At 72.4% G+C, this 457,972-nt stretch carries 393 protein-coding genes, 4 tRNA genes, 3 rRNA genes and 4 pseudogenes (2 of these 404 cut by a window edge); 167 read left to right on the top strand and 237 right to left on the bottom strand.

Features of this window, described 5'->3' with window-relative positions; all coding sequences use genetic code 11:
• From mfd to OG309_RS14860, 3 genes are all read right to left on the bottom strand, one after another.
• Positions 1–3,232, bottom strand: the 5' portion of a protein-coding gene (mfd, locus tag OG309_RS14850) for a transcription-repair coupling factor (RefSeq protein WP_329421188.1). The gene continues 302 nt to the left of window position 1, outside the view; only the first 3,232 of its 3,534 coding nucleotides appear in the window; its start codon is at positions 3,230–3,232; its stop codon lies beyond the left edge, outside the window.
• A gap of 218 nt (positions 3,233–3,450) precedes the next feature.
• Positions 3,451–6,024 carry an ABC transporter permease gene (locus OG309_RS14855; protein WP_329421190.1) on the bottom strand — a complete coding sequence of 858 codons (2,574 nt, stop codon included), beginning with the start codon at positions 6,022–6,024 and terminating at the stop codon, positions 3,451–3,453.
• Positions 6,021–6,809: an ABC transporter ATP-binding protein gene (locus OG309_RS14860; RefSeq protein WP_329421192.1), complete on the bottom strand. Its 789-nt coding sequence runs from the start codon at positions 6,807–6,809 to the stop codon at positions 6,021–6,023. The genes OG309_RS14855 and OG309_RS14860 overlap by 4 nt, the downstream gene beginning before the upstream one ends.
• A 260-nt stretch (positions 6,810–7,069) precedes the next feature.
• On the opposite strand from OG309_RS14860, the gene OG309_RS14865 reads away from it, so the two are divergent.
• From OG309_RS14865 to OG309_RS14875, 3 genes are all read left to right on the top strand, one after another.
• Complete coding sequence (locus OG309_RS14865; RefSeq protein ID WP_329421193.1) at positions 7,070–8,665, top strand: MFS transporter; 1,596 nt, start codon at positions 7,070–7,072, stop codon at positions 8,663–8,665.
• A 40-nt stretch (positions 8,666–8,705) separates the two neighbouring features.
• Positions 8,706–9,395 (top strand): 2-phosphosulfolactate phosphatase, encoded by a 690-nt coding sequence (locus OG309_RS14870; RefSeq protein WP_329421195.1) that lies wholly within the window; start codon positions 8,706–8,708, stop codon positions 9,393–9,395.
• 127 nt (positions 9,396–9,522) lie between these two features.
• The gene (locus OG309_RS14875) at positions 9,523–10,968 is read left to right on the top strand and encodes an MFS transporter (RefSeq protein ID WP_329421196.1); all 1,446 of its coding nucleotides are present in this window, start codon (positions 9,523–9,525) and stop codon (positions 10,966–10,968) included.
• Positions 10,969–11,002: 34 nt separating this feature from the next.
• On the opposite strand, the gene OG309_RS14880 is transcribed toward OG309_RS14875, so the two are convergent.
• The 3 genes from OG309_RS14880 to OG309_RS14890 all read right to left on the bottom strand — a co-directional run bounded on the left by OG309_RS14880 (position 11,003) and on the right by OG309_RS14890 (position 15,670).
• Complete coding sequence (locus OG309_RS14880; protein WP_329421199.1) at positions 11,003–11,908, bottom strand: cellulose-binding protein; 906 nt, start codon at positions 11,906–11,908, stop codon at positions 11,003–11,005.
• Between the two features lie 134 nt (positions 11,909–12,042).
• Entirely contained in the window at positions 12,043–14,676 is a 2,634-nt protein-coding gene (locus tag OG309_RS14885; protein ID WP_329421201.1) for an SUKH-4 family immunity protein, read from the bottom strand.
• Between the two features lie 7 nt (positions 14,677–14,683).
• On the bottom strand, positions 14,684–15,670 hold the full coding sequence (locus OG309_RS14890; RefSeq protein WP_329421203.1) for an SMI1/KNR4 family protein: 987 nt from the start codon (positions 15,668–15,670) through the stop codon (positions 14,684–14,686).
• A 263-nt stretch (positions 15,671–15,933) separates the two neighbouring features.
• Between OG309_RS14890 and OG309_RS14895 the strand changes: the two genes are divergently transcribed.
• Together OG309_RS14895 and OG309_RS14900 are read left to right on the top strand one after the other, a co-directional pair.
• Positions 15,934–16,446 (top strand): YwqJ-related putative deaminase, encoded by a 513-nt coding sequence (locus OG309_RS14895; protein ID WP_329421204.1) that lies wholly within the window; start codon positions 15,934–15,936, stop codon positions 16,444–16,446.
• Positions 16,447–16,507: 61 nt separating this feature from the next.
• Positions 16,508–16,999: an SUKH-3 domain-containing protein gene (locus OG309_RS14900; RefSeq protein WP_329421206.1), complete on the top strand. Its 492-nt coding sequence runs from the start codon at positions 16,508–16,510 to the stop codon at positions 16,997–16,999.
• A gap of 33 nt (positions 17,000–17,032) precedes the next feature.
• Here the strand turns inward: OG309_RS14900 and OG309_RS14905 are convergent, their stop codons facing one another.
• Positions 17,033–18,349: a sensor histidine kinase gene (locus OG309_RS14905; RefSeq protein WP_329421207.1), complete on the bottom strand. Its 1,317-nt coding sequence runs from the start codon at positions 18,347–18,349 to the stop codon at positions 17,033–17,035.
• A 153-nt stretch (positions 18,350–18,502) separates the two neighbouring features.
• On the opposite strand from OG309_RS14905, the gene OG309_RS14910 reads away from it, so the two are divergent.
• The 8 genes from OG309_RS14910 to OG309_RS14945 all read left to right on the top strand — a co-directional run bounded on the left by OG309_RS14910 (position 18,503) and on the right by OG309_RS14945 (position 25,166).
• Positions 18,503–19,396: a hypothetical protein gene (locus OG309_RS14910; RefSeq protein WP_329421209.1), complete on the top strand. Its 894-nt coding sequence runs from the start codon at positions 18,503–18,505 to the stop codon at positions 19,394–19,396.
• 3 nt (positions 19,397–19,399) lie between these two features.
• Positions 19,400–19,471 (top strand) — tRNA-Gln (locus OG309_RS14915).
• A gap of 164 nt (positions 19,472–19,635) precedes the next feature.
• Entirely contained in the window at positions 19,636–21,072 is a 1,437-nt protein-coding gene (gene glmU, locus OG309_RS14920) for a bifunctional UDP-N-acetylglucosamine diphosphorylase/glucosamine-1-phosphate N-acetyltransferase GlmU (RefSeq protein WP_329421210.1), read from the top strand.
• A gap of 121 nt (positions 21,073–21,193) precedes the next feature.
• Positions 21,194–22,168 (top strand): ribose-phosphate diphosphokinase, encoded by a 975-nt coding sequence (locus tag OG309_RS14925; RefSeq protein ID WP_329421212.1) that lies wholly within the window; start codon positions 21,194–21,196, stop codon positions 22,166–22,168.
• A 306-nt stretch (positions 22,169–22,474) separates the two neighbouring features.
• Positions 22,475–23,068 carry a 50S ribosomal protein L25/general stress protein Ctc gene (locus tag OG309_RS14930; RefSeq protein ID WP_329421214.1) on the top strand — a complete coding sequence of 198 codons (594 nt, stop codon included), beginning with the start codon at positions 22,475–22,477 and terminating at the stop codon, positions 23,066–23,068.
• 97 nt (positions 23,069–23,165) lie between these two features.
• The gene (gene pth, locus OG309_RS14935; RefSeq protein WP_329428327.1) at positions 23,166–23,762 is read left to right on the top strand and encodes an aminoacyl-tRNA hydrolase; all 597 of its coding nucleotides are present in this window, start codon (positions 23,166–23,168) and stop codon (positions 23,760–23,762) included.
• A 40-nt stretch (positions 23,763–23,802) separates the two neighbouring features.
• Positions 23,803–24,246, top strand: a complete 444-nt coding sequence (locus OG309_RS14940) for a hypothetical protein (RefSeq protein WP_329421216.1) — start codon at positions 23,803–23,805, stop codon at positions 24,244–24,246.
• 131 nt (positions 24,247–24,377) lie between these two features.
• Positions 24,378–25,166, top strand: a complete 789-nt coding sequence (locus OG309_RS14945; RefSeq protein ID WP_329421217.1) for an LPXTG cell wall anchor domain-containing protein — start codon at positions 24,378–24,380, stop codon at positions 25,164–25,166.
• A 93-nt stretch (positions 25,167–25,259) separates the two neighbouring features.
• Here the strand turns inward: OG309_RS14945 and ppc are convergent, their stop codons facing one another.
• Positions 25,260–27,989, bottom strand: coding sequence for a phosphoenolpyruvate carboxylase (ppc, locus tag OG309_RS14950; protein WP_329421218.1), 2,730 nt, complete (start codon positions 27,987–27,989; stop codon positions 25,260–25,262).
• A 235-nt stretch (positions 27,990–28,224) separates the two neighbouring features.
• Between ppc and OG309_RS14955 the strand changes: the two genes are divergently transcribed.
• Complete coding sequence (locus tag OG309_RS14955; protein WP_329421220.1) at positions 28,225–29,214, top strand: acyl-CoA desaturase; 990 nt, start codon at positions 28,225–28,227, stop codon at positions 29,212–29,214.
• Positions 29,211–29,891, top strand: a complete 681-nt coding sequence (locus OG309_RS14960; protein ID WP_329421221.1) for a TetR/AcrR family transcriptional regulator — start codon at positions 29,211–29,213, stop codon at positions 29,889–29,891. Before OG309_RS14955 ends, OG309_RS14960 begins: the two co-directional genes overlap by 4 nt.
• A 71-nt stretch (positions 29,892–29,962) precedes the next feature.
• Here OG309_RS14960 and OG309_RS14965 read toward each other — a convergent pair whose 3' ends face one another.
• Entirely contained in the window at positions 29,963–30,331 is a 369-nt protein-coding gene (locus OG309_RS14965) for a VOC family protein (protein WP_329421223.1), read from the bottom strand.
• Positions 30,331–31,167, bottom strand: coding sequence for a trans-aconitate 2-methyltransferase (locus tag OG309_RS14970; protein WP_329421224.1), 837 nt, complete (start codon positions 31,165–31,167; stop codon positions 30,331–30,333). The genes OG309_RS14965 and OG309_RS14970 overlap by 1 nt, the downstream gene beginning before the upstream one ends.
• 178 nt (positions 31,168–31,345) lie before the next feature.
• Between OG309_RS14970 and OG309_RS14975 the strand changes: the two genes are divergently transcribed.
• Positions 31,346–31,843 (top strand): MarR family winged helix-turn-helix transcriptional regulator, encoded by a 498-nt coding sequence (locus tag OG309_RS14975; protein WP_329421226.1) that lies wholly within the window; start codon positions 31,346–31,348, stop codon positions 31,841–31,843.
• Here OG309_RS14975 and OG309_RS14980 read toward each other — a convergent pair.
• The 8 genes from OG309_RS14980 to OG309_RS15015 all read right to left on the bottom strand — a co-directional run bounded on the left by OG309_RS14980 (position 31,802) and on the right by OG309_RS15015 (position 42,559).
• On the bottom strand, positions 31,802–32,527 hold the full coding sequence (locus OG309_RS14980; protein WP_329421228.1) for a response regulator transcription factor: 726 nt from the start codon (positions 32,525–32,527) through the stop codon (positions 31,802–31,804). The two genes, OG309_RS14975 and OG309_RS14980, sit on opposite strands and share 42 nt — an antisense overlap.
• Positions 32,528–32,767: 240 nt before the next feature.
• The gene (gene galK / locus OG309_RS14985; RefSeq protein ID WP_329421230.1) at positions 32,768–33,922 is read right to left on the bottom strand and encodes a galactokinase; all 1,155 of its coding nucleotides are present in this window, start codon (positions 33,920–33,922) and stop codon (positions 32,768–32,770) included.
• Entirely contained in the window at positions 33,919–34,890 is a 972-nt protein-coding gene (gene galE, locus OG309_RS14990) for a UDP-glucose 4-epimerase GalE (RefSeq protein ID WP_402545969.1), read from the bottom strand. The genes galK and galE overlap by 4 nt, the downstream gene beginning before the upstream one ends.
• An 8-nt stretch (positions 34,891–34,898) precedes the next feature.
• Positions 34,899–35,945, bottom strand: a complete 1,047-nt coding sequence (galT, locus tag OG309_RS14995) for a galactose-1-phosphate uridylyltransferase (protein ID WP_329428329.1) — start codon at positions 35,943–35,945, stop codon at positions 34,899–34,901.
• Positions 35,946–36,162: 217 nt separating this feature from the next.
• The gene (locus OG309_RS15000) at positions 36,163–36,837 is read right to left on the bottom strand and encodes a response regulator transcription factor (RefSeq protein WP_329421234.1); all 675 of its coding nucleotides are present in this window, start codon (positions 36,835–36,837) and stop codon (positions 36,163–36,165) included.
• 125 nt (positions 36,838–36,962) lie between these two features.
• A complete protein-coding gene (locus tag OG309_RS15005) occupies positions 36,963–38,786 on the bottom strand; it encodes an outer membrane protein assembly factor BamB family protein (RefSeq protein WP_329421235.1) in 1,824 nt (607 codons plus the stop codon).
• 46 nt (positions 38,787–38,832) lie between these two features.
• Positions 38,833–40,620, bottom strand: a complete 1,788-nt coding sequence (locus OG309_RS15010; RefSeq protein ID WP_329421236.1) for an outer membrane protein assembly factor BamB family protein — start codon at positions 40,618–40,620, stop codon at positions 38,833–38,835.
• A 133-nt stretch (positions 40,621–40,753) separates the two neighbouring features.
• Positions 40,754–42,559 (bottom strand): ABC-F family ATP-binding cassette domain-containing protein, encoded by a 1,806-nt coding sequence (locus OG309_RS15015; RefSeq protein ID WP_329421237.1) that lies wholly within the window; start codon positions 42,557–42,559, stop codon positions 40,754–40,756.
• A 108-nt stretch (positions 42,560–42,667) separates the two neighbouring features.
• Here OG309_RS15015 and OG309_RS15020 point away from each other — a divergent pair, with 108 nt between their 5' ends.
• Positions 42,668–43,738 carry a hypothetical protein gene (locus OG309_RS15020; protein WP_329421238.1) on the top strand — a complete coding sequence of 357 codons (1,071 nt, stop codon included), beginning with the start codon at positions 42,668–42,670 and terminating at the stop codon, positions 43,736–43,738.
• Entirely contained in the window at positions 43,735–44,829 is a 1,095-nt protein-coding gene (locus OG309_RS15025; protein WP_329421240.1) for a hypothetical protein, read from the top strand. The genes OG309_RS15020 and OG309_RS15025 overlap by 4 nt, the downstream gene beginning before the upstream one ends.
• Before the next feature lie 15 nt (positions 44,830–44,844).
• Here the strand turns inward: OG309_RS15025 and OG309_RS15030 are convergent, their stop codons facing one another.
• Complete coding sequence (locus OG309_RS15030) at positions 44,845–46,131, bottom strand: acyltransferase family protein (protein WP_329421241.1); 1,287 nt, start codon at positions 46,129–46,131, stop codon at positions 44,845–44,847.
• Between the two features lie 179 nt (positions 46,132–46,310).
• Between OG309_RS15030 and OG309_RS15035 the strand changes: the two genes are divergently transcribed.
• Positions 46,311–47,291, top strand: coding sequence for a hypothetical protein (locus tag OG309_RS15035; protein ID WP_329421242.1), 981 nt, complete (start codon positions 46,311–46,313; stop codon positions 47,289–47,291).
• A 3-nt stretch (positions 47,292–47,294) separates the two neighbouring features.
• Here OG309_RS15035 and OG309_RS15040 read toward each other — a convergent pair whose 3' ends face one another.
• The 6 genes from OG309_RS15040 to rsmI form a co-directional block, all read right to left on the bottom strand.
• A complete protein-coding gene (locus tag OG309_RS15040; protein WP_329421244.1) occupies positions 47,295–48,197 on the bottom strand; it encodes a 4-(cytidine 5'-diphospho)-2-C-methyl-D-erythritol kinase in 903 nt (300 codons plus the stop codon).
• Positions 48,194–49,066, bottom strand: coding sequence for a 16S rRNA (adenine(1518)-N(6)/adenine(1519)-N(6))-dimethyltransferase RsmA (gene rsmA / locus OG309_RS15045; protein WP_329421246.1), 873 nt, complete (start codon positions 49,064–49,066; stop codon positions 48,194–48,196). The genes OG309_RS15040 and rsmA overlap by 4 nt, the downstream gene beginning before the upstream one ends.
• Positions 49,063–50,229, bottom strand: a complete 1,167-nt coding sequence (locus OG309_RS15050; RefSeq protein WP_329421247.1) for a ubiquitin-like domain-containing protein — start codon at positions 50,227–50,229, stop codon at positions 49,063–49,065. The genes rsmA and OG309_RS15050 overlap by 4 nt, the downstream gene beginning before the upstream one ends.
• A 72-nt stretch (positions 50,230–50,301) precedes the next feature.
• Entirely contained in the window at positions 50,302–51,174 is an 873-nt protein-coding gene (locus OG309_RS15055; RefSeq protein ID WP_329421249.1) for a TatD family hydrolase, read from the bottom strand.
• A 52-nt stretch (positions 51,175–51,226) separates the two neighbouring features.
• Positions 51,227–51,655, bottom strand: a complete 429-nt coding sequence (locus tag OG309_RS15060) for a hypothetical protein (RefSeq protein ID WP_329421250.1) — start codon at positions 51,653–51,655, stop codon at positions 51,227–51,229.
• A 139-nt stretch (positions 51,656–51,794) separates the two neighbouring features.
• Positions 51,795–52,682 carry a 16S rRNA (cytidine(1402)-2'-O)-methyltransferase gene (gene rsmI, locus OG309_RS15065; RefSeq protein WP_329421251.1) on the bottom strand — a complete coding sequence of 296 codons (888 nt, stop codon included), beginning with the start codon at positions 52,680–52,682 and terminating at the stop codon, positions 51,795–51,797.
• A 52-nt stretch (positions 52,683–52,734) separates the two neighbouring features.
• Between rsmI and OG309_RS15070 the strand changes: the two genes are divergently transcribed.
• From OG309_RS15070 to OG309_RS15085, 4 genes are all read left to right on the top strand, one after another.
• Positions 52,735–54,489 carry a dolichyl-phosphate-mannose--protein mannosyltransferase gene (locus OG309_RS15070; RefSeq protein ID WP_329421252.1) on the top strand — a complete coding sequence of 585 codons (1,755 nt, stop codon included), beginning with the start codon at positions 52,735–52,737 and terminating at the stop codon, positions 54,487–54,489.
• 125 nt (positions 54,490–54,614) lie between these two features.
• Positions 54,615–56,264 carry a penicillin-binding transpeptidase domain-containing protein gene (locus OG309_RS15075; RefSeq protein ID WP_329421253.1) on the top strand — a complete coding sequence of 550 codons (1,650 nt, stop codon included), beginning with the start codon at positions 54,615–54,617 and terminating at the stop codon, positions 56,262–56,264.
• Positions 56,265–56,353: 89 nt separating this feature from the next.
• A complete protein-coding gene (locus tag OG309_RS15080) occupies positions 56,354–56,842 on the top strand; it encodes a YbaK/EbsC family protein (protein WP_329421254.1) in 489 nt (162 codons plus the stop codon).
• Positions 56,839–57,690, top strand: a complete 852-nt coding sequence (locus OG309_RS15085; protein WP_329421255.1) for a DMT family transporter — start codon at positions 56,839–56,841, stop codon at positions 57,688–57,690. Before OG309_RS15080 ends, OG309_RS15085 begins: the two co-directional genes overlap by 4 nt.
• Positions 57,691–57,699: 9 nt before the next feature.
• Here the strand turns inward: OG309_RS15085 and OG309_RS15090 are convergent, their stop codons facing one another.
• Positions 57,700–58,053: a winged helix-turn-helix transcriptional regulator gene (locus OG309_RS15090; RefSeq protein WP_329421256.1), complete on the bottom strand. Its 354-nt coding sequence runs from the start codon at positions 58,051–58,053 to the stop codon at positions 57,700–57,702.
• A gap of 77 nt (positions 58,054–58,130) precedes the next feature.
• On the opposite strand from OG309_RS15090, the gene OG309_RS15095 reads away from it, so the two are divergent.
• Together OG309_RS15095 and OG309_RS15100 are read left to right on the top strand one after the other, a co-directional pair.
• Positions 58,131–58,790 carry an NADPH-dependent F420 reductase gene (locus OG309_RS15095; RefSeq protein WP_329421258.1) on the top strand — a complete coding sequence of 220 codons (660 nt, stop codon included), beginning with the start codon at positions 58,131–58,133 and terminating at the stop codon, positions 58,788–58,790.
• 214 nt (positions 58,791–59,004) lie between these two features.
• A complete protein-coding gene (locus OG309_RS15100) occupies positions 59,005–59,520 on the top strand; it encodes an RICIN domain-containing protein (RefSeq protein ID WP_329421260.1) in 516 nt (171 codons plus the stop codon).
• On the opposite strand, the gene OG309_RS15105 is transcribed toward OG309_RS15100, so the two are convergent.
• The 4 genes from OG309_RS15105 to OG309_RS15120 all read right to left on the bottom strand — a co-directional run bounded on the left by OG309_RS15105 (position 59,517) and on the right by OG309_RS15120 (position 63,321).
• The gene (locus tag OG309_RS15105) at positions 59,517–60,680 is read right to left on the bottom strand and encodes a serine hydrolase domain-containing protein (RefSeq protein ID WP_329428330.1); all 1,164 of its coding nucleotides are present in this window, start codon (positions 60,678–60,680) and stop codon (positions 59,517–59,519) included. The two genes, OG309_RS15100 and OG309_RS15105, sit on opposite strands and share 4 nt — an antisense overlap.
• A gap of 72 nt (positions 60,681–60,752) precedes the next feature.
• On the bottom strand, positions 60,753–61,508 hold the full coding sequence (locus tag OG309_RS15110) for an energy-coupling factor ABC transporter ATP-binding protein (protein ID WP_329421262.1): 756 nt from the start codon (positions 61,506–61,508) through the stop codon (positions 60,753–60,755).
• Positions 61,505–62,266: a cobalt ECF transporter T component CbiQ gene (gene cbiQ, locus OG309_RS15115; RefSeq protein WP_329421263.1), complete on the bottom strand. Its 762-nt coding sequence runs from the start codon at positions 62,264–62,266 to the stop codon at positions 61,505–61,507. Before cbiQ ends, OG309_RS15110 begins: the two co-directional genes overlap by 4 nt.
• Positions 62,266–63,321: an energy-coupling factor ABC transporter permease gene (locus OG309_RS15120; protein ID WP_329421264.1), complete on the bottom strand. Its 1,056-nt coding sequence runs from the start codon at positions 63,319–63,321 to the stop codon at positions 62,266–62,268. The genes cbiQ and OG309_RS15120 overlap by 1 nt, the downstream gene beginning before the upstream one ends.
• A 145-nt stretch (positions 63,322–63,466) precedes the next feature.
• On the opposite strand from OG309_RS15120, the gene OG309_RS15125 reads away from it, so the two are divergent.
• Positions 63,467–63,922, top strand: coding sequence for an SsgA family sporulation/cell division regulator (locus OG309_RS15125; RefSeq protein WP_443067567.1), 456 nt, complete (start codon positions 63,467–63,469; stop codon positions 63,920–63,922).
• Between the two features lie 94 nt (positions 63,923–64,016).
• Here the strand turns inward: OG309_RS15125 and OG309_RS15130 are convergent, their stop codons facing one another.
• A complete protein-coding gene (locus tag OG309_RS15130; protein ID WP_329421265.1) occupies positions 64,017–66,203 on the bottom strand; it encodes an MMPL family transporter in 2,187 nt (728 codons plus the stop codon).
• A 163-nt stretch (positions 66,204–66,366) separates the two neighbouring features.
• Entirely contained in the window at positions 66,367–66,936 is a 570-nt protein-coding gene (locus OG309_RS15135) for a TetR/AcrR family transcriptional regulator (RefSeq protein ID WP_329421266.1), read from the bottom strand.
• Positions 66,937–67,147: 211 nt separating this feature from the next.
• Here OG309_RS15135 and OG309_RS15140 point away from each other — a divergent pair, with 211 nt between their 5' ends.
• Positions 67,148–70,654, top strand: a complete 3,507-nt coding sequence (locus tag OG309_RS15140; protein ID WP_329421268.1) for a S41 family peptidase — start codon at positions 67,148–67,150, stop codon at positions 70,652–70,654.
• Here the strand turns inward: OG309_RS15140 and OG309_RS15145 are convergent.
• The 5 genes from OG309_RS15145 to OG309_RS15165 all read right to left on the bottom strand — a co-directional run bounded on the left by OG309_RS15145 (position 70,597) and on the right by OG309_RS15165 (position 74,886).
• Entirely contained in the window at positions 70,597–71,169 is a 573-nt protein-coding gene (locus tag OG309_RS15145) for a GNAT family N-acetyltransferase (protein ID WP_329421270.1), read from the bottom strand. The two genes, OG309_RS15140 and OG309_RS15145, sit on opposite strands and share 58 nt — an antisense overlap.
• A 124-nt stretch (positions 71,170–71,293) precedes the next feature.
• Positions 71,294–71,479, bottom strand: a complete 186-nt coding sequence (locus tag OG309_RS15150) for a hypothetical protein (protein ID WP_329421271.1) — start codon at positions 71,477–71,479, stop codon at positions 71,294–71,296.
• Positions 71,480–71,588: 109 nt separating this feature from the next.
• A complete protein-coding gene (locus OG309_RS15155) occupies positions 71,589–72,470 on the bottom strand; it encodes an SDR family oxidoreductase (protein ID WP_329421273.1) in 882 nt (293 codons plus the stop codon).
• Positions 72,467–73,369, bottom strand: a complete 903-nt coding sequence (locus tag OG309_RS15160) for an alpha/beta fold hydrolase (RefSeq protein WP_329421274.1) — start codon at positions 73,367–73,369, stop codon at positions 72,467–72,469. The genes OG309_RS15155 and OG309_RS15160 overlap by 4 nt, the downstream gene beginning before the upstream one ends.
• Positions 73,366–74,886 (bottom strand): flavin-containing monooxygenase, encoded by a 1,521-nt coding sequence (locus OG309_RS15165; RefSeq protein ID WP_329421275.1) that lies wholly within the window; start codon positions 74,884–74,886, stop codon positions 73,366–73,368. The genes OG309_RS15160 and OG309_RS15165 overlap by 4 nt, the downstream gene beginning before the upstream one ends.
• 292 nt (positions 74,887–75,178) lie before the next feature.
• Here OG309_RS15165 and OG309_RS15170 point away from each other — a divergent pair, with 292 nt between their 5' ends.
• Positions 75,179–75,793: a MerR family transcriptional regulator gene (locus OG309_RS15170; protein WP_329421276.1), complete on the top strand. Its 615-nt coding sequence runs from the start codon at positions 75,179–75,181 to the stop codon at positions 75,791–75,793.
• A 93-nt stretch (positions 75,794–75,886) separates the two neighbouring features.
• Here OG309_RS15170 and OG309_RS15175 read toward each other — a convergent pair whose 3' ends face one another.
• The gene (locus OG309_RS15175) at positions 75,887–76,690 is read right to left on the bottom strand and encodes an exodeoxyribonuclease III (RefSeq protein WP_329421277.1); all 804 of its coding nucleotides are present in this window, start codon (positions 76,688–76,690) and stop codon (positions 75,887–75,889) included.
• Between the two features lie 50 nt (positions 76,691–76,740).
• On the opposite strand from OG309_RS15175, the gene OG309_RS15180 reads away from it, so the two are divergent.
• Positions 76,741–77,232, top strand: a complete 492-nt coding sequence (locus tag OG309_RS15180) for a GNAT family N-acetyltransferase (RefSeq protein ID WP_329421279.1) — start codon at positions 76,741–76,743, stop codon at positions 77,230–77,232.
• A gap of 248 nt (positions 77,233–77,480) precedes the next feature.
• Positions 77,481–78,221 carry a class I SAM-dependent methyltransferase gene (locus OG309_RS15185; protein WP_329421281.1) on the top strand — a complete coding sequence of 247 codons (741 nt, stop codon included), beginning with the start codon at positions 77,481–77,483 and terminating at the stop codon, positions 78,219–78,221.
• A 120-nt stretch (positions 78,222–78,341) separates the two neighbouring features.
• Here OG309_RS15185 and OG309_RS15190 read toward each other — a convergent pair whose 3' ends face one another.
• Both OG309_RS15190 and OG309_RS15195 read right to left on the bottom strand, forming a co-directional pair.
• A complete protein-coding gene (locus OG309_RS15190) occupies positions 78,342–79,481 on the bottom strand; it encodes a hypothetical protein (protein ID WP_329421283.1) in 1,140 nt (379 codons plus the stop codon).
• A gap of 240 nt (positions 79,482–79,721) precedes the next feature.
• Positions 79,722–80,597 carry a nucleoside triphosphate pyrophosphohydrolase family protein gene (locus OG309_RS15195; protein WP_329421285.1) on the bottom strand — a complete coding sequence of 292 codons (876 nt, stop codon included), beginning with the start codon at positions 80,595–80,597 and terminating at the stop codon, positions 79,722–79,724.
• A gap of 141 nt (positions 80,598–80,738) precedes the next feature.
• Between OG309_RS15195 and OG309_RS15200 the strand changes: the two genes are divergently transcribed.
• From OG309_RS15200 to OG309_RS15215, 4 genes are all read left to right on the top strand, one after another.
• Positions 80,739–80,981, top strand: a complete 243-nt coding sequence (locus tag OG309_RS15200) for an acyl carrier protein (RefSeq protein WP_329421287.1) — start codon at positions 80,739–80,741, stop codon at positions 80,979–80,981.
• A complete protein-coding gene (locus OG309_RS15205; protein WP_329421288.1) occupies positions 80,978–81,367 on the top strand; it encodes a helix-turn-helix domain-containing protein in 390 nt (129 codons plus the stop codon). Before OG309_RS15200 ends, OG309_RS15205 begins: the two co-directional genes overlap by 4 nt.
• Positions 81,364–82,272 (top strand): ImmA/IrrE family metallo-endopeptidase, encoded by a 909-nt coding sequence (locus OG309_RS15210; protein WP_329421289.1) that lies wholly within the window; start codon positions 81,364–81,366, stop codon positions 82,270–82,272. The genes OG309_RS15205 and OG309_RS15210 overlap by 4 nt, the downstream gene beginning before the upstream one ends.
• A 76-nt stretch (positions 82,273–82,348) precedes the next feature.
• Positions 82,349–83,182 carry a hypothetical protein gene (locus OG309_RS15215; protein WP_329421290.1) on the top strand — a complete coding sequence of 278 codons (834 nt, stop codon included), beginning with the start codon at positions 82,349–82,351 and terminating at the stop codon, positions 83,180–83,182.
• Positions 83,183–83,214: 32 nt separating this feature from the next.
• Here OG309_RS15215 and OG309_RS15220 read toward each other — a convergent pair whose 3' ends face one another.
• Positions 83,215–84,237 carry a nucleotide kinase domain-containing protein gene (locus tag OG309_RS15220; RefSeq protein ID WP_329421291.1) on the bottom strand — a complete coding sequence of 341 codons (1,023 nt, stop codon included), beginning with the start codon at positions 84,235–84,237 and terminating at the stop codon, positions 83,215–83,217.
• A gap of 48 nt (positions 84,238–84,285) precedes the next feature.
• On the opposite strand from OG309_RS15220, the gene OG309_RS15225 reads away from it, so the two are divergent.
• Entirely contained in the window at positions 84,286–84,639 is a 354-nt protein-coding gene (locus tag OG309_RS15225; RefSeq protein ID WP_329421292.1) for a hypothetical protein, read from the top strand.
• Positions 84,640–84,696: 57 nt separating this feature from the next.
• On the opposite strand, the gene OG309_RS15230 is transcribed toward OG309_RS15225, so the two are convergent.
• Positions 84,697–86,208, bottom strand: coding sequence for a serine/threonine-protein kinase (locus OG309_RS15230; RefSeq protein WP_443067568.1), 1,512 nt, complete (start codon positions 86,206–86,208; stop codon positions 84,697–84,699).
• A 140-nt stretch (positions 86,209–86,348) separates the two neighbouring features.
• On the opposite strand from OG309_RS15230, the gene OG309_RS15235 reads away from it, so the two are divergent.
• From OG309_RS15235 to OG309_RS15255, 5 genes are all read left to right on the top strand, one after another.
• On the top strand, positions 86,349–87,278 hold the full coding sequence (locus OG309_RS15235) for a YwqG family protein (RefSeq protein ID WP_329421295.1): 930 nt from the start codon (positions 86,349–86,351) through the stop codon (positions 87,276–87,278).
• A complete protein-coding gene (locus OG309_RS15240) occupies positions 87,278–88,513 on the top strand; it encodes a hypothetical protein (RefSeq protein ID WP_329421296.1) in 1,236 nt (411 codons plus the stop codon). Before OG309_RS15235 ends, OG309_RS15240 begins: the two co-directional genes overlap by 1 nt.
• A gap of 187 nt (positions 88,514–88,700) precedes the next feature.
• Complete coding sequence (locus OG309_RS15245; RefSeq protein ID WP_329421297.1) at positions 88,701–89,288, top strand: hypothetical protein; 588 nt, start codon at positions 88,701–88,703, stop codon at positions 89,286–89,288.
• A gap of 217 nt (positions 89,289–89,505) precedes the next feature.
• Positions 89,506–90,813, top strand: a complete 1,308-nt coding sequence (locus OG309_RS15250; protein WP_329421298.1) for a hypothetical protein — start codon at positions 89,506–89,508, stop codon at positions 90,811–90,813.
• Positions 90,814–91,019: 206 nt separating this feature from the next.
• Entirely contained in the window at positions 91,020–92,630 is a 1,611-nt protein-coding gene (locus OG309_RS15255; RefSeq protein WP_329421300.1) for a hypothetical protein, read from the top strand.
• A gap of 235 nt (positions 92,631–92,865) precedes the next feature.
• Here the strand turns inward: OG309_RS15255 and OG309_RS15260 are convergent.
• The 7 genes from OG309_RS15260 to galU all read right to left on the bottom strand — a co-directional run bounded on the left by OG309_RS15260 (position 92,866) and on the right by galU (position 98,285).
• Positions 92,866–92,939: transfer RNA gene (locus OG309_RS15260), tRNA-Ala, on the bottom strand.
• Between the two features lie 96 nt (positions 92,940–93,035).
• Entirely contained in the window at positions 93,036–94,118 is a 1,083-nt protein-coding gene (sepX, locus tag OG309_RS15265; protein ID WP_329421302.1) for a divisome protein SepX/GlpR, read from the bottom strand.
• Positions 94,119–94,275: 157 nt separating this feature from the next.
• Entirely contained in the window at positions 94,276–94,893 is a 618-nt protein-coding gene (locus OG309_RS15270; protein WP_329421303.1) for a GNAT family N-acetyltransferase, read from the bottom strand.
• The gene (locus OG309_RS15275; RefSeq protein ID WP_329421304.1) at positions 94,890–95,498 is read right to left on the bottom strand and encodes a MogA/MoaB family molybdenum cofactor biosynthesis protein; all 609 of its coding nucleotides are present in this window, start codon (positions 95,496–95,498) and stop codon (positions 94,890–94,892) included. Before OG309_RS15275 ends, OG309_RS15270 begins: the two co-directional genes overlap by 4 nt.
• Positions 95,495–95,980, bottom strand: coding sequence for a cyclic pyranopterin monophosphate synthase MoaC (gene moaC / locus OG309_RS15280; RefSeq protein WP_132916891.1), 486 nt, complete (start codon positions 95,978–95,980; stop codon positions 95,495–95,497). The genes OG309_RS15275 and moaC overlap by 4 nt, the downstream gene beginning before the upstream one ends.
• A 57-nt stretch (positions 95,981–96,037) precedes the next feature.
• Positions 96,038–97,381, bottom strand: coding sequence for a molybdotransferase-like divisome protein Glp (glp, locus tag OG309_RS15285; RefSeq protein WP_443067569.1), 1,344 nt, complete (start codon positions 97,379–97,381; stop codon positions 96,038–96,040).
• A 4-nt stretch (positions 97,382–97,385) separates the two neighbouring features.
• Positions 97,386–98,285, bottom strand: coding sequence for a UTP--glucose-1-phosphate uridylyltransferase GalU (galU, locus tag OG309_RS15290; protein ID WP_329421308.1), 900 nt, complete (start codon positions 98,283–98,285; stop codon positions 97,386–97,388).
• Positions 98,286–98,429: 144 nt separating this feature from the next.
• Here galU and OG309_RS15295 point away from each other — a divergent pair, with 144 nt between their 5' ends.
• Positions 98,430–98,993 carry a 5-formyltetrahydrofolate cyclo-ligase gene (locus OG309_RS15295; RefSeq protein ID WP_329421309.1) on the top strand — a complete coding sequence of 188 codons (564 nt, stop codon included), beginning with the start codon at positions 98,430–98,432 and terminating at the stop codon, positions 98,991–98,993.
• Between the two features lie 28 nt (positions 98,994–99,021).
• Here OG309_RS15295 and OG309_RS15300 read toward each other — a convergent pair whose 3' ends face one another.
• The gene (locus tag OG309_RS15300) at positions 99,022–101,739 is read right to left on the bottom strand and encodes a penicillin acylase family protein (protein WP_329421311.1); all 2,718 of its coding nucleotides are present in this window, start codon (positions 101,737–101,739) and stop codon (positions 99,022–99,024) included.
• 223 nt (positions 101,740–101,962) lie between these two features.
• Here OG309_RS15300 and OG309_RS15305 point away from each other — a divergent pair, with 223 nt between their 5' ends.
• From OG309_RS15305 to mscL, 6 genes are all read left to right on the top strand, one after another.
• Positions 101,963–103,528 (top strand): potassium/proton antiporter, encoded by a 1,566-nt coding sequence (locus tag OG309_RS15305; RefSeq protein ID WP_329428335.1) that lies wholly within the window; start codon positions 101,963–101,965, stop codon positions 103,526–103,528.
• A gap of 249 nt (positions 103,529–103,777) precedes the next feature.
• Entirely contained in the window at positions 103,778–105,058 is a 1,281-nt protein-coding gene (locus tag OG309_RS15310; protein ID WP_329421313.1) for an MFS transporter, read from the top strand.
• Positions 105,059–105,126: 68 nt separating this feature from the next.
• The gene (locus OG309_RS15315; protein WP_329421315.1) at positions 105,127–105,450 is read left to right on the top strand and encodes an FmdB family zinc ribbon protein; all 324 of its coding nucleotides are present in this window, start codon (positions 105,127–105,129) and stop codon (positions 105,448–105,450) included.
• Positions 105,451–105,528: 78 nt separating this feature from the next.
• The gene (locus tag OG309_RS15320) at positions 105,529–106,371 is read left to right on the top strand and encodes an S-methyl-5'-thioadenosine phosphorylase (RefSeq protein WP_329421317.1); all 843 of its coding nucleotides are present in this window, start codon (positions 105,529–105,531) and stop codon (positions 106,369–106,371) included.
• 218 nt (positions 106,372–106,589) lie between these two features.
• Positions 106,590–107,138, top strand: a complete 549-nt coding sequence (locus tag OG309_RS15325) for a hypothetical protein (protein WP_329421319.1) — start codon at positions 106,590–106,592, stop codon at positions 107,136–107,138.
• Between the two features lie 72 nt (positions 107,139–107,210).
• Complete coding sequence (mscL, locus tag OG309_RS15330; protein ID WP_402545939.1) at positions 107,211–107,738, top strand: large conductance mechanosensitive channel protein MscL; 528 nt, start codon at positions 107,211–107,213, stop codon at positions 107,736–107,738.
• Between the two features lie 19 nt (positions 107,739–107,757).
• On the opposite strand, the gene OG309_RS15335 is transcribed toward mscL, so the two are convergent.
• From OG309_RS15335 to OG309_RS15380, 10 genes are all read right to left on the bottom strand, one after another.
• Positions 107,758–107,973, bottom strand: a complete 216-nt coding sequence (locus tag OG309_RS15335; RefSeq protein ID WP_329421322.1) for a hypothetical protein — start codon at positions 107,971–107,973, stop codon at positions 107,758–107,760.
• A 54-nt stretch (positions 107,974–108,027) separates the two neighbouring features.
• Positions 108,028–108,447 (bottom strand): DUF6755 family protein, encoded by a 420-nt coding sequence (locus OG309_RS15340; RefSeq protein ID WP_329421323.1) that lies wholly within the window; start codon positions 108,445–108,447, stop codon positions 108,028–108,030.
• Complete coding sequence (locus OG309_RS15345) at positions 108,444–109,112, bottom strand: QcrA and Rieske domain-containing protein (protein WP_329421325.1); 669 nt, start codon at positions 109,110–109,112, stop codon at positions 108,444–108,446. The genes OG309_RS15340 and OG309_RS15345 overlap by 4 nt, the downstream gene beginning before the upstream one ends.
• Positions 109,109–109,708: a 4Fe-4S dicluster domain-containing protein gene (locus tag OG309_RS15350; protein ID WP_329421326.1), complete on the bottom strand. Its 600-nt coding sequence runs from the start codon at positions 109,706–109,708 to the stop codon at positions 109,109–109,111. Before OG309_RS15350 ends, OG309_RS15345 begins: the two co-directional genes overlap by 4 nt.
• 8 nt (positions 109,709–109,716) lie before the next feature.
• A complete protein-coding gene (locus OG309_RS15355; protein ID WP_329421328.1) occupies positions 109,717–112,029 on the bottom strand; it encodes a molybdopterin oxidoreductase family protein in 2,313 nt (770 codons plus the stop codon).
• Positions 112,026–113,222, bottom strand: a complete 1,197-nt coding sequence (locus OG309_RS15360; protein ID WP_443067570.1) for an MFS transporter — start codon at positions 113,220–113,222, stop codon at positions 112,026–112,028. The genes OG309_RS15355 and OG309_RS15360 overlap by 4 nt, the downstream gene beginning before the upstream one ends.
• Before the next feature lie 108 nt (positions 113,223–113,330).
• Positions 113,331–114,131, bottom strand: coding sequence for a pyruvate formate-lyase-activating protein (gene pflA / locus OG309_RS15365; protein ID WP_329421330.1), 801 nt, complete (start codon positions 114,129–114,131; stop codon positions 113,331–113,333).
• 194 nt (positions 114,132–114,325) lie between these two features.
• On the bottom strand, positions 114,326–116,620 hold the full coding sequence (pflB, locus tag OG309_RS15370) for a formate C-acetyltransferase (RefSeq protein ID WP_329421332.1): 2,295 nt from the start codon (positions 116,618–116,620) through the stop codon (positions 114,326–114,328).
• Between the two features lie 168 nt (positions 116,621–116,788).
• Complete coding sequence (locus OG309_RS15375; protein WP_329421334.1) at positions 116,789–118,213, bottom strand: MFS transporter; 1,425 nt, start codon at positions 118,211–118,213, stop codon at positions 116,789–116,791.
• A gap of 118 nt (positions 118,214–118,331) precedes the next feature.
• Complete coding sequence (locus OG309_RS15380; protein ID WP_329421336.1) at positions 118,332–121,229, bottom strand: FAD-dependent oxidoreductase; 2,898 nt, start codon at positions 121,227–121,229, stop codon at positions 118,332–118,334.
• A 438-nt stretch (positions 121,230–121,667) separates the two neighbouring features.
• On the opposite strand from OG309_RS15380, the gene OG309_RS15385 reads away from it, so the two are divergent.
• The 6 genes from OG309_RS15385 to OG309_RS15410 all read left to right on the top strand — a co-directional run bounded on the left by OG309_RS15385 (position 121,668) and on the right by OG309_RS15410 (position 129,401).
• Positions 121,668–122,435, top strand: a complete 768-nt coding sequence (locus tag OG309_RS15385; protein ID WP_329421337.1) for a sirohydrochlorin chelatase — start codon at positions 121,668–121,670, stop codon at positions 122,433–122,435.
• The gene (locus OG309_RS15390; RefSeq protein WP_329421339.1) at positions 122,432–123,604 is read left to right on the top strand and encodes a low temperature requirement protein A; all 1,173 of its coding nucleotides are present in this window, start codon (positions 122,432–122,434) and stop codon (positions 123,602–123,604) included. Before OG309_RS15385 ends, OG309_RS15390 begins: the two co-directional genes overlap by 4 nt.
• A gap of 14 nt (positions 123,605–123,618) precedes the next feature.
• Positions 123,619–126,315 carry an AfsR/SARP family transcriptional regulator gene (locus tag OG309_RS15395; protein ID WP_329421341.1) on the top strand — a complete coding sequence of 899 codons (2,697 nt, stop codon included), beginning with the start codon at positions 123,619–123,621 and terminating at the stop codon, positions 126,313–126,315.
• Between the two features lie 246 nt (positions 126,316–126,561).
• A complete protein-coding gene (locus OG309_RS15400) occupies positions 126,562–127,365 on the top strand; it encodes an SDR family oxidoreductase (protein WP_329421343.1) in 804 nt (267 codons plus the stop codon).
• Positions 127,366–127,386: 21 nt separating this feature from the next.
• Positions 127,387–128,442: a P1 family peptidase gene (locus OG309_RS15405; protein ID WP_329421345.1), complete on the top strand. Its 1,056-nt coding sequence runs from the start codon at positions 127,387–127,389 to the stop codon at positions 128,440–128,442.
• Between the two features lie 170 nt (positions 128,443–128,612).
• Positions 128,613–129,401, top strand: a complete 789-nt coding sequence (locus tag OG309_RS15410; RefSeq protein ID WP_402545942.1) for a DUF6227 family protein — start codon at positions 128,613–128,615, stop codon at positions 129,399–129,401.
• A gap of 108 nt (positions 129,402–129,509) precedes the next feature.
• Here the strand turns inward: OG309_RS15410 and OG309_RS15415 are convergent, their stop codons facing one another.
• Entirely contained in the window at positions 129,510–131,048 is a 1,539-nt protein-coding gene (locus OG309_RS15415; protein ID WP_329421349.1) for an MFS transporter, read from the bottom strand.
• A gap of 62 nt (positions 131,049–131,110) precedes the next feature.
• Here OG309_RS15415 and OG309_RS15420 point away from each other — a divergent pair, with 62 nt between their 5' ends.
• Positions 131,111–132,073 carry a helix-turn-helix transcriptional regulator gene (locus OG309_RS15420; RefSeq protein WP_329421351.1) on the top strand — a complete coding sequence of 321 codons (963 nt, stop codon included), beginning with the start codon at positions 131,111–131,113 and terminating at the stop codon, positions 132,071–132,073.
• 77 nt (positions 132,074–132,150) lie between these two features.
• On the opposite strand, the gene OG309_RS15425 is transcribed toward OG309_RS15420, so the two are convergent.
• Entirely contained in the window at positions 132,151–133,152 is a 1,002-nt protein-coding gene (locus OG309_RS15425; RefSeq protein WP_329421352.1) for a sigma-70 family RNA polymerase sigma factor, read from the bottom strand.
• A 345-nt stretch (positions 133,153–133,497) separates the two neighbouring features.
• Positions 133,498–134,313, bottom strand: coding sequence for a dioxygenase family protein (locus tag OG309_RS15430; RefSeq protein WP_329421354.1), 816 nt, complete (start codon positions 134,311–134,313; stop codon positions 133,498–133,500).
• 118 nt (positions 134,314–134,431) lie between these two features.
• Between OG309_RS15430 and OG309_RS15435 the strand changes: the two genes are divergently transcribed.
• Positions 134,432–134,926, top strand: a complete 495-nt coding sequence (locus tag OG309_RS15435) for a MarR family winged helix-turn-helix transcriptional regulator (RefSeq protein ID WP_402545944.1) — start codon at positions 134,432–134,434, stop codon at positions 134,924–134,926.
• Positions 134,927–134,972: 46 nt separating this feature from the next.
• Here the strand turns inward: OG309_RS15435 and OG309_RS15440 are convergent, their stop codons facing one another.
• Positions 134,973–136,511 carry an MFS transporter gene (locus OG309_RS15440; RefSeq protein ID WP_329421359.1) on the bottom strand — a complete coding sequence of 513 codons (1,539 nt, stop codon included), beginning with the start codon at positions 136,509–136,511 and terminating at the stop codon, positions 134,973–134,975.
• 164 nt (positions 136,512–136,675) lie between these two features.
• Positions 136,676–137,350, bottom strand: coding sequence for a TetR/AcrR family transcriptional regulator (locus OG309_RS15445; protein ID WP_329421363.1), 675 nt, complete (start codon positions 137,348–137,350; stop codon positions 136,676–136,678).
• A 247-nt stretch (positions 137,351–137,597) separates the two neighbouring features.
• Here OG309_RS15445 and OG309_RS15450 point away from each other — a divergent pair, with 247 nt between their 5' ends.
• Positions 137,598–138,872, top strand: coding sequence for a M6 family metalloprotease domain-containing protein (locus OG309_RS15450; protein ID WP_329421365.1), 1,275 nt, complete (start codon positions 137,598–137,600; stop codon positions 138,870–138,872).
• Positions 138,873–138,926: 54 nt separating this feature from the next.
• Here the strand turns inward: OG309_RS15450 and OG309_RS15455 are convergent, their stop codons facing one another.
• From OG309_RS15455 to OG309_RS15470, 4 genes are all read right to left on the bottom strand, one after another.
• The gene (locus OG309_RS15455) at positions 138,927–140,618 is read right to left on the bottom strand and encodes a class I adenylate-forming enzyme family protein (protein WP_329421366.1); all 1,692 of its coding nucleotides are present in this window, start codon (positions 140,616–140,618) and stop codon (positions 138,927–138,929) included.
• Between the two features lie 191 nt (positions 140,619–140,809).
• The gene (locus OG309_RS15460) at positions 140,810–141,442 is read right to left on the bottom strand and encodes a ScbR family autoregulator-binding transcription factor (protein ID WP_329421367.1); all 633 of its coding nucleotides are present in this window, start codon (positions 141,440–141,442) and stop codon (positions 140,810–140,812) included.
• Positions 141,443–141,583: 141 nt separating this feature from the next.
• Complete coding sequence (locus OG309_RS15465; RefSeq protein WP_329421369.1) at positions 141,584–142,924, bottom strand: cytochrome P450 family protein; 1,341 nt, start codon at positions 142,922–142,924, stop codon at positions 141,584–141,586.
• 113 nt (positions 142,925–143,037) lie between these two features.
• On the bottom strand, positions 143,038–143,724 hold the full coding sequence (locus OG309_RS15470; RefSeq protein WP_329421371.1) for a ScbR family autoregulator-binding transcription factor: 687 nt from the start codon (positions 143,722–143,724) through the stop codon (positions 143,038–143,040).
• A 272-nt stretch (positions 143,725–143,996) separates the two neighbouring features.
• Between OG309_RS15470 and OG309_RS15475 the strand changes: the two genes are divergently transcribed.
• The 4 genes from OG309_RS15475 to OG309_RS15490 all read left to right on the top strand — a co-directional run bounded on the left by OG309_RS15475 (position 143,997) and on the right by OG309_RS15490 (position 151,760).
• Complete coding sequence (locus OG309_RS15475) at positions 143,997–145,856, top strand: acyl-CoA dehydrogenase family protein (protein WP_329421373.1); 1,860 nt, start codon at positions 143,997–143,999, stop codon at positions 145,854–145,856.
• 61 nt (positions 145,857–145,917) lie between these two features.
• Positions 145,918–145,990 (top strand) — tRNA-Arg (locus tag OG309_RS15480).
• Between the two features lie 134 nt (positions 145,991–146,124).
• Positions 146,125–147,042: a hypothetical protein gene (locus OG309_RS15485; RefSeq protein ID WP_329421376.1), complete on the top strand. Its 918-nt coding sequence runs from the start codon at positions 146,125–146,127 to the stop codon at positions 147,040–147,042.
• The gene (locus OG309_RS15490; protein ID WP_329421378.1) at positions 147,030–151,760 is read left to right on the top strand and encodes a caspase family protein; all 4,731 of its coding nucleotides are present in this window, start codon (positions 147,030–147,032) and stop codon (positions 151,758–151,760) included. Before OG309_RS15485 ends, OG309_RS15490 begins: the two co-directional genes overlap by 13 nt.
• A gap of 45 nt (positions 151,761–151,805) precedes the next feature.
• On the opposite strand, the gene OG309_RS15495 is transcribed toward OG309_RS15490, so the two are convergent.
• Positions 151,806–153,575 carry an MFS transporter gene (locus OG309_RS15495; RefSeq protein ID WP_402545970.1) on the bottom strand — a complete coding sequence of 590 codons (1,770 nt, stop codon included), beginning with the start codon at positions 153,573–153,575 and terminating at the stop codon, positions 151,806–151,808.
• 203 nt (positions 153,576–153,778) lie between these two features.
• Complete coding sequence (locus OG309_RS15500) at positions 153,779–156,196, bottom strand: D-alanyl-D-alanine carboxypeptidase family protein (protein ID WP_329421382.1); 2,418 nt, start codon at positions 156,194–156,196, stop codon at positions 153,779–153,781.
• A 216-nt stretch (positions 156,197–156,412) separates the two neighbouring features.
• Here OG309_RS15500 and OG309_RS15505 point away from each other — a divergent pair, with 216 nt between their 5' ends.
• The 3 genes from OG309_RS15505 (at position 156,413) to OG309_RS15515 (ending at position 158,614) form a co-directional block, all read left to right on the top strand.
• A complete protein-coding gene (locus OG309_RS15505; RefSeq protein ID WP_329421384.1) occupies positions 156,413–157,114 on the top strand; it encodes a GOLPH3/VPS74 family protein in 702 nt (233 codons plus the stop codon).
• A gap of 223 nt (positions 157,115–157,337) precedes the next feature.
• The gene (locus tag OG309_RS15510; RefSeq protein WP_329421386.1) at positions 157,338–158,216 is read left to right on the top strand and encodes a helix-turn-helix domain-containing protein; all 879 of its coding nucleotides are present in this window, start codon (positions 157,338–157,340) and stop codon (positions 158,214–158,216) included.
• Positions 158,217–158,413: 197 nt separating this feature from the next.
• Positions 158,414–158,614 (top strand): DUF397 domain-containing protein, encoded by a 201-nt coding sequence (locus OG309_RS15515; RefSeq protein WP_329421388.1) that lies wholly within the window; start codon positions 158,414–158,416, stop codon positions 158,612–158,614.
• Between the two features lie 131 nt (positions 158,615–158,745).
• Here OG309_RS15515 and OG309_RS15520 read toward each other — a convergent pair whose 3' ends face one another.
• Positions 158,746–159,567 carry a hypothetical protein gene (locus OG309_RS15520; RefSeq protein WP_329421390.1) on the bottom strand — a complete coding sequence of 274 codons (822 nt, stop codon included), beginning with the start codon at positions 159,565–159,567 and terminating at the stop codon, positions 158,746–158,748.
• 82 nt (positions 159,568–159,649) lie between these two features.
• Here OG309_RS15520 and OG309_RS15525 point away from each other — a divergent pair, with 82 nt between their 5' ends.
• Positions 159,650–160,444 (top strand): SDR family oxidoreductase, encoded by a 795-nt coding sequence (locus tag OG309_RS15525; RefSeq protein WP_329421392.1) that lies wholly within the window; start codon positions 159,650–159,652, stop codon positions 160,442–160,444.
• A 257-nt stretch (positions 160,445–160,701) separates the two neighbouring features.
• Here OG309_RS15525 and OG309_RS15530 read toward each other — a convergent pair whose 3' ends face one another.
• The gene (locus tag OG309_RS15530; protein WP_329421394.1) at positions 160,702–161,820 is read right to left on the bottom strand and encodes an ADP-ribosylglycohydrolase family protein; all 1,119 of its coding nucleotides are present in this window, start codon (positions 161,818–161,820) and stop codon (positions 160,702–160,704) included.
• A gap of 166 nt (positions 161,821–161,986) precedes the next feature.
• Between OG309_RS15530 and OG309_RS15535 the strand changes: the two genes are divergently transcribed.
• Positions 161,987–163,066, top strand: a complete 1,080-nt coding sequence (locus OG309_RS15535) for a tyrosine-protein phosphatase (protein WP_329421396.1) — start codon at positions 161,987–161,989, stop codon at positions 163,064–163,066.
• Positions 163,067–163,074: 8 nt separating this feature from the next.
• On the opposite strand, the gene OG309_RS15540 is transcribed toward OG309_RS15535, so the two are convergent.
• Positions 163,075–165,666: a bifunctional FO biosynthesis protein CofGH gene (locus tag OG309_RS15540; protein WP_329421398.1), complete on the bottom strand. Its 2,592-nt coding sequence runs from the start codon at positions 165,664–165,666 to the stop codon at positions 163,075–163,077.
• A 117-nt stretch (positions 165,667–165,783) separates the two neighbouring features.
• Here OG309_RS15540 and OG309_RS15545 point away from each other — a divergent pair, with 117 nt between their 5' ends.
• Positions 165,784–167,583: an alpha/beta hydrolase gene (locus tag OG309_RS15545; RefSeq protein WP_329421400.1), complete on the top strand. Its 1,800-nt coding sequence runs from the start codon at positions 165,784–165,786 to the stop codon at positions 167,581–167,583.
• Positions 167,584–167,644: 61 nt separating this feature from the next.
• Positions 167,645–168,076, top strand: a complete 432-nt coding sequence (locus OG309_RS15550; protein ID WP_329421401.1) for a hypothetical protein — start codon at positions 167,645–167,647, stop codon at positions 168,074–168,076.
• A 4-nt stretch (positions 168,077–168,080) separates the two neighbouring features.
• Here OG309_RS15550 and OG309_RS15555 read toward each other — a convergent pair whose 3' ends face one another.
• On the bottom strand, positions 168,081–168,911 hold the full coding sequence (locus OG309_RS15555) for an LLM class F420-dependent oxidoreductase (RefSeq protein WP_329421403.1): 831 nt from the start codon (positions 168,909–168,911) through the stop codon (positions 168,081–168,083).
• 94 nt (positions 168,912–169,005) lie between these two features.
• Between OG309_RS15555 and OG309_RS15560 the strand changes: the two genes are divergently transcribed.
• Complete coding sequence (locus OG309_RS15560; RefSeq protein WP_329421404.1) at positions 169,006–170,481, top strand: CehA/McbA family metallohydrolase; 1,476 nt, start codon at positions 169,006–169,008, stop codon at positions 170,479–170,481.
• Positions 170,482–170,559: 78 nt separating this feature from the next.
• On the opposite strand, the gene OG309_RS15565 is transcribed toward OG309_RS15560, so the two are convergent.
• Positions 170,560–171,093 (bottom strand): GNAT family N-acetyltransferase, encoded by a 534-nt coding sequence (locus OG309_RS15565; RefSeq protein WP_329421405.1) that lies wholly within the window; start codon positions 171,091–171,093, stop codon positions 170,560–170,562.
• A gap of 46 nt (positions 171,094–171,139) precedes the next feature.
• Here OG309_RS15565 and OG309_RS15570 point away from each other — a divergent pair, with 46 nt between their 5' ends.
• Together OG309_RS15570 and OG309_RS15575 are read left to right on the top strand one after the other, a co-directional pair.
• Positions 171,140–171,916: a GNAT family N-acetyltransferase gene (locus OG309_RS15570; protein WP_329421406.1), complete on the top strand. Its 777-nt coding sequence runs from the start codon at positions 171,140–171,142 to the stop codon at positions 171,914–171,916.
• A gap of 127 nt (positions 171,917–172,043) precedes the next feature.
• Positions 172,044–172,499, top strand: coding sequence for a carboxymuconolactone decarboxylase family protein (locus OG309_RS15575; protein WP_402545971.1), 456 nt, complete (start codon positions 172,044–172,046; stop codon positions 172,497–172,499).
• Here OG309_RS15575 and OG309_RS15580 read toward each other — a convergent pair.
• Complete coding sequence (locus OG309_RS15580; RefSeq protein WP_329428339.1) at positions 172,465–172,929, bottom strand: GNAT family N-acetyltransferase; 465 nt, start codon at positions 172,927–172,929, stop codon at positions 172,465–172,467. The two genes, OG309_RS15575 and OG309_RS15580, sit on opposite strands and share 35 nt — an antisense overlap.
• A 122-nt stretch (positions 172,930–173,051) precedes the next feature.
• Between OG309_RS15580 and OG309_RS15585 the strand changes: the two genes are divergently transcribed.
• Positions 173,052–173,498 (top strand): carboxymuconolactone decarboxylase family protein, encoded by a 447-nt coding sequence (locus tag OG309_RS15585; protein ID WP_329428340.1) that lies wholly within the window; start codon positions 173,052–173,054, stop codon positions 173,496–173,498.
• Positions 173,499–173,582: 84 nt separating this feature from the next.
• Complete coding sequence (locus OG309_RS15590) at positions 173,583–173,798, top strand: hypothetical protein (protein ID WP_329421409.1); 216 nt, start codon at positions 173,583–173,585, stop codon at positions 173,796–173,798.
• An 85-nt stretch (positions 173,799–173,883) separates the two neighbouring features.
• Here OG309_RS15590 and OG309_RS15595 read toward each other — a convergent pair whose 3' ends face one another.
• From OG309_RS15595 to OG309_RS15620, 6 genes are all read right to left on the bottom strand, one after another.
• Positions 173,884–175,449, bottom strand: a complete 1,566-nt coding sequence (locus OG309_RS15595) for an APC family permease (RefSeq protein ID WP_329421411.1) — start codon at positions 175,447–175,449, stop codon at positions 173,884–173,886.
• 281 nt (positions 175,450–175,730) lie between these two features.
• Entirely contained in the window at positions 175,731–177,242 is a 1,512-nt protein-coding gene (locus OG309_RS15600; protein ID WP_329421412.1) for an aldehyde dehydrogenase family protein, read from the bottom strand.
• Positions 177,239–178,978, bottom strand: a complete 1,740-nt coding sequence (locus OG309_RS15605; RefSeq protein WP_329421413.1) for an N-acyl-D-amino-acid deacylase family protein — start codon at positions 178,976–178,978, stop codon at positions 177,239–177,241. Before OG309_RS15605 ends, OG309_RS15600 begins: the two co-directional genes overlap by 4 nt.
• A 178-nt stretch (positions 178,979–179,156) precedes the next feature.
• Positions 179,157–180,281, bottom strand: coding sequence for an LLM class flavin-dependent oxidoreductase (locus OG309_RS15610; protein WP_329421414.1), 1,125 nt, complete (start codon positions 180,279–180,281; stop codon positions 179,157–179,159).
• 109 nt (positions 180,282–180,390) lie between these two features.
• On the bottom strand, positions 180,391–181,152 hold the full coding sequence (locus tag OG309_RS15615) for an SDR family NAD(P)-dependent oxidoreductase (RefSeq protein ID WP_329421416.1): 762 nt from the start codon (positions 181,150–181,152) through the stop codon (positions 180,391–180,393).
• Positions 181,153–181,171: 19 nt separating this feature from the next.
• Positions 181,172–182,092 (bottom strand): LLM class F420-dependent oxidoreductase, encoded by a 921-nt coding sequence (locus OG309_RS15620; protein ID WP_329421418.1) that lies wholly within the window; start codon positions 182,090–182,092, stop codon positions 181,172–181,174.
• 215 nt (positions 182,093–182,307) lie between these two features.
• Here OG309_RS15620 and OG309_RS15625 point away from each other — a divergent pair, with 215 nt between their 5' ends.
• Both OG309_RS15625 and OG309_RS15630 read left to right on the top strand, forming a co-directional pair.
• Positions 182,308–182,784, top strand: coding sequence for a DUF2690 domain-containing protein (locus OG309_RS15625; protein ID WP_329421420.1), 477 nt, complete (start codon positions 182,308–182,310; stop codon positions 182,782–182,784).
• A gap of 91 nt (positions 182,785–182,875) precedes the next feature.
• On the top strand, positions 182,876–183,352 hold the full coding sequence (locus OG309_RS15630) for a DUF2690 domain-containing protein (RefSeq protein WP_329421421.1): 477 nt from the start codon (positions 182,876–182,878) through the stop codon (positions 183,350–183,352).
• 99 nt (positions 183,353–183,451) lie between these two features.
• On the opposite strand, the gene OG309_RS15635 is transcribed toward OG309_RS15630, so the two are convergent.
• Positions 183,452–184,669 (bottom strand): amidohydrolase family protein, encoded by a 1,218-nt coding sequence (locus tag OG309_RS15635; protein ID WP_329421422.1) that lies wholly within the window; start codon positions 184,667–184,669, stop codon positions 183,452–183,454.
• 145 nt (positions 184,670–184,814) lie between these two features.
• On the opposite strand from OG309_RS15635, the gene OG309_RS15640 reads away from it, so the two are divergent.
• On the top strand, positions 184,815–187,937 hold the full coding sequence (locus OG309_RS15640) for an AfsR/SARP family transcriptional regulator (RefSeq protein WP_329421423.1): 3,123 nt from the start codon (positions 184,815–184,817) through the stop codon (positions 187,935–187,937).
• Positions 187,938–188,201: 264 nt separating this feature from the next.
• The gene (locus OG309_RS15645; RefSeq protein WP_329421424.1) at positions 188,202–188,423 is read left to right on the top strand and encodes a hypothetical protein; all 222 of its coding nucleotides are present in this window, start codon (positions 188,202–188,204) and stop codon (positions 188,421–188,423) included.
• A gap of 410 nt (positions 188,424–188,833) precedes the next feature.
• Here the strand turns inward: OG309_RS15645 and OG309_RS15650 are convergent, their stop codons facing one another.
• Positions 188,834–190,369: a FadD3 family acyl-CoA ligase gene (locus OG309_RS15650; protein ID WP_329421425.1), complete on the bottom strand. Its 1,536-nt coding sequence runs from the start codon at positions 190,367–190,369 to the stop codon at positions 188,834–188,836.
• Positions 190,370–190,455: 86 nt separating this feature from the next.
• Between OG309_RS15650 and OG309_RS15655 the strand changes: the two genes are divergently transcribed.
• Genes OG309_RS15655 through OG309_RS15665 form a run of 3 tightly spaced genes read left to right on the top strand, consistent with a single transcriptional unit; the run spans position 190,456 to position 192,820 of the window.
• A complete protein-coding gene (locus tag OG309_RS15655; protein ID WP_329421427.1) occupies positions 190,456–191,598 on the top strand; it encodes a lipid-transfer protein in 1,143 nt (380 codons plus the stop codon).
• A gap of 5 nt (positions 191,599–191,603) precedes the next feature.
• A complete protein-coding gene (locus OG309_RS15660) occupies positions 191,604–192,041 on the top strand; it encodes a Zn-ribbon domain-containing OB-fold protein (protein ID WP_329421429.1) in 438 nt (145 codons plus the stop codon).
• Positions 192,038–192,820 (top strand): enoyl-CoA hydratase/isomerase family protein, encoded by a 783-nt coding sequence (locus tag OG309_RS15665; protein ID WP_329421431.1) that lies wholly within the window; start codon positions 192,038–192,040, stop codon positions 192,818–192,820. The genes OG309_RS15660 and OG309_RS15665 overlap by 4 nt, the downstream gene beginning before the upstream one ends.
• Here OG309_RS15665 and OG309_RS15670 read toward each other — a convergent pair.
• Entirely contained in the window at positions 192,807–193,403 is a 597-nt protein-coding gene (locus OG309_RS15670; protein WP_329421432.1) for a hypothetical protein, read from the bottom strand. The two genes, OG309_RS15665 and OG309_RS15670, sit on opposite strands and share 14 nt — an antisense overlap.
• Before the next feature lie 122 nt (positions 193,404–193,525).
• On the opposite strand from OG309_RS15670, the gene OG309_RS15675 reads away from it, so the two are divergent.
• Entirely contained in the window at positions 193,526–194,155 is a 630-nt protein-coding gene (locus tag OG309_RS15675; protein WP_329421434.1) for a hypothetical protein, read from the top strand.
• A gap of 40 nt (positions 194,156–194,195) precedes the next feature.
• Here OG309_RS15675 and OG309_RS15680 read toward each other — a convergent pair whose 3' ends face one another.
• On the bottom strand, positions 194,196–196,637 hold the full coding sequence (locus OG309_RS15680; protein ID WP_329421436.1) for an outer membrane protein assembly factor BamB family protein: 2,442 nt from the start codon (positions 196,635–196,637) through the stop codon (positions 194,196–194,198).
• Between the two features lie 144 nt (positions 196,638–196,781).
• The gene (locus tag OG309_RS15685) at positions 196,782–197,561 is read right to left on the bottom strand and encodes a VOC family protein (RefSeq protein WP_329421437.1); all 780 of its coding nucleotides are present in this window, start codon (positions 197,559–197,561) and stop codon (positions 196,782–196,784) included.
• 230 nt (positions 197,562–197,791) lie between these two features.
• Between OG309_RS15685 and OG309_RS15690 the strand changes: the two genes are divergently transcribed.
• On the top strand, positions 197,792–198,439 hold the full coding sequence (locus OG309_RS15690; protein ID WP_329421439.1) for a TetR family transcriptional regulator: 648 nt from the start codon (positions 197,792–197,794) through the stop codon (positions 198,437–198,439).
• A gap of 103 nt (positions 198,440–198,542) precedes the next feature.
• On the opposite strand, the gene OG309_RS15695 is transcribed toward OG309_RS15690, so the two are convergent.
• Both OG309_RS15695 and OG309_RS15700 read right to left on the bottom strand, forming a co-directional pair.
• On the bottom strand, positions 198,543–199,031 hold the full coding sequence (locus OG309_RS15695) for a nitroreductase family deazaflavin-dependent oxidoreductase (protein ID WP_329421441.1): 489 nt from the start codon (positions 199,029–199,031) through the stop codon (positions 198,543–198,545).
• Positions 199,032–200,231: an acyl-CoA dehydrogenase family protein gene (locus OG309_RS15700; RefSeq protein ID WP_329421442.1), complete on the bottom strand. Its 1,200-nt coding sequence runs from the start codon at positions 200,229–200,231 to the stop codon at positions 199,032–199,034.
• Positions 200,232–200,371: 140 nt separating this feature from the next.
• On the opposite strand from OG309_RS15700, the gene OG309_RS15705 reads away from it, so the two are divergent.
• The 5 genes from OG309_RS15705 to OG309_RS15725 all read left to right on the top strand — a co-directional run bounded on the left by OG309_RS15705 (position 200,372) and on the right by OG309_RS15725 (position 210,571).
• A complete protein-coding gene (locus OG309_RS15705) occupies positions 200,372–201,547 on the top strand; it encodes a thiolase C-terminal domain-containing protein (RefSeq protein WP_329421444.1) in 1,176 nt (391 codons plus the stop codon).
• Between the two features lie 135 nt (positions 201,548–201,682).
• Positions 201,683–202,957: an FAD-dependent monooxygenase gene (locus OG309_RS15710; protein WP_329421446.1), complete on the top strand. Its 1,275-nt coding sequence runs from the start codon at positions 201,683–201,685 to the stop codon at positions 202,955–202,957.
• Positions 202,958–203,102: 145 nt separating this feature from the next.
• The gene (locus tag OG309_RS15715; RefSeq protein ID WP_329421448.1) at positions 203,103–206,414 is read left to right on the top strand and encodes a FlgD immunoglobulin-like domain containing protein; all 3,312 of its coding nucleotides are present in this window, start codon (positions 203,103–203,105) and stop codon (positions 206,412–206,414) included.
• A gap of 114 nt (positions 206,415–206,528) precedes the next feature.
• Positions 206,529–209,861: a hypothetical protein gene (locus tag OG309_RS15720; RefSeq protein ID WP_329421450.1), complete on the top strand. Its 3,333-nt coding sequence runs from the start codon at positions 206,529–206,531 to the stop codon at positions 209,859–209,861.
• A gap of 41 nt (positions 209,862–209,902) precedes the next feature.
• Positions 209,903–210,571 (top strand): pyridoxine/pyridoxamine 5'-phosphate oxidase, encoded by a 669-nt coding sequence (locus OG309_RS15725; protein WP_329421453.1) that lies wholly within the window; start codon positions 209,903–209,905, stop codon positions 210,569–210,571.
• Positions 210,572–210,578: 7 nt separating this feature from the next.
• Here OG309_RS15725 and OG309_RS15730 read toward each other — a convergent pair whose 3' ends face one another.
• The 4 genes from OG309_RS15730 to OG309_RS15745 all read right to left on the bottom strand — a co-directional run bounded on the left by OG309_RS15730 (position 210,579) and on the right by OG309_RS15745 (position 215,251).
• A complete protein-coding gene (locus tag OG309_RS15730; protein WP_329421455.1) occupies positions 210,579–212,450 on the bottom strand; it encodes an AMP-dependent synthetase/ligase in 1,872 nt (623 codons plus the stop codon).
• A 203-nt stretch (positions 212,451–212,653) separates the two neighbouring features.
• Complete coding sequence (locus OG309_RS15735; protein ID WP_329421457.1) at positions 212,654–213,445, bottom strand: ABC transporter permease; 792 nt, start codon at positions 213,443–213,445, stop codon at positions 212,654–212,656.
• Between the two features lie 113 nt (positions 213,446–213,558).
• Entirely contained in the window at positions 213,559–214,530 is a 972-nt protein-coding gene (locus tag OG309_RS15740) for an ATP-binding cassette domain-containing protein (RefSeq protein WP_329421459.1), read from the bottom strand.
• Positions 214,531–214,579: 49 nt separating this feature from the next.
• Positions 214,580–215,251 carry a DUF4097 family beta strand repeat-containing protein gene (locus OG309_RS15745; protein ID WP_329421460.1) on the bottom strand — a complete coding sequence of 224 codons (672 nt, stop codon included), beginning with the start codon at positions 215,249–215,251 and terminating at the stop codon, positions 214,580–214,582.
• Between the two features lie 250 nt (positions 215,252–215,501).
• On the opposite strand from OG309_RS15745, the gene OG309_RS15750 reads away from it, so the two are divergent.
• Entirely contained in the window at positions 215,502–216,308 is an 807-nt protein-coding gene (locus OG309_RS15750) for a GbsR/MarR family transcriptional regulator (RefSeq protein WP_329421461.1), read from the top strand.
• A gap of 81 nt (positions 216,309–216,389) precedes the next feature.
• Here OG309_RS15750 and OG309_RS15755 read toward each other — a convergent pair whose 3' ends face one another.
• Complete coding sequence (locus tag OG309_RS15755; protein ID WP_329428341.1) at positions 216,390–217,679, bottom strand: dicarboxylate/amino acid:cation symporter; 1,290 nt, start codon at positions 217,677–217,679, stop codon at positions 216,390–216,392.
• Positions 217,680–218,143: 464 nt separating this feature from the next.
• Positions 218,144–218,410: a DUF4229 domain-containing protein gene (locus OG309_RS15760; protein ID WP_329421463.1), complete on the bottom strand. Its 267-nt coding sequence runs from the start codon at positions 218,408–218,410 to the stop codon at positions 218,144–218,146.
• A gap of 236 nt (positions 218,411–218,646) precedes the next feature.
• Here OG309_RS15760 and OG309_RS15765 point away from each other — a divergent pair, with 236 nt between their 5' ends.
• Entirely contained in the window at positions 218,647–219,186 is a 540-nt protein-coding gene (locus tag OG309_RS15765) for a GNAT family N-acetyltransferase (RefSeq protein WP_329421464.1), read from the top strand.
• Positions 219,187–219,198: 12 nt separating this feature from the next.
• Here the strand turns inward: OG309_RS15765 and mqnE are convergent, their stop codons facing one another.
• Together mqnE and OG309_RS15775 are read right to left on the bottom strand one after the other, a co-directional pair.
• On the bottom strand, positions 219,199–220,362 hold the full coding sequence (gene mqnE, locus OG309_RS15770) for an aminofutalosine synthase MqnE (RefSeq protein ID WP_329421465.1): 1,164 nt from the start codon (positions 220,360–220,362) through the stop codon (positions 219,199–219,201).
• A gap of 87 nt (positions 220,363–220,449) precedes the next feature.
• Complete coding sequence (locus OG309_RS15775; RefSeq protein WP_132915199.1) at positions 220,450–220,905, bottom strand: Lrp/AsnC family transcriptional regulator; 456 nt, start codon at positions 220,903–220,905, stop codon at positions 220,450–220,452.
• A gap of 113 nt (positions 220,906–221,018) precedes the next feature.
• Between OG309_RS15775 and OG309_RS15780 the strand changes: the two genes are divergently transcribed.
• Complete coding sequence (locus tag OG309_RS15780) at positions 221,019–221,156, top strand: hypothetical protein (RefSeq protein ID WP_329421466.1); 138 nt, start codon at positions 221,019–221,021, stop codon at positions 221,154–221,156.
• On the opposite strand, the gene OG309_RS15785 is transcribed toward OG309_RS15780, so the two are convergent.
• From OG309_RS15785 to OG309_RS15795, 3 genes are read right to left on the bottom strand one after another with little or no spacing between them, the layout of a single operon-like run.
• Entirely contained in the window at positions 221,153–221,830 is a 678-nt protein-coding gene (locus OG309_RS15785; protein WP_329428343.1) for a UbiX family flavin prenyltransferase, read from the bottom strand. The two genes, OG309_RS15780 and OG309_RS15785, sit on opposite strands and share 4 nt — an antisense overlap.
• A gap of 30 nt (positions 221,831–221,860) precedes the next feature.
• Positions 221,861–222,763, bottom strand: a complete 903-nt coding sequence (mqnP, locus tag OG309_RS15790; protein ID WP_329421468.1) for a menaquinone biosynthesis prenyltransferase MqnP — start codon at positions 222,761–222,763, stop codon at positions 221,861–221,863.
• Entirely contained in the window at positions 222,760–224,211 is a 1,452-nt protein-coding gene (locus tag OG309_RS15795) for a menaquinone biosynthesis decarboxylase (protein ID WP_329421469.1), read from the bottom strand. Before OG309_RS15795 ends, mqnP begins: the two co-directional genes overlap by 4 nt.
• 90 nt (positions 224,212–224,301) lie before the next feature.
• On the opposite strand from OG309_RS15795, the gene OG309_RS15800 reads away from it, so the two are divergent.
• Together OG309_RS15800 and OG309_RS15805 are read left to right on the top strand one after the other, a co-directional pair.
• On the top strand, positions 224,302–224,688 hold the full coding sequence (locus OG309_RS15800) for a PLD nuclease N-terminal domain-containing protein (RefSeq protein WP_329421471.1): 387 nt from the start codon (positions 224,302–224,304) through the stop codon (positions 224,686–224,688).
• The gene (locus tag OG309_RS15805; RefSeq protein ID WP_329421472.1) at positions 224,688–225,578 is read left to right on the top strand and encodes a LysR family transcriptional regulator; all 891 of its coding nucleotides are present in this window, start codon (positions 224,688–224,690) and stop codon (positions 225,576–225,578) included. The genes OG309_RS15800 and OG309_RS15805 overlap by 1 nt, the downstream gene beginning before the upstream one ends.
• On the opposite strand, the gene OG309_RS15810 is transcribed toward OG309_RS15805, so the two are convergent.
• On the bottom strand, positions 225,475–226,404 hold the full coding sequence (locus OG309_RS15810) for a DMT family transporter (RefSeq protein ID WP_329421474.1): 930 nt from the start codon (positions 226,402–226,404) through the stop codon (positions 225,475–225,477). The genes OG309_RS15805 and OG309_RS15810 overlap by 104 nt on opposite strands.
• Positions 226,405–226,721: 317 nt before the next feature.
• Between OG309_RS15810 and OG309_RS15815 the strand changes: the two genes are divergently transcribed.
• Positions 226,722–228,788, top strand: coding sequence for a hypothetical protein (locus OG309_RS15815; RefSeq protein ID WP_329421476.1), 2,067 nt, complete (start codon positions 226,722–226,724; stop codon positions 228,786–228,788).
• A gap of 4 nt (positions 228,789–228,792) precedes the next feature.
• Positions 228,793–230,325, top strand: coding sequence for a hypothetical protein (locus OG309_RS15820; protein WP_329421477.1), 1,533 nt, complete (start codon positions 228,793–228,795; stop codon positions 230,323–230,325).
• Positions 230,326–230,340: 15 nt separating this feature from the next.
• Here the strand turns inward: OG309_RS15820 and OG309_RS15825 are convergent, their stop codons facing one another.
• The 8 genes from OG309_RS15825 to hemL form a co-directional block, all read right to left on the bottom strand.
• Complete coding sequence (locus tag OG309_RS15825) at positions 230,341–230,871, bottom strand: SRPBCC domain-containing protein (protein WP_329421479.1); 531 nt, start codon at positions 230,869–230,871, stop codon at positions 230,341–230,343.
• Between the two features lie 59 nt (positions 230,872–230,930).
• Entirely contained in the window at positions 230,931–231,983 is a 1,053-nt protein-coding gene (gene ccsB, locus OG309_RS15830; RefSeq protein WP_329428345.1) for a c-type cytochrome biogenesis protein CcsB, read from the bottom strand.
• A gap of 41 nt (positions 231,984–232,024) precedes the next feature.
• Positions 232,025–233,725, bottom strand: a complete 1,701-nt coding sequence (resB, locus tag OG309_RS15835; RefSeq protein ID WP_329421480.1) for a cytochrome c biogenesis protein ResB — start codon at positions 233,723–233,725, stop codon at positions 232,025–232,027.
• Between the two features lie 11 nt (positions 233,726–233,736).
• Positions 233,737–234,474, bottom strand: coding sequence for a cytochrome c biogenesis CcdA family protein (locus OG309_RS15840; protein WP_329421482.1), 738 nt, complete (start codon positions 234,472–234,474; stop codon positions 233,737–233,739).
• 10 nt (positions 234,475–234,484) lie between these two features.
• Positions 234,485–235,090, bottom strand: a complete 606-nt coding sequence (locus tag OG309_RS15845; protein ID WP_329421484.1) for a TlpA family protein disulfide reductase — start codon at positions 235,088–235,090, stop codon at positions 234,485–234,487.
• A gap of 77 nt (positions 235,091–235,167) precedes the next feature.
• The gene (locus tag OG309_RS15850; protein ID WP_329421485.1) at positions 235,168–236,412 is read right to left on the bottom strand and encodes a hypothetical protein; all 1,245 of its coding nucleotides are present in this window, start codon (positions 236,410–236,412) and stop codon (positions 235,168–235,170) included.
• 164 nt (positions 236,413–236,576) lie between these two features.
• The gene (locus tag OG309_RS15855) at positions 236,577–237,293 is read right to left on the bottom strand and encodes a histidine phosphatase family protein (protein WP_329421487.1); all 717 of its coding nucleotides are present in this window, start codon (positions 237,291–237,293) and stop codon (positions 236,577–236,579) included.
• Entirely contained in the window at positions 237,290–238,597 is a 1,308-nt protein-coding gene (hemL, locus tag OG309_RS15860) for a glutamate-1-semialdehyde 2,1-aminomutase (protein WP_329421489.1), read from the bottom strand. The genes OG309_RS15855 and hemL overlap by 4 nt, the downstream gene beginning before the upstream one ends.
• Before the next feature lie 424 nt (positions 238,598–239,021).
• On the opposite strand from hemL, the pseudogene OG309_RS15865 reads away from it, so the two are divergent.
• A pseudogene (locus OG309_RS15865) lies at positions 239,022–239,465 on the top strand (hypothetical protein); the annotation flags it as partial.
• On the opposite strand, the gene OG309_RS15870 reads toward OG309_RS15865, so the two are convergent.
• Complete coding sequence (locus tag OG309_RS15870; RefSeq protein ID WP_329421493.1) at positions 239,462–241,420, bottom strand: APC family permease; 1,959 nt, start codon at positions 241,418–241,420, stop codon at positions 239,462–239,464. The pseudogene OG309_RS15865 and the gene OG309_RS15870 overlap by 4 nt on opposite strands.
• 204 nt (positions 241,421–241,624) lie before the next feature.
• Here OG309_RS15870 and OG309_RS15875 point away from each other — a divergent pair, with 204 nt between their 5' ends.
• The gene (locus OG309_RS15875) at positions 241,625–242,029 is read left to right on the top strand and encodes a MerR family transcriptional regulator (RefSeq protein ID WP_329428346.1); all 405 of its coding nucleotides are present in this window, start codon (positions 241,625–241,627) and stop codon (positions 242,027–242,029) included.
• 176 nt (positions 242,030–242,205) lie between these two features.
• Here OG309_RS15875 and OG309_RS15880 read toward each other — a convergent pair whose 3' ends face one another.
• A complete protein-coding gene (locus tag OG309_RS15880; RefSeq protein WP_329421495.1) occupies positions 242,206–243,054 on the bottom strand; it encodes an ABC transporter substrate-binding protein in 849 nt (282 codons plus the stop codon).
• A gap of 249 nt (positions 243,055–243,303) precedes the next feature.
• Here OG309_RS15880 and OG309_RS15885 point away from each other — a divergent pair, with 249 nt between their 5' ends.
• Genes OG309_RS15885 through OG309_RS15895 form a run of 3 tightly spaced genes read left to right on the top strand, consistent with a single transcriptional unit; the run spans position 243,304 to position 245,047 of the window.
• The gene (locus tag OG309_RS15885; RefSeq protein WP_329421497.1) at positions 243,304–243,546 is read left to right on the top strand and encodes a hypothetical protein; all 243 of its coding nucleotides are present in this window, start codon (positions 243,304–243,306) and stop codon (positions 243,544–243,546) included.
• 32 nt (positions 243,547–243,578) lie between these two features.
• Positions 243,579–244,400, top strand: coding sequence for a helix-turn-helix domain-containing protein (locus OG309_RS15890; protein ID WP_329421499.1), 822 nt, complete (start codon positions 243,579–243,581; stop codon positions 244,398–244,400).
• A gap of 14 nt (positions 244,401–244,414) precedes the next feature.
• Positions 244,415–245,047, top strand: coding sequence for a GNAT family N-acetyltransferase (locus OG309_RS15895; RefSeq protein WP_329421501.1), 633 nt, complete (start codon positions 244,415–244,417; stop codon positions 245,045–245,047).
• Here OG309_RS15895 and OG309_RS15900 read toward each other — a convergent pair.
• Positions 245,028–245,471, bottom strand: a complete 444-nt coding sequence (locus OG309_RS15900) for a GNAT family N-acetyltransferase (protein WP_329421502.1) — start codon at positions 245,469–245,471, stop codon at positions 245,028–245,030. The two genes, OG309_RS15895 and OG309_RS15900, sit on opposite strands and share 20 nt — an antisense overlap.
• Positions 245,472–245,551: 80 nt before the next feature.
• On the opposite strand from OG309_RS15900, the gene OG309_RS15905 reads away from it, so the two are divergent.
• The gene (locus tag OG309_RS15905; RefSeq protein WP_329421503.1) at positions 245,552–246,289 is read left to right on the top strand and encodes a Mut7-C RNAse domain-containing protein; all 738 of its coding nucleotides are present in this window, start codon (positions 245,552–245,554) and stop codon (positions 246,287–246,289) included.
• Positions 246,290–246,465: 176 nt separating this feature from the next.
• Here OG309_RS15905 and OG309_RS15910 read toward each other — a convergent pair.
• A pseudogene (locus tag OG309_RS15910) lies at positions 246,466–246,939 on the bottom strand (MarR family winged helix-turn-helix transcriptional regulator); the annotation flags it as partial.
• Positions 246,940–247,006: 67 nt separating this feature from the next.
• Positions 247,007–247,567: a TetR/AcrR family transcriptional regulator gene (locus OG309_RS15915; RefSeq protein WP_329421506.1), complete on the bottom strand. Its 561-nt coding sequence runs from the start codon at positions 247,565–247,567 to the stop codon at positions 247,007–247,009.
• A 129-nt stretch (positions 247,568–247,696) separates the two neighbouring features.
• Here OG309_RS15915 and OG309_RS15920 point away from each other — a divergent pair, with 129 nt between their 5' ends.
• Positions 247,697–249,118, top strand: coding sequence for an FAD-dependent monooxygenase (locus tag OG309_RS15920; RefSeq protein WP_329421508.1), 1,422 nt, complete (start codon positions 247,697–247,699; stop codon positions 249,116–249,118).
• A 33-nt stretch (positions 249,119–249,151) separates the two neighbouring features.
• Here the strand turns inward: OG309_RS15920 and OG309_RS15925 are convergent, their stop codons facing one another.
• Positions 249,152–249,628, bottom strand: a complete 477-nt coding sequence (locus OG309_RS15925) for a hypothetical protein (RefSeq protein WP_329421509.1) — start codon at positions 249,626–249,628, stop codon at positions 249,152–249,154.
• Between the two features lie 93 nt (positions 249,629–249,721).
• On the opposite strand from OG309_RS15925, the gene OG309_RS15930 reads away from it, so the two are divergent.
• The gene (locus OG309_RS15930) at positions 249,722–250,057 is read left to right on the top strand and encodes a YnfA family protein (protein ID WP_329421511.1); all 336 of its coding nucleotides are present in this window, start codon (positions 249,722–249,724) and stop codon (positions 250,055–250,057) included.
• Positions 250,058–250,118: 61 nt separating this feature from the next.
• Positions 250,119–250,883 (top strand): SDR family NAD(P)-dependent oxidoreductase, encoded by a 765-nt coding sequence (locus OG309_RS15935; protein ID WP_329421512.1) that lies wholly within the window; start codon positions 250,119–250,121, stop codon positions 250,881–250,883.
• A 175-nt stretch (positions 250,884–251,058) separates the two neighbouring features.
• Here OG309_RS15935 and OG309_RS15940 read toward each other — a convergent pair whose 3' ends face one another.
• Positions 251,059–252,252, bottom strand: coding sequence for an RtcB family protein (locus OG309_RS15940; RefSeq protein ID WP_329421513.1), 1,194 nt, complete (start codon positions 252,250–252,252; stop codon positions 251,059–251,061).
• Positions 252,253–252,427: 175 nt separating this feature from the next.
• On the opposite strand from OG309_RS15940, the gene OG309_RS15945 reads away from it, so the two are divergent.
• The 3 genes from OG309_RS15945 (at position 252,428) to OG309_RS15955 (ending at position 255,528) form a co-directional block, all read left to right on the top strand.
• Positions 252,428–253,324 (top strand): DUF3558 domain-containing protein, encoded by an 897-nt coding sequence (locus tag OG309_RS15945; protein WP_329421514.1) that lies wholly within the window; start codon positions 252,428–252,430, stop codon positions 253,322–253,324.
• Positions 253,325–253,440: 116 nt separating this feature from the next.
• A complete protein-coding gene (locus OG309_RS15950) occupies positions 253,441–254,172 on the top strand; it encodes a DUF3558 domain-containing protein (protein ID WP_329421517.1) in 732 nt (243 codons plus the stop codon).
• Between the two features lie 108 nt (positions 254,173–254,280).
• Positions 254,281–255,528 (top strand): DUF2637 domain-containing protein, encoded by a 1,248-nt coding sequence (locus OG309_RS15955; RefSeq protein WP_443067571.1) that lies wholly within the window; start codon positions 254,281–254,283, stop codon positions 255,526–255,528.
• A gap of 92 nt (positions 255,529–255,620) precedes the next feature.
• On the opposite strand, the gene OG309_RS15960 is transcribed toward OG309_RS15955, so the two are convergent.
• Together OG309_RS15960 and lysS are read right to left on the bottom strand one after the other, a co-directional pair.
• Positions 255,621–255,827, bottom strand: a complete 207-nt coding sequence (locus OG309_RS15960) for a hypothetical protein (protein ID WP_329421518.1) — start codon at positions 255,825–255,827, stop codon at positions 255,621–255,623.
• 147 nt (positions 255,828–255,974) lie between these two features.
• The gene (lysS, locus tag OG309_RS15965; protein ID WP_329421519.1) at positions 255,975–257,696 is read right to left on the bottom strand and encodes a lysine--tRNA ligase; all 1,722 of its coding nucleotides are present in this window, start codon (positions 257,694–257,696) and stop codon (positions 255,975–255,977) included.
• Positions 257,697–257,923: 227 nt separating this feature from the next.
• Here lysS and argS point away from each other — a divergent pair, with 227 nt between their 5' ends.
• On the top strand, positions 257,924–259,693 hold the full coding sequence (gene argS, locus OG309_RS15970; RefSeq protein ID WP_329421520.1) for an arginine--tRNA ligase: 1,770 nt from the start codon (positions 257,924–257,926) through the stop codon (positions 259,691–259,693).
• 33 nt (positions 259,694–259,726) lie between these two features.
• Here argS and OG309_RS15975 read toward each other — a convergent pair whose 3' ends face one another.
• The gene (locus OG309_RS15975; RefSeq protein ID WP_329421521.1) at positions 259,727–260,953 is read right to left on the bottom strand and encodes a helix-turn-helix domain-containing protein; all 1,227 of its coding nucleotides are present in this window, start codon (positions 260,951–260,953) and stop codon (positions 259,727–259,729) included.
• A 232-nt stretch (positions 260,954–261,185) separates the two neighbouring features.
• Here OG309_RS15975 and OG309_RS15980 point away from each other — a divergent pair, with 232 nt between their 5' ends.
• Positions 261,186–261,878 (top strand): DUF4232 domain-containing protein, encoded by a 693-nt coding sequence (locus OG309_RS15980; RefSeq protein WP_329421523.1) that lies wholly within the window; start codon positions 261,186–261,188, stop codon positions 261,876–261,878.
• Between the two features lie 12 nt (positions 261,879–261,890).
• Here OG309_RS15980 and OG309_RS15985 read toward each other — a convergent pair whose 3' ends face one another.
• From OG309_RS15985 to OG309_RS16015, 7 genes are all read right to left on the bottom strand, one after another.
• Positions 261,891–262,163 carry a DUF1876 domain-containing protein gene (locus tag OG309_RS15985; protein WP_329428350.1) on the bottom strand — a complete coding sequence of 91 codons (273 nt, stop codon included), beginning with the start codon at positions 262,161–262,163 and terminating at the stop codon, positions 261,891–261,893.
• Positions 262,164–262,203: 40 nt separating this feature from the next.
• Positions 262,204–263,211 carry a porphobilinogen synthase gene (gene hemB, locus OG309_RS15990; RefSeq protein ID WP_329421524.1) on the bottom strand — a complete coding sequence of 336 codons (1,008 nt, stop codon included), beginning with the start codon at positions 263,209–263,211 and terminating at the stop codon, positions 262,204–262,206.
• Between the two features lie 133 nt (positions 263,212–263,344).
• The gene (locus OG309_RS15995) at positions 263,345–265,015 is read right to left on the bottom strand and encodes a uroporphyrinogen-III synthase (protein WP_329421525.1); all 1,671 of its coding nucleotides are present in this window, start codon (positions 265,013–265,015) and stop codon (positions 263,345–263,347) included.
• Entirely contained in the window at positions 265,012–265,998 is a 987-nt protein-coding gene (hemC, locus tag OG309_RS16000; protein WP_329421526.1) for a hydroxymethylbilane synthase, read from the bottom strand. Before hemC ends, OG309_RS15995 begins: the two co-directional genes overlap by 4 nt.
• Entirely contained in the window at positions 265,995–267,350 is a 1,356-nt protein-coding gene (locus tag OG309_RS16005; protein WP_329421529.1) for a glutamyl-tRNA reductase, read from the bottom strand. The genes hemC and OG309_RS16005 overlap by 4 nt, the downstream gene beginning before the upstream one ends.
• Entirely contained in the window at positions 267,347–268,114 is a 768-nt protein-coding gene (locus OG309_RS16010) for a redox-sensing transcriptional repressor Rex (RefSeq protein ID WP_329421531.1), read from the bottom strand. Before OG309_RS16010 ends, OG309_RS16005 begins: the two co-directional genes overlap by 4 nt.
• A 271-nt stretch (positions 268,115–268,385) precedes the next feature.
• Positions 268,386–268,661 (bottom strand): glutaredoxin family protein, encoded by a 276-nt coding sequence (locus tag OG309_RS16015; protein WP_329421533.1) that lies wholly within the window; start codon positions 268,659–268,661, stop codon positions 268,386–268,388.
• A 106-nt stretch (positions 268,662–268,767) separates the two neighbouring features.
• Between OG309_RS16015 and OG309_RS16020 the strand changes: the two genes are divergently transcribed.
• The 3 genes from OG309_RS16020 (at position 268,768) to OG309_RS16030 (ending at position 272,461) form a co-directional block, all read left to right on the top strand.
• Positions 268,768–269,730, top strand: coding sequence for an HAD family hydrolase (locus tag OG309_RS16020; protein ID WP_329421535.1), 963 nt, complete (start codon positions 268,768–268,770; stop codon positions 269,728–269,730).
• Between the two features lie 459 nt (positions 269,731–270,189).
• The gene (locus OG309_RS16025) at positions 270,190–270,975 is read left to right on the top strand and encodes an ECF subfamily RNA polymerase sigma factor, BldN family (protein WP_329421536.1); all 786 of its coding nucleotides are present in this window, start codon (positions 270,190–270,192) and stop codon (positions 270,973–270,975) included.
• A 286-nt stretch (positions 270,976–271,261) separates the two neighbouring features.
• The gene (locus OG309_RS16030) at positions 271,262–272,461 is read left to right on the top strand and encodes a DUF5667 domain-containing protein (RefSeq protein WP_329421538.1); all 1,200 of its coding nucleotides are present in this window, start codon (positions 271,262–271,264) and stop codon (positions 272,459–272,461) included.
• An 85-nt stretch (positions 272,462–272,546) separates the two neighbouring features.
• Here the strand turns inward: OG309_RS16030 and OG309_RS16035 are convergent, their stop codons facing one another.
• The 11 genes from OG309_RS16035 to OG309_RS16085 form a co-directional block, all read right to left on the bottom strand.
• The gene (locus tag OG309_RS16035; RefSeq protein WP_329421539.1) at positions 272,547–273,536 is read right to left on the bottom strand and encodes a lysophospholipid acyltransferase family protein; all 990 of its coding nucleotides are present in this window, start codon (positions 273,534–273,536) and stop codon (positions 272,547–272,549) included.
• Between the two features lie 14 nt (positions 273,537–273,550).
• Positions 273,551–274,609 carry an NAD-dependent epimerase/dehydratase family protein gene (locus OG309_RS16040; protein WP_329428352.1) on the bottom strand — a complete coding sequence of 353 codons (1,059 nt, stop codon included), beginning with the start codon at positions 274,607–274,609 and terminating at the stop codon, positions 273,551–273,553.
• 148 nt (positions 274,610–274,757) lie between these two features.
• Positions 274,758–274,856: a 30S ribosomal protein bS22 gene (locus OG309_RS16045; RefSeq protein WP_003948845.1), complete on the bottom strand. Its 99-nt coding sequence runs from the start codon at positions 274,854–274,856 to the stop codon at positions 274,758–274,760.
• Positions 274,857–275,007: 151 nt separating this feature from the next.
• Positions 275,008–275,217 carry a helix-turn-helix domain-containing protein gene (locus OG309_RS16050; protein ID WP_046910004.1) on the bottom strand — a complete coding sequence of 70 codons (210 nt, stop codon included), beginning with the start codon at positions 275,215–275,217 and terminating at the stop codon, positions 275,008–275,010.
• A 127-nt stretch (positions 275,218–275,344) separates the two neighbouring features.
• Positions 275,345–276,160 (bottom strand): phosphatase, encoded by an 816-nt coding sequence (locus OG309_RS16055; RefSeq protein WP_329421543.1) that lies wholly within the window; start codon positions 276,158–276,160, stop codon positions 275,345–275,347.
• Positions 276,161–276,265: 105 nt separating this feature from the next.
• On the bottom strand, positions 276,266–277,444 hold the full coding sequence (locus tag OG309_RS16060) for an acetoin utilization protein AcuC (protein ID WP_329421544.1): 1,179 nt from the start codon (positions 277,442–277,444) through the stop codon (positions 276,266–276,268).
• Positions 277,413–278,624, bottom strand: a complete 1,212-nt coding sequence (locus tag OG309_RS16065; protein WP_329421547.1) for an MFS transporter — start codon at positions 278,622–278,624, stop codon at positions 277,413–277,415. Before OG309_RS16065 ends, OG309_RS16060 begins: the two co-directional genes overlap by 32 nt.
• Before the next feature lie 43 nt (positions 278,625–278,667).
• The gene (locus tag OG309_RS16070) at positions 278,668–279,315 is read right to left on the bottom strand and encodes an HAD family hydrolase (RefSeq protein ID WP_329421549.1); all 648 of its coding nucleotides are present in this window, start codon (positions 279,313–279,315) and stop codon (positions 278,668–278,670) included.
• Between the two features lie 65 nt (positions 279,316–279,380).
• Positions 279,381–279,497, bottom strand: a 5S ribosomal RNA gene (gene rrf, locus OG309_RS16075).
• Positions 279,498–279,579: 82 nt separating this feature from the next.
• Positions 279,580–282,699, bottom strand: a 23S ribosomal RNA gene (locus OG309_RS16080).
• Between the two features lie 285 nt (positions 282,700–282,984).
• Positions 282,985–284,510, bottom strand: a 16S ribosomal RNA gene (locus OG309_RS16085).
• The 16S, 23S and 5S rRNA genes sit together here, the layout of an rRNA operon.
• 860 nt (positions 284,511–285,370) lie before the next feature.
• On the opposite strand from OG309_RS16085, the gene trpS reads away from it, so the two are divergent.
• Positions 285,371–286,369 (top strand): tryptophan--tRNA ligase, encoded by a 999-nt coding sequence (trpS, locus tag OG309_RS16090; RefSeq protein WP_329421551.1) that lies wholly within the window; start codon positions 285,371–285,373, stop codon positions 286,367–286,369.
• On the opposite strand, the gene OG309_RS16095 is transcribed toward trpS, so the two are convergent.
• Positions 286,336–287,331: a GlxA family transcriptional regulator gene (locus OG309_RS16095; protein WP_329421552.1), complete on the bottom strand. Its 996-nt coding sequence runs from the start codon at positions 287,329–287,331 to the stop codon at positions 286,336–286,338. The two genes, trpS and OG309_RS16095, sit on opposite strands and share 34 nt — an antisense overlap.
• 75 nt (positions 287,332–287,406) lie before the next feature.
• Here OG309_RS16095 and OG309_RS16100 point away from each other — a divergent pair, with 75 nt between their 5' ends.
• Entirely contained in the window at positions 287,407–288,006 is a 600-nt protein-coding gene (locus tag OG309_RS16100; RefSeq protein WP_329421554.1) for a cysteine hydrolase family protein, read from the top strand.
• A gap of 6 nt (positions 288,007–288,012) precedes the next feature.
• Here OG309_RS16100 and proC read toward each other — a convergent pair whose 3' ends face one another.
• From proC to OG309_RS16125, 5 genes are all read right to left on the bottom strand, one after another.
• On the bottom strand, positions 288,013–288,822 hold the full coding sequence (gene proC, locus OG309_RS16105) for a pyrroline-5-carboxylate reductase (RefSeq protein WP_329421555.1): 810 nt from the start codon (positions 288,820–288,822) through the stop codon (positions 288,013–288,015).
• Positions 288,823–288,930: 108 nt separating this feature from the next.
• Complete coding sequence (locus tag OG309_RS16110; protein ID WP_329421557.1) at positions 288,931–289,668, bottom strand: ABC transporter permease; 738 nt, start codon at positions 289,666–289,668, stop codon at positions 288,931–288,933.
• Complete coding sequence (locus tag OG309_RS16115) at positions 289,665–290,525, bottom strand: ABC transporter ATP-binding protein (protein WP_443067572.1); 861 nt, start codon at positions 290,523–290,525, stop codon at positions 289,665–289,667. Before OG309_RS16115 ends, OG309_RS16110 begins: the two co-directional genes overlap by 4 nt.
• Positions 290,526–290,573: 48 nt before the next feature.
• Entirely contained in the window at positions 290,574–291,077 is a 504-nt protein-coding gene (locus tag OG309_RS16120; protein WP_443067635.1) for a hypothetical protein, read from the bottom strand.
• Positions 291,078–291,164: 87 nt separating this feature from the next.
• Positions 291,165–291,440, bottom strand: a complete 276-nt coding sequence (locus tag OG309_RS16125) for an SH3 domain-containing protein (protein WP_329421560.1) — start codon at positions 291,438–291,440, stop codon at positions 291,165–291,167.
• Between the two features lie 154 nt (positions 291,441–291,594).
• Between OG309_RS16125 and OG309_RS16130 the strand changes: the two genes are divergently transcribed.
• On the top strand, positions 291,595–293,727 hold the full coding sequence (locus tag OG309_RS16130) for a serine/threonine-protein kinase (protein ID WP_329421561.1): 2,133 nt from the start codon (positions 291,595–291,597) through the stop codon (positions 293,725–293,727).
• Between the two features lie 78 nt (positions 293,728–293,805).
• Here OG309_RS16130 and ilvD read toward each other — a convergent pair whose 3' ends face one another.
• The 4 genes from ilvD to OG309_RS16150 form a co-directional block, all read right to left on the bottom strand.
• A complete protein-coding gene (gene ilvD / locus OG309_RS16135; protein WP_329421562.1) occupies positions 293,806–295,659 on the bottom strand; it encodes a dihydroxy-acid dehydratase in 1,854 nt (617 codons plus the stop codon).
• Positions 295,660–295,819: 160 nt separating this feature from the next.
• A complete protein-coding gene (locus OG309_RS16140; protein ID WP_329421563.1) occupies positions 295,820–296,431 on the bottom strand; it encodes a TetR/AcrR family transcriptional regulator in 612 nt (203 codons plus the stop codon).
• The gene (locus OG309_RS16145) at positions 296,428–297,258 is read right to left on the bottom strand and encodes a sugar phosphate isomerase/epimerase family protein (protein ID WP_329421565.1); all 831 of its coding nucleotides are present in this window, start codon (positions 297,256–297,258) and stop codon (positions 296,428–296,430) included. Before OG309_RS16145 ends, OG309_RS16140 begins: the two co-directional genes overlap by 4 nt.
• A gap of 85 nt (positions 297,259–297,343) precedes the next feature.
• Positions 297,344–298,279, bottom strand: coding sequence for a Ppx/GppA phosphatase family protein (locus OG309_RS16150; protein ID WP_329421568.1), 936 nt, complete (start codon positions 298,277–298,279; stop codon positions 297,344–297,346).
• 149 nt (positions 298,280–298,428) lie between these two features.
• Here OG309_RS16150 and OG309_RS16155 point away from each other — a divergent pair, with 149 nt between their 5' ends.
• Positions 298,429–299,232, top strand: a complete 804-nt coding sequence (locus tag OG309_RS16155) for a hypothetical protein (RefSeq protein WP_329428356.1) — start codon at positions 298,429–298,431, stop codon at positions 299,230–299,232.
• An 18-nt stretch (positions 299,233–299,250) separates the two neighbouring features.
• Here OG309_RS16155 and OG309_RS16160 read toward each other — a convergent pair whose 3' ends face one another.
• On the bottom strand, positions 299,251–300,945 hold the full coding sequence (locus OG309_RS16160) for a BACON domain-containing protein (RefSeq protein ID WP_329421569.1): 1,695 nt from the start codon (positions 300,943–300,945) through the stop codon (positions 299,251–299,253).
• 211 nt (positions 300,946–301,156) lie between these two features.
• Between OG309_RS16160 and radA the strand changes: the two genes are divergently transcribed.
• Positions 301,157–302,566 carry a DNA repair protein RadA gene (gene radA / locus OG309_RS16165; protein WP_329421571.1) on the top strand — a complete coding sequence of 470 codons (1,410 nt, stop codon included), beginning with the start codon at positions 301,157–301,159 and terminating at the stop codon, positions 302,564–302,566.
• Between the two features lie 155 nt (positions 302,567–302,721).
• Positions 302,722–303,780, top strand: coding sequence for a DNA integrity scanning diadenylate cyclase DisA (gene disA / locus OG309_RS16170; RefSeq protein ID WP_329428358.1), 1,059 nt, complete (start codon positions 302,722–302,724; stop codon positions 303,778–303,780).
• 70 nt (positions 303,781–303,850) lie between these two features.
• Here the strand turns inward: disA and OG309_RS16175 are convergent, their stop codons facing one another.
• On the bottom strand, positions 303,851–304,687 hold the full coding sequence (locus OG309_RS16175; protein ID WP_329421572.1) for a hypothetical protein: 837 nt from the start codon (positions 304,685–304,687) through the stop codon (positions 303,851–303,853).
• Positions 304,688–304,893: 206 nt separating this feature from the next.
• Here OG309_RS16175 and OG309_RS16180 point away from each other — a divergent pair, with 206 nt between their 5' ends.
• The 6 genes from OG309_RS16180 to cseC all read left to right on the top strand — a co-directional run bounded on the left by OG309_RS16180 (position 304,894) and on the right by cseC (position 310,072).
• Positions 304,894–305,556: a phosphatase PAP2 family protein gene (locus OG309_RS16180; protein ID WP_329421574.1), complete on the top strand. Its 663-nt coding sequence runs from the start codon at positions 304,894–304,896 to the stop codon at positions 305,554–305,556.
• A 33-nt stretch (positions 305,557–305,589) separates the two neighbouring features.
• Complete coding sequence (locus OG309_RS16185) at positions 305,590–306,516, top strand: A/G-specific adenine glycosylase (RefSeq protein ID WP_329421577.1); 927 nt, start codon at positions 305,590–305,592, stop codon at positions 306,514–306,516.
• 227 nt (positions 306,517–306,743) lie between these two features.
• Complete coding sequence (locus OG309_RS16190; protein ID WP_329421579.1) at positions 306,744–307,325, top strand: SigE family RNA polymerase sigma factor; 582 nt, start codon at positions 306,744–306,746, stop codon at positions 307,323–307,325.
• A 32-nt stretch (positions 307,326–307,357) separates the two neighbouring features.
• Complete coding sequence (locus OG309_RS16195) at positions 307,358–307,987, top strand: hypothetical protein (protein WP_329421580.1); 630 nt, start codon at positions 307,358–307,360, stop codon at positions 307,985–307,987.
• Between the two features lie 18 nt (positions 307,988–308,005).
• The gene (cseB, locus tag OG309_RS16200) at positions 308,006–308,710 is read left to right on the top strand and encodes a two-component system response regulator CseB (protein WP_329421582.1); all 705 of its coding nucleotides are present in this window, start codon (positions 308,006–308,008) and stop codon (positions 308,708–308,710) included.
• Between the two features lie 48 nt (positions 308,711–308,758).
• Positions 308,759–310,072: a two-component system sensor histidine kinase CseC gene (gene cseC / locus OG309_RS16205; RefSeq protein WP_329428359.1), complete on the top strand. Its 1,314-nt coding sequence runs from the start codon at positions 308,759–308,761 to the stop codon at positions 310,070–310,072.
• 227 nt (positions 310,073–310,299) lie between these two features.
• Here cseC and OG309_RS16210 read toward each other — a convergent pair whose 3' ends face one another.
• On the bottom strand, positions 310,300–311,898 hold the full coding sequence (locus OG309_RS16210) for an MDR family MFS transporter (protein WP_329421583.1): 1,599 nt from the start codon (positions 311,896–311,898) through the stop codon (positions 310,300–310,302).
• Between the two features lie 106 nt (positions 311,899–312,004).
• On the opposite strand from OG309_RS16210, the gene OG309_RS16215 reads away from it, so the two are divergent.
• Positions 312,005–312,568, top strand: coding sequence for a TetR/AcrR family transcriptional regulator (locus OG309_RS16215; protein WP_329421585.1), 564 nt, complete (start codon positions 312,005–312,007; stop codon positions 312,566–312,568).
• Positions 312,569–312,585: 17 nt separating this feature from the next.
• Here the strand turns inward: OG309_RS16215 and OG309_RS16220 are convergent, their stop codons facing one another.
• A complete protein-coding gene (locus OG309_RS16220) occupies positions 312,586–313,266 on the bottom strand; it encodes a M23 family metallopeptidase (RefSeq protein WP_329421586.1) in 681 nt (226 codons plus the stop codon).
• 464 nt (positions 313,267–313,730) lie between these two features.
• Between OG309_RS16220 and OG309_RS16225 the strand changes: the two genes are divergently transcribed.
• Together OG309_RS16225 and OG309_RS16230 are read left to right on the top strand one after the other, a co-directional pair.
• Positions 313,731–314,075 (top strand): trypco2 family protein, encoded by a 345-nt coding sequence (locus OG309_RS16225; RefSeq protein ID WP_329421588.1) that lies wholly within the window; start codon positions 313,731–313,733, stop codon positions 314,073–314,075.
• The gene (locus OG309_RS16230) at positions 314,072–316,840 is read left to right on the top strand and encodes an NACHT domain-containing protein (RefSeq protein ID WP_329421589.1); all 2,769 of its coding nucleotides are present in this window, start codon (positions 314,072–314,074) and stop codon (positions 316,838–316,840) included. The genes OG309_RS16225 and OG309_RS16230 overlap by 4 nt, the downstream gene beginning before the upstream one ends.
• Before the next feature lie 71 nt (positions 316,841–316,911).
• On the opposite strand, the gene OG309_RS16235 is transcribed toward OG309_RS16230, so the two are convergent.
• Complete coding sequence (locus OG309_RS16235; RefSeq protein ID WP_329421591.1) at positions 316,912–319,434, bottom strand: ATP-dependent Clp protease ATP-binding subunit; 2,523 nt, start codon at positions 319,432–319,434, stop codon at positions 316,912–316,914.
• 473 nt (positions 319,435–319,907) lie between these two features.
• On the opposite strand from OG309_RS16235, the gene OG309_RS16240 reads away from it, so the two are divergent.
• Entirely contained in the window at positions 319,908–320,516 is a 609-nt protein-coding gene (locus OG309_RS16240) for an SCO3374 family protein (RefSeq protein WP_329421592.1), read from the top strand.
• Here the strand turns inward: OG309_RS16240 and OG309_RS16245 are convergent.
• The 10 genes from OG309_RS16245 to OG309_RS16290 all read right to left on the bottom strand — a co-directional run bounded on the left by OG309_RS16245 (position 320,495) and on the right by OG309_RS16290 (position 328,340).
• Positions 320,495–320,833 carry a histone-like nucleoid-structuring protein Lsr2 gene (locus OG309_RS16245; protein WP_329421594.1) on the bottom strand — a complete coding sequence of 113 codons (339 nt, stop codon included), beginning with the start codon at positions 320,831–320,833 and terminating at the stop codon, positions 320,495–320,497. The two genes, OG309_RS16240 and OG309_RS16245, sit on opposite strands and share 22 nt — an antisense overlap.
• Before the next feature lie 130 nt (positions 320,834–320,963).
• Positions 320,964–321,479, bottom strand: a complete 516-nt coding sequence (locus OG309_RS16250) for an amino-acid N-acetyltransferase (protein WP_329421595.1) — start codon at positions 321,477–321,479, stop codon at positions 320,964–320,966.
• A 9-nt stretch (positions 321,480–321,488) separates the two neighbouring features.
• Positions 321,489–321,920, bottom strand: coding sequence for a BlaI/MecI/CopY family transcriptional regulator (locus tag OG309_RS16255; RefSeq protein ID WP_329421598.1), 432 nt, complete (start codon positions 321,918–321,920; stop codon positions 321,489–321,491).
• Between the two features lie 131 nt (positions 321,921–322,051).
• Entirely contained in the window at positions 322,052–322,228 is a 177-nt protein-coding gene (locus tag OG309_RS16260; RefSeq protein WP_329421599.1) for a hypothetical protein, read from the bottom strand.
• A 14-nt stretch (positions 322,229–322,242) separates the two neighbouring features.
• Entirely contained in the window at positions 322,243–322,848 is a 606-nt protein-coding gene (locus OG309_RS16265) for a hypothetical protein (protein WP_329428361.1), read from the bottom strand.
• 105 nt (positions 322,849–322,953) lie between these two features.
• Positions 322,954–323,760, bottom strand: coding sequence for a type III pantothenate kinase (locus OG309_RS16270; RefSeq protein WP_329421601.1), 807 nt, complete (start codon positions 323,758–323,760; stop codon positions 322,954–322,956).
• On the bottom strand, positions 323,760–324,773 hold the full coding sequence (nadC, locus tag OG309_RS16275; RefSeq protein ID WP_329421602.1) for a carboxylating nicotinate-nucleotide diphosphorylase: 1,014 nt from the start codon (positions 324,771–324,773) through the stop codon (positions 323,760–323,762). Before nadC ends, OG309_RS16270 begins: the two co-directional genes overlap by 1 nt.
• A complete protein-coding gene (locus OG309_RS16280) occupies positions 324,770–326,470 on the bottom strand; it encodes an L-aspartate oxidase (RefSeq protein ID WP_329421604.1) in 1,701 nt (566 codons plus the stop codon). Before OG309_RS16280 ends, nadC begins: the two co-directional genes overlap by 4 nt.
• Positions 326,467–327,474 (bottom strand): pantoate--beta-alanine ligase, encoded by a 1,008-nt coding sequence (gene panC / locus OG309_RS16285; RefSeq protein WP_329421605.1) that lies wholly within the window; start codon positions 327,472–327,474, stop codon positions 326,467–326,469. The genes OG309_RS16280 and panC overlap by 4 nt, the downstream gene beginning before the upstream one ends.
• Positions 327,471–328,340: a Rossmann-like and DUF2520 domain-containing protein gene (locus OG309_RS16290; protein ID WP_329428362.1), complete on the bottom strand. Its 870-nt coding sequence runs from the start codon at positions 328,338–328,340 to the stop codon at positions 327,471–327,473. Before OG309_RS16290 ends, panC begins: the two co-directional genes overlap by 4 nt.
• Before the next feature lie 206 nt (positions 328,341–328,546).
• On the opposite strand from OG309_RS16290, the gene OG309_RS16295 reads away from it, so the two are divergent.
• A complete protein-coding gene (locus tag OG309_RS16295; protein WP_329421606.1) occupies positions 328,547–329,722 on the top strand; it encodes a threonine aldolase family protein in 1,176 nt (391 codons plus the stop codon).
• Between the two features lie 37 nt (positions 329,723–329,759).
• On the opposite strand, the gene OG309_RS16300 is transcribed toward OG309_RS16295, so the two are convergent.
• On the bottom strand, positions 329,760–329,894 hold the full coding sequence (locus tag OG309_RS16300; protein ID WP_329421608.1) for a hypothetical protein: 135 nt from the start codon (positions 329,892–329,894) through the stop codon (positions 329,760–329,762).
• Positions 329,895–329,994: 100 nt separating this feature from the next.
• On the opposite strand from OG309_RS16300, the gene OG309_RS16305 reads away from it, so the two are divergent.
• Positions 329,995–331,083, top strand: coding sequence for a DUF5937 family protein (locus OG309_RS16305; protein ID WP_329421610.1), 1,089 nt, complete (start codon positions 329,995–329,997; stop codon positions 331,081–331,083).
• Positions 331,084–331,098: 15 nt separating this feature from the next.
• Here OG309_RS16305 and OG309_RS16310 read toward each other — a convergent pair whose 3' ends face one another.
• Together OG309_RS16310 and OG309_RS16315 are read right to left on the bottom strand one after the other, a co-directional pair.
• Entirely contained in the window at positions 331,099–331,779 is a 681-nt protein-coding gene (locus OG309_RS16310; protein ID WP_329421612.1) for a response regulator transcription factor, read from the bottom strand.
• Positions 331,780–331,793: 14 nt separating this feature from the next.
• A complete protein-coding gene (locus tag OG309_RS16315) occupies positions 331,794–332,996 on the bottom strand; it encodes a sensor histidine kinase (RefSeq protein ID WP_329421613.1) in 1,203 nt (400 codons plus the stop codon).
• A 97-nt stretch (positions 332,997–333,093) separates the two neighbouring features.
• Between OG309_RS16315 and OG309_RS16320 the strand changes: the two genes are divergently transcribed.
• Both OG309_RS16320 and OG309_RS16325 read left to right on the top strand, forming a co-directional pair.
• Positions 333,094–334,071 (top strand): SAM-dependent methyltransferase, encoded by a 978-nt coding sequence (locus tag OG309_RS16320; RefSeq protein WP_329421614.1) that lies wholly within the window; start codon positions 333,094–333,096, stop codon positions 334,069–334,071.
• A gap of 58 nt (positions 334,072–334,129) precedes the next feature.
• The gene (locus tag OG309_RS16325; RefSeq protein WP_329421616.1) at positions 334,130–335,272 is read left to right on the top strand and encodes an NADH-quinone oxidoreductase subunit D; all 1,143 of its coding nucleotides are present in this window, start codon (positions 334,130–334,132) and stop codon (positions 335,270–335,272) included.
• 108 nt (positions 335,273–335,380) lie between these two features.
• Here the strand turns inward: OG309_RS16325 and OG309_RS16330 are convergent, their stop codons facing one another.
• The 4 genes from OG309_RS16330 to OG309_RS16345 all read right to left on the bottom strand — a co-directional run bounded on the left by OG309_RS16330 (position 335,381) and on the right by OG309_RS16345 (position 339,002).
• Positions 335,381–336,490, bottom strand: a complete 1,110-nt coding sequence (locus OG309_RS16330) for a hypothetical protein (RefSeq protein WP_329421617.1) — start codon at positions 336,488–336,490, stop codon at positions 335,381–335,383.
• Positions 336,491–336,620: 130 nt separating this feature from the next.
• On the bottom strand, positions 336,621–337,613 hold the full coding sequence (locus tag OG309_RS16335) for an ABC transporter substrate-binding protein (protein WP_329421619.1): 993 nt from the start codon (positions 337,611–337,613) through the stop codon (positions 336,621–336,623).
• A 44-nt stretch (positions 337,614–337,657) separates the two neighbouring features.
• Positions 337,658–338,311 carry an ABC transporter permease gene (locus OG309_RS16340; protein WP_329428364.1) on the bottom strand — a complete coding sequence of 218 codons (654 nt, stop codon included), beginning with the start codon at positions 338,309–338,311 and terminating at the stop codon, positions 337,658–337,660.
• Position 338,312: 1 nt separating this feature from the next.
• Positions 338,313–339,002, bottom strand: a complete 690-nt coding sequence (locus OG309_RS16345) for an ABC transporter permease (protein ID WP_329421620.1) — start codon at positions 339,000–339,002, stop codon at positions 338,313–338,315.
• A gap of 139 nt (positions 339,003–339,141) precedes the next feature.
• Between OG309_RS16345 and OG309_RS16350 the strand changes: the two genes are divergently transcribed.
• Positions 339,142–340,140, top strand: coding sequence for an ABC transporter ATP-binding protein (locus OG309_RS16350; RefSeq protein ID WP_329421622.1), 999 nt, complete (start codon positions 339,142–339,144; stop codon positions 340,138–340,140).
• Here the strand turns inward: OG309_RS16350 and OG309_RS16355 are convergent.
• Complete coding sequence (locus OG309_RS16355; RefSeq protein WP_329421624.1) at positions 340,127–341,239, bottom strand: alpha/beta hydrolase; 1,113 nt, start codon at positions 341,237–341,239, stop codon at positions 340,127–340,129. The two genes, OG309_RS16350 and OG309_RS16355, sit on opposite strands and share 14 nt — an antisense overlap.
• Positions 341,240–341,408: 169 nt before the next feature.
• On the opposite strand from OG309_RS16355, the gene OG309_RS16360 reads away from it, so the two are divergent.
• From OG309_RS16360 to OG309_RS16385, 6 genes are all read left to right on the top strand, one after another.
• The gene (locus OG309_RS16360) at positions 341,409–343,250 is read left to right on the top strand and encodes a phosphatidylglycerol lysyltransferase domain-containing protein (RefSeq protein WP_329421627.1); all 1,842 of its coding nucleotides are present in this window, start codon (positions 341,409–341,411) and stop codon (positions 343,248–343,250) included.
• Between the two features lie 23 nt (positions 343,251–343,273).
• On the top strand, positions 343,274–344,134 hold the full coding sequence (gene folP, locus OG309_RS16365) for a dihydropteroate synthase (RefSeq protein ID WP_329421628.1): 861 nt from the start codon (positions 343,274–343,276) through the stop codon (positions 344,132–344,134).
• A 62-nt stretch (positions 344,135–344,196) separates the two neighbouring features.
• Positions 344,197–344,604, top strand: a complete 408-nt coding sequence (locus OG309_RS16370) for a nuclear transport factor 2 family protein (protein ID WP_402546481.1) — start codon at positions 344,197–344,199, stop codon at positions 344,602–344,604.
• 133 nt (positions 344,605–344,737) lie between these two features.
• Positions 344,738–345,097: a dihydroneopterin aldolase gene (gene folB / locus OG309_RS16375; RefSeq protein WP_132917724.1), complete on the top strand. Its 360-nt coding sequence runs from the start codon at positions 344,738–344,740 to the stop codon at positions 345,095–345,097.
• Positions 345,094–345,693, top strand: coding sequence for a 2-amino-4-hydroxy-6-hydroxymethyldihydropteridine diphosphokinase (gene folK / locus OG309_RS16380; RefSeq protein ID WP_329421632.1), 600 nt, complete (start codon positions 345,094–345,096; stop codon positions 345,691–345,693). The genes folB and folK overlap by 4 nt, the downstream gene beginning before the upstream one ends.
• Positions 345,694–345,742: 49 nt before the next feature.
• Positions 345,743–346,231 (top strand): DUF3180 domain-containing protein, encoded by a 489-nt coding sequence (locus OG309_RS16385; protein WP_329421633.1) that lies wholly within the window; start codon positions 345,743–345,745, stop codon positions 346,229–346,231.
• A 234-nt stretch (positions 346,232–346,465) separates the two neighbouring features.
• Here OG309_RS16385 and folE read toward each other — a convergent pair whose 3' ends face one another.
• The 6 genes from folE to dacB all read right to left on the bottom strand — a co-directional run bounded on the left by folE (position 346,466) and on the right by dacB (position 353,911).
• Positions 346,466–347,071 (bottom strand): GTP cyclohydrolase I FolE, encoded by a 606-nt coding sequence (folE, locus tag OG309_RS16390; protein ID WP_329421636.1) that lies wholly within the window; start codon positions 347,069–347,071, stop codon positions 346,466–346,468.
• Between the two features lie 101 nt (positions 347,072–347,172).
• A complete protein-coding gene (gene ftsH, locus OG309_RS16395) occupies positions 347,173–349,197 on the bottom strand; it encodes an ATP-dependent zinc metalloprotease FtsH (RefSeq protein WP_329421637.1) in 2,025 nt (674 codons plus the stop codon).
• A 162-nt stretch (positions 349,198–349,359) separates the two neighbouring features.
• Positions 349,360–349,899, bottom strand: coding sequence for a hypoxanthine phosphoribosyltransferase (gene hpt / locus OG309_RS16400; protein ID WP_132917781.1), 540 nt, complete (start codon positions 349,897–349,899; stop codon positions 349,360–349,362).
• Between the two features lie 41 nt (positions 349,900–349,940).
• Entirely contained in the window at positions 349,941–350,972 is a 1,032-nt protein-coding gene (gene tilS / locus OG309_RS16405; protein ID WP_329421638.1) for a tRNA lysidine(34) synthetase TilS, read from the bottom strand.
• Positions 350,973–351,169: 197 nt separating this feature from the next.
• Positions 351,170–352,312, bottom strand: a complete 1,143-nt coding sequence (locus OG309_RS16410) for a zinc-dependent metalloprotease (protein ID WP_329421639.1) — start codon at positions 352,310–352,312, stop codon at positions 351,170–351,172.
• 93 nt (positions 352,313–352,405) lie between these two features.
• Positions 352,406–353,911, bottom strand: a complete 1,506-nt coding sequence (gene dacB / locus OG309_RS16415) for a D-alanyl-D-alanine carboxypeptidase/D-alanyl-D-alanine endopeptidase (protein WP_329421641.1) — start codon at positions 353,909–353,911, stop codon at positions 352,406–352,408.
• A gap of 105 nt (positions 353,912–354,016) precedes the next feature.
• On the opposite strand from dacB, the gene OG309_RS16420 reads away from it, so the two are divergent.
• Together OG309_RS16420 and OG309_RS16425 are read left to right on the top strand one after the other, a co-directional pair.
• A complete protein-coding gene (locus tag OG309_RS16420; protein ID WP_024758444.1) occupies positions 354,017–354,508 on the top strand; it encodes an inorganic diphosphatase in 492 nt (163 codons plus the stop codon).
• A 148-nt stretch (positions 354,509–354,656) separates the two neighbouring features.
• A complete protein-coding gene (locus OG309_RS16425) occupies positions 354,657–356,315 on the top strand; it encodes a threonine/serine ThrE exporter family protein (protein WP_329428366.1) in 1,659 nt (552 codons plus the stop codon).
• A 117-nt stretch (positions 356,316–356,432) separates the two neighbouring features.
• Here the strand turns inward: OG309_RS16425 and OG309_RS16430 are convergent, their stop codons facing one another.
• Complete coding sequence (locus OG309_RS16430; RefSeq protein WP_329421643.1) at positions 356,433–357,137, bottom strand: DedA family protein; 705 nt, start codon at positions 357,135–357,137, stop codon at positions 356,433–356,435.
• A 241-nt stretch (positions 357,138–357,378) separates the two neighbouring features.
• Here OG309_RS16430 and OG309_RS16435 point away from each other — a divergent pair, with 241 nt between their 5' ends.
• Positions 357,379–357,747, top strand: a complete 369-nt coding sequence (locus OG309_RS16435; protein WP_329421644.1) for a YbjQ family protein — start codon at positions 357,379–357,381, stop codon at positions 357,745–357,747.
• A 33-nt stretch (positions 357,748–357,780) separates the two neighbouring features.
• Here OG309_RS16435 and OG309_RS16440 read toward each other — a convergent pair whose 3' ends face one another.
• A complete protein-coding gene (locus OG309_RS16440) occupies positions 357,781–358,542 on the bottom strand; it encodes a MerR family transcriptional regulator (RefSeq protein ID WP_329421646.1) in 762 nt (253 codons plus the stop codon).
• Positions 358,543–358,678: 136 nt separating this feature from the next.
• On the opposite strand from OG309_RS16440, the gene OG309_RS16445 reads away from it, so the two are divergent.
• Positions 358,679–359,962 (top strand): ion channel protein, encoded by a 1,284-nt coding sequence (locus OG309_RS16445; protein ID WP_329421648.1) that lies wholly within the window; start codon positions 358,679–358,681, stop codon positions 359,960–359,962.
• A 53-nt stretch (positions 359,963–360,015) separates the two neighbouring features.
• Positions 360,016–361,434, top strand: coding sequence for a glutamate decarboxylase (locus OG309_RS16450; RefSeq protein ID WP_329421649.1), 1,419 nt, complete (start codon positions 360,016–360,018; stop codon positions 361,432–361,434).
• Between the two features lie 53 nt (positions 361,435–361,487).
• Here the strand turns inward: OG309_RS16450 and OG309_RS16455 are convergent, their stop codons facing one another.
• The 6 genes from OG309_RS16455 to OG309_RS16480 form a co-directional block, all read right to left on the bottom strand.
• Positions 361,488–362,252 carry an ABC transporter permease gene (locus OG309_RS16455; protein WP_329421652.1) on the bottom strand — a complete coding sequence of 255 codons (765 nt, stop codon included), beginning with the start codon at positions 362,250–362,252 and terminating at the stop codon, positions 361,488–361,490.
• Positions 362,249–363,211 (bottom strand): ATP-binding cassette domain-containing protein, encoded by a 963-nt coding sequence (locus tag OG309_RS16460; protein WP_329421653.1) that lies wholly within the window; start codon positions 363,209–363,211, stop codon positions 362,249–362,251. The genes OG309_RS16455 and OG309_RS16460 overlap by 4 nt, the downstream gene beginning before the upstream one ends.
• A gap of 126 nt (positions 363,212–363,337) precedes the next feature.
• Positions 363,338–363,952, bottom strand: a complete 615-nt coding sequence (locus OG309_RS16465; RefSeq protein ID WP_329421654.1) for a PadR family transcriptional regulator — start codon at positions 363,950–363,952, stop codon at positions 363,338–363,340.
• 53 nt (positions 363,953–364,005) lie between these two features.
• Positions 364,006–364,545, bottom strand: coding sequence for a DinB family protein (locus OG309_RS16470; protein WP_329421656.1), 540 nt, complete (start codon positions 364,543–364,545; stop codon positions 364,006–364,008).
• 92 nt (positions 364,546–364,637) lie between these two features.
• Positions 364,638–366,107, bottom strand: coding sequence for an aldehyde dehydrogenase family protein (locus OG309_RS16475; protein ID WP_329421657.1), 1,470 nt, complete (start codon positions 366,105–366,107; stop codon positions 364,638–364,640).
• A gap of 103 nt (positions 366,108–366,210) precedes the next feature.
• Positions 366,211–367,083: a helix-turn-helix domain-containing protein gene (locus OG309_RS16480; protein WP_329421660.1), complete on the bottom strand. Its 873-nt coding sequence runs from the start codon at positions 367,081–367,083 to the stop codon at positions 366,211–366,213.
• 349 nt (positions 367,084–367,432) lie between these two features.
• Between OG309_RS16480 and OG309_RS16485 the strand changes: the two genes are divergently transcribed.
• Positions 367,433–367,936, top strand: coding sequence for an ATP-binding protein (locus tag OG309_RS16485; RefSeq protein ID WP_329421662.1), 504 nt, complete (start codon positions 367,433–367,435; stop codon positions 367,934–367,936).
• A 74-nt stretch (positions 367,937–368,010) separates the two neighbouring features.
• Here the strand turns inward: OG309_RS16485 and OG309_RS16490 are convergent, their stop codons facing one another.
• The 3 genes from OG309_RS16490 to OG309_RS16500 form a co-directional block, all read right to left on the bottom strand.
• Positions 368,011–368,223 carry a DUF397 domain-containing protein gene (locus OG309_RS16490; RefSeq protein ID WP_329428368.1) on the bottom strand — a complete coding sequence of 71 codons (213 nt, stop codon included), beginning with the start codon at positions 368,221–368,223 and terminating at the stop codon, positions 368,011–368,013.
• A gap of 214 nt (positions 368,224–368,437) precedes the next feature.
• Positions 368,438–370,495 (bottom strand): FUSC family protein, encoded by a 2,058-nt coding sequence (locus OG309_RS16495; RefSeq protein ID WP_329421664.1) that lies wholly within the window; start codon positions 370,493–370,495, stop codon positions 368,438–368,440.
• Positions 370,496–370,617: 122 nt separating this feature from the next.
• On the bottom strand, positions 370,618–371,859 hold the full coding sequence (locus tag OG309_RS16500) for a DUF2786 domain-containing protein (RefSeq protein ID WP_329421665.1): 1,242 nt from the start codon (positions 371,857–371,859) through the stop codon (positions 370,618–370,620).
• 158 nt (positions 371,860–372,017) lie between these two features.
• On the opposite strand from OG309_RS16500, the gene OG309_RS16505 reads away from it, so the two are divergent.
• From OG309_RS16505 to OG309_RS16515, 3 genes are all read left to right on the top strand, one after another.
• Positions 372,018–372,755, top strand: a complete 738-nt coding sequence (locus OG309_RS16505; RefSeq protein ID WP_329421666.1) for an ABC transporter ATP-binding protein — start codon at positions 372,018–372,020, stop codon at positions 372,753–372,755.
• Positions 372,749–374,839 (top strand): ABC transporter permease, encoded by a 2,091-nt coding sequence (locus OG309_RS16510; RefSeq protein WP_329421668.1) that lies wholly within the window; start codon positions 372,749–372,751, stop codon positions 374,837–374,839. The genes OG309_RS16505 and OG309_RS16510 overlap by 7 nt, the downstream gene beginning before the upstream one ends.
• A gap of 208 nt (positions 374,840–375,047) precedes the next feature.
• Positions 375,048–375,524, top strand: coding sequence for a DUF1877 family protein (locus OG309_RS16515; protein ID WP_329421669.1), 477 nt, complete (start codon positions 375,048–375,050; stop codon positions 375,522–375,524).
• Between the two features lie 97 nt (positions 375,525–375,621).
• Here the strand turns inward: OG309_RS16515 and OG309_RS16520 are convergent, their stop codons facing one another.
• Positions 375,622–376,539 carry an NADP-dependent oxidoreductase gene (locus tag OG309_RS16520; protein WP_329421670.1) on the bottom strand — a complete coding sequence of 306 codons (918 nt, stop codon included), beginning with the start codon at positions 376,537–376,539 and terminating at the stop codon, positions 375,622–375,624.
• Between the two features lie 158 nt (positions 376,540–376,697).
• On the opposite strand from OG309_RS16520, the gene OG309_RS16525 reads away from it, so the two are divergent.
• Both OG309_RS16525 and OG309_RS16530 read left to right on the top strand, forming a co-directional pair.
• Complete coding sequence (locus OG309_RS16525; protein ID WP_329421672.1) at positions 376,698–377,954, top strand: helix-turn-helix transcriptional regulator; 1,257 nt, start codon at positions 376,698–376,700, stop codon at positions 377,952–377,954.
• A 77-nt stretch (positions 377,955–378,031) separates the two neighbouring features.
• Positions 378,032–379,723: a bifunctional 3'-5' exonuclease/DNA polymerase gene (locus tag OG309_RS16530; protein ID WP_329421674.1), complete on the top strand. Its 1,692-nt coding sequence runs from the start codon at positions 378,032–378,034 to the stop codon at positions 379,721–379,723.
• 64 nt (positions 379,724–379,787) lie between these two features.
• On the opposite strand, the gene OG309_RS16535 is transcribed toward OG309_RS16530, so the two are convergent.
• Positions 379,788–381,101, bottom strand: coding sequence for a hypothetical protein (locus OG309_RS16535; RefSeq protein ID WP_329421676.1), 1,314 nt, complete (start codon positions 381,099–381,101; stop codon positions 379,788–379,790).
• A gap of 50 nt (positions 381,102–381,151) precedes the next feature.
• Positions 381,152–381,661, bottom strand: a complete 510-nt coding sequence (locus tag OG309_RS16540; RefSeq protein ID WP_329421678.1) for a SigE family RNA polymerase sigma factor — start codon at positions 381,659–381,661, stop codon at positions 381,152–381,154.
• 135 nt (positions 381,662–381,796) lie between these two features.
• On the opposite strand from OG309_RS16540, the gene OG309_RS16545 reads away from it, so the two are divergent.
• On the top strand, positions 381,797–382,189 hold the full coding sequence (locus OG309_RS16545; RefSeq protein WP_329421679.1) for a DUF6479 family protein: 393 nt from the start codon (positions 381,797–381,799) through the stop codon (positions 382,187–382,189).
• 2 nt (positions 382,190–382,191) lie between these two features.
• Positions 382,192–382,638, top strand: a complete 447-nt coding sequence (locus OG309_RS16550; protein WP_329421680.1) for a sigma factor-like helix-turn-helix DNA-binding protein — start codon at positions 382,192–382,194, stop codon at positions 382,636–382,638.
• A gap of 159 nt (positions 382,639–382,797) precedes the next feature.
• Here OG309_RS16550 and OG309_RS16555 read toward each other — a convergent pair whose 3' ends face one another.
• From OG309_RS16555 to OG309_RS16640, 18 genes are all read right to left on the bottom strand, one after another.
• On the bottom strand, positions 382,798–382,998 hold the full coding sequence (locus tag OG309_RS16555) for a hypothetical protein (protein WP_329421682.1): 201 nt from the start codon (positions 382,996–382,998) through the stop codon (positions 382,798–382,800).
• On the bottom strand, positions 382,998–384,293 hold the full coding sequence (locus tag OG309_RS16560) for a cation:proton antiporter (protein WP_329421683.1): 1,296 nt from the start codon (positions 384,291–384,293) through the stop codon (positions 382,998–383,000). The genes OG309_RS16555 and OG309_RS16560 overlap by 1 nt, the downstream gene beginning before the upstream one ends.
• Before the next feature lie 35 nt (positions 384,294–384,328).
• Positions 384,329–385,351: a guanitoxin biosynthesis L-enduracididine beta-hydroxylase GntD gene (gntD, locus tag OG309_RS16565; RefSeq protein ID WP_329421684.1), complete on the bottom strand. Its 1,023-nt coding sequence runs from the start codon at positions 385,349–385,351 to the stop codon at positions 384,329–384,331.
• Positions 385,352–385,402: 51 nt separating this feature from the next.
• Positions 385,403–385,552 carry a hypothetical protein gene (locus OG309_RS16570; RefSeq protein ID WP_329421685.1) on the bottom strand — a complete coding sequence of 50 codons (150 nt, stop codon included), beginning with the start codon at positions 385,550–385,552 and terminating at the stop codon, positions 385,403–385,405.
• Between the two features lie 201 nt (positions 385,553–385,753).
• A complete protein-coding gene (gene rsgA / locus OG309_RS16575; protein ID WP_329421686.1) occupies positions 385,754–386,878 on the bottom strand; it encodes a ribosome small subunit-dependent GTPase A in 1,125 nt (374 codons plus the stop codon).
• Positions 386,875–387,582 carry a 4'-phosphopantetheinyl transferase family protein gene (locus OG309_RS16580; protein ID WP_329421688.1) on the bottom strand — a complete coding sequence of 236 codons (708 nt, stop codon included), beginning with the start codon at positions 387,580–387,582 and terminating at the stop codon, positions 386,875–386,877. The genes rsgA and OG309_RS16580 overlap by 4 nt, the downstream gene beginning before the upstream one ends.
• Before the next feature lie 5 nt (positions 387,583–387,587).
• Positions 387,588–388,265, bottom strand: a complete 678-nt coding sequence (locus OG309_RS16585; RefSeq protein WP_329421690.1) for a hypothetical protein — start codon at positions 388,263–388,265, stop codon at positions 387,588–387,590.
• A gap of 7 nt (positions 388,266–388,272) precedes the next feature.
• Entirely contained in the window at positions 388,273–389,529 is a 1,257-nt protein-coding gene (locus OG309_RS16590; RefSeq protein ID WP_329421691.1) for an MFS transporter, read from the bottom strand.
• Entirely contained in the window at positions 389,526–397,781 is an 8,256-nt protein-coding gene (locus tag OG309_RS16595) for a non-ribosomal peptide synthetase (protein ID WP_329421692.1), read from the bottom strand. The genes OG309_RS16590 and OG309_RS16595 overlap by 4 nt, the downstream gene beginning before the upstream one ends.
• Positions 397,778–398,017 (bottom strand): MbtH family protein, encoded by a 240-nt coding sequence (locus OG309_RS16600; RefSeq protein WP_329421693.1) that lies wholly within the window; start codon positions 398,015–398,017, stop codon positions 397,778–397,780. The genes OG309_RS16595 and OG309_RS16600 overlap by 4 nt, the downstream gene beginning before the upstream one ends.
• A gap of 5 nt (positions 398,018–398,022) precedes the next feature.
• Positions 398,023–399,108 (bottom strand): thioesterase domain-containing protein, encoded by a 1,086-nt coding sequence (locus OG309_RS16605; protein WP_329421694.1) that lies wholly within the window; start codon positions 399,106–399,108, stop codon positions 398,023–398,025.
• An 80-nt stretch (positions 399,109–399,188) separates the two neighbouring features.
• Positions 399,189–399,971 (bottom strand): SDR family oxidoreductase, encoded by a 783-nt coding sequence (locus tag OG309_RS16610; RefSeq protein ID WP_329421696.1) that lies wholly within the window; start codon positions 399,969–399,971, stop codon positions 399,189–399,191.
• Entirely contained in the window at positions 399,968–401,146 is a 1,179-nt protein-coding gene (locus OG309_RS16615) for an alpha/beta fold hydrolase (protein WP_329421697.1), read from the bottom strand. Before OG309_RS16615 ends, OG309_RS16610 begins: the two co-directional genes overlap by 4 nt.
• A gap of 1 nt (position 401,147) precedes the next feature.
• On the bottom strand, positions 401,148–402,080 hold the full coding sequence (locus OG309_RS16620) for a chlorinating enzyme (protein WP_329421698.1): 933 nt from the start codon (positions 402,078–402,080) through the stop codon (positions 401,148–401,150).
• 11 nt (positions 402,081–402,091) lie between these two features.
• Complete coding sequence (locus OG309_RS16625; protein WP_329421699.1) at positions 402,092–403,906, bottom strand: amino acid adenylation domain-containing protein; 1,815 nt, start codon at positions 403,904–403,906, stop codon at positions 402,092–402,094.
• A 212-nt stretch (positions 403,907–404,118) separates the two neighbouring features.
• Positions 404,119–404,433 carry a hypothetical protein gene (locus OG309_RS16630; protein ID WP_329421700.1) on the bottom strand — a complete coding sequence of 105 codons (315 nt, stop codon included), beginning with the start codon at positions 404,431–404,433 and terminating at the stop codon, positions 404,119–404,121.
• A gap of 143 nt (positions 404,434–404,576) precedes the next feature.
• Positions 404,577–405,632 (bottom strand): helix-turn-helix transcriptional regulator, encoded by a 1,056-nt coding sequence (locus OG309_RS16635; protein ID WP_329421702.1) that lies wholly within the window; start codon positions 405,630–405,632, stop codon positions 404,577–404,579.
• Between the two features lie 334 nt (positions 405,633–405,966).
• Positions 405,967–406,605 carry a pyridoxamine 5'-phosphate oxidase family protein gene (locus OG309_RS16640; RefSeq protein ID WP_329428370.1) on the bottom strand — a complete coding sequence of 213 codons (639 nt, stop codon included), beginning with the start codon at positions 406,603–406,605 and terminating at the stop codon, positions 405,967–405,969.
• 180 nt (positions 406,606–406,785) lie between these two features.
• Between OG309_RS16640 and OG309_RS16645 the strand changes: the two genes are divergently transcribed.
• From OG309_RS16645 to OG309_RS16660, 4 genes are read left to right on the top strand one after another with little or no spacing between them, the layout of a single operon-like run.
• A complete protein-coding gene (locus tag OG309_RS16645) occupies positions 406,786–407,190 on the top strand; it encodes an SHOCT domain-containing protein (RefSeq protein WP_329421704.1) in 405 nt (134 codons plus the stop codon).
• Positions 407,191–407,209: 19 nt separating this feature from the next.
• Positions 407,210–407,629 carry a DUF6325 family protein gene (locus OG309_RS16650; RefSeq protein ID WP_329421706.1) on the top strand — a complete coding sequence of 140 codons (420 nt, stop codon included), beginning with the start codon at positions 407,210–407,212 and terminating at the stop codon, positions 407,627–407,629.
• Between the two features lie 19 nt (positions 407,630–407,648).
• Positions 407,649–407,936, top strand: a complete 288-nt coding sequence (locus OG309_RS16655; RefSeq protein ID WP_329421707.1) for an SHOCT domain-containing protein — start codon at positions 407,649–407,651, stop codon at positions 407,934–407,936.
• 29 nt (positions 407,937–407,965) lie between these two features.
• Complete coding sequence (locus OG309_RS16660) at positions 407,966–408,379, top strand: DUF7144 family membrane protein (protein ID WP_329421709.1); 414 nt, start codon at positions 407,966–407,968, stop codon at positions 408,377–408,379.
• Between the two features lie 251 nt (positions 408,380–408,630).
• Here the strand turns inward: OG309_RS16660 and OG309_RS16665 are convergent, their stop codons facing one another.
• Positions 408,631–409,641: a quinone oxidoreductase family protein gene (locus tag OG309_RS16665; protein ID WP_329421710.1), complete on the bottom strand. Its 1,011-nt coding sequence runs from the start codon at positions 409,639–409,641 to the stop codon at positions 408,631–408,633.
• A gap of 198 nt (positions 409,642–409,839) precedes the next feature.
• On the opposite strand from OG309_RS16665, the pseudogene OG309_RS16670 reads away from it, so the two are divergent.
• Positions 409,840–410,130 (top strand): annotated as a pseudogene (locus OG309_RS16670) (tyrosine-type recombinase/integrase); the annotation flags it as partial.
• A gap of 46 nt (positions 410,131–410,176) precedes the next feature.
• Here the strand turns inward: OG309_RS16670 and OG309_RS16675 are convergent.
• The 4 genes from OG309_RS16675 to OG309_RS16690 all read right to left on the bottom strand — a co-directional run bounded on the left by OG309_RS16675 (position 410,177) and on the right by OG309_RS16690 (position 413,494).
• Positions 410,177–410,250: transfer RNA gene (locus OG309_RS16675), tRNA-Thr, on the bottom strand.
• A gap of 96 nt (positions 410,251–410,346) precedes the next feature.
• Positions 410,347–411,891, bottom strand: a complete 1,545-nt coding sequence (locus tag OG309_RS16680) for an alpha/beta hydrolase (protein WP_329421711.1) — start codon at positions 411,889–411,891, stop codon at positions 410,347–410,349.
• A 79-nt stretch (positions 411,892–411,970) separates the two neighbouring features.
• Positions 411,971–413,173, bottom strand: a complete 1,203-nt coding sequence (locus tag OG309_RS16685) for a DNA polymerase III subunit delta' (protein WP_329421712.1) — start codon at positions 413,171–413,173, stop codon at positions 411,971–411,973.
• Between the two features lie 141 nt (positions 413,174–413,314).
• The gene (locus OG309_RS16690; protein WP_329421714.1) at positions 413,315–413,494 is read right to left on the bottom strand and encodes a hypothetical protein; all 180 of its coding nucleotides are present in this window, start codon (positions 413,492–413,494) and stop codon (positions 413,315–413,317) included.
• 184 nt (positions 413,495–413,678) lie between these two features.
• On the opposite strand from OG309_RS16690, the gene OG309_RS16695 reads away from it, so the two are divergent.
• Both OG309_RS16695 and OG309_RS16700 read left to right on the top strand, forming a co-directional pair.
• Positions 413,679–414,950: a sensor histidine kinase gene (locus OG309_RS16695; protein ID WP_329421716.1), complete on the top strand. Its 1,272-nt coding sequence runs from the start codon at positions 413,679–413,681 to the stop codon at positions 414,948–414,950.
• The gene (locus tag OG309_RS16700) at positions 414,938–415,579 is read left to right on the top strand and encodes a response regulator transcription factor (RefSeq protein ID WP_329421717.1); all 642 of its coding nucleotides are present in this window, start codon (positions 414,938–414,940) and stop codon (positions 415,577–415,579) included. The genes OG309_RS16695 and OG309_RS16700 overlap by 13 nt, the downstream gene beginning before the upstream one ends.
• A 116-nt stretch (positions 415,580–415,695) precedes the next feature.
• Here OG309_RS16700 and OG309_RS16705 read toward each other — a convergent pair whose 3' ends face one another.
• From OG309_RS16705 to OG309_RS16750, 10 genes are all read right to left on the bottom strand, one after another.
• A complete protein-coding gene (locus tag OG309_RS16705; protein WP_329421719.1) occupies positions 415,696–418,332 on the bottom strand; it encodes an FtsX-like permease family protein in 2,637 nt (878 codons plus the stop codon).
• Positions 418,329–419,102: an ABC transporter ATP-binding protein gene (locus tag OG309_RS16710; protein WP_329421720.1), complete on the bottom strand. Its 774-nt coding sequence runs from the start codon at positions 419,100–419,102 to the stop codon at positions 418,329–418,331. The genes OG309_RS16705 and OG309_RS16710 overlap by 4 nt, the downstream gene beginning before the upstream one ends.
• 93 nt (positions 419,103–419,195) lie before the next feature.
• Positions 419,196–422,552 carry a dTMP kinase gene (tmk, locus tag OG309_RS16715; RefSeq protein ID WP_329421721.1) on the bottom strand — a complete coding sequence of 1,119 codons (3,357 nt, stop codon included), beginning with the start codon at positions 422,550–422,552 and terminating at the stop codon, positions 419,196–419,198.
• 233 nt (positions 422,553–422,785) lie between these two features.
• Positions 422,786–425,632, bottom strand: coding sequence for a type I DNA topoisomerase (gene topA / locus OG309_RS16720; RefSeq protein ID WP_329421723.1), 2,847 nt, complete (start codon positions 425,630–425,632; stop codon positions 422,786–422,788).
• 235 nt (positions 425,633–425,867) lie between these two features.
• A complete protein-coding gene (locus OG309_RS16725; RefSeq protein ID WP_329421724.1) occupies positions 425,868–426,065 on the bottom strand; it encodes a hypothetical protein in 198 nt (65 codons plus the stop codon).
• A gap of 214 nt (positions 426,066–426,279) precedes the next feature.
• Positions 426,280–427,821: a DUF7059 domain-containing protein gene (locus OG309_RS16730; RefSeq protein WP_329421725.1), complete on the bottom strand. Its 1,542-nt coding sequence runs from the start codon at positions 427,819–427,821 to the stop codon at positions 426,280–426,282.
• A gap of 77 nt (positions 427,822–427,898) precedes the next feature.
• Positions 427,899–428,522, bottom strand: a complete 624-nt coding sequence (locus tag OG309_RS16735; RefSeq protein WP_329421726.1) for a small secreted protein — start codon at positions 428,520–428,522, stop codon at positions 427,899–427,901.
• A gap of 273 nt (positions 428,523–428,795) precedes the next feature.
• Positions 428,796–431,150: a sodium-translocating pyrophosphatase gene (locus tag OG309_RS16740; protein ID WP_329421728.1), complete on the bottom strand. Its 2,355-nt coding sequence runs from the start codon at positions 431,148–431,150 to the stop codon at positions 428,796–428,798.
• Between the two features lie 353 nt (positions 431,151–431,503).
• On the bottom strand, positions 431,504–431,956 hold the full coding sequence (locus tag OG309_RS16745) for an ATP-binding protein (RefSeq protein ID WP_329421729.1): 453 nt from the start codon (positions 431,954–431,956) through the stop codon (positions 431,504–431,506).
• A 54-nt stretch (positions 431,957–432,010) separates the two neighbouring features.
• Positions 432,011–432,364: an STAS domain-containing protein gene (locus OG309_RS16750; protein WP_329421731.1), complete on the bottom strand. Its 354-nt coding sequence runs from the start codon at positions 432,362–432,364 to the stop codon at positions 432,011–432,013.
• Positions 432,365–432,443: 79 nt separating this feature from the next.
• Between OG309_RS16750 and OG309_RS16755 the strand changes: the two genes are divergently transcribed.
• Positions 432,444–435,128, top strand: coding sequence for a DEAD/DEAH box helicase (locus tag OG309_RS16755; RefSeq protein WP_329421733.1), 2,685 nt, complete (start codon positions 432,444–432,446; stop codon positions 435,126–435,128).
• A gap of 97 nt (positions 435,129–435,225) precedes the next feature.
• Here OG309_RS16755 and OG309_RS16760 read toward each other — a convergent pair.
• The 7 genes and pseudogenes from OG309_RS16760 to ssd form a co-directional block, all read right to left on the bottom strand.
• Positions 435,226–435,489 (bottom strand): annotated as a pseudogene (locus OG309_RS16760) (Rv3654c family TadE-like protein); the annotation flags it as partial.
• Positions 435,486–435,842, bottom strand: a complete 357-nt coding sequence (locus tag OG309_RS16765; protein ID WP_329421734.1) for a TadE family type IV pilus minor pilin — start codon at positions 435,840–435,842, stop codon at positions 435,486–435,488. The pseudogene OG309_RS16760 and the gene OG309_RS16765, both read right to left, overlap by 4 nt.
• Positions 435,829–436,068, bottom strand: a complete 240-nt coding sequence (locus OG309_RS16770; protein ID WP_329428372.1) for a DUF4244 domain-containing protein — start codon at positions 436,066–436,068, stop codon at positions 435,829–435,831. Before OG309_RS16770 ends, OG309_RS16765 begins: the two co-directional genes overlap by 14 nt.
• A gap of 214 nt (positions 436,069–436,282) precedes the next feature.
• Entirely contained in the window at positions 436,283–436,981 is a 699-nt protein-coding gene (locus tag OG309_RS16775) for a type II secretion system F family protein (RefSeq protein WP_329428373.1), read from the bottom strand.
• A gap of 47 nt (positions 436,982–437,028) precedes the next feature.
• On the bottom strand, positions 437,029–437,892 hold the full coding sequence (locus OG309_RS16780; protein ID WP_329428375.1) for a type II secretion system F family protein: 864 nt from the start codon (positions 437,890–437,892) through the stop codon (positions 437,029–437,031).
• Between the two features lie 47 nt (positions 437,893–437,939).
• Positions 437,940–439,109, bottom strand: coding sequence for a TadA family conjugal transfer-associated ATPase (locus OG309_RS16785; protein WP_329421735.1), 1,170 nt, complete (start codon positions 439,107–439,109; stop codon positions 437,940–437,942).
• The gene (ssd, locus tag OG309_RS16790) at positions 439,106–440,224 is read right to left on the bottom strand and encodes a septum site-determining protein Ssd (RefSeq protein WP_443067573.1); all 1,119 of its coding nucleotides are present in this window, start codon (positions 440,222–440,224) and stop codon (positions 439,106–439,108) included. The genes OG309_RS16785 and ssd overlap by 4 nt, the downstream gene beginning before the upstream one ends.
• A gap of 529 nt (positions 440,225–440,753) precedes the next feature.
• On the opposite strand from ssd, the gene OG309_RS16795 reads away from it, so the two are divergent.
• The gene (locus tag OG309_RS16795; RefSeq protein ID WP_329421736.1) at positions 440,754–441,653 is read left to right on the top strand and encodes an HAD family hydrolase; all 900 of its coding nucleotides are present in this window, start codon (positions 440,754–440,756) and stop codon (positions 441,651–441,653) included.
• A 339-nt stretch (positions 441,654–441,992) separates the two neighbouring features.
• Here the strand turns inward: OG309_RS16795 and OG309_RS16800 are convergent, their stop codons facing one another.
• Positions 441,993–442,811 carry an oxidoreductase gene (locus OG309_RS16800; RefSeq protein WP_329421738.1) on the bottom strand — a complete coding sequence of 273 codons (819 nt, stop codon included), beginning with the start codon at positions 442,809–442,811 and terminating at the stop codon, positions 441,993–441,995.
• Positions 442,812–442,913: 102 nt separating this feature from the next.
• On the opposite strand from OG309_RS16800, the gene OG309_RS16805 reads away from it, so the two are divergent.
• Positions 442,914–443,900 carry an ATP-binding protein gene (locus OG309_RS16805; RefSeq protein ID WP_329421739.1) on the top strand — a complete coding sequence of 329 codons (987 nt, stop codon included), beginning with the start codon at positions 442,914–442,916 and terminating at the stop codon, positions 443,898–443,900.
• Here the strand turns inward: OG309_RS16805 and OG309_RS16810 are convergent.
• Complete coding sequence (locus OG309_RS16810; protein ID WP_329421740.1) at positions 443,878–445,182, bottom strand: hypothetical protein; 1,305 nt, start codon at positions 445,180–445,182, stop codon at positions 443,878–443,880. The two genes, OG309_RS16805 and OG309_RS16810, sit on opposite strands and share 23 nt — an antisense overlap.
• Positions 445,183–445,510: 328 nt before the next feature.
• Between OG309_RS16810 and OG309_RS16815 the strand changes: the two genes are divergently transcribed.
• The 6 genes from OG309_RS16815 (at position 445,511) to OG309_RS16840 (ending at position 453,571) form a co-directional block, all read left to right on the top strand.
• Positions 445,511–447,958: a SulP family inorganic anion transporter gene (locus tag OG309_RS16815; RefSeq protein ID WP_329421741.1), complete on the top strand. Its 2,448-nt coding sequence runs from the start codon at positions 445,511–445,513 to the stop codon at positions 447,956–447,958.
• A 143-nt stretch (positions 447,959–448,101) separates the two neighbouring features.
• Positions 448,102–450,108: an acetate--CoA ligase gene (acs, locus tag OG309_RS16820; protein WP_329421742.1), complete on the top strand. Its 2,007-nt coding sequence runs from the start codon at positions 448,102–448,104 to the stop codon at positions 450,106–450,108.
• A gap of 269 nt (positions 450,109–450,377) precedes the next feature.
• Entirely contained in the window at positions 450,378–451,781 is a 1,404-nt protein-coding gene (gene nhaA / locus OG309_RS16825; protein ID WP_329421745.1) for a Na+/H+ antiporter NhaA, read from the top strand.
• A 38-nt stretch (positions 451,782–451,819) separates the two neighbouring features.
• Complete coding sequence (locus OG309_RS16830) at positions 451,820–452,284, top strand: phage holin family protein (protein ID WP_329421747.1); 465 nt, start codon at positions 451,820–451,822, stop codon at positions 452,282–452,284.
• Positions 452,281–453,249, top strand: a complete 969-nt coding sequence (locus OG309_RS16835) for an alpha/beta fold hydrolase (protein ID WP_329421750.1) — start codon at positions 452,281–452,283, stop codon at positions 453,247–453,249. The genes OG309_RS16830 and OG309_RS16835 overlap by 4 nt, the downstream gene beginning before the upstream one ends.
• Before the next feature lie 133 nt (positions 453,250–453,382).
• Complete coding sequence (locus tag OG309_RS16840; protein ID WP_329421752.1) at positions 453,383–453,571, top strand: hypothetical protein; 189 nt, start codon at positions 453,383–453,385, stop codon at positions 453,569–453,571.
• A 24-nt stretch (positions 453,572–453,595) separates the two neighbouring features.
• Here the strand turns inward: OG309_RS16840 and OG309_RS16845 are convergent, their stop codons facing one another.
• The 3 genes from OG309_RS16845 to nth form a co-directional block, all read right to left on the bottom strand.
• On the bottom strand, positions 453,596–454,795 hold the full coding sequence (locus tag OG309_RS16845; protein ID WP_329421754.1) for a MarP family serine protease: 1,200 nt from the start codon (positions 454,793–454,795) through the stop codon (positions 453,596–453,598).
• A 47-nt stretch (positions 454,796–454,842) separates the two neighbouring features.
• Positions 454,843–455,541 carry an NUDIX hydrolase gene (locus OG309_RS16850; protein WP_329421756.1) on the bottom strand — a complete coding sequence of 233 codons (699 nt, stop codon included), beginning with the start codon at positions 455,539–455,541 and terminating at the stop codon, positions 454,843–454,845.
• Positions 455,542–455,636: 95 nt separating this feature from the next.
• Entirely contained in the window at positions 455,637–456,692 is a 1,056-nt protein-coding gene (nth, locus tag OG309_RS16855; RefSeq protein ID WP_329421758.1) for an endonuclease III, read from the bottom strand.
• 144 nt (positions 456,693–456,836) lie between these two features.
• Between nth and OG309_RS16860 the strand changes: the two genes are divergently transcribed.
• On the top strand, positions 456,837–457,511 hold the full coding sequence (locus tag OG309_RS16860; RefSeq protein ID WP_046910193.1) for a Crp/Fnr family transcriptional regulator: 675 nt from the start codon (positions 456,837–456,839) through the stop codon (positions 457,509–457,511).
• Positions 457,512–457,613: 102 nt separating this feature from the next.
• On the opposite strand, the gene OG309_RS16865 is transcribed toward OG309_RS16860, so the two are convergent.
• Positions 457,614–457,972, bottom strand: the final stretch of a protein-coding gene (locus OG309_RS16865; protein WP_329421761.1) for a prohibitin family protein. 526 nt of this gene lie beyond the right edge of the window; the window shows 359 of its 885 coding nt (coding positions 527–885); the start codon falls outside the window, past its right edge; the stop codon is at positions 457,614–457,616.

The raw sequence follows: 457,972 nt of genomic DNA on the forward strand, positions 1-457,972 counted from the left end.
CGTAGCGGTCGGTGAGCTCCTCGCGTACCGCCTTGATGTCCTCCTCCGAGTTGGCGGAGGCGATGGCCCGGTAGGCCTGCAGGCGCAGGCGCTCGCCGGGGGCGTAGTCGTGCGGCATGTGGGCGTCGACCGGGAGCTCGATCTTGACCTCCAGGGGAGCCTCCTCCTCCTCGCCGCCCTCCATCTGCGCCCGGTAGTCGGCGACGGCCTCGCCGACCATGCGGACGTACAGGTCGAAGCCGACGCCCGCGATGTGGCCGGACTGTTCGCCGCCGAGCAGGTTGCCCGCGCCGCGGATCTCCAGGTCCTTCATCGCCACGTACATGCCCGCGCCCATCTCGGTGTGCTGGGCGATGGTCGCGAGGCGCTCGTGGGCGGTCTCGGTGAGGGGCTTCTCCGGCGGGTAGAGGAAGTAGGCGTAGCCGCGTTCGCGGCCCCGGCCGACCCGGCCGCGCAGCTGGTGGAGCTGGCTCAGGCCGAAGTTGTCGCCGCGCTCGACGATCAGGGTGTTGGCGTTGGAGATGTCGATGCCGGACTCGACGATGGTCGTCGAGACGAGGACGTCGAACTTCTTCTCCCAGAAGTCCACCACGACCTGTTCCAGGGCCTGTTCGGACATCTGGCCGTGGGCCGTCGCGATGCGCGCCTCGGGGATGATCTCCCGCAGCCGGGCCGCCGCGCGGTCGATGGACTCGACGCGGTTGTGGATGTAGAAGACCTGGCCCTCGCGGAGCAGTTCGCGGCGGACGGCCGCGCCGATCTGCTTCTCCTCGTACGGGCCGACGAAGGTGAGGACCGGGTGCCGCTCCTCGGGGGGCGTCGTGATCGTCGACATCTCCCTGATCCCCGTCACCGCCATCTCCAGCGTCCGGGGGATGGGGGTGGCGGACATGGTCAGCACGTCGACGTTGGCGCGCAGCTTCTTCAGCTGCTCCTTGTGCTCGACGCCGAAGCGCTGCTCCTCGTCGACGATGACCAGGCCCAGGTCCTTGAACTTCGTCTCGGAGGAGAACAGGCGGTGGGTGCCGATGACGACGTCGACCGAGCCCTCCTTCAGCCCTTCCATCGTCGCCTTCGACTCGGTGTCCGTCTGGAAGCGGGACAGGGCGCGGACGTTGACGGGGAACTGCGAGTAGCGCTCCGAGAACGTGCCGAAGTGCTGCTGCACGAGCAGGGTGGTCGGGACGAGGACGGCGACCTGCTTGCCGTCCTGGACGGCCTTGAAGGCGGCGCGGACGGCGATCTCCGTCTTGCCGTAGCCGACGTCGCCGCAGATCAGACGGTCCATGGGGACGGTCTTCTCCATGTCCTCCTTCACCTCGGCGATGGTGGACAGCTGGTCGGGCGTCTCCGCGTACGGGAAGGCGTCCTCCAGCTCCCGCTGCCAGGGGGTGTCCGCGGCGAAGGCGTGGCCGGGGGCTGCCATACGGGCGGAGTACAGCTTGATGAGGTCGGCGGCGATCTCCTTGACCGCCTTCTTCGCGCGCGCCTTGGTCTTCGTCCAGTCGGCGCCGCCGAGGCGGTGCAGGGTGGGGGCCTCGCCGCCCACGTACTTGGTGACCTGCTCCAGCTGGTCGGTCGGGATGTAGAGGCGGTCGCCGGGCTGGCCGCGCTTGGCGGGGGCGTACTCGACGAGGAGGTACTCGCGGGTGGCGCCCTGCACGGTCCGCTGGACCATCTCGATGTAGCGGCCGACGCCGTGCTGCTCGTGGACGATGTAGTCGCCGACCTCCAGGGTCAGCGGGTCGATCGTCTTGCGCCGCTTGGCGGGCATCCGCTGCCCGTCCTTGCCGGCGGCCTTCTGGCCGGACAGGTCGGTCTCGGTGAGGACGGCCAGCTTGAGCGCCGGGTCGACGAAGCCGTAGTCGATGGAGCCGCAGGCCACGTGTACGACGGACGGGGCGATCCCGGTCAGGTCGGGGGCGAGGCGGGCGGCGATGCCCTCGCCGCCGAGCACCTCGACGGTGCGGGAGGCCGGGCCGTGGGCCTCCGTCACGTACACCGTGCGCCACCCCTCGGCCAGCCAGCCCTTGGTGTCGGCGAGGGCCCGGGCGGTGTCGCCGCGGTAGGTCTCGGGGGCGTGCATGCCCACCTTGAGGGTGTCCGCGTCGAGGGCGGTGTCGTCCGCGGCGAACGGCGACACCGACCACCACATCACGTCCAGCTCGCGGGCCCGGTCCCGGACGTCGGCGATCCCCCACAGGGAGGCCGCGCCGACGTCGATCGGGGCCTCGCCGCCGCCGGCCGTGGCCGCCCAGGAGGCCTGCAGGAACTCCTGGCTCGTCGCCACCAGGTCGGCGGCGCGCGTCCGGACCCGCTCGGGGTCGCAGACCACGGCCATGGAGCCCTCGGGGAGGACGTCGAGCAGCAGCTCCATGTCGTCGACGAGGACGGGGGCGAGGGACTCCATGCCCTCCACCGCGATCCCCTCGGCGATCTTGTTGAGCAGCTCGCCGAGCTCGGGATGGGCCTCGGCCAGGGCGGCGGCCCGCTCCCGGACCTCGTCGGTCAGCAGCAGCTCGCGGCAGGGCGGCGCCCACAGCCCGTGCTCGGCGACTTCGAGGGAGCGCTGGTCGGCGACCTTGAAGTAGCGGATCTCCTCGACGTCGTCGCCCCAGAACTCGATGCGGAGCGGGTGCTCCTCGGTGGGCGGGAAGACGTCCAGGATGCCGCCGCGCACGGCGAACTCGCCGCGCTTCTCGACGAGCTCCACGCGGGAGTACGCGGCGGCGGCCAGCCCCTCGACGATCTCGTTCAGGTCGGCGGTCTGCCCGCTCCGCAGCGCCACCGGCTCCAGGTCGCCGAGCCCCTTGACCTGCGGCTGGAGCACCGAGCGGATGGGCGCGACGACGACGCTGACGGGCCCGGCGGCGGGGTCGTCGGTACGGGGGTGGGCGAGCCGGCGCAGCACGGCGAGGCGGCGGCCGACGGTGTCGGAGCGGGGCGAGAGGCGCTCGTGCGGCAGCGTCTCCCAGGAGGGGTAGTCGACCACGGTGTCGGGGTCGAGGAGCGAGCGCAGGGCGGCGGCCAGGTCCTCGGCCTCGCGCCCGGTCGCGGTGACCGCGAGCACCGTCCGGCCGGTCTCCCTGGCGAGGGCGGCGACGGCGAAGGGGCGGGCGGCGGGCGGGCCGACCAGGTCGACGTGGTGGCGGTTGCCGTCCGTGGCGGCCTTGACCGCCTCGGTGAGTGCGGCGTCCTTGACGACGGCGTCCAGCAGACCGTGCAGGCTCATGGAGGGTCCATCCCGGCGGAGGTGGGCAACGCGAACGGCCCGACACGTCTCACGGGCCGGGGCCTCCAGCCTACGACGACGCGGCGACAGTCACCCGTTCACGGGATCGGCCCGCCGTGCACACGCCCCGTCGGCGTCCCTCGGGACGAGGCGCGTGGGCGGGCCCGGACGGAACGCTCCGCCGGGCCCGCACCGGTCCACTGCCGCCCCTGCTCCGTCTACTCCGTCGCGATCGCGTTCAGGACGTTCATCCGCCCTGCCCGGAAGGCGGGGACCAGGGCCGCGAAGAGGCCCACGAAGGCCGAGCCGACGAAGACGGTGAGGATCGTCGGCCAGGGGATCTCCAGGACGCCCAGGCCCTCCAGGGCGAGGAGCTGCTGGGCGGCGGTGCCCCAGCCGAGGCCCAGGGCCAGGCCGAGGAGGGCGCCGAAGAGGGCGATGACGACCGACTCCAGGCGGATCATGCGCCGCAGCTGGCGGCGGGAGAGGCCGATGGCCCGCATGAGGCCGATCTCGCGGGTCCGCTCGACGACCGACAGGGCGAGGGTGTTCACCACGCCGAGGACGGCCACGATGATCGCGAGGGCGAGCAGCCCGTACACGATGTTGAGGAGCTGGCCGACCTGGTCCTGGAGCTCCTTCTTGTAGTCGGCCTGGTCGGCGACCTTGTACTGCGGGTAGGGCGCGAGGGCCTTCTTCAGCCCCTCGTACGCGGCGTCCTCCTGACCGTCCTTCGCCGTGGCGAAGACGATCATGCTCTTGGGCATCCGGTCGGCGGCGAGGAAGCGGGCGGCGGTGGTGATGTTGGTGTACATCACGCCCTTGTCGATGTTGCTGTCGTCGGAGGTGACGGCGGCGACGCGCAGCCGCGCCTTCTCGCCGCCCTTGAAGGCGACCGTGAGCGTGTCCCCGACCTTCACGCCGTGCTCGGCGGCGTAGACGCTGCCGACGGACAGGGCGCCCGGGCCGTACGCGGCGGAGAGCTCGCCCGCCGTGGTCTCGCGGCGCACGTCCCGCGCGTACGTCGGGTCGGCGGCGACCAGGCCGAGCTCCGCGCTCCTGCCGCGCGGGTCGGTGACGACGGCCTCGACCCACTTGTACTCGGTGACGTGGTCGAGCCCGGGGGCCTTCTCCACGGCGGCCAGGGCCTGCGGGACGACCGGCTGCCGGTTGGTGGACTGCACGATGAAGTCGGCGCCGACGGACCGGTCGAGCTCCTCCGTGGCGGAGGCGACCATCGACGAGCCGACGACGGACAGGCAGGCGACGAGCGCGAGACCGATCATCAGGGCGGCGCCGGTGGCGCCGGTGCGGCGCGGGTTGCGGAGCGCGTTGCGCTCGGCCATGCGGCCGACCGGGCCGAAGACCCGCAGCACGACGACGCCCAGGGCACGGACGACGACGCCGGACAGCAGCGGGCCGATCACGACGAAGCCGAGCAGGGACAGGACGACGCCGAGGCCGAGCCAGAGGGAGCCCGCGCCGGCCTTCTCGGCCTGGGTCGCGGTCCACAGCGCCGCGCCGCCCGCCGCGGTGAGGAGCAGGCCGAGCCCGGCGCGTACCGCACCGGCCTTGCCGTCGGCGGGCGTGCCCGCGTCGCGCAGGGCGGCCATCGGGGAGACCTTCGAGGCCCGGCGGGCCGGGACGAAGGCGGCGAGGACGGTGACGACCACGCCGAGGACGAGACCGACGACGGGGGTGGTCCAGCGGACGGTGAGGTCCTGCGTGGACAGCTCCATGCCCATGGACGACATCAGCTGCATCAGTCCGACGGCGAGGCCCACGCCGGCCGCGACGCCCGCGATCGAGCCGACGGCGCCGAGGAGCAGCGCCTCGACGAGGACCGAGCGGTTGACCTGGCGCCGACTGGAGCCGATGGCCCGCATGAGGCCGATCTCGCGGGTGCGCTGGGCGACCAGCATGGAGAAGGTGTTGACGATGAGGAAGATGCCGACGAGGAAGGCGATCCCGGCGAAGCCGAGCATCGCGTACTTCATGACGTCGAGGAAGCCGGCGACGTCCTCGCGGCCCGCGTCGGCGGACTCGGCGGCGGTCTGCAGCTTGTAGCCGGAGCCGATCTCCGCGGCGATGCCCGCCTTCAGCGCGTCGTCGCCGACACCGGGCGCCGCGTCGGCGGTGACCTGGGTGAACAGGCCCTCCTTGCCGAGGAGTTCGCGCTGCGCGGTGGCGGTGTCGAAGTAGACGAGGGTGGCGCCGGGGTTGGTGACCTTGAAGTCGACGATGCCGGAGATCTTCGCGGTGAAGTCGCCGGTGACGGCGATGGTGCGCAGCTCGTCGCCGATCTTCAGGTGGTGCTTCTCGGCGGTGCCGCCGTCGACCATGACGTCGGTGGGGCCGCGCGGTTCGTGACCGGAGGCGATCTCCATCGAACGCAGCTCGTCGGCCGACCAGTTGGCGGCGATGGTGGGGGCGCCGGAGGTGGGCCCGACGTTCTCGTCGCGGGAGTCGACGACGGTGACGCTGGTGGAGAGGACCCGGCCCTGCGCGGCCTTGACGCCCTCGACGCCCCGGACCTGCGCGACGAGCGCGGCGGGCAGCGTCTCGGGGCGCCCGTTCTGCGGGACCTCGTCGTCCTCGGCGGCGTTCGACGGGCTGACGGTGACGTCGGAGGCGGTGGAGGCGAACAGCTTGTCGAAGGTGGTGTTCATGGTGTCGCTGAACACCAGGGTGCCGCAGACGAACGCGACGGAGAGGAGGACGGCGACGGCGGAGAGCGCCATGCGGCCCTTGTGCGCGAAGAAGCTGCGCAGCGAGGTCTTGAGCACGGTCATGACGTCCGCCCGCGCGCGTCGAAGTCCTTCATGCGGTCGAGGACGGCGTCGGCGGTGGGCCGGTGCATCTCGTCGACGATGCGCCCGTCGGCGAGGTAGAGGACCCGGTCCGCGTAGGAGGCGGCGACCGGGTCGTGGGTGACCATGACGATGGTCTGCCCCAGCTCGTCGACCGACTGGCGCAGGAAGCCGAGGACTTCGGCGCCGGCGCGCGAGTCGAGGTTTCCGGTCGGCTCGTCACCGAAGATGATCTCGGGACGGGCGGCGAGCGCGCGGGCCACGGCGACGCGCTGCTGCTGGCCGCCGGAGAGCTGGGCGGGCCGGTGCCTGAGCCGCTCGCCGAGCCCGACGGTCTCGACGACCCGGCGCAGCCACTCCTGGTCGGGCTTGCGGCCGGCGATGTCCATGGGCAGCGTGATGTTCTCCAGCGCGTTGAGCGTGGGGAGCAGGTTGAACGCCTGGAAGATGAACCCGATGCGGTCGCGCCGCAGCTGGGTCAGCTTCTTGTCCTTCAGGCCGGTGATCTCGGTCTCGTCGAGGAAGATCCGGCCGTCGGAGACGGTGTCGAGACCGGCGAGGCAGTGCATGAGCGTGGACTTGCCGGAGCCCGAGGGGCCCATGATCGCGGTGAACCGGCCGCGGGCGATGTCCACGTCGACGTGGTCGAGCGCGACGACCCGGGTCTCCCCCGAGCCGTACGCCTTGACGACCTGTCGCGCCCGCGCGGCGACGGCCGTCCGCCCTCCGGTACCCCCGTGCCTGGGGGTGGTCACAGCCGAAGTCACGGTAGGTCTCCTGAGTTCGAGTTGTTCGGTGTCGTCCGACGTTCTGTGGCGTTCTTCGTGTCCCTGCGGGATCCCGTAAGACCAAGCTAAGGACGGCGGGGGCCCGGCTCGTCCTCCGCCGGGACGAACGGGCCCTGGGCTGTATGGGGGAGGAGCCCCTAGGGGTTCTCCATCGAACGATCGAGTGAGAGGGTGGCCCGGGCGCACTTAGATGTACGAAGCATCAGTCAGCACCCGTCGGGTGGGGAGAGGGGCCAGCGGTGTCCGAGGCGACCACGAGACAGACGGCACCGCCGGCGGCGGACGGCACCCGGCGCGGGCCGGTCGTCGCCGCGCTGATGCTCGGCATGGCGCTCGCCGCCCTCGACGGCACCGTCGTCTCCACCGCCGTCCCGCAGATCGTCGGCGACCTCGGCGGACTCTCCGTCTTCTCCTGGCTGTTCTCCGGCTACCTGCTCGCCGTGACGGTCACCCTGCCGGTGTACGGGAAGCTCAGCGACACCTTCGGCCGCAAACCCGTCCTGATCTCGGGCATCGTCCTCTTCCTGATCGGCTCCGTGCTGTGCGCGTCCGCCTGGGACATGTACTCGCTCATCGCCTTCCGCGTCGTCCAGGGCCTCGGCGGCGGCGCCCTCCAGGGCACCGTCCAGACGATCGCCGCCGACCTCTACCCGCTGAAGGAACGCCCCAGGATCCAGGCCCGGCTCTCCTCCGTGTGGGCCACCGCCGCCGTCGCGGGCCCGGCGGCGGGCGGGCTGCTCGCCGGATACGCGGACTGGCGCTGGATCTTCCTGGTCAACCTGCCGGTCGGGGCGGCGGCGCTGTGGCTGATCAGCCGCTACCTGGTGGAGCCGGGACGCCCCCTAGGGGACAGGGCCGAAAGCGCCTCCGACGGCGCCGCCGAAGGGGCCCGCACCCGGCCCCGGGTCTCCGTGGACTGGGCGGGCGCGCTCGCCATCTTCGGCACCGGCACCCTGCTCCTCACCGCGCTCGTCCAGGGCGGCGTCGCCTGGCCCTGGCTGTCCGCCCCGTCGCTCGGCCTCTTCGCCGGCGCGGCGGCCCTCGGCGCCCTCACCGTGCTCGTCGAACGCCGCGCCGCCGAACCGATCATCCCCGGCTGGGTCTGGCGCCGCCGCACCATCGCCGCCGTCAACCTGGCGCTCGGCGCCCTGGGCCTGCTGATGGTCGCCCCGACCGTCTTCCTGCCCACCTACGCCCAGTCCGTCCTCGGCCTCGGCCCGATCGCCGCCGGCTTCGTGCTCTCCGCGATGACCCTCAGCTGGCCCGTCACGGCCGCCCTCTCCAACCGGGTCTACACCCGCATCGGCTTCCGTCTGACCGCCGTCCTCGGCATGACCGGCGCCCTTCTGGTCCTGCTCGCCTTCCCGCTGCTGCCCTTCCCCGGCGAACCCTGGCAGCCCGCGCTGCTGATGCTGCTCCTCGGCGGGGCGCTCGGCTTCTTCCAGCTGCCGCTGATCGTCGGGGTCCAGTCGACCGTCCCGTACGAGGAGCGCGGCACGACCACCGCCTCCGTCCTCTTCGTGCGCCAGGTCGGGCAGAGCGTCGGCGCCGCCCTGTTCGGCGCCGTGGCCAACGGGGTGCTCGCCGCGCGCCTCGGCGCCGAGAGCGGCGACCTGGACGGTCTGGTCCGCTCCCTGGAGACCCCCGGCTCCCTCACCGGACAGGCCGCGGACCACCTGCGCCGGGCGGTCGACGCGGCCGTCGACTACGTCTACCTCGGCGCGGCCGCCGCGGCCGCCCTCGCCCTGCTGGCCCTGCTCACCCTCGCCCCGCGCCGCTTCCCGGTCCTGAAGGAACAGCAGGACGAGCAGGACGAGGCCCGGCCCGCCGGGTAATCACCGTGCCCCGAAGGCCCGTTGACAGCAGAATGGTGCGATGGATCACCACTTCGTCGGCATACCGGAGCTGACCGGCGTCCCCCGCGTCGCGGTCGTCATCGACGTCATGCGCGCCTTCACCGTGGCCGCCTGGGCGTTCTCGCGCGGCGCCGAACGGATCGTCCTGGCCAAGACGGTGGACGAGGCGCTCGCCCTGAAGGAGCGCCACCCGGGCTGGCTGGCCCTGAAGGACGGGGCCCCGGCGCCCGGCTTCGACGCGGTGAACTCCCCCGCCCTGCTCAGGTCGCGCGACTTCACCGGCCGCACGCTCGTGCAGAAGACCACGGCCGGCACCGTGGGCGCGCTGGCCGTCGCGGACGCCCCGCTGGTGCTGTGCGCCGGCTTCGTGGTGGCCGGCCCGACCGCCCGGTTCCTGCGGGCCGCGGACGCCGGCCCGGTCACGTTCGTCGTCACCGGCGAGGACGGGCGGGCCGACGAGGACCTCGCCTGCGCCGAGTACATCGGCCGCACCGTCGACGCCGGCGAGGCCGACCCGGCCCCGTACGTCCGCCGCGCGAGGGACTCCCGGGCGGCCGCCGAGCTCTCGGCCGGTCTGCGCGAGGGTTTCCACCCGGACGACGTCGCCCTCTGCCTGGAGGTCGACCGCTTCCCGTTCGCGATGGCGGCCCGCCGGGAGGAGTCCCTGACGGTGCTGCGCCCGGTCTCGGCGCCCGGCATCCCGGACTGAAAAGTTCTTTGCCGCATCCGCAAGAAGCGTAGGCCGGGATCCGCCCCCGGCCCGAGCATGGCCCGCGGGCGCCTCCAAGGCGCTCCCGAGCGCGCGTGACGCGCTTCCGACGGCAGAAGGCGGGCCCGTGACCACTCTTGCGACGCAACCCCCCACGCTCAGCGCCCGCAGACGGTGGACGGTCCTGGCCGTCTGCGCGCTCAGCATGTTCCTGGTCGGACTCGACACCACCATCGTCAACGTCGGCCTGCCCGCGATCGGCGAGGGCCTCGGCGCGGGCACCCGCGGCCTGGCGTGGGTCGTCGACGCGTACACCGTCGTCCTGGCCGGCCTGCTGGTCGTCTCCGGAGCGCTCGCCGACCGCTTCGGGCGGCGCCGGGTCTTCCGCTGCGGGCTCGTCGTCTTCGGCCTCGCCTCCCTGGCCTGCGCGCTCGCCCCGTCGCTCGGCGTCCTCGTCGCCGCCCGCGCACTCCAGGGCGTCGGGGCCTCGATGCTGAGCCCGGTGGCCCTGGCGATCGTGGTCAACACGATGCCCGACCCCCGCGAACGGGCCCGGGCGATCGGCATCTGGGCCTCGGTGTTCGGGCTCAGCATGGCGGCGGGTCCGGTCACCGGCGGCGCGCTCGTCGACGCGTTCGGCTGGCGGTCGGTGTTCTGGGTCAACGCACCGGTCGTCGTCACCGCCCTCGTCCTGGTAGCCGTCTTCGTCCCGGCGGACCCGGCACGCGACGGGCAGCGGACCCGGCGCCTCGACCTGCCCGGCCAGCTCCTGCTCACGGCGACCCTGGGACTGTCCGTCGGCGTCCTCATCGAGGGCCCGCGCATCGGCTGGGGCTCCCCCGCGGCGCTGGCCTGCTACGCCCTGTCCGCCACCGCCGCGGCCGCCTTCGTGCGGGTCGAACTCCGGCGGCCCGAACCCCTCATGGACCTCCGGCTGTTCAGGCGCCCGCGCTTCGCCGGAGCGGTCCTCGGCGCGGTCGCGGTGTTCGCCGCGCTCAACACCGGCCTGCTGCTCAACACCCTCTACCTCCAGCACACCCGCGGCTGGACCCCGCTCGCCGCGGGCGCGGCGACCCTGCCGATGGCGCTCGGCGCGACCCTGTGCGCGCCCTGGTCCGGCAGCCTCACCGGGCGCCACGGGCCCCGCCGCCCGCTGCTCCTCGCGGGCGGGTTCACCGCCGCCGGCGGCCTGTGCCTGGTCGGCCTGGACCCGCACACCGCCGTGCCGCTGCTCCTCACCGCGTACCTGCTCATCGGCATCGGCTTCGGCTTCGCGAACGCCCCCCTGACCAACACCGCCGTCGGCGGCCTGCCGCCGTCCCGGGCGGGCGTCGCCGGGGCGATCACCTCCACCGCGCGCCAGATCGGCGCGGCGGTCGGCATCGCCGTCGCCGGGGCCCTGGTCGCCGGCGTCGCCCCCGCCGGCCTCGCCGACGCCTCCCGCCCCGGCTGGCTGCTGGTCACCGGCTGCGGCCTTCTCCTGCTGGTGGTGGCCAGGTCGGCGGGCGCCACCCGGCCCCCGTCCCCGTCCCCGTCGGGCGGGACACGGCGGGAATCGCCGGACACGCCCTGAGGGCCGGCGACTCCCAGGAGGGCACCGTCGGCTCCTAGTCGCCGCCCTGCCCCTCGGCCTCGGGCTTCCCGTCGGCCCGCGGCGGCTCCACCCGCCCCGTGAGTGCCGACAGCGACGAGCGGATGTGCTCCATGTGGGAGTGGATCTCCTCCCGGGCCTCGTCGTGCTCGCGTCGCACCCGGTCCGTCTCGCGCTCGATGCGCTCCTGCCTGAGCCGCGCCTCGGCGAGGATCTCCGCGGCCTTCGCCTCCGCGTCCTCCTGGCCGTGCCGGGCGGCCTCCTTGGTCTCGGCGAGGCCGCGCCGCGCCTCGTCCAGCTTGCCGTCCGCGTAGGCGACGAGCTCCTCGTGCCGGGCGTCGAGCTCGGCCACCCGCCGGGCCGCCGCGTGGTCGGCCTCCTCGCGGAGCGCCTGGTGTTCCTCGCGCTGGGCCGCGCGGACCGCCTCGGCCTCGCGCCGGGTCTCGTCGAACGCGGTCCTCGCCTCGGCGCGGGTCTTCTCCGCGTCGCGCTGCGCCGAGGTCCGCAGCGCGTCGGCCTGCAGGCCGGTCTCCTTGCCGGTCGCCCGGGCCGCCGCGTCGGCCGCCGCGCGGACGCCCTCCGCGTACGCCCTCGCCGCCTCGGCGGCCTCGCCGGCGGCCGCCTCCGCCGCTTCGGCGAGCGCCTGCGCCTCGGCCTCCGCGTCCCGTACCAGGGTCTCGTCCTCGGCCTCGGCGAGCTCCAGGATGCGGCGGGCCCGCTCGCTCAGGGAGTCGTAGCGCTGCGGGGCGAGGGTGGCGACGGCCTCGCGGAGCCGCACGGCCTCCGCCTCCATCTCCTTGGCGAGGACGGTCAGGCGCGCCGCGCGCTCCCACGCGCCGTCGCGCTCCTCGGAGAGTGCGGCCAGGTAGCGGTCGACCTGCTCCGGGCGGTAACCGCGCCCCCGTCCGACGGCGAAATTCATGCCTGACGCCCCTTCGTCTCCCTTATGTCCAACAAACAACAAGGATGCGGCATCAGATCGGACAAAAGGCGCCCGACGTGAGCACACGTCGAGCGCCTTTCGTCACATCCCGCTCATGCGCGGACCGGGTCGGGCTACAACAGGCCGTCCCACATCTGCTCCAGGAGCACGGACCACCAGTTCTCCGGCGACGACAGCGCCGCCGGGTCCAGCATCGCCAGCTGCGCCTGGAAATCGGTCGTCCACCGGCCCGCCTGCTCCGGGTTGAGCCCGAACCGCAGCCGCCACATGCGCCCGAGCAGCGCCAGACACCGGACGAACTCCGGCAGCCCCGTGTTCACGAACTGCGGCGGCACCGACTGCCCGCCCGGACCCGCCTCCACCGGCACGGCGACGATGTGCGCCGTCCCGTACTGGACACAGATCGCCCGGCCGAAGTCCGAACCGAGCACCAGATACGACCCGGCGTCCGCCGCCGGCTGCACCTGCCGCTGCGCCGCGAGCTCCGCGAGCGTCGGCACCACCGGCATGGCCGGCTGCGCCCAGAAGAACGGCCCGAAGTCGGCCGGCAGGCCCGCCCACACGAGCGTGACCGCCACCAGCTCCGGAACGCCCTGCCGGGACACCGCACGCTGGTCGAAGCGCAGGATGCCCGGACCGAACGCCCCGGCCAGCTCCTGCGCCACCCCGTCCGGCGGCAGCGGCGGCGCCGGCTGCACCTGCGGCAACGGCGCCCGCACCGGCGCGGGCCGCGCCGGACCGTCCGCGACCTGGTGCAACTCGCCCTGGTGGGTGATGAGCTGCTGCATGCCCTGCTGACGGCCCGCGTGATCACGCCCGTACGGCGCGATGTTGGTGATCCGCGCCTGCGGCCAGGTCTCCCGGATCATCCGCGCGCAGTAACCGCCCGGCAGCTCACAGGACTCCAACTCCGTGTGCAGCTCCAGCACTTGCTGCGGCGGCACGTTCATCGCGCGCAGCTCGTGCAGGATCTGCCACTCCGGGTGCGGGGTACCCGGCGCGGAACGCCGGATGATCTGCTGCTCCGAGCCGTCGGGCGCGCGGTAGCGCAGCACGGCCTGGTAGCCGGGACCCACGGTCGGCAGCCCGGCGGGCGGCTGCTGCGGGTACCCGTACGCGGGCGGCGGCACGGGCGCGTTCACCGGCGCCGGCACGGGACCGGGCGGCGGGGGCGGCCCGACGGGGCCCGCCGGACCGGGCTGCGCCAGCATCGTCGCGGCGTGCGCGATCCCGCCCGGCGGCGTCCCGGGCGCACCCGGCACCCCCGGCGGCGGAGGCGGGGGCGGCGGAGCCCCCGGACCGCCCTGGTTCGGGTGCGCCAGCATCGTCGCGGCATGCGCCACCCCGCCCGGCGGCGTCCCGGGCGCACCCGGCACCCCCGGCGGCGGAGGCGGAGGCGGCGGAGCGCCCGGACCGCCCTGGTTCGGGTGCGCCAGCATCGTCGCGGCGTGGTGCACCGCGGGCGGAGGCGTCGCACCGGGCGGCGCGGGCGGACCAGGCGGGCCCGGCGGCGTGGGCTGCGCGGGCGCGGCGGGCGGCGGCGTCGACTGCGGGCCCTCGGGCCCGAGCTGCGACACCAGCTGCGTCCGCACGTACCCACCGGGCGGCGGCGTCGGCGCCTTGCTGGTCGCCGCGTCGGCGAGGTCCGCGGCACCGGGCGGGCTCGGCGGCACGGGCGGGGTGCCCGGCTGCGCTACCGGCGGAGCGGAGGGCGCGCTCGGCGGGCCCGGAGGCACCACGGGGCCGCCCTGCGGGAACGGGGCGTCCGTGTTCAGGCGCGGCGCGATCGCCGTCGCCGGCAGCGCGCTGCCGCCCTTCATGAGCGCGGTGGGAGCGTCCGCCCCCACGACCGGCGGCGGCGTGTCCTCGTCGTCCGCCCCCGAGAGCGGCGGCGCGAACACCGTCGCCGGCAGCGGCACGGCCCCGTCGGCACCGCCCGCGCTCGCGTTCGCGTCCGCCCAGGGACTCGGCGAGGACTGCGCGGGCACGGCCGCGGAGGCCTCGACCGGAGCGGGCGCCGGAGCCGGGTCCGGCACCGGGGCCGGGGAGGCCTCCGCCGCGGGCGCGGGCGCGGACGCGGGCGTGGGCGTGGACTCAGGTACGGGCAGAGGCGCGGGCTCGGGCAGCGGCGCGGGCTCGGAGGAATCCTCGGCAGCACCGACGGCCCCGGCACCCCCCGCACCGACCCCGGACCCGGAAGCCCCGGAACCCGGCACCTCCGACGCACCCGACACCACCGCCACACCCGACACCTCGGACACCGACGACACCACAGGCGCCCCGGGCGCCCCCGACGTCCCCGGCCCCGCCGATCCGCCCTCCGTCGACGCCCCCGCACTCGCCTGCGACGCGTTCGACGCCACCGGCGGCAGGCCGATCTTGTCCGCGGCCTCCTGGAGCCACTCCGGCGGGCTCAACAGGAACGAGGTCTGATTCAGGTCGATCCGGGCCGACGCCTGCGCCGGGACCGACGCGACCGGCTCCGCGACCGCGCCGTACTCCTCCTCGTAACGGCGGATGACCTCACCCACCGGAAGCCCCGGCCACAACGTCGCCTCGCCACTGTCACGGGCGATGACCAGCCGCTGCCGACCCCCGTCCGGGGTCGGCGCCTCCTCGCGCTCCTCGGCCCACACGACGAAGCCGAGCCCGAACTCCCGAACCCGCACCTCCCGGTGCAGGTAGGCCGGCACATCGCCGTTGATCCACTCCTCGGCGCGCTCCTGCGCCTGCGCGAACGTCACCACAGCCAGTTCACTCCCCCACCGGGACCACGGGAACGGCGCGCGCGAAGCCGCCGTCCACCATCAGGTTCGCCACCGTCTCCAGCTCCGGCGGATTACCCGCGAGACGCTGGAGGAACACGTCGAAGTCGGCACCACAGGGCAGCAACAACCTCTCCACCCGCTCGTTCACCGACCAGCCGTCACGGTCGCGCGCGTCGTCATAGGCGCAGAACCACACCGAGCCGACCGCCTCGCCCTTCACCTTCACCGCGAGCAGACCGCCCTGGACGAAGGCCACGCCCAGGTAGTCCTTCGTCAGATGGTCGCGGAGGCACTTGTTCACGTACACGAGGTCGTTCACCCCCGCCTCCTCACGCACCGTGAAGAACGGCTGGTCCACGAGCAGACCCAGCTCCGCGTCGAGCGCGGCACCGACCGGCGCGCAGCCACCCGCCGCCTTCAGGAACGACCGGTACGCACCCGGAAGCCGGTAGCCGAGATCCTCCTCGACCCCCTGGAGCTGCTGCTCCGACACCGGCATCGCACGCTTCGGCAACCGGAAGTGCGCCGGACGGGTCTCCTGCAGCGGCCGCGTCCCACGCTTCGCGTGATCCACGGCGGCCGTCGTCACCCCACCGTGGTGCCGCAGCAGCGCCTTCACCTCCACGGGAACCAGCTCCAGCCGACGCGTGTGCGCCACGTGGTGCCAGGTCCAGCCGTGCGGGGTCGCCACCGCCGGGATCGCGTCCCACAGCTCGTGCCCCGTCGCGGCCAGCGCCGCGTTCGCCGACACGTAGTCCGTCAGGCGCAGTTCGTCGACACCGAAACCCTCCGGCGGATCGGCGATCTCCGCCGCCGCCCGCGCGTACGCCGAGAAGTCCGGGTAGCCGCGCTCGTCCACCCGCACCCCACGGGGATGCCGGGAGGCCCGGACCGGATCCGGGAAGTGCACGACCTGCCCGGCGTACGCCGAGTTCGGCGGCGCGGTGTCCTGGCCGAGCCGACCTGTCGTCATGGCGGTTGCCCCCTGTGACTGCTGCCGACTCCCGCCGACTGCTGCTGGTTGGTCCGCACAGCCTAAGCGGTGCCACGCGCCCCCGACCCGGCCCGATGCGCCCACCCCGCCCACGGTGACCAAGTGTCACCGCGGCATGACAGCACCGCCATGATTCCGACACACCGAAAGCACGTTTCCGCGCCCCAGCTTCCACATCCGGCACCGCGTTTGGCAGGCTGTTCCAGCAACTCGGGGGATTGCGGGAGGGGAAGACCAGCACCATGCACGCAAGCACCACACCGGCACCATCGCCCACACAGGGTGACCCACGCCTCAGTTGGGGCAGCGACGCCGACAGCCAGCGCGCCCCTTTACTGCGTCACCGCCGCGACGGAATCCTGCCCGCCGTCGGCGCGGCCCTGTCCGTCCGCGGCGAGACCCTCACCTGCACCGCCGCCCGAGGCGACCAGGCACCCGCACTCCACCCGCTCGTCCAGGACTTCCTCGACACCCTCACGAGCGGCCAGCGCGAACGCTTCACCGGACGCTGCCCGGAAGCGATCCTGCTCTCCCGCGCCCTCACCGCCACCGAAGGCACCCGCTCCAAACGGGCCCAGCGCAAACCGCTCACCCAGAGCGAGGCACGCCGCTCCCTCAAGCACGCCAAACTCACCGCACGACGCATCCGCGAGGACGGCGACCCGCTGCACGGCAGCTACGCCACCCCCTGCCGCTCCTGTACGGCCATGCTCGCGCACTTCGGCGTCCGCGCCGTCGACCCGACCGACGGCTGAACCCGTCCGACCGGAACACGACACGGCCGCCCCCCACGCCCAGAACGGCAGAACCACACCCATGCCCGACCTGAACAGCACCCGATTCCCGGTCAACGTCGACGCCGCCCTGCGCGAGGCCGGCTGGCAGCCCGGCCGCTGGGACATCAAGCTGGCCGAAGAATGGGCCGACACCCTGCGCGCCCACATCACCCCCGCCGGACACCGGCACAGCGTCTTCCCCTCCGCGGTCGAAGCCTGGGCCGAGTTCGGCGGCCTGCACGTCACCGCCCCCGGGAACGGACGCCAGATAGCCCCCGCCGCCATCCGCTTCGACCCCCTCGCCGGCATCCACCTCGCCCGCACCCTCGGCGACCTGGGCCGCGCCCTCGACACCGAGCTGGCCCCGCTCGGCGAGGAGGGCGACCAGCGGGCGGTCCTCGCGATGGACGTCGAAGGACGCGTCTACAGCATCGACCACACCGGCGACTGGTACCTGGGCCGCGACATCGACGCGGCCCTGTCGACCCTCATCACAGGCACCCAGCCGACGCGCCTGGTGGCAGAAGGCTGAGCGAAACGACCGGCCGACAGGAAGCACCGCTCCCTAGACCACCGGAAGCACCGCACTCACCCGGAAGCCACCCGCGTCCGTCGGCCCCGACACGAACACCCCACCGAGACCCGACACGCGCTCCCGCATGCCCACCAGACCGTTCCCGCCGCTCGGCAGATGCGCGTCGGCGGCCGCCGCGTCCGACGGACCGTTCTCCACCTGCATCGCGACCTCGGCCTCACGGTGCGCGAGACGCACCACCACCTCGGCGCCCGCCGCGTGCTTGTGCACGTTGGTCAACGCCTCCTGCACCACCCGGTACGCGGTCTGCTCCACCTCCGCGCCGTACGCACGGGGCTCGCCCAGCACGACCAGTTCCACCACCGCACCGGCCTGCCGCGACTGCTCGACCAGCGCCTCCAAGGCGTCCAGACACGGACCGCCGTCCTCCGCCGCCGCCTCGGCGGCAGCGGCGGCCGCACGGCCGACCGCCGCCAGCGGCAGGGCCGGGGACGCCTTCGGGACCTCCTCCCGGAGCACCCCCAGCATCTGCCGCAGCTCCGTCAGCGCCTGCCGGCCCATGTCGCCCACCAGCGCCGCGTTCCGCACCGCCTTCTGCGGATCCTTCAACGCCACCGCCTGCAACGCCGCCGCGTGCACCACCATCAGCGACACCCGGTGGGCCACCACGTCGTGCATCTCGCGCGCGATCCGCGTCCGCTCCTCCTGCCGCGCCCACTGGGCACGCTGCTCGGCCCGGTCGGCGAGCAGCGACAGCTCCTGCTCCAGACTGTCGGCGCGCTCGCGGAGGGACTCCATGAGCCGGCGCCGGGCGCCTATGTAGAGGCCGAACAGCAACGGCGGGGCGTTGAGGCCCAGGGTCATGAAGAGGGAGACGACGGGGACGTACCAGCCGCTGGGGTCGAAGTCCTGCTGGTCGACGTCGGCGTGGGCGACGTCCTGGCGGAGCCGGACCATCGTCACGACGTACACGGCGACCGTGGACATGCCGGCGAGCGCGGCGGTGAACCGCCGGGGCACCTCGGAGGCGGCCAGCGAGTAGAGGCCGACGATGCCCATCAGGTAGCCCATCTCGGCGGGCGTGACGGCGATCGACACGAGCACGACGGTGATCGGCCACCGGCGCCGCACCAGCAGCACCGACCCGATCACCAGTCCGAACAGCACCCCGACGGGCACCGGCAACGAGGCCTTCTCCGCGAAGCCGATCCCTTCCAGCCCGCACTCCAGCGCGGACACGACGGCCAGCGCCACGTCCAGCACGACGCTCCGCCGTCTACCCCACCACCACCAGGTACGCGGGGCGCGCGCGCCCACAGCGTCCTGATCTGCCCCCGTTGTGGTCATGCCGTCCACCCTACGGGCGAGTGCCAGCGATTTTCCCGCCTCTGACGGCGCCCGGAGCGGCGGGCGTCAACATGTGCGCACACCAGTCGCTCGAACTGTTGAATCGACAGGGTTTTCGACGCGGTCGTCGGCGTGACGGACGAGGCTGGTCCCATGACGCGCACGACACCGGAGACCAGCCGGTACGCCGACTACGAACGCCTGCGCGAGCAGGCCGTCGCCTTGCGCCGCGAGGGCCTCAGCCTCCGCCAGATCCGCGACCGCCTGCAGGTCTACAACAACGACATGCTCCACCGCCTCGTCCAGGGCGAGCCTCCCCCGGAGTGGACGAAGCGCCCCAACGCCAAGGACGACCTCCGCGCCCGCGCCCGCGAGCTGCGGCTGGAGGGCAGGACGTACGACCAGATCCAGCTGGAGCTGGGCTGCTCGAAGAGCTCGATCTCCCTGTGGGTGCGGGACCTGCCGAAGCCGGCCCGCCGCGAGCCCTCCGAGCAGGCCAGGCTCGCCGGGCGCAAGCGCTGGGAGCACGAGCTCGCCGTACGCGACGCGGAACGCCGGAGCACCAAGCGGGCCGCGAGCCTGGAGATCGGCCCGCTGACGGAACGCGAACTCCTGCTCGCGGGAACGGCTCTCTACTGGGCGGAAGGCGCGAAGGACAAGACGTACGCGCGCCGGGAGAACGTCCAGTTCGTGAACAGCGACCCCGATGTCATCCGGGTCTACCTGGCCTGGCTGCGCCTTCTGAGGGTCGAGCCGGAACGGCTCGCCTTCCGCGTCATGATCCACGCGACGGCGGACACCGAGGGCGCGGAGCGCTATTGGGCCGATCTCGTCGGTGTCGACCCGGACAGCTTCCAGAGGACCACCATCAAGAAGCACAACCCGAAGACGATCCGGAAGAACACCGGCTCCGACTATCGCGGCTGCCTCGTCATCCGCGTCGCGCAGGGCGCCGAGCTTTACCGTCGCATCGAAGGCTGGTGGTGCGGCATAGTAGGTGCCGTCGATTCGACCGGCACCGCGCATTGTCCGATTTGGTCGACTTAGCTATCCCCTGTGGTGTAATCGGCAGCACTGGGACCTTTGGAGTCCTATGTCCGGGTTCGAGTCCTGGCAGGGGAGCTGATCGGACGAGGGTCCCGACCGCTCAGGTCGGGACCCTTACTCATACCCCGCCCAGTACCCCCCGGTATCCTTCGGAAGTCCACCACCCGAAGCCGAAGGGCATTCCCGTGAGCGCCAACCTCCCCCAAGTTCTCGGCTCCGCTCGAACAGGGGGGACCCCCATGGCCGCCGTGGTCGTCGTCCTCGCAGCGGGTGAGGGCACCCGCATGAAGTCGAAGACTCCCAAGGTCCTGCACGAGATCGCCGGGCGTTCGCTCGTCGGGCACGTCGTCTCCGCCGCTCGTGAGCTGGAGCCCGAGGACCTGGTCGTGGTCGTCGGGCACGCGCGGGAGCAGGTCAAGGGGCACCTGGACGAGCGGTACGCGGGGACGCGGACCGCGGTGCAGGAGGAGCAGAACGGGACCGGGCACGCGGTGCGGATGGCGCTCGGAGAGCTGGGGCAGACGCCCGAGGGGACCGTGGTCGTGGTCTGCGGCGACACCCCGCTGCTGTCCGGCGAGACGCTGCGGGCGCTCGCCGCGACCCACGCGGCCGACGGGAACGCCGTGACGGTGCTGACCGCCGAGGTCCCGGACGCGACCGGCTACGGGCGGATCGTGCGCGACGGGGCCACCGGTGCGGTGACCGCGATCGTCGAGCACAAGGACGCCTCCGACGCGCAGCGGGCGATCCGGGAGATCAACTCCGGGGTGTTCGCGTTCGACGGGGCGCTGCTCGCGGACGCGCTGGGCAAGGTGCGGACGGACAACAGTCAGGGCGAGGAGTACCTGACCGACGTGCTGTCCATCCTGCGCGAGGCCGGGCACCGGGTGGGTGCTTCGGTCGCCGTCGACCACCGGGAGATCCTGGGCATCAACAACCGGGTGCAGCTGGCGGAGGCCCGTACGCTGCTCAACCAGCGGCTGCTGGAGCGGGCGATGCTCGCCGGCGTGACCGTGGTGGACCCGGGTTCGACGTTCGTGGACGTCACGGTGACGTTCGAGCCGGACGCGGTGGTGCTGCCGAACACGCTGCTGCTGGGTGCGACGCACGTCGGCGAGGACGCGGTGGTGGGCCCGAACACGCGGCTCACGGACACGACGGTGGCGCGCGGGGCGCGGGTGGACAACACCGTCGCCGACTCCGCCGTGGTGGGCGAGGGTGCCTCCGTGGGGCCGTTCGCGTATCTGCGTCCGGGCACCAAGCTGGGTGCGAAGGCGAAGGCCGGCACGTATGTGGAGATGAAGAACGCCGTGGTGGGCGAGGGGACGAAGGTCCCCCATCTGTCGTACGTGGGTGACGCGACGATCGGCGAGTACACGAACATCGGCGCGGCGAGCGTCTTCGTGAACTACGACGGCGAGGCGAAGCACCACACGACGATCGGCTCCCACTGCCGTACGGGTTCGGACAACATGTTTGTGGCGCCCATCACGATCGGGGACGGGGCGTACACCGCTGCCGGGTCCGTGATCACGAAGGACGTGCCGCCGGGTTCGCTGGCCGTCGCCCGTGGCCAGCAGCGGAATATCGAGGGCTGGGTGGCCCGTAAGCGTCCGGGCAGCGCGGCCGCGCAGGCGGCCCATGCCGCCTCGGAGAACTCCGTCGGCGAAAGCTGACCGGAAACGAGTACGTCGAACTCGGCGTACCGTGATACGTGCACACAAATTCGGCTGGTTCGCACACGCGCACGGGAGCGCGGGGATCCGCGGCCAGAGAAACCGTCGAGGAGACAGTGCTGTGACCGGGATCAAGACGACCGGCGAGAAGAAGCTCATGCTCTTCTCCGGCCGCGCCCACCCCGAGCTGGCCGAGGAGGTCGCACACCAGCTGGGTGTCGGCATCGTGCCGACCAAGGCTTTCGACTTCGCCAACGGTGAGATCTACGTCCGCTTCCAGGAGTCGGCCCGTGGCGCGGACTGCTTCCTGATCCAGAGCCACACGGCTCCGATCAACAAGTGGATCATGGAGCAGCTGATCATGATCGATGCTCTGAAGCGGGCTTCGGCCCGGAGCATCACCGTGATCGTCCCGTCGTACGGCTACGCCCGTCAGGACAAGAAGCACCGCGGCCGTGAGCCGATCTCGGCCCGTCTGGTCGCCGATCTGCTGAAGACCGCGGGTGCGGACCGCATCCTCACGGTCGACCTGCACACGGACCAGATCCAGGGCTTCTTCGACGGTCCGGTGGACCACCTGTCGGCGCTGCCGGTCCTGGCGGACTACGTGGGCGCGAAGGTGGACCGTTCGAAGCTGACGATCGTGTCTCCGGACGCCGGTCGTGTGCGGGTGGCGGACCGCTGGTGCGACCGTCTGGACGCGCCGCTGGCGATCGTCCACAAGCGGCGTGACAAGGACGTCGCCAACCAGGTGACGGTCCACGAGGTCGTCGGTGACGTGAAGGGCCGCGTGTGCGTCCTGGTGGACGACATGGTCGACACCGCGGGCACGATCTGCGCGGCGGCGGACGCCCTGTTCGCGCACGGCGCGGAGGACGTCATCGTGACGGCGACGCACGGCATCCTGTCGGGCCCGGCCGCGGATCGTCTGAAGAACTCGAAGGTCAGCGAGTTCGTGTTCACGGACACGCTGCCCGACCCGAGCTCCCTGGAGCTCGACAAGATCACGGTGCTGTCGATCGCGCCGACGATCGCGCGCGCGGTGCGCGAGGTGTTCGAGGACGGTTCGGTGACGAGCCTCTTCGAGGAGCACTGAGTCTTCCTCTGAAGGGCCCGGTAGGGCCCTGAAGGGCCCTGAAGAGCGTTGACGGGCGTTGAAGAGCACTGATCGGCGCTGAGAGCAAGGGCCGCTTCCCCTGGGAGGCGGCCCTTGCTCGTGCCCTCGGAGGTGATCCATTTGGGTGCCCGGGGGGCTGCGGCTAGACTGTCGTGGTTGCTCGGCGAGGGAGGCCGGATCCTGTGGATCCCGGCGGTCCGTTATCGACGCGCTCTTCGTAGCAGGCCATCGCCAGTCGTGGCCGGGTGACAGTCACAGACGTCACCACCCATACGAGGAGTGCACATGTCCGAGGTCAAGCTCGCCGCTTCCGTCCGTACCGAGTTCGGCAAGGGCGCCGCCCGCGCGATCCGCCGTGCCAACGAGGTTCCCGCGGTCGTCTACGGCCACGGCTCGGAGCCGGCCCACATCACCCTTCCGTCCCACGAGCTGGCCCTGGCGCTGCGTACGCCGAACGTCCTGCTCTCCCTGGACATCGACGGCAAGAACGAGCTGGCGCTCCCGAAGGCCGTCCAGCGTGACGCCATCAAGGGCTTCCTCATCCACGTCGACCTGCTCCTCGTGAAGCGCGGCGAGAAGGTCACCGTCGAGATCCCGGTCCAGGCCGAGGGTGAGCTCGCCGCCGGTGGCAACCTGCTGGAGCACGTGCTCGGCACCCTCTCCGTCGAGGCCGAGGCCACCCACCTCCCCGAGGCCGTCACGGTCTCCGTGGAGGGCCTGGAGGCCGGTGCCTCCGTCCTCGCGAAGGACATCGCTCTCCCGAAGGGCGCCACCCTGGTGACCGACGCCGACGCCGTCGTCCTGCAGGTCCTGGCCGCGCAGGCCGAGGAGCCGGCCGCCGAGGGCGAGACCGAGGCCGCCGAGGGCGCCGAGGCCTGAGCCGTAGGCTCTGCTTGACGTGACGGGGTGACGGGCCGGGAACGGCCCGCCACCCCGTTTCTTTCTGTCTGTACGCATACGAGGAGACGTGACGCAGATGACGGACGACGCGAACGCCCCCTGGCTGATCGTCGGCCTCGGCAATCCGGGCCCGGAGTACGCGGGCAACCGGCACAACGTGGGCTTCATGGTGGCGGACCTGCTGGCCGAGCGCATCGGCGGCAAGTTCAAGCGGGCGCAGAAGGCGCAGGCGCAGGTGGTGGAGGGCCGGATGGGTCCGCCCGGGCCGGCCAACCGTCGGGTGGTGCTGGCGAAGCCGATGTCGTACATGAACCTGTCGGGCGGTCCGGTGACGGCGCTGCGTGACTTCTACAAGGTGCCGACGGCGCACGTCGTGGCGGTCCACGACGAGTTGGACATCGACTACGGGGTGCTGCGGCTGAAGATCGGCGGCGGCGACAACGGGCACAACGGTCTGAAGTCGATGACGAAGTCGATGGGGGCGGAGTACCACCGGCTGCGTTTCGGCATCGGCCGGCCGCCGGGGCGGATGCAGGTCGCGGACTTCGTCCTGAAGGACTTCTCGTCGACGGAGCGCAAGGAGCTGGACTACTTCGTGGACCGGGCGGCGGACGCGGTGGAGTGTCTGGTGGCGGAGGGTCTGGAGCGGGCGCAGTCGGCGTACAACACGTAGGGCGCCGCGGTGCGCGCGTACGACTGTACGATCGCGGGTCATGACGCTCGCCCGTAACGCCGCCATGGCCCTCGTCGTCCTGCTCCTGCTCGTCGCGGGTGCCTGGTCGTCCTGGGGGACGGCCCAGCACGTGCTGCTCGCGAAGGGGCGTGAGCACGGCACGTTGACGGTGACCGGCTGCACCGAGGAGACGTGTAGTGGGCGTTACGTGCCGGACGACCCGGCCTCGCGGCTGCGGGCGGTGACGATCGTGCACTCGGTGGCGGCGGAGAAGGGTGACACCCTGCCGGTGGTGGTGAAGCCGGGTACGCAGGAGGCCGTTCGCGCGGGCTGGGGCGGGGGGCTGCACGCGTGGCTGCCGCTGGGCGGGGCGCTGCTGTTGGCGGCGCCGCTGATCGGTGGCGGTATGCGGCTGCCGAGGACGGCGTGGTCGGTGGCGGGGGTGGGGGCGGCGGTGTTGTTGGGTGCATTCTTCGCGCTCTGACGGTTTTCGGACAGCATGGCGCGATCCCATCGAATCGTTATCGTCCTCTGGGTTAAGGGTCACTTAAGGCGACGGATAGGCTGCCCGAGCCATCCCCCACGGCATCCCTCATCCCAAATGGACGACTGCACATGCGACGATCCCTGATATCCGCCGGCGCGCTTGTCGTGGCCGCCGCCGGCTCTCTCGTACTGGCTCCGGCCGCCACCGCCTCGGGCGGTGACACCACTCACCCGACCCTCCGCCAGGAGCTCCCCCTCACGGCGGACCAGTTCGGCAACCAGGAGAAGGACTGCAAGGGCATTCCTTCCACCCAGGACGGCTGGCACTTCGTCCTCCCCGGCAACAAGGGCGACTTCGTCAAGCTGACGGTCACCTTCGAGCCCGGCGGCACGCAGACGATCACCGACTTCAGCGCCTTCGGCAACCCCGAGGGCAAGCACGCGTACGTCGCCTCGGCGATCGACGCCAAGCTGGTCTCGGCCGAGGCCACCATCTCGGGCAGCGTCCCGCAGAACAAGTTCAACCTGTCGCACACGTGCCCGGGCACCCCGGCCACCACCCCCACGCCGACCGGCACGCCTTCGGGCACCCCGTCCGGCACCCCCTCCGAGACCCCGAGCGGCACGCCGTCCGGCACCCCCTCGGAGACCCCGTCCGGCACCCCGTCCGGCACGCCGTCCGAGACCCCGAGCGGCACGACCTCCGGCACCCCGAGCGAGTCGGTCTCCCCGACCGCCTCCTCCTCGGAGAGCTCCACCGCCGGCCAGCCCACCCCGGGCGCGTCCGAGTCGGCGGGTGGCGGTCTCGCCCAGACCGGCTCCAGCGCCCCGATCGGCGTCCTCGCCGCCGTGGCCGCCGTCCTCGCGGGCGCCGGTGCCTTCCTGGTGAGCCGTCGCCGCAAGGCCCAGCAGCACTAAGGCCCTGCGGTACCGGCGTCACACGCCGTCATGACCGTGCCCCCGCGGGGAGATCCCGCGGGGGCACGGTCGTATCCGGATCCGGAAGGACCGTCAGCCGGTGTTGCGCAGGCCCGCCGCCACGCCGTTCACCGTGAGCAGGAGCGCGCGGGAGAGCAGCGGGTCCGGGTCCTCGCCGCGCTCGGCGGCGGCCCGCTGACGGGCGAGCAGGGCGACCTGGAGGTAGGAGATCGGGTCCAGGTAGGCGTCGCGGATGGCGAAGGTCTGCTGGAGCGCCGGGTGGGAGTCGAGCAGCTGCTCGCCGCCGGTCACCTTGAGGACTTCCTGGACGGTGAGCGCGTGCTCGGCCTCGATGGTGTCGAAGACGTGCTTGAGGTCGTCCGGGACGAGGGTGTCGACGTAGTGGCGGGCGATCCGCAGGTCCGTCTTGGCCAGCGTCATCTCGACGTTGGAGACGAAGTTGCGGAAGAAGTGCCAGTGTTCGTGCATCTCGCCGAGGACGGCGTCCAGACCTGCCTCGCGCAGCGCCTTCAGACCGGAGCCGACACCGAACCAGCCGGGGACGATCTGGCGGGACTGCGTCCAGCCGAACACCCACGGGATGGCCCGCAGTCCGTCCAGGCCCGCGCCGGAGTCCGGGCGGCGCGAGGGGCGGGAGCCGAGGTGCAGGTCGGCGAGCTGGTCGACCGGGGTGGCCGCGAAGAAGTACGCGGGCAGGTCCGGGTCCTCGACCAGGCGGCGGTACGCCGTGTGGGCGGCCTCCGAGACGGTGTCCATGGCCGCGTCCCAGCGGGCCAGCGCCTCGTCGGACTGGCGGGGTGCCGTGTGCAGGGCGGAGGCCTGGAGCGTGGCGGCGACCGTGAGCTCCAGGTTCTCCCTGGCCAGCGACGGGATCAGGTACTTGTCGGAGATGACCTCGCCCTGCTCGGTCACCTTGATCTCGCCCTCCAGGGTTCCCCAGGGCTGGGCGAGGATCGCGTCGTGCGAGGGGCCGCCGCCGCGGCCGACGGTGCCGCCGCGGCCGTGGAAGAGGCGCAGGCGCACGCCGTAGCGGTGGGCGACGTCGCGCAGTCGGCGCTGGGCGCGGTGGATCTCCCACTGCGAGGTGGTGATGCCGCCGAACTTGGAGGAGTCCGAGTAGCCGAGCATGACCTCCTGGACGTCGCCGCGCAGCGAGACGAGGCGCCGGTAGGAGGGGTCGGCCAGCATGTCGTTGAGGATGACGTCGGCGGCCTTGAGCTCGTCGGTGGTCTCCAGGAGCGGCACGATGCCGATCTCGGCCCAGCCGGCGTGCAGGTCGATCAGGCCGGCCTCGCGGGCGAGGACGGTGGCGGCGAAGACGTCGTCGGCGCCCTGGCACATCGAGATGATGTAGGACTCGATGACCTCCGGGCCGAAGCGCTCGAAGGCCTCCTTGACGGTGTGGAAGACGCCGAGGGTCTTCTGCCCGGCCGCGTCGAGCGGGGCGGGCGTGGGCGCCAGCGGGCGGCGCGACCTGAGCTCCTTGGCGAGCAGCTTCTGCCGGTAGTCGCGCGGCATGTCGGCGTACCGCCAGGACTCCTCGCCGAGCCGGTCGAAGAGCTGCCCGAGGGCGTGGTGGTGGGCGTCCGCGTGCTCGCGCACGTCCATGGTGGCGAGCTGGAGGCCGAACGCGGACAGGGTGCGGATGGTGCGGTCCATCCGGCCGTCGGCGAACAGGCCGCCGCGGTGCTCGCGCAGCGAGCTCTGGATCAGGGTGAGGTCGCGCAGCAGTTCGGCGGTGCCGAGGTAGTCGCGGCCCTCGACGTGCGGGGTGCCGGTGGCCAGGCGCTCGCGGGTGTTGACCAGCTTCTGGCGGATGCAGGTCGCCTTGAGCCGGTAGGGCTCCTCGGCGTTGAGGCGCTTGTAGCGGGGGCTGATCTCCGGGAGGCGCTCCAGGTCGGCCTGGAGCGAGTCCAGGAGCTCCTGGGTGGCGCCGGCGTAGCGGATGGAGTTGGAGAGCAGTCCGCGCAGGTAGTCGACGAGTTCGAGGGCGTCGGTGATGCCGTGCTCGTGCTGGAGGATCAGCACGTCCCACGTGACCTGCGGGGTCACGTTGGGGTTGCCGTCCCGGTCGCCGCCGATCCAGGTGCCGAAGGTGAGCGGGCGGGTGCCGGAGGGCAGTTCGAAGCCGACCCGCTCCAGCTCGGCGGCGAGGTCCTCCAGGACGTCGCCGACGGCGTTGGCGTGCAGCTCGTCGAGGTAGTAGATGGCGTTGCGGGCCTCGTCGGCGGGCTCGGGCCGGACCACTCGCAGCTCGTCGGTCTGCCAGATGAGGTCGATGTTCTCGGCGAGCCGGAGGTCGTGGCGGCGCCGGTCGGCCTCGATGACCGGGGTCTCCAGGAGCACGGCGATGCGCCGCAGCTTGTTGAGGACCGAGCGGCGGGCGGCCTCGGTGGGGTGGGCGGTGAACACCGGCCGTACGTTGAGGTTCTTGATCGTCTCGCGTACGTGGGCGGCGTCGCCGTCCTTGAGCATGTCGGCCGTACGGGCGAGCAGCCCGCCCTCGGCGGCACGCCGCTCGCGCATCTCGCGGCCGCGGTGCACCTGCTCGGTGACGTTGGCCAGGTGGAAGTAGGTGGAGAAGGCGCGCACCAGGCGGGCGGCGGTCTCCAGCTCGACGCCGCGCAGCAGCTCGGCGGCGGCCTCGCCGTCCTCGCGGGTGAGGCGGCGGACCTTCTCGACGAGGTCCAGGAGATCCGGGCCCTCCTGGCGGACGAGCGTCTCGCCCAGCAGGTCGCCCAGTCGGCGGATGTCGGAGCGCAGCTCGGCGCTGGCTGTGGAGGTCTGGTCGGCACTGCTCACAGGTGCGGCTCCTTGCAGTGTTTGAGCACGTCTGGAGGGGTACTGGAGGCTTGCGGACCGCGCTGTCCGACGCACCCAGGATAGGTGTCCGGTTCGGCGGCACGGGCAACGCCCCGGCTTAGGCGCTCTTGCCGGGCGCCGCCGCGCTGCCATACTTACGTCGCCGTAGGTTACGGGACCGTAGCCTCGGCTTCCTTTCGTACGCGCCCTCACCCTCACCCCCCAGGGGACACCCATGACCATCAGCCCCGAGGTGACCTCGGAAACCGCCACCGAGGTGCGCGGGACCGCCCCGGACCTGCCCACCGCCACGCTGGGCGGCGACAGCAAGCGTTCGATCGAGCAGATCACGCTGCTGCTGTTCATCACGGTGCCGTTCCTGGCCCTGGTCGCGGCGGTGCCGCTGGCCTGGGGCTGGGGGGTGAGCTGGCTCGATCTCGGGCTCATGACGGCGATGTACTACATCGGCTGCCACGGCATCACGATCGGCTTCCACCGCTACTTCACGCACGGTTCGTTCAAGGCGAAGCGCCCGCTGCGGATCGCGCTGGCGATCATGGGCTCGCTGGCGGTCGAGGGGCCGCTGGTGCGCTGGGTGGCGGACCACCGCAAGCACCACAAGTTCTCGGACGCGGAGGGCGACCCGCACTCGCCGTGGCGGTTCGGGGAGACGCTGCCGGCCCTGATGAAGGGGCTGTGGTGGGCGCACATCGGCTGGATGTTCGACGAGGAGCAGACGCCGCAGTACAAGTACGCGCCCGATCTGATCAAGGACCCGGCGATCCGCCGGATCTCCCGCCAGTTCGTGCTGTGGACCGTGGTGTCCCTGGCGATCCCGCCGGTCGTCGGCGGTCTGGTGACGATGTCGTGGTGGGGTGCGTTCACGGCGTTCTTCTGGGGCTCCCTGGTCCGGGTGGCGCTGCTGCACCACGTCACCTGGTCGATCAACTCGATCTGCCACGCGGTGGGCAAGCGCCCCTTCAAGTCGCGTGACCGCTCGGGCAACGTGTGGTGGCTCGCGGTGCTGTCCTGCGGCGAGTCCTGGCACAACCTGCACCACGCGGACCCGACCTCGGCCCGGCACGGTGTCCTCCGGGGCCAGGTCGACTCCAGCGCGCGGCTGATCCGCTGGTTCGAGCAGCTCGGCTGGGCGTCCGACGTGCGCTGGCCGGCCGCGTCCCGCATCGAAGCCCGGCGCCAGAGCGCGCCCGCCGACGCGGCATGATGGAAGACGTGGCGATCGACGGCAGTACAGGCGGTACGAGTGAACCGAAGCCCCGGCGTGGCCGCCGGGTGAGGATGACGGGCGCGGAGCGCCGGGAGCAGCTCCTCGACATCGGTCGCACGCTGTTCGCGGAGAAGGGCTTCGAGGGCACGTCGGTGGAGGAGATCGCGGCGAAGGCCGGGGTGTCCAAGCCGGTGGTGTACGAGCACTTCGGAGGCAAGGAGGGCCTGTACGCGGTGGTGGTGGACCGGGAGATGCGCCAGCTCCTGGACATGGTGACGGGTGCGCTGACCGCGGGTCATCCGCGCGAGCTCCTCGAACAGGCCGCGTTCGCCCTTCTGGACTACATCGAGCGGTACACGGACGGCTTCCGGATCCTGGTGCGGGACTCGCCGGTGGCGCAGTCGACGGGCACCTTCGCCTCGCTGATCAGCGACATCGCCACGCAGGTGGAGGACATCCTGGGCCTGGAGTTCAAGGCCCGCGGCTTCGATCCGAAGCTGGCCCCGCTGTACGCGCAGGCCCTGGTGGGCAGCGTGGCGCTGACCGGGCAGTGGTGGCTGGACGTGCGCAAGCCGAAGAAGGCGGAGGTCGCGGCGCACCTGGTGAACCTGGCCTGGCACGGCCTGGACGGCCTGGAGCAGAAGCCCCGGTTGATAGGGCACCGCAAGAACTGACGGCTCGGGCCGAGGGGCCGGAGGCCGGGGACGGGGGCGTCGCACGCGCGTGCGGCGCCCCCGTCCCCGTATCAGTCGACGGGCTCCAGGAACTCCAGCCGGTTGCCGACCGGGTCCTCGGTGTGGAACCGGCGGTGGCCCGGCAGGTTGTCGTCCCAGACGAGGGTGACCCCGTGTTTCTCCAGGCGGGCCGCGTAGTCGAGGATCCCGGCCACCCGCAGTCCCGGGTGCGCCTTGCGGGCGGGGCGGAAGTCGGCCTCCACCCCGAGGTGGAGCTGGACGGCGCCGCCGGCTGCGGCGAACCAGCAGCCGCCGCGGGCGGCGAGGACCGGTGGCTTGGGGACCTCGGTCATGCCGAGGACGTCTCCGTAGAAGGTCCGCAGGAGGTCCTCGCTGCCGGCCGGAGCGGCGAGCTGGACGTGATCGACGGCGACTAACATCAGACGGCCTTCCTTGCCAGGGCGAAGATCCTGCGGAACGGGAACGCGGTGCCGTAGGGGCCCGGCGGGTAGGCCTCGCGGAGCCGTTCGCGGTACTGGGAGAGGAAGGCCTCGGTGGCGGCGCGGTCGTCCCGGAGGGCGGTGAGCACGGGGCGCAGGGCGGTGCCCTTCACCCAGTCGAGGACCGGGTCCTCGCCGGTGAGCAGCTGGTAGTACGTGGTCTCCCAGACGTCCGTCTCGCAGCCGAGGTCGGCGAGCCGCTGGAGGTAGTCGGCCGGTTCGAGGATGTGGACGAAGCGTCGCCCCTGGTCGCCGATCCGCTCGCGCCACTCGGGCGTCTCGCAGAGCTCGCCGAGGAGGGCGTGGCTGGGCGCGTTGAAGTTGCCGGGGACCTGGAAGGCGAAGGTGCCGCCGGGGCGCAGGCCCGCGATCCAGGGGGCGAAGGACTCGGGGTGGTTCGGCACCCACTGCAGGGCGGCGTTGGAGACGATCAGGTCGTACGGCTCCTCCGGTGTCCAGTGGGCCGCGTCGGCCACTCGGAAGTCGATCCAGCCGCCGCCCGCGGTGGTGCCCGCCCAGTCCTTCTCGGCCCGCTCCAGCATCTCGGGCGAGAGGTCGAGGCCGGTGATGTGCGCGTCGGGCCAGCGGTCGGCGAGGAGGACGGTGACGTTGCCGGGGCCGCAGCCGAGGTCGGCGATCCGGGCGGGCCTGCCCTCGGCGTTGGGCAGGCGCGGTATTCGTGCGAGCAGATCGATGAACGGGCGGGTGCGGTGTCCCGCGTGACGCAGGTACTGCTGTGGGTCCCATGTTGGTGCGGCGGATTCCACGGAATGCATGTTCGAAGCCCCCTTGCTGGAACGAGATGCCGAAGCGGAACGGAGTTCCGGCCCGGTCCCTTCCCCATAGTCAAGGAGACTATATCTCTACGTCAAGATTCTTGTTATCGAGATACTTGAAATGGAGAGACTTAATACCAAGAGACTTTATGTCAACAGACCCTCTACACTGATCGTCATGGAGGACGAGGTCGACCGGCTGGTCGCTGCATGGCGCCGAGAGCGCCCGGACCTCGACGTGGAACCGCTCGAGGTGCTCAGCCGTGTCTCACGCCTGGCCCGGCACCTCGACCGCGCCCGTCGACTCGCCTTCTCCGAGCACCAGCTGGAGCCCTGGGAGTTCGACGTCCTGACCTCCCTCCGCCGGGCCGGCGCGCCCTACCAGCTCTCCCCCGGGCAGCTGCTCACCCAGACGCTGGTCACCTCGGGCACCATGACCAACCGCATCGACCGGCTCACCAAGAAGGGCCTGGTCGAGCGCCTGCCCGACCCCAGCGACCGGCGCGGCGTCCTGGTCCGCCTCACCCCCGAGGGCCGCGACCGCGCCGACCAGGCGCTCGCCGGGCTGCTCGCCCAGGAGCGGGCCATCCTGGCCCGCCTCTCGCGCACCGAGCGCGGCGAACTGGCCGCCCTGCTACGCCAGCTGACCGCCCCGTTCGACAACGTCCCCGGCTAGCTCCCCGGCCGGGTCCTCGGCCGGACCCACTCCCGCCCGGCGGGCCAGTGCCACCGCGGCGAGCGTCGAGTGCACGCCCAGCTTGCCCAGCACGTTCTGCATGTGGGTCCGGACCGTGTGCGGCGACAGGAACAGGCGCTCCGCGACCGCCTTGCGGCCGAGACCGGCCACCATGCAGCGCAGCACCTCCCGCTCGCGCGGGGTCAGCGACTCCACCAGGCGCTCGCCCTCCGTACGGTGCTTGCGAGCCTCCGTCAGCTCCCGCAGCACTCCCGTGAGCAGCGCCGGCGGCAGATGCGTCTCGTCCCGCAGCACCCCGCGCACCACGGCGAGCAGCCGCTGCAGCGAACAGTCCTTGGCCACCCACCCCCAGGCGCCGGCCTGCAGCGCGAGCGCCGCCCGCTGGGCGTCGTCCTTCTCCGCGAGGACCACGCTGCGCAGCCCGGGCCGCCCCTCGCGGACCCCCGCGACCAGCGCGATCCCGTCGCCGCCGCCCAGGTCGGCGTCGACCAGCATCACGTCGAAGCGGCGCCCCTCCCCCGCGCCGCGGTCCAGGCAGCGCAGCGCGGCCGGGCCGCTGCCCGCGGCGACGACGTCGACGTCGGGCTCCGCCGCGAGGGCGGCTGCGAGCGACTCGGCGAAGATGCGGTGGTCGTCCACCACCAGAACCCGGATACGGGCCACGGACACCCCCAAGTGTCGAGGAACGGCCCGGCGCGGGCACGACGCCGGGGGCGGGTCCGCCGATCGCACGGCCGCCGCCGTGCCAAGACAGTTACCCCACCCCGGGCGCCGTACCCGGCGGGTCTCGATACCCCTGATCAGCGCCGGCCCCCACCGGCGCTGCGCACCAGGGTAAGGGTGCGGCGCGCCGGTGGAGGCCGATTCGCGGAACTGTGCGTACCTGTGGGGGAGTCGGGGCCGTCAGCCCACCCGTCGGGCGCCCGCGGAGGGGACCGCCGGGAAGACGCCCGGGGCGGCGAACCCCGCCTCGGCGAAGGCCTTCCCGACCGCGGCGGCGACCTCGTCCGCCGTGTCCGTCGCCACCAGGACGACCGCCGAGCCGCCGAAGCCGCCGCCGGTCATCCGGGCACCGAGGGCGCCCGCCGCGTTCGCCGCCTCGACGGCGAGGTCCAGTTCGGCGCAGGAGACCCGCAGGTCGTCGCGGAGCGAGGCGTGCCCCTCGGTGAGCAGGGCGCCCACCGCGTGGGGGTCGCCGGCGTCGAGGAGGGCGATCACCCGCTCGACCCGGTCGTCGTCGGTGACGACGTGCCGCACATAGCGGCGAACCGTTTCATCGCTCAAACGCGCGAGGGAATCGGACAGTTGCGCGGCGGGCACGTCACGCAGCGCGCGCACGCCCAGCGCCCGCGCACCCGCTTCGCACCCGGCGCGCCGCTCCGCGTACGCGCCGTCCCCGAGGGCGTGCTTCACCCGGGTGTCGACGACCAGCAGGCACAGCCCCCGGGCGGCGAGGTCGAACGGCACCTGCCGGTACGAGAGGTCCCGGGTGTCCAGGTACAGGGCGTGGCCCTCGGTGGCGCACGCGGAGGCCATCTGGTCCATCACCCCGCACGGGACGCCGACGAAGGCGTTCTCCGCCCGCTGGGCGAGCACCGCGAGCTCGGGGCGGGAGAGCCCGAGCCCGAACAGGTCGTTCAGGGCGAGGGCGGTGACGACCTCCAGGGCGGCGGAGGAGGAGAGCCCGGCGCCGGTCGGCACCGTCGACGCGAGGTGGACGTCCGCGCCGGTCACCGGGTGCCCGGCCTCCCGCAGCGCCCACACCACCCCGGCGGGATACGCGGCCCAGCCGTACTCGGAGACCCCGGACAGCGGCTCCAGGGCGGCGACGTCGAGCTGCACCACTCCGCCCCCGACGTCGCCGGAGTGCAGCCGCAGCACGCCGTCGTCCCGGCGGGAGACGGCCGCCACGGCCGTGTGCGGCAGAGCCAGCGGGAGTACGAACCCCTCGTTGAAGTCGGTGTACTCGCCGATCAGGTTGACCCGCCCGGGAGCGGCCCAGACCCCGTCGGGAGCCGCTCCGTACAGCGCGCCGAACTCCGCCGCGACCGTGCTCATGCCTGTCCCTGCTCCTTCTTCCGGGTGAACGCCCACGCGTCCTCGACGATGGCCGCCAGATCCGGGCGGGACGGGTTCCAGCCGAGGCGCTCGCGCGCCGTGTCGGCCGAGGCGACGAGCACGGCCGGGTCCCCGGCGCGGCGCTCGGCCATGACCTCGGGCACCGGGTGGCCGGTGACCTTGCGGACGGTCTCGACGACCTCCCGCACGGAGAAGCCGTTGCCGTTGCCGAGGTTGCAGATCAGGTGCTCGCCCGCGGTCATCGCGTCCAGGGCGAGCAGGTGCGCCTCGGCGAGGTCGGCGACGTGGATGTAGTCGCGTACGCAGGTGCCGTCGGGCGTCGGGTAGTCGTCGCCGTAGACGTTGATCGCCGCGCGCTGCCCGAGGGCGACCTGGAGGACCAGCGGGATGAGGTGCGACTCGGGGTCGTGCCGCTCGCCGCACTCCTTGTAGGCGCCGGCCACGTTGAAGTAGCGCAGCGAGACGGCGGCGAGGCCGTGTGCGGCGCACTCGCCGGTGATCATGTGGTCGACGGCCAGCTTGGTCGCGCCGTACGGGTTGGTCGGCGCGGTCGGCGCGGCCTCGGTGATCGGCACCGTCTCGGGCTCGCCGTAGGTGGCGGCGGTCGAGGAGAACACCAGGCGGCGCACGCCGGCCCCGCGCATGGCGGCGATCAGCGCCATGGTGCCGCCGACGTTGTTGTCCCAGTACTTCTCGGGCTTGGCGACGGACTCGCCGACCTGGGAGAAGGCGGCGAAGTGCAGCACGCCGTCGTAACTGGAGTCGAGCCACCGGGCGGCGTCCTGGATCCGCCCCTCGATGAACTCCGCCCCGGCGGGGACGCCCTCCCGGAAGCCGGTGGAGAGGTCGTCGAGGACGGTGACCTCGTGCCCCGCCTCAAGGAGGTGGGCGGCAACGGTGCTGCCCACGTAGCCGGCTCCACCGGTCACCAGGTATTTCGACGTCACTGCCTTGCTCAACTGCTTGCCACCTCTCGGAGTCTGTCGGCCGCGGACTCCGGCGACACGTCGTTCATGAACGCGCCCATGCCGGACTCGGTGCCCGCGAGGTACTTCAGCTTGCCAGAGGCCCGGCGGACGGTGAAAAGCTCCAGGTGCAGCGCGAACTCCTCGCGGCCGGCGCCGGTGACCGGCGCCTGGTGCCAGGCGGCGATGTAGGGCGTCGGCGGCTCGTCCGTACCGAAGATCCGGTCGAAGCGCCGCAGGAGTTCCAGATAGAGCCGGGGGAACTCCGTGCGGGCGTCCTCGTCGAGCTCCGTGAGGTCGCCGACCCGCCGGTTCGGGTAGAGGTGCACCTCGTACGGCCAGCGGGCGGCGTACGGCACGAAGGCGGTCCAGTGCTCCCCGGCGAGCACGACCCGCTCGCCGGCCCGCTCCCGCTCCAGGACGTCCTCGAAGAGGTTGCGCCCGGTGGCGGCCCGGTGCGCGACGGCGTTGCGCAGCATGGTGGCCGTGCGGGGCGCGGTGTAGGAGAGCGCGTAGACCTGCCCGTGCGGGTGGGCCAGGGTGACGCCGATCTCGGCGCCCCGGTTCTCGAAGCAGTAGACCTGCCGGACGCCGGGGCGGGCGGAGAGCTCGGCGGTGCGGTCGGTCCAGGCGGCGAGGACGACTCCGGCCCGCTCCTCGGTGAGGTCGGCGAAGGAGGCCCGGTGGTCGGAGGTGAAGCAGACGACCTCGCAGCGGCCGTTGGCGCCGGAGAGCGAGGGGAAACGGTTCTCGAAGACCGCCACCTCGTACCCGGCGGCCGGGATCTCGCTCTGCCAGTCCTCGGTGGAGGGGCAGAGCGGGCAGGTGTCGGCGGGCGGGTGGTAGATCCGGCCCTGCCGGTGCGAGGCGATGGCCACGTCCTCGCCGAGGACCGGGTCGTGGCGGACCTCGGAGGCGGAGACGACGGGGGCGAGCGGCCGGCGGTCGACGGCGTCGCGTGCGGCGGCGGGCGCGTCGCCGGAGTCGAAGTAGAGGAGCTCCCGCCCGTCGGCGAGACGGGTGACGGTCTTCCGCACGGCGGGCTTCTTCAGGGCGGTCTTCTTCACGGCGGGCGGCCTCCACAGCCTCCATCAAACAGAACCACCCATAAAAAACCACAATCAAACATCGAAGGTCAACACTCAGCCCTATCCGGCCACCCGTACGGGGGAACGGAAGGGCGGGGCCTCAGGGGCGCAGGGACGTCAGGGCCACAGCGGTGTCAGGGCCTCAGGAGCCTCAGGGGCGTACGGACTACGCCCGCTGCACCGGCACCCGGTCCAGCAGCCCCGTGCGCGCCGCCAGTGCCGCCGCCTCGAGACGCGAACCCACACCCAGCTTCATCAGCACCCGCTGCACATGGGTCCGCGCCGTGCTCGGGGCGATCGCCATCCCCGCCGCGATGACCTGGGTGTCCTCCCCCTCCGCCACCCGGACCAGCACCTCCGCCTCGCGCGGGGTGAGCAGCCGCAGCAGCCGCTGCCCCTCGTCGTCCGGCTGGGCCGCCGGGTTGAGCAGCTCCGCGAAGGCACCCTGGAGCAGCTGCGGCGCGATCGCCGCCTCCCCCGCGCGGGCCTTCGTCAGCGCCCGCTCGACGCCCTCGATCCGCTCGTCGTGCCGGACGTAGCCCGAGGCCCCGGCCGCGAAGGCCGCCGCGATGCCGCGCGGCGAGGGCACCGGCCCGAGCACCACCACGGCCACCTGCGGGCGCTCCCGCTTGATCCGTACGACCGGGTCGAAGGCACCCGGTTCGGCCGGCGCCGAGGTGCCCAGCAGACAGACCTCCGGCGCACGGCTCACCACCAGCTCCGCCGCGCCCGCCACCGGCGCCGCCGACGCCAGCACCCGGTGCCCGCGCAGCTTCAGCGCCGAGGCCAGCGCCTCCGCGTGCAGGCGGTGGTCATCGACCACCACGAGCCGAACGCCCATCGATGTGGCCCCCATCTCTCCCCGATCCCCCCGGACTGTCGAATTCTTCGCCAGACAGGCCCCTATGCAAACAGCCCGGCGCACCGATGTGAATCGGTGCGCCGGGCCGGGTCCGTGACGGAACGTCAGTGAGTGCTGTACCCCACCACCAGGTACTCCTTGGTGGAGGAGGCCGAGCGCGGCTTGTCGATCATGACCTCGGACAGGAAGAGCCGCCCGTCCGCGTAGTCGATCTCCGCGTAGTCCGAGGAGAAGGACCGCTCGGGGCTGTTGATGCCCTTCTCCACCGGGTTCTCCAGCAGCGTGGTCTCCTTCATGGAGCCCCCGTCGATGGAGACGATCTTCCCGCCCTTGTCGTAGGGGGGCAGCTTGTACGCGACGATGTTGCCGCCGTCCATGCGCAGCGGCACCAGCGTGTAGCGGTCGCCCGCGTCCGCCTTCTCGGGCACCGGCTTGCCGCTGGCCAGGTCGAACGCGACGATCTCGTTGGTCTCGTCGCCGTACTCCCCGGTGCTGCCCTCGTGCTCCTCGGTGGGCAGGTAGAGCCGCCCGTTGCCGACCACGACCTTGCTGCAGTTCTCCACCTCGGTGGAGCGGCAGCGGGCCGCGTAGCGCTCGGAGTCCGCGGTGATCTTCGCCTTCAGCTTGCCGGTCTTCTCGTCGATGGAGAAGAAGTCCGAGATGCCGGAGCCGTCGGTCGCGGTGTCGCCGACGTCGGCGGCCACCACCAGCGGCTTGGTCGAGACGACCGAGGCGTAGTCGACGCCCGCGGGCATCTTGAACTGCGAGATCGGGGCGCCCGTGGTCGGGTTGAGGTTCTGGATCAGCACGTACTGGCTGCCGTACTGACCGCACTTGCGGGCCGCGACCAGGCCCTCGCCGCCGCCGTACCCCATGTCGTAGCAGTTCTGGGAGTTGGCCTGCGGCTTCCAGCGCGGGTTGCCGTTGGCGACGTCGAAGGCCGCGCCGCCGTCGGTGCCGCCGGCCGCGACGGTCGCGCCGCTGAGCGTGACCTCGCTGAACTTGGCCTTGCTGTCACCCGCGGAGCCGCCGGTGACGGAGGTCGACCAGACCAGCTTGCCGGCGTTGAGGTCGACCAGGCCGACCTCGGTGCACGGCTGGTAGTTCTTCGGGGGCAGCCGCTTGGTCGCCTCGAACAGGATCGGCGTCTTCCCGTCCGCGGTGACGTGCGAGGAGGCGCCGCAGACCTGGCCGGTCAGCGGCAGCGTCCACAGCACGGTGCCCTTGTCGAGGTCGTACGCGACGACCGAGTTGACCCCGGTCTTCACGTACGCCTTGTCGGTGATCCAGGAGCCGGCGACGTCGGTGACGTCCTCGACCTTGGGCTGCGGCAGCTGGACGGTCATCTTCGCCGAGGTGTTCGACGGGGCCTTCTCCTTGCCGCCCCCGCCGGTGCTACCGCCGGAACCGGCGTCCGCGCCGCCGTTGGCGGTGGAGCCGGACGTGCCCTTGGCGTCCTTGCCCTCGTCACCGCCGCCGGAGCTCGCGTACCAGACGCCGCCGCCGATGATCAGCACGACGGCCACGGCCGCCGCGATGAGGATCTGCATCTGCGTCGTCAGCTTCTTGCCTCCGCCGGGACCCGGCGGGGGCGTCTGCTGGTACTGGGGGTACTGCGGCTGGGTCGGGTAGCCGTACGGCGGCTGCTGCGGCTGGCCCGGCTGCTGCTGCGGATACCCGTACGGGGCCTGCTGCGGCGGGGTCGGCGGCTGCTGCGGCGGGTAGCCGTAGGGCGGCTGCGCGGGCGGCGGCGTCGGCTGCCCCGGCTGCTGCGGGTAGCCGTACGGGGCCTGCTGCGGCGGGGGCGTCGGCGCGCCGAAGCCGCCCGGCGGCGGGTCCTGCGGTGCGCCGAACCCGCCCGGCGGGGGATCCTGCGGCGCGCCGAAGCCGCCCGGGGGCTGGTTCGGCGGTGGCGGTGGCTGCGTCATGGCGTGGGTACCTCGGAGTGGGGAAGGGGACGGGACGGGCGGGACGTCACTTGCCGTACGCCATCATCGTCTTGGTCTCCTTCTCCTCCTTGTCGTTGGAGGCGGAGACCCGGCCCGCGGCGATCACGAAGGTGCCGTTCCCGTAGGCGTAGCCGGCGCTGTAGAAGGAGCTCTCGACCGTCGAGACCGCCGCCTGGTGCTGGAGCAGCACCTTCGGCGCGCCGCCCGTCGGGGCGACGGTCGCGACCGCGCCGCCCGCGTCGTAGCGGGGCTCGATGTAGAGCAGCACGTCGGAGCCCTCCATGCGGAGCGGCTTCATCTGCTGCTCGCCGGGCGCCTTGGAACGCCACTTGGGCTTGCCGGTGTTCAGGTCGAAGGCGATGACCTCGTTCGGCGTGCCGTACGCGGTCTCCGTGGACATGTAGAAGGTGTTCGCGTCGGCGGCCACCCCGGTGCAGCCCTGCAGGTTCTTGCCGAAGACGACGAAGGAGCCGCCGCAGCGGGGGGCGAACTTGTCCTTGCCGCCCTGGATCTGCGAGCGCTCGGTGCCGTTGGCCTTGAGCGAGAAGATCGCCCACTTCTTCTGCTCGCGCTGGGTGGCGGAGATGACCAGCGGGTCGACCGAGTAGACCCGGTCCACCTCCCAGTCGACCTCCAGCTTGAAGGTCCACTTGGGCTTGCCCGTGTTCGGGTCGACCTCGCTGACCGCCTGCGACTGCTTGTTCACGTCGCCGGAGGGGCACTTGGAGGCGGCGATCAGCTTGCTGCCGCCCGCGTACGCGAAGGGCTTGCAGCCGCTGGTCGGCGAGGAGAACAGCTGCCGGCCGTCGGCCAGCGAGAAGCCGTACGCGGAGCTGGAGCCGGCCGCGGTCACCGTGTTGCCGCTGATGGTGAGGGTGTTGTCGGAGAAGGCGAAGAGGCCGGTGGCCTTCGGGACGGCCTTCTTCCAGCCCGCCTTGCCGGTCTTGAGGTCGACCTGCTGCATCTGCGTGCACTTGGCGCGGTCGCCCGCGCTGTCGTTGTACGCGAAGACCATGACGCCGTCGGCGGAGGGCTCCGGCGGGGCGGCGCACAGCTCGAAGGGCACGTCGAGGTGCCACTTGGCGGAGCCGTCGGACAGGCTGTAGCCGTCGATGCCCTTGTACATGGCCTTGACGACGGTGTCGCCGACGATCCACGGGCCGTAGACGTCGGCGCCGTTGCGCGGCAGGTCGACGTTGTTCTTGAGCAGCCAGTTGATCTTGGCCTCGCCGTCCTTGCGGCCGGCGTTCAGGCTCTCGTCGCCGTTCTCGCCGTCGCCGCTGCCGTCACCCTCGTCGACGGAGTCCGTCGGCTTCGGGGTGGTGGTGGCGGAGTTGGTCGGCTGGGCGATCGGCTCCTTCTCGTCGTCACCGCTGAGCGCGAACCAGCTGACGCCGCCGATGACGAGCAGCGCGGCGGCGGCCGCGGCGACGATGACGCCGGGCTTGCCCTTGAACGGGTTCTTGCCGCCGCCCGGGGGCGGGGCCTGCTGCATCGGCGCGGTCGGGTAACCGCCGTACGGGTTGGGCTGCTGACCGTACGGACCGGGCTGCTGGCCGTAGGGTCCGGGCTGCTGGGCGTACGGACCCGGCTGCTGCGGATAGCCGTACGGTCCCGGCTGCCCGGGCGGCGGCGTCTGCGGGGCCTGCGGGGCCTGCTGCGGGTACCCGTACGGGCCCGGCGGCGGCGTCTGCGGGGCCGGGGCCTGCGGCGGGACCGGCGGTGCCTGCGGAGGCATCGGCGGGACCGGCGGGACGTTCGGGTCCGGAGCGCCGAAGCCCCCCGGCGGCTGGTTGCTGGGCGGCTGGGTCATCAGCGCTTCCCCCTTTTGTGAGCGGGTTTTCTTTCTACCACTCACCGGATGGCGCAAAAGTGACCGGTCCGCCCCTTGTTCCCAAGGGAGGACCGGCCCGTGATGACGTCGTTACTCGTCCTCTACGACATCTCTACGCGTCTTCGGCCAGTTCCAGCCAGCGCATTTCCAGTTCCTCGCGCTCACCTGCGAGTTCACGGAGCTCGGCGTCCAGCTTCGCGACCTTCTCGAAGTCCGTGGCGTTGTCCGCGATCTGGGCGTGCAGCTTGGCCTCCTTGTCGGAGAGCTTGTCGAGCTGCCGCTCGACCTTCTGCAGCTCCTTCTTCGCGGCGCGCGCGTCCGCCGCCGACACGCCCTGCTTCGGCGCGGCGGAAGGAGCGGGGGTGGCCGGGACGGCGGCCTCGATCATCCTCCGGCGGCGCTCCAGGTACTCGTCGATGCCGCGCGGCAGCATCCGCAGCGCCCGGTCGCCCAGCAGCGCGAAGGTGCGGTCGGTGGTGCGCTCCAGGAAGAACCGGTCGTGGGAGATGACCACCATCGAGCCCGGCCAGCCGTCGAGGAGGTCCTCCAGCTGCGTCAGGGTCTCGATGTCCAGGTCGTTGGTCGGCTCGTCGAGGAAGAGCACGTTGGGCTCGTCCATGAGCAGCCGCAGCAGCTGGAGCCGGCGCCGCTCGCCACCGGACAGGTCGCCGACCGGCGTCCACTGCTTGTCCTTGCCGAAGCCGAACTGCTCGCAGAGCTGCCCGGCGGTCATCTCCCGGCCCTTGCCGAGGTCGACCCGGTCGCGGATCTGCTGCACGGCCTCCAGGACGCGCAGCGAGCCGGGGAGTTCGGTGACGTCCTGGGAGAGGTAGGCGAGCCGCACGGTCTTGCCGACCGTGATCCGCCCGGCCGGCGGCTGCGCCTCGCCGTCGGTGCGGGAGGCCTCGGCGAGGGCGCGCAGCAGCGAGGTCTTGCCGGCGCCGTTGACGCCGACCAGGCCGATGCGGTCGCCGGGGCCGAGCTGCCAGGTGAGGTGCTGGAGGAGCGTCTTGGGACCGGCGGTGACGGTCACGTCCTCCAGGTCGAAGACGGTCTTGCCGAGCCGGGCGTTGGCGAACTTCATCAGCTCGGAGGAGTCGCGCGGCTCCGGCACGTCCGCGATGAGCGCGTTGGCCGCCTCGATCCGGAAGCGCGGCTTGGAGGTACGGGCCGGGGCGCCGCGGCGCAGCCAGGCGAGCTCCTTGCGGACCAGGTTCTGCCGCTTGACCTCCTCCGTGGCGGCGATCCGCTCGCGCTCGGCGCGGGCGAAGACGTAGTCGGAGTAGCCGCCCTCGTACTCGTAGACGGCGCCGCGCTGCACGTCCCACATGCGGGTGCAGACCTGGTCGAGGAACCAGCGGTCGTGGGTCACGCAGACGAGCGCGGAGCGCCGCTCGCGCAGATGCCCGGCGAGCCAGGCGATGCCCTCGACGTCGAGGTGGTTGGTGGGCTCGTCGAGGACGAGCAGGTCCTGGTCCTCGATGAGCAGCTTGGCGAGCGCGATGCGCCGCCGCTCGCCACCGGACAGCGGCCCGATCACGGTGTCGAGCCCGTTCTCGAAGCCGGGCAGGTCGAGCCCGCCGAACAGGCCGGTGAGCACGTCCCGGATCTTGGCGCTGCCGGCCCACTCGTGGTCGGCCATGACGCCGATGACCTCGTGCCGGATGGTCGCCTTCGGGTCGAGCGAGTCGTGCTGGGTGAGCACCCCGAGCCGCAGGCCGCCGCTGTGCGTGACGCGACCGGTGTCGGCCTCCTCCAGCTTCGCGAGCATCCGGATCAGGGTGGTCTTCCCGTCACCGTTCCGCCCCACGACGCCGATCCGGTCCCCTTCGGAGACGCCGAGCGAGACCCCGTCGAGCAGCGCACGTGTGCCGTACACCTTGCTGACGGACTCGACATTGACCAGGTTGACGGCCATTTCACTCCTGTACCGGGGGATCGATCGACGTCCAGGGTAGACGGGCGGGGCGGGTGGGATAGCGTGCGGTGATTCGTTCGCGACTGTGTACAGGGGCGGGGGCCTGGGATGGACGACTCGGCATGGGCGCGGTTCCGGCGGCACCGCCGGCTGCCGCAGGCCACTCTGGTCCTGCTCGCGGCGGCGCTGATCGCGGGCTTCGTGCTGGTGCGGGCCGAGCGCCGGACGAGCCACGACACGGACGTGCTGGCCCGCGCCTGCGGCGGGGTGCTGCCCCGGGACGCGGTGCGCGGCCTGCTGCCCGAGGACGAGTGGTGGGACGAGCGGAGCGGCCCGGGGCCGCGCGGACTGGTCTCCTGCGGCGTGGGTGCCGACGAGGGGCGACTGGAGGTGACGGCGGTCCCGGTCCTGGAGGCCCCGCTGAAGGGCGTGCGGATCGAGCACGTCACCGGCGACCCCTACGAGCACGCGCCCCGCTGGGACGGGGACTACCGGCTCGCCGACGCCACGACCACGGTCGCCTGCCCGGGCGGGCTGCCCGGATACCCGCGGCCGGTGACCGGCTTCCGCGTGTACGGGTCGCTGTCCGGGGACGCGACCGACGACCTCCCGCGCGAGGCGGTCGCCCCGGCGGTGGCGGCCGTCGCGAACGGCCTGCGCGCGGACCACCACTGCGGTGGTGCGCCGGTGCGCGCGGCGGACGTGAAGCCGTTCCGGGACGCCGGGTCCGAGGAGGACGGGAAGGACACCCGGGCCGCCTGCGGCTGGTTCTCCCCCGCGTCGCTCGGCCCCGGCTGGAAGCCGACCGGGCAGGCCGACGACGGCGCCGCCCACACCGGGGCCCGCGGCTGCGAAACCGGCGGTCTGAAGGGCGCACGGAGCATCGGCGTGACGTCGGCGAGCTGGTGGGGCGAGCTCCTGCCGGAGGTACGCACGGAGTACGGGCACGAGCTGGCCACCGCGGGCCGGAGCACCCCGCCCCCCGGCACCGGCCGGCGTTCCTACACGGTCGCGGCCTGGGCCGAGGCCCGCTGCGCCGACGGCCCGGCCCTGCACCGGGTGAGTGTGACGGCCCAGGAGCGGGACGGCCTCGCGGACCGGGCCGACACGCTGCTCGGCCGCTACCTGGAGGCGGCGCACTGCCGCGACACGAAAAGCCTGGGGACGGTGTGGCAGTGAGCACGGAGACACCGACACGGCGCCGGCGGCTGCGCCTCGCGGCGGCCCTGGTCGCCGCGGCGGCCCTCGCCGCGGGCGCCCTCTTCTGGGCCTCGGGCGACGTGCGCCACGACGCGGCCCTGGACTCGGCGTGCGACGGCACTCTGGCGGCGGCTCCGGTGCGGGAGCTGGTGGACGGGGCAGAGGTGACGGCGGAGGTCCGGCGGGGCCACGGCGACTCCTGGTGGCAGTGCCGGGTCAGCGAGGCCGACGCCGACGAGGAGGACGGCCGGATCGACCTGCGCGTGACGGTGAGCGGGGCGGGCGACCGCCGGTCGAGCGTCCAGGCTGACCGCACCGACGCGCCGCTCGGCCGCGGCTGGACCGGCGGCTTCGCCTTCGACCCCGACCGGGACTCCGACGACCGTGGCGATGCCCTCGCCACGGTCCTGCTCGGGTGCGCCGGCAGACCGGGCGACGGCTTTGTCGCCGAGGTGCGCGCCCGGACCGACCGGCTCGACTTCGGCCGGCCCGAGGAACGAGCCCGGCTCGCCGCCGTACTGACCGGGACGGCGACGGCCTACGCCCGGCAGGAGGGGTGCCGGGTCGCCGAGGGCGAGCCGGTGCGGCAGGTCGGCGTCTCGGTGAACGCCTGGGACTACAGGCCCTTCGCCTCGGTCTCCGGCAGCTGCGCCGGCCTCGTGGACGCGCCGACCGCCGCCCGCTGGGGTGTGCGGACCGCCGTCGAAACCGCCGTAGGCCCCAAGCCCCAGGAGGGCTGCGTGCTCGGCGGCCTGAAGGGCGCCCCGCTCTACACCTTCACCGCCTCGTACGGCCCCGCCCTGGACGAGAACAGGCGGGACCGCCTGGAGTCCGCCACCGCCCGCCCGGGCGACCACCCCGACGGCCGCTACGCGCTGTGGTCCCGGTGCCATGACGCGGTCCGCCGCGCCGCCTACGACGTGTACGCGACCACCGACGCCCGCGACACGAGCCCCCTCTCACTGGACCACCCGGCCCTGCGCGCCGCCCTCCAGCGCTTCGCCGACCGCTCGGCGAAGGCCCACGGCTGCGACGCGCCGAGCACCGAGCCGGTGGACGACCTCGGCTGAGGACGGCGCCCCGACTCACCGCCCCCGCCCCGCCCGCTCCACCAGGAACCAGCCCGCCAGCGCCATCGCGACGGCGGCCGGGGCCGTGACGCGGACGGCTATCAGCGTGGAGGTGTGGCCCTCCAGGAGGCCGGCGAAGCCGGTGGTCGAGAGGGACAGGACGCCGAGCAGCGCCAGGGTGATGCCGAGGGCGGCGAGCGGGCCGCCGGTGCCGTCGGAGGGGGCGGGCGGGGACGGGCGCTCGAAGCGGCGGAAGAGGGCGACGAGGAGGGCCGTGAGGGCGGCCGCGGCGAGGAGGCGGGGCGGGGTCTGGGCCCACCAGGCGCCCGTGGCGGGGGCCGGCAGCGGGACGTCGAGGGCGAGCAGCGTGCCGTACACGCCGAGCATCGCCGTGAGGTGCCAGAGGAACGCGGTCATGGCGATGCCGTTCGCGGCGACGACCGCGTGCCAGACCCGGGCGCGGGCCGTGAGGCGGGCGCCGGGGCCCTTCAGGAGCTCGACCGCGCCGACCAGCCACAGGCCGTGGCAGAGCAGGGCGAGGGTCGGCGGGGCCATGTTGGAGACCTTCTCGCCGGGCATGCCGACCATCGAGAGGGGATACGGGCCGAGGGCCACCAGCAGGGCCGCGCCCGCGAGTCCCGTGGCGGCGAGGAGGGCGGGGCGGCGGATCATGCCGTCGGCGCGCAGGAAGCCGAGCTGGTGGACGGCCAGCCAGACGAAGGCGAAGTTCAGGAACTCCACGTACGGCACCCCGGCCGCGAAGCGCAGCACGTCCACCGCCACCGCACCCGCGACGAGGGCGGCGAACGCCCCCCAGCCCCAGCGCTCGTGCAGCCTCAGGAGCGGCGGGGTGAAGGCGACCATCGCCAGGTAGATGCCGATGAACCACAGCGGCTGGGTGACCAGCCTCAGCGCGACCCCGGTGAGTCCCCCGTCCGCGCCGAGCAGCTGGACGGCGAGGGCGAGGGCGCCCCACACCCCGATGAAGACCATCGTGGGGCGCAGGAGGCGTTGCAGCCGGGCCCGCAGGAAGGCCGCGTACCGCGGGCGCGAGCGGTGGGCGAGGGCGTGGGCGAAGCCTCCGACGAAGAAGAACACCGGCATCACCTGGAGGCCCCAGGTCAGCACCTGGAGGCCGGGGACGACGGCGAGGAGGTTGTCGATCCGCCCGTCGGCGGTGACGGCGGCCATCAGCCAGTGGCCGAGGACGACGACGGCGAGCGAGGCGACCCGGATCAGGTCGACGTAGCGGTCCCGGGTGGCCGGGGTCGCGGCAGCGAGGTCACGCGCGCTGGTTCCCATGCGGGTACGGTCCCGCGCCGGTGCCGCGTGCCGTCAGGGTCGCCGTACTCAACCCGCGCGTGAGTACGAACGGAGTGCTGTCCTCGGCCGCGCGGGCGACTCCCCGGCCCCGGCTGCCGGACAGACGACCTGACGGCCCGTCATGTTCGGGGGACGCACCGCATCCCCCAGGAGAGACCATGGCCCGCATCCCCCGCCTGGCCGTCGCCGTCGCCGCCGGCGCCGCGCTCGGCGTGTTCGCCGCCGGACCCGCCGCCTCCGCAGGCGACCCGACCGTGACGGACCCGCACGTCCTCGCGCACTTCGACTTCGCCGCCGGACAGACCCCGGAGAACATCGCCCTCGAACCCGACGGCTCCGCCGACCTCACGTTCCTCTACGCCCGCCAGGTCGCCCGCGTCGACCGGCACGGCGACACCCGGATCCTCGCCACCCTGCCCGCCGTGCAGAACCCGCAGACCCCGAACATCGGCGCCGCGATCGTCACCGGCATCGCCCGCGCCGAGGACGGCACCCTGTACGTCAACTACGCCACCGGGACGCCCGAGACCGGCGTCTGGCGCATCGCCCCCGACGGGAGCGCCCCCGAGCAGATCGCTCAGCTGCCCGCCGACGGCCTGCCCAACGGTCTCGCCCTCGACGAGGACTGCGGCTCCCTCTACGCCGCCGACTCGACCCTCGGCACCGTGTGGAAGGTCCCCCTGGACGGCGGCGAGCCCACCGCGTGGGCCACCGGGTCCGCGCTCGAACCCACCGCGGCGCTCCCCTTCGGCTCCAACGGCATCAAGCTGCACGACGGCGCCGTCTGGGTGTCCAACACGGCCCGGGGCACCCTGCTGCGCATCCCGTTCGGGGACGGGCACGACGGGGCCGCGGGCCCCGTCGAGACGCGGGCGACCGGGCTCACGACCATCGACGACTTCGCCTTCACCGGGCACGGCGACACCGTCCTCGCCGCCCTCAACACGCTCCACGAGCTCGCCTTCGTCCGCCCGGACGGCAGCCACAAGACGGTCCTCACACAGGCCGACGGACTGCAGAACCCGACCTCCGTGGCCGTGCACGCCAAGAGCGTCTACGTGAACAGCGCGGCCTTCTTCGTCGAGCAGAACCCTGACCCGAACCTGCTGCTCGCCCGGATCTCCAAGAACAAGGACTGAGGTCTAGCCGAGGACGGTCGCGCCCGGCGCCGGGGACGTCGCCACCCGGGCCGCGCGGCAGGTGCCGGAGGCGGTCAGGGCCGCCGCGACCGCCTCGGCGGCCTCGGCGTCCTTCACCAGGAACGCGGTCGTCGGGCCCGAGCCGGAGACCAGGGCGGCCAGCGCCCCGGCCGCCGTGCCGGCCTCCAGCGTCGCGGCCAGCGAGGGCCGCAGCGACAGGGCGGCGGCCTGGAGGCCGTTGGCGAGGGTCCCGGCGAGGGCGGTCGTGTCGCCGGTGCGCAGGGCGTCCAGCAGTGCCGGGGAGGCGACCGGCTCGGGCACCTCCACGCCCTCGTTGAGGCGGTCGAACTCGCCGTAGACGGCGGGGGTGGAGAGCCCGCCGTCGGCGACGGCGAAGACCCAGTGGAAGGCGCCGCCGACGGGAAGCTCCGTCAGCCGCTCGCCCCGGCCGACGCCGAGGGCGGCCCCGCCGACCAGGCTGAACGGCACGTCACTGCCCAGCTCGGCGCAGATCTCCAGGAGTTCGGCGCGCGGGGTGTCCAGGCCCCACAGGGCGTCGCAGGCCAGCAGGGCGCCCGCGCCGTCGGCGCTGCCGCCGGCCATGCCGCCCGCGACGGGGATGTCCTTGGCGATGTGCAGGTGCACGTCGGGGGCGATGCCGTGCCGGGCCGCGAGCAGCTCGGCCGCCCGGGCCGCCAGGTTGGTGCGGTCGAGCGGCACCTTGTCGGCGTCGGGGCCCTCGCAGGTGATCGTCAGCCCCTGCGCGGGCGTGGCGGTCACCTCGTCGTACAGGGAGACCGCGAGGAAGACGTTGGCCAGGTCGTGGAAGCCGTCGGGCCGGGCACCGCCGACCGCCAGCTGCACGTTGACCTTGGCGGGCACCCGTACGGTGACGGCGCCGCTCACGCCTTGGCCTCCGCGATCCGGGCGAACTCCTCGACCGTCAGGGCCTCGCCGCGCGCCTGCGGCGAGATGCCCGCCGCCACCAGGGCCGCCTCGGCCGCGGCGGGCGAGCCCGCCCAGGTCGCGAGGGCGGCGCGCAGGGTCTTGCGGCGCTGGGCGAAGGCCGCGTCGACGACCGCGAAGACCTCCCGCTTGGAGGCGGTGGTCCGCACCGGCTCGGTGCGCCGCACCAGCGAGACGAGGCCGGAGTCGACGTTGGGCGCGGGCCAGAAGACGTTGCGGCCGATGGAACCGGCCCGCTTGACCTCCGCGTACCAGTTGGCCTTGACCGACGGCACGCCGTACACCTTGTTGCCGGGCCGTGCGGCGAGCCGGTCGGCGACCTCGGCCTGGACCATGACGAGGGTCCGCTCGATGGTCGGGAAGCGGTCCAGCATGTGCAGCAGCACCGGGACGGCGACGTTGTACGGCAGGTTGGCGACGAGCGCGGTGGGCGGCGGGCCCGGCAGCTCCTGGACCTGCATGGCGTCGGAGTGGACCAGCGCGAAGCGGTCCTTCTTCCGCGGCATGCGGGCGGCGATGGTGGACGGCAGGGCGGCGGCGAGGATGTCGTCGATCTCGACGGCGGTCACCCGGTCCGCGGCCTCCAGGAGGGCGAGGGTGAGGGAGCCGAGTCCGGGTCCCACCTCCACGACCACGTCGTCGGGGCGCACCTCGGCCGTGCGGACGATCCGCCGGACCGTGTTCGCGTCGATGACGAAGTTCTGGCCCTTCTGCTTGGTCGGGCGCACGCCGAGGGCGGCGGCCAGCTCGCGGATGTCTGCGGGGCCGAGGAGGGCGTCGGGACTGTCGGGTCCGGTGGTGGTGCTCACCGGTACAGCCTACGGCCGCAGTGGGGCCACGGAGTCGCCCCCCGGGTCACGTACAGCTTCTTCGCCCGGAACGTCTGCTCTTCGGCGGAGGCGTTCTGGGCGACCCCGGTGCCGCCGAGCGAGCGCCAGGTGCCGGGGTCGAACTGGTAGAGCCCGCCGTAGGTGCCGGACGGGTCGACGGCGCCGGGGCGCCCGCCGGACTCGCAGGCGGCCAGCGCGCCCCAGTTCAAGCCGTCGGCCCCGGCGACGGAGGTGGGCAGCGCGCGGGTGCCGATCCGGACCTTCTGGGTGACGGGCTCGCGGACGGTCTCCTCGCCGGTGCGGCGGGGCCGCTGCCGGACGCCGTTGACGGTGCGCAGGCTGTACGTGACGCGGCGGACGCCGGGGACGCCCTGCCGTTCGACGAGCTCGGTCCCGGCGAAGAGCCCGGGGTCGCGGACCCGCTCGACGGCGTACGGCACGGGCTCCTCGCGGACCTCCTGGCTGCCGGTGATCCGCAGCACGGTGACGGTCTGCCCGTCGCGCGGGAAGGAGGCGGGCGGCACGGAGGTGGTGTCCTGGCCCGAGAGGGTGATCCCGGCCTCCTCGAAGGCCTCGCGGACGGTGGCCGCGTTGGTGCGGACGGTCCGCTCCCGGCCGTCGGCGAGGAAGGTGACCGTCCGCTCGGTGCGCACGTCGAGGGCCAGGCCCTGCCGGGAGATGGGCGCCGAGCGGGACGTGGACAGGTAGGCGCCCTCGGCGCGGACGCCCAGCTGCCGCAGGGCCCCGTCGACGGTCCGCGCGGTGGTCCACACCTGGCGGCGCTGCCCGTCGAGGGTGAGGGCGACGGGCCGCCCGTACCGGACGACGATCTCGTCGCCGCTGACGAGGGCGGCGCCGGGAGCCGGGGCGACGATGTCGTGGTCCCCGACGGCGAGGCCCTCGTCGGCGAGCAGCTCGTCGACGTCGTCGGCGAAGGTGTGCAGGGTGCGCGGGACGCCGTCGACGGAGAGCCGGACGGCCTTGTCCTGGGCGACGAAGGCGGTGGTGCCGCCGGCGAGGAACGCGACGACGAGGGCCTGCGGGACGATCCGCCGCAGCCCCTCGCCGGTGACGGGGGACGCCTTGCGCCGCCGGGCGGCCCGACGGGCGCCGGCGCGGTGACCGGACTGGGGGGTGCTCACGACGCCGGGACCCTAGTCCCGTGCACGCTCACTCTCCCGAACGACCCGACTACCTTACGTAACCGTTATGGATCAGTAATCGAAGGCGCGGGCCGTGTTCACGGCGATCGCCCCGGCCAGCTCCTCCTCGCCGATGCCGCGCACCGCCGCCATGGCCCGGACGGTGACCGGGATCAGGTACGGGGCGTTGGGGCGGCCCCGGTAGGGCGCGGGGGTGAGGAAGGGGGCGTCCGTCTCGACGAGGACGAGCTCCAGCGGGGCGACGGCGAGGGCGTCGCGCAGGGGCTGCGCGTTCTTGAAGGTGACGTTGCCGGCGAAGGACATGTAGTAGCCCTTGGCGGCGCAGATCTCGGCCATCTCGGCGTCGCCGGAGTAGCAGTGGAAGACGGTCCGCTCGGGGGCGCCCTCCTCGTCGAGGACCCGCAGGACGTCGGCGTGGGCCTCCCGGTCGTGGATGACGAGGGCCTTGTTCCGGCGCTTGGCGATCTCGATGTGGGCGCGGAAGGAACGCTCCTGGGCGGCCATGCCCTCGGGGCCGGTGCGGAAGTGGTCCAGGCCGGTCTCGCCGACGGCCCGGACGTACGGCAGGGCGGCCAGCCGGTCGATCTCGGCCAGGGCCTCGTCGAGCGCGGCGTCCCCGCCGCCCTCACGGGCCCCGTGGCGGGACCCCCCTCCCCCAGGATCGCCGAGGACGATCCGGGGCGCCTCGTTGGGGTGCAGGGCGACGGCCGCGTGCACGTTGTCGTACCGGGCGGCGGTCTCGGCGGCCCACTGGGAGCCCTTCAGGTCGCAGCCGACCTGGACGACCGTGGTGACGCCGACGGCGGCGGCCTTGGTCAGGGCCTCGTCGACGGTGCCGGACTGCATGTCGAGATGGGTGTGCGAGTCCGCGACCGGGACCAGCAGGGGCTCGGGCAGCGGCGGCGGGGCGTCCTTGGAACTCATGGCCCCGATCGTACGAGGGCCATGAGTCCGCCCGCCAAGGCCTGCCGCCGCGCTACTTCCGGGAGCGGAAGGGATGCAGCAGGTCGGAGAGGTGCCAGTGGTGCGCGGGCTTCTCCTGCTCAGGGCCGGCCGGAGTGTCCTCCGTGAGCTCCTGGCCGATCGGTCCCGCGATGGACACCGGCTTGGTCGCCTTCGCCCCGTGGCCGTGCCGCTCGGCGGCGGCCATCAGGTCGAGCACCGAGGACACCTGGCCCGAGCGCATGATCCGCACGACGTGACCGCCGCAGTTCATGCAGGTCGGGCTGGACAGCGGGGACGGGACCCGCTCTCCGTCGGCCTTGTAGACGATGAATTCGTGACCCTTGGCGTCGACGTGGTGCTCTATCTCGTACGCCTGCTCCCAGCCGTAGCCGCATCTCATGCAGGCGAAGGCATACGCCTCGTGTGCGACGGGCGTTCCGGTGCCGGTGATCTCAGTCATTCCAGCTCCTCTCCACTGGTCCAGTGGACGCCTTTTCCGGCCGGAGCGCATCAGTGGCGGAAAAACCATGGACGCTCTTTGGCGTTTCCTTGCCCTGAGGGGCTTCGGAGGGGCCCGCCGCCGGGTTCCGCTTTGCCTTTCAGATTAGTCCTTTACCGTTTCCGGGGCCTGCCGCCTCCGCATTCTTTGCCGCCACCACGGCATCGAACACCTCGCGCTTGGGAAGTCCCGCCTCGGCCGCGACGGCCGCGATGGCCTCCTTGCGGCGCTCCCCCGCCTCCTCGCGCACCCGCACCCTGCGCACCAGCTCCTCGGCGTCCAGTTCGGCGGGCGCGGCCTCCGGGGCGCCCTCGACGACGACGGTGATCTCACCGCGCACGCCCTCGGCCGCCCAGGCCGCGAGCTCGGCGAGCGGGCCGCGCTTGACCTCCTCGTACGTCTTGGTCAGCTCGCGGCAGACGGCGGCCCGGCGGTCGGCGCCGAAGACCTCGGCCATCGCGGCGAGCGTGTCGTCGAGCCGGTGCGGGGCCTCGAAGTACACGAGGGTCCGGCGCTCGTCCGCGACCTCGCGCAGCCGCCCGAGCCGCTCGCCCGCCTTGCGCGGCAGGAAGCCCTCGAAGCAGAAGCGGTCCACGGGCAGCCCGGACAGCGCGAGCGCGGTGAGCACGGCCGACGGGCCCGGCACGGCCGTGACCTTGATGTCCTGCTCGACGGCGGCCGCGACGAGGCGGTAGCCCGGGTCGGAGACCGACGGCATCCCGGCGTCCGTGACGAGCAGCACCCGGGCCCCGCCGACGAGTGCCTCGACCAGCTCGGGCGTGCGGGCGGACTCGTTGCCCTCGAAGTAGGACACGACCCGGCCCGTGGTGTGGATGCCGAGCGCGCGGGTCAGTCCGCGCAGCCTTCGGGTGTCCTCCGCGGCCACGATGTCCGCGTTCTCCAGTTCGGTGGCGAGCCGTGGCGGTGCGTCCGCGATGTCGCCGATGGGGGTCCCTGCGAGTACCAGCGTTCCTGTCACACGGGTCATCCTCCCAGCCCGGACAGGCGACGCGCACAGGCGCGTTCCCTACGATGGCGCGGTGACCAGTACCGCACCCGAGGCCCTGGAGGGTCAGCACCCCGTGGCACCCACCGTGGCAGAGCCCTCTTCGTGGCAGCGGCGGCTGCGGCAGTTCGGCTACCGGCCGGACACCACGGGCGCCCTCTCCGTCGGCCTGCGGGAACGGCTCGTGCCGCCGTACACCCGTCCCTCGGAGCGGCTGTGGTCGCTGCTGCTGATCGGGCCGGCCGCCGCCGACCGGATCTGGCGCGCCGCCGCCTGGGCCGGACCGCTGCTGGTCGCGCTGGTCGCGGGCGTGCTGCGGTTCTGGAACCTGGGCAAGCCGCACGCGGTGATATTCGATGAGACGTACTACGCGAAGGACTCCTGGGCCCTGATCAACCAGGGGTACGAGGGGGCGTGGCCGAAGGACATCGACAAGACGATCCTGAACGACCCCGGCGCGGTCCTCGTGCCCACCGACCCCGGGTACGTCGTGCACCCGCCGGTCGGCAAATGGGTCATCGGCATCGGCGAGAAGCTGTTCGGCTTCGAGCCGTTCGGCTGGCGTTTCATGGTCGCGCTGCTCGGCACCCTGTCGGTGCTGATGCTGTGCCGGATCGGGCGGCGCCTGTTCCGCTCGACGTTCCTGGGCTGTCTGGCGGGCCTGCTGCTCACCGTGGACGGCCTGCACTTCGTGATGAGCCGCACGGCGCTGCTCGACCAGGTGCTGATGTTCTTCGTGCTGGCGGCCTTCGGCTGTCTGGTCGTCGACCGGGACAAGGCGCGGGCCCGGCTCGCGGCGGGCCTGCCCGAGGACGAGCAGGGCGTGCTGCGGCCGGACGCGTCGGTCGCGGAGAGCCTGCGGCTCGGCTGGCGCCCGTGGCGGCTCGCGGCCGGCGTGATGCTCGGCCTGGCGGCCGGCACCAAGTGGAACGGCCTGTACATCATGGCCGCGTTCGGCCTGATGACCGTCCTGTGGGACCTCGGCGCCCGCCGCACGGCCGGGGCGATCCGTCCGTACGCGGCGGTCCTCAGGCGCGATCTGCTGCCGGCCTTCGTCTCCGTCGTCCCGGTGGCGATCGGCACCTACGTGCTGTCGTGGACCGGCTGGATCGTCACCGACAAGGGCTACTTCCGCAACTGGGCCGCCGAGCAGGACAAGCTGAACGGCGGCGGCGCCTGGGGCTGGCTGCCGGACTGGCTGCGCAGCCTGTGGCACTACGAGACCGAGGTCTACAAGTTCCACGTGGGCCTGAGCTCGCCGCACACCTACGAGTCCAACCCCTGGAGCTGGCTCGTCCTGGGCCGCCCGGTCTCCTACTTCTACGAGTCCCCCGCGCCCGGCCAGTCCGGCTGCCCCGAGGGCGCGAGCGACAAGTGCGCCCAGGAGGTCCTGGCCCTCGGCACGCCGCTGCTGTGGTGGGCGGCCTGCTTCGCGATCCTGTACGTGCTGTGGCGCTGGGCGTTCCGCCGTGACTGGCGCGCGGGCGCGATCGCCTGCGGCATCCTGGCCGGCTGGGCCCCCTGGCTCCTCTACCAGGAACGCACCATTTTCCTTTTCTACGCGGTGGTGTTCGTCCCGTTCCTGTGTCTCGCGGTGGCCATGATGGCCGGGGCGATCGTGGGACCTGCGGGTTCCTCGGAAAGACGGCGCACTTTCGGGGCGGTGGCCGCGGGAGTGCTCGTTCTCCTCATCGTCTGGAATTTCATCTATTTCTGGCCCCTGTACACCGGGGAGCCGATCCCGATTCAGGGTTGGCGGAACCGGATGTGGCTCGACACCTGGGTCTAGTCCCCCGCGCCGGAACCGGTGTAGCGGAAAACAGACGGTCCGGTCGCTTTCCGGTAACGACCGTTCCCGCTGTCACTCCTGCCCCATAGGCTGCCTGGGCCAACCTGGGGGAGGGAGTCGCAGTCATGCGCAGTGGTGTGAAGGTCGCGGTGGTCGGCGGGGTGTTCGTCGTCGTGGCGAGCGGGGTCGGGTACGGGGGATACAACCTCTGGAACGGGATCACCGGAGGATCGAACGGCGTCGGGACGCGTTCCGACGCCGCACCGAAGACCGGTCCCGTCACCTCCGACGAGGTGACCACGACCGCCAAGGACTTCCTCGCGGCCTGGGCGGACGGGGAGTTCGACCGCGCCGCGCAGCTGACCGACGACCCCGTCGCGTCGGGGCCCGCCCTGCTGGGCTTCCGCGAGCAGGCCCTGGCCGTCGACGCGACGATCACGCCGGGGCCGGCTACGGGCGCGACGGTGCCCTTCACGGTGAAGGCCACCGTCAGGCACGGGGTGCTCACCAAGCCCTGGACGTACACCTCGCAGCTCACCGTGGTGCGCGGAGCCACCACCGGACGTCCGCTGGTCGACTGGAAGCCGGCCGTCCTGCACCCGAAGCTGACCTCGGCGTCGGCGTCGATCCGCACCGGCGCGGCCGAGACGGCCGCGGTCGAGGCCGTCGACCGCAAGGGCCGGGTGCTCACGGCGGAGAAGTACCCGTCGCTCGGGCCGGTCCTGGACCAGCTCCGCGAGCGGTACGGCTCCACGACGGGCGGCAAGCCGGGTGTGGAGACCTTCGTCGACTCGGGCGTGGAGGGCGTGCCCGACACGACCCTCCTCACCCTCGCCAAGGGCGAGCCGGGCAAGCTGGAGACGACGATCGACGCCGATGTGCAGGCGGCGGCCGAGCGGGGCGTGCGCCGGTACGGCACGGCGTCCGTGGTCGCGGTCCAGCCGTCCACCGGCGCGGTACGGGCGGTCGCCAACAGCCCGGCGAACGGGTTCAACGCGGCCTTCGAGGGCAAGAAGATGCCCGGCTCCACGATGAAGATCGTCACCGCGGCGCTGCTGCTCGAAAAGGGCCTGGTCAAGGCCGACCAGGTCACCGAGTGCCCGACGAACGCCATGTACTACGGCCGGACCATCGGGAACCTGAAGGGCTTCTCGCTGGAGGGCGCGACCTTCGCGGAGAGCTTCGCGCGTTCCTGCAACACCGCCTTCATCAAGAAGATCGACGACGTGGAGAAGACCGAGGGCGACGACTACGGGCTGGCGCGCGAGGCCCGGCAGGTCTTCGGCATCGGGCTGGAGTGGAAGACCGGCATCCGGTCCACGGACGGCTCGGTGCCCGAGGAGACCGGCGGCGCGGCCGCGGAGCAGTACATCGGGCAGGGCACCGTCCAGATGAACCCGCTGAACATGGCGTCGATCACGGCCACCGCGAAGAGCGGCGTCTTCAGGCAGCCGTACCTGGTCGCCCAGGGCCTGGACGACCGCGCGTTCGCCCAGGCCCCGCGGAAGCTGTCGCCCTCGGTGGCCCGGCAGCTGCGCGACCTGATGCGGCGCACCGCGACGGCGGGCTACGGCACGGCGACCGGGGCGATGTCCTCGGTCGGCGGCGACAAGGGCGCCAAGACCGGCTCGGCCGAGGTCGGCGGCCAGGAGACCTCGGACTCGTGGTTCACCGCCTTCGCGGACGACCTCGCGGCGGCGGCGTACGTCGAGGGCGCCGGCCACGGCGCGACGGCGGCGGGGCCGATCGTGGCGGGGGTGCTGAACGCGGACTAGCCGGCCGTCGGGGCCGGCCCCGCCCTCGGCGACCGCGCCGCCGTAACCGGGTCGCATGCCTCGTACACGTACCGCTAGCGTGACGGTCCATGACGACGTCACACGCCGATGCCCACCCCCAGTTCGCCGCCGCCCTGAAGGAGTGCGGACTCGACGTCGAGATCCGGCGCTTCCCGGACGAGACACGGACCGCGCAGCAGGCCGCCGAGGCCATCGGCTGCGCGGTCTCGGAGATCGTGAAGTCGCTGGTCTTCGCGGCGGACGGGGAGCCCGTGCTCGTCCTCATGGACGGTGCCTCCCGGGTCGACGTGGAACGGGTTCGGGCCGAGCTCGGCGCGGCGGAGGTGACCCGCGCCGACGCGCGGCTGGTCCGCGACACGACGGGCTACGCGATCGGCGGCGTCCCGCCCTTCGGGCACCGCACCCGCACCCGGGTCCTCGCCGACCGCAGGCTGCTCGACCACGCGGTCGTCTGGGCGGCGGCCGGCACCCCGCACACCGTCTTCGCGCTGGACCCCACGACGCTGATCGCACACGCGGGCGGCGCGCTGGTGGACGTCCGCGAGCGTACGGCGTGACGCCGCTCGTCGTCGCGGCCGTGCTGGTCGCGGCGGTGACGCACGCCAGTTGGAACGCGATAGCCGCCGGCATCAAGGACCAGCTCCTCTCCTTCACCCTGATCTCCGGCGGCGGCGCCCTGATCGGCGCCGTCACCGCCTGCTTCGTGCCGCTGCCGGCGGCCGGGGCGTGGCCGTACCTGGTCGCGTCGGCCGTGCTGCACGTGGCGTACTACGCGCTGCTGATGAAGTCCTTCGCACTCGGCGACTTCGGCCAGATGTACCCGATCGCCCGGGGCACGGCGCCGCTCGTGGTGACCCTGCTCGCCGCGGTGTTCGTCGCCGAGATCCCGTCCGCCGAGCAGCTCGCCGGTGTCGCGGTGGCCTGCGCGGGCCTCACCGGCCTCGCCCTGTGGGGCATCCGCGGCAAGGGCGCCCGCCCGCACTGGCCGGCCCTGCTGGCGGCGGGCGCGACGGGCCTGTCCATCGCCGCGTACACGGTCGTCGACGGCGTCGGCGTCCGCGCCTCGGAGAACCCGCTCGGCTACATCGCCTGGCTGATGGTCCTGGAGGGCCTGGTGATCCCCGCCTACGCCCTGCACCGCCGCCGCGCCGCCCTGGCCGCCGAACTCCGCCCGTACGCCGCCCGCGGCCTCCTCGGCGCGGCCCTGTCGGTCGGCGCCTACGCCCTCGTCCTGTGGGCCCAGACCAAGGCCCCGCTCGCCCCGATCGCGGCGCTGCGCGAGTCCTCCATCATCGTGGGCGCGGCCATCGGCGCCCTCCTCTTCAAGGAACGCTTCGGCGGCCCGAGGATCGCGGCGGCCGGGCTGATGGTGGTGGGCATCGGGCTGATGCTGTACGCGAGTTGAGCGGTGCGGTCAGCAGTCCGATGCCGCCTCCTGGGCGGCCATCACCGCGTCCCCGTGCTCGAAGGCCCAGGCGCCCGCCGCCTCGATGGGGGCCAGGAAGGTGCGGCCCAGCGGGGTGAGGCGGTACTCGACGCGGCCCGGTGCGGCCGGGTCCGTCGTCCGGTCGACCAGGCCGTTGAACCGGAGCCTGCGCAGGGTCTCCGTGAGGACCTTGGAGCTGATGCCCCCGATGCGCTCCCGGAGTTCGACCGGGCGCAGGGGGGCGTCGCGCAGGGCCCAGAGGACCACGGCGTTCCAGGTGTGGGAGAGCAGGTCGAAGGCGAGGCGGGCGCGGCAGTCCGCGAGGAAGGCGTCGGTCGTCACGTACCGAATGGTGCCCGAACAGCCCTCTAGCGTCGGTGGGAACGAGTCAATCCGGCGTGGTGGAGGAGATGTTCGGGATGAGGATCGGTGTGCTGGGGACGGGGAACATGGCCGACGCGCTCGCCGTGCACTGGGTGCGGGCCGGGCACGAGGTGACCGTCGGGGGGCGGGACGTGCGTCGGGCGGAGCGGCTCGCGGCCCGCGTCGGCGGGGGCGCGCGGGCCGGTGGGCTGCGCGCGGCGGTCGATTCCGGTCAGGACGTGGTGCTGGGCGCGCTGCCCTTCGGGGCGGGGGCCGAGGTGGTGCGGGAGCTGCGCGCGGAGCTGGCGGGCAAGGTGCTGCTCGACTGTTCCAACCCGGTCGGCGCGGGCTTCCGGTTGCTGACGGAGGGCGGGCCGTCGGCCGCGGAGTCGCTGGCCGCGGCGGCGCCCGGGGCGAGGGTGGTCAAGGGGTTCAACCTCTGCCACGAGGACGTGTGGCGCATGCGGCCACCCGTCTTCGACGGACGCCCGCTGGCCGTACCGCTCTGCGGGGACGACTCGGAGGCCCTGCGGCTGGTACGGGAGCTGGTGCGCGACGTGGGGTGCGAGCCCGTGGCCGGGGGCGGCCTCGAACGGGCGGCTCTGCTGGAGGCGACCGCCGCGCTGTTCATCGGGCTGTGGGTCGGCGAGGGGGCGGACGCGCAGGCGATCGCACCTCCGCTGGCCTACGCCGCCGGGCCGGGCGGGCTTGAGTGACGCGGGCCGGGCGGGCCGGAGGTCGGGTGAGCCGGGGCGGGGTGAGTCTGGGCCCCGAGCGAGGCGGGGACTTCGGGTCAATCCGGGCGCTCAAGCGGAATTCTCACTCCACATACCAAACTCGACGACAAGACCCTTATCGGCCGCCTATCTTCCTCATCAAGATCGCGTACGCCGCCCCGCGCCACGTACGCCCGCCTACGAGGGAGATCACATGATCAGGTCGCGCATCCTGGGCACCGCCCTGGCCACCGCCGCGCTGACGGCCACCGCGCTCGTCGGCTCCGCCTCCACCGCGTCCGCGGTGTACGTGGAGCCGCAGCCCGGTTTCCACCTCAAGAACGCCTACGGCGGCAAGTGCGTCGCCGTGCAGGGGACCGAGAACGGCAGGATCCCGTTCGCCTGGGACTGCCTGGACTACGCCGATCAGTTCTGGATATTCGACGACTCGAACGCCCCCACCCCGGGCGTGTTCCAGCTGAAGAACGTCAACAGCGGGAAGTGCCTCATCGTGCGGGGGGCCGAGAACGGCACCATCCCGGAGCAGTACGAGTGCCTGAACTTCGCGGACCAGTTCTGGCAGAAGGTCGCCACCGAGAACCCGGACGTCTTCAAGCTGAAGAACTTCAACAGCGGAAAGTGTCTGGCGATGCAGGGCACCGAGGTCGACCGGAACCCGTTCCAGTACGACTGCGAGGACTACGCGGACCAGGGCTGGTACGTCCGCTAGAGCACCGCACGCACCGCCCGCACCAGGGCCTGCGCGCGCGGGTCGGCCGTGACCGTCTTGCGCATGCCGTTGGTGACGTAGCCGAAGGCGATCCCGGACTCGGGGTCGGCGAAGCCCAGCGAGCCGCCCCGGCCCGGGTGGCCGAAGGAGCTCGGTCCGAGCAGCGGCGAGGCCGGGCCGTGCAGCATGTGGCCGAGGCCGAAGCGGGTGCCGACCAGCAGCACGCGGTCGGCGCCCGCCGACTCCTCGGTGCGGGCCAGGGTCGTCGTCGCCGGGGCGAAGAGGCGGGCGGCGCCGTCGACCGGGCCGAGCGTCGCCGCGTAGAAGCGGGCCAGCGCACGGGCCGTGGCCACGCCCGCCGAGCCGGGCAGTCCGGCCGCCCGGTACACCGGGTCGTTCTCGTCGGGCGCGGGCTCGATCACCCCGAAGGCCCGCCGGGTGAGCGACCGCGGGTCCTTGTACGCGTCGGAGACCGCGCGCTTGGGGCGCAGCCTGAGGGCCCCGCTGTCGGCCGGCTCCAGCTCCTCGACCGGGCCCAGCCGGCCGACCCGGTGGGCCTCGGCGTCGGGCAGGCCTATCCACAGGTCGAGGCCGAGCGGGGCGGCGATCTCCTCGGCCACCCAGCGGCCCATCGTGCGGCCGGTGACCCGGTGGACCAGGCCGCCGAGCAGCCAGCTGAAGGTGTGGGGGTGGTAGCCGTGGGCCGTGCCCGGCTCCCAGACGGGTGCCTGGGCGGCGATGGCGGCGGACGCCGTCGGCAGGTCGACCGCCTCGGCCAGGGTCAGCGGACGGTCGAGGACGGGGACGCCCGCGCGGTGCGCGAGCAGCTGGCGCACGGTCACCCGCTCCTTGCCGGCCGCCTTGAACTCGGGCCAGTACGTGGCGACCGGGGCGTCCAGGTCGAGCTGCCCGCGCTGGTGGAGCAGCAGCGGCACGGCGGCGGAGACGCCCTTGGTGGCGGAGCGGACGACCTGGGCGGTGTCCACGGCCCAGGGGTCTTCGCCGTCGACGTCCTTCGTGCCCGCCCACAGGTCGACGACCTTCGCGCCGTCCCGGTAGACGGCGACGGCCGCGCCCCGCTCGCCGCGCTGCTCGAAGTTGCGCAGGAACGCGTCCCTGACCGGCTCGAAACCGGCCTCCACCGTGCCACGGACGTCCACCTGACCCACGCTTCCTCTCGTCGTTCGACACCCCATGGTGCAACGTGGGGGGCGCGCGGCCGATTCCGGGGTTCAGGCCACGGAGCTCGGCACGAAGCCGTACGGCAGTTCCAGTCGGTGCCGGGCCATGAGCTCCTCGTCGGTGAGGATGTCGGCGGTCCGCCCGTCGGCGGCGATCACGCCCTCGCTGAGGATCACCGAGCGCGGGCAGAGCTCCAGGGCGTACGGCAGGTCGTGGGTGACCATCAGGACGGTGACGTCCAGGGAGCGCAGGATGTCGGCGAGCTCGCGGCGCGAGGCCGGGTCCAGGTTGGAGGAGGGCTCGTCGAGGACGAGGATCTCCGGCTCCATCACGAGGACGGTCGCGACGGCGACCCGGCGCCGCTGCCCGAACGAGAGGTGGTGCGGCGGCCGGTCGGCGAACTCCGCCATGCCGACCCGCTCCAGGGCCCGGTGGACGGCCGCCTCCAGCTCCGCGCCCCGGAGGCCCGCGGCCGCCGGGCCGAAGGCGACGTCCTCGCGGACGGTCGGCATGAAGAGCTGGTCGTCGGGGTCCTGGAAGACGATGCCGACCCGGCGCCGGATCTCGGCGAGGTTCTTCCTGGCCACCGGCAGCCCGGCGACGGTGACGCCGCCCGCGCCGCCGGTGAGGATGCCGTTGAGGTGGAGGACGAGGGTGGTCTTGCCGGCGCCGTTGGGGCCGAGCAGGGCGACCCGCTCGCCGCGCCCGACGGTCAGGTCCACGCCGAACAGGGCCTGGTGGCCGTCGGGGTAGGCGTACGCGAGGCCGCGCACGTCCAGCGAGGCCGGCGGGGGAGCAGTGGTCATAGCGTCCATCCGAGAAGGCAGATCAGGAGGGCGGCGAGCGGGAGCGCGGCGGCGTAGCGCCACTGGGCGGGGGTGGCGGTGACCTCGTCGATGACCGGCATGGACCCGGTGTAGCCGCGGCTGACCATCGCGAGGTGGACGCGCTCGCCGCGCTCGTAGGAGCGGATGAAGAGGGCGCCGGCCGACTTGGCGAGGACGCCCCAGTGCCGTACGCCGCGGGCCTCGAAGCCGCGCGAGCGGCGGGCGATGGACATCCGGCGCATCTCGTCGGTGATCACGTCGCCGTAGCGGATCATGAACGTGGCGATCTGCACGAGCAGCGCGGGCAGCCGCAGCCGCTGGAGGCCGAGGAGCAGGCCGCGCAGCTCGGTGGTGGCGGCGAGCAGTACGGAGGCCGCGACGCCGAGGGTGCCCTTGGCGAGCACGTTCCAGGCGCCCCACAGGCCGGGGACGGAGAGGGAGACGCCGAGGACGGTGGTCTGCTCGCCGGGCACCACGAAGGGCATGAGCACCGCGAAGGCCACGAAGGGGACCTCGATGAGCAGTCGCTTCAGCAGGAACCCGGCCGGCACCCGGGCCCGGCCGGCGACCACGCCGAGCAGCGCGGCGTACCCGGCGAAGGCCCAGACCGCCTCGCGCGGGGTGGAGACGACCACCACGACGAAGGCGAAGACGGCCGCCAGCTTGGTGTGCGGGGGCAGCCCGTGGACCGGCGAGTCCTCCCGCCGGTAGAGCTTGTGGGCGTGCCCCGCGCCCATCAGGCGTCCGCGTTCGCGGGGAGGGCGGAGCTCGCGCTCCTGCGGCGGCGCACGACCCAGAAGGCCCCGCTGCCGACGGCGAGGGTCGCGCCCACGCCGATCACGCCGGCGAGACCGCCGGACAGGCGCGCGTCGGTGACGTCCTTGACGCCGTAGTCGGCGAGCGGGGAGTCGGCGGCCGCGTGCGGCCGGACCTTGCTGTCGATGCCCTTGTCGGCGGCGACCTTCTCCAGGCCGTCCGGGCTGGCGGAGGCGTAGAAGGAGACGAAGCCGGCGAGCACGAGGGCGGTGACGACCCCGCCGATCCACAGCTTCCTCGGGGAGCCGGGGGCGGCCGGGGCGGTGGCGGGCGTGGTGACCGGGGTGGCGTCGATCAGCTCGCCGCCCACGCGCAGCTTGAGCGGCGCGGTCAGGCCGCGCGCGCCGTGCACGAGGTCGGGCCGGACGGCGATGACCGCGCCGACGGTGAGCATGGTGATGACGGCCTCGCCGAGGCCGATGAGCACGTGGACGCCGACCATCGCGGTGAGGACCTTGGTGATCGGCACGTCGGTGGTGCCGCCGAGGGCGTAGATCGCGGTGAAGGCGGTGGCCGCGGCCGGCACGGAGACCAGCGCGGCGACGAAGGAGGCGATCGTCACCGAGCGGCGGGTGCGCGGCAGCGCGAGGACCAGGCCGCGGAAGAGCGCGTACGACACGACGACCGTGACCACGCCCATGACGGTGATGTTCACGCCGAGCGCGGTGAGGCCGCCGTCGGCGAACAGGACGCCCTGCATGAGCAGGACGACGGCAATGCAGAGCACCCCGGTGTAGGGGCCGACGAGGATCGCGGCCAGCGCTCCGCCGAGAAGATGCCCGCTTGTTCCGGCGGCGACGGGGAAGTTGAGCATCTGTACGGCGAAGATGAAGGCCGCGACGAGGCCGGCCAGCGGCGCGGTCCGCTCGTCGAGCTCCTTGCGGGCTCCGCGCAGGCTGACGGCTACGGCGCCGGCGGCGACGACACCGGCGGCGGCCGATACGGGAGCGTTGATGAATCCGTCAGGTACATGCACGTCCCGCATCATAGAGCGCTCCTGCGAAGAGCTTGCAAGAGCGTGGAGAACACAAAAGAGGTGGACTCGCTCGGCGCGTGCGCCGGGAAATATGGGACATTAGAGAGCAAATGCGATGAGTGTGATGAGCATGAGGAGCCGTTCGATGACGCGCGCCACGGATGACCACACCGCCCCCACCGTCCGTACCGCCGATGCCGCCCCCGCCACCCCCGCAGCCTCCACCCCCGTCGCCCGCACCGGCCGCCCCTCCCCCGCGCACGCCGTCGAGGAGAGCGCCAGGGGACGGATCGTCACCGACGCCCCCCTCTCCCGCCCCGTCCCGGTCCTCCTCCGCTACGACGCCGGCTTCTCCCCCGCGACCGTCCGCTTCGTCTTCCCCGGCGACATCGAGTGGTCCTTCCCGCGCTCGCTCCTGGAGACCGGCCTGCGCGGCCCCGCCCGGCGCGGGGACATCGAGGTCTGGCCCTGCGGCCGGGTCCAGACGGTCGTCGAGTTCCACGGCGTCGACGGGGTGGCCGTCGTGCAGTTCGACACGACGGCCCTGATGCGCTTCCTCCGACACACCTACGCCGCCACCGCGTCGCGGGCGACACGGTGACGGCGCAGGGTCGCGTCGGCTCCCCGTCCCCACAGGTTCCGGCGCGGTCCGGGGCCCGCCGCCCGCTCAAGCGGCGGCCCCGGAGTCGGTGAGGTCAGGCGGAGACCAGCTCCTTCGGCTCCTCGTCGGCGTCGCCGGCGTCCCGGGCGGCCAGCGCCTCGCCCTCGACGTCCACGTTGGGCAGCACGCGGCCGAGCCACTTCGGCAGCCACCAGGCCTTGTGGCCGAGGAGCGCGAGCACGGCCGGGACGATCGCCATGCGGACCACGAACGCGTCGAAGAGGACGGCGACGGCCAGGCCGAAGCCGATCATCTTGATCATCTGGTCGTCCATGCCGATGAAGCCGGAGAAGACCGCGATCATGATCACCGCGGCGGCGGTGACCACCCGGGCGCTGTGCCGGAAGCCGGTCACGATCGCCTCGCCGGGGCGCGCCCCGTGGACGTACGCCTCGCGCATCCGGGTGACCAGGAAGACCTCGTAGTCCATGGCCAGGCCGAAGACCACGCCCACCATGAAGATCGGCATCATCGACATGATCGGGCCGGTCTGCTCGACCCCGAACAGGCTGCCGAGCCAACCCCACTGGAAGACCGCGACGACCGCGCCGAGGGCGGCGACCACGGAGAGCAGGAAGCCGAGGGCCGCCTTCAGCGGGACCAGGATCGAGCGGAAGACCACCATCAGGAGCAGGAAGGCGAGTCCGACGACCAGCGCCAGGTAGGGCAGCAGCGCGTCGTTCATCTTCTGCGAGAAGTCGATGTTCATCGCGGTGGCGCCGGTGACCAGGACCTCGTCGCCGGTCGCGCCGCGGATGTCGTGCACCAGCTCCTCGGTGTCGACGGAGGACGGGCGGTCCTTCGGGATCACCGTGATCATCGCGGCGTCGCCCGCCTTGTTCGGGGTCGGCGGGGTGACCGCCACGACGCCGTCCAGGCCCTTGATCGTGTCCACGGTCCTGTCGGCGGTCGCCTTGCCGCCGTCGACGACGACGAGCAGCGGGCCGTTGAAGCCGGGCCCGAAGCCCTCGGAGAGCAGGTCGTAGGCGCGCCGCTCGGTGGCGGAGACGGGCTTGACGCCGTCGTCGGGCAGGCCCATCTCCAGGGAGGCGGCCGGCACGGCGATCGCGCCGAGGCCGAGGACGCCGACGAGCAGCACGAACACCGGGCGGCGGATGACGAAGCGGGCCCAGCGGGTGCCGCCGTTCGGCTTGGCGCCCGCCTCGGTGCCGGTGCCCTCGGCGGACGCCTTCGCGGCCTTGCGCGCCTTGCGGCCCACGACCCTGTCGCCGGCGAAGCCCAGCAGGGCCGGGATCAGGGTGAGCGCGATCAGCACGGCGATCACGACCGTGCCGGCGGCGGCGAAGCCCATCTTCGTCAGCATCGGGATGTTGACGACGGCCAGGCCGACCAGGGCGATGACCACGGTGAGGCCGGCGAAGACCACGGCGGAGCCGGCGGTGCCGACGGCGCGCCCGGCGGCCTCCTCCTTCGCCCGGCCCTCGGCGAGCTCCGCGCGGTAGCGGGAGACGATGAACAGGGCGTAGTCGATGCCGACCGCGAGGCCGATCATCATCGCGAGGGTGGAGGTGGTGGAGCCGAGGTCCAGGACGTTGGCGAGCGCGGTGATCGTCGAGACGCCGATGCCGACCCCGATGATCGCGGTGAGCAGCGGCAGTCCGGCGGCCACGAGCGAGCCGAAGGTGATGACGAGCACGATGCCCGCGATGACCACGCCGACGATCTCGCCCGCGCCGGTCTCCGGCATGCTCTGGAGCGCGTCGCCGCCGATCTCGACGGTCAGGCCCTGGCCCTGCGCGGCATGGCCGGCCTCCTTGAGGGCCTCACGGGTCTCGTCGGTCAGCTCCATCCCGCTGACCTTGTAGGAGACGGAGACGTAGGCGATCCGCCCGTCCTGGGAGATGGCCTGCGCGGTGTACGGGTCGGTGACCCGGGCGACCTGGTCGGAGCCCGACTTCAGCGCGGCGACGGTCTCCTCGACCTTCGCCTTGTTGGCCGGCGTCTTCATGGTCTGGCCGGTCGGGGCCTCGAAGACCACCCGGGCGGTGGCGCCGTCGGCGCTGCCGCCGGGGAAGCGCTCTTCGAGCAGGTCGAAGGCGCGCTGGGCCTCGGTGCCGGGTATCGAGAAGGAGCTGGAGGTCGCGGCGGGCGCGGTGGCGGCGCCGACGCCCGCGAGGGCGAGGAGCGCCACCCAGAGCAGGGCGACGAGCCGTCGGCGCCGGAAGGCGGAACGGCCGAGCTTGTAGAGGAACGTGGCCACGGGGGCGTACTCCCGGTGTTGAGTGGGACAGGGCATGGGGAGCCGGCCCGACGGCGTGAGCGGTGCGCAGCGTCAGGGGGTACGGGGTGCGGACGTTCCGGCGGTACCGGCCGGGGAGCCGGTGCGGACGCGTCTGCGGTTCCGGCCGGGGAGGCCGGTGGGGTCAGGCGCCGAGTGAGGGGAGCACGACGGCGTTGACGTAGGCGCTGAGGAAGGCGGCGTCGACCGGCCGGTCCTCGATCAGCGGGCGGGCGACGAACGCTCCGATCAGCATGTGGGGCAGGAGCTTGAGCGCCGGGTTGTCGGCGGCGATCTCGCCCCTGCGGACGGCCCGCTGGAGCACCTCGTCGAGGCTGTTCATCTCGGGTTCGACGAGCAGCTCGCGCATGGCCTGGAGCAGATCGGGGTTGTCGTGGACGGCGTGGGACAGACCCCGCATCAGCGCGGCGTCCTTCTCCAGCCGGCAGTCGTCGGTCCGTTGCAGCATCACGTCGAAGTCACCGCGCAGACTGCCGGTGTCGATCTCTCCGAGCTCGACCGGCTTGTCGTGGCGCAGTGCCATGACGACGAGTTGCGGCTTGCTCCCCCACTGGCGGTAGAGGGTGGCCTTGCTGGATCGGGTGCGGGCGGCGACGGCGTCCATGGTGAGGGCGTCGTAGCCGACCTCGCGCAGCAGGTCGAGCACGGCCGTGTAGAGCTCGGCCTCCCTTTCGGGGGTGAGCCTGCTGGCCATGACCGGCCTCCTGTCCGACTGGGGTTCCTGGCGCGGTTCCGTTCGGGCGGACCCGAACGAAACCGTTTCGTACACCACGACGATACCCACCCGCCTTGCGAAACGAAACCGTTTCGTACGTGTCCTCGGCCACACCCGGCCCACGCCCCGGTCCACACTTCGACCACACGTACGAGTTGCCGCACCCCCTTCGCGCGGAAAGCATGAGGAGGTGAGTGACGACCTCGCGTATCTCCGCTTCCCGCACCTCCACGACGAGCTGCTGTGCTTCGTCACCGAGGACGACCTCTGGGTCTCCCCCCTCGTGCCCGAGGGCCACCGCCCCGGCCGCGCCTGGCGGGTCACCGTCGACCGGACGCGGGTCGGGCCCCCGCGCTTCTCCCCCGACGGGCGCCACCTCGCGTACACGAGCTGGCGCAGCCTCGACCCGGAGATCCACCTCGCGCCGGTCGACGGCGGCCCGGCCCGTCGGCTGACCTACTGGGGGTCCACCGACACCCGGGTCTGCGGCTGGTCGCCCCCCGACAAGGACGGCCGGTCCGACATCCTCGCCGTCTCCTCGCACGGGCAGCCGTTCTCGTACTACTCCTGGGCCTACAGCGTCCCCACCGACGGCACCCCCGGCGGCCGGATGCCCTGGGGCCTGGTCTCCGACATCGCCGTCGCCGACCTGGGCGACGGCGGCCCCGGCGCCGAGGGCTCCGGAGGGCAGCGCCGCACCCTGCTGCTCACCGGGCGCCCGCCGCACGAGCCGGCCTCCTGGAAGCGCTACCGGGGCGGCGCCATGGGACGCCTCTGGCTGCACGGCGAACGGCTCCTCGAAGACCTCGGCGGGCAGTTCGAGGCGCCCATGTTCGTCGCCGCGCCCGAGGCCGAGGGCGGCCACCGGATCGCCTTCCTCTCCGACCACGAGGGCATCGGCAACCTCTACTCCTGCCGGCCCGACGGCACCGGACTGCGTCGCCACACCGACCACGACGAGTTCTACGCCCGGCACGCCTCCAGCGACGGGCGCCGGGTCGTCTACCAGTGCGCCGGCGCACTGTGGATCGTCGACGACCTGAGCGCCGGCTCGCGCCCGCGCCGCCTGGAGGTCCGGCTCGGCGGGCCCCGCGCCGGCCGGCGCCCCTACCAGGTGCCCGCCGCCCACCACGTCGACGCGCTCTCCGTGGACGAGACCGGGCGGGCCAGCGCCGTCTCCGTGCGCGGCAGCCTCTACTGGCTGACCCACCGCGACGGCCCGGCCCGGACCATCGCCGACACCCCGGGCGTACGGGTCAGGCAGCCCGAGATGCTCGGCAGCGGCGGGCAGGTCGCGTACGTCACCGACGCGGAGGGCGAGGACGCCATCGAGATCGCGACGCTCCCGCGCGCCAGCGGCGACCGGGAGCCGCGCCGACTCGCCGCGGGCCGGCTCGGTCGGGTCGAGGAGATGATCTCCGACCCGGACGGCGAACGGCTGGCCATCGCCTCCAACGACGGCCGCCTGCTGCTGATCACGACGACCGAGGACGAGGACGGGGGCGAGGACGGGGACGGGGACGGGGACGGGGACGGGGACGAGACGACCGCGACCGTCGAGGCGGGGACGGGGGCGGAGCCCGAGGCGATCGGGGAGGCCACCCCCGCCGGAGGCGCCACCCTCGAAGCCTCCGCCGGAACCGTCTCCGAGACCGTCTCCGAAACCCCCGGCGAGGTCACCGAGCTCATCCGCTCCGTCAACGGACCCGTACGCGACCTGGCGTTCTCCCCCGACGGGGCCTGGCTCACCTGGTCCCACCCGGGCATCGGGCGTTCCCTGCGCTCCATCAAGATGGCCCGGATCTCCGGGCCCGGCGCCCCCATGATCGTCGACGTCACCAACGGGCGCTTCGAGGACGAGAACCCGGTCTTCACCAGCGACGGACGCTACCTCGCCTTCCTCTCCTGGCGGGGCTTCGACCCGGTGTACGACGTCCACACCGGCGACCTGTCCTTCCCGCTGGGCTGCCGCCCCTATCTCGTACCGCTCAACTCGGCGACCCCGTCCCCGTTCGCGCTGCTGCCCGACGGGCGGCCCGCGGCGGGCGGCATGGACCCGGCCGACGAGGAGGCGGGCACCGGCGACGGCACGGTGACCGTCGAGACCGAGGGGCTCGCCGACCGGGTCACGCCCTTCCCGGTCACCGCCTCCAAGTACTCGGCGCTGTACCCGGTGGCCGGCGGCGGTCTGGTCTGGCTGCGCTGGCCGATCTCCGGGGCGCTCGGCGAGACCTTCGCCAACCCCTCGGACCCCTCGCCCCGGCCCACGCTGGAGCACTACAACATCACCAAGGCCCGCAAGACCGAACTCGTCACCCACCTCGACTGGTTCGCCGTCAGCGGCGACGCCTCGCGGCTCGTCGTCGTCGACGAGGGCGAGCTGCGCGCCGTCCCCGCCAACGAGCCCGGCGACTCCGACTCCACCGTCTACCTGGACCTGCGGCGCATCGTGCACGAGGTGGACCCGGCGGCCGAGTGGCGGCAGGCCTTCGACGAGGCGGGCCGGATCGTCCGCGCCTACTTCTGGGAGCCCGACATGGGCGGCGTCGACTGGACGGCGGTGCTCGACCAGTACCGGCCGCTCGTCGAACGGTGCGCCTCCCCCGACGAGTTCGCCGACCTGGTGCGCGAGGTCTTCGGCGAACTCGGCACCTCCCACGCGTACGTCACCCCCGCCCGCCGCAACGAGGGCCCGGCGCACTACCAGCGCGCCCAGGGCCTGCTGGGCGCCAACTTCGTGCCCCGGGACGAGGGCTGGATGGTGAAGCGGATCCTGCCCGGCGACTCCTCCGACTCCAAGGCGCGCTCCCCGCTGGCCGGCACCGGCATCCGCGAGGGCGCGGTCCTCACCCACGTCGACGGCCGCCCCGTCGACCCGGTCACCGGCCCCTACCCGCTGCTGTCCGGCACCGGCGGCACCACCGTCGAACTCACCTTCCGACCGCCCGGCAGCGCGGGCCGCGCCCGCCGCGTCGCCGTCGTCCCCCTCGTCGACGAACGCCCGCTGCGCTACCAGGACTGGGTCGCGAAGCGACGCGCCGTCGTACGGGAGCTGAGCGGCGGCCGCTGCGGCTACCTGCACATCCCCGACATGGGCGGCTCGGGCTGGGCCCAGTTCAACCGCGACCTGCGCATGGAGGTCTCCCGGCCGGCCCTCATCGTGGACGTCCGGGGCAACGCCGGCGGCAACATCAGCGAGCTGGTGATAGAGAAGCTGACCCGCCGGATCCTGGGCTGGGACCTCACCCGCGACGCCCAGCCCGTCTCGTACACCTCCAACGCCCCGCGCGGCCCCATCGTCGCCCTCGCCGACGAGGCCACCTCCTCCGACGGCGACATGATCACCGCCGCGTTCAAGCTGCTCGGGCTCGGCCCCGTGGTGGGTCAGCGCACCTGGGGCGGCGTCGTCGGCATGACGGGCCGCCACCGGCTCGGCGACGGCACCCAGATCACCGTGCCGATGAACGCGGCCTGGTTCCCCGAGTACGGCTGGTCCATCGAGAACCACGGCGTGGAACCGGACCTCGCGGTCCTGCGCACCCCGCTCGACTGGGCCGAGGGCCGCTACGCCCAGCTCGACGACGCCGTGCACATCGCGCTGGCCCTGCTCGCCGAGACCCCCGCCGCGAGCCCCCCGGGCTACGAGGGGCTGCCGGACCACTCCCGGCCGAAACTGCCGCCGAGGTCCAGCTCGTAGGCGATCCCCGGCTGCTCGCCGGGGCCGCCGCCGTCCGCCCCGGCGGCCGCGGCGGCTCCGGCGGAGCCTCCCGGCAGCGCCACGCTCCCGACCGCGCCGAAGCCCACCCGGGCGAGCACCGCCCGGGACGGCCCGTTGCCGAGGGTCGTCGCGGCCGTCAGCCGGCTCAGCCCGTACTCCTCGCGCGCCAGCCGGCACAACGCGCGCACGCCCTGCGTGGCGAGCCCGCGCCCGGTGGCCTTCTCGGCGAGCCGGTAGCCGAGCTCCGCGCTGTCCCCGTCGAGGTCCACGAGGTTGAACCGGCCGAGGATCTCCCCGTCGTCCGCGACGAGGACGTGGAAGGCGATCCCGCCGCCCTCCTGTTCGTCGAGCAGCGCGCGGTGGCGGGCGTCGAAGCCCTCGAAGTAGGCGTCCCCCCGGTCGGGCACGGAGGCGGCGAAGAAGGCCCTGTTCTCCCGCTCGAAGGCGAGCAGGGCGGGCGCGTGATCGGATCGCAGTCGTTCGAGTACCGGCATGCGCGCCACCGTACGGAAAGGGGACCGCCCGCCGCCCCTGTTTATGGCCGGTCGGCCGGTCCGTGGCCGGATACGCGCGAAGGCGCACCCGGCGTCCCGGGTGCGCCTTCCTCACAGGACGGCGTCAGACGTCGTAGTCCTGGTCGAAGCGGTCCTGTGCCTCCTGCTGGGCGCGCCGCGCGTCCTGCTGCGCCTGCTCCCTGCCCTGCGAGGCACGCTCGGACGCCTCGTCCTTCTTCGAACCCGCGGCCTGCCTGGCCTTGCCCGAGAGGTTCTGCGCCTTGTCCTGGAACTGGTCCTTGATGCCCATGAAGGTTCACTCCTAGAAGGGTGTGAGGGGTGCGGGGCGGATCCGCCCCTGGGCCTCGACCAGCGTGGCACGGCGGTTCACCCGCCGCATGTCGACCGGTTACACGGCGTCACACCCGCTCGCCGCGCTCCTGTTCGTCCGCCGCCCCGCCCGCGCCCACCAGGCCCTTGGAGACCGAGGCGAGCCGCGGTTCGAAGCGGCGCATCTCGCGCTGCCCGACGGAGGCGATGATCCCCGGCAGGTAGCCGCGGGTGGACTGCATCCCGCGCAGCCACCACTGGGCGTAGACATGCGCCGAGCGGCGCTCGACACCCGCGACGATCCGGTCGACGGCCGGGCCGAGCGGGTACGTGCGGTTCGACGGCCACGGCAGCCGCCGGCGCAGCTCCTTCATGACGTCGTCCTGGTCCGCGCCCCGCACCATGTCCGTGTCGGTCCAGGAGAGGTAGCCGACGCCGACCTTCACGCCCTTGTACGCGACCTCCGCGCGCAGGCTGTGCGCGAAGGCCTCCACGCCGGACTTGGAGGCGCAGTACGCCGTCATCATCGGGGCGGGCGTCATCGCGGCGAGCGAGGCGATCTGCAGGAAGTAGCCGCGGGACTCCATCAGGACCGGCAGGAACGCCCGGGCCGTGACCGCGCCGCCGATCAGGTTGACCTCGATGACCCGCCGCCAGGCGCCGGGGTCGGAGTCCACGAACGGCCCGCCGGCCGCCACGCCCGCGTTCGCGACCACGATGTCGACCTTGCCGAACCGCTCCTTCACCTCGGCCGCGACCTTCGCCATGGCCTCGTGGTCGGTGACGTCCGCGTGCCACCAGTCGGCCTCGGTGTGCAGCCGGCCGGCGACCTCCTTCAGGAGCTCCGGCTCCAGGCCGACCAGGGCGATCTTCGCGCCCCGCGCGGAGAGCTTGCGGGCGAGGAGCTCCCCGACGCCGCGGGCCCCGCCGGTGACGACCGCCACCTGTCCCTCCAGGCTCACCCTGCTCATGCCCCTGCCTCCTCGTTCTGCTTCGCGCCCAGGTAGGTGAGCGTCAGTTCGCGGATCTGCGCGGTGACGGCCTCCGGGGCCTCCACCGGCGTCATGTGGCCCATCCCGGCCAGTTCGACCAGGCCCGTGCAGTGCGGCAGGGCGGCCGCCATCGCGCGGGAGTGGACCGGCGGGGTGAGCCGGTCGGCGGTGCCGACGAGCACGGCCACGGGCAGCCGCAGCTCGCGCACGCCCGCCTCCAGGTCCAGCCCGGCCAGGACGTGCGACCAGCCGACCCGGGCGGCACGCGGGCAGGCGTGCACGATCCGGGCGCAGGCCTCGACCCGGTCGGGCGCCGAGCCCGGTCCCATCGTCGCGTACTTGAGGATCCTCTTCGAGGCGGCGTTGACCGGTCCGAGCGGCGCCTTCGCGCCCAGGACGGCCGTCGTCAGCCGGGTGCGGAGCCGCCCCGGCCGCAGCGGCAGGACCAGCGACTCGGCCGCGAGCCGGGAGGGCCCGGTCGAGCAGAGCAGGACGGCGGCGGCGTGCTGCCGCAGGCCGGTGCGCCCGGCGGCGGCCATGACCGTCATGCCCCCCATGGAGTGGCCGGCCACGACGGCCCGTTCGCCGGGCCCGAGGGTGGCCGCGAGCACGGCCTCCAGGTCGTCGGCGAGCGCGTCCGTCGCGTAGCCCTTGCCGCCCGGCACGGGGACCGGGCTGCGGCCGTGGCCGCGCTGGTCGTAGGCGATGACCCGGTGGTCGACGGAGAGCGCCCGGATCTGCGCGTCCCAGAAGCGGGTCGAGCAGGTCCAGCCGTGGGCGAGGACGACGGCGGGGGCGTCCTCGGGGCCGTGCACCTCGACGTGGAGGGTGGAGCCGTCGGCGGAGAGCGCGGTCAGCTCGCGCGCGGCCGGCCTCACTTGGCCGTCTCCTTCCGGCGCGGGGCGCGGCGGGCGGCGGGCTTGGCGGCGGCGCGCAGCACCTCGTACTCGGACAGGTCGACGCCCCGCGTCTCGCGCCGGAACTCGCCGGTCGTGCCCGGCCACAGGGTGGTGTTGCGGCCGTTGGCGTCGAGGTACCAGCTCTCGCAGCCGCCGGACTTCCACACGGTCCGCTCCATCCGGGCCTGCACCCGCCGGTTCCAGGTGCCGACGGCGGAGGGCCGGGCGGCGAGGGCGGCGCGGCCGCCGAGCACGTCGAGCTGGCGCAGGTAGTCGGCCATGTAGTTCAGCTGGGACTCGATCATGAGGATCATGGAGGAGTTCCCGAGCCCGGTGTTGGGCCCGATGATCGTCATCCAGTTGGGGAAGCCGGCGACGGTCGCGCCGCGCAGCGCCTCCATGCCGCCCTTCCAGTGGTCGGCGAGCGAGCGCCCCTCCGCGCCGACCACGCGCGGGGCGATCGGCATGTCGGTGACGTGGAAGCCGGTGCCGAAGACGATCACGTCGACCTCGGTCTCGGTGCCGTCGGCGGCGACCAGGGTGTTCCCGCGGACCTCCTTGAGCCCGGCGGCGACGACGTCGACGTTGGGCTGCGCGAGGGCCGGGTAGTAGGCGTTGGAGAGCAGGATCCGCTTGCAGCCGATGCGGTACGAGGGGGTCAGCTTGGCCCGCAGCGCCGGGTCCTTGATGGCCTTGGCCATGTTGGCCTTGGCGAGCCGCTCGACCAGGCCCAGTTCGTTGGGGCGCTTGGTGAAGGCGCTGACCTGGAGCTCGCGGATGCCCCAGAGCAGCCCGCGGCGGGCAGCCGTGGTGAACGGCAGCTGCCGGTGCAGCCAGCGCTCGGGGGCGCTGATGGCGCGGTCCGCGCGGGGCATGACCCACGGGGGCGTGCGCTGGAAGAGGGTGAGCCGCCCGACCTTCGGCTGGATCGCCGGGACGATCTGGATGGCGGAGGCACCGGTGCCGACCACGGCGACCCGCTTGCCGGTGAGGTCGTAGTCGTGGTCCCACTGGGCGGAGTGGAAGACCTTGCCGGTGAAGTCGGCGAGTCCGGGGATGTCGGGGATCTTGGGGTCGGAGAGCGGGCCGGTGGCGGAGACGACGACGTCGGCCGAGAAGGTGCCGCGGCTCGTCTCGATCTCCCAGCGCAGCTCGTCCTCGTCCCAGGCCATCCGTGTGACCTCGTGCCCCAGCCGCAGGTGCGGCCGGATCCCGAAGGTGTCGGTGACGTGCTCCAGATACGCGCGGATGTGGCGCTGGCCGGAGAAGGTGCGGGGCCAGTCGGGGTTGGGCGCGAAGGAGAAGGAGTAGAGGTGGGAGGGGACGTCGCAGGCGCAGCCGGGGTAGCTGTTGTCCCGCCAGGTGCCGCCCACGGAGTCGGCCCGCTCCAGGACGACGAAGTCGGTGATCCCCTCGCGGCGCAGCCGGACGGCTGCCCCGAGTCCGCCGAATCCCGATCCGATCACCGCCACCCGTACGTGCTCGTGCTTCGCCATGCCGCCTCCCGTGCGCCCGGCCATGATTACGCCAGCAATCACTGGCACAATCGGGACTGTAGAGCAGCGGCATACCGAGCGGTAGGGGTACGGCCGGGGAAAGTTACCGGCGGTACAACATAGGCTGGCGAGCGTGGCGAAACGATCAGGACAACGGGTGCGAGCACAGGGGCCGGAGGGCCCGGAGGGACTGACGTCGACGACGACGCCCCCCGGAGCGGCGGGGGCCCCGGAGGGCCCGGCACCCGTGGGTCCGGGCGCGGGTCCGGAGCCCGCCGGCCGCGAGTACCGCATGACCGACCTCGCCGAGGCGGCCGGCATCACCGTGCGCACCCTGCGCTTCTACCGCGAGCGCGGGCTGATACCGCCGCCCCGCCGCGAGGGCCGTATCGCCTGGTACGACGAGCGCCACCTGGCCCGCCTGCGGACGATCGCCGCGCTGCTCGACCGGGGCCACACCCTCAACGGGATCGCCGACCTCACGGCCGCCTTCGAGTCCGGGCGCGACGTCGGCGAGGTCCTCGAACTCGGCACCCCCACGGAGGAGGAGCCGGTCCGCCTCACCCCGGAGGAGCTGGCCGACCACTTCGCCGGGGAGGTCACCCCGGAGAACCTGGCGGCCGCGCTGGACCTCGGCTACCTGGCGACGGACGGCGAGGACATCGTCCACGTCAGCCGCCGCCTCCTCGACGTCTCCGCCGCCCTGGTCCGCGAGGGCGTCCCCCTGGCCGCCGTACTGGAGGCGGGCGGGCGGGTCCGCGAGCACGCGGAGGCGCTCGCGGAGCTCTTCACGGAGCTGCTCGGGACGTACACCGCGGACGGCGACCTCCAGCGGCTGCGGCCGCTGGCCAAGAGCGTGGTCGAGGCGGAACTCTCCCTCGCCCTGGACCGCCGCCTGCAGCCCTGAGCCACGGCAGGGGCCGGGGAAACCCGGAGGACCTTCGGGGGCTCGGGGAACCTCGGGGAGCCTCAGAGGACGTTCGGAGGGCCCGGGGGACGCCTACATCTCGTAGACGGCCGTGACGGGCGCGTGGTCACTCCAGCGCTCCTCGTGGGTCGCGGCCCGCTCGACGTACGCCTTGACGGCCCGCCCGGCGAGTCCGGGGGTGGCGACCTGGTAGTCGATCCGCCAGCCGCTGTCGTTGTCGAAGGCGCGCCCGCGGTAGGACCACCAGGAGTAGGGCCCGTCCTGGTCGGGGTGGAGCGCGCGGACGACGTCGACGTACCCTCCGTCGCCCTCCTCGAAGACCCGCCCGAGCCACTCGCGCTCCTCGGGGAGGAAGCCGGCGCTCTTCCGGTTGGCCTTCCAGTTCTTCAGGTCGGCCTCGCGGTGGGCGATGTTCCAGTCGCCGCAGACGACGACCTCACGGCCGTCGGCGGCGGCGCGCTCCCTGAGCTCCTTGAGGTACGGCAGGAACGCGTCCATGAACCGGATCTTCTCGTCCTGCCGCTCGGTGCCGACCTCACCGGAGGGCAGGTAGAGGCTGGCGACGACGACTCCCGGCAGGTCCGCCTCGATGTAGCGCCCGCTGCCGTCGAACTCGCTCGACCCGAAGCCGACGCGCACCGCGTCGGGCTCGCGCCGGGTGTAGAGCGAGACGCCGGCGCGCCCCTTGGCGGCGGCGGGCGCGTGGGCGGTGAACCAGCCCTCGGGCGCGCGGACCTCGGCGGGCAGCTGGGCCTCCTCGGCGCGCACCTCCTGGAGGCAGACGGCGTCGGCGGAGGTCTGGGCCAGCCACTCGACGAAGCCCTTCTTGGCGGCGGCCCTGAGGCCGTTGACATTCGCAGTCGTCACAGTGAGCATCCCGGGAGAATACCGACACCCACGGGTCGCATACATGTACGATACTTCGCATGGATATACGCCCCACGCCGTACGACCACCCCGACGCGGTCAAGCTCAACGACGCCGTGCAGCTGGAGTACGCCGAGCGCTACAAGGACGACGAAGGCGACGGCGAGGGCGACCTCACACCGCTCGACGCCACGATGTTCGCCCCGCCGCGGGGCCTCTACCTGATCGCGTACGCCCCCGAGGGCCACCCGGTGGCGACCGGCGGCTGGCGCTCCCAGGAGGCGAACGACGAGGGTTACGCGGACGGCGACGCCGAGCTGAAGCGCATGTACGTGATCCCCGAGGCCCGCGGCCTGGGCCTGGCCCGTCGCATCCTCGGCACGCTGGAGGCGGACGCCCGCGCGGCCGGCCGCACCCGCATGGTCCTGGAGACGGGCACCGCCCAGCCGGAGGCCATCGCCCTGTACACGTCGAGCGGCTACGAGCCCTGCACGAAGTTCGGCTACTACCGCGACTACCCGAACAGCCGCTGCTTCGCGAAGACCCTCTGAGCCGGACGGGGGCGGCCCGACCCCTCGCCGCCCCCCTCACCACCCCGTCCGACCCGCCGACACCACGGCCCCCGGCCTCTTGGACGATCCCACCAGCCGCCCATCCGACTGCCGGGATCCGCACGCCCCAACTCCCCCCGGATCTTCGGATCTTCCGTCTGTTCAGCCTCCGCCCACCCGCCGGAAGACTCTCCGCCAGAGGCCGCGGCCCACCCGGACCGACGCCCGCGACTGAGGGGAACAGCACGATGAGCGGTCAGCTGTACGACGAGATCGGCGAGGCGTTCGAGGGCTTCAAGACCCTTCCGCTGGCCCGCTACGGGGAGGTGCCCGGCTTCCTCGCCCTGGTGGGCGACGTGCGGGGCAGGTCGGTCCTCGACCTGGCCTCCGGGACCGGTTTCTACAGCCGCGAGTTCAAGCGCCGCGGCGCCTCCCGCGTCCTCGGCGTCGACATCTCCGGCGAGATGATCGCCGCCGCGCGGTCCCTGGAGGACGCCGACCCGCTCGGCATCTCCTACGAGGTCGGCGACATCGCCGAACTGCGCCCCTTCGACGAGCCCTTCGACCTCGCCGTCGCGGTCCAGGCGTTCAACTACGCCGACGACGTCGCCACGATCGAGCGGATGACCCGTGCGATCCACCGCAGCCTGGCGCCCGGCGCCGACTTCTTCGTCTTCACGCAGAATCCCGAGTTCCGCCTCGGCGGCGAGACGCTGGCCAAGTACGGCTTCCGGTGCGAGCCGGTCGGCGACGAGAACGAGGTCGGCCCCCACATCCGCCTCACCGCCCTCCTCGACCCGCCGATCTCCTTCACCGCCCACCCGCCCCGCCGGGACGTCTTCGAGGACACCCTCCAGGCCGCCGGCTTCACCGACCTGACCTGGGTCCCCCTGGAGATCTCCCCCGCCGGCATCAAGGAGTACGGCGAGGACTTCTGGCAGGTCTTCAACGACAACCCGGCCCTGACGATGCTGCGCTGCCGGGCCTGACGAGCCGTCGGGCCGGACCTCCGGGTCCGGCCCGACCGCGTCACCGTCTCGCCGCGTCACCGCCCGGCCGCGTCACCGCCCGGCCGCGTCACCGTCTCGCCGCGTCACCGCCCGGCCTCGTCACCGCCCGGCCGCCAGCACGTCGAGCCAGACGTCCAGCAGGGGCGCCTCGTGCTTGTAGTCCCCCCGGCTGCCCCGCGCCGCGCGCACTTCCCCGTACCTCCGCACCAGCCGCTCGGCCGTCCGCCGGGTGACCGCGGGCAGCTGATCGCGGATGACCCCGTGCCAGTCGAAGGCGGACCTCGCCGCGTGCAGCCGGCCCAGGGGCAGGACCTCGCGGCAGGCCGCCCAGCAGATCAGATCCGGCGCGTACGGGATGAGGTGCCCCGCCCCGCCCTTCAGCTTCCCCGGCAGCCCGCTCAGCGCGTCCCGCGCCGTCCGCCACGCCTCCACGGCCCGCAGGACCCCCACCGGGCTCAGGCGGTCGTGGAAGACCCCCAGGTAGAGCGGAGTGCCGACGGACCCCCAGAAGGCCTCCAGCCCCTGCTCCGTGGCCACGAGGTTCGCCGCCTCCGGAGAGGGCGCCGCCGACAGGCACGCCAGCGCGCGGGTGACCTCCGGCATGGTGAACAGGCGCCCGTGCGGCCCCGCCACGGCACCACGGCGCGGGTCGAAGAAGCCCGCCTCCTCCCAGTCCGCGCCCACGAGCCGGGCGATGTGGGGGCAGCGGATCAGCCCGTCCTGCGCCGTCGGCGCGTTGACGATCCCACCGGCCTCGCGGTGCAGCCGCGAGACGACCGCGCTGCCGGGCCCGCAGTGCACCTCCAGCCGGACGGTGGAGCGCCCGACGTGCGCCGCCCCGAGCACCGCCGCGACGTCGGCGATGATCCTCAGCCGCTGGAAGCCGTCGACGCACCCCACCGCATGGACCCGCAGCTCTCCGCCGAACCCCCGCCCGTCCCCCGCCCCGGCCACCTCGACGGCCTCGGCCACCAGGACGACGGTCCCCACCACGCCGAACTCCTCCGGCGTGGCGCGAAGGATCTCCCCCAGCCTGCGGTTCGCCGGCGTCTCCCCGAGGAACCCGCGCCGCGCCCGCAGGCGCCGCATGGCGTCGGGTCCCTGCGCGAGGCCCACCAGATCGTCCGCGGAGACGTCCACCACCCACCGCTCGGGCGAGTGCATCAGGCGACGCGGCCTCAGCGTGAGGACCGGCCCGGCGTGGAACGGCCACGGGGCGGACGAGAAATCTTCAGTCATGCCGGGCTGACTCGTCGGCCCCCGACTTGGTCGCGGTGATCACCGGCACAAAGCAGAGGATCCCGCCCGGTCTTCCGACCGGACGGGATCCTCTGTGTCTGTGGGGTGTTCACGAGTCGGCCCCACCAGGCACGACGCGGCGGCTTAGAGATCATTTCCCAGGAGGCGAGTGATCGTTTCCCGCCGGTGGCGGTAAGCCGCTGCGGAGGTACCGAACCCGGCACCCAACAGCACCTTGAACTACGGCTCGACCATCAGAGTCTGCTCATCGAGATCCAGATGCACGGTTCCGCCGCCTTGGGCACGAAGCTGCCGCCAGGCGTCGTACCCCGTCATGATCGCCTGCTCCCAGTCGGCCGAGCGCAGAACGCTGACCTCGAGGTGAGAAGCCATGGAGGTGATGGTCTTGATGAACTCGTGATCGATGTGGCGGACGTTCTCGAAGTAGCCGTGACGGGTCGCGTAGGAGAAGACGAGAGCGGAGATGCCCTCCTCGATGGCGATGGCACGACCGCCATCCTCGGCCTCGTCAGTCTTGGGGTCACTCTTGCGCTTGCAGCCCAGCAAGAAGCGAGAGACCGGCGACCAGCCAAGGACAACAGCATGAGCTAGATGAAAGATGTCGTGGAAGCGGTAGTCGTCGTCGATGTGAGACGCGTCGGTCAGCGGGTCTCCGCAGGGGGTGCCGTCGCGGGTCAAGATGGCGACGGTACGCCCATCACGGTCTCGCCGCTGGACGGTGAAGGTGAGGGTGGCCCGCCGCGGGAGTCGCTCGGACTCAGGAAAGTGGGCATCGAAGACGATGCGGTCGGCGGCCGGGGTGGGCCGCCACCGGTCACCGATCTTGACGAGGTTGGCGGCGGCAACGTCTTCGAGGTTGAGGTCGAAGCGGTGGGCGAGAGCAGCGACGTACCACAGGACGTCACCGAGTTCTTCGCGAAGGTGCTGCTTCCCTGAGGCGAGGCCGGGCCCGTCACGAAGGCGCTTTTTGTAGGCGGTGGCGAGGGAGCCGACCTCGCCGATGAGGCCGAGCAGGGGCACCACGACAGGATCAGTACCCGGGGCGGGTTCCTGAAGCGTCTTGATGGCGGCTTGCTGGTAGCGGTTGAGGTCCACAGCTTCCTCCTGTCGGAAATTCCATCACTCAGGTCGGAAATCCCGACCCATGTCGTATACTAGAGCAGCGCTGCCGGAAAATCAGACGGACAGGAGAGTCTGCTGAACACCACCGAGCCCTCCCTGGAGGACATCGTCACCGTGATCGTGGAGTTCCTGGCCGAACTACAGGATCGGGATCCCGACGAGCTGCGGATGGAGCTGGAGGAGGCCAGCGAGGAGCTGTCGGTCGACTCCATCCTCATCGTCGAGATCCTGACGCGCATCGAGGAGCGCTATGGCATCAGCGTCCCCGCAGATGAGGAGGCCGCCCGCTCTACCCGGTCGGTGCGCACCTTCGCCACCACCGTCTTGAATGTGATCAACGAGAGGCAAAAGCCATGAGCCCCGAACCTGCCGCACTTCGCGGCCGCGACCCTGAGCTCGAACTCCTCGGGGAGCGTCTGCGCAATACCCGCGACTACCTGGGCATGTCGCAGCAGCACGTCTCCGACATGACCGGTATCCCCCGCTCGGCAGTCAGCGACATCGAACGCGGCGCTCGCCGGGTGGACAGCCTCGAGCTGAAGAAGCTCGCGCGCCTGTACATGCGGCCGGTGTCCTACTTCCTCGCAAAGGAGGAAGAGGCCGACCTGGGGGAGCATGCACTGGCCGGGCTGCCGCGCGCCCTCGTCGGCTTGAGTGACGGTGACTGGGAGGAAGTGCTGAGCTTCGCCGAATTCTTGAAGTTCCGACGGGCAAGCGAGAAGGAGAGGGAGCGCGGGGAGTGAACTGGGACGTGGCCCACAAGGTCGCCGCGATGGAGGCCGTAAAAGCACACCGCGACCTGTCTATCGACCGCAACGGGTACGTGGACGTGTACGGCGCACTACTGCGCGCCGGCATGGTCGGGATGGCGCGGCCCATGCCGCGATTGTTCGGGGTGTACGCCGCCCCACGGGACAACGGGCCCGCAGTACTGCTGAACGCCAGCTTGGACATCGTGGCCCAACGACACACCGCTGCACACGAATTGGGACACCACCGAGCAGGCCACGGAACATCGTTGGACGAGGAGCTGGACCGCGCTCGCACGTGGGGGGACGGGTCCTGGCCGGACGAGGAGAAGGTGGCAGAGGCGTTCGCGGCCTGGTTCCTGATGCCCCTGCCTGCTGTCCAGAACGCGCTGGCACAGATCGGGGTGAATCGTCCTCTGGTCCCTGAGCATGCCTATCGGATCGCTCGCATTCTGGGCACTTCCTACGCCGGGACGGTGAACCACCTGCACCGGCTGCGGCTGCTGTCGCGGGTGCAGAAGATCGAGTGGCTGCGGGTCAAGCCCGCCTCCATCAAGGCGAACCTCGCGGGCGGCACCGTGCCCGGGAAGGCCCACGTCCACTTGATCGACACCGGCGTACACTGCACCACCGTGCGGGTCGATGCGGGTGACTTGGTGGTCCTGAGTAACACCGGGGCACGGTTTGAGTCCCTGCCGCCCGCGCTGCAGGGCCCCGAGGATGCCCATGGCCAGATCTCCTTGGGCGATGCCTCGGCCTCTGGAATTGCTGAGGTCACTGACATGTTCACCGGTGCAGCCTCGGCCACCGTGCACTTCCCCGGCGCCACAGGGCTGTTGGAGTTCACCCTGGAGCGCCAGGCCCCACGCGCCGGCATCCAGAGCCTGTGGCCCGCCTGAACTGCACCTCCTGTACCGGTTGCTCTTCCTCGCACTGCTCCCCCACTGGCACACCTCTAACGTCAGGAGCACGGTGATGTCCCTCTTTATCGTTGACAAGGCGAACACGTCGCTGGCCTGGCAGGAGGCATGCCTGAAGCTCGACGTACCCGGCAATCCGAAGCGAGACGCCCTGCACACCGTAGTTCGCATCGCCAACGCCGCGGCCGAGGATCCACAGGTGCGCGCCGAGTTCGACCAGATGCGCAAGGAGCGGGGCTACGCGCGGATCGAGACGGTGGCCAACACTCTCTTCCCCGCCGAGCTCGCGGCCGTCTCCCGCACCCCGGAAGAGCTGGTGCGCCGGTACCGGAGCATGTATCCGAGGCTGTGCCGCATCGACCGCGGGAACAAGACCGGCACCTACTTCGGGCGCATCGTGGCCTATCCCGGCGAGAATGGCCCGGTGGACCAGCTGACCGCGCTCATCGACCGGATACGCCGCCAGGCGGCAGGCAGGGGGCCGATGACTGCGGCGTACGAGATGGACATTGCTCATCCCGACGACGAACCCGTTTCCGATCTCACCGGAGGCGACCACGTCGCCGACGCGGACACAAACACATGGTCCGCGCCGGTACACGCCGCCGGGAAGGACAACGGGTTGCGCGGCTTCCCGTGCCTGAGCCACTGCTCGTTCCAGCTGGACCGCGACCGGGTCCTGCACGCCGTGGCCCTCTACCGCAGCCACTACATGGTGAACCGCGCCTACGGCAACTACCTGGGCTTGGGACGGCTACTGGCTTACCTGGCAAAGCATGCCGAGGTGTCCCCCGGTGCACTGACGGTGATCGCCGGCCATGCCCAGATCGAAGGCGACATCTCAGCCCTGCGTCCGATTCTCCGAGGCCAGGCTCGGCTAGTGGCCTGACCGGCACAAACAACCGCCACCTCTTCTGGACACTATGAGTTGATGCCCCACTTGGGTGGGAACCAGGCAGTCAGGAGGGCACTGTCGGGACGATACAACTGTTTGATGCGGCTGCGGCCGCTGATGCCCGCGATGTCCGGGTGGACCACGCGCGCGTACTTGTCGACTTCGCAGAACAGATTCTGACAGTCAATCAGCTGCAAGGGGCGCCCGCGCAGTCCGGCGAAGATGAGCCCGAGTCGGGCAAAGTGCTCCTCCTGGGTGTCCGCCATGTAGCGGATCACCTCGGCCTCGATGCCGCTCGCGGTGGCGCCGAAGCACTTGCGGATGCCATCGCGGGCACCCGGGCCGGGAACGACAAAGTCCATCTCGGAGAACGACAGCCCTGCCCCATAGTTGAGGTCAATCAGGTATTGGTAGGCCAGGAACGGGCCGAGCGCAGGAAAGCCCAACAGCACCTGGTAAGCCTCTTGCATTGAAGCAGCCCGTTCCACCCGCTCAGGCGCCCCTTGGTCCATCAGCATCTCAAGCAGGCGTAGGTGGTTGCGGTGCTTGCGCTGCTCCCCCAGCTTCGGCGGCGGGGTGATGTACGCAGCGGAGTACAGCCGTTCCCCGGACGCGAATGCCCGTGACAGTACTTGGTTCACGGCACGGTAGTCGTAGCCCTGCCAAGTGACCTCGCCCAGGTGCTCCTCAAGCAGTTGCCAGGTCTGGATCCTGTTGAAGACCTTGAACAGCAACGTGCGGAAGAACACTTCCTGCCACGCCTGGTCACCGTGGTAAGACACGTGGCCGATCAAATACTGGCTGACCCGATCGGACGCCCGGAAGCAGTTGGTAAACCGATGCTGGGCGAGCACGGGGTCCGGTACCGCCGGCCCCTGGGCCTCCCCCAAGCGCGCCAGGTACACCTGCTGCCGCACGGCCGCGAACCGCCAGTAGGTGTCGAACACCGGCGTGGGCTTCAGGACACGACCCGCAATCCGCACGGGCTTAGGGGGCTCGGAGTCTTCCGTCCGGCGAACCCGCGGTCGGGCTTGCAGCGTGGTCACCATGAGGTCAATATATATCGGGTATAGGTTTGAGGCCAGAGGGGGCGCAGTATGGAGTCGCTGTGGCGAGCGGAACGCCGCAACACTCTCATTGCATGGCCCGACGCCGTCAATGAGCGCCTCGACCAGCTGGTCGCCGCAGGGATCGCCGCTGGTGAGAACATCAATCGATCCCATTTGCTCGCGGCCCTCGTGGTTCATGCCGACCTGTCCCCCGAGTTTGTCGCTGGCATCATGCGGGACTACCGCGCACTAAACAGCAATGCCCTGGACGAGGCCAATCGCTCCGCAGCCGAGCAGTGGCCGGCAGTTCGGCGGCCTGGACCTCGTCGTGACTCCCGCCGCAGCAAAACCGGCGGTGCACGACTAGACAGCGATCCCTCCACTACCAACGACGCGCATTAACTGTGGACACGGCGACAACTAAAACGGGGCGCTGAGCGAAGAGAGCCCATCGCTAGTTCAGACACGGCATCGCATGCCGTTGGTGACTTCCCGGTAGTCAGCGATTACAGGCTTCGCCATCGACTCTCGGTAGACGACGACCACTCGCCCGTAGGGCCAGTTGATGTCGGTGCGTAGTTTGTCGTTGCCGTAGGAGCAGCCGCTGAACATGACGCTGCGCCGCAGGTCGGTGTAGTCACCGCCGTTCTCCCAGGCGGTTACCGACGGGCCGGCGGTGAGGAACATGGTCTGCGCCTCGGGGTTGAACGTCACCTGCACGCCGTCGGACAGTCCCCATTCGTCGCGGAGGAACGGACCTACCTCCTTGTTGATGGCGGCAGCGATGTTCCGCTCGGAGGCTGTCATGGCATCGCGGGCCGCCGACCACTCCTCGACAGTGGGCTGGGCGTTGTCACTGCGGGTGTAGGCCGGTTGCGGCTCCGATGGTGCCTCTGTGGCAGCTGGCGTGCTGGCCGTGGTGGCGGAAGGGGTGGTGCTCGTCGGGCGGATAGGGGCAGCAACCGGACGGGGCGAGGACGCCGTGGGTGCCGTGCTGGCTGGCGCCGTGGGCGGCAATTCCTGCCCTGCATGAAACGTGGCTGCATACATGGCCGCGGCCCCGATGCTCAGGACGGTGAGTGCTGCGGCCGCGATGAAGCTGTATCTGCGGGCCCGGCCGTAACTCCGGGCGATGGGCCAGGCGTCTACCTGTGCAGGTGGCGCGTTCCAATGACTGGCTACCAGGGTGTCAACGACAGTGTGCACTGAAACCTGCTGCGGCAAGACATGGGTGTCCTGATGCTCGAGGAGCCGTATGCATTCCTCGCTCAGGATGCGCGTGGTGGGCCGGTCGTCTGGCTCCTTTGACAATGCACTTGCCGCAATACGACCCAACTCATCCGGCATGCCGGAGAGATCAGGCTCTTGAGACATCACGCGGAACGCGACGGTGTCCGGTGCCCCTGTGCCGAACGGATGGCGCCCTGTTCCGGCGTAGGCAACGAGTGCGCCCCAGGCGAAGACGTCGGACTCTGGCCCCGCAGCACCAGTGCGGTACTGCTCCGGGCTGATCCAGCCGGGCGTCCCAGTCAGCACTCCGGTGCGGGTGACTGCGGTGCCGTCCAGGGCATGCGCGATGCCGAAGTCGAGCAGGCGCGGACCGTCGGGTGAGAGGATCACATTGCCTGGCTTGATGTCCCGGTGGATCACACCGGCCTCGTGGACCGAAGCCAAGGCAGCCGCGGTGCCAGCTGCCAAAGCGTGCAGCATCACCCCCTGGAGAGGGCCCGACACGGCGATGTGTTGCTGGAGCGTAGGCCCCGGTATGTAGGGCGTGGCGAGCCATGGGCGCTCGTCATCGCAGTCTGCCGCCACCACGGGCACAAGACATGGCCCGTTCACCCTGCTTGTCAGGGCCACCTCGCGCCGGAAGCGGGCACGGAACTCCTCATCGCCAGCTTGAGCAGGATGGACGACCTTCACTGCAAGACGATTGCCGCGGATGTCCAGAGCGGCGTGCACCGTCCCCATACCTCCGCTACCCAAGCGGCCTACTACTCGGTACGGGCCGACACGAGCCGGGTCACCGGGAGACGCGGGAAGGATTCGGGCGGTCACGTGAGCTACCTCTCAGGCCAAGCGTTGCTGGCGGTGGATCCTATGCGGTGCCATTGAGCAGTGAGACGCTCGCCCCGAAACCAGTTCTGTCAGTGACGCCGTGGATGATCGGCCGCATGACACATGGTTCCCGAGATGCCCTGCTCTCTCTCGCCCTGCAGCATCTGTCGCCTGAGGTTGCCGAGAAGTGGCTCGGTCTGCTTCGCCCTGGCGTGCGTCTTGAGATAGCGGCTGGCTCTGACGATGTGGTCGGCCATCTTGGCGGCATGCCCGCCTTGTCGGCCACCGCAGAGTGGCCGGCATGGGATGGTCACGGTCCGCTCTCCTTCATCGCCTCGATCGACTGCGCGCGTCTGCCGACAGCTGCGCTGGACATCGACCTGCCCGCAGCGGGAACGCTGCTGTTCTTCTACTTCGATGGGCAGTTGGACGACGGCGAGGCTCTCGTTCTGGCCGAGGACCGGGAGAGCTGGGCGGGCGCCCGCGTGCTCTATGTGGCAGCTGACGAGGAGGTGACGGAGTGTGGGGCGCCTGCAGGCCTCAAGCCGTATCCGGTGGTGCCGCTTACCGCTCGGGTGGAGATGACGGCGACCGAGCCCTGGCATCCGTCCGTCCGGGCCGCCTTCGCTCCGGGTGCCCCGCTGGGGAACCGGTACGACCACCCCGTCTGCTCGCAGGGGTTCCTCGAGGCGCTGTGGGAGTTCGACGACGAGGTGGGGCATCAGATCGGCGGCCACGCTCACTCCGTACAGAACCCCGTGGAGATCGAGATCGCGGAGGCGGTTTTGGACGGCGAGGTGTCCTGGGACGACCCTCGGCTGTCCGAGGAGGCGGGCAACTGGGTGCTGCTGGCCCAGTTCGACAGCGAGGACGCCGCAGACATGATGTGGGGCGATGCCGGAGCCCTGTACTGGCTGATCCGCCCGGAAGATCTGGCCGAGCGGCGCTTCGAGCGGGCGATGTTCACCTGGCAGTGCAGCTGATGACCGTGGCACCCCCCGCTTGGGGAGTCCAGTACACGCTGAGCCTGCCGAGTGAGGGCGCTGCCCGCGCCGCCGCGGCTGAGCTTTCCGGGATGGGGCACCGCCTGACGGCGGTGCGCGTCCACGATCACTTCCGGTTCGTTCCGTCGAGCTTCTGGTACGGCCAGCCGTCGATGGACCCGGAGCTGGAGGGGTGGTGGCAGGTCTTCTCGCTGGCCGTCTACAGCGGGTACGAGCGCATGGCTCTCGAGCCGTTCTTTCGGAATGAACGGGTTCGGGTGGCCCACGTGGCCCGTGCCCACGGCGGTTTTCAGCAGGGGTACAGCGAGGGACATGCCGCTACTGCCGAAAGAGTCTTCCAACGGGACGGCCTGGTCCATGAGCAGGCCGGCGCCAACGTCGCCCTTCCGAGTCCTCTGCCCAAGGATCCCGTGCGACCTCCGGCCGGTCCGCCGTGGAAGTGCAGTGAGGTCGGTGAGCCCGCAGTGGTGGTCCAGGCCGTGGCGGCGGTCGCAAAGCGCATGCACGGCAGCGCGGCGGACGTTCCGGATGCCGTGGGGTGGCTGCTCGATGAGGAGTTCGCGTTTGGCGAGCCCTATGGGTCGACGAGTGAGTTCCTCGGTGATCTCGTGGATGCCGTGGCCCACCAAGGCACCTGCACCGACACCACCGTCGAGGCTGTCCCATTCCTCATGGAGCTGATCTGTGACGACAGCGTCGCGCCCGGCAGCCGGCTGGTTCTACTCGGCAACCTGTTGCGGCTTGCTGCTTCGGGGCCGGCTGCAGAGGTCTCCCTGGCCGATCGCATCACCGCACTCGGGGGTGCCTGGGAGGAGTCTGCAGCTGAGTATCTGACACGGCGGGCCATCGGCAGCGAGCTGTCGAGACTGCTGTCCCGCTGGGAAGACGAGAACGATGCCGTCCGATTCACTCTCGCCGCCCTCACGGCGCTCTGTGGCACTCGCGACCAGCGCGCACTCTCAGGGCTGGCCGCTCTCCCGGCCCCAGCAGGCAGCTCCCGCGCCGATGTCGTGTCGCTCGTGGCAGCCCTGCTCAGTGACGACCGAGAAGGCTTGATACCTGCACTGGACCGCCTGAGCTCCTGGCTGCCTCGCGTTGCAGAGAAGGCAGCCAGCCCGAACGTGGATCTTCAGAGTCTGGGACTGGCCATCCTTCCGGACCTCGTCCTCGAAGACGTGGCGCCAGGAATCGCAGCAGAGCGTGATCTGCCATAACTGTTGACGACGTTAAGAATTACGACTGGCATCGCAGACACGCAGGTCAAAGGCGCCAGACATCAGGCTCGCGCTCCTGCGTGCCTCAACTGCCAGACTTGGTTGGTCATTTGGCTGCCGGGCACGACTGGCATTCCCTACGATGACTGCCGTTGTCCTGTCGTACGGGAGGGCCGAGGAGGGGCGGATGGACTTCACAGGGGCAGGCGAGCCGGATGCGGCTCCCGGGTTGCGGACGGCTGTTGGGATCTACTCCGGCAAGACCGATCGGACGCTGACACGGATCTCGGAGCTCGAAGCAGAACTCGCGGACCTCCGAGTCGAAGCGGCAAAGTACGCGAGCACTCGCGATCAGCTGAGCGAAGCTCTCGCCGAGCTCCTCGCAGGCCGCTCGGCGCCGTCCGAGGACGATCAAAGCCCCCAGCAGGAAGCTGACGCGGAGGACGAGGACGGCGATGCGTCCGCCGACGACGAGTCGGAACCGAGCAAGCCGCCAGAGGAGACGCGTGCCGGGCAGAGCGGGCCTTCACGGTCGCCGTCCGGGCAGTTGATGCAGGCGGTCGAGCAGATCCTCGTGGGCGCCGGACGGCCGATGAAGGTCAAGGACATCACAGAGGCCCTTGGGCGCCCAACCAAGGGCGAGGAAGGGCGGGCGCCCATCGAGACGACCCGCCGGACCTGCAAGCGGCTGGTAAAGAACGGCCGTGCCGTGGAGCACCCGATCGGCACCTTCGCCGCCCGCCGGGTCACGGAATCGCAGGGAGGGGACGCCTGACGCCGCCGCCCCGAACATGAGATGTCCCCTCCTCCCATTGCGGGGAGAAGGGGACGGGCTCCGTTGAGCTTGGACCCTCTTCGGAACCTATGACGTGGACCCTCGTAGTGGCTCACGCATCCCCGAGGCTAGAGCAATCCGCCTCGCCTCGGGGGCGCTTGGCCTATTTCGTCGTTCCCTGGGACGGGTTTCCCTGGGGACGGGAAGGCCGATTTTGATGCGTACTGCGCATTCCGTCCCGCGGGTACAGCGGGACAGCGAGGAAATCTTCCAGGCGGGCAACAGTGACGACGTCCGGCCAGCACCGGCCGGCGAGCAGGTCGGCAATGGCCTGCCGGTTGACCCCGGATCCGGTAGAGACCTGCCGCAGGCTTCGCTTCTCGCGCTCCAGGGCGAGCGCGAGCGCGCGGGCGATAGCCTGGACGACTCTGGCGGCGACGTCGTCGACGGCGGAATCGGGCCAGGATTCCGGATCGCGGGCAAGGTCTCTCGGCGCGGTCTTGCGGGCCAAACCTCCGACCATGTCGATGCACTCCTTTCCGTGAAGATCGCCTTCGACGTCTTCACTGGCTGCTTGTCCAGCCGCTTCTGTTGGTCTGTGACACTGAGCCCGGAGGTCTCCAGCAAGATCCGCGACTACCGGCCCCGGCTGCCGCATCGGCAGTGGGCGCCGGTCGCCGAGCTGGTCAGAGCCACCGTGACGGCGACTGCTCCGGCCACCTGCTACGCGGCGGAGCATCTGCTGCACGTGATCGGCCGGATCGCGGTCTGGGCGGACCGACGCGGGTTGCCGCGCGACCCGGGAACCTGGCTGCGGACCGAGACGATCGACGCCTTCATCCTGTCGGGCTGCGTTGCGACGAAGGACTCGACGGTGCTGACCTACCGGACCTGGCTGCGGCGGGCGCGGGAGGCTCTGGTGTGGGTCCAGCGCGGGGAGGCCCCTCCGGCTCGGCTTTCCTCGCCTCGCACGCCTCAGCCGCCTTATGGTGCCGGGGAGTTGGCTCGCCTGCGGGATTGGGCGAATCATCTGCCGGACCAGGCTCGACTCGACGGCCTCGCCCTCATGGCGCTTGGTGCCGGGTGTGGCCTGATGCCGGGCGAGGTCCCTCCCATGCGAGGCAGTCACGTTCGCGTGACCTCTGGTGGGGTCGCAGTGCTTGAGGAGAAGCTCCTCGGCCGACTCGTGGCGTGCCACTCCGATTGGGAAGGCACGCTGGCCGAGCTGGCAGAGACCTCCGGAACCGGGTTCCTCTTCAGGCCGGGACGGAAGGTCGCGGCAGCCAAGAACCTCGTCTCGTCCTGGCCTGCCCGCCATCGGCCCCATGCGGCTCTGCCACCGCTCTCCGCTCGGCGATTGCGGTCGACGTGGATCGTCGGCCGGCTTTCCGAGGGCATCAGTCCGGAAGCGGTCGCTTCCGCCGCAGGCATGGCCTCCCCTGCCGGTTTGGCGGGCTACCACCACTGGGTGCCCCCACTACCCAGGGCGGAGGTGATCCGCTTGCTGCGTGGCCGCCGCTCGTGAGGGCGCGGCCTGAAGCCGACCAGCTGGCCGCCCGCCATGCCCGACCACGTCTGCGGCCTGGACGGCTCACCGAGATCCCCGACTCCAAGGTCGGCCAGCTGCTGACCGTCCTCGACCGCTCTGGTCTGCCCCAACAGCTGGAGGACATGCTGCGAGGTCGCCCCGGGCCACCAGGCGTGCAGCCCAGGACCGTACTGGCCGGCCTGATGCTCGCCGTGTACTACACGGGCCGAGCCACAGTCTCCGACGCCTGGCGGATCCTGCACTTCCGTCTCCAGCCCACAGCTCGTGCCTGGCTCGGCATCCCCGAGATGCCGCCGTCCACGGCACGCGCGTGCATAGCTGCCAGTCGTCGTCTCTACCGAGGGCTGGACCGGATCACCACCATGCTCGACCCGGCACGCTGCGACCGGCGCCGGCGCCTCACCCAAGCGGAGGCTGACATCCACTCCGCTGTCTGGGATGAGGCTGCCGGCCGCGCCGCCGCGAACCGGCTCCAACGGCTGGCGAACGATCTCGTACTGGCCCCGGTCCGGCTGGCACAGCAACGCGGATACCTGCGGCACTGGGCCGGTGACGTGGGAGTGGACGCCACCTCGATCCCGGTTCTGGCCAACCCTGACAGCGACCGCGCGGGCACGGCCTCCGTCGAGATCACCGCTGGCTGGCACTTCAGCGGCGGCTCCGACAAGGGCATCTTCGGCTACAGCGCGAGCCTGCTCGTCGCCGCCCACTCCCGCACAGGCGAAGGGGCCGCGAAGGGCCGCCGCGCGCCCTCCTACCCGCAGCTCTGCCTCGGCCTCAGCCTGGACACTCCGACCGTCCGCACGGGCGAGAACGCGGTCACCGTGCTGAAGCACCTCGCCGAGCTTCGATTGCCGACAGGTACCTGTGCCGCAGATCGCGCCTACACCGGCTGCTCGCCGGAGAAATTCCAGATCCCCGTACGCCGACTCGGCTACCGCCTCGCCCTGGACTACAAGGCGGCCGACCGTGGCATCCAAGGCAGCTGGCAGGGAGCCGTACTGGTCGACGGCTCGCTCGCTTGCCCGCACATCCCCAACGCCCTGGCTCAGGCCACTCACGGCATGGACGACAAGGCCTTCCGCCGACGGCTCGATGAACTGAAGCCGGTGGTCACCGAGCGGCTGCCCTACTTCCTCAAGCTCAAGCAGAACGCCGACGCCCGAGGAACCACGCGTCTCCAGTGCCCGGCGGCCGGCCCGTCCCCTTCGGTGAACTGTCCACGCCGAGAACGCCTCCGTCCCGCACGACCGACCGCCTCTGGCCCGCCTCAGAGCGTGATCAAGCTGGCAGATCGCCGCTCCCGCGCCAGCCATACCTCGGCTCGCCCCACCATCCAGCTTCCTGACAGGGAGTGGACGGACCCTCCCGGCAAGGAGGCCCTGCCGGCTGTCTGTGGGGCATCCGCGATCAGCGTCCCCGCCGACGCGGCCGGAGACCTGAGGATCGCAAAGTTCCGGCAGGACAGTCACTACCTCAGCCCCGCCTGGGACCGGATCTACAAGCCGATCCGCTCCCACAACGAGGGCCTCAACGGTCGCCTCAAGGGCGCCTACATGGACATCGGCAACCCCATGCACCGCCGAGCACCCGGCCAGGTTGCCCAGACGATCCTGATCGCGATCATGGTGGCCGTCGGGAACCTGGACATCCTGGAAACCTGGCTCTACGAGCGCACTGGCAGCCGACTCTCCGACGCCGACTTCGACTCCATTCCGGCTCCGCCAGATCGCGACCGGCCGCACGTCCCCACGCCACTCGACAAAGGGCGACATCCGCCGGCCAATCTCTGATCGAGCTGCGACACAGCCACACATCACGACCACCAGCCCCGGGCGACCGGGGCCGGTTCGCATGCCCTGGCAACGGCCAGGCGTCTGCCCAGCAACCCGCCAGACCCGATACGCCGCCATCCACCACCCCGAACAGGCATCGAACGACCCCCGAAACGACGAAGATCCCGCCCGATCTTTCGATCGGACGGGATCTCGTCAACGTCCTTGAGAGCTACTCAAGAACAGTCGTCTGTGGACCTGTGGGGATTTGAACCCCAGACCCCCTCGATGCGAACGAGGTGCGCTACCAGACTGCGCCACAGGCCCTTGCGACGTGTGAAACATTAGCATCCCGACCGGCGTAGTTGGAAATCCGCTCCCCCGCAGGTCAGCCGGGGGCCGTCGCGGGCCCCCGGGGGCGGGTCATTCGTTGGCGGCCCGGGGGCGGTCGTCGTCCGCGTACTGGTCGAAGAGCGGGGTGCGGCCGTGGTCGCGGCGGGCGCGGGGCTGGGCGGTGCGCTGCCGGGGAGCCGGGGCGGGGGGCGGGGCCGGATCCGCCGCCGTGGAGGAGCGGGCCGCGCTCCAGGTCTCCGGGTCCGTGATGTCGACGCCGCCCGAGGCGCGCGGGGCGACCGGGGCGGTGACGTACGTCGGGAGCGGGACCGGGACGGGCTCCCAGCTGTCGCCGCGGGCGGGGCCGCGGTCGCGCTGCTGGTCCACCCACTCGGCGTGGTCCGTCTGCTCCACCAGGGCGCGCCGGCCCGCCTCCTGCGGGGAGACGGACTGGGCGGGCGCCGGGGTCTCGGCGGGCGTCGGTTCGGGCGTCGGGGCGGGGCGGCGGCTCTCGCGCAGGCGGGCGGCGGCCGCCTCGGCGTTGCGGCGGTCCATCACGTAGATGAAGCGCCGCCGCTCCTGGCCGCGCAGGTACAGGATGTACGCGCTCAGGAGGACCGCCGGGACCGCGGGCGCCCACAGGAAGGCGAGGCCGCCGACGGCCGCGACGACCGCGCCGAGGGTGAAGGCCAGGAAGAGGAGGACCGTGGTGCGCCGACGGCGGGCCAGGGCCTTCCCTCTTCGGGCCCGCTCGGCCGCCGCGCTGGGCGCACGCCGGGCGGGCGCGGGGGCGGACGCCGGGGGCTGGGCCTGGGCCTGGGCGGGCGCCGGGGGCTGGGCCTGGGCGGGCGCCGGGTCCGGGATCTCCAGACGGGCTTCCGTCCTGGCCGCGGGCGCACAGAAGCCCCGGACGTCGACCGAGCTCAGTTGCTCCGTCGCCGCGTCCGGGTCCACCTCGGGCGCCACTCCCTCAGCCGCGCGATCCCGGCCCTTGAGCTCCTTGGCGTACCGGCGCTCCATTCCCGCCCGTCCGGACAGCAGCCGGATGGCGGTGCTGAAGCGTTCCGTCGGACGGGCTTCGTTCAGCTCGTCCTGCCTGCGGAGCCACATCGGCACCAGGTAGGCGGCCCAGGCCCCGACGATGACTGCGTAGATGAGGCCGCTGCTGCTCACGCCTCACACCGTAGAGGGGTTCGCGTGGAGGCATCGGCCAATTGGGCCGGTGTGTCGCACGATCTGGCTGATATCACTGAATTTTTTTGTGATTGTTCAGACCGATTGAGCGCTTTGGGTGCCAACTGGGGAGGGAATTCGAACACTTATGTTAATTTCAGTGGTGCTGGCGCCGCGCCTGGTGCCAGCGGCGCAGCAGGCCCTCCGGCACTTCCTCCGCCGTCAGCGCGAAGACCAGATGGTCCCGCCACGCGCCGTCGATGTGGAGGTAGCGGGGGCGCAGCCCCTCCTCGCGGAAGCCCAGTTTCTCCACGACCCGCCGCGACGGGCCGTTCTCCGGGCGGATGCACACCTCCATGCGGTGCAGCCCCACCGCGCCGAAGCAGTGGTCGACGGCGAGCGCGACCGCCGTCGGCATGACGCCCCGTCCGGCCACCTCGCTGTCCACCCAGTAGCCGACGTGCCCCGAGCACATCGAGCCCCAGGTGATCCCGGCGACCGTCAACTGCCCCACCAGGTGCCCCTGGTACTCGATCACGAACGGCAGCATCCGCCCCGCGTTCGCCTCCGCCCGCAGATGGCGCACCATCTGGCGGTACGTGGGGCGCTGCGCGACCGGCCCGCCGGGCCCGGGCGGCGGCACGGTCGCCTCCCAGGGGCGCAGCCAGTCGCGGTTGCGCCGGTTCACCTCGCGCCAGGCCCGCTGGTCGCGCATCTTTATCGGGCGGAGCAGCACGTCGCCGTCCACCAGGACCACGGGCCAGGTCGGGATCATGACTCCGGGCCCGCTTCCGGCGCGGGTCTCGGGTGGTCGCCGCCACGGATCTGGTCGACGGCGTGCACGAGCAGCGGCGCCAGGACGGCGAGCCCGTCCCGTACCCCGCCGGTCGAACCCGGCAGGTTCACGATCAGCGTCCCGCCGGCCACCCCGGCGAGGCCGCGGGAGAGCGCCGCGGTCGGCACCTTCTCCCGGCCGAACGCGCGGATCGCCTCCGGGATGCCGGGGATCTCCCGGTCCAGGAGGCGGCGGGTGACCTCGGGGGTCTCGTCGGTGGGCGAGATGCCCGTACCGCCGGTGGTGACGATCGCGTCGTAACCGGCGGCGACCCCGGCGCGCAGTGCGGCCTCGACGGGCGCGCCGTCCGGCACGACCTGCGGGCCGTCCACGGCGAAGCCCAGGCCGCGCAGCGCCTCGGCGATCAGCGGGCCGCCCTTGTCCTCGTAGACCCCGGCGGCCGCCCGGTTGGAGGCGGTGACGACGAGGGCGGAGTACGGGGCGGCGAGGGCGTCGCCGAGGCCGGCGCCGGGCGCCGCCGGGGCGGGCGTCTGAGGCGCGTGCTCGTGGTCGTGCGCCCCCGCCACCCGGCCGGCGCGCGTCACGGCTCGCTCCGCGTCCAGTGGCCCGACTTGCCGCCCGTCTTCTCCTCGACCCGTACGTCGGAGATGACCGCGCCCTTGTCGACCGCCTTCACCATGTCGACGACGGTCAGCGCCGCCACCGACACCGCCGTCAGGGCCTCCATCTCGACGCCCGTGCGGTCCGTGGTCTTCACGGTCGCCAGGATCTCGACCGCGTCGTCCGCGACCGACAGGTCGAGGGTGACGCCCGAGACGGCCAGCGGGTGGCAGAGCGGGATCAGGTCGGGGGTCTTCTTCGCCCCCATGATCCCGGCGATCCGGGCGGTGGCGAGCGCGTCACCCTTGGGCACGCCCTCGCCGCGCAGCAGCTCGATCACGCGCGGCGAGACGAGGACGCGGCCGCTGGCGCGGGCGGTGCGGGCCGTGACGTCCTTCGCGGAGACGTCGACCATGCGGGCCGCCCCCGCCTCGTCGATGTGGGTGAGTCCTTGCTGCGTGCTCATGGCGGTGACACTCCCGGTCGCTGTGTGGGACGACACGGTACCCCCACCTGGGCCTCCTCAGCCGAGGAGGACCACGTCCAGCTCGGTGCCGGGCTCGACGGCGGTCACCTCCTCCGGCACGACGAGCAGCGCGTCCGCCTGGGCGAGCGCCCCGATCAGATGCGAGCCGGATCCGCCCACGGGGGTGACGGTGTCCGACCCGGCGTCGTACGTCCCGCGCAGGAACTGGCGCCGCCCCTCCGGCGAGGACAGCGCCCGGTCCGCCTTGAGGACCGCCCGGACCGTCGGCCGCGCGGTGTCGGGCCGGTCGGTGAGGCCCATCAGGGCGCGGATCGCGGGCCGGACGAACAGCTCGAACGACACGTACGAGGAGACCGGGTTGCCCGGCAGCGCGAGCAGCGGGATGTGGTCCGGGCCGATCATGCCGAAGCCCTGCGGCTTGCCCGGCTGCATGGCCAGCTTGCGGAAGTCGACCTCGCCGTCCGCCGTCAGCGCCTCCTTGACCACGTCGTACGCCCCGACGCTCACCCCGCCGGTGGTGACGATCAGGTCCGCCCGGATCAGCTGGTCCTCGATCGCGGCCCGCAGCGACTCGACGTCGTCCGCGACGGCCGGGACGCGGAAGGCGAGCGCTCCGGCGTCGCGGGCGGCCGCGGCCAGCGCGAAGCTGTTGGAGTCGTAGATCTGCCCCTCGGCCAACGGCTCGCCGGGCTGTGCCAGTTCGCTGCCGGTGGAGAGCACGACCACGCGCGGGCGGGGCCGCACCCGGACCGTGCCGCGGCCGATCGCCGCGAGCAGGCCGATCTGCGGCGGCCCGAGGACCGTGCCCGCCGCGAGCGCCAGCTCGCCCGCCTGGACGTCGCTGCCGCGCGCCCGGACGTGGGCGCGGGCCTCGGCCTCGCGGTGCACGCGGACCTCGCCGGCCGCACCCTCCGGGGCGGCGCTCGCGGGGCGCATCGCGCCGGCCGCTCCCCCGCCCGTACCGCCGTCGGTCCATTCGACCGGGACGACGGCCTCGGCCCCCGGCGGCAGCGGGGCGCCGGTCATGATCCGGGCGGCCTGGCCGGGGCCGACCTCGGGCAGCCCGCCCGCGCCCGCGGCGACGTCGCCGATGACGGTCAGGACGGCCGGGAACTCCTCGCTCGCCCCGGCCACGTCGGCGACGCGGACCGCGTACCCGTCCATGGAGCTGTTGTCGAAGGGCGGCAGCGAGACCGGCACCGTGACGTCCTCGACCAGGACGCAGCCCTGGGCCTCGGGCAGTTGCAGCTCGATGGGTTCGAGCGGGGCGACCGCCGCCAGGATGTCGCCGAGGTGCTCGTCGACGGACCACAGGCCGCGGGCGGGACCGGCGCAGGGGTCGGACGGGCCGTGGTCCGACGGTGCCGTGCTGCTGCTCAAGGTGCTACATCTCCTCGTTGACGTACCTGCGGAGCCAGGTCCGGAAGTCCGGTCCCAGATCTTCACGTTCGCACGCCAGTCTGACAATGGCACGCAGATAGTCCCCGCGGTCCCCGGTGTCGTAGCGGCGGCCCTTGAAGACCACGCCGTGCACCGGGCCGCCGACCCGCTCGTCCTGGACCAGCTTCTGCAGCGCGTCGGTGAGCTGGATCTCCCCGCCGCGTCCCGGCTCGGTCTCCCGCAGTATGGCGAAGACGGCCGGGTCCAGGACGTAGCGCCCGATGACCGCGTAGTTGCTGGGCGCCTCCTCCGGGTCCGGCTTCTCCACCAGGCCCGTCACCTTCACCACGTCCGCGTCACCGGTCGGGCCGACCGCCGCGCAGCCGTAGAGGTGGATCTGGGAGGGCTCGACCTCCATCAGCGCGACGACGCTGCCGCCGAAGCGCTCGCGCGCCTCGACCATCCGCGCGAGGAGCGGGTCGCGCGGGTCGATCAGGTCGTCGCCCAGGAGCACGGCGAACGGCTCGTCGCCCACGTGCGGCGCCGCGCACAGCACGGCGTGGCCGAGGCCGCGCGGATCACCCTGGCGCACGTAGTGCATGGTCGCCAGGTCGCTGGACTCCTGGACCCGCGCGAGGCGTTCCTCGTCGCCCTTGCGGCTCAGCGCCTCCTCCAGCTCGTAGTTCCGGTCGAAGTGGTCCTCCAGGGGCCGCTTGTTGCGGCCGGTGATCATCAGGACGTCCGAGAGCCCGGCCGCGACGGCCTCCTCGACGACGTACTGGATCGCCGGTTTGTCGACGACCGGGAGCATCTCCTTCGGCGTCGCCTTGGTCGCCGGAAGGAACCGGGTGCCGAGGCCGGCGGCAGGGATGACAGCCTTGGTGAGGGGCGGCGTCTGCGTCATGCGCTGCACCCTAGCCGTTCGGTATGGGAGGAAGATGAGCATCCCGTGAGCTTTCTCGACCTCGTACCGCTACCACCCGATACAAGAGGAATTCGAGCCGCGTTGAGCCAGGATCCGCGTACGGAACCGTCCGAGAAGACCGTCTTGCGCCGCGCGCTCCTGGGCGCCCGCGCCGAGTTGCCCCCCGACGCCACCGCGCGGGCCGCCGAGCTCCTCGCGCGGTCCGCCCTGCAGCTCGCCGAGCTCGCCGGGGCCCGCACGGTCGCCGCCTACGTCTCCGTGGGGCGCGAACCCGGCACCCGCGCGCTGCTCGACGCGCTGCGCGAGCGGGGCGTACGGGTCCTGCTGCCGGTGCTCCTGCCCGACAACGACCTCGACTGGGCCCTCTACGAAGGGCCCGAGCGGCTCGCGAAGGCAGGCCGCGGGCTGCTCGAACCGGTCGGCGAACGCCTCGGGCCCGAGGCCGTGTGCGCGGCGGACACGGTCCTCCTGCCGGGCCTCGCCGTCGACGCGCGCGGCATGCGGCTCGGGCGGGGCGGCGGCTCGTACGACCGGGTGCTCGCCCGGCTCGTACGCGCCGGGGCGCAGCCGGCCCTCGTGGTGCTCCTCTACGCGAACGAGGTGGTCGCGCGGGTCCCGGAGGAACCGCACGACCACCCCGTGCACGCGGTGGTGACCCCGGAGGGGGTCCGGCGCTTCGCGCCCTGATCTTTCCCGGGATTCCTTCCCCGGGGCCCTACGGCTGGAGCGTCAGGGTGTCCTTGGCGGCGGTGTCGACCGCCGCCTTGCCGTACGGCCAGTCCAGCAGCTCGCCCTTCACCCACTTGTCGGTCTGATCCGTGTAGTGGCTGTTGAACGCGTGGCCGGAGGCTCCGGAGAGGTTGATCCACCGGGACTTGTCCCAGTCGCCGACGTTGACGACCATCCGCATCGACGGCACCCAGATCACGTCGTAGCCGCCGGCCGCGTTCCAGCCGGTGGCGTCGACGGCCGCCTCGCCGCCGCCCAGGTTCCACGGGCCGCGGTTGAGCAGCGACTGCACGAAGCCGGGACCCGCGGTGCCGAGGGTCTGGTTCTTCAGGGTCAGCTGGTGCAGCCGGCCCCAGCTCCAGGTCGAGACGTCCTTGCCCAGCTTGGCGGTCAGCTCCCAGCGGGCGTCCTTCATGGCCTGCGCGAGCAGCTGGTCACGGGTCTCGGTGGGGGCGTTCAGCCGGTCGCCCGGCGTCTTCCACCAGTCGTTCTTGTCCTGCTTGAGCAGCGGGCGGACCACCTCGTACCAGCGGTCGCCGCCGTCCGGCTGCGCCGAGTCGGCATCGCGCTCGCCGCACTCGCGGACCAGCTTGTTCTGCTCGTCGACCGGTCCGGTGGAGTCGGCCCGGCGCACGTTGATGCACTCGCCCTCGACGCGCAGCTCCTTGGGCAGCTTCTCGCCGAAGGCCAGCTTGAGGACGTTGCGCCAGACCGCGTTGAAGTACGCGGCGGCCGCCGAGTCGGGCTCCTGGGTGTAGTCCCAGCCCTCCAGCAGCTTCTGCGCCTCGCGGACCTGCGGGTCGGAGATGTCGATCTTCAGCAGCAGCGGGTTGAGCAGGGTGGCGATCTCGCTGCGGTTGTCCATCTGCATGGTCTGCATGTCGTCCGGCGAGATCTTGCCGCCGTCCTTGATCTTCGACTCGATGAGGTCGTTGATCCGCTGGCTGCGCGAGCCGTAGCCCCAGTCCTTGGTGAGGAGGTAGGGGTACTTCTTCTCGTCGATGACGGCCTGGTTGGCGGTCACGACGTAGCCGCGCGCCGGGTCGTACTCGTAGGGCAGCTCGTCGAAGGGGATGTAGCCCTTCCAGTCGTACGAGGAGTCCCAGCCGGGCGCGGGCAGGGTGCCGTCGCCCTTGGTGCGGACCGGGATCTTGCCGGGCGACTGGTAGCCGATGTGGCCTTCGGTGTCGGCGTAGATCAGGTTCTGGGACGGGACCTCGAAGTTCTTGGCCGCGGCGCGGAAGCTCTTGAAGTCCTTGGCGCGGTTGAGCTCGAAGACGGCGTCCATCGACTTGCCGGGCTGGAGCGCGGTCCAGCGCAGCGCGACGCCGTAGCCGGTGCCGCGGTCGGGGGCGGCGTTGCCGACGGGGGCGTGCTTGCCGACCTTCTCCAGCTCGGTGGAGCGGTCGGAGACCAGCGGTCCGTGCTCGGTGGAGCGGACCGTGATGGTGCGGTCGCCGCCGCCGGCGACCTTGATGGTCTCCTCACGGGTCCGGAACGGCTTGACCTTGCCGTCGACGACGTAGCCCTGATCGCCGACCTTCTCCAGGTAGAGGTCGGTGACGTCGGCGCCGAGGTTGGTGAAGCCCCAGGCGACGGAGTCGTTGTGGCCGATGATCACGCCGGGGGTGCCGGAGAAGGTGTAGCCGGCGACGTCGTAGCGGCAGGTGGCCGAGACGGAGCGGCAGTGCAGGCCCATCTGGTACCAGAGGGACGGCAGCATCGGCGCGAGGTGCGGGTCGTTGGCGAGCAGCGGCTTGCCGGAGGTCGTGTACTTCCCGGAGACGACCCAGGAGTTCGAGCCGATGCCATTGCCGTTGGGGCCGAGCAGCGCGGGGATCTCGTCGAGGGCGTCGGAGAGCGCGGAGAGCTGCGACCGGGTGCCGCTGAGCGCGTCCGCGCCGCTGCCGCCGCCGTCGGAGCCGTGGGCCTCGGCCTGGGGGTCGAACTTCCCGGTGACCTTGTCGACGGCGCCCTGCGGGACGATCGGCTGGTGGAGCTCGTACGGGTAGCCCGGGTAGAGGTCCTTGATCTGCTGCGCCGTGAGCCTGCTGGTCATCAGCGAACGGTCGATCTCGTCCTGCATGTTGCCGCGCAGGTCCCAGGCCATCGCCTTGAGCCAGGCCACCGAGTCGACCGGGGTCCACGGCTCGATCGCGTAGTCGTTGGTGAAGGCCAGGGCCGCGTACTCGACGGAGACGTCCGACGGGTCCCGGTCCTTGAGATAGGCGTTGACGCCCTCGGCGTACGCCTGGAGATTCTTCTTGGTGTCCGCCGACAGGACCTTGTCGTACTCCTGCTGTGCGACCTGCCGCCAGCCGAGCGTGCGCAGGAAGGCGTCGGTGTCGACCTGGCTCTTGCCGAACATCTCGGAGAGGCGGCCGGCCGTCATGTGACGGCGGACGTCCATCTCGTAGAAGCGGTCCTGGGCCTGGACGTAGCCCTGGGCGCGGAAGAGGTCGGCCTCGTTGTCGGCGTAGATCTGCGGGACGCCGTAAGCGTCGCGCTTCACCTCGACCGGTCCGGAGAGCTTGTCGAGCCGGAGGGTGCCCGTGGTCTGCGGGAACGAGCCCCGGACGGTGCTGACGCCCCAGTACGCCCCGTACCCGATGCCCGCGACCAGAGCGAGGACCAGGACGAGAACGATCAGGCGGGCACGCCGCCCTTTCTTCTTGGCGGGAGGCGCGGTCGTGTTGGAGGGCATCGCTGTCCTTCGAGGGGCAGGGTGGTCCTGGAGTACGGGAGCAACCTTAGGCGCAGCGTCCGGAGGCCCTGGACGCGGTGTCAGGAAGAGATCCGTACTTATACGCACGGATGTGCGATGGAACACCAAGGAGGCGTCAAGAAAACGTTAAAGATTAGGTAAGGTAACGAAGTACCGGCGCTGGAGGAACGATCCAGCTGCACGTGAGGGGAAGGATCGGCCACTGACTGTCCACCAGCTCAACGAACTCCTGCTCATCTGCTCGCTCGTACTGCTCATCGCTGTCGCAGCGGTGCGGATCTCCTCCCGGAGCGGGCTCCCCAGCCTGCTGCTCTATCTCGGGATCGGGGTCGCCATAGGGCAGGACGGCATCGGCAACGTCGCCTTCGACAACGCCGAATTGACCCAGGTGATCGGCTATGCCGCACTTGTCGTGATCCTGGCCGAGGGTGGCCTGGGCACCAAGTGGAAGGAGATCAAACCCGCGTTGCCCGCGGCGGTCGTACTGTCGACCGTCGGCGTCGCGGTGAGCGTGGGCATCACGGCCGCGGCCGCGCACTACCTCGTCGGCCTGGAATGGCAGCAGGCCCTCATCATCGGCGCCGTCGTCTCCTCCACCGACGCCGCCGCCGTCTTCTCCGTCCTCCGCAAGGTGCCGCTGCCCTCCCGGGTCACCGGCGTCCTGGAGGCCGAGTCCGGATTCAACGACGCCCCCGTCGTCATCCTGGTCGTCGCCTTCTCCACCGTCGGACCCGTCGACGCCTGGTACCTCCTCGTCGGCGAGATCGCCCTGGAGCTCGCCATCGGCGTCGCCGTCGGCCTGACCGTCGGCTTCCTCGGCGCCTATGGCCTGCGCCACATCGCGCTGCCCGCCTCCGGCCTCTACCCGATCGCCGTCATGGCCATCGCCGTCGTCGCCTACGCCGCCGGCGCCATGGCCCACGGCTCCGGCTTCCTCGCCGTCTACCTGGCCTCCATGGTGCTCGGCAACGCCAAGCTGCCGCACGCCCCCGCCAACCGCGGCTTCGCCGAGGGGCTCGGCTGGATCGCCCAGATCGGCATGTTCGTCCTGCTCGGCCTGCTCGTCACCCCGCACGAGCTGGTCAACGACTTCTGGCCGGCCGTCGTCATCGGCCTCGTCCTCACCATGGTCGCCCGCCCCATGGAGGTCTTCGTCAGCCTCCTTCCGTTCCGCATCCCCTGGCAGGAGCAGGCCCTGATGTCCTGGGCCGGCCTGCGCGGAGCCGTGCCCATCATCCTCGCCACCATCCCGATGGTGTCCGGGATCGAGGGCAGCGAGCGGATCTTCAACATCGTCTTCGTACTGGTCGTCGTCTACACCCTGGTCCAGGGCCCGACCCTGCCCTGGCTGGCCAAGGCCCTCAAGCTGGGCGACTCGGCCGAGGCCGCCGACCTCGGCGTCGAGTCCGCCCCCCTGGAGCGACTGCGCGGACACCTCCTCTCCGTGGCCATCCCGGAGGGCTCCAAGATGCACGGCGTCGAGGTCGCCGAGCTCCGGCTGCCCCCCGGTGCGGCCGTCACCCTGGTCGTCCGGGAGGCCACCAGCTTCGTTCCCGGCCCCGCCACCGTGCTGCGCCGTGGCGACGAGCTCCTGGTGGTCGCCACCGACCCGGTGCGGGACGCCACCGAGCGCCGACTGCGCGCGGTCGGCCAGGGCGGCAAGCTGGCCGGCTGGCTGGGCACGGGGGGCGGCGGCGCCACCGCTGTCACCGCCCCGTCCCGCCATCGGGGCCCCTTTTCGAACCCCTTCCGGCGAACATCCGGTTAATCCCAGGCATTAATTCAGATGCAGGGGCGTTTTCCCAGGCGGGAAGACGCCCTTCCCTGTACCATGAAGGCACACTTGATCGAACCAACTCTGCCTGACGCAGAGCTGGCGCGACCGTATGGCGGCCGCGGCGCCCCCCACCTGTGGGGCCCGGGTATCTACCGCAGTTCCGCGCATGAGGACAGCTCTCGGCGATACCCGCACCAACCGTGCACGGGCCAGCTACCAGGCGGCGGAAAGGCATGGACCGTGGAGTCCACGGTCGTCCCCGAGAAGCGGCCCGGATACGGCAGGCTGCTGCGCACTCCGGGAGCTCTCTCCTTCCTTCTGCCGGGCTTCGCCGCCCGGCAGCCCTTCGCGATGCTGACCATCGGCATCGTGCTGCTCGTCCAGCACACCACCGGCTCCTACGGCAGCGCCGGTGCCGTCGCCGCCGTGACCGGCGTCTCGATGGCGCTGTTCGCCCCGCAGAGCGGCAAGCTGGCCGACCGCTTCGGCCAGCGGGCCGTCCTCGTCCCCGGTGTGCTCGTCCACACCGCCTCGGTCTCCCTCCTCGTCGCACTGGCCCTGGCCGGCGCCCCGCTGTGGGCCCTGTTCCTCGCGGCCGTCCCCGCCGGCGCCTCGGTGCCGCAGGTCGGGCCCATGGTCCGGGCCCGCTGGGCCGCCAAGCTGGACGGCACGCCCCTGATGCCGACCGCCGCGGCCTTCGAATCGGTCACCGACGAGTTCACCTTCGTCGTCGGCCCGGTCCTCGCCACCGCCCTGTGCACCGGTATCCACCCGGCGGCCGGCCTGATCGCCGAGGCCGCCCTCACCCTGGTCGGCGGCCTGTTCTTCGCCGCCCAGCGCAGCACCCAGCCCGCCTTCGGCCTGACCGCCGCGGCCGGCCAGGCGGACGGCGCACCGCACCGCTCGGCCCTGTCCATCCCCGGCGTCCGGGTCCTCGCCATCGCCTTCCTGGGCATCGGCTCGGTCTTCGGCGGCATGCAGGTCTCGCTCACCGCCTTCAGCGAGGAGATCGGCAACCCCGGCGCCAACGGTCTGCTGTACGGCATCTTCGCCGCCGGCAACATGCTCGCCGGCATCGCCATGGGCGCCGTCGCCTGGAAGATCGGCCCCCGCCGCCGACTGATCCTCGGCTACGTCGGCCTCACCGTCGCCGCCTCCCTCCTGTGGACCACGCACTCCGTCCTGCTGCTCGGCGCCCTCGGCCTCGTCGTGGGTCTGTGCATCGCCCCGGCGCTGATCACCGGCTACACGATCGTCGAGACCCTGGTCCCGCGCACGTCCCGCACCGAGGCCTTCACCTGGCTCACCGGCGCCGTGGCCCTGGGCCAGGCCGCCGCCGTCACGGTCGCCGGCCGACTGGCCGACGCCCACGGCGCGAGCACCGGATTCCTGGTCCCGATGGCGGGCACCGTGCTCGCCCTCGTCACCCTGCTCGCCCTGCGCTCGCGGCTCCAGCCGCACGCGACGGGCCGCGTCGCCGCGCGTGGCATCGGTCACCGAGTTCCCGTGACGGTGGACTGAACCGGCGGAATACGTCACTATGGATCGTCGTTAGCACTCGATGAGTGTGAGTGCCAGGAGGAAGACAAGTGCCGACCTACCAGTACCAGTGCACCGAGTGCGGCGAGGGCCTCGAGGCGGTGCAGAAGTTCACGGATGACGCTCTGACCGAGTGCCCGAACTGCAAGGGACGCCTGAAGAAGGTGTTCTCGGCCGTCGGCATCGTGTTCAAGGGTTCCGGCTTCTACCGGAACGACAGCCGCGGTGCGTCGTCCAGCAGCTCGCCGGCCGCGTCGAAGTCCTCTTCGTCGTCGTCCTCCACTTCGTCGTCGTCTCCTTCGTCGACCCCCTCGTCTTCGTCCTCCTCGGACTCGAAGCCGGCGGCCTCGTCGAGCTCCACCTCGGCGGCCTGATCCACCTTTCCCGCGTCTGCCCTGCCGACTTCCGTCGGCGGGGCATTCCGCGTTCCTGGGGCGGCTAGGGTGACCGCCATGACGAGCGACGTGTTCGCGGACATCGGTGTCATCGGCGGTTCGGGGTTCTACTCCTTCCTGGACGATGTGACCGAGGTGCCGGTCGACACCCCGTACGGCAGCCCCAGCGACTCCCTCTTCCTCGGCGAGCTCGCCGGCCGGCAGGTCGCCTTCCTCCCCCGGCACGGCCGCGGCCACAGCGTGCCGCCGCACCGGATCAACTACCGCGCCAACCTCTGGGCCCTGCGCTCGGTCGGCGTCCGGCAGGTCCTCGGGCCCTGCGCGGTGGGCGGCCTGCGCGAGGAGTACGGCCCCGGCACCCTCGTCGTGCCCGACCAACTGGTCGACCGGACGAAGACCCGCGCACAGACCTACTTCGACGGGGAGCCACGCCCGGACGGGGCCGTCCCGAACGTGGTCCACGTGAGCTTCGCCGACCCCTACTGCCCCGACGGACGCAAGGTCGCCCTGAAGGCCGCCCGGGGTCGGGGCTGGGACCCCGTCGACGGCGGCACCATGGTCGTCGTCGAGGGCCCCCGCTTCTCCACGCGCGCCGAGTCGCGGTGGCACGCGGCCACGGGCTGGTCGGTGGTCGGCATGACCGGCCACCCCGAGGCCGTCCTCGCCCGGGAACTGGGACTCTGCTACACCTCCTTCGCACTGGTGACGGACCTGGACGCGGGTGCGGAGACGGGGGACGGCGTCTCGCACTCCGAGGTACTGCGGGTGTTCGGCGAGAACGTGGGCCGGCTGCGTGACGTGCTCTTCGACGCGGTGGGCGCGCTCCCCGCGACGACCGACCGGGACTGCCTGTGCTCCCGGGCCCACGACGGGTGGGACCTGGGGATCGAACTGCCCTGAACCTCGCGGCGGGGTGAGGAACGCACCGCGTGGACCGGACTGCCTCAAGCGTCGCGGACGTCGCCGCACGGCGGCAATCGCTCGACGGGGTGAGGAAGTTGTCCACAGAAGCCCGTCTGTCCACAGGCCCGAGCGGGATCGCCGCGAGGGCGGGAGGGTGAGTGCGGTTCGCCGGACGGTCCGGCGGACGGCTCGTCCCACGACAGGCGGTATCCGCGATGACCTCAGACTCCTGCCTCCCCCACACCCGCACCTCGGTGCCCGCGCCGTGCGGTGTCCCCCCGTTCGATCCGCTGCGCGTGCGCGGCGGAAGGCTTCGGCTGCGGCGGGCGCTGCGCCGCAAGCGGCGGGCCCCCGCCGCGGTCCTGGCGGTGACCGCCGCCACGCTCGCGGCGGCCGGTGTGGCGGGGGCCGACGATCTGGTGGCCCCGCCGCCGCCCCGGCCCGCGGCGCAGGAGCGGCACCGGCCGCCTGTCGTACCGATCGTGTCGGCCCCGGTGCGGATCGCCGACGCGGAGACCGTGCGACTGCTGCGGCCCGGTGATCTGGTGGACGTGATCGCCGGGCCCGGCATGACGACGGTCGGGGCCGGCGGGGGCGGTGAGGCGCGCGTGGTCGCCTCGGGCGTCCGAGTGGCCGAAGTGCCCGGACCGGGCGAGACTCGCTCGGACGGTGGGGCGTTGGTCGTCCTGTCCGTTCCCCGGCCGACGGCGGCGGAGCTCGCCGGTGCGGGCATGACGTCTCAACTCGCGGTGACGCTGTGCTGATTCGCACTGACGGGCTGTCAAGTCACCGTCCCGTGTGTACGGATTGGACGCCTCTGCGCCGATCGCGGCGTAATGGCTCCGCACACTGCACACAAGACGAAGGGCACCACGGTGAGCGCGAAGAAGGAAAGCGTGCTGGACGGCTTCAAGGCCTTCCTCATGCGGGGGAATGTCATCGACCTGGCCGTGGCGGTCGTCATCGGCGCCGCGTTCACCAACATCGTGAACTCGGTGGTGAAGGGCATCATCAACCCGATCGTCGGCGCCTTCGGCACCAAGAACCTGGAGAGCTACAAGTCCTGCCTCAAGGACCCCTGCAAGGTCGTCAACGGAGAGATGCAGGGCATCCAGCTGGAGTGGGGCCTGGTCCTCAGCGCCATCCTCAGCTTCATCATCACCGCGGCCGTCGTCTACTTCCTGATGGTGCTGCCCATGGCGAAGGTGCTGGCCAAGCGCGCTGCGCACGACAAGGCGAAGGAAGGCGTCCAGGAGACCCTGGAGATCAGCGAGCTGGAGGTCCTCAAGGAGATCCGCGACACCCTCGTCGCCCAGCGGGGCCCGTCCTCCGGTTCGAGCACCGGGGCGCACCCCACCTCCTGACCGACGGCTCGCGTCGGCGTCAGAGGTGGTGCGGCGGCTTCTCGTCGAGGAAGCGCGCGAGGTCGGCGGCGCTGTCGCTGCCGGCCGGAGGCCGCTCGCCCCATCCTCGGTCCGTGTCGTCCGCGGACTGCTGGTCCAGTGGATCGTCGAAGATCAGTGCCGGCCTGGGTTGGGGATCGGGTCGGGAGTCGGACTGCTTCGCTGCTCGCGGTCCGGGGGCGGGGGCGGTGCTCATGTCTTCAGGGTACGCCGGGACCACCGCCCCGCACCGGGCCTGCCGATGGCCTTCTCAGCGGTCCTTCGGGTCGAGCATCCACAGGCCGAGGACGACGAGGAAGGACAGGACCAGGAAGCCCGCCCCCCACCAGGCGGTCCCGGTGTCGCCGGACATCCACTCGTCGACCACGATCGTCAGGCCCCACAGCTGGCCCACGACGACGGTGAGGGCGAGCACCAGGCGGGCGGTGAGCTTGGAGGAGCGTTCCGGCTCCTGCTCGGTCCCGGCGCCCGGGCCGGGGCCGGTGTTCCGGATCCGGGGGTCGCCGTAACCGCTGGTGGGGCGGATCTGGGGGTAGCGCTCATGGACCGGGCGGTTGAGACGCGGCTGGGCGCTGCCGGGGGTGTAGGCGGGCCGGGGCGGGAGCTCCTGCGGGGTCTCCGGCGGCTGGGGCGGGGCGGCCGGGTCCTTGGGGAACGGGGTGTCGGTCATGTCCGGCGGCTCCTCTCCAGGGTGCTGCCGAGCGGGCTGCCTTCGGTGGCACCCGGGCAGCCGAGGCGGCCGGCGAGTTCGGGGCGGGTCTCGCCGAGCTGGCGGCAAAGGCCCTCCTGGACGCTCTCGCCGGAGCGTGTGGTGCCGACGGCCCAGACGCTTCCGTCGGCCTCCTCGACCAGGAGCACCTTGGGAAGCGGCCGGGGCGGCGGGCCCGCGGTCACCTCCCCGGTGCGGGCGTCGAAGACTCCCTCGTGGCAGGGGCAGTACAGCTCGCCCTCGTTCCCCCGGTCCTTGCGCCAGAGCACGGCGCAGGCGAGGTGGGTACAGACGGCCGAGTAGCCGGCGAGGGTGCCGTCCTCCAGGCGGACGGCGACGGCGCGGTCCTCTTCCTCCGGGTAGCGGAAGGCGAGGGACTCGCCGGGCGGGAGCGAGTCGGCGATCCTCTTCGGCTGGGGTGCCCCGTCGCTGTCGCCGTGCCGGTGCAGGATGCCGGAGGCGACGCCGATGCCGCCGACGGCGAGGCCGCCGGAGACGGTGGCGACGATCCGCAGGTAGTCGCGGCGGGTGGTGAGGGAGTCGGCGGAGATGCGGTCGTGCAGGGCGGCCTGGGCGGCGTCGGGTGCTTCGGCGCCGTTGTCGGAGGGCTGCTGGGTGAGGCTCATCGGACGTCCACTCCGTTGACTTCGACGATGGGGAGACCGCCGGGGACGGGCCATTGGACCTTGTCGGCGGGGACGACCATCGCCACGCCGGTGGAGATGGTCGTGGAGCCGAAGGTGAAGGAGTCGGCGACCTGGACGCCGGGGCGTTCGGCGCGCAGCTCCTCGAGGGTGCCGTAGAAGAGGGCGCCGGTGGGACAGACCGTGGCGCACATGGGGGCGAGTCCGTAGGCGGTGCGGTCGTAGCAGAGGTTGCACTTCATCTGCAGCTTCGCCTGGAGGTCGATCTTCGGTACGCCGAAGGGGCAGGCGTTGACGCAGTTGGCGCAGCCGATGCAGCGGGTGGTGTCGGCCTGCTGCACGACGCCGTCGGCGGTGACGAGGATGGCGTCGGCGGGGCATACCTCGGCGCACGGGGCGACGGGGTCCTCGCAGTGCATGCAGACGGTGGGAAGGGAGGCGACGGAGCGCCCCTCTTCGGGGTAGTCCAGGTGGATCATCGACTTGCCGCGGTGCGAGTCGCACTCGCGGCAGGCGGAGACGCAGGCCTGGCAGCCGATGCAGCGGCCCGGGTCGATGAAGATGGTGCGGCCCATCATGTGCGGCGTCAGCTCCTCTCCGAGGTGCCACGGCCCTGGGGGGCCGTGGGGGGCAGGGGGTCGGCACGGGAGACCTGGGTCTCCGGGTAGGCGACCTGGCCGGGGGCGGTGGGCGGCGCGGGGACCTCGTCGATCCGCTCGGCCGGCTCGACGCGGGCGGCGCAGACCTTGTACTCGGGGATCTTGGAGCGCGGGTCGAGGGCGTCGATGGTCAGCACGTTGGCCGCGGTGGGCGCGGGCCAGTGGTAGGGGATGAAGACGGTGTCGGGGCGGATGGCCTCGGTGACCAGGGCGGGGAGGACCTCGCTGCCGCGGCGGGTGACGACGCGGACCGGGTCGCCGTTGCGGAAGCCGAGGGAGGGGTGGACCTCGACCCAGGGGCGGGGGGTCTGCTCGACGAGGGCGCCCAGGCGGCGGGTCTGGTTGCCGGAGAGGAAGTGGGCGACGGTGCGTCCGGTGGTGAGGGAGAGGGGGTATTCCTCGGTGTACGGGTCCATGGGCGGGTGCCATTCGACGACCTGCATATGGATCTTGCCGTCGGGGTGGTAGGTCCGGCCGTTCTCGAAGAGGCGGGGGGTGCCGGGGTGTTCGGTGTCGGGGCAGGGCCAGGCGATGCCGCCGGTCTCCTCCAGCCGCTCGTAGGTGATGCCGTAGTAGTCGTTGACCGTTCCGGCGGAGGCGAGGCGCAGTTCCTCGAAGACGGAGCGGGAGTCGGGGAAGTCGAACTTGTCGGCGGCGCCGAGGCGTCTGGCGAGTTCGCAGATGACCCAGGTGTCGGTGCGGACGCCGGCGGGCGGTTCCTGGGCCTTGTTGTGCTTGACGACGCGGGCCTCGGCGTTGGCCATGACGCCCTCGTCCTCGGCCCAGACGGTGACGGGGAAGACGACGTGGGCGTTGGCCGCGGTCTCGGAGAGGAAGAAGTCGAACTGGGCGTGGAACTCGGCGGTGTCGTACCCGTCCTTCACCGTGGCGTAGTTCGGGAGGGAGACGAAGGGGTTGTTGCAGATGCCGATGAGGCCGCGGATCTCGCGGCGCTGCATCTGCCAGACCATCTCCATCATGGAGGTGCCGGCGGCCGGCAGGTCGGCCTCGTCGATGCCCCAGATCTCGCAGATCTGGCGGCGGTGTTCGGGGTTGGAGATGGAGCGGCCGCCGGGCAGCAGGTCGGACTTCTGGCCGTGTTCGCGGCCGCCCTGGCCGTTGCCCTGGCCGGTGATGGTGCCGTAGCCGGCGCCGGGGCGGCCGATGTGTCCGGCGGCGACGCACAGGTTGATGATCGACAGGCAGTTCTCGACGCCCTGGGAGTGGTGTTCGACGCCGCGGGCGTGCCAGGCCATGGCCTTGTCGGCGCCGGCGAACATGCGGGCGACCTGGACGATCTGCTCCTCGGGGACGCCGCAGATCTCGGCGGCGCGGGCCGGCGGGTATGCGGCGACGGTCTTCCTCACGTCCTCCCAGCCGGTGGCGTGGGCGGCGAGGTAGGCCTCGTCGGTGAGGCCTTCGGCGACGACGGCGTGGAGGACGGAGTTGAAGAAGGCGGAGTCCGTGCCGGGCTTGAGGGCGACGTGCAGGTCGGCGGTGCGGGCGATGGGTGTCTCGCGGGGGTCGACGACGATCAGGGTGGCGCCCCGGTCCCGTGCTCCCCAGAGGTACTGGGTCATCACGGGGAAGCACTCGCCGACGTTGGAGCCGGCGATCAGCAGGCAGTCGGAGAGGAGGATGTCGGAGAAGGGGTTGCCGGCCCGGTCGATGCCGAAGGCGAGTTTGTTGGCTCCGGCGGCGGAGACCATGCACAGCCGGCCGTTGTAGTCGACGTGCTTGGTCTTCAGGGCGACGCGGGCGAACTTGCCGACCAGGTAGGTCTTCTCGGAGAAGAGGCTGGCGCCGCCGAGCAGGCCGAAGGCGTCGTTGCCGTACTCGCCCTGGATGCGGCGGATCTCGGAGACGGTGAAGTCCAGGGCCTCTTCCCAGCTGACTTCGCGGAAGGGCTCGTCGCGGTTGCGGCGCATGAGCGGGGAGGTGAGCCGGTCGGGGTGGTTGACCTGCTGGTAGGCGTTGATGCCCTTGGGGCAGAGCCGCATCCGGTTGATGTCGTGGTTGCGGGGTTCGACGCCGAAGACCTTCCCCGCGTGGTCGACCCGCAGGTACATGCCGCACTGCACGCCGCAGAAGCAGCAGTGGGTGGGGACGAGGGTCTCGCCGTTCTGGTCGGCGTGCCAGCGGTCGGCGGGGATGCCTCCGGCGTCGCGGAAGTTCCGGGTGCCGGGCGGGGCGACCGAGGGGTCGAGCGGGAGTGGCTGCCCGGCCTGCGCGTGGGTCACTTGAAGCCCTTCTTGATGTGGGTGAGGTAGGCGTTGCCGCGCAGGACGCGTTTGCAGCGGGGGCAGTACTCGGCCCATTCGTCGAAGTCGAGCCTGAGGTCGCGCATGGTGCCCTGGAGGTTCTCGACGTAAAGGGCGGCGTCGATGGGTTCGCCGCAGCGGCGGCAGGTGAGCAGTCCCTCTTCGCCGCCCGCCGCCGCCCCGCCTCCCACGACGGCACCGGCCGTGCCGGCGGCGGTGGCAGCGGCTCCCGCGGCGGTGCCGGCCTTGCCCCGCGAGGTGTACTTGAACAGCTGCATGCCGACGGCGGCCGGCCGCTGCACGATGTGGAAGAACTTCCCGAACGGGATGTAGATCAGGGTGAAGACCACCGACACCATGTGCAGGATCGCCAGGAACTCGTAGCCGCCGCCGTGCAGGAAGATCGAGGAGAAGGTGAGCAGCAGACCGGTCACCGAGATCACGATGAGGGCGATCAGCGGGACCAGGTCGTAGGCGAAGCGCTGGCCGGTGATGGCCGCGCGGTCCTTCATCCGGCGCCACAGGAAGTAGCAGGCGCCGGGGATGACGAGGACGGCGGCGATGTCCAGGCCGTGGAACATCAGCCAGCCGACGACGTTCAGCGAGTCGAACCCGAGGACCTTGAAGCCCCAGATCCGCATCTCGTAGCCCGGGCCCGAGCCGGTGGACGAGGTGAAGGTGAACCAGCCCCAGGTCAGCGGGAAGGTGATCAGCGCGGCGAGCACACAGCCCCAGAAGATCAGTTGGTGGGCGGCCCAGCGGGCGTGCGAGCGGGCGCCGAGGAACTTCTGGAAGCCCAGGTAGGTGGCGATCATCTTCGGCAGGGCGGTGGGGGCCCGGCGGAAGTTCTCGACGGAGAAGAAGGCGCGCCAGCCCTGCTTGAACAGGCGCCGGGCGCCGGGCGCCGAGATCCACACCGTGTAGCGGTAGGCCACGCCGAAGGCGAGGAAGACCGTCGCCACCGCGTACGGCAGGAGGGCCGAGTCGAAGTCGCGCAGCAGCCGGCTGCCGAGGACGATCGCGACGATCAGCAGGGCGGAGACGACGACCCCCGCGAGGGTCGCGCGGCGGCGCACCTGGGCGGGGGTCTGCGGCGGCGGGTCGGCGGAGGCGGTCGGCGTCTCTGCGAAGGCCTGCGGCGTTTCGGCGGGGGCCTGCGGTGGCTCGGTCACGCGGTCACCGTAGGCCAGATGATTTAGATTTGTCCTGTTTTGCCACGCAGGTGGGTGAGCGTGGCGCCGACCGAGTGTCCGGTGCGGCGGCGTTCCCGAACCTGTCCCTCAGACGGCGTACAGGCCGTGGGACCGGAACACCTCGCGCGCCGCCGTGACCTGCTCCGGAGTGGGTGAGGGGGTGTCATGGAGGGTGAAGGGCCTGGCGAGTGCCTGCCACTTCGCTTCGCCCAGCTTGTGGAAGGGAAGGATGTCCACGCGGGAGACGTTGCCGAGACCGGCGGCGAAGGCGGCGACTCCCTCGACGTTGGCGGGGTCGTCGGTCAGCCCCGGGACGAGCACGAAGCGGACGTGGACCTCCTGGCCGAGGTCGGCGAGGCGCCGGGCGAAGTCCAGAGTCGGCCGCAGCGGCCGGCCGGTCACCTTCTCGTACGTGTCCGGGTCCCAGGACTTGATGTCGAGAAGGACCAGGTCGGTGTCGCGCAGCAGGGCGTCGGTCGCGCGCACGCCCAGGAAGCCCGAGGTGTCGAGGGCGGTGTGCAGCCCGAGCTCGTGCTTCAGCCGGTGCAGCAGCTCACCGGTGAAGACGGGCTGGAGCAGCGGTTCACCGCCCGAGACGGTGGCGCCGCCGCCGGACGCGGAGATGAAGCGGGTGTACTTGCCCGCTTCCGCGATCACGTCGTCGGCCGAGGTGCGCTTGCCGTTCCGCATCCGCCACGTGTCGGGGTTGTGGCAGTAGAGACAGGTCAGCGGACAGCCGGAGAGGAAGGTCACGAAGCGCGTGCCGGGGCCGTCGACGCCGGTGGACAGGTCCCAGGAGTGCACGGAGCCCTCGGAGGGCCGCTGGGTCGCCGCGGCGGCCGGGGTGGTGGGGGCGGTCGGGATGTCCGAGCCGAGGAGCACGGCCATGGCTGGGCCTCCTGTCGAGGCGGAGGGAAGAGGTGGTGTGGGGGCGGAGAGTGCGGGGCGGGGGTGCGGGGCTGCGGTACGGGGGTGCGGGGCGGTGTCCGCGCGCGGCTCCGGGGCCCGGGTGAGGGTCGAGGAATCGGGCCCCTGGGCCGCGCGAGTCGGGGCGGGCCGGCCGGTGAGGGCCGGCCCGGGGGTCACAAGGACCCGTGGAAGGTGCGGTTCAGGACGTCGAGCTGCTGCTCGCGGGTGAGGCGGACGAAGTTCACCGCGTATCCGGAGACCCGGATGGTCAGCTGCGGGTAGTTCTCCGGGTGCTCCATCGCGTCCATCAGGACGTCCCGGTTGAGGACGTTGACGTTCATGTGGAAGCCGTCGCTGGCCATGTAGCCGTCGAGGACACCGGCGAGGTTCTTGATCCGCTCCTCGGGGGTCCGGCCCAGGCCGTCGGGAGTGACGGTGTTGGTCAGCGAGATGCCGTCCTCGGCGTCCTCGTACGGCAGCTTGGCGACCGACATCGCCGAGGCCACGTAGCCGTGGGTGTCGCGGCCGTTCATCGGGTTGGCGCCCGGGGAGAACGGCTCGCCGGCGCGGCGCCCGTCGGGGGTGTTGCCGGTCTTCTTGCCGTAGACGACGTTGGAGGTGATCGTCAGGACGGACTGGGTGTGTTCGGCGTCGCGGTAGGTCGGGTGCCTGCGCACCTTCCTCATGAACTCCTCGACCAGCCAGACGGCGATCTCGTCGACCCGCTCGTCGTTGTTGCCGTACGCCGGGTAGTCGCCCTCGATCGTGTAGTCGGTGGCCAGGCCGGTCTCGTCGCGCACCGGGGTGACCTTGGCGTACTTCACGGCGGCCAGCGAGTCGGCGGCCACCGAGAGGCCGGCGATGCCGCAGGCCATGGTGCGGCGCACGTCGCGGTCGTGGAGCGCCATCTCGATGCGCTCGTAGGCGTACTTGTCGTGCATGTAGTGGATGACGTTCAGGGCGTGGACGTAGACGTTCGCCAGCCACTCCATCTGCTCGTCGAACTTGCGCATGAGCTCGTCGTAGTCGAGCACGTCCGAGGTGATGGCGCCGGTGTCGGGGCCGACCTGGGCGCCGGACTTCTCGTCGCGGCCGCCGTTGACCGCGTACAGGAGGGTCTTGGCGAGGTTCACGCGGGCGCCGAAGAACTGCATCTGCTTGCCGACGGGCATCGCCGAGACGCAGCAAGCGATGGCGGTGTCGTCGCCGAAGCGGGGCCGCATCAGCTCGTCCGACTCGTACTGCACGGAGGAGGTGTCGATGGAGACCCTGGCGCAGAACTCCTTGAAGCCCTGGGGGAGCTGCGGCGACCAGAAGACGGTCATGTTCGGCTCGGGGGCCGGGCCGAGGTTGTAGAGGGTCTGGAGGTAGCGGAAGGAGGTCTTGCTGACCAGCGGCCGCCCGTCCTCGCCCATGCCGGCGATGGACTCGGTGACCCAGGTCGGGTCGCCGGAGAACAGCTCGTCGTACTCGGGGGTGCGCAGGAAGCGGACGATGCGCAGCTTGATGATGAAGTCGTCGACCAGCTCCTGGGCCTGCTCCTCGGTGAGGCGGCCGGCGTCGAGGTCGCGCTGGAGGTAGACGTCGACGAAGGTGGAGGTGCGGCCCAGCGACATCGCGGCGCCGTTCTGCTCCTTCACGGCGGCGAGGTAGGCGAAGTACAGCCACTGGACGGCCTCGCGGCCGGTGGTGGCGGGGCCGGAGATGTCGTAGCCGTAGGAGGCGGCCATCGCCTTCAGCTCGCCGAGGGCGCGCATCTGCTCGGAGAGCTCCTCGCGCAGCCGGATGGTCTCCTCGAGCGAACGGTTGCCGGCGGGGAGGGAGTTGAGCTCCTCCTTCTCCTCCTTCTTCACCGCGACGAGGCGGTCGACGCCGTAGAGGGCCACCCGGCGGTAGTCGCCGATGATGCGGCCGCGGCCGTAGGCGTCGGGGAGTCCGGTGACGATGCCGGCCTTGCGGGCGGCGCGGATCTCGGGGGTGTAGGCGTCGAAGACACCGGCGTTGTGGGTCTTGCGGTACTCGGTGAAGACCTTCTCCAGCTCCGGGGAGACCGGGTAGCCGTAGGTCTCCAGGGCGCCGGCCACCATCCGCCAGCCGCCGTACGGCATGATCGCGCGCTTGAGCGGCGCGTCCGTCTGGAGGCCGACGATCAGGTCCTTGTCGCGGTCGATGTAGCCGGGGGCGTGGGCGGTGATGGTGGAGGGGATGTCGTACGAGACGTCGTGGACGCCCTTGGCCCGCTCCTCGGGGAACCTGTCCGTGATGGCCTTCCACACGGCGGTGGTCCGCTCGGTGGGGCCGGCGAGGAAGGAGTCGTCACCCTCGTACGGCGTGTAGTTCTGCTGGATGAAGTCGCGGACGTCGATGGCGTCGCGCCAGAGGCCGCCCTTGAAGCCCTTCCAGGCTCCTTCGTTCACCGTCGCTTCAGCAGGGGTCGCAGTCACTGCCCGCACCGCCTTCTCGATCATTCGACTCAGCCGCTTTGCTTGCTTCCATTCCACTCCGTTTGATCGATCAAAGGGGGCGGCAATGGTCACCAGTCGATGGCCCTAGGTCCCGTTCCGGGAACGGGAGAAGGCCCCGCCTGGGCGGGGCCTTTTCCGGGCGACCAGCTGCTTTCGGTCAGGCGGTATCGGTCAGCTGGGGGCCTCGGCGCCCTTGCGGGCGTAGAACCACCAGGTCACCAGGGTGCAGCTCGCGTAGAAGGCGACGAATCCCCACATCGCGCTGGTCACGGCCACCGAACCGAAGAGGGCCGGGATGAAGAAGAAGCCGTAGGCCGCGATGGCCGAGGTGAAGCCGGTGACCGCACCGGACTCCATTTCCGCCTGCTTGAGGGCCCGGGCGTACTCCGGGGTGCCTTCCGTCAGGCCCTTCAGGTGGGTGCCGCGGAAGATCACCGGGATCTGGCGGAAGGTCGATCCGTTGCCGATCCCGGAGAAGAGGAAGGCCGCGAGGAAGCAGAAGAAGAAGCCGTAGAAGGAGCCGCCGTCACCGCCCGAGGGCAGGAAGTCGATCACGCCGATGATGGAGATCGCCATGCCCACGAAGGACAGGATCGTGACGCGCGCACCGCCCCACTTGTCCGCGATCCAGCCGCCCGCCCACCGGGCGAGGGCGCCGACCGCCGGGCCCATCCAGGCGTAGGTGGCGATCGAGTAGTCGGGGAAGGTGGTCTTGATCAGCATCGGGAGCGCCGCGGCGAAGCCGATGAAGGAGCCGAAGGTGCCGACGTACAGCCAGGTCATCAGCCAGTTGTGCTTGCGCTTGAAGATGATCTTCTGGCGGCTGAAGGGGGTGGACGCCACCTTCAGGTCGTTCTGCCCGAACCAGGCCACGGCCGCGAGCACCAGCAGCACGGGCACCCAGATGAAGGCCGCGTTCTGCAGGTGGACCGGGGTGCCGTCCGCCTTGTGCTGGGCGGAGCCGATGGCGATCGTCGACCAGGTGATGACGATCGGCGTCAGCAGCTGGACCACCGAGACGCCCAGGTTGCCCAGGCCGCCGTTGATGCCGGTCGCGCTGCCCTTCTTCGCCTTGGGGAAGAAGAAGCCGATGTTGGCCAGGGAGGAGGCGAAGTTGGCGCCGCCGATGCCGCAGAGCGCGGCGATGGCGACCATCACGCCGTACGAGGTCGACGGGTCCTGGATCGCGATGCCCAGCCAGATCAGCGGCACGATCAGCACCACCGTCGACACGGCGGTGAAGCGCCGCTGGCCGATCATCGGGCCGAGGAAGGTGTAGAAGATCCGGGCCGTGCCGCCGGTCAGACCGGGGATGGCCGTCAGCCAGAACAACTGCGAGGTGGAGAACGAGAAGCCGACGTCCTTCAGGTTGGTCGCGGTGACCGACCACACCTGCCAGACGACGAAGGCCACGAGCAGGGCGGGTACCGCGATCCACAGGTTGCGGTGGGCGACCTTCTTGCCGATGGACTTCCAGAACAGCTCGTTCTCCGGCTCCCAGTCCGTGATCGGCCGGCCGGGACGGTACTGCTCCGAGTCGTACGAGGCGGGTGACGGCCCGCCCTTCGTCCTGCTGTCCTGGGCTACGGAACTCATGGCGCTTCCCTGACGGTTCGAGGGGTTCTTGCCCTTCCAGGCTGCGCCGCCGCACAAGGGGTGCGTGAGAGTCCATGGTCGGCGGAGAGGGCGGCCTAGGTCCCGTCCGTACCGGGCCCTACGCACCCTCGGAAGCGGCCGGGACCGCCAGCAGCGGCAGCGACACCTCCGGGTCGTCCAGGCAGACGCCGGTCCTGAGGTCGAACTCCTGCTTGTGCATCGGCGAGGCCACCACCGGCACGCCGCCCCGGGTGCCCATGATCCCGTCCGCCATGACGTCGGCGCCCGAGAACGGGTCCCGGTTGCCCACCGCGTACACCTCCCCCGCGCCGTCCTTGAACAGCGCCGCCTCCGTCCCGTCGGCGAGCACCGCGGCCCGGCCCCGGCCGGGCTCCAGGAACTCCACCCCGGCCACGTGCGGCGCGAAGCGCTCCAGGGCCGCCGGGTCCGCCAGGACCGCCTGCCACTCGTCGCGGTACGCGGCCACGTGCCGCTCCATCTGCGCCTCCAGCTCGGCGCAGATGCCCAGCGAGTCCTCCACGACGACCTCGCGCAGGTGCTCGATGCCGCCGCCGGTCCCGCCGAGGCGCTCCAGCCAGGCCGAGGTGCGCTCCAGGCGCTCGCCCGTGCGGACGTAGTACATGAGGAAGCGGTCGATCAGTGCGAACAGCTCCGCCGCCGACAGGTCGGAGGCCAGCAGGTCGGCGTGGCGCGGGCTGGTGCCGCCGTTGCCGCAGACGTACAGGTTCCAGCCGCCGGCGGTGGCGATCACGCCGATGTCCTTGCCGCGGGCCTCCGCGCACTCGCGCAGACAGCCCGACACCCCGCCCTTGATCTTGTGCGGGGCGCGCAGGCCCCGGTAGCGCAGCTCCAGGTCGATCGCGAGCTGCACCGAGTCGCCCTGCCCGAAGCGGCAGAACTTCGAGCCGACGCAGGACTTCACCGTCCGCAGCGACTTCCCGTACGCCTGCCCCGACTCGAAGCCCGCGGCGATCAGCCTGCGCCAGATCGCGGGGAGCTCCTCCTTCCGCGCGCCGAACAGGTCGATGCGCTGACCGCCCGTGATCTTGCTGTAGAGGCCGTGGTCGCGGGCCACCTCGCCGATCACGATGAGCTGCTCGGCGGTGATCTCGCCGCCCGGGACGCGCGGCACCACCGAATAGGTGCCGTCCTTCTGGAGGTTGGCGAGGAACAGGTCGTTGGAGTCCTGGAGGGCGGCCTGCTCACCCTCCAGGACGTGCCGCAGTCCGAGCTCGGGGGCGAGGGTGCCGAGGACGTTGGCGACGACGGGCTTGCAGACCGTGCACCCGGAGACGGGGACGGGGACAGAGACAGGGACGGGGACGGGGACGGGGACAGGGACAGAGCCGGAGACGGGGACGGAGCGCGGATCGGGGTCCGTGCCCGCGCCGGAGACCGCTCCCGCGTCGACCGTCCCGTACCGCTCCATCAACTCGGTGAAGGAGCGGATGTGTTCGGTGCGGATCAGGTCGTAGATCTCGGCGCGGCCCAGCTCCGGGAAGTGCTCGCACAGCCCGCGCCGCTTCTCCACCCCGGCCCCGTCCAGGACCGCCTGGAGGGTGTTCACGCAGCCGCCACAGCCCGTGCCCGCCTTGGTGCAGCGCTTGACGCCGCCTACGTCGGTGAGGCCGTGCTCGGCGATCGCCTCCCGTACCGCGCCCTTGGTGACGTTGTGGCACGAACAGACGACGGCGTCGTCCGCGAGCGCGTCGGCGCCGGGCAGCTGTCCGGCGCCGTCCGAGGACGGCAGGATGAACGCCTCGGGCGGCGCCGGAAGCCGCCGTCCCGCGTGCGGCCGCAGCGAGCCGTACGCCTCCGCGTCACCCACCAGGATGCCGCCGAGGAGCTGCCCGTCCGGGCCGAGCAGCAGCTTCTTGTAGACGCCCTCGCGCCCGTCCGAGAACACGATCTCGGTGGCCCGCGGCACGTCCGAGAACGGGTCGCCGAAGGACGCCACGTCCGCCCCGAGCAGCTTCAGCTTGGTCGACGTGTCCGCGCCCGTGAACACCAAACCGCCCGGCCCCGCCAGCCGGTCCGCGACCACCTCCGCCATCTGGTAGCCGGGCGCGACCAGGCCGTAGACCCGGCCGTCGCAGGTCTGGGCGCACTCGCCGACCGCGTACACGTACGGGTCGCTGGTCCGGCAGTGCTCGTCGACCACCACTCCCCCGCGGTCGCCGACCGCGAGCCCCGCCTCGCGCGCGAGGCGATCTCTGGGCCGTACGCCCGCCGAGAAGACCACCAGGTCGGCGGGGATCCGCGTACCGTCGGACAGCTTCAGGGACCGCACCCGGCCGTCGGCGTCGACGTCGACCTCGGTGGCGCCGACGCCCGTGTGCACGGCCACGCCCATCGACTCGATCGTGGCGCGCAGCGCCGCCGCGCCGCCGTCGTCGACCTGCAGCGGCATCAGCCGGGACGCGAACTCCACGACGTGCGTGGCCGCCCCCAACGTGCGCAGCGCGCCCGCCGCCTCCAGGCCGAGCAGTCCGCCGCCGATGACGACACCGGTACGGACGCCGTCCCCCGTGCCGGCGTACGCGGTGAGTGCGTCGACGTCGTAGAGCGTGCGGTACGTGAAGCAGCCGGCCGCGTCGGCGCCGGTGATGGGCGGCACGAACGGGTAGGAGCCGGTGGCCATGACCAGCACGTCGTACGGCACGACGGCGCCGGAGGTCGTGGTGACCGTGCGGGCGGCGGTGTCGACGTGTTCGGCCGGGTCGCCCAGGCGCAGGTCGACGAGGTCGTCGTCGAGGGCGGGCAGGGCGAGGTCCCCGGGCTCCGTGCCGGTGAACACCGAGGACAGGTGCACGCGGTCGTACGCGGGGACGTCCTCCTCCCCCAGCACGACCGCCCGCCAGCCGGGCCCGCCGTCGGGACCGGCGAGCGCGTCCCGCTCCGCCAGGGCCTCCAGGAGCCGGTGCCCGACCATGCCGTGGCCGATCAGCACGAGGTTCCGGGTCTGCTGGGCGGGGCCGGCGGGGGCGGCAGCCATGGCGGTCTCCGTGGGGTGGGAGGTGCAGGTGGGGCAGCGGGGGTTTCCGAGCTCCGTCGCCTTCGACGGTAGGGCGGTCCAACCGCCCGGCCGGCCCCGAAAAAGACCCGAGGCGCCGGGACTTGCGGCCCTGCGGGACGGGACCTGCGGCGGGGCCGGGAGGCGGGGGCGCGGGCATAGCGTGAGCGGTGAGGGGGCCGCGACGCCGAACGACACCGGCGGCGCGGCCCCGGACGGGGACGGGACGGGGACGGGACGGGGACGGGGTCGGGGACGGGGACGGGGACGGGGACGGGGCGCGGCTCCTCAGGCTTCCGGTCCCTCGTGGAGGCGGGAACGGCAGGAACGGGGGACCCGGAACAGAGGGCAAGGGCTGAGCCGCCCCGGAACGCCGCGACGGAACGCGGCCCCCGGTGCGGCGCGATCGCGGAGGCAGTCATGCGGGATCTCGTACTCGCCGTGCACGGCAGCGCCGTGCCCGAGGCCGGGGAGACCGTCGCCCGGCTCGCCGACGCCGTCGAGCGGCTCACCGGCGCGCCCGTCGCCGTCGCGCACCTCGACCACCAGAAGCCCTCGCTCCCGTACGTACTCGCCGACCGGCCGGGCGCCGTCGTCGTCCCGCTGCTGCTCGGCGACGGCTACCACCGCACCGTCGACATCCCCTCCGTCGCCCGGCACTTCGACTGCACCGTCACCCGCGGCCTGAGCGGCGAACCGGGCGTCGGCCTCGCGCTGTACGACCGCCTGCGCGCCGCCGAGCGGGCGGCCGGCGGACCGGCCGACGCGGTCGTCGTCGCCGGTGCCGGTTCGTCCCGGCCGGGCGGCAACGACGGCACCCTCGCGGCCCTGGACCACCTGGAGCACCTGCTCCCCGTCCCCGTGGTCGCCGCGTACTGCTCGGCGATGGGCCCGGCCGCCCCGCCGGTCGCGGAGGCCGTCGACGCGCTCCACGCCCGTGGCTTCCGGCGGATCGCGGTCGCCGCGCACCTGCTGGCTCCCGGACGCTTCGCCCAGGCCCTCGCGGCCCTCCCCGACGCGTGGGCGGTCTCGGCACCGCTCGCCGACCACCCGCGGGTCGCGGGAGCGGTGGCGGAGCGGTACGGGGCGCACGCGGGGACGGACGTGCCCGCCCCCCGGACACGTCCGTCCCCGCGCACCCCGGAATCGCGCTCCCCCGCCCCTCGTCTGCTGTCCTTTGGGGCATGACACAACCGTTCCTGCCGCTCACCGCCCGTTCCCGTGAGGAGACGCACCGCGCCTCCACACCCCTGGAGCTCTTCTTCGACCTGTGTTTCGTCGTCGCCGTCGCCCAAGCCGGTGCCGAACTCGTGCATGCCGTCGCCGAAGGGCACGCCGGAACCGGGGTCATCAACTACACGATGGTCTTCTGGGCCATCTGGTGGGCGTGGATGAACTTCACCTGGTTCGCCTCCGCCTACGACAACGACGACGCCCTCTACCGGGTCGTCACCCTCGTCCAGATCGCCGGCGTCCTCATCCTGGCCGCCGGGGTCTCCCGGGCCTTCGAGGACCACGACTTCCTCGTCGTCTACATCGGCTACGTCGTCATGCGGCTCGCGCTCTCGTCCCAGTGGCTGCGCGCCGCGCACCACGCCACCGATCCGGCCGAGCGGACGATGTGCCGGCGGTACGCGGGCGGGGTCGTCGCCTGCCAGGTCGGGTGGGCCGCGCTGCTGATCGTGCCCGAGGACGTGCGGCCCTGGGTGTTCCTGGTGATGGCGCTGGCCGAGATGGCCGTCCCCGTGTTCGCGGAGAAGGACGTCACGACCCAGTGGCACCCGCACCACATCGCCGAGCGCTACGGCCTGTTCACGATCATCGTGCTCGGCGAGTCGATCGCCGCCGCGACGGTCGCCGTGAAGTCGGGCATCACCGAGAACGACGCCCTGCGCGAGCTGCTGCCCATCGCCGCCGGCGGGCTCCTCATCGTCTTCGCCGCCTGGTGGGTCTACTTCGTCGTCCCCGCCCACGACCGGCTCGCCTCCAACCGGCAGGGCTTCCTGTGGGGCTACGGGCACTTCCTGATCTTCACCTCGGCCGCAGCGATCGGCGCCGGCCTGGAGATCGCCGTCGAGCAGGCCGTCGGCGAGGCGCACATCTCCACCCTCGCCGCCTCCTCCGCCGTCACCATCCCCACGGCCGTCTTCCTCCTGTGCGTATGGCTCCTGCACGCCCGCTACTTCAAGGTCGGCATCGCCCAGCAGGCCGTCCTCCCGGGCTCCGCACTCGCCATCCTCATGTGCACGTTCGCCGGGCACTGGGCGGTCCTCGCGGCCGGCCTGGTCGCCGCGGCCACGGTCGCGGTGGGGGTGACCCTGACCGCGACCAACCCGGCCACCCGCGACACCGCCTGAGCCACAATGCCCCCATGATCTTCCGGCTGCTCGGCCCGCTCACCGTCTCCGGCGCGCCCGCCCCCGGTGGCCCCCGCGTCCGCGCGCTGCTGGCGCTGCTCCTGCTCGACGCGGGGCGAACCGTCACCACCGGTCGGCTCGTCGACGGCGTGTACGGGACGGAGCCCCCGGCCGGCGCAGCGAACGCCCTCCAGTCGCAGGTCTCGCGGCTGCGCCGGGTCCTGCCGGAGGGCGTGTCCGTGGAGCACTCCCCCGCCGGGTACCGGCTGACCGGCACCGGCCCCGAGGACGTGGACGCCCTCCGCTTCGAGCACCTCGCCCGGGAGGGCGCGCTGGCCGGGGCCGCCGGGGATCCCGTACGGGCGGCGCGGCTGCTGCGGGAGGCGCTCGGGCTGTGGCAGGGGCCCGCCCTCGCGGACGTACGGGAGTTCCCGTACGCCGACGGGCAGGCGGCCCGGCTCGAAGCGCTGCGGCTCGACGCCCTGGAGGCCTGCGCGGAGGCGCGGCTCGCCTCCGGCGAGGATCCCGCCCCGCTCGTACGGGAACTGGCCGAGGCCGCCGCCGCGCACCCCCTCCGCGAGCGGCTGCGCGCGCTCCAGATACGGGCGCTCGCCGGCGCGGGACGGCAGGCGGAGGCGCTCGCCGCGTACGAGGAGGTGCGCGGGGCGCTCGCGGAGGAGTTGGGGGCGGATCCGTCGCCCGAACTGGCGGCGGCGCACCTGGCGGTGCTGCGCGGGGAGGGGCCGGCCGGTGCTGCCGTGCGAGACGCGGCACGGGGGCCGGTGGGAGAGCCGGTACGAGAGCCGGTACGGGAAGCCGCACGCGAGCCTGCGCGCGGAGCCGTGGGGGAAGGCGTGCGGGACGCCGTACGGGGACCCGCACCGGGACGACCTGTACGAGAGCCCGCACGCGACCCCCTGCGCGCATCCGTACGCCCCGCGCGTCTGCCCGCGCCGCTCACGGAGTTCGTGGGGCGCGAGGCCGAACGGGAGCGGCTGGGTGCCCTGCTGGCGGCGGCCGCCGTCCGGCTCGTGACCCTGGTCGGTCCGGGCGGTGCGGGCAAGACCCGGCTCGCGCTGGAGGCGGCGGGCCGTGCCGGGGGCGAGGCCGTCTTCGTCGACCTGGGCGCGGTCGGCCGGGGCGAGGCCGCGGGGGCCTTCGCCCGGGCGCTCGGCGTACGGGACACGGCCGCACCGGACCGGCTCGCGCAGTCCCTCGCGGACCGGCCGGTGCTCCTCGTCGTCGACAACTGCGAGCACGTCATCGCCGAGACGGCGCCGCTCGTACGGGAGTTGCTGGCGGCCTGCCCGTCGCTGCGGGCGCTCGCCACCAGCCGCGAGGCCCTGGGCATCACGGGCGAGTCCCTGTTGCCGCTGGGCGCGCTCGCGCCCCTCGCGGCCGAGGAGCTGTTCGTACGGCGCGGGGCGGCGGCCCTGCCGGGGTTCACGGGGCATCCGCGGGTGGCGGAGGTGTGCGCCGCTCTGGACGGGCTGCCGCTGGCCGTCGAACTGGCGGCGGCACGGCTGCGCACGCTGACGGTGGACGAGCTGGCCGACCGGCTCGGCGACCGGTTCCGGCTGCTCTCGCGGGGCGACCGGACGGCACCGGAACGGCACCGGACACTCGCCGCGGTGGTGGAGTGGAGCTGGTCCCTCCTGACCGAGGAGGAACGGACGCTCGCCGCGCGCCTCGCGGTCTTCCGGGGCGGGGCGACCGCCGAGGCGGCGGCCCGGGTGTGCGGGGTGGAGCGGGCGGACGCCGAGGACGTGCTGGCCTCGCTGACCGAGAAGTCCCTGGTGGAGCGGGTTCCCGACGGGAGCGCCGGCGGCGGGCGCTACCGGATGCTGGAGACCGTCCGCGCCTACGCGGCGGACCGGCTGCCCGCCGACGACCCCGCGCCCGCCTCCCACACCGCGTACTACCTGGGCCTCGCCCGGACGGCCGACCCCGAACTGCGCGGCGCCGCCCAGCTGGACTGGCTGGCCCGCCTCGACGCGGAGGACGCCGACCTGCGGGCGGCCCTGCGCCGCGCGACCCCGGCGGACGGCCTCCGCCTGGTGGCCGCGCTGACCCCGTACTGGTGGCTGCGCGGCCTGCGCGGCCAGGTGTCCGGGCTGGCGGCGGAGCTGCTTGAACGGGTGGAGGCGGAGGGCGGCGACGGCTTCCTCCACGACGACGGCCTCGGCGAGGAGTACGCCCTCTGCGTCCTCGCCTCCCGCCTGCGGGACGAGCGACGCGTCGAGCGGGCCCGCGGGCTCCTCACCCATCGCGACGAGCCGCTGCGGCAGCCGTTCACCGCCTTCCTGTGGGCGACGTCCGTCGGGCCCGAGGCCCGGCTCCCGGTCCCCGACGACGCCTGGTCGCGCGCCCTGGACCAGGTCGGGCGCGGGCATCTGGCGCTCGGCCGCGGCGAGGAGGAGGCGGCCCGCACGTGCCTGGCGGAGGCGCTGGAGGGGTTCCGGGCGCTCGGGGAGCGGTGGGGTACGGCCACCGCGCTGGAGGGACTCGCCGCGCTCTCCGACGAGCCGCTGCCCCTCCTCGCCGAGGCGCTGGCGCTCTTCGAGTCGCTGGGGGTCGCCGAGGACGTCGTCGACCTGCTGCTGCGCCGCGCCGTCCGCCACGAGACCGCGGGCGAGCCGGAGGCAGCCGCCGCCGACCGCGCCCGCGCGACGGAGACGGCCCGCCGGGCGGGGCTGCCGCAGCCCGCCTGACCGGCGCCCGCCTGCCGAGCAGGGCTCCCACGGCCCGCCCGCCCCGGCCACGCGGCCCCGCCGCGCGGGACTCCCGCCGTCTGCGCCCCGGCCGTCCCGCGCCCCCGCTCGCCTCCCGCCCAACGCCTCGCCAGCCCCCGTCAGCCCCCGTCAGCGATCGGTGCGCGGTCGGTCAGCGTCCCCGGCCACTCTCCTTCCTGTCGAGGCGATCGCCCGGCACCCACCCTCCGAGGAGAGGCCGCCCTCATGCGGAGCACCCTGCACACCGACCCCACCGCCTTCCCCCGTACGGCTCTCGTCACCGGGGCCTCCCGGGGGATCGGGCGGGCCATCGCCCGGCGGCTCGCCCGGGACGGGATGGTCGTCGCCGTGCACTACGGGTCCGACGCGGTCGCCGCTCAGGAGACCGTCGAGCTGATCAGCGGGGAGGGCGGGCGGGCGTTCGCGGTCGGGGCCGAGCTCGGGTCGTACGAGGGGGTACGGGCCCTGGTCGAGGGGGTGCGGGCCGGGTTCGTCGCGCATGCCGGGGACGCCGGGCTCGACGTGCTCGTCAACAACGCGGCCGTCACCGCCTCCGGCGGGCACCTCCACGACGAGACGCCCGAGGAGTTCGACCGGGTCTTCGCGGTCAACGTGCGGGCCCCCTTCTTCCTGGTGCAGCAGCTGCTCCCGGTGCTGCGCGACGGCGGCGCGATCGTCAACATCGGTTCCGCCGTCACCCGCATCTCGCTCTCCGACGAGCTGGCGTACGCGATGACCAAGGGCGCGATGGAGACCTTCACCCGCACCCTCGCCAACGTCGTCGGCGCCCGCCGGATCACCGTCAACACGGTCGCCCCGGGGCCCACGCAGACCGCCGGCCTGACCGCCGCGATGGCGGCCATGCCGCAGCTGGAGGGGATGCTGATCGGCGGGCAGGCGCTCCCGTGGGTCGGTCAGCCCGAGGACGTCGCCGACCCGGTCGCCTTCCTCGCCTCCGCCGACGGCCGCTGGATCACCGGCACCGTGATCGACGCATCCGGCGGCACGTACCTCGGGCCCAAGCGCTGACCCGCGTGGTACGCAGGTGACATGACACTGCATCGGCACGACGCACTCACCGACGTGGGCGGCCTGCGGGTCGGCCACGCGCGGGTCCCCGGGGCCCGGGCGCTCTCCGGGACCACCGTCGTCCTCGCCCCGGAGGGCGGGGCCGTGGCCGCCGTGGACGTGCGCGGAGGGGGGCCGGGCACCCGGGAGACGGACGCGCTGGACCCCCGGAACCTGGTCCAGCGGATCGACGCCGTCGTCCTGACCGGCGGCAGCGCCTACGGGCTCGACGCCGCGGGCGGGGTGATGGCCTGGCTGGAGGAGCGGCGGCGCGGGGTGCGGGTCGGGCCCGACCCGGCGCACGTGGTGCCGGTGGTCCCCGCCGCCTGCCTCTTCGACCTCGGCAGGGGCGGCGACTTCGCGGCCCGCCCCGACGCGTCGACCGGCCGGGCGGCGGTGGAGGACGCGGCCGCGGCCGGGCCGTACGCGCCGGTGGCGACGGGCACGGTGGGCGCGGGCACGGGGGCCGTGGTCGGCGGGCTCAAGGGCGGGGTGGGGACGGCGAGCACCGTGCTGCCCTCGGGGATCACGGTCGGGGTGCTCGTGGTCGTGAACGCGGTCGGCTCGGCGGTCGACCCGGAGACGGGCGTGCCGTACGGGCGGTACTTCGCCGGCGGGTGGCCCGGCCGGCCCGACCCGGCCGTGCACGAGGCGGCGCGGCGCCGGCTGGCCGAGGCCCGGGCGAAGTCGGCGGCGCCGCCCATGAACACGACGCTCGCGGTGGTCGGCACGGACGCGGCGCTGACCCGCGCGCAGGCGCAGAAGCTGGCGGGGACGGCGCACGACGGCATCGCGCGCGCCGTCCGTCCGGTGCATCTTCTCAACGACGGCGACACGGTCTTCGCCCTCGCGACCGGGGAGCGCGAACTGCCCTCCGAGGCGGGCCCGCTCGCCCTCAACGAGATCCTCGCGGCGGGCGCCGACACGGTCACCAGGGCCATTGTCCAGGCGGTTCTCGCGCCGGACACGGGCGTGACGGGACCGGGCGGGGACCACCCCGCCTACCGTGAGCTCTACGGCGACACGTACGACGACTAGCCCCCCGAAGCGACTCCCGGTATACCAAAGGGAGTTGACGAACGCGCGCGGGGGCGCGGGAACTCCATACGCGCCCCCGTTCGTTTTCCCGAACGCCGGACACGATGTCAGACCCAGGGACTACGTTTAGCAAGCATCAAGTGACATGCGGCGACGGCCTGGAGACCCCCTTGAACGATCCGCACGATCCGCAGGATCTTTCGCACGATCCGTACGAGACGACCGACACCCAGGTTGAGCGGCTCCTCGGCCGGGCGCTCAACTCCTTCGACCTGCCCGACTCCACGGTCGAGCGCCTGGCGTCCGCGCTCGCCCACTCCAGCACGCTGCACTCCTCGCACCACAGCGCCTCACTGCACCGCACGACCTACCGCCACGCCTACCTGCTCGCCGACGGCACCGCCCTGACCCTCTGGGAGCTGGTGCACAACTCCGGCCGCGACGGCACCGAGCAGCACGAGCTGTACGTGGAGGAGTCCGAGGCCCGGCTCGCCGCCTCGCGCCTGCCGGCCGGCCCCTCGCTCGGCTGGAGCGTGGAGCGCCCGGACGGTGCGGCGGCCGACGAGGACGACGACCTGGAGGTGCTGAGCGCGCTCCTCGCGCGCCCCATACCCGCCCAGCCCAGGATGTACGTGCCGGACAACTCCGCGGACCACGCCCGCCGGGTGCTCCGGCGCGCGGAGAACGCCGACCGGCCCGGCGAGCCGACCGCCCGGCGGCTGCGGCTCGCGTTCGCGCACCACATCACGCAGGCCTTCGGGCGCCAGTGCGCTGTGGAGGGCGGCCGGGACGCCGGCTTCACCCTCTACGAGCACCAGTTCCTGCTCCTCGACGGCAGCGAGGTCAGCCTCTGGGAGGTCGAGCACACGGCGACCCCCGACGGGCGCCACATGTGCGAGGTGTACGAGGACGAGCGCGCGGCCCGCGGAGCGATGGAGTCCCGCTCCCGGGTGCGGTGACCCCGCGCCTTCTCCTGGTCCGCGCCCAGAGAGGGGCCCCGCAGGGCCCCTCTCTCCACCGTCGCTCGGCCGACTGCCGCCCGTCGGCTACCGACTCGCCTGACGCGCTCAGGAGACGAGCGCCGCCTCCTTCTCCACCGTGACCTCGGTCCGGGCGGTCGGCTCTTCGCTGTCGTCGCCGCCCTCCAGGTGCTGCTTCGGCTTGGCCGGGAGCGCGAACATGACCAGGAAGATGACGCCCAGCACGGCCGCCGCCCAGCCCAGCGAGTTCTGGAACGCGTCGGTGAACGCCGCCCCCGTCTCCGCCGGGAAGCGGGCCAGCCGCTCGTCGTCGATCGTCCCGAAGAACACCACCGACACCAGGCCGAGGCCCAGCGCGTTGCCCATCTGACCGGTCGTGTTGATCAGGCCCGAGGCCGAACCGGCGTGCTCGCGCGGCACCTCCGAGAGGACCGCGTCCGTCAGCGGGGCGACGATCAGGCCCATGCCGAGGCCCATCACGACCAGCGGCGGGATCATCTGCCAGGAGTGGATCCCGGCGCCGTACCGGCCCGCCTCGAAGAGGTAGAGCAGGATGCCCGCGGCCATGGTCAGGGCGCCCGCCTGGAGCACCTTGCGGCCGAAGCGCGGCACCAGCTGCTGCACCGACAGGCCCGCCGCCATGGAGACCGCGATCGAGAACGGCACACCGGTCAGACCCGCGTGGAGCGGGGTCCAGCCGAGGCCGATCTGCATGTAGAGCGTCCAGACCAGGAAGAAGATGCCCATCACGACACCGAAGGTGAGCTGCACCGCGATGCCCGCCGCGAAGCTCTTCACCTTGAACAGCGACAGCTCGACGAGCGGCGAGCCGTCCTTCTTCGTCTTGTACTTCTCGTACGCGACGAGGGCGGCGAAGACGACGAGGCTGCCGGCCATCATCAGGTGGCCCCACAGCGGCCAGCCCAGCTCACGGCCGCGGGTCAGCGGGTAGATCAGCATGAGCAGCGCGCCGGTCACCAGGATCATGCCGACCAGGTCGAGGCGGAGCGCCTTCGGGGCCTTGGACTCGGTGATGAAGCGGCGGCCCAGGATGATCGCGGCGACGCCGACCGGCAGGTTGATGAGGAAGATCGGGCGCCACTCGAGGCCCGCGATGTTCCACTGGGTGAGCAGCGCGCCGAGGAGCGGGCCGGAGACCGCGCCCAGGCCGATGATCGCGCCGAACATGCCGAAGACCTTGCCGCGCTCGTGCGCCGGGAAGGTGACGTGCACGATCGAGAGGACCTGCGGCACCATCATGGCCGCCGCGGCGCCCTGGAGCAGGCGGGAGCCGACCAGCATCTCCTGGTTGGCGGCGATGCCGCACAGGGCCGAGGCGATCGTGAAGCCCGCGGTGCCGACCAGGAAGAGGCGCTTGCGGCCGTAGATGTCGCCCAGCCGGCCGCCGGTGATCAGGCCCGCGGCGAAGGCGAGCGCGTATCCGGCGGTGATCCACTGGATCGCGCCGAAGGAGGCGCCGAGGTCCCGCTCGATGCTGGGGATCGCGATGTTCACGATCGTGGCGTCGACCAGGTCCATGAAGGCGGCGGTCATGACGATGGCGAGGGCGATCCAGCGCCTCTTGTCGGTGGGGGCCGCTTCCGTGACGGCGTCGTGTGCACTCATACGAGAAAGATAAGAGTGAAATAGGTCAGTCCATGTCCTAGATGCGCCGCATCCTGGAACACATGACGGACACTCCGGCACGACTCCTGAATCTGCTGTCGCTCCTCCAGACCCCGCGCGAGTGGCCCGGCAGCGAGCTCGCCGAGCGGCTCGCGGTCTCCGCGCGCACGATCCGACGGGACATCGACCGACTGCGGGACCTCGGCTATCCCGTCGAGGCCAGCAAGGGCGCGGTGGGCGGCTACCGCCTGGTCGCCGGTACGGCGATGCCGCCGCTGCTCCTCGACGACGAGGAGGCGGTGGCCATCGCGGTCGGCCTGCGGGCCGGGGCGGGCCACGCCATCGAGGGCGTCGAGGAGGCCTCCGTACGGGCCCTGGCCAAGCTGGAGCAGGTGCTGCCGTCCCGGCTGCGGCACCGGGTCTCCACCCTCCAGAACGCGACGATCCCGCTGACCCGCGGGGACGGCGCGACGGTCGCCCCCTCCACCCTCACGGCACTCGCGGGCGCGGTGACGGGGCAGGAACGCCTGCGCTTCGGCTACCGGGCGGGCGACGGCACCGAGTCGAAGCGGCTCGTCGAGCCGTACCGGCTGGTGTCGACGGGGCGGCGGTGGTACCTCGTCGCGTACGACCTGGGGCGCGAGGACTGGCGCACCTTCCGGGTCGACCGGGTCAGCGAGCCGTTCCCGACGGGCGCCCGCTTCACCCCGCGCGAGCTCCCGGCGGAGGACGCCGCCGCCTACATGGCCCGGTCGATGGCCCGGGCCCAGCCCGAGCTCGACCTGGACGTCAGCTTCGAGGCCCCGGCCGACTTCGTCACCGGCCGCCTCCCGTCCCATCTGGCGCCGACGGCGACCGGCGAGACGAGCTGCCGCCTGCGCACCCGTACGACCGACTCGACCGAGTGGCTGGCCGTGCGCCTGGCCCTGGTCGACGCACCCTTCACCATCCACGGGCCGGAGTCGCTGCGCACCTACGTGGCGGACCTGTCGACGCGGCTGGCGGCGGCGGTCCCGGAGCGCTGACGCACGGGACGGCGGCGGGTCCGGACCCCAGGGGTCCGGACCCGCCGCCGGTCGCGCCGGCCGTCGGGCACGCCGCCCTAGGCCACCGCGTCGAAGCCCGTGTCGCGGGCCATCTTCTTCAGCTCCAGCAGCGCGTGCTTCTCGATCTGGCGGATGCGCTCGCGGGTCAGGCCGTGCTGCTTGCCGACCTCCGTCAGGGTCCGCTCGCGCCCGTCCTCGATGCCGTAGCGCATCCGGATGATCGAGGCGGTGCGGTTGTCCAGCTTGTCGATGAGGTCGTCGAGCTCCTCGCTGCGCAGCAGGGTGAGCACCGACTGCTCCGGCGAGATCGCCGAGGTGTCCTCGAGGAGGTCGCCGAACTGCGTCTCGCCCTCGTCGTCCACCGACATGTTGAGCGAGACCGGGTCGCGCGCCCAGTCCAGGACGTCGGTGACCCGCGCGGGGGTCGAGTCCAGCTCGGCCGCGATCTCGGCGGGCTCCGGCTCGCGGCCGTGCTCGCGGTTGAACTCGCGCTGGACGCGGCGGATCCGCCCGAGCTCCTCGACCAGGTGGACGGGGAGCCGGATGGTGCGGGACTGGTCGGCTATGGACCGCGTGATGGCCTGGCGGATCCACCACGTCGCGTACGTCGAGAACTTGAAGCCCTTGGCGTAGTCGAACTTCTCGACCGCGCGCACCAGGCCCGCGTTCCCCTCCTGGATCAGGTCGAGCAGCGGCAGCCCGCTGCGCGGGTAGCGCCGGGCCACGGCGACGACGAGTCGCAGGTTCGACTTGATGAACAGGTCCTTGGCACGCTCGCCCTCGGCGACCAGCGCCTCGAGCTCCTCGCGGGTCGCGCCGCCCGCCTCGCTCTCCACCTCGGCGTCGAGGATCTGCTGGGCGTACACGCCCGCCTCGATGGTCTGGGAGAGCTCGACCTCCTTGGCGGCGTCGAGCAGGGGCGTGCGCGCGATCTCGTCGAGGTACATGCCGACCAGGTCGCGGTCGGCGATCTCCCCGCCCACGCTGCGAACGCTGCTTGCCCGGCTGCTTCCGCTCGCGGCGGAGGACTGACGACGGGCGACGGCACGGGTTGCCATGCGTGCTCCCTTGCTGAGTAGGTCGCGACACCCTTTCGGGTGCCCTGCATCCGACGGAAACAACGACTGGAATCAGGACAGAATTCCCACCGGGCACATGGATTTTCGCGATCATGCAGTATCCTGCGCCGCCGCCGACGAGGAGGGCAGCCCGACGGAACCCACGGACACGCAGGTCAGGCCGCTGTGGAAGCCGATCCGGCAGCTCCGGCGCGACCATGGGAACGCCGCGCACGTGAGACCGCCGTCACACTCCGTGCGGGGACCCCCTCGGCTCCGCCCTCACCCCTGAAGACGACGCCCGCCCGCTCCGGGTTGCTCAGCCGAACTGGCGCTCCGGGTTGCTCAGCCGAACTGGACCGATCGCTTCGCGAGTCCCATCCAGAAGCCGTCGATGGCGCTCCGCTCCCGGTCCAGGTCGCCGACGGCGTCCGCCGCGCCCATCGCCACGAAGAGCGGGGCGAAGTGCTCGGTGCGCGGGTGGGCGAGCCGGCCCGCGGGGGACTTCGCCTCGAAGTCGAGCAGGGCGTCGACGTCGTGCGCGGCGAGGGCCTCGTGCCCCCAGGCGTCGAACTCGGCGGACCAGCCGGGCACGCCGGGGCCGGTGTGGCGCAGGGCGGCCAGGTTGTGGGTGAAGAAGCCGCTGCCGACGATCAGCACGCCCTCGTCGCGCAGCGGGGCGAGCCTGCGCCCGATCTCCATGAGCCGGCGCGGGTCGAGGGTGGGCATGGAGATCTGGAGCACCGGGATGTCGGCACCGGGGTACATCTCGACGAGCGGCACGTACGCACCGTGGTCGAGTCCCCGGTCGGGCATGTCCTGCACGGGTGTGCCGGGGGCGCGCAGCAGCTTGCGGACGGACTCGGCGAGCGCGGGGGCGCCCGGGGCCGCGTACCGGACCCGGTAGTAGTGCTCGGGGAAGCCCCAGAAGTCGTAGACGAGCGGGACGGTCTCGGTCGCGCCGAGGGCGAGCGGGGCCTCCTCCCAGTGGGCGGAGACCATGAGGATCGCCGTGGGGCGGGGCAGCGCCGCGGACCAGGCGGCGAGCTCGCCGGGCCAGACCGGGTCGTCGGCGAGCGGCGGGGCGCCGTGCGACAGGTAGAGGGCGGGCATCCGCTCCAGCGTGACGTCGGGGGCGTCGGTGACGTCGGTGTCAGCCATGGCGTCCGCCTTTCGGGGTCGTTTCTTCGAGCTGATCCTTGAACTTTCAAGCTCACTGTCGACGCCAGGGTAGATCGATATAGTTCAACTTTCAAGAATGGGTCGTACGATGGATGCCATGACCGTGACCGAACCCCGCTGGCTCAGCGACGAGGAACAGCGCGTCTGGCGCGCCTACCTCCATGCCACCACCCTGCTGGAGGACCACCTCGACCGCCAGCTCCAGCGCGACGCAGGGATGCCGCACACGTACTACGGGCTGCTCGTCCAGCTCTCCCAGGCACCCCGCCGCCGGATGCGCATGACGGAGCTGGCCAAGGACGTGAAGATCACCCGCTCCCGGCTCTCGCACGCCGTCGCGCGGCTGGAGAAGAACGGGTGGGTGACGCGCGAGGAGTGCCCCTCCGACAAGCGCGGCCAGTTCGCCGCCCTGACGGACGAGGGGTACGAGGTGCTGCGCAGGACCGCGCCCGGCCACGTCACCGCCGTACGGCAGGCGCTCTTCGACCGGCTCACCCCGGAGCAGGTCGAGCAGCTCGGCGCCATCATGCGCACGATGGCCGAGGGCCTGGAACCGGCGGACCCGAACGCGGACCTGCCCTGGCTCCGCTGAACGGGAGCCAGGGCAGGCGGGTGACGCGCGGGGTGGCGACCGCGGGTCAGTGGGCGATGACCGGGATCTTCACCTCGTCCTCGGCGCCCGCACCGGAGCCCGAGGCGGCGACCGCGCCCGTGCCCGGCTTGCCGGTGTTGATCAGGGTCAGCGCGATCGTGGCCGAGGCGACCAGGATGCCGACCGCCCACCAGATCGCGGCCGAGTAGCCCTCGACCATGCCCTGGAGCTGGAGCAGCTTCTGCGCCGCCGGAGTGGTCGCGCCGGCCGCGTGGTCGACCAGGTACGCGGTCGTCGCCGAGGCGGCGATCGTGTTCAGCAGGGCCGTGCCGATGGCGCCGCCGACCTGCTGCGAGGTGTTGACCATCGCGGAGGCCACACCGGCGTCGCGGGGGTCGACCCCGTGCGTGGCCAGGGACATCGCCGGCATGAACGCCGTGCCCATGCCGAGGCCCAGCAGCAGCTGCGCCGGCAGGATCAGACCGGCGTACGACGAGCCGATCTCCAGCTGCGTGAGCAGCAGCATGCCGACGCCGGCGGTCAGGAAGCCGGGGCCCATCAGGAAGCGCGGCGGGACCCGGGTCATCAGCCGCGTGCCGATCTGGGTGGATCCGGTGATCATGCCCGCGATCATCGGCAGGAAGGCGAAGCCCGTCTTGACCGGCGAGTACCCCTTCACGACCTGCAGGTAGTAGGTCAGGAACAGGAACAGACCGAACATCGCGATGACCGCGAGACCCAGCGACAGGTAGACACCGCCGCGGTTGCGGTCGGTCACCACGCGCAGCGGCAGCAGCGGCGACTTCACCCGCGACTCGACGAGCGCGAAGGCGGCGAGGAGGACGACCGCGCCGACGAACAGGCCGATGGTGGTGGGGTCGCTCCAGCCGTCGGACTCGGCGCGCGTGAAGCCGTACACCAGGGAGACCAGGCCGAGGGTGGACAGGACCACGCCCGGGATGTCGAGCGGCGAGCGGTTGCGGCCGCCGGCCGGCTCGCGGATCACGAAGTACGCGCCCAGGGCGGCGACGATCGCGAACGGGATGTTGACGAAGAAGGTCCAGCGCCAGTTCAGGTACTCGGTGAGGAAACCGCCGAGGATCAGGCCCACGGCGCCACCGCCACCGGCGATCGCACCGTAGATGCCGAAGGCCTTGGCGCGCTCCTTGGCGTCGGTGAACATCACCGCGAGGAGGGAGAGGGCGGCCGGGGCGAGCAGCGCGCCGAACGCGCCCTGCAGCGCGCGGGCGCCGAGCATCGTCGCCTCGCCGGTGGCGGCGCCGCCCAGGGCGGAGGCCGCGGCGAAGCCGATCAGGCCGACCACGAAGGTGCGCTTGCGGCCCCACAGGTCGGCGACGCGTCCGCCGAACAGGAGCAGACCGCCGAAGGCGAGGGCGTAGGCGGTGATGACCCACTGCCGGTTGCCGTCGGAGATCCCCAGATCCTGCTGGGCGGAGGGCAGTGCGATGTTCACGATCGTCGCGTCGAGCACGACCATCAGCTGGGCCAGGGCGATGAAGACGAGCGCCTTCCAGCGACTCGGGTCGGCCTGGGCCGGAGGAGGGGATGCGGGGGTTTTGGACATGGGGGTAGCCACCTCTTGGCGCGTACTGGTGGAAAAGGGACTTCTGTCAGGGCGTAAGGGGAGTCGTGGCACGACCGAGGGCGGGCTCGGGCGTCACGGACTCATGAGGTCACGAGGTCATGAGGTCACGAGGTCTGAGGTCATGAGGGCATGAGGTCACACGGTCACGAGGAACAGCCGGCTTCGCTCCTCAGGTCCTCGAGGGTGGCGGCGGAACCGGGCAGTTCGGAGCGCGCGGGCGCCTCCAGACCGTCCAGGAACACCTGGAGATGGCGGTGGACGAAGCGGTCCATGTTCAGGCAGCCCGTCCCGGGCAGCGGCCGGGTGAGCTGGGAGACGGCGACCATCAGGTCCCCGACGCCCACGTCGGCACGGAGCCGGCCGGCCGCCTGCGCCCGGTCGACGAGGCCCTGCACGGCCTCTTCCAGCCGCTCGCGCTCGGCGTGCAGGTCGGGGTGGTCCTTGTCGAAGTCGCCGTCGAGCATCGGGCACAGGGCGCCGATCCGCTCGTCGGCTGCGGCATGGGTGAACCGGCGCAGGGCGGCGAAGGTGTCGTCCTCCTGCTCGGCGGCCTCCAGGGCCCGCTCGGTGACGCGGGCCATGAGGGAGTTGACGACCTCGCGCACGAGGTCGCCCCGCTCGGGGAAGTTGCGGTAGAGCGTCGCGTTGCCGACGCCCGCGCGGCGCGCGATCTCGTCGAGCGGCACCTGGGCACCGAACTCGACGAACATCTCCCGCGCCGCCGTCACGATCCGCTCGCGGTTGCGCAGCGCGTCCGCCCGGGGGCGGGGCACGCGGCGGACGGGTGCCGCGTCGGCGGTGCTGCTGCTCCTGCTCACTGCGCTGCCTCCAGAACTTCCCGTATCCGGGGAGCAAGTCCCCACTTCGTCGAACACAGGCTTAAACGGGGACTTGGTCCCCGGTTATTTCCCGCTTCGACTGTGACCTGGGACACATCGAAAAGCCGGGTCCGCGGAGCCTTCCTCCGTACCCCGGTCGGGCCACCCGACGCGCGCGCCCCTGACCCCCGATCCAGGCTGATCCCACGGTGCCGACCTGATCGGCGCAGATCAGAGAGGCGACCGCATGCAGGAGCCCCGCCGACGCATACGCAGACCCATCGGCCTGGCCGCGGCCGGCGCGCTCGCGCTCGCCGCCCTGGCATCGGCCAGCACGACCCTGCCCGGCCCGGCCCCCGCCTCCGCGGGACCGATCGCCGCGGGCCCCGGGGAAGCGCCGCTCGGCCCGTGCCGGATCGCCACGACGATGGGCGTGCAGATGTCGGAGGGCCTGCCCACCTCCCCCGGGTACGCGCGGTCCACGGGACGGATCAGGGCCCTCAACCTGATGGTCGACTTCCCGGACGCCCCCGGCGAGGGCACCGCCATGAGCCGCTACCGCGAGTTCTTCCCGCAGACCGCCGACTGGTTCCGCACCAGCTCGTACGGGCGCCTGGTCTACCAGCCCGAGGCCCCGATACCCGACTGGCTACGGATGCCCCGGCCCTTCTCCTCGTACGGCGTCGAGCGCGGCTCACCGTACGAACCGGGCTACCGCGGACTGGTCGAGGACATCATCAAGGCCGCCGACCCGAAGGTGGACTTCAGCGCGTACGACCTGGTCAACGTGCTGGTCACGCCCAATGCCGGCCCCTCGGCCCTCGACACGGTGCTGTCCGTCACCTTCTCCGGGAACGACGACGCCCCCTACGCGGACGGCGTCCCGCTCGCCAACACGTCCTTCGTCTACAGCCGGCAGGACGACGGCTCGGGGACGTACGCCGAGACCGGCTACCGGGTCCTGCCGCACGAGAACGGGCACGTCTTCGGCCTGCCCGACCTCTACACCGTCGACGGGGGCGGCACCGTCGGGCACTGGGACATCATGTCCGAGGACTGGGGGGCCAACAACGACCTGCTCGGCTGGCACAAATGGAAGCTGGGCTGGCTCGACAACGACCAGGTCGGCTGCGCCTCGCGCACGGGCGACATCGAGTTCGAGCTGACCCCGCTGGCCACCACCGGCGGCCGCAAGCTGATCTTCGTCCCGCTCTCCGACAAGGCCGGGTACGCGGTCGAGGTCCGCACCCGCGAGGGCAACGACGAGGCCGTCTGCCAGCCGGGCGTCCTGATCTACCGCGTCGACACCGACGTGGACACCGGACGCGGACCGGTCACCGTCACCGACAGCGAGCACAGCAGCGGCGGCTGCACCCGGCGCCCCAACGTCCACGCGGAACTCTCGGACGCCCCGTACCTCCCGGGCGAGAGCTTCGCCGACCGGGCGAACGGCATCCGGATCAGCGTGGTGACGGAGGACGAGACGACGGGCGGGTACCGGGTGCGGGTGTCCCGGAACTGAGGGGCGCCGGGCGCCGGGCGCCGGGACGACGGGCGCCGGGACGACGGCCCGCGGCTACGCCTGCCCGCCCAGCCCTTCCCGGACCTCGTCCCGCAGCCGCCGCTTCAGCACCTTGCCCGTCTCGTTGCGGGGCAGCTCCGCCTCCCGTACGAGGACGTGCGCCGGCACCTTGAACGCCGCGAGGCGCCCGCCGACGTGGGCCCGCAGCCCCTCGGGGTCCGGCGTCGCGCCCGCGCGGAGCCGGACGACGGCGGCGACCTCCTCGCCGAGGGAGGGGTGCGGGACGCCGACGACGGCGGCCTCGACGACGTCCGGGTGGGCGTGGAGGACGCCCTCGACCTCGACGCAGTACACGTTCTCGCCGCCCCGGATCACCAGGTCCTTGATCCGGTCGACGACGGTGACCCGCCCGTCCCGGACGTGCGCCAGGTCGCCGGTGCGGAACCAGCCCTCGGGGGTGAAGGCGGCCCGGGTGGCCTCCTCGTCGCCCCAGTAGCCGCGGACCAGCGACTGGCCGCGCAGCCACAGCTCGCCGACGCCCTCGGCGTCCGGCCGGTCGACGCGCACCTCGGTGGCGGGGGCGGGCCGCCCGACGCTCTCGGGGTGGGCCCGGTACTCGGCACCGAAGTTGGCGAGCACGCCGCCGCAGGTCTCGGTGAGCCCGTAGCCGTTGCGGGGCTCGATGCGGTCGCCGTACCGGGCGGCGATCCGCGCGACGATCCCGGGCGGCGCCGCCGCTCCCCCGGTGTTGAGCATGGTGAGCGTCTCCAGCGGGTCCCCGGCGCGCCGGGCGGCGTCGAGGAGCTGGAGGGCGGTGGTCGGGACGCCCGCGTAGTGGGTGACGCGGTGGGCGCGGATCAGCTCCAGGGCCCGGTCCGCGTCCCACTTGCGCATCAGGACGAGCGTGCCGCCGGCCGCCATCACCGAGTAGAAGGAGGTGAACGCGGCGACGTGGAAGAAGGGGAAGGTGGTGAGCGAGACCGGTACGGCACCGGCCCCGGGCGTCTCGCCGCGGCGGAGCGCGGAGGCGGCCGCGTGGTACCGCGGGTTCATCGCCGCCCCGGCCTGGGCGAGGTGGGTGGCGACGGCTCCCTTGGGGCGGCCGGTGGTGCCGGAGGTGTAGATGACGGTGGCGTCCTGCTCGGGCAGCACGTCGACGACCGGGGGCCCGAGGAAGGGGTCGAGGTCGGGGACGTACGCCTCGAAGCCCGCGGGCAGGTCGCCCTCCGGCTCCGGCCGCGACCCGGGGTGGAAGACGACGCCGGGTACGGAGCGGGCTCGGGCCCAGGCGGCGACGCGCGGGACCCGCTCGCCGTCGACGAGCAGGACGCGGGGCGTGCAGTCGTCGAGGGCGTACGTGAACTCGTCCTCGGTCCACCAGGCGTTGAGCGGTACGGCGACGAGCCCGGCGAGCTGCGCGGCCCAGAAGGCGATCTGCCACTCGGGGTGGTTGCGCATCGCGACGACGGCGCGGTCGCCGGGGCGCAGGCCGTGGACGCCGAGGAGGCGGCGGGCGAGTCCGCAGGCGGCGTCGAAGAACTCCCGGTAGCCGATCGTCCGGTCCTCGGCGACGAGGAAGGGGCGGTCTCCGTAGGCCCAGGTGGCCTCCACGAACTCCCGCAGGGTCCGGGGGCCGCCGACGTACACGCCGTCCTCGACGGCGAAGGGGGCGCCGGGGGCGGTGAGCAGTTCCGTCCGCGGGTCCGCGCCCGTGCCGGTGTACGGGTCCCTGCGCGGCTCGACCACGACGTGTCCTCCTAAGCGCTTGCTCAGCCCACCGGCCGCCGACGCTATGCCCGGCTCTCGCGGGCGTCAAGCGCGGCCGGTCCGCCGCACCGGGCCGCCGCACCGGGCCGTCCCGTCGGCGGCCCGGGCCTCCCCTCCCGGCGCCGACCGGCCGGGTGCCACCCCGCCCGGCGCCGCCCGCGGGCCGGCTCCTACCCCGCCACCGGCTCCGCCGCCGGGTCCCCCGAGGCGACGAAGAGGCCCACGCGGGTGTCGCCGACCACGCGGGGCAGCAGGAAGGACCAGAAGCGGGTGAGCGGCGCCCGCTCCAGCCAGCACGGGTCCTGGTGCCCGAGCACCTCGTGCCCTGCGGCCACCGCCACCACCGCCGCGGCGACGTCGCGCGCCGCCACGTCCGGGGCGAGCTGGCCCTCGCGTTCGGCGCGCGTCACGGTCGACTCGACCCAGTCGCGCCAGAACCGCCGCAGGTCCTGGGCCGCGCGCGGGCGCCGTTCGGAGCCCGCGCTCAGGTCGAAGCCCGCGCGCAGCACGGAGTCCGCCCGCAGCCCCTGCACCAGTTCGTGGCTGGCGTCGATGACGACCTGGAGCGGCAGGGCCTCCCGGTCGCGGGTGATCCGGACGAGCCGCTCCCCCGCCGCGCCGACGACCGCGTCGGCGAGGGCCGCCTTGCTCTGGAAGTGGAAGTGCAGCGCCCCGCTGCTGACCCCGGCGCGGGCGCTGATGGTCGCCAGCGAGGCGACCTCGAAGCCGTCCCGGTCGAAGAGCGCGGCGGCCGACTCGATGAGCGCGTTGCGGGTACGAATCGCCCGCTCCTGCTTGGCCAAGGGGCCTCCGTCGCTACCGCCGCTCGGTCGAGGGCGTGCCAACACGTGTCATCTTCTCAGCACTTTAACAAACCGGCCCTGCGGTTTTCGATGCCGGGAAAAGAGACCGCGGCCGCCCCGTTCAGGACCGGCCAGGACCCGCTAGGCGCCCAGGCGCACGGGCAACGCCCCGTACCCGTTGAGCAGGAAGGTCGGCATCGGGGCCAACGCGGTCGCCGAGCAGCCCAGTTCCAGGCGGGGGAAGCGGTCGAAGAGCGCGGAGAGCGCGACGGACGCCTCCAGGACCGCGAGCGGGGCCCCGAGGCAGCGGTGCACACCATGTCCGAAACCGAGCGTGTCCCGGTCGGTGCGGAGCAGGTCGAAGCGGTCGGCGTCCGCCCCGTACCGGCTCGGATCCAGGCCTCCGGCGGCGAAGTTGACGAGGATCGGGTCGCCCTGGGCGATCTTCACCCCGTCGAGCTCGATGTCCTCGACGGCGAAGCGCATCGGCGAGTAGGCCGCGGGGCTGTGCGTGCGCAGGGTCTCGGCGACCACGTCCTCCCAGCCTGCGCGGCCGGCCCGGACGTGGCCGAGCTGCTCGGGGTGGGCGAGCAGGGCGGCGGCCGCGTTGACGATGAGCGCGGCGGTGGTGTCCTGGCCCGCGGCGATCAACAGGAAGAGGGAGCCGAGGAGTTCGTTCTCGGTGAGGGCGTCGGCGCCGTCGCGGGCGGCGATGAGGGAGGACGTGAGGTCGTCGCCGGGCGCCTGGCGCCGTTCGGCGACGAGCCCGGCGAGCTGCCGGAAGGCGGTGCCGCGGGCCGCCTCCATGGTGGCGGCGGAGACGCTGGAGCTGAACACCGTGCGGAGGGCCGCGCAGAGTTCGTCGCGGGCGGCGCCCTCGGCGACGCCGAAGAGCTCGCAGATGACCTGGAGCGGGAGCGACTCGGCGTAGGCGGTGCGGAGTTCGGCGGTGCCGCCGGCGTCGAGCGCGGCGGCGAGCGGGTCGAGGAGCGAGGCCGCTATCTCCTCGATGCGCGGCTTGAGGGCGGCGGTGCGGCGGGCGGTGAACGCGGCGGCGACCAGACGGCGCAGGCGGGCGTGCTCGGCCCCGTACGAGAAGAGCATGTTCTCGTTGGCGACCCAGGGGTAGAGCGGCCACTCGGGGGTGATCCGGCCCTCGGCGAAGGCGGGCCAGTGGCGGCGGGCGTCCTTGGAGACCCGGGGGTCGAGCAGCAGCCGCTCGACCTGCTCCTGGCCGACGACGGCCCAGGCTCGTACGCCGCCGGGCAGTTCGACCTGGACGGCGGGCCCCTGCGCGCGGAGCGCGGCGGCCTCACCCGCGAGGTCGCGCCCGGTGACGTCGAGGGCGTGCGGGGTCCGGGAGGAGTAGGGGCAGGAGGCGGTCCCGGCCCCGCTGCCCGCGCCCGGGTCCGTACCGGCACCCGTGCCTCTGTCCGCACCCGTGTCCGTGTCCATGTCGATGTGCATGTGTGTGCGCTCCATTCGGTTCGTCCTTGTGTTCCGCGCCCCCACCGCACACGCAACCGAGGAGAACACCCGCTTCCCCTCCCCTCGACCCTCCGGGCCCGGGCGGGCTCGCCGCCCCGGCCGTTCCGTCAGCTGCCGGCGACCGTGACGGCCGCGCCGGCGTCGCGCAGCCGTACGGCCTCCTGGTACGACTGCTCGGCGCGGGAGGGTGTGAAGTCGAGGCGGACGAGCACGCCGGGGACGGCGATGGCGCTCAGCAGCGTCCGCATGAGGTCCGCCTCCCGCTCCACGATGTCCCCGTGCCCGGTCATGATCTTGGACAGCACCTGGACTCCGGTGAAACTGCCGGTGAACAGGGCGGCCGCGGAGGAGATGTCCACGTGCGGGAGCAGCTCGCCGGCCTCCTTGGCACGGCTGAGCAGGTCCATGTTGTGGTCGATCCACCCCTGCATGGGGACCCGGCGGTCGAGGCCGTCGTGGGGCGAGCCCTGGTCGACGGTGAGGCGCACGCTGCCGCGCACCATGGGGTCGCCGACGTGCAGCAGATGGGCGAGGACCAGCGCCTCGTCCGTGAGCTGCTGCAGCAGGAGTTCGCGCTCGGGCACGGGAGGGAGCGCGGCGACCTGCCCGGCCAGCACCTCCTGGGCGAGCTCTTCCTTGGAGGCGAAGTGGAAGTACAGGGCGCCCTTGGTCACGCCGCACTTCTTCAGGACCTCGGAGATCGTCGCCGCCTCGTAGCCGACCTCGTCGAACAGTTCGGCCGCCGCGAGCACGATCTTCTGGCGCGTGCGGATGGCCCGTTCTTGTTGTGCCACTACATCCTCCGTACCCCGCGGCCCGGGGAGGCCGAGAGGCTGGTATTCCAACGGCTCACATGGAGTGATGAGTCGGCGACCGGTCCGCACGAACTCCCGTCGGCAGTAGGGTGAGGCCGGGCGAGACCGGATTCTTCACACGTCCACATTTCGAGAATAAAACCATCCAACCGGTTTGACAAGGATATTGAAACAAAACCGGTGGATCCGTATCTTTATCGGGCAGGCCACCACCATCCTTACCGGGTCCACTCTCTTCGGGGGACGAGTCGATGCTCCAGCACGCGGAGACGCCGCTCAGAGAAGGCGCCGCAGCCCCTGAACCCGCGGACGCCGCGCACAGCCTCGACGAGAGTGCCACAGCGACCGCCGAACTGACCCGTCTCCTCTTCGACACGGACGACCGCGAGCGGATCCACGCCGAGTGGCGCCGACTGGTCTCGGGCGATGCCTTCACCCACCGCACCGGCCTGACCCCGGCCGAGCGCACGGCCCTCTCCTACGAGCGGCTGCGCCTGGTGAACGACACCGTGGCCGGAACCGGCGCCGAGGTGCTCAGCTACGACGCGCACCGGCTCGCCGCCCTCCACGAGTGGACCGGCTTCGTCGACGGCGGCCTGTGCACGCTGGCCAGCGTCCACTACAACCTGTTCCTCGGCAGCCTGCTCGACCACGACGGCTACCGGCGCGACCTCACCGCGTACACCACGATGGAGCGCACCGGCACGTTCCTGTGCACCGAGCTCGCCCACGGCAACGACGTCGCCGCACTGGAGACGGTGGCCGTCCTGGACCGGGAGACGGGCGGCTTCGAGCTGCACACGCCGAACCCCGGGGCGCAGAAGTTCATGCCGAACACGAGCCTCACCGGCGGCCCGAAGAGCGCCCTGGTCGCCGCCCGGCTGCTGGTGGACGGCGAGGACCAGGGCGTCTTCCTCTTCCTGGCCCCGCTCAGCGACGAGCACGGACACCTCCCGGGCATACGGGTGCGCCGGCTGCCCGACCGCACCGGCACCCCCGTCGACCACTGCCTGACCTCCTTCGACCACGTCCGGCTCCCGCGCGAGGCGCTCCTGGAGGCGGCCCACGGGCGCTTCGACAAGGACGGCCGGTTCGGCAGCAACCTCGGCAACCGGCGCAAGCGGTTCCTGCGCTCGGTCGGCCGGGTCACCATCGGCAAGCTGTGCATGAGCGCCGGCACGCTGGGCATGGCCCGCGCCTCGCTCGCCATCGCCGTCCGCTACGCCCAGCACCGCCAGGTGGCCGCGCCCCGGGCCGGCGAGCGCATCCCCCTCACCGCCCACCGCAGCCACCACGGCCGCCTGCTGCACGCGCTGGCCACCGCGTACGCGATGACCTTCCTGCACCGCGCCGTCCTCGACGGCTGGGCCGCCCACGACCCCACCGACCGCGAGGAGCGCGAGGCGGCGGAACGCATCGTCGCCGTCGCCAAGGGCTGGATCACCTGGCAGGCCCGGGACATCACGATCGAGAGCCGCGAGCGCTGCGGCGCCCAGGGCCTCTTCCCCGAGAACGGCCTGGCGGACCTGCCGCTGAACGTCGAGGGCGGCATCACCGCCGAGGGCGACAACCTGGTCATCTGGCAGAAGGCCGCCTCCGAGCTGGTCTTCGCCCACGAAGCGGGCCCCGCGACCGCCCCGGAAGGCTCCCTCACCGACCTCCCCTTCCTCCGCGACCTGCACGCCTGCGTCGAACGCATCTGGCAGACCCGCGCCCGCAGCGCCCTGCGCAACGGCCCCTCCGGCGACCCGGTCGGCCGCTGGAACGAGACCTCGGGCGCCGCCCTGGAGATGGTCGGCGCGCACGCCCGCGTGGCCGCCGCCGACGCGTTCCTCGCCGCCGCGGACCGCGCGACCGGCGCCCGCCCCCTCCTGGAGGACCTGGCCCGCCTCTTCCTCCTCCACGAACTGCGCCCCCACACCGGCGACCTCCTCGCCGCGGGCCACCTGACCCCCGCCCAGGTCGACTCCCTCCACACCACGACCAACCACACCCTGGCGACCCTGGCCCCCCACCTCGGCCCCCTCGCCGCCGCCTTCGACCTCCCGGCCGAGTACCTGACGGCCACCCCGATCGCCAACGCGGACTACCTGAACCGCTTCACGTACTGACCGGGGTTCGGGCCCGTGGCACGACGGGGCCACCCGCTACACTGTCGAGCGTTGGAACCCCGCCTTCGTAGCTCAGGGGATAGAGCACCGCTCTCCTAAAGCGGGTGTCGCAGGTTCGAATCCTGCCGGGGGCACAGAAGAAACAGCAGGTCAAGCGGCCTCTCGCCCTATCGGGCGGGAGGCCGCTCGGCGTGTGGGACATTCCCCTTCATCCGCCGTTCGGCGCGTCCGCGCGGATAGGCTGGGCAGGCATCCAGGGGAGGGGCGCGTGGCAAGAGTCGTCTTCGTACACGGTGTCGGCAAGCAGTACCTCAGCGAGGATTCGCTGGCCCGGGACATCGTCCCGGAGCTGCGGGGCGGCACACGACTGGCAGGCGGCCCGGTGCCCTCGGAGAGCGAGGTGGACGTCGCCTTCTACGGGGACCTGTTCCGCCCGCACGGCGCCCGGGCGGGCGGACTCCCCCGCTACGACGCCTCCGACGTGGAGACCGAGGAGGAGTTCGCCCTCCTCATGGCCTGGTGGGCCGAGGCGGCCCGGACCGACCCCGCCGTGCCCGGGCCCCACGAGACCGGCGGGCGCGGTCCGGTCGGGTGGGGCGCCTCGCAGGCGATGCGGCTGCGCGCGGTGCGGGCGGCACTGGACGCCCTCACGGGCGCACGGTTCCTGCACGGCGTCCTCGACCAGGTGCTCGTCGGCGATCTGAAGCAGGTGGCCGGCTACTTCGCCGACGAGACCGTCCGCGGCGCGGCACGGGAGCGGGTCGCCGCCCGGATCACGCCGGAGACCCGGGTGGTCGTCGCCCACTCCCTCGGCTCCGTGATCGCCTACGAGACCCTCTGTGACGAGAGGCTCGCCGCCGACTGGGACGTCCACGCCCTGGTCACCCTCGGCTCGCCGCTGGGCATGGGCGCACTGGTCCTGGACCGCCTGCGGCCCGAGCCCGTCGGCCGGCTGGCCCGGTGGCCGCGGCCACTGCGCTCCTGGACCAACATCGCGGACGCGACCGACATCGTCGCCGTCGTACGCGAACTCCGTCCGGCCTTCGGCCCTCGCGTGACCGACCTCAGCGTGCACAACGGCACGCACATGCACGACGCCACCCGCTATCTCACGGCCGTGGAGACCGGCCAGGCCATCGTCAAGGCGCTGGCGCCGGAGAGCGGGACCGGCGGATGCGCTATCTGATCGCCGCGGGAACGCGGCACTACGGCAGACACCCCGGCCTCGCCGAGCTGCCCCTGGCGCACGACGACGTCGACCGCGTCGTCCGGTTCTTCACCTCGCCTCGGATGGGGTACACGCGGGTCCTCGAGGAGCACTCCCTGGACCCCGAGGCCGATGCCTTCGAGGACGCGCTCTCCGAGTGGTGCATCGGCTCCGACCTCACCCCGGACGACGTGGTCGTCGTCTACTACGCGGGCCACGGCGACGAGCCGACACCGGGCGGACGGTACCGGCTCGCCTGCGCCGACAGCCGGGAGGGTCACGCCCGTTCCTGGCTTTCCCTGGAGAACCTCACGGAGGCACTGGCGGCGTCTCCGGTACGCCATGTGCTGTTCGTCATCGACGCCTGTCACGCGTCGGCCGGTGCCGCCGAGATCACGGCCGTGGCCCGTGGCATCGTGGCGGCGCGGCCACGCTCGGACTCCTACGGCTCCGGCACGTGGGTACTCGCCTCCGCCCGTCACCGCGACACGGCCAAGGACGGCGCGTTCGTCACCCGCCTGGTCGAGGCCTGCGAACGCGGCGACGGGCCGTCCCAGCGCTATCTCTCCCCCGCAACGGTGACCGGCCGGATCAACCGCGCGTTCGAGGAGCTCGGGGAGCGTCAGCGCACGGCATGCTCCTCTTCCGACCAGACCGAGCAGCCGCCGTTCTTCCGCAACCCCGCTCACGACCCGAGCGCGGAGGTGGCCCCCGGCGGAACGCCGTCCGACGAGGTCTCGGACCTGACCTCGCACTTCGAGCCCCGGGGACGTGGCGTCGAGCACGTGCACGACTCCGGCTCGTACTTCACCGGACGGGGCCACGCCCTCACAGTGCTCCGTGACCAGCTGAACGGCGAAGGCAGCCGCGGCGCTCTGGCCGTCACGGCCGCGCCCGGCTCCGGCAAGTCGGCGGTGCTGGGACGACTGGTGCTCGAAGAGCACTCGGACGTGTCGATCAACGCCCACCACCAGGTGCTGGACGACATCGTCGGGAGACTTGCCGCTGCCGCGGACCTCACCGCCGCACTCCCGGCCACGCTGCTCAAGGCGCTGGCCGACCGGAAGCGCCCGCTCCGCGTCGTCGTCGACTCCCTCGACGAAGCCGGCCCGGCCGACGACAAGGCCGAGGCCCAGCGCATCGCATGGGACCTGCTGCGTCCGCTCGCGGCGATCCCGTGCGTGCGCCTCGTGGTCGGCACCCGCCGGGAACTCCTCCCGTACCTCGGCGACCGGGTCCGGGCCGTCGACCTGGACAGCCCCCAGTACGCGGACGACACCGACACCGCGGAGTACGTCGAGCGCATCCTGACGGACGCCGGTTCCCCGTACGAGGAGGCACCCGACAGCGCTCGCGCCATCGCCGAGGAGGTCGCCCGCCGCGCCGGCCACTGCTTCCTCGTGGCCCGCATGGTGGCGAGCGCGCTGCTCCGCGGCGAGCCCGTCGACACGAGCATCCCGGGCTGGGCCCTGTCCCTGCCCTCGGACGTGGGCGGCGCCTTCGAGGAGTACCTGCGACGGCTCCCGATCGAGCGGCGGGAGAACGCCACCTCGCTCCTCACGGCCCTGGCGTTCGGCGAGGGCCACGGACTGCCGCGCAAGATCTGGCTCTCGGCCGCGCGGCGCCTCTCCGAGCTCCCCTTGCGCGAGGCGGACATCGACGCGCTGATCGAGGAGAACGGCTCGTACCTGTCGAGCGTGGAAGTGGCAGGGATCAAGCACTTCCGCCTCTATCACCAGGAACTGACGGACCACCTGCGACAGCGCATGCTGCGTCGCCGGGACCTCCGGGACGTCGCCGAGCACTTCGTCGCCACCCTGCTCGACCTGACTCCCGATCGTGACTGGTACCGCGCCCACCCCTACGTCCGCGCCCACCTGGCCACGCACGCGGCGGCGGCAGGCACGATCGAGCACTTCGTGACGGACCCCGCGTTCGTCCTCGCCGCGGAACCGACGGGACTGCTGCCCGCGGTCCGGCACGTACGGGACGACCCGGCCCTGGCGCTTGCGGTGGAGCGCTACGTGGGCACCCTCGGCGGCTCCGCCCTCCACGGCACGGACCGAGCCGCACGGCTCGCCTTCGCCGCGGAATCGCACGGAGCGGCCGAGCTCGCCCGGCGCGCGGAGAAGCTGTCGGATTCGGTGCAGCGTCTGCGGGTCGAGTCCCGCCCCGTGAGTCCGCACCGCATCGTCGGACGGCACGAGGACGTGTCGTACTCCACGACGTCGTTCAGCAGTAGCTGGTTGGTCGAGGACACGACGCTGCCGGACGGGGGCCGGGTCGTCCTGGCCGTCCGACAGGACGGACTCACGCACGAGTCGGTCGCGGGCGCCACGCACGTGCACCTGTGGGCCCTCGACGCGCCGTCGACGTCGACGGTGCTGCCGCATCCGGCCGCCGTGGTCGGCCTCGCTCTCCTGCCGGCCCGTCAGGGGCCGCCGCTGGCGGTCACTCTCGACGCCGCGGGGGACCTCCGCGTCTGGGATCTCGTGGAGCGCACCCTCGTCCGGCACGTCCCGGGCACGGGGTACGAGGCGATCCTCGACACCGGCGAGCTGAGTTCGGGCACCCCGGTCGTGGTGTGCAGTGGCAAGGAGCGGGTGGTCGTCCACGACCTCACGACGGGGCCGGTTCTCGACGTGGAGTGCCCTAGGTCGCCCGAGGCCCTCGGCAACCCGGGAGCGACCGCCAGGCTGGTCCCGACCGGGGACGTCGAGCCGGCGCTGATCGTCTGCGACGGTGTCCGGGGAACCGTCACCCGGTGGACGATCGGGCACCCGGGCACGTACGCGACGCTGCTGGAGGAGCTGGACAGCCCCCGGCTGCTCGACGGGACGCTCCGGTCAGGAGACACCGCGACCGTCGCGATCGGGGAGGGAACGTACCAGAGCGGGGGACCACACCGGCTCTTCCTGCTCGACTGCGCCTCCGGCAGAGCCTCGTCCACGGATCAGGACAAGTACAGCCACTGGCTCCAGGGCGGCTTCGTGTCCCTGGACGACGCGAAGCACGTGCTCGTCGCTCACCAGCGCTGGGGCGACGTCCAGATCATCTCGACGGCGACGGGGCAGGTCGCCACCACCGCGACGCCCACGGTCTCCGCCGAGTTCTTCGTCCCGGCCCCCAGGGCGCTGCGCGGACGGATCCACAGCGTGGTCGGCGGCCACATCGAAGGGGTCCAGGTACTGGACTGCTCCACAGGCCTGCCCGTCAGTGCCCCGATGTACGGCCACGAGGGTGCGGTGAGCGCCGTGCACCTGCTCGGCTCCGGCACGCCGGAGACTCTGGACATCCTCACCCTCGGCAACGACGGCACGGCACGGCTCTGGCAGTGGCGGTACGACGACGGCGCCCGGCATCAGGACCAGACGGCGAACGAAAGCAGGGACACCACCCTCTTCGACCTGGCCCACACCCAGGCGGTCCACGGATGGAGCGCGTTCCCCGACATCGCCGTGGCCAGCTCTTGGGGCAGCCTCCGGCTGGTGGACGCCACCGTCCTGGACGGCGCCGAGACCGAGGGCGGAGAACTGGCCGGACGCACGTTGCTCGAGATCCACAACGCGATGGAGAGCTGGAAGGAGGACCCGGACGGCTCTGCGCACCTGCTCGTCAAATCCGAGAAGATCGTCGACACCGGCACCGAGTCGCTGACGCAAGCCGGCTTTTCCTGGCACCACATCACCGCTCCCGAATCCGTGGTGTGCGCCGAGCCGGACCGTCTCACGTCGGTCCCGTGGGGCGTGGAGTGCCACCTGGTGCCGGCCTCCGCCCGCCACGCCTCGGCCCGTATGGTCGGCTACTGCCCGGTGGAGGGCAAGCTGTACGCGGTCGCGTCCCACGGTGCCGGTACCGAGACGAGGCAGAGCTGGTGGAAGGTCGACACCTCCCAGGAAATGGTTCACTCCACGGCCTTCACCGCACGATCAGGGCACGCGGTCCTCCTGGTCGGAGTACGTCCAGCCGCTGTCCGTGGGGACTTCACCATCTCCCACCACTTCGTCGCATCTCACCTGCCGGGCGCCGACGACGTCACCCGGGGATTCCTCTGGGACGCCACCGCCGACAAGCCCCTGCGAGACGAGCCCCTCGAGCTGCCGGCTCGGCTGACGGCCCTGGTACCGCATCACGCCGCCGAGGGGACCCGCTACGTCGCACTGGCCTGCCGCGACGGAAAGGCGGCCGTCCTCGACCTGGAGACGGACCGGGCCCTGCCCATCCACCCCGCCGCGCGGGACCACGGCAGGAGAGGTCTGGCCACTCGCAGGGAGCTCACCAAGGGCAGCGGCTTCTTTCTTCGCTGGGCCGACATGCCCGGCGGGGCAGCCGTGCTCCTGTACATGGACGCGACCGAGTCCGGCGAATCCGTCACGCTCCCCGTAACCCTCTGGAACTCCGCCACGCCCGAGGCCCCCACACGCACCCTCGCCGTCCGAGCGCGGCGCCTCCTGTGGACGGGGGCCGCACCCAGCGGGGAGACCCTGCTCGCCGTCAGCGACGAGCACGGGGTCGCCCTGTGTCACCTTCCCAGCGGGGAGCGGATCTGGGCGGCACCGCTGCCCGCGCTGGTGACGTCGGGGACCGTACTGCCCGGGAGCCCGACACTGGACCTCGCCGTGGGGACACAGCAAGGAGTCGTCCTGCTGCGTCCACGCCTCTCGGCGGCCTGGAAGAGACGCCTCGGAGTCGCCTGACCCCACGGCCCGCGCCCAGCGCTGCGGCCCGCCGCGGTCACTCGCTCAGCGCAGCTCCTCCGGGCAGGTGGTGCCGCGCGGGAAGAGCTTGTACGGCGCGCCCAGGCGGTAGGTGCCCGCCTTGGGGGCGAGGAGTTCGGTCCATTCGTCGCCCTCCGCGTCGGGGGTGGCCTTCAGGAGGCAGCCCTCCTTGTTGGCGAAGGTCTTCGGGAGGTCCGTCTCGGAGGCCTCGCGGGCCTCCTTCGAGGCTTCCGTCTCCTGGGGCGGTTCGATCTTGGCGCCGTCGGCGTCGAGGAGGGCGAGCCAGGGGGAGTACGGGACGCGGATGAGGACGCGGCCGGGGGCGTCGAGGCGGATGACGACCTCGTTGGCCTCGGCGCGCTGGACCTGGGCCGGCGGGTCCGCCAGGGGGGTCGGGTCGGTGACCTCGTACAGGCGCCAGTTCGCGTCCGACCAGATCTGGTGGAGGTAGGGCAGGCCGTCGTCGACCAGCTCCGCCTCGCGTTCGGCGCCCGAGTCGGGGGCGCCGGTCGGCAGCACCACGTAGTGGACCGCCCAGCGGCCGAGCCAGTCCTGGTAGTTCGCCGCGTTCAGGGTGTCGTCGTAGAAGAGCGGGTTGCGCTCCATGTCCGCCTGGCGGTTCCAGCCGCGGGCCAGGTTGATGTACGGGGCCAGGGCGGACGACTCGCGGTGGCTGGAGGCCGGGACGACCTCCACGCGGGCCTTCTCCGCGCCCCGCACCTGGAGCTGGTTGATCAGTGGCGCCACCTCGCGCGCCCAGGACGCGTCCGGGGCGGTGCGGATCACGTCGTCGACGCCCTTGAAGCCGATCCAGAAGTTCAGGCCCGCGAAGGCCAGCACGATCGCGTACCAGCGGCGGGAGCGCGGCACCGTGTAGGGGAGCGCCGCCAGCAGGACCACGCCGGCGAAGAGCATCACCAGGCGCGAGACGTTCGAGCCGATCTGCGAGTCGATCAGCCAGGTGAGGAGCGTGCCCGCCGAGTACACCGCGGCGGCCGTGCGGACCGTGCGCCAGTCGCGGGGGACGAGCACGAGGCACAGGATGCCGAAGAGGAGCGGGAGGGAGGTCGACATGAACGACATCGGCTGTGTCCCCGAGAAGGGGAACAGCCAGGCCGACAGGGCCACCACCGCCACCGGGGCAAGGCCCAGGGCGTACGCGCCGGGGCGCCGCTTGTTGAGGAAGAGCGCGGCCGCCGCCACGCCCAGGAACAGGCCCGCCACCGGACTGCACGCCGTCGCCAGGCCGGCCAGCGGTGCCGCCACCGCGGCCTTCGCCCAGCGGCGGTAGCGCCAGCGGTGCGGCCAGCAGAAGACCGCCGCGACCGCGCCGAGCGCGAACATCATGCCGAGGCCGAAGGTCACCCGCCCCGACAGCGCGTTGCACAGGAACGCGAAGACCCCGGCCAGCGCGCACGCCATCGGGTTGCGGACCGCCCGCACCCGCACCAGGATCAGCGCCGTCAGTGCCGCCGACAGCGTCCCCGCGATCATCATCGTGGTCCGCACGCCGAGCACCGACATCACGTACGGCGACACCACGCTGTACGAGACCGGGTGCATCCCCCCGTACCAGGCGAGGTTGTACGCCGAGTCCGGGTGCCGTCCGACGAACTCCGCCCACGCGTCCTGCGCGGCCAGGTCGCCGCCGCTGTTCGCGAAGAAGAAGAACCAGAGGATGTGGGTGACGGCCGCGGCTGCTGTCGCGGCGAGGACCGTGTAGCGGCGCTTGCGCCGGGGCGCGGCCGGCGGCGCGGGAGGTTCCGGGGCCGGTCGCTGACCCGGGAGCTCTATTCGCGAAGGCGAAGACACGTGGGTTTGGCCTCCGGTTTCCCGGGTCCCCTCTGCGGTGGTCAACTGCGGCCCTCTCCCCTGCCCTGCCCGGCTCTGCTGGTGCCTTTCCGTACCGGTGTTCCGCTTCCCGTCCCCGGGCACGACGCTAACAGCTGGGTGCCCGGGGAGCTCCCCGGGCACCCTCTGGGATCGGTCCGCCCGGCTCAGCCGACGCGGGTCAGCTTCTTGCCGAGGCCCGGCTCGACCAGGTCGCCCTGCAGCGCCACCGGCGCGCTGACCTTGCCGTTGCCCGTGCCGATCGACACCTGGCCGACCACGTCTCCGGCCTTCCCGGAGTGCGGCAGGGCCTTACCGCCGTTCGTGAGCTCCAGGTCCACCTTGAGGCCCGGCCAGCCGACCGCCCGGAGCTCCTTGGTCGCCACGACCGGCGTCCGGCCGCCGAGGCCGTCGTCCACGTACCCGACGACCTGCCCCTTCTTCACCACGGCCGCGGACGTGACGTCCTTCTGGGCCTGCTGGATCACCTTGAGGCTGTTCGCGATGGCCAGGTCCAGCTTCTGCCAGAGCTGGTCGGCGTCCTTGGCTCCCATCACGATGCCGAGGACGCGCTGCTTCTTGCCGTCGACGACCGTGTACGCCGCCCACAGCAGGTTGCCGCCGGCCGGGGTGGACGAGCCGGTCTTGATGCCGCTGACGCCCGGCTCCAGCAGGATCTTGTTGTTGTTCTCGATCCGGCCGGGGATGCCGTCGACGGTCACGTTCGGCATGTCCACGATCTCGCGGAACACGTCGTACTGCATGACCGCCTTCGCCAGCTTCAGCTGGTCCAGCGGGGTCGACACGGTGCTCGACTGCAGACCGGACGGGTCCGTGTACGTCGACTCCGTCATCCCGAGCTCCTTGGCCGCGGCGTTCATCTTCTCGACGAACGCGGCCTCCGAACCGGCGTCCCAGCGGGCCAGCAGCCGCGCCACGTTGTTGCCGGACGGGATCATCAGGAGTTCGAGCAGCTCCTTCTCCGTGTAGGTCTGCCCCTCCTTGATCGGGGCCGTCGACTCGTCCTTCGCCTTCGCCTGCTCACCGGCGATCGCGTCGACCTCGATCTTCGGGCCCTTCTCCTTCCCCTTGACGGGGTGGTCGCGGAGGATCACGTACGCCGTCATCGTCTTCGCGACGCTCGCGATCGGCGCCGGCTTCTGCGGGCCGTACGTGCCCAGCGAGCCCACGCCCTCGACCTCGGCGGCGCCCTGTCCCTCGGACGGCCACGGCAGCTGCAGCGCGCCGCCGTCGAAGGTGTACGTGGGCGCCGCCGACAGCGTCAGCGCCGGGTCCGGCAGCGGCCGCACGATCTGTACGACCGCAAACACGACGAGCAGCAGCAGGACCAGCGGGGTCCAGATCTTCACCCGCCGCACGCCGGTCCGCAGCGGCGTCTCCGGCGGCGGCGGGGTGTTCGTGAGCTCCGCCAGGATCTCCAGCGGCGGGCGCGGCGGCAGCGGCTGCTGCCTGGTCCGCTCCGCCTCGGCGAGCGCCGGGGGCACGGGGGCGGGGGCCGGAACCTCCGCCTCGGCGGCGGGCGCCGCGGCGGCCGGGGGCTTGGGCTGCTCCTGGGTGATGTCGCCCTTGAGCGGGCGGAACATCGACTCGGGCAGCTTCAGGGCCGTGGTGGGCTGGTCGACGACGGGCGCCTTGGGCTCCGCCGGCAGCTTGGGCGCCTTGAAGACGGCGGTCGGCTGGTCCACGGGGGCCGGGGTGGGCGCGGCGGCCGGCTTCGCCTCGGCCTCGGGCTCGGGCGCCGCCGTGGGCTCGGGCGCGGGCGCGGCCTCGGGCGCCGTCGCCTTCCGCGCGAACCAGGACTCGCCACCGGCGGCGGCAGCCGCCTTCGGCTCCTCGGAGGCGCCGTCACCCTTGGCCCAGGAGGTGGTGCGGGCGGGGGAGGCCACGGCGGCCTCGGACGCCTTGTCCACCTCAGACGCCTTGTCCGCCGCAGACGCCTTGTCCGCCTCGGGCTCGGCCTCGGGCTCGACCTCGGGCTCCGGAGCGGCCTCGGACCGCTGCTCAGCATCGTCGGCGGCGTCGGCAGCGTCGGCGGTCTCGGGCTCGGGCTCGGCAGCCTCGGCGGCCGCCGTCCGCTCCTCGGCCTCGGCCTCGGCCTCGGCGCCAGCCTCGGCGTCCGGGCCGTCGGCGTCGGCGTCGGCGGCCTCTACGGCCTCCGGCTCGTCCGTGTCGCCAACCGCCTCGCTCACCACGGCGTCAGACGCCCCGGCAGCCGTCCCGGCGCCCTCCGGCGCCTCCGGCGCCTCCGCGCCTTCCTCGTCGTCCTCCGTGGCGACCCACGCCGCCACGGCGGCCCTCAACCGGTCACCCTCCGGGGCTGCGTCCTCGGCACCCGCGTCCGTGCCCTCGACGGCGTCCTCGGCGCTCTCCCGGGCGTCCTCACCGGAAGCGCCCCCCTCAGGCGCGCCCTGCGCGTCCTCAGGTGCCGTCCGCGGAGCCAGTGCCTTGAAGACGGCCGTCGGCTCGTCCACGCGGTCCTGGAGCACGGACAGACGCGGGTCCTTGCCGTCGCCGCCGGCCACGCTCTCCCGCTGCTCCGCCTTGTCCGGGGACTCGCCCGCCACCGTGCCTCCTCCATGCGCCAAACGAAACGTCATACGAAAAGCGTCCGGAACTCGTCCGGACGTCCGAACCATCTACCAGTGTCCTGTGTGGACCCCTTGGCCCCGTGCTAGACGAGAACGACATACCTGCCGGTTCCCACACGAACCGACCAGGCACTCTCGACAGATGAATGTGAGAGGGGTCACCCTGTCATTCATCCACGCGGGGAGGCATGGATGGGCAGGAGCCGCAGAACAATTCCGGAGGAGCTTCTGCTGCTCGCTCTGGACCCGGCCACGGGTACCACAGCGCAGCCGCAGTCGCTCGACCTCGGCCTCGCCGGAGCACAGCTAGTGGAGCTGGCTCTGGCAGGACGGATAGCCCCTGACGGGGATCGTATCGCCGTGGTGATGCCACGGCCGACCGGAGATCCGACTCTGGACTCCGCACTGGAACTGCTGCGCCGACGCGGCAGCCCGGTTCGGGCCGTCCACTGGATCGGCGGGCCCCGACTGGGGCTGCGTCAGATCTATCTCGCGCACCTGGAGCGCTGCGGCATGGTGCATGCCGTGGAGGGCCAGATGTGCGGGGTGCTGCCGACGACTCGCTACCAGGCGACGGACACGGCGATCAGCCGGGACATCCGATCCCGGCTGGACAGTGCGATCCGCACCGGCGTACCGCCGGACCCGCGGACCGCGGCGCTCGCCGCGCTGGCCCACGCGGTCGGTCTCGGCAAGCACCTGTACCCGGGGAACGAAGGACGGTCGTCGCGGTCCCGGCTGCGCGACCTGATCCGGCACGATCCCATGGGCGGCCTCGTGGCGCACGCCGTGATGGACGTCCAGAACGGCGTGGCCGCACAGCCGCGCCGCAACGCGGCGGCGAGCGGGGTTCCGCAGCAGCCGCGCCGGGGCAGCATGGCCCGTGCCGTGTGACCCCGGGCGTGCGGTCGGCGCGCGAACAGCGCGTGACCGCACCCCCTGATCCACACCGGGAGCCGCGAACGGGTGCGGGGCGGGCGTCGTGACGCCCGCCCCGCACCCGCACGCCACCCGCGCCCGTCTGGTGATTTCCCAGCGCACACCACACCTTTGGTGGCAGTCTGCCAAGCAGTAGATACTCACAGCTACGCAGCCGACAGCCGGAGGTGCAGTTTCCGTGGCGTCCAGTGTCAACCCCACCGTCAGGCGACGCCGATTGGGCCAGGAGCTGCGCCGGCTCCGGGAAGCGAAGAACATGACGGCCGAGCAGGTCGCCGAGCGTCTCCTCGTCTCCCAGTCGAAGATCAGCCGCCTCGAGAACGGCCGCCGTTCCATCAGCCAGCGCGATGTGCGCGACCTGTGCGGGGTGTACGAGGTCGAGGACGAGCGGGTGGTGGACTCGCTCATGCAGATGGCCAAGGACTCCCGCCAGCAGGGCTGGTGGCACGCCTTCGGCGACATCCCGTACAGCGTCTACATCGGTCTGGAGACCGACGCGGAGAGCCTGCGGGTGTACGAGCCGCAGATCATCCCGGGGCTGCTCCAGACGCACGGCTACGCCGAGGCCGTCATCAGCGGGGCGCTGCCCGAGTCGGCGACCGCCGACATCGACAAGCGGGTCACCGTCCGCACCCGCCGCCAGGACCGCATCAAGGCCGAGGAGCGCCCGCTGCGCCTGTGGGCGGTGATCGACGAGGGCGCGCTGCGCCGGGTCGTCGGCAGCAGGCGGCTGATGGTGGAACAGCTGGAGCACCTGGTCGAGCAGTCGATGCTGCCGCACGTGACGGTGCAGGTGCTGCCGTTCGACATGGGCGCGCATCCGGGCATCAGCGGGCACTACGCGATCCTGGAGTTCCCCGACACCTCCGACTCCAGCGTGGTCTACATCGAGGGCGTGACGAGCGACCTGTACCTGGAGAAGGCGCAGGACGTAGCGAAGTACAGCGTGATGTACGAGCACTTGCGGGCGCAGGCGCTGAACGCGGAGCAGACCCGGGAGTTCGTGGCGCGGATCGCGAAGGAGTACGCGGACGGGGAGGCGGCGGAAGCGGGGTGAATGCCGCTCTTCGGTCCGGCGACACGTGAAGAGGCCGGTACGGTACACCCCCGACTGACCTCAGCGGAAGCGCAGTTGGAATATGCCATCCGGTCGAGTGAACGCCAGTCCCGCCGGACGGGGCCGGGCGAGTAGCGTCGATCACGCCAAGGCAAGAAGAACGTTGGCGTGACACCTACAGAACCGGAGTGAGAAACATGGGCATCATTCAGGGCGGCACGGACACCTGGACCAAGTCCTCGTATTCCGGCGGCAACGGGGCCTGCATCGAGGTCAAGTCCCCCGTCGTGAGCGCGATCGCGGTCCGTGACTCCAAGGCCCCCGAGGGCCCTTCGATCTCCTTCGGACCGGGTTCCTGGACCGCTTTCGTGGGCGAGGTGAACGCCGGGGTCCTGTGACCCCCGGCGTCCACCGCACCACCCGCAGCACCACCGCACAGCAGGAGAAGAGCCCTCTCGACCGGTCCGCCGTCCTGGCCGAGGGGGCTCGGCCCTTTCCCGGGGCCCCTGGGCCCCCGGCCCCGGCGCCCCTAGCGCAGTTCGTCCACGTACCGGTCCGTCCCCGGCACCGTCGGGACGAACGGCGCCACCAGCTCGACCCGACCGCCCCACTCCGGCGCCACCAGGTCCGCGAAGTGCCCGTCCCAGCAGTCGCGCGGGTCGCGCTCCAGGAACCACAGCAGGGTCAGCCGGGTGTCGACGCCCTCGACCTGCTTCACGTACGTCATCCGGTCGCCGGGCAGCGGGGTGGGCCGGAAGAGCGTCACCATGGCCGCGGGCGAGCCCGCGAGGCGGCGCGGCAGTTCGCGCGAGCGCAGCCGCTCCACGAGGGCGTCCCGCGCCTCGGGCCCCTCGGTGTCGACCACCTGGAGGACGAGCCCGGCGTACGGGTGGTCGAGGGCGTGGAAGTCCCGGGGGCCGGCCGCCCCGTCCCGGTAGACCGTCGCCTCGTGGTCCTGGAACGAGGTGAAGACGTGGGTGCGGTCGTGGTAGACCCGGGCGTCCCGGTTGAGGCGCTTGTTGATGCCGACGGTCCACTTCATGTGCTCGTCGTAGCGGCCCTCGGTGATCCAGTACGTGGAGAGGTAGCAGCCCGCGGTGACCGGCTGGGCGACCGCGGACTTCTCGGGGCCGCGCAGCTCCTGGAGGGCGCGGGTGGCGACCCAGCGGCGGCCGGCGAACATCCAGGGCATGGCCATGGCGCCCGCGTAGTAGTGGTCGTCCTCGTACCAGCGGTTGTAGGCGTACTCGTGGCCCGGGTGCGGTTCGACCATGGTGATCAGCGCGTGGCCCGGGTGCACGCCGTACGGGCCGACCGACGCCAGTTCCGCGTAGGTCTCGATGTCGCTCATCGTCCTGCCCCTTCCCTGCTCGGTTCCGTGCACCTACTCTGACGGGCCGTCAGATCGTTGAACAGGCCCAGGGAGGTTCCGGATGCCGTTCCAAGGACTGCTCCAGGGAAAGACGGTGGTCGTGTCGGGCGTCGGCGCCGGGCTCGGCCACCGGATCGCCGAGACGGTGGTGCGGGACGGGGGCCGGGCGGTCCTCGGCGCGCGGACCGAGGCCAATCTCGCCAAGTCGGCCGCCGAGATCGACCCCGAGGGCGGCAGCACCGCCTACCGGGTCACCGACATCACCGACGAGGCCCAGTGCGAGGCGCTGGCCGCGCTCGCGGTGGAGCGCTTCGGCGGGATCGACGCCGTGGTCCACGTGGCCGCCTGGGACTCGTACTTCGGCGGCCTCCAGGACGCCGACTTCGCGACCTGGCAGGGCGTCCTGGACGTCAACCTGCTGGGCACGCTGCGGATGACCCGCGCCTGCCTGCCGGCCCTGAAGGAGCGCGGCGGCTCGGTGGTCCTGATCGGCACCCAGTCGGCGGTGGCCGCGCCCTCGCAGGTGTGGCAGGCGGCGTACGCGGCGTCGAAGGGGGCCCTGACCTCGGCGATGTACTCGATGGCCCGCGAGCTCGGGCCGCACCGGATCCGGGTCAACACCGTGCTGCCGGGCTGGATGTGGGGGCCGCCGGTCCAGGCGTACGTCCAGTTCACCGCGCACACCGAGCAGGTGCCGGAGGACGAGGTGCTCGGGCGGCTCACGGAGCGGATGGCGCTTCCGGAGCTGGCGACGGACGGGGACGTCGCGGAGGCGGCGGCCTTCCTCGCCTCGGACCGGGCGCGGGCCATCACCGGTCAGTCGCTGCTGGTCAACGCGGGGGAGCTGATGCGCTGAGCTGCCCACCGATTCGGACGGGTTCCTGGACGTGCGCGAGGGGGCGATCCGTGTCCCGCCCCGGGCGCGTCCATCGGCACCGCCGTCGGCACCCACCGTTTCGCGCCCCGCCTCAACCGACTCCGCTGCCGGTCGCCTCACCTCTGGAGTACGTCACCTTCTCGGCCGAGAACGACCGAGCCTGTTGACCCGGTCATCTCCACCGGTTCGCGCTCCCGACCGCCCCCTACGACAGGACGGTGCGGCGAGCGGAGCGGTCAGCCCCTCGGGTAGCGGGCCAGCCAGCCGGGCGCCGACTCGGCGGGGCCGTGCAGGGCGGCGCCCTGGGTCATCTCCATCGCGAAGTCGTCCGCGAGCTCCAGGACCGTCGCACGGCCCTCCAGACCGGCCAGCCAGGCCGGCGGGAGGGCCGTCTCGCCGTGCAGGGCGCCGAGCAGCGCCCCGGTCAGGGCGCCGGTCGCCGCGGACGGACCGTCGTGGTTGACCGCGAGCCGCAGCCCGTGCCGGATGTCCTCGCCGACCGAGGCGCAGTACACGGCCGCCGCCAGCTGCCCCGCCGCCCGGTCCTCGGCCGCCCCGAGCGCGGCCACCCGCTCCGCGTCCGGCGCCCCCTGGCGTACGGCGCCCAGCGCGGCCTCCAGGGCCTGCGTCACCGGCTCGTGGCCGGGGCGCGGGGCGAGCTGCTCCAGCGCGGTGCGGACGGCGCCGTCGACGCCGTCGCCGCGGGCCACGCCGTGCACGACGACCGCGAGGGCGCCGGCCGCCAGGTACCCGGCCGGAGCGCCGTGCGTCTGCGCCGCGCACTCCACCGCGAGCTGGCAGACCAGCTGCGGCTCCCAGCCGACGAGCAGCCCGAAGGGCGCCGAGCGGACCAGGGCGCCGGAGTCCTCCGCCCCCGGGTTCTTGGGTCGCTCCAGGGTGCCGAGGACCTCGTCGCCGAGACCCGTCAGGCAGGCCCTGGCCGGGTCGCGGCGGGCGTACAGCCACTCCTCGCGGGCCAGCCAGCCCAGGTCGGCGCGCCGCTCGTCGGGGCCCCAGTCGCGCTGGGTCGCCGCCCAGCGCAGGTGCGCCCGGTGCACGTCGGTGGGCGGGTGCCAGGCGCCGGTGTCGCGGCGGACCTGGGCGCGGATGAGGCCGTCCACGGTGAACAGGGCCATCTGCGTGGCGGCCGTGACGGCGCCGTGGCGGCCGTGCGCGGGGACCGGCTCCGTCAGGCCCTCGGGGCCGTGGGCGGCGCGGAGCTCGGCGAGCGTGCGCCCGGCCGCCCCCGCGCCGAACGCGTCGCCGACGGCGCCGCCGAGCAGGCAGCCGCGGACGCGGGCGCGGAAGTCCTGCTGTTCGGCGCGGCCCCACACGGCCGCGGCTGTGGTGGTCACGTCGTGCCTCCCCCGGTCGGCAGCTGCTCGTCCAGCACTGTAATAGACCGGATGCGCTCGTTCAGGGCGCGGAGCGTTATGCGATCGGACGCCTGTCAGTCCTTTTTCGATGCGGTTTCGACCACAGTTCACCGGAAGTTCGCACCCGGCCAGAAGCATCCGCGCCATGAGCCCTGTGACACGAGTCAAGACCTCCGCCGCCGCGCTGGCCGCCGCCGCGCTCCTGGTGGGTCTCGGCGCCCCGACCGCCTCCGCGCACCCCCGCCCCGGGCACGGGCACGCGGAGCACTCCCGCACCGCCGTACCCTTCACCGCCGCGACCGTCACCGAGAACCCCGGCGGCACCTTCACGATCACCTGGAACGCCCCCGGCACCCGCGCCGTCGCCGTCCGCACCGACGGCCGCACCGTCGCCCGCGGCGGCTCCGCCGGCAGCGTCACCGTCACCGGGCTGCCCTCCGCCGACCGCCGCTGGTTCGACCTGGTCCCCGAGCGGGGCGGCTCGCTGCGCCTCGCCGATCGGCTGATCCGCCTCCAGGGCACGGTCAACCTCCGTGACGCGGGCGGCTACCGCACCCGCGACGGGCACTGGGTGAAGATGGGCGAGGTCTACCGCTCCGACGCCCTCGACAAGGTCACCGACGCCGACCTCGCCAAGCTGAGGCGCCTCGGCATACGGACCGTCCTCGACCTGCGCATGGAGTCCGAGCGCGCCGCCGCCCCCGACCGCGTCCCGGCCGGCGCGCGCTACGCCGTCGCCGACGTCCTCGCGGGCACCGGCACCTTCGCCACGATGCCCAAGTCCCCGGCCGAGGCCGAGAACATGATGGTCACGGGCAACCGCTTCATGGTCAGCGGCGGCACCGCCAAGGCCGCGTACGGAGCGGTCTTCGACACCCTCGGCGACGGCGGCGTCCTCTTCCACTGCACGGCCGGCAAGGACCGCACCGGCTGGGCCGAGGCCGCCCTCCTCACCGCCCTGGGCGTCCCCGAGGAGACGGTCATGGCCGACTACCTCGCCAGCAACACCTACCGGGCCGCCGCCAACGAGGCCGTCCTCTCCCACCTCCCGCCGCAGCAGGCCGCCGTCTACAAGCCGCTCCTGGACGTCCGCCCGGAGTACCTGAACGCCAGCCTCGACGAGGTGGAGCAGGAGTACGGCTCCTTCCGCGCCTACCTGCGCAAGGGCATCGGCGTCGACCACCAGGAGCTCGGGGAGCTGAAGCGCGAGCTCCTGGTGGGCTGAGCCCGGTCCTACTCCTGGACCAGCGGCAGCAGCTCCGGCAGGTGCCCGTCGGAGGCGCGGGCGACGCGCTGCCGCTCCTGGGGCACCTCCCCGTACAGCGTCGTCCGGGGCTTCGCCGGGCGGCCGGCGCTCTCGGCGATGGCCTCCAGGTCGCGGATGGAGCGGTACGAACCGTAACTCGACCCCGCCATGCGGGAGATGGTCTCCTCCATGAGGGTGCCGCCGAGGTCGTTGGCGCCCGAGCGCAGCATCTCCGCGGCGCCCTCCGTGCCCAGCTTCACCCAGCTGGTCTGGATGTTCGGGATGTGCGGGTGGAGCAGCAGCCGGGCCATCGCGATGACGGCCCGGTTGTCCCGCACCGTCGGGCCGGGGCGGGCGATGCCCGCGAGGTAGACCGGCGCGTTGGTGTGGATGAACGGCAGGGTCACGAACTCCGTGAAGCCGCCGGTCTCCTGCTGGATGCGCGCCAGCGTCCGGAAGTGCCCGAGCCAGTGCCGGGGCTGGTCGACGTGCCCGTACATCATCGTCGACGAGGACCGGATGCCCAGCTCGTGCGCCGTGGTGATCACCTCGATCCAGGTGGCCGTGGGCAGCTTGCCCTTGGTGAGCACCCAGCGGACCTCGTCGTCGAGGATCTCGGCGGCGGTGCCGGGGATCGAGTCGAGCCCGGCCTCCTTCGCGGCGGTCAGCCACTCCCGGATCGACAGGCCGGTGCGGGAGGCGCCGTTGACGACCTCCATCGGCGAGAAGGCGTGCACGTGCATGCCGGGGACGCGCTCCTTCACCGCCCGCGCGATGTCGAAGTACGCGGTGCCCGGCAGGTCCGGGTGGATGCCGCCCTGCATGCACACCTCGACCGCGCCGAGCTCCCAGGCCTGCTGGGCGCGGTCGGCGACCTGGTCGAGGGAGAGGGTGTACGCGTCGGCGTCCGTGCGGCGCTGCGCGAAGGCGCAGAAGCGGCAGCCGGTGTAGCAGACGTTGGTGAAGTTGATGTTGCGCGTGACGATGTACGTCACGTCGTCGCCGACCGTCGCGCGCCGGACGTCGTCGGCGATCCGGGTCAGCGCGTCGAGGGCGGGCCCGTCGGCGTGCAGCAGGGCGAGGGCCTGCGCGTCGGTGAGCCGGGTCGGGTCGTCGGCGGCGACGGCGAGGGCCTGCCGCACGTCGGTGTCGATCCGCTCGGGGACCATGCCGGGCGCGGCGGCCTCGCGCAGCGCCTCCCAGTCCCCGTACACCTCGTCGAAGTCCTCGCGGCGGTCACCGGTGCGACCCTCGGTGTCGATGGTGCGGTGCAGGTCGGTGCGGCCGGCGCCGCTGAACGCCTCGTCGGGTTCCTGCCAGGGGAGGCCGCGCACGGGGGCGTCCGGGTTCGCGAGACCGGTCTCCGGGTCGGCGAGCGCCCGCACGTGCGGCAGCAGCCGCGGGTCCAGCCAGGGCTCGCCGCGCCGCACGAACTCGGGGTAGACGCAGAGCCGTTCGCGCAGCTCGAAACCGGCCGCGGCGGACCTCTCCGCCAGCTCCTCGATCTGCGGCCAGGGCCGCTCCGGGTTGACGTGGTCGATGGTGAGCGGGGACACGCCGCCCCAGTCGTCGATGCCGGCCGCGATGAGCCGCTCGTACTCGTCGTCCACCAGGTTCGGCGGCGCCTGGAGGCAGGCGCTCGGCCCCATGATGAGCCGGGCCACGGCCACCGTGGCGACCAGGTCGTCGAGCTCGGCGTCCGGCATGCCGCGCATCGCCGTGTCCGGCTTGGCGCGGAAGTTCTGGATGATCAGCTCCTGGACGCCGTGGTAGGCGCGGGCGACCCGGCGCAGCGCGAACAGCGACTCGGCCCGCTCCTCGTACGTCTCCCCGATCCCGAGCAGCAGCCCCGACGTGAACGGCACGGACGACCGCCCCGCGTCCTCCAGCACCCGCAGCCTGACCGCCGGCTCCTTGTCGGGCGACCCGTGGTGCGGCCCGCCGGGCTCGCTCCACAGCCGCTCCGAGGTCGTCTCCAGCATCATCCCCATGCTCGGGGCGACCGGCTTGAGCCGCTGGAAGTCCGTCCAGGACAGCACCCCCGGGTTGAGGTGCGGCAGCAGCCCGGTCTCTTCCAGGATCAGGATCGCCATGGCCCGCACGTACGCGAGGGTGTCGTCGTACCCGCGGGCGTCCAGCCACTCCCGGGCCTCGGGCCAGCGCTCCTCCGGCTTGTCGCCGAGCGTGATCAGCGCTTCCTTGCAGCCGAGTTCGGCACCGCGGCGGGCGATGTCCAGCACCTCGTCGGGCGACATGAACATCCCGTGCCCGTCCCGGCGCAGCTTGCCGGGCACGGTCGCGAAGGTGCAGTAGTGGCACTTGTCACGGCACAGGCGGGTCAGCGGTATGAACACGCTCTTCGAGTACGTCACGATTCCGGCCCGCCCGGCCGCCGCGAGCCCGGCGTCCCGCACCCGCCCCGCCACCCCGACCAGCTCCGCCAGATCCGCCCCGCGCGCCTGCAGCAGCACCACGGCCTCGGCGACATCGAGCGCGACCCCGTCCCTGGCCCGCCTGAGGGCGCGGCGCATCGCGTTCTCGGTGGGTCCTGCGGGGCGTTCTGCCTGGTGATCCGTCATGGGGCGAGCATACGAGCGTGTGCCTGAGCTGAGTATGCGTACTCATTCCTCCCCCTACCGACGCTCCTACGATGAGCCGTCCGTACACGATCTTGGGAAACGGGAGAGTCAGGCTTCATGCCCACCTGGCAGCAACTGCGCGACCTCAGGCTCTCCGAGTACACGGACGCCGGCGACGGCTGGGGGAAGGTCTCCGGCCGCTCCCACGCCGACAAGGACCGGGTCGACCACGGCATGCTGGACCGGATCCGCGACACGCAGAAGGGCGACACGGCCAGGGCGGCGACCGCGGACGGCGAGCAGCTGTCCCGCAACTACCAGTACCTGCACACCGAGTGCGGTCTGGTCCGCACCGCGCTGCACGGTCTCGCCCACGAGCTCGCCGCGCCGCAGCGGAAGCTGAAGCAGGCCCTGGAGGACGCCGAGAACCAGAAGTTCACCGTCAACGCCGACGGCTCGGTCACGTTCCCCGCCGGCGGCGAGAACGTCCTCGACAAGAAGCCGATCCCGGGCGGCAGCACCTCCTCGAACCCCTTCTTCACCCCGATGGGTCCGCCGCTCCAGCAGTGGCAGGGCAACGGGCTCCTCAAGCCCGGCCCCTTCCCCGGCCTCACCGGCGGCAACCCGAACCAGGCGAAGGCCCAGGCCGTCGCCGACGCGATCGCCGCCGCCGTCCGCGAGGCCGCCGAGATCGACGGGCGCTACGCCGCCGCCCTGCGCAAGCTGAAGGCCGAGCCCGGCCTCACGGTGAGCGCCGCGACGCTCGCGGACGCGGCCGCCGACACCAAGGCGTTGCGGCAGGCGGCGGAGAACTACGCGGACGCCAAGATCCCGGAAGGCAAGTCCCCGAAGGAGAACGCCGAGTGGTGGAACTCCCTCACCCCGGAGCAGCGTGACGAGTACGCCACCCTCTCCCCGGCCTCCATCGGCTCCCTCGACGGCCTGCCGGCCACGGTCCGCGACGACGCCAACCGCGTGGTCTTCGCCGAGACGAAGGCGAAGTACGAGGCCGAACTGGCCGCCATGCCCCCGGAGCCGAAGCCGAAGCTGGTCGCGCACGGGCCGCGCGGCGGCATGGTCTACAGCAAGGAATGGCTGGACTGGCACCACACGTACGAGGACCGCCGGGGCACGTTGAACGACAAGCTGGCCGGCTTGAACGCCATCGAGGACCGCCTGGAGCCGCGACCCGGCATGCCGGAGGGGTACCTGCTGAGGTTCGACGGCGAGAAGGACGACGGCCGGGTGGTCCTGGCGGTCGGCAACCCGGACACGGCGGACCACACGTCGGTGTACGTGCCGGGGACGAAGACGAAGCTGGAGACGATCGACGGCGACCTGACTCGCAGTGACGCCTTGTACAAGAGCGCGCATCGCTACGACGCGAACGCCTCGATCTCGACCATCACGTGGTTCGACTACAACGCGCCGAACGACATCCCCGCGGCCACGCGCAACCATTACGGCGATGCCGGCGCCCCGACCCTGCGCCAGTTCATGGGCGGCCTGGAGACCGCCCAGGGCGGCCCGGAGAAGTCCCACACCACACTCATGGGCCACAGCTACGGCTCCACCGTCACGGGCATGGCCACCAAGCTGGGCGGCGGCCCGATCGCGGATGACATCATCGCGGTGGGCAGCCCCGGCATGCAGGTGAAGCACGCGAGCGACCTGGGCGTCGGCAAGGAGCACGTCTGGGCGGTGGGCGGCGGCTGGGACGACATCATCGTGCGTCACGGCGGCAGGCTGGTCGGGCACGGTGAGGGCGGCAACATCCCCACGGACGAGGACTTCGGCGCCTCCATCATGGAGAGCGGCGCGAAGGATCACGGAGACTTCTGGGAGCCGGGCCGTGCGAGCCTCAGAAACCAGGGTGCTGTGATCGCCGGCGCATACGACGAGGTGACCCTTGACTAAGCGACTCACACTGACCGTGCCCGCCCTCCTGGCGTGCGCACTTCTGACGGGATGCTCGACTGTGGCGAAGACCGCCGAAACCCGCGACCGCACGCAGATGGAGAAGGGGACTCAGGCGACCTCCAGCCGTCTCTTCGAACTGATCGGGCTGAAGGGCAAGACGACCGAGCCCGGCCCGGGACCGTTGCCGTGTGAGGGGTACGCGGACGGGACGATCCAGATGTACCACCCCTGGAGCATCTACGACCTGCCGTTCGAGGAGCTGGAGAAGGGCTACGCCGCGATGCGCACGACGCTTCCGAAGAAGGGCTGGAAGGTCGTCTCCGACGGTCCGGCCGCCAACAAGGCGAAGACCCCGACGATCGTCGCGGACTCCCCGGATGGGGACTACTCGGCCGAGCTCCAGCTGGTCGACCGCCGCAAGGACCCCACGGCGAAGACGAAGGTGTCGCTCAGCGTCAGCGTCGTCTCCCGCTGCTTCCAGCCCTCCTGAGCCGTCACACGTACTCCGCGTACCCGTCCAGCGCCCGCAGCACCTCCGTCTCCTCCCCCGGCGGCAGCTGGACCACGACCTCCTCGCAGCCCAGCTCCGCGTAGTGGGCCAGCTTGCCGGGGTCGGGGAGGACCGCGAAGGGGACGACCTGAAGGGTCTTCGGGTCGCGGCCGGCCCGCTCCCACGCCTCGCGGAGGACCGGGAGGTTGCGGGTGAGGCCGCGGCCGCCGATCGGCATCCAGCCGTCGGCGTAGTCGGCGATGTGGGCGAAGAGCTTCGGGCCCGCCGCGCCGCCGACGAGGGTGCGGGGGGCGCCGCCCGCGGGTTTCGGCCAGGCGTGGGAGGCGCGCACGGAGAGGCCGGAGGGTCCGGCGTACGCCGTGGGCTCCGGGGCCCACAGGGCGCGCATCAGGTGCATCGCCTCGCGGGTGTGCTCGCGGCGGGTGGACCAGGTGACGCCGTGGTCGTCGGCCTCCTCACGGTTCCAGCCGAAGCCGACGCCGAGGGTGAAGCGCCCGCCGGAGAGGTGGTCGAGGGTGGCGACCCGCTTGGCGAGGGAGATCGGGTCGTGCTCGCCGACCAGGGTGACCCCGGTGCCGAGCAGCAGGTGCTCGGTGACGGCCGCGGCCTGGCCCAGCGCGACGAAGGGGTCGAGTACCCGGGTGTACTCGGGCGGCAGCGGGCCGCCGTTCGGGTAGGGCGTGGTGCGCTCGGCGGGGATGTGGGTGTGCTCGGGCAGGTAGAGCCCGGCGAAGCCGCGCCGTTCGAGCTCGCGGGCGAGCCGCACGGGGGTGATGGTCTCGTCGGTCAGGAAGATCGTGGTCGAGATCCGCATAGCGGCACGGTAGGGGTTGGGCGGTGGAATTCCGAGGGTCGGGAAGCCCCCGGTGTTGTTCCCTCGTTCACGCGGCCGGAGGACAGTCAGGGGCATGACGGAGACCACCAGACGCGCGCTGCTCGCGACGGGCGCGGCGACCGCGCTTACCTTGGGGACCGTGAGCTTCGCCCGGGCCGACGACGGGGACCTCACCCGTACGGTGAGCGGCAGCCTCCCGCCGGGCTCCCCCGACTACGTGTACCTGCCGCTGGAGCTGCCGCGCGGGGTGCGCGAGCTGCACGTGGCGTACGGCTACGAGCGGCCGCCCGTGCCCGCCGGCACCCAGGGCAACGCGCTCGACATCGGCCTGTTCGACCAGCGCGGCACCGCGCTCGGCGGCCGGGGCTTCCGCGGCTGGTCCGGCGGGGCGCGCAAGGAGTTCTTCGTACGGGCCGACGACGCGACGCCCGGCTACGTCGCGGGGCCGCTGCGGCCCGGCCTCTGGCACGTCGTGCTCGCCCCGTACACGGTCGCCCCGCAGGGGCTCGCGTACACGGTGACGGTGACGCTGCGGCTGGGTCCGGACGCTCCCGCCGCCCCCGTCGCGTATCCGCCGGAGCGGGCCCGGGGCCGCGGCCGGGCCTGGTACCGGGGCGACTGCCACCTGCACACCGTGTACTCGGACGGGCGGCGCACCCCGGCCGAGGTCGCCGCGCTGGCCCGGGCGGCGGGGCTGGACTTCCTGACCGCCACCGAGCACAACACGCATGCCGGGCACGGGGCGTGGGCCGGGCTCGCCGGGGACGACCTGCTGGTGCTGCTCGGCGAGGAGGTCACCACCCGCAACGGGCACGTCCTCGCCCTCGGCACCGATCCGGGCACCTTCGTCGACTGGCGCTACCGGGCCAGGGAGAACCGTTTCGGTCGCTTCGCCCGGGAGATCCGCCGGGCCGGCGGCCTGGTCGTCCCCGCGCACCCGCAGGCCACCTGCATCGGCTGCGCCTGGAAGTTCGGTTTCGGCGACGCGGACGCGGTGGAGGTGTGGAACGGGCCGTACACCCCCGACGACGAGGTCGCCCTGGCCGGCTGGGACGCGGCACTGGCGCGCGGGCGCTGGACGCCGGCGATGGGCAACAGCGACGCGCACCGCGACCCCGACCGGGTCGGCACCCCGCAGACGGTGGTCCTCGCGGCGGAGCTGAGCCGGGCCGCGATCCTGGACGGGCTGCGGGCGGGCCGGAGTTACGTGGCCGAGTCCTCGGCGGTCTCCGTGGAGTTCGGCGTCACCGACGGCCGCGGGCGCACCGCCGGCATCGGCGAGCGCCTCGCCGTCCCCGCCGACGAGCCCGTCACCGCCCGCCTCCGCGTCACCGGCGCCCCGCCCGGCGGCACGCTCCGCCTCGTCACGGACCAGGGCGTGCTGCGCACGGTCCAGGACACGGACACCGTCGAGTGGACGACGACCGCGGCCTACGCCACGTACGTACGGGCCGAGGTCCGCCACCCGGCGGCGGTCCCGCCCCTGCCGGGGGCGCTCGCCGCGTTCACCAACCCGGTCTTCCTGGGCCCGGGGCCCACCGGCCGGTGATCCGCCGGAGGGCCGCGAGGGCGCCGTGGCCGCCGCGTACCGCGGCGACCGGGCCCGTCCTCGCGGCCCTCCGGGCGGTCAGGCCCGGTACTCGGTGAGGTCGATGGCGTGGATGCGCAGCGCGTGGCCGAACTCGGGGTGGACGGTCTCCCGTTCCAGGGTCATGCCCAGTTTGCGCATGACGTTCTCCGACGCGGTGTTCCCGGCCCGCGCGATGCTGATCACCCGGTCGAGGCCGCGGTCCTGGAGGGCGAACTCGAGGGCGGCGTGGGCGGCTTCCGAGGCGTAGCCCTGGCCCCAGAACTGGCGGCCGAGGCGCCAGCCGATCTCCACGTCCGGTGCCACCTCCGGCAGGAACTCCGGCACCGACAGGCCCGTGAAGCCGATCAGCTCGCCGGAGCCGAGCAGCTCGACGGCGAAGAGCCCGAAGCCCTCCTCGTCCCACTCCTCCTCCCAGTGCTCGATCCGCTCCGCCGTCTCCTCCAGATCGCGCACGGATCCGTCACCGATCCATTGCATGACCTCCGGGTCGGCGTTGATCTCGGCCATGGGGACGAGGTCGTCGTCGGTCCAGCGGCGCAGCAGCAGTCGGGGGGTGAGGATCTCGGTCATGGGTCCATCATCCCGCGCGGCCGTACGGATGCGACATGCTGGGCCCATGCTGACGCGCCTTGAGACGTACTACGACGCCGTGCCCCGCTCCGCCGCCCGTGCCGAGGAGTTCGGCCCGCTCACCCTCTTCGTACGGGACGGGGCGGGCTGGCCGTACTACGCGCGGCCCGCGCTCGGCCACGAGGGCGAGGTGTCCGTGGCGGCGGTCGACGAGGTCCGGGCACGGCAGCGGGAACTGGGAGCGCCCGAGGCGTTCGAGTGGGTGGCGGAGACGACGCCGGGGCTGCGGGCGGCGGTCGAGGCGAGCGGGCTCGTGGTGCACGAGCATCCGCTGATGGTCCTCACGGAGAGCGCCGAGGAGACGGGCCCGCTGCCGGAGGGCGTCGCCGTGCGCATGGTCGGCGCCGCCGATCCCGCCCTGGAGAACGCGGTCGCCGCCCCGTACGCCGCCTTCGGCGCCACGCCCGCGCCCGACGCCGCCGGCCAGGTCCAGGAGCGGATCGCGGCGGGCCTGACCCGGCTCGCGGCGGCCTTCGACACCTCCGGCACCGCCCTCTCGGCCGGGCAGCACCAGCCGGTCGGCGCGGTCTCGGAGGTCGTCGGGGTCGGCACCCGCCCGGAGGCGCGGCGGCGGGGGCTCGGTCTGGCGGTCACGGCGGCGCTCATCGCGGACGCGCGCGCGGCGGGCGTGACGACGGTCTTCCTGACCGCCACGGACGACACGGTGGCCCGGATGTACGCCCGGCTCGGCTTCCGGACGATCGCGACGGCGCTCATCGCCGAGCCGGCCGAAGCGGCAGAGGAGATCGCCCCGGCAGGCTGATCCGGCCGATCCGAAAGAACTTCTCGGAAGCCGTCACATCCGGTGCGCGCGATCCGTCAGTGCTGTGAAGGCAACGGAAGACGCCACGACGGCGGACAGAGACCCAGGAGTGACCATGCAGCACGAGATCACGGCACGGATGGCCAACCCCGCCCACCTGCTCTCCGACGCCGGACCGGCGATCATGAGCCTGCTGAAGGCCACCCGCCAGGGCGGCGTCCCCGAGTCCACCCTGGAGCTCGTGCACCTGCGGGCCAGCCAGATCAACAACTGCGGGTTCTGCGTGGACTTCGGGGCCAAGAGCGCCCGGAAGAACGGGGTCAGCGACGAGAAGCTGTTCTCGGTCGCCGCCTGGCGCGAGGCGCCGTACTTCTCGGACGAGGAGCGGGCCGCGCTCGCCCTCACCGAGGCGGCGACCCGGCTCGCCGACACCTCGGACGCGGTGCCGGACGACGTGTGGGACGCGGCCGCCGACCACTACGACGAGAAGCAACTCGCCGCGATCGTGCTGATGGTCGGCGTCACCAACCTCTTCAACCGGATCAACGTCACGACCCGGCAGCCGGCCGGCTCGGGGTTCTGAGGGCCGGTTCCCGCACCATCCGCACGTCGACCGGGTCCTCGGACTCGACCGTGAAGCCCGCCCGCTCGTAGAGCCGGCGCGCCGCGCTGCCCTGGATCACGGTCAGCCGGACCGGGACGCCGTCGGCGTCCGCCCGGTCGAGCAGCCTGCCGAGCACCGCCGTCCCGAGGCCCCTCCCCCGGGTCTCGGGGGCGAGGTAGAAGTGGGCCAGGTAGCACCCGGGACCGTGCGGGTACGGCCCGAAGGCCACGCAGCCCGCGAAGGCGCCGTCCACCTCGACGACCGAGGTGTGCTCCGGCCGGAACTCGTCCCGCAGCCGCTGCCGCACCCGGTGCTCGTCGTAGCGGCCCAGGCGCACCAGGTCGTCCCGCATCACGACGGCCTTCAGCTCGGCGACGGCCTCCACGTCCGCCGCACGCGCCGGGCGCATCCGCCAGCCCCGTTCCCGGTGCGACTCCCCGTCCGGCTCCCGGTGCTCTTCCCGGTCCGTCAGGCGATCCGTTTCCGTATACACGTACGCATCCTAAGGAGACCCCTGTGTCCGTCGTCCGCATGGCCAACCCCGCCGTCGCCCTGCCCGAGGCCATGGGCCCGATCATGCAGCTCGTGAAGGCCGTCCAGTCCGGCGGCGACGTGCCCGCCACCACGCTCGGCCTGGTCCATCTGCGGACCAGCCAGATCAACGGCTGCTCCTACTGCGTCGTGGGCGGCGCGCTGAAGGGGCGGGAGGAGGGGGAGACGGACGAGCGGCTGCACGCCGTCGCCGCCTGGCGGGAGACGCCGTACTTCTCCGAGGCCGAGCGGGCCGCGCTCGCCCTCGCCGAGTACGCGACCCGGCTCGCCGACCGTCCGGACGCGGTGCCGGACGCGGTGTGGGACGAGGCCGCGCGGCACTACGACGAGAGGCAGCTGGCGCAGATCGTGCTGTGGATCGGGGTGTCCAACCTCTTCAACCGGCTGAACGCGACGACCCGGCAGCCGGCCGGGGCCACCTGGTAGCGGCCGGGGGCGCGCGCCCGTGCGGCACCGGTCGGCCGCGCCCCTCCGCGTAACCGGATCCCGTCCGTCCGCGTTGGAGCGGGCATGAAGAAGATCCTCACCGCAGCCGCCCTCACCGGACTCGCCGTGGCGGGCGGCCTCACGGCCGCCGGGACCGCCGCCGCCGACACCGGCGGCGCCAACCTCCCCTCGGTCGTCCCGCTCAGCGGCGTCCTCATGCCCCAGGGCAAGGGCCCGGCCCCCGCCGGGATGCCCGGCGCCAACCAGCTGGTGTCGGGGCTGCTGCCCGGCCAGCACTGACCGACGCGGAGAACGACGGAGGTGGCGGGACCCCCCACGGGCCCGCCACCTCGCCGTTTCCGTCAGCCGACGGGCGCGGAGTCCATCAGTCCGCGACCACCAGGGACGGGGTCTCCTTGGTGAGCACCTCGCCGCGGAAGAACGCGGGGCTGCGGCGCTGCATCACCAGCATGATCACCACGCCGAGCAGCAGCAGCCCGACGCCGATGACGAAGACGGAGCCGACACCGAAGACGGCGGAGCCGGAGCCGTAGGCCGGGTCCCACATGTCGTACAGCGTCTTGCCGAAGACGGCGGTCAGCATCAGGCCGCCGAGGGCCGGCATGAGGCCCTTGAAGGCGAAGTCGCGCGCGGAGCGGAACAGCTCGCCGCGGAAGTACCAGACGCAGGCGAAGGCCGTCAGGGCGTAGTAGAAGCAGATCATCAGGCCGAGCGCGTAGATGGTGTCGACCAGGACGTGCTCGCTGACCAGGGTCATCACGGTGTAGAACGCGCCGGTGGCGACACCGGCCACGACCGTGGCCTTGCCGGGGGTCTTGAAGACCGGGTGGACCTTGGTGAAGGACTTCGGCAGGGCCTCGTAGGTGGACATGGCCAGGACCGTGCGGGCGACCGGGATGAAGGTCGTCTGGAGGCTGGCGGCGGCCGAGGCGAGCACCGCGACGAAGAGCAGGATGCCGAGGGCGGGGCCCATGACGGGGCCGGCCAGGGCGGCGAAGACGTTGTCGGAGGTCGCCGGGTTGGCCAGCCCGAGGCCCTGGTCGCCGGAGCCGACGGCCATCTGGGCGGCGATGCCGGTGGCCAGGTAGGAGCCGACCAGGACGACCATCGCGATGAGCGCGGCGCGGCCGGGGGTCTTCTCGCTGCCGGTGGTCTCCTCGTTGGACGCCATGCAGGCGTCCCAGCCCCAGTACATGAAGATCGACAGGGAGAGTCCGGCGGTGAACGCGGCGAAGGACTGCACCGCGAAGGGGTTCATCCAGGACCAGGAGAACTCGACCGAGGTCTCGAAGGAGCCGGCCTTCGACAGCGCCATCGCCACGAACAGGCCGAGGACGACGAGCTGGAGGCCGACGAGGGTGTACTGGAGGCCCTTGGTGGCGGTCATGCCGCGGTAGCTGATCGCGGTGGCGGTGGCGATCAGGGCGAGGCAGGTGACGATGTGGACGGCCTTGTCGTCGTCCAGGGCCGCGATCGAGGGATTGCCCGTGATCTCCCCGGCGAGCAGCCAGAAGTACGAGGTGGCGACGCCCGCCAGGTTGGACAGGACGATGATCGTCGCGATGACCAGGCCCCAGCCGCACATCCAGCCCAGCTTCGGGCCGAAGGCCTTCACCGTCCAGGTGAAGGAGGTGCCGCAGTCGGGCATGACCTTGTTGAGCTCGCGGTACGCGAAGGCGACGAGCAGCATCGGCAGGAAGCCCGCGAGGAAGACGGCGGGCATCTGGAGGCCGACCTCGCCGGCGGTGGAGCCGAGCGTCGAGGTGAGGCAGTAGACGGGGGCGACGGTGGAGATGCCGATGACGGCACTGCCGAGCAGGCCCACGGAGTTGCCGCCGAGGCCTTTGGTGCGCACGCCCTGGGTGTCACCCGCGGTCGCGGCGCCCCTTACCGTGTCTCCGGCCTGGGGCCGCTCATCCACCTGAGTCATGAACAGGACGTTAAATGCTGCGGTTTCCACATCCGGAAGACCGCAGTCCGCTCATTTGATCGATCATCACCTTGCATTGAGAGGGCGAATCCGGACAGCCACCAATGATTGAAAGATCGACGACCGCACCGGACCGACCAAGCGATAGGTCCGATGCGGAGTGTCCGATATGCGGGAACCGCAGCACTGTCCGGAATGCCCGATTCCAAATTTTCCCGAGGAATTTTCCGAAGGGTCCTCCCCCTCCGGGTCCCGCGGCGCGCTCCCCGTTCCCGGCCGGCTCAGCCGGGCCAGACCACCGCCTGCGTCTCGCTGTACGCGTGCAGCGCGTACGAGCCCACGTCCCGACCGACACCGCTCTTCTTGAAGCCGCCGAACGGCGCCTCCATGTTCCGGCCGATGGTGTTCACCCCGACCCCGCCGGCCCTCAGCCGCCCCGCGATCCGGAAGGCGCGGGACACGTCGCCGGACCACACGTAGTCGATCAGCCCGTAGTCGCTGTCGTTCGCCAGCGCGATGCCCTCCTCCTCGTCGTCGAAGGGGACCACCACGACCACCGGGCCGAAGATCTCCTCCCGCACCACCCGCATCTCGTTGGTGCAGTCCGCCAGCAGCGTCGGCGCCACGTAGAAGCCGCGGTCGAGACCCGGACCGGCCGGGCGCTCCCCGCCCGCCACCACCGTGGCCCCCTCCTTGCGCCCCAGCTCGACGTAGGACTCGATCCGGTCCCGGTGGGCCGCCGAGATCACCGGGCCGACCACCGTGCCGCGCTCCGCCGGATCGCCCACCTTCATGAAGGCGAGATAGCCGGTCAGCTTCTCGATCAGCCGGTCGTGGATCCCGCGCTGGGCCAGCACCCGGGTCGGCGCGGTGCAGATCTGCCCGCTGTAGAAGGAGAAGGTCGTGCCGATCCCCATCACCGCCGCGTCCAGGTCGGCGTCGTCGAAGACCAGCGCCGCGCCCTTGCCGCCCAGCTCCATCAGCTGCCGCTTCAGGCCCCGGCCGCAGACCTCGCCGATCGCCTGGCCGACCGCCGTGGAGCCGGTGAAGGAGACCATGTCGACGTCCGCGGAGTCCACCGCGGCCTCGCCCACGGCCGGCGCGGAGCCGGTGACGAGGTTGACCACCCCGGCCGGGACACCCGCCTCCTCCAGGGCGCGGACCATCGCGAACACCGACAGCGGGTCCTGCGGGGCGGGCTTCACCACGACCGTGTTGCCCATGGCGAGCGCCGGGGCGATCTTGCCGGCCGGGTTGGCCCAGGGGTTGTTGTACGAGGTGATGCAGGTGACCACGCCGACCGGGCGCCGCACCGCCACCGCCCCGAACACGCCCGCCTTCCCCATCGGGCCGGCCTCGTTGATCTGCGGGGGCAGCGCCTGCTCGACCGGCTCCAGGGCGCCGCGCGCGTACCGCCGGAAGCGCGAGGAGCCGACCGCGACCTGCATCCCGCGCGCGGTCGCGGTGGTCGCGCCCGTCTCGGCGCGGGCGAGCAGGGTGTTCGCCTCGGCGTCGCGGGCCATCAGGTCGGCGGCGCGGTCCAGGATCGCGGCCCGCTCCTCCGGCTTCGTCCGCGACCAGGTCCCGAAGGCCGCGCGGGCCGCCCGGGCCGCCTCGTACACCTGGTCCCGGGAGGCCTCCGGCGCGAGGCCGACGAGCTCCTCGGAGGCGGGGTCGATCACCTCGTAGTGCCCGCCGTCGGGCTCGACCCACTCTCCCCCTATATACAGGCGCTCCGTGACCGGCCCGTGCGTCGCCTCGCGCGCCGTCCCCTGCGTCGATTCCTGCGTCACCTGGTGCTCACCGTCCTCGTGTCGCGGCCCGAGCGCAGCACCCGGCCCGGGATGGCGCCCGTCACCTCGTCGTCGCGTACCGTCTCGACCCCGTTGACCCGCACCGACACGATCCCTACCGCCCGCGAGTCCAGGCGCGGGCTGTCGCCCGGCAGGTCGTGGACCAGGGTCGCCGGGCCCGCGTCGATCCGCTCGGGGTCGAAGAGGACCAGGTCGGCGTGGAACCCCTCGGTGATCCGGCCGCGCTCGCGCAGGCCGAAGAGCCGCGCCGGGTCGTCGCTCAGCATCTTCACCGCCTGCTCCAGCGGCACCAGCTTCCGGCCGCGCAGGCAGTCGCCGAGGAAGCGGGTCGTGTACGGCGCCCCGCACATCCGGTCCAGGTGGGCGCCCGCGTCGGAGCCGCCGAGCAGGACGTCCTCGTGCTGCCAGGTCTCCCGGCGCAGCGCCCAGGACGCCGGGTCGTTGTCGGTGGGCATCGGCCACAGGACGGTGCGCAGCTCGTCGTGGGCGCAGATCTCCACCAGGCACTGGAAGGCGTCCTGGCCGCGTTCGGCGGCGATGTCCTTCACGACGCGGCCGGTCAGGCCCTCGTTCTCGGGGCTGTACGTGTCGCCGACGACGTACCGCCCGAAGTTCGCCAGGCGCCGGAAGACGCCGGCCTCCTTGGAGTCGGCGCGCCGCAGCAGCTCGGTCCGTACGGCGGGGTCGCGCAGCCTCGCGATCCGCTCGGGGACCGGCAGGCCGAGGACCTCGCCCCAGCCGGGGATGAGGTTGAGGGCGCAGAAGGTGCCGAGCGACATGTTCATGGGGGTGAGGATCGGCATGGTGAGGGCGACGATCCGGCCGCCGGACTTGCGGGCCCGCTCGGAGGCGAGCAGCTGGCGCGGGACGCGTTCGGGGACGGTGGCGTCGATGGTGAGGACGTTCCAGTTGAGCGGGCGTCCGGCGGCGGCCGTCATCTCGACGAAGAGGTCGATCTCGGCGTCCGAGAACTGGTCGAGGCAGCCCGCCAGGATCGCCTCGATCTGGGTGCCCTCGTGCTCGCCGACCGCCTTCGACAGGGCGATGAGCTCGGCGGGCAGGGCGTGCCGGGAGGCGACGGGGGCGCCGTCGCCGTCGGAGTGGGTGGCCGACTGGGTCGTGGACAGGCCCCAGGCGCCGGCCGCCATGGCCTCCTTGAGGAGCGCGACCATCCGGGCGAGCTGCTCCTCGGTGGGCTGTCCGCCGACCGCGTCGGCGCCCATCACGTACCGGCGCAGGGCGCAGTGGCCGACCATGAAGCCGGCGTTGACGGCGGTGCGGCCGTCGAGGGCGTCCAGGTACTCGGCGAAGGAGGACCAGCTCCAGTCGACGCCCTCCTCCAGGGCGGTGAGGGCCATGCCCTCGACCTTGGACATCATCCGGCGCGTGTAGTCGGCGTCCTCGGGCCGGTCCGGGTGGAGCGGGGCGAGGGTGAAGCCGCAGTTGCCGCCGGCGACGGTGGTGACGCCGTGGTTCATGGACGGCGTGGCGAAGGGGTCCCAGAAGAGCTGGGCGTCGTAGTGGGTGTGCGGGTCGACGAAGCCGGGCGCGAGGATCAGGCCGGTGGCGTCCTCGGTGCTCCGGGCCTCCTCGGCGACGGTGCCGGGCTCGGCGACGACGGCGATCCGGCCGTCGCGGAGACCGACGTCGGCGGTGCGGGCGGGCGCGCCGGTGCCGTCGACGACGGTGGCGCCTTGGATGAGGTGATCGAGCATGACCGTCCTTTCTGCGCGGGTCCCGCGCGGGAGCACGGGCGCGCCCCGGACGGGGGCCGTGCCCGCCGCCGGCCGCGGCTGCGGGTGCCTCCGGCCGGGGCCGGTACGGGGCGGCGGTCCGGGAAGACGCCACCCCGCGCTTCTGGTACGGGACCTCCGGGCCCCGGGCCCTGGTCCGTCAGGCGTTCGTGCCCTGGCGGAAGCGGGTGGTGCGGTGGACCGGGTCCGTGTCGATCTCGGGGATCACGTGCTCGCCGATGAGCTTGATGGAGTTCATCGTGTCCTCGTACGAGATCCCGATCGGCAGGCCGAAGGAGAGCTGGTCGGCGCCCGCCTGCTCCCAGCGCTTGCACTGGGCCAGCACCTCGCTCGGGTCACCGCAGATCATCAGCTCCTCGGCGATGAGGAGTTCGATGATCTCGGCCGAGTACTCGGGGAGCAGCTCGGGCCACTCGGGGATGCCCTCGGGCCGGGGGAAGGTGTCGTGGTAGCGGAAGAGCAGCGACTGGAGGTAGTTGAGCCCGCCGCCGACGGCGATCTCGACGGCCTTGTCGTGGGTCTCGGCGCAGATCGCCGTGGAGGTCACCATGACGTTGTCGTTGACGAAGTCGCCGACCGCCTTGGCCTCCTTGATCGCGTTCTTGTAGGACTCGACGACCCACTCCATGTCGGAGACCTTCTGCACGCTGAAGCCGAGGACGCCGAGCCCCTTCTTCCCCGCCATGGCGTACGAGGCGGGGGAGCCGGCCGCGTACCACATGGCCGGGTGGGACTTGCCGTACGGCTTGGGCAGGATCTTGCGGGGCGGGAGCGACCAGTGCTTGCCCTGGAACCCCTCGTACTCCTCCTGGAGCCACATCTTGGGGAACTCGGCGATGGTCTCTTCCCAGATCTCCTTGGTGTGGTTCATGTCCGTGATGCCCGGGAAGAAGCCGAGGATCTCGTGGGAGCCGGCGCCGCGCCCGGAGCCGAACTCGAAGCGGCCGCCGGAGAGGTGGTCGAGCATGGCGACCTTCTCGGCGACCTTCACCGGGTGGTTGACCTGGGCGAGCGGGTTGAAGATGCCGGAGCCGAGGTGGATGCGCTCGGTGGCGTGGGCGAGGTAGCCGAGGTAGACGTCGTTGGCGGAGAGGTGGGAGTACTCCTCCAGGAAGTGGTGCTCGGAGGCCCAGGCGTACTTGAACCCGGACCTGTCCGCCTGGATGACGTACTCGGTCTCCTCCATGAGGGCCTTGTGCTCGGCTTCGGGATCGGTCTCGGCCCGCTTGCCGACGTATCCCTGTACGAAGATCCCGAATTCCACGGAAGTTCACCGTCCTCGTGAGTTTCTGACGAATCGTCAGATCAGCGATGTGCCCGACTTTCGCACCGCGCGACGGGTGCGTCAATACCTGATGGTGTGTCAGAAACACTCAGAAGAGGCTGACCCCGGCCAGCCAGCCGCCGTCGATGACGAAGGGCTGGCCCGTGATGTACGCGGAGTCCTCGCCGGTCAGGAAGAGCGCGAGGGCCGCCACCTCCTCCGGCCGCCCGATCCGCCCCAGCGGCACCAGCTTCCGGTAGAGCTCCGCCGTGGCCGTCGGGTCGACGCCCTCCGGGTTGCTCATGGCGGTGTCGATGGCCCCCGGGCAGACCGCGTTCACCCGGATCCCCCTCGCCGCCAGCTCCAGCGCGGCCACCCGGGTGAGCCCCAGCACGGCGTGCTTGCTCGCCGCGTAGGCGCCGACGCCCGCCATCCCCGTCACGCCCGTGTACGAGGCGGTGTTCACGATCGTGCCGCCGCCGGCCGCCGCGATCTCCGGCGCCACGGCCTTCATGCCGAGGAAGCAGCCGACCTGGTTGACCCGCACGATCGCCTCGAACTCGTCCAGCGGCGTCGACACCAGCTCGTTGAAGCGCAGGATGCCCGCGTTGTTCACCAGGCCGTCGATCCGCCCGAAGCGGTCCTTCGCGGCGGCGACCGCGGCCGCCCACTCCGCCTCGGCGGTGACGTCCAGGTGCACGTAGTGCGCCCGGTCCTCCCCCAGCTCCTTGGCGAGCGCCTCGCCGGGGCCGTCCAGGACGTCCCCCAGGACCACCCGGGCCCCCTCGGCGGCGAAGAGCCGCGCCTCCTGCTCGCCCTGCCCGCGCGCCGCGCCCGTGATGACGACGACGCGCCCGTCCAACTTGCCCATGCGGTGACTCCTTCTGGTCCTAGGTGAGGTGCGGGGCGACCTCGGCGGCGAAAGCGCCCATCTGGTCGATGAGTTCGGCCCGGCTCCGGCAGCGGAACCGCACCTGGATCTGGTCCACGCCCATCTCCCCGTACGCGCGCAGCGACTCGGCGAGCGCCTGCGGCTTGCCGGTCAGGGTGCGCCGCCCGGTGTCCCAGTCGGGCTGCCCCACGTACAGCGGCTCGGCGATCGCCCCGACGGTGAGCGGCGCCTCGACGCCGGCCTCCTCGCGCAGCCGCCGCAGCCGGGCGATCTGCTCGGGCAGCCGGCCGCGCGGGTCGCCCTGCGGCAGCCAGCCGTCCCCCTTGACCGCGGCCCTGCGCACGGCGGCGGGCGAGGAGCCGCCGATCCAGACCGGGACGCGCTCCTGCGCGGGGCGGGGCCGCTGCCCGAGGTCCCGGAAGGAGAAGCGCTCGCCGCTGTGCTCCGGGAACTCCTCGGGCCCGAGGGCCGCCCGCAGCGCGTCGACGGTCTCGTCGAGCACGCCGCCGCGCCCCGCGAAGTCCACCCCGAGCGTCTCGAACTCCTCCTCCAGGTGCCCGGCCCCGACCCCGAGGACGAGCCGCCCGCCGGAGAGGTGGTCGAGGGTCGCGTAGGCCTTGGCCGAGACCAGCGGGTGGCGCAGCCCGACGAGGGCGACGTGGGAGAGCAGCCGGACCCGCTCGGTGGCCGCCGCCAGGAACGAGAGGGTGGCCACCGGGTCGTACCAGATGGTGCTCATCGCCCCGGCGAGCCGGCGCGGGACGGCGACGTGCTCGCAGCTCGCGATGTAGTCGAAGCCGAGCGCGTCGGCGGCGCGGGCGACCGCGAGGAGGTCGTCGGGGCCCGCGGCGGCCTCCCAGGGCTCGGCGTAGATCGTGCTCTGGGACTGGACGGGCAGCTGCATGCCGTAGACCACCATGGGGACCCCCTCATCTGACACTCCGTCAGTTACGACGACGGCCCCATGCTGTCTTCTGACGCGTCGTCAGGCAAGGGGTGTGCACCGGGTCCGCGCGCCGGGAACCCCGGCCGCGCTTTTGTCCAAGACCGCGGGCGGGCCCGTGCGGCACGGTGGGTCCGGCAGCCCCCGCCCCTCCCCGTGGCCCACCCGGGCCCTCGTCGAACGGACCGCCCATGCGTACCCTGCTGCGCCGCGCCGCCCAGGCCGGCACCGCCCTGCTCCTCGCCGCCGGCGCCCTCGGCCTCACCGGGGGCTCCGCCCAGGCAGCGACCTACGACGGCGCCGACCCGGCCTCCACCTACTGCGGCGGCACCACCAGCACGCCGCGCTCGGCCGCCCTCTACGACCCGCGGTTCGGCAACCACGTGGGCACCATCGACCTGCGCTACAACTCGGGCTGCCGCACGGTGTGGGCGCGGATCACCCTGGACAGCCCCCAGGGCTGGTGCGGCAACTCCGCCGCCGGGCAGCCCTGCGCCACGGCCGAGGTCATCCGGAACTCCGACGGGGCGAGCCTCTCCTGCCAGGTGCCGCAGGGCGGCACCTCCTGCTACACCCGCATGCTCAACGACGCCGGGGTGAGCTCCTACGCGCAGGGCATCACCTACACCTCGGGCGGCCTCAAGTACACGCAGACCGGCTCCTACTGAGCCGTCGCGACCGGCCACCGGCCGGGGCGACACCCGCAGCACCCCAGACCCACCCCCCTGCCCGACATCCCTTCACCGAACGGACCTCGCCATGCGCTCCCTGATCCGCCGCACCGCCCAGGCCGGCACCGCCCTGCTCCTCGCCGCCGGCGCCCTCGCCCTCACGGGCGGCTCCGCCCAGGCCGCCACCTACGACGGCGCCGACCCCGCCTCCACCTACTGCGGCGGCACCACCAGCACGGTGAAGTCGGCCACCATCTACGGGCCGAACGACAGCTACAACCGCGGCACCATCGAGCTCCGCTACAACTCCGCCTGCCGCACCACCTGGGCGCGGATCACGCTGACCAACCCCCAGGGCTGGTGCGGCAACGCCTCGGCCGGCGTGGCCTGTGCGCTGGCCCAGGTCACCCGGAACTCCGACGGGCGCACCTACTCCTGCCACGTGCCGCAGGGCAGCACCTCCTGCTACACGCCCATGGTCAACGACGCCGGCGTGACCTCCTACGCCTACGCCGAGCTCGACTGGGCGTCCGGCGTCTCGCACACCTACACCGGCTCCTACTGAGCCGTACCCGCCGAACCCCCGCCCGGTCCGCCTCCCTCGGCGGGCCGGGCGGGCCCTTTCCGGCGCGGGCCGGTGCGCGGACCGGCCCGCCGTCCGCCGCTACGGGCGCCAGAGGCCGTCCTCGGTCAGGCCCAGCAGGTCGATCGCGTTGCCGCGCACGATCCGCTCCACCACGTCCGGCGCCAGGTGGCCCATCTGCGCCTCGCCGACCTCGCGGGACTTGGGCCAGGTGGAGTCCGAGTGCGGGTAGTCGGTCTCGTAGAGGACGTTGCCCACCCCGATGGCGTCGAGGTTGCGCAGCCCGAAGGCGTCGTCGAAGAAGCAGCCGAAGACGTGCTCGGCGAACAGCTCCGACGGCGGGCGCAGCACCTTCTCGGCGACCCCGCCCCAGCCGCGGTTCTCCTCCCACACGACGTTCGCGCGCTCCAGGATGTACGGGATCCACCCGATCTGCCCCTCGGCGTACATGATCCGCAGGTGGGGGAAGCGCTCGAACTTGCCGCTCATCAGCCAGTCGACCATCGAGAAGCAGCAGTTGGCGAAGGTGATGGTGGAGCCGACGGCCGGCGGGGCGTCGGCGGACGTGGACGGCATCCGGCTGGAGGAGCCGATGTGCATCGCGATGACGGTGCCGGTCTCGTCGCAGGCGCGCAGGAACGGGTCCCAGTGGTCGGTGTGGACCGAGGGCAGCCCGAGATGCGGCGGTATCTCGGAGAACGCGACCGCGCGCACGCCCCGGGCCGCGTTGCGGCGGACCTCGGCGGCGGCGAGCTCCGGGTCCCACAGCGGGATCAGGGTCAGCGGGATGAGCCGGCCCCGCGCCTCGGGGCCGCACCACTCCTCGACCATCCAGTCGTTGTAGGCGCGGACGCCGAGGAGACCGAGTTCACGATCGGCGGCTTCTGTGAAGGTCTGACCACAGAATCGGGGGAAGGTCGGGAAGCAGAGCGCCGACTGGACGTGGTTGACGTCCATGTCGGCGAGCCGCTCGGGCACGGAGTACGAGCCGGGCCGCATCTGCTCGTAGGTGATGACCTCCAGCCTGATCTCGTCGCGGTCGTAGCCGACGGCGGTGTCGAGCCGGGTCAGCGGACGGTGCAGGTCCTCGTAGACCCACCAGTCGCCTATGGGGCCTTCGTCCCCTTTGGCGCCCATGACGGGGGCGAACTTTCCGCCCAGAAAGGTCATTTCCTTCAGGGGGGCGCGGACGACCCGGGGGCCGGCGTCGCGATAGCGGGACGGGAGCCGGTCCTGCCAGACGTGCGGGGGCTCCACGGTGTGGTCGTCCACCGAGATGATCTTGGGGAAGCTCTCCATGCGTTTCACGGTAGCGCCGATCTGACGGTTCGTCAGCTCATAGGCTTCTCCTCGATGCCGGATCGGCCGACCCGATGCTGACGCGCGCCCTCCGGACAAGGCAGACTGTCTTGGGCGAAACCAGCGGTACGGGCAGGGGGAGCTAATGGACCGTGAGAACGGGCCGCGGGTTCCGGAGCAACGCACTCCGGCGACGGTTTCCGAAGGGCCCGGCAGCGGGCCGGCCGAGGAACCGCGCTCCCGCGTGCCCGGAGACGGGACCGACGGGAGGGTCGGGACGGACAGGACGAACGGGTCGGGCGGCACGGACGGCACCACCGGCACCCCTGCTCCCGGAACCGGCTCCGCGGCCGACACCGTCGTCGCCGACTCCCTCCGGTTCGGCGTCCTCGGGCCCGTACGGGCCTCGCGCGGGGACCAGGTGCTGCCCACCGGGTCGCCGCAGCAGCGGGCGCTGCTCGCCGCGCTGCTGCTGCGCGACGGACGGACCGCCACCGCCGGTGAGCTGATCGACGCGATCTGGGGCGAGGAGTCGCCCTCGCAGGCGCTCGCCGCGGTCCGCACGTACGCCTCCCGGCTGCGCAAGATCCTCGACCCCGGCGTCCTCGTCAGCGACTCCGGCGGCTACGCCCTGCGCACCACCGGCCCCGGCCTCACCCTCGACCTCGCCGAGGCCCACGAGCTCGCCGCCGAGGCGGACCGGCTGCGCGCCGCCGGGCAGCGCGGCGCCGCCCGCGACCTGCTCGCCCAGGCGCTCGGCCTCTGGGAGGGCGAGACCCTCGCCTCCGTGCCCGGACCGTACGCCGAGACCCAGCGCACCCGCCTGGAGGAGTGGCGACTGCGGCTCCTGGAGACCCGGCTCGACCTGGACCTGGAGGTCGGCGCCCACGCCGAGGCCGTCTCCGAGCTGACCGCGCTCACCGCCGCGCACCCGCTGCGCGAGCGCCTGCGCGAACTCCTCATGCTCGCGCTCTACCGCTCCGGCCGCCAGGCCGAGGCCCTCGCCGTGTACGCCGACACCCGCCGCCTCCTCGCCGACGAACTCGGCGTCGACCCCAACCCCGAACTCTCCAAGCTCCAGCAGCGCATCCTCCAGGCCGACGCCGAGCTCGCCCGGCCCGTCGACGCGCAGCCCCCGGCCGCCGCGCCCGTCGCCCGCCCCGCCCAGCTGCCCGCCACCGTGCCCGACTTCACCGGCCGCGCCTCCTTCGTCCGGGAGCTGGGCGGCCGGCTCGCCAGCGCCGAGGGGCACGTCATGGCCGTCTCGGCGCTCGCCGGGATCGGCGGCGTCGGCAAGACCACCCTCGCCGTGCACGTGGCCCACGAGGCCCGCCCGCACTTCCCCGACGGGCAGCTCTACGTGGACCTCCAGGGCGCCGGTTCGCGGGCGGCGGCCCCGGAGACCGTCCTCGGCGCCTTCCTGCGGGCCCTCGGCACCCCCGACTCCGCCATCCCCGACTCGCTCGACGAGCGGGCCGCGCTCTACCGCTCCACGCTCGACGGCCGCCGCGTCCTGGTGCTGCTCGACAACGCCCGGGACGCCGCCCAGATCCGGCCCCTGCTGCCCGGCACGGCCGGCTGCGCCGCGCTCGTCACCAGCCGCATCCGCATGGTCGACCTGGCCGGCGCGCACCTCGTCGACCTGGACGTGATGTCCCCCGAGGAGGCGCTCCAGCTCTTCACCCGGATCGTCGGCACCGAGCGCGTCCACTCCGAGCGCGAGGCCGCCCTCGACGTCGTCGCCGCCTGCGGCTTCCTGCCGCTGGCCATCCGCATCGCCGCCTCCCGGCTGGCCGCCCGCCGCACCTGGACGGTCTCCGTGCTCGCCGCCAAGCTGGCCGACGAACGGCGCAGGCTCGACGAGCTCCAGGCCGGCGACCTCGCCGTCAAGGCCACCTTCGAGCTCGGCTACGGCCAGCTGGAGCCCGCCCAGGCCCGGGCGTTCCGGCTGCTCGGCCTCGCCGACGGGCCCGACATCTCGCTGGCCGCCGCCGCCGCCGTCCTGGACCTGCCGGAATGGGAGACGGAGGACCTCCTGGAGGCCCTCGTCGACACCTCCCTCGTCGAGTCCGCCGCGCCGGGCCGCTACCGCTACCACGACCTCGTACGGCTCTACGCGCGTGCCTGCGCCGAGCGCGACGAACAGCCCCCGGCCGAACGGGAGCTGGCCCTCTCCCGCCTCCTCGACTTCTACCTGGCCACGGCCTCCCGGGTGTACGCCCTGGAGCGGCCCGGCGACCGGCTCGTCGACCACCTGGAGGCCACCGCCTACCAGGGCCTCACCTTCACCGACCGGCACGCCGCCCAGGACTGGCTCTACGCCGAGGCCAACTGCCTGCTGGCCTGCGTCCGCCAGTCGGCGGCGACGGCCGGGACGCTGCGGCGGGCGGTGGACCTGCTGTGGGCGGCGCTCGACCTGGGCGAGTCCGGTACGAACGCGAAGGAGTTCGAGGCGATCGCCTCGGGCGTCCGGGACGCGGCGCACGGGTCCGGGGACGTGCGCGCCGAGGGCCGGGCCCTCATGGCGCTGGCCGGCATCCACCACACCGCGGGCCGCTTCGAGGAGGCCGACCGCGACGCGACGCTGTCGCTGCGCTGCGCGGAGGCGGCCGGGGACCCGCTGCCCGCCTGCTGGTCGGCCAACGCGCGCGGCATCATCGCGCTCTACCAGAACCGGTTCGAGGAGGGCGAGGTGCATCTCGCCCAGGCCATCGAGCGGTTCCGCGGCATCGGCGACCGGCCCGGCGAGGCCAGTGCCCTGTGCAACCTGTCCCGGATCCACCTGGCCACCGGCCGCACCGCGCAGGCGATCGCCCTCGCCGAGGAGGGCACGGCGATCTACGACTCGATCGGGCACTCGCTGCGCGGCGCCAACGGGCGCTACGCGCTGGGCCTCGCGCTCACCGAGGCCCGCCAGCTCGGCCCGGCCGTGGACCGGCTGCGGGAGGCGCTGGAGGTGTTCCGGGACAGCCGGCAGCGCCTGTGGGAGGGCATGACCCTGTTCCGTCTCGCGGAGGTGGACATCGCCGCGCGGCGGCCCGCCCAGGCGGCGTCCAACGCCGAGATGGCGCTCACGGTCCTGCGGGGCATCGGCGGCGAGTGGCGCCGCGCCAACGTGCTGACGGTCCTCGGGCGGGCCCTCGGCGGCATCGGCCAGTCGGGGCGCGCCCAGGTCTGCTGGCGTGAGGCGCTGGACGTCTTCGACGGGCTCGGCTCCCCCGAGGCGGCCGAGGTCCGGGAGCTCCTGAACGTCAGCAGCGCGGCCTGACCGACGGACCCCGGAGACGGTCCGGCCGTGCGCGCCGGACCTGCCCCCACACCCCCGGCCTGCGCGTTCATCGTTCGTTTATCGCCGAACGGCACGATAGGTCCTGTCGATCCGTCGCGTCGGGGGGCAGACGGGTCACCGGCAAGGTCGTCACCGCTGGCAACTAGGGTGAGCGGCCACGAAGGATCCGTCCGGCTGGTTCACGGGGGAGCGGCCGGACGGATCGAGTGCCGAATCCCCACCCTTCAGGCAGGAGCAGACGAGATGAGCAACCCGATCGAGCAGAACCCGGTCGTCAAGCCTCAGGACATGCACGCCACGGGCGGCACCGAGAGCGAGATCGTGACGAAGGACATGCACGCCACGTCCGAGCCCGCGATCGACGCCATCACCGCGAAGGTCACGGGCAAGGGCACCGGCGACATCACGACCATGGACATGCACGCCACGTCCGAGCCTGCCAAGCCGGCCAAGCCGGCCATCTGAGCCACACGCCACGGGGACGGTTCCGGCGGCGCCATCGGGGGAGTCGCCGGGGCCGTGGTCGTCCGCAGAGCAAGACCGCACCGGTTCGGGGGACGCCCCCGGGTCGGGGGGATCCGAGGGGCACGGTCCGGTGCGGTGGGGGGCGGGCGACCGCAGGACGGAGGGGCCCGGGCTTCACGCCCGGGCCCCTCCGTCGCACGTCGCGGGGGTGCGGACGGCGGCGGACCTGACGAAGTACGCCACCGGATCTCGCACTCGCGTTCGACGTCCGCGATGATCGATCATGTTCGGAAGGGCAGGCGGTGGGGACCGTCCGCCCGACCAGGACGAGGCACGCCACGCGCGCGCAGGGGGGAGGGCCTGGACCGGCACAACCGGTCCAGGCCCTTTTGCGTGCCGCCGCGCGGCCCTCAGCGGCCGCGCAGCTCGCCCTTCACCACCTTGCCGCTCGCGTTGCGCGGCAGCTCCGCGACGAACTCGACCTCGCGCGGCACCTTGTAGTTGGCCATCTCGCGGCGGGACCAGGCGATCAGGTCGTCCGCCGTCAGCGTCGAACCCGGGCGGCGGACCGCGAAGGCCTTGCCGACCTCGCCGAGGCGGGGGTCGGGGACGCCGACGACGGCGACGTCGGCGATGTCGGGGTGCAGGCCGAGGAGTTGCTCGATCTCCGCCGGGTAGGCGTTGAAGCCGCCGACGATGAACATGTCCTTGATCCGGTCGGTGATCCGCAGGTTCCCGGACTCGTCCAGGACGCCCACGTCGCCGGTGTGCAGCCAGCCCTCCGGGTCGATCGCCGCCGCCGTCGCCTCCGCGTCCTCGAAGTAGCCGGCCATCACGTGGAAGCCGCGGACCAGGACCTCGCCCGTCTCGGAGAGGCGCAGCTCCGTACCCGGGACGGCGCGGCCGGAGGTGCGCGCGATGACCTCGGCCGGGTCGCCGCGTCGGCACATCGTGACGAAGCCGCTCGCCTCGGAGAGGCCGTACGCGGTGAGGACCGTGCCGACGCCCAGCTCCGTGCGCAGGCGCTCCACCAGCTGGAGCGGGACCACCGCCGCGCCGGTGACGACCAGGCGCAGCGAGGACAGGTCGTACGTGCCGCGGGCCGGGTGGTCGAGGAGGGACTGGTGGAGGGTGGGCGGGCCGGGCAGGACGGTGATCCGCTCGGCGGTGATGTGGGCGAGGACCGTGTCCACGTTGAAGACGGGCTGCGGCACCATCACCGCCCCGCGCTGGAGGCAGGCGATGACGCCGGCCTTGTAGCCGAAGGTGTGGAAGAAGGGGTTCACGATCAGATAGCGGTCGCCCTCGCGCAGCCCCGCGAGCTCGCTCCACAGGGCGTAGCAGCGCAGGGTCTGCCCGTGGGTGATGACGGCGCCCTTGGGGCGCCCGGTGGTGCCGGAGGTGTAGATGATGTCCGAGGGGTCGGAGGGGGAGACCGTGGCGGCCCGGGTCCACACGTCGGCGGCCGGGACGTCGTTCCCCTCCGAGAGGAAGGACTTCCAGGTGGCGTAGCCGGGGTCGTCGGGCGCCGTGTCGCCGAAGACCACCACCCGCTCCAGGTCCGGCAGTTCCACGCCCGCGCGGCGCAGCGAGGCCACGTACGAGGTGCCGAGGAAGGTGCCGGTGACGAAGAGCAGCCGGGCCCGCGAGCGGGCCAGCACGTCGGCGGCCTCGGCGCCCTTGAAGCGGGTGTTGAGCGGGACGAGGACGGCGCCCGCGGTGACCGCGCCGAGGGCGGAGACGATCCAGTCGAGGGTGTTGGGCGCCCAGATCCCGACCCGGTCCCCGGCTCGTATCCCGGTGGCGAGACAGGCGGCCGCCGCGCGTTCGACGCGCTCGCCGAGTTCGGCGTACGTGATCCGCGTGCGGCCGTCGACGACCGCCTCGCGCTCCGCGTACCGCTCGGCCGACCGGCGCACCAACTCCGGTATCGAGCTCCACTCCATCGCCCACCCCTCCCGTAGCTGACTATCCGTCAGATTAGCTGTAGCCTGACGCGCTGTCAGCAGTGCTGCCGGGCCGGGAGGACCACGTGCTCAAGGACGCAACAGCCATCGTCGGGATAGGCCAGACCCCCTTCGCCAAACAGCTCCCGGAGTCCGAGCGGACCCTCGCCTGCCGGGCGATCCTCGCCGCCCTCGACGACGCGGGCATCGCCCCCTCCGAGGTCGACGCCTTCGCCTCGTACACCATGGAGGAGACCGACGAGGTCGAGGTGGCCAAGGCCATCGGCGCCGGCGACGTCACCTTCTTCTCCAAGGTGGGGTACGGCGGCGGCGGCTCCTGCGCCACCGTCGGGCACCTCGCCGCCGCCATCGCCTCCGGGCAGGCCACCGTCGGCGTCGCCTGGCGCTCCCGCAAGCGCGGCAGCGGGCCGCGCCCCTGGAAGAACACCGCCGTCCAGCTGCCCACCCCCGGCCAGTGGACCCGCCCCTTCGGACTGCTCCGCCCCGCCGACGAGATCGGCATGCTCGCCCGCCGCTACATGCACGAGTACGGCGCCACCCGCGACCACCTCTTCAACGTGGCCCTCGCCTGCCGCAACCGGGCCAACCAGAACCCCGCCGCGATGATGTACGAGCGCCCGCTGACCCGCGAGATGTACATGACCTCCCGGTGGATCAGCGAGCCCCTCTGCCTCTTCGACAACTGCCTGGAGACCGACGGGGCGTTGGCCTGCGTCATCGTCTCCGCCGAGCGGGCCCGCGACTGCCGGCAGAAGCCCGTCTACGTGCACTCCGTCGCCCAGGGCCTGCCCGCCCAGCACCACGGCATGGTCAACTACTGGAACGACGACCCGCTCTCCGGCCCCGCCTGGACCGCCGCCCGACACCTGTGGAAGCAGGCCGACTTCGGGCCCGAGGACGTCGACGTCGCCCAGATCTACGACGCCTTCACCCCGCTGATCCCGCTCTCCCTGGAGGGCTACGGCTTCTGCGGCCGCGGCGAGGGCGCCGCCTTCACCGAGGGGGGCGCCCTGGAGATCGGCGGCCGGCTGCCCCTCAACACCGGCGGCGGAGGGCTCTCCGAGGCCTACGTCCACGGCTTCAACCTCATCAACGAGGGCGTCAAGCAGCTCCGCGGCGTCTCCACCGCCCAGGTCCCCTCCGCCGCCACCTGCCTGGTCACCGCCGGCGAAGGCGTCCCCACGTCCGCGATCCTGCTGAGGAGCTGAGACCCATGGCCCTGCTCACCCCCGTCACCGACGAGGACGGCGCCCCCTTCTGGGAGTACGCCGCCCGCGGCGAACTCCGCGTCCAGGCCTGCGCCGCCCCCGACTGCGGCGAACTCCGCTTCCCGCCCCGCCCCTGCTGCCCGCACTGCCAGTCCTTCGACAGCGAGTGGCGCCGGATGTCCGGCCGCGGCCGGATCTGGTCCTTCGTCCTCCCCCACCCGCCGCTGCTCCCCGACTACGCCGAACAGGCCCCGTACAACGCGGTCCTCGTCGAGCTCGCCGAAGCCCCCCGCATCCGCCTCGCCGGCAACGTCGTCGCCGCCCCCGACGCCCCGCTGAACTCCGTGGACCCGGCCCGGCTGCGGATCGGCGCCGCCGTGAAGGTGGCGTTCACCGAGATCGACGGGGTCACCGTGCCGCGCTGGCTGCTGGAGCGCGGATGAGCGTCCGGGTGGAGCGGGACGAGGAGACCGGCGTCGCCGTCGTCACCCTCGACCGGGCCGAGAAGCACAACGCCATCACCCTGGAGATGGCCCGCACCCTCGCCGAGACCTGGCGCGGCTTCCGCTACGAGGACGGGATCCGCGCGATCGTCGTCACCGGCGCCGGCGACCGGGCCTTCTGCACCGGCATCGACCGCACCGCCGCCACGGACGTGCCACAGCCCTCCTCCCCCTACACGATCGACGATCCGCTGCTCGCAATCGGCCCCAAGGCCAACGACCTGTGGAAACCGGTGATCGCGGCCGTGGAGGGGATGGCCTGCGGCGGAGCGTTCTACCTGCTCGGCGAGGCCGAGTTCCTGGTGGCCGGCGAGGACGCCGCCTTCTTCGACCCGCACACCGCCTACGGGATGGTCTCCGCCTTCGAGACCATCCACATGGCGCAGCGGATGCCGCACGGGGAAGTCGCCCGGATGGCCCTCATGGGCACCGCCGAACGGGTCTCCGCCCGGCGCGCGTACGAGACCGGCCTGGTCTCCGAGCTGACCGCGACCGGCGGGGCGCTCGCCGCCGCGCGGGGCGCCGCCGCCGTCATCGCCGGCTACCCGACCGAGGCCGTGCAGGGAACGGTGCGGGCCCTGTGGTCGGCCAAGGAGGCCGCCCGCGCCCAGGCCCTCGCCCACGCGCCGCACCTGGTGACGCTCGGGAACCTGCCGCCGGAGCGGCAGGCCGAGCTGTTCGGCGGGCGGGGCGGGACGAAGGGCTTCAGGACGCGGTAGGGGTGGGGGTGGGGGTGCCCTCGGGCTGCCTGCGCACGTCGTACACGTAGCAGTCCTTCACCTTGTCGACGGCCTTCGGGTTCCGCATCGCGACCTCGAAGGTCTTCGTCTCCCCGCCCCCGACCGTCACCACCGTCTCGGCCCCGTCCGCCTTCGAGCCGAGCGAGCCCTTGAACTCCACGACGATCCGGTACGTCCCCGCCGTCGCGTCCCGCGAGGTGATCCGCAGCGTCGCCGTGGTGTCCGCCTTCACGGCCGGCCTGCCCTTGCGCTTCTTCCGCGCGGGCTCCACGCAGTCGACCACCACGACCTCGACACCCGCCGTCGGCGCGGTGCTGGTGGAGGCCGTCGGCGACGGCGTGTACGTGCCGTCGCCCGACCCGCCGCCGTCGTAGTCGTCGTTCCTCTTCTTGGAGCTGGAGCAGCCGCCGCCGCTGTCGCCGCCGCTCTTGCTCTTGCCCGACCTGCTGCCGGACTTGCCGCTGCCGCCACCGTGGCCGCCGCTGCTGCTGGTCTGGAAACCGGTCAGCGCGAGCACCACCACCGTGAGCGTCGCCGCCAGCTTCAGCCGTGTGCGGACCATTCCCCGCTCCCCCGTTCTTCGTCGTGTCCGCGTCACCCTAGTGCCGGCGCCGCGCCACATGGCGGGCCCCCCGCACCCGGCGTAGCGTCGACAGCGAGAGCCGGACCCGAGGAGGCCGATCGATGATCCGCAACGTCGTCGGCTCGGTCCTGGCCCTCGCCGGAGCGACGGCCGCCGTCTGGAGCCCCTTCCGTGCCTGGTACGACGGCCGTCACGGGCGCGACTACGCGATCGACGAGCTCTTCAGCGGCATCACCGACACCAAGTCCTCGGTGATCGGCTCCATCCTGCTGCCCTTCGCCTTCGCCGCGCTGCTCACGGTCCTCGGCGTCGTGCTGCGCTCCCGGCTCCTCGTCGCCCTCGCGGGTCTCGTCGTGCTCGGCTTCACGATCCTGTGGATGGTGCGGGTCGGACAGGCGGAGGGGAGCCTCACCGTCGGCGGCGACGGAACCGGCCTCGGCGACGGCGTCGCCAACGCCCTGGGCGGCGGGGTGCTGCTGCTCCTCGGCGCGCTCGTGATGTCGGGCCGCTCCGCACACCACCGCACCCGGGTCGACCAGGTGCCGCCACACGCCACGTACCCCGCGCACCCGACCCTCGACGGGTCGCCGCAGCCGACCCGGGCGTACGAGACGCAGCCCGAGCAGCCGTACGCGTACGGGCCCCCGGAGACCGCCCCGCCGCCCTCGGCCGACGTGCCCTGGGACCCGGCGCGCGACGAGACGCCGCCGCCCCCGGAGCATCGGGCCTAGGGGGCGGGGGCAGGGTCGCGGGATCGGCTCTCGGGGGTGCTCACGCGCCCCGGTTGGTCGCCGTGCCCTTCACCGCGTCCAGCGCGTACACGCAGCGGTCCTTGCTGCACGCGTACACGACGCCGTTCCTGGCCACCGGCGAGCCGGTGATCTCGCCGCCCGTCGCCAGCTTCCAGCGCAGCTGACCGCCCGTCGCGTCCAGCGTGTACAGGACGTGGTCGGCCGAGCCGAAGTGCACCCGGCCGTCCGCGACGACGGGCGCGCCGATCAGCTCGCCGCCCGCCGCGAACCGCCACTTGGGGGTGCCGGTGACCGCGTCCAGGGTGTAGAGCGCGCTGCCGCTGCCGACATGGACGTTGCCCGCCGCGACCAGGACCGGCTCGGTGGACTGGCGGGGCTCGGTGGCGATCCGCCAGCGGTCCTTGCCGGTGGTCGCGTCGAGCGCGTACACCGTGCCCAGGTGGTCGACGAGGTAGACCCCGCCGCCGGTGACGGCCGGGCCGGGTGCGAAGGCGGGCGGCGCGAGGAAGACGGCCGGCGCCTCGAAGTGCCAGCGGACGTGCCCGCTCGCGATGTCGACGCACAGCACCCGGGTGCCGGCCGCGACGTACACGCAGCCGTCCTCGGCCGGAGCCACCCGCACCGGCACCTGCGCGCAGGACGCGGCATCGCCGACCGGGTACGACCAGCGCTCCACGCCCGTGCGGGCGTCGAGCGCCTGGAGCCGGGCGTCGCGCCACACGTACACGGTGTCGCCGTGCACGGAGGGCCCGCCCTCGGGCGTCTCGAAGTCGGTCTGGGCGCCGGTCACCTCCCACAGCTTGGCGCCGTTGGAGGCCTCCCAGCCCTGGACGCCGCCGCCACGGGTGCCGGTGACCACGGTGCCCCGGTCCACCTGGAGGGAGTACACCCAGGCGTCCGTGTGCAGCCGCCAGCGCTCGCCGCCGTCGAGGGCGTCGAGCGCGTACAGGGTGGGCCCGTCGGAGGCGTGGATCCGGCCGCCGGCGACCGCCATGGACCAGGCCACGTCACGGGTCTTGAACTGGCGCCGGCCGCTCGCCGTGTCCAGGGCGTGCACCTCGAAGGAGGTGACGTAGAGCAGGTCGCCGTCGACGACGGGGGTGCCCCACACGTCGTTGGACATGCGGAAGCGCCAGGGCCGCCAGTGGCCGGGCGCCTCGGGGGCCTGCGGCGCCTGCTGGGCCTCGGGCGCCTGCGCGGGGCCGGGCAGCGGGCGGGAGCCGGGCGGCGGGCCGGGCTCGGAGCCGCCCGCGCCGCCGCCGGGCGGGCGGATCCAGCCGGTGGCGGTGCCCGCGGCGGCACCGAGGCCGACGCCGACGGCGGCCCGGGTGTCGGCGACCCGGGGGCCGGGCCCGATCGGCACGGCCGCGCCGGCCAGCCGTACGGGACCGGCGTCGGGCACCGGGGCGGCGGCGGGACCGGCGTGCCGGCCACCCGGACGGTCGCCGTACGGGTCGGAGGACCGGTCCGCGGACCGGTCGGCGCGCGGGTCGCCGCCCCAGTCGGCGGGCTGCCGGGGCGGGCGCGGCGGCCTCGGCGGCTCGGCCGGGGGCTGCGGGGCGCTGGGACGGCCGCCGCGGCGGGTCTCGATCATGGCGGTGGCGCGCTGCGGCAGCCAGGCGGCCGCCGTACCGCTGTCGTCGCTGCCGGCGCCGAAGAGGTGCGGGGCCAGCTGGGCCTGGAGGTCGGCCGGGCTGGGGCGCTTGCTGACGTCCATCTGCATGCAGGCGTCGATCAGCGGGCGCAGCTCGTCGGGCAGCCCCTCCAGGTCGGGGCCCTCGCGCAGCAGCATGAAGACGGTCTCGACCGGGTTGGCGCCGTGGAACGGGGCGTGCCCGGTGGCGGCGAAGACCAGCATGGAGCCCAGCGAGAAGACGTCGCTCGCGCCGGTGACGCTGCGCGAGTCGCGGGCCTGCTCGGGGGACATGTAGGCCGGGGTGCCGACGGCGACGTTGGTCATGGTCAGGCGCGTGTTGGAGACGCCCGACGCGATGCCGAAGTCGATCACCCGGGGGCCGTCCTCGACGACGAGGACGTTGGAGGGCTTGAGGTCGCGGTGGACGAGGCCGGCGCCGTGGATGGACTGCAGGGCCTCGGCGACGCCGGCCGCGAGCCAGCGCACCGCCTGGGCCGGGAGCGGCCCGCACTCGTTCACTATCTCTTCGAGGGAGGGCGCCGGTACGTAGGCGGTGGCGAGCCACGGCACGGCGGCGCGCGGGTCGGCGTCGACGACGGCCGCCGTGTAGAAGCCGGACACCGCCCGGGCGGCCTCGACCTCGCGGGTGAAGCGGACGCGGAACAGCTGGTCCTCGGCGAGCTCCGTCCGTACCGTCTTGATCGCCACGCGCCGCCCGGACGCCGAGCGCGCGAGATAGACGAGGCCCATTCCGCCCGCACCGAGCCGGCCCAGCACCTCGAAGGGCCCGATCCGTCTCGGGTCGTGCTGCGTCAGCTGCTCCACTTGCCTGCCACCTCCCCGTAGGGCCATGAGGGTACGGCCCCGTGGACCCTGATTGTTCCTGTCCGGGGCGGTGGTTGCGAACCCGGGGGCGGATCGGGGTGTCCTAGCTCATATCGCCACGCGCGCCGCCGCTCGGGCGGTCACTCATTCGGCGGGCTCGGCGAGGACGGCGAAGCGGGCGCCCTGGTTGTCGTGGAGGACGGCGATCCGCCCGTGCGGGGTGTCGAAGGGGTCGGTGGCGACCCGGCCGCCGAGCCGTACGGCGGTGGCGCAGGTCGCGTCGCAGTCCCGGACGGCGAAGTACGGGAGGACGTGGCCGGGCAGCTCGGCGGGGAAGGCGTCGGTCATGACGGCCCGGCCGCCGAAGGCGCTGTCGTCGCCCGCGCGGGAGCCGGGCGGGGACCAGACGCGGTAGTCGAAGGAGCCGTCGCGGCCCTCCTCGTCGGGGTCGGCCTGACGGCCCAGCCAGCCGAAGACGGTGGCGTAGAAGGTGTCGACCGCTTCGGGCTCCCGGGTGTACACCTCCATCCAGCAGAAGGTGCCGGGCCGGTTCACGGTCTCGAAGCCGTCGTCGTCGCCGGACTGGCGCAGTCCGAAGACGGCGCCGCCGGGGTCGGCGGCGAGGGCCCGGACGCCGAAGGGGCCGACGGGGTAGGGCTCCATGACCATCCGGCCGCCGGCCGCCTTGATCCGGGCGGCGAGGGTTCCGGCGTTGCCGGTGGCGAGGTAGACGGTCCAGGTGGTGGGCATCCGGCCGTCGCGCTTGGGCAGGAGGCCGGCGACCCGCCTGCCGTCGAGGAGGGCCTCGTCGCGGTCGGGGTCGAAGCTCCAGCCGAAGAGCTCGCCGTAGAAGCGCTTGCCCGCTTCGAGGTCGGGGAGCTGCGCGTCCACCCAGCAGGGGGTGCCCTGTGTGAATACGGCCATGGCCTCACGCTAGGGTCCGTCTCCGCGCCCCGCACCCCTCCAAAAGCGAACATATGTGCCTTTAGGGGGTCCGGAGCCCTTGCCCCACAAGGGCTCCGAAGCAGTTGTCCACCGAAGTTGTCCACAGGCTGTTAATAAGCCTATTGGGGAGCGGGCCACGGATCCGGGGCCCGATACCCATTTGCAGTCGGCCGAATCGCGCGCCGATCACCCCTCGGTAAGCTGACGGCATGACAGGACAAGTACGCACCGTCGACGGCCGCGTGGCCGGACGACGCGGCCAGGCGACGCGGCAGAAGCTGCTCGACTGCCTCGGCGAGATGCTCAGCTCCTCGCCCTACCGGGACGTCAAGGTCATCGACGTGGCCCGGAAGGCGGGTACTTCACCCGCGACGTTCTACCAGTACTTCCCTGACGTCGAGGGCGCAGTCCTCGAAATCGCGGAGGAAATGGCCAAGGAGGGCGCGGGATTGACCGATCTGGTCTCCGGCCGCTCCTGGGTCGGCAAGGCCGGCTGGCAGACCTCCGAGGAACTGGTCGAGGGATTCCTGGACTTCTGGCGCCGGCACGACGCGATCCTGCGGGTGGTGGACCTCGGAGCCGCGGAGGGCGACAAGCGGTTCTACAAGATCCGCATGAAGATCCTGAACTCGGTCACCAACTCCCTGACGGACGCGGTGAAGGAGCTCCAGGCGAAGGGCAAGGTCGACAAGGACGTCAGCCCCGCCGCGATGGCGGGCTCACTGGTGGCCATGCTGGCGGCGGTCGCCGGCCACCAGAAGGGCTTCCAGACCTGGGGCGTGAAGCAGGCCGAACTGCGCCCGAACCTGGCCCTGTTGGTGCACCTGGGGATCACGGGCAAGAAGCCGACGAAGTAGCCCCCGCGAGCCCTCGGGGCTCTCCTTCACCCGTCCTGTCGCGCCGGCGGCGGTCCCGCGCTCGTACCTGTCGTACGGGCCCGGGACTGCCGCCGGCGTTCTTTCACCCCTCCGCCGGGGTGGTCCTGGTCAGCCGGAAGAGGCGGATCTCGCGCTCGATCCGCGCCTGGTACGTCGCGTACGGCGGCCAGAAGGCCAGCGCCGCCCGCCAGGCCGCCGCCCGCTCCTCCCCCGCGAGCAGCCGGGCCCGTACGGGGAAGCTCTCGCCGCGCCAGCTGACCTCGGCGTCCGGGTGGGCGAGCAGGTTGGCGGTCCAGGCCGGATGACCCGGGCGGCCGAAGTTGGAGCCGATCAGCAGCCAGGTCCCGTCCGCCGGCTCCGGCATGCAGGCGAGCGGGGTGACCCGCGGCTGCCCGGACTTCGCCCCCTTGGCGGTGAGGACCACGCCCGGCAGCATCTGCGCGCTGAGCATCACCTTGCCGCGCGTCAGCCGGTGCACGGTCCGGTCCATGGCGGGGATGAAGTGCGGGGCGACCTTGGCGAAGGCCCGGGTGGAGGAGACCTTCTGCATCAGGCGCAGTCCGATCGGCATCTAGGCCACCTCCCCGAAGAGTCCGCTGCGTTCGGCGGCGCGGGCGCGCAGCCGGTGGACGGGGCCGAAGAGGAGCTCGTCGGCGGCCGCGCGCCGGAAGTACAGAGGGGCGTCCTGCTCCCAGGTGCCGCCGACGCCGCCGTGCGGCCGGGCGGTCTCCGCGGCGACCGCCCGCAGCGCTTCGAGGGCCTGGGCGAGGGCCAGCGCGCCGGCCTCCGGTTCGGCGTCGTCGAGGGCGGCGCAGAAGGTGAGCGAGCGGGCGGCCTCGACCCGGACCACGAGATCGGCGAGGTGGTGCTCCACCGCCTGGAAGGAGCCGGCCGGGCGCCCGAACCGCTCGCGGGTGCCGACGTGCTCCACGGTCCGGTCGAGGGCGGCGCGGGCGGCGCCGACGGCCTCCGCGGCGAGGGCGACGGCCGCGGTGCGCCCGGCGGCGGCGAGCGCGGCGAGGACCACCGGCGCCTCCGCCCCCTCCTCCCCCAGCAACTCCCCCTCCACGTCCCTGAACTGGACGGTGGCCTGGGACCGGGTGACATCGAGCGCGGGCTGCCGCTGCCGTACGAGTCCGGCCGCGCCCTCCGTCCCGCGCACCAGGAAGAGCAGGGTGCGGCTGCGCGGGAAGCCGCCGGCGTGCGCGGCGACCAGGAGCAGCCCGGCGCTGTGCCCGTCGAGGACGTGGACGGCCTCGCCGTAGAGCGACCAGCGCTCGGCGCCGGCGGGCCGGGTCGCCTGGACGCCGCCGGAGCGCCCGCCGCCGGACCAGGGCTCGGCCGCGTTGTCCCCCGTCAGCCCGAGGGCGAGCGGGAGCGAGCCGCCGGGCAGGGCGAGGGCGCAGGTCAGCGACCCGTCGGCGATTCGGGGCAGCAGCTCGGCACGCTGCCGCTCGGTGCCGAGGGCGGCGATCAGCGGGGCGACGAGGACGGCGGTGGCGAGCAGCGGGGAGGGGGCGAGGGCGCGGCCGGTCTCCTCGCAGGCGAGGGCGAGTTCGGCGGGACCGCGGCCGGCTCCCCCGTACTCCTCGGGCAGGGCGATGCCGGGCAGGCCTAGGGTGCCGGCCATGGCGGCCCAGAGCCCGGTGTCGTACCCCTCGGGGGTGATGACGGCGGCGCGGATCTCGGCCGGTCCTGCCCGCTTCGCGAGGAGTTCGCGCAGGGTCCTGCGGATCTCCTGCTGGCCTTCGGTGACGGCGGCGGTACGCATGGGGCTCCCCTCCGTAACTGACGGGGCGTCATGTTAGAGCGGGGAGCGCCAGAAACACAGCCCGCGGCGCTCCGGAATCAAGCGCCCCGGCCCTCCCTACGGGGCACCGGATCGACCGTATCTGATGTACCGTCAGATTCATGCCCACCACCTCAGGGGACCGCCGTCGCCGCGTCGCCGTCGTCGGCATATCCCTCTCCGACTGCGGCCGCGTCGACGAGGCCACCCCCTACGCCCTGCACGCCCAGGCCGCCCGCCGCGCCCTCGCGGACAGCGGGCTCGACCGCTCCGTCATCGACGGCCTCGCCTCGGCGGGCCTCGGCACCCTCGCCCCGGTGGAGGTCGCCGAATACCTGGGGCTGCGACCCCGCTGGGTGGACTCGACCGCCGTCGGCGGCGCCACCTGGGAGGTCATGGCGGCCCACGCCGCCGACGCCATCGCGACCGGCCGCGCCCATGCCGTCCTGCTGGTCTACGGCTCCACCGCCCGCGCCGACATCAAGGCCCGCCGGCGCACCTCCAACCTCTCCTTCGGCGCCCGCGGCCCCCTCCAGTTCGAGGTGCCGTACGGCCACACCCTCATCGCCAAGTACGCGATGGCCGCCCGCCGCCACATGCACGAGTACGGCACCACCCTGGAGCAGCTGGCCGAGGTGGCCGTCCAGGCCAGGGCCAACGCGGCGCTCAACCCCGAGGCGATGTTCCGGACCCCGATCACCGTCGACGAGGTGCTGGACGGCCCGATGATCGCCGACCCCTTCACCAAGCTGCACTGCTGCATCCGCAGCGACGGCGGCTGCGCGGTGCTGCTGGCGGCCGAGGAGTACGTGCCGGACACGGCGAAGGCCCCGGTGTGGGTGCTCGGCACCGGCGAGTACGCGTCGCACACCACGATGTCGGAGTGGGAGGACTTCACGGTCTCCCCGGCGGCGGTCAGCGGCAGGCTGGCCTTCGAGCGGGCCGGCGTGACCCCCGCCGACATCGAACTCGCCGAGATCTACGACGCGTTCACCTACATGACGCTGGTGACCCTGGAGGACCTGGGCTTCTGCGCGAAGGGCGAGGGGGGCGCGTTCTTCGAGGAGAAGGGGCGCGCGGACCGCCTGCCGGTGAACACCGACGGCGGCGGCCTCTCCGCCTGCCACCCGGGGATGCGGGGCCTGTTCCTCCTCGTCGAGGCGGTGCGCCAACTGCGCGGCGAGGCACCGGGGCTCCAGGTGCGCCGCCCGGACGGCTCACTGCCGGAGCTGGCGGTGGCGTCGGGGACGGGCGGCTGGTTCTGCTCGTCGGGGACGGTGGTGCTGGGACGGGGGTGAGCGGCCCGGCGCGCGGCACCCGGGAGCCACCCCCACTGGATCTATACAAGCGTCATAGACAGACGTGTAGGACATCCGTATAGTCCTGTGTGCGGGGCCGGACGGGCCCCGCACCACCCGACAAGGAGTCCTGCCATGCGCGCAGCCCGTACGGTCCTGATCTCCGGCGCCTCGATCGCCGGCCCCGCCCTCGCGCTCTGGCTGCACCGCTACGGCTTCACCGCCACCGTCGTCGAGCGCGCCCCCGAGCTGCGCACCGGCGGCTACAAGGTCGACCTGCGCGGCGGGGCCATCGAGATCTGCGAGCGGATGGGCATCCTCGACGAGGTCCGCGCGCACTCCACGGACATGGCCGGCGGCTCGTACGTCGACGCGCGGGGCCGCACCGTGGGCGAACTGCCCGCCGAGATCTTCGGCGGCCGGGCGGAGCAGGACGACGAGATCATGCGCGGCGACCTCGCCCGCATCCTCCACGAGAGGACCCGCGACGACGTCGAGTACCTCTTCGGCGACTCCATCGCCTCCCTGCACGACGACGGCGAGGGTGTGGACGTCGTCTTCGAGAGCGGCGCCCGTCGCCGCTTCGACCTGGTGGTGGGCGCGGACGGCATGCACTCGCACACCCGGCGGCTCGTCTTCGGCGACGAACGGCGGTTCAAGCGGCACCTGGGCGCGTACATCTCGATCTTCACGGCCCCCGACCGGCTGGGCCTGGACCGCTGGGAGACCTACCACGCCCGCCCGAACAAGCTGGTCTCCGTCTACAGCACGTCCGGCGAGCGCGCCGGCACCGCCAAGAACTGCTTCGTCTTCGCCTCCCCCGCCGAGCTCGCCTACGACCACCGCGACGTCCTCGCCCAGAAGCGCCTGCTCGCGGACGCGTTCGCGGGCGACGACTGGGAGATCCCACGCCTGATCGCGGACTCGGCGGACGCCGAGGACTTCTACTTCGACGCCATCGCCACGATCACCATGGACCGCTGGTCCCGGGGCCGCGTCGTCCTCCTCGGCGACGCCGCCCACTGCACCTCCCCCGCCTCGGGCCAGGGCACCGGCCTCGCCCTGACCGGCGCCTACGTCCTGGCCTGCGAACTCGCGGCGGCGGGCGGCGACCACGTGGCGGCCTTCGCGGCGTACGAGACGGTGATGCGGCCGGGCGTGGAGGTCAACCGGCGCTTCGCGGAGAAGATGGTCAAGGAGATGACCGTCTCGTCCCGCCGCAAGATCGCCCTGCGCATGCTGCTGGTGCGGACCCTGCCGAAGATGCCGTGGAAGAACCTGATCGCCCGCATGATCCGCGAGGAGATCCAGCGGGCGGCGAACGCGGTGCCGGTGAAGGAGTACGGGGCGTACGAGAGGAACGGGACGGGCCGGATGAACCCGGTGAACGGGACACTCCAGGGCATCTGAACCCGTTCGAAACCCGCTTCCGGAGCGGCGGGGCCGCTGTTACGATCACGGCTTCGGACGGGAAGCGCCGGGAGGGGCCGCGCGGAACACGCGCGAACGAAGGCCACCCGTCCTCTGCCTGATCAGGCTTCGGAGGGGAATCACCTTGAACGCACACCCCCGCGTGCGCGCGCGCAGAGCGCTTGGCGCCGCGACGACACTCGCGATCGCCGTCGGCCTGACCGCGACGACCCCCGCCCCGGCCCTGGCCGCCGCGGCGCCGGCCACCGCCGCGGACGAGATCGTGATCCCGAACCCCGGCCGGTATCAGCCGCGCATGGACACCCTCTTCCAGGCCGGCGCCACCGGCTACGCGCACCGGCAGGAGGGCAGCGACGCCATCCTGTGGACCGACGCGGCCTCGGGAGCGACGAAGACCCTGTCCTGGCAGGCGGAGGGGGGCCACTCCGGCCTCAGCGCCTCGAACGCCGACGGCGGGACCGCGGTCACGATCACCGACCTGGCGACCGACCGCACGACCAGGATCCCCCTGCCCCAGGGCCGGTCCTGGGTCGAGGCCTTCACCACCGACACCGTGCTGGCCGGCACGTACGAGGCGGAGAAGCTCACCTCGATCGCCCTGGTCTCCGCCGAGAACGGCGCTCCGGTCGAACGCCCCGTGACCGGGCTCCCCGACGGCCTGGAGGACCTGCACGCGGACAGGCAGGACTCCCGCGGCGCCCTCTTCACCAACCCGATCCGTGACCGGGCGTTCTACCTCGACTTCGCGAGCGCCACCCTCGTCGAACTCCCGGCACCGCTCGCGGGCAGCACCCACTACCGTCTCTCGCAGGACCACATCCTGGCCTGGAAGGGCGGCTCGGGCACGCTGCTCACGGTTCCCCGGTCGAACCCGGCCGCGCAGCCCGTGACGACCGTCGTGGTGCCGAGCACGGCGGGCTCGGTCAAGACGGACTTCGCCGTTCTCGGTGACTGGGTGTTCGCCACCCCGTACACCGGGCAGCTCCCCTCCCTCGGCCCGGCGCTCCGGGCGGTCCCGCTCGGCGGCGGCGCAGCGGTGGAGCTGCTGCCCAACACGGGTGGCCGGATCATCCCCGCACCCGACGGCAGCCTCCTCACGGCCGGCGGCACCAACGCCGCCGACCGGGCCGTGCGCCGGATCGGCATCGGCCCGGACGGCAAGCCCCGGCTCGCCACGGTCCGTACGGTGCCGGTCGTTCCCCGAGGCATCAGCCACCTCGCGCTCGGCGGCGGCCGGGTGAGCTTCCTGAGCCCCCACAACGACTACCTCCAGCTCTTCGACGTCGACACGAACGGCACGGCCGCCCCCGTGCCGTCCCCGCCGAACCTGCGGTTCTCCTTCGCCGTCAACCCGGTGACCGGTCTCGCCTCCCTCGGCGACGGCGACTCCGTGGCCTCGTGGGGCACCTCGCTCGCCGCGCCCACCAGCCCCGGCTCCTACAGGTTCGTGCCGCTGCCCGCCCAGAGCACCGTCGTGGACGCGGCGGGCCGCTACGCCGTGGCCACGAGCGGCACCAAGACCTACGTCGGCGACCTCGACAACTTCCACGCGGACGAGCCGTCCGTCCTGCTCACCCTGACGAACTCCCCCGCCACGGTCTGGGGCACCAAGGCATGGAAGCCCGCCACGACGGCGGGCACGGTCAACTCGTACGACCTGAAGACGAAGGTCACCTCGGCACCCGTCGACCTCAGGTCCGGCTGCCGGCCCACCGAGCTCCAGACCACCGGCCGCTGGCTGTACTGGGCCTGCGGCACCACCAAGGCCGGCGTCTACGACCAGACGCTGAAGAAGAGCGTGGCCGTGCCCACCGGCGAGGCGCTGCTCGGCGACGGCTTCGTCGTCCGCCACGAGGGCGACAAGCTGCGCCTGACGGACGCGGCCACCGGCGTCACCACGGACTTCGCGGACCTTCCGGCCTCGGCGTCCGACTCCGGCCGCGGGACGACCTGGACCGTGGACAAGTTCGGCGACGACGTCGCGTTCATCGTCCCCGGCACACAGGACATCCACGTCAAGCGGGTCGCCGTCACCCCTCAGCCGTTCACCCTGCTCGACACGGGCGCCCTGCAGGTCTCCGGCGGCACCAGCAAGCTCCGCTGGCGCATGTCCCGTGCCGTCGGCGCGTGGAGCGTCGAGATCAAGAACGCGGCCGGCAAGGTCGTCCGCACCTACCGCGGCACCACCGGGAACGGCGCGGGCGTCCGCATCGACTGGGACAGCCGTGACGACCTGGGCCGTGGCGTCGAGGACGGCACGTACACGTACGTCATGAACGCCCAGCCCGTGAACGGCGTCGGGGCCGCGCTCCGCCGCACCGGCACGGTCGAGGCGTTCGACGTCGGCCTCACCACCCTCCCCGGCACCTACACCCCCGTCACCCCCACCCGCCTCATGGACACCCGCTCCGGCCTCGGCGTCCCGAAGGCCAAGGTCGGCGCCGGGAAGACCGTCTCCCTCAAGGTCACGGGCGCCGGCGGGGTGCCGGCCACGGGCGTGACGGCGGTGGTCCTGAACGTGACCGCGACCAACGCGACCACGAGCAGCCACGTCTCCGTCTACCCCTCCGGGACCCGGCAGACGTCCGCGTCGAACCTCAACTTCACCGCGGGCAGGACCGCCGCGAACCTGGTGACCGTCCCGGTCGTCGACGGCCACGTGAAGTTCTTCAACCGCGCCGGTTCGGTCGACCTGCTCGCCGACATCGCGGGCTACTACACGGCGGGCACGGCCGGTTCGGCCTACCAGCCGGTCACGCCGAAGCGGCTCATGGACACCCGCAACGGGACCGGCGTCGCCAAGGCCAAGGTCGCCGCGAACGGCACCGTCACCCTGCCCGTCACCGAGCCCGGCGCGACCGCCGTCGTGCTCAACGTGACCGCCACGAACCCGACCGCGACCAGCTTCGTGTCGGTCTACCCGTACGGGACGGCCCGCACGGCCGCCTCGAACCTCAACTTCACCGCCGGCCGGACCGTCCCGAACCTGGTCGTCGTCCCGGTCAAGGACGGCAAGGTCACCTTCTACAACAAGTACGGCACCATCGACCTCCTCGCCGACGTCGCCGGCTACTTCAAGAAGGACACCGGCTCCGTCTTCACCGGCATGCAGCCCTATCGCCTCATGGACACCCGTGACGGCACCGGCGTCGCCCGGGGCAAGGTCGGCGCGGGCAAGACCGTCAGCCTCCACGTCGGAGAGAGGTGCACGGCCGTGGTCCTCAACGTCACCGCCACGAACCCGACGTCGGCCGGCTACGTCTCCGTCCACCCGTACGGGACGACCCGCACCGCCGCGTCCAACCTCAACTTCACCGCCGGCCAGACCATCCCGAACCTCGTCGTGGTCCCTGTCCGGGACGGCCAGGTCACCTTCTACAACCACGCCGGCACCGTCGACCTCATCGCCGACATCGCCGGCTACTACACCGACTGACACCAGGACGACGTTCACGGCCCTCGGACGGGCGCCGGAGGGGGCAGCGCGGAACCCGCGCTGCAAAACGGCGCCCGCCCCCGAGCCTGACGACCCCCGGGAGGGGAACCCACCTTGCAGCAGCACGTACGAGCGCGGGCCCGGAAGATGCTCGCCCTCGCCACCACACTCGGCATCACCGCCGGGCTGACCGCGACGGTCACGGGGGCGGTCGCGGCGGCACCCGCGGTCGGCACCGCGGCCGACGAGGTCGTGGTCCCGGATCCGGGACGCGAGAAACCGCGTCTGGACGTCCTGCTCCAGGCGGGAGCCACCGGCTACGCACACCGGCAGGAGGGCACCGAGGGCATCGTGTGGACGGATGCGGCCTCGGGTGCGACGAAGCCCCTGCCCTGGCAGGCGGAGTCCGGCCACTCCGGGCTCAGCGCCAAGTGGTCCGGCGGCGCCATCGAGATCACCGACCTCGCGACCGACCGCAAGACTTCGGTCGACGTGCCCCAGGGCCTGTCCTGGATCGAGGCGTTCACTGCCGACACCGTGCTGGCCGGCAGGTTCGAGGCGGACAAGCTCACCTCGATCACGCTGCTCTCCTCCGTGGACGGGGCACCCTCCGAACGCCCCGTGACCGGCCTCCCGGCAAGCGTGGAGGACCTGTACCTGGAGGTGCAGGACTCCGGAGGCGCGCTCTTCTCCAACCCGGTCGGTGATCGGGCGTTCTACCTCGACTTCGCGAGCGCCGTCCTCACCGAACTCCCGCCCGCGCTCTCCGGGCTCACCGACTACCGCCTCTCCCCGGCGCACATCCTGGCCCGGAAGGGCGGCTCGGGCACACTGCTCTCGGTGCCCCGGTCGAACCCGACCGTCCAGCCCGTGACGACCGTCGTCGTAGCGAAGGAAGCCGGCCTGGTCACCGGCGACTTCGGCGTCCTCGGCGACTGGGTGCTCACCACCGCCTACGCCGGGCCGCGGCCTGCCCTCGGCGCGCCGCTCCGCGCGGTCCCGCTCGGCGGCGACACCGCCGTGGAGCTGCTGCCCCACACGGCGGCCCTGATCGTCCCTGCAGGCGACGGCAGCCTCCGCACCGTCGGCGGCAGCAGTGCCACCGACTGGGCGGTGCGCCGCATCGCCCTCGGTACGGACACCAAGCCCGTGCTCGACACGGTCCGCGCCGTACCGGTCATGCCCCGGGGCGTCACCCGCCTCGCGCTCGGCGGCGGCCGGTTGAGCTACCTGAGCCCCCGCGACGACACGACCGAGCTCCTCGACGTCGACGTGAACACCACGGGTGCCCCCGCCTCGGCCACCCCGACGCTGCGGTACTCCTTCCGCGACCCGGCGACCAGCATGGCCTCCCTCGGAGACGGCGACACGGTGGCGTACTCCGGCAGCACGCTCGCCGCCCCCACCGGTCTCGGCTCCTACAAGACCTTCCCGCTGCCTCCCCAGAGCACCGTCGTGGACGCGGCGGGCCGCTACGCCGTGGCGACCGACGGGACACGGACCTACGTCGGCGACCTCGAGCACGCCCGCGCGGACGCCTCGGCCGTCCTGCTCACCCTGACCGACTCCCCCGCCGCTGTCTGGGGCACCAAGGCGTGGAAGCCCGCGGCGACCGCCGGTACGGTCAACTCGTACGACCTGAAGACGAAGGCGACCTCGGCACCCGTCGACCTCGGCTCCGGCTGCCGGCCCACCGAACTCCAGGCCACGGGCCGCTGGCTGTACTGGGCCTGCGGCACCACCAAGGCCGGCGTCTACGACCAGACGCTGAAGAAGAGCGTGGCCGTGCCCACCGGCGAGGCGCTGCTCGGCGACGGCTTCGTCGTCCGCCACGAGGGCGACAGACTGCGCCTGACGGACGCGGCCACCGGCACCACCACCGACTTCGCGGACCTGACCGCCTCCGCGACGGGTTCCGGCCGCAGGACGACCTGGACCGTGGACAAGTTCGGCGGCGATGTCGCGTTCGTCGACCCGAGGACGCAGGACATCCACGTCAAGCGGGTCGCGTCGACCCGCCAGCCGCTCGCGCTCGTCGAGTCCCACGTGCCCTCCGACCTGCCCTTCAGCGGCAAGGACACGGCCGAGCCGAAGGCGACCTGGGCACCCGTCTGGCGGTTCTCCAAGCCGGTCGGCTCGTGGAAGGTCTCCCTCCTGAAGGGCAACGGCGAGGTCCTGCGCACCTTCGAAGGGACGCGGGGTGACGGCGCCGCCGTCCGCGTGGCCTGGGACGGCAAGGACGCGAAGGGCCGCGGCATCGAATCCGGCCAGTACCGCTGGGAGATGACCGCCCGCCCGCTGGACGGGGTCGGCGCCGCGCAGACCGCGTGGGCGGCGCTCAACGTCACCGGCAGCTCCCTCACCACCCTCCCCGGCACCTACACCCCCGTCGCCCCCACCCGCCTCATGGACACCCGCTCCGGCCTCGGCGTCCCCAAGGCCAAGCTGGGGGCCGACGGCAAGGTCATCCTGAAGGTGGCCGGCACGGCGGGCGTGCCCGCCGAGGGGCTCAGCGCCGTCGTGCTGAACGTGACCGCGACCAACGCGACCACGAGCAGCTTCGTCTCCGTCTACCCGTACGAGACGCAGCGCACCTCCGCCTCGAACCTCAACTTCACCGCGGGCCGGACCAGCGCCAACCTGGTCACCGTGCCCGTCGTCAACGGCTGGGTCGAGTTCTACAACCGCGCCGGATCGGTCGACCTGCTCGCCGACGTCGCGGGCTACTACACCGAGGGCACGGCGGGTTCGGCCTACCAGCCCGTCACGCCCACCCGTCTGATGGACACCCGCACGGGCACCGGCGTCGCCAAGGCCAAGCTGGCCGCGAACGGCACCGTCACCCTGCCCGTCACCGAGCCGGGCGCCACGGCCGTCGTCATGAACGTCACCGCGACCAACCCGACCGCGACCAGCTTCGTCTCCGTCTATCCGTACGGGACGACCCGCACCGCCGCGTCCAACCTCAACTTCACCGCCGGCCGGACGGTCCCGAACCTCGTCGTCGTCCCGGTCAAGGACGGCAAGGTCACGTTCTACAACAAGGCCGGCACCGTCGACCTCCTCGCCGACGTCGCCGGCTACTTCAAGAAGGACACCGGCTCCGTCTTCACCGGCATGCAGCCCAAGCGGCTCATGGACACCCGCAACGGCACCGGCGTCGCACGGGCCAAGGTCGGGGCCGGCAAGACCGTGAACCTGGCGGTGGGGTTCAAGTACACCGCCGTCGTCCTCAACGTGACCGCGACCAACCCGACGGCCACCGGCTTCGTCTCCGTCTACCCATACGGGACCACCCGCACCGCCGCCTCCAACCTCAACTTCACCGCCGGCCAGACCGTCCCGAACCTGGTCGTCGTCCCCGTGAAGGAAGGCAAGGTCACCTTCTACAACCACGCCGGCACCGTCGACCTCATCGCCGACATCGCCGGCTACTACACCCGCTGACAGCGGCACCACACCCCCCGCGGGGCCTCATGATGGGCGGCATGAACACGAGCCAGTCGCCCTTCATCGAGGCCCTGCGGTCATCCCGGGTCTGGGACACCGAGCTGCCCGCCTTCGACCCCGACGCCGCGCCCGCCGAGCCGCTCCCGCTCTTCCACGAGTGGTTCGTCTCCGCCGTGGCGGCCAAGGCCGTGGAGCCGCACACCATGGCGCTCGCGAGCGTCGACGCGGACGGGCGGCCGGACGTGCGGATCGTGATGCTGCACGACGCCGACGGGCGCGGCTGGCACTTCGCCTCGCACGCGGGCAGCGCCAAGGGCCGTCAGCTCGCCGCGCGGCCCGAGGCGGCGCTCACCTTCTACTGGCCGGTCCAGGGCCGCCAGGTCCGGGTCCGGGGCCGGGTCTCCACCGGGACGCCCGAGGAGGCGTACGCCGACCTCCACGCCCGCACCCCCGGCGCTCTCGCCTCCGCCCTCGTGGGGCACCAGAGCGAGGTGCTGGACTCGACGCGGACCCTCGCCGAGGCGAGCGCCGCCGCCTGGGAGCGGGCCGTGCGGGAGCCGGAGGCCGAGGCGCCGAGCTGGACGCTGTACGTGGTCGAGCCGTCCGCGGTGGAGTTCTTCCAGGGCGACGAGCGACGGCGGCACGTCCGGCTCCGGTACCGGCGGGCGGCGGGCGGCGGCTGGGAGCGGGAGCTGCTCTGGCCCTGACGGGGACTCAGCCCTCGTACATCTCGTCGATCTCCCGGCCGAAGTCCCTCAGGACCGCCCCCCGCTTCAGTTTCAGGGACGGCGTCAGGTGTCCGCCCGCCTGTGTCCACTCCCTCGTCAGGATCCGGAACGCGCGGATCGACTCGGCGCGCGACACCAGCCGGTTGGCCTCGTCGACGGCGCGCTGGACGAGGGCGGTCAGCTCCTCGTCGCGGGCCAGCTCCCACAGGGCGAGGTGGTCCTTGTGCCGCATGTGCCGCCAGTGGAGCAGCCCGTCGTGGTCGAGGGTGATGAGCGCGGTGACGTACGGGCGGCCGTCGCCCAGGACCATGCACTGGGCGACGAGGGGGTGGGCGCGCAGCCAGTCCTCCAGCGGGGCGGGGGCGACGTTCTTGCCGGCGGAGGTGACGATGATGTCCTTCTTGCGGCCGGTGATGCGCAGATGGCCCTCGTCGTCGAGGGCGCCCAGGTCGCCGGTGGGGAACCAGCCCTCGTCGGTGTACGGCAGGGCGACCCCGCGCTGGGCGTCCCAGTAGCCGGCGAAGACGTGGCCGCCCTTGAGCCAGACCTCGCCGTCGTCGGCGATCCGCACGGCCGTGCCGGGCAGCGGGCGGCCCACGGTGCCGGGGCGGGGTCCGCCGAGCGGGGTGACGGTGGTGGCGGCGGTGGTCTCCGTCAGGCCGTACCCCTCGTAGACCTCGATGCCCGCCCCGGCGAAGAACTCGGCGAGCCGGGCGCCGAGCGCCGAGCCGCCGGAGATGACGTGCCGGACGCGCCCGCCGAGCGCGGCCCTGATGCGCCGGTAGACGAGCGGCTCGTAGAGGGCGCGGGCGGCGCGCAGACCCAGCGAGGGGCGGGGGTCGTGGCCGTAGCGTTCGGCGACGCGGGCGGCTCGGTCGAAGGCCGCGACGCGGCCCGCGCGTTCGGCGGTGGCGCGGGCGGTGTGGAAGACCTTCTCCAGGACGTACGGGATGGCGAGGAGGAAGGTCGGCCGGAAGGTGGCCAGGTCGGCGAGGAGTTCGTCGCTCTCGACGGACGGGGTGTGCCCGACCTTCACCCGGGCGCGGACGCAGCCGATGGCGACCATGCGGCCGAAGACGTGGGAGAGCGGGAGGAAGAGGAGGGTGGAGGCCGGTTCGTCGCTGAGCGCCTTGAAGACGGGGTGGAGCATGCCGACGGCGTTGTCGACCTCGGTGAGGAAGTTGCCGTGGGTGAGGGCGCAGCCCTTGGGGCGGCCGGTGGTACCCGAGGTGTAGACGAGGGTGGCGAGGGTCTCGGGGGTGAGCAGCCCGCGGCGGGCGGTGACGGCCTCGTCGGGGACGTGCGCGCCGGCCTTGCGCAGCTGGTCGACGGCGCCGGTGTCGAGCACCCAGAGCTGTCCCAGCGAGGGCAGTTGGCGCCGCTCGGCGGAGACCATCCGCGCCTGGTCCGGGTCCTCGACGACGCAGGCGGCGGCGCCGGAGTCCTGGAGGATCCAGCGGGTCTGGTACGCGGAGGAGGTGGGGTGGAGCGGGACGGTGATGAGTCCAGCCGCCCAGGCCGCGAAGTCGATGAGGGTCCACTCGTAGCGGGTGCGGGCCATCAGGGCGAGCCGGTCGCCGGGCCGCAGCCCCTGGGCGATGAGCCCCTTGGCGACGGAGTGCACCTCGGCCGCGAACGTGGCGGCGGTGACGTCGGCCCAGCCTCCGTCGGGCCGTCTGCGGGCGAAGAGCACGGCCGTCGGTTCCTCCCGGGCGGTGCCGTACGGGAGGTCGGCGAGCGAGCCGCGCCGTACGGGCGGGACGAGCGCGGGTACGGACGCCTCGCGCACGGTCCCGTCGACGCGGACCAGCGAGGGCGGTGCCGTGCTGCGGAAGACCGGCGACTCGGAGACGGGCACGTGCGGCTCCTCGGGGCGTCGAGAACCGGACAGTAACCTTACTTTCGAGTAAATCTAGGGCGCCGCAAGGGATTTGGACAGATCCGCGCGCACGCCGTTCGACCCCGGAACGCCGAAAGGGCGGCGTGCTCCGGCGTGTTGCCGGGGTACGCCGCCCTGGGGCGGGGCGCGGCGGTGACGCGATGCCGTCACGCCGGCGCCGTCTACCGGGGGTCCTGGCTGAACTTGGACGTCGACCAGAAGTAGCCGAGGACCGCCAGGCCGACGCACCAGGCCACCGCGAGCCAGCCGTCGGAGCCGATCTCGGTGCCGAGGAGCAGGCCGCGCAGGGTCTCGATGGCCGGGGTGAAGGGCTGGTACTCGGCGATCGGCTGGAACCAGCCGGGCATCGACTCGACCGGCGTGAACGCGCTGGACAGCAGCGGCAGCAGGATCAGCGGCATCGCGTTGTTGCTGGCGGCCTCGGCGTTCGGGCTGACCAGGCCCATGCCGACCGCGATCCAAGTGAGCGCCAGGGAGAAGAGCACGAGCAGTCCGAAGGCGGCCAGCCACTCCAGGGCGCCGGCGCCGGTGGAGCGGAAGCCGATGGCCACGGCGACGGCGCCGACCAGGACCACGCTGGCGACCGACTGCAGCACGCTGCCGACGACGTGTCCGACGAGCACCGACGGGCGGTGGATCGCCATCGTGCGGAAGCGGGCGATGATGCCCTCGGTCATGTCGTTGGAGACCGAGACGGCGGTCCCGATCGTGGTGCTGCCGATGGTCATCAGGAGCAGGCCCGGGACGATGTACGCGATGTACGCCGAGCGGTCCGGGACGCCGCCGCCGAGGCCCGCGCTCATCGTGTCGCCGAAGATGTAGACGAACAGCAGCAGGAGCATGATCGGGGTGAGCAGCAGGTTCAGCGTCAGCGACGGGTAGCGGCGCGCGTGGAGCAGGTTGCGGCGCAGCATCGTGGCCGAGTCGCGCACGGCGAGGGAGAGGGAGCTCATCGGACGTCCTCCTTGGACGGAACGGGGCGGGACGGAACGGGGCGGAGCGGGGGCGTAGCCGGAACGGGCCGGAGGGGACGGGCCGGGACGGGCCCGGTCGACCGGCCGGCCGGTCAGGCGGAGCGGTCGCTCTGGGCCGGCAGCGTGGCGCCGGGGCCGGTCAGGGCGAAGAACACGTCGTCCAGGTCCGGGGTGTGCACGGTCAGTTCGGCGGCCTCGACGCCGGCCGAGTCCAGCCGGTCGAGCAGGACGCGCAGGGCGCGCTGGCTGCCGTCGCTGGGCGCCTGGAGGGTGAGCGACTCGTCGTCGGGCAGGACCTCGCCGAGGGCGAGGGCGGCGGCCCGGTAGGCGGCCGGGTCGGTGAAGCGCAGCCTGACGTGTCCGCCGGGGACGATCCGCTTCAGCTCCTCGGCGGTGCCCTCGGCCGCGATCCGGCCGTCGTTGAGGACGGCGATGCGGTCGGCGAGCTGGTCGGCCTCCTCCAGGTACTGGGTGGTGAGGAAGACGGTCACGCCGTCGGCGACGAGGCCGCGGATGATCTGCCACATGGTGTGCCGGGAGCGCGGGTCGAGGCCGGTGGTCGGCTCGTCGAGGAAGATGATCCGCGGGCCGCCGACCAGCGTCATCGCGATGTCCAGCCGCCGCTTCATGCCGCCGGAGTAGGTGGAGGCGGGCTTCTTCGCCGCCCCGGTGAGGTCGAAGCGCTCCAGGAGCTCCGCGGCGATCCGCCGGCCCTCGCGCTTGGGGAGGTGGTGCAGGTCGGCCATGAGGAGCATGTTCTCCTCGCCGGTGATCAGGCCGTCGACGGCGGAGAACTGCCCGGTGACGCCGATCGAGGCGCGGACCTTCTGGGGGTCGGACGCCAGGTCGTGGCCGCCGATCCGGACGGTGCCGGTGCCCGCGTCGGCGGAGATGAGGGTGGAGAGGATCTTCACGGCGGTGGTCTTGCCGGCCCCGTTCGGGCCGAGCAGGGAGAAGACCGTGCCTTCGGGGACGGCCAGGTCGACGCCGTCGAGGACCAGCTTGTCCCCGTAGGACTTGCGCAGCCCGTGCGCCGCGATGGCCAGGTCGGTGGTGCCGGTCATGAGGGGTGCTCCTTCACGCTGCCGGGGAGGGGGTGGATGCCGGGGGTCGTCAGAGGCTGCGGGCGGTGATGTCGCCGTACGCGGTGGTGGCGCGGATGTTCAGCTCGGCGGCGGCGCCCTCGGAGTTGCGGAGCGCGTTGTCGACGCGGCCGTAGGCCGTGCCGGCGTCGAGGGTGGCGGAGACCCCGCGGGCGGCGCCGATCTCGATGTCGCCCTTCTCGGTGCGGAGTTCGACCGCGCCGCGCAGGGCCTCGGCGACCTTGATGTCGCCCTGCCTGGTGCGGAGCTCGGCCGGGCCGCCGAGCCGGCCGACCGTGATGTGCCCGTCCTGGACGCCGATCCGGGCGCTCGCGGCCTCGTCCAGCGTGACCGGGCCCTGCGCGGTCTCGAGGACGACGTCCCCGAGCGGTCCGGCGCCGTGCAGCTCGCCCGCGGCGACCTTGGCCTCGACGCGGGAGCCCGCCGGGAGCTGGACCGTCACCTCGACCTCGCCGGAGCTGCCGAGGACCTTGTGCTCGGCCTCGGGGGCCGCGATCCGCAGTACGCCGTCGGCGAAGACGACCTCGATCCGCTCGGCGGCCTTCACGTCGCGGCCCTTGGCGGCGTTCGCGGGGCGGACCTCGACGGTGGCGTCCCCGCGGTCGGCGGCGACGAGCCGGACGCGGCCGGCGGGGATGTTCAGGACGGTGGTGACGGGGGTGGTGGTGGCGAAGTTCTGCATGACGTTCTCCTGTGGCTCTGCGGCTTGCCGTCGGCGTTTCCGACATCGGAAAAGCTACGTTGCGTTCGAGATCCCATCAACACCTTCGTTGCATGGAAATGCGGTCTTCGCAGGTCAAAGCATTAAAATCGTTGCAACAGAGATGGATTTAACGCAACGTCAGCCGCGCCTGACGTTGCAATGAGAGTGGAGTGAACGCTATGCTGACCACATCAGGCAGCAGGAAAAGGGCACACAGAGGGAGAACGCGATGCCGGGAGGCAGACTCACCCAGCAGGAACGTCAGCAGATCGCGCTGGGACTGGGCGACGGCCTCGCCTACGCGGAGATCGCCAGGCGGCTCGACCGCCCCACCTCGACCATCACGCGCGAGGTCATGCGCAACGGCGGCCCCACCTCCTACCGCGCCGACCTCGCCCAGCGCGCCACCGAGCGCCGCACCCATCAGCGCCGGCAGACCACGCCCAAGGGGCGCGGGGCGGCGCCGCAGACCCACGGGCGCGACCCCGAGGCCGTGCGGGAGTACGAGGAGACGTTCACGACCCTGCTCATGGCGCAGGGCCTGCCGAAGATGATGGCCCGGGTCCTGATGGCCCTCTACACCAGCGACTCGGGCAGCCTCACCGCGTCCGAGCTCGCCCAGCACCTCCAGGTCAGCCCGGCGTCCGTCTCCAAGGCCATCACCTTCCTCGACGGCCAGGGGCTCGTCCGCCGGGAGCGCGACGAACGCCGCCGCGAGCGCTACACCGCCGACAACGACGTCTGGTACCACGGCACGATCGCCGGCGCCCGGGCCAACCTGCAGCTCGCCGAGACGGCGCGGCAGGGCATCGGCATCCTCGGCCCCGACACCCCGGCCGCCGCCCGTCTGGAGACCATCGCCCGCTTCGTCGACTTCATCGGCGAGAGCCTGATGCGCGCCGCCGAGCAGGCCCGCGACATCCTCTACTCACAGCCGGGAACGGGCCCGGCCACGGGCGAGGACCTGGGCGCGGCCCCGGACGCGTCCGGGGCGCGGGCGGACGGGGAGCCCGGCACCGGCTCCGAGCGCGCGTAGCCGGACGGCGACGGAGAAGCCGTGAGGCCCGTGCCCCCCTCCTCGGGGGCACGGGCCTCACGCATGCGGTACGGCGTGGCGTCAGGCCGCGACCGCGACCTTCGGCTCGGGCGCGCCGGCGTCGACCAGGTCGTCGACCGGGGAGGCCGAGGCCGACTCGTACGCGGCGAGGTCGAGGATCTTCTCGCGGGAGGCCACGAGGACCGGGACCAGGGCCTGGCCGGCGACGTTGGTGGCCGTGCGCATCATGTCCAGGATCGGGTCGATGGCCATCAGGAGGCCGACGCCCTCCAGCGGCAGGCCGAGGGTGGAGAGGGTCAGGGTCAGCATGACCGTCGCACCGGTGAGGCCGGCGGTGGCCGCCGAGCCGATGACCGAGACGAACGCGATCAGCAGGTACTCCTTGACGCCCAGCTGCACGTCGAAGATCTGCGCGATGAAGATCGCGGCGAGCGCCGGGTAGATCGCGGCGCAGCCGTCCATCTTCGTGGTGGCGCCGAACGGCACGGAGAAGGAGGCGTACTCCTTCGGGACGCCGAGGCGCTCGGTGACGCGCTGGGTGACCGGCATGGTGCCGACCGAGGAGCGGGAGACGAAGGCCAGCTGGATGGCGGGCCAGGCGCCCTTGTAGAACTGCAGCGGGTTCAGCTTGGCGACGGTCGCGAGGAGCAGCGGGTAGACGCCGAACAGGACCAGGGCGCAGCCGATGTAGACGTCGGCGGTGAACGTGGCGTACTTGCCGAGCAGGTCCCAGCCGTAGTTCACGATGGCCTTGCCGATGAGGCCGGCGGTGCCGATCGGGGCGAGCCGGATGACCCACCACAGGGCCTTCTGCAGCAGCTCCAGGATCGACTCGGAGAGCGAGAGGATCGGCTGGGCCTTGTCGCCCAGCTTCAGGGCGGCGATGCCGGCGACGGCGGCCATGAAGACGATCTGGAGGACGTTCAGCTCGGTGAACGGCGTGATGACGTCCGTCGGGATGATGCCGGTCAGGAAGTCGATCCAGCTGCCCTGGTGCTCGGGCAGCTTGCCGTCCTTCGGCGTGAGGCCGGTGCCGGCGCCGGGGTCGGTCAGCAGGCCGATCGCGAGGCCGATGCCGACCGCGATCAGCGAGGTGATCATGAACCAGATCAGCGTCTGGGCGGCCAGCCGGGCCGCGTTGTTCACCTTGCGGAGGTTGGTGATCGACACCAGGATCGCGAAGAAGACGAGCGGGGCGACGGCCAGCTTGAGCAGCTGGACGAAGATGCCGCCGACCTGGGTCAGGGTCTCCTTCAGCCAGCCGATGTCCTGACTGCGGGCGAGCCAGCCGAGCAGGACGCCGATGACGAGGCCGGCGACGATCTGGGCCCAGAACGGGACCTTGGGCATGCGGGACTTCGCCACGGGCGCGGACGAGGACGCGGACACGGACACGGACACACTCCAGCGGTGCGTATCGGGAAATACGGGACGGGGGTGCGGCACCCGCGCGCGAAGCGCGGACCGCTGCATGATGCCGGGATCGGACCTAGCGGCAACAGACCGCGGACAGACCGGGGGTCCCCCCTGAACGAGCGCAGCCGAGTGATCGGGGGAGGCACAGATCGACGCGCAGGCGCGCCACGAGCGGGGTGCCCGCGGCATGGAGGAGGCGCACTGCTGTCTTCATGCCGAACACGTTAACACTTGAACTTTGAGATCCTCAAAGGGGTTCTTTGGGGGCAGGGATCGCCGTAGCGCCTTCGAAACGCAGAAAACCCCTGACGGGAGCCTTCGAAGCTCCCGCCAGGGGCGGAGATGTGAAGTGGCTTACGCGGCCTTTACGCCACGCGGACCGAGACCGATCGGGCAGCTCAGGCCGCGTCCTCGGCGGAGCGGTTCGCCTCGAGCCGGCCCTTGGCGCGGTCGACCTTCTCGACGATCTGGACGCTCATCGCGTCCCGCTCCTTGCGCAGCAGCACGAAGCTGAGCGGCGCGGAGATGACCACCGAGAGCAGCAGGACCCACAGCAGGTTGGAGTCGCCGAGGCCGCGCGGCAGCACGCCGACGTAGACCAGGCCCCACAGCGCGAGGAAGCTGCCGGCGAAGATGCCGAGGCGCATCAGGGTGTAGCGGAGCATGTCTGTTCCCTCCCATACCGGACGAGCGTCCCTCCAGTGAAGCACGGGGAGGGACGCCCGCCGGGACCGGGGTCTCGTCGCGGGTCCCGGCGGGCGCCCGCCGCGGATCCAGGACCCGGCCGGCGGAGCTCGCCCCGCCGGGCCCGACCGTCTTGTCGAGGAAGGCCCGCGGGAGGAAGGCGTCCGAGGGCCGGAACTCCTTGAGCACCCCATCGAGTAAGGGATAGATTCACGCCATGACCCTTACCTTTGAGCTGGATCCGCCCGTCGGCCCCGCGCTGCGCGACGGCGTGCTCGACCTCTGGGCGGACGTGTCCAACGCGGGCGGTGCCGTCGGCTTCGTACCGCCCGTCACCCGCGAGGAGATCCGGCCCGCGCTGCTCACCCACCTGGTGGGGATGGCCCGGGGCACGACCCGGCTGCTCGTCGGCCGCGAGGACGACGGCGCCGGCGAGGTCGCCGCCACCGCCTTCTTCACGTACAACAGCCACCCCCTGATGACGCACTGGGTGTGGCTGTACACGGTGATGGTGCACCCCCGGCACCAGGGCAAGGGGTACGGGCTGGAGCTGATGGCCGCGGTCGAGCGCGCGGCGCGGACCGCCGAGGGCTTCGAGCGGATCGAGGCCGTCCGGCTCACCTGCCGGGGCGGCACCGGCGTCGACGCCTTCTACGCGCGGGCCGGCTACAAGGAGGTCGGCCGCGTCCCGGCCGCCGTCCGGGTGTCCCCGGGCGACGACCGCGACGAGATCGTCATGCTGCTGCCGCTCACCTAGGAGCGCGGCGGTTCAGAAGCGCATCAGCTGCGGGGTCTCGCGCCGCTCCGCGTCCGGGCCCGGGTACTCGCGGATGATCTCGTAGCGCGTGTTGCGCTCGACCGGCCTGAAACCGGCGTCCCGGATGAGCTCCAGCAGGTCCTCGCGGCCCAGCTTGTTCGGGGTGCCGTAGTTGTCGGCGTCGTGCGTGATCTTGTACTCGACGACCGAGCCGTCCATGTCGTCCGCGCCGTGCTGGAGCGCCAGCTGCGCGGTCTGGACGCCGTGCATCACCCAGAAGACCTTGACGTGCGGGACGTTGTCGAAGAGCAGGCGCGAGACGGCGAAGGTCTTCAGGGCCTCGGCCCCGGTGGCCATCGTGGTGCGGGCCTGCAGCTTGTTGCGGACCTTGCCGTCCTTCATGTCCACGAAGTCGTGCTGGTAGCGCAGCGGGATGAAGACCTGGAAGCCGCCGGTCTCGTCCTGCAGCTCCCGCAGCCGCAGCACGTGGTCCACGCGGTGGCGCGGCTCCTCGATGTGCCCGTACAGCATCGTGGCCGGGGTCTTCAGGCCCTTCTCGTGCGCGAGCCGGTGGATCCGGGACCAGTCCTCCCAGTGGGTGGCGTGGTCCACGATGTGCTGCCGGACCTCCCAGTCGAAGATCTCGGCGCCGCCGCCGGTCAGGGACTCCAGACCGGCCTCGATCAGCTCGTCGAGGATCTCGGAGGCCGACAGGCCCGAGATGGTCTCGAAGTGGTGGATCTCGGTGGCGGTGAAGGCCTTGAGCGAGACGTTCGGCAGCGCCTTCTTCAGCTCGGAGAGCGAGCGCGGGTAGTAGCGCCAGGGCAGGTTGGGGTGCAGCCCGTTGACGATGTGCAGCTCGGTGAGGTTCTCGTTCTCCATCGCCTTCGCGAGGCGCACGGCCTCCTCGATGCGCATGGTGTACGCGTCCTTCTCACCCGGCTTGCGCTGGAAGGAGCAGTAGGCGCAGGAGGCGGTGCACACGTTCGTCATGTTCAGATGACGGTTCACGTTGAAGTGCACCACGTCGCCGTTCTTGCGGGTCCGGACCTCGTGGGCCAGTCCGCCGAGCCAGGCGAGGTCGTCCGATCCGTACAGGGCGACGCCGTCCTCACGGCTCAGCCGCTCACCGGCGAGGACCTTCTGCTCCAGCTCCCGCTTGAGCCCCGCGTCCATACGGATGCCTCCTCTTTCTCCGAAACCAGGCCTGCCCACCGTACTCCCCCGCCTTTCGGGCGGGACGGTCCCCCATGCCGCTTCGCGTCAGCCCTCTTCGGGCAGGTCCCCGACCCGGTTCTCCCACTTCGTGGAGAGCACGATCGTCGTACGGGTCCGCGACACGCCCTTGGTCCCGCTGAGCCGGCGGATCGTCTTCTCCAGGCCGTCCACGTCGTCGGAGCGGACCTTGAGCATGAAGGAGTCGTCGCCGGCGATGAACCAGCAGTCCTCGATCTCGGCGAGGTCCTTCAGCCGACGGGCCACGTCCTCGTGGTCGGCGGCGTCGGAGAGGGAGATGCCGATGAGGGCGGTGACGCCGAGCCCGAGCGAGGCGGCGTCGACGGTGGCGCGGTAACCGGTGATGACACCGGCCGCCTCAAGTCGGTTGATGCGGTCGGTGACGGAGGGGCCGGAGAGCCCGACGAGCCGGCCGAGCTCGGCGTACGAGGCCCTGCCGTTCTCGCGCAGAGCCTGGATGAGCTGCCTGTCCACGGCGTCCATAGGTATGAAGCCTTCCATTGTCCAGCGATACCGCGAGTTTAGGTATAGAATCTAAGGTACACAGGGGCGACACCCTGTGAATCTTTCAGCAGATCAAAGACGATCTTTCAGGAGTGGTGTTCACCGTGTACACGATCGAGATGGCCTACGCCCGTATGCGCGAGCTGCAGGAAATGGCCAACCGCTCGCGTGCCCACCAGTCGACCCCCGCCTCGAAGCGCGCCGCGAAGAAGCGCGCCAAGAAGCGCTAATCAGCGGGGCGGAGGGCTCCACCGAGCTCTCCCTCCCAACGGCGGTACAGCACGTGCGGCACGCCTGCCGCGTCGAGCACCCGCCCGGCGACGAAGTCCACCAGATCCTGGATGTGCGTCGCCCCCGCGTAGAACGCCGGAGAGGCGGGCAGCACCACTGCGCCCGCCTCGTCCAGCGCCACCATGTGCTTGAGGGTCTGTCCGTTCAGCGGGGTCTCCCGCACCGCGACGACCAGCGGGCGCCGCTCCTTGAGCGTCACGCTCGCCACCCGCTGCAGCAGGTCCTTCGACAGCCCGAGCGCGACCCCCGCCACCGCGGCCGTCGACGCCGGCACGATCAGCATCCCCTTCACGGCGTACGAGCCGGAGGACGGCCCGGCGGCCAGGTCCCCGGCCGCCCAGTACCGCACGTCGTCCAGGCCACCGGACACGTCGAAGGTGCCCGGCTTCCCGTCGGCCCCCCGCGCCAGCCACGTCGCCAGGTCCTCGCGCCAGTGCGCGTCCCGGAAGGCGATCCCCGTCTCGTCGAGCAGTGTCAGCCGCGAGGCCCGCGACACGACCAGATCGACGCTCTCCCCCGCCGCGAGCAGCCCTCGCAGCACGGCGGCGGCATAGGGCGTCCCCGACGCCCCCGACACCCCGACGACCCACGGACGACGCTGCTCCTCGTTCACCTGCTCCACGCCGACGAGCCTATCCGGCCCCTACAGGGACAGCCCGCGCACCAGCAGGTCCAGCAGCGCGCACAGGAACAGGCAGACGCCGATGAAGCCGTTCGTGGTGAAGAACGCCCGGTTCAGCCGCGACAGGTCGTGCGGCTTCACGATCGAGTGCTCGTAGCAGAAGGCCGCCGCCACGATCACCAGGCCGGCCCAGAAGAAGACGCCGGCGTCCGTCGCCAGCGCGTACCAGACCAGCAGGCCCGTGGTCACCACGGCCGAGACGCGGGCGCCCCACAGGGCGGCGGGGATGCCGAAGCGGGCCGGGACGGACATCACGCCGTGCGCGCGGTCCGCCTGCACGTCCTGGCAGGCGAAGATCAGGTCGAAGCCGCCGATCCAGATGCCGACCGCGAGGCCCAGGATCACCGCCTCCCAGGACCACTCGCCGCTGACCGCGAGCCAGGCCCCGATGGGCCCGATCGCCTGGGCGAGGCCCAGGATCGCGTGCGGGAAGTTGGTGAACCGCTTGCCGTACGGATAGACCACCATCGGGATCACGGCGAGCGGCGCGAGCGCCAGGCAGAGCGGGTTGAGCAGGGCCGCGGCGCCGAGGAAGACGACGACGGCGACACCGGCTCCGGTCCACGCCGAGCGCACCGAGACCGCGCCCGTGACCAGCTCGCGGTTGGCGGTGCGCGGGTTACGGGCGTCGATCTCGCGGTCGATGATCCGGTTGCAGGCCATCGCGAAGGTGCGCAGCCCGACCATGCAGACCGTCACCAGGAACAGGGTCCACCAGTGGATCTCCTGGTCCAGCCGGTACATCGCGGTCAGCGAGGCGATGTACGCGAAGGGCAGCGCGAAGACCGAGTGCTCGATCATCACCAGGCGCAGGAAGGCCTTCGTCCGTCCCGGCTGCGCGCCGGGCACCGCGGCCGTGGTCACAGCCCGTACTCCTTCCAGCGGCGGTCCACCAGGGCCGCCGTCGCCGGGTCCGACTCGACCATGTCGGGCCAGCCGCCGTCGCGCGTGTAGCCCTCCTCGGGCCACTTCTTCGTCGCGTCGATGCCGGCCTTGCCGCCCCAGAACTGCTGGTAGGAGGCGTGGTCCAGGTGGTCGACCGGGCCCTCGACGACCGTGAGGTCGCGGGCGTAGTCGGTGTTCCCGAGGGCCCGCCAGGACACCTCGTGGAGGTCGTGGACGTCGCAGTCGGAGTCCACGACGACGATCAGCTTGGTCAGCGACATCATGTGCGCGCCCCAGATGGCGTGCATGACCTTCTGCGCGTGCTTCGGGTACTTCTTGTCGATCGAGACGATGGCGCAGTTGTGGAAGCCGCCCGACTCCGGCAGGTGGTAGTCGACGATGTCCGGGACGATGATCTTCAGGAGCGGCAGGAAGAACCGCTCGGTCGCCCGGCCCAGCGGGCCGTCCTCGGTCGGCGGGCGGCCGACCACGATCGACTGGAGCAGCGGGCGCTTGCGCATGGTGATGCAGTCGATCTTCAGCGCGGGGAACGGCTCCTGCGGCGTGTAGAAGCCGGTGTGGTCGCCGAACGGGCCCTCGGGCAGCGTCTCGCCCGGCTCCAGCCAGCCCTCGATCACGACCTCCGCCTGCGCGGGGACCTGGAGCGGGACGGTCTTGCAGTCGACCATCTCGATCCGCTTGCCCTGCACGAAGCCGGCGAAGAGGTACTCGTCGATGTCGCCCGGCAGCGGTGCCGTCGAGGCGTAGGTGACGGCCGGCGGGCAGCCGAAGGCGATGGCGACCGGCAGCCGCTCGCCGCGCTTCGCGGCGACCGCGTAGTGGTTGCGGCTGTCCTTGTGGATCTGCCAGTGCATGCCGATGGTGCGCTTGTCGTGCCGCTGGAGTCGGTAGAGGCCGAGGTTGCGGATCCCGGTCTCGGGGTGCTTGGTGTGGGTCAGGCCCAGGTTGAAGAATGAGCCGCCGTCCTTGGGCCAGGTGAACAGCGCCGGCAGCAGGTCGAGGTCGACGTCGTCGCCGGTCAGGACCACCTCCTGCACGGGGGCGTCCTTCACCTTCTTCGGCGGCACGTGCACCATCGAACCCAGCTTCCCGAAGGCCTCGCGGACCCCGACGAAGCCGTGCGGGAGCTCGGGCTTGAGCAGCCCGCCGATCTTCTCGGAGATCTCCTCGTAGGACGTGAGGCCCAGCGCCTTGAGCAGCCGGCGGTCCGTCCCGAAGACGTTCATCGCGAGCGGCATGGCGGAGCCCTTCACGTTCTCGAAGAGCAGCGCCGGGCCTCCCGCCTTGTTCACGCGGTCGACGATCTCCCCGACCTCCAGGTACGGGTCGACTTCGGCCTTGATGCGCTTGAGGTCGCCCTCGCGCTCCAGCGCCCTGAGCAGCGAGCGGAGATCGTCGTAAGCCATACGGGCAAGTATCGGTCACCGGCTAGGCTGGCCGTGTCACCGGGGCCGTCGAAACGCGCTCCCGCCGCTGCTTCCAGGGGGCTGTCCCACATGCTCAGGGCGTTGATGTACATCCTGCCGCTGGCGCTGACGATCTACGCGTTCATCGACTGCCTCAACACCCCCGAGGAAGAGACCAAGCACCTGCCCAAGGTGGTCTGGGTCATCATCATCCTGCTCTTCTGGATCGTCGGCCCGATCGTCTGGTTCGCCGCCGGCAAGCAGCGCCGGGCCGCGGCCCGCGGCGGCGCGGGCGGTGCCGGGGGCTGGGTCGCCCCCGACGACAACCCCGAGTTCCTGAAGTCGCTCCGCGAGGAGTCCGGGCCCGCGGGGAAGCCGGCGAACGACGAGACCCTCCTCAAGGACTGGGAGGCCGACCTGCGCCGCCGCGAGGAGGAGCTGAAGCGCCGCGAGCGCGGCGAGGAGACCGAGGGCTGATGGAGCTGCGGCTGCTGGTCACCTTCGAGAAGGTGGCCACCGTCCTCTCCTTCACGCGGGCGGCGGCGGAACTGGCGTACGCGCAGTCCAGCGTGACCGCCCAGATCCGCGCCCTGGAGTCCTCCCTCGGGGCCGAGCTCTTCGAACGCCTCGGCTCCCGCATCCGCCTCACCGAGGCAGGCACCCGTCTCCTCCCGTACGCCCGGCAGATCATCGAGCTCGCCGACGAGGCCCGGGCCGCGGTCACGGCGACCGGCGAGCCGGCCGGCACGATCGCCGTCGGCACCATGGAGTCGCTCACCTCCTACCGGCTGCCGCCGCTCCTGGAGCTCTTCCACCACCGCTACCCGCAGGTGCGGCTGACCCTGCGCCCGACGCTCGGCGACGCGACCCGGCGGGCGCTGCGGGAGGGCACGTACGACCTGGGGCTGCTGATGGAGCCGGAGACCCGGCACGAGGGCCTGGAGAGCGAGGTGCTCGGCGAGGAACCGCTGGTCCTGGTCGCGGCGCCGGGCCATCCGCTGGCCGGCCGGACCGGTCTGACGACGGCGGACCTGGCGGCGGCTCCCCTGGTGGGCACGGAACCGGGCTGCGCGTACCGCGACCTGTTCGAGGCCGAGCTGGCCCCCCACTCCCCCTCCTTCCTGGAGTTCGGCACCATCGAGGCGAGCAAGCGGGGCGTGGCCGCGGGCCTCGGCGTCGCGCTGCTGCCCCGGATCACCGTCGGTGAGGAGCTGGCGTCCGGGGCGCTGACGGCGCTCGACTGGGAGCCGCCGTTCACGCTGTTCACGCAGATCGCGTGGCGGCAGGGCAAGCGCCTTCCGCCGCACGTGCGCCTGTTCGTGGAGCGGACCCGCCGCCTGTTCCACGAGGCGCCCGGTTCACCCTGAGGGCGGCCAGCACGATCAGGGGCACGCCCACCGCCTGCACGAGCCCGATGTGGTGCCCGTACACGAGCCAGTCGACGAGCATCGCGACGGCGGGGTAGGTGAAGGCGAGCACCGCGATCCGGGCGGTGGGCAGCTTGGCGTACGCCGCGTACATGAGCACGTACATCACCCCGGTGTGCAGGAGCCCCAGCCCGGCGAGCCAGCCCCACCCGCCGCCGAGGCGGGCGGCCTCGCCGAGGTCGGCGAAGGGCAGCAGCAGCGGGATGCCGACGGCGACCTGGACGAGCGCGACGAGGTGCGGCCGGACGCCGCTGATCCGCTTGGTGACGACGGTGGACAGCGCGTAGAGCACGGCGGCTCCCAGGGCGAACCCGAGCCCCTTGACCGAGGCGGTGTCCCCCGGCCGCACCCCCGACACGAGCACGAGCCCCGCGAAGGCGACCCCGAGCCACCCCAGCTTGGCCCCGCTGATCCGCTCCCGCAGGACGACGGCGCCGAGCAGCACCAGGAAGAACGGCTGGGTGTGGTAGACGACGGTGGCGAACGAGATCGACGTGGCCTCGTACGCCTCGAACAGCAGCACCCAGTTGAAGACGATCATCGCTCCACCGAGCGCGGCCAGCCCCACCTTCCCCGGCGTGAACCCGTGCCCGGTGAAGAGCCCCCGCACCCAGCTGTACACCCCGAGCGCGACCGCCCCGAACACGCACCGGAAGAACACCACGGTGAACGGCGACGCCCCCGACTCGACGACGAAGACGCCGAGGGTGCCGGAAAGCACCATGGCGAGGGTCAGTTCGACGGTTCCCCTGGTCTCGTTTCTCATGCCCCCGACGCTACGAACGCGGGGCCGGGGCGGTCCACGAGCCAGTGGGGGGTCCTGGCGATGGGCCCATCGCGCAAGCCGATGGCTGCCCCGGCCGCCGCCGGGGAAGGCTTCCCCCATGGATCCCGAGGCCGATTCGCCTGCCTGTCCGCGGGCGCGGCCGGACGCCGCCGCCCCGGTCGGGGGGGCGGCGGCACGGCTGCCCCGGGCCCCGGGGGAAAAGCGGGTCGCAAACTCTGCCCTCTTCCCAACACCCGGTCGATATCCTGGACTTGAGGATGTGACGGGGCACGTCTGGTGGGATGCGGGGGTGACGGGTGGACAGAGTCCTCTACGGTCGCGAGGCGGTGTTCCACGACACGGGACTCGCGGCGCGGCTCATCGGGCTCCGCGGCCAGGATTTCGCGCGGGTCGCGTTCGAGCACGGCGAGGATCCGCCGGTGGTCGTCTTCACGGGCGGGCGCGGCATGGGCAAGTCCGCCCTGCTCAAACAGCTCCGCAACACCTACAAGGGCGCCACCCCGCTCGCGCTGATCGACTGCGACCGGATCGAGCCGCCCGCCGACCACGGGCCCGGCTGGACCGAGCTCACGGGCGCGCTCGCCGAGCTCGCCGTCCAGCTGTCGCCGCGGGTGACCGGGGCGAAGTCCGTGCAGTTCCCGCGGCTCTCGCTCGGTCTGGTCGCGGTCGCCTCCATCAGCTGGACCCAGGAGGACGAGGAGCGGGCCCAGCGCGACCTCCAGCGGCTCGGCCCGGTCCTGTCGACCGTCGACGCCACCAAGGGCGCCGCCACCAACTGGGTCACCAAGGTCCTCACCAAGCTGGCCGCCACCTTCGCCGACGCCGCCGCACCGCTGGCCGGGCTGCTCGCCGAGGCCACCGTGGAGACGGTCCTGGAGGAGGTGTTCGGCCGCTTCCACCAGAAGTCCGAGAACTGGTACGGGAGTTACCGCAACGCCGGCGGCCGCGGCAAGGCCGGCCTCCAGCAGCTCGCCATCGACTTCGAGGCGGCCGGGCGGCGCCGCCAGGAGGCCGAGGACTTCCTCGTCGGCGCGCTCGTCGAGGACCTGGGCCAGGCGTACAAGGGCCTGACCCGGGTCGGCACCCGCCGCGGGCGGCCCGTCCTGCTCCTCGACAACGCCCACGGCGACCTCGGCCGCCGGCTCGTCGAACCGGTCCTGCGCGCCCGCCACGACGGCCGCCGCGACAAGGTGGTCGTCTTCGCCACCTCCCGGGTCAGCCGGCACGAGGGCATGCGCCACGCCCGCCGCCTGCGGCTGCCCGAGACCACCCACCGGGCGCCCTGCGAGCGCGGCGGCGACGTCACCTCCGGCATCCTCGCCGTCGAGCTGACCCCGCTGTCCGCCGCCCAGACCCAGGCCGCCTTCGACCGCCTCGACCCCTCCGGGCTGACCCCCGCCGAACTGGCCCGCGGCGTGCACCGGCTGACCGGCGGCCGCCCGCTGGGCGTGACGCTGCTCGGGCAGGCCGCCGCCGAGACGCCGCGCGCCGAACGGCCCGCGCTCACCCCCGGCGCCCTCCTCGACCGCGACGTGGAACTCCGCGAGGACGCCCACCCGGTGCCCGTCGCCCCGGCCCTGCTCGCCGCGCTCCTCCCGCAGCCGCGCCTGGAGCCCTTCACCGTGCTGGCCGCCGCCCACGACGAGGGGTCGGCCCGGCTGCTCGCCCGCACCCGGCTGCACACCGAGTCCCGCGACGGCGACATGGCGCTGCGGGTCCGCGACCAACTGCGCGCCGAGGACTGGCCGGAGGGCCCCGAGCACTTCGTCGCCGACCCGCTGCTACGCGCCCTGCTGCTGCACCGGCTGCGCTTCGCCGACGGCGACCACCCGCGCCACGCGGCCTGGCGCGCGGTCCACGAGACCCTGCACCGGCACTACGACCAGGACGCCTTCCGCCCGTACCGGCTCCATCACGAGCTCGCCCTCGGGCGGGCCGAGGACGCCGTCGCCCATCTGCGGAGCACCTTCCACGAGCTCGACGTGGTGGGCTGGCTGGGCCGGCTGCGGTTCATCGCCTCCGCCCCGTACCCGCGGGTCGCCGGCCGCACCGGCCCCGATCCGCGCCGTGACGCCGCGCTCGGCCGGCAGGCGCCGGACCGGCTGCCCGCCGGGCTGGACGCGGAGGCGACCGAACTCCACCTGTCCGTACGGCGCCTGCTGCACGCCGTATGGCTGCTCACCGATCCGCTCGCCCTGCCCGACGACGACGTCACCGAGAAGCTGGCGCACGAGCTGCGCCAGCTGTCCGGGCGCCATCTGACCGGCAACAGCCCGTTGTGGGACGCGGCCACCCACTGGCCGAGGGACATTCACGCCTGGCGGCGCCTGTCGCTGCCGCCGGGCCGCGAGGACGGAGTCTGAGGCCATGGCCAACCGGCTGCGCAACCGTTACCTCTACACCCCGAGACAGAAGCTGTTCGCCGGCCTGATCGCCCTGGTCGTCCTCGGCGTGCCGCTGTTCTACGGGATCCGGGCCTGGGTCACTCCGGAGGACCGTTCCTGCGCGACGGGCGTGGAGCGCCCCCAGGGCTCCACCGAGTGCATCGGCGTCAACGGCGACGGCTACGCCTTCGGCGTCGACGGCCTGACCGAGGTCGCCGGGCTCATCCAGCGCGAGAACGCCACGCTGCGGCCCGACACGTACGCCACCGTCGCCGTCCTCCTCCCGCTGACCTCGCCCGACCCGGGCATGCGGGTCAAGGTCCTGCACGAGCTGCAGGGCGCCTACGCCCGCCAGTACCGGGCCAACCACGAGTCCAACAGCGAGACCCCGAAGATCCGGCTGGTCCTCGCCAACACCGGCAAGGGCAACGCCCACTGGCAGAGCACCGTGGAGCAGCTGAAGGGCATGACCGACGGTCCCGCCCGGCTGCGCGCGGTCACCGGCGTCGCCACCTCCTCCACCGAGATACGCCAGGCGGTGGCGGCTCTGACCGGCGCCGGCATCGCCGTCGTCGGCACCACCATCACCGCCGACGACATCGCCAACGGGCCCGGCCACAACACGTACCCCGGCCTCGCCCGGGTCTCCCCGACCAACAGCGACGAGGCGAAGGCCCTCGCCCACTTCGGCAAGGTGAACGCCGCCAAGGCCCTCCTCGTCCAGGACACCCGCAACGGCGACCACTACACCGACACCCTGAAGGCGGCGTTCTCCGCCTCCCTCAAGGGCGCCCCCTACGAGCCGCAGCTGTTCACCTCGCCGCCGGACCCGACCGAGGAGGGCACCACCGCCAACACCTTCCGGCAGATCACCCACCTCATCTGCGACACCCGCGCCGAGACGGTCTTCTTCGCCGGCCGCCACACCCAGCTGCGCCAGTTCATCAACGCGCTGGGCTCCCGCGGCTGCACCGAGCGCCCGTTCACCATCCTCACCGGCGACGAGGGCTCCTACCTGGGCAACGACACCCAGCTGAACCGGGCCGCCCTCAAGGCGCGGCTGACCGTCCGCTACGCCTCGCTCGCCCACCCCGACGCCTGGCGCCCCGCCCCCGGCCGGCCGGTCCCGGCGACGGGCGGTTCGACGATCGCGTACGACACCTTCGTCGGCGACATCGCCCGCGCCGCCAAGAAGCCGGTGGCGCTCGCCGACGGGCAGGCGATCGTCGCCTACGACGCGATGGCGACGGCCGTCCACGCGATCCGCCAGGCCACCCCGGACAAGGCCGCGTACCCGGAGCTCGCGGACGTCCCGGTGCAGTGGCCGCAGGTGAAGGGCTCCCTGCGGGTGCAGGGCGCGAGCGGCTGGATCTGCCTGGACAACTTCGGCAACCCGTACAACAAGGCCGTCCCGATCGTCGAGCTCGCCCAGGACGGCACCCAGCGCTTCGTCGCGATCGCCTGGCCGGAGGGCAGGCCCCCGGCGGAGAGCTGCCTGCCGCCCGCCAAGGGGTGACGCCCCGGACGCGCCCTACGGCTCCCACCGGGGCCAGGGCGCGTCGTCCCGCCCGTACAGCTCGCGCAGCTCCCGCCAGCGCTCGGGCGCCCAGTCCCGCCAGTCCGTGGGGTGTCCGTCCAGGGCGCGGGCGAGGCGTTCCAGGTGCTCGTGCCAGCCGGCCAGCATGTCCAGCTTCCCGGCGCGCGTCCCGCGGAACTCGGCCGTGAAACGCAGCACGGTCGACCCGCCGCCGTCCGGACCGCGTTCCAGGTGGAACCGGATCCGGCCGTGCGGCGGGCCGACCGTGTACTCGGCCACGTTGTCGGGGTCCCAGGCGGTCACCCGGCCCGAGACGACCGTGTCGCTGTTCAGCCAGCGGAGCGTGACGTGCCCGTCGAGCCGCGGCTCCAGGGGGTCGGCCGCGCAGAGCCACTGCGGCAGACCCTCCGGCGAGGCGACGGCCGCCCACACCAGGGGCATCGGGTGCGGGAGTCCGGCCGTGAACCGCAGCAGATGCGTGTCGCCGTCGTGGGTCTCGCTCCTGCCCCGGGGAATCTCGCTCATACCTCCAGCGTGACCCCGGGGCCCTTCCCCCGCTAGCGCGGGAGCGGCTCGGCGCCGGCTCAGACGCCCGCGTAGGAGTGCTTGCTGCTCACGAAGATGTTGACGCCGTAGTAGTTGAAGAGGAAGCAGCCGAAGGCGATGAGCGCGATGTACGCGGCCTTGCGGCCCTTCCAGCCGGCCGTGGCCCGGGCGTGCAGGTAGGCGGCGTAGCCGACCCAGGTGATGAAGGCCCAGACCTCCTTGGCGTCCCAGCCCCAGTAGCGGCCCCACGCGTCGCCGGCCCAGATCGCGCCCGCGATGATCGTGAAGGTCCACAGCGGGAAGGTCGCCGCGTTGACCCGGTACGCGAACTTGTCCAGGGTCGCCGCCGAGGGCAGCCGCTCCATCACCGAGGTGGTGAAGGCGCTGGGCTTGCCGCCGCCGGCCAGCCTGTTCTCGTACGAGTCGCGCAGCAGGTACGCCACGGTGCCGACGGCGCCGAGGAAGAGCACCGAGCCGCAGATGATCGCGGTCGAGACGTGGATCCACATCCAGTACGAGTGCAGCGCGGGGACGAGCTGGTCGCTGGAGGTGTAGAGCACGGTCGTGGCGACACCGAGGTCCAGCAGGACGACCGTCACCAGCGGCAGGCCGATCCAGCGGACGTTCTTCTTCGCCAGGAGGAAGCCGAGGAACGCGCCGACCGCCACCGTGGAGAAGGTGGTGGAGAACTCGTACATGTTGCCCCAGGGGGCACGCTGCACGGCCAGGGCGCGGACGACGACGCTGGTCGCCTGGATCGCGAAGGCGAGGACGGTCAGCGAGATCGCCATCCGGCCGTAGAGGTCGCCCTTGACGGTGCCGCCGGCCGCGCCGGGGCCGTCCGGGACGTCCCGCGCGCCGGCCGCCGAGCGGACGACGACCTTCGGGCGGTCGAGGACGGCGGTGCCGCCCGCCGCGGACGTGACGGTGACCGACGGGGCCGCCCCGGCCGCCTCGGGACCGGTCAGCGCGGCGGCCGTGCGGGCCACCTTGCTGCGGCTGCCGAGCACCCACTCGGCGATGTAGAGCAGGAAGGCCAGGGTGTAGACGGCCATCGAGGAGTAGATGAGCGTGTTGCTCATCTGCGCCATGCTCTCGTTGGTCGTGGCGGCGAGGGTCGTGGCGGCGAGATTCACTTCTCAGCCCCTTCGGCAGGTTCTTCCGCGGATTCGGCGGATTCTTCGGAGGGTGGTTCCGGCGCGGTCGGCGCCTCGGTGTTGAGCGTGACCGCGAGCTCGGCCAGCTCCTCGGGCAGCTTGGCGGACTCGCTCCGGCCAAGGCCTGCCATCTCGACGACGGTGACGCCGTCCTCTCCCCGTACGGCCCGGACCCAGACCCGGCGGCGCTGGATGAACAGCGAGCCGCTGAGTCCGGCGATCGCGGCGACCGCCCCGGCGAGGGCGAGGCCGTTGCCGGGCTGCTGGGTGACGGAGAAGCTGGCCCACTCCTTGATCTCCTTCTCGAAGGTGATCGAGCCCGCTCCGTCGGGCAGTGTCATGGTCTCGCCGGGCAGCAGCCGGTTCGCGCTGCCCGTGCCTCCCTGGACCTTGAACTGCTTCATCTTGGAGGTGTCCAGCTGGTACACGTTCTGCGGCAGACCGGAGTTCACGCGCAGGTCGCCGTGGTAGCCGGTGACAGCCATCACGGGGAAGTCCAGGGCCGGGAACTGGGAGAACATCTGGCCCTTGCCGGCGCCGGCGAAGGTCGGCACGAAGAAGGCGTTGAAACCGAGCTGCTCCTTCTTGCCGTTCTTGTCGCGGTAGCCGTCCATCACCTTGATCGCGCCGGTGGAGGTGATGTTGTTGTCGAAGGGCAGCAGCGGGACGGCGCCGTGGTAGACGACCTTGCCGCGGCCGTCCTTGACGGTGACGACGGGCGCGTACCCGTGGGCGATCAGGAAGACCTTGGCGTCGCCGACCTTCAGCGGCTCGTTGACGCGGATGATCGCCTTCTTCTCGGGCTTGCCGACCTCGGAGTAGCGCACGGCCGCCTCGAAGGTGCGCGGGGTGCCGCGCTGCGGGCCGCTCTTCTCGTACGTGCCGGTGAAGCCGTCCAGGGTGAAGCCGAACGGCTCCAGCTCGTCGGTGCCGAACTGCGAGCCGGACTTGAAGTCGTCGTACTGCGTGAGCGTGTTGGAGAAGCCGTCGCCCTCCACGATCAGCTTGCCGCCCTCGGACTTGAACATCACGCCCCAGGCGAAGGCCACCAGCATCACGATGAGCGCGATGTGGAAGACGAGGTTGCCGGCCTCGCGCAGATAGCCCTTCTCCGCGGCGACGGCGTCGCCCGCGGTGTGGGCGCGGTAGCGGCGGGCCTTGAGCATCGCGAGGGCGGCCTCGCGGACCTGCTCGGGCTCGGCCTCGGTGCGCCAGGTGGTGTACGCGGGCAGGCGGGTGAGCCGCTTGGGGGCGCCCGGCGGGCGGCTGCGGAGCTGGCCGACGAACTGCCAGGTGCGCGGCACGATGCAGCCGATGAGGGAGACGAAGAGCAGGATGTAGATCGCGGAGAACCACACCGAGCTGTAGACGTCGAAGAGCTGCAGCTTCTCGTAGACCGGCGTGAGCGTCTCGTGGGCGTCCTTGAACGCCCGCACCTTCACCTCGTCCGCGCTGGTCTGCGGGATGAGGGAGCCCGGGATCGAGCCGAGCGAGAGCAGGAAGAGGAGGATCAGGGCGACCCGCATGGAGGTCAGCTGGCGCCAGAACCAGCGGACCCAGCCGAACGGGCCGAGGGTGGGGCCGCCGAGGACGGGCTCTTCCCGGGGGGCGGTGGACAGCTGGGCCCCGGCGTCGCCGAGGGACTCCTGCTGCTCCGTCGTTTCGGTCTTGCTCATGTCGAAAACCCTCAGATCCCCACCGTGAAACCGCTGGACCAGCTCTGCATCGTGGACACCATGCTGTCCCACGCGCCTGTGAGAAGCAGGACGCCGGTCAGGATCATCATGCCGCCGCCGATCCGCATCACCCAGGTGTAGTGCTTCTTCACCCAGCCGAACGCGCCGAGCGCCTTGCGGAAGGCGATGGCGGTGAGGATGAAGGGGAGCCCGAGGCCGAGGCAGTACGCGACGGTCAGCAGCGCCCCGCGGCCGGCGCTCGCCTCGTTCGCGGCGAGCGCGGTGACGGAGGCGAGGGTCGGGCCGATGCAGGGCGTCCAGCCGATGCCGAAGAGCGCGCCGAGCAGCGGCGCGCCGACGAGGCCGGTGACGGGCCTCTTGTGGAAGCGGAACTCGCGCTGGGTGAACCAGGGCATGAGGCCGACGAAGAAGACGCCCATGAGGATCATGAGCACGCCGAGGACGGTGGTGAGCGTCCCGCGGTACTCCTGGAGGGTCGAGCCGAAGTAGCCGAACAGCGCGCCGCCGGAGACGAACACGACGGTGAAGCCGAGCACGAACAGCGCCGCCCCGCCCGCCATGCGTCCGCGCCGCGCCTCGGCGAGGTCGGTGCCGGTGACCCCGGTGACGTAGCTCAGGTAACCGGGGACGAGCGGCAGCACGCAGGGCGAGAAGAAGGAGACCAGACCGCCGAGCACGGCGATGGGCAGGGCCAGCAGAAGGGCTCCGCTGAAGACCGTCTCGTTCACGTCGTGCCTCTCACTTCTCCGCGATCAAGGGTTCGATCATGGAGCGGAGCTTGGTCTCGTCGAGCGCCATCAGCGAACGCGCGGCGACCTTGCCGTCCTTGTCGAGGACGACCGTGGACGGGATGGCCTGCGGGTTGAGCGTGCCCTTGGGGAAGCCGCTCACGATGAGCTTGCCGGCCGGGTCGTAGAAGCTCGGGTAGGGCACCCCGTAGTCCTCCTCGAAGGAGAGGGCGGGCTGCTTGTTGGGGTCGCGGGTGTTGATGCCGACGAACTCCACGCCCTTGGCCTTGAGGTCCTTGGCGACCTTGGCGAAGTGCGGTGCCTCGGCCCGGCAGGGCGGGCACCAGGAGCCCCAGACGTTGAGGACGACGACCTTGCCCTTGAGGTCGGCGACGTCGAGCCGCTTGCCTTCGAGCGTTTCGCCCGCGAGCGCGGCGACCGGCTTGCGTTCGCCCTTGGCGACGGTGGAGATACCGCCCGTGTTGGTCACGAAGTTGGTGTCGCCACCACCGCCGGACTTGCCGTTGGTGTCCGAGCTGCAGGCCGAGAGAGCAAGGGCGATCGTCACGGTTCCGACCGCGAGCAGGGTGCGTCGCGAGGCGCGGCTAAGACTCATGTGAAAAGTTTCGCATGGGCGTTTCGCGGATCTTGGGCACCCCCCTACGTGCCCCAGATGCCCCTTGTCAAGATCGCTTAAGCCGGCCTGAGGAACGCGTTCCAGCCGCCGGCCGGCGCCTGGCCGACCTCCAGGGTGCGCAGCTTGGCGAGGATCTTCGGGTCCTGGACGTCCAGCCAGTCGCAGAACTGCCGGAAGGAGACGAGCCGGACGTCCTTCTTGCCGGCCATGCCCTTCAGGGCCTCCTCGACGGCGTCCATGTAGATGCCGCCGTTCCACTGCTCGAAGTGGTTGCCGATGTAGAAGGGGGCGCGGTTCGACTCGTACGCGCGGTTGAAGCCGGCCAGGTAGGCCCCGGCCGCCTGCTTGCGCCAGCCCGGGTAGCGGGAGGGCATGCCCTTGGTCGAGTTCTTCGACTGGTTGGCGAGCATGTTGTAGTCCATCGAGAGGACCTCGAAGGAGTGCCCGGGGAACGGCACGGCCTGCAGCGGCAGGTCCCACAGCCCGCCGCGCTTGACCGGCCACATCTGGCGCCCGCCCGGCGAGCTGGCGTCGTAGCGCCAGCCGAGTCGCTTGGCGGTGGGCAGCAGGTTGTCCTGGCCGAGGAGGCAGGGGGTGCGGCCGCCGACGAGCTCCTTGGTGTAGTCGAAGGGCAGCGGTTCGAGGTCGGTCCAGCCGCTGTTGGTCTTCCACTTCGTGACGAAGCCGATCGCCTGGTCGATCTCGCTCTGCCACTGGGCGGGGGTCCAGTTGGCGACCGAGCCGGAGCCGCCGCAGAAGTGCCCGTTGAAGTGCGTGCCGATCTCGTGGCCTTCGAGCCAGGCCTGGCGGACGTACTTCAGGGTCTGCTTGACGTGGTCGTCGGTGAGGTAGCCGATGTCGGAGGCGCCGACGCGGTTGTTCGGCGGGCGGTAGAGCTGGGCCTTCGACTCGGGCAGGAGGTAGAGCCCGGAGAGGAAGAAGGTCATGGCCGCGTCGTGGTTCTTGGCCAGTTCGAGGAAGCGCGGGAAGAGGCCGTTGCCGACCTCGCCGGCACCGTCCCAGGAGAAGATCACGAACTGCGGCGGGGTCTGGCCGGGTTCGAGCGGGACGGGGGCGTCGGGCTGGTTCGGCTGCTTTCCGGTGTCGGCGGTGGAACCGTCGCCGATGAGCCGGCCGTCGTCCTTGGTGGGCGTGGCGGGGGCGCCGGTCACGTCACCGCCCTTGCCCGGACCGGAACGTCCGGACTTGTCCTGGTTTCCACCACTGCATCCGGCGATCCCGAGCGCCGCCGCGGCACCGACCCCGGCCCCCAGAAGTCCCCTTCGACTGATCCCGCGCATGACATCCCCATTCGCGCTGACGTATCACCTGATAGTCATTCCAAACCGACAATCAGTGAGATGCCGTGAGGGACACGGAGGTTCCGGAAAAACAGAACAAATATTTCAGGGCGGCCCGTGCGACCGATGGCCGCCGGGCCGCCCCGAACGATAGAGCGGAAAAGCTACGCGCCGAAGGCCTTGGCCTTACCCTTCACAGGCTTCGCACCGGCGCGCAGGTGGACCGGCACCAGATCGAGGGCCGGCTCGCTGTAACCGACCGACACGATCCGGTCGCCCCGGTACGTGAACGAGGTCAGCGAGGCCAGCGTGCACTGCCGCCGCCGCGGGTCGTGCCACAGCCGGCGCTTCTCCACGAAGCTGCGCACGATCCAGATCGGCAGCTGGTGGCTCACGCAGACCGCCTCGCGCCCGCGGGCCGCGTCCTTCGCCGCGTCGAGCGCGCCCATCATCCGGACGACCTGCTCCACGTACGGCTCGCCCCAGGACGGCTGGAACGGGTTGGTGAGGTGCTTCCAGTTGCCCGGCTTGCGCAGGGCCCCGTCGCCGACGCCGAAGGTCTTGCCCTCGAACACGTTCGCCGCCTCGATCAGGCGCCCGTCCGTGGCCAGGTCCAGGCCGTGGGTCTTGGCGATCGGCGTGGCCGTCTCCTGCGCCCGCTCCAGCGGGGAGGCCACGACATGCGTGATGTCCCGGCCGGCCAGGTGCTCGGCGACCCGGTCGGCCATCTGCCGGCCCAGCTCGGACAGGTGGTAGCCCGCACGGCGCCCGTACAGGACCCCGTCCGGGTTGTGGACCTCGCCGTGCCGCATCAGGTGCACGACGGTGATGTCGTCGTCGCTCACGTCGCTCGCGTTGCCCTCGGGGCGTACGTCGCTCATGCCGTGGCCTCCGCGGCGGCGCGGGCGGCGGCCGGCAGCGCGGCGGCGATCCGCTCGACGGCGCGCTCGTCGTGGGCGGCCGACACGAACCAGGACTCGAACGCCGACGGCGGCAGGTAGACCCCGTCCGCGAGCATCGAGTGGAAGAAGGCGTTGAAGCGGAACGCCTCCTGCTGCTTCGCCTCCTCGTAGGTGCGCACCTCGGAGGAGGTGAAGAAGACCGAGAACATGTTGGACGCGGTCTGCAGCCGGTGCGCCACGCCCTCCTTGGCGAGCGCGTCGGTCACCAGGCCCTGGATCTCCGCGGAGACCGCGTTCACCTTCTCGTACGCGGCGGCGTCGAGCAGCTTCAGCTGCGCGAGACCGGCGGCGGTGGCGATCGGGTTACCGGACAGGGTGCCCGCCTGGTAGACCGGGCCGGCCGGGGCGAGGTGGCCCATCACGTCGGCGCGGCCGCCGAAGGCCGCCGCCGGGAAGCCGCCGCCCATGACCTTGCCGAAGGTCATCAGGTCGGGCTTCACGCCGTCGACGCCGTACCAGCCGGCCCGCGAGGTGCGGAAACCGGTCATGACCTCGTCGGAGATGAACAGCGCGCCGTTCTTCTCGCAGGCGTCCTTCAGGCCCTGGTTGAAGCCCGGCAGCGGCGGGACGACGCCCATGTTGCCCGGCGACGCCTCGGTGATCACACAGGCGATCTCGCCCGGGAACCGGTGGAACGCCTCGTGCACCGCCGCCAGGTCGTTGTACGGGAGCACGATGGTGTCCCCGGCCTGCGCACCCGTCACGCCGGGCGTGTCCGGCAGGCCGAAGGTGGCGACGCCGGAGCCGGCCGCGGCGAGCAGCGCGTCCACGTGTCCGTGGTAGCAGCCGGCGAACTTCACGACCTTCGCGCGACCCGTGAAGCCGCGGGCCAGCCGGATGGCCGACATCGTGGCCTCGGTGCCGCTGGAGACCAGCCGGACCTGCTCGACCGGCTCGACCCGCGCGACGATCTCCTCCGCCAGCGCGACCTCGCCCTCGCCCGGCGTACCGAACGAGGTACCGCGGACCACCGCCGCCTGCACGGCCGCGGTCACCTCCGGGTGCGCGTGCCCGAGGATCATCGGCCCCCACGAGCACACGAGGTCGACGTACTCACGCCCGTCGGCATCGGTGAGGTACGGACCGGTACCGGACACCATGAACCGGGGCGTACCGCCCACGGCACGGAAGGCGCGCACCGGTGAGTTCACGCCGCCGGGCGTCACCAGGGACGCGCGGTCGAAAAGCGTCTGTGAGACTGGGGCTTCGTATGAATACGGCACTGGGATCCTGACCTGCGAGTACGGAGGGATGGAGTGAGCACCCTCTGAATTACGCCGGGGCGTCTGTCCTCCGCGTCTGCGAAACTGGGGCGTCATAGGGATGGCTCACGGAATCCATGGTGTCAGAGGCCACGGCGTTCTTGCGGACAGGTGTTTCACCGTACGAACGTGGGGGAGGTCATTGTCACGATGATCGGGTCACGCCGCGGAGACGCGCGGCCCGGAACAGCAGTCGGGTGGAGATATGCATCGCGGTGGCGGACCGGGCGAGGGGACTGACGACCTGGGTCCCGACCCTGTCCGGCGGGGGAGGCACCGGCGCCGGAGGGCCGAGGAGCCCAGGGCCAACGCCCCGCGGACGGGAGAGCCTGCGGAGCGGGTCGAGCCGGGGGCAAACGAGCAGAAGGCCGAGGAGTCGCGGAGGGGACGCTTGGGGGTGACGTACAAGTACTTCGGCGCGCCCGACGGCGCGACGGCGGCCCGGGTGCCCATCTCGATGCGCCCCGAGGAGCTCGGCGGCGACGAGCTCGGCATGGGCGGCATGTTCACCAAGATCAAGCCGGAGACCATAGCCGCGATGGTGCTCACCGGCATCCAGGGCATGCCCCTGCACAAGGTGCCCCCGCTGGAACTGGTGGTGCTGCACCCCGACTACGCCGTGGTGAAGCTGCCCATGACCGTCGTCGACCCGCTGCGCGGCATCGGCGAGGAGTCGGTCGGCGCCGCCGCCTTCATCTGGTCCACCGTCCCCGACCGCGGCGGCCCCCGGGACGCCTTCAACGTCTACCAGCTGCTCCACGAGTGGCAGGACTTCTCGGTCCGTCTGCACGAGGCGGGCCACCAGCCGTACTGCCTGGTGTGGCCCTAGGCCCGGGGCGTACGGCCGGCGGCGTCGGCGGCGGCCTTCGCGCGTTCGGCGGCCAGCTCCCGGGCCGACGCGAGCCGGTAGGGCACGTCGATGACGACGATGTTCTTCATGAACAGCAGGCGCGTCTTCAGCCGTAGCGCGCTCTGGTTGTGCAGCGGCTGCTCCCACCAGCGCCCGACGACGTACTCGGGGATGACCACGGAGACCACCGAGTCGGGGGAACGCTCGGGCGCGTCGCGGATGTGGCGCAGCAGCGGCTGCACGATCGACCGGTAGGGCGAGTTCAGCACCCGCAGCGGCACGTCGATGCCGTGGGCCTCCCAGGAGGCGCGCAGGGCCTCCGCCTGGGCGGGGTCCTCGGCGACGGTGACCGCGGTCAACGAGGCCGGCTTCAGGGTCTTCGCGTACGACAGGGCGCGCAGGCTCGGCGCGTTGACCGAGGACACCAGGACCAGGACGTGGTGGGCGGCGAGCGGCTGCGGGTGGGCGTCGGGGGCGACGGCCACCTCGGCGGCGACGGCGTCGTAGTGCCGGCGCACCCCCTTCATCCCGGCGAAGAGCAGCGGCATCGCGATGACGACGATCCAGGCGCCGTGCGTGAACTTGGTGATCAGGACGATGACGAGGACGACCGCCGTCAGGCAGGCGCCGAACGCGTTGATCGCCAGCCGGCGCAGGACGTGCCCCCGCTCGGCGGCGCCGGCCGGCGTGGCGAGTTCACGCCGCCAGTGCTTGACCATGCCCGCCTGGGACAGCGTGAAGGAGACGAAGACGCCCAGGATGTAGAGCTGGATGAGCCGGGTGAGGTTGGCGTCGAAGGCGACGATCAGGGCGATGGCGGCCAGCGCGAGGAGGAGGACGCCGTTGGAGTGGACGAGCCGGTCGCCGCGGTGGACGAGCTGACGGGGCGCGAAGCGGTCGCGGCCCAGGACGGAGGCGAGCATCGGGAAACCGTTGAAGGCGGTGTTGGCCGCCAGGACGAGGACGCCCGCGGTGACGGCCTGGAGGGCGTAGAAGAGGACGTGCCAGTCGCCGAAGGTGGCGCGCCCGATCTGGGCGAGCGCGGTCGAGGTCGGGGTGCCGGGCGGCAGCCCCAGCTCGGTCGGGTCCTCGGCGACGTGCACCTGGTAGACCATGGCGAGCACCGTGATCCCGAAGAACATGGTCACGGACAGCCCGCCCATGACCGCCAGGGTCATGGCCGCGTTGCGGCTCTTGGGCTTCGCGAAGGCCGGCACGCCGTTGCTGATCGCCTCGACGCCGGTCAGCGCCGTGCAGCCGGAGGCGAAGGCCCGCAGTCCCAGCAGCACGAGCGCGATGCCCGAGTAGGTGGAGACCGCCTCGACGGGCAGGTCCGCCGACTCGGCTCGGATCGTCGTGCCGGTCGCCATCCGCGCCGCCGCGACCGCGAACATCAGGTAGATCACGGCGACGAACGCGTAGGTGGGCAGGGCGAACCAGCGGCCCGACTCCCGTACCCCGCGCAGGTTCAGCCAGGCGAGCACGGCCACGAACCCCACCGACATGAGCGTCGCGTGCCCGTCGAGCGCGGGCGCCGCGGAGGTGATGGCGGCGACCCCGGAGACGACGGAGACGGCGACGGTCATCACGTAGTCGATGAGCAGCGCGCTGGCCGCGGTGAGCGCCGCGGTGGTGCCCAGGTTCTCGGCGGAGACGACGTATGCCCCGCCACCGCCCGGGTAGGCGTAGCAGGTCTGCCGGTAGGAGGCGACGACCACGAGCAGCAGGACGACGATGCCGACCGCCGCGTACCAGGTCAGATGGAGCACGGCGAGGCCGCCGAGGGCGAGGATCAGCAGGATCTCCTCCGTGGCGTACGCCACGGAGGAGAGCGGGTCGCTGCAGAAGATCGGCAGGGCCAGCCGCTTGGGCAGCAGGGTCTCGCCGAGCCGCGCGCTGTCCAACGGACGTCCGACCAGCAGGCGTTTCGCCACGCTTCCAGCTCTCATAAGTGCTGAAGTTAGGACGAATCGGATGTAATGCGCGGAAGCCGCGCCCGCCGGCGGCCCGGACGAGGACCGGGGCGAGCCTGCCCGAGAACCCGTACGAGAGCCCGTACGAGGACCCGCCGAAGGGCCCGTACGAGGAACACGAGGAAGGACCCGAGAACCGTGAGCACGACGCGCACCGCCCCCCGCGTGACCGGCGACCCCCTGCAGATCGGCGAGGTCGCGGCACGGACGGAACTGCCCCTGCGCACCATCCGCCAGTACGAGGACAGCGGCCTCGTCGTCCCGTCCGCGGCCTCCGAGGGCGGCTTCCCGCTCTACACGGACGCCGACGTGGCCCGCCTGATGGTGATCCGCCGGATGAAGCCGCTCGGCTTCACCCTCGACGAGACCCGCGACCTGCTCACCGCCGTCGACCGCCTCGCCGCCGACGCCCCGGACACCCCGGACGAACTCGACCCGCCCACCCGCGCCGCCCTCGTCGCCCGCGTCCGCGGCTACGAGCGCGCCGCGACCGCCCGCGTCGCGGAACTCCACGCCCAGCTGACCAGGGCCGAGGAGTTCGCGGCGTCCCTGCGGGCGCGGCTGCCGTAGGGAGCCGGGCCGCCCCGGCTCCCGGTCGAGGCGGTGACCGGCCCCGGATCCCCGGGGCGAGCGGGCGGCGGGCCCCGGCTCCGGGTCGAGAGGGCAGCTGGCCCCGGCTCCGGAGGCGAGCGGGCGGCGGGCCGCGCCACCGGGGCGAGAGGGCGGCAGGCCCGGCCGCCGGCGGGCTACGCCTCCCGGTCCTCCAGGGCCGCCGCCAGGTCCTGGAAGAAGCGGGCGCAGGCGACGGGGCTCGGCGGGGTCTCCGGGTTCCAGGGCGCGAGCCGCGCCCCCGGCGGGACCGCGTGCGGCGGCACCGCGTTGGCCCGGCTGTCGAACAGCACCAGGTCCGGCGCGAGCCCGACGGCGTGCTCCCAGTAGGTCGTCAGCCAGTTCGTGCCGGGACCCGGCCCCGGATCCACGAACCGCACCCCCAGCTCGGCCAGTCGCGCCAGCTCGGGCCAGGCGTGCGGGCGCGCCAGATGCACCTGCTCGGGCCCGGCACCCGACAGCGCCAGCACCCCCACGTCCGCGCGCCCCGCCGCCGCCCGCAACGCAGCCTCCGCGTCGCCCACCCGCCCCGGGGGCCCGGCCGCCGCGCCCAGCGAGGCCGCCAGCTCCCCGAACCGGCCCACGATCGCCGGCAGCGTCAGCTCGCCGCCCACCGACAGCGCCGCCAGCTCCACCCCGAGCTCCGCCGCGAGCGCCTCGTCCACGGCGTACGGGCTCTTCCCGTCGTACGTCACGTCCACGACCAGGTCCACCCCGCCCAGCGCCCGCAGCCGCTCCGCGTCCAGCGCCCGCCCCGGCCCCAGATACGGCACGCCCGCCGCCGCCAGACCGCCCGCCTTGACCGGATCGAGCAGGTCGCCGTCGTGCCCGGAGCCGTACACCGCGACCGGCCGCACCCCCAGATCCAGCAGGGCCGCCCCGGCCCGTACGTACGCCACCACCCGCTCCGGCCTGCGCCCCGCCGCCAGGGCCGTACCCCTGTCGTCGGTGAAACCCCACCCGCCCGTACCCGTCACGTCAGCCATAGGACCGCTCCCTCCCCGGCCGGAAACCTCCGTCCCCGCCACCTTGAAGCGGTTCCCCGACGCGCACAAGAGGGCCTCCGCCCCGCCGCACGCCCCGGGACTTTGGTCCCGGACCCCCCTGCCGAAAGACCCCCAGGGTGGTGTTAACTGAACGGGTCGGGAGGAAGCAGTAGGAATCGACAGCGCCGTGCGCGCGTGCGCCCCTGCCACGGGCACGCCACCGTGCGGTCCCCCGCCCTGGAGTCAGCCATGACCTTGCCCGGCCAGTTCTCGGACCCCCGCGTGATCACCCTCTTCGGCCTCCTCGCCCTGTCCGCCGCCGTCTGGGTCGCCCTGGGCCTGCGCGCCCGCGCCCGCCGCGACCGGGCGAGGACCCCGCTGGAGCGGATCTGGCACCCGCAGGAGACGGTCGCCCTCACCCCCGCCGAGGAGCAGACCTTCGGCCAGGTCGTCTCCCGCCTCTCGCTGAGCTCGGCGGGGCGGCTGCGCTGAGCCCCGAACCGCGCCGGGACACCCGCGGCATCGTGGACCCCGCCGAACTCCTCACCCGCGTCCGCTTCCGCCGCCACTCCCCCGCACCCGAGCTGCGCCCGTACCTGGAGCACTACTGGCTGATCGACTGGGACCTGACGGAGCCGTACGCGTCCCACGTCGTCCCGCACCCGTCGGTGAACGTGGTGTTCGAGCGCTCCGGACACCCCGGGCGCTCCGACGGCGCCGGGGGGTCCGGCGACTCGGCCGTCCTGTCCGGCATCGGCCTCGGCCTGTTCACGAAGCGGCTGACCGGCACCGGCCGGGTCTGCGGCGTGCAGTTCCGGCCCGGCGGCTTCCGCCCGTTCGCCGCCGGGTGGCCGGTCGCGCACTGGACGGGCCGGATCACCCCGCTCACGGAGGCCTTCCCGACGACCGGACCCGCCGACGTCTCGGGCGTCCTCTCCCCCGCCGAGGACACGGCCCGCGTCGCCGCCCTGGACGCGTTCCTGCTGGCCCACGGCCCCGACCCCGACCCGATCGCCGACGAGGCCATGGCCCTGGTCGACCTGGTCCGCACGGACCGCGCGATGCACCGCGTCTCCGCCCTCGCCCACCGGGCCGGGCTCTCGCCGCGCTCGCTCCAGCGCCTGTTCGCCGCGTACGTCGGCGTCGGCCCGAAGTGGGTCATCCTCCGGTACCGCATCCACGAGGCCCTGGAACGCGCCCGAACCGCCCCGGCGGCCGGCACTCCGGACTGGTCCCGGCTCGCGGCCGAACTCGGCTACAGCGACCAGGCCCATCTCGTACGGGACTTCACGGCGACCCTGGGAGTGCCCCCGACGGCGTACGCCCGGGCACTGTCAGCGGCGTGACCTAGGGTGCGCGCATGGACGACGAGAGCGGGAACGGGCACGGGCACGGCGGGAGCGGCACCGTACGGATCGAACCCTGGTCGGAGGCGGACTTCTGGCTCCTCCGGGCCATGAACGCACCGGAGCTGATGGAGCATCTGGGCGGCCCGGAGACCGAACAGCAGCTCGCGGCACGTCAGCTGCGCTACGAGCGGCTGAGCGCGGATCCGGACAGCGCGGGGTGCATGTTCCGGATCGTGCTGCTGCCGGAGGAGAAGACGGCGGGCGCGATCGGATTCTGGGAGCACGTGGAGGACACCGAGGACCCCGAGGACACCGAGCACTCCGAGGACACGGAGGGCACGTCGCGGTCGGCGGACGGCTCCACCGGTTCGGTGTCGGTCTACGAGACGGGCTGGACCGTGCTCCCCGGCTTCCAGGGCCGGGGCGTGGCGACGGCGGCGACGCTCGCGGTGGCGGAACGGGCCAGGACCGAGGGCCGTTTCCGCTACCTGCACGCCTACCCGTCCACGGAGAACGCCCCGTCGAACGCGGTCTGCCGCAAGGCCGGCTTCACGCTGCTCACGGAGCGGGAGTTCGCGTACCCGCCGGGCCGGCGGATGCGCTGCAACGACTGGCGGCTCGACCTCACTCCCCCAGGTTCTTGAGCATCCGGGTGAAGTGGAAGGCGACGATGTCGAAGCGTTCTCGCAGGTAGAAGCGGTGGGCTCCGGTGCGGTGGGTGCCGGAGTCCAGGTTCAGCTCGAAGCAGTCGGCCGCGCGGGCGTGCCCTTCGAGGTGCTCGACGAGCGCGTGCCCGACGCCGCCCGACCGGCTGACGGCCGTGGTCACCAGGTCGTCCACGTACAGCTTCTTCACGGAGCTGGTGTTGTGGATGATCCGCCACCCGGCGACCCCGACGCACGCGCCGTCGTCGGCGTAGGCGGCGCTGAACCGCAGACCCTGCGGGTACCCCTGCTCGTACACGTCGCGGAACAGCTCCGGCGTGAGGTGCGGCCGCAACTCGCCCAGCACGGGCAGGAGATCGGACTCCAGGCGCGGGTCACCGGGCTCGACATCGATGATCTTCATGGCGGGACCGTACCCCGGGGGTCACCGCGCGCGACAGGAATTCCCTGGCCGGGCGGTTGTCCCGGTGCCATCCTGTCCCCGTGAACGGACCGGAGATCCAGATCAGTTTCGCCCCCGCCCTGCGCCTCTTCGTGGCGGCCGACCGCCGCTCGGGGCACTCGGCCGTGACGACCGACGGCTCGTCCTCGCTCGGCCACGTGGTCGAGTCGCTGGGCGTGCCGCTGACCGAGGCCGGGCGGCTCCTCGTGGACGGGCGGCCGGTGGAGGCCTCGCACGTGCCGGTGGCGGGCGAGACCGTCGACGTCGAGGGCGTCGAACGCCCCCAGCCGGTCCCCGGCGCCCCGCTCCGGTTCCTGCTCGACGTGCACCTCGGCACGCTCGCCCGGCGGCTGCGCCTGCTCGGCGTCGACGCCGCGTACGAGAGCGAGGACATCGGCGACCCGGCGCTGGCCGCGCTGTCGGCGAAGGAGCGGCGCGTGCTGCTCTCCCGCGACCGGGGCCTGCTGCGCCGCCGGGAGCTGTGGGCCGGCGCGTACGTCTACAGCGACCAGCCCGACGCCCAGCTCCGGGACGTCCTCGGCCGCTTCGCGCCGCGCCTCGCGCCCTGGACCCGCTGCACGGCGTGCAACGGGGAGCTGGCGGAGGCCGACAAGGACTCGGTGCGCGAGCGGCTGGAGCAGGGCACGGAGAACACGTACGACGTCTTCGCGCAGTGCACGAGGTGCGACCGGGTGTACTGGCGGGGCGCCCACCACGCCCGCCTGGAGACGGTCGTCAGCGACGCGCTGCGGGAGTTCGGCGAGGCGGCGGCGCGCTAGGGGCGCTTCCCTGCGCCCTTGGCATCCCCGGGGTCCCTGGCGTCCCCGGGGTCCGTGGCGTCCCCGGGGTCCCTGGCGTCCCCGGGGTCCCTGGCGTCCCCGGGGTCCCTGGCGTCCCCGGGGTCCCTGGCATCACCGGCTTCCCCGGCCGGCTCCTCGGAGGCACCCGAGAACGCCCCCGACCGCAGCCGCTCGATCTGTACGGCGCTCAGCTCGACCGTCTTGCGCATGTAGCCGGTGAGCAGCGCGAGCTCCGGCTCGCTGTAGCCGTCGAAGAGGGTGCCCCAGGTCCCGTTGAGCCGCCGCCAGAACGCGCCGAGCTCGGCCATCCGCTCGGGGTCCGGCGCGACCATGACCCGCCGCCGGTCCGCCGCGTCCCGCTCCCGCCGCACGTACCCGGCCCGCTCCAGGCGGTCGACGAGCCGGGTGGCGGAACCGGTGGTGAGCCCGGTGAGCTCGGCGATCCGTCCGATGGTGACCGGGTCGCGCTCCAGGCTGAGCAGGTTGAGGCACTGCACGTCCGTCGGATGCAGCCCCAGATGGTCGGCGACGGCCTGGTTGAACAGGGCGTACGCGGCCATGTAGCGCCGGGCCTCCCCCTGGAGCTCGGTCATCAGCTCGTCGCGCCGTGCGCTGGTCCCCTGCGGCATGCAGAGAGTGTACGGAACAGGCACTGCGGCCCGGACGCGACGCAGGGCACGTCCGGCCGTGCGCGCCCTAGGGGTGCTCGGCCGTGAGGTAGCGCTGGACGGTCGGACCGAGCCAGGCGGCGACCTCCTCGCGGGACATCTCGACGGCGGGCGGCAGCCGCAGCACGTAGCGGGCGAGCGCCATGCCGAGGATCTGGGAGGCGACGAGCGCGGCCCGGCGCGGCGCCTCGGCGGGGTCGGGGCAGACGCCGAGGGTGATCGGCCCGAGCTGCTCGGCGAAGATCTTCTGCATCCGCTCGGTCCCGGAGGCGTTGGTGACGGAGACCCGCAGCAGCCCCGTGAGGACGTCGTCGCGCTCCCAGCGGTCGAGGAAGTGCGCGACGAGCGCGGCACCGACGTGCCGGGCGGGCAGGGCGCCGAGCTCGGGGAGCTCCAGCGCGAAGTCGGAGGCCGCGGTGAACAGCCCCTCCTTGCTGCCGTAGTAGCGCATGACCATCGACGGGTCGATCCCGGCGTCACGGGCGATGGCCCGGATGGTCGCGCGCTCGTACCCCTCACTGGCGAAGTGCTCGCGGGCGGCGTCCAGGATCGCGGCGCGGGTGGCGTCGGAGCGCCGTGCGGTCGTCATGCCAACGACTGTAGGCCAACGGGCGTTGACACGCCATGCGCGGCGGGTCCAGAATTGCCAACGAGCGTTGACCAACAGGCGTTGGCCAACGGCCGTTGATGTGCGAGCAGGACCCTCTCGGAGGCAACGATGAGCACCAAGGGCACGAGCAACGACACGCAGGCCGCGGACACGGCGGCGGACACCGACGTCCTCGTCGTCGGCGCGGGCCCCACCGGCCTGCTGCTCGCCGGCGACCTCGCCACCGCAGGCCTGCGCGTCACCCTCGTCGAGCGCAGAGCACCCGGCATCAGCAACCTCACCCGCGCCTTCAGCGTCCACGCCCGCACCCTGGAGCAGCTCGACGCCCGCGGCCTCGCCGACGCCCTGGTCGCCACCGGCACCCCCGTGGCCGACCTGCGCCTCTTCGGCCGGCTCACCCTCGACCTGTCCGCGCTCCCCTCCCGCTTCCCGTTCCTCCTCCTCACCCCGCAGTACGAGGTCGAACGCCTCCTCGAAGGCCGGGCGCGGGCCGCGGGCGTGGACTTCCGGTACGGGACGGAACTGCGCACCCTCCGCCAGGACACCGACACGGTGACCGCCGAACTGGCCACGGGCGACACCCTCCGCGCCCGCTACCTCGTCGGGGCGGACGGCGTGCACAGCTCCGTGCGCACGGCCCTGGGCCTGCCCTTCCCCGGCGCGTCGGTCATCCGCTCCATGGTCCTGGCGGACGTCCGCCTCACCGAGGAACCGGGCAGGCTGCTCACCGTCACCGCCGCCGAGGACGCCTTCGCCTTCGTCGCCCCCTTCGGCGACGGCTGGTACCGGGTGATGGGCTGGGACGGCACCCGCCAGGCCGACGACACCGCACCCGTCGACCTCGACGACGTCCGGGCCATCACCCGACGCGCCCTCGGCAGCGACCTCGGCATGCACGACGCCCGCTGGGTCTCCCGCTTCCACAGCGACGAGCGCCAGGCCCCCGCGTACCGCTCGGGCCGCGTCTTCCTCGCCGGGGACGCCGCCCACGTCCACTCCCCGGCCGGCGGCCAGGGCATGAACACCGGCCTCCAGGACGCCGCCAACCTCTCCTGGAAGCTGACCGCCGTCCTGCGCGGCGAGGCCCGGGACCCCGACGCCCTGCTCGACAGCTACCAGGCCGAACGGCACCCGGTCGGCGCCACCGTCCTGCGCAGCAGCGGCACCCTCGTGCGCCTCGCCATGGCCCGCACCCCGCTCCAGCGCACCGCCCGCACCCTCGCCACCCACCTGCTCGGCACCGTCCGCCCGGTCGCCACCCGCGCCATGGGCCAGATCACCGGCATCGGCATCACCTACGCCTCCGGCGCCCGCCGCGCCCCCGACGAGGCCCTGCGCGAGGGCCGCCTGTACGAGGCGCTGCGCGCGGGCGAGTTCGTCCTGATCGCCCCGGAAGGCAGGACCCCGGCCCTGCCCCCGACCGCCCCGGTCGCGCCGGCCCGCCTCATACGGACCGCCTGGGCGGACCCGACCCGCCGCGAGACGACCCTGATCCGCCCGGACGGCTACACGACCCCGCTCAAGCCCTGACCGGACCGACCGAGCCGACCGAGCCGGCCGGCATCAGAAGACGTACGGGTCCCCCGTGGCCAGCACCAGCACCCGGTGCCGGTCGTTCCGGGGATTCGTGTCGGCGACCCCGTCCCGCCACGCCGTGCGGATGTCCACGGTCAGCTCGTCCGGCCGCCCGGCCGTCCGCAGATCGAGGGCCAGCTCACCGGCCGCACCGGCCGCCCGCAGCTCACCGGTCCGGCAGGACACCACCCGGTCGCTGCTCCACAGGCAGGCCGGCGGCAGCTCCTGGCCGCCCGCCATGGGCACCGAGAAGGCGAGCCGCACGGTCGCCTGGGAGACGTTCGAGGGCCCGTGGTTCTCACTGACCAGCCACACCCCGAGCCGTCCGTCCCAGAGGGAGACATGCCCGTGATGGGCCAGATCGGCCTCGGCTCCGGGCCCGACGGCGCGGGCGCCACCCCCCGTACCGACCGTCAGGGCAGCGGCGAGGGCCGCGCCGAGCAGAGCCTTGCGCATCACACTCATGCCCAGAAGATACCGACAGATACCCATATGTTCTGACTAATCGTCAGCCGCGTGTCCCGAAGACCACACGAACGGGATGACACCCTTCCCCCCATGCTGATCGCCCGCTCCATCGCCCTGTTCGCCCTCGCCGCCCTCTTCGAGATCGGCGGCGCCTGGCTCGTCTGGCAAGGCGCACGCGAACACCGCGGCTGGATCTGGATCGGCGCCGGAGTCATCGCCCTCGGCATCTACGGCTTCGTGGCCACCCTCCAGCCCGACGCCGAGTTCGGCCGCATCCTCGCCGCCTACGGCGGCGTGTTCGTCGCCGGCTCCCTCGCCTGGGGCATGGTCGCCGACGGCTACCGCCCCGACCGCTGGGACGTCATCGGCGCCCTCATCTGCCTCGCCGGCATGGCCGTGATCATGTACGCCCCCCGCGGACGCTGACACCCCGCCTATCCTGACCGGGCGATCGACCGTAATCGACCACACGCGCGAGGAGCACGTCATGACTGCCGCCGGTACCCCCATCGCCGTCGTCACCGGAGCGAGCAGCGGAATCGGCGCCGCCACCGCCCGACAGCTCGCCGCCGCCGGCTACCGCGTGGTCCTCACCGCCCGCCGCAAGGACCGCATCGAAGCCCTCGCCGCCGAGATCAACGACGCCGGCCACCAGGCCACCGCCTACGCCCTCGACGTCACCGACCGCACCGCGGTCGACGAGTTCGCCACCGCGTTCCGCAGCCTCGCCGTCCTGGTCAACAACGCCGGCGGCGCCCTCGGCGCCGACCCCGTCGCCACCGGCGACCCGGAGGACTGGCGCCGGATGTACGAGGTCAACGTCATCGGCACCCTCAACATCACCCAGGCCCTGCTCCCCGCCCTCACCGCGAGCGGCGACGGCACGGTCGTCGTCCTGTCCTCCACCGCCGGCCACTCCACCTACGAGGGCGGCGCCGGCTACGTGGCCGCGAAGAACGGCGCCCGCGTCCTCGCCGAGACCCTCCGCCTGGAGATCGTCGGCACCCCGGTCCGCGTCATCGAGGTCGCCCCCGGCATGGTCAAGACGGACGAGTTCGCCACCACCCGCTTCCGCGGCGACACGGAGAAGGCCGCCAAGGTCTACGCAGGCGTGGCCGAGCCCCTGACGGCCGACGACGTCGCCGACACCATCACCTGGGCCTGCACCCGCCCCCCGCACGTCAACATCGACCTCCTGGTCGTCCGCCCCCGAGCCCAGGCCTCCAACACCAAGGTCCACCGCGAGCTCTGACGGCCCCCGCCGGCTCGGCACGACTCACGCAGAACGGCCCCCGGCCGGGACTTCCGTCCCGACCGGGGGCCTCACCATGAGGAAGGCGAAAACTTCCCATGGCTGAACACGACCCTAGCGCCCCGAGCTGGTGCGACCGCGCCACGACGACGGCGCCCCGTCGCCCGTTCGCCCCTCAGCCCTTCACGCAGATGACCTGCTTCAGCTTCGCGACCACCTCGACCAGGTCCCGCTGCTGCTCGATGACCTGCTCGATCGGCTTGTAGGCGCCCGGGATCTCGTCCACGACGCCGGAGTCCTTGCGGCACTCGACACCCCGCGTCTGCTCCTCCAGGTCCCGCGCCGAGAAGCGCCGCTTCGCCGCGCTCCGGCTCATCCGACGGCCGGCTCCGTGCGAGGCGGAGTTGAACGACGCCGCGTTGCCCAGGCCCTTCACGATGTACGAACCGGTACCCATCGAGCCCGGGATGATCCCGAACTCACCGGAGCCTGCCCGGATCGCGCCCTTACGGGTGACGAGCATGTCCATGCCCTCGTACCGCTCCTCCGCCACGTAGTTGTGGTGGCAGGAGATGACCGGGTCGAAGCTCACCTTCGCCTTGCGGAACTCACGACGCACGACCTCCTGGAAGAGCGCCATCATGATCGCGCGGTTGTACTGGGCATACTCCTGCGCCCAGAACAGGTCGTTCCGGTACGCCGCCATCTGCGGGGTGTCCGCGACGAAGACCGCGAGGTCCCTGTCGACCAGCCCCTGGTTGTGCGGCAGCTTCTGCGCCTCGCCGATGTGGTACTCGGCAAGCTCCTTGCCGACGTTCCGGGATCCGGAGTGCAGCATGAGCCACACCGCACCGGAGGTGTCGATGCAAAGTTCAACAAAGTGGTTGCCTTGGCCAAGGCTTCCCATCTGCTTCTCGGCCCGCTCCCGTCGGAACTTCACCGAATCCGCGACCGTGTCGAACCGCGACCACAGGTCCCCGAAGCCCGCCGTCGGGAACTGGAAGAGCCGGCCCGGGTCCACCATCTCCCTGTGCATGCCACGGCCCACCGGAATCGCCTGCTCGATCTTCGACCGCAGCCGCGACAGGTCGCCCGGCAGGTCGTTCGCGGTCAGGGACGTCTTGACGGCGGACATGCCGCAGCCGATGTCGACGCCGACCGCCGCCGGGCACACCGCACCCTGCATCGCGATCACCGAACCGACCGTCGCGCCCTTGCCGTAGTGCACGTCCGGCATGACGGCCAGGCCCCTGATCCAGGGCAGGGTCGCCGTGTTCTGGAGCTGTCGCATCGCGCCCTCGTCGACCGACGCCGGGTCGGTCCACAGGCGGATGGGTACCTTCGCGCCCGCTACCTCTACGTACGACATACTTCCTCGATTCCCCCATAAAGTCTGATAGCGCAAAAACCGGAGCACAAGCCCGTACAGGTGACTACGGACCGGCATCGACAGCAGTGCGTGCGATAGACATTGTGTTCATCGCCCCGTGGGGCGCGACAAACGGTTTTCGGGGGATGCCTCCGGGAGAAGGGAGCCTGGAATCGTGCAGCGAAAGGCGTACGCACCCGGCCGGTCCAGGCCCGCGGTGCTCACCGCGGCCGCCCTCGCCCTCGGTCTGGGAATCGGCCTGAGCGGCTGCTCCTCCGGCGCGAAGGCGGACATCGACACCGTCGACTCCAAGGCGGGGCCCGCCTCCCCGACCGCTCCCCCCGGTCGTTACCGCACGCTCTTCGAGCCCTGTGGTGCCGTCCCGCAGGCGACCTTGAAGGACCTGCTCCCGGGGGCCGCGGCACTGCCGGACGCCGAGCGGGATCGCGCCTATCGCGGCACCGCGGCCGTCACGTTCGACACCGACCGCCGGGTCGGCTGCAGTTGGAAGGCCGACTCCCCCGACGCGGCGCACCGGCTCACCCTGGACATCGAGCGGGTCGTCTCGTACGACCCGGCGGTGAGCGACGACGACCGGGCGCAGGAGGTGTACGTCGGCAAGCAGACCGCGGCCGGTGTGCCGATCACGCCGAAGTCGGCGACTCCGACGCCGACCGCGACGGCCTCGGCCACCGGGACCGCCGCGGCCGGGCATCTTCCGCCGCAGACCCCGGGCGGGCACGTGGCCGGGTCGGGCAATCCGCCGGCCGGTCAGAGCGGTTCGGCGGGCGCGCCCGGCGCGACGGCTCCTTCCTCGTCTCCCACCACCGGTCTGGAGCCGCGTTCCCTGGAGGGTCTGGGTGAGGTCGCGTATCTCGACGACGCCCTGACGACGACGGGTCCCGCGGGTGTGAAGCGGCTCGTGAGCGTGGTGTTCCGCACATCGAACGTGATCGTGACGGTGCAGTACGAAGAGCAGTCGACGGCTTCGACGGAGGCTCCGGACAGCGGGGAGCTGCAGGAAAAGGCGCGGAATCTGGCTCGTCTGCTCGTGGAGCGGCTGGAGGAGTAGCGGTTCGGACCCGCTCCGTGAGCGGGGTCGGACCACGTAACGTGTCGGCGTACCCCGGCCGCCGGCCGCCGGTCCGTGTGACGCGCGGGCCTGTACGACAAGCGACTGAAGGAACCATGCAGCGATCCGCCTCGCGACTCTCCCGCATACTCGCCTGCGCCGCCGTCCCGGTGATGCTCGTCGCCGCCGGTTGTTCGTCCGGTTCGGATTCCGGGGACAAGGGCTCCGGGTCCTCGGGCCAGGCTTCGTCGTCGGCGTCCGCGACTCCGAAGCCCACGCCGACGAAGACCGTGGAGGCGGCGAAGTTCGCGAAGCTGCCGGACGTGTGCAAGGCGGTGTCGGCGAAGACGACGTCGAGCCTGGTGCCGAAGGCGAAGGCGAAGAACGGTACGACGGCCGAGTCCAGTGACGCGACCAGTCGGGGTGGCTGTTCGTGGAACGGTCTTGAGGACAAGGGCGTGAAGGGCTCGCAGTACCGGTGGCTCGACGTGTCCTTCTACCGTTACGAGTCGGATGCGACGCTCGGCAGCGGTCAGGAGCGGGCGGCGGAGAACTACGCCAAGGAGCTGGCCAAGATCCAGGGCACCCAGGGTGCCAAGAAGCTGAAGACGATGACCGCGGGCGGCATCGGCGACGAGGCGAACACGGTGACGTACGAGCTTCGGAAGACCGACGAGGACTTCACGTACGCGTCGGTGGTGGCGCGTACGGGGAACGTGCTGGTGCTGCTCTCGTACAACGGTGCGGGGTACGCGGGTGCGGACGGTCCGTCGTCGAAGACGGTGACCGATGGTGCGCTGAAGGCGGCCAAGGAGGCTGTCGCGGCGGTCGCGGTGGCCAACAAGTAGTGGTTTGAGCTGGTTTGCGACGGGCCCGTCCCTCCCCCGGGGGCCGGGCCCGTGGTGCGTGTGCCACGCTGTGCCCGCGAGTTGTCGTTTGACGGGGAGGGGTCGCGGGTGGCCGCGATGCAGCTGACACGGACGCACCGGATACTCATCGGCATGGTCGTCGCCGGTGCGGTGGTCATCGCCGGGATCGGTTTCGCCGGCTCGTACGCCGCTGTGCGTGAGCTCGCCATCGACAAGGGTTTCGGCACCTTCTCGTATTTCTTCCCGATCGGCATCGACGCCGGCATCTGTGTGCTGCTGGCGCTGGATCTGCTGCTGACCTGGATGCGCATCCCGTTCCCGCTGCTGCGGCAGACGGCGTGGCTGCTGACCGCGGCGACGATCGCGTTCAACGGTGCGGCGGCATGGCCGGATCCGCTGGGCGTGGGCATGCACGCGGTGATTCCGGTGCTGTTCGTGGTGGCGGTCGAGGCGGCGCGGCACGCGGTGGGCCGGATCGCGGACATCACGGCCGACAAGCACATGGAGGGCGTGCGGCTGACGCGGTGGCTGTTGTCGCCGGTGCCGACGTTCCGGCTGTGGCGGCGGATGAAGCTGTGGGAGCTGCGTTCGTACGAGCAGGTGATCAAGCTGGAGCAGGACCGGCTGATCTATCAGGCGCGGCTTCAGGCGCGGTTCGGGCGGGGGTGGCGGCGCAAGGCTCCGGTGGAGGCGTTGATGCCGTTGCGTCTGGCGAAGTACGGGGTGCCGTTGGCGGAGACCGCGGCGGCGGGTCTGGCGGCGGCGGGTGTGGAGCCCGTGCTGTTGCCGCCCGCGCCGATGCAGGCGGTGCAGGCGCAGCAGCAGCCGGAGTTGGCGCAGGGGCAGGTGCCGGTGGCGCAGCCGGTGGCGGGTGGTGTGCCGGGGCAGCTCGGGACCGTTCCGCCGCAGGTGCGGGGGCCGGTGGCGGGTGCGGATGCGGCGTCGCAGGAGAGCCAGTGGTTCGCGGCTCAGGTGTCGCCGGAGACGTATCAGGGTTCGTACAACCCGCAGATCGTGGAGGGGCTCGAGCCGACTCCGGTGCCGATTCCGCAGGGGCCGGAGGATGTTCCTCCGCCGGGTCCCGAGGAGTTCGAGGAGTACTCGGAGTTCGTGGACGAGGAGCCTTCGGGTGACGAGTTCGCGGAGTCGGCGTACAAGGCGATGTGGGACTACCTGGAGGAGAACCAGGAGTTCCCGACTTCGGAGCAGCTCGACATAAGGCTGAGTGACATGTACGGCATCACGCACCCGCGGAGTGCGTCGATCCTGCGGGAGCTGACGCCGCAGCTGCGGCACCGGATCGAGCAGGAGTGGGCGGAGACCCACACGCCGTAGGCACCGCACGCCGTAGGCACCGCACGCCGTACGCGCCGCACGCCGCTGGTCCCGGGCCTAGGCGCTCCATGCGCGCTCCCGGGCCCGCGCGGTCAGGCCTTGGCCTTCCGCTTCGCGTTCTCGCCGTACGAGGCGAGGGCGGCGCCGAGGGCGAAGAGGACGAGGTAGGCGGGGGTGGGGATGTCCCACCCTTTCTGGAGCAGGCCCCAGGGGCCGTCTCCGAAGAGGCGGCCTCCGGCGCCGAGTCCGCCTTGGACGAGGGCGATCCAGCCGATGACTGCGAGGGCTTCGTTCTTCATGCCTCCACGGTCTCCCGGCGGGGTGGGCGTCGCGTCGTGCCCACGGCGGAACCCGTCCTCCGTCGAAGGATGCAGAAGAGACGGAAGGCCGTCGCCCGCGGTGCGGGTGACGGCCTTCCGGTGTGACCGGGCCGGGTGAGGGGCCCGTTACGCGCCGAGCAGCTTGCGCACCCGGTCCGCGCCGACGGCGAGGAGCAGGGTGGGCAGGCGGGGGCCGGTCTCACGGCTGACGAGCAGCTTGTAGAGCAGCGCGAAGAAGGAGCGCTGGGCCAGCTTGAGCTCGGGGGTGGGCTTGGCTTCGGGGGTCAGACCGGCCATGACCTTGGGGACGCCGTAGACGAGGGTCGTGAGGCCGTCGAGGGACCAGTGGCTGTCGAGGCCCTCCAGGAGCAGGCGGAGCGACTCGCGGCCTTCGTCGTCGAGGGTGCCGAGGGTCTCGGTGTCGGGCTCGGCGCGGACGATGGTGCGCTGGTCGGCGGGGACCTGGGTGGTGATCCAGTTCTCCGCGCGGTCGAGACGGGGGCGGACCTCGTCGAGGGTGGTGACCGGGTTCTCCGGGTCGAGCTCGGTGAGGATGCGCAGGGTCTGCTCGTCGTGGCCCGCGGTGATGTCCATGACCGAGGCGAGCGTCCGGTACGGAAGCGGCCGCGGGGTGCGCGGGAGCTCTCCGGCGGCGGTGCGGGCGGCGCGGGTGTAGGCGGCGGCGTCGGCGGGGAGGACGGTGCCGTCGGCGACCTTGGCCTCCAGCTTGTCCCACTCGTCGTAGAGCCGCTGGATCTCCTGGTCGAAGGCGATCTTGAAGGACTGGTTGGGCTTGCGGCGGGCGTAGAGCCAGCGCAGGATCTGCGGCTCCATGATCGCCAGGGCGTCGGCGGGCGTGGGGACGCCGCCGCGCGAGGAGGACATCTTGGCCATGCCGCTGATGCCGACGAAGGCGTACATGGGGCCGATGGGCTGGACGCCGTCGAAGATGCCGACGATCTGGCCGCCGACCTGGAAGGAGGAGCCGGGCGAGGAGTGGTCGACGCCGGAGGGCTCGAAGATGACGCCCTCGTAGGCCCAGCGCATGGGCCAGTCGACCTTCCAGACCAGCTTGCCGCGGTTGAACTCGCTGAGCTTGACGTTCTCGGTGTGGCCGCAGGCGGTGCAGGTGTAGGCGAGCTCGGTCGTCTCCTCGTCGTACGAGGTGACCGTGGTGAGGTCCTTCTCGCAGCGGCCGCAGTACGGCTTGTACGGGAAGTAGCCGGCGCCGGCGCCCGAGCCGTCGTCCTCGCCGGCGGCGCCGGAGCCTTCGGCGGCTTCGAGCTCGGCCTCGTCGAGGGGCTTCTGGGACTGCTTCTTCGGGGCCTTCTTCGTCCGGTACTGGTCGAGGATGGCGTCGATGTCGCCGCGGTGCTTCATGGCGTGCAGGATCTGCTCGCGGTAGACGCCCGCGGTGTACTGCTCGGTCTGGCTGATGGGGTCGTACTCGACGCCCAGCTCGGCCAGGGCCTCGACCATGGCGGCCTTGAAGTGCTCCGCCCAGTTGGCGTGGGGGGAGCCGGCGGGGGCGGGGACGGAGGTCAGCGGCTTGCCGATGTGCTCGGCCCAGGACTCGTCGATGCCCTCGATGCCGTTGGGCACCTTGCGGTAGCGGTCGTAGTCGTCCCAGGAGATGAGGTGGCGGACCTCGTGGCCGCGGCGGCGGACCTCGTCGGCGACCAGGTGCGGGGTCATGACCTCGCGCAGGTTGCCGAGGTGGATGGGGCCGGACGGGGAGAGGCCGGAGGCGACGACGACCGGTTTGCCAGGCGCACGTCGCTCCGACTCGGCGATGACCTCGTCCGCGAAACGGGAGACCCAGTCGGTCTCGGTGCTGCTCTGAGCCACGGTCGGTACGTCCTTCTTCCTGGATTCCCTGATGCCCTGCACAGCCTCGCGGCCTTGCAGCGTTGCTTCCGTCATTGTCCCAGACGGAACGGCGCGCTCCGAGGTTGTCCACAGGCTGGTGTTTTGTCCACAGGCGGAGAAAACACGTTGCCGCCCCATGGGACACTTGACAAGCGAAATAGACCACCGGGCGCTGCCCGGACATCCCCCTACAGGAACGGAAGCTCATGGCCTCGGTCCCTTCCCTCGCTTCGACCGTGCAGCAGCGCCTCGCGGACGGCCTCTCGGCAGCGCTGCCGGACGCCGGGTCCGCCGACCCGCTGCTGCGACGAAGCGACCGGGCCGACTTCCAGGCCAACGGCATCCTGGCGCTGGCGAAGCGGCTGAAGGGCAATCCGCGTGAGCTGGCGACGCAGGTCGTCGCGGCGATCCCGGAGAACGACGCGCTGAAGGAGATCGAGGTCTCGGGCCCCGGTTTCCTGAACATCACGGTGACCGACGAGGCGATCGTGCGGACGCTGGCCGCCCGTGCGGCGGACGCCCGGCTGGGTGTGCCGTTCAACCCCTCGGCGGGCACGACGGTGATCGACTACGCGCAGCCGAACGTGGCGAAGGAGATGCACGTCGGGCACCTGCGGTCGGCGGTGATCGGCGCGGCGATGGTCGAGATCCTGGAGTTCACGGGCGAGACGGTGGTGCGGCGTCACCACATCGGCGACTGGGGCACCCAGTTCGGCATGCTCATCCAGTTCCTGATCGAGCACCCGCACGAGCTGGACCACAAGGTCGACGGTGAGGGTGTGGAGGTCTCCGGCGAGGAGGCCATGTCGAACCTGAACCGGCTGTACAAGGCCTCGCGCGCGCTGTTCGACTCCGACGAGGCGTTCAAGGCACGGGCGCGGGCGCGGGTGGTGGACCTGCAGGCGGGCGACGAGGAGACGCTGGCGCTGTGGCAGCGGTTCGTCGACGAGTCGAAGATCTACTTCTACTCGGTCTTCGACAAGCTGGACATGGACATCCGTGACGTCGACGTGGTCGGCGAGTCCGGCTACAACGAGATGCTGCAGGAGACGTGCCGGCTCCTGGAGGAGTCGGGCGTCGCGGTGCGTTCCGAGGGCGCGCTGTGCGTGTTCTTCGACGACGTGAAGGGCCCGGACGGCAACCCGACCCCGCTGATCGTCCAGAAGTCCGACGGCGGCTTCGGCTACGCGGCGACGGACCTGTCGGCGATCCGCGACCGGGTGGGCAACCTGAAGGCCTCGACGCTGCTGTACGTGGTGGACGCCCGTCAGTCGCTGCACTTCAAGATGGTCTTCGAGACGGCCCGCCGGGCGGGCTGGCTGAACGACGAGGTGAAGGCCGTCCAGCTGGCGTTCGGCACGGTGCTCGGCAAGGACGGCAAGCCGTTCAAGACCCGTGAGGGCGAGACGGTGCGGCTGGTGGACCTGCTGGACGAGGCGATCGACCGTGCGTCGTCCGTGGTCCGCGAGAAGGCCCAGGACCTGTCGGAGGCGGAGATCGCCGAGCGGGGTGCCCAGGTGGGCATCGGCGCGGTGAAGTACGCGGACCTGTCGACGTCGGCGGCGCGTGACTACAAGTTCGACCTGGACCAGATGGTGTCGCTCAACGGCGACACGTCGGTGTACCTGCAGTACGCGTACGCGCGCATCCAGTCGATCCTGCGCAAGGCGGGGGACGCGAAGCCGGTCGCCCACCCGGAGCTGGCGCTGGCGCCCTCGGAGCGGGCGCTGGGTCTGCACCTGGACTCGTTCGGCGAGCTGGTCCAGGAGACCGCGGTGGAGTACGCGCCGCACAAGCTGGCGGCGTACCTGTACCAGCTGGCGTCGCAGTACACGACGTTCTACTCGGAGTGCCCGGTCCTGAAGGCGGACACCCCGGAGCAGGTGGAGAACCGCCTCTTCCTGTGCGACCTGACCGCGCGCACGCTGCACCAGGGCATGGCGCTGCTGGGCATCCGGACCCCCGAGCGCCTCTGACGCGACGGCACGACGGGGGGCCCGGTTCACTGCTCACTGTTTGAACCAGGTCCCCTTGTCGGGCCAGTAGCCGTACGTGGGGCGTCCCTCGATCGCGGTGGTGCGGAAGAGCTGTCCGCCGTCGTCGACGCGGACCGTCCCGTGCTGCTCGCCGCTGCTCCAGGTGAGCTCCAGGTACCAGGTGGCGGCGTTTCCCTCGGTGTGCACGTCCAGGTTGAGGACCTGGGGGTCGCCGGTGGAGACCTTGTACGGGAAGTTCTTCGCGGGCACCACGCGGTCGCCGTCCATTCCGGCGACGGGCTTCAGGTAGGGGCGGGGAGCGTCGAGGTCGACGTCGAAGGTCTGCGGGGTGACCCCGCTGCCGCAGCCGTCGCCCATGGAGTACACCGACCCGTCCAGCGGCTTGCCGCGCTCGGCGACGCGCACGTGGAGCCCGGTGAGGACCACGGGTGCCTGGGTGCGGCCGGTGACCGTGAGCTGGAGCTGCATGTGCCCGCCGTCGATCCCGCCGAGCGCGCGGGCCCAGCCGCGGGTGTCCTGGGGCGTGGGCGGCGGCGGGACGTGCCCGGGCTGCTGGTCGAGCACGTAGTACTGGCCGCAGGGCTCGGCCCAGTTGTACGAGCTGATGCCGACGCTCAGCGGCGCGGGCGGCCCCGCGTCGGCGCCCGCTCCGGCGGCTCCGTCCCGGCTGTCGTCGGCGCGCCCGACCACGTACGCGGTGGGGACGACGAGTCCGACGACCGCGACGGCGGCGAGCACGATGACGAGCCGCTTGCGGGACCGCGGGACGCCGCCGGCGGAGACGGGCCCAGGCGCCACGACCCCGGACCCGGCACCCGGCTCGCCCCCGGCCGCCACCGCCCCCGGCCCCCCTCCGGCTCCCTCCTCGCCCCCCTCCGCGTCCCCCTCCTCGGCCGCTGACTCGGCCGCCGACTCGACCCCCGCGTCACCCCCCGGCTCCGCCTTCCCCCGTCGCCTCGCCTCGTCCGCGAGGATCCAGGCCCGGTGCAGCTCGACGAGCTCCTCCCGCCCTGCCCCGCACAGCCGCCCGAGCCGCTCGACGGGGGCGAACTCCGTCGGCACGGCGTCCCCGTTGCAGTACCGGTGGAGGGTCGAGGTGCTGACGTGCAGCCGTTTCGCCAGCGCGCCGTAACTGACTCCGGAGCGTTCCTTCAGTCCGCGCATCAGCTCCGCGAAGCCGTCCGCCGCCTCCATCAGCATCTCCCCGCATCCCGGGAACGCGTTCCAGGGGAGGGTCATTTCCCCAGGTCACAGTGGGTGTGAGCGTTCCAGCGTCCCCCATTGTCCCGTGCCGATTGCGGGTGGATCACCTCAGCCCGCAGGGTTTGAGCCATGCCGAACAGCAGCGTCACCGACGTCCTGGCCGTCGTGGTGCTGATCGCCTGCACGGCGATCGTGATCGCTCTCCTGACCCACCGCTGACCGCAGCCCGCACCGCACCGTTCGTCGACCACCACACGGGGAACCCACCATGCGCACCTTCGCCCGCCGCCTCACCCTGCCCGCCACCGCCCTCGTGGCGGCGCTCGCCCTGACCGCCTGCCAGTCGGACGGGAGCAAGACGACCGCGGACCCGGCCCCGGTCACGTCGGCGACGAACACGGCGCCGGCGACGACCGACCCGGCCGAGCAGCCCTCCGGGACGCCGTCCACGCAGCCCACCGCGTCGCAGCAGGACGCGAAGCCGGCGCCCCAGACCACCGGGAAGCCCGCGCCGAAGCCGTCCGCCAAGCCCCACAAGCCGTCCTCGGGGACCCCCGTCACCGTCACCTGCACGGCGGCGAACACGAGGATCGTGGCGAGCAGGGTCAGCCGCCCCGTCAACCACCTGGCGCTGACCGTCACCAACGTGGGAAGCCGCCCCTGCAACGCCCTGGGCGCGCCCACCGTGGGCTTCGACGACCCTCAGGCGGCGATCAGGGTCGTGGAGGACAGCAAGCCGCAGGCGGTGGTGACGCTGGCGCCGGGCGAGTCGGGTTACGCATCGCTGATCCTGACGGGCGAGCCGGGTCCCGACACCCACGGCCGCACCATCCGCACGATCCAGGTCTACCTGACCCCGGACAGCGGCAAGACGGTGACGGCGCCGAGCGGCACGTTCGCCGACGACGGCGCCGCCGTGTCGTACTGGCAGCGCTCCCTGCAGGACGCGCTCACGTACTGAGGACCGCGGACCTCAGCGGTTGATCGGATGGGAGGCCCGCCCCGAGACGTCGTCGATCTCGGTGTGGGCCTTCTGCAGCAGCTGCGAGGCGAGGTCCATGAGGGCACGGGCTCCGGCGATCTCCTCCCCGACCCGCAGCTGCTCCGGGTCGGAGGGGTGCCGGTTGGCGTTGCCGTGGGCGCGGAACTCGGTGCCGTCGCTGAGCCGCACCATCGCCGCCGCCCTCGTCCGGTCGCCCTCCTCCTGGAACTCCATCTCGACGTGCCACCCGACAAGCGTGTTCATCATCATGAGGACCACCTCCGGCGGGATACCTGTCGGCTACCTATCCAGAGTGCGCCGCCCCCAGCTTCTGCGCGACCTCCGTCGCCCAGTACGTGAGGATCATCTTCGCGCCGGCCCGGCGGATGCCGGTCAGGGTCTCGAAGATCGCCTTGTCGCGGTCGATCCAGCCCTTCTCGGCGGCCGCCTCGACCATCGCGTACTCGCCGCTGATCTGGTACGCGGCGACGGGCACGTCGACGGACTCGGCGACCTTGGCGAGGACGTCCAGATAGGGCCCGGCGGGCTTCACCATGACCATGTCCGCGCCCTCCTCCAGGTCGAGGGCGAGCTCCCGCATCGACTCGCGCAGGTTGGCCGGGTCCTGCTGGTACGTCTTGCGGTCGCCCTGGAGGGAGGAGCCGACGGCCTCGCGGAAGGGGCCGTAGAAGGCGGAGGAGTACTTGGCGGTGTACGCCAGGATCGACACGTCCTCCTTGCCGATGGTGTCCAGGGCGTCGCGGACGACGCCGACCTGGCCGTCCATCATCCCGGAGGGACCGACGACGTGGACGCCGGCGTCGGCCTGGACCTGGGCCATCTCGGCGTAGCGCTCCAGGGTGGCGTCGTTGTCGACGCGCCCGTCGGCGTCGAGGACGCCGCAGTGGCCGTGGTCGGTGTACTCGTCGAGGCACAGGTCGGACATGATCACGAGGTCGTCGCCCACCTCGGCGCGCACGTCGCGGATGGCGACCTGGAGGATGCCGTCGGGGTCGGTGCCGGCCGTGCCGGCGGCGTCCTTCTTCGCGTCCTCGGGCACGCCGAACAGCATGATCCCGGAGACGCCGGCGGTGACGGCCTCGACGGCGGCCTTGCGCAGCGTGTCCCGCGAGTGCTGGACGACGCCGGGCATGGCGGCGATCGGCACGGGCTCGGTGACGCCCTCCCGCACGAAGGCGGGCAGGATCAGATCGGCCGGATGCAGCCTCGTCTCGGCCACCATCCGCCGCATGACGGGAGTCGTCCGCAGCCGGCGCGGGCGCGCCCCGGGAAAGGATCCGTACGAATTCATGCCCCCGAGGCTACGCCCGCCCGCCCGGCGCACTTACCGACACGGTGTTGCCGCCGGTACGACGCGGGGACGGGGGTACGCGAGGGGGCGCGGGTCCTGATGGACCCGCGCCCCCTCGCGTACCCGCGTCAGGTCACGTCGTGCGGCGACGCCGTGCTCCGGGCCGGCGCTCGCTCGGCCGGGTCACCGGGTCCCCGGCCTCCAGGGCCGCCGCCCGGCGGCGGAGGCCGAAGTCGGCGAGGGCCTCGGCCAGCTTGTGCACGGAGGGCTCGGGCGACAGGACGTCGACGCGGAGGCCGTGCTCCTCGGCCGTCTTGGCGGTCGCCGGGCCGATGCAGGCGATGACGGTGACGTTGTGCGGCTTGCCGGCGATGCCGACCAGGTTCCGCACGGTCGACGAGGACGTGAAGAGCACGGCGTCGAAGCCGCCGCCCTTGATCGCCTCGCGGGTGTCCGCCGGCGGCGGCGAGGCCCGTACGGTCCGGTAGGCGGTGACGTCGTCGACCTCCCAGCCCAGCTCGATGAGCCCGGCGACGAGGGTCTCGGTCGCGATGTCGGCGCGCGGCAGGAAGACGCGGTCGATCGGGTCGAAGACCGGGTCGTAGGGCGGCCAGTCCTCCAGGAGGCCGGCGGCGGACTGCTCGCCGCTGGGGACCAGGTCGGGCTTGACGCCGAAGTCGACGAGGGCGGCGGCGGTCTGCTCGCCGACCGCGGCGACCTTGATGCCGGCGAAGGCGCGGGCGTCGAGCCCGTACTCCTCGAACTTCTCCCGGACGGCCTTGACGGCGTTGACCGAGGTGAAGGCGATCCACTCGTAGCGGCCGGTGACCAGGCCCTTGACCGCCCGCTCCATCTGCTGCGGGGTGCGCGGCGGCTCGACGGCGATGGTCGGCACCTCGTGCGGCACCGCGCCGTAGGAACGCAGCTGGTCGGAGAGCGACGCGGCCTGCTCCTTGGTGCGCGGCACGAGGACCCGCCAGCCGAAGAGCGGCTTGGACTCGAACCACGACAGCTGGTCGCGCTGTGCGGCGGCGCTTCGCTCGCCGACCACGGCTATCGCCGGCCGGTGGCCCTCGGGCGAGGGGAGCACCTTGCCCTGCTTGAAGACCTGGGCGATGGTGCCGAGCGTGGCGTTCCAGGTGCGCTGGCGCGTGGTGGTGCCGGCGATCGTGACGGTGAGGGGGGTGTCCGGCTTACGGCCTGCCGCCACCAGTTCACCGGCGGCCGCGGCCACCGCGTCGAGGGTCGTGGAGACGACGACGGTGCCGTCGGAGGCGCCGACCTCGGCCCAGCAGCGGTCGTCGGCGGTGCGGGCGTCGACGAAGCGGACGTCGGTGCCCTGCGCGTCGCGCAGCGGGACACCGGCGTACGCGGGCACGCCGACGGCGGTGGCGACGCCGGGCACGACCTCGAAGGCGATGCCCTCGGCGGCGCAGGCGAGCATCTCCTGACCTGCGTTTCCGTCGAGGCCGGGGTCGCCGGTCACCGCACGGACGACCCGCTTGCCGCCCCGTGCGGCCTCCATGACAAGATTGGTCGCATCCCTCAACACGGGGACACCGACGGTTGTTGACGCGTCGTCAATGACCGTAAGCTCAGGCGTGCTCACGCCCGCGCGAGCATGGTCGCGAACGACTTCGAGCACCTCCGGCTCGGCGATCAGGACGTCCGCTCCGGCCAGGGCTTCGACGGCCCGGAGCGTCAGCAGTCCGGGGTCGCCCGGGCCTGCGCCGAGGAACGTGACGTGACCGTGGCCGAAGAAGGCTGCGGACACGGGGCTGGTGGTCGGGCTGGTGGGGCTCAAAGTGCTCGCTCCCCCATAAGACCGGCCGCACCCTTGGCGAGCATCTCGTCCGCGAGTTCGCGTCCGAGTGCCACCGCCTCGTCGTGCGAGGTGGGTACGGGACCGGTGGTGGACAGCTGCACCAGCGTCGAGCCGTCGGTGGTGCCGACGACGCCGCGCAGGCGCATTTCGGTGACAACCTGCCCGTGACCGGGGTCGTCGGCCAGCAGGTCGGCCAGCGCACCCACAGGTGCGGAGCAGCCGGCCTCCAGGGCGGCGAGCAGGGATCGCTCGGCGGTCACGGCGGCCCGGGTGAACGGGTCGTCGAGCTCGGCGAGCGCGGCGACGAGCGCGGCGTCGGACGCCAGGCACTCGACCGCCAGGGCCCCCTGGCCGGGGGCGGGCAGGACCGAGTCGACCGACAGGTGGTCGAGCGACAGGGAGCCGGTGAGCTCCTCGGTTCCGCCGATGCGGTTGAGTCCGGCCGCGGCGAGTACCACCGCGTCCAGTTCTCCGCTGCGTACGTAGCCGACGCGGGTGTCGATGTTGCCCCGGATCGGCACGGTCTCGATGGTCAGGCCGTGGCTGCGCGCGTACGCGTTGAGCTGGGCCATGCGGCGCGGGGAGCCGGTGCCGACCCGGGCGCCCGCGGGCAGCCGGTCGAGGGTGACCCCGGGGCCGGCGACGAGGACGTCGCGCGGGTCCTCGCGCAGGGGGATCGCGGCCAGCACCAGGTCGGGGTGCTGGGCGGTCGGCAGGTCCTTGAGGGAGTGCACGGCGAAGTCGACCTCGCCGGCGAGCAGCGCGTCGCGGAGGGCGGCGACGAAGACGCCGGTGCCGCCGATCTGCGCGAGGTGCTCGCGGGAGGTGTCCCCGTACGTCGTGATCTCCACGAGCTCGACGGGTCGGCCGGTCGCCTGCCGGACGGCGTCGGCCACATGTCCGGACTGGGCCATGGCCAGCTTGCTGCGCCTGGTCCCGAGCCTCAGTGCCCTCTCGGTCATACTCGCCCTCGGTTCTTGACGTCGCCGTCGTTCAGGTCGGCCCGGCTGACAGAGGCAACCGTCTCCGGGTCGAGGTCGAAGAGTGTCCGCAGTGCGTCCGCGTACCCGGCGCCGCCGGGCTCGCTGGCGAGCTGCTTGACGCGCACGGTCGGCGCGTGCAGGAGCTTGTCGACCACGCGGCGCACGGTCTGGGTGATCTCGGCTCGCTGCTTGTCGTCGAGGTCGGGCAGCCGGCCTTCGAGGCGGGCGACCTCGCCGGCGACCACGTCGGCGGCCATCGCGCGCAGGGCGACCACGGTCGGCGTGATGTGCGCGGCGCGCTGGGCGGCGCCGAAGGCGGCGACCTCGTCGGACACGATGGTGCGCACCTGGTCGACGTCGGCGGCCATGGGCGCGTCGGCGGAGGCCTCGGCCAGGGACTCGATGTCGACGAGGCGGGCGCCCGGCGTGCGGTGGGCGGCGGCGTCGATGTCGCGGGGCATGGCGAGGTCGAGCAGGTGGAGGGGCTCGGTGCGGCCCCGGGCGGCGGCCTCGATCTCGTCGCCGGTGAGGACGAGTCCGGTGGCGCCGGTGCAGGAGACGACGATGTCGGCACGTGTCAGTTCGTCGCCGACGGCAACCATTTCGACTGCGCGCGCGGCCACGCCCGTTCCTCCGGGCTCGGTGAGGATCTCCACGAGCCGGTCGGCGCGGGCGGCCGTGCGGTTGGCGATGACGATCTCGGCGACGCCCGCGCGGGCGAGGGTCGCGGCGGCCAGCGAGGACATCGAGCCGGCGCCGATGACCAGCGCGCGCTTGCCCCGGGCCCAGGCGTCGACGTCGGTGCCCTCGGCCAGCTGCTGGAGCCCGAAGGTGACCAGCGACTGGCCGGCCCGGTCGATGCCGGTCTCGCTGTGGGCCCGCTTGCCGACCCGCAGGGCCTGCTGGAACAGGTCGTTCAGGAGGCGTCCGGCGGTGTGCAGGTCCTGGCCGACGGCGAGGGCGTCCTTGATCTGGCCGAGGATCTGACCCTCGCCGACGACCATGGAGTCCAGGCCGCAGGCCACCGAGAAGAGGTGGTGGACGGCCCGGTCCTCGTAGTGCACATAGAGATAAGGGGTGAGCTCTTCGAGGCCGACGCCGCTGTGCTGGGCGAGCAGCGTGGACAGCTCGGCGACACCGGCGTGGAACTTGTCCACGTCGGCGTAGAGCTCGATGCGGTTGCAGGTGGCCAGGACGGCGCCCTCGGCGGCCGGTTCGGCGGCGAGGGTGTCGTGCAGCAGCTTGGCGCGGGCGTCACCGGAGAGGGAGGCCCGCTCCAGGACGCTGACGGGGGCGCTGCGGTGGCTGAGACCGACGACGAGGAGGCTCATGCCGGCATCACGGCGGGCATGTCCCCGTCAGGTCCCTTGCGCTCGCCCTCGTCCGCACCACGGCCGGCCGGCGGCACGGGCGCGGCGTCGGCGCCCGCCTCCTCGCCGGCCTTGCGCTGCTCGTGGAAGGCGAGGATCTGCAGTTCGATGGAGAGGTCGACCTTGCGCACGTCCACGCCGTCGGGCACGGACAGCACGGTCGGGGCGAAGTTCAGGATGGAGGTGACACCGGCGGCCACGAGGCGGTCGCAGACCACCTGGGCGACCCCGGCCGGGGTCGCGATGACGCCGATGGAGACGCCGTCCTCGCTGACGATCTTCTCCAGGTCGTCGGTGTGCTGGACGGGGATCCCGGCGACCGGCTTGCCGGTCATGGCGGGGTCGGCGTCGATCAGGGCGGCGACCCGGAAGCCACGGGAGGCGAAGCCGCCGTAGCCGGCGAGCGCGGCGCCGAGGTTACCGATACCGACGATCACGACGGGCCAGTCCTGGGTCAGGCCGAGTTCGCGGGAGATCTGGTACACGAGGTACTCGACGTCGTAGCCGACGCCGCGCGTCCCGTACGAGCCGAGGTAGCTGAAGTCCTTGCGCAGCTTCGCGGAGTTGACCCCCGCGGCGGCCGCGAGCTCTTCGGAGGAGACCGTGGGTACGGAGCGCTCCGACAGCGCCGTGAGGGCACGCAGATACAGCGGAAGGCGGGCGACGGTGGCCTCGGGAATTCCTCGGCTACGGGTCGCCGGTCGGTGAGTTCGGCCAGTTGCCACGGTGCTCCTGCGGGATGAGCGGGGCTGCAGGCGGCCGTGTGTCCCAGGACCGCCCCGTCGAATGCAGGCTATGTCTTTGTGAACGCGTGCACAAAGATGGTGTCCGTTTTGTCTGGCCAAAGTGACCGGGGTCACGCGGCCGGTTCGCGACGGTACGGAACCGCGGACGGCGTCAGAGCGTTGAGAACCCGAAGGGGGCAAAGCCGCACACTCTCCTCACGACGCCGCCCCCAAAGCCAACAAAACGTCCATGATGGTAACCGCCTTTCGGTCACGCACCCAGTTCGCGCCGGAGCCGCCCGGCGTCCACCCGCCAGAACGTGTGCTGTTCACCGTCGATCAGGACCACGGGGATCTGCTCCCAGTAGGCCCGGTGCAGCTCCTCGTCCCGGGTGATGTCCTTCTCCTCCCAGAGTGCGCCCGTCTCGGCGCAGACGGCCTCGACCACCGCCCTGGCGTCGTCGCACAGATGACACCCCGGCTTCCCGATCAGCGTCACCGTGCGCGGGCCGGCCTTCTTCTTCGTACGTCCGAACATGGCGCCCATTCTGCGCGGCCCGCACGGCCCGGGTCACACGCGCGGCGCCCAGAGTTCACACCACGGCATCCTCACAAGTCGGGAAGTACCGAACAGACTGGCTATGCTCAACGACATGGCCGCTCTGGGATGGCTCACCCCCCGTAGGCGCTCCGCCACCGCGCGCAGCGTCCTGGCAGGCGAGGCCGCCGCGGAGGCGGCCCGCAAGACCTCGCAGCGGCTGGAGCAGGAGAGAGAAGAGGCGCTGCGGCGGGACGAGGCCGCCGAGGAAACCGCGCCCGTGGAACCGGAGTTCCCGGTCGCCGGGGACACCGAGGCCGCCGCCTTCTTCGACCTCGACAACACCGTGATGCAGGGCGCCGCGATCTTCCACTTCGGCCGCGGCCTGTACAAGCGGAAGTTCTTCCAGCGCCGTGAACTCGCCCGCTTCGCCTGGGCGCAGGTCTGGTTCCGGCTGGCCGGCGTCGAGGACCCCGAGCACATGCAGGAGGCCCGCGACAGCGCCCTGTCCATCGTCAAGGGCCACCGCGTCTCCGAGCTGATGTCGATCGGCGAGGAGATCTACGACGAGTACATGGCCGACCGCATCTGGCCCGGCACCCGGGCGCTCGCCCAGGCGCACCTGGACGCGGGGCAGAAGGTCTGGCTGGTCACCGCCGCCCCCGTCGAGACCGCCACGATCATCGCCCGCCGCCTCGGCCTGACCGGCGCGCTGGGCACGGTCGCCGAGTCCGTCGACGGCGTCTACACCGGCCGCCTGGTCGGCGAGCTCCTGCACGGACCTGCCAAGGCCGAGGCGGTCCGCGCCCTGGCGGCGGCCGAGGGCCTGGACCTCGCGCGCTGCGCCGCGTACAGCGACTCGCACAACGACATCCCGATGCTCTCGCTGGTCGGGCACCCCTACGCCGTGAACCCGGACACCAAGCTGCGCAAGCACGCGCGGGAGCGGGAGTGGCGGCTCCGGGACTACCGGACCGGCCGCAAGGCCGCCAAGGTCGGCATCCCGGCCGCCGCGGGCGTCGGCGCCCTCGCCGGCGGCACGGCCGCCGCGCTCGCCCTGCACCGCCGCCGCCGCTGACACCGGGCCCGGCCCGCCCGGGCGGCACCCCGGCGACGCTCGCCCGCTCGGCGCGGCGCGCCCCGCGGATGCGTTTCGGCCGTGACCATCTGGGACAACCCCGGACCAACCCGCCTCACCCGTACGTGGTCGAACATCCACGCGCGCGGCACCGGCCAGGCATCACCACCCCCTACCCGGCAGCGGCCCCGATCACGCACCCGTCCCGCACTTGAGCACAACCCAACCCGCCCCCGATCACACTCGGAAGTAATCCGATCAACAACCGGTCACGAAGTGCGACTTGTTCCGCCTGTAAGCGGTAACGGATACGACGGAATCGATGATTTGAGCAACTGGGTGTAGCGCTGCCTGTACGAAGCGTTATTCTCCTCAGACGCATGAGGGACCCCACACGTCGCCACGACGAGTGAACGGTCTCGCACTGCACGTGATGGAAGCTCTGCCTCTGGGAGTCCCGTGTACCCACACGTCGGGGTTGACGCCTCGGGCCTGGCTACGCTGCGCGCAACGGTCCTCGACCGTTTGCGCGGCTTCGTCCCCACCGCGTACGCCGGCCTCGCACCCGCCTTCGCCGGACCGGCACCCGTCGGTCCCTGCTATGCCCTCGCCGAGAGCGGCGCCGCTGTCGGCAGACGCGGCACCCGGGGTGGCGCCGGAACCTCGACCGCCGCCCGCCGGCCCACCGCCGACAGCGACAGCGCCCGCATGATGGACCTGGTCGAACGCGCCCAGGCCGGAGAGGCCGACGCCTTCGGCCGGCTCTACGACCAGTACAGCGACACCGTGTACCGCTACATCTACTACCGCGTCGGCGGCAAGGCGACGGCGGAGGACCTCACCAGTGAGACGTTCCTGCGCGCCCTGCGCCGGATCTCCACCTTCACCTGGCAGGGCCGCGACTTCGGCGCCTGGCTGGTGACCATCGCGCGCAACCTCGTCGCCGACCACTTCAAGTCGAGCCGTTTCCGCCTCGAAGTGACCACCGGCGAGATGCTCGACGCCAACGAGGTGGAGCGCAGCCCCGAGGACTCCGTCCTCGAGTCCCTCTCCAACGCCGCCCTGCTCGACGCGGTCCGCCGCCTCAACCCCCAGCAGCAGGAGTGCGTCACCCTCCGCTTCCTCCAGGGCCTGTCGGTCGCCGAGACCGCCCGGGTCATGGGGAAGAACGAGGGCGCGATCAAGACCCTCCAGTACCGGGCCGTCCGCACCCTGGCCCGGCTCCTCCCGGACGACGCCCGCTGAGCGCTGCGCGCCCCCCACACGCGCAGCGCCCCCCGGGCGTCACCCCTCCCCCCGCACCCCCCACTACCCGAGACCACCTCACAGTCGGTGACCCATCGATGACGCACTGGTCCGATCATCCTTCGCGCGTAACCCAAGTGCCGCGCCGCTCGTTGTGCGAAATGCAGGCTCCCTGTGGTCACACCAGGTCCACATCCACTCACTCTTTCGTGTGGATGCGCTCAAGGTGTGCAACCCTCCGAACCCCCCGGGGAGTCGACCGTCATGACGAGAGGAGGTGCCGCCAGTGATCGCGAACGTATCGGCGCACCGGCGGGCGAACGCCTTCGCCCAGGCCCTGGAGGACCGGACGTCCGAGGGCGCGACGGCCGAGCAGTCCGAAGCGACGGCCGAACCGGCCGAGCAGGGACGGCTTTTGGCCCTGGCGAACGGCCTCGGCGAGCTGCCGAAGCCGCAGATGGACCCCGAGGTCAAGGTGGTGCAACGAGCCCAGCTCGTCGCCGCCATGGAGGCGATGTTCGCAGAGGGGACCGCGGCAGCGGTCCCTACCGTGCCCGAGCAGCGGACGGTCGGCGGCAAGGGGGCCCACCGGGCCTCCCCGCTCCGGAAGCTGCGCCCACGTTCCCGCTGGACCAAGGGCCTCGCCGCGGGCGGGCTCACCGTCGGCGTGGCCGCGGGAGCCTTCAGCGGCGTGGCCGCCGCCAGCTCCGACGCCCTCCCAGGTGACTCCCTGTACGGGCTGAAGCGCGGCATGGAGGATCTCAAGCTGGGCATGGCCGACGACGACGCCGACCGCGGCGGGATCTACCTCGACCAGGCCTCCACCCGGCTGAGCGAGGCCCGCAGACTCATGGAACGGGGCCGCGCGGGCGACCTCGACCACGAGTCGCTCGGCGAGATCCGCCGGGTGCTGAGCGGCATGGAGCACGACGCGTCCGAAGGACACCGACTGCTCCGCCAGGCCTACGAACGGGACGGCGAGATCGGCCCCATGGCCCGGCTGAACTCCTTCGCCCAGTCCCACCGCGCCACCTGGGACGGCCTGCGCGACCGGCTCCCGGTCCAGCTCGCCGACGTGGGCAACCAGGTCAACGACGTCTTCGACGCCATAGACGAAGAGGTCGAGCCACTCCAGTCCGTACTCCCGCGCACCCCCGAGCGCGGCACGATCGGTTCCGGCGGCCCGAGCACGCCGCGACACACCCAGCCGGCCGACCCCCAGCACCCGCGCACCCAGCCGGCCACCCCCTCCACCACGGGCGACGCCACCCAGCCCCACCCCTCGGGCTCCAGCACCGGCAGCGGTGCGCCCAAGGACGAGGGCCTCCTGGGCGGCAACACGGGCGGTCTGCTCAACCCGCCCCAGGGCGGCCAGAGCACCACCCCGTCCGGCGACCCCACGCCCACCCCACCGGACGTCACGATCCCGCCGATCCTCCCGGGCCTGCTGCCCGGACTCGGCATCAACAGCGAGGACGTGAAGTAGCCCCGGCGTTACGGGGAAGGGGGCGCCGCCCGGCCCGGGCGGCGCCCCCTTCCGCGTACCCGCGGCCCGGAGGTGCAGCGGCCCGTCAGAAGAACACCGACCGCCGCTGCACCAGCAGCTTGTACAGCGTGTGCTGGATCTGCTCGCGGACCTGGTCGGTCAGGTTGAACATCAGCATCGGATCCTCCGCCGCCTCCAGCGGATAGCCGTCCGTCGGGATCGGCTCGCCGAACTGGATGGTCCACTTCGTCGGCAGCGGCAGCGCGCCCATCGGCCCCAACCACGGGAAGGTCGGGGTCAGTGGGAAGTACGGCAGGCCCAGCACCCGCGCCAGGGTCTTGGCGTTGCCGAGCATCGGATAGATCTCCTCCGCGCCCACGATCGAGCACGGCACGATCGGCACGCCCGCGCGCAGCGCCGTCGACACGAAGCCGCCCCGCCCGAAGCGCTGCAGCTTGTACCGCTCGGCGAACGGCTTCCCTATCCCCTTGAAGCCCTCCGGCATCACACCGACGATCTCCCCGGCCCGCAGCAGCCGCTCCGCGTCCTCCGAGCAGGCCAGCGTGTGCCCGGCCTTGCGGGCCAGCTCGTTCACCACCGGCAGCATGAAGACCAGGTCCGCCGCGAGGAGCCGCAGATGCCGGCCGGCCGGGTGGTGGTCGTGGACGGCCACCTGCATCATCAGGCCGTCCAGCGGCAGCGTCCCCGAGTGGTTGGACACCACCAGGGCCCCGCCGTCCTTCGGGATGTTCTCGACGCCCTTCACCTCCACCCGGAAGTACTTCTCGTACACCGGGCGCAGCAGCGACATCAGGACCTGGTCGGTGAGCTCCTCGTCGTAGCCGAACTCGTCCACCTCGTAGTCACCGGTCACCCGACGCCGCAGGAACGCCAGCCCGCCCGCCAGCCGCCGCTCCCAGCCGCCGGGCGCGGCGGCGGGGTCCTCCGGGGCCTCGGCCGGGGTCTGCTGCGCCGGCAGGGCCCGCACGGCCGCGTCCCCGCCACCGGGGGCGGGGGGCCTGCGGCGGGCCCGCGACCGGTCGTCGTCGAACGGAATGACCTTGGCGTCCGCCATCGGGATCTGGGCTCCTATTCCGCGGGCTGGGAGGTCGGGGTGGGGGCGGTGCCGATCCGCCCGGCGAGCCGGTCCACGGCCCCCGCGAGCAGTTCCGGCGGCAGCAGGCCGGGCCCCCGGCTCGCGGCGAAGTCGGCGAAGGCCTCCGCCGTCGAGTACTGCGGGGTGAAGCCGAGCGTCTCGCGCATCTGGACGGTGGAGACCACCCGGCCGTGGGTGAGCAGCCGGATCTGCTCCGGCGAGAAGTCGGTGACCCCGACCGTGCGCAGCGCCTGCCCCACCCAGGTGACCGCCGGCAGCAGCACCGGCACCGTCGGCCGGCCGAGCCGCCGCGCGCACTGGGAGAGCAGCAGCACCCCGTCGCCCGCCACGTTGAACGTGCCGCTGTTGAGGGTGGCCCGGCGCGGCTCCCGCGCGGCGAGCTCCAGGACGTCCATGACGTCGTCCTCGTGGACGAACTGCAGCCGCGGGTCGTAGCCGAAGACGGTCGGCAGGACCGGCAGGTCCAGGTACTCGGCCAGCGGGGAGTCCACCCGCGGCCCGAGGATGTTCGCGAACCGCAGCACGCAGACCGCCACGTCCGGGCGGCGCCGGGCGAAGCCCCGTACGTACCCCTCGACCTCGACCGCGTCCTTGGCGAAGCCCCCGCTCGGCAGCGACTTCGCCGGCGTCGTCTCGGTGAACACCGCCGGGTCGCGGGGCGCGGCGCCGTACACGCTGGTGCTGGACTTGACCACGAGCCGCTTGACCCGCGGCGACTTCTGGCAGGCACCGAGCAGCTGCATGGTGCCGATGACGTTGGTCTCCTTGACCGACGTACGGCCGCCGGAGCCGAGCGCCGTCCCGGTGACGTCCATGTGCACGACCGTGTCCACGTCGTGCTGGGCCAGGATCTTGGCGATCGCGGGCTGTCTGATGTCCGCCCGGACGAACTCGGCACCGCCGAGCGGGTGCGGGGATTCGACCGCGTCGACGGCGATCACCCGGCCGACCTCGGGGTCCCGCTGGACGCGCCGCACGAAACGGGCGCCGAGGTGCCGGGCCGCACCGGTGACGAGCACGACCTTGCCCAAGACGCGCGCCTTCCGTCGGTCTTCCATCGGTGTTCCGCTGACCGACACCGTAGCGCCTCCGCATTTCGGCGCAATAAAAGCGTGGCCCTCCACCGGAAAACCGGTGAAGGGCCACGCCGAGGCGAAACGCCGTCGTTACAGCGGTCGCTTACTTCTTGTTGCGACGCTGAACACGCGTGCGCTTCAGCAGCTTGCGGTGCTTCTTCTTCGCCATCCGCTTACGCCGCTTCTTGATAACAGAGCCCACGACTACCCTCGCTCACTACTCGGAACATCCCCGCGCCAGCGGGGATCGGTGCGGGGCGTCTGGGCCCACACGACCTACGAGGGGCTAGCCTACCGCCCCGAGCGACCCGCTCGTAATCCGAGGGCGGAAGCGGGTTGAGGCCGCGCGCTCGCTACGCGGTCGCCACCCCCACGAAGGACTCCCTGAGGTACTCGTGAACCGCCTGTTCCGGCACCCGGAAGGACCTGCCCACCCGGATCGCCGGCAGATGCCCGCTGTGCACCAAGCGGTACACGGTCATCTTCGAGACGCGCATCACCGAGGCGACTTCCGCCACGGTCAGAAACTTCACCTCGTTGAGAGGCCTGTCGCCAGCAGCCATGACCCACCTGTACCTTCCGCACACGACGCCCACCGGCTTCCCCTCCGGTGACTCTTCGTCGCTGAGCGCTCACGCCCAGACTAGGGGCGGGTGGTACGAGTGGGGAAGAGGAGCTGCCATCGACCGTTTACCGTGACAGACAGGCTCGATTGAGTACATAGCGAGTGAGTGGACGGTAGTAGTCCGAGCGCACCGCGTCATCAAGCGGAACGGCCACGGACACCTGCCCCTCGGCCTCCCCGACGAACAGCGCCGGATCATCCGTATCGGCGAGCCCGATGGCCTCGATACCCAGCTGACCAGCCCCGCAGACCCAGCCGTGATCCCCCACCACCAGCTCCGGCAGCGGCCAGCCGGCCTCTGCCGCACCTTCCAGCACGGCCCTAACCGGCAGCGGGGAGTGCGTGTGCGCCCCGGTCTCACGCCCTGCGGCGGACAGGTCCGCTTCGCGCACCAGCGCGACCCCCCGTACGTAGTCCACAAGGTACGTACGTACGCCGAACCGGGTCGTTATGTCGACACATCTCCCCTGCGCCGGGGTGAGAACAAGACATCCCGCCGCCGACAAAGCGTCTGCGAGCGTGGCGTAGAAACCGAGCAACCGGTGCGGATGGCCCGTTCCGAACAGCACCGGAGCCCGCCGCCCCGCCGCCTCCCCCAGCCGCTCCGCGAACGCCGCCAGGCCCCCCAGCGTCCGCTCCGGATCGATCGCGTCCGGCCCCGAACGGTGCGCCGGGTCCCCCGACACCCCGCACCGGTCCGCCATCAGCCGCAGCAGCTCGGCCTCGTCCCAGCGCCACAGCGGCTCGATCCCCAAGGTCACCCGCGGGTCGCGCGCCGCGAAGAGCCGGTAACTGCGCAGACTCGTCTCCCGGGGGGTCGCCACCGTCCCCGCCAACCCCGCCGCCAACAGATGCGCCCGCAGCGCCCCGGTACTCAACACCCTCCGATGCTGCCGGAACGCCCCCTCGGCCGAGCCGAAACCCCCCGCACACCGCACAGTTGGCGTAACAGCCACGCACCTGTCCGCAGCGGGTTCAGGCCAGGCTCAGACCAGCAGCCCGCGCAGCGGGAAGACGGCTCTGCGCGTCGCCAGGATCGCCTGGTCGAGCCGGTCCGCCGGGTCGTAACCCGCCGCCCAGTCCCGCCACTCCACCGGCCACCGCCCGTCCGTCATCCGCCCGGGACCCAGCTGCCGCGTCCGCGCGTACACCTCGTCCCGCCACGAGGACGGGATCACCGACTCCGGCTCCACCGGGGCGTGCGCCGCGATCCCCACCAGATGCGTCCACGACCGCGGTACGACGTCCACGACCGCGTAACCGCCGCCGCCGAGCGCCACCCACCTGCCGCCGTCGACATGCGCGTGGGCCAGCTCGTGGCAAGCCTCCTGCACCGCCCGCTGCGCGTCCAGCGACACCGCCAGATGCGCCAGCGGGTCCTCGAAGTGCGTGTCCGCGCCGTGCTGCGTCACCAGTACCTGCGGCCGGAAATCGGCGATCAGCTCCGGCACCACCGCGTGGAAGGCGCGCAGCCAGCCCGCGTCCCCGGTCCCCGCCGGCAGCGCCAGGTTCACCGCCCCGCCCTCGCCGGCGCCGGACGCGCCCGTCTCCTCCGGCCAGCCCGTCTGCGGGAACAGCGTCCGCGGATGCTCGTGCAGGGAGACGGTCAGGACCCGCGGATCGTCCCAGAACGCCGCCTGCACGCCGTCCCCGTGGTGCACGTCCACGTCCACGTAGGCCACCCGCTCCGCGCCCAGCTCCAGGAGCCGGGCGATGGCCAGCGAGGCGTCGTTGTAGATGCAGAACCCCGAGGCGGCCCCCGGCATCGCGTGATGCAGGCCGCCCGCGAAGTTGACGGCGTGCGCCGCGTCCCCGCGCCACACCGCCTCCGCCGCGGCCACCGACTGCCCGGCGATCAGCGCCGACACCTCGTGCATCCCCGCGAACGCCGGGTCGTCCACCGTCCCGAGCCCGTACGCCTGGTCGGCCGCCCGCGGGTCCGCCGACGCCGCCCGCACCGCCGCCACGTAGTCCTCGCGGTGCACGAGCCGCAGCGTCGACTCCCCGGCCGGCTTCGCCGCCACCACGTCCACGGCCCGGTCGAGCCCGTAGGCCCGCACCAACCCCATGGTCAGCGCCAGCCGCACCGGGTCCATCGGGTGCTCGGACCCGAAGTCGTACCCCGTGACAGCTTCATCCCACATCAACAGTGCGCGGCCGCTCATGCGAGCCACCGTATCGGGCCCTCTCCGAGCCGAACGACGTGGCGTACACCACCGTCACCAGGACCAGCACCATCGGCACCGCCATCGCCCCGCGATAGCTCCACGCGTCGCCCAGCGCACCCACCAGCGGCGAGCCGACCAGGAAGCCCACGTAGTTGAAGACGTTCAGCCGCGCCACGGCCGCGTCGCTCGCCGCCGGGAACATGCGGCCCGCGGCGGCGAAGGTCTGCGGCACGATCACGCTCAGCCCGAGACCCAGCACGGTGAACCCGGCCATCCCCGCCCACGGCCCCGGCGCCAACGCCACCACGGCGAAGCCCAGCGCCGCCAGCACGGCCCCGCATCGCACGACGAGCACGGCACCGAACCGCCGCACCCCGAAGTCGCCCACGGTCCGCCCGAGCAGCGTGGTCACCATGTACGCGTTGTAGGGGACGGTCGCCAGCTCCTCCGAGGAGCCGAGGACGTCCTGGAGGTACTTCGCCGACCAGTTGGAGACCGTCGAGTCGCCGATGTAGGCGAAGGTCATCACCAGGCACAGCGGCAGCAGCATCCGGAGCACCACACCACCGCCGCCCGCCGGGGCCTGAGCGTCCTGCGCGCCGGACCCCTCGGCCGGCTCCCCGGCCACGTACCAGCGGCTCCCGACCAGGACGACGGGCAGCAGCAGCGCCACCACCGGCAGGTAGGACACGAACAGCGACAGGTGCCAGTGCGCCCCGACCCAGGCGAGCGAGGCGCCCGCGATGCCGCCGAGGCTGTACGCGGCGTGGAAGCCGAGCATGATGCTCCGCCCGTACGCCCGCTGGAGGCTCACCCCCAGCATGTTCATGGAGGCGTCGAGCGCGCCGACCGCGAGGCCGAACACCCCGAGGGCGACGGCCGCCTGCCACAGCTCGGACCCGGCGCCCACGCCGAGCAGCGCGAGCAGCACCACCGGCTGGGCCCAGCGCAGCACCCGCGCCGGCCCGATCCGGGCCACCAGCTTCTCGGTGAGCACACTGGCCACCCCGGCGAGCACCGGCACGGCCGCCAGGAACAGGGGCAGCAGCCCGTCGGAGATCCCGTACCGGTCCTGGATCGCCGGGATTCGGGTCACGAGCAGGGCGAAGGTGACCCCCTGCACGAAGAAACCGACCGCCAGAGAGCCCCGCCCACGCCGCAAACGCGCATCCTTCATGGCGGCACAGCGTAGGGCCGGGACCTACTCAGCGGTAGATGGATCACATGCCCAATGTGGCCGGCAGCTCGTCCATCGCCCCGAAGTACCCCGTGGCCCCCACCAGGCGCTCGCGCGGCGTCATCGCGGTGTACCCGTAGACGTCCATCCCGGCCGCCACCGCGGCCTGGACCCCGAGCCCGCTGTCCTCGACCACCGCGCACCGTTCGGGAGCCACTCCCATGCGCTCGGCGGCGTGCAGGAAGAGGTCCGGCGAGGGCTTGCCCCGGCCGACGTCCTCGGCGCTGAAGACGACGCCGTCCCGGAACCACGCGTCGAGCCCGGTCTTCCGGTGCCCTACCCGGATCCGCTCGTGGCTCCCGGACGAGGCCACGCAGTACGGCACTCCCGCGTCCGCGAACCGCCGGAGGACCTCGCCGGCCCCGGCGACGGGTTCCAACTCGCGCCGGAAGCCGTCGAACACGCGCTGGTGGAAGACCTCGTCGAACTCCTCGGGCAGGCGCTTCCCGGACCGCTCCTCGACGAGTTCGTGGATGCGGTGCATCGCCGACCCCATGTAGTCGCGGATCGACTCCTCGTACGAGGTGGGGTGCCCGAGCTCGGTGAGGTAGCCGGCCAGGATGGTGTTGGAGATCGGCTCGCTGTCCACGAGCACACCGTCGTTGTCGAAGATGATCAGGTCATAGCGCATGGAGATGACCCTAAACGCAGAAAAGCCCCGCACCATGAATGGTGCGGGGCTTTCCCACAATGATTGTTCGGCGGCGTCCTACTCTCCCACAGGGTCCCCCCTGCAGTACCATCGGCGCTGAAAGGCTTAGCTTCCGGGTTCGGAATGTAACCGGGCGTTTCCCTAACGCTATGACCACCGAAACACTATGAAGTTGAACTCAAGCCGCACCCCTCAGGGGGCGAGTTCGTTACTTCAGAACTAACACAGTGGACGCGAGCAACTGAGGACAAGCCCTCGGCCTATTAGTACCGGTCAGCTCCACCCATTACTGGGCTTCCACATCCGGCCTATCAACCCAGTCGTCTACTGGGAGCCTTACCCTCTCAAGGAGGTGGGAATACTCATCTCGAAGCAGGCTTCCCGCTTAGATGCTTTCAGCGGTTATCCCTCCCGAACGTAGCCAACCAGCCATGCCCTTGGCAGGACAACTGGCACACCAGAGGTTCGTCCGTCCCGGTCCTCTCGTACTAGGGACAGCCCTTCTCAATATTCCTACGCGCACAGCGGATAGGGACCGAACTGTCTCACGACGTTCTAAACCCAGCTCGCGTACCGCTTTAATGGGCGAACAGCCCAACCCTTGGGACCGACTCCAGCCCCAGGATGCGACGAGCCGACATCGAGGTGCCAAACCATCCCGTCGATATGGACTCTTGGGGAAGATCAGCCTGTTATCCCCGGGGTACCTTTTATCCGTTGAGCGACGGCGCTTCCACAAGCCACCGCCGGATCACTAGTCCCGACTTTCGTCCCTGCTCGACCCGTCGGTCTCACAGTCAAGCTCCCTTGTGCACTTACACTCAACACCTGATTGCCAACCAGGCTGAGGGAACCTTTGGGCGCCTCCGTTACCCTTTGGGAGGCAACCGCCCCAGTTAAACTACCCATCAGACACTGTCCCTGATCCGGATCACGGACCGAGGTTAGACATCCAGCACGACCAGAGTGGTATTTCAACGGCGACTCCACCATGACTGGCGTCACGGCTTCAAAGTCTCCCACCTATCCTACACAAGCCGAACCGAACACCAATATCAAACTGTAGTAAAGGTCCCGGGGTCTTTCCGTCCTGCTGCGCGAAACGAGCATCTTTACTCGTAGTGCAATTTCACCGGGCCTATGGTTGAGACAGTCGAGAAGTCGTTACGCCATTCGTGCAGGTCGGAACTTACCCGACAAGGAATTTCGCTACCTTAGGATGGTTATAGTTACCACCGCCGTTTACTGGCGCTTAAGTTCTCAGCTTCGCCCTGTCGAAACAGAGCTAACCGGTCCCCTTAACGTTCCAGCACCGGGCAGGCGTCAGTCCGTATACATCGCCTTACGGCTTCGCACGGACCTGTGTTTTTAGTAAACAGTCGCTTCTCGCTGGTCTCTGCGGCCACCCCCAGCTCACGGAGTAAATCCGATCACCAGACGTGGCCCCCCTTCTCCCGAAGTTACGGGGGCATTTTGCCGAGTTCCTTAACCATAGTTCACCCGAACGCCTCGGTATTCTCTACCTGACCACCTGAGTCGGTTTAGGGTACGGGCCGCCATGAAACTCGCTAGAGGCTTTTCTCGACAGCATAGGATCATCCACTTCACCACAATCGGCTCGGCATCAGGTCTCAGCCTTAATGTGTGACGGATTTGCCTACCACACGGCCTACACCCTTACCCCGGGACTACCACCGCCCGGGCTGGACTACCTTCCTGCGTCACCCCATCGCTTACCTACTACCACCTTGGGTCAGCGGCTCCACCACTCCCCTTTGCCCGAAGGCTCCAGGGCGGCTTCACGGCCTTAGCATTAATGGGCTCGATATTGGGCGTTTCAAAGCGGGTACCGGAATATCAACCGGTTGTCCATCGACTACGCCTGTCGGCCTCGCCTTAGGTCCCGACTTACCCTGGGCAGATCAGCTTGACCCAGGAACCCTTAGTCAATCGGCGCACACGTTTCTCACGTGTGTATCGCTACTCATGCCTGCATTCTCACTCGTGAACCGTCCACAACTCGCTTCCGCGGCTGCTTCACCCGGCACACGACGCTCCCCTACCCATCACAGCACCCGTTGGGGCTTATTGCTGCAATGACACGACTTCGGCGGTACGCTTGAGCCCCGCTACATTGTCGGCGCGGAATCACTTGACCAGTGAGCTATTACGCACTCTTTCAAGGGTGGCTGCTTCTAAGCCAACCTCCTGGTTGTCTCTGCGACTCCACATCCTTTCCCACTTAGCGTACGCTTAGGGGCCTTAGTCGATGCTCTGGGCTGTTTCCCTCTCGACCATGGAGCTTATCCCCCACAGTCTCACTGCCGTGCTCTCACTTACCGGCATTCGGAGTTTGGCTAAGGTCAGTAACCCGGTAGGGCCCATCGCCTATCCAGTGCTCTACCTCCGGCAAGAAACACACGACGCTGCACCTAAATGCATTTCGGGGAGAACCAGCTATCACGGAGTTTGATTGGCCTTTCACCCCTAACCACAGGTCATCCCCCAGGTTTTCAACCCTGGTGGGTTCGGTCCTCCACGAAGTCTTACCTCCGCTTCAACCTGCCCATGGCTAGATCACTCCGCTTCGGGTCTTGAGCGTGCTACTGAATCGCCCTATTCGGACTCGCTTTCGCTACGGCTTCCCCACACGGGTTAACCTCGCAACACACCGCAAACTCGCAGGCTCATTCTTCAAAAGGCACGCAGTCACGAGACATAGCAAGCTATGTCCGACGCTCCCACGGCTTGTAGGCACACGGTTTCAGGTACTATTTCACTCCGCTCCCGCGGTACTTTTCACCATTCCCTCACGGTACTATCCGCTATCGGTCACCAGGGAATATTTAGGCTTAGCGGGTGGTCCCGCCAGATTCACACGGGATTTCTCGGGCCCCGTGCTACTTGGGTGTCTCTTAAACGAGCCGCATGAATTTCAGCTACGGGGGTCTTACCCTCTACGCCGGACCTTTCGCATGTCCTTCGCCTATCCATACGGTTTCTGACTCGTCTCACAGCCGGCAGACTGTGAAAAAGAGATCCCACAACCCCGCATGCGCAACCCCTGCCGGGTCTCACACGCATACGGTTTGGCCTCATCCGGTTTCGCTCGCCACTACTCCCGGAATCACGGTTGTTTTCTCTTCCTGAGGGTACTGAGATGTTTCACTTCCCCTCGTTCCCTCCACATGCCCTATGTGTTCAGGCATGGGTGACAGCCCATGACGACTGCCGGGTTTCCCCATTCGGAAACCCCCGGATCAAAGCCTGGTTGACGGCTCCCCGGGGACTATCGTGGCCTCCCACGTCCTTCATCGGTTCCTGGTGCCAAGGCATCCACCGTGCGCCCTTAAAAACTTGGCCACAGATGCTCGCGTCCACTGTGTAGTTCTCAAGCAACGACCAGTCACCCATCACCCTGATCCAAAGAATCAAGTTCACTGGGGCCGGCATCGCGAAGGTTCGACCAACCGGCCGTACCCTCAGATACCCAACAACGTGCCAAGCGCGACCCTCTCGGTCCTTCCCGTGTTCCACGCCGAAGCAGTACTAACAGGAGACTCTGAAGAATCGCGCCAACTAATCAACGTTCCACCCATGAGCTGACCGTGCAGAACGTTTGCCTGCAATCGGTACTGTGCTCCTTAGAAAGGAGGTGATCCAGCCGCACCTTCCGGTACGGCTACCTTGTTACGACTTCGTCCCAATCGCCAGTCCCACCTTCGACAGCTCCCTCCCACAAGGGGTTGGGCCACCGGCTTCGGGTGTTACCGACTTTCGTGACGTGACGGGCGGTGTGTACAAGGCCCGGGAACGTATTCACCGCAGCAATGCTGATCTGCGATTACTAGCAACTCCGACTTCATGGGGTCGAGTTGCAGACCCCAATCCGAACTGAGACCGGCTTTTTGAGATTCGCTCCGCCTCGCGGCATCGCAGCTCTTTGTACCGGCCATTGTAGCACGTGTGCAGCCCAAGACATAAGGGGCATGATGACTTGACGTCGTCCCCACCTTCCTCCGAGTTGACCCCGGCGGTCTCCTGTGAGTCCCCATCACCCCGAAGGGCATGCTGGCAACACAGGACAAGGGTTGCGCTCGTTGCGGGACTTAACCCAACATCTCACGACACGAGCTGACGACAGCCATGCACCACCTGTATACCGACCACAAGGGGGGCACTATCTCTAATGCTTTCCGGTATATGTCAAGCCTTGGTAAGGTTCTTCGCGTTGCGTCGAATTAAGCCACATGCTCCGCTGCTTGTGCGGGCCCCCGTCAATTCCTTTGAGTTTTAGCCTTGCGGCCGTACTCCCCAGGCGGGGAACTTAATGCGTTAGCTGCGGCACCGACGACGTGGAATGTCGCCAACACCTAGTTCCCAACGTTTACGGCGTGGACTACCAGGGTATCTAATCCTGTTCGCTCCCCACGCTTTCGCTCCTCAGCGTCAGTAATGGCCCAGAGATCCGCCTTCGCCACCGGTGTTCCTCCTGATATCTGCGCATTTCACCGCTACACCAGGAATTCCGATCTCCCCTACCACACTCTAGCCTGCCCGTATCGGATGCAGACCCGGGGTTAAGCCCCGGGCTTTCACACCCGACGTGACAAGCCGCCTACGAGCTCTTTACGCCCAATAATTCCGGACAACGCTTGCGCCCTACGTATTACCGCGGCTGCTGGCACGTAGTTAGCCGGCGCTTCTTCTGCAGGTACCGTCACTTTCGCTTCTTCCCTGCTGAAAGAGGTTTACAACCCGAAGGCCGTCATCCCTCACGCGGCGTCGCTGCATCAGGCTTTCGCCCATTGTGCAATATTCCCCACTGCTGCCTCCCGTAGGAGTCTGGGCCGTGTCTCAGTCCCAGTGTGGCCGGTCGCCCTCTCAGGCCGGCTACCCGTCGTCGCCTTGGTGAGCCGTTACCTCACCAACAAGCTGATAGGCCGCGGGCTCATCCTTCACCGCCGGAGCTTTTAACCAGCCTCCATGCAGAGGCCGGTGTTATCCGGTATTAGACCCCGTTTCCAGGGCTTGTCCCAGAGTGAAGGGCAGATTGCCCACGTGTTACTCACCCGTTCGCCACTAATCCACCCCGAAGGGCTTCATCGTTCGACTTGCATGTGTTAAGCACGCCGCCAGCGTTCGTCCTGAGCCAGGATCAAACTCTCCGTGAATGTTTGCTCGGCCAGTAAATTAATACAGCCGGCGTTACACTCGCGTTGAGCGGAACAGTCATGCCGGAATGTGGCCGACTGTTCACAGCGTCCTCGCTGTGTGCCACCCCGTGGGGTGGACTTTTTCAAAGGAACCTCGACCATCCGAAGATGGACGGGGTATCAACTAATCTGGCGTTGATTTTTGGCACGCTGTTGAGTTCTCAAGGTGCGGACGCTTCCTTTGTACTGACCCTCTCGGGCTTTCCTCCGGGCGCTTCCTTCGTTCTTGCGTTTCCGACTCTATCAGATCTTTCCGATCCGATTTCCTCGGTGCTTTCCGGTCCCTTTCGCTTTCGCTCCGGGCCCTTCCGGCGGTTCCGACTCTATCAGATCCTTTCGGGCCTGACTCCCAGTCAGCGGGTTTTGTCTTCGCGGCTGTTGGGCCGTTCCGACGAGTGAGACTTTAGCGGATTCCTTGCCCCCGAAGCCAATCGGGGGGCTCGCGCTCAATCTTTCGAACGCGGATTCCTCATTTCGCAAAAACGCACGGAAAACAATGACGGCGTCGACGAATCGACACCGTCTGGTGCTCATGTGGTTCTTGCGGAATGGCTGTCCGGGGCCGACCGGGGCCGGTGCTCACGTCGGACAACTCGGAGAACACTACGGATCGGGTAATCCCGTGTCAACCCCGGTCCTCGGGCGTACCCTCTCCGTATGACGACGCATGCGCACACCACCCAGTGGTGGGCCGCCTGACCCGGCGGCCCTGACTGACGCATGCAGACAAACGGCCGCCGCCTCGGCGGCCGTTCGCGTTTCCCCCTCCGGGAGCCCGGCCGACGGGCCGGCGGCGCTCCGGAGAGAGGACGGACGCGATGACGCGGATCTTCAGTGGGATCAAGCCGACCGGGCACCTGACGCTGGGCAACTACCTCGGGGCCGTGCGGCGGTGGGTCGAGGTCGACCAGCACCGGGCCGACGCGCTGTTCAGCGTGGTGGACCTGCACGCGCTGACCGTGGAGCACGATCCGGCGCGGGTGCGGCGGCTCAGCAGGCAGGCGGCGACCCTGCTGCTCGCCTCGGGGCTCGATCCCGAGCGGTGCACCCTCTTCGTACAGAGTCATGTGGACGAGCACGCGCGGCTCTCCTATCTGATGGAGTGCACGGCCACCGACGGCGAGCTGCGGCGGATGATCCAGTACAAGGAGAAGAGCGTCCGGGCGCGGGCCGCCGGACAGAGCGTGCGGCTGTCGCTGCTGACCTATCCGGCGCTGATGGCGGCGGACATCCTGGCGTACGGGACGGACGAGGTGCCGGTCGGTGAGGACCAGACGCAGCACGTGGAGCTGACCCGGGATCTCGCGGTGCGGTTCAACCAGCGGTACGGGCACGTGTTCACCGTGCCGAAGGCGACGCACCCGGAGGTGGCCGCGCGGGTCATGGACCTGCAGGACCCCACGTCGAAGATGGGGAAGTCGCACGAGAACGGCGCAGGCATCGTCTATCTGCTCGACGAGGCGGAGGCGGTGCGGCGGAAGGTCATGCGGGCCGTGACGGACAGCGGGCGTGAGGTCGTGTACGACCGGGAGGCGAGTCCCGGGGTGGCGAACCTGCTCGATCTGCTGGCCGCGGCGACGGGTGCGGGTCCGGTCGCGCTGGCCGGCGCGTACGACTCGTACGGCGCCCTGAAGAAGGACACGGCGGAGGCGGTCGTCGAGCTGCTGCGGCCGGTACGCGAGCGGCACGCCGAGCTCGCGGCCGATCCCGGGTACGTCGACGGGGTGCTGCGCGCGGGCGCGGAGCGGGCGCGCGGGATGGCGCGGCCGCTGGTCGACGCGGCCTATCGGGCGGTCGGGCTGCTGCCGGCCGTGTGACGGAAGGCGGTGCGGTAGTCGCGCGGGCTGGTGCCGAGGTGCGAGGCGAAGTGCTGGCGCATCGTGACCTCGCTGCCGAAGCCCGCGCGGCGGGCCACCTCGGGGAGGGGGTGGTCGGTGCGTTCGAGCAGCTTCTGCGCGGCGGCCACCCGGCGGCCGATGAGCCAGTGGAGCGGGGTGGTGCCGGTGGTGGCCTGGAAGTGGCGGGCGAAGGAGCGCGGGGACATGCCGGCGCGGGCGGCGAGTCCGGCGACGGTGTGCGGCTGGTCGAGGTGGGCGAGCACGTGGGCGCGGACGGCGGCGAGGGCGTCGGCGTCGCGGTCGGCGCGCGGGGTGGGGTGCTCGATGAACTGGGCCTGGGTGCCGGTGCGGAAGGGGGCGGTGACCATGGAGCGGGCGATGGTGGCGGCGGTCTCGGCGCCGTGGGCGGTGCGGACCAGGTGGAGGCAGAGGTCGATGCCTGCGGCGGTGCCGGCGGAGGTCCAGATGCCGGTGTCCTCTACGTAGAGGGCCTCGGGTTCGACCCGGACCCGGGGGTGGCGGGCGGCCAGCTCCGGGGCGAGCTGCCAGTGGGTGACGGCCCGGCGGCCGTCGAGGAGGCCGGCGCGGGCGAGGACGAAGGCGCCGGCGCAGAGGGCGGCGACGGGGGTGCCGGCGGCGTGGGCGTGGCGCAGGGCGTCGAGGACGGGGGCCGGGAGGTCGGCCTGCGGGTCCTCGATGCCGGGGACGACGACGAGGTCCGTGGGGGTGAGCCCGGTCAGCCAGCCGAGCGGGCGGTCGGGGGTGAGGGTGAGGCCGCCGCGCAGCGGGACGGGGGCGGCGGGGTCGGCGGCGGCGCGGTGGAGGGCGAAGGGCGGGACGCCGCGGCTGGTGCGGTCGGTGCCCCAGACCTCGGTGATGACGGAGACGTCGAAGGCGCGGATGCCGGGGAAGGCGAGGAGGGCGATGCGCTGGGGGACCATGCTTGGCAGTTAACCATCGATCGCTGGCTTTTCTCCCTCTGGGGCGGCGGGCGGGGGCGCGCGAGGATCGTCGGCATGGAGATCGAGGAGAACGCGGCGCTGGTGGTCATCGACGTACAGAAGGGGTTCGAGGACGAGGGGTTCTGGGGGCGGCGGGACAACCCGGACGCGGAGGGGAACATCGCGGCCCTGATCGACCGGTGGCAGGAGACGGGGCGGCCGGTGGTGTTCGTGCGGCACGACTCGGCGCGGGAGGGTTCGCCGCTGGCGGCGGGGTCCGCGGGCAACGCCTTCAAGGACTTCGTGGAGGAGCGGCGGGGGAAGGGGGCGGGGGCCGAGCTGCTGGTGACGAAGAGCGTGAACTCGGCGTTCTACGGAGAGCCCTCGCTCGACGTGTGGCTGACCGGCGAGGACGTCGCGCAGATCGTGATCGTCGGGATCCAGACGAACATGTGCAACGAGACGACCGCGCGGATGGGCGGCAACCTGGGCTACGACGTGGTGTTCGCGCTGGACGCGATGCACACCTTCGACCTGGCCGGGCCGTTCGGGTGGACGGCGACGGCGGAGGAGCTGACCCGGGCGACGGCGGTGTCGCTGCACGGCGGGCAGTTCGCCCGGGTCGTGACCACGGAGGACGTGCTGAAGGGCGCGGCGCGCGGGGGCCGGGCCTAGGGCCTGTCAGCCGTTGCCGGAGGCGAGCTCGCGGCTGCGGTCGCGGGCGGCTTCCAGGGCGGCGATGAGGGCGGCGCGTACGCCGTGGTTCTCCAGTTCGCGGATGGCGCTGATGGTGGTGCCGGCCGGGGAGGTGACGGCCTCGCGGAGCTTGACCGGGTGCTCGCCGCTGTCGCGGAGCATCACGGCGGCGCCGATGGCGGCCTGGACGATGAGGTCGTGGGCCTGGGCGCGGGGCAGGCCGAGGAGGATGCCGGCGTCGGTCATGGCCTCGACGAGGTAGTAGAAGTACGCCGGGCCGGAGCCGGAGAGCGCGGTGGCGGCGTCCTGCTGGGACTCCGGGACGCGCAGGGTCTTGCCGACGCCGCCGAAGATCTCCTCGGTGTGGACGAGGTGGGCGTGGGTGGCGTGGCTGCCGGCGGAGATCACGGACATGCCCTCGTCGACGAGGACGGGCGTGTTGGGCATGACCCGGACGACCGGGGTGCCCGTGGCGAGGCGCTCCTCGATGAAGGCGGTGGGGATGCCGGCCGCGGCGCTGATGACCAGGCGGTCGGCGGCGACGTGGGGGGCGAGCTCGTCGAGGAGGCGGCCCATGTCCTGGGGCTTCACGGCGAGGATGAGGATGTCGGCGCGCTTGGCGGCGTCCGCGTTGCTGACGGCCTCGACGCCGTAGCGGGCGTGGAGCTCCTCGGCGCGTTCGGTGCGGCGGGCGGTGACGAGGAGGTTGGCGGGGCGCCAGCCGGCGCGGATCATCCCGCTGAGGAGTGCCTCGCCGATCTTGCCGGTGCCGAGGACTGCGACGGTCTGGGTCATGGGTCTTTCACCTCGCCGGAGGGGCCTGTGCGTGCGTCTGCGGGACATCCTCGCACCGGGGCCGGGGGTGGTGCGGCGGCTGTCCGAGGGGCGGGCAGGCGGGAGCGGTCACGCGGTGCGGCGGCGGAGGGTGGCGGCGCCCAGTCCGAGGACGAGGACGGCGCAGCCCGCGACGACCAGGGCGTCGCGGACGAAGGTGCCGGTGACGTCGGTGTGGCGCAGGACCTGGTCCATGCCGTCGACGGCGTACGACATGGGCAGGACGTCGGAGACGGCTTCGAGCGCGGGGGCCATGCGGTCGCGCGGGGTGAACAGGCCGCAGAGCAGCAGCTGGGGGAAGATCACGGCCGGCATGAACTGGACGGCCTGGAACTCGGAGGCGGCGAAGGCCGAGACGAAGAGGCCGAGGGCGGTGCCGAGGAGGGCGTCGAGGAGGGCGACCAGGAGCAGCAGCCAGGGGGAGCCGACGACGTCGAGGCCGAGGAACCAGACGGCGAGGCCGGTGGCGAGGACGGACTGGGCGACGGCGACGAGGCCGAAGGCGAGTGCGTAGCCGGCGATGAGGTCGCCCTTGCCGAGGGGCATGGCGAGGAGGCGTTCGAGGGTGCCGGAGGTGCGTTCGCGCAGGGTGGCGATGGAGGTCACCAGGAACATGGTGATGAGCGGGAAGATGCCGAGCAGCGAGGCGCCGATGCCGTCGAAGGTCTCGGGGCTGCCGTCGAAGACGTAGCGCAGCAGGAAGAGCATCACGCACGGCACGAGGAGCATCAGGGCGATCGAGCGCGGGTCGTGGCGCAGCTGGCGCAGGACGCGGGCGGCGGTGGCGAGGGTGCGGGCGCTGCTCATGGGCGGGGCTCCTCGGCGGTGGCGGAGGCGGTGGCGGCGGGGGTTCCCGCGGCTGCGGGGGCGGGGGAGGCGGGCGCCGCGGCGCGGGCGGCGGCGGCGTCGACGAGGTGGAGGAAGGCCTCCTCGACGGTCGCGGTGTCGTTGCGGTGGCGCAGGGCCTCGGGGGTGTCCTCGGCGAGCAGTTCGCCCTCGCGGAGGAGGAGCAGCCGGTGGCAGCGCTCGGCCTCGTCCATGACGTGGGAGGAGACGAGGATCGTGGTGCCCCGGTCGGCGGCGATGTGGTGGAAGAGCTCCCACAGGTCGCGGCGGAGGACGGGGTCGAGGCCGACGGTGGGTTCGTCGAGGACGAGCAGGTCGGGCGTGCCGAGGAGGGCGACGGCGAGGGAGACGCGGCTGCGCTGGCCGCCGGAGAGGCGTCCGGCGAGGGCGTCGGCGTGGCCGGTGAGGGCGACGTCGGCGAGGGCCCGGTCGACGGCGGTGCGGCGGTCGGCGCGGTGGGCGCGGCCGGGTGTCAGGACGGCGGCGAAGTAGTCGAGGTTCTGCCGGACGGTGAGGTCGTCGTAGACCGAGGGGGCCTGGGTGACGTAGCCGATGCGGGGGCGCAGGGCGGGGTCTCCGGCGGGGTGGCCGAGGACGTCGAGGGTGCCGGTGACCTTGGCCTGGGTGCCGACGATCGCGCGCATCAGGGTGGTCTTGCCGCAGCCGGAGGGGCCGAGGAGGCCGGTGATGCGGCCGGGCGGGACGGTGAAGTCGAGTCCGCGCAGGACGGTGCGGTCGCCGCGTACGACGGTGAGGCCGGAGGCGACGACGGCACCGGTGCCGGTGGGGTCGTCGGCACCACCCGTCTTATTCATCATGTGATGAATAATGCGCCGGGTCGGCCCCCTTGGCTAGTCCCGGGGTGGCTAGCCCTTCTTCTTCTTCTTGCGCGCGGACGGGTTGCCCGTGCTCCGCGAGCGGCGCTTCTCGAACCGGGCGAGGGCCGTCTCGTACTCCGTGCGGCGCAGCTTCTCGCCGGGGGCCTCCGTGAAGGAGCGGACGAAGTAGGCGAGGAGGGAGCCGATGAAGCCGATGGCCTTCAGGCTGCGCAGCGACTGCTCGCGGGCCGGGTCGGCGGGGCGGCCGCCGAAGCCCTCCCAGGTCTTGCGGAAGGCGATGGCGCTGCAGACCGCGAACATCACGACGACCAGCGTGTTGACGAAGCCGCCGACCTGCGCGACCTCCAGGCCCTGGTACGCGAAGCGCAGCACGAAGCAGCCCGCGGCGGCGGCCAGCAGCGAGCCGACGGCCACGCCGACGCGGCGCAGCGCGTACTGGTCGGTGTGGTCGACCCAGCTCGTACCGAAGAAACGGATCTCCTCGGGCTGCGGTCCTGCGGGGGTGCGGTTCTCGTCGCTCACGGGATCGATTATCCCCGGTGGGCGACGAGAACCGGTGAGGCCTTACGCCCCTGACGGCCCCGGGAAAGCCCCGAGCCCGGCCCCGAAAGAGCGGGACTAGCCGCAGCGGCGGGCCACGTAGCCGTCGCTGCCGGTGTGGACGTACGCGTCGGACGCGTACTCGCCCGGCGCGATGTTGTCCCAGATGTTGGTGGTGCCGTACGGGCCGCTGACCCAGGTGCCCGGCATCTGGCAGTAGATCGCCACCGTGCTGCCCACCGCGAGCGAGCGGACGATCGGATACTGGGTGCCCGGGCCCGAACGGACGTTGAGCCGGGTGCCCGGGGCGACCGAGTAGCGGGTGGTGGCCGTCGTGGCCGATTCGGTGCTCATCGCAAACTCCCCGTTGACGCGAAAGCGCTCCGCCGAGATTCACTCTCCGCGACGCGCAGGCTAGCAAGCCCCACCGACTTCGGCCCCACCATCGACTAGGCTCCGTGCGTCGCGCACGCGCGCGATTCGGACGGGCAACCCACGGGGGTCGGCGATGCCGCCGTTGCGCAGTACCGGTGCGGACCGGGAAGCGGAAGGTCCCGAGTACGCGGGCGAGTACCGGCTCCAGGCCTGTCTCGGCGCCGGTGGCATGGGCGTGGTCCATCTCGCCACCTCCGCCTCCGGGCTGCGGCTCGCGGTCAAGGTGGTGCACGCACAGTACGCGGAGGACCCCGAGTTCAGGGCGCGTTTCCGCCAGGAGGTCGCCGCCGCGCGGCGGGTCAGCGGCGCGTTCACCGCGCCCGTCGTGGACGCCGACCCCGACGCCGTGCGCCCCTGGATGGCGACCCTCTACGTGCCCGGGCCCACGCTCGCCGACCAGGTGAAGCGGAGCGGCCCGCTGTCCCCCGCCGAGCTGCGGCGCCTGACGGCCGGGCTCGCCGAGGCGCTGCGCGACATCCACCGGGCCGGGGTGGTGCACCGGGACCTGAAGCCGAGCAACGTCCTGCTCACCGACACCGGGCCCAAGGTCATCGACTTCGGGATCTCGCGGCCGGTCGACAGCGATCTGCACACCGAGACCGGGAAGCTGATCGGCTCGCCGCCGTTCATGGCGCCCGAGCAGTTCCAGCGTCCCCGGGAGGTCGGACCCGCCGCGGACGTCTTCGCCCTCGGCTCGGTGCTCGTGCACGCGGCGACCGGACACGGGCCGTTCGACTCGGACAGCCCGTACATCGTGGCGTACCAGGTCGTCCACGACGAGCCCGACCTGACCGGCGTCCCCGAGGAGCTCGCGCCGCTGGTGGCCCGCTGCCTCGCCAAGGACCCGGCCGAGCGGCCCAGCCCCGCCGAGGTCATGACGGCGCTCAAGCCCCCCTCGTACGACGCCACCGCCTTCATACCGGCCCAGCGCCGCGCCGTCGCCGCACCACCCCTGCCGTCCGGCCCGGCCCCCTCCTGGGACGCCGCGACACCCGTACGGGTCCCCGCTCCCCCGCGCCGCCGGCGCAGGCGACTGCCGGTCGCCCTCGGGGCCGCCCTGCTGCTCGCCGCGGGCGGCACCGTCGCCGCGCTGTCGCAGGGCGAACCGGCCGCGCCCCGGCACCCGGCCGAGGCCGCCCAGGCCTTCGACGGCTGGCAGACCGTCCTGTGGAAGGGCGCCGACCCCTCCGCGCCGTCCTGCACCCACAGCGCCGGCGCCCTGTACTGCGCGGGCCGCGGGGTCGCCGCCGCCCGGCTCGACCCCGCCACCGGCAAGGTCGCCTGGTCGCGGCCCGGCCCGGCCGACATGATCGGCCCGCGGGCCCCGGCACCGCTCGTCGGCGGCCCGCTCGCCGCCGCCACCGCCACCGGCGAACTGCGCACCTACGCGCCCGGCGACGGCACCCCGGGCTGGCACCGCAAGGCCGCCGCCCGCCCCGAACGGTTCACCGCGGCCGGCGACGCCCTGGTGCTCTCCGACGGCAGCCCCACCCTGCGCGGCCTCGACGGCGCCTCCGGACGGGAGCTGTGGCACCGCACCCTGCCCGGCCACAGCTTCCCCGTACCGGGTCCGTACGACGCCGCCACCGGTCTGCTCACCGTCTCCGAGACGCTCACCGACGGCGGCCACACCCGCGTCAGCGTCGTCCGGCCGCGCACCGGCGAGGTCGTCTGGCAGAAGCGGCTGACCGGCGTGCTCACCCCGGTCGGCACCGCCCCCGGCGGCACCGTCGTCCTGCTCTCCACCGACCGGGCCGGGCGCACCGACGCCCTGGTCCGCTACGAACCCGCCCACCAGGCCGTACGGCGGGTGCCCCTGGAGTACGTCTTCAACGAGCCGTTCCTCGTCCTGCACGGCGACGTCGCCTACCTGCTGACCCCCGCCGGGCGGCTCACCGCCGTCGACACCTCCGCCGCGCGCGGGCGGGTGCTGTGGGAGCTGGAGACGGGCACCTCCAACGTCTCCCCGCCCGTCGTCGACGCCGACGGACGCCGGCTGTACCTGTCCTCGTCCGACGGGCGGCTGCTCGCCGTCGACACCGTGCGCGGCGCGCTGCTCGGCACGACCGGGCCCCGGCTGCGGAACGGGCGGCTCACCTACGCGCCGTCCGTCCCGGCGCCGGTCCCCGTCGGCGGCCGGGTCTTCGGGACGGCGCCCGACGGGTCGGTCTTCGCGGTCGACGCGAAGGACCCGGGCGCGTGGTGACGCGCGCCCACGGGGCGTACGGCCTCACATGACGGAAGGGCGGGACCCCTCGGGTCCCGCCCTTCCTCACGTGGTCGTTCAGCCCAGCTTCGACACGTCCCGGACCGCGCCCTTGTCCGCGCTCGTCGCCATCGCCGCGTACGCCCGCAGCGCCGCCGTGACCTTGCGCTCGCGGTTCTTCGGCGCGTACACGCCGTTCATCGCCTCGCGGCGGGCGGCCAGCGTGGCCTCGTCGACGAGCAGGTCGATCGAGCGGCCCGGGATGTCGATGCGGATCCGGTCGCCGTCCTCGACGAGGGCGATCGTGCCGCCCGAGGCCGCCTCCGGGGAGGCGTGGCCGATGGACAGGCCCGAGGTGCCGCCGGAGAAGCGCCCGTCCGTCACCAGGGCGCAGGTCTTGCCCAGGCCGCGGCCCTTGAGGAAGGAGGTCGGGTAGAGCATCTCCTGCATGCCGGGGCCGCCCTTGGGGCCCTCGTAGCGGATGACGACGACGTCGCCGTCCTTGACCTGCTTGTTGAGGATCTTCTCGACGGCCTCCTCCTGCGACTCGCAGACGACCGCCGGGCCCTCGAAGGTCCAGATCGACTCGTCGACGCCGGCCGTCTTCACGACGCAGCCGTCGACGGCGATGTTGCCGCGCAGCACGGCCAGGCCGCCGTCCTTCGAGTACGCGTGGGCCGCGTCGCGGATGCAGCCGGCGGCCGCGTCCAGGTCGAGGGTGTCCCAGCGCTCGGACTGCGAGAAGGCCTCGGCGGAGCGCACGCAGCCGGGGGCCGCGTGGAACAGCTCGACGGCCTCCTCGGAGGCGGAGCCGCCGCGGACGTCCCAGGTGTCCAGCCACTCCTTGATGGAGCGGGAGTGGACCGAGTGGACGTCCTCGTCGAGCAGCCCGGCGCGGTACAGCTCGCCCAGGATCGCGGGGATGCCGCCGGCGCGGTGCACGTCCTCCATGTAGTACGTGCCGCCCGGGGCGACGTTCGGGGCGACCTTGGCCAGGCAGGGCACCCGGCGCGAGACCTCGTTCATGTCGCTCAGGCCGTACTCCAGCTCGGCCTCCTGGGCGGCGGCGAGCAGGTGCAGGATCGTGTTGGTGGAGCCGCCCATGGCGATGTCGAGGGCCATGGCGTTCCCGAAGGCCGCGCGGGTGGCGATGTTGCGCGGAAGGACCGACGCGTCGTCCTCGTCGTAGTAGCGACGGGTGATGTCGACGACCGTGCGGGCCGCGTTCTCGTAGAGGGCGCGGCGGGCGGTGTGGGTGGCGAGGACGGAGCCGTTGCCGGGGAGGGAGAGGCCGATGGCCTCGGTCAGGCAGTTCATCGAGTTGGCGGTGAACATGCCGGAACAGGACCCGCAGGTCGGGCAGGCGTTCTCCTCGATGCGGAGGATGTCCTCGTCGGAGACCTTGTCGTTGACGGCCTCGGAGATCGCGTCGACCAGGTCGAGGGTGCGGACCGTGCCGTCCACGAGGGTGGCCCGGCCGGACTCCATGGGGCCGCCGGAGACGAAGACCGTCGGGATGTTGAGGCGCAGGGCGGCCATCAGCATGCCCGGGGTGATCTTGTCGCAGTTGGAGATGCAGATCAGGGCGTCGGCGCAGTGCGCCTCGACCATGTACTCCACGCTGTCGGCGATCAGGTCGCGGGAGGGCAGGCTGTAGAGCATGCCGCCGTGGCCCATGGCGATGCCGTCGTCGACGGCGATCGTGTTGAACTCGCGGGCGATGCCACCGGCGGCGGTGATGGCTTCGGAGACGATCCGGCCGACCGGCTGGAGGTGGGTGTGGCCGGGGACGAACTCGGTGAACGAGTTGGCCACGGCGATGATCGGCTTCCGGCCGATGTCGGCGCCCGGTACACCGGAGGCGCGCATAAGGGCGCGGGCGCCCGCCATGTTGCGTCCGTGGGTGACTGTGCGGGACCTCAGCTCGGGCATCGTCGCTCGCTCCTCCGGTGACGGGTGTGCTTGCAGTCGAGCGTACGCTTCGACTCCAGGATCTGGACACGGGGTCCGCTATCCGAGACAGGTGTTCAGTCCTCGAACCAGGTGGGGCCGGGACCGGGCCGGACCGTGGGGGCCTCGCGGGGCACCCGGGTCACGCCTGCGTCAGATAGCGCTGGAGCGTCGGGGCCACCTGGGCCACGATCTCCTCCGGGTCCGCCGAGGCCAGCGGCTCGACCTGGATCACGTACCGCAGGATCGCGATCCCGATCATGTGCGAGGCCGCCAGCTCCGCCCGCAGCTTCGGGTCCGGCACGTCCAGGTCGGCGGCGATCCGCTCCAGGAGCCGCCGCAGCACGAAGCCGCGCAGCACCTTCGCCGCGGCCTCGTGGGTCAGCGCGGAGCGCACTACGGCGAGCAGCGGGGCGCGGGTCGCCGGGTTCTCCCACACCGAGAGGAAGAAGCGGGCGAGCCGCTCGCCGATCGCCTCGCGCGGGCCGCCGACGATCAGCGGGATCGCCGTCGCCGGCTCGAAGGAGACCTCGATCGCCGCCGCGAAGACCTCGTCCTTCGTACCGAAGTAGTGGTGCACGAGCGCCGGATCGACCCCCGCCTCCTTGGCGATCCCGCGCACCGAGGTCTTGTCGTAGCCGCGCTCGGCGAACTGGGTCCGTGCCGCTTCCAGGATCCGCTCGCGCGCGCCCGGCGCGGAGTCGGCGGAGGTACGGGACGGGCGGCCGCGCCGCCGGGGCGACGGCTCGGTCACGGGCCGGGGGCCTTGCCGCTCCGGGCGGCGGCCAGGTGGAGCCGGGTGAAGGCCAGGGCCTCGGCGAGGTCGGCCTCCCGTTCGGCGGAGGACATCGCGCGGCGGGTGTTGACCTCGATGACGACGTGCCCGTCGTAGCCGCCGCGCGCCAGGCCCTCCAGGAGCTCCGCGCACGGCTGGGTGCCGCGGCCCGGCACCAGGTGCTCGTCCTTGGCGGACCCGCGCCCGTCGGCGAGGTGGACGTGGCCCAGCCGGTCGCCCATGCGGTCGACCATGGCGAGGGCGTCGGTGCGGGCGGTCGCCGTGTGCGAGAGGTCGACGGTGAAGTGCCGGTAGTCGTCCTTGGTGACGTCCCACTCGGGGGCGTACGCGAGCATCTCGCGGTCCTTGTACCGCCACGGGTACATGTTCTCGACGGCGAAGCGGACGTCCGTCTCGTCGGCCATGCGCCAGATGCCGGTCACGAAGTCGCGCGCGTACTGGCGCTGCCAGCGGAACGGAGGGTGGACGACGACCGTCGAGGCGCCCAGCTTCTCCGCGGCGGCGCGGGCGCGCTGCAGCTTGACCCACGGGTCGGTGGACCAGACCCGCTGGGTGATCAGCAGACACGGCGCGTGGACGGCGAGGATCGGGACCTGGTGATAGTCCGACAGACGGCGCAGCGCCTCGATGTCCTGGCTGACCGGATCGGTCCACACCATGACCTCGACCCCGTCGTAACCGAGGCGCGCGGCGACCTCGAAGGCCGTCGCCGTCGACTCCGGATACACCGAGGCCGTCGACAGGGCGACCTTCGCATCCGGGATGCGCACCGCTGGTTCTGCCACGGAGACAGGGTACGGGGCAGGCCGCGGGGCCGGGGGGTGGTTCCGGTCACCCCCCGGGGGCGGGGCCCCTCGCCCGCCCGCGGCCCTACAGCTCGTCCGGCAGGTGGTCCAGGCGGCGCAGGATCACGCCCTCGCGCAGCGCCCAGGGGCAGATCTCCAGCTCCTCGACGCCGAACAGGTCCATCGCGCCCTCGGCGACCAGGGCGCCCGCCAGGAGCTGGGCGGCCCGCCCCTCGGAGACGCCGGGGAGGGCGGAGCGGTCGCCGACGGTCATGGCGGCCAGGCGCGGCACCCACTCCTCCAGGGCCTTGCGGGACAGCGTGCGCTGCACGTACAGGCCGAAGCCCGAGCCGGGGGCGCCGGCGATCCGGGCCAGCTGCTTGAAGGTCTTCGAGGTGGCGACCACGTGGTCGGGGCGGCCGAAGCGGCTGAACTCGCCGACCGTGCGGGCGATCTGCGCCCGGACATGGCGGCGCAGCGCCTTCACGTCGGCCGTGTCCGGCGGGTCGCCCGGCAGCCAGCCCGAGGTGAGGCGGCCCGCGCCGAGCGGCAGGGAGACCGCCGTGTCCGGCTCCTCGTCGATGCCGAAGGCGACCTCCAGCGAGCCGCCGCCGATGTCCAGGAGGAACAGCTTGCCGGCGGACCAGCCGAACCAGCGGCGGGCCGCCAGGAAGGTCAGCCGGGCCTCCTCCTCGCCGGTGAGGACCTGGAGCGCGATCCCGGTCTCCGCCTCGACGCGGGCGAGGACGTCGTCGGCGTTGCTGGCCTCGCGCACCGCCGAGGTCGCGAACGGCAGCACCTCCTCGCAGCCCTTGTCCTCCGCCGCCTGGAGCGCGTCGCGGACGGTGGCGATGAGCCGCTCGACCCCCGCGTCCGCGATGGCGCCGCGCTCGTCGAGGAGCTCGGCCAGGCGCAGCTCCGCCTTGTGGGAGTGGGCGGGCAGCGGGCGGGCGCCGGGGTGGGCGTCCACCACCAGCAGGTGCACTGTGTTCGAACCGACGTCGAGGACTCCGAGTCTCATGGACGGAACGCTACTGCGCGCACCCGCATACGCTTGTCGTTGTGCCAAAGACGAAAAAGGCGAAGCCGGGCAAAGACAGCACCGGGGACCACGCCAGCCGGGGCGACGACGCCGTGAAGTCGGCCAGGACCGCGCACGCGGCCAAGGCCGTGAAAGCCGTGAAGGCCGGGAAGTCCGGCAAGAAGGGCGCCGAGGACGACGAGCCCGACGAGAAGGGCCTCGACTTCCCGCGCGCCTGGGTGGAGTTTGCCGACCCGGACGACGAGGAGCAGGTCTACCGCTGCGACCTGACCTGGCTCACCTCCCGCTGGACCTGCATCTTCGGCAACGGCTGCCAGGGCATCCAGGAAGGCCGGGCGGACGACGGCTGCTGCACGCTCGGCGCGCACTTCTCCGACGAGGACGACGAGAAGCGGGTCGCGGGGTACGTGGACCGGCTGACGCCCGAGCTGTGGCAGTTCCACGACGTCGGCGCGGAGACGGGCTGGGTGCAGCTCGACGAGGACGGCGACCGGCAGACCCGCCGCTGGCAGGGGTCCTGCATCTTCCAGAACCGTCCCGGCTTCGCCGGCGGCGCCGGCTGCTCGCTGCACATCCTGGCCGTCAAGGAGGGCCGGGAGCCGCTGGAGACCAAGCCGGACGTGTGCTGGCAGCTGCCGGTGCGGCGGACGTACGACTGGATCGACCGTCCCGACGACACCAAGGTCCTCCAGGTGTCGATCGGCGAGTACGACCGGCGCGGCTGGGGCCCCGGCGGCCACGACCTGCACTGGTACTGCACGACGGCCAGCTCCGCGCACGTCGGTGGCGAGCCGGTCTACGTCTCGTACCGGCCCGAGCTCGTCGAGATGATGGGCGAGGCGGCGTACGAGGTCCTCGTCGGCCTGTGCGAGGCGCGGCTGGCCTCCCAGCTGCCGCTGGTGGCGCCGCACCCCGCCGACCCGGTCGGCTAGCGCCCGGACGGGCGCCGCTCAGGACGGGCCCGGCCCCGGGTCCTGGCTCGGGGTCTGGCCGTCCGAGGCGGTCGGCTCGGGCGTGGGCTCCGTCGTCGGCTCCGTGGTCGGGGGCTGGGTGGTCGGCTCGGTCGTCGGCTCCGTGGTCGGGGGCGTGGTCGTCGGCTCCGTCGTCGGCGTGGTCGGCTCGGGCGTGGTCGGGGTGCCGGGTCCGGTCGTGGCGGGCGGCGGCGTCGCCCCGTAGCCGTCGATCCGCAGCACCGCGCCCGAGGGGTCGACGCCCACCCGGGCGCTCCAGGCGCCGGCCGGTTCGCGGGAGCGGTCGACGGAGATCCGGACCGTGACCGACTCGCCCGGGCGCAGGGTGCCGGAGGCCTGGCTCACGTACAGCCAGGGGGCGTCCGACCACAGCGACCAGCCGGCGGGCGAGCCGCCCTCGTTGGTGAGGGTGAGCAGGGTCGTCGCCCCGCTGCCGCGCGCGGCCACCGTGATCCTCGCGGGCGCCGGCTGCCCGGGCACCGTCGGGGTGGCGGGCCCGCCGGGGCTGATCACCTCGACGGAGACGTCCGGGGAGCGGCTGCCGCGGGTGAAGCGGGGGTCGGGGGTGGTGCGGGCGTTGCCCGCGTTCTCGTAGCGCTCGTACGGGCGGCCGCCGGTGCCCGCGCCCTGAGCGCCCTCCGGCTCGTCCGCCTCGCGCGCGCTGATCCTGGCCCCGTCCTGGCCCTCCCCCACCTCGGACGCGCCGCGGTACGACGCCCACAGGGCGAGCACCGGGGCGGCGACGACCGCGGCGACCACCGTGGTGGTGACGGCGCGGGCGCGCATCCGGTCGCGGCGGGCCGCGTGGTCCTTCGGGTCCAAGGGGAATCCGGTCGGTCCGAAGCGCGGGGCGCCGGCCCGGGCGCGCGGCACGTGCAGCATCGCCACGTACGCGGCGGCCCGCGGCGCCTCCACCAGCGGGAGCCGGCCCGCCGCACCCGCCGCCGCGCCCGGCCAGGGCCCGCCCGCGCCCGCCCGCTCGGCGGCCCGGCGGCAGCGCGGACAGTCGTCGACGTGCCGGACCAGCTCCGCGCGCAGCGCCGCGGAGAGCAGCACCTGGTGGTCGCCGGTCAGCCCGGCCACGGTCGGGCAGTCGCCGGTCTCGACGACGGCGAGGGCGGCCCGGGTGCGCTCCACCTCGCAGGCGGCGGAGGAGAGCAGGTCGCGGGCGGCGGACGGGTCGAGCGTGAGGACGGCGGCCAGTTCCCGGTGTCCGAGCCCGTGCCGGACGGCCAGCTCCAGGGCCTCGCGCTGCTCCGGGGTGGTGCCGGCGGCCTCGGGCCAGGCGAGCGCGGCCAGTTCGAGCCGGCGGCGTTCGGCGGCCTGCGGGGAGACCCGGGGCGGCGCGGGCGCGGCGACCGCGGGCCGCCCGGTGTGGGCGCCCTGCCGCCTGCGCCGCTGCTCGCCGAGGCTGCGCAGACAGGCCCAGCGGGCCAGGGCGTAGAGCCAGGCCCGGCGTCCGCCCTCGTCGGAGGGGCAGCGGCCGTGGTGGCGCTCGGCGATGGCGAGGACGTCCCCGAGGACGGCGGTGGCCGTGTCGTGGTCGCACAGCACCGAGAGGCAGTAGGTGAACAGCCCGTCGAGGTACTCCTCGTAGCGCGCGGGCGGGCGCTGACCGAGGGTGCGGGTGCCGTCGGTGGTTCGGTCGGGGGAATCCAGCCTGCTGCTCGTCACTGGGCGACCGTAGGCAAGGGGACGGGGGCTCTTCGCACCGCTTGCACACTTTTAATCCGTACGGGTGAAGCTATCGCTCGAAGGGGTACAGGAACCCGGCCGTCCCACCTTTTTCCGGCCGCGCTCGCCCCGCCCGGCGGTCTCCCGGGCGGGGCGGCGGATCCTCGGCGCCGGCACGGGGCTGTCAGTGGCGGCCGATACGGTGTGGCGCATGGCTGCCCGTACGAAAACCGCCAAGGACCGGCCGTCCTACCGCTGCACCGAGTGCGGCTGGCAGACGGCCAAGTGGCTCGGCCGCTGCCCCGAATGCCAGGCATGGGGGACGGTCGAGGAGTACGGCGCGCCCGCCGTGCGGACCACCGCCGTCGGGCGGGTGTCCACCTCGGCGCTGCCCATCGCCCAGGTCGACGGCCGGCAGGCCACCGCCCGCACCACCGGCGTCGACGAGCTGGACCGGGTGCTCGGCGGTGGGCTCGTGCCCGGGGCGGTCGTGCTGCTCGCCGGGGAGCCGGGCGTCGGCAAGTCCACGCTGCTGCTCGACGTCGCCGCCAAGGCCGCGAGCGACGCGCACCGCACGCTGTACGTGACGGGCGAGGAGTCGGCGAGCCAGGTCCGGCTGCGCGCCGACCGGATCCACGCCCTCAGCGACCACCTGTACCTGGCGGCCGAGACCGACCTCTCCGCCGTCCTGGGCCACCTGGACGAGGTCAAGCCGTCCCTGCTGGTCCTGGACTCGGTGCAGACCGTCGCCTCCCCCGAGATCGACGGCGCCCCCGGCGGCATGGCGCAGGTCCGCGAGGTCGCCGGGGCGCTGATCCGGGCGTCCAAGGAGCGGGGCATGTCCACCCTGCTCGTCGGCCACGTCACCAAGGACGGCGCCATCGCGGGCCCCCGCCTCCTGGAGCACCTGGTCGACGTGGTGCTGCACTTCGAGGGCGACCGGCACGCCCGGCTCCGCCTGGTCCGCGGCGTGAAGAACCGGTACGGGGCGACCGACGAGGTCGGCTGCTTCGAGCTGCACGACGAGGGCATCACCGGCCTCGCCGACCCCTCGGGCCTCTTCCTGACCCGCCGTGACGTCGCCGTCCCCGGCACCTGCCTGACGGTCACCCTGGAGGGCCGCAGGCCGCTGGTCGCCGAGGTGCAGGCGCTGACCGTGGACTCCCAGATCCCGTCGCCGCGCCGCACCACCTCGGGCCTGGAGACCTCCCGCGTCTCGATGATGCTGGCCGTCCTGGAGCAGCGGGGCCGGATCAGCGCCCTGGGCAAGCGGGACATCTACAGCGCGACCGTGGGCGGCGTGAAGCTGTCCGAGCCCGCCGCCGACCTGGCCATCGCCCTCGCGCTGGCCTCCGCCGCCAGCGACACCCCGCTGCCGAAGAACCTGGTCGCGATCGGCGAGGTCGGGCTCGCGGGCGAGGTCCGCCGGGTCACCGGCGTCCAGCGCCGGCTCGCCGAGGCGCACCGGCTGGGCTTCACCCACGCCCTGGTCCCGGCCGACCCGGGCAAGGTCCCGGCCGGCATGCAGGTGACCGAGGTCGCCAACGTGGGCGACGCCCTGCGGGTCCTGCCGCGCGGCCGCCGCACGCGGACGCCCGAGGAGGGCCAGGGCGCGGGGTAGCGGACGGGGCGGGAAGCGGGCGCGGGGCCGGTCCCGGGCCTCGTCCTCGGCGCGCGGCGGAGGGCGGCGGGGCGGTGTCGCTAGACTTTGCCCTGGTCTCGCCCATCCGTACGAGCCGGAGGAGTGCAGTGGCAGCCAAGGACAACGAGGCACTGATGCGTGCGTCGCTCAGCGCCGTCGCCCCCGGCACCGCGCTCCGCGACGGTCTCGAACGCATCCTGCGCGGCAACACCGGCGGCCTGATCGTCCTCGGCATGGACAAGACCGTCGAGTCGATGTGCACCGGCGGCTTCGTCATCGACGTCGACTTCACCGCGACGCGGCTGCGCGAGCTGTGCAAGCTGGACGGGGCGATCGTCCTCGACAAGGACATCTCCAAGATCCTGCGGGCCGGCGTGCAGCTGGTGCCCGACGCGTCCATCCACACCGAGGAGACCGGCACCCGCCACCGCACCGCGGACCGGGTCTCCAAGCAGTGCGGCTTCCCGGTGGTCTCGGTCTCCCAGTCGATGCGCCTGATCGCCCTGTACGTCAACGGCGAGCGGCGCGTCCTGGAGGAGTCCGCGGCGATCCTGTCCCGCGCGAACCAGGCGCTCGCCACCCTGGAGCGGTACAAGCTGCGCCTCGACGAGGTGGCCGGCACGCTCTCCGCGCTGGAGATCGAGGACCTGGTGACCGTCCGGGACGTCACCGCCGTCGCCCAGCGCCTGGAGATGGTCCGCCGGATCGCCACCGAGATCGCCGAGTACGTGGTGGAGCTCGGCACCGACGGCCGGCTGCTCTCCCTCCAGCTCGACGAGCTGATCGCGGGCGTCGAGCCGGAGCGCGAGCTGGTCGTCCGGGACTACGTGCCCGAGCCCACCGCCAAGCGTTCGCGCACGGTCGCCGAGGCGCTCACCGAGCTGGACGCGCTGACCCACGCCGAGCTCCTCGAACTGCCCATAGTGGCGCGGGCCCTCGGCTACACCGGCTCCCCCGAGACGCTGGACTCGGCGGTCTCGCCGCGCGGCTACCGGCTGCTCGCCAAGGTGCCCCGGCTGCCGGGCGCGATCATCGAGCGGCTCGTGGAGCACTTCGGCGGGCTGCAGAAGCTGCTCGCGGCGAGCGTGGACGACCTCCAGACCGTGGACGGCGTCGGCGAGGCCCGGGCCCGCAGCGTCCGCGAGGGGCTGTCCCGGCTCGCGGAGTCCTCGATCCTGGAGCGGTACGTCTAGCGGTGCCTCCAGCGGTACGGCCGGCGGTCGCTCGGCGGTACCCGGCGGTCCCCGCCGCGCTCGGTACCGCTCAGTCCCTGGCCAGTGTGAACGAGGCCGGCAGCACCTTCACGCCCGGCATCGCCGCCTCCACCAGGTAGGTGCCCGGGCCGACCTGGCCCGCCGGGGCGGTCGCGCACCGCGGGGCGCTCTGCTTGCGGTCCCACTCCACGGTGTGCGTGATCGTCGCCTGCGCGGGGACCTTCAGGAACAGCGCCCCGGCCGGGCGCGGACAGTCCTTCGACGACCAGATCTCGGCGCTCTTGGTGTCACTGATCGTCAACACCGCGTTCGCCGGACCCAGATCGGCCTTGCAGGCCGCCGCCGAGGTGTTCTTGACGACCAGGTGGAAGCGGGGCTTCTCGCCGGACTCGTAGCTGACCTGGGCGCTGCGCAGCGTCAACTGCAGTGCTCCCGGGGCGCAGTTCGGCAGCGGAGAATTGGCCGGAACCTGCTGTCCCGCGCCGGTGCCCGCGCCGCCGTCGCCGCCGGCCCCGTCGGTGTCGCCGTTCTTGCCGCCCGTCGCGGCCCCCGCGTCCGTACCCGCATCCGTACCCGCGCCCGGGTCCGTGCCCGCGTCGCCGCCCGTCCCGTCACCGCCCGCGGTGTCGGCTCCGCCGTCCGACTCGTCACGCCCGCCCGGCCGTTGACTGATCGCCGGACCGGTGCCGGAGGGCCCGGGGGTGATCGAGGGCGCGGGAGAGGAGCCGTTGGCGGAGTCGTTCGGCTTCTTCCCTTGCCCACCACCGGAGGTGACGGCCCATAGGGCGATCAGCGAGAGGAGGGCAACCAGGCACAGCGCCACGGCCCTCCGACGCCAGTAGATGGAGGAGGGAAGCGGCCCGACCGGATTGCGCAGAGATCCCACGCCACGAACCTTACGAGAGATCGCGGCCGACTCCCTCCCCACCCGCCGCCCCGGGCACCAAGTTTTGCCGATGATCACATCCCGGCCGGGGCGGGAACCGCCGGGCCGTCGCGACCGTTCCCGCCGCACCCCCTACTTTCGTCGAGGGCGGTCCTGGCCCTTGGTGTGGAGCGGAGCGCTCCGGAAGCCGGTTAACGTCGACGACCATGGACAACCTCCCTGCCCTCTCCGACGGCCTGTATCTCGACATCGCGGACTTCGCCCACTCCACCCCGCACTGGTTCCAGCAACTGGCGGAGGTGTGGACGGAGCTCGGGCTGCTGCTCTTCGGGGTGCTGTTCGCGGCCGGCTGGTGGCGGTCCCGCCGGGGTTCGGACGACGCGATGGCGCTGGCGCTGCTCGCGCCGCTCGCGACGGCCTTCGGCTATGTGGTGAGCGAGGGGCTGAAGTCGCTGGTGGACGAGGAGCGTCCGTGCCGCGCGGTCGCCGGGGCGCCCGCCTCGCTGGTCGCCTGCCCGCCGCACGGCGACTGGTCCTTCCCCTCCAACCACTCGGCCATCGCGGGCGCCGCGGCGGTCGCGCTCGCCCTGTCCTGGCGCGGCATCGTCTGGCTGACCGCGCCGATGGCGCTGCTCATGGCCTTCTCGCGGGTCTTCGTCGGTGTCCACTACCCGCACGACGTGACGGTCGGCCTGCTGGCCGGCGCCGTGATCGCGTTCGTCGTCGTGAAGGCCGCGAAGCGGCCCGCCCGCTCCGTCGTCCAGGCGGCCCGCTCCAGCCGGAACGGCGCAGTCGTGTGGTGTGTGGGGCGCGGGCTCCCCACACACGCCTCCGCACGCCCCGGGGGCGTGCGCCACGGCGCGTACTGATCGTCCGGCGGACGTGCCAGGATCGGGGGTGCCATGACTTCGACTCCCCTCGGTTCCCCCGAGCCCCCCGCCGTCGCCCCCGCAGCCGCCGCCGAGCTGCACGGGCCCGTCCTCGCCTGGTTCGACCGGCACGCCCGCGACCTGCCCTGGCGCCGCCCCGAGGCAGGGGCGTGGGGCGTGATGGTCAGCGAGTTCATGCTCCAGCAGACGCCCGTGGTGCGGGTGCTGCCCGTCTACGAACAGTGGCTGGCGCGCTGGCCGCGCCCCGCCGACCTGGCCGCGGAGGCGCCCGGCGAAGCCGTCCGCGCCTGGGGCCGGCTCGGCTACCCGCGGCGCGCGCTGCGGCTGCACGCGGCGGCCCAGGCCATAACGGAGCGGCACGGCGGCGACGTGCCGAGCGACCACGGGCAGCTGCTCGCGCTGCCCGGGATCGGGGAGTACACGGCCGCCGCGGTGGCCTCGTTCGCGTACGGGCAGCGGCACGCGGTCCTCGACACCAACGTGCGCCGGGTCTTCGCGCGGGCGGCGACCGGCGTGCAGTACCCGCCGAACGCCACCACCGCCGCCGAACGCCGCCTCGCCCGTGCCCTGCTGCCCGAGGAGGAGGCGACGGCGGCCCGCTGGGCGGCGGCCTCCATGGAGCTGGGCGCGCTCGTCTGCACCGCGAAGAACGAGGACTGCGGGCGCTGCCCGCTGGCCGACCGCTGCTCCTGGCTGCTGTCGGGCAAGCCCGCCCACACCGGTCCGCCGCGGCGCGGCCAGACGTACGCGGGCACCGACCGGCAGGTCCGGGGCAAGCTGCTCGCCGTCCTGCGGGAGGCCGCGGACCCGGTGGAGCAGGCCGCGCTGGACGCGGTCTGGGACGAGCCGGTGCAGCGGGCCCGCGCCCTGGACGGGCTGGTCGCCGACGGCCTGGTCGAGCCCCTGGACGACGGCCGCTACCGGCTGCCGCTCTCCTGACGGCGCCGCCGGCCCCGTACACCGGGGCCGGTAGGACGCCCGCGGGCCCGTACGCCCCCGTCGGCGTCCGAAACCTCGGTCCGGCACCTCGTACCTCCGCTGTTACACAACCGATGGACAGCCGTGCGTCCGCCGAGGGCTGCCACGCACAACCCCGTGACAAGCGCTCCGTAGCGTCGTCGACGTAAGCAGACAGGGCTGGTCACGGGCATCGGAGGCGGTTCGGCATGGCGCACGGCGAGGTGCTCGATTTCGAGGAGTACGTACGCACTCGGCAGGACGCGCTGCTGCGCAGCGCACGTCGACTCGTGCCCGATCCGGTGGACGCCCAGGACCTCCTCCAGACGGCGCTGGTCCGGACGTACGGCCGCTGGGACGGCATCGCGGACAAGTCGCTGGCCGACGCCTACCTCCGGCGGGTGATGATCAACACCCGGACCGAGTGGTGGCGCGCCCGCAAGCTGGAAGAGGTCCCCACCGAGCAGCTGCCCGACGCCCGGGTCGAGGACGCCACCGAGCAGCACGCCGACCGGGCCCTGCTCATGGACATCCTGAAGGTGCTCGCGCCCAAGCAGCGCAGCGTGGTCGTGCTGCGCCACTGGGAGCAGATGAGCACCGAGGAGACCGCGGCCGCGCTCGGCATGTCGACCGGTACGGTGAAGAGCACGCTCCACCGCGCGCTGGCCCGGCTGCGGCAGGAACTGGAGAGCCGGGCCGCCGACGGTGACACCCGCGCCCTGGACGCGGGGGTCCTGGAGCGGACGACGAACGGACGACGCGAACGGGAGCGGGAGCGGTGCGCGGCCTAGGTGCCAGAGATGGGGCGGCGAGTTTCACGGCGATGGCCGGGCTCGCCGCCATCGGCGTGCTCGTCGCCGGCTGCTCGACCGGGGGGACGGGCTCGCGCGACGAGGGCGCGGCCCGGTCCGACGAGGTCGCCTCGACGGCCCCGGCCACCTCGCCGCCCGCCGCCTCCGTGGAGAGCGCGGCGCCGACCGGCGAGCGGGTGGATCCGATCGCGCTGCTGAAGGCCGACCCCAAGATCGGCGAGCGGCTGAAGGCGGATCTGAAGCCGTGCACCGCGGACGCGTACCCGGTGGACACCTCGTACGGGAACCTCACGAACTCGACCGCGCCCGACGTCGTCGTCAACGTGATGACCTGCGGCGACGCCGTGGGCATCGGCACGTACGTGTACCGCGAGGAGAACAACAAGTACACGAACGTCTTCATGGCCGAGGACGCCGCCGTCTACGGCACGATCGACCGAGGCGACCTGATCGTCACCAAGCAGGTGTACGCGAAGGGCGACCCGGTGGCGTACCCCTCGGGTGAGGACGTCATCACCTATCGCTGGTCGGGGAACAAGTTCACCCAGCACGACTGGGTGCACAACGACTACAGCAAGGCCGTCGGCGACGGCGGTATCGACGGTACCGAGCCCTCGCCCAGCGAGCCCGGCGCGAACTGAAGGGCGGCGAGGCGCACCATGGCCGAGACCCATGTCCTGTTCGTCGAGGACGACGACGTCATCCGTGAGGCCACCCAGCTCGCGCTGGAGCGGGACGGCTTCGCGGTGACCGCCATGCCCGACGGCCTGTCGGGCCTGGAGGCCTTCCGGGCGAACCGCCCCGACATCGCGCTGCTGGACGTGATGCTGCCGGGGATGGACGGCGTCAGCCTGTGCCGGCGGATCCGGGACGAGTCGACCGTGCCGGTGATCATGCTGTCGGCGCGGGCCGACTCCATCGACGTCGTCCTCGGTCTGGAGGCCGGAGCCGACGACTACGTGACCAAGCCCTTCGACGGCTCCGTGCTGATGGCCCGGATCCGGGCCGTGCTGCGCCGCTTCGGCCACGCGGGCGGCCCGGGCGCCGGCGACGGCGGACGCGACCAGGACACCGAGGGCGGGCTGCTCGCCTTCGGCGACCTGGAGGTCGACACCGAGGGCATGGAGGTGCGCAGGGCCGGGGTGCCGGTCGCGCTCACCCCGACCGAGATGCGCCTGCTGCTGGAGTTCTCCACGGCACCCGGCACGGTCCTCTCCCGCGACAAGCTGCTGGAGCGGGTCTGGGACTACGGCTGGGGCGGCGACACCCGCGTCGTGGACGTCCACGTGCAGCGGCTGCGCACGAAGATCGGCCAGGACCGGATCGAGACGGTCCGCGGTTTCGGATACAAGCTCAAGGGCTGACCCGGCAGGGTCGTCGAGGACGCAGAGGATGAAGCAGGTCAGCAGGTGGTGAAGGGGCTCGCCCTCCGTACGGGGGTCCGCTGGAAGATCGCCGTCGCCATCGCGGCGGTCGGTGCGCTCATCGCGGTCACCCTCAGCCTCGTCGTCCACAACGCGGCCCGCGTCTCCATGCTCGACAACGCCCGCGACGTGCAGATGTGGCGGCTGGTCTTCGCCCAGCGGGTGTACGAGACGTCCAAGCCGAAGGAACCGCGCTTCGGCACCAAGATCAACGACCCGGCGCTGCCGCCCCAGCTCGACCAGCTGATGCGCGACAAGCGGCGCGGCACCTACGTCCAGGAGCACCGCGAGGGCCCGCCGGACGTGTGGGCGGCTGTGCCGCTCGCCAACGGCGACGTCCTCTCGCTGCACGTCCCCTTCGCCGACCGCAGCGCCACGATCATGAAGGACCTGGACCGGGCCCTGATCATCGGCTCGGTGTCGGTGGTCTTCGGCGGCTGCGCGCTCGGCGTGCTCATCGGCGGCCAGCTGTCCCGGCGGCTGCGCAAGGCGGCCGCGGCGGCCGGCCGGGTCGCCCAGGGCAACACCGACGTCCGGGTACGGGACGCCGTCGGCGGCGTCGTACGGGACGAGACCGACGAACTGGCCCGGGCCGTCGACGCCCTCACCGACGCCCTGAACGAGCGGATCGAGGCCGAGCGGCGGGTCACCGCGGACATCGCGCACGAGCTGCGCACCCCCGTCACCGGGCTGCTCACGGCGGCCGAGCTGCTGCCGCCCGGCCGCCCCAGCGAGCTCGTACGGGACCGGGCGCAGGCCATGCGGACGCTGGTCGAGGACGTCCTGGAGGTGGCCCGGCTCGACAGCGCGTCCGAGCGGGCCGAACTCCAGGAGGTCGCGCTCGGCGAGTTCGTGGAGCGGCGGGTGCGGGTGCTCGACCCCGAGGCGCTCGTCCGGGTCGTCCACGAGTCCTGGGTGAGCACCGACCCGCGCCGCCTGGAGCGCATCCTGGGCAACCTCCTCGCCAACGCGGCCAAGCACGGCAAGGGCCCGGTCGAGGTCACCGTCGAGGGCCGCGTGGTCCGGGTCAGGGACCACGGTCCCGGCTTCCCCGAGGCACTGCTCCAGGACGGCCCGAGCCGTTTCCGTACGGGCAGCAGCGACCGCGCGGGCCAGGGCCACGGCCTGGGTCTGACCATCGCGGCCGGCCAGGCCCGCGTCCTCGGCGCCCGGCTGACCTTCCGCAACGCGGCCCCCGAGGGCACCCCGGAGGGCGCCGGCGGCGCGATCGCGGTGCTGTGGCTCCCGGAGCACGCGCCGACGGCCACGGGCAGCTTCCCGATCCTGCGGCTGCCCGACTAGGGGCGGGGCTCCTTGCGCGGGCTCCTTGCGCGGGACGCTTGCGCCGGGCCATGCGCCCGAGCCGAGCAAGCCGAGCAAGCCGAGCAAGCCGAGCAAGCCGAGCAAGCCGAGCAAGCCGATGACAACGGCCCCCGCCGTCCGCAGGTGCGGAACGACGGGGGCCGTGTGGCGGGCGGGGGCGGACGGGTCTCGGCGACCTCGGCCACCCCGGCTGTCCCGGCGCGGGGTCAGACCTTCTCGGCGACCTCGGCGGTCCCGGCGGTCCCGGCCGCGTCGGCGGTCCCGGCCGCCTCCGGCTTGGCCGGGCCGGTGCCGCGCAGCGCCACCTCCTTGACGAAGAAGGCGAGGGCGAAGCCGAGGACGGCGACGGCCGCGCCGACCAGGAAGGCGGAGTGGGTGCCGGCCGCCACCGCGTGCTGGTACGCCTCGCGCACCGCCTCCGGCAGCCGGGCCAGGCTGGCGGCGTCGAGCTGCGCCGAGTGCGCGGTCGCCGCGCCGCCGCCGCTGGCGGCCATCTCGTCCTGGACCTTGTTGGTGAACAGGGCACCCATGATGGCGACGCCGAAGGAGGAGCCGAGGGTCCGGAACAGGGTGGTCGAGGAGGACGCGACGCCCATGTCCTTCATCTCGACGCTGTTCTGCGCGACGAGCATCGTGATCTGCATCAGGAAGCCCATGCCGGCGCCGAGGACGGCCATGTACACGCCGGAGACGAACCGGGTGGTGTCGGTGTCCATCGTGGAGAGCAGGTACAGGCCGGTGACCATGAGCGCGCCGCCGACGATCGGGAAGAGCTTGTACTTGCCGCTGTTGGTGGTGACCCGGCCGACGACCAGCGAGACGACCATCATCGACAGCAGCATCGGCAGGAGCAGCAGGCCCGAGTTGGTGGCGGAGGCGCCCTGGACGGACTGCTGGAACAGCGGCAGGAAGAGCACCGCGCCGAACATCACGAAGCCGGTGATGAAGCCGATCAGGGACATCAGCGTGAAGTTGCGGCTGCGGAAGATGTGCAGCGGCATGATCGGGTCGCCGGCACGGGTCTCGACGAAGAGGAAGGCCGCGAGGGCCAGGACGCCGCCGACCGCGAGGCCGACGATGGTGCCCGAGCCCCAGGCGTACTCCGTGCCGCCCCAGGTGGTGACCAGCACGATCGCCGTGATGCCGAGGGTCAGCAGGCCCGCGCCGAGGAAGTCGATCCGGCTGCCGGTGGCGCGCTGCTTCTTCGGCAGGTGCAGCACGGCGGTGACCATGGCGAGGGCCACGACGCCGAGCGGCAGGTTGATGTAGAAGGACCAGCGCCAGCCCCAGTGGTCGGTGATGGAGCCGCCGACGAGCGGTCCGCCGATCATGGCGAGGGCCATCACGCCGGCCATCATGCCCTGGTACTTGCCGCGCTCGCGGGGCGGGATCAGGTCGCCGATGATCGCCATCACGCCGACCATCAGACCGCCGGCGCCCAGGCCCTGGACGGCGCGGAAGCCGATGAGCTGGCCCATGTCCTGCGCCATGCCGCTGAGCGCGGAGCCAATGAGGAAGATGACGATCGAGGTGAGGAAGACGCCCTTGCGCCCGAACATGTCGCCCAGCTTGCCCCAGATCGGGGTCGAGGCGGCGGTGGCCAGGGTGTAGGCGGTGACGACCCAGGAGAGGTGCTCCAGGCCGCCGAGCTCACCGACGATGGTCGGCATCGCGGTGCCGACGATCATGTTGTCCAGCATCGCGAGCAGCATCGCGATCATGAGGGCGAGCAGGACGACGCGGACACTGCGGGGCTGCTTGGCCTCCTCCACTGCCGCTTCCTGACCAGTCTGTTTCGTCGCCATGTCGCGCTCCCCGTTCCCTTACTTGCCGCCCGGCTAGTTACTACACTGGGGAAGGTAGACCCCAACTTGCCGGTCGTCAAGTAAGTAAATGTGGAAGCGAGAGACCATGGCCCAGGCCCGAGGCAACACCCGCCAGCGCATCCAGGACGTGGCCCTCGAACTCTTCGCCGAGCAGGGATACGAGAAGACCTCGCTGCGGGAGATCGCGGAACGCCTCGACGTGACCAAGGCGGCGCTGTACTACCACTTCAAGACCAAGGAAGACATCCTGATCAGCATCTTCGAGGACCTCACCCGTCCCATGGACGAGCTGATCGCCTGGGGGGGCGAGCAGCCCCGCACCCTGGAGACCAAGCAGGAGATCCTGCGCCGCTACCAGGTGGCGCTGCTCGCCGCGACCCCGCTCTTCCGCTTCATGCAGGAGAACCAGGCCACCGTGCGCGAGCTGAGCATCGGCCTCACCTTCAAGGAGCGCATGATCGCGATGGTCGCCCTCCTCCAGGAGCCGGCGTTCTCCATGACCGACAAGGTCCGCTCGGTCAGCGCGATCTTCACGATGCACGCGGGGACCTTCTTCATGGAACACATCGAGGGCGACACCGAGGAGAAGCACGAAGCCGTCCTCGAGGTCGCCCTCGATCTGATCGGCCAGGCCCACCAGGGGACCTGACCGCTCTCACCTCAGCGTCAGATGGAGACGCCGTGGGACCGCAGGAAGGCGGCCGGGTTCACGGCGGAGCCGTAGTTCGGGGTGGTGCGGATCTCGAAGTGCAGGTGCGGGCCGGAGGAGTTGCCGGTGTTGCCCGACAGGGCGATCTGCTGACCGGCGGCGACCGACTGGCCGATGTTCACCTTGATCTTCGACAGGTGGGCGTACTGCGAGTACGTGCCGTTGGCGTGCTTCACGACGATCGCGTTGCCGTACGCCGGGCCGTCGCCGCCACCGTTGGGGCCGGCCTTCACGACGGTGCCGGCCGCGGCGGCCTTGACCGGGGTGCCGACCGGGACGGCGAAGTCCTGGCCGGAGTGCTTGTGGGCCCACATGGCGCCGCCCTGGTTGAAGGAGGCGCTCAGCGTGTAGGCGCTGACGGGCTTGACCCAGGAGGCCGCCTTCTTGGCAGCCACGACCTTGACCTGCGCCTTGGCGGCGGCGGCCTTCACCTGCGCGGCCTTGACCTGGGTGGCGGTCTCGGCCTGGACGGCGGCCTGCTTCGCGATCGCGGCGGACGTGGTGCCCGCGACGGCGGCCGTGCCCTCGGCGGCGAAGGCGGACCCGGCTCCGGCCACCAGCGACGCTCCCAGGCCGGCGGTGGCGAGGGTGGCGACGGCGGCGATACGGATGCTGGGCTTCATGACGCGCTTCGACATACGGGGGAGAACCTCCGGACAGAACGGGACCCGACGCGACAGCGGTCTGCGCCGGGCTTGCTCATCCTTGGTAACCCGGACCCCCAGCCATCCCAAAACACCCCATCTACGACATCGCGTCGTAGCGATCTCCGGCGGAGATCGACCCTTGACGCCCGGAAGCCGGGGTCGCGAAATCGGACATAACCTCCCTGATCGATCCGTTTAACCCCACGTCGCGAGCGTCCCGAACCGCCCGAAAGGCAGTCCGATGTCCCCTTCGGGACCTCTGGGACCAAAGTCCCGAAGGTTGAGCCCCGTACGTCCCGGTTTCCGGTGAGAACGAACGACTATTCCGCTTAGTACCGTCCGAAACGCCTGTGCGGCTTGTCACCACGGCGACGCCCCCAATGGGATCTGGGTCACGCGACCGAACCCTTCGGAACCCCCTCCACCGCCCTCCGACCGGCACTAGCTTCCGAGGCATGACCCAGGACATCTCCAAGATCGAACTCGCCGACGCGATCGCCTCCGTACGCGACCAGCTCGTCGACGCCGCCGCCCGCGCCACCGGGCAGCCCGTCGGATTCGAGGTCGGCGACATCCAGATGGAGTTCACGATCGAACTCCGCAAAGAGCTCAAGGGCGGCACGAAGGTCAAGGCCTGGGTCGTCGAAGCCGGCGCCGACGCGTCCCGCACCCGCGGCGAGACCCACCGCGTCTCCTTCACCCTGAAGCCGCGGGACACGGCGACGGGCGGGGCGTGGCTGGTGGGGAACGAGGAGGCGGCGGACCTCTCCGGCTTCGGGGGCGGGGCTGAGGGCCGGTGACGGCGGGCGTCGTCTTCGCGGTCCTCGGACGGCGGCAGGGCAGCGGGGTCCTCGTGGCACCCGGCATTCTTCTGACCAGCGCCCATGTCCTCGACGGCGCCCGCAGCGCCGTGGCCGTGGCCCCGAACCGGGACGCGACCCGCTTACGGGTGGTGTGGTCGGACGACCGTCTCGACGCGGCGCTCCTGCAGGGCGACACGGGCGGCACCCCCACCCCTCCGCTCAGCACGGTCATCACCACCCGCCCGATACCCGGCTGCGAGATCCTCGGCTACCCCCGGATCCAGCGGCACGACGGCCAGAAGCTGGACCTCGACCAGTTCACCGGCACCGTGCTGCCCATGGCCGGGCTCCTCCGCCGCACCCTGACCGTCGAACTGGACCACCCGCCCGTCACCGCCGACGAGGACGGCCCCTCCCCGCTCGCGGGCCTCTCCGGCGCCCCCGTCTTCGCCGGCGAGAGACTCCTCGGCATCGTCCGCGCCGTCCCGCGCGGCCGGGGCCACCGGCGCCTGGAGTGCGTCTCCCTCACCGCCGTCCTCGCCGACGAGGCGGCACGCCAGTGGCTCCCCACCGTCTCCGTGGCGACCACCGGCGCCCACCCCCGTGACGACTTCCACGAGGAGGAGTACGGCGAGGCCTTGGGCGCCGCCTACCGCCGCACCAAGATCTTCGGCCTCGACGAGCTCGGCAAGCGGACCTCCGAGTGGGACCTCGACACCGCCTACCTCTCCCTGGAGGCCACCTCCCGCGACCAGGAGGCCGTCCCCGTCCCCCGCCGCATCGACGACCTGCTCGCCGCCCGCCCCCGCGTGCTGCTGCGGGGCGACGCGGGCGCCGGGAAGACCACGCTCATGTGGTGGCTGGCCGCCCACGCCGCCGCCGGCACCCTCGGCCCGGAGCTCGCCGAGCTCAACGGCCTCGTCCCCTTCGTCGTCCCGCTGCGCTCCCTGCGGGCCCGCGGCAACGGCTTCCCCTCCCCCGCCGAGCTGCCCGGAGTCGCCGGACTCATGATCGACGCGGCACCCGAGGGCTGGGCGGGCCGGGTGCTGGCCGCCGGACGCGGGCTGCTCCTCGTCGACGGCCTGGACGAGGTCACCCAGGCCGACCGGGAGGACGCCCACGCCTGGCTCGGCGGCTTACTGGCCCGCTACCCCGGCACCCGCTGCGTGGCGACCGTACGTCCCCACGCCGTAGCCGCCGACTGGCTGGGCGGCGAGGGCTTCGAGGAGCTGACCCTCCTGCCCCTCCGGGGCGACGACATCCAGGCCTTCGTCGCCGCCTGGCACGAGGCCGCCCGCTTCGACACGGCCCCGGGCGAGAACCTGGCCGACCTCGAACACGACCTGGCCCAGCAGTTCCGCCACAACCCGAACCTCGCCGAACTGGCCCGGACCCCGCTCCTCTGCGCGGTGATCTGCGCCCTCCACCGGCAACGGGAGGGCTTCCTCCCCGAGACCCGCTGGGCCCTGTACGACTCCGCCCTCACGATGCTGCTCGGCGCCCGCGACGAGCGGCGCCGCATCGACGCGCCCGACGGCATCCGCATGACGGTCGAGGAGCACACCCAGCTCCTCCAGCGCTTCGCCGCCTGGCTGGTGCGGGTCGGCCAGACCGAGTTCACGCGCGAGCAGGCCCTCCAGCGTCTGGGACGTGACCTGCCCGGGATGCCCCGCGTCCAGGAGCAGGGCAGCACGGACGAGATCCTGACCCACCTCCTCAACCGCAGCGGTCTCCTCCAGGAGCGCACGAGCGACGTCTTCCAGTTCGCCCACCGCACCTTCCAGGACTTCCTGGCCGCGAAGGAGTTCGTCGAGGACGACGCGCTGAAGGAGATCCTGCCCCGCGCGCACGACCAGCAGTGGCACGACGTCCTGCTGCTCGCCGCCGGGCACTGCAAGCGCCGTGACCTGCCGGTCCTGGTGGAGGGCCTGCTGAAGGCCGGCTCCGCGACGCGGAAGCAGGACCTGAAGACGACGCTGTACGTCCTGGCCGCGCTGGCCTCCCAGCACGCGGCCTGGCTGGACGAGACCCTACGGCGACGGGTCCAGAAAGCCGTGACGTCGGTGGTTCCGCCGCGGAACCGGGAGCAGCTGATCCAGCTGGCCCGGCTCGGCGCGTATGTACTGCCGCTGTTGCCAAAGCCTCAGGAGACGTCCAAGGACACGGTGGAGATGGTCACCGGGCTGATCTCCACCATCGGTGGAACGGTCGCCCTCCCGTACGCCCGCGCCTTCTCCGAGGCCGGTGAGGCACACCGGTTCGCGTCGAACTGGGACACGTTCCCGGCGACGGCCTTCGCCCGGGAGGTGCTCACCCACCTCCAGGATCATTCCCTGGTCAGCGCCTTCGGCCTCCAGCAGCTGCGACTCCTGCGGGAACTGCCTCACCTCACGCAGGTCCTGGTCATAGGCGACGTGCCCGCGAACGAGATCGTCGAGGCACTCGGCAACCGCCCGCTGAGGCACCTCAGCATCGGCATCAACAACGTGCTGGACACGCTCGATTTCCTGCCGTCGCTCGACTGCTCCCAGCTCCGCGGTCTGCTCGTCAGCGACTGCCCCCTCGTCACGCGCCTGGACCCGATCGGGGAGCTGCACGATCTCAGGCTGCTCAGGCTCGCCAACGTGCGAGACACCGATGGAACGCTCGATCTGACCCCGCTCCACGGGTTGCCGGAAACCCTCCAGGTCATGGTCTCCGACACCCCCCGCAAGAACCTCATCGGCGCCGCCGCCCTGGGCGAACGCCTGGCCGTCAAATGAACGAAGGGGCGGCCCCGGAACCGTCAGGTTCCGGGGCCGCCCCTTCAGCACGTCAGCCGCTCAGCGCAGCGTCACGCTTCCTTGGACAGGTTCGGGCCCGTCCCGCCCGCCGCCTCGATCGGAGGCACGTCCGGCAGGGCCGACTTCTCCTCGCCGCGGAAGGTGAAGGAGCGCTCCTCGCCCTCGCCCTCCGTGTCCACGACCACGATGTGACCGGGGCGCAGGTCGCCGAAGAGGATCTTCTCCGACAGCGTGTCCTCGATCTCGCGCTGGATCGTCCGGCGGAGCGGACGGGCGCCGAGCACCGGGTCGTAGCCCTTCTTGGCGAGCAGCTCCTTCGCGGACTGGGAGAGCTCGATGCCCATGTCCCGGTCCTTGAGGCGCTCGTCCACGCGGCCGATCATCAGGTCGACGATCTGGAGGATGTCGTCCTGGGTCAGCTGCGGGAAGACGATGATGTCGTCCACGCGGTTGAGGAACTCCGGGCGGAAGTGCTGCTTCAGCTCGTCGCTGACCTTCGCCTTCATCCGCTCGTAGTTGGACTTCGTGTCGCCCTGGGCGGCGAAGCCCAGGTTGAAGCCCTTCGAGATGTCCCTGGTCCCGAGGTTGGTCGTCATGATGATGACCGTGTTCTTGAAGTCCACGACCCGGCCCTGGGAGTCGGTCAGGCGACCGTCCTCCAGGATCTGGAGAAGGGAATTGAAGATATCGGGGTGGGCCTTCTCGACCTCGTCGAACAGGACCACGGAGAACGGCTTGCGGCGCACCTTCTCGGTGAGCTGGCCGCCCTCTTCGTAGCCGACGTATCCGGGCGGAGAACCGAAGAGCCGGGAAACCGTGTGCTTCTCGCTGAACTCCGACATGTCGAGGGAGATCATCGCGTCCTCGTCGCCGAAGAGGAATTCGGCGAGCGCCTTGGACAGCTCGGTCTTACCGACACCGGACGGGCCGGCGAAGATGAACGAGCCACCGGGGCGCTTCGGGTCCTTCAGACCCGCACGCGTGCGGCGGATGGCCCGCGAGAGGCCCTTGACGGCGTCCTTCTGCCCGATGACGCGCTTGTGGAGCTCGTCCTCCATGCGGAGCAGGCGCGAGGACTCCTCCTCGGTCAGCTTGAAGACCGGGATGCCGGTGGCGGTCGCGAGGACCTCGGCGATCAGCTCGCCGTCGACCTCGGCGACGACGTCCATGTCGCCGGCCTTCCACTCCTTCTCCCGCTTGGTCTTCGCGGCGAGGAGCTGCTTCTCCTTGTCGCGCAGGGAGGCGGCCTTCTCGAAGTCCTGCGAGTCGATCGCGGACTCCTTGTCCCGGCGGACGGAGGCGATCTTCTCGTCGAACTCGCGGAGGTCCGGCGGCGCGGTCATCCGGCGGATGCGCATCCGGGAGCCGGCCTCGTCGATCAGGTCGATCGCCTTGTCCGGCAGGAAGCGGTCCGAGATGTACCGGTCGGCCAGCGTGGCGGCCTGGACCAGCGCCTCGTCGGTGATGGAGACGCGGTGGTGGGCCTCGTACCGGTCGCGCAGACCCTTGAGGATCTCGATCGTGTGCGGCAGCGACGGCTCGGCGACCTGGATGGGCTGGAAGCGGCGCTCGAGAGCGGCGTCCTTCTCCAGGTACTTGCGGTACTCGTCGAGCGTGGTGGCACCGATGGTCTGGAGCTCGCCGCGGGCCAGCATCGGCTTGAGGATGCTGGCGGCGTCGATCGCGCCCTCGGCGGCGCCCGCACCCACCAGGGTGTGGAGCTCGTCGATGAACAGGATGATGTCGCCGCGGGTGCGGATCTCCTTGAGGACCTTCTTCAGGCGCTCCTCGAAGTCACCGCGGTAGCGGGAGCCGGCGACCAGCGCGCCGAGGTCCAGGGTGTAGAGGTGCTTGTCCTTGAGGGTCTCGGGCACCTCGCCCTTGACGATGGCCTGCGCCAGGCCCTCGACGACGGCGGTCTTGCCGACGCCGGGCTCGCCGATGAGGACCGGGTTGTTCTTGGTGCGGCGGGACAGCACCTGCATGACCCGCTCGATCTCCTTCTCGCGCCCGATGACCGGGTCGAGCTTGGACTCGCGGGCCGCCTGGGTGAGGTTGCGGCCGAACTGGTCGAGGACCAGGGACGTCGAGGGGGTGCCCTCGGCAGGACCGCCGGCGGTGGCGGCTTCCTTGCCCTGGTAGCCGGAGAGCAGCTGGATGACCTGCTGCCGCACCCGGTTGAGATCGGCGCCCAGCTTCACGAGGACCTGGGCGGCGACGCCCTCGCCCTCACGGATCAGGCCGAGCAGGATGTGCTCGGTGCCGATGTAGTTGTGGCCGAGCTGGAGGGCCTCCCGGAGCGACAGCTCCAGGACCTTCTTGGCACGAGGGGTGAAGGGGATGTGGCCGGACGGGGCCTGCTGGCCCTGGCCGATGATCTCCTCCACCTGCTGGCGGACCGCCTCGAGCGAAATCCCGAGGCTCTCCAGGGCCTTAGCGGCGACACCCTCACCCTCATGGATAAGGCCCAGGAGGATGTGCTCGGTGCCGATGTAGTTGTGGTTGAGCATCCGGGCTTCTTCCTGAGCCAGGACGACAACCCGCCGCGCGCGGTCGGTGAACCTCTCGAACATCGTTAATCGCTCCTCAGAGCGGTCAGTCAGTTAGGGGTCGATCCCCTCCCTGTCCTTCCGCAGCTTAGTCCCGCAAGCGGGGACCGCTCATTCCAACTGCCGACATCCGTCCGGATCACCCCCTTACTTCTTGGGGGGACCTGCTGCCGAACAGCCGACAAATGCTCCAACTCGATGGTGCGAGACGATGTTCCCGCAGGCCAAGCAGTTACCCACACCTCCAGTACGCCGATGGCGAACGTGAGACGCGGAAGCCCACGAGTCACCCCTCCTCACATGGAATGTCTTACCCGTAAGGACTGACACTCCATGCGGCACACCCCGGTTCCCTCCGCTACGGGCGAACACCCTTGCGCTCTCGAATGCACCCGTACGCCCCCATCATGGACACTCCGTGCACCGGATCAAGGACCTTCCGTCACCGGTGCGGTCGTGGCACGTAACCAAGGAGCACCCGGAGGCGTTCCCCCGGTATGGCCCTCACCGTCCCCTTCCCCCGCTCGCCGATCGACGGCGGTTCGGCGCGGTGGTACGCGCACGAGCTCGGCTGGGCGGCGGTGGCCGGACCTCCGGTGCAGCTGGTGACGGGGCTGCGTTTCGACGTCCTCGACATGCCCGCCGCGGCCGGTCGCGGAGTGCTGCGCCGCGTGGGCGCGGGCACCGGACCGGTGGCCCTCATGGGGCGGAGGATGCGGCTGCTCGTGGCAGCGGGGAGCGCGGAGGAGCTGCCCGGACTGCTGGAGTGGCTGGAGTGGGGCGGGATCTCACTGGATCTCGCGGCCCTGGGCGCCGACGGCCGGATGGCCGCGCCCGTTCCCCCTGGGTGGAGCCGTTCCGGCGCGCCGGGTGCCCCGGTGTGGCTGAGGGCCCCGGAGCCCGGTCGCGAGGTGGAGTCCTCGCTGCCGGCCCTGCGGCCCTCGGCGGTGCGGGACGGAGCGGGCGCCCCCTGTCTGGCCCGGCTGGTGGCCGCGGCCGCCGCGGAGTGCCACCGGGTGCGGCTGCTGGGTGCCGTCCGGAACCACCCGCGGGGGGCGGGCCCGGCGACCCGGCAGCCGGCGCCTCAGCGGTTCGCGTCCTCGTAGGCCGCCTTGATCTCGGCCGGCACGCGACCGCGGTCGTTCACGTTGTAACCGTTCTCCTTGGCCCACGCGCGGATCTTCGCGGTGTCCGGGCTGCCGCCGGAGGCGACCACACGGCCCTTGCCCCGGCCGCCGGCGCTGCGGCCACCGGTACGACGACCGCTCTTGGTGTACGGCTCGAGCAGGTCGCGGAGCTTGTCCGCGTTGGCGGTGGTGAGGTCGATCTCGTAGGACTTGCCGTCCAGAGCGAACGTCACGGTCTCGTCCGCCTCGCCGCCGTCGAGGTCATCGACAAGAAGGACCTGAACCTTCTGTGCCACCGGATTTCCTTTCATCGAAAATGCAGTACGCGGAAAGGAAACCGCTTTTCCCGGAAAAACACAAACCCCTGGGAGAGGTTCAGAACCCCGGCAACGCGGGAAACGTGCGCGATTCGGACATAGGCACCGCTCACAGGTGCAGAAGCATCCGGCTGTTGCCCAAGGTGTTCGGCTTCACTCGTTCGAGACCGAGGAACTCGGCGACGCCCTCGTCATAGGAACGCAGGAGCTCGCTGTAGACATCTCCGTCGACCGGAGTCTCGCCGATCTCGACGAAGCCGTGCTTCGCGAAGAAGTCGACTTCGAAGGTGAGGCAGAAAACCCTGCGGACACCGAGCCATCGGGCGGTGTGGAGCAACTTGTCCAGCACCTGATGTCCCACTCCGGCGCCCTTGAAGTCGGGATCGACGGCGAGAGTGCGGACTTCGGCGAGGTCTTCCCACATCACGTGCAGCGCTCCGCAGCCGACGACCGTGGCGTCGTCGTCGCGTTCGGCGACCCAGAACTCCTGGATGGACTCGTAAAGCGTCACCGTCGCTTTGTCGAGCAGGATGCCGCGGCGTACGAAGGGGTCGACGAGACGGCGCACGGCGGCGACATCGGAGGTGCGGGCCCGGCGTACGGTGACGGCATTGGCGGAAGACATGGGGGGACGTTATCGCCCCTGGTCCCCCGGTTCCGCGCCGCCCTGCTCGGTGGCCGTGTTCGCCGTGTTCGGCTCGGGACTGTCCCGCTGGACCATACGCACGGCGTCGTTCAGGGCCTCGCGCTGTTCGGACGACATCATGCCGAAGAAGGCGACCAGTGCGGCGGCGGGGTTGTCGCTCTGCGCCCAGGCTTCGTTCATCAGTGCGGCCGAGTAGGCGGCGCGGGTCGAGACCGCCGTATATCGATAGGCGCGGCCTTCGACTTCCCTGCGGACCCAGCCCTTCTGATGGAGATTGTCCAATACGGTCATGACGGTCGTGTAGGCGATGGACCGTTCCTGCTGGAGATCCTCCAGGACTTCCCGGACGGTCACCGGGCGGTTCCATTGCCAGACGCGGGTCATGACGGCGTCTTCCAGCTCTCCCAATTGGCGGGGCACAGCGCCACCCTAGTGCGCGGCGCGCGAATAATCCCCCATTGCCGCACATTCATGAAGAAAACGCCCTGTAAGAGCGCAAAAAGGACGTACGGCCTGACGGCGGTCGTACGTCCTCGGGTCGCGCGGGCCCGTTACGGGGCGGTGCCGCCCTGCTGCCGGGTGGAGTCGGCGCGGGCCAGGGCGGCGTCCACGATCGCGTCCTCCTTGGCCTTGTTCGGGCCGCCCTGGCTCTTCACGATCGTGACGACCAGGCCGATGAAGAAGACGGCCATCACGACGGGGGGCAGGAGCGCGGATACGTAGTCCATGGCGTCCAGACTAGCTAGCCCGCGACGCGTTCCTCGGGCGGGGGCGGGGGGACCGGCCGTCGGCGTGGCGGGAAGACCTCGGAGGGCTTGGGCACCGGGCGCTCGCCGGGTGCCGGCGGCTTGGGCGCGGGCTTCCCCGGGGTCCCGGGGCCGGAGCCGCCGTCGCTCGCGGCGCGGCCGCCGGGCAGGGCGAGGAGCCGGGCGCGGGGAGCGGTGGCGACGGCGCGGGACGGGGACTGGGCCTGGGCGACGCGGGCCAGCCGGGTGCGGACGGATCGTTCCGCCAGCACCTGGCAGCGGGCCAGCAGCGCGCCCGCGGCCGGGTGGCGGCGCAGCGCCCGCAAGGCCGCGAGGTCGTCGGCGCCGGGGTCGTAGCCGGCCGCCAGGGCGTCCTGGAGGAGCTCCAGGTAGCCCGTCAGGGAGCCGGGGAGGGCCTGGCGGTAGCGGACCAGGTCGGCGAGGAGGAAGGCGCGCAGCCGACCCGCCTCGGCCACCGACTCGTCCACGGATTCGGCCAGGCGCAGGCAGTCCTGGACGTCGTCGTCCTGAAGGGGGGCGGGGTTGAGGGCGATGGCGAGGGCGCGACGGAGGACACGCAGCTCGTCCGCGCTGAACGCCATGCCGCCGCAGGATCCGTAGGGCGTGGGCATGGACCGACGATACGCGCTAATCGGACAAATCTTCCGCTTCTCGATCTTCCCGGCGGGTCGGTCCCGCCGGGAGGATCAGAGCCGCGAGACGTTGCGCTCGTACACCAGCCGCAGACCGATCAGGGTCAGCCACGGCTCGTGGGCGGCGATCTCCTTGGAGTCGGCGAGCACCATCGGCGCCAGACCCCCGGTGGCGATCACGTTGACCTGCGAGGGGTCTCCGTTCGGGCCGGCCAGCTCGCGCCGCATCCGCCCGACGACGCCGTCGACCTGGCCCGCGTACCCGAAGACGATGCCCGACTGCATGGCCTCGACGGTGTTCTTGCCGATCACGCTGCGCGGCCGGGCCAGCTCGATCTTGCGGAGCATGGCGCCCTTGACGCCCAGCGCCTCCACCGAGATCTCTATGCCCGGGGCGATGGCGCCGCCCGCGTACTCGCCGCGCGCGGTGACCGCGTCGTACGTCGTCGCCGTGCCGAAGTCGACGACGATCGCCGGGCCGCCGTACAGCTCGACGGCCGCGACCGCGTTGATGACCCGGTCGGCGCCGACCTCCTTGGGGTTGTCCGTGAGGACCGGGACGCCCGTCTTGACGCCCGGCTCCACCAGGACCGCGGGGACGTCCCCGTAGTAGCGGCGCGTCACCTCGCGCAGCTCGTGCAGCACCGAGGGGACCGTCGCGCAGATCGCGATCCCCCCGATGCCGTCGCTCAGCTCGACGCCGAGCAGCGGATGCATGCCCATCAGGCCCTGCAGCAGGACCGCCCACTCGTCGGCGGTGCGGCGCGGGTCCGTGGAGATGCGCCAGTGCTCCACGATCTCGTCGCCGTCGAAGAGGCCGAGGACCGTCTGGGTGTTGCCGACGTCGATCGTGAGCAGCATCAGACGGCCGCCTCACGCAGGTCGAGCCCGATGTCGAGGATCGGGGACGAGTGGGTGAGGCCGCCCACCGCCAGGTAGTCCACACCGGTGGCCGCGTACGCCGCCGCGTTCTCCAGGGTCAGCCGGCCCGAGGACTCCAGGACCGCCCGCCCGGCGACCAGCGCGACGGCCTCCTCGGTCTCGCCCGGGGTGAAGTTGTCCAGCAGGATCAGGTCGGCGCCCGCGTCCAGGACCTCGCGGACCTGGTGCATCGTGTCGACCTCGACCTCGATCGGGACCTCCGGGAACAGCTCGCGCACGGCCTTGAAGGCCTGTGCGACGCCACCGGCGGCCACCACGTGGTTGTCCTTCACCAGGGCCGCGTCCGACAGCGACATGCGGTGGTTGACGCCGCCGCCGCAGCGCACCGCGTACTTCTCCAGGGCGCGCAGGCCCGGGGTCGTCTTGCGGGTGTCGCGGACCTTGGCCCGGGTGCCCTCCAGGGCGTCCGCCCAGGCGCGGGTGGCGGTGGCGATGCCGGACAGGCGGCACAGGATGTTCAGCGCGCTGCGCTCGCCGGTGAGCAGGTCACGAGTGTGGGCGGTGACGCTCAGCAGCTTGTCGCCGGCCTCGACCCACTCGCCGTCCTCGACGTGCCGCTCGACCTCGAACTCGTCGGTGCACACGATGGACAGCACCGCCTCGGCCACCCGCAGACCGGCCACGACGCCGGCCTCGCGGGCGGTGAAGTCGGCGGTCGCGACGGCCTCCTCGGGGACGGTCGCCACGGTCGTCACGTCCACGCCGCCGTCGAGGTCCTCGGCGATGGCCAGGTGCGCGATGTCCTCGACCTGGACCGGGTCGAGCCCCGCGTCGGCGAGCAGCTGGGCGAGCGCCGGGTCGAGCCCGCACTCGAACTCCTCCGCACCGCCGCAGCCGCAGCCGTCGCCGCAGCCACCGCTCTCGGCGGGCGCGTTGATCTGGATGAGGGGGACGTCCACGGGCTGCGGACGTGCTTCTTCGGGCGTGCTCACGACTGCGGCTCCCTGGGTGCGTCGGGGGTTACGGGCGGAAAGTCTGCTGTGGCGGTGCGGCGGACCACCAGTCGGCGGTCGGACGTCAGGCGTACCACCAGGTGCCGGCGCCAGTGCGCGTCGTCCCGGTCGGGCCGGTCCTCGCGCCAGTGGCAGCCGCGGGTCTCCTCGCGCTCCTGCGCGGCGGCCACCAGGACCCGGGCGACGCACAGCAGGTTGGTGGTCTCCCAGGACTCGACGCCGGGCTCGGCCGCCTTGCGGTCGCCCTCGGCGTCCAGCCGCAGCGCTTCGAGGGCGTCGGCGGCGTCGGAGAGGCTCGCGGCGGACCGCAGCACGCCCGCGCCCTCGCTCATGGTCCGCTGGATGTCCCGACGGACCTCGGGGCCGAGCAGGGTCAGCACCGTGGGGCTCCCGGCCGGCGCGTCGACGACCGGCGGACCCTCGCGGTGCGGGCCGTGCGCGATGATCTCGTCGGCGATCCGCTCGGCGAAGACCAGGCCCTCCAGGAGCGAGTTCGAGGCGAGCCGGTTGGCGCCGTGCACGCCCGTGCAGGCGACCTCGCCGCAGGCGTACAGGCCCGGCACCGTCGTCCGGCCGTGCAGGTCGGTGCGGACGCCGCCGGAGGCGTAGTGGGCGGCCGGTGCGACCGGGATCGGCTCGGTGACCGGGTCGATCCCGTGCGCCCGGCAGGCGGCCAGGATCGTCGGGAAGCGCTGCTCCCACATCTCGGCGCCGAAGTGGCGGGCGTCGAGGTACATGTGCGCGGCGCCCTGCTCCTGCATCCGGCGCATGATCGCCTTGGCGACGATGTCCCGGGGCGCGAGCTCGGCCAGTTCGTGCTGCCCCAGCATGAAGCGCGCCCCGTCGGCGTCGACGAGATGGGCGCCCTCACCGCGCACCGCCTCGGAGACCAGCGGCTGCTGGCCCTCCGAGCCGACGCCGAGGAACAGCACCGTCGGGTGGAACTGCACGAACTCCAGGTCGGAGATCTCCGCGCCCGCGCGCAGCGCCAGCGCGACGCCGTCGCCGGTGGAGACCGCCGGGTTGGTGGTGGCCGAGAAGACCTGGCCCATGCCGCCGGTGGCGAGCACCACGGAGGGGGCGCGGACGGCGCCCACGCCGTCGTGCTGCCCCTCGCCCATCACGTGCAGGGTCACGCCCGCCGTCCGGCCCTCGGCGTCCTTCAGGAGGTCCAGGACGAGCGCGTGCTCGATGGTCCGCACACCCCGGTCGCGTATCGCCTCGACCAGGGCGCGGGAGATCTCGGCGCCGGTCGCGTCGCCGCCGGCGTGCGCGATCCGGCGGCGGTGGTGGCCGCCCTCGCGGGTCAGCGCGATCTCGCCGCCGTCCGTGCGGTCGAAGTCGGCGCCGGTCGCGATCAGCCGGCGCACCGCGCCGGGGCCCTCGGTGACCAGGGCCCGCACGGCCTGCTCGTCGCAGAGCCCGGCGCCCGCCACGAGGGTGTCGTCCAGGTGCTGCTCGGGGGTGTCGCCGTCGCCGAGCGCGGCGGCGATGCCGCCCTGGGCCCAACGGGTCGAGCCGTCGTCGAGCAGGGCCTTGGTGACGACGACCGTGCGCAGCCCGGCGGCCGTGCAGCGCAGGGCCGCGGTCAGGCCCGCGACACCGGAGCCGACCACGACGACGTCGGCGTCGATGGACCAGCCGGGGGCGGGCGCCTGCAGCCGTATTCCGGTCACTTCACCGCTCCGAAGGTCAGGGGGATGTTGTCGATGAGCCGCGTGCTCCCCACGCGCGCGGCGACGGCGAGGATCGCCTCCCCGTCGTGGCCGTCCTCGACCTCGGTGAAGTCGGCCGGGTCGACCAGGGCGAGATAGTCCAGGGTGAGCGGCGGCTCGGCCCGCGCCGCGTCGTCCAGGAAGCCCCGGGCGGCGCACCGCACGGCCTCCGCGCCCCCGCCCTCGGCCGCCTGGGCGACCGCGTGGGCGTCGGCGGCGGCCCGGGCCTCGCCGATCCGGGACAGCGCCTGCGCGCGGGCGTCGCCCCGGCCCTGCGCCCCCGGCAGCGCCTGCGCGCGGGCGCGCAGCGCCTCCTGGGCGGCCAGCCGGTCGCGGGCGGCGAACAGCGCGCGGGACAGCGCCAGGGCGGTGTGCCGCTCCTCGGCCGACAGGTAGCGGTTGCGGCTGGACAGGGCGAGGCCGTCGGCCTCGCGGACGGTCGGCACGCCGACGATCTCGACCGGGAAGTTCAGGTCGCGGACCATGCGGCGGATCAGGGCCAGCTGCTGGGCGTCCTTCTGGCCGAAGAAGGCCAGGTCGGGGCCGGTGAGGTGGAGCAGCTTGGCGACGACGGTGAGCATGCCGTCGAAGTGGCCGGGCCGGGAGGCGCCTTCGAGGCGCTCGCCCATGGGCCCCGCGGTGATCCGGACCTGCGGCTCCCCGCCCGGGTAGACCTCGTCGACCGCCGGGGCGAACACCGCGTCGGCGCCGGCCGCCTCGGCGAGCGCCAGGTCCGCGTCGAGGGTGCGCGGATAGCGCTCCAGGTCCTCGCCCGCGCCGAACTGCAGCGGGTTGACGAAGACGGTGACGACGACGGTGCCGTCGGCCCCGACCCGTTCCCGGGCGGCCCGCACCAGGCTCGCGTGGCCCTCGTGGAGGGCGCCCATGGTCATGACGACGGCGCGCTGCCCGGCGCCCTTCAGCGCCCGCAGCTCCTCTCCCGTACGCACCAGGGTGAAGGTCATCGGCGGTCATCCCCCTCGGCGAGCACGCCCAGCAGGTCCTCGGCCAGCTCGGGCTTGAGCAGTCCGTGCGCGAGCGCCCGGTCGGCGGTCGCGCGGGCCATCGCGAGATAGCCGGCGACGGTGCCGGGCGCGTGCTTGTGCAGCTCGGCGACGTGCGCCGCGACCGTCCCCGCGTCGCCGCGGGCGACCGGACCGGTCAGGGCGGCGTCGCCGGACCGCAGCGCGTTGTCCAGGGCGGCGCCGAGCAGCGGGCCGAGCATCCGGTCGGGCGCGGAGACGCCGGCCGAGCGGAGCAGCTCCATGGCCTGGGCGACCAGGGTGACCAGGTGGTTCGCGCCGAGGGCGAGGGCCGCGTGGTAGAGCGGGCGGCTCTCCTCGGCGATCCATTCGGGCTCGCCGCCCATCTCGATGACCAGCGCCTCCGCGGCGAGCCGCAGCTCGTCGGGGGCGGTGACGCCGAACGAGCAGCCGGCCAGCCGCTGGACGTCCACGGAGGTGCCGGTGAAGGTCATGGCGGGGTGCAGGGCGAGCGGCAGCGCGCCGGCCCGGCGGGCGGGGTCGAGCACGCGGACGCCGTACCGCCCGGAGGTGTGCACGATCAGCTGCCCCGGGCGGATCGCCCCGGTGTCGGCGAGCCCCTCGACGAGCCCGGGCAGGGCGTCGTCGGGCACGGTGAGCAGCACCAGGTCCGCGAGGGCGAGGACCCGGGCGGGCTCCATGACGGGCACGTCGGGCAGCAGGATGGAGGCCCGGCGGCGGGACGCCTCGGAGACCGCCGAGACGGCGACCGGGCGGTGTCCGGCGAGCTGCAGCGCCGCGGCGAGGACGGGTCCGACCCGTCCCGCTCCCACGACGCCGACGGTCAGCCGGGCGGGGCGGTCCTCGGCCCGGTCGGCGTGGTGACCGGGCTGCCGGGCTTCTGCTGCACGCTCTGGTGGTGCGTTCACGATCGGGTCGGCCTTCCGTTCCAGTCCGCGGGGGGTACCGGACGATTTCTGGTCATGCTACGCCAGCGTTTCGCGCGGGCCCGTGGCTGTCCACAGGGTGTGGGCGGCGGTGTGATGATCTGCCCATGGAGACAGAGCACGAGACCGACACCGGCGTCCCGGACGGGACCGAAGACGAGACGACCGCCCTGCGCCGGGCCCTGCGCGAGGCCCCGCGCAAGCTGTGGGACGCCTCCCCGGACGGCACGGTCGCCGCGCGCCTGCGCGAGCTGGCCGACTGGGCGGCCACCACCCCGCACGCGGACACCCCGCTGGACGTCTACGGCGACGGCGTCGTCGCGGAGGTCGAGGACCGGGTCGCCCGCGCGCTGGGCTTCCCCGCGGCGGCCTTCTTCCCCACCGGGACGATGGCCCAGCAGGTGGCCCTGCGCTGCTGGGCCGGACGGACCGGGAACCCGGTCGTGGCCCTCCACCCGCTCGCCCACCCCGAGGTCCACGAGGACCAGGCCTTCACGACGGTCGGCGGGCTGCGGACGACCCACCCCACGACCGCGCCCCGGCTGCCGACGGCGGACGAGGTGCGGGACCACCCGGAGCCCTTCGGGGCGCTGATGCTGGAGCTCCCTCTGCGGGACGCGGGCTTCGTGCTGCCCACCTGGGACGAGCTGGTCGACGTGGTCGAGGCGGCCCGCGAGCGCGACGCCGTGGTCCACTTCGACGGCGCCCGGCTCTGGGAGACGCCGACGCGTTTCGGCCGCGAGCTCCCCGAGATCGCGGGGCTGGCCGACAGCGTCTACGTGTCGTTCTACAAGTCGCTCGGCGGCATGTCCGGCGCCGCGGTCGCCGGCCCCGAGGACCTGATCGACGAGGCCCGCCTGTGGCGCCACCGCTACGGCGGCGACGTCTTCCAGCAGTACCCGGCCGCGATGTCGGCCCTGCGCGGCCTGGAGACGGAGCTGCCCCGGCTGCCCTCCTACGTGGCCCACGCCCGGATGGCGGCGACCGTGCTGCGGGAGGTGTTCGAGGAGGCGGGCGTGGGCTGGTTCCGCGTCCACCCCGAGCCGCCGCACACCCACCAGTTCCAGGTCTGGCTCCCGTACGCCCCCGAAGCCCTCACGGCGGCCTCCCTGGCCCTCGCGCAGGAGGGCACGGCCCTGTTCCGGCGCTGGTTCCCGGGCCCGGCGGGCGGCCCGCCCGGGACGGCGATGACCGAGGTGACGATCAGCGCGCCGGGCCTGGAGTGGACGGCGGACGACGTACGGGCGGCCGCCCGCGCCTTCCTGGGGAAGCTGGACCGGTAGGGACGGCGGCTGCCGCGGCGGCTGCCGGAAACCGGGGTTACCTCCGCCTCCGCAGCCGCCGCAGCACCGCGCGCAGCACGGCCACGTCGTGGGTCCCGGGCACGGGCGGCGCCGGCTCGCGGCGCCGGGCGGCCCGGTAGCTGTCGAAGAGGTACTGGTGAAGGGCGTTCATGGGCACACCGTGCGCCCGGACCGCCCGCCGCCGCCCGCCGATTGACGCCCCTGGTCAAACGGCGGGACAGCACCCCCACCCGCCCCCGCACCATAGGGGGGTGAGCGTGACGATCGACATCACCGGACTGCCGCACGAGCGGATCGCCTTCTGCCCCTCGCCGCTGGCCGAGCTGGGCAACGCCCTGCACGCGCTGGCCGAGCCGGCCCACCACTCCCGGCTGCACGCCTGGACGACGACGACCTCCGCCGGCCTGAAGCCCGAGCTGGCCGACCGGCTCCACGAGGCCGACTTCATGTGGCGGTCCACCCGGAGCGACTTCCTGCTGCCCGCCCAGCCGCGCGAGACGCTGGAGGAGGAGCTGGACGACCTCGACCGCCTGGACGACGAGAAGTTCGTGGGCGCCGCCCTGGAGATCTCGTGCAGCAGCCGCTACTCCGAGGGCATCCCGTCCCCGCTGGTCGACGAGCAGAGCCGCCGCCGCGCCCTCGACCTCGCCGCCGCGCGGGGCCCGCGCCAGGCCGCGTTCGTGGAACGGATGCTGGCCGAGCCCACCGCGGTCCGCGCCTGGATACGGCGCCTCCTGCAGGACTGCGACGACGCGTTCTTCGCCGACACCTGGCGCCGCGTCCGCGTGCAGCTCGCCGCCGACGCCCGCCACAAGACGGAGCTGCTGCGCCGCAAGGGCCTCGCGGAGGCGCTGGCGGCGGCCTCCCCGGCGCTCAGCCTGGAGGAGGGCCCGCACGGCAGCAGGATCGTGGTGGACAAGCTGGTGCACGGCAGGGCGGAGGCCCTGGGCACCGGGGTGACGCTGGTGCCGACGGCCTTCGGCTGGCCGCACCTGTTCGCGACGAGCGCGCCCGGCTGGCAGCCGGTCATCCAGTACCCGGCCGCCACCCGGGACGTCGGCGGCGCCGAGCCGACCGAGACGGTCAAGGCGCGCCTGGAGGCGATCGCCCACCCGATGCGGATGCGCCTGTGCCGGAACCTGGCGCGCGGCCCGTACTCGACGAGCGAGCTGGCCGACGCGTACGGGATCACGGCGCCGGAGGTCTCCCGGCACCTCTCCGTGCTGAAGAAGGCCGGCCTGCTGACCACCCAGCGCCGGGGCCGCTACGTCCTGCACCAGCTGGACTTCTCGGTGGTGGCGAGGCTGGGCAGCGACTTCCTGGAGTCGGTCCTGCGCTGACCGGCGCGAGGACCCTCAGAGGGCCCCGCCGCCGGCCCTGACCAGGCCGGTCTCGTACGCGAGGACGACGACCTGCACCCGGTCGCGCAGCTCCAGCTTGGTGAGGATCCGCCCCACGTGGGTCTTCACGGTCGCCTCGGACAGCACGAGCCGCGCCGCGATCTCGCCGTTGGAGAGCCCCTGGGCGACCAGGAGCATGACCTCGCGCTCGCGGTCGGTGAGCCGGTCGAGACCGCTCTCCGCGGCGCGGCTCTCCCGCCCGGTGGACGGCAGCATCGGCGAGAAGCGGTCGAGGAGCCGCCGGGTGGTGGAGGGGGCGACGACCGCGTCACCGCTGTGCACGGAGCGGATGGCGGCGAGCAGCTCGGCCGGCGGCACGTCCTTCAGCATGAAGCCGCTGGCGCCCGCCTTGAGCCCGGAGAAGGCGTACTCGTCGAGGTCGAAGGTGGTGAGGATCAGCACCTTGGGCGCGTCGGGCTGGGAACAGATCCGCCGGGTGGCCTCCACCCCGTCCAGCTTGGGCATGCGCACGTCCATCAGCACGACGTCGACGTCGGTGCCCCGCAGCACCTCCAGGGCCCCCACGCCGTCGCCCGCCTCGGCCACGACCTCCATGTCCGGCTGGGCGGCGAGCACCATGCGGAAGCCGGTGCGCAGCAGCACCTGGTCGTCGACGAGCATCACGCGGATGGACATGCTGTTCCTTCGGGTCAGTGAGCGGGCTTGAGCGGGAGCAGGGCACTGATGCGGAAGCCGCCGCCGGGGCGCGGCCCCGCGTCCAGGGTGCCGCCGACCATGCCGACCCGCTCCCGCATGCCGATGAGGCCGTGGCCGCGCCCGTCGGCGCCGCCGTCCTCGTACATCTCCTGCGGGGCGCCCCGCCCGTCGTCCTCGACGAGCAGTCCGAGCCCGTCGTCGAAGTAGACCAGGCGGACGCTGGCGCCGACGTCGGGGCCGCCGTGCTTGCGGCTGTTGGTGAGCGCTTCCTGGACGATCCGGTACGCGGTGAGCTCGACGCCGCTCGGCAGCGGGCGCGGGGTGCCCTCGACCTTGAAGTCGACGGCGAGGCCGGCCCCGCGGACCTGCTCGACGAGGTCCTCGATCTGCTGGACGTCCGGCTGCGGGACGTACTCCCCGGCCTCCTGGTGCTCGCCCGTGCGCAGGATGCCCAGCAGCCGCCGCATCTCGGCCAGGGCCTGGCGGCCGGTGCCGGCGATGGTCTCCAGGGCCTGCTTGGCGGTCTCGGGCGAGGAGTCCATGACGTACGCGGCGCCGTCGGCCTGGACGACCATGACGGACACGTTGTGGGCGACGACGTCGTGCAGCTCGCGGGCGATCCGGGCGCGCTCGGCGGCGACGGCGACCTTGGCCTGGGCCTCGCGCTCCTTCTCCAGTCGGGAGGCCCGTTCCTCCAGCTGCGCGAAGTAGGCGCGGCGGGTGCGCAGGGAGTCGCCGAGCACCCAGGCGAGGGCGAACGGCACGGTCATGATGATCGTGAAGAAGACGGTGGCGGCGGAGGACCGGGATTCCTCCAGCGGCCAGCGCAGCTGGGAGAGCGTGGCGGCGGCGAGGCCGCCGGCCAGGGCGAGCCGGGACGCCCAGCGGGGCCCGTCGTGCGCGGCGACCGTGTAGATGATCACGAGCATGGCGAAGTCGGCCATGAACGGGACGATCCCGAAGGCGAGCTGGACGAGGCCGAGGAGGACCGTGAGGACCAGCATCCTCTCGGGGGCGCGCCGGCGCAGGGCGATGACCAGCGAGTAGAGCGCGCCGACGGCGAGGTACCCGGCGATGTTGGTGCCCGCCGGGGAGCCGGAGCCCACCCACAGCAAGGAGAGCCCGAAGAGGACGACGGCCCAGAAGGTGTCGACGCCCGTCGGGTGTCTGCGGATGAAGTCGTAGAGGCGCTGCACGTGACCCAGCGTAGGGAAAGCGGATAGGTGCAGGGGTCAACCGTGGGGTCGATCCTTCCCGTGAGGCCCGTACTCCCCAAGGTGGAGACTGGGGCACGTGACGGATGAGACGTGTCAGTGGCAGGGGTGGCGCGAGGCCGCGGAACGGGCCCTGTACGGCCCCGGGGGCTTCTTCCTGCGCCCGGAGGGGCCCGCCGGGCACTTCCGCACGTCGGTGCACGCCTCGCCGCTCTTCGCGGGCGCCGTGGCCCGGCTCCTCGCCCGCGTGGCGGAGGAGCTCGGCACGGACGAGCCCGCGCTCGTGGACGTGGGCGCGGGGCGGGGCGAGCTGTTGACGGGGGTGCTGGCCGCGCTCCCGCCGGGGCTGCGGGTGCGCCCGTACGGCGTGGAGCGCGCGGCCCGGCCGGCGGGCCTGGACCCGCGGATCGTGTGGACGGACCGGGTGCCGGACGGGGAGCGGGGGCTGCTCTTCGCCAACGAGTGGCTGGACAACGTGCCGGTGGACGTGGCGCAGGCCGACGCGGACGGCGCCGTCCGCCGCGTCGAGGTGCGGGCGGACGGCACGGAGCGGCTGGGCGCGGTGGTGACCGGGCCGGACGCGGAGTGGCTGGAGCGGTGGTGGCCGCTGCGGGAGCCCGGCGAGCGGGCCGAGATCGGGCGCCCGCGCGACGAGGCGTGGGCGGGGGCGGTGGGGGCGCTCGCCGCGGGGACGGCGGTGGCCGTCGACTACGCGCACCTGCGGGGTGCCCGGCCGCCCTTCGGGACGCTCGCCGCGTTCCGGGAGGGGCGGGAGGTGGCGCCCGTGCCGGACGGGAGCCGCGATCTGACCGCGCACGTGGCGCTGGACGCGTGCGCGGCGGCGGTGCCCGGGCCGGCGGCCGCGGTCGTCACGCAGCGGGAGGCGCTGCGGGAGCTCGGGGTGAGCGGCGGACGGCCGCCGCTGGCGCTCGCGTCGAGCGACCCCGCCGGGTACGTGCGGGCCCTCGCGGCGGCCGGCGAGGCGGCGGAGCTCACGGCGCGCGGGGGCCTCGGGGACTTCCTCTGGCTGGTCCAGCGGGTGCCCGGCACCGCGTGAGCGCCCGCGGCGGGCGCCCGGCCCGGGGCGGCCGCCGGTCGGGGGGATACTGGTCCGCATGACGGAGACGACGGTCGGTATCGGGGGCGCGGCGGAGAGCACCGACATGGTGCTGAACATCGGGCCGCAGCATCCCTCCACCCACGGCGTGCTCCGGCTGCGGCTCGTCCTGGACGGCGAAGTGGTGCGCGAGGCCGAGCCCGTGATCGGGTACATGCACCGCGGCGCGGAGAAGCTGTTCGAGGCGCGGGACTACCGGCAGATCATCATGCTGGCCAACCGGCACGACTGGCTCTCCGCGTTCTCCAACGAGCTCGGCGTCGTCATGGCCGTGGAGCGGATGCTGGGCATGGAGGTCCCGGAGCGGGCCGTCTGGACCCGCACCCTGCTCGCCGAGCTGAACCGGGTCCTGAACCACCTCATGTTCCTCGGCTCGTACCCCCTCGAACTGGGCGGCATCACCCCCGTCTTCCACGCCTTCCGCGAGCGCGAGGAGCTCCAGGCCGTCATGGAGGAGGTCTCCGGCGGCCGGATGCACTACATGTTCAACCGGGTCGGCGGCCTCAAGGAGGACCTCCCGGCCGGCTGGCTGGGCCGGGCTCGGCAGGCGGTCGCGGACGTGCGGTCGCGGATGGACGTCTACGACCGGCTGGTCCTGGGCAACGAGATCTTCCGGGGCCGGACCCGCGGCGTCGGGGTGCTCTCGCAGGAGGCCGTGCACGGGTACGGGGTGTCCGGGCCGATCGCCCGCGCCTCGGGCGTCGACTTCGACCTGCGCCGGGACGAGCCGTACCTCGCGTACGGGGAACTCCAGGACGTCCTGCGGGTGGTGACCCGCACGGAGGGCGACTGCCTGGCCCGCTTCGAGTGCCTGCTCGACCAGACGCACAACGCGCTGGAGCTCGCCGACGCCTGCCTCGACCGGATCGAGGACCTGCCGCAGGGGCCGATCAACCAGCGGCTGCCGAAGGTCCTCAAGGCGCCGGAGGGGCACACGTACGCCTGGACCGAGAACCCGCTGGGCATCAACGGCTACTACCTGGTCTCCAAGGGCGAGAAGACCCCGTACCGGCTGAAGCTGCGCTCGGCCTCGTACAACAACATCCAGGCGCTGACCGAGCTGCTGCCGGGGACGCTGGTCGCCGACATGGTGGCGATCCTCGGTTCGCTCTTCTTCGTCGTGGGCGACATCGACAAGTAGGGCGCGCGGGGCGGGACGCGTGACGAGACGGCGGGAGCCGGTGGACCACCGCGGTCCACCGGCTCCTGCCGTCTCGTCGTGCGTGCCGTGCCCGTCGGGCGGGTTCCGCTAGGAGTTCACCGCGCCGCGCAGCTCCGCCACGTCGATCTGCTCGGTCTCGTCGTGCGCGGTCAGGTCGATGACCTGGCCGACGGCCCGCTGCTCGGGGGTGCGCTGCGCGACGGCCGCGAGGACCTCCTCGCCCACGACGTCGGCGAGGTCGGCGTGCTGCACGGCCTCGATCGCGGCGGCGGCCTTCTGCGTGCCGAAGTAGTCGAAGCCGCCCGCGGGGCGCTGGACGGGACGGCGGGCGGCGTACGGGACGATCGCGGCGGCGGCGGGCACGTGCCGCATCGCGGGCGCCTTGGTGTGCTCGTCCGACGCGGGCTCGGCGGCGGTGCCGGGCCGGGGAGCGGGGTCCGACCCGGGGGCCGTGCCGGCGTCCGGGGCCGTGGCGGGCTCGGCGGGGGCGACGGCCTCGACCGGGGCCTCGGCCGGGGCCTTGGTCTCGGTGACGGACTCGGCGTCGGTGCCGGCAACGGTCCCGGCGTCGGACTTCGCCTCGGCCTCGGTCGCCGGCCCGGTCGCCGCTCCGGTCGTCGTCTCGGCCTCGTCCGTGTGCTCGCCGCGCGCTTCGAGGTTGCGCAGCGCCTCCGCCGCCCTGCGGTAGGCGTCCGGGGTCGGGGTGGAGCCGCCGGCGGGCAGGGCCTTGGGCTCCGGGGCGGTCGCCTCCAGGGCGAGCACACGGCGGCCTTCCAGGGCGCTGGCGCGCTCGGTCTCGGCGGTGGCATAGCGGCGCAGGAGGTCGGCGTGCTCGGTGCGGAGCCCGGCGAGCTCGACCCGCTTGGCACGCAGCTTGGCGTCGAGGCGGGTGCGCAGCTCGCGCGACTCCTCCAGGTCGGACTCCAGCTCGGCGACGCGCTCGTCGTGCTTCCACTGGTCCGCCGTGCGGGCGCGGTTCAGCTCGGCGACGGTGCGGCCGGCGCCCTGGTCCCAACTGCGCATGAGGACGGCGCCGGTGACGGCGGCGGCCGCCGCGGCGGCCACGAGCAGCCGCAGCACCAGCGGGTCACCGAGCAGCCAGGCGCCCGCGGCACAGACGACCGACGCCCCGGCGACCGCCGAGGGCGGCAGGAGCTTGTGCAGGGGCTGGGAATGGCGGTGGCGTCCACGTGGCATGGCCTGAAATTTACCGTGCGTAGGCACCGTATGGGGCGTCGGCCCGGCAATCTCTTGGCGAGTTCTCGCCGTCGTGGGGCGGACCGGAGCGATTCCGGAGTGAATCGCTCCGATTCCCCTCGTGCCGTGCCTACTTCTTGAGCAGCCCCTTCGACTCCAGATAGGCCTTCGCCACGTCCTCCGGCTTCGCCCGCTCGGCGTCGACCTTGCGGTTGAGTTCGGCGAGATCCGCCGTCGTCAGAACCTTGGTCAGCTTGTCGAGAGCGGCGGCGATCTCGGGAGACCCGCCGTCCCGGGCATTGACCACGGGCAGCACGTTGTCCGCGTTCTGCAGCTTCTTGTCGTCCTCCAGGAAGACCAGTCCGAAGGATTCGACGGTCGCGTCCGTCGTGGTGGTGAGGACCAGCTGGTCGACCCCGTCCTTGACCGCCTGCTTGGCCTGCGGGGTGCCGACGCCCTTGGGGTCGACGCCGCTGACGTCGATCCCGTACGTCTTCTTCAGACCCGGCGCGCAGAACGGTCGGATCTCGCATTCGTCTCCGGCCGCGATCTTCACCTTCAGCTTGGCGCGGCCGAGGTCGGAAAGGGTCTTCAGCTTGTTCTTCTCCGCGAATTCCCTGCTCACCGCGAACGCGTTCTGGTCGACGGCCTCGCCGACGGCGAGCACCTTCAGTCCGCGCGGCTCGGCCAGCTTCTTCAGGGCCTGGGCGGTGGCGGCCGGGTCACCGGAGGCGACCGGCTTCTCCTCGGGCGCCTTCGGCCCGTTCACCTTGGCGTTGAGGAATTCCGCGAGCGTCGCCGCGTATTCCGGTACGACGTCGATCTCGCCCTTCTCCAGGGCGGGCTGGTACAGCTCGCGATTCTTCACCGTGGTGACGCTCGCGTCGTATCCGGCGTCGTCGAGCACCTGGGCGTACAGCTCGCCGAGGACCTTCGCCTCGGTGAACGCGGCCGCGCCGACGACCAGGGAGCCCTTGGCCCCGCCGCCGCCCGCGGAGGCGCCGCCGCCGGTCTGCGACTTCTCCAGGCTGTCGCCGCCGCACGCGGTCAGCGAGACCGTCAGCGCCGCCGTGCCGAGTACCGCACCCGCGATACGCGAGGTCCTGCTCACAAGATCACCCATCCCAGTCGTTTGTCCGTCCGACGCATCGGTCACCGACGCGTCCGTCACCGGCGCAGCAGCCGGTCCGCGGCCACCAGCAGCGCCTCCACCAGGAGCGCGAGCAGGGCCACGAGCACGGCGCCGGCGACCACCTGCGGCGTGTTGTACGTGTTGAATCCGGCGGTGATGATCCGCCCGAGGCCGCCCTGGCCGACCATCGCGGCGATGGTCGCGGTGGCGACCACCTGCACGGCGGCCGAGCGCAGACCCGTCATCAGCATCGGCCGGGCCAGCGGCAGTTCGACCCCGCGGAAGAGCTGTCCGCCGGACATGCCCATCCCGCGGGCGGCCTCGACCACCGCGCGGTCCACCTCGCGCATGCCCACGTAGGCGTGGGTGAGCAGCGGCGGTATCGCGAAGAGCACGAGCGCGATGACCGTCGGCACGTAGCCGGCGTTGCGCAGCGGCGAGACCATGAAGAGGGCCAGGACGGCGAAGACGGGGATCGCCCGGCCCACGTTGGAGAGGTTGACCGCGAGCGTGCCGCCCTTGCCGAGGTGCCCGAGCCACAGGCCCAGGGGCAGCGCCACGGCGCAGGCGAGGAGCAGCGCGGCCCCGCTCACGTACAGATGCTCGGCGAGCCGGTGCCAGACACCGCTCTCCCCCGACCAGTTGGCGCCGGTGGTGAGCCAGGACCAGGCGTCCGCGACGACACCCACCTCAGGCACCCCCCGCCTGCTCGGCCCGTATCCGGCTCCAGGGCGTCAGGAGCCGCTGGAGGCCGAGGAGCAGCAGGTCGGCGGCGACGGCGAGCAGCACGCACAGCACCGAGGCGGTGAGCACCTGGGCCTTGAAGAAGGTGGGCAGCGCGTCCTCGATCAGGTTGCCGAGGCCGCCGCGGCCGACGATGGAGCCGACCGTGGTGAGCGCGATCGTGGAGACCGTCGCCATCCGGACGCCGGCCATCAACGCGGGCAGCGCGAGCGGGAGTTCGACCTCCCACAGCAGCCGGCCCGTGCCGTACCCCATGCCGCGCGCGGCCTCCTTGGTCTCGGCGGGCACGGCCGCGAGGCCGGCCAGGACGCCGCGCACCAGGATGGTCAGCGAGTAGAGCACCAGACCCGTGACGACCAGCGCCGAGGACAGCCCGAGCAGGGGCAGCAGCAGCGAGAACATCGCGAGCGAGGGGACCGTGTAGAGCAGGGTGGTGAGACCGAGGACGGCGCCGGCCAGCCGGGGCCGGGCCCGCACGAGCAGGGCGAGCGGGAAGGCGACCGCGATCCCGAGCAGCACCGACACCGCGGTGATTCCCACATGCTGGAGGGTGGCCTCGGTCAGCTCCTGGGAACGGGTGCGCAGATACTCCCCGCAGATCCAGTCGTTCGTCACCAGGCAGTTCGGCGTGGCCATGCGCACCCCCTTCCCACGCGCCTCACGAACATCTGTCCGGCGACCCTAACCCCCGCCACCGACAATCACCGAGGAGCGCCACAATGTGGAAATACTTCCTTCACACACCACGGGCCGCGAAGGGTCAGAATGGGGAACCATGATCCGGTTCGAGCAGGTGACCAAGCGGTACGCGGACGGCACCACCGCCGTCGACGACCTCTCCTTCGAGGTCGCCGAGGGGGAGCTGGTGACCCTCGTCGGCCCGTCCGGCTGCGGCAAGACGACCACCATGAAGATGGTCAACCGGCTCGTCGAGCCCACCGCGGGCCGGGTCCTGCTCGGCGGTGAGGACGTCGCCGCCGTCGACCCCGTACGGCTGCGCCGCACCATCGGGTACGTCATCCAGCAGGTCGGCCTCTTCCCGCACCGGACCGTCCTCGACAACACGGCCACCGTGCCCGCGCTCCTCGGCTGGAAGAAGGCCCGGGCCCGCGAGCGCGCCGCCGAGCTCCTCGACCTGGTCGGCCTCGACCCCGCCGTCCACGGGCACCGCTACCCCGAGCAGCTCTCCGGCGGCCAGCGCCAACGGGTCGGGGTGGCCCGCGCGCTCGCCGCCGACCCGCCGGTCCTGCTGATGGACGAGCCGTTCGGCGCCGTCGACCCGGTGGTCCGCGAGCGGCTCCAGAGCGAGTTCCTGAACCTCCAGGCGACCGTCCGCAAGACGGTGCTGCTGGTCACCCACGACCTGGAGGAGGCCGTCCGGCTCGGCGACCGCATCGCCGTCTACGGACAGGGCCGCATCGAGCAGTTCGACACCCCGGCCACCGTGCTCGGCGCCCCCGCCACTCCGTACGTCGCCGACTTCGTCGGCGCGGACCGCGGCCTCAAGCGGCTCGCCGTCACCCCGGTCACGGAGGCCGACCTGGAGCCCGCCGGGGACGGTCCCGGCGGCGCGGCGGACGGCGGCGCGGGCGCGGTCCCCGTGCTCCCCCTGGGCGGCTCCCTCAAGGAAGCACTCGCGCTGCTCCTGCAGCACGACGCCGGCCGGATCGCCGTGCACGCCCCCGGTGACCCGGGCCGTGTCCTCGGCTCGCTCACCACGGCCGGTGTGCACCGGGCCCTGCGCCGGGCCCGGCCGGAGCTCAGCTCGCGCTGAGCTTCCCGCTCATCCACACCAGGCCGGGCGGGATCTCACGGTTCCACGTGTTGAAGTTGTGGCCGCCGCTCTCCAGCGTGATGGAGGAGACGCTCGCCGGGGCCTTCACCTTCCTGATGAAGGCCTGCGTCCCCTTGAGGTTGCCCTCGCCGTGCTTCGACGTGGTCACCAGGAAGGACGACTTGCCCTGGGCCACGTGGTCCAGGCTCCACAGCAGGTCGGCCCGCTTCTTCTCGGCCTGGTCGCCCTGGAACAGGTCACCGGTCGTCACGTCGTCGGCCGCCCGGTAGTAGGCGGAGAAGCCCGCGCCCGCGGAGAACCGGTCCGGGTGGTGCAGCACGATCTTCAGCGCGCAGTAGCCGCCGGTCGAGTTCCCCATGAAGCCCCAGCTCCGCGGCTTCGTGCCCACCCGGTAGTTCTGCGCGATCGCCTGCGGAAGGTCCTCGGCGAAGAAGGTCTCCGTCTGCGGCCCGCCCGGCACGTCCACGCACTCGGTGTCCCGGGGCGGCGCGACCGTCGGCCGCAGCATCACCAGGATCATCGGCTGCATCTTCTTGTCCTTGGCCTGCTGGAAGGCCGTCTTCGGGTACTTCAGACCCTTCAGCAGGTTCTCCGCCGTGCCCGGGTAGCCGGTCAGCACCACGGACACCGGAAAGGTCGACTTCGCGTAGCGCCCCTGGAAGTACTCCGGCGGCAGGTACACGTACGCCTGCGAGTCGATCCTCGACTTCTCGCCCGCTATGACGACCTTCTGTATCTGTCCGCCGACCGAGGGACGCCCGCCGCCCGGCACGTCCATCGCCTGCGTGCCGATCACCTTCACGTCCTTGGAGCCGGCCGAGTGGTCGACCACCACGCCCATCTCCTGCTCCTGGCCGAAGAGGTCGGCCCAGGAGCCGTAGAAGAGGAAGGAGTTGTTGGCGGCCAGACCGACCGAGGCGAACAGGGCCAGCTGGGTGGCGAGCAGCAGCCCGATCCGTCCCAGGACCGCGCGCCAGCCGCCGCGCGCCAGCCTCGGCCACAGCCAGATCGTGGCGACGAAGAGCACCACGGCCAGCGCGACCGCCAACGCGAGAACTTTGTTGCTGGTGAGACCCATGAGACGTATGAGCTTTCTGCCTGATTTTTCCCTGAGATTTACCTGACGGCGAGTGAACCCGCCCCATCGCTGCTCCGTCCTAGAAGGCGCAAACCTCCGGTACGCCCATGATCCGCGCGGCCTACCGGATCAACGATCTCTCGCGGAGCCACGGGAAGCACGGGAAGCGATGTCTGTCACGGTAGATGGGGACAAATCCGGATCGGTTCCGGATCACGTACGCCGGATTCTGCGCGGACCCCGACCCGAAAGGGTCCCGGCGCTGATCGGTACGGCCTGCACACTGATCGGTCTGATCGACGTCGCCGCGGGAGTCTTCCCCCGGTTCCGCGCCAGCCGCATGCACGCCGTCGCGGAGATCCTGCCCGGCACCCTGGGCCCGCTCTCCGCGGCCCTCTCACTCAGCGCCGGCGTCCTCCTGCTGCTGCTCGCCCACGGCCTCAAGCGCAACAAGCGCCGCGCCTGGCGCGCCGCCGTGGTGCTGCTGCCGCTCGGCGCCGTCGCCCAGTTCGTCTGGCGCCACTCGATCACCGGAGCGCTGCTCTCCGTCGCGCTCCTCGCCCTGCTCGTACGCCACCGGGACCAGTTCGCGGCCCTGCCCGACCCCCGCAGCCGCTGGCGCGCGCTCGCCAACTTCGTCCTCATGGGCGCCGGATCCCTCGCCCTCGGCCTCGTGATCGTCAGCGCCCACCCGCGCCGCGTCGTCGGCAGCCCCAGCCTCGCCGACCGCCTCGAACACGTCCTGTACGGCCTCTTCGGCATCGAGGGCCCCGTCGCCTACACCGGCGACGTCGACTGGACCGTCGGCTACTCCCTCGGCGCCCTCGGCATGCTGACCGCCCTCACCACCATCTACCTCGCCTTCCGGCCCGAGCACCCCGCCGCCCGGCTCACCGAGGACGACGAGACCCGCCTGCGGGCCCTCCTCGCCAAGCACGGCGCCCGCGACTCCCTCGGCCACTTCGCGCTCCGCCGCGACAAGGGCGTCGTCTTCTCCCCCAGCGGCAAGGCCGCCGTCTGCTACCGCGTCGTCTCCGGCGTCATGCTCGCCAGCGGCGACCCCATCGGCGACGTCGAAGCCTGGCCCGGCGCCATCGAACGCTTCATGGACGAGGCCAAGGCCCACTCCTGGACCCCCGCCGTCATGGGCTGCTCCGAGACCGGCGGCCAGGTCTGGACCCGCGAGACCGGCCTCGACGCCCTCGAACTCGGCGACGAAGCCGTCGTCGACGTCGCCGACTTCTCCCTCTCCGGCCGCGCCATGCGCAACGTCCGCCAGATGGTCAAGCGCATCGAACGCAACGGCTACACCACCAAAGTGCGCCGCGTCGCCGACCTCAGCGACGGCGAACTCGCCCGCGTCCGCCGGGCCGCCGAAGACTGGCGCGGCACCGACACCGAACGCGGCTTCTCCATGGCCCTCGGCCGCATCGGCGACGCCGGCGACGGGGACGCCGTCATAGCGACCGCCCACAAAGACGACCCCGACGGCACCGAGTCCCCCTACGGCGACCTGAAGGCGATCATCCACTTCGTGCCCTGGGGCAAGGACGGCATGTCCCTGGAACTCATGCGCCGCGATCGCGCCGCCGACCCCGGCATGAACGAGCTGCTCATCGTCGCCTCCCTCCAGGACTCCCCCCGCCTCGGCATCAAGCACGTCTCCCTCAACTTCGCCATGTTCCGGGCCGCCCTCGCCCGCGGCGAGAAGATCGGCGCCGGCCCCGTCCTGCGCCTCTGGCGCGGCCTCCTCGTCTTCCTCTCCCGCTGGTTCCAGATCGAGTCGCTCTACAAGTTCAACGCCAAGTTCCAGCCCCGCTGGGAACCCCGCTTCGTCGTCTACCGCAAGAGCCGCGACCTCCCCCGCATCGGCTTCGCCGCCATGCAGGCCGAGGGCTTCGTGAACTTCGCCCTCCCCCGCCCCTTCCGCCGCCGCTCCCACACCCCGGTCCCCCGCCCCTGCGCCCACATCGTCCCCTCCCAGGCCGAGCGCGAAGTCCACGCGGCCTGACCCCGCCCCCGTAGGCTGGACGCATGAGTACGACGATCGACCGGGGCACGGCGCTCGGCCTGCCGGAGTGGGACCGCTGCGCGGTCATGGGCGTGGTCAACGTGACCCCCGATTCCTTCTCCGACGGCGGCCGCTGGTTCGACACCACGGCCGCCGTCAAACACGGCCTCGACCTCGCCGCCCAGGGCGCCGACCTCATCGACGTCGGCGGCGAGTCCACCCGCCCCGGCGCCAGCCGCGTCGACGCCGAGGAAGAACTCCGCCGGGTCGTCCCCGTCGTCCGCGGCCTCGCCGCCGAAGGCGTCACCGTCTCCGTCGACACCATGCGCGCCACCGTCGCCGCCCGCGCCGTCGAAGCCGGCGCCACCCTCGTCAACGACGTCAGCGGCGGCCTCGCCGACCCCGGCATGGTCGCCGCCGTCGCCGCCGCCGAGGTCCCCTTCGTCGTCATGCACTGGCGCGGCTTCAGCGACAACATGAACAGCCTCGCCGTCTACGACGACGTCGTCACCGAGGTCGTCACCGAGCTCCGCACCCGGATGGAGGCCGTCATCGACGGCGGCGTCGCCCCCGAGCGCATCGTCCTCGACCCCGGCCTCGGCTTCGCCAAACTGGCCCCCCACGACCTGGCCCTCGTCGCCCACCTCCCCCGGCTGCGCGCACTCGGCCGCCCCCTCCTCGTCGCCGCCTCCCGCAAGCGCTTCCTCGGCCACGTCCTCGCCCACCAGGGCGCCGCCCCGCCGCCCGCCCGCGAGCGCGACGCCGCCACCGCCGCCGTCTCCGCCATCGCCGCCCACGAGGGCGCCTGGGCCGTCCGCGTCCACGAGGTCCGCGCCACCGCCGACGCCGTACGCGTCGCCAGGGCCGTCGAGGGCGCCAGGTGAGCCGCGCCCGCCAGGCCGACCGCGCCGCCGTCGAAGCGGCCAACACCGCCTTCTACGAGGCGATGGAACAGGGCGACTTCGACGGCATCACCGACCTCTGGCTCGACGACGGCGCCACACCCATCTCCTGCGTCCACCCCGGCTGGCCCGTCCTGTCCGGCCGCGGCGAGGTGCTCCGCTCGTACGCGCTGATCATGGCCAACACCGACTACATCCAGTTCTTCCTCACCGACGTCGAGGTCTCCCTCGCCTCCGACGTGGCGGTCGTCACGTGCACCGAGAACATCCTCAGCGGCGGCCCCGCCGAGGACGGCGCCTCCCTCGGCCCCCTCGTCGGACAGCTCGTCGTCGCCACCAACGTCTTCCGCCGCACGTCGGAGGGGTGGAAGGTCTGGTCCCACCACGGCTCCCCGGTGATCCCCGAGACCGACGACGACGACACCGACCGCGCCACGGGCCCCGCCGACTGAGCCACCCCGCCCGGCCGGACACCCCGGCCGCCGACCCGACCGTCGGTGCCCGCAGGTAGATTCGTGGGTGGACACCCGGCCGTCCGCACCCGGCTGCGTGGCCACCCGTACTACGACAGCAGGAGTGATTCGCGTGGATCGTGTCGCGCTGCGCGGCCTCAAGGCCCGAGGACACCACGGCGTCTTCCCCAAGGAGCGCGAGGAAGGCCAGACCTTCATCGTCGACCTCACCCTCGGCCTGGACACCCGCGCCGCCGCCGCCGGCGACGACCTGACGAAGACCGTGCACTACGGCGTGGTCGCCGAAGAGGTCGTCGACGTCGTCCAGGGCGAGCCCGTGGACCTCATCGAGACGCTCGCCGAGCGGATCGCCCAGCAGTGCCTCAAGCACGCCGGCGTCCAGGAGGTCGAGGTCGTCGTCCACAAGCCGGACGCGCCCATCACGGTCCCCTTCGACGACGTGACCGTCACCATCACCCGGAGCCGCGCATGAAGCCCCAGCACAGCGATCCGACCGTCCAGCCCGTCCCGGCGGCCGTGACCGCCGCCGTCGACGCGGCGGACGTCACCCTCTCCAACCCCAAGTGGGCCGTCCTCGCCCTCGGCGCCAACCTCGGCAACCGCCTGGAGACCCTCCAGGGCACCGTCGACGCCCTGGAGGACACCCCCGGCCTGCGGGTCAAGGCCGTCTCCCCGGTCTACGAGACGGAGCCCTGGGGCGTCGAGCCCGGCAGCCAGCCCTCGTACCTGAACGCGGTCGTCCTCGTGAAGACCACCCTCCCCCCGGCCTCGCTCCTGGAGCGCGCGCACGCCGTCGAGGAGGCGTTCCACCGGGTCCGCGACGAGCGCTGGGGCGCCCGCACCATCGACGTCGACATCATCACGTACGCCGACGTCGTCTCCGACGACCCCGTCCTCACCCTTCCGCACCCCCGGGCCCACCAGCGCGCCTTCGTCCTCGCGCCCTGGCACGACGTGGACCCCGAGGCCCAGCTCCCCGGCCACGGTCCGGTCGCCGGCCTCCTCGCCACGGTCGGCAGCGAGGGAGTCACGCCGCGCACCGACCTGGAACTCCGACTCCCCGAGTAGTCGTTACGCTCGTCAGAGATCGTCGCTCCGACCACGCGAAGGACACCCGGTGAAACAACTGCGGCTCAAGGTGCTCGCCGGACTCTTCGTCGTCGCCGGCGTCCTCTCCTGGGGCGCCGCCCGGCTCTGGGACGCGGTCGGCACCCTCCCGAGCGTCCCGCTCGCCGCGCCCATCGTCCTGGCGGCCATCGCCGTCGTCCTCACCGCCACCGCCCTCTCGCTGCGCGCCCGCCTCAGGGCCCAGCGGGAGCGCCGCCCCGGCGCCAAGGGCGTCGAACCCCTGATGGCCGCCCGCGCGGTCGTCTTCGCCCAGGCCAGCGCCCTCGTCGCCGCCCTCGTCGCCGGCATGTACGGCGGCACGGGCGTCTTCCTGCTCGGCTCCCTCGACATCCCGGCCCGGCGCGACCAGGCCCTCTACGCCGCCTTCGCCGTCCTCGCCGGCATCGGCGTCATCGCCGCCGCCCTCTTCCTGGAACACGTCTGCAAGCTCCCGGAGGACGAGGACGACAACGGCCCGAACCGCGCGCCGGTGAGCTAGCCCCCTACCAGGGCTCGCGCACGAGGTGCCCGTTCACCAGGAACGTGGGGTGCGGGGAAAGCCGGTAGCTGTAGAAGGTGAAGGGCTTGGTACCGGCCGCCGGGCGGGGGCGGACCTCGCGGACACGGTCCGATCGCCGTCCAGCGTCCACATCGCTGCCCCATACCGTCCCCCTTGATCAGTGATCGACTCCACTGATCGGGGACGGTACGGAGCAGGTCGGGCAGTCCGCTGCTAACGGGCCAATATCAGGGACATGGCCTCGGCACGGGTGGTAGCGTCACGCAGTTGGCCACGTACCGCCGAGGTCGTCGTCTTCGCGCCCGGCTTGCGGACACCACGCAGCGCCATGCACATGTGCTCGGCCTCGATGACGACGATCGCGCCGCGCGCGTCGAGGATCCTCATCAGGGAGTCGGCGATCTGCGTCGTCAGGCGCTCCTGCACCTGCGGACGACGAGCGAAGACGTCCACGAGACGGGCCAGCTTCGACAAGCCGGTAATTTTGCCCGTTTCCGCGGGAATGTAACCAATGTGAGCTACACCATGAAAGGGGAGCAAGTGATGCTCACATTGCGATGTCAGTTCGATGTCCTTGACGAGGACCATCTCGTCGTGCCCCAGATCGAACGTCGTGGTCAGGACGTCCTCGGGCTTCTGCCAGAGCCCCGCGAACAGCTCCTTGTACGCCCGCGCCACCCGCGCCGGCGTCTCACGCAGCCCCTCGCGGTCCGGGTTCTCACCGACCGCGATGAGGAGCTCCCGTACGGCGTTCTCGGCGCGCTTCTCGTCGAACTCGCCGATCGGGCTCTCGCCGTCCAGCGTCACCGGGTCGGTCATCTGTGCCTCGTTCCGTCTGTCTGAGCCTGACGCGAATAAGCCGCGCCCCCTCAGGCTAGAACCTGAGGGGGCGCGGCATCCATTCCGGGTCCGGGGATCCGTCAGACCTCGGGGTGCTCCTCGGGGAGGGCGTCCGGGGTCTTGGTGGTGTCGACCGGGGTCGTCGCCGAGGAGGAGCCGTTGGCGCTGTTGGTCAGGGCCAGCTCCTTCGGGGAGAGGACCGGCGGGCGGGTGGACGGCGTCCGGCGGGCGGAACCGGTCCAGGCCGGGCGGGCCGGGCGCTTGACGATGGGGGCGAAGATCTCGGCGATCTCCTCCTTGCCCAGGGTCTCCTTCTCCAGCAGCGCCAGGACCAGGTTGTCGAGGAGGTCGCGGTTCTCGACGAGGATCTCCCACGCTTCGTTGTGGGCGGTCTCGATGAGCTTCTTGACCTCTTCGTCGACCAGCGCGGCGACCTCTTCCGAGTAGTCGCGCTGGTGCGCCATCTCGCGGCCGAGGAAGGGCTCGGTGTTGTCGCCGCCGAACTTGATGGCGCCGAGCCGCTCGGTCATGCCGTACTGGGTGACCATCGCGCGGGCCGTGGCGGTGGCCTTCTCGATGTCGTTGGCGGCGCCGGTGGTCGGGTCGTGGAAGACCAGTTCCTCCGCGGCGCGGCCGCCCAGCATGTACGCCAGCTGGTCGAGCATCTCGTTGCGGGTGGTCGAGTACTTGTCCTCGTCCGGCAGGACCATCGTGTAGCCCAGGGCGCGGCCGCGGGACAGGATGGTGATCTTGTGGACCGGGTCGGAGTTCGGCGAGGCCGCCGCGACGAGGGCGTGGCCGCCCTCGTGGTACGCGGTGATCTTCTTCTCCTTGTCCGACATGATCCGGGTCCGCTTCTGCGGGCCCGCGACCACGCGGTCGATCGCCTCGTCCAGCGCCTTGTTGTCGATCAGCTTCTGATCGCTGCGGGCGGTGAGGAGCGCCGCCTCGTTGAGGACGTTGGAGAGGTCCGCACCGGTGAAGCCGGGGGTGCGGCGGGCGACGGCGCCGAGGTCCACGTCGGGGGCGACGGGCTTGCCCTTCTGGTGGACCTTGAGGATCTCCAGGCGGCCCTGCATGTCGGGGCGGTCGACGGCGATCTGCCGGTCGAAGCGGCCCGGGCGCAGGAGCGCGGGGTCGAGGATGTCGGGGCGGTTCGTGGCGGCGATGAGGATGACGCCGCCCTTCACGTCGAAGCCGTCCATCTCGACGAGCAGCTGGTTGAGGGTCTGCTCGCGCTCGTCGTGTCCACCGCCGAGGCCGGCGCCGCGGTGGCGGCCGACCGCGTCGATCTCGTCGACGAAGACGATGGCCGGGGCGTTGGCCTTGGCCTGCTCGAAGAGGTCGCGGACCCGGGAGGCGCCGACGCCGACGAACATCTCGACGAAGTCGGAGCCGGAGATCGAGTAGAACGGCACGCCGGCCTCGCCGGCGACGGCGCGCGCGAGGAGCGTCTTGCCGGTTCCGGGCGGGCCGTACAGCAGCACGCCCTTGGGGATCTTGGCGCCGACGGCCTGGAACTTGGCCGGCTCCTGGAGGAACTCCTTGATCTCGTGGAGTTCCTCGACGGCCTCGTCGGAGCCCGCGACGTCGGCGAAGGTCGTCTTCGGGGTGTCCTTGGTGATGAGCTTCGCCTTGGACTTGCCGAACTGCATGACGCGGGAGCCGCCGCCCTGCATCTGGTTCATCAGGAACAGGAAGACGACCACGATCAGGACGAAGGGCAGGAGCGAGAGCAGGACCGAGACGAACGGGGACTGCTTCGTCGGCGAGACGGTGTAGCCCTTCTCGATCTGCCCGGCCTCGAACTTCTCCTGCAGCTTGTCGGCGAGGTCGGCGCCCTGGGTGCCGATGTAGCTGGCCTGGACCTTGCCCGACTTGTTGATCTGCTGACCGTCGACGAGGTCGATCTTGATGACCTGCTCGTCACCGGTGGTCAGCTTTGCGGATTTGACCTGGTTCTTGTCGATCGCCTGGACTACCTGGGAGGTGTCCACCGTCTTGTAGCCCTCGGACGAGCCGACGACCTGCATCAGCACGACCACGGCGAGGACGGCCAGCACGATCCACATGACCGGCCCACGGAAGTATCGCTTCACGTCCATCCATACGGGGCGCTAGCGCCCCGTCCCTCCTGCCCGTAGGTAAATGCTGCTGAGTAGAAAAAAGCTGTTCTTCGGACGGTACCCCAGCATTGTCACCCGCGACCGTCTTCCCTTGCTTCAACGGTGGGAAGGCGGTGCGGGTTCCCCTTGGGGCGGCGGGTGTCAGCCGCCGTAGACGTGGGGGGCGAGGGTGCCGACGAACGGGAGATTGCGGTACTTCTCGGCGTAGTCGAGGCCGTATCCGACGACGAACTCGTTCGGGATGTCGAAGCCGATCCACTTCACGTCGATGGCGACCTTCGCCGCGTCCGGCTTGCGCAGCAGGGTGCAGACCTCGAGGGAGGCCGGCTCGCGCGAGCCGAGGTTGGACAGGAGCCAGGACAGGGTCAGGCCCGAGTCGATGATGTCCTCGACGATCAGGACGTGCTTGCCCTTGATGTCGGTGTCGAGGTCCTTGAGGATGCGGACGACGCCCGAGGACTGGGTGCCGGCGCCGTAGGAGGAGACGGCCATCCAGTCCATGGTGACGGGGGTGGACAGCGCGCGCGCCAGGTCCGCCATCACCATCACGGCGCCCTTGAGGACACCGACGATGAGCAGGTCCTTGCCCGCGTACTCCGCGTCGATCTTCGCGGCCAGCTCGGCCAGCTTCGCGTCGATCTCTTCCTTGGTGATGAGCACCGACTTGAGGTCGGTGCCCATGTCCTTCTCGTTCACCCGGGTCACTTTCGTTGCAGCTTGCGTCAGCCTTGCCGAATGACCAGTCTGCCACCCTGGCGGCGTGCCTCGACGCGCCCGGGCAGGTTGATGGCCCCTTGGCCGCGCCAGCCGGTGATCAGCCGGTCGACCTCTTCGATGTGGCGGGCGAAGAGGGAGCCCGCGGGGGCGCCTTCGGCGATCACGGCGCGGCGCAGGACGCGGCGGCGGACGGCGGGGGGAAGTCCGGAGAGTTTGGCGCATTCGAGGCGGCCGGTGTCGTCGCGCACGGAGGCTTCGGCGTCGGCGGCCCAGGAGTCGAGGGCGTCGGCGTCGTCGCGGGACAGCTGGGCCGTTCGGGCGAGGGCTTCGACGACGCCCTTGCCGAGCGCCTTCTCGAGGGCGGGGAGGCCTTCGTGGCGGAGGCGGGAGCGCGTGTAGGCGGGGTCGCTGTTGTGGGGGTCGTCCCAGACGGCGAGTTCCTGGGCGATGCAGGCCTTGCGGACGGTCTGGCGGTCGAGCTCCAGGAAGGGGCGGCGGTAGCGGCGGGCGGTGCCGGAGACCGCGGCCATGCCGGACAGGGAGCGGATGCCGGAGCCGCGGGCGAGGCCGAGGAGGACGGTTTCGGCCTGGTCGTCGCGGGTGTGGCCGAGGAGGATCGCGGTGGCGCCGTGGCGTTCGGCGGCGGCGTCGAGGGCGGCGTAGCGGGCGTCGCGGGCGGCGGCTTCGGGGCCTCCGTCGCGGCCGACGGTGACCGTGACGGCTTCGACGGGGTCGAGGCCGAGGGCGGTCATGCGGTCGGCGACTTCACGGGCGCGCTGTTCGGAGCCGGTCTGGAGGCCGTGGTCGACGGTGACGCCGCCGGCCCGGAGGTCGAGTTTGCGGGCTTCGAAGGCGAGTGCGGAGGCGAGCGCCATGGAGTCGGCGCCGCCGGAGCAGGCGACGAGGACCAGGGGCCGGCCGTCGGGCCGGCCGTGGGGGCCGCCTTCGGCGCGCTGGGTGGTGTGCTCGGTGAGGACGTCGTGGAGTACGCGGCGGACCGCCAGGCGTATCGCCGCGACCGCAGGATGGGGACCCATGTCCGGTGCCCTTCGTGGAGAGAGTGCAGTGCCTCGGTCGGAGTCTTAACGGTCGGAAGTGGGGGTTCGGTCACTCAGAGTGCGTCGATGGTGACAGAACCTGGCCGTTACCCGAGCATTGCACGCCTTACCCGCCGTCTACGGTCCCTCGGATGGGTGATTGGTGGGGTGTTCTTCCGCCATCCGACGCATCCGTCTCACGAGTCTGCCTTACGGTGCACCCTCGCCACCCAGTCGGCGGGCTTGGCGATCTCGGCCTTGGTGGGGAGCGTGTTGGGGGAGGTCCAGACGCGGTTGAAGCCGTCCATGCCGACCTGGTCGACGACGGCGCGGACGAAGCGTTCGCCGTCGCGGTACTGGCGCAGCTTGGCGTCGAGGCCGAGCAGTTTGCGCAGGGCGAGGTCGAGTCGGGAGGCGCCGCGGGCGCGGCGTTGCTGGAACTTCTCGCGGATCTCGGCGACGGAGGGCACGACGTCGGGGCCGACGCCGTCCATGACGTAGTCGGCGTGGCCTTCGAGCAGGGACATGACGGCGGTGAGGCGGCCGAGGATCTCGCGCTGTTCGGGGGTCTGGACGAGTTCGACGAGGGAGGGGGCGGGTTCGTCCTGTTCGCCTTCGGGGCGGCCGCCGGCGAGGGCCTGGGCGGCTTCGCGTAGGCGTTCGACGACGGTGGAGGGGTCGACCTCGGTGGCGGCGAGGAATGACTGGATCTCGCCTTGGAGGTGGTCGCGCAGCCAGGGGACGGCGGTGAACTGGGTGCGGTGGGTCTCCTCGTGGAGGCAGACCCAGAGCCGGAAGTCGTGCGGGGAGACGTCGAGCTCGCGTTCGACGTGGACGATGTTCGGCGCGACGAGCAGGAGGCGTCCGGCGCTGTCGGCGGGCAGGTCGCGGCCGGCGGGGGCGAAGGTCTCGTACTGGCCGAGGATGCGGGAGGCCAGGAACGACAGGAGCATGCCGAGTTCGACGCCGGTGACCTTGCCGCCGACGCTGCTGAGGACGGTGCCGCCGGTGGAGCCGGAGCGGCGTTCCTGCATCTTGTCGAGGAGCGGGGAGAGCAGTTCGCGGAAGCCGGCGACGTTGGCCTTGATCCAGCCGGTGCGGTCGACGACGAGGACGGGGGTGTCGGGGGTGTCGGCGGGGTCGCGGTCCTCGGGGATCATCCGGGTGTAGGCGCGGACGTGTTCCTCGGCGGCCTTGGCGTGTCTGCGGAGCTCGGCGACGACCTCGCGGGCCTCCTCCCGGCTCACCTCGGGGCCCGGTCGCACCAGGCGGGTCGCCGTCGCGACGGCGAGATTCCAGTCGACCATCCCCGATGTGCCTGCACCACCGATGCTCGTCATGCGTCAACCGTACGGTCTCGGCGCCCGTTCGGTGAGGGTTCGGGCGAGTGTTCCCCCGGGTCAGGGAGGGGGAGGCGGCGTGTCGGCGGGCGGTCAGCGGGCGGGGGCGAGGGCGGCCGAGAGGCGGTCGAGGGCGGGCTGGGCGGTGTCCGGGGAGCTGGTGCGGCCGGCGAGGAAGGCGAAGGCGAGAAGGCGTCCGTCGGCGGTGACGACGGTTCCGGCGAGGGTGTTGACCCCGGTGAGGGTGCCGGTCTTGGCGCGGACGACGCCCGCGCCGCGGGCGGTGGCGTCGGTGCCGAAGCGCCCGGCGAGGGTGCCGCTGAAGCCGCCGACGGGCAGTCCGGTGAGGACGGGCCGCAGGGCGGGGTGGGCGGGGTCGGCGGCCCGGGTGAGGATGCCGGTGAGCAGGGCGGCGGAGACGCGGTCGCGCCGGTCGAGCCCGCTGCCGTCGGCGAAGCGGGCGCCCGCGAGGGGCAGGCCGAGGCGGGCGAGCTCGGCGTGGACGGCCTTGGCCGCGCCGTCGGCGCCGGCCGGCTGCTTGTGGGCGAGGGCGGTCTGCCGGGCGAGGGCTTCGGCGAGGTCGTTGTCGCTGTGCGTGAGGGTGCGTTCGACGAGGTCGGCGAGGGGTGCGGAGTCGGTGCGGGCCAGGGGCCTCGCCTGGGGGCCCCGGGGGGCGTGGCCGGGGGCGGGGGTGCCCTGGACGGTGACGCCGGCGGCGCGCAGGAGGCCGGCGAAGGCGGTGGCGGTGTCGCCGGCCGGGTCGGCGGTGCGGGGCGCGGGTCCGCTGTGGCTGCCGTCGAGGCGGCCCTCGTCGGTCATGAGGGCGCTGAGCGGGGCGAGGTTCTCGTTGGGGCCGATGGGGTGGAGCGCGGGGCCGCGGTAGAGGCTGGTGTCGTAGGTGAGCCGGACGGGGCCGGAGGCGCCGCGGGTCTTGAGGGCGCGGGCGGTGGCGTCGGCGAGGGCCTTGAGGCGGGCCTTGTCGAGGGTGGGGTCGCCGCCGCCGACGAGGGTGACGGTGCGGCCGTCGGGGGTGCCCACGGTGGTGGTGCCGATGCGGTGGTCGGGGCCGAGGGCGGAGAGCGCGGCGGCCGCGGTGGCGATCTTGACGGTGGAGGCGGGGGTCATCGGGGTGCCGGCGCCCTCCCCGTACAGCTGCCGGCCGGTGGTGGCGTCGACGACGGAGGCGGTGCGGAGCGGGCCGAGGCCGGGGTCGGCGAGGAGCGGGACGAGGACGGCGGCCCAGTCGACGGGACGGGCGGGCCGGCCGGGGCGGTCGGGGGTGGTGGGGTCGCCCGTCCGGGTGGTCCGTGGGGTGCCGGGGGCGTCCGTGGTGCCGGTGGCTCCGGTGGTCTCCGGGGCGCCGAGGGCGCGGAGCACTCCGGCGGCGCTCGGGGCGGGGGCGGGCGGGCGGGGGACGGCGGGTCCGGGGGCTCCGGCGTGATGTACGCCACCCCTGAGGTCGGCGGCGGCCGCGCGGGCCCGCTCGGCCTTACGCTGACCGGAGTCCCACGGGCCGGCCGCGGTCACCGCTCCGGCGGCCAGGGCCAGACCGAGCACGGCGGAGCCCGCCGCGAGCTGCCAGGTTCTCGGCTCCGGCATGTGATGACCAGCCCCTTTCGCGATCAAGACCGTGCGTGAGGGACACTTAACCACCGCGCGTCGTCGCGAGCATTGACATGTGTTGATTCAGGAGGAGATCCACCCGTGGAGTTCGACGTTCTCATCGAGATCCCCAAGGGATCGCGGAACAAGTACGAGGTCGACCACGAGACCGGTCGGATCCGCCTGGACCGCCGTCTCTTCACCTCGACCGCCTACCCGACGGACTACGGCTACGTCGAGAACACCCTCGGCGAGGACGGCGACCCGCTGGACGCGCTCGTCATCCTGGACGAGCCGACGTTCCCGGGCTGCCTCATCAAGTGCCGTGCCATCGGCATGTTCCGCATGACGGACGAGGCCGGCGGCGACGACAAGCTGCTGTGCGTCCCGGCGACGGACCCGCGCATGGAGCACCTGCGCGACATCCACCACGTCGCCGAGTTCGACCGCCTGGAGATCCAGCACTTCTTCGAGGTCTACAAGGACCTGGAGCCCGGCAAGTCCGTCGAGGGCGCCGACTGGGTCGGTCGCGCCGAGGCCGAGGAAGAGATCGAGAAGTCCTACGCTCGCGCCAAGGAGCAGGGCGGCCACTGAGCCCCTGTCCGGCTGAGCCTGTGAAGGGCGGTGCACCTGCTGAGGTGCGCCGCCCTTCGCGCGTTCATACTGGGCTGGACAGTGGCGTGATCAAGAGCCCCGTGGCGTGATCGTGCGGGTGCCCGGCCGGGAAGTGGGGGCGGAGACAGTGGTGGCGAAGCCGGACGGCCCGGAGGAGGCCCCGGAGGACCGGAAGCCGCCCTCGGACGAGGCGCGCAGCGCGTTCGCCCCGCCGCCCGGGGTCGAGCAGCCCGCGCCGCCGGAGGAGGAGCACCCGACCTCCGAGTTCGCCCTTCCGGAGGGGTTCGCGCCCCAGCCGCCCGCGGAGCAGGAAGGTTCCGCCTTCGCGCCGCCCTCGACGTACTCGGCGAAGGACAGCCCGCCGGCCTTCACGCCCGCGTACGGGGTGCCGCTGGTCCGGCTGGCGCACGACGCGCCCTGGCAGGACCGGATGCGGACGATGCTGCGGCTGCCGGTGGGTGAGCGGCCGGTGCCGGAGTCGCCGCGCAAGCAGGACGAGACCGGGCCGCCGGTGCCGCGCGTGCTGGACCTGACCCTGCGCATCGGCGAGCTGCTGCTCGCGGGCGGCGAGGGGGCGGAGGACGTCGAGGCGGCGATGTTCGCGATCTGCCGCGCCTACGGGCTCGACCGGTGCGAGCCGACGGTCACCTTCACGCTGCTGTCGATCACGTACCAGCCGTCGCTCGTGGACGACCCGGTCACGGCGAACCGCACGGTCCGGCGCCGGGGCACCGACTACACCCGGCTCGCGGCGGTCTACCAGCTGCTCGCGGACATCAACGCGGGGGCGCACGAGGTGACGCCCGAGGAGGCGTACCGGCGGCTCGCGGAGATACGGCGCAACCGGCACCCGTACCCGGGCTGGGTGCTGACGGCGGCGGCCGGGATGCTGGCCGGGGCGGCGTCGGTGCTGCTGGGCGGCGGTCCGACGGTGTTCTTCGTGGCGGCGCTGGGCGCGGTGCTGGGCGACCGGCTCGCGTGGCTGTGCGCGGGGCGGGGGCTGCCGGAGTTCTACCAGTTCCTGGTGGCGGCGATGCCGCCGGCGGCGATGGGGGTGGCGCTGACGCTGCTGCACGCCGATCTGCGGCCCTCGGCGGTCATCACGGGTGGCCTGTTCGCGCTGATCCCGGGGCGGGCGCTGGTGGCGGCCGTGCAGGACGGCCTGACCGGCTTCTACATCACGGCCTCGGCCCGGCTGCTGGAGGTCGGCTACTTCTTCGTGGCGATCGTGGTGGGCGTGCTGTCGGTGCTGTACCTGGCGGTGCAGTTCGGGGCGGAGCTGAACCCGGAGGGGGCGCTGCGGGCGGTCGAGCGGCCGGTGACGCAGACCGTGGCGTCGATGGTGCTGTGCGCGACCTTCGCGATCCTGCTGCAGCAGTCGCGGGCGACGGTGCTCTTCGCGACGCTGAACGGCGGCGTGGCCTGGGTGATCTACGCGTCGATCGCGGTGACGGCGGGCGGCTCGACGGTGATGGCGACGGCGGTGGCGGCGGGTCTGGTGGGCCTGTTCGGGCAGCTGATCGCCCGCTACCACCACACCTCGTCGCTGCCGTACGTGACGGCGGCGATCGGTCCGCTGCTGCCCGGTTCGGCGACGTACTTCGGTGTGCTCGCGATCGCCCAGAACAACCTGGACGGGGGGTTCGCCTCGCTGGCGAAGGCGGCGGCCCTGGCCCTGGCGATCGCGATCGGGGTGAACCTGGGAAGCGAGCTGGCCCGCCTCTTCATGCAGGCGCCGGCCACGGCGGCGGCCCGCCGGGCGGCGAAGCGGACCAGGGGCTTCTAGAGCCTGTACGGCCCTGGAAGCCCCTGGTGGGTGTTGCCGGTGTACGCGGTGTACGCGGTGTGCGTCCGGCGTACGCGGTGTGCGTCCGGCGTACGCGGTGGGCGGGTCGCCCGGCGGTCAGCGCTTGGCGTGGCGGCCGCGCTCGGCCGGGGGGTTCGGGGTGCCGGGGGCGTCGTGGCCGGTGTCCTGGCCCTGCTTCTTCTTCGACTGGGAGCGGGCCCGCAGGTACTCGATCACGATCGGGACGACGGAGATCAGCACGATCGCGACGAGGATCATCTCGATGTGCTTGTGCACGAAGTCGATCTTGCCGAGGGAGGCGCCGAGCAGGGTCACGCCGGCGCCCCACAGGAGGCCGCCGATGACGTTGAAGGTGATGAAGGAGCGGTAGTTCATCCGGCTCACACCGGCGATGATCGGCGTGAACGTGCGCACGATCGGCACGAAGCGGGCCAGGATCAGCGACTTCGGGCCGTGCTTCTCGAAGAACTCGTGCGCCTTCTCGACGTTCTCCTGCTTGAACAGCTTGGAGTCGGGGCGGCTGAAGAGGGCCGGGCCGACCTTGCGGCCGAACAGGTAGCCCACCTGGTCGCCGATGATCGCCGCGGCCACCACCAGGGTGCACACCAGCCACAGCGGGCTGTCCAGCTTGCCCGTGGTGACGAGCAGGCCGGTGGTGAAGAGCAGCGAGTCACCCGGCAGGAAGAAGCCGATGAGGAGTCCGGACTCGGCGAAGACGATGACGAGGACGCCGATCAGACCGAAGGTCTGGATCAGGTAGTCCGGGTCGAGCCAGCTCGGACCGAGGGCAAGCGTGTTCACGGGTTCCGGGCTCCTGCGATCTGTGGGGGCGAGAAGGACGGGTTTCAGACAGGGCGACGCACAGGCGCGTCGAGGAGATTGTCGTACGGGACTGCCGCCCCAAGCTATCAACGCGGAGTGAACCCTCCGGGTTCCACCGTGCCCGCACGGCTCCGGGCGGCCCCGCGGCCCTCCGGACGCGTCCCTCCGGATGCGCCCCCGCGACGCGGCCCGCAGGCTGAGGGCCAGGAGGTGGATGCGGATGAGCATCGACGAGTACGGCGGTGGCCAGGGGCCCCATTCGGACGTGCTGGTGGTCACGACGAACGACGTGCCCGGGTACGAGGTGCGCCAGGTGATCGGCGAGGTCTTCGGTCTGACGGTGCGTTCCCGGCATCTGGGCAGCCAGATCGGCGCGGGCCTGAAGTCGATGATCGGCGGGGAGCTGAAGGGTCTGACGAAGACCCTGGTGCAGACCCGCAACCAGGCGATGGAGCGGCTGGTGGAGCAGGCGAAGGCGCGCGGCGCCAACGCGGTCCTGATGTTCCGCTTCGACGTCACGGAGGCCGCCGACGTGGGCACCGAGGTGTGCGCCTACGGCACCGCCGTGGTCATCGCGCCGCACGCCTGAGGCCCCTGGGCGCGCGCCCAGGGGCCCCGGGTCTCAGTCGGCGAGGCGGCGCGCGTTGGCGTGGATCGCGGCGCGCAGGTGCTCGGCGAGGCCCTCGTGGATCGAGTCGTAGAAGGCCCGGAAGTTCTCGTCGGAGACGTACATCTCGGCCAGGCCCTGGTGGATCTTCGGGTGGCAGTCGAAGAACCACGTGGTGATGTGCGCGCGGTGGGCCTCGGCGAGCTCCATGGCGGCCGGGGATCCGGGCGCCTCACCCGCGTCCATGAGGGCGCCGTAGGCGGTGCCCCAGGCGTCGATCTCCCCCTTCATGCGCTGCCAGTCGTCCTTGGTGTACGTGGCGACGCGGGCCTGCGTCTCCTCGTGGGTGTGGGTGCCGCCCCAGCGGCGGGCGGACTCCTCCGCGTACCGCTCGGGGTCCTTGTGGCCGAACACCTCGAACTTCTCCTCGGGCGTGAGGTTGATGCCCATGCGTCTCGCCTCCATGGCGTGCTCGACGGCCGCCGCCATCCTTCGCAGTTCCCCGATGCGCCCGGTCAGCAGCCGGTGCTGCCGCCGCAGGTGTTCCTGCGGGTCGGCGCGGGGGTCGTCGAGGAGGACGGCGACCTCTTCGAGGGGGAAGCCGAGCTCCCGGTAGAACAGGATCTGCTGCAGCCTGTCGAGGTCCGCGTCGACGTAGCGGCGGTGGCCCGCCGGGCTGCGTCCGCCGGGCGAGAGCAGCCCGATCGCGTCGTAGTGGTGCAGGGTGCGCACCGTGACCCCGGCGAAGCCGGCGACCTGTCCCACGGAGTGGCTCATCGACTCCCCGCCCCTTCTCTGTGTCGGTTCGCGTGCCAGCCTCGGCCCTGACGCAACGTGAGGTGCAAGCCGAATCCGTCCGACTCCGCGGGCCCCTCAGGATGTTGTGTCGCTTTTGTCTACATATGGTGGGTCGGTGGCCACCGATACCCCCGCTGCCCCCGCCGCCCAGGCGCCCCACCGGATCCTGCTGCCCCAGATCCTGCCCGCCCTCGTGGTCGGCATCGCGTCGGCCCTGCTGTTCCTCGGCATCAGCGCGCTCGCCGAACAGCTCCAGCACGTCCTGTGGAACACCCTTCCGGACGCGCTCGGCATCGGTAACTACTCCTCGCTGTGGATGATCTCCACGCTCACCGCGACCGGCATCGCGGTCGGCCTCGTCGTCTGGAAGGTGTACGGGCACGCGGGCGGCGACCCGGCCGAGGGCGGGCTCGGCGGCCCGCCGATCTCCCCCGGGATCGTCCCCGGCCTGCTCCTCGCCAGCACCCTCTCGCTGGCCGGCGGCGTCAGCCTCGGTCCCGAGAACCCGACCATCGTCTCGGCCATCGCCCTCGCCTTCTGGGCGGGCACCAAGCTGCTGCCCGCCGTGCCCGGCCTCCTGTGGGTGTCGCTCGCCACCGCCGGCACCTTCGGCGCCCTGTTCGGCACCCCCGTGGCCGCCGCCCTCGTCCTCTCCGAGGCGCTCACCACCCACCCGGGCGAGGGCTCGCTGTGGGACCGGCTCTTCGCCCCGCTGATCGCTGCCGGGGCCGGGGCCATGACCACCCAGCTCCTCTCCGACCCCAGCTTCGACATCGGCCTTCCGCCCCTGGACGACCCCGGTGCCGGCGACCTCCTCGCCGCGATGGTCGTCGCCACCCTCGCCGCCGTCTTCGGCCTGCTCGCCTGCTACGCCTTCCCGTACGCCCACCGGGCCTTCACACGGCTGCGGCACCCCATGGTGATGCTGCCGCTCGGCGGGCTCGTGCTGGGCCTCCTCGGCGCGCTGGGCGGGCATCTGACGCTCTTCAAGGGCCTGGAGGAGACCAGGGAGCTCGCCGCCGGCATCGGCACCTTCGGCTCCGGCGAGCTGGCCAAGATGGCCGTGGTCAAGACCGTCGCCCTGCTCGTCGCCGCGGCCAGCGGCTTCCGCGGCGGCCGGGTCTTCCCGGCGGTCTTCATCGGCGCGGCGTTCGGTCTGTGCGCGCAGGCGCTCGTGCCCGAGATCCACCCGGCGGTGGCCGTCTCCGGCGCCGTCCTCGGCATCCTGCTCGCCACCACCCGGCAGGGCTGGGTGAGCCTCTTCGTGGCCGCCGTGCTCGCCTCCTCCCCCTCGATGGTCGCCGTGCTCTGCATCGCGATCCTGCCCGCCTGGCTGGTCGTCACCGGACGCCCGGTCCTGGAGCTCGACGAGCACGGCGAACCCCTCCGCAGCACCTGATCCCCCGGCCCTCCTGCACCCCCTCCCCCCACCCCGCGAAGCAAGGAGCCACCGTGGCACTGCACAAGGGACCCGCAGAGCAGGAGACCGAGCACCACCGCCGGCTCTCCCTGAACCCCTTCTACGGCGAGGCCAACCCGGTCAGCGGCATGACCGAGGCACCGCCCCGCCACCGGCTGCCCGACGGGCCGCTGGCCCCCATGAGCGCTTACCAGCTCGTCCACGACGAGCTGATGCTCGACGGCAACTCGCGCCTCAACCTGGCCACCTTCGTCACCACCTGGATGGAGCCGCAGGCCGGGGTCCTGATGGCGGAGTGCCGCGACAAGAACATGATCGACAAGGACGAGTATCCGCGCACCGCCGAACTGGAGCGCCGCTGCGTCTCGATGCTCGCGCACCTGTGGAACGCCCCCGACCCGTCCGCCACCGTCGGCTGCTCCACCACCGGCTCCAGCGAGGCCTGCATGCTCGCCGGCATCGCCCTCAAGCGCCGCTGGACCAACCGGAACGCCGACCGCTACCGGGGCGGCGCCCGCCCCAACCTGGTGATGGGCATCAACGTCCAGGTCTGCTGGGAGAAGTTCTGCAACTTCTGGGAGGTCGAGCCCCGCCTCGTCCCCATGGACGGCGAACGCTTCCACCTCGACGCCGAGACCGCCGCCGCGCTCTGCGACGAGAACACCATCGGCGTCGTCGCCGTCCTCGGCTCCACCTTCGACGGCTCCTACGAGCCCGTCGCCGACATCTGCGCCGCCCTCGACGCCCTCCAGGAGCGCACCGGGCTCGACATCCCCGTCCACGTGGACGGGGCCTCCGGCGCCATGGTCGCGCCCTTCGTCGACGAGGACCTGGTGTGGGACTTCCGGCTGCCCCGGGTCTCCTCGATCAACACCTCGGGCCACAAGTACGGGCTCGTCTACCCGGGCGTCGGCTGGGCGCTGTGGCGCTCACCCACCGAGCTCCCCGAGGAGCTGGTCTTCCGGGTCAACTACCTGGGCGGCGACATGCCCACCTTCGCCCTCAACTTCTCACGGCCGGGCGCCCAGGTGGTCGCGCAGTACTACACGTTCCTCCGGCTGGGCCGGGAGGGCTACCGGGCGGTCCAGCAGACCAGCCGGGACGTCGCCCGGGGGCTGGCCGAACGGATCGACGCACTGGGCGACTTCCGGCTGCTGACCCGCGGCGACGCGCTGCCCGTCTTCGCCTTCACCACCGCGCCCGACGTCACCAACTTCGACGTCTTCGACGTCTCCCGGCGCCTGCGCGAGAGCGGCTGGCTCGTGCCCGCCTACACCTTCCCCGCCAACCGCGAGGACCTGTCCGTGCTGCGGATCGTCTGCCGCAACGGCTTCTCCGCCGACCTGGCGGGCCTCCTCACCGAGGAACTGGACCGGATCATGCCCGAACTCCGCCGTCAGTCCCAGCCGCTCACCCGCGACAAGCAGGCGGCGACGTCCTTCCACCACTGACCGGGCCGCCCGGCGCGGCGGGGCCGGGGCCGACCGCGCCCCGGCCCCCTCGGCTACCTCCCGAGACGGCCGAACCTCCGTACCGCCAGAGGCAGGAAGACCGCGAGCAGGACCAGCGGCCACGCCACCGCGACGCCGGTCCAGCCCGGTTCGCCGCCCGGGCCGCCGAGCAGCTCCCGGACCGCGGTCGCCGTCGCGGACATCGGGTTCCACTCGACGACCGCGCCCAGCCAACCCGGCATGGACGCGGGCGCGGCGAAGGCGTTGGAGAGGAAGCCGAACGGCCAGACCAGGATCTGCACCGCCTGGACCAGCTCGGCGCGGCCCGCGAGCAGGGCCAGGTGGATGCCGATCCAGAGCATCGCGAACCGCAGCAGGAGCAGCAGTCCCATCGCCCCGAGGAACGCGCCGCCGGAGCCGTGCGTCCGCCAGCCGATCGCGTGGCCGACGCCGACCATCAGGAGCAGTCCGACGCCCGACTGGAGCATGTCGGCGGACGCCCGCCCCACGAGCACCGCGCCGTCGGCCATCGGCATCGAACGGAACCGGTCGATCACGCCCTTGTCGAGGTCGCGCGTCACCGCCGTCATCGTGCCTTCGAGACCGAAGACCATGGTCAGGGTGAGCATGCCCGGCACGAGGAAGTCGACGTAGTCGCCCTCGACGGCCCGCCCGCCGCCGACCAGGTAGCCGAACATCAGCAGCATCATGACCGGGAAGACCAGGCCGACGACGACCTGGACGGGCTGCCGCGCCCAGTGCGCCAGCTCCCGCCGGGTCATGGTCCAGCAGTCGCTCGTCACGTACGCCGCGCTCATGCCGCCACCTCCGTCGGGGCCCCGGTCCGCGGGCCGGTCAGGTGCAGGAAGACCTCGTCCAGCGTCGGCCGGCGCAGGGCGACGTCCTCCGCCTCGATCCCCGCCGCCTCCAGGGCCCGCACGGTCTCGGCGAGCGAGGCCATCCGGTCCCGTACGGGGGCGCTGATCCGCCGCCGGTCCCGGTCGACGTCCGCCTCCCCCGGCCCGAACGGCAGCACCCGCACCGCCTCGTCGAGCCGTGCCCCGTCCCGTACGACCACGTCGATCCTGTCCCGGCCCGCGCGGGACTTGAGCGCGTCGGGGGTGCCGTCGGCGACCACCCGGCCCCGGTCGACCACCGAGATCCGGTCGGCGAGCCGGTCCGCCTCCTCCAGGTACTGGGTCGTGAGCAGCACCGTCGTGCCGCCGCCGACCAGGGAGCGCACCGCGTCCCAGACCTCGGCCCGGCCGCGCGGGTCGAGACCGGTGGTCGGCTCGTCCAGGAACAGCACCTCCGGCTCGGTGATCAGGGCGGCGGCCAGGTCGAGCCGGCGCCGCATGCCGCCGCTGTACGTCCGCACGGCCTTGGTGCCGGTGTCGGCGAGGCCGAAGCGCTCCAGGAGCTCGTCCGCCCGCCCTCCGGCGCGGCGGGCGCCCAGGTGGTGCAGGCGCGCGAACATCTCCAGGTTCTGCCGCCCGGACAGCTCCTCGTCGAGCGCCGCGTGCTGGCCGAGCAGCCCGATCCGGCGCCGCACCTCGCCGGCCTGCCGCCGCACGTCGAACCCGGCCACCCGCACCGACCCCTCGTCGTGGCGGAGCAGGGTGGCCAGGACCCGCACGGCCGTGGTCTTGCCGGCGCCGTTGGGGCCCAGCAGGCCGTGCACCGTGGCGCCCCGCACGGCCAGGTCGAGGCCGTCCAGGGCGGGTTCGCCGCCGTACCGCTTCCGTGCGCCCTCCACGAGGATCGCGTCGCCGTCCATCGACACCCCTTCAGGTAGTCAAGTTTGACCAGTCGCTCGCGGCGGAGGTTATGCCCTGCCGGGCAGCTAGTCAAACTTGATTAGGGGGGCCTCCGGACGCCGCCGCTATGCGGCGCGGGGCCCGCGTCACTCCGCATACGGGTTCTCCTCGCCCTCCGCCAGCACGCCCACGAAGGGGTCGCCCTCCCCCGCGAACACGTACGCCCCGGCCTCGATCCGCTCGATCAGGCCGAGCGTCCACGCGCGCCCCGCGTCGGCGGAGTGGACCCAGAGGTGCATGATCTCCCCGATGTGGCCGAGCTGCTCCGGCCCGCCCTCGGGGGTGTAGTACTCGGTGACCGAGGTCCGCCACGCGTCCAGGCCCCGCAGCCGCTCCCGCAGCAGCCCCACCGCCTCCGCGCGCGGCAGGTCCACGATGAAGCCGATGCCCGCCGACAGGACGTCCATCTGCTGGTCGTAGGTGGAGACCGCCCCGCGCAGCAGGCGCAGGTACTCCTCGCGGCCGGCGTCCGTGATCTCGTACTCGACCCGCGGCGGACCGCCCGCGGTGCTGGGCGCGATCTCGTCGGCGCGCAGCAGTCCCTGCTTCGCCATCTGCTTGAGCGCGTGGTAGATCGAGCCCGGCTTGGCGTGGGACCACTCGTGCGCGCCCCAGTACTCCAGGTCGTTGCGCACCTGGTAGCCGTGGGCGCGGCCGTGCTGCTTGACCGCGCCCAGGACGAGAAGACGGATCGCCGACATCCCACGGACCTCCCTACTCACTGGTCAACTTTGACCAGGGTAGGGCGAGCGGCTCAGCCCTGGCGCTCCAGGGCGATCAGGTCGAAGGAGCCCTTGCCGTCCAGGGACTCCCGGATGACGTCCGCGTGGCCCGCGTGCCGGCCCATCTCCTGGACCAGGTGCAGCAGCATCCAGCGGACCGAGACCCGGCCGTTCTCGGGGAACCAGGGCGCCGGCGGCAGCGGGAAGACGTCGTCCAGGCTGGGCACGCTCCGGACGAACTCCTCGGTCTCCTTGGCCACACCCTCCCAGAAGGCGACGATCTCCGGGATCGTCTCGCCGTCGACGAGCCGGAAGCCCTCGCCCCAGGTGCTCTCGTCGCGCTGCCGCTCGTTCGGGCGCTGCTGGGCGAGCCGGAGCCAGTTCAGCTCGACCTCGGCGACGTGCTTGATCAGTCCGGACAGGCTGAGCTCGCTCGCGCTCGGGCGGCTCGCCGCCTGCTCCTCCGTGAGGCCGTAGGAGGCCCGGACGAGCGCCTCGCGCTGCGACTGCACGAAGTTCAGGAACGCGCCCCGCTCGTCACCCTGCTGCTCCGCGGGAACAAGAGCCACCATGATGTCCACCCTCCGTAGGTTGGTCGGCTTTCCCTCCGACACCGACCAACTTACGGGCCATCTAGGTCAGATGATGTCCTAGACGCGGCCGCCTAGAAGGGGAAACGGCTGCGGCTGTACTGGATCGAGATCCACTTCTGGGTGGTGAAGGCCTCGATCATCGCCTCGCCGTTGAGCCGCCCGATGCCGGAGCGCTTCTCGCCGCCGAAGGGGACGATCGGCTCGTCGTGCACGGTGCCGTCGTTGATGTGGATCATGCCGGTGTGGATGCGCTTCGCGATCCGCACACCCCGCTCGATGTCACCCGTGTGGACGGCGCCGCTGAGCCCGTACGGGGTGTCGTTGGCGATCCGTACGGCCTCGTCCTCGCCGTCGAACGGGACGATCAGGGCCACCGGGCCGAAGATCTCCTGGCCGAGCACCGGCGCGTCGGCGGCGATGCCGGTGAGGACGGAGGGCGACACGACGTTGCCCTCGACCGCGCCGCGCAGCAGCGCGGTCGCGCCGGCCTCGACCGTCTGGTCGACGAGCGCCGACACGGCCTCCGCCTGCTGGGAGTTGATGAGCGGGCCGATGTGGGTGGCGGGGTCGGCCGGGTCGCCGACCCGCAGGGTCTTCACCTTCGCCACGAACTTCTCGCTGAACTCCGGCTCCAGCCGGCGATCCACCAGGATGCGGTTGGCGGCCATGCACACCTGGCCCTGGTGCACGAAGCGGCTGAAGACGGCGGCGTCCACGGCGTAGTCGAGGTCGGCGTCGTCGAGGACGATCAGGGCGCTGTTGCCGCCGAGTTCGAGCACGGCGTGCTTGAAGTTCTGCGCGCAGACGGTGGCGACGTGCCGGCCGACCCCGTCGGAGCCGGTGAAGGAGATGACCTTCGGGACCGGGTGGGTCAGCAGCGCGTCGCCGATCTCGGCGATGTCGGTGACGACGACGTTGAGCAGGCCGGCCGGCAGACCGGCCTCCTCCAGGACCTTGGCGACGAGGGTGCCGCCGCAGATCGGGGTGTTCTGGTGGGGCTTGAGGACGACGCCGTTGCCGAGGGCGAGGGCCGGGGCGACCGACTTGATCGACAGCAGGAAGGGGAAGTTGAACGGCGAGATGACGCCGACGACCCCGACCGGCAGACGGTAGACCCGGTTCTCCTTGCCGTCCACCGGCGAGGGCAGGATGCGGCCCTCGGGACGCAGCGACAGCTGGATCGCCTCGCGCAGGAACTCCTTGGCCAGGTGCAGCTCGAAGGCGGCCTTGAGGCGGGTGCCGCCGAGCTCGGCGACGATCGCCTCGGCGATCTCCTCCTCGCTGTCCTCGACGATCCGCAGCGCCCGCTCGAAGACGAGCCGGCGGCTGTACGGGTTGGTCTGCGCCCACTCGGCCTGGGCCCGCTCGGCGGCCCGGTAGGCCTGGTCGACCTCGGCCGCGGTCGCGATGGTGATCGAGGCCAGCTTCTCCCCGGTGTACGGGTTGAAGTCGATGATGTCCCAGGAGCCGCTGCCGGGCTTCCACTCGCCGTCGATGTACTGGTGGGCCAGTTCGGTGAAGCCGGAGAAGACAGACGACATGAACAAGACCCCTTACCCGCTGCGGCGGACGTCGGCACGGACGAACGCGTCGGTGACGCACTGACCCACAGACGCACTGATGTCACGTCATCGTACTGACGTATCAGGAGAGTTGGAGGAGTCCCCGCAGAAGGTCGCGGCTTTCTGCCGGGTCGGGGCTGTCCCCGCGCAGGCGCTCCATCACCCGCGCGTACTGCGCGACCTCCTCGCGCTTGTCCAGGTAGAGGGCGCTGGTCAGCTGTTCCAGGTACACGACGTCCGAGAGGTCGGACTCGGGGAAGCTCAGCATGGTGAACGCGCCGCTCTCGCCCGCGTGGCCGCCGAAGCTGAAGGGCATGACCTGGAGCGTGACGTTGGGGTGCTCCGAGATCTCGATGAGGTGCCTCAACTGCCCCCGCATGACGGACCGGTCGCCGTACGGGCGGCGCAGCGCGGCCTCGTCGAGCACGGCGTGGAACTGCGGGGCGCGCTCGGAGACCAGGACCTTCTGGCGCTCCAGGCGCAGCGCGACCCGGCGGTCGATCTCGGCGCGCGGGGCGCCGGGCATGCCGCGGGTGACGACGGCGTGGGCGTAGGCCTCGGTCTGCAACAGGCCGTGGATGAACTGCACCTCGTAGATGCGGATGAGGGAAGCGGCGCCTTCGAGGCCGATGTAGGTCTGGAACCAGCCGGGCAGGACGTCGCCGAAGCTGTGCCACCAGCCGGCCACGTTCGCCTCGCGGGCCAGGCCGAGGAGCGAACCGCGCTCGGTCTCGTCGCCGACCCCGTAGAGGGTGAGCAGATCCTCGACGTCCCGGGCCTTGAAGCTCACCCTTCCCAACTCCATACGGCTGATCTTGGATTCGGACGCGCGGATCGAATAGCCGGCCGCTTCCCGGGTGATGCCGCGCGATTCACGCAACCGCCTCAACTGGGAGCCCAGCAGGATGCGGCGCACCACGCTCCCGCTCGCCCCGCTCGATTCGCCTGCCGTCACGGCTCAAGCCTCCCCATCACGGTGCTCCCGCCCCTCAAGATCAATCTGGATCAATCCGATGCCGAGCCCCCGTCGAGCCCCGGATTCTGCCACTAAACGCTTCAGCGCGTACACATTCGATTACGGATAGGGGGCGGGTTCCGGGCAGCGGGGTCACCCGTCCGGGGCGACTTATGCACAGATTCGGCACGTGGACGGACAGGTCCGGCGCGTGCACGTGCATCTGCCCTTGCATCCCCACCGCGCATTCGGAACCATGGAGCCCGCACAGCCGTGTACTCGCGCGTGCTGCCGCACCGTTGTCGCACCAGTTGTCGCACCACAGTCGCGATTCCCGGGAGTGCCTCGCATGGGACCGAATGGATCGACCATGCTCGAGCCGTTACGGCAGGGTCTCCCGCCGATCGATCCCGCGGCCGTCTCCAACTCCGCCTCCTGCGCCCTGCCGCCCCGCTACGAAGCGGTGCGCGGCGCGCGGAAGTTCACCAGCCGGACGCTCACCAACTGGGATCTCGCGGACCGGTTCGACGACGTGGCCCTCGTCGTCTCGGAGCTCGTCACCAACGCGCTGCGGCACGCGGTGCCGGCGGACTCGGGCACGGCGTACGAGGAAGGCCTGAATCCACCCGTTCGCCTGCACCTCATGCGCTGGGCCTCACGTCTCGTGTGCGCCGTGCGCGACCCCAGCCAGGAGAGCCCGGAGGCGCGCGAGGGCGGCGAGGACTTCGCCGCCGAGTCGGGCCGGGGGCTGTTCCTGGTGGAGTCCTTCAGTGACAGCTGGGGCTGGCACCCGCTGGCGGGCACGCTGCACGGCAAGGTCGTGTGGGCGCTGTTCCGGCTGGGGCCGGAGTAGCGGTGAGGAACGGGGGAGGGCCCCGGTGGCAGTCGCCACCGGGGCCCTCTCGTACGTCCGGGTCGGCCCCGTCCTCACACCAGGTGGTCGAACTCCCCGTCCTTGACGCCCGCCAGCAGGGCCTCTATCTCCGCGGGCGTGTAGACGAGCGCGGGGCCGTCGGGGAACCGCGAGTTGCGGACGGCGACCTCGCCGCCCGGCAGCTTGGCGAACTCGACGCAGGAGCCCTGGGAGTTGCTGTGCCGACTCTTCTGCCACACGACACCACGAAGCTCCGTGGCCGCCATGCCGTTGTACGCGTGATGCGCGTGGTGCACTGGTAGCTCCCCGAGATGCTTGGTGCATGTGTCAACTTCCTCGGATCATAGCTGCGTTCATATACCGATGCATGAGCAGATGCACGTGCACGCGGGGTGGCGTATCGACTACGCGACTGTACGTAGAATGACTTGACGGCAGGTCAGGCGGTTCCCGTGCCCGGGCGCCCGTTCGGCCGGGTCCTCAGCGCCGCGACGCCTCCGTCAGCGCGAGCGACAGGTCGTCCAGCGCCTCCAGGAGCAGCGGGGCGCCCTTGCGCAGCAGGAAGTGGTCCGGCGCCCCCTCCCCCGCGGCCCACGCCCCGACCGTCTCCCGCAGCTCGTCCCAGCGCGGCACCTTGCGCTCCCGGACCGCCTTCGCGCCCCGCTCCGTGCAGCGGCGCAGCGCCTCCGCCAGGGCCGCGGCCTCCGGGACGGGCGGTGCGCCGCGCTCGGGCAGATGGGCCTCCAGGAGCATGGCGACCCGGCCGAGCTGGGCCAGCGCGTCCCCGGCCTCGTCCGCCGCCGCGTGCGACAGGCCCCGGTGGCGGACCGGCTCGTGGGTGGCCCGGGCCAGCCCCTCCTGCCAGGCGATCCGGGCGGTCCGGGTGCCGAGCAGCGCCTCGCGCACGTCGGGGCAGGAGGGCCCGGCGGGGTCGGCGTAGCGGGCGACGACGGCGGCCGCGTACCGTCCGTCGGCCACCAGCCAGTCCGCGAGCCGGCCGCGCAGCCGCGGCGTCTCCCAGGCCGGGTAGACCGCGTACGAGAGCATCGCGAGGACGCCGCCGAGGAGGGTCAGCAGGACGCGGTCGCGGATGGTCTGGGAGAGGCCCCCGCCGGCCATGCCGAGCAGGAAGACGACGTACGCGGCGACGAAGACCTGGCTCATCGCGTAGCCCGTGCGCATCAGCAGGTACATCCCGAACGCGCACAGCACCGCGAGCACCGCCGAGCCGTACGCGCCCGGGTGCGCGGCCTGCACGATCCCCGACGCGAGGGTGACCCCGACGAGGGTGCCGCCGAAGCGGGCGACGGAACGCGCGTACGTCTGCGTGAAGTCCGGGCGCATCACCATCACCGAGGCCATCGGCGCCCAGTAGCCGTGCCCCAGGGGCAGGGCCGTGCCGATCAGGTAGCCGGCGCAGGCGACCGCCGTGACCCGGACCGCGTGGCGCAGGATCGGCGACTCGTGGCGCAGCTCGGCGCGCATCCTCGCGAGCGCCACCGGCACGAGCGCGACCAGGGTCGGGCGGCTGCGGGCCTCGGCGGCCGTCTCCGTGCGGGGCTCGGCGGTCTCCATCACGTCGCCGAGCAGCGCGGCGAGCCGGGTGGCGGCCCGGCGGGGCGCGCCCGTGAGGATCGCGCCGGTGTCCGGGGTGCGCAGCGCGGCGACGGCCGCGGGCGGCAGCTCGACCGGTTCGCCGTGCCGGATGGCGTGCGCGGCGGCGTCCAGCACCTCGCCCGCCGCGGCCAGCAGCTCGCGCACCCGGTCCCGCTGCGGGCCCTCGGCGGGCGCGCCGACGGCCGGGTCGGCGAGGGAGGCGAGCACCGGCCGGATCCGCTCGGCCAGACCGCGGGCCCCGTGCAGTTCGGCGGGGCGGCGGCGGGCCTGGCGCGGGGTGACGGCGGCGGCGCTGCGGGCCGTCATCAGCGGGACGGGGTCGAAGGAGGCGATCGGGTCGTGGCGCAGCCGCCGGGCGTAGTCGGCCTCCGCCGCGAGCGCGTCGGCGAGCGCGTCGCGCTGGGCGCCCCACCGGCGCACGGGCAGGGCGACGATCAGCGCGGCCTGCACGAGACCGCCCACGGCGATCATCGCGGCGTGTCCGGCGGCGGTGGCGACGGAGGTCGGCAGGGTGACCGTGACCAGCATGATCGCCACGTTGGAGGAGGCGATGATGCCGACGGTCGGCCCGACGGCCCAGGCCAGGCCCGCGAGGAAGGTCCACACGGCGAGCAGCATCAGGAAGGGCACCGTGTGGGAGGCGGTGAGATAGCCGAGGAAGGTCGAGACGGCGAGGCTCGCGCCGGAGGCCAGCGCGAGGGTGGGGCGGGGGCGGTACGAGCGCTGGAAGGTCGCGATCGCCGCCTGGAACGCGCCGAACGCGGACGACGCCGCCACCGCGGGCCCGAACAGCGCCAGCGACACCCCCACGACGAGCGCCAGCCCCAGCGCCCCGCGCGCGGCCACGGCGGGCTCCAGCCGCCGCCGCTCGACGGAGAGCCCCGAGCGCGCGGTCTCCTTCAGCGCCCGGAGCCAGCTCATGGGGCGAGCCTAGCCGCGATGGGGGGCGAAACGGGCATTCGGGGGCAAGGCGGGGAGCGGCGGGGTCGCGGGCCGGCGGGGGACGGCGCCCGCCGGGCCCGGCCCCGTTCCCCGACCGTGCCTCAGCGGATCTCGCCCCGCGGCGGCGACCCCAGGCCCGCCCGGTCCGCCGCCGTCGTGCCGTGGGTCCAGCCGTCCTCGTCCCAGGCGGCTCGGACCCTGCTGGTGCGGGTCTCGGGGAAGAGCTCGTCCGTGCGGGCGGTGACCGCGACCTCGCGGGTGGCGAGGGCGGGGAGGAGCGTCGGGGCCTCGGCGGCCACGCGGCGGGAGGTGGCGGAGAGGCGGGCGCCGAGGCGGTTCGCGTAGGCGAGGAGGAAGGACTGGCGGAAGGACTTGGTGCGCTTGCGGCCGCCGGCCCGCTGCTCCGCCTCCGCCCGGGTCATCGCGGCCGTGCCCTGCACGAGCAACGAGGTGTAGAGCAGCTCCACCGGGTCCAGGTCGGCCTCGAAGCCGACGACCGTCGAGAAGCCGAGCCCCTCGTTCCACACCGCCCGGCAGTGGTTCGCCGTCGCCACCGCGTCCAGCAGGATCGCCTTCGCCTGCTCGTACGGCGCGTCGACACCGATCCGGAGCGCCCCCGGCGTCTCCGGCGAGGGCGCGCCCGCCGCGAGGGTCGCCTCGTCGAGGCTGTGGCGGGCCATCAGCTCCTGGGCCTTGGCGGTCAGCGCCTCGGCCTCCTCCGCGTACGTCGTCGCCTCGGCCTTCGCGAGCAGCGCGCGGATCCGGCCCAGCGTCTTGGGCTCGCCCGCGACGGGTGGCGGCAGGACCTCGCCCGGCACCGGGCCGACCGCGTCGAGGCGGGGCAGCCGGACGAGGAGCCGGTACAGCTCCAGGACGCCCGTGGCGTACGAGAAGCGGTCGGCGGTCCAGCCGGCCGGTTCGAGCGCGTCGAGCTGGGCCTGCCAGCGGTGCGGGAGGCGTTCGTAGCGGGCCGTCTCCGCGCGGACGAGGCCGGAGAGGAGCCGGACGTGCTCCTCGGCCAGGTCGCGGCGGGCCAGGCGGACGAGGTCGGCGGGCTGCCAGCCGCGCTCCCACAGGGAGCGGACGAACTCCGCGCCGCGCCGGGCCAGTTCGGCGTCGGCGCCGGGGGCGGCGGCGAGCAGGGAGGCCGCGGTGTCCAGGGCCCTGTCGTCGTTCCCGTACAGCGCCTTGAGGGCCTCCTCGACGACGCGGACGGCCTCGCCCGTACCGTCGCCGGCGGAGCCGGTACGGGTGCCGGTCCCGTTGCCGGTGCCGTTGCCGGTCCGGGCGCCCGGACCGGGGCCGGTGTCCGCGCCGCCGCGCCTGCCGGTGCCTCTGCTCATGCCGGGTGCCTCCTCGACCGCACTGCGCCTCGCTCCTCCACACCCTGTGTGTCCCCTCGCCATCGTCCCAGGTCGCCGTCGGGGGTAGGGCCGGCCCTACCCCCAAGGCGCCCTCCTGGGGGCGTGATCCGGGACGGCGCGGACGGTTGGCTTGGTCCATGACCTCCTACGCCGTCCGGCTCCGCGGCCTGCGCCGCCACCACCGAGACGTCCGCGCCCTCGACGGCGTCGACCTCGACTTCCCCACCGGCAGCTTCACCGCCGTGATGGGCCCCTCCGGCTCCGGAAAGTCCACGCTGCTCCAGTGCGCGGCCGGCCTGGACCGGCCCACGGCCGGAACGGTCGAGGTCGGCGGGATCGCCCTGGAGGGCCTGAGCGAGCGGAGGCGCACGCTGCTGCGCCGGGACCGGATCGGCTTCGTCTTCCAGTCGTTCAACCTGCTGCCCTCGCTGACCGCCGCCCAGAACGTGGCCCTGCCCCTGCTGCTCGCCGGCCGCCGGCCGTCCCGGGCCCGGGTGCGCGAGGCCCTCGACCGGGTGGGCCTCGCGGGGCGCGAGCGGCACCGGCCGGGCGAACTGTCCGGCGGCCAGCAGCAGCGGGTCGCGCTGGCCCGCGCGCTGATCACCGCTCCCGCCGTCCTGTTCGGCGACGAACCGACCGGCGCGCTCGACTCCACGACCGGCCGCGAGGTCATGGACATGCTGCGCGGGCTCGTCGACCACGACGGGCAGACCCTCGTCATGGTCACCCACGACCCGGCGGCCGCGGCCCGCGCGGACCGGGTGGTCTTCCTGGTCGACGGCCGCGTGCGCGGCGAACTGCACGCGCCCACGGCGGAGTCGGTCGCGGGGCGGATGGCCGGACTGGAGACCGTGACGGGAGGCCGCTCGTGCTGACCGTCCTCGTCGCCGGGCTGCGGGCCCGCTGGGCGTCCTTCCTCGGCGGGTTCCTCGCGCTCGGGCTCGGGGTGGGGCTGCTCGTCGTCATGGGGCTGGGGCTGGCCGCCACCGCGCACGCGCCCGAGCGGGCCCCGCAGCGATTCGCGTCCTCGCCCGTCGTCGTGCAGGGTCAGGACCGGCTCTCCGCCGAGGTGCGGCGCGGGCCGGGGACGGCCGTCGTCGACGTGCCGCTCGACCGTCCACAGCCTGTGGACACCGAACTCCTGCGCGAGCTGCGCGCCCGCTGGACCGTCACCGTCTCCGGCGGACCGGACGCCGTCGGGGTCGACGCCCCCGCCGACGAGGTCCGGGCCCTGACCGACGGGCGGGCCCGGGTGCTCACGGGCGCCGAGCGGCGGCTCGCCGACCCCGACGCGGGCCGCGACGCGCAGGCACTCGTCACCCTCAACGCCCTGCTCGGCACGGCGGGCGGGGTCACCGCCTTCGTCTCCGTCTTCGTCGTCGCCTCCACCTTCGCCTTCGCGGTCGCGCTGCGCGGCCGCGAGTACGGACTGCTGCGCACCGCCGGCGCCACCCCCGGGCAGCTGCGGCGGACGCTGCTCGCCGAGGCGGCCTGCGTCGGCGTCCTCGCCTCGGCGGCCGGGTGTCTGCTCGGCGCGGCCGGCGCACCGTGGCTCGCCCGGGCCCTGGTGGACGGCGGGGTGGCCCCGGACTGGTTCACGATCGGGAGCGGCGACGTGACCTGGCCGTTCCCCGTCGCGTTCGGGACGGGGGTGACGGTCGCCCTCGCGGGCGCCTTCGCCGCCTCCCGCCGGGCCGGACGGACCGGCCCGGCCGCCGCGCTCCGCGAGGCGGACGTCGACGCGGACGTCCTCCCCCTCGGCCGGGCGCTGCTCGGCGCGGGTCTGCTGCTCGGCGGCCTGGGCCTGCTGGCGTGGACGTGCGCGACGGAGCCGTCCGAACTCCTGAAGCGCAAGACGTACGTCACCCAGCCCATGCTCCTGATCACCGGCGCCGCCCTGCTCGCCCCGCTCCTCGTCCGCCCCGCCGCCCGGGCGCTGCGGCTGCCGGGGGCGGTCGGGACGCTCGTACGGGAGAACGGCGCGGCCGCCGTCCGCCGGACCGCCGCGGTCGCCGCCCCGGTCCTGGTGACGGTCGCCCTCACCGGCACCCTGCTCGGCTCGGCGGCGACCGTGGCCGGCGCGCGGGCGGCGGAGGCGCGGGCGCAGACGGGCGCCGCGTACGTCACGACGGGCACCGGGCTGCCCCGCTCCGGGCCCGGGTCCGCCACCGGCGCGACCTCCGTCTTCGTACGGGACGGGGCGGAGGCCCTGGTCAAGTACGGGGCGCGGGCCGTGGCCGACCCCGCCGCCTGGGCCTCGTACGCCCGGCTGCCGGTCGTCGCGGGCGACCCGCGCGACCTGGACGACCGGTCGATCGTCGTCACCGAGGAGTTCGAGCGGCACAGGGTCGGCGAGCCGGTGGAGGTGTGGACGGCGGACGGCCGGGGGCCGGTGCGGCTGCGGGTCGCCGCGGTGCTCGCGCGCGGGACCGGGGACAACGGACCCTATGTGACCTGGGCGAACGCCCCGGGCGCGACCGTGGACCGGATCGACGCCGACCGGCCCGCGCCCGTCCACGGCGGGACCGTCCGCACCGCGGACGCCTGGGCGGCGGCGGCCTTCCCCGGTGCTGCCGCGAGCACCCCGCAGACCCGCCTCGGCCTGCTCCTGGTGCTCGGCATCGCCGTCCTCTACACGGTGATCGCCCTCGCCAACACGCTGCTCATGGCGACCTCCGTGCGCGGGCGGGAACTGGCCTCGCTGCGGCTGGCCGGTGCCACCCGGGCGCAGGTCCTGCGGGTGGTCGCGGGCGAGACCCTGCTGGCCGTCGGCATCGGCGCGGTGCTGGGCCTGGCCGTCGCCGCGGTCTGCCTCGCCGGCCTGGGGGCCGGACTCGCGGCGCTCTCCGCACCGGTCGCGCTCGCGGTTCCGTGGGCGCAGGCGGGCGCCGTGGCGGGGGTGTGCGCGGTGGTGGCGACGGCTGCCTCGGCGCTCCCCGCGTGGCGGCTCTCGCGCTGACGGGAGAGGCTGGGGAGTCGGGACGGGACAGGGACCGGGGTCGGAGCCGGGTCCCTGTCCCGTGCCGTCCGGCGGGGCCGCACCCCCGTGTCGTCCCCCTCCGGTTCCAGGCGGCCCCGTGGCCGCGGAGCCGCGTCTGTCAGTGCGGGCGGGTAGGTTTTCGGACGTCGGTCCGGTGTGCGGGCCGTCGAACGGGGGGACTGTGCACATGCATCTGCGGGCTGCCGCGATGTCCGAGATCCTGGACGACCACGCCTGGCTCGAAGCCTTCATGTCGAGAGCCTGGGAGCACCACCAGGTGGAGTGCGCGGCGGGGGTCGCCGACTCGATCGAGAAGGACTTCGGCCTGGTCCACGAGCTCTACGCGGCGAGCACCGACGTGGCCGGGTGGCTGCCGGTCTTCGGCGGCAGACAGCCGGCCGGGGCACCCGGTGACGCCGTCCCGGACCCACCGCTGCTCCTCCTCGAACCGGCCGAGGTCCGCGCCGCCGCCGCGTTCCTCGCGGACGTCCCCTTCGACGAACTGTGGGAGGTGACGGGCGCCAAGATCCTCGCCTCCTTCGGGCCCGGCTGGGCCGAGGCCCTGGTCCTGGAGATCTTCCGGGGCCATCACCGGGACCTGCGGGCGTTCTACGGGCGGGCGGCGGCGGCCGGACACACGGTGGTCAAGGCGGGCTGGTTCTGAGCCGCCGCGACGCGCCCCGGGGCGCGCGCTGGAAGGGCGATCCCCACGGGGTGCGCCTTGGAGGGGTCCCCGTGGGGTGCTCCCCGCGGGGTGCTCCCTAGAGCAGGATCACCAGCTTGCCGCGGACGTGCCCCGACTCGCTGAGCTCCTGGGCGCGGGCCGCCTCCTTCAGGGGGAAGGTCTCCGCGAGGTCGAGGCGCAGCCGGCCGTCGGCCACCAGGGCGGCCAGCTCCGTGAGGAGGCGGCGCGCGACGGTCTCCTCGACGGTGACGCCGGAGAAGACGATGCCGTGCTCGTGGGCGTCCGGGGCGGCGATGGTCACGATGCGGGACTTCTCGCCGCCGAGCAGCTCGACGGAGACCGGCAGGGTGTCGTGCCCGGCCGCGTCGAAGACCGCGTCGACGCCCTGCGGGGCGGCCTCGCGGACCCGGTCCGCGAGGCCCTCGCCGTAGGTCACGGGGGTCACGCCGAGCCCGCGCAGGAAGGCGTGGTTGCGCTCCGAGGCCGTGCCGATCACCGTCACGCCCGCCGCGACGGCCAGCTGCGCGGCCACCGCGCCCACGGCACCTGCGGCGCCGTGCAGGAGCAGCGTCTCGCCCGCGGCGACGTCCAGCAGGTCGAGGACCCGCCGCGCGGTCTCGCCGGCGACGGGGATGCTCGCGGCCTGCTCCCAGGAGAGGGCGGCGGGCTTGGGGGCGATGGTCCCGGCCAGGGCGTACTCGGCGTAGGCGCCGGTCTTCGTCCAGCCGAACACCTCGTCGCCGACGCGCACTCCGGTCACGCCCTCGCCGAGCGCGTCGACGGTGCCCGCGAACTCCAGGCCGGGGACGGCGGGGAAGGTCGTCGGGTAGAACTCCTCGACCCAGCCGTAACGGCGCTTCCAGTCCACCGGGTTGACGCCGACGGCCGCCACCTTGACCCGCACCTCGCCCGCGCCGGGCTCGGGCACGGCCACGGCCGACTCGTGACGCAGGACCTCGTGGCCGCCGAACTCCCCGTACACGATCGCTTCCATGACTCCCCGTCTCCCTGCTCCGGATCCGTCTTCGGTGATCCGGAGGAGTGCGTTGTGATCCGTTCCGATGGATCCAGCATCCGTCCCGGACCACCCCCGCCCCGCCGTCCGAACGGACAGTCCCACCTGACCGAAAGGACGGCCGTACGCTTGCCCCCATGGAACTGACCGCCACCAGCGCCCTGTTGGCCGCCCACGACGTCATCCGGCAGCCGCTGGGCGAGATCCTGCCGCGCCTCTCCGAGGTCCTGGAGCCGCTGATCCCGCACCGCGCCGCGGTCGAACTGTCCACGCACTGCGCGCACTCGCCCTTCAAGCGGAGCGGCGGCGCCGAGCTGCCGTTCACCGCCGCCGAGCTCACCCCGCTGCTCGCCGCCGGAATCCCCGGCGAGCCCTGGCAGGGGCCCGCATGGGTCGGCGGGGCCGAGCGGGAGGTGGTCGCGGTACGGAGCGACGCCACGCCCCGCGGGTCGGTCCTCGTCCTCGTACGGGAGGAGGGCGCCGAGCCGGCCGGCGCACCCGAACTCGCCCTGGCGCAGGCCCTGTGGGACCTGGTGACCAGCCACTTCGACCGGTTCGCGAGCGAGGCCGTGCCGGACGCCCTGGCCCGGTCGCGGACGGCGGCGGACACCCGGGCGCGGGTGACCGCCGAACTCACCACCGCGCACGCCGCCGCGCTCTCCGGGCTCCTCGGGGTGCTGCGCAGCCGCGCCCTGGACGACTCCGCCGCCCGCGCGACCGCCACCGACCTGGCCGTGTCGTCCCTGATCGAGCTGCGGGCCGAGTCCCAGCGGGACAGGTCGGTCGCCGAGGAACCCGCCCTGGAGGCCTTCGCCCGCCTCTCCGACGTGCTGCGCCCGATGCTGCGGCACAGCCCCGTACGCCTCGAACTCGGCCCGCCGGAGTCGGTCCGCACCCTGCCCGCCGACGTCGCGCACGGCACGCGGGCCATCGTCCGTGCGCTGCTCCTGATCGTCCTGGAGCAGGAGGCCGTCTCCCGGGTGCACGTCGGCTGGACGCTGACGGAGCACGAACTGCGGGCCACCGTGCGGGACGACGGGCCGGGGCTGCTCGACGCCTGCCCGCTCGGCGCGGGCAGCGTCACCGACCGCCTGGAGGTGCTCGGCGGGCGCCTGGAGCTGGACGCCGTGCCCGGCTGGGGCACCACCCTCACCGCGACCGTGCCGCTCGCCACACCGGACGCCCCGGCCGCCGCGATGAGCCCGCTGACCGGGCTCGGGGAGCGCGAGGTGGAGGTGCTGACCCACCTGGCGCTCGGGCACCGCAACCGGCAGATCGCGCAGGAACTGCACATCAGCGAGTCCACGGTGAAGTTCCACGTCGCCAACATCCTGAACAAGCTGGGCGTCGGCTCCCGGGGCGAGGCCGCGGCCCTCTTCCACAAGGCAGCCTGAACCGGGAGGCACGACGGGACCGGGCGGCGCGGGCCGCCTCCCGGTGATTGTCAGTGGCGGGTGCCAGACTCGCACTCGTGACCGAAAGGTGGGCACTCGCGCCCGAGCCGGAGGGGGACGGGGCGCTGCTCGTCGCCCTCGGGCCCGACGGACTGCCCGCCGGTGAGGTGCGGCGCGAGCCGGACCTGGTGGCGGCCGTCCGCTCCCGCCCGGACGTCGCCCGCTGGGTCTGGCGCGCCACCTCCGAGGTGTATCCGCGTCTGCTCGCCGCCGGCGTCCGCGTCGAGCGGTGCTACGACGTCGAGGTGGCCGAACAGCTCCTCCTCGGCCACGAGGGACGGCTCGGCGAGCCCCGCTCGGCCGCCGCCGCCTGGGCCCGCCTGCGGAACGCGCCGGTGCCGCCCGACCCGCCGCCGCGCGCCGCCGAACCCGGCTCGCAGGACTCCCTCTTCGAGCCGGTGGCGGCCGCCCGACTCCCCTTCGAGGCGCTGCTCGACGTGTACGCGGAGCAGCAGCGGCGCCACGACCGGGCCGAGCACCCGGGGCGGATGCGGCTGCTCACCGCCGCCGAGTCCGCGGGCATGCTGGTCGCCGCCGAGATGCACCGGGCCGGGCTGCCCTGGCGGGCCGACGTGCACCGGGAGGTGCTGCGCGGACTGCTCGGCGAGCGGTACGCGGGCGGCGGCGAGCCGCGCCGCCTCACGGAGCTGGCCGACGAGGTGTCCGCCGCGTTCGGGCACCGGGTGCGGCCCGACCTGCCCGCCGACGTGGTGCGGGCCTTCGCGCGGGCCGGGATCCGGGTGCGGTCCACCCGGCGCTGGGAGCTGGAGGAGCTCGACCACCCGGCGGTCGCGCCCCTCATCGCGTACAAGAAGCTCTACCGGATCTGGACCGCGCACGGCTGGTCCTGGCTGGCCGACTGGGTGCGCGACGGGCGCTTCCGCCCGGAGTACCAGCCGGGCGGCACGGTCACCGGACGCTGGACCACCAACGGCGGCGGCGCGCTGCAGATCCCCAAGGTGATCCGGCAGGCCGTGGTCGCCGACGAGGGCTGGCGGCTGGTGGTCGCCGACGCCGACCAGATGGAGCCGCGGGTGCTGGCCGCGATCTCCCGCGACCCCGGCCTGATGGAGGTCGCGGGACACCCCGACGACCTGTACACCCGGCTCTCCGACCGGGCCTTCTCCGGCGACCGCGACCACGCCAAGCTGGCGCTGCTCGGCGCGGTCTACGGGCAGACCAGCGGCGACGGCCTGAAGAACCTGGCCGCGCTGCGCCGCCGCTTCCCGCGCGCCGTGGCGTACGTGGACGACGCGGCGAAGGCCGGCGAGGAGGGCCGGCTGGTGCGCACCTGGCTGGGCCGCACCAGCCCGAAGGCGGCGGGCGGCGGCGAGGACGAGGAGGCGGGTCTGCCGCAGGCCACCGCCGCCGCGGAGGACGCTCCCGAGCAGTACGTGCCGGGGTACGCGTCGACCGACGCGCGCGCCCGGGGCCGCTTCACGCGCAACTTCGTGGTCCAGGGCAGCGCCGCCGAGTGGGCCCTGCTGATGCTGGCATCCCTGCGCCGCGCCACCGCCGGGATGCGGGCCGAGCTGGTCTTCTTCCAGCACGACGAGGTGATCGTGCACTGCCCGGCCGAGGAGGCGGCGGCGGTCACGGAGGCGATCCGCGCGGCGGGCGACGAGGCGGGGCGGATCGCGTTCGGGGAGACGCCGGTGCGGTTCCCGTTCACGACGGCGACGGTGGAGCGGTATTCGGAGGCGAAGTGAGGCGGATCGGGAGAGGTGAAGACGGACCGGGCCTCCGCCGAGGCCCGGCCCGTCGCTCAGGGGGTCACTTCGCGGTCAGCGCGCGCCACTTCGGGCTCAGCGCGATCGCCTTCATCTGCTGCGTCGTCAGCGCCGGCTCGGGGCGCGTCGCCGCATCGTGCTGGGTGCCGGAATTGAACGCGGAGACGACGACCCGGAAGTCGTCGAGGCCCAGGGTGTCGGCGCCCCACCAGACGACGCCCTGGCCGCCCTTCTCGCCCGGCTGCTCGAACAGCTTCACCCGCGTGCCGTCGGCCTCGGTGGTGACGTCGGAGCCGCCGAAGACGTCGTTGCGGATGCCCGTCATGCCCGGCTGGACGTTGATCTGGACGAGGCTCCGGCCCTTGCCGTCGTCGACGACCAGGTAGCCGTACCCGCCCTCGCCGCCCCTGCCGACGACCCGGAGGCCCTGGCCCTTGGGCAGCAGCGAGCGCAGGGTGGCCTGGACGGCGGCGGCGCTCGGCTCGTGGGTCTCCGGGGTCGTGGTGGAGCCGCCGGGCTTGGTCTGCGGAGGCGGCAGCTGCTCAAGGAGCGGACGCCAGCCGGCCGCCGTGACCAGGCTCTTCAGCTGCGTCGCGGAGAACGGGGGGTTCTCACGGGTGATCGGGGAGTCCTTCTCGGCCGCCGCGTTGTACTCGCTCGCGTCGACGATGAAGCCCTCCTTGGTCTGCAGCAGCGCCCGCCAGTTCTTGGTCTCCACGCGCTTGTCGGGGTACTCATACCCCTCGACGATCAGCAGCCGGGAGCCGCCGGGCAGCTTCTCCGTGACGCAGCGGTCGTAGGGGACGGCGACCTTGTCCGGGCAGCTCATCTGGTCCGCCGACCAGGCGCCGTCGGCGCGGTAGAGGCCGACGGAGACGGCCGCCTTGCCCTTGCCGTCGTCGTAGACGGCGGTGACGGCCTGGCCACTGCCGTCCGGGTCCTGGATCTCCCAGGTCCCGGGCGGGGTGTTGGCCTTGAGGACGGCGGCGAGATCGGCGACGGGGATCCGCGGCTCGTCACCGCGCTTCGGACCCGGCTGCTCGGCCTTGCCGCTGCCGCCGGGCTTCGGAGCCGCCGCCACCGAGGCGCCGCCCACGCCGCCCACGGCGTCCACGTCCATGCCGCCGAGCACCGAGCCGCCGTACGCCCCGCCCAGGGCGATCCCGGCGAGGGCCAGGACGCCGCCGGTCATGGCGAGGCGGCGGCGCAGCATGCGGCGGCGGCCCCGGGTGAGGCCGCCCGAGGCCAGCTCGCGGCGGTCGTCGGGGCCGAAGCCGTCGCCGGTGCGGCGCAGGACCGCGCCCAGTTCCTCCTCGAATCGTGCGTTCGTCACGTCGTTCTCTTCGTGCTGGGGCATGGCGGGATCACCGTCTCCGGTTCATGGGTCGGGAAAGGTCTGTGGGCCGGTCAGCGGGTGGCGAACTCGCTGATGCTGCCGCCGAGCCGCCGGCGCAGCGTGGCCAGGGCGCGGGTGGAGCGGGTGCGGACCGCCGCCGAGCTGACGTGCAGGGCGTCGGCCGTCTCCTCGACGCTGCGGTCCTCCCAGTACCGCAGCACGACCACCGCGCGGTCCTTGGGGGCGAGCTGGGCCAGGGCGTCGAGCAGGGCGATCCGCAGGGCGGGGTCCTCGCCGGTGTCCGGAGCCCGGTCGGGCAGCTCGCCGAGGGGGCGCTCGGTGGCCGAGCGGCGTCTGCGGTGGCTGAGGAAGCCGCGTACGAGGACGGTCTGTGCGTACCCGGCCGGGTTGCCGCTTCGGGTCATGCGCCCCCAGTGGACGTACATCCGGCCGAGCGTGTCCTGCACCAGGTCCTCGGCGAGATGGGTGTCTCCGCTGGTCAGCAGGCATGCCGAGCGGAACAGGTGGCCCGAACGGGCGGCGGCGAACTCCAGGAACTCGTCCGCGCGGGACTGTCTCATGTCCCCCCTTCCGTCGCGTGTCGTGTTCGCTGTCGGTGCGCTTACACACCACATACGCGATGGGCCCCGGGAAATGTTTCAGAACCGGATTCCCCTCGCAGGACGAAACGGTGCAAAAGGGGGTATCCCTGGAGTATGAACACTTTCCTCGTGGGTTCCGCCCAGGTCACCACGGCGGCCGGTGTCTGGCAGTCCGGTCTCGCCCAGGTCCTCGGCGGGCTGGTCGTGGTCGTCGTCCTCATCGGCGCCTTCGTGCTCGGCATGCGCCTCAAGGACCGCGAGTCGCGTCCGCCCGCTCCGGAGGAGCAGCCACACCGCCCGGAGACCGACGCCCTGCCCGGTGAGATGTCCGAGTACCGCAGGCCCGCGGAGATGCCGCAGACCGACGGAGAACACCGGCTCATGCCGTACCAGCTCAAGGACGCCGGCACCGAGACCTCCCCCGACCCCCCGAGCGAGGAGAAGCGCAAGTGGGGCGGCATCTCCAGCGGCGGCTTCGGCAGCGGCGGGACGGGACACGGCGACTGACCGTGGACGCCCACGCCATGGGCACCGGTACGCGGCCGCGCGCGGTCGCGTACCGCCTGCTCGGCTCCGACACCGAAGCCGACGCGGCCCTGCGGGAGGCGGAGCGCGGCGCCGGGCCCGGCGCGCCCGCCCCCGCCCCGGCCGGCGCGCCCACGCCCGCCCTGTCCGTCCTGGTCCGGGTCTGCCTGGCCCGGCTGCGGGAGCGCGAGGCGGCGTGGAGCGGGCCGGAGCCGGGGCCGCTGGGCGCCGGGCCCGGCGAGGAGGCCGTCCTGGACGCCCTGCCGCCGGCCGAGCGCGTCGCGTACGTGCTGCACGACGACTTCGGCGTCCCCGTCGACGAGATCGCCGCGGCCATGGGGCTCACCCCGGCCGCCACCCGGCAGCTGGCCGCCCGCGCCCGGCGCCGGGTCGCGGAGAGCGACGAGATGCCCGAGCGGGACCCGGCCTGACGCACGGAAGACCGGACCCGGCCCGACACACGAGTCCCGGACCCCGCCTGGCACCCGAAACCCGGACCCCGCCTGACACACGCATCCCGGCCCCGCCTCACGCGCGGAACGCCACAGGGCCTGTCCCCCCGGTCCGGGGGGACAGGCCCTGTGGTGCGTTCACGCCGCGGGTACGGCGCCGGTCGCCCAGCGGGTGAGCACCCGCTGTCTGCCGCTGCCGGCCGTGGCCTCGGCCAGTTCGGTCAGGAAGCGGCCGACCTCGCCGTCACCGCGGACGACGGAGACGATGCGACAGCCGCGGGTGATCACGACGGTGCCGTTGGCGCGGTGTTCGTAGCCGAAGGGGCGGGCGGGGTGCATCAGGCGGCTCCGATCTTTTCCTTGGCCGGGGTGCCGGTGAGCGCGGCGAGGTCCGGTTCGGGCGTCGGGCCGCCCACGCCGAGCAGGCGCAGGATCGGGCCCGCCATGGCCGTGGTGACCAGGGCCATCAGGACCATCATGGTGAACAGCTCCGGCCCGATCAGGCCCAGTTGGCGGCCGATGCCGAGGATGACGATCTCGGTGAGGCCGCGGGTGTTCATCAGCGTGCCGAAGGCCCCCGCGTCCCGCCAGCTCATCCCGGAGAACCGGGCCGGGATCGCGGCGCCCGCGAACTTGCCGACCACCGCGGCGACCAGCACGAGGAGCAGGGCCGCGAGGCCGGACCAGCCGAGCCCGCCGACGTCGACGGAGAGGCCGGTGACCACGAAGAAGACCGGCAGGAGCAGGGAGGAGACCTTCTCCAGCGGCACCTCGATCAGCCGGTGCAGCTCGGCGTCCCGCTCGCCCGCACCCTGCCTCGGCATGATCAGGCCGAAGGCGAAGGCGCCGAAGATGGCGTGGATGCCGACCCACGAGGTGGCGTAGGCGGAGAGCAGCACACCGGCCGCCACGACGGCGAGCCGGCCGCTGCCGGACCAGCGCAGCACCTTGTGCAGCAGCGGCCGTACGACGAGGAGCATCGCCGCCGCGTACGCCGCCGTCCACGCCAGGACCTCGAAGAACCCGCCGGTGCCGCCGGAGCCGGCCATCGCGACGACCAGGACCAGCACGCACCAGGCGACCACGTCACCGGCCGCGGCGCAGGCCATGGCGGTGGTGCCGACCCGGGTGGCGCCGAGGTTCTGGTCCCGGATGATCCGGGCGAGCACCGGGAACGCGGTGATCGAGAAGGCGGTGGCCAGGTAGAGCACGAACATGTCCTGGCCCACCCCGGCGGGTGCCAGCGAGTCGTACAGCAGCGCCGCCGCGCCGGCACCCACCGCGAAGGGGACGGCCATCGCGAGGACGGCCGTGGAGCCGACCGAGGCGGTGCGGCCGCGCAGCTTGCCCAGGTCGAGCTCCCAGCCGGCCAGGAACATGAAGAGCGCGAGGCCGACCTGGGAGACGGCCGACAGCATCGGCCGGGCCTCGGGCGGGAAGATCAGCTCGGGCAGGTTCCCCGGCAGCAGCCCCAGCAGACTGGGCCCCAGCATCAGTCCGGCGGCGATCTCCGCCACCACGGGCGGCTGGTGGATCCGCCGTGCGAGCCGGACCATGACGGCCCCGACCAGCAGGACGATCGCCACGTCGGCCAGGACCACCGCGTCGATCGGTACAGCATGGGACGCTGCCATCGCGTCTCTCCCCCTCTGCTTCTACTCCTGGTGGATCAGATCAGGACACGGCCGGCGGCGGTGTCCCGGGTCTCCCGCGACTTGCGCAGGTCACGGGTGATGATCGCCTTCTGGAGCCAGCGGTCCGTGCCGTCGTAGCGGGCGGTGAAGGCCTTGCGGCCGTGCACGGCGAGGTAGTTGTCGACGACGAGCAGCGTGCCGGCCTCGACCACCACGTCCCGGGTGGCCCGCTCCAGCTCGGCGACGAGCTCCTTCAGGGCCTGTTCGGCGACCGAGTCACCGTCGACGCACCGCATGAAGAAGGGGTCGATCCGCAGGTACGGGGAGTCGGGGGCGCCGAAGAGGACGGCGACCGGCTCCGGGGTCTCGCGCATGGCCCGCATCCGGAGCAGCCCCGGGTGGTCGGGCTGCTGGACGGCAAGCTGACGCAGGTGCTCGTCATCCGGAAGGATGTAGAAGCGGGGCTCGGACAGCGCCTTCCGGGTCTCCGCGCTGAGGGTCACGTCACGGATGGAGGCGACGGTGGTCGGCACCCGGTCGTGGTTGCGGATTCCGAAAAGGGCCAGATAGTCACAGCGGTACGGGTGGAATCCGTCCTCGGTGTGCCATTCCAGCAGGACATCGCTGCCGTGACCGCTCTGCTCGTTCTCCTCGCCGGCGATCGGCAGCACATTCTGGATCATCCGGCCGGACTGCAGGGTGGGCCAGCTGAATATCTCGCCAAGGCATTTCCCGATGAGCGAGAGGAAGATTTCCTCGCGCCGGGTGTTCAGCGAGGAGGCGGCGTCCGACCAGTTACCGGGAGTAGGCCCGACACCCTGATCGTCGACGTCGAATCCCCGGATCTTGAATGCGGCGGCCGGGTCGTCACGGCGGAACTCCGCGAGGAACTTCCGCAGCCCCACGGGCAGCCGGCCGGTCAGCTCCCAGGCCTCGTCGTGGAAGCGCGGGTGGCCCGGGTCGCAGTCCGCCTGCTTCAGTTCGGCGATCAGCGCGTCCAGGTGGGCGACTTCGTCGGTGGACAAGTCGTAGTGGAGTACGCCCTGGTCAATGGTCACGGGAATTCGCCCTCTCTGGCATGGTGGGTAGGGGCCGTGGGCGGCCCTGGGCTAGTCCCAGCCCCAGCTGTCGCCGCTGTCGGTCACGCTCGTCTTGCTCGTGTGCAGGGTGTCCGCGGCCTGCGCGGCGGAGGCGCTCATCACCGTCGCCGAGAGGGCCACGGCGCACGAGACCAGGTAGACAAAAGCCTTGCGTCGCATTTCTCTTACCGTCCGATTCCCTCGAAGTGGCTTGTGGCTTACTCGATTTAGCCCGACAGAGGTTTGTGACCTGCCGTCGTTGAGTAATCTGCCAGGGGCCGAACGGGCGCTACAAGAAGTTCGGTTGGCACCAAGGTGCACTGGCTGCAAGTGGCCACATCCGCCGCCCTTGGCCGAGAAGCGGGTGTGGCCGGACCACCATCAGAAGGCCTTACGGTGTTTCCCGCCGCGCTTGCGCTCGTACATCTCACGCCCCGCGGCCTCGCGTCGGCGCCATTCACGGCCGAGCTCGGCGCGCAGCCGGGCGTCGGTGCGCGAGGCGATCCAGGCGCTTTCGCGCAGCAGTTTGCGGTAACTCTCGAACCGGCGGTGCGAGAGGGTGCCGTCCTCGACGGCGGCGAGGACCGCGCAGCCGGGTTCGGCGTGGTGTTCACAGTTGTGGAAGCGGCAGCGGGCGGCCAGTTCCTCGATCTCGGCGAAGACCTGGGTGAGGCCGTCGTTCGCCTCCCAGAGGCCGACCCCGCGCAGCCCGGGGGTGTCGATGAGCAGGCCGCCGGACGGCAGCGGCAGCAGATCGCGGGTGGTGGTGGTGTGCCGGCCCTTGCCGTCACTGCCGCGCACCTCCCCCGACTCCTGCTCCTCGGTCCCCAGCAGGGCGTTGACCAGCGTGGACTTGCCGACGCCCGACTGGCCGAGCAGGGCCGAGGTCCGACCGGCCAGGGCCCCGGCGAGAGCGTCCAGGCCGTACCCGTCGAAGGCGCTGACGGGGAACACCTCCGCTCCGGGGCCGGCCTCGGCGACATCGGCCACGAGGTGGGTGATGTCGGGGACGAGGTCGGTCTTGGTCAGCACGACCAGGGGCTGGGCGCCGCTGGACCAGGCGAGGGAGAGGAAGCGTTCCAGCCGCCCGAGGTCCAGCTCGACGGCGAGCGAGACCGCGATGACGGCCAGGTCGATGTTGGCGGCGAGCACCTGGCCTTCGGAGCGGGCCGAGGAGGTGGAGCGGGTGAAGCGGGTGCGGCGGGGCAGCAGCGCCCGGACGACCGGGCCACCGCCGGTGGCGGGGGCCGCCTCGACGGCCGCCCAGTCCCCGGTGCAGGGCGCGGTGGTGGGGTCGGCGCCGAGCACGGGCCCGGTGTCGGCGCGTAACGGCGCCACGGGCGCCGCGGCGTCGGCCCTGGTGGCGGCGACCGCCTCGCAGCGGCCGCGGTCGACCCGTACGACCCGGGCCGGGACGAGCCCGGCTCCGGCGTGCGGGGCGAACGCGTCCGCCCAGTCGGAATCCCAGCCGTAGGAGGCGAGTGTCGGTTCAAAGGCGCTGGTCACAGCGGTCCCCTCGATCGATGGTGCGGATCGGGGCCATTGTCGGGCCGCCGTACGGTCGTGGCCGTGAGGACCAGACCGTCCTTGACGAGAAACCCTCCTTCGAACCCGGTCAGCCGTACGCCGTCCACCACCGGCCCCTCGACGAGGAGCCGGGCGGTGAAGGTCGAGGTGCGCGGCTGGAAGGAGACGGTGGCCTCCTTGAAGTCCAGCCACCGGCCGGTCAGCGGCGACCAGGCCTTGAAGACGCTCTCCTTCGCGCTGAACAGGGCCCGGTCCCAGTGCACGTCCGGCCGGACCGCGGCCAGTTCGGCGAGGTGGGCCCGCTCCTGCTCGCCGGTGACCAGGTGCAGCACCCCGGTCCGGTCGAGCGCGGCGTGCGGTTCGGCGTCGAAGCCGAGCGCCGCCAGCTCCGTGGCACGGGCCACGGCCGCCGCCCGGTAGCCGGCGCAGTGGGTGATGCTCCCGACGATCCCGGCCGGCCACCGCGGGGCCCGGGAGGCCTCGTACGGGATGGCGACGGGGGCCACGCCGAGTCCGCCGAGGGCCCGCCGGGCGCAGGCCCGGGCGGTGGTGAACTCGCGGCGCCGCGCGGGGACGGCACGGGCGAGCAGGTGCTCCTCGCCCGGGAAGGGGACCGGCACCCCGGCCGGGTCGCCGAACGCTTCCGCGGTCGCGACCGGCCGGGGCAGCAGTTCCTCGATCATCGGAGCTAGCCGGCCTTCCGCAGCTCGACCTTCGGACGCGGGGCCTGCTCTGCCAGCGCCGTCAGCGCCGTCACGGTCGCCGCGTCCTCCCACCACCGGACGGGGCGGTCGATCGGGTCGATCGGCATGACGGACTTGAACATGTCGTTCTCGAGGTTGGCCAGCTCCGCGTCGTACGGCTTGCCGGTCGCCTTGAACGCCCGCTGGATGCGGACCCGGCGGCGGTCGATCAGCTCGGCGTTCCGCTCGAAGGTGGAGGCCGGCTGGAGCAGGAAGTAGGTCTGCGGGCTGCCGAAGTTGTACCGCGGCGAGTGCTCCGGGTAGCAGGGCGCGAAGGAGACGACGAAGAAGCGCTCGCCGCCGATCATCGCGTACCAGGTCTCGTCCGGATCCGGGTCGTCCTGGATGTACACCGACGGATAGAGGTCGCACAGGGCCTCGAAGAAGCGCCGGGTGAGACGGATCAGGGCCGGCAGGGTGGCACCGAGCTCCGGGTCCTCGAAGGTGAGCAGCATGCCGTCGAGCTCCCGCTCGCGCGCCGAGGCGAAGAACTCCTCGATGGTGTCGCGGTGTTCGCGCAGTCCGGCCTCGACGTCCCTGCCGGGGACGCTGACCGGGGTGCCCATACGGGACGGCTTGGCGAAGGGACAGTGGGTCGTCCGGACGATCTGGTCGAAACTCATGCTGACCTCACAGCTTCACTTTCTGCGGTTCGGTGACGGGTGCGGAGGCGCGGCAGCCGAGCACGTAGAACCACCAGCCGAGGACGACCAGGGCGATCAGCGCGGCGAACATCGCGGCCGGGGAGGCGTGCACGAGGAGGAAGCCACAGATGATCGGACCGATCGCGACCCCGATGTGGACGAGGTTCTGCGCACCGAAGTAGCTGCCGCGGAGGTTCGCGGGAGCGATGTTGTCGATGAACATGTACTCGGCGGGGACCACGATGACCTCGCCGATCGTGAAGACCACGATCGCCGCGACGATGATCCACACCTCGGTGGAGAGCGCCATGCCGACCAGGCCGAGGACGAAGGCCCCGGTGCCCCACGTGAGCCAGCGCAGCAGGGTCTTCTCCTTGAGCCGGCTGCCGATGACGTACTGGGTGGAGATCACGACGATCGCGTTGGCGGCCGAGATGTACGCGACGAGCCGGTAGGCGCTGTCACGGGACTCGACCAGGACCAGGTACTGGGACATGTAGGTCAGCAGCGGCCCGTAGACCACGATGCTGAGGATGCCGCCGAGGGTGAACAGGCCGAGCCGGCGGTCGGCCCGCATGACCCGCAGCACCTCGCGGAAGTTCATCGACTCGTCGGAGTCGGAGGACTCCTCGGCGCCCTCGGCGCCCTTCGCCCCGGCCGGGCCTCCCGTGAACAGCCTGCGGAAGATCACCAGCGGCAGCAGGGCCGCGAAGATGACGCCGGCCGCGAGCCAGAACGGGCCTCCGGTGCCGGCCTTGACGGTGAACACGCCCAGGAAGGGGCCGACGGCCGCGCCGATGTTCTGCAGCGAGTAGCGCAGCGAGAACACCTTGGCGCGGTTCTCCGAGGGCAGCAGGTCGGCGAGGAGCGCGTTGGCGGCGACGCTCATCGAGGAGGAGGCCGTGTTGGCCACCAGCAGCAGGCCGATGACCAGGACCGGGGAGTCCAGGAAGGGCAGCACGCCGTACAGGCCGGTGAGCAGCACGTCCAGGACGATCATGAAGTCGACCTTGACGAACCGGTCGGCGAGGTAGCCGCCGTAGACGCTCACCATGGTGCCGACCAGCAGGCAGACACCGAGGACGTAGCCGACGGTGGCGCCGTCCATGCCGAGCGAGTCGTTCAGGTAGATCGGCAGATAGGCGAGGATGCCGAAGAAGCTGATGGCGCGCGCCATCGCGCAGAGCAGCATGATCCGTACGGCGGTGGGCAGTTCGCGGATCAGCTGGACGAAGTTCTTCATGCCCGAGCCTCCCCCGCGATGGTCTCGATGATCTCGATGAGCGTTTCCTTGACGAATTCGATCTTCTTCTCGTCGAAGAGATCGGGATGGTGGCCGAAGAGCAGTTCCAGGCGCTCTCCGGGGATCACGGTGATGCCGAGCGGGTAGTGCGAGACGCCCTTGGCGCCGTCGGTGCGCTCGCTCGCGCGCAGCCCGCCGAGGTCGGCGGCGTCGTCCTCCTGGTCGGGGTAGTTCTGGAAAACGTAGTACGAGTCGAACAGCTCGCCCGTACCGGCCAGGCGCTGGATCTCGGTGAGACCCAGGTGGCGGTGGGGGAAGACGTCGAGCTGGGCGGACTGCACCCGGGTCAGGGTGGTCCGCAGCGGCTCGCCGGCCTCGGCGCGCACCCGCAGCGGCACGGTGTTGATGAGCAGGCCCACGACGGACTCGATGCCGTCGATCTCGGCCGGCCGCTCGGAGACCGTGGTGCCGAAGACGACGTCCTCCGTCCCGGTGAGCCGCCCGAGGAGCAGGCCCCAGGCGGTCTGCACGGCCGTGTTGAGGGTGATCCCGAGGCGGGCGCAGGCCCGCTCCAGGTCCCGGGTCAGCTCGGCCGGCAGCACCGCGCTCGTCGTCCGGGGCAGCACGTGGGAGGCGAGCCCCGGGGTGCCGACACGGGTCGGGCCGGCGAGCCCGTCGAGGTAGGCCTGCCAGGCCGTGACGGCCTCCGCCGCGTCCTGACCGGCCAGCCAGGCCAGATAGGCGCGGTACGGGGTGACCGGCGGCAGCGCCTCGCCGCGGCCCGCGTACAGCTCGAACAGGTCGTGCCAGACGACCGGCATGGACCAGCCGTCGAGCAGGATGTGGTGGTCGGCGACGAGGAGTTCGTGCCGGGTGGCGGCGTAGCGGATCAGGCTGAAGCGGAGCATCGGCCCGTGCGCCAGGTCGAAGCGCAGCCGCGCGTCCTCGGCGACGATCCGGTCCCGCTCGACCTGCTGGTCGGCGGGCGGCAGTCCGGTCAGGTCGTGCAGCCGCCACGGCACCTCGACGGTCGAGCGGACGACCTGGACCGGGTTCTCCAGGCCGCGGACGGCGAAGGAGGCCCGCAGGTTGGCGTGGCGCATGAGCAGCCCGTGGGCGGCGGCGCGCAGCCGCTCGGCGTCGAGCGGCCCCTCCAGGTCGAAGACGGTCTGCCCCTGGTAGGGGTCGTCGTCGTGCTCGGGGTCGGCGGAGGCGCTGACGTGGAGCAGCAGGCCCTGCTGGAGCGGGGCGAGCGGCAGCACGTCGGCGAGGCCGGGATAGGTCCGCTCCAGCTCGGTGAGCGCGGACTGCTTGAGCGGCAGCAGGGTGATGTCGGAGGGGGTGAGCCCGCCGAGCTCGGGGTGGGCGGTGAGGCCCGCGAGGGCTGCGAGCAGCTGCTCGAAGCGGTCGGCGAGGGCGCCGACCTCCGCCGCGCCGAACAGACCCGTGTCCCAGCTCCAGCGGACCCCCGCCGAGACGCCGTCGGCGCCGGGCCGCACCTCCACGAGCAGCGCGTACCGGGCCGCCGCGTCGCCCGGCTCGCCGAAGCCGTACCGGAAGGCGACCCGGGACGGGCCGAACTCCGCGTTGGTCGCCGCGAGTTCCGCGTGGTTGCGGCCCTCGGACGGGGTCTGGCGGACCTGCTCCTTGACGCGCTTGAGGGCGCGGGCGAGGCCCTTCGGGTCGGTCAGCGCCCGGTCGATGCCGGCCAGGCCCGGGGTCAGCTTGACCGGGTACGGGGCCGGGACCGGGTCCGTCGCCAGGTCGACGCGGAGCGCTGACTGGGCGGCCGGCAGCCGCCGGGCACGCCACTCGATGAGGGCGGGCGCGAACGCGGCGAGCGCGATGTGCTCGGGCGCGGCGTGGAAGATCCCGGGCAGCGCGCCGAGCAGCGCGCCGGCCGCCTCCTCGTCGAGGCTCCGGTCGAACGCGGCGTGTTCCAGGGCCGGTTCGCCGTACGACGGGTCGGGGGTCTCCAGGGTCTTCAGCCAGTGCGGCAGCTCGGTCGCGGCGACCGCGGCCGGGTCGACCGCCTCGGCTGCCTGCGCGGCGCGGGCGATCAGCGCCTCCACGGTCTGGTGCTGGAAGACGTCGCGCGGGGTGATGACGAAGCCCTCCGCGCGGGCCCTGCTGACCAGCTGGATGGAGCGGATCGAGTCGCCGCCCAGGTCGAAGAACTGGTCGTCGACGCCGACCGTCTCCAGGCCCAGGACCTCCGCGAACAGCCGGGCGAGGGTGATCTCCCGCTCGGTGCGCGGCGGCCGGACGGCCCGCGAGGTGAAGTCGGGGGCGGGCAGCCTGCGGGTGTCCAGCTTGCCGTTCGGGGTGAGCGGCAGCCGGTCGAGGAGCACGACCGCCGCGGGCACCATGTGCTCGGGCAGCTGCCTGGCCGCGTGCCGGCGGACCTCCAGGGCCAGCTTGCGGGTGTGCTCCTCGGCGCGCGGGTCGTTGCCGTGCGCGTACAGGCCGCGGCCCTCGGCGGGCGCGTGCCGGAAGACGTCGGTGAGCCAGGGCGCACCGGCCCGCTCCGGCCCGATGAGGACCGCGTCGAACAGGTCGCCGTCGGCGGCGTCGGTCCAGGTGAGCCGGGCCTCGTAGCCGAACTCGGCGGCCAGCGCGTGCAGGGCCTCCGGGTCGGTGCCGGGCCGCTCCACGGGGACCAGGGTGCGGACGGCGGCCGTGCTCTCGGTGCGGATGCGCCGGGCGGTGAGCACCTCGGCGGCGACCCGCCGGTTGGGGATGCCGGTGACGCGCAGCAGACCGGGCCGCCCGTCCGCCAGGTGCGCGCGCAGCGCCTCGGGCCCGTCCCAGGCCAGCTCGGCGGCGCCGGCGACGGAGACCAGCTCGGCGCCCCGCTTGTGCAGCACGACCTCGTAGCGGAAGTCCGTCAGCTCGTTGCTGTGGTGACCGCGCTTGAGCTGGATGTCGACGCCCGCGACCTCCGGGACCTCCTCGCCGATCCGGCTGAAGAAGGCCGGGTCCAGGAGGAGTTCGCTCTCCAGGGCCATGGTGTGCTCGACCAGCTCGCGCACCACCCCGGCCTGCTCGTCCGCGTGCGCCCCGCCGTGCAGGGCGATCGCGGTGAGGAAGGGGTGGAGCAGTCCGAGGTGCCGGATGTCGCCGAGGAAGATCCGGCCGCCGGGCTCCAGGAGATCCATGGCCTGCCGGATCACGTCGATCAGGTAGGGGACGCTCGGGAAGTACTGGGCGACGGAGTTGATGACGACGGTGTCGTAGCGGTGGCCCGCGAGGTCGCCGATCTCGTGGCCGGCGAGGCTGCGCAGCATGATCCGGTCGCGCAGCTCCTCGGAGGCGGCCGCCCGGTTGCCCAGGGTCTGGATGAGCGAGGGCGAGAAGTCGACGCCGGTGTAGTGGTCGACGTGCGGGGCGACCTTCCACAGGATGAGACCGGAGCCGACGCCGACCTCCAGGACGCGGCGCGGCTTCAGGTCGAGGATGCGGGTGATGGTGGCGTCCTGCCACTCGCGCATCTCGTCCAGCGGAATCGGCCCGTTGTCGTAGCTGCTGTTCCAGCCGGTGAAGTCCTGCTCGACGCCCAGGTCCTCCTGCTCGCTGTACCCCTGCTCGTGGATCTCCTGCCACTTGTCGACGTGCTCGATGTCCTCGGCGAGGTCGTGCGCCCGCTCCTCGCCGCTCCTCGCCACGACGTAGCCGATGAGCTGCTTGTGGTCGGGGGTGTCCTCGCGGACGACGACGACGGACTGGGCGACGTCGTCGTGGGTGTCGAGGACGGCCTCGATCTCGCCGAGCTCGATCCGCATGCCCCGGATCTTGACCTGGTCGTCCGCGCGGCCGACGAAGTCCACGACGCCCTCGCCCGAGGGCAGGGTGCGCCACTTGGCGAGGTCGCCGGTGCGGTACATCCGGCCGCCGGGCTCCCCGTACGGGCAGGCCACGAAGCGCTCGGAGGTCAGGCCGGGCCGGTTGAGGTAGCCGCGGGCCAGGCCGTGACCCGCGATGTACAGCTCGCCGACGACACCCGGCGGAACGGGCCGCAGGGCCGCGTCGAGCACGTACACGCGGGTGTTGTGCAGCGGACGGCCGACCGGCACCGAGTCGGCCTCGAAGGCGCTCCCGGCGTCGCCGACCCGCCAGTACAGCGTGTCGACGGTCGCCTCGGTCGGACCGTACGCGTTGATCATCGTCCGGCCGCGCGACCAGGTCGCGGCGAGCCCCGGCGGGCAGGCCTCGCCGGCCACCATGATGTGCGGGACCGCGGCCAGCGCGTCCTGGGCCATCGAGCCCAGGATCGTCGGCGAGAAGGTGATGTGCGTCGGCCGGTGGCGGGCGGTCAGCGCGCGCTGGCGGTCCGGCGACAGCAACTCCTCCGGCGAGGTGAGGATGACGGCCGCGCCCGAGAGCAGGGTGCAGCACATCTCGCAGAAGGTCGGGTCGAAGTTGATCGACGAGAACTGCAGGAAGCGGGAGCCGGCGTCCAGGCCGAACCGCTCGATGTAGCTGCGGGCCAGGTTGGGGATGCCCCGGTGGGTGACGGCCACGCCCTTGGGGCGGCCCGTCGAGCCCGAGGTGTAGATGACGTACGCCAGGTCACCGGCGCGCAGCGGCGCGCGCCGCTCGGCGTCGGTCGGGGCGTGCTCCGGGCGCGCGTCGAGCTCCGCCCGTACGGACGGGTCGTCGAGTTCGAGCCGGACCACGTCCCGGGCCTCGGCGGGCAGCTTGGCGAGGACGTCGCCGGTGGTGATCAGGACCCGCGGGCGGGTGTCCTCGACCATGAACGCCAGGCGCTCCGGCGGGTAGTCGGGGTCGAGCGGCAGGTAGACGCCGCCGGCCTTGAGGATGCCGAGCAGGCTCGCCAGCAGGTCGGGCGAGCGGCGCAGCGACAGGCCCACGACGTCGTCCCGGCCGACGCCCCGCCCGATCAGCCAGTGCGCGACCCGGTTGGCGCGCCGGTCGAGCTCGGCGTAGCTCAGCTCGGTGTCCTCGTGGACGAGGGCGAGCGCGTCGGGGGTCCGCGCGACCTGCGCCTCGAAGAGGGTGGGGAAGGTGGCGTCGGGCAGGTCGAGCGCGGTCGCGTTCCAGCCGTCGAGGACGGTGTCCCGCTCCTCGACGTCGAGCAGGTCGATGGAGTCCAGGCGCCGCGCGGGATCGGCGGCGACCAGGTCGAGGACGCGCAGCAGGTAGCGGGAGAAGCGCTCGACGGTGGCCCGGTCGAACAGGTCGGTGGCGTACTCGATCTCGCCGCGCAGGCCGTCCGGGCGGCCCGCCCGGTCGAAGCGCTCGGTGAGCTCGACCGTCAGGTCGAACTTGGCGGTCCGGGTCGGCACCGTCTCGTGGACGGCGTCGAGCCCGGGCAGCCGCCAGTCGGGCTCCACGTTGTTCTGGAGCACCAGCATCACCTGGAACAGCGGGTGGTGGCTGGTGGTGCGGGCCGGGTTGAGGACCTCCACCAGGTACTCGAACGGCAGGTCCTGGTGGTCGTAGGCGGCCAGGTTCGACTCGTTGACGCGCGCCAGCAGTTCGGTGAAGGCCGGGTTGCCGGAGGTGTCGGTGCGCAGCACCAGCGTGTTGACGAAGAAGCCGACGAGCTCGTCGAGCGCGCTGTCGGCGCGGCCCGCGAGCGGCGAGCCGAGCGGGATGTCGCTGCCCGCGCCCAGCTTGCTCAGCATGGTCGCGGTGGCGGCCTGGAGCACCATGAAGAGGCTGGCCCGCTCGCGCTGGGCCAGCGCCTGCAGCCGCTCGGTCAGCTCCGCGCCGACCTCGAAGGGCACGACGTCGCCGCGGAAGGTGGCGAGCGCCGGGCGCGGCCGGTCGGTGGGCAGGTCGAGCAGCTCGGGCGCGCCGGCCAGCCGCTCGCGCCAGTAGGCGAGCTGCCGGGACATGGCCGAGTCGGGGTCGTCGGTGGAGCCGAGCAGCTCGCGCTGCCACAGCGTGTAGTCGGCGTACTGGACGCCCAGCGGCGCCACGTCCGGCCCGGCGCCGCGCAGGGCCGCCTCGTACGCCTCGCACAGGTCCTTGACCAGCGGGGCGAGCGACCAGCCGTCGGACGCGATGTGGTGGATGCAGAGCAGCAGGACGTGCGCGTCGGGGCCGGTGCGGAACAGGTCGACGCGGGTGGGGATCTCCGCCGACAGGTCGAAGAGGTGTCCGGCGGCCTTGTCGACGGCGGCCTGCACCTCCGCCTCGGCGACCTCGTGGACCGCGATCTCGACCCGGGCCTCGGCGGCCGGCACCACGATCTGCTCGGCGCCCTCGGGGCCCTCGCCGAAGTAGGTGCGCAGGCTCTCGTGCCGGGCGACCAGGTGGTCCACGGCCTTGCGCAGGGCGTCCGTGTCGAGCGCGCCGGTGAGGCGGACCGCGATCGGCAGGTTGTAGGTGGTGCTGGGGCCCTCCAGGCGGTGCAGGAACCACAGCCGCCCCTGCGCGTACGAGACGGGCAGGTGCGCGCCGCGCTCCCGCACGCCGGGCGCGGGCCGGGCCGGGGCGCCCGCGTCGAGGCGGAGCGCGAGGGCGGCCGGGGTGCGCTCCTCGAAGACGGCGCGGAGGGGGAGTTCGACGCCGAGCTCGGCGCGGACCCGGGCCACCAGGCGGGTGGCGAGCAGCGAGTTGCCGCCCAGGTCGAAGAAGGCGTCGTCGGCGCCGACCCGGTCGACGCGCAGCACCTCGCCGAAGAGCGCGGCCAGCGCCCGCTCGCCCTCGGTGCCGGGCGCGCGGTACGAGGCGGAGGTGCCGAACTCCAGCGGCGGCAGGGCCTTGCGGTCGACCTTGCCGGCCGGGGTGAGCGGGAAGCGGTCCAGGACCGCGACTCCGGCCGGGACCATGTGCTCGGGCAGCCAGGCGGCGAGCGCGGCGCGCAGCGCGCCCGGCTCGGGGCGGTGGCCTGCGGCGGGCACCACGTAGCCGGCCAGGTGCGTGGCGCCGGGGCCGTCGTCCTCGCGGACCACGACCCGGGCCTGCGCGACCTCGGGCAGGCGGCGCAGCGCCTCCTCGATCTCGCCGAGCTCGATGCGGTAGCCGCGGATCTTGACCTGCTCGTCGACGCGGCCGAGGAAGTCGAGGGCGCCGTCCGGGCGGCGCCGCACGACGTCGCCGGTGCGGTACATGCGGGCGCCGGGGGTGTCGCCGAACGGGCAGGCGACGAAGCGCTCGGCGGTCAGGCCGGGACGCCCGTGGTAGCCGCGGGCCAGGCCGTCGCCGGACAGGTACAGCTCGCCGGGCTCGCCGTCGGCGACCGGCCGCAGCCGCTCGTCGAGGACGTGGACGCCGGTGTTCCACAGGGGGTGGCCGATGGTGACGGGCTCGCCCGCGCGGACCGGCGCGACCAGCGACCAGATGGTGGTCTCGGTCGGGCCGTACAGGTTCCACACCTCGGCGTGCCCGTCGGCCGCGAGGAAGTCGGCGAGGTCCTGCGGCAGCGCCTCGCCGCCGCACAGCAGGCGGATGCCCGCCGGGAGTTCGGCCGGCGACCAGCCCGCCTCGCGCAGCAGCTGCCACAGCGCCGGGGTGCCCTGGACCAGGGTCGGCGCGGCCTCGGCGAGCCGGCGGCGCAGCGCGGCGCCGTCCACGGCGGTCTCCCGGGGCACCAGGTGCAGGGTGGCCCCGTTGACCAGCGGCAGGTAGAGCTCCAGGCCCGCGATGTCGAAGGAGATCGGGGTCGTCGACAGGACCGTGTCGGCCTCGCCCACCCCGTACCGGTCCGACATGAAGGCGAGGAAGTTCGCCAGCGAGCGGTGGGTGACGACGACGCCCTTGGGGCGGCCGGTCGAGCCGGAGGTGTAGATCGTGTACGCGCCCTGGCCGGGCCCGGTGGAGCGGCCCGTCGGGTCGGTGCCGGGCTCGCCGGCCTCGTCGCCCGGGTACAGCCGGGCGGTGCCCTCGGCCACCGGGCCGAGGCCCGGCTCGACGGCCGGGGTGGTGATCAGGGCGCGGGGGCGGGCGTCGGCCGTCATGTAGGCCAGCCGCTCGCTCGGGTAGCCCGGGTCGAGCGGCAGGTACATCGCGCCTGCCTTGAGGGTGCCCAGCAGCGCGGCGACCAGCTCCGGCGAGGACGGCAGCGCGACGGCGACGGTGTCGCCGGGGCCGATGCCGAGGCCGCCGAGCCGGTGCGCGATCCGGTTGGCGCGGGCGTCGAGCTGCGCGTACGTCAGCTCGGTGGTGCCGTCGGTGACGGCGACGGCGGCCGGGACGCGGACGGCCGTCGCCTCGAAGCGGCCGACGAGGCCGTCGGCCCACGGGGCGGCGGCGCCCGCGGAGTGCTCCAGCTGTGCGGTCATGAGTGCAGGTCCTGTCCGGTGGTCGCGGCCGGCGCGAGGGCCGTCCAGTGCTCCTCGACGTACCCGAGGCAGGCCGTGCGCGTCCCGGGGCCGAACGCGGCCTCCCAGCCGGCCGGCACCTCGGCGACATCGGGCCACAGCGAGTGCTCGCCGGCGGCGTTGGTCAGGACGCGGTAGACGCCCGACTCGTTCTCGAACGGGTTGGTCGCCTCGTCCGTCTGCTGTGCCTTGCCCATGGTCCTCAGCCCTCGCCCACGAAGTCGTCGATGCGCGCGGCGATCTCGACCGCGTCGGTCATGCAGAGCTTCACGCCGTACGAGTCGGAGTCCATGACCTCGGCGGTCAGCTCCCCGGTGATCGCCGCGCGCCACTGCTCGAAGGTCTCGTTGTCCTTGGCGAGCAGCATCAGCGCGTCCACGTCCAGCGGCTCGGGACGGTAGGTCTCCAGGGCCCGCGCGGTGGTGCGGAAGGCCCGGTAGACGCGCTCGGCGAAGCGGGTCGCGCCGCCGCCCCGCGCCGCGGCCTCGGCGCCGAACAGCACCGCCGCCACCTCCGCGTACACCTTCTCGTGCTCGGCGTCTGCCGGGTCGAGCGCCGGGTGCTCGGTGTGCGGGGCGATGAGCCGCAGCATGTCGTAGCGGTAGTCGACCAGCCGGACCTGCTCGGTGCCGGGCTCCTCCGCGCCGGTGCGGGAGCCGTCCAGGTAGCCGTCGACGATCACCAGCTTCCGCAGGCCCAGGCCGCGCTCCTCCGCGATGCGGGCGATCTCGTAGCCGATCACGCCGCCCGCGCAGGCACCCACCAGGTGGAAGTCGTCCTCGCCGAACTCGTCCTCGATCAGGTCCGCGTACTGCTGGGCCAGCTCCCGCATGTCGTCGGGGACGGACACGTCGCTGATGTGCGGGGACTGGATCCCGTAGCAGGCGCGGTCGGCGCCGAGCAGCCGCACCAGGTGCCCGTAGCCGTCGACCAGGCCGGTGCCCGGGTGGATGAAGACCAGCGGGGTGTGCGCGCCCTGGTTGCTCATGCGGATCATGGAGCGCTCGGTGGGCGCGGCCTGCAGGATCGCCTTGTTGGCGCACAGCTTGCTGAGGGTGCGGTACCGCAGCAGGTCGCCCATGTTCAGGGACCAGCCGAGCCGCTGGTTGATCTGCTCGATGGTGACCAGGGCCAGGAGGGAGTCGCCCCCGGTCGCGAAGAAGTCGTCGTCGAGCCCGACGTCCTCCCGGTCCAGCGTGGTCTTCCAGATCTCGACGAGGGTCTGCTCCACCAGGCTCTGGCCCGGCGTGACCTCGGACTCCTCGATGGTTGTCTGCCGAGCACTCACAGCGGAACTCTCACTTTCGTCGCTAAGGACAGCTATGGGGGGCGGGGCGGGCGGGGCCGGTGGGCCCGCTGGGGGGCGGGCTACGCCCACCCGCCCGTGAAGGGGATGACGTCGCCGGTGAGGAAGTCGGCGGAGCCGCTGGTCAGGAAGACCACCAGGTCGCCGATCTCGCGGGCGGTGCCGAGGCGGCCGGCCGGCAGCAGGCCGCGGAGCTTCTCCCGGCCCTCGTCCGTCGCCCACGCCTCCGGCGGGTAATAGGTCTCGGACTCAAGGAAGTTGGGGGCGACCGCGTGCACGACGACCCCGTGCGGGGCGAGTTCGCGGGCCGCGGCCTGCGCGTACACGGAGGCCGCGGCACGCAGCGAGCTGTAGACCGAGAAGCCGTGCTCGGGCCGCTGCGGGGCGGCCGAGGTCAGCACCACGATGTGGCCGCTCCCCCGCCGCTTCATGTGCGCGGCGGCCTTGCCGAGGACGGCCGCCGGGGTGACGAGCAGGGCTTCGGCGGCCCGCCGCAGCTCGGCCGCGTCGGGCTGGTCGACGGGCTGGAAGCGGGCCGGGTAGACGTCGTTGCTGACCAGCACGTCGAGCCGGCCGTACCGCTTCACCGCCTGCCCGACCGCCCCGGCCGGGGTCTTGGCGTCACTCGCGACGGCGCCGTCCCGGGTGTCCTCGAAGGCGGCCCTGGCGGCCTCGTCGAGGAAGTCGTCGTCCTGGCAGAACACCGTGTACCCGGCCTTGCGCAGCGCCTCGACCGCGCCGGGCCCGGCGTAGCGCGTCGCCTGCGTGACCAGGGCGACGCGCTCCGCCGGGGCGGCCGTGCGGGAGCCGGGGGGACCGGCGGCGGAAGGGGTGTCCGCGCTCACGCGCCACCGCCGATGAACTCCCGCAGCATCGTGTAGACCTCGGGGTCCGGGATCAGGATGTCGTGGTGGGTCCCCGACTCCCGCTCCTCGACCCGGGCCTCGCCCCGCACCAGGTCGCCGAAGTGGCGGGCCGTGTCGGGGTGGGTCATCCGGTCCGTGCTGCTCGTGGCGATGAGCACCCGCTGGGTGATCGCCCGGGCCGCCTCGTTCGCGTCGTACGCCATGAGCGCGTAGTTCTGCTTCGCGTACCGGTGGAACAGCTCCACGTCCCCGTACGGGTAGAGGATGAACGGCGCCAGCCGCGGCTCCACGCCGAACAGCATGTTGGGGTCGAGGAAGAGGCTCAGCGTGCTCCGGGCCCGCTCGACGCCGGCCGCGGCGGTGGCGAGCACGCTCTGGAACTGCTTCTGGAACGGGGTGCGCATGACGCCCGCGCCGAAGTTCAGGTCGGGGTGGAGCACCGTGAGGGTCTCCACCCGGTCGCCGAACGCGGCGGCCGCGGCGACGCCGACCGGCGCCCCGCCGCAGATCCCGACCAGGTGGGCCCGGGTGATCCCGTACTCCGTGAGCAGCGCGCCCATCAGGGCGGTCTCCTCGTCGAAGTCGCCCGCCGGGGTGTCGAGGCCGCGCCAGTCGCCGAACAGGTACGGGTTCTCGTAGGTGACGACGAGCCGGCCGTCGGGTCCCGAGGACAGCTCCTCCAGCCAGGGCCGGAACAGCGTGGCCGGCACGCCGGAGGGCAGGATCAGGACGATCGCCTCCTCGCCGGCCGGTCCCGCGGAGAAGGCCTCGAAGGCGGGTACGCCCGCGGCCTCGATCCGGCGCCGGCCCGGGAGGGCGGCGAGTCCGGACGGGCCCGCCGCGAGGTCCTCCGGTTGCCCCGAGCTCTCGGCGACGGGACGCCAGCTGCCCAGCTCCAGGTCGACATAGGTGCTGAGGGCGACCTCCAGGGCGGACGGCTGCTGGGGTGCGGTGGCCTCGAACCACGGGACGACCAGGCCGTACGCGTCGCCGACGGCGGCCAGGACCTCGTTGCACCGGGCCGCCTCGGCCGCGGAGTACTCCTCCGTGGCCCGCTCGCCGGCCGGGAAGACCCGCAGGGTCTTCGACGACGCGGCGAGCAGCGGCTGGCACAGTTCGAGGACCTCGACCACGCTCAGGGTCTTGGTGGTCATGTCAGAACTTCTTCCCCCGGGTGGTCTCCGTGACCATGCGGTTGTCGGCGTTGTTGTTCTCTCCGCTGACCAGGACGGAGCCGTAGCGCTCCAGGCTGATCCGGCCGCCGTACTCCTCGATGTGCTCGCTGTCCGGGTAGACCGTGACCGTGGACGGCACGTAGCGGGAGGCGAAGCCCATCCGCATCTCGTTGGTCTTGCCCTCGTGCGGGTGCGAGGCGTGCATCAGCGTCGACCAGAAGATGATGAACTGGCCCGGCCGCATGACCTGCGAGACGGCCTGGTCCTCGTCCGGCGTCCAGTTCGGGTCCTTCTGGAGCTGGCGGTAGTCGTAGCCGAAGAAGCCGCGGCGGACGCCGTCCTTGTCGACCGAGTTGATCGAGTTCGGGTCGTAGTGCATCCGCTTGGTCTCGTCGTAGTTCATCGACTCGTGCGTGCCGGGGATGAACTGCAGGCAGCCGTTCTCGACGGCGGCCTCGGTGAACGCCGACCAGACGGTGATGGTGCCGCCGAAGTCGGAGTTGTCCGGCCACAGGATCTGCGGGGTGCCCGAGGCGTTGGCGAAGGTGTCCGCCTGGTGCCAGTCGGTGCCCTCGTCACCCGGGTGCTTCGGGAAGAACTCGGTGCGCCAGCAGATGACGTCCGGGCCCAGGATGGAGTTCACCCGGTCGACGATCTCGGCCCGCCCGATGTGGGAGGCGAGGAAGTCGTTGTCGAGGTGACGGTCGTAGTTGGAGATGTTGGTGGCGCCGGCCAGCGCGTCGTCCGGGTACACGGCGTCGCTGCGGTCCAGCAGCTGGAGCCGGGTCTTGCGCCACTGCGCCTTCATCTCCTCCGGCGTGTAGAGCGTGAACGGGCCGATGAAGCCCTGCCGGTGGAACTGCGCGAGCTCCTCCTCGGAGAGGGCGAACGTCTTCTTGGCTTCGGTGGTCATGTCCAGGTCTCCTAGCGGGAGGTGAGGGCGAGCTGGTTCTTGACGGCGGCGGCGAGGGCGGCGATGTTCGCGCCCTCGGCGAGCGTTCCGACGTTGAGGCTCAGCCGGTAGCGGTCGTTGACGACGCTGAGCATGTGGATCAGGGAGAACGAGGTGCCGCCGAGGTCGAAGAACTCGTCGCCGTCGGCGATCGCGGCCGCGTCACCGGTGCCGAGGACCTCGGCCCAGATGCCGCGCAGGGCGTCCTCCACGGAACCGCCGGCCGCGCTCTGCTCGCGGGCGCTGTCGGCGGCCTCGGCGAGCCGGAGCTCCAGGCGCTTGCGCAGGACGCTCTCGTCCAGCTTGCCGTTGACGGTGACCGGGAGTTCGTCGAGGGCGAGGTACGTGGAGGGCGCCATGTACGCGGGCAGCGCGGCGGCGACGGCCTCCTTCAGCTCCGCGGCGAGGGCCTCGGCGTCCGTGCCGGCCTCGACGACCGGGTAGGCCACCAGACGCGGGTCGCCGGAGCCGAAGTCGGCGACGAGGACGACCGCGTCGCGGACGGCGGGGTGCTGCTCCAGGACGGTCTCGATCTCGCCCGGCTCCACGCGGTAGCCGCGGATCTTGACCTGGCGGTCGGCGCGGCCCGCGTAGGCGAACTGGCCCGGGGCGGTCTGCACGCCGCGGTCGCCGGAGTCGTACCAGCGCTCGGTGGAGCCGTCGGCCAGGGTCCGCTCGACGAAGCGCTCGGCCGTCAGCTCCGGGTGGCCCAGGTAGCCGCGGGCGACACCGGCGCCGGCCACGTGCAGCCCGCCCTCGGCACCGATCGGCAGCTCCGCGCCCGACTCGTCGAGGACGGCGAGCCGCAGGTCGGCGATGGGGCGGCCGATGAGGCTGTCGCCCTCGCCGGCCAGGTCGGCCTCGGAGATGACCTTCCAGGTGACGTGCACCGTGGTCTCGGTGATGCCGTACATGTTGACGAGCGCCGGCGTCTCGATGCCGTGGCGCTCCACCCACGGCTTGAGCGAGCGGTAGTCCAGCTTCTCGCCGCCGAAGATCACGTACCGCAGGTCCAGCGGCCGGCCCTCGTCGACGCCGATCAGGTTGCGGAAGGCCGAAGGCGTCTGGTTGAGCACCGTGACGCGCTCGCGGCGCAGCAGCGTGAGGAAGGCCTGCGGGTCGCGGGCGGTGTCGCGGTCGACGATCACCAGGCGGCCGCCGAAGAACAGCGCGCCCCAGATCTCCCACACGGAGAAGTCGAAGGCGGTGGAGTGGAAGTTGGTCCACACGTCGGTCTCGTCGAACGCGAAGACCGGCGCGGTGGCGGTGAACAGCCGGACCGCGTTGCGGTGTTCGATCTCGACGCCCTTGGGCTCGCCCGTCGAGCCGGAGGTGAAGATGACGTACGCGAGGCTCTCGGCGTCCGCACCCTGGTGCCCGGCCGGCGCCTCGGCGACGGCCTCGGGCAGCGCGTCCACCCGGACGACCCGACGGTCCTCGACGAGGGAGGCGGTCGCGGCGTGGGCGACGACCAGACCGGAGTCGCAGTGGCCGAGCACGAACTCGCGCCGCTCGGCCGGGTAGGCGGGGTCGACCGGCACGTAACCGGCCCCGGCCTTCAGGATGCCGAGCAGACCGACGACGAGCTCGGCACCCCGCTCGACGCAGAGCCCGACCCGCTGGTCCCGCCCCGCGCCCGCGGCCCGCAGCGCCCCGGCGAGCCGCTCGGCCCGCTCGTCCAGCTCGCGGTAGGTGAGCTGGGTACGGCCGTCGGTGACGGCGACGGATTCCGGGAAACGGGAGGCGGTCCGCTCGAAGTTCTCGTGGAGGGTGACACCGGGTTTCATTGGACGGAATACCTTTCCCAGAAATGAACGAGGGCAGGGAGGACAGCGGAATACGCAGGTGGAGTGCGCGGGTGAATGCGCGGGTGGAATTCGGCGGGACTCGCTGGCCTTCTCGAATGTGTCAGGCCCCGGAGGGCCCTACAAGGGATGCGCGGTGGCACCAAGGTGCAGTGGCTGCAAGTGGCCAGGGGGCGCCGGCGGGCGCCGCGGGCTCAGAGCGGGAGCCCGGCGTCCTCGACGACGGAGACGACGCCATGACAGAGCCCGATGTCCCGGCCCTCCCGGGGAACCCGCAGCTCGACCCGGACCCGGCCGCCGGGTGGCGGCCGCAGGAGCAGGTGCTGCACGGCGGCGAGGACCCCGGTGCCGGCCTCGGGGGCGGAGCCGGCGGAGACGTAGAAGACCGTCCGGTAGACGTGCTCCACGTGGCATCTGGAGACCTGGGGGACCACCCGGGCAAGATCGTCGAGATCGATCCGCGCCTGCCCGAATTCACCGGGCGGGAGGTCGAGATGGATGGCGTACATGGCAGAGAGAATCCCAGCCGCATACCGGACTTCGGCACGTTCTCCGGGGCAGCTTGATGCCATGGCAGCAAAGGGCCCACCGATATCCGGTGAGCCCTTTGTAATGTCCGGACCGTATACGACGGACGTATACGGCGAGAGGGTCAGAGCCAGCCGGCCCGTTCGGCCAGCACACCGGTCTCGAACCGGCTGCGGGCGCCGAGGCGTTGGGAGATGGTGGACATCATGCGGCGGGTGGTGCGGAGCGAGAGCCCCAGCTTGCGGGCGGCGACCTCGTCGGTGTGCCCCTTCTGCAGCAGCCGGAGCAGCTCGATCTCCTGCTGGGTGGGCTCGTCGGCGGCGGGCTGCTGCTTGCCGTGCAGCGGGGCGGCGCTCTCCCAGACCATCTCGAAGAGGGCGAGGAGGGCGGTGACGACCCCGGGGGCGCGGAGGATGACCGCTCCGGCCCGGGTGTCCTCGGGGCTGACCGGGAGGAGCGCCACGGACCGGTCGGCGATCAGCATGCGCAGCGGCAGCGAGGGCGTGGTCCTGATCTCGCCGCCCAGTTCGGAGAGCCAGCGGGCGTACTCGGTGGTGGCCCGGTCGTTGCGGACGCTGTCGAGGTAGATGGTGCGCAGTTTCACGCCGGCGGCCAGGGTCTGCTCGTCGAGCGGACGGCTGGCCTCCAGCGCCTCGGGGCTCTGGGCGCCGCCGGGCATGAAGGCCAGGATCTCGGAGTCGGCGTGCCGGGCGAGTTCGGACAGCCGGGCGCGCACCTCGTTGACGCCCTCCAGCTGCTCCAGACCGGCATTGCCGTGCCGGGCGCGCTGCGAGGCGTAGATCGCGGTGAGTTCGGCGGTGGCGGCCCGTACGGCGGCCAACTCCAGCTGCTGTGAATGGATTTCGGTTTCCCGCCGGTGAATGTAGGCGGCGAGGCCCACCTCCGGACTTATCGGAGCGACGTCCGTGGCGTCCTTGGCGGGGTAGAGCATGGACAGTTCCGCGAGTTTGTCCAGACAGCCGCGGACGGTCGATTCGGCCGCCCCCAGCTCCGCGGCGATCTCGGCGATCCCCCACCGCGGTTGGGTGATCACGAGCCGGTAGACGTCGACACAGGTCTCGTCCTGCCCGATCAGCGACGCCAGCGACGAGAGCCCGGCACCTTGGCGCGTCCCTCCGCAAGGGTCGGCGAAGCCCCCCATTTTCTCACCTTCAGTCATCGGGTCGATCTTTCGAACCATTTGATCGCCCCGAATCAGTCGGCCCCGGAGTGGTCATTTCCGGCGAGAAGTTCAGGGCACCCTTTCGGGTGAGTGACATTACAGGACGAGGGCACTACTGGATACTGCGTCAAAACGAGGTTTAGAAACCGGTACCTCGGGAACCGCCCGGCGAATGATGAAAAATAAATGAACGTCAGCCGGGGTGACGGCGGGCACGGTGATCGCGGTTCGCCCCACGGTTTCGGGGCGCCACGCAAGGTCCTTCCCGGCCGGGGACCGGGAAGGACCTGACAACGGTCCGGGCAAGAACCGGACAGCGGCCGGGAAGGGACTACGCCTCCCCCCGCTCCTGCCCCAGGACGCGCCCCGCCCTCTCGGCGACGTGCGCGGGTGGCTCGATCCCGACGGGCAGTACGGGATCGGGGACGGGCGCGCCGAAGCGGGTGACGACCGGCAGGACGCCCGCCCACAGCCCCAGCTCGGCGTCGGGCGAGTCCCCGTCGTCCGGAGGGCCGTCGGCGACCTTGACGGAGGCCTCGGTGAGGTCGAGCGCGACGAGGGAGGTCGCGGCGAGCTCCTTGCGGCTGGGCTGCCGGGCGTACTCCCACTGCCCCGGCGTCGACTGCTCGGTGAGGGCGCGCAGCCCCCTCAGCTTCTCGTCGGGGTCCGTGACGACGCGCGGGACCCCGTAGATCATCGCGCAGCGGTAGTTCACCCCGTGCTCGAACACGGACCGGGCGAGCACCAGCCCGTCCACATGGGTCACGGTGACGCAGACGACCCCGTCGGGCGCCTGCACGAGACTGCGGCTCGCGACGGACCCGTGCACGTAGAACGTGTCGCCCTCGACGCCGTACACGGTCGGCACGACCATCGGCGCGCCGTCCACGACCACCCCCAGGTGGCAGAGGAACCCGGCGGCGAGCACCGCGTCCAGGTCCTCCCGCCGATGGCTCCCGTTGTGCCGCATCCGCCGCAACCGCGTCCGTTCGGTGGCCTCCACGCCGTTCCCCTCCCCCTCGCCGCCCTGTCGGGCCGGCTCCTTCGCGATCTTCCCGCGAGTGCGATCAAACCCCGCCGGGGCGAGAATGAACAGTGCGGACATCACACGTCCCGGCGGCCTCCTCTGCCGCCGACAAGGAGGACGACCATGGACTATCCCCTCCTGAACATGTTCTGGACGATCATGTGGGTCTTTCTCTGGGTCCTCTGGTTCATGTTGCTCTTCCGCATCATCGGAGACATCTTCCGCGACGACGGCATGAGCGGCTGGGGCAAGGCGGGCTGGACCGCCTTGGTCGTCCTGCTTCCGTTCCTGGGCTGCTTCGTCTACCTCATCGCCCGTGGCAAGGACATGGGCATGCGGGAGATGCAGCGCGCCCGCAGCAACGAGCAGGAGTTCCAGGAGTACATCCGCGCCGCCGCCACCGCGAACGAACAACCGCCCGGCGCCGGCCACGCCGACCAGCTGGCGAAGCTGGCCGAGCTGAAGGACCGCGGCGCCATCACGCCCGAGGAGTACGCGCGGGCGAAGGAGAAGGTCCTGTCCGGCTGAGGAGGAGGCGAGGGGGCCCATGGACGTGGGACCTGTCGAATACGTCGTCATCGCGTTCCCGGGAAACCGCTTCCGCGGCGAGATCGCCCCGGAGCTGAGGAACCTCGTGGCGAGCGGCACCGTACGGATCCTCGACCTGACCTTCATCAAGAAGGAGTCCGACGGATCGGTCTCGTACGTCGAACTCGACGCGCTGGACCCGACGGAGGCGTCGGTCTTCGACGACATCGACGGCGAGATCGGCGGCCTGTTCAGCGATCAGGACCTGGCCCTGATCGCCGAGGAACTCGCACCGGACTCGTCGGCCGCGGTCCTGCTGTGGGAGGACACCTGGGCGGCCGGCATCACCGGCGCGATCCGCAGGGCGGGCGGTGAACTCCTCGCCCACGAGCGCATCCCCGCCGAAGCGGTGGAGCGCGCCTACGAAGACGCCGCCTGACGAGAAGAGGGTGAGGACCATGCTGGGTCGCGGTCTCCGGCGCGCGGGACGCCCCGGACTGATCGGAGTGGCGGCACGATCGGCCGTCGCGGCCGGCACGGCCACCGCGGTCTCCCACCGCGTGGCCCACCGCGAGGCCGAACGAGCGGCACCCGCCCCGCCGGCGGAGCCGATGCCGGCCCCGGAACCGGAGCTGCTCACGGACGAAGCCATCAGCAGCCTGGAACGGCTGGGAAAGCTCCACGCCCAGGGCGTGCTGTCGGACGAGGAATTCGCCCTCGGAAAGGACCGGATTCTCAGGCGCTGAAGCGCCGGTCACCGAAGAAGGAGCAGGCCATGACCGAGCAAACGAGGGCGGCGAGGACGACCGCCGAGAAATGGGCGTCGGGGGGCACCCTCTTCGGAGGTGTCGTGCTGAGCGTCGTCGGCGTCCTGGACATCTTCCAGGGAATTGCGGCGATCGCGAAGGACGACGTCTACACCCGCGTCGGCGACTACGTCTTCAAATTCGACCTCACCGCCTGGGGCTGGATCCACCTGATCCTCGGCATCCTCGCCGTCCTCGTAGGCCTGGGCCTCCTGAGGGGCATGAGCTGGGCCCGCGCCGCCGGCATCTTCATCGCCGCCCTCACGATCATCACCAACTTCATGTGGCTCCCCTACACCCCCTGGTGGGCCCTGATCCTGATCGGCGTCTCCATCTTCGTCATCTGGTCCCTGTGCAAGGACTGGGGACACGAACACGGCTGACCCTGTCCCGGGAAAGGCACGGACGCCTCGGCGACACATCGCCGAGGCGTCCGCGGTCATCCCGGGAGGGCGGCTTCCCGGAGCCCGATGAAAGCCAACCGAATTCCCCTCGGAATCGGAAGGGGATCAGATCCCGCACCTCCCGGACAGCATGGGGCGGGCCCGATCCCGCTGAGCTCAGCGTACTGTTTCGGCCCCCCGGCACCTTGGACGCCAGAGCAGGGCTGCATGCTCCGGGACGTCACCCGCGATCAGCTCAGCGTCTCCTCGCGGCGTCCCATAGCGGCCGCACCGGGTACGACGAGCAGCTTGCCGGTGGTACGCCGCGCCTCCAGATCGCTGTGGGCCTGGGCGGCCTCGGACAATGCGTAGCGGCCCGTTACGGTGACCTCAAGGGCCTTGGAGCGCACCCACTCGAACACATCGGCGGCCCGTCGGAGCAGTTCGGACCGATCGGCGATGTAGTCCCCGAGGCTGGGCCGGATCAGGGTCAGCGAACCGCCGTGGGCGAGCCGGATCGGATCAAACGGCGGCACGGCACCACTCGCCGCGCCGAAGAGCACGAGATGGCCGCGGGTTCGCAGGCTGGCGAGGCTCGCATCGAAGGTGTGCGCGCCGACGCCGTCGAAGACAACCGGCAGTCCCTGACCGCCGTTGAGCCGCCTCACCTCGGCTGCGAGATCGTCGACTGCGGAGGAAAGGATCACCTCAGCGGCCCCGGCACGCTTCGCCAGCTCGGCCTTCGCCGTGGTCGACGTCGTGCCGATCACCCTGCCGCCGAGATGGGTGATGAGCTGGGTCAAAAGCAGCCCCATGCCGCCGGCAGCCGCATGCACGAGCACCGTGTCGCCCCCCTGAACCGGGTAGGCGTCCTTGACGAGATAGTGCGCGGTCATGCCTTGGAGGAGCACGGCGGCGGCTGTCTCGAAGCCGATGTCGTCGGGCAGCGGCACCAGCCGGGAGGAGTCCACGACGGCCCGCTCGGCATACGTGCCGGGAATCTCCACCCAACCGACCCGGTCCCCGACCGCGACGTCCGCGACGCCGGGTCCGACTTCGACGACCGTGCCGGCGCCCTCAGCACCCGGGGTGAAGGGCAGCGGGAGGCTGTACCGGCCTTCGCGGTGGTAGACGTCGAGGAAGTTGACCCCGGATGCGGCGACCTCCACGACCGCCTCGCCCGGGCCCGGCCGCGGCAGGTCCACCTCGGCCTCCTGCAGCACCTCGGGACCGCCCACTTCGTACACCTGAATCGCTCGCATGACCCTCCAATAACGGTTCGTCCCCGACCAACCCCGTTGATGGCGATCCGATTCCCGGCTCCTGCTACGGCTCACGCGACTGGCGCGACAGCGTGGCGGCGGCCGGGATCACCCGCGAACGAACCCGGCCCTACCGGCCCCAGACTCGGCGGAGTTGTTGCTGACGACAGCCACACGTCGCCCCGACTCGCGTGCCGCCGCCCCACCGCCGGCACGATCCCGAACGAACTCGGGGTGGACCTCGGAAGCGGCTGGACGACCGCAGTGACGATCATGGAGATCCTGCGGCACACCCAGGTGACCCGGACCCGCCGGCACGTGAAGGGCCGGTCCGAGCAGTCCCGCGACGCCATGAGGCGGAGGGGAGACGCGTTCATGCCGCAGATCCGGCCGGACGCACTGGAGGCCCCTCCGGGCCGAACTGAGACCCCAACGGAGACCACGGACACCCGGGCCGCCCGCTCCAAGCTCCGTCGTCACGTCCGCTGAAACACAAAACCCCAGGTCACGGCGAGTGAGTCCTGGGGTTTCGCTGAGCCGCCTTCGGGATTCGAACCCGAGACCTACGCATTACGAGTGCGTTGCTCTGGCCAACTGAGCTAAGGCGGCAAGCTGTGCGGTCCCATGGTGGGTGCAGCAGCGTCGCCAAGTCTACACAGTTTCCAGGGGTGCTCCGACCAGGGGCGGAGCGAGGGCGTGAGGGGGTTAGGAGCAGCGCTTTCCGGCGGTGGGGGCGGTGCCTTCCAGGAGGTACGTGTTGATCGCCGTGTCGATGCAGTCGCTGCCGCGGCCGTACGCGGTGTGGCCGTCGCCCTCGTAGGTGAGGAGGGTGCCCGAGGAGAGCTGGGCGGCCAGGGAGCGGGCCCACTTGTAGGGGGTGGCCGGGTCGCGGGTGGTGCCGACGACGACGATCGGGGGTGCGCCCTCGGCGGTGATGCGGTGGGGGCGGCCGCTGGCGGGGGTGGGCCAGTAGGTGCAGTTCAGGGCGGCCCAGGCGAGGCCGCGGCCGAAGACCGGCGAGGCCTGCTCGAAGGACGGCACCGCCTTCTCGGCGGCCTCGGGGCCCGAGAAGGCCGGCGGGAGGTCCAGGCAGTTCACGGCGGCGTTGGCGGACATCAGGTTCGCGTACGAGCCGTCCGCCTCCCGCTCGTAGTAGCTGTCGGCCAGCGCGAGCAGCGGCGCGCCGTCCCCGCCGATCGCCCGGGTCAGCGCCTCCCGCAGTTGCGGCCACGCGGCCTCGTCGTACATCGCGGCGATGACGCCGGTCGTCGCCAGCGACTCGCCGAGCGGCCGACTCTCCCCCGTCGGCACCGGCTTCGCGTCCACGTCGCGGAAGAAGCGCTGCAGTGCCGCCGTGGCCGCGGGGACGGACTCCGTGCCGAGCGGGCAGTCCCGCTGCCGGACGCAGTCCGCGGCGAAGGCCTTGAACGCGGTCTCGAAGCCGCCCGTCTGGTCGCGGTTCAGGTCCACCGCCGACAACGACGGGTCCATCGCCCCGTCGAGGACGAGCCGCCCCGCCTTGTCGGGGAACAGCTCCGCGTACGTCGCCCCCAGGAACGTGCCGTACGACGCCCCCACGTAGGTGAGCTTCCGGTCGCCGAGCACCTCCCGCACCACGTCCATGTCCCGCGCCGCCGCCACGGTGGAGACGTGCGGCAGCACCCGGCCCGAGCGCTTCTCGCAGGCCGTCGCGAACTCCTTGAACGCGGCTTCGAGCGCGCGCGTCTCCGCGGCGTCGTCGGGGGTCTGGTCCACCTGCGTGAACGCGTCCATCCGCGGGCCCGTCAGACACTCCACCGGCTCGCTGCGGGCCACGCCCCTCGGGTCGACGCCCACGATGTCGTAGCGGGCCCGGACCGGGGCCGGGTAGCCGATGCCCGCGTACCCCTGGAGGTAGCCGACCGCCGAGCCGCCCGGGCCGCCCGGGTTGACCAGCAGCGAACCGAGCCGCTTGCCGGGGCCCGTCGCCCGCACCCGGGACACCGCCAGCTTCACGTCGCCCGCCTCGGGCTTCGCGTAGTCGAGCGGGACGAGCACGGTGCCGCACTGGAAGTCCGCCACACCGCACGCGCGCCAGGACACCTTCTGCCCGTAGTACTTCTGCAGGGCCGTCGCACCCGCCGCACCCGACCCCGTCCCGCCGGACGAGGCCGGCGCGGCGGCGTCGCTGCCGCCCGTGCAGCCGGAGAGGATCAGACCGGCGGCCGCGAGGGCCGTGGCGGAGATGCGGAACAGGCGCCTGGAATCCATTCCCGGAGCGTATCGGGACGGGTACGCACCGTGTCCAATCCCCGGGGGCGCCGAGGTCACCGGGGCGCCGGACCGGGACTCAGTCCCGCAGCTCCATCGTCATCGCCTCCACCGCCAGCAGCGGCGCCACGTTCCGGTCGAGGGCCGCACGGCACGCCAGCACCGCCTCGATCCGGCGCAGCGTCCGCTCCGGTGTCGTGTCGCGGGCGATCGTCTCCAGCGCGTCGCGCACGTCCTCGTTGGCGAGCGGGCTCGCCGCGCGCAGCTGCACCGCCAGCACGTCGCGGTAGAAGCCGGTCAGGTCGGTGAGCGCGAGGTCCAGGCTGTCGCGCTGCGTCCTCGTCCGCCGCCGCTTCTGCCGGTCCTCCAGCTCCTTCATCGCCCCGGCCGTGCCCCGCGGCATCCGGCCGCCCTGCACCGCGCCGAGCGCCGCCTTCAGCTCCTCGGTCTCCTTGACGTCGACCTCCTCCGCGACCTGCTTCGCGTCCTCGGCCGCCGCGTCGACCAGCTCCTGCGCCGCGCGCAGACCGCCGCCCACGTCGCCCACCCTCATCGGCAGCTTCAGCACCACCGCGCGGCGGGCGCGCGCCCGCTCGTCGGTGGCGAGGCGCCGGGCCCGGTCGATGTGCCCCTGCGTGGCCCGCGCCGCCGCCTGCGCCACCTCCGGCTCGATGCCGTCCCGGCGGATCAGCAGGTCGGCGACCGCCTGCACCGACGGGGTGCTCAGCGTCAGGTGCCGGCAGCGGGACCGGATCGTGGGCAGCACGTCCTCCAGCGAGGGCGCGCACAGCAGCCAGACCGTCCGCGGCGCGGGCTCCTCCACCGCCTTCAGCAGCACGTTGGCCGCGCCCTCGGTCAGCCGGTCGGCGTCCTCCAGGACGATGACCTGCCAGCGGCGGCCGGCCGGCGACAGCTGGGCGCGCCGGACCAGGTCGCGGGTCTCCTTCACACCGATCGAGAGCAGATCCGTGCGGACCACCTCGACGTCGGCGTGGGTGCCGATCAGGGCCGTGTGACACCCGTCGCAGAAGCCGCAGCCCGGCGCCCCGCCCAGCGCCCGGTCCGGGCTCACGCACTGCAGGGCAGCCGCGAACGCCCGCGCCGCGGTGTCCCGGCCGGACCCCGGAGGGCCCGTGAACAGCCAGGCGTGCGTCATCTTCGAGGCCTCGGGAGCGGGCTCGCCGGCGGCCTGGGCGGTCACGAGCACGTCGGCGTCCCGCGCGGCTGCCGCGAGCTGCTCCTCCACGCGCGCCTGTCCCACCAGGTCGTCCCATACGGCCATGTCTGCAGCCCCTCCTCGTCCCCCCTCACGTACGTCTCCCATTGTGGGGCACGGCACCGACAGCCCGACCTGACCCGGCCTGACCTGACCCGACCCGACCTGACCTGACACGACCAGACCGGAGCGAGCCCGGCCGACCGGTCAGGCCCGCTCCTCCGCCCGGGACCGGGTCAGCCACAGGCCCACGCCCGCGCCGAGGGCGACCGTGCCCGTACCGACGCTCGCGGCGATCTCGGTGGCTCCGGTGTAGCCGGAGAAGCTGGTGACGAAGACGTTGGCGACGACACCGACGGCGAGCAGGAGCCAGAGCAGGGGCCTCATGAGGAACCTCCAGGAGGAAGGGGATCGGGGTGGAGGGGCGGGAAGGAGCGGGTCGCTCCCCTGCCTCTCCGGTACGTCTTCGATACTCCCCGTCCCGGCCCGCCCGCACAGCCGTGCCCGCCCCCGGACCGGTGGTGTAGCCCGCTCCACCGTCCCACCCCCGCGCGTCGCCTAGCCTGAACCCATGCGCGAGTCGATCAAGGATGCGGCGAAGGCGACGCTCCACCTCCTCCTCGGAGCGGCCGTCGCCCTCCTCTGCTACCTGATGATCGGCGTCGTCCTCTTCACCGGATTCCTCACGCTTACCGTCATCGGCGCCGGCGTGCTGCCGGAGAGCGTCCTGCTGCTGCGCCGCCTCGCGGGCTGGGAGCGCCGCCGTACGGCCGCGCGTTCCGGGGCGCCGGTCCCGGAGGCGTACCTGCCGCTCGAAGGCCCCCTCCCCGAGCGGGTGCGCACGGCCGTCGCCGACCCGTCCACCGTCGGGGACCTGCGGTGGATGGTGGCGCAGCTCCTGTACGGCATGGTCCTCCTGTACGGGGCGATGGTGCTGTGGGCCCCGGCCCTGCTCGTCGACGGCGTCTGGACCGGTCTCGCGGGCCGCCGCCCGGTGCTGCTGCCGCTGATCGGCCGGCTCGCCGACCGGGAGGCCGGCTGGTCGCGGACCCTGCTCACCCCCGGCCCCTCGACCGCTCGCGACGCCGCGCTGGCCGCCCGCATCGAGCAGCTGACCGCGACCCGGGCGGGCGCGGTCGCCGCGCACGGCGCGGAACTGCGGCGCATCGAACGCGACCTGCACGACGGAGCCCAGGCCCGGCTCGTGGCGCTCTCCATGCGCATCGGGCTCGCCCGCCGGGCGTACGACTCCGACCCGGCGGCCGCCCGCAGGCTGCTCGACGACGCCCAGGACCAGGCCGAGGAGGCGCTGGCCGAACTCCGGCACGTGGTGCGGGGCATCCACCCGCCGATCCTGACCGACCGCGGCCTGACCGGCGCCGTCCGGGCCCTCGCGGCGAGCAGCGGCCTGGAGGTGACGGTGTCGGTGACCCCCGACGCCGACACCCCGGCCGCCTCCCCGGCCACGCACCCGACCGAGCACCCGACCGAGCACCCGGCCGGCAGCCCGAGCGGCCCGGCCGGGGCCGGCACAGCGCCCGACACCCCCCGCGCCCCCGCCGCCGTCGAGGCCGCCGCCTACTTCGCCGTCGCCGAGGCCCTCACCAACGCCGCCAAGCACAGCGGCGCCACGCACGCCTCCGTCCTGCTCGCCCGCACCCCCACGGGTCTGCGCGCCGCCGTGCGGGACGAGGGCCGCGGCGGTGCCGAGGGACGCGAGGGTGCGGGGTCCGGGCTGCTCGGGCTGCGGCGCCGGGTCGCCGCGCTCGACGGGACCGTACGTCTGACCAGCCCCGTCGGGGGCCCGACCGTGATCGAAGTGGAGCTTCCGTGCGTGTGGTGATCGCCGAGGACAACGCCCTCCTCCGGGAGGGGCTCGTCCTCCTGCTGACCTCTGCGGGACACGAGGTGGCGGGGGTGGCGGCGACCGGCCCCGAGATCCTTCCGCTGCTCCTGGGGCAGCGGCCCGACGTGGCCGTCCTCGACGTCCGGCTGCCGCCCGGATTCCGCGACGAGGGCCTGCGCGCGGCGCTCGCCGCCCGCGCCGAACTCCCGGACCTGCCGGTCCTCGTGCTGTCGCAGTACGTGGAGGAGACCTACGCCGCCGAGCTGCTCGGCGGCGGCGCGCGGGGCGTCGGCTACCTGCTGAAGGACCGGGTGGGCCGGGTCGACGAGTTCCTGGACGCCCTGGACCGGGTCGCCGCGGGCGGCACGGCGCTCGACCCCGAGGTCGTCACCGAACTGATGGCCCGGCGCCGCGACGACCCGCTGGACTCGCTGACCCCGCGCGAACGCGAGTGCCTCGAGCTGATGGCGCAGGGCCACGACAACACGACGATCGCCCGCTCGATGGTGGTGACCGAGCGGGCCGTGCACAAGCACGTCGGCAACGTCTTCGCGAAGCTGGCCCTGCCCCCGAGCGACAGCGGCCACCGCCGGGTGCTCGCCGTCCTCGCGTACCTCAACGCCTAGAGACCGGCCCCGCTTGGAGCCCGGCCACGCCTGGAGACTGCCAGGCCTGGAGCCCGGCCCCGCCTCGGCACAGCCAGGCTCAGCCGCCCGACCACCCGACCACCCGACCGCCCGCCTCAGCGGCGCCCGACGGGGCTCAGGAACACCGTCCCCGCGTACGTCGTGAGGATCACCGTCCCCGCGATCAGCGCGGCCTGGAGCGGCGGCAGGTACGGCGGTCCGCCGGTCAGCGCCCAGCTGAGCGCGGCCAGCGGGAGCGCCGCGACGACGCCGCCGATCACGAGTCCGGTCCCGGCCAGGAACGCCGCCTCCAGGCGCAGCATGCGGCGCAGTTGGCGGCGGGAGGCGCCGACCTGGTGGAGCAGGCCGAGTTCGCCCCGGCGGCCGGCGGCGGCGAGGGCGAGGGTGCTCAGGACGGAGAGCACCGTGAGCGCGCCGATCGCGGCGACGACGCCCGCCGACACCAGACCGCTCGCCTCGGCCTCGTCCGGGACCACCTGTTCGGGCTCGGGAGCGGGCCGGGCCCCGGCGACGGCGGCCCCTCCCGGGCCCGCCACGAGGACGCGCACGGGGCGCGGATCCGTCATGTGCGCGGCGAGTTCGGCGCGCGGCAGCAGGAACTCGCCCAGTGCGAGGGACCGTTCGTAGACGGCGACCACCGCGAGCCGCCGCAGCGCCCCGTCGCCGAAGCGCAGCTCGACCGTCGCACCGGGCCGCACGTCGAGGGAGTCGGCCCGGTCCGCGCCGACGGCGACCGTACCGGGGCGGGCGAGCCCCGCGAGGTCCCCGGCGACGACACCCGGATCGAGCGTCCCTGCCAGCCCCTCGGCGTCCACGCCCAGCACGGGCAGCCGGTCGAGCCGGGGCGAACCCGCCTCGGTGCGGGCCAGGACGACCGTGGACCGCACCAGGCCGGTCGCGGCCGTGACACCGGGCACCCGGCGCACGTCGGCCACGCTGACACCGACGGCACCGCGGCCATCGCGGGCATCGCGGTCATCGCGGGCACCGGCGGCGCCGCTCACCCCCGCACCGTCCCCCTCGACCGCGTAGTCCGCCACCATCGCCTCCCGCGCCTGCGCCGCACCGGCCCGCTCCATCGTGGCGCCCGCCGCGAGCTGCACGGTCGCGAAGGCGCTGACCAGGACGACCGGGACCAGCGCGGCCCCGAGCCGGCGCGAGTGCGCGACCGCGCCGGCCGCCACCAGCCGCCCCGGCGCGCCGCCGCAGCGGCGCAGCACCGGCCCCAGCACCCGCATGGCCGCAGCCGCGAGCCACGGGCCGAGCAGTGCGCACCCGGCCACGAGCGTCACGGTCGCCGCTCCGGCCGCCGCACCCGCGGCCTGCCCCGCCTGGAGCGTGGCGGTCCCGGCGGCCCCCGCCCCGGCGACGAGCAGGGCGACGCCGAACCCCTGCCGTACGCCACCGGGCCGGCGGGCGGGCGCCCGGTCCCGGCGCGCGGCCGCGAACACGACCACGCACCGCGCGAGGCCCACCGTCAGCCCGGCGGTCACGAGCACCCCCGCGAACAGCCAGGTCGGGGAGGGCAGTTCGAGGGTGGCGGGCAGCAGGCCGCGGCCGCGCAGCTCGGCCCGGAGAGCGAGGAACACCGGTACGGCCCCGAGGGCGCCCAGGACGGCCGCCGCGCCCGCCACCCGGTTCACCTCGCGTCCGACGGCGGCCCGCACCTGCCGGGGCGAGGCGCCGACGGCGTACAGCAACTCGCGTTCCTCGGCGCGCTGTTGGAGCGCCTGGGCGACGAGCGAGGCCAGGACGAGGACGGTGACCAGGATGACGGTCGCGGCCACGGCCGCGAGGAGCAGGAGCAGGCCGTCCCGCGCGGGCAGGGCCCGCAGGTCCTCGACGCCTCCCCTGCCGTTCCCGGTGAAGGCCCGCAACTCCGCCGCCCCGGAAGCGTCGAGGGCCTGCCGCACCCGCGCGTGGAGGGTGGCGACGGGGACACCGGGCGCGCCGAGCACGCCGATCGCGTCGTGCCGCCCGGGGTGCCCCGCGAGCCGCCGCGCCTCGGCCGCGCCGAAGTAGAGCGCGTCGGGCCCGTCCGCGAGACCGACGACGCGGTAGCCGGCGACGTCCTGCCCGATCCGAGGGCCGGTCCTCAAGCCGGTCCGCGAGCCGGTCTCTGCACCAGGCCCTGCGCCAGGACCCACGCCGAGCCCCGCCCCGACCACCACCTCCCCCGCCGCCCCGGGTGCCCGCCCGGCGGTGAGCCGGTACCCGCCGAGCCGCGCCGTCTCCCACGAGCGCCCGCGGTACTCCTGTTCCCGTGAGGAATCCCGTACCTGTGAGGAGTCCCGTACCTGTGAGGAGTCCCGTACGCGTGAGGAGTCCCGTACGCGTGAGGAGTCCCGTACGCGTGAGGGGTCCCGTACGACGAACCCGTCGTCCGGCACCACCGCCCGCACCCCCTCCACGCCTCGCAGCACCTCCGCCACCGAGGCCCGCACCCCGATCCGTTCGGTCAGCGGGGCCGTGACGGTCATCGGCTCGCCGCCCCAGGGCTTGGCGGTCCAGCGGACCTCCTGGTCGGCGGCGACGACCACGTCGGCCGCCGCGTACCGCTCCACGCGCGCGTGCGCCAGCCCCAGTGAACCGGCGGTCAGCGCGAGGGAGCCGAGCAGCAGCGAGACGAGGGCGGCGGCCGCGAACACCGCCGCCCAGGCCCTGCGGTGCGTGCGCAGCGAGCGGGCCGCCAGCAGCCGGACGGCGGTGCGGGACCCACGGAGCCCGCTCATCGGGCCCTCACCCCCGCCATGGCCGTCGCGGTCGCCGCAAGCGTCGCCGTCGCCGTCGCCGTCGCCGTCGGACCGAACATCCTCCGGACCCGTTCCGCGTCCGGCCGGTCGAGGCGGGCCGTGATGCGGCCGCGGGTGAGGAAGACCGCCTCGTCCGCCCAGGCCGCCGCGGCCGGGTCGTGGGTGACGAGGACGACCGTGCGGCCGTGCTCGTCGACGGCCCGGCGCAGCAGGGTGAGGACCTCCGTCGCGGTGACCGGGTCCAGGGCGGCGGTCGGCTCGTCGGCGAAGATCACCTCCGGTTCGGTGACCAGCGCCCGCGCGACGGCCACGCGCTGCCGCTGGCCGCCGGAGAGGGTGTCGGGCGCGTCGCCCGCCCGGTCGGCGAGCCCCACGGCGGCGAGACCGGCGAGGGCGCGGCCCCCGTCGTCGCGGGCGCCGGCGAGGAGCAGCGGCAGGGCGACGTTCTCGCGCACGTCGAGGGCGGAGACGAGGTTCAGCGACTGGAACACGAACCCGATCCGGTCCCGCCGCAGCCGGGTCAGCGCGGCGGGCTTCAGCCGGCCGAGCTCCGTGTCCCCGATGCGTACCGTGCCGGAGGTCGGCCGTTCGAGCCCGGCGGCGCAGCGCAGCAGCGTGGACTTGCCGGAGCCGGAGCCGCCCATGACCGCGAGGAGGCGGCCGCGCGGCACGGTGAGGCTGACCGAGTCGAGCGCGGTGAGCCCGCCGTAGACCCGGCTGACCGCGTCGAGGGAAAGTGCTGTCGTCATACCGACAACGCTAGAAAAGAGCAGGTCAGGCCGGTATGGAGCAGGCTGCCCGGTCAGGGGTGGAGCAGGCTCCACCCCTGACCGGGCTCGGTCTCAGCGGCGCTCTCGGCGCCCCTTGCCGTCGCCGTCCTCCTCGTCGTGCGGGCCGAGCAGCTCGTCCGCGAGGGTCGGGAGGTCGTCGAGCGGGGTCTCCTCGGCCCAGTCGGAGCGTCGCCGGGGCTGCCCGTTCTCGTCGAGCTGGGGCAGTTCGCGGGTGCGCTCGTTGGCGCCCTCCGGGGCGGCCGGGGCGTCGCGGAAGAAGTCCTGCGGCACCCGGTCGGCGGGGGCCGCGTCCTGCACGGTCGGCAGCACGGCGGTCCGCTCGGCCTCGCTGTCGGTGCCGGCGCCCGTGTCCCGCCCGGGCCGGACCCGGGGCAGCACCGTGGTCTCCTCGTCGAGCCGCACGATGGGCGTCGGGACGGTGACCTCGTTGGGCGACACGGTCGGCGCGTCGTCCGAGCCGGAGGCGGCCGGTCCGCCCGCGCTCCCGGCGGGCCGCGGCTCGTCCGGCTTCACGAGGGGCGTGGCGACGGTGATCTCGTTCGCCGACTCCTCCACCGACTTCGCGGCCTTCGCCGCCCTGGCGGCCTTGGCGGCAGCCGCGGTTCCGGCGGCGGCCTCGGCGGCCGCCGTCCGCTCGGCGGACCTCGCGGCGGCGCGGCGCTCCGCCTCGGCCCGCTTCTCCGCGGCGGCGGCCCGGCCGGCCGCGGCCGTCTCCGCCGCCGCGCGCTCCTCCGCGGCCTTCGCCGCAGCGGCCTTCCGCTGGGCCTCGGCGGCCAGCGCGGCCGCGGCGGCCTCCTCCGCGGCGGCCTTGCGCGCGGCTTCCTCGGCGGCCTTGCGGGCGGTCTCCTCCGCGGCCTTCGCGGCGGCGGCCTCCGCCAGGCGGCGGGCCTCCTCGGCGCGGACCAGGGCCTCCTCGGCCTTGCGCTGCTTCTCCAGGCGCCGCTCCTCGGCCTCGGCGCGCAGCCGGGCCTCTTCCTCGGCCTGCTTGCGGCGCCGCTCCTCCTCCTGGAGGCGGGCCTTCTCCTCGGCCTCGCGCCGCTTGCGCTCCTCCTCGGCCGCGATCCGGGCCTCCTCGGCGCGCTGCCGGGCCTCCTCCGCCTGGCGTTCGGCCTCCAGGCGGCGGGCCTCTTCCTCCTCGGCCTTGCGGCGGGCCTCCTCCTCGGCGCGCAGCTTGGCGAGCTGCTCCTGGCGCTCGCGCTCCAGGCGCTCCTCCTCGGCCTTGCGGGCGGCCTCCTCCTCGGCGCGGCGGCGGGCGTCCTCCTCGGCCTTGCGGCGGGCCTCCTCCTGGGCCTTCACCTCGGCCTCGGAGAGCGGCAGCACGCGGTCGAGGCGGTGGCGCACGACGGTGGTGACGGCCTCCGGCTCCTGGCCGGCGTCGACGACGAGGTAGCGGCCGGGGTCGCCGGCGGCGAGGGCCAGGAACCCGGCGCGCACGCGCGCGTGGAACTCGGGCGGCTCGGACTCCAGCCGGTCGGGCGCCTCGGTGAACCGCTCGCGGGCGGTCTCCGGGGAGACGTCGAGGAGCACGGTGAGGTGCGGGACGAGGCCGCCGGTGGCCCAGCGGTTGATGCGGGCGATCTCGGTCGGCGACAGGTCGCGGCCGGCGCCCTGGTAGGCCACCGAGGAGTCGATGTACCGGTCGGTGATGACGACGGCGCCCCGCTCCAGGGCGGGCCGGACCAGCGAGTCGACGTGCTCGGCGCGGTCGGCGGCGTACAGCAGCGCCTCGGCGCGGTTGGACAGGCCGGCGCTGGAGACGTCGAGCAGGATCGAGCGGAGCCGCTTGCCGATCGGGGTGGCGCCGGGCTCGCGGGTGACGACGACCTCGTGGCCCTTGGCCCTGATCCACTCGGCGAGCGCCTCGACCTGGGTGGACTTGCCGGCGCCGTCGCCGCCCTCCAGGGCGATGAAGAAGCCGGTCGGGGAGGGAGCCTGGGCCGGGTCGGCGCCGCGCAGGGCGTCGCCGAGGTCGCGGCGCAGCGGGACGCCCGCCCGGTCGTCGGTCTTGGCGAGGACGACGGCGGCGACGGGCAGCAGCAGCGCGCCGACCAGCATCAGGGTGAAGGCCGCGCCGCCGTGGGCGAAGACGAAGCCGCCGGAGGCGAGCCGGTGCGGGCCGATCGCGGCGGCGACCAGCGGGGCGACGAGCGCGCCGGCGCCGATCGCGACGCGGGAGACGGCCTGGAGGTGCTCGGTGACGCGGGGCCTGCGGGCCTCCTCGGTCTCCTGGTCGACGAGGCTGTGCCCGGTGCGGGCGGCGACGCCGGCCGCGTAACCGGCGAGGGCGGCGAGGGCCAGCACGGTGGCCGTGTCCGGCACGAGGCCCATGGCGAGCAGCGCGACGCCGGTGACGGCGACGGCGAGGGCGAGCAGGCGGCGCCGGGAGAGCACGGTGAGGACGGAGCCCGCGGTGCGGATGCCGACGGCGGTGGCGCCGCTGAGCGCGAGGATCAGCAGGGCGTACGTGACGGGCCCGCCGCCCAGGTCGTAGGCGTGGAGCACGGAGACGGACGCCGCGGCGGCGATGGCGCCGGCGACGGTGCCGCAGGCGAGCACGAACAGCGGGAGCGCGCCGGTGCGGCCCTTGTCCGCGGGCAGCCGCAGGCCCTCCAGGGGCGAGCGGGGCCGCGGGGTCTGGCCGCCGGGCAGCGTGAGCGGGAACAGCACGGAGACGGATGCGGCGAAGAGCCCGGCGGCGACGTACGCGCCGAGGGCCGCCTGGTGCTGCGAGAACCAGTCGATGCCGCTGCCGAGCAGGTTGCCGACGAGGGTGGCGAGCAGCAGCACGCCGGCCGCGGCGGGCACCGCGAGGAACGAGGTGCGCAGGCTGAGCGTGCGCAGCGCGCCCAGGTGGTCCGGGAGCGGCCGGACGGCGGCGCCCTCGGCCGGCGGGGCGGGCAGCAGCGCGGGGGCCGCGCCCTCCTTCGCGATCGTCCAGACGCGTTCGGCCGCGCCGGTGACGAAGACGGTGCCGAGCAGGAACCAGAGCGCCTTGTCGGGGGTCCAGTCGATCCACAGCGGGGCGACGACGAGCAGCGCGAGCCGCAGCCCGTCGGCGCCGATCATGGTCCAGCGGCGGTCGAGCGGGCCGCCGGGCGCGGTCAGCGCGGTGAGCGGGCCGAGCAGGACGGCGCCGAAGAGGACGGCGGCGAGGATCCGCGTACCGACGACGGCGGCCACGGCGAACGCGGCGCCCCGGTATCCCCCGCCGAGGGCTCCGTCGGCCACGGCCGCCTGGAGCCCGAGCAGCGTGAGGACGAGGAGGGCGAGCGCGTCGCCCGTGCCGCCGACGGCCTGGGCGCCCCACAGCCGCCGCAGTGGCTGATGGCGCAGCAGGGCCCGTACGGCACGCTCCCGGGAATCGGCGACGAGTGCGGCGTCGGTGTCTGGCTGCTCTGCTCGCGTCATCCGTCCACCCTATCCGGACGCTCTTGCTCCCCGCGGCCTCCACCCGAACAAACAGACGGGGAGGGCGGGGGCCGTGGCCCCCGCCCTCCCCGTCATGTCAGGAGAGTCACCCCGGCACGGAGATCACTCGGATCGTCCCGACCCGAAGACACTCGGCTCGTCCGGCCTCGGAGATCACTCGGATCGTCCGGGCTCGGAGATCACGGATCGTCCGGGCTCGGAGATCACCTGACTCACTCCGGCTCGGCGGCCGCCGTCTTCTTCGCGGCCGTCGTCTTCTTCGCGGCCGTGGTCTTGGCCGTGGTCTTCTTGGCGGCCGTCTTCTTCGCCGCGGCCGTCTTGGTCGCGGTGGTCTTCTTGGCGGCGGTCTTCTTCGCCGTGGCCTTCTTCGCGGGCGCCTTCTTGGCCGCCTTCTTCGCCGGGCCCTTGGCCCGCTTCTCGGCCAGCAGCTCGTAGCCGCGCTCGGGCGTGATCGTCTCGACGCTGTCGTCGGTGCGCAGGGTCGCGTTGGTCTCGCCGTCGGTCACGTACGGGCCGAAGCGCCCGTCCTTGACGACCACGGGCCTCTCGCTGACGGGGTCGGTGCCGAGCTCCTTCAGCGGGGGCTTGGCGGCGGCCCGGCCACGCTGCTTGGGCTGGGCGTAGATCGCCAGCGCCTCCTCCAGCGTGATCGTGAACAGCTGCTCCTCGTCGGTGAGCGACCGCGAGTCCGTGCCCTTCTTCAGGTACGGGCCGTAGCGGCCGTTCTGCGCCGTGATCTCGACGCCCTCGGCGTCGGCGCCGACGACGCGGGGCAGGGACATCAGCTTGAGCGCCTCGTCCAGGGTCACCGTGTCGATGGACATCGACTTGAAGAGCGAGGCGGTACGCGGCTTGACCGCGTTCTTGCCGGTCTTCGGGGTGTCCTCGGGGAGGATCTCGGTGACGTACGGGCCGTAGCGGCCGTCCTTGGCGACGATCTGGTTGCCGCTGACGGGGTCGGCGCCCAGCTCGAAGTCGCCGCTCGGCTTGGCGAGCAGCTCCTCGGCGTAGGCGACGGTCAGCTCGTCCGGCGCGAGGTCCTCGGGGACGTCGGCGCGCTGGTGGCCCTCCGCGTCCTTCTCGCCGCGCTCGACGTACGGGCCGTAGCGGCCGACGCGCAGCACGATGCCGTCGCCGACGGGGAAGGAGGAGATCTCCCGGGCGTCGATGGCGCCGAGGTCGGTGACGAGCTCCTTGAGCCCGCCGAGGTGGTCGCCGTCGCCGTTGCCGGCGTCGGCCGCGCCGCCCTCGCCGGAGCCGCCGCCCTCACCGAAGTAGAAACGCTTCAGCCACGGCACCGCCTGGGCCTCGCCGCGTGCGATGCGGTCGAGGTCGTCCTCCATCTTGGCGGTGAAGTCGTAGTCGACGAGCCGCCCGAAGTGCTTCTCCAGGAGGTTGACGACGGCGAAGGAGAGGAACGACGGCACGAGCGCCGTCCCCTTCTTGAAGACGTAGCCGCGGTCGAGGATGGTGCCGATGATCGAGGCGTACGTCGACGGGCGGCCGATCTCGCGCTCTTCGAGCTCCTTGACCAGGCTGGCCTCGGTGTAGCGGGCCGGCGGCTTGGTCGCGTGGCCGTCCACGGTGATCTCTTCGGCGGCCAGCGCGTCGCCCTCGGCGACCTGCGGCAGGCGCCGCTCGCGGTCGTCGAGCTCGGCGTTCGGGTCGTCGGCGCCCTCGACGTACGCCTTCATGAAGCCGTGGAAGGTGATCGTCTTGCCGGAGGCGGAGAACTCGGCGTCCCGGCCGTCGGCGGCGGTGCCGCCGATCTTCACGGTGACGGAGTTGCCGGTCGCGTCCTTCATCTGGGAGGCGACGGTCCGCTTCCAGATCAGCTCGTAGAGGCGGAACTGGTCGCCCGTCAGGCCCGTCTCCGCCGGGGTGCGGAAACGATCACCCGAAGGACGAATCGCCTCGTGCGCCTCCTGGGCGTTCTTGACCTTGCCGGCGTAGACGCGCGGCTTCTCCGGCAGGTAGTCGGCGCCGTAGAGCTGCGTGACCTGCGCACGGGCGGCGCCGACGGCCGTCTCGGACAGGGTCGTCGAGTCCGTACGCATGTAGGTGATGAAGCCGTTCTCGTACAGCTTCTGCGCCACCTGCATGGTCGCCTTCGCGCCGAAGCCCAGCTTCCGGCTCGCCTCCTGCTGGAGGGTCGTGGTGCGGAAGGGGGCGTACGGGGAGCGGCGGTACGGCTTCGACTCGACCGAGCGGACGGCGAAGCGGGTGTCGGCGAGGGAGGCGGCGAGCGCGCGGGCCTTCTCCTCGTCGAGGTGGAGCACGTTCTCGCTCTTCAGGCGGCCGTCGGCGCCGAAGTCACGGCCCTGCGCGACGCGCTTCCCGTCGACGTTCGCGAGGCGCGCGACCAGGGAGGACGGGTCGGAGGGGTCACCGGCGCGGCCGGTGGAGAAGGTGCCGGTGAGGTCCCAGTACTCGGCCGAGCGGAAGGCGATCCGCTCGCGCTCGCGCTCGACGACGAGCCGGGTCGCGACGGACTGGACGCGGCCCGCGGACAGGCCCCGCATGACCTTCTTCCACAGGACCGGCGAGACCTCATAGCCGTACAGGCGGTCGAGGATGCGGCGGGTCTCCTGGGCGTCGACCATGCGCTTGTTCAGCTCGCGCGGGTTGGCGACGGCCTGCTGGATCGCGTCCTTGGTGATCTCGTGGAAGACCATCCGGTGGACCGGGACCTTGGGCTTCAGGACTTCCTGGAGGTGCCACGCGATGGCTTCGCCCTCGCGGTCCTCATCGGTGGCGAGGAAGAGCTCGTCGGACTCGGCGAGCAGCTCCTTGAGCTTCCTGACCTGCGCCTTCTTGTCGGCGTTGACGACATAGATGGGCTGGAAGTCATGGTCGACGTCGACGCCGAGGCGGCGCACCTCGCCGGTGTACTTCTCGGGCACCTCGGCGGCGCCGCTCGGGAGGTCGCGGATGTGCCCGACGCTCGCCTCGACGACGTAGCCGGGGCCGAGGTAGCCCTTGATCGTCTTCGCCTTGGCAGGCGACTCGACGATGACGAGTCGGCGGCCGCCCTGTGCGGTCTCGCTGGTCGGGGACAACTTCGCTCTTCTCTCCGGTCGAGGCTCTCCGGCACGTACTGCGTACGTACGGCGCTGGCACACACGGCAGTGGCACATGGGGTGCACTGCCATCGCTGCGGAGTGTGACGGTACAACCCGCCCCCGTGTCAAACGGTGAAAGCCCGCAACGGCCACTCGAACGGTAACCCGACTCCTGCCCTTCCTGCCGCCCGGACTGCCGGACCGGCGGGGCGGGGCTCTCGCTCGGACGTCCTCACGGACGCCCGAAGCACCAGATCCCGAGGAGGAGGAAGGCGGCGCCGAAGAGGCCCGAGAGGACGGCGGCGGGCCTCGGCGCGACGCCGAGGGCGACGGGCTCGCCCTGCGCCACCCGGACCCCCGTCCACACCAGCAGTGCGGCCCCGAACAGCGTGAACGCCCCTCCCGCGAAGATCGCCGGCCCGCTCTCCATGTCCGTACCCCGTTCCGTTGCCGTGCCGTCTCCGGCTCCCGGAGCCGAGGCTGGCACCTCCCGGCGTCAGGGGGGCGAATTCGCGGTGAACGGCACGGAGGGCACCGAACGGTTTCACGAGGATGGCCGGTACTCCCCTGCCGATCCGACCTTCTTCGTCACCTCATCAGGCGTCAGATCGGTCGGATCCGGTCGAGGAGCCGGCCCGATCCGGTCATTCCCGCTCGGTCGCGGGCAGCAGGAAGCCCTCCTCCACCAGGAGCCGGATCGCCTGCGGGGTACGGTCCCGCAGGAGGACCGGGTCCTCGCCGGTGAGCTGGCCGATGGCGTCGAGGATCCGGCCGGCGCTGAGCGTGCCGTCGCAGACGCCCGCGAAGCCGGCCGCCACGTGGTCCACCCGGGTGGCCCGGCGCATCCCCCGGTTCTGGCGCAGCAGCACGTGCTCGGGGTCCTCGGCTCCGGGCAGCCCGACCTGCTCCTGGACCACCTCGGGCGCGAGGGTGAAACGGTCGGCGAGCAGGGCCGCGTCGTCCCGGCCGCGCAGGTAGTCCTGGCGCTCGAAGTGGGCCCGGACCGTGTCGCCGAGGGGCTGCTCGACGGGGTGCGGCCACTCCTCGATGACGATCGAGGGCTCGGCCTCCCCCGCGGCGACGGCCGCGCTCTTGCGCAGGGTGATCCAGCCGAAGCCGATCCCCCTGGTCCTGCGGGCCTCGAACTCGTCCAGCCACCGCCCGTACGCCAGCCGGTACTCGGCCGGGTCGCCGCGGTGGTCGCCGCTGTCGCGCAGCCACAGCTCGGTGTACTGGGTGACGTCCTGGACCTCGCGCTGCACGATCCACGCGTCGCAGCCGCGCGGCACCCAGGAGCGCAGCCGGTCCTGCCACTCCTCGCCCTCGACGTGCTGCCAGTTGGCGAGGAACTGGGCGTATCCGCCGTCGTTGAGCCGCTCCCCGGCCTCCTGCACGAGCGTGCGGCACAGGTCGTCGCCGCCCATGCCGCCGTCCCGGTAGGTGAGTCCGGCCCCGGGGGAGATCACGAACGGCGGGTTGGAGACGATCAGGTCGTACGTGTCGCCGTCGACCGGCTCGAAGAGCGAGCCGGTCAGCAGCTCGGCGCCCCGGGCCCCGGAGAGGGCGAGGGTGAGCCGGGTGAAGTCCAGGGCGCGCGGGTTGAGGTCGGTGGCCGTCACCAGCGTGGCGTGCTGGGCGGCGTGCAGCGCCTGGATGCCCGAGCCGGTGCCCAGGTCGAGGGCGGTGGCGACGGGCGTGCGGACGGTGATCCCGGCGAGGGTGGTGGAGGCCCCGCCGACGCCGAGGACAACTCCTTCGTCCTTCTTGCCGATGCCGCCGGCCCCGCCGACCGCGCAGCCGAGGTCGGAGACGATGAACCAGTCCTCGCCGTCCGGGCCGCCGTACGGCCGTACGTCGACGGTGGCCAGCACGGTGTCGTCCTCGCGGACGACCCAGCCGTCGGCGAGCGCCTCCGCCAGGGGCAGCGCGGCGGCGGCCCGCTCGTGCTCCACGGCGCGCTGGAGCAGGAAGAGCCGGACGAGGGTCTCCAGCGGGGAGTCCCCGCGGGTCGCCCGGAGGGCGGGCACGGTCTCGCTGCGGGCGAGCGCGGCATAGGCCTGGGCGCCGAGCAGGTCGAGCAGACCGTCGGCGGTGAAGTCGGCGGCGAGCAGGGCCTCGCGCAGTCGGACGGCGTGCGTGGGCACCGGGAGGCTGGGGGTCGTGCTGGTCGTACTCACGTGCCCCATTGTGACGGGCGCCACCGACAACGGCCGCCATCGACAGGGGGTGGGCCGGTCCGGGCGCGCCGGACCGGCCCGGGCGCCTACGGCTTGGGCGAGGCGGTCGACTTGGTGACCGGGGTGGAGCCCGCCTTCGGGGAGGCCGAGCCGCCCGGCTTCGGGGAGGCGGACGGGGTCTGGCAGCCCGGCTGCTTGGCCATGGCCTGGCCGAGTTCGCCGGCCTGCAGCTTGGCGACGGCGTCCTGGTCCATGTTCTGGATCTTGCCCAGGTTCTCGGAGACGACCTTCAGACCGTCCGCGAACTTCTGCTGGTTGGCCGTGTCCAGCGCGTCGACCTGCTTCTTCAGGCCCTCGTACGCCACGGCCGTGGCGTTGAGCTCCTTGATCGCGTCCTGCTGGATCTTCTCGCCGTTGTCGACGGGCGGGGCGCCGGCGGACTCCACCGCCTTGGCCAGGGCGCGGTCGGCGGCGGCGATGTCGGCGAAGGCCTTCGAGTCGGCGGCCTTGATCGTGGCGGGCTTGCTGTCGGCCGCCGTGGAGATGATCAGCTGGTTCGCGGCGGCGCGCTTCTGGATCTGGGGCTGCGCCTGGTCGCAGAACGTCTTGGCCCAGTCGTTGACCTTGTCGCCCTTGTCGTCACTGCAACCCGACAGCGCGAGCACCAGTACCGCGCAGCCGGACAACGCGGCCGCAAGATTCTTGTTCACCGGATCGGTCCCTTCCGAGGCTCTCGGCCCCGGAACATACACGCCGTACGGATGACATCCACCGATCGTAGGACCGATTCATCCGATATTGAGCCGTTTGCACCAAGGAGAGAAGGACGGACGTCACGTCAGAACGCGCCCTCCGCGCTCTCTTTGACATCCCATCACGACACAGGATCGCGGGTCTCGGACCGCGGGTCTCGGGTCTTGGGTCTTGGGCCGCGAGTCTCGGGACGTGGGCCGCGGGTCTCGGGACGTGGGTCCCGACCTCGGCTACGGAATCACCGTGGCGTCCCGCGTCGTCCCGTTCCGCTCCGCCGAGCCGTCGTCCACGGCCACCGAGCGCCGCTTGGAGATCCGGACCGCTCCGACGACGACCAGGATCGCGGGGACGGCGACCAACGCCCGCAGCCCGCCGCTGGCGTCGTCTCCGAAGCTGAACTGCACCACGGCGGGCGCGATCAGCAGCGCGACCAGGTTCATCACCTTCAGGAGCGGGTTGATCGCCGGTCCCGCGGTGTCCTTGAACGGGTCGCCGACCGTGTCGCCGATGACCGTCGCCGCATGGGCCGGGCTGCCCTTGCCGCCGTGGTGCCCGTCCTCGACCAGCTTCTTCGCGTTGTCCCAGGCGCCACCGGAGTTGGCGAGGAAGACCGCCATCAGCGAACCGGTGGCGATGGCCCCGGCGAGGTACGAGCCGAGCGCGCCGACCCCGAGCGAGAAGCCGACCGCGATCGGTGCGAGGACGGCGAGCAGTCCGGGCGTGGCGAGTTCGCGCAGCGCGTCCTTGGTGCAGATGTCGACGACCCGTCCGTACTCGGGCTGCTCCGTGTAGTTCATGATCCCGGGGTGCTCGCGGAACTGCCGCCGCACCTCGTAGACCACGGCCCCGGCCGACCGGGACACGGCGTTGATGGCGAGCCCGGAGAACAGGAAGACGACGGCGGCGCCGAGCACCATCCCGAACAGGTTGTTGGGCTGGGAGATGTCCATGGACAGGTTCGTCTCGGTGGCCTTCGCGCCCACTTCGGCGACCGAGGTGGCGATGGCGTCGCGGTACGAGCCGAACAGCGCGGCCGCGGCGAGGACGGCGGTGGCGATCGCGATGCCCTTGGTGATCGCCTTGGTGGTGTTGCCGACGGCGTCGAGCTCGGTGAGGACCTGCGCGCCGGCGCCCTGGACGTCGCCGGACATCTCGGCGATGCCCTGGGCGTTGTCGGAGACCGGCCCGAAGGTGTCCATGGCCACGATCACGCCGACCGTGGTGAGCAGCCCGGTGCCCGCGAGGGCGATCGCGAACAGCCCCAGCATGATGGAGGTGCCGCCGAGCAGGAACGCCCCGTAGACGGCGAGGCCGATCAGCAGCGCCGTGTAGACGGCGGACTCGAGACCGAGCGAGACGCCGGCCAGGACGACGGTGGCGGGGCCGGTCAGCGAGGACTTCCCGACGTCCCGGACCGGACGCCGCCCGGTCTCCGTGAAGTAGCCGGTGAGCTGCTGGATCAGTGCGGCCAGCACGATGCCGATGGCGACCGCGACCAGGGCGAGGACCCGCGGGTCGCCGCCGTGGGTGGGGATGCCGGGCTCGGTGACGCCCTCCAGGTCCGCGTAGGAGGACGGGAGGTAGGCGAAGGCGACGACGGCGACCAGGGCCAGGGAGATCAGCGCGGAGAGGAAGAAGCCCCGGTTGATCGCGGTCATGCCGCTGCGGTCGGTACGCCGCGGGGCGACGGCGAAGATGCCGATCATCGCGGTCACCACGCCGATCGCTGGCACCATCAGCGGGAAGGCGAGGCCCAGGTCACCGAAGGCGGCCTTGCCGAGGATGAGGGCGGCGACGAGCGTCACGGCGTACGACTCGAAGAGGTCGGCGGCCATGCCGGCGCAGTCGCCGACGTTGTCGCCCACGTTGTCGGCGATGGTGGCGGCGTTGCGCGGGTCGTCCTCGGGGATGCCCTGCTCGACCTTGCCGACGAGGTCGGCGCCGACGTCGGCGGCCTTGGTGAAGATGCCGCCGCCGACCCGCATGAACATCGCGATGAGCGCCGCCCCGAGGCCGAAGCCCTCCAGGACCTTGGGCGCGTCGGCGGCGTAGACGAGCACGACGCAGGAGGCGCCGAGCAGGCCGAGGCCGACGGTGCACATGCCGACCACGCCACCCGTACGAAACGCGATCTTCATCGCCCGGTGCGCGACATCCGTCAGGTCCCGCTCCGGTTCCCCCGGCCCGGGCGTGGCCTCCCGGGCCGCCGCCGCGACCCGCACGTTCGCGCGGACGGCGAGCCGCATGCCGAGATATCCGGTGACCGCCGAGAAAAGCGCGCCCACCAGGAAGAACAGAGAGCGCCCGGCCCGCTGCGACCAGGTGTCGGCGGGCAACAGGAACAGCAGGAAGAACACGACGACCGCGAAGACGCCGATGGTGCGCAGTTGCCGGGCGAGATAGGCGTTGGCGCCCTCCTGCACGGCGGCCGCGATCTTCCGCATGGATTCCGTGCCCTCACCGGCCGCCAGCACCTGGCGGACCAGCAGCCGCGCCACGACCAGCGCCGCGAGGGCCACCGCCGCGACGACGCCCACGATCACGCGGTTCTCCTGGGTGAGCACCGCGGCTGCGAGAACCGCCATTCCGTCCTCCTTGACGTCACGAGGTCAGGACAGGACGGATTCTAGGGACGGAAACCCACAGGAAAGGGATAGCCGCAATGGTAATTCCCGAATACCTCACAAATACCGCCGAATGCGGTAATACGGCGACGGTACACGCGCACGTTTCCCGGTTCCGGGGGCGCGCACGGGCGCTCGCGTTCCCGGAACCGGGGCCGGGCCGGGGCCGGGCCGGGGCCGGGGCGGTCCGGGTTCCGCTCCCCTCCGGCCCGTTCCGGGCCGTTCCGGGGAATGAAAAGAGGCCCTGCTGGGCAGGGCCTCTTCGCTCGGTCTCGGGGCAGCCGGGATCACCCGGTCCTGGGACTCCGGCCGGGTCAGGCGAGCGGGGCGTCCGGGTCGGCCGGCCAGCTCATGCGAATGGTGCCGCCGTCCTCGCCGGCGCTCACCTCCACGTCGTCGACGAGCCCGCGGATCACCGCGAGACCCATCTCGTCCTCGCCGTCGGCGAAGTCCTCGGCCGGGGCGGCGTCGCGCGCACCGGGCACGCCGACGGCGTCCGCGGCCGCCACGCCCGCGCCGGGCACCTCGTCGCCGACCTCGATGGAGAAGGTCTTCTCCTCCTCCGTCAGCACGACCCGGACGGGGGTGGTGACCCCGTTGCTCCGGTGAAGCCCCACCGCACGGGAACACGCCTCGCCGACGGCGAGCCTGACCTCGTCGAGTACCGCCTCGTCGACCCCGGCCCGGCGGGCGACCGCGGCGGCCACGAGACGGGCCGTGCGGACGTGCTCGGGCTGAGCACTGAAGAGGAGTTCAACGGTGGCCATGCGATCCCCCTGGGGTTCTGGACGGCTACACGGGGCGAGGACGGCGCGGCGGCCTCAGTCGGCCGCGTTGACGGCGTCCTCGACCGAGGTGTGAATGGGGAACACCTTGGTCAGTCCGGTGATCCGGAAGATCTTCAGAATGCGCTCCTGGTTGCAGACCAGACGCAGTGATCCCTCGTGCGCGCGCACGCGCTTCAGGCCGCCCACCAGCACGCCGAGGCCGGTCGAGTCGAGGAAGTCCACCCGCTCCATGTCGACAACCAGGTGGTAGCTGCCATCGTTCACCAACTCGACCAACTGCTCGCGCAGCTTGGGCGCGGTATACACATCAATCTCGCCACCGACCTCGACGACCGTTCGGTCGCCGGCCGGGCCGGGCACAGTGCGAGTCGACAGAGACAGGTCCACGGGTCCTCCAGCACCTAGCTATCGAGCGGCCGCCCCTCGGAACTCCCGTGCGGAGTCACGGGACGGAACGCCGGCCGCAATGGCATTCAATCACTTACCGACTGCCATGCACGACGCCTTGGAAGCATTGTCCGTCACGCCGGTGACACACTCGATGCCGATGGCCATGAATCACCGCCCCCGCCGACCCGCCGGGGAGACGGGCTACCGCCCCTCTCCAGGTCAGGTCCTCGACCGGCTCTCCGCAGGCGAGAGCCGGGCCGCGCGCATCACCCATACGGAGCATCTGCCCGCCCGAGAGGGCCGTCATGCCGTCTGGCCGCACCGCATCCGCGCGGAGGTGATCAACGCCATCCAGGCCGCCGGGATCGAGCACCCCTGGGCGCACCAGGCCGAGGCCGTCGAGCACGCCCTGGACGGCACGTCCGTGGTGATCGCCACGGGAACCGCCTCGGGCAAGTCGCTCGCCTATCTCACCCCCGTCCTGTCCACCCTCCTCGACGGCGCCGAGGCCGCCAACGGACGCGGCACCACGGCCCTGTACTTGGCCCCCACCAAGGCCCTCGCCGCCGACCAGCGCCGGGCCGTACGGGAACTCGCCGCCCCGCTCGGCAACCGGATCCGGCCCGCCGTCTACGACGGCGACACCCCGGTCGAGGAACGCGAGTGGGTCCGCCAGTACGCGAACTACGTGCTCACCAACCCCGACATGCTCCACCGGGGCATACTCCCGTCCCACCCCAGGTGGTCCTCCTTCCTGCGCTCCCTGCGCTATGTCGTCATCGACGAGTGCCACACCTACCGGGGCGTCTTCGGCTCCCACGTCGCCCAGGTGCTGCGCCGCCTGCGCCGCGTCTGCGCCCGGTACGGCGCCGATCCCGTCTTCCTCCTCGCCTCGGCCACCTCCGCCGACCCGGCCCAGGCCGCCGCCCGCCTCACCGGCGTGCCCGTCACCGAGGTCTCGGACGACGCCTCACCGCGCGGCGAACTGGTCTTCGCCCTGTGGGAGCCGCCGCTGACCGAACTCCACGGCGAGCAGGGCGCCCCCGTCCGCCGCACCGCCACCGCCGAGACCGCCGACCTGCTGACCGACCTCACGGTCCAGGGCGTGCGCTCGGTCGCCTTCGTCCGCTCCCGGCGCGGCGCCGAGCTGATCTCGGTGATCGCCCAGGAACGCCTCGCCGAGGTCGACCGCTCCCTGGCCCGCCGGGTCGCCGCCTACCGGGGCGGCTACCTGCCCGAGGAGCGCCGTGCCCTGGAGCGCGCCCTGCACTCGGGCGAACTCCTCGGCCTGGCCGCCACGACCGCCCTGGAACTGGGCGTGGACGTCTCGGGCCTGGACGCCGTCCTCATCGCCGGCTATCCCGGCACCCGCGCCTCCCTGTGGCAGCAGGCGGGCCGCGCCGGCCGTTCCGGCGAGGGCGCGCTGGCGATCCTCGTCGCCCGCGACGACCCGCTGGACACCTTCCTGGTCCACCACCCGGAGGCGATCTTCGACCGCCCGGTCGAGTCGACCGTCCTGGACCCCGACAACCCCTACGTCCTCGCCCCCCATCTCTGCGCCGCCGCCGCGGAACTTCCACTGACCGAGGCCGACCTGGCCCTCTTCGGCCCCGCCGTGCCCGAACTCCTCCCCCAGCTGGAGTCGGCCGGCCTGCTCCGCCGCCGCTCCGCCGGCTGGTACTGGACCCGCCGGGAACGGGCCGCCGACCTCACCGACATCCGGGGCGGCGGCGGCAGCCCCGTACGGATCGTCGAGGCCGGCACCGGCCGGCTGCTCGGCACGGTCGACGAGGCCGCCTCCCACGCCTCCGTCCACGAGGGCGCCGTCCATCTCCACCAGGGCCGCACCTATCTGGTCCGCGAGCTCGACCTGAAGGACTCCGTGGCCCTCGTCGAAGAGGCGAGCCCGCCCTACTCGACCACCGCCCGCGACACCACCTCCATCTCCGTCCTGTCCACCGACACCGAGATCCCCTGGGGAGCCGGGTGTCTGTGCTACGGCTCCGTCGAGGTCACCAACCAGGTCGTCTCCTTCCTCCGCCGCCGCCTGATCACCGGCGAGGTGCTCGGCGAGACCAAGCTGGACCTGCCGCCCCGCACCCTGCGCACCCGCGCCGTGTGGTGGACGGTCACCGAGGACCAGCTCGACGCCGCCCGGATCAACCCGGAGATCCTCGGCGGCGCCCTGCACGCCGCCGAACACGCCTCCATCGGCATGCTGCCGCTCTTCGCCACCTGCGACCGCTGGGACATCGGCGGCGTCTCCGTCCCGCTCCACCCCGACACGCTGCTCCCGACCGTCTTCGTCTACGACGGCCACCCCGGCGGCGCCGGCTTCGCCGAACGCGCCTTCCACACCGCCCGCGCCTGGCTGACCGCGACCCGAGAGGCCATCGCCTCCTGCGAATGCGACTCCGGCTGCCCGTCCTGCATCCAGTCCCCCAAGTGCGGCAACGGCAACGACCCCCTCCACAAGCGAGGCGCGGTCCGCCTGCTCACGGAGCTGCTGCGGGAGGCGGCGGGGCCGGAGGCCGGGGCCAAGGTGGGTGCGGAACCTGAGGCCGCGCACCCGGCGACGCCGGAGGGGCGGGAGGGCCCGGCCCAGGAAGGTGCGGACTCTGCGGGGCGGGAGGGCCCGGCCCCGGAAGGTGCGGACCCTGCGGGGCCGGAGGGGCAGGCCCTGGGGGCAGGGCGAGCGCAGGAGGCTCAGGAGCCGGAAGGCCGGTACCCGGAGTCCTCGGGGTCGTCCCAGGCCACGTGAGGCCCGGTAGAGGGGCCTGGAGGCCTACGGGACCAGGCGGGCCCGCTCGGGCGGTGACCTCGGGGGCCCACGGGCCGACCGACACGCGGGCCGTGACGTCCGCGATGTCCTCGCGCACCCGGCACCGGACCACATCCGCCCCCTGCGCGGCGGCCACCCGCGCAGCGGCCGCGCAGGCGCCCGCCTCGCCCCACAGCGCCCGGTCGGCAGCCGCGAGGGCCGCCAGATCGGCCGCACCTCCCGCCCGGTGCCGCGCGGCCACCGCCTGCCCCAGCGCGAGCACCGCCCCGAACACCACGCACAGGGCGCAGGCCGCGAACGCCGTCCACACGGTCGCCGCTCCCCGGTCGCCGCCCCTCATGGCGCCGCCACCCCCACCGTGTCCTCGGCGAGCGCCGCCGCGCCGGCCCGCAGGGTCAGCCCCAGGCCGCCCGGGCCGGGCGCCTCCGCCTCCACCGTCACCCGCCACAGCTCGCCCGAGCGCTCGACGGTGACCCTGGCCCCGTCCGGGGCGGCGGCCCGAGCCGCCGCCTCCGCCGCGGCCACCGGCTCGGAACGGGCGACCGCCCGCGCCCCCGCCCGTGCCGCGTCCACGCAGCGGATCTGCGCTCCGGCCGCCCCCAGGGCCCAGAGCAGGGCCGCCGTGAACAGCACCAGGGCGGGCAGTGCGACTGCGGTCTCCGCGGTCACCGAACCCCGGTCAGAACGGCGCATCGAGGGCCTTCCCGATCACCGACTCCAGGGCTTTCGTGACCGCCCCGCTGGTGAGCACCTTGTAGAGCACGGCCGCGAACGCCGCCGCCGCGATCGTGCCCATCGCGTACTCCGTGGTGCTCATGCCCGCGTCCCGGCGCGCCGCCGTCCGCCGGACCCGCCACCAGCCGTGGAGCACCGTCCTGAACGTGCCGACCTTCACGAGGTCCACAGCCTGCTTCGTCATCGTCCGAGTCATGGTCCGCATCGCGTCCGTCTCCTTCTCGTTCATCGCGTTCATGGCCGTCGTGGCCTTGGTCTCCGTCATCTCGGTCTCCGGCTCTCCGGTTCTCCGGTTCTCCGGTTCTCCGTTCTCCGGTTCTCCGGTTCTCCGGCTCTCCGGCTCTCCGGCCCCCCGTCGTTCCCGCCTTCTCGGCCCCGCTTATTCGTCGCCCGTCCGCTCACCTTCCGGCGAGCAGCCCGGTCGCCAGGCCGATGACCACCGGGGCCACCCCTACCGCCAGGAAGGCGGGCAGGAAGCAGAGCCCCACCGGTGCGGTGATCAGCACCTGCGCCCGCTGGGCGCGGGTCGCCGCCGCTCGGGCGCGGGTCGCTCGCAGGGCATCGGCGTGCCGGGCCACCGCGTCGGCCGCGGGTGCCCCGGAGGAGGCGGCCCGCTCCAGGCATCTGACGAGCCCCTCCGCGCCCGGTATCGCGCCGAACCTCCGCCACACCTCGGCCGGTTCACCGCCGAGCCGCAGTTCGGCCGCCGTGCGGATCAGGCGTTCGCCGACGGGTCCGCCCAAGGACCGGCCCACCGCCTCCGCCGACTCCCCGGGCCCTGCGCCGGCCGAGGCACAGGCCGCCAACAGGTCCGCGGCCAGCGGGAGCTGACGGCCGATCTCCGGGTCCTCCGGTGCCGCGCCCGACGCACGCCGGGCCCGCAGCCACCGCAGCGTCCAGGCCGTGGCGATCCCGGCGGCCAGACCGGGCACCCCGCCGATCAGCACCCATCCGCCGACACCCGCCGCGCAGGGCACGGCCCAGGCCCGCAGCCGGGGCGGCAGGGTCGGACGGGGTGGCCGCGCCGGTGCCGGCGTGGTCGCGAGAAGGGTCTCGATGCGGCGGCGCAGGCGCCGTTCGCGGCGGCGGTCGGTCATGAGGCTCGCCACCCACGCCAGTGCGCAGAGCGCCACGAGTGCCGTCGTCACGGGCGCTCCCCTCGCCGCACGATCCGGGCCGCCCACCACAACCCCAGGGCTTCGAGGGCGCCGCCGACGGCCAGGCAGCCGAGGCCCGCCGGTGTGTGCAGCAGCACCCACAGGGGGCGTGCGCCGAGCGCGGCCCCGAGACCCAGCCCGGCGACCGGCAGCGCCGCGAGGACCGCGACCGTCGCCCACGCCCCGGCCAACTGTGCGCGCAGCCGCTCCCGCTGGTCCCGGTGGGCCCGCAGGGCCGCCTCCAGGCGGTCGAGTCCGGCGGCCAGGCCCGCGCCGCCGTCGACCGCGACCTGCCAGCAGGCCGCCATCCCGGCGAGCCCGTCGGCGCCGTCCCGGCGCGCCGCCCGGCGCAGTGCCTCGGGCACGTCCCCGCCGAACCGGGCCGCCGCCAGGACCGCCGCCTCCTGCCCGCCGAGCGCTCCGGTCGTGCGGGCGGCGAACGCGAGCGCCTGGGCGGGCTGCCATCCGGCTCTCAGCTCGCCGGCGACGGCCCCGCAGAGAGCCACCACCCCGTCGCCGCGGGCCTCCCGCTCGCGCCGGCTCCGGGCCGCCCGCAGCCGGCGCCCCACCAGCGGCACCGCCGCCGCGCCCGCGAGCAGCGGCAGGAACGAGGCGCCCAGCAGGGCGAGGACCGCCGCCGCGGGCAGGCACAGCCACTCCGGCCTCCGCCGGGCTGCGTCCCGCCACCGTCCGAAGGCCGTCGGCCAGGCCGCCGCGCCCGCGCCCGGCGGCGCGAGGACCGTCCGCGCCCGGCGGAGCGCCCGCTCCCGTTCGGCCGTCCACCACAGCGCGCCGCCCGCGCACAGCACGGCCACTCCTTGCGCGGCGACTCCGCCCGTAATCCCCGTCATCCCCATACCCGTGATGCCCGTGATGCCCGCGGCCCCGGTGATCCCCGTCATCGGCGCTCCTCCTCCCCCGGCATGGCTCCGCCGATCAGCGACCGCAGCCGCTCCCAGCCCCGCTCCCGCTCGAAGCCCTCCGCTCCCCAGCGCAGTGCGGGCACGGTCACGACCAGCCCCTCCGGGTCCCGTGCGAGGACGTGCACCTCGGCGATGCGCCGCTGCCCCGAGCGGTCCCGCACCAGGTGCAGCACCGCCGAGAGTCCGGCGCCCAGCTGGCTGTGCAGCGCGGCCCGGTCGAGTCCGGCCGCCGTGCCGAGGGCCTCCAGGCGGGCGGGGACGTCGGCCGCCGTGTTGGCGTGGACGGTCCCGCAGCCGCCCTCGTGGCCCGTGTTCAGGGCAGCCAGCAGGTCGACCGCCTCGGGGCCTCTGACCTCGCCGACCACCAGCCGGTCCGGCCGCATCCGCAGCGCCTGCCGCACCAGGTCCCGCAGGGTCACGGAACCGGCGCCCTCCTGGTTGGGCGGACGGGCCTCCAGGCGCACCACGTGCGGGTGGTCGGGGCGCAGTTCGGCCGAGTCCTCGGCGATGACGATCCGCTCCCGCTCGCCGACCAGGCCGAGGAGGGTGGACAGCAGTGTGGTCTTGCCCGATCCGGTGCCGCCGCTGACGAGGAAGGAGACCCGGGCCTCGACGAGCGCCCGCAGCAGCGGCGCGCCGCCCGGCGGGACGGTGCCGGCCTCCGCGAGCTCCGTCACGGAGAAGGCCCTCGGCCGCACCACCCGCAGCGACAGGCAGGTCGAGCCGACCGCGACCGGCGGCAGGACGGCGTGCATCCGGGTGCCGTCCGGCAGTCGCGCGTCCACCCAGGGCCTGGCGTCGTCGAGGCGGCGCCCGGCGACCGCCGCGAGCCGCTGCGCGAGGCGCCGGACGGCCGCCGCGTCGGGGAACGTCACCCTCGTCGGTTCGAGGCCCGCGCCCCGGTCCACCCAGACCCGGTCGGGCGCGGAGACCAGCACGTCGGTGACGCGTGGGTCGGCGAGCAGCGGCTCCAGCGGTCCCGTGCCGACCAGTTCGCTCCGCAACTCCTCCGCCGCACCGAGCACTTCGGCGTCCCCGAGCAGCCGCCCCTGGGCCCGCAGCGCGGCCGCGACGCGCGCCGGGGTCGGCTCGGCGCCGCTCTCGGCGAGCCGCTGCCGCACGGCGTCGAGCAGCCCCGCGCTCATGCCGCACGCTCCGGGACGAGGACCCGCTCCCAGAAGGCGGTGCAGAAGCGGCCGAGGCCGCCGCGGGCGTCGGCGCCGGGGGGCGGATCGCCGTCCCGGGCCGCCGAGAGCCCGGGATCGTAGGGGAGTTCACCGGCGAGGGGCAGACGCAGGGCGTCGGCGATCCACCGCTCGTCGAGTCCGGGCGCGTACGGTCCGCGGACCACCGCGCGCAGGTCGCGCAGCACCATCCCGACCGTCGAGGCCACCCGGTGCGCGGCGGCGACCGCCCGCAACTCGCCGGGGACCAGGAGGAGTCCGAGGTCGAGCTGGGCGAGGGCTTCGGCGACCGCCCCGTCGACCCGGCGGGGCAGGTCGACCACGACCACTCCGCCGCGTCTGCGGGCCGCGGCGAGCACCGAGCGCATGGCCGCGGGCGGCACGACCACCGAGTCGCCCCGGTCCCAGCTGAGGACCCGGAGCCCCCGGACCGAGGGCAGCGACTCCTCCAGGGCCCCGCCGGCCACCCGCCCCTTCGAGGCGGCGAAGTCGGGCCAGCGCCGCCCTTCGGCCCGCTCCCCGCCGAGCAGCACGTCCAGTCCGCCGCCGAGCGGGTCGCCGTCGACGAGCAGGGTGCGCCGTCCGGCCCGCGCGGCGGCCAGCGCGAGGGCGCAGGCGAGAGTGGAGGCCCCCGCGCCGCCGCGCCCGCCGATGACGCCGACGGTCAGCGCCTGCCTGCCGACGCCCTCGGCCGCGTCGGCGATCCGGTCGACGAGCCGGGTCTCGTCGCCGGGCAGGGTCAGCACGTCGTCCGCGCCGAGCTCGACGGCGCGCCGCCACACGCCCGGGTCGTCGGGGTCGCGACCGACCAGCAGCACCCCCGGCCTGCGGGTGGCGCCGCGGCACCGGGCCGCGGCGTCGTCCCCGACGAGGACGAGCGGGGGATCCGTCCAGCCGCCGCCGCGCTCGGGCACGGCGTGGTGCACCTCGGCCTCGGCGCCCGCCGCGGCGCACAGGCGCAGCAGGTCGTCGAGGAGCGCGAGGTCCTCGGTCACGATCAGCGGCCTGGGCGGCCTGGCCCCTCCGCCGTCCGCGCCCGGTCCCGGCCGCGCGCCGCCGCCGGCACGTCCGCCCACAGCCCTGTCCGCACCCGGGTCCGCGCCCACGGCCGAGCCCGCGTTCTCCGGCGTTCCGGAAGCCTTCGATCCCTCCACGGCAGCCACCCCTCACGTGATTCCTGCGGTCCGCGAACTTCGCGACCGGAATCACCGTGACGCCGACTCGGAAATCGTGTGGATCTTGCTCGAAAACTGTGGATAACCGAGGGCTTGTGAATAACTTCGTCACCCATACCGGGGCTGCCCGGAGAGCAGCGCGACAACTACGCTGAGTAGCGAAATCGGGAGACACCCGTCCGCACGGCCCTCGCACGGGCCCGGGTCGAAAGGAGGTGCGGAAGTAGTGGAACATCGGACGAAAACGCGTCCGGACATGCGACGACCCCCGCCGGGGGGGAGAGCGGGGGTCGTCTCTCCGGCCGACTCGGGGGGGGAGGAGCCGGACCGGGTTAGCACGGTCGCGAACGATCCGTGACTTCCATGGTGTACCCGAGAGCCTTCTCAGGCAAACCCACGCGCCCCAGCGTACGCCGAATGGCGGGCACCTATGCTCGGGCTCGTGGAAAACCACTCGATGCCGCGCGCAGCCGCCTTCTTTGACCTGGACAAGACGGTCATTGCGAAGTCCTCGACGCTGACCTTCAGCAAGTCCTTCTACCGGGGCGGACTGATCAGTCGCCGTGCCGCGCTGCGGACGGCGTACATCCAGTTCGTGTTCCTGGTGGGCGGAGCCGATCACGACCAGATGGAGCGGATGCGCGAATACCTTTCCGCGCTCTGCAAAGGCTGGAACGTCGCGCAGGTCAAGGAGCTCGTCGCCGAGACCCTGCACGACCTGATCGACCCGATCATCTACGACGAGGCCGCCTCCCTCATCGAGAGCCATCACGCCGCCGGGCGGGACGTCGTGATCGTCTCGACCTCGGGCGCGGAGGTGGTCGAGCCGATCGGGGAGATGCTGGGCGCCGACCGGGTGGTCGCCACCCGGATGGTGGTCGGCGACGACGGCTGCTTCACCGGCGAGGTGGAGTACTACGCGTACGGCCCGACGAAGGCCGACGCGGTGCGCGAGCTCGCGGAGTCCGAGGGCTACGACCTCGCGCGCTGCTTCGCCTACAGCGACTCGGCGACCGATCTGCCGATGCTGGAGGCGGTGGGTCACCCGTACGCCGTGAACCCCGACCGGACCCTGCGGCGCGAGGCGACCGCCCGGGACTGGCCGGTGCTCGTCTTCGACAAGCCGGTCCGGCTCAAGCAGCGGCTGCCGGAATTCCGTATGCCGCCCCGGCCGGCGCTGGTCGCCGCGGCGGCGGTGGGAGCAGCCGCGGCCACCGCGGGCCTCGTCTGGTACGCCAGCCGCCGCAGACAGGCCGCGCTCGCCCAGGCGGCCAATGCGGCCAAGGCTGCCGGGACCGCGGGACTTGCCGATCGCTTTGCCCGGATTTGAGACGAAAGCAAAGAAGCGGAGCCAGGACTTTCGCTTCCTCCCGGACAGGAGTAGAAAGGAATCAGGCCCGCGAGACCTAGGACATCCGAGAGGATCACCTGTTGAGCATCACGGCCCCACGGACCTAAGCACAGAAACCTGGCACCCACGCGACGTCGACCCTTCGATTAAGGGCCAGCCGCACCAGGCGATGGGCAAAGTTCCCCGCCTGATGGGCACATATCGAGGACGCTTGGTAACTGGGTAGACGTGCCAGCGGCGGTACCGCTCCTTGGTACCGCCGCAACCCATGTTCCGGGCCGGATGAGGCCCGGTCAGATCCCTGACGTGACGGGCGGATCAGGCCGCGCCGCGCTGCAGCGCCTCACAGACGGCCGTCGACTCCCGGACCCCCAGTTCCACCGCGCGCCCGCAGTGCGCGATCCAGGCGCCCACGCCCTCCGGAGTGCCGGACAGGTACCCCTCGAAGGCGGCGACATAGGCCGCCCGCCCCAGCTCCGCGTGGCCGACCTCGGCCGGGCAGATCGACTTCGGGTCGAGGCCGCTGCCGATCAGCACGATCCGCTCGGCGGCCCGCGCGATCAGGCCGTTGCGCGAGGTGAAGGGGCGCAGGGCGAGCAGTTCGCCGTGCACCACGGCGGCCGTGACCAGGGCCGGTGCGCTGCCGCCCGCGATGATCAGGTCCGCGAGGCCGTCGAGCCGTCCCGAGACCTCGTCCGGGTCCGGCAGCGGCGCCTCGATCAGCGGCTCGACGACCGGTTCGCCCGCCTGGCGCGGACGACCCGTCGTCTCGCGCGGGTCGCCCTCGGCGACCAGGTGCAGCCGGGCGAGCACCCGCAGCGGCGACTGGCGCCAGATGGACAGCAGCTGACCGCTCTCCGCGCCGAGCCGCAGGGCGGCGCCGACCGTGCGGGCCTCCTCGTCGCCACTGAAGTCGGTGCGCCGGCGGACCTCTTCCAGGGCCCAGTCGGCGCCCGAGAGGGCGGCCGAGCCGCGCGCGCCGCGCAGGGCCGCCTCGGCGGTGATCTCGTTGCTGCGGCGGCGCATCACACGGTGGCCGTAGACCCGGTCGACGGCCTTGCGTACGGAGTCCACCGAGTCGGCGACGCCCGGCAGGGAGCCGAGGGCGGCCAGGGGGTCAGAGGCGTGCGTACTCATAAGTAGGGAGGCTACGCGCCCGGGGCGGCCGCCCCACCTTGGAGTGGTCTTCTTCACGCACTTCGACCACGGGGTGCGATGAACCCACTACCCTAGGTGAACATGAAGATCGCTTTCGTGGGGAAGGGCGGCAGCGGCAAGACCACGCTGTCCTCGCTCTTCATCCGACACCTCGCCGCCGCCGGGGCCCCGGTCGTCGCGGTGGACGCCGACATCAACCAGCACCTCGGAGCGGCGCTCGGCCTCTCCGACGAGGAGGCCGCCGCGCTGCCCGCGATGGGCGCGCACCTGCCGCTGATCAAGGAGTACCTGCGGGGCTCCAATCCGCGGATCGCCTCCCCCGACACGATGATCAAGACGACTCCGCCCGGGGAGGGTTCCCGGCTGCTCCGGGTCCGCGAGGAGAACCCCGTCTACGAGGCCTGCGCCCGGTCCGTGACGCTCGACGACGGCGAGCTCCGGCTGATGGCGACGGGCCCGTTCGCGGAGTCGGACCTCGGGGTGGCCTGCTACCACTCGAAGGTCGGCGCGGTGGAGCTGTGCCTGAACCACCTGGTGGACGGGGCCGACGAGTACGTGGTCGTCGACATGACCGCCGGCTCGGACTCGTTCGCCTCGGGCATGTTCACCCGCTTCGACATGACCTTCCTGGTCGCCGAGCCGACCCGCAAGGGCGTCTCCGTCTACCGCCAGTACAAGGAGTACGCGCGGGACTTCGGCGTCACGCTGCGCGTGATCGGCAACAAGGTGCAGGGCGCGGACGACGTGGAGTTCCTGCGCGCCGAGGTCGGCGACGACCTGCTGGTGACGGTCGGCCACTCCGACTGGGTCCGCTCCATGGAGAAGGGACGCCCGGCCCGCTTCGAGCTCCTGGAGGCCACCAACCGCATGGCCCTCCAGGCCCTCCAGAACGCGGCGGACGACTCGTACGCCCAGCGCGACTGGGAGCGCTACACGCGCCAGATGGTCCACTTCCACCTGAAGAACGCGGAGAGCTGGGGCAACGCCAAGACCGGGGCCGACCTGGCGGCGCAGGTCGACCCCGGGTTCGTGTTGTCCGAAGGGATCAGTGCCGCGCAGCCGGCTTGACCGCCGCCGGGGCGCCCGCGGGGGCGGCCGGCTGGGGGGTCAGGAAGGCCTTCCAGCCGGCCGGCGGGGCCTCGCCGACCTTCAGGGTGCGCATCTTGGCGACGACGTCCGGGTCCTGGACGTCGAGCCAGTCGGCGAGCTGGCGGAAGGAGACGCACTTGACGTCCTTCTGCACGCAGACCGTGGCGATCGTGTCCTCGATGGCGCGCATGTACGTGCCGCCGTTCCAGGACTCGAAGTGGTTGCCGATGATGAGCGGCGCCCGGTTGCCCCGGTAGGAGCGCTCGAAGGCCTGCACCAGGCCGTCACGCATCTGGTTGCCCCAATACTCGTGCTGGGACGGGTCGCCCTGCGTCGTACCGGACTGGTTGACGAGGAAGTTGTAGTCCATCGAGAGCGTCTGGAAGGCGCGGCCCGGCACCGGGACGAGCTGCATCGACAGATCCCACAGGCCCACGTCCTTCTTGGGCCAGATCTGGTCGTTGACGCCGCTGGTGTCGTAACGGAAGCCCATCTGCGCCGCCGCCCGGACGAAGTTCTTGCGGCCCTCCAGGCAGGGGGTGCGGGCGCCGACGAGCTCCTTGTCGTAGTCGAACGGGAGCGGCTTCTCGCCCTTCAGTCCGGCGTTCGTCTTCCAGTTCTTGACGAAGGACTTGGCCTGGTTGATCTCGCTCTTCCACTCCTCGACCGACCAGGTGCCCACGCCCCCGTCCTTGCCGCAGAAGTGCCCGTTGAAGTGCGTGCCGACCTCGTTGCCCTCCTCCCAGGCGCCGCGCAGCTCGCGCACGGTGTCGCGGATGCCCTGGACGTCGTTGAAACCGATGTCGGAGCGGCCCGCGGAGTGCTGCGGCGGGTCGTACATCTCGCGCTTGGACTCCGGCAGCAGGTACACGCCGCTGAGGAAGTACGTCATCGCCGCGCCGTACTGCTTGCCCACCTTGCGGAAGTGGGAGAAGAGCTTCTGGCTGTCCTCGCCCGCGCCGTCCCAGGAGAACACCACGAACTGCGGCGGAGCCTGACCCGGCTTCAGACGCTGCCAGACCGGCTGGTTCGGCTGGCGGCCGGTGAAGGCGGTGGAGCCGTCGCCGATCAGCCGCACCGCGCTCTGCGGGGCCGCGGCCGCCTCCTTCTTGGCGCCCGCACCGCTCTGCCCGTCCTGGTGGGCCGCGTCGCCGGAGCCCGAGCAGCCGGCGAGACCGGCGGTCAGGGCGACGGCGAGGGCGCCGACGGCGAGCGTCCTCCTGGGCGTACGGACAGGGTTTCTTCTCCCGGGGGCTGACATCCGCCCACCTCTCCTCAGATCCTCGGATTTCCGTACAAGCGGCGTCAACGTCGCACCAGAGGGGCCGAGGGGCGTCAACGACAAGCGGCATGCCTACGTTCTGTCACTGGATCCAGTGATTCATTGCCCCATTTGCCCCGAAAATAATGCCGGAGACTTTACTCTCCATTACCATCCATTTACCGAGCGTCATCCCTCGTTCAGTTCGATGTCCCCTTGCGTCCCCTGGTGTCCCCCGATGTCTGTTGATGTCCGTGGATGTCACTCGGTGTCCCGCCGCTGCACCCCGCACGAGCCGCGACCGCGCCGCCCCGGAGGAGACGGGAACATGACCCTCTGCCCCCCTGCCCGAACGACCACGACGACCCGGCCCCGCGTCCAGCGGCCGCACGGACCGCCGGACGGACCGCCACGCCGATTCCGCGTCGCGGGCGCCGACCTCTCCGCCTCGATCGCCGTCTTCCTGATCGCCCTGCCGCTCTCCCTCGGCATCGCCCTCGCCACCGGAGCCCCGCTCCAGGCCGGGCTGGTGGCCGCCGCCGTCGGCGGCATCGTCGCCGGCCGCCTCGGCGGCTCACCGCTCCAGGTCAGCGGCCCCGCCGCCGGACTGACCGTGGTCACCGCCGAGCTGATCCAGCGCTACGGCTGGCGCACCACCTGTGCCATCACCGTCCTCGCCGGACTCGCCCAACTCGGCCTCGCCGCCCTGCGGGTGGCCCGGTCCGCGCTCGCCGTCTCCCCCGCCATCGTGCACGGGATGCTCGCGGGCATCGGCGTCACCATCGCCCTCGCGCAGCTGCACATCGTGCTCGGCGGCACCCCCCAGAGCTCCACCGTGGACAACGCCCTCGGCCTGCCCGCCCAGCTGGCGGACACGTCCGCCGCCGCGCTCGCCGTCAGCGGCCTCACCATCGCGCTGCTGCTGCTCTGGCCCCGCCTGCCCGGTCGTACGGGACGGATGCTGCGCAAGGTGCCCGCCGCGCTCGCCGCGGTGGCCGCCGCCACGACGCTCGCCGCGCTCACGGGGCTCGGCGTGCCCCGGGTGGACCTGCCGTCCTGGAGCAGCCACGCCCTGCCCGGACTGCCGGAGGGCCCGGTCCTGGGCATCGCGGCCGGGGTGCTCACCATCACGCTGGTCACCAGCGTGCAGTCGCTGCTGTCCGCGGTCGCCGTCGACAAGCTGGCGGCGAAGCGCGCCACCGGCACCGGCACCGCCGCCCCGCGCTCCCGGCTCGACCGCGAGCTCGCGGGCCAGGGCGCGGCGAACATGGTCTCGGGGGCGCTCGGCGGCCTGCCGGTCGCCGGGGTCGCGGTGCGCAGCGTGGCGAACGTGTCGGCGGGAGCGGTCAGCCGCAACTCCTCGATCCTGCACGGCCTGTGGATCGTGCTCGCCGCCCTGCTGCTCGTCCCCGTCCTGGACCTGATCCCGCTGCCGGCGCTGGCCGCGCTGGTGATGGTCGTCGGCGTCCAGATGGTCAGCATCACCCACATCCGCACGGTCACCCGTCATCGTGAAGTCCTGGTGTACGTGGTGACGCTGGCCGGCGTGGTGTTCGTCGGCATCCTGGAGGGCGTGGCCCTCGGCATCGCGGTGGCCGTCGCCGTCGCCATGCACCGCCTCGCCCGGACCCGGATCACCCGGGAGGAGCGGGACGGGCGGCACGTGGTCCGCATCCGGGGCCAGTTGACCTTCCTCGCCGTGCCGCGGCTGAGCCGGGCCCTGCACCAGATCCCGCCGGGCGCCGACGCGGTGGTGGAGCTGGACGGCTCGTTCATGGACCACGCCGCGTTCGAGACGCTGCACGACTGGCAGGCGACCCATCTCGCCCACGGCGGCACGGTGGAGACGACCGGCCCCGGTGGCGGGCGGATCGCCGAGCCCGCACCGGGGGAACGGTCCGCCGCCGGCCCCGGCGCCGAGGCGGCCGAAGGGCCGGCTGCCGGGAGCACCGCGGTCCGCTCCGGCTCGCACGCGGCGGGCGGCCACTCCTGCTGCCGCCCGTGGACACCCTGGCGCAACCACCAGTGCGGCGAGCAGCCGCCGGCGGACGAGACCGGCGGCACCACCGGGCAGCGGCTGGCCAGCGGCATCGGCGCGTTCCAGCGGAACACGGCCCCGCTGGTCCGTGACGAGCTGGCCCGGCTGGCCCGGGAGGGCCAGCGCCCCTCGCAGCTCTTCCTGACCTGCGCCGACTCCCGCCTGGTCACCAGCATGATCACTTCCAGTGGCCCGGGCGACCTGTTCACCGTGCGCAACGTGGGCAACCTGGTGCCGCTGCCGGGCGAGGAGAGCGGCGACGACTCCGTGGCGGCGGCGATCGAGTACGCGGTGGAGGTGCTGCGGGTCGAGTCGATCACGGTCTGCGGGCACTCCGGCTGCGGCGCGATGCAGGCCCTGCTGAACAGCCGTGCGGACGACCCGCCGAGCCCGCTGCGCCGCTGGCTGCGGCACGGCCTGCCGAGTCTGGAGCGGATGGCGAGCCGCCGTCACGTCTGGGCGCGGATCTCGGGACGGCTGCCGGCCGACGCGGTCGAGCAGCTGTGCCTGACCAACGTGGTCCAGCAGTTGGAACACCTGCGGGCGTACGAGCCGGTCGCGCGGCGGATCGCCGACGGGACGCTGACCCTGCACGGGATGTACTTCCATGTGGGCGAGGCCCAGGCGTATCTGCTGGCCGGCACGGACGAGGTGCACAGCTACGACGACGTGTTCAACCAGGTCCCGCCGGGGGCCGCTTCGCAGGCGCTTCCCCTGGAGGCCGCCCGCACGTCCTGAACCATCCGTTCCGTTCCTGCGTGAAAGTGTGTGGCCCCCGTTCCCCTCCGCTCGGGGAACGGGGGCCACCTCCGCGTGGCGCCTCACAGGTCTAAACCAATTACCCGGATGCTCTTGTCACCCGGGCATCCGCCTGATGAGCTATGACACGGGACACACAGGCACATAGGGACGCCCTGGGAAAGGGAGATGTCGTGAGCAACGAATCCTTGGCCAATCTGCTCAAGGAAGAGCGCCGCTTCGCGCCGCCGGCCGCACTGGCCGCGGACGCCAACGTGACGGCGGAGGCCTACGAGCAGGCCAAGGCGGACAGGCTGGGTTTCTGGGCCGAGCAGGCCAAGCGGCTCTCCTGGGCCACCGAGCCGACCGAGACCCTCGACTGGTCGAACCCTCCGTTCGCCAAGTGGTTCGCCGACGGCGAGCTCAACGTCGCGTACAACTGCGTCGACCGCCACGTGGAGGCCGGCAACGGCGACCGCGTCGCCATCCACTTCGAGGGTGAGCCCGGCGACAGCCGGTCCATCACCTACGCCGAGCTCAAGGACGAGGTCTCCCGGGCCGCGAACGCGCTGACCGAGCTGGGCGTCCGCAAGGGCGACCGGGTCGCGGTCTACCTGCCGATGATCCCCGAGGCGGCCGTCACCATGCTGGCCTGCGCCCGCATCGGCGCCGCCCACTCGGTCGTCTTCGGCGGCTTCTCGGCCGACGCCGTCGCCTCCCGCATCCAGGACGCCGACGCCAAGCTGGTCGTCACCGCCGACGGCGGCTACCGCCGCGGCAAGCCCTCCGCGCTCAAGCCGGCGATCGACGAGGCCGTGGCCCGCTGCCCGCAGGTCGAGCACGTCCTCGTGGTCCGCCGCACCGGCCAGGAGACCGACTTCACCGAGGGCCGGGACGTCTGGTGGGACGACATCGTCGCCCGCCAGTCCGCCGAGCACACCCCGGAGGCCTTCGAGGCGGAGCACCCGCTCTTCATCCTCTACACCTCCGGCACGACCGGTAAGCCGAAGGGCATCCTGCACACCTCCGGCGGCTACCTCACCCAGGCCGCGTACACCCACCACGCCGTCTTCGACCTCAAGCCGGAGACCGACGTCTACTGGTGCACGGCCGACATCGGCTGGGTCACCGGCCACTCGTACATCGTGTACGGACCGCTGGCCAACGGCGCCACCCAGGTCATGTACGAGGGCACCCCGGACACCCCGCACCAGGGGCGCCTGTGGGAGATCATCCAGAAGTACAAGGTCAGCATCTTCTACACGGCGCCGACCGCGATCCGGATGTTCATGAAGTGGGGCGACGACATCCCCGCCAAGTACGACCTGTCGTCGCTGCGCGTCCTCGGGTCCGTCGGCGAGCCGATCAACCCCGAGGCCTGGATGTGGTACCGGAAGCACATCGGTGCCGACAACTGCCCGATCGTGGACACCTGGTGGCAGACCGAGACCGGCGCGATGATGATCGCGCCGCTGCCCGGTGTCACGGAGACCAAGCCCGGCTCCGCCCAGCGCGCGCTGCCCGGCATCTCCGCCACCGTCGTCGACGACGAGGCGAACGAGGTTCCGAACGGGGGCGGCGGCTACCTGGTCCTCACCGAGCCGTGGCCGTCGATGCTCCGCACCATCTGGGGCGACGACCAGCGGTTCATCGACACCTACTGGTCCCGTTTCGAGGGCAGGTACTTCGCGGGCGACGGCGCGAAGAAGGACGAGGACGGCGACATCTGGCTGCTCGGCCGGGTCGACGACGTCATGCTCGTGTCGGGCCACAACATCTCCACCACCGAGGTCGAGTCCGCGCTGGTCTCCCACCCGGCGGTCGCCGAGGCCGCCGTGGTCGGCGCGGCCGACGAGACGACCGGCCAGGCCATCGTCGCCTTCGTGATCCTGCGCGGCACCGCCAACGAGGACGAGGCCCTCGTCGCCGACCTGCGCAACCACGTCGGCAAGACCCTCGGCCCGATCGCCAAGCCCAAGCGCGTCCTGCCGGTGGCCGAGCTGCCGAAGACCCGCTCGGGCAAGATCATGCGCCGACTGCTGCGGGACGTCGCCGAGAACCGTGAGCTGGGCGACGTCACCACCCTGACGGACTCCTCGGTCATGGACCTCATCCAGACCAAGCTGCCGGCCTCCTCCAGCGAGGACTGAGCCCCGGTACCCGTCCGAAGGCGCCCGCCCCGCACCCTGCGGGGCGGGCGCCTCCGCGTTGTCCACAGGCCCGGAGAACGGTTGTCCACAGATCCCGGCGCACACATGCTCGCATCCGGATATGCACCTAAAGTGAAGATCGCCGGACACCACCGCGCGTCGTTAGGTAAAGTAAGGAACGCGTCAGTGACGCGACAAGAACACCTAGGTGCGCCGGGAAGTCTGGTCGGCATGTGCTTCGCCCTGCCCACCGACCGGAGGTTCTCACCGTGTCCGCGCCCGAGCCCACCCCCACCGACCGCAAGTTCCTCGGCCGGCTGTCACTCCCCGAGCGCCGATACATCGCCGACGCACTGCGCACCGAGACCGTCGGTGGCGTGCTGTTGCTGCTCGCCGCCATCGCCGCACTCATCTGGGCCAACACGCCGCTGAAGGAGAGCTACGCGACGATCCGGGACTTCCACATAGGCCCGGCCGCCCTCGGGCTCGACCTGTCGATCCAGCACTGGGCCGCCGACGGCCTGCTCGCGATCTTCTTCTTCGTCGCCGGCATCGAGCTCAAGCGCGAGCTCGTCGCGGGCGAACTGCGCGACCCCAAGGCCGCTGCCCTCCCCGTGATCGCCGCCGTCTGCGGCATGGCCGTGCCCGCCCTGGTCTACACGCTGGTCAACGTGACCGGCGACGGCTCCCTCGACGGCTGGGCGGTGCCCACCGCCACGGACATCGCCTTCGCGCTCGCCGTCCTCGCCGTCATCGGCACCTCGCTGCCCTCGGCCCTGCGCGCCTTCCTGCTCACCCTGGCCGTCGTCGACGACCTGTTCGCCATCCTGATCATCGCGGTCTTCTTCACCAGCGACCTGAACTTCGCCGCGCTCGGCGGCGCCTTCGCCGGGCTCGTCGTCTTCTGGCTGCTGCTGCGCAAGCGCGTCCGCGGCTGGTACGTGTACGTCCCGCTCGCCCTGGTCATCTGGGGCCTGATGTACAACAGCGGCGTCCACGCCACCATCGCCGGTGTCGCCATGGGCCTGATGCTGCGCTGCACCACCGAGGAGGGCGAGGAGCACTCCCCCGGCGAGCACATCGAGCACCTGGTCCGGCCGATCTCCGCCGGTCTCGCCGTGCCGCTGTTCGCACTGTTCTCGGCCGGTGTCACGGTCTCCGGCGGAGCCCTCCGCGACGTCTTCACCCAGCCCGTCACCCTCGGCGTGGTGCTCGGCCTCGTCGTCGGCAAGGCCCTCGGCATCTTCGGCGGCACCTGGCTCGCCGCCCGCTTCACCAAGGCCTCGCTCAACCCCGACCTGGCCTGGCCGGACGTCTTCGCCGTCGCCTCCCTCGCCGGTATCGGTTTCACCGTGTCGCTGCTCATCGGCGAGCTGGCCTTCGTCGACGACCCCGTGCTGATGGAGGAGGTGAAGGCCTCCGTCCTGGTCGGCTCCCTGATCGCCGCGGTCCTCGCCTCCGTGCTGCTGAAGCTGAGGGTCCGCAAGTACCGGGCGCTGATCGACGAAGAGGAGCGCGACGAGGACCACGACGGGATCCCCGACGTGTACGAGGAGGACAACCCCGAGTTTCATCTGCGGATGGCGGAGATCTACGAGAAGAAGGCCGCCGAACACCGACAGCGCGCCCAAGTGGCGGGGGCATCGCGCGACGAGGCCGACCGTCCGGCATGATCTGAGGTCGGACCGTTACAGGAGAAGAGGGAGCAGCGATGAGCGACCCGTTCGACGGAGCCGAGCGCAGCCTCGGTCAACTGGTCGCCTCGGCGACCGCCGAGATGTCCGCCCTGGTGCACGACGAGATCGCCCTGGCCAAGGCGGAGATCAAGCAGGACGTCAAGCGCGGGGCGATGGGCAGCGCGGCCGGCCTGGTGGCCGTCGTGGTGCTGCTCTTCTCGCTGCCGCTGCTGAGCTTCGCGCTCGCGTACGGCATCCAGGCGTGGAGCCACTGGCACATCTCGGTCTGTTTCCTGCTCTCGTTCGCGGCGAACGTGCTGCTCGCGGTGCTGCTCGGGCTCGTGGCGTACGCGAAGTTCCGCAAGATGAAGCCGCCGGAGAAGTCCATCGCCTCCGCCAAGCAGACCGCGGCGATCATGCAGAACGTCAAGCCGCACCCCCGTACGGCCGGCGCCGCGGCGCAGGACAAGGCCGTGGTTGTGGCACGCTCGTCTGCATGACCGTCCCTGAGAGCAGCAACGGCAGCGGCACCGGAAACGGGCCCGGCACCGGAGGTCCGGTGCGGATCGAGGGACCGTGGACCCATCGCGACGTGGCGGCCAACGGTGCCCGTTTCCACATCGCCGAGATGGGTGACGGCCCGCTGGTGCTGCTGCTGCACGGCTTCCCGCAGTTCTGGTGGACCTGGCGGCACCAGCTGCCCGTGCTCGCCGAGGCCGGTTTCCGGGCCGTGGCGATGGACCTGCGGGGCGTCGGCGGCAGCGACCGCACGCCGCGGGGCTACGACCCGGCCAACCTGGCCCTCGACATCACCGGCGTCATCCGCTCGCTCGGCGAGCCCGACGCGGCGCTCGTCGGACACGACCTGGGCGGCTACCTCGCCTGGACCGCGGCCGTGATGCGCCCGAAGCTGGTGCGCCGGCTCGTGGTGTCCTCGATGCCGCACCCGCGGCGCTGGCGCTCGGCGATGCTGTCCGACTTCGGGCAGTCGCGGGCCGGTTCCCACGTCTGGGGTTTCCAGCGGCCGTGGCTGCCGGAGCGTCAGCTCGTCGCGGACGACGCGGCGCTGGTGGGGCGTCTGATCGAGGACTGGTCCGGGCCGAACCCCCGGTCGACGGCGGACGACGAGGCACTCGACGTCTACCGGCGGGCGATGTGCATCCCGTCGACGGCGCACTGCTCGATCGAGCCGTACCGCTGGATGGTGCGCTCTCTGGCCCGGCCGGACGGCGTGCAGTTCAACCGGCGCATGAAGCGGCCGGTGCGGGTGCCGACGCTGCATCTGCACGGCTCGCTCGACCCGGTCATGCGGACGCGTAGCGCGGCCGGTTCCGGGCAGTATGTGGAGGCGCCGTACCGCTGGCGGCTCTTCGACGGCCTCGGGCACTTCCCTCACGAGGAGGACCCGGTGGCGTTCTCCACGGAGCTCGTCAACTGGCTGAAGGACCCCGAGCCGGACCGCTGACGCGCGGGTTCGCCCACCCCGTCGTCGTCGGTGTCCCGCGGGCGTTCTTCGAACTGCCATGTGCCCCGCGCATACGCCAATTGGCGGGCCCCCGGGCGGTTACCGACCTTGGGCCCCGGGCAGACGTCCGGGTATGGGCTGGACGCACGACTACGGTGACACCGCACGCGACCGCCGCTCGATCGGCGGCTCGGAGGCCCCGGAGGGGGGCGGCACGCGAGAGCACGGCCACGCGCACCCAGCGCGGGACGTGGGCATCTCGCGCATCCTGCGACGCAGGGCCCGCTGGGTCTCGGCCCGGCTGCGCCACCCGCGCACATAGGGCGCGGCCCCGGGCCGCGTCCGGCTAGAGGGCGCACCCCTGGGTGTCGACCTGCTGGTTGGCGGCGCGGCCCCGGGAGATGTCGTCCTTGATCTCGTCGACCGTCAGCGCGTAGCCGGTGTCGGCGTCGTCGAGGGAGCGGGCGAAGATCACGCCGTACACCTCGCCCTCCGGGGTGAGCAGCGGGCCGCCGGAGTTGCCCTGACGGACCGTCGCGTACAGCGAGTACACGTCCCTGCGCACCTCGCCGCGGTGGTAGATGTCGGGGCCCTTGGCGCTGATCCGGCCGCGGACGCGGGCCGAGCGGACGTCGTAGGCGCCGTTCTCCGGGAAGCCGGCCACGATGGCGCTGTCGCCGCTGTGGGCGTCCTCGTCGGTGAACCGCAGCGGCGTGGCGTCGAGTGCGGGCACGTCGAGCACGGCGATGTCGCGCTTCCAGTCGTAGAGCACGACCTTGGCGTCGTAGAGCTTGCCCTCGCCGCCTATCTGGACGGTCGGCTCGTCGACCCCGCCGACGACGTGGGCGTTGGTCATGACGCGACGGTCGGCGAAGACGAAGCCGGTGCCTTCGAGTACCTTGCCGCAGCTCGGGGCGGTGCCGACGACCTTGACGATCGAGCGCTGCGCGCGGTCGGCGACGGGGCTGCCGGCGAGCGCCGGGTCCGGCGGGCGGACCTCGGTGATGGGCTCGTTCGCGAACGGGCTGAAGACCTGCGGGAACCCGTTCTGGGCCAGGGTCGAGGTGAAGTTCGTGAACCAGGTGGACGCCTGATCGGGCATCAACTGCTCCACCCCGAGCAGCACCCTGGAGTTGCGCACCTCCTTGCCCACCGTGGGCATCGCGGTGCGGGCGAGCGCGGAGCCGAGCAGCCAGGCCACCAGCAGCATGGCCACCACGTTGACCAGCGCGCCGCCGGTGGCGTCCAGGGCGCGCATGGGTGACCAGGTGATGTGCCGGCGCAGCTTGTTGCCGAGGTGGGTGGTGAAGGCCTGGCCGACCGAGGCGCAGACGATGACCACGATCACGAAGATCACGGTCGCCGTGGTCGTGACCTGACTGTGGTCGGTCAGCGCGTTCCAGGCGACCGGGAGCAGCAGGACGGCGACGAGACCGCCGCCGAGGAACCCGATGACCGACAGGATGCCGACCACGAATCCCTGGCGGTAACCGATGATCGCGAACCACACGGCGGCGAGCAGCAAGAGGATGTCCAGCACGTTCACCGTCAATAGCCTCGCAGATTCGTCTTCGGTCGACCGGGGTCAGCCTGTCATGAGCGCCAGTCGAGCGGGACCTGCTTGGACCGGTCCCAGGGGCGCTCCCAGCCCGAGTAGTGCAGGATCCGGTCGATCACCCCGGCGGTGAAACCCCAGACCAGGGCCGATTCGACGAGGAACGCGGGGCCGGAGTGGCCGCTCGGGTGGAGCGAGGTCGCGCGGTTCGCGGGGTCCGTGAGATCCGCCACGGGGACGGTGAAGACCCGGGCGGTCTCGGCGGGGTCCACGGCCCCGACCGGGCTCGGGGCGCGCCACCAGCCGAGCACGGGGGTGACCACGAAGCCGCTCACCGGGATGTAGAGCCGGGGCAGCACGCCGAAGAGCTGGACGCCGGAGGGGTCGAGGCCGGTCTCCTCGCGCGCCTCCCGCAGCGCGGCGCGCAGCAGCCCGCCGTCGGCCGGGTCGCCGTCCTCGGGGTCGAGGGCGCCGCCCGGGAAGGAAGGCTGTCCGGCGTGCGAGCGGAGGGTGCCGGCGCGCTCCATGAGCAGCAGCTCGGGGCCGCGCTCGCCCTCGCCGAAGAGGATGAGCACCGCCGACTGCCGGCCGCCGCCGTCCTCGGGCGGCAGGAAGCGGCTCAGCTGCTCGGGCGCGACCGTGCGCGCGGCGCGCTCGACCGGCGCCAGCCAGTCGGGCAGGCCCGCGCCGCTGATCAGCCCGCCCGTTCCGTGGATCTCTTCACCAGTGCGCGTCATAGGCACCCCCGTGGTTCACAACGCGATCGGAGTGTGGGTTCGTTCCCCGGGAGGGGCCTCACCGGACGCCCGTCCCGGGCGGGCGTCCGCCCGGCTCACGAGCTCGCGCCCAGCGGCGGGGCCGGCCGGCCGGGGTAGTCCGGGGGCGGGTTGAGCCGCTGGCCCGGGAAGCCGCCCTTCTCGTACTTCAGCAGCTTCTTCGCCTTCTCCGGGTCCGTCTCGCCCTCCCCGTACGCCGGGCAGAGGTGGGTGATCGGGCAGGCGCCGCAGGCGGGCTTGCGGGCGTGGCAGATGCGGCGGCCGTGGAAGATCACCCGGTGCGAGAGCATCGTCCACTCGCTCTTCGGGAAGATCTCGGCGACTTCCGCCTCGATCTTCACCGGGTCGTCCTGCTCGGTCCACTTCCAGCGCCGGGCGAGCCGCATGAAGTGGGTGTCGACGGTGATGCCGGGCACTCCATAGGCGTTGCCGAGGACGACGAACGCGGTCTTGCGGCCGACGCCGGGCAGCTTGACCAGGTCCTCCAGGCGGCCGGGGACCTCGCCCCCGAAGTCGTCCCGGAGGGCGGCGGCCAGGCCCATGATCGACTTGGTCTTGGCGCGGAAGAAGCCGGTCGGCCGGATCAGCTCCTCGACCTCCTCGGGGACGGCGGCGGCCAGGTCCTCGGGGGTCGGGTACTTCGCGAAGAGCGCCGGGGTGGTCTGGTTCACCCGCAGGTCGGTGGTCTGGGCGGACATGACCGTGGCGACCAGGAGCTCGAAGGGATTGCGGAAGTCGAGCTCCGGATGGGCGTACGGGTAGACCTCGGCCAGCTCCCGGTTGATCTTCCTGGCCCTTCGCACCATGGCGAGGTGCGACTCGGGCTTGGGCGCCTTGGCGGCCCTGGCGGGCTTCGGCGCGCTCGCGGCGGCCTTCACGGACTTCGCTGCGGCCTTCACCACGGGCTTCACCACGGCCTTCTTCGCCTTGGGCGTCGCCGCGGCCGTCCCGGCCGCCGTCCGCGCCGCCGTCCCCGCCCCGGAAGGCTTCACCGGTGCGCGTTTCGTCGCTTTCGTCTGTTTCGACACGCCGTGTTCGCCCACGGCGGAATTACCTTCGTCCGGCACTCTTCCAGCCCCCTTGGCCTGTGCTCTCACCGGCGAGTTGGACACCCGGCCAGCCTAGGCGTCGCCGCCGACATCCGCCCCGCACGGTGCGGATCACGACCCAATCGGGCCCCTGACGTACGGAAAGGCCGTCCGGTGAGTCAAACTTGTTGTGATTGATCGCACTGAGGTCGACATAGGAGAGAACTCGTGGACGACGTTCTGCGACGCGCCCCGCTGTTCGCGGCGCTCGACGACGAGCAGGCCGCCGAGCTGCGCGCCTCGATGAGTGAGGCGACGCTCGCCCGCGGCGACGCGCTGTTCCACGAGGGCGACCCGGGTGACCGGCTCTACGTGGTCACCGAGGGCAAGGTGAAGCTGCACCGCACCTCGCCCGACGGGCGCGAGAACATGCTGGCCGTCCTGGGCCCCGGCGAGCTCATCGGCGAGCTGTCCCTCTTCGACCCGGGCCCGCGCACCGCCACCGCGACCGCGCTGACCGAGGTCAAGCTGCTCGGCCTCGGCCACGGCGACCTCCAGCCCTGGCTGAACGCCCGCCCCGAGGTGGCCAGCGCCCTGCTGCGTGCGGTCGCCCGCCGACTGCGCAAGACCAACGACCAGATGTCCGACCTGGTCTTCTCCGACGTGCCGGGCCGTGTCGCCCGCGCGCTCCTCGACCTGTCGCGCCGCTTCGGCGTGCAGTCGGAGGAGGGCATCCACGTCGTCCACGACCTCACCCAGGAGGAGCTGGCCCAGCTGGTCGGAGCCTCCCGCGAGACGGTCAACAAGGCGCTCGCCGACTTCGCCCAGCGCGGCTGGCTGCGCCTGGAGGCCCGCGCCGTGATCCTGCTGGACGTCGAGCGCCTCGCGAAGCGCTCGCGCTAGTCGCAAAGCGCTCGCGCCAGTCGCGACGCACCCGATGCGGAAGGGGGCCGCCCGGTCGAACCGGGCGGCCCCCTCGTCGTCCGCCGTGACGACCCGCGGGCGCTAGCGCTTCGTGCCGTCCACGATCAGCGGGTTCGAGCCGCCCCCGCCGCAGGGCACCGTGTAGACCGGGTTCTTGGCCGCGGCCTCCTTGTACGCGTCGATGCACTGGTTCATGAGGACCTTGTCGGTCAGCGAGTCGTTGAGGATCTTGTTGGCGCGGGCGATGCCCTCGGCCTCGATGCGGCGCCGGTCGGACTCGGCCTTCGCCGTACGGGCGGCCTCAAGGGCCCGCTCGGTGGCCTGCTGCTGCTGGATCTTCCGGTCGATCTGGCCCTGGAGGGCGTCCGAGGGCTTCACGTTGCGCAGGTTGACCGTGGTGACGTCTATGCCGCGCGGGGCGAGGCGCTCCTTGATGAGCC

Source organism: Streptomyces sp. NBC_01268 (assembly GCF_036240795.1).
Classification (GTDB): domain Bacteria; phylum Actinomycetota; class Actinomycetes; order Streptomycetales; family Streptomycetaceae; genus Streptomyces.

Coding starts and splice junctions, on each gene's coding strand:
- OG309_RS15205 (WP_329421288.1), top strand. CDS start 80,978: ATGAGCCCCGAACCTGCCGCACTTCGCGGCCGCGACCCTGAGCTCGAA.
- OG309_RS16195 (WP_329421580.1), top strand. CDS start 307,358: ATGGCCGGGCTCGCCGCCATCGGCGTGCTCGTCGCCGGCTGCTCGACC.
- OG309_RS15845 (WP_329421484.1), bottom strand. CDS start 235,090: ATGAGTCTTAGCCGCGCCTCGCGACGCACCCTGCTCGCGGTCGGAACC.
- OG309_RS15375 (WP_329421334.1), bottom strand. CDS start 118,213: ATGAGTTCCGTAGCCCAGGACAGCAGGACGAAGGGCGGGCCGTCACCC.
- OG309_RS15220 (WP_329421291.1), bottom strand. CDS start 84,237: ATGGTGACCACGCTGCAAGCCCGACCGCGGGTTCGCCGGACGGAAGAC.
- OG309_RS15155 (WP_329421273.1), bottom strand. CDS start 72,470: ATGAGCAGGGTGAGCCTGGAGGGACAGGTGGCGGTCGTCACCGGCGGG.
- OG309_RS16850 (WP_329421756.1), bottom strand. CDS start 455,541: ATGACGCGCACTGGTGAAGAGATCCACGGAACGGGCGGGCTGATCAGC.
- mqnE (WP_329421465.1), bottom strand. CDS start 220,362: ATGGACGCGGGGCTCAAGCGGGAGCTGGAGCAGAAGGTCCTCGCCGGT.
- OG309_RS16235 (WP_329421591.1), bottom strand. CDS start 319,434: ATGTTCGAGAGGTTCACCGACCGCGCGCGGCGGGTTGTCGTCCTGGCT.
- OG309_RS15095 (WP_329421258.1), top strand. CDS start 58,131: ATGAGGATCGGTGTGCTGGGGACGGGGAACATGGCCGACGCGCTCGCC.
- OG309_RS16190 (WP_329421579.1), top strand. CDS start 306,744: ATGGCGCACGGCGAGGTGCTCGATTTCGAGGAGTACGTACGCACTCGG.
- OG309_RS16805 (WP_329421739.1), top strand. CDS start 442,914: ATGAAGATCGCTTTCGTGGGGAAGGGCGGCAGCGGCAAGACCACGCTG.
- OG309_RS15920 (WP_329421508.1), top strand. CDS start 247,697: ATGAGCACCAAGGGCACGAGCAACGACACGCAGGCCGCGGACACGGCG.
- OG309_RS15230 (WP_443067568.1), bottom strand. CDS start 86,208: ATGGGGACGGTGCACGCCGCTCTGGACATCCGCGGCAATCGTCTTGCA.
- OG309_RS15645 (WP_329421424.1), top strand. CDS start 188,202: ATGAGCAACCCGATCGAGCAGAACCCGGTCGTCAAGCCTCAGGACATG.
- OG309_RS16585 (WP_329421690.1), bottom strand. CDS start 388,265: ATGAGTTTCGACCAGATCGTCCGGACGACCCACTGTCCCTTCGCCAAG.
- OG309_RS16050 (WP_046910004.1), bottom strand. CDS start 275,217: ATGGCTGCTGGCGACAGGCCTCTCAACGAGGTGAAGTTTCTGACCGTG.
- trpS (WP_329421551.1), top strand. CDS start 285,371: ATGACGCGGATCTTCAGTGGGATCAAGCCGACCGGGCACCTGACGCTG.
- OG309_RS14970 (WP_329421224.1), bottom strand. CDS start 31,167: ATGCATTCCGTGGAATCCGCCGCACCAACATGGGACCCACAGCAGTAC.
- OG309_RS15595 (WP_329421411.1), bottom strand. CDS start 175,449: ATGACTCAGGTGGATGAGCGGCCCCAGGCCGGAGACACGGTAAGGGGC.
- OG309_RS16460 (WP_329421653.1), bottom strand. CDS start 363,211: ATGGACGGCGACGCGATCCTCGTGGAGGGCGCACGGAAGCGGTACGGC.
- OG309_RS16215 (WP_329421585.1), top strand. CDS start 312,005: ATGGCCCAGGCCCGAGGCAACACCCGCCAGCGCATCCAGGACGTGGCC.
- OG309_RS15810 (WP_329421474.1), bottom strand. CDS start 226,404: ATGAGAAACGAGACCAGGGGAACCGTCGAACTGACCCTCGCCATGGTG.
- OG309_RS15400 (WP_329421343.1), top strand. CDS start 126,562: ATGCGGAGCACCCTGCACACCGACCCCACCGCCTTCCCCCGTACGGCT.
- hpt (WP_132917781.1), bottom strand. CDS start 349,899: ATGGGCACCGACCTCAAGTCGGTGCTCATCACCAAGGAAGAGATCGAC.
- OG309_RS16680 (WP_329421711.1), bottom strand. CDS start 411,891: ATGGATTCCAGGCGCCTGTTCCGCATCTCCGCCACGGCCCTCGCGGCC.
- OG309_RS16645 (WP_329421704.1), top strand. CDS start 406,786: ATGGACTATCCCCTCCTGAACATGTTCTGGACGATCATGTGGGTCTTT.
- OG309_RS16015 (WP_329421533.1), bottom strand. CDS start 268,661: ATGGGCGCCATGTTCGGACGTACGAAGAAGAAGGCCGGCCCGCGCACG.
- OG309_RS15125 (WP_443067567.1), top strand. CDS start 63,467: ATGACGCGCGCCACGGATGACCACACCGCCCCCACCGTCCGTACCGCC.
- OG309_RS15240 (WP_329421296.1), top strand. CDS start 87,278: ATGACCGTGGCACCCCCCGCTTGGGGAGTCCAGTACACGCTGAGCCTG.
- OG309_RS15710 (WP_329421446.1), top strand. CDS start 201,683: ATGCGCGCAGCCCGTACGGTCCTGATCTCCGGCGCCTCGATCGCCGGC.
- OG309_RS16695 (WP_329421716.1), top strand. CDS start 413,679: ATGCGCGAGTCGATCAAGGATGCGGCGAAGGCGACGCTCCACCTCCTC.
- OG309_RS15825 (WP_329421479.1), bottom strand. CDS start 230,871: ATGAGCGAGATTCCCCGGGGCAGGAGCGAGACCCACGACGGCGACACG.
- OG309_RS14975 (WP_329421226.1), top strand. CDS start 31,346: ATGGAGGACGAGGTCGACCGGCTGGTCGCTGCATGGCGCCGAGAGCGC.
- OG309_RS15425 (WP_329421352.1), bottom strand. CDS start 133,152: ATGGCAACCCGTGCCGTCGCCCGTCGTCAGTCCTCCGCCGCGAGCGGA.
- OG309_RS16300 (WP_329421608.1), bottom strand. CDS start 329,894: ATGAACGCCCTTCACCAGTACCTCTTCGACAGCTACCGGGCCGCCCGG.
- OG309_RS16265 (WP_329428361.1), bottom strand. CDS start 322,848: ATGGCGTTCAGCGCGGACGAGCTGCGTGTCCTCCGTCGCGCCCTCGCC.
- OG309_RS15950 (WP_329421517.1), top strand. CDS start 253,441: ATGCAGCGATCCGCCTCGCGACTCTCCCGCATACTCGCCTGCGCCGCC.
- OG309_RS15405 (WP_329421345.1), top strand. CDS start 127,387: ATGACACTGCATCGGCACGACGCACTCACCGACGTGGGCGGCCTGCGG.
- OG309_RS15635 (WP_329421422.1), bottom strand. CDS start 184,669: ATGGAGAGCTTCCCCAAGATCATCTCGGTGGACGACCACACCGTGGAG.
- radA (WP_329421571.1), top strand. CDS start 301,157: ATGGCTGCCCGTACGAAAACCGCCAAGGACCGGCCGTCCTACCGCTGC.
- OG309_RS15475 (WP_329421373.1), top strand. CDS start 143,997: ATGCTCCAGCACGCGGAGACGCCGCTCAGAGAAGGCGCCGCAGCCCCT.
- OG309_RS15605 (WP_329421413.1), bottom strand. CDS start 178,978: ATGCTCGATCACCTCATCCAAGGCGCCACCGTCGTCGACGGCACCGGC.
- OG309_RS15175 (WP_329421277.1), bottom strand. CDS start 76,690: ATGCTCACTGTGACGACTGCGAATGTCAACGGCCTCAGGGCCGCCGCC.
- OG309_RS15940 (WP_329421513.1), bottom strand. CDS start 252,252: ATGTCGTACGTAGAGGTAGCGGGCGCGAAGGTACCCATCCGCCTGTGG.
- OG309_RS16540 (WP_329421678.1), bottom strand. CDS start 381,661: ATGAGACAGTCCCGCGCGGACGAGTTCCTGGAGTTCGCCGCCGCCCGT.
- galK (WP_329421230.1), bottom strand. CDS start 33,922: ATGAGCACGGTCGCGGCGGAGTTCGGCGCGCTGTACGGAGCGGCTCCC.
- panC (WP_329421605.1), bottom strand. CDS start 327,474: ATGACCTTCACCCTGGTGCGTACGGGAGAGGAGCTGCGGGCGCTGAAG.
- hemC (WP_329421526.1), bottom strand. CDS start 265,998: ATGACCGAGAGGGCACTGAGGCTCGGGACCAGGCGCAGCAAGCTGGCC.
- OG309_RS16830 (WP_329421747.1), top strand. CDS start 451,820: ATGAGCGACCCGTTCGACGGAGCCGAGCGCAGCCTCGGTCAACTGGTC.
- OG309_RS15760 (WP_329421463.1), bottom strand. CDS start 218,410: ATGCTCCGCTACACCCTGATGCGCCTCGGCATCTTCGCCGGCAGCTTC.
- OG309_RS16745 (WP_329421729.1), bottom strand. CDS start 431,956: ATGGCCACCGTTGAACTCCTCTTCAGTGCTCAGCCCGAGCACGTCCGC.
- OG309_RS16595 (WP_329421692.1), bottom strand. CDS start 397,781: ATGACCGCACAGCTGGAGCACTCCGCGGGCGCCGCCGCCCCGTGGGCC.
- OG309_RS15345 (WP_329421325.1), bottom strand. CDS start 109,112: ATGAGCCTCACCCAGCAGCCCTCCGACAACGGCGCCGAAGCACCCGAC.
- OG309_RS16520 (WP_329421670.1), bottom strand. CDS start 376,539: ATGGAAGCGATCGTGTACGGGGAGTTCGGCGGCCACGAGGTCCTGCGT.
- OG309_RS15960 (WP_329421518.1), bottom strand. CDS start 255,827: ATGAAGAACGAAGCCCTCGCAGTCATCGGCTGGATCGCCCTCGTCCAA.
- OG309_RS16180 (WP_329421574.1), top strand. CDS start 304,894: ATGGACAACCTCCCTGCCCTCTCCGACGGCCTGTATCTCGACATCGCG.
- OG309_RS16115 (WP_443067572.1), bottom strand. CDS start 290,525: ATGATGAATAAGACGGGTGGTGCCGACGACCCCACCGGCACCGGTGCC.
- OG309_RS15880 (WP_329421495.1), bottom strand. CDS start 243,054: ATGGCTGACGTGACGGGTACGGGCGGGTGGGGTTTCACCGACGACAGG.
- OG309_RS15765 (WP_329421464.1), top strand. CDS start 218,647: ATGACCCTTACCTTTGAGCTGGATCCGCCCGTCGGCCCCGCGCTGCGC.
- OG309_RS16035 (WP_329421539.1), bottom strand. CDS start 273,536: ATGGCGGACGCCAAGGTCATTCCGTTCGACGACGACCGGTCGCGGGCC.
- OG309_RS15560 (WP_329421404.1), top strand. CDS start 169,006: ATGACGGAGACCACCAGACGCGCGCTGCTCGCGACGGGCGCGGCGACC.
- hemB (WP_329421524.1), bottom strand. CDS start 263,211: ATGAATTCGTACGGATCCTTTCCCGGGGCGCGCCCGCGCCGGCTGCGG.
- OG309_RS16250 (WP_329421595.1), bottom strand. CDS start 321,479: ATGTCTTCCGCCAATGCCGTCACCGTACGCCGGGCCCGCACCTCCGAT.
- OG309_RS15270 (WP_329421303.1), bottom strand. CDS start 94,893: ATGATCCCGACCTGGCCCGTGGTCCTGGTGGACGGCGACGTGCTGCTC.
- OG309_RS15525 (WP_329421392.1), top strand. CDS start 159,650: ATGCCGTTCCAAGGACTGCTCCAGGGAAAGACGGTGGTCGTGTCGGGC.
- OG309_RS16335 (WP_329421619.1), bottom strand. CDS start 337,613: ATGGGTGATCTTGTGAGCAGGACCTCGCGTATCGCGGGTGCGGTACTC.
- OG309_RS15390 (WP_329421339.1), top strand. CDS start 122,432: ATGACACAACCGTTCCTGCCGCTCACCGCCCGTTCCCGTGAGGAGACG.
- OG309_RS15900 (WP_329421502.1), bottom strand. CDS start 245,471: ATGAAGATCATCGATGTCGAGCCCGGTGACCCGCGCCTGGAGTCCGAT.
- OG309_RS15775 (WP_132915199.1), bottom strand. CDS start 220,905: ATGGACGCCGTGGACAGGCAGCTCATCCAGGCTCTGCGCGAGAACGGC.
- OG309_RS15725 (WP_329421453.1), top strand. CDS start 209,903: ATGAACACGAGCCAGTCGCCCTTCATCGAGGCCCTGCGGTCATCCCGG.
- OG309_RS15700 (WP_329421442.1), bottom strand. CDS start 200,231: ATGCGTACCGCCGCCGTCACCGAAGGCCAGCAGGAGATCCGCAGGACC.
- OG309_RS16485 (WP_329421662.1), top strand. CDS start 367,433: ATGGGACCGAATGGATCGACCATGCTCGAGCCGTTACGGCAGGGTCTC.
- cseB (WP_329421582.1), top strand. CDS start 308,006: ATGGCCGAGACCCATGTCCTGTTCGTCGAGGACGACGACGTCATCCGT.
- OG309_RS16130 (WP_329421561.1), top strand. CDS start 291,595: ATGCCGCCGTTGCGCAGTACCGGTGCGGACCGGGAAGCGGAAGGTCCC.
- OG309_RS16635 (WP_329421702.1), bottom strand. CDS start 405,632: ATGACTGAAGGTGAGAAAATGGGGGGCTTCGCCGACCCTTGCGGAGGG.
- OG309_RS14905 (WP_329421207.1), bottom strand. CDS start 18,349: ATGACCACAACGGGGGCAGATCAGGACGCTGTGGGCGCGCGCGCCCCG.
- OG309_RS16330 (WP_329421617.1), bottom strand. CDS start 336,490: ATGCCACGTGGACGCCACCGCCATTCCCAGCCCCTGCACAAGCTCCTG.
- OG309_RS15180 (WP_329421279.1), top strand. CDS start 76,741: ATGGATATACGCCCCACGCCGTACGACCACCCCGACGCGGTCAAGCTC.
- OG309_RS15630 (WP_329421421.1), top strand. CDS start 182,876: ATGCGCTCCCTGATCCGCCGCACCGCCCAGGCCGGCACCGCCCTGCTC.
- OG309_RS15430 (WP_329421354.1), bottom strand. CDS start 134,313: ATGGCTGACACCGACGTCACCGACGCCCCCGACGTCACGCTGGAGCGG.
- OG309_RS15735 (WP_329421457.1), bottom strand. CDS start 213,445: ATGAGCTCCCTCTCCCTCGCCGTGCGCGACTCGGCCACGATGCTGCGC.
- pflB (WP_329421332.1), bottom strand. CDS start 116,620: ATGATCGAGAAGGCGGTGCGGGCAGTGACTGCGACCCCTGCTGAAGCG.
- OG309_RS16600 (WP_329421693.1), bottom strand. CDS start 398,017: ATGGGCAAGGCACAGCAGACGGACGAGGCGACCAACCCGTTCGAGAAC.
- OG309_RS15185 (WP_329421281.1), top strand. CDS start 77,481: ATGAGCGGTCAGCTGTACGACGAGATCGGCGAGGCGTTCGAGGGCTTC.
- OG309_RS16100 (WP_329421554.1), top strand. CDS start 287,407: ATGGAGATCGAGGAGAACGCGGCGCTGGTGGTCATCGACGTACAGAAG.
- OG309_RS15975 (WP_329421521.1), bottom strand. CDS start 260,953: ATGACCCTCCCCTGGAACGCGTTCCCGGGATGCGGGGAGATGCTGATG.
- OG309_RS15670 (WP_329421432.1), bottom strand. CDS start 193,403: ATGGTCCGCACACGGCTGAAGCTGGCGGCGACGCTCACGGTGGTGGTG.
- OG309_RS14895 (WP_329421204.1), top strand. CDS start 15,934: ATGCACGCAAGCACCACACCGGCACCATCGCCCACACAGGGTGACCCA.
- OG309_RS15515 (WP_329421388.1), top strand. CDS start 158,414: ATGGGCATCATTCAGGGCGGCACGGACACCTGGACCAAGTCCTCGTAT.
- OG309_RS15925 (WP_329421509.1), bottom strand. CDS start 249,628: ATGAGTGTGATGCGCAAGGCTCTGCTCGGCGCGGCCCTCGCCGCTGCC.
- OG309_RS15440 (WP_329421359.1), bottom strand. CDS start 136,511: ATGTCCAAAACCCCCGCATCCCCTCCTCCGGCCCAGGCCGACCCGAGT.
- OG309_RS15145 (WP_329421270.1), bottom strand. CDS start 71,169: ATGCCGGTACTCGAACGACTGCGATCCGATCACGCGCCCGCCCTGCTC.
- OG309_RS16210 (WP_329421583.1), bottom strand. CDS start 311,898: ATGGCGACGAAACAGACTGGTCAGGAAGCGGCAGTGGAGGAGGCCAAG.
- OG309_RS15585 (WP_329428340.1), top strand. CDS start 173,052: ATGGCCAACCCCGCCGTCGCCCTGCCCGAGGCCATGGGCCCGATCATG.
- OG309_RS16535 (WP_329421676.1), bottom strand. CDS start 381,101: ATGCCCCAGCACGAAGAGAACGACGTGACGAACGCACGATTCGAGGAG.
- resB (WP_329421480.1), bottom strand. CDS start 233,725: ATGAGCAAGACCGAAACGACGGAGCAGCAGGAGTCCCTCGGCGACGCC.
- OG309_RS16110 (WP_329421557.1), bottom strand. CDS start 289,668: ATGAGCAGCGCCCGCACCCTCGCCACCGCCGCCCGCGTCCTGCGCCAG.
- OG309_RS15570 (WP_329421406.1), top strand. CDS start 171,140: ATGCTGACGCGCCTTGAGACGTACTACGACGCCGTGCCCCGCTCCGCC.
- OG309_RS15450 (WP_329421365.1), top strand. CDS start 137,598: ATGCAGGAGCCCCGCCGACGCATACGCAGACCCATCGGCCTGGCCGCG.
- OG309_RS16755 (WP_329421733.1), top strand. CDS start 432,444: ATGGCATTCAATCACTTACCGACTGCCATGCACGACGCCTTGGAAGCA.
- OG309_RS15540 (WP_329421398.1), bottom strand. CDS start 165,666: ATGACGGATCACCAGGCAGAACGCCCCGCAGGACCCACCGAGAACGCG.
- OG309_RS15805 (WP_329421472.1), top strand. CDS start 224,688: ATGGAGCTGCGGCTGCTGGTCACCTTCGAGAAGGTGGCCACCGTCCTC.
- OG309_RS16625 (WP_329421699.1), bottom strand. CDS start 403,906: ATGAAACCCGGTGTCACCCTCCACGAGAACTTCGAGCGGACCGCCTCC.
- OG309_RS16240 (WP_329421592.1), top strand. CDS start 319,908: ATGGCCCTCACCGTCCCCTTCCCCCGCTCGCCGATCGACGGCGGTTCG.
- OG309_RS15505 (WP_329421384.1), top strand. CDS start 156,413: ATGGGCAGGAGCCGCAGAACAATTCCGGAGGAGCTTCTGCTGCTCGCT.
- OG309_RS14930 (WP_329421214.1), top strand. CDS start 22,475: ATGTCCGAGGTCAAGCTCGCCGCTTCCGTCCGTACCGAGTTCGGCAAG.
- OG309_RS15015 (WP_329421237.1), bottom strand. CDS start 42,559: ATGGCCGTCAACCTGGTCAATGTCGAGTCCGTCAGCAAGGTGTACGGC.
- OG309_RS14855 (WP_329421190.1), bottom strand. CDS start 6,024: ATGACCGTGCTCAAGACCTCGCTGCGCAGCTTCTTCGCGCACAAGGGC.
- OG309_RS15580 (WP_329428339.1), bottom strand. CDS start 172,929: ATGCGCCCGGCGCGTGCGGCGGACGTGGAGGCCGTCGCCGAGCTGAAG.
- OG309_RS15885 (WP_329421497.1), top strand. CDS start 243,304: ATGACCTTGCCCGGCCAGTTCTCGGACCCCCGCGTGATCACCCTCTTC.
- OG309_RS16690 (WP_329421714.1), bottom strand. CDS start 413,494: ATGAGGCCCCTGCTCTGGCTCCTGCTCGCCGTCGGTGTCGTCGCCAAC.
- OG309_RS15420 (WP_329421351.1), top strand. CDS start 131,111: ATGACGGACACTCCGGCACGACTCCTGAATCTGCTGTCGCTCCTCCAG.
- OG309_RS16095 (WP_329421552.1), bottom strand. CDS start 287,331: ATGGTCCCCCAGCGCATCGCCCTCCTCGCCTTCCCCGGCATCCGCGCC.
- OG309_RS14880 (WP_329421199.1), bottom strand. CDS start 11,908: ATGAATTTCGCCGTCGGACGGGGGCGCGGTTACCGCCCGGAGCAGGTC.
- OG309_RS16060 (WP_329421544.1), bottom strand. CDS start 277,444: ATGAGCGGCCGCGCACTGTTGATGTGGGATGAAGCTGTCACGGGGTAC.
- glmU (WP_329421210.1), top strand. CDS start 19,636: ATGGCCGCCGTGGTCGTCGTCCTCGCAGCGGGTGAGGGCACCCGCATG.
- OG309_RS15190 (WP_329421283.1), bottom strand. CDS start 79,481: ATGACTGAAGATTTCTCGTCCGCCCCGTGGCCGTTCCACGCCGGGCCG.
- OG309_RS16555 (WP_329421682.1), bottom strand. CDS start 382,998: ATGCACCCCGCCCGCCCCTTCGGCTACGAACACCGCGCCAACGGCACC.
- ftsH (WP_329421637.1), bottom strand. CDS start 349,197: ATGGACGTGAAGCGATACTTCCGTGGGCCGGTCATGTGGATCGTGCTG.
- OG309_RS15010 (WP_329421236.1), bottom strand. CDS start 40,620: ATGACCCAGCCGCCCAGCAACCAGCCGCCGGGGGGCTTCGGCGCTCCG.
- OG309_RS15000 (WP_329421234.1), bottom strand. CDS start 36,837: ATGGGCGTTCGGCTCGTGGTGGTCGATGACCACCGCCTGCACGCGGAG.
- acs (WP_329421742.1), top strand. CDS start 448,102: ATGACACGGGACACACAGGCACATAGGGACGCCCTGGGAAAGGGAGAT.
- OG309_RS15850 (WP_329421485.1), bottom strand. CDS start 236,412: ATGCGCGGGATCAGTCGAAGGGGACTTCTGGGGGCCGGGGTCGGTGCC.
- OG309_RS16435 (WP_329421644.1), top strand. CDS start 357,379: ATGAGCATCGACGAGTACGGCGGTGGCCAGGGGCCCCATTCGGACGTG.
- pflA (WP_329421330.1), bottom strand. CDS start 114,131: ATGGCCGTGCTCCTCGGCTCGGACATCCCGACCGCCCCCACCACCCCG.
- OG309_RS15075 (WP_329421253.1), top strand. CDS start 54,615: ATGCGCAGTGGTGTGAAGGTCGCGGTGGTCGGCGGGGTGTTCGTCGTC.
- OG309_RS16465 (WP_329421654.1), bottom strand. CDS start 363,952: ATGTCGGCGATCCGTCTTCTCGTCCTGGGCGCGGTCAAGCAGCACGGC.
- OG309_RS16765 (WP_329421734.1), bottom strand. CDS start 435,842: ATGCGCCGTTCTGACCGGGGTTCGGTGACCGCGGAGACCGCAGTCGCA.
- OG309_RS16225 (WP_329421588.1), top strand. CDS start 313,731: ATGACCCAGGACATCTCCAAGATCGAACTCGCCGACGCGATCGCCTCC.
- OG309_RS15745 (WP_329421460.1), bottom strand. CDS start 215,251: ATGCAGAACTTCGCCACCACCACCCCCGTCACCACCGTCCTGAACATC.
- OG309_RS16655 (WP_329421707.1), top strand. CDS start 407,649: ATGCTGGGTCGCGGTCTCCGGCGCGCGGGACGCCCCGGACTGATCGGA.
- OG309_RS16785 (WP_329421735.1), bottom strand. CDS start 439,109: ATGAGCGCGGGGCTGCTCGACGCCGTGCGGCAGCGGCTCGCCGAGAGC.
- OG309_RS16590 (WP_329421691.1), bottom strand. CDS start 389,529: ATGAAGAACTTCGTCCAGCTGATCCGCGAACTGCCCACCGCCGTACGG.
- OG309_RS16630 (WP_329421700.1), bottom strand. CDS start 404,433: ATGTACGCCATCCATCTCGACCTCCCGCCCGGTGAATTCGGGCAGGCG.
- OG309_RS15080 (WP_329421254.1), top strand. CDS start 56,354: ATGACGACGTCACACGCCGATGCCCACCCCCAGTTCGCCGCCGCCCTG.
- OG309_RS15215 (WP_329421290.1), top strand. CDS start 82,349: ATGTCCCTCTTTATCGTTGACAAGGCGAACACGTCGCTGGCCTGGCAG.
- OG309_RS15520 (WP_329421390.1), bottom strand. CDS start 159,567: ATGAGCGACATCGAGACCTACGCGGAACTGGCGTCGGTCGGCCCGTAC.
- OG309_RS15100 (WP_329421260.1), top strand. CDS start 59,005: ATGATCAGGTCGCGCATCCTGGGCACCGCCCTGGCCACCGCCGCGCTG.
- OG309_RS15800 (WP_329421471.1), top strand. CDS start 224,302: ATGCTCAGGGCGTTGATGTACATCCTGCCGCTGGCGCTGACGATCTAC.
- OG309_RS15895 (WP_329421501.1), top strand. CDS start 244,415: ATGGACGACGAGAGCGGGAACGGGCACGGGCACGGCGGGAGCGGCACC.
- OG309_RS15035 (WP_329421242.1), top strand. CDS start 46,311: ATGGCCCGCATCCCCCGCCTGGCCGTCGCCGTCGCCGCCGGCGCCGCG.
- OG309_RS16360 (WP_329421627.1), top strand. CDS start 341,409: ATGTCTGTCACGGTAGATGGGGACAAATCCGGATCGGTTCCGGATCAC.
- OG309_RS14965 (WP_329421223.1), bottom strand. CDS start 30,331: ATGTTAGTCGCCGTCGATCACGTCCAGCTCGCCGCTCCGGCCGGCAGC.
- galU (WP_329421308.1), bottom strand. CDS start 98,285: ATGACGCAGACGCCGCCCCTCACCAAGGCTGTCATCCCTGCCGCCGGC.
- OG309_RS16815 (WP_329421741.1), top strand. CDS start 445,511: ATGACCCTCTGCCCCCCTGCCCGAACGACCACGACGACCCGGCCCCGC.
- OG309_RS15915 (WP_329421506.1), bottom strand. CDS start 247,567: ATGACGACCGCACGGCGCTCCGACGCCACCCGCGCCGCGATCCTGGAC.
- OG309_RS14940 (WP_329421216.1), top strand. CDS start 23,803: ATGACGCTCGCCCGTAACGCCGCCATGGCCCTCGTCGTCCTGCTCCTG.
- OG309_RS16220 (WP_329421586.1), bottom strand. CDS start 313,266: ATGTCGAAGCGCGTCATGAAGCCCAGCATCCGTATCGCCGCCGTCGCC.
- OG309_RS16725 (WP_329421724.1), bottom strand. CDS start 426,065: ATGGAGAGCGGGCCGGCGATCTTCGCGGGAGGGGCGTTCACGCTGTTC.
- OG309_RS15690 (WP_329421439.1), top strand. CDS start 197,792: ATGACAGGACAAGTACGCACCGTCGACGGCCGCGTGGCCGGACGACGC.
- OG309_RS15660 (WP_329421429.1), top strand. CDS start 191,604: ATGGCCCTGCTCACCCCCGTCACCGACGAGGACGGCGCCCCCTTCTGG.
- OG309_RS16495 (WP_329421664.1), bottom strand. CDS start 370,495: ATGAGCTGGCTCCGGGCGCTGAAGGAGACCGCGCGCTCGGGGCTCTCC.
- dacB (WP_329421641.1), bottom strand. CDS start 353,911: ATGCCGGAGCCGAGAACCTGGCAGCTCGCGGCGGGCTCCGCCGTGCTC.
- OG309_RS16370 (WP_402546481.1), top strand. CDS start 344,197: ATGGAACAGGGCGACTTCGACGGCATCACCGACCTCTGGCTCGACGAC.
- OG309_RS16500 (WP_329421665.1), bottom strand. CDS start 371,859: ATGAGCAGAGGCACCGGCAGGCGCGGCGGCGCGGACACCGGCCCCGGT.
- OG309_RS16775 (WP_329428373.1), bottom strand. CDS start 436,981: ATGACCGACCGCCGCCGCGAACGGCGCCTGCGCCGCCGCATCGAGACC.
- OG309_RS15685 (WP_329421437.1), bottom strand. CDS start 197,561: ATGGCCGTATTCACACAGGGCACCCCCTGCTGGGTGGACGCGCAGCTC.
- OG309_RS15350 (WP_329421326.1), bottom strand. CDS start 109,708: ATGATGGGCCGCACCATCTTCATCGACCCGGGCCGCTGCATCGGCTGC.
- OG309_RS15060 (WP_329421250.1), bottom strand. CDS start 51,655: ATGACTGAGATCACCGGCACCGGAACGCCCGTCGCACACGAGGCGTAT.
- OG309_RS15005 (WP_329421235.1), bottom strand. CDS start 38,786: ATGACGCAGCCACCGCCACCGCCGAACCAGCCCCCGGGCGGCTTCGGC.
- mscL (WP_402545939.1), top strand. CDS start 107,211: ATGGCTCCGCACACTGCACACAAGACGAAGGGCACCACGGTGAGCGCG.
- OG309_RS16665 (WP_329421710.1), bottom strand. CDS start 409,641: ATGCGAGCGATTCAGGTGTACGAAGTGGGCGGTCCCGAGGTGCTGCAG.
- OG309_RS16515 (WP_329421669.1), top strand. CDS start 375,048: ATGCATCTGCGGGCTGCCGCGATGTCCGAGATCCTGGACGACCACGCC.
- OG309_RS16005 (WP_329421529.1), bottom strand. CDS start 267,350: ATGAGCCTCCTCGTCGTCGGTCTCAGCCACCGCAGCGCCCCCGTCAGC.
- OG309_RS16800 (WP_329421738.1), bottom strand. CDS start 442,811: ATGAGTACGCACGCCTCTGACCCCCTGGCCGCCCTCGGCTCCCTGCCG.
- OG309_RS14960 (WP_329421221.1), top strand. CDS start 29,211: ATGATGGAAGACGTGGCGATCGACGGCAGTACAGGCGGTACGAGTGAA.
- OG309_RS16125 (WP_329421560.1), bottom strand. CDS start 291,440: ATGAGCACCGAATCGGCCACGACGGCCACCACCCGCTACTCGGTCGCC.
- OG309_RS16795 (WP_329421736.1), top strand. CDS start 440,754: ATGCTCGGGCTCGTGGAAAACCACTCGATGCCGCGCGCAGCCGCCTTC.
- OG309_RS16560 (WP_329421683.1), bottom strand. CDS start 384,293: ATGGCAGCGTCCCATGCTGTACCGATCGACGCGGTGGTCCTGGCCGAC.
- OG309_RS16570 (WP_329421685.1), bottom strand. CDS start 385,552: ATGCGACGCAAGGCTTTTGTCTACCTGGTCTCGTGCGCCGTGGCCCTC.
- OG309_RS16020 (WP_329421535.1), top strand. CDS start 268,768: ATGGCCGCTCTGGGATGGCTCACCCCCCGTAGGCGCTCCGCCACCGCG.
- OG309_RS16835 (WP_329421750.1), top strand. CDS start 452,281: ATGACCGTCCCTGAGAGCAGCAACGGCAGCGGCACCGGAAACGGGCCC.
- OG309_RS16780 (WP_329428375.1), bottom strand. CDS start 437,892: ATGACGGGGATTACGGGCGGAGTCGCCGCGCAAGGAGTGGCCGTGCTG.
- OG309_RS16740 (WP_329421728.1), bottom strand. CDS start 431,150: ATGGCGGTTCTCGCAGCCGCGGTGCTCACCCAGGAGAACCGCGTGATC.
- OG309_RS15650 (WP_329421425.1), bottom strand. CDS start 190,369: ATGGAGTGGAGCTCGATACCGGAGTTGGTGCGCCGGTCGGCCGAGCGG.
- OG309_RS15665 (WP_329421431.1), top strand. CDS start 192,038: ATGAGCGTCCGGGTGGAGCGGGACGAGGAGACCGGCGTCGCCGTCGTC.
- OG309_RS15110 (WP_329421262.1), bottom strand. CDS start 61,508: ATGACCACTGCTCCCCCGCCGGCCTCGCTGGACGTGCGCGGCCTCGCG.
- ccsB (WP_329428345.1), bottom strand. CDS start 231,983: ATGGCGCAGATGAGCAACACGCTCATCTACTCCTCGATGGCCGTCTAC.
- OG309_RS15555 (WP_329421403.1), bottom strand. CDS start 168,911: ATGCGGATCTCGACCACGATCTTCCTGACCGACGAGACCATCACCCCC.
- OG309_RS16260 (WP_329421599.1), bottom strand. CDS start 322,228: ATGGACTACGTATCCGCGCTCCTGCCCCCCGTCGTGATGGCCGTCTTC.
- OG309_RS15150 (WP_329421271.1), bottom strand. CDS start 71,479: ATGGGCATCAAGGACCAGTTCCAGGACAAGGCGCAGAACCTCTCGGGC.
- OG309_RS14955 (WP_329421220.1), top strand. CDS start 28,225: ATGACCATCAGCCCCGAGGTGACCTCGGAAACCGCCACCGAGGTGCGC.
- OG309_RS15415 (WP_329421349.1), bottom strand. CDS start 131,048: ATGAGTGCACACGACGCCGTCACGGAAGCGGCCCCCACCGACAAGAGG.
- OG309_RS16640 (WP_329428370.1), bottom strand. CDS start 406,605: ATGCGGCACAACGGGAGCCATCGGCGGGAGGACCTGGACGCGGTGCTC.
- OG309_RS15030 (WP_329421241.1), bottom strand. CDS start 46,131: ATGGGAACCAGCGCGCGTGACCTCGCTGCCGCGACCCCGGCCACCCGG.
- OG309_RS15980 (WP_329421523.1), top strand. CDS start 261,186: ATGCGCACCTTCGCCCGCCGCCTCACCCTGCCCGCCACCGCCCTCGTG.
- OG309_RS16295 (WP_329421606.1), top strand. CDS start 328,547: ATGGAGACAGAGCACGAGACCGACACCGGCGTCCCGGACGGGACCGAA.
- OG309_RS15170 (WP_329421276.1), top strand. CDS start 75,179: ATGACCGACCTCGCCGAGGCGGCCGGCATCACCGTGCGCACCCTGCGC.
- OG309_RS15335 (WP_329421322.1), bottom strand. CDS start 107,973: ATGAGCACCGCCCCCGCCCCCGGACCGCGAGCAGCGAAGCAGTCCGAC.
- OG309_RS14910 (WP_329421209.1), top strand. CDS start 18,503: ATGACGCGCACGACACCGGAGACCAGCCGGTACGCCGACTACGAACGC.
- OG309_RS16580 (WP_329421688.1), bottom strand. CDS start 387,582: ATGATCGAGGAACTGCTGCCCCGGCCGGTCGCGACCGCGGAAGCGTTC.
- cbiQ (WP_329421263.1), bottom strand. CDS start 62,266: ATGGGCGCGGGGCACGCCCACAAGCTCTACCGGCGGGAGGACTCGCCG.
- OG309_RS15535 (WP_329421396.1), top strand. CDS start 161,987: ATGAGCCCTGTGACACGAGTCAAGACCTCCGCCGCCGCGCTGGCCGCC.
- OG309_RS16505 (WP_329421666.1), top strand. CDS start 372,018: ATGACCTCCTACGCCGTCCGGCTCCGCGGCCTGCGCCGCCACCACCGA.
- moaC (WP_132916891.1), bottom strand. CDS start 95,980: ATGAGCACGCAGCAAGGACTCACCCACATCGACGAGGCGGGGGCGGCC.
- OG309_RS16710 (WP_329421720.1), bottom strand. CDS start 419,102: ATGACGACAGCACTTTCCCTCGACGCGGTCAGCCGGGTCTACGGCGGG.
- proC (WP_329421555.1), bottom strand. CDS start 288,822: ATGACCCAGACCGTCGCAGTCCTCGGCACCGGCAAGATCGGCGAGGCA.
- OG309_RS16345 (WP_329421620.1), bottom strand. CDS start 339,002: ATGGCCACGCCGAACTGCCTGGTGACGAACGACTGGATCTGCGGGGAG.
- tmk (WP_329421721.1), bottom strand. CDS start 422,552: ATGACGCGAGCAGAGCAGCCAGACACCGACGCCGCACTCGTCGCCGAT.
- OG309_RS16525 (WP_329421672.1), top strand. CDS start 376,698: ATGGAACTGACCGCCACCAGCGCCCTGTTGGCCGCCCACGACGTCATC.
- OG309_RS16355 (WP_329421624.1), bottom strand. CDS start 341,239: ATGGGTCTCACCAGCAACAAAGTTCTCGCGTTGGCGGTCGCGCTGGCC.
- OG309_RS15380 (WP_329421336.1), bottom strand. CDS start 121,229: ATGGCTGCCGCCCCCGCCGGCCCCGCCCAGCAGACCCGGAACCTCGTG.
- OG309_RS16615 (WP_329421697.1), bottom strand. CDS start 401,146: ATGACCACCAAGACCCTGAGCGTGGTCGAGGTCCTCGAACTGTGCCAG.
- OG309_RS14890 (WP_329421203.1), bottom strand. CDS start 15,670: ATGACGACAGGTCGGCTCGGCCAGGACACCGCGCCGCCGAACTCGGCG.
- argS (WP_329421520.1), top strand. CDS start 257,924: ATGGCCTCGGTCCCTTCCCTCGCTTCGACCGTGCAGCAGCGCCTCGCG.
- OG309_RS15795 (WP_329421469.1), bottom strand. CDS start 224,211: ATGGCTTACGACGATCTCCGCTCGCTGCTCAGGGCGCTGGAGCGCGAG.
- OG309_RS16270 (WP_329421601.1), bottom strand. CDS start 323,760: ATGCTGCTCACGATCGACGTCGGCAACACCCAGACGGTCCTCGGCCTC.
- OG309_RS15320 (WP_329421317.1), top strand. CDS start 105,529: ATGACGAGCGACGTGTTCGCGGACATCGGTGTCATCGGCGGTTCGGGG.
- OG309_RS16470 (WP_329421656.1), bottom strand. CDS start 364,545: ATGGTGGCTCTTGTTCCCGCGGAGCAGCAGGGTGACGAGCGGGGCGCG.
- OG309_RS15675 (WP_329421434.1), top strand. CDS start 193,526: ATGATCCGCAACGTCGTCGGCTCGGTCCTGGCCCTCGCCGGAGCGACG.
- OG309_RS15165 (WP_329421275.1), bottom strand. CDS start 74,886: ATGGCGAAGCACGAGCACGTACGGGTGGCGGTGATCGGATCGGGATTC.
- OG309_RS14870 (WP_329421195.1), top strand. CDS start 8,706: ATGGATCACCACTTCGTCGGCATACCGGAGCTGACCGGCGTCCCCCGC.
- OG309_RS15545 (WP_329421400.1), top strand. CDS start 165,784: ATGCCCACCTGGCAGCAACTGCGCGACCTCAGGCTCTCCGAGTACACG.
- disA (WP_329428358.1), top strand. CDS start 302,722: ATGCGTGCGTCGCTCAGCGCCGTCGCCCCCGGCACCGCGCTCCGCGAC.
- OG309_RS15620 (WP_329421418.1), bottom strand. CDS start 182,092: ATGGTGGTCTACGGCATGCAGCTGCCCGTCCAGTCCCAGAGCACGATC.
- OG309_RS15695 (WP_329421441.1), bottom strand. CDS start 199,031: ATGCCGATCGGACTGCGCCTGATGCAGAAGGTCTCCTCCACCCGGGCC.
- OG309_RS16325 (WP_329421616.1), top strand. CDS start 334,130: ATGACGGAGACGACGGTCGGTATCGGGGGCGCGGCGGAGAGCACCGAC.
- OG309_RS15340 (WP_329421323.1), bottom strand. CDS start 108,447: ATGACCGACACCCCGTTCCCCAAGGACCCGGCCGCCCCGCCCCAGCCG.
- pth (WP_329428327.1), top strand. CDS start 23,166: ATGACGGACGACGCGAACGCCCCCTGGCTGATCGTCGGCCTCGGCAAT.
- OG309_RS16455 (WP_329421652.1), bottom strand. CDS start 362,252: ATGAGCGCGGCGTACGTGACGAGCGACTGCTGGACCATGACCCGGCGG.
- OG309_RS15435 (WP_402545944.1), top strand. CDS start 134,432: ATGACCGTGACCGAACCCCGCTGGCTCAGCGACGAGGAACAGCGCGTC.
- OG309_RS14900 (WP_329421206.1), top strand. CDS start 16,508: ATGCCCGACCTGAACAGCACCCGATTCCCGGTCAACGTCGACGCCGCC.
- OG309_RS15490 (WP_329421378.1), top strand. CDS start 147,030: ATGCGCTATCTGATCGCCGCGGGAACGCGGCACTACGGCAGACACCCC.
- OG309_RS15625 (WP_329421420.1), top strand. CDS start 182,308: ATGCGTACCCTGCTGCGCCGCGCCGCCCAGGCCGGCACCGCCCTGCTC.
- OG309_RS15590 (WP_329421409.1), top strand. CDS start 173,583: ATGAAGAAGATCCTCACCGCAGCCGCCCTCACCGGACTCGCCGTGGCG.
- OG309_RS15385 (WP_329421337.1), top strand. CDS start 121,668: ATGCGGGATCTCGTACTCGCCGTGCACGGCAGCGCCGTGCCCGAGGCC.
- OG309_RS15465 (WP_329421369.1), bottom strand. CDS start 142,924: ATGGAGCGCACACACATGCACATCGACATGGACACGGACACGGGTGCG.
- OG309_RS16150 (WP_329421568.1), bottom strand. CDS start 298,279: ATGAGACTCGGAGTCCTCGACGTCGGTTCGAACACAGTGCACCTGCTG.
- folK (WP_329421632.1), top strand. CDS start 345,094: ATGAAGCCCCAGCACAGCGATCCGACCGTCCAGCCCGTCCCGGCGGCC.
- folP (WP_329421628.1), top strand. CDS start 343,274: ATGAGTACGACGATCGACCGGGGCACGGCGCTCGGCCTGCCGGAGTGG.
- OG309_RS16070 (WP_329421549.1), bottom strand. CDS start 279,315: ATGCGCTATGACCTGATCATCTTCGACAACGACGGTGTGCTCGTGGAC.
- OG309_RS15395 (WP_329421341.1), top strand. CDS start 123,619: ATGATCTTCCGGCTGCTCGGCCCGCTCACCGTCTCCGGCGCGCCCGCC.
- OG309_RS16490 (WP_329428368.1), bottom strand. CDS start 368,223: ATGGCGGCCACGGAGCTTCGTGGTGTCGTGTGGCAGAAGAGTCGGCAC.
- OG309_RS15245 (WP_329421297.1), top strand. CDS start 88,701: ATGGACTTCACAGGGGCAGGCGAGCCGGATGCGGCTCCCGGGTTGCGG.
- OG309_RS15020 (WP_329421238.1), top strand. CDS start 42,668: ATGGACGACTCGGCATGGGCGCGGTTCCGGCGGCACCGCCGGCTGCCG.
- OG309_RS16545 (WP_329421679.1), top strand. CDS start 381,797: ATGAACACTTTCCTCGTGGGTTCCGCCCAGGTCACCACGGCGGCCGGT.
- OG309_RS15135 (WP_329421266.1), bottom strand. CDS start 66,936: ATGGCCAGCAGGCTCACCCCCGAAAGGGAGGCCGAGCTCTACACGGCC.
- OG309_RS15985 (WP_329428350.1), bottom strand. CDS start 262,163: ATGAACACGCTTGTCGGGTGGCACGTCGAGATGGAGTTCCAGGAGGAG.
- OG309_RS16620 (WP_329421698.1), bottom strand. CDS start 402,080: ATGACCACCGAAGCCAAGAAGACGTTCGCCCTCTCCGAGGAGGAGCTC.
- OG309_RS15325 (WP_329421319.1), top strand. CDS start 106,590: ATGACCTCAGACTCCTGCCTCCCCCACACCCGCACCTCGGTGCCCGCG.
- OG309_RS15615 (WP_329421416.1), bottom strand. CDS start 181,152: ATGGGCAAGTTGGACGGGCGCGTCGTCGTCATCACGGGCGCGGCGCGC.
- OG309_RS16730 (WP_329421725.1), bottom strand. CDS start 427,821: ATGGGGCACGTGAGTACGACCAGCACGACCCCCAGCCTCCCGGTGCCC.
- OG309_RS15055 (WP_329421249.1), bottom strand. CDS start 51,174: ATGAGTTCCAAGGACGCCCCGCCGCCGCTGCCCGAGCCCCTGCTGGTC.
- OG309_RS16685 (WP_329421712.1), bottom strand. CDS start 413,173: ATGGCCGTATGGGACGACCTGGTGGGACAGGCGCGCGTGGAGGAGCAG.
- OG309_RS16660 (WP_329421709.1), top strand. CDS start 407,966: ATGACCGAGCAAACGAGGGCGGCGAGGACGACCGCCGAGAAATGGGCG.
- OG309_RS15705 (WP_329421444.1), top strand. CDS start 200,372: ATGCCCACCACCTCAGGGGACCGCCGTCGCCGCGTCGCCGTCGTCGGC.
- OG309_RS16705 (WP_329421719.1), bottom strand. CDS start 418,332: ATGAGCGGGCTCCGTGGGTCCCGCACCGCCGTCCGGCTGCTGGCGGCC.
- OG309_RS15225 (WP_329421292.1), top strand. CDS start 84,286: ATGGAGTCGCTGTGGCGAGCGGAACGCCGCAACACTCTCATTGCATGG.
- OG309_RS14945 (WP_329421217.1), top strand. CDS start 24,378: ATGCGACGATCCCTGATATCCGCCGGCGCGCTTGTCGTGGCCGCCGCC.
- OG309_RS16770 (WP_329428372.1), bottom strand. CDS start 436,068: ATGACGAAGCAGGCTGTGGACCTCGTGAAGGTCGGCACGTTCAGGACG.
- OG309_RS15565 (WP_329421405.1), bottom strand. CDS start 171,093: ATGACCGAGATCCTCACCCCCCGACTGCTGCTGCGCCGCTGGACCGAC.
- OG309_RS15740 (WP_329421459.1), bottom strand. CDS start 214,530: ATGACCGGCACCACCGACCTGGCCATCGCGGCGCACGGGCTGCGCAAG.
- OG309_RS15930 (WP_329421511.1), top strand. CDS start 249,722: ATGCTGATCGCCCGCTCCATCGCCCTGTTCGCCCTCGCCGCCCTCTTC.
- OG309_RS16650 (WP_329421706.1), top strand. CDS start 407,210: ATGGACGTGGGACCTGTCGAATACGTCGTCATCGCGTTCCCGGGAAAC.
- ilvD (WP_329421562.1), bottom strand. CDS start 295,659: ATGCCCGAGCTGAGGTCCCGCACAGTCACCCACGGACGCAACATGGCG.
- OG309_RS16475 (WP_329421657.1), bottom strand. CDS start 366,107: ATGTCGTCTGTCTTCTCCGGCTTCACCGAACTGGCCCACCAGTACATC.
- OG309_RS15820 (WP_329421477.1), top strand. CDS start 228,793: ATGGCCAACCGGCTGCGCAACCGTTACCTCTACACCCCGAGACAGAAG.
- OG309_RS16350 (WP_329421622.1), top strand. CDS start 339,142: ATGATCCGGTTCGAGCAGGTGACCAAGCGGTACGCGGACGGCACCACC.
- OG309_RS15935 (WP_329421512.1), top strand. CDS start 250,119: ATGACTGCCGCCGGTACCCCCATCGCCGTCGTCACCGGAGCGAGCAGC.
- OG309_RS15755 (WP_329428341.1), bottom strand. CDS start 217,679: ATGCCCAAGGTCCCGTTCTGGGCCCAGATCGTCGCCGGCCTCGTCATC.
- OG309_RS16310 (WP_329421612.1), bottom strand. CDS start 331,779: ATGTCCATCCGCGTGATGCTCGTCGACGACCAGGTGCTGCTGCGCACC.
- OG309_RS16810 (WP_329421740.1), bottom strand. CDS start 445,182: ATGTCAGCCCCCGGGAGAAGAAACCCTGTCCGTACGCCCAGGAGGACG.
- OG309_RS15250 (WP_329421298.1), top strand. CDS start 89,506: ATGCGTACTGCGCATTCCGTCCCGCGGGTACAGCGGGACAGCGAGGAA.
- folE (WP_329421636.1), bottom strand. CDS start 347,071: ATGACCGACCCGGTGACGCTGGACGGCGAGAGCCCGATCGGCGAGTTC.
- OG309_RS15255 (WP_329421300.1), top strand. CDS start 91,020: ATGCTCGCCGTGTACTACACGGGCCGAGCCACAGTCTCCGACGCCTGG.
- tilS (WP_329421638.1), bottom strand. CDS start 350,972: ATGGGTCCCCATCCTGCGGTCGCGGCGATACGCCTGGCGGTCCGCCGC.
- OG309_RS16440 (WP_329421646.1), bottom strand. CDS start 358,542: ATGAGCCACTCCGTGGGACAGGTCGCCGGCTTCGCCGGGGTCACGGTG.
- OG309_RS15300 (WP_329421311.1), bottom strand. CDS start 101,739: ATGCCCTCCAACACGACCGCGCCTCCCGCCAAGAAGAAAGGGCGGCGT.
- OG309_RS16410 (WP_329421639.1), bottom strand. CDS start 352,312: ATGACGAGCATCGGTGGTGCAGGCACATCGGGGATGGTCGACTGGAAT.
- OG309_RS16065 (WP_329421547.1), bottom strand. CDS start 278,624: ATGAAGGATGCGCGTTTGCGGCGTGGGCGGGGCTCTCTGGCGGTCGGT.
- rsmI (WP_329421251.1), bottom strand. CDS start 52,682: ATGACCCGTGTGACAGGAACGCTGGTACTCGCAGGGACCCCCATCGGC.
- OG309_RS16185 (WP_329421577.1), top strand. CDS start 305,590: ATGACTTCGACTCCCCTCGGTTCCCCCGAGCCCCCCGCCGTCGCCCCC.
- OG309_RS15640 (WP_329421423.1), top strand. CDS start 184,815: ATGGACCGTGAGAACGGGCCGCGGGTTCCGGAGCAACGCACTCCGGCG.
- OG309_RS16840 (WP_329421752.1), top strand. CDS start 453,383: ATGGGCTGGACGCACGACTACGGTGACACCGCACGCGACCGCCGCTCG.
- OG309_RS15750 (WP_329421461.1), top strand. CDS start 215,502: ATGCCGGGAGGCAGACTCACCCAGCAGGAACGTCAGCAGATCGCGCTG.
- OG309_RS15855 (WP_329421487.1), bottom strand. CDS start 237,293: ATGAGCGACGTACGCCCCGAGGGCAACGCGAGCGACGTGAGCGACGAC.